463 protein-coding genes, 2 tRNA genes, 11 pseudogenes, 4 riboswitches and 16 other annotated features are annotated in these 454,489 nt (G+C 36.5%); of the genes and pseudogenes, 363 read left to right on the top strand and 113 right to left on the bottom strand.

All coding sequences use genetic code 11. The features are described from left to right. Positions 1-74 precede the first annotated feature (74 nt). The 8 genes from ACYFX0_RS11780 to ACYFX0_RS11745 all read left to right on the top strand — a co-directional run bounded on the left by ACYFX0_RS11780 (position 75) and on the right by ACYFX0_RS11745 (position 10,339). A protein-coding gene (locus tag ACYFX0_RS11780) for an IS3-like element ISBt2 family transposase (RefSeq protein ID WP_097826534.1) occupies positions 75-1,231 on the top strand; the annotation gives its coding sequence in 2 pieces (ribosomal slippage) (positions 75-327 and positions 327-1,231; 1,158 coding nt in all). Between the two features lie 194 nt (positions 1,232-1,425). Then, the gene (locus ACYFX0_RS11775; protein WP_460270544.1) at positions 1,426-2,679 is read left to right on the top strand and encodes an ATP-binding protein; all 1,254 of its coding nucleotides are present in this window, start codon (positions 1,426-1,428) and stop codon (positions 2,677-2,679) included. Continuing rightward, a complete protein-coding gene (locus tag ACYFX0_RS11770) occupies positions 2,676-3,896 on the top strand; it encodes an ATP-binding protein (RefSeq protein ID WP_460270542.1) in 1,221 nt (406 codons plus the stop codon). Before ACYFX0_RS11775 ends, ACYFX0_RS11770 begins: the two co-directional genes overlap by 4 nt. A gap of 266 nt (positions 3,897-4,162) precedes the next feature. After that, positions 4,163-4,251: riboswitch (cyclic di-GMP riboswitch) on the top strand. Positions 4,252-4,319: 68 nt separating this feature from the next. Then, positions 4,320-4,408: riboswitch (cyclic di-GMP riboswitch) on the top strand. A 67-nt stretch (positions 4,409-4,475) separates the two neighbouring features. Next, positions 4,476-4,564: riboswitch (cyclic di-GMP riboswitch) on the top strand. Positions 4,565-4,716: 152 nt separating this feature from the next. Continuing rightward, positions 4,717-7,299 (top strand): WxL domain-containing protein, encoded by a 2,583-nt coding sequence (locus ACYFX0_RS11765; protein ID WP_460270540.1) that lies wholly within the window; start codon positions 4,717-4,719, stop codon positions 7,297-7,299. A gap of 39 nt (positions 7,300-7,338) precedes the next feature. After that, on the top strand, positions 7,339-7,656 hold the full coding sequence (locus ACYFX0_RS11760; protein ID WP_460270538.1) for a cell wall anchor protein: 318 nt from the start codon (positions 7,339-7,341) through the stop codon (positions 7,654-7,656). A gap of 36 nt (positions 7,657-7,692) precedes the next feature. Further along, the gene (locus ACYFX0_RS11755) at positions 7,693-8,421 is read left to right on the top strand and encodes a WxL domain-containing protein (RefSeq protein ID WP_460270536.1); all 729 of its coding nucleotides are present in this window, start codon (positions 7,693-7,695) and stop codon (positions 8,419-8,421) included. Positions 8,422-8,487: 66 nt separating this feature from the next. Further along, positions 8,488-9,213, top strand: a complete 726-nt coding sequence (locus tag ACYFX0_RS11750; RefSeq protein ID WP_000761506.1) for a WxL domain-containing protein — start codon at positions 8,488-8,490, stop codon at positions 9,211-9,213. Positions 9,214-9,322: 109 nt separating this feature from the next. Further along, the gene (locus tag ACYFX0_RS11745; protein ID WP_000239426.1) at positions 9,323-10,339 is read left to right on the top strand and encodes a DUF916 and DUF3324 domain-containing protein; all 1,017 of its coding nucleotides are present in this window, start codon (positions 9,323-9,325) and stop codon (positions 10,337-10,339) included. Positions 10,340-10,721: 382 nt separating this feature from the next. Here the strand turns inward: ACYFX0_RS11745 and ACYFX0_RS11740 are convergent. After that, positions 10,722-11,641 (bottom strand): annotated as a pseudogene (locus ACYFX0_RS11740) (Nif3-like dinuclear metal center hexameric protein). A gap of 32 nt (positions 11,642-11,673) precedes the next feature. Then, positions 11,674-11,850, bottom strand: a complete 177-nt coding sequence (locus ACYFX0_RS11735) for a hypothetical protein (RefSeq protein ID WP_086398482.1) — start codon at positions 11,848-11,850, stop codon at positions 11,674-11,676. 165 nt (positions 11,851-12,015) lie between these two features. Here ACYFX0_RS11735 and ACYFX0_RS11730 point away from each other — a divergent pair, with 165 nt between their 5' ends. Both ACYFX0_RS11730 and ACYFX0_RS11725 read left to right on the top strand, forming a co-directional pair. Beyond that, complete coding sequence (locus tag ACYFX0_RS11730; RefSeq protein WP_460270534.1) at positions 12,016-12,339, top strand: iron-sulfur cluster biosynthesis family protein; 324 nt, start codon at positions 12,016-12,018, stop codon at positions 12,337-12,339. A 208-nt stretch (positions 12,340-12,547) separates the two neighbouring features. After that, positions 12,548-13,453, top strand: a complete 906-nt coding sequence (locus ACYFX0_RS11725) for a DMT family transporter (RefSeq protein ID WP_016077180.1) — start codon at positions 12,548-12,550, stop codon at positions 13,451-13,453. A gap of 28 nt (positions 13,454-13,481) precedes the next feature. On the opposite strand, the gene ACYFX0_RS11720 is transcribed toward ACYFX0_RS11725, so the two are convergent. After that, positions 13,482-13,703 carry a hypothetical protein gene (locus ACYFX0_RS11720; protein WP_000639042.1) on the bottom strand — a complete coding sequence of 74 codons (222 nt, stop codon included), beginning with the start codon at positions 13,701-13,703 and terminating at the stop codon, positions 13,482-13,484. A 278-nt stretch (positions 13,704-13,981) separates the two neighbouring features. Here ACYFX0_RS11720 and ACYFX0_RS11715 point away from each other — a divergent pair, with 278 nt between their 5' ends. After that, positions 13,982-14,365, top strand: a complete 384-nt coding sequence (locus tag ACYFX0_RS11715; RefSeq protein ID WP_000624926.1) for an ATP synthase subunit I — start codon at positions 13,982-13,984, stop codon at positions 14,363-14,365. A 281-nt stretch (positions 14,366-14,646) separates the two neighbouring features. Here ACYFX0_RS11715 and ACYFX0_RS11710 read toward each other — a convergent pair whose 3' ends face one another. Together ACYFX0_RS11710 and pckA are read right to left on the bottom strand one after the other, a co-directional pair. Further along, positions 14,647-14,844: a hypothetical protein gene (locus ACYFX0_RS11710; protein WP_000788101.1), complete on the bottom strand. Its 198-nt coding sequence runs from the start codon at positions 14,842-14,844 to the stop codon at positions 14,647-14,649. Between the two features lie 289 nt (positions 14,845-15,133). Continuing rightward, positions 15,134-16,720 (bottom strand): phosphoenolpyruvate carboxykinase (ATP), encoded by a 1,587-nt coding sequence (gene pckA, locus ACYFX0_RS11705; protein ID WP_000108813.1) that lies wholly within the window; start codon positions 16,718-16,720, stop codon positions 15,134-15,136. 228 nt (positions 16,721-16,948) lie between these two features. Beyond that, a riboswitch (SAM riboswitch) is annotated at positions 16,949-17,070 on the top strand. 169 nt (positions 17,071-17,239) lie between these two features. On the opposite strand from pckA, the gene metK reads away from it, so the two are divergent. Further along, entirely contained in the window at positions 17,240-18,439 is a 1,200-nt protein-coding gene (gene metK / locus ACYFX0_RS11700) for a methionine adenosyltransferase (protein ID WP_000163117.1), read from the top strand. Between the two features lie 41 nt (positions 18,440-18,480). On the opposite strand, the gene ACYFX0_RS11695 is transcribed toward metK, so the two are convergent. Both ACYFX0_RS11695 and ACYFX0_RS11690 read right to left on the bottom strand, forming a co-directional pair. Then, on the bottom strand, positions 18,481-18,660 hold the full coding sequence (locus ACYFX0_RS11695; RefSeq protein ID WP_000486788.1) for a hypothetical protein: 180 nt from the start codon (positions 18,658-18,660) through the stop codon (positions 18,481-18,483). Positions 18,661-18,666: 6 nt separating this feature from the next. Beyond that, positions 18,667-18,846, bottom strand: coding sequence for a hypothetical protein (locus tag ACYFX0_RS11690; RefSeq protein WP_000424807.1), 180 nt, complete (start codon positions 18,844-18,846; stop codon positions 18,667-18,669). 236 nt (positions 18,847-19,082) lie between these two features. Here ACYFX0_RS11690 and ACYFX0_RS11685 point away from each other — a divergent pair, with 236 nt between their 5' ends. After that, positions 19,083-19,592 (top strand): MogA/MoaB family molybdenum cofactor biosynthesis protein, encoded by a 510-nt coding sequence (locus tag ACYFX0_RS11685; RefSeq protein WP_000117130.1) that lies wholly within the window; start codon positions 19,083-19,085, stop codon positions 19,590-19,592. Continuing rightward, the gene (locus tag ACYFX0_RS11680) at positions 19,589-20,191 is read left to right on the top strand and encodes a molybdenum cofactor guanylyltransferase (protein WP_000092360.1); all 603 of its coding nucleotides are present in this window, start codon (positions 19,589-19,591) and stop codon (positions 20,189-20,191) included. The genes ACYFX0_RS11685 and ACYFX0_RS11680 overlap by 4 nt, the downstream gene beginning before the upstream one ends. A gap of 278 nt (positions 20,192-20,469) precedes the next feature. On the opposite strand, the gene ACYFX0_RS11675 is transcribed toward ACYFX0_RS11680, so the two are convergent. The 3 genes from ACYFX0_RS11675 to ACYFX0_RS11665 all read right to left on the bottom strand — a co-directional run bounded on the left by ACYFX0_RS11675 (position 20,470) and on the right by ACYFX0_RS11665 (position 22,814). Continuing rightward, positions 20,470-21,612 carry a glycosyltransferase family 4 protein gene (locus ACYFX0_RS11675; protein ID WP_001261652.1) on the bottom strand — a complete coding sequence of 381 codons (1,143 nt, stop codon included), beginning with the start codon at positions 21,610-21,612 and terminating at the stop codon, positions 20,470-20,472. A 12-nt stretch (positions 21,613-21,624) separates the two neighbouring features. Next, positions 21,625-22,158, bottom strand: a complete 534-nt coding sequence (locus ACYFX0_RS11670) for a phosphatase PAP2 family protein (RefSeq protein WP_460270530.1) — start codon at positions 22,156-22,158, stop codon at positions 21,625-21,627. Between the two features lie 143 nt (positions 22,159-22,301). After that, on the bottom strand, positions 22,302-22,814 hold the full coding sequence (locus ACYFX0_RS11665; RefSeq protein ID WP_000640208.1) for a gamma carbonic anhydrase: 513 nt from the start codon (positions 22,812-22,814) through the stop codon (positions 22,302-22,304). Between the two features lie 74 nt (positions 22,815-22,888). Here ACYFX0_RS11665 and ACYFX0_RS11660 point away from each other — a divergent pair, with 74 nt between their 5' ends. Together ACYFX0_RS11660 and ACYFX0_RS11655 are read left to right on the top strand one after the other, a co-directional pair. Beyond that, positions 22,889-23,692, top strand: coding sequence for a lysophospholipase (locus ACYFX0_RS11660; protein ID WP_460270528.1), 804 nt, complete (start codon positions 22,889-22,891; stop codon positions 23,690-23,692). A gap of 40 nt (positions 23,693-23,732) precedes the next feature. Continuing rightward, positions 23,733-24,797: a tetraprenyl-beta-curcumene synthase family protein gene (locus ACYFX0_RS11655; protein ID WP_001102475.1), complete on the top strand. Its 1,065-nt coding sequence runs from the start codon at positions 23,733-23,735 to the stop codon at positions 24,795-24,797. A gap of 37 nt (positions 24,798-24,834) precedes the next feature. Here the strand turns inward: ACYFX0_RS11655 and ACYFX0_RS11650 are convergent, their stop codons facing one another. The 4 genes from ACYFX0_RS11650 to mnmL form a co-directional block, all read right to left on the bottom strand. After that, positions 24,835-26,136: a PepSY-associated TM helix domain-containing protein gene (locus tag ACYFX0_RS11650; RefSeq protein WP_400576765.1), complete on the bottom strand. Its 1,302-nt coding sequence runs from the start codon at positions 26,134-26,136 to the stop codon at positions 24,835-24,837. Positions 26,137-26,255: 119 nt separating this feature from the next. Next, positions 26,256-26,930 carry an aspartate/glutamate racemase family protein gene (locus ACYFX0_RS11645; RefSeq protein ID WP_000579346.1) on the bottom strand — a complete coding sequence of 225 codons (675 nt, stop codon included), beginning with the start codon at positions 26,928-26,930 and terminating at the stop codon, positions 26,256-26,258. A gap of 437 nt (positions 26,931-27,367) precedes the next feature. Next, positions 27,368-27,940 (bottom strand): tRNA 5-(aminomethyl)-2-thiouridylate-methyltransferase MnmM, encoded by a 573-nt coding sequence (gene mnmM / locus ACYFX0_RS11640; RefSeq protein WP_106082532.1) that lies wholly within the window; start codon positions 27,938-27,940, stop codon positions 27,368-27,370. Continuing rightward, entirely contained in the window at positions 27,937-28,896 is a 960-nt protein-coding gene (gene mnmL / locus ACYFX0_RS11635; protein ID WP_000868035.1) for a tRNA modification radical SAM protein MnmL/YtqA, read from the bottom strand. Before mnmL ends, mnmM begins: the two co-directional genes overlap by 4 nt. Before the next feature lie 111 nt (positions 28,897-29,007). Here mnmL and ACYFX0_RS11630 point away from each other — a divergent pair, with 111 nt between their 5' ends. The 11 genes from ACYFX0_RS11630 to ACYFX0_RS11580 all read left to right on the top strand — a co-directional run bounded on the left by ACYFX0_RS11630 (position 29,008) and on the right by ACYFX0_RS11580 (position 41,505). Then, on the top strand, positions 29,008-29,271 hold the full coding sequence (locus ACYFX0_RS11630) for a YtzC family protein (protein ID WP_000840869.1): 264 nt from the start codon (positions 29,008-29,010) through the stop codon (positions 29,269-29,271). 15 nt (positions 29,272-29,286) lie between these two features. Next, positions 29,287-29,436 (top strand): hypothetical protein, encoded by a 150-nt coding sequence (locus ACYFX0_RS11625; RefSeq protein ID WP_001129340.1) that lies wholly within the window; start codon positions 29,287-29,289, stop codon positions 29,434-29,436. Positions 29,437-29,572: 136 nt separating this feature from the next. Next, the gene (locus ACYFX0_RS11620) at positions 29,573-30,595 is read left to right on the top strand and encodes a DUF418 domain-containing protein (protein WP_000527709.1); all 1,023 of its coding nucleotides are present in this window, start codon (positions 29,573-29,575) and stop codon (positions 30,593-30,595) included. Positions 30,596-30,827: 232 nt separating this feature from the next. Next, positions 30,828-31,589 (top strand): ABC transporter ATP-binding protein, encoded by a 762-nt coding sequence (locus ACYFX0_RS11615; protein ID WP_000165835.1) that lies wholly within the window; start codon positions 30,828-30,830, stop codon positions 31,587-31,589. 16 nt (positions 31,590-31,605) lie between these two features. Beyond that, positions 31,606-33,456, top strand: coding sequence for an FtsX-like permease family protein (locus ACYFX0_RS11610; protein WP_000897786.1), 1,851 nt, complete (start codon positions 31,606-31,608; stop codon positions 33,454-33,456). Between the two features lie 348 nt (positions 33,457-33,804). Continuing rightward, a complete protein-coding gene (locus ACYFX0_RS11605; protein ID WP_000454200.1) occupies positions 33,805-34,371 on the top strand; it encodes a tyrosine-type recombinase/integrase in 567 nt (188 codons plus the stop codon). A 34-nt stretch (positions 34,372-34,405) separates the two neighbouring features. After that, positions 34,406-34,903, top strand: a complete 498-nt coding sequence (locus ACYFX0_RS11600; RefSeq protein WP_001026053.1) for a cation:proton antiporter regulatory subunit — start codon at positions 34,406-34,408, stop codon at positions 34,901-34,903. A gap of 3 nt (positions 34,904-34,906) precedes the next feature. Beyond that, complete coding sequence (locus ACYFX0_RS11595; protein ID WP_000380177.1) at positions 34,907-36,130, top strand: cation:proton antiporter; 1,224 nt, start codon at positions 34,907-34,909, stop codon at positions 36,128-36,130. 239 nt (positions 36,131-36,369) lie between these two features. Then, positions 36,370-37,563: an MDR family MFS transporter gene (locus tag ACYFX0_RS11590; protein ID WP_001137549.1), complete on the top strand. Its 1,194-nt coding sequence runs from the start codon at positions 36,370-36,372 to the stop codon at positions 37,561-37,563. 187 nt (positions 37,564-37,750) lie between these two features. Next, positions 37,751-37,970: a binding site (T-box leader), on the top strand. Positions 37,971-38,035: 65 nt separating this feature from the next. Then, positions 38,036-40,444 (top strand): leucine--tRNA ligase, encoded by a 2,409-nt coding sequence (gene leuS / locus ACYFX0_RS11585; RefSeq protein WP_000009441.1) that lies wholly within the window; start codon positions 38,036-38,038, stop codon positions 40,442-40,444. A gap of 203 nt (positions 40,445-40,647) precedes the next feature. Further along, positions 40,648-41,505 carry a hypothetical protein gene (locus ACYFX0_RS11580; protein ID WP_460270520.1) on the top strand — a complete coding sequence of 286 codons (858 nt, stop codon included), beginning with the start codon at positions 40,648-40,650 and terminating at the stop codon, positions 41,503-41,505. 43 nt (positions 41,506-41,548) lie between these two features. On the opposite strand, the gene ACYFX0_RS11575 is transcribed toward ACYFX0_RS11580, so the two are convergent. From ACYFX0_RS11575 to ACYFX0_RS11555, 5 genes are all read right to left on the bottom strand, one after another. Next, positions 41,549-41,971, bottom strand: coding sequence for a pyrophosphohydrolase domain-containing protein (locus ACYFX0_RS11575; protein ID WP_001262632.1), 423 nt, complete (start codon positions 41,969-41,971; stop codon positions 41,549-41,551). A gap of 97 nt (positions 41,972-42,068) precedes the next feature. Next, on the bottom strand, positions 42,069-42,254 hold the full coding sequence (locus ACYFX0_RS11570) for a macro domain-containing protein (RefSeq protein ID WP_000038780.1): 186 nt from the start codon (positions 42,252-42,254) through the stop codon (positions 42,069-42,071). 92 nt (positions 42,255-42,346) lie between these two features. Further along, entirely contained in the window at positions 42,347-43,426 is a 1,080-nt protein-coding gene (locus ACYFX0_RS11565; protein ID WP_000416067.1) for a Ger(x)C family spore germination protein, read from the bottom strand. After that, positions 43,402-44,496 carry a spore germination protein gene (locus ACYFX0_RS11560; protein WP_000049049.1) on the bottom strand — a complete coding sequence of 365 codons (1,095 nt, stop codon included), beginning with the start codon at positions 44,494-44,496 and terminating at the stop codon, positions 43,402-43,404. Before ACYFX0_RS11560 ends, ACYFX0_RS11565 begins: the two co-directional genes overlap by 25 nt. Before the next feature lie 16 nt (positions 44,497-44,512). Further along, a complete protein-coding gene (locus ACYFX0_RS11555) occupies positions 44,513-46,894 on the bottom strand; it encodes a spore germination protein (RefSeq protein ID WP_460270516.1) in 2,382 nt (793 codons plus the stop codon). A gap of 152 nt (positions 46,895-47,046) precedes the next feature. Between ACYFX0_RS11555 and ACYFX0_RS11550 the strand changes: the two genes are divergently transcribed. After that, a complete protein-coding gene (locus ACYFX0_RS11550) occupies positions 47,047-48,171 on the top strand; it encodes a homoserine O-acetyltransferase family protein (protein WP_247727578.1) in 1,125 nt (374 codons plus the stop codon). A gap of 49 nt (positions 48,172-48,220) precedes the next feature. On the opposite strand, the gene ACYFX0_RS11545 is transcribed toward ACYFX0_RS11550, so the two are convergent. Continuing rightward, positions 48,221-48,403, bottom strand: a complete 183-nt coding sequence (locus ACYFX0_RS11545; RefSeq protein WP_000051780.1) for a hypothetical protein — start codon at positions 48,401-48,403, stop codon at positions 48,221-48,223. A gap of 197 nt (positions 48,404-48,600) precedes the next feature. Here ACYFX0_RS11545 and ACYFX0_RS11540 point away from each other — a divergent pair, with 197 nt between their 5' ends. The 6 genes from ACYFX0_RS11540 (at position 48,601) to ACYFX0_RS11515 (ending at position 54,760) form a co-directional block, all read left to right on the top strand. Next, positions 48,601-48,906, top strand: coding sequence for a rhodanese-like domain-containing protein (locus ACYFX0_RS11540; protein ID WP_000141224.1), 306 nt, complete (start codon positions 48,601-48,603; stop codon positions 48,904-48,906). Positions 48,907-48,984: 78 nt separating this feature from the next. Further along, positions 48,985-49,209 carry a spore germination protein gene (locus ACYFX0_RS11535; protein ID WP_000538719.1) on the top strand — a complete coding sequence of 75 codons (225 nt, stop codon included), beginning with the start codon at positions 48,985-48,987 and terminating at the stop codon, positions 49,207-49,209. Between the two features lie 20 nt (positions 49,210-49,229). After that, positions 49,230-49,553, top strand: a complete 324-nt coding sequence (locus ACYFX0_RS11530; protein ID WP_001110864.1) for a hypothetical protein — start codon at positions 49,230-49,232, stop codon at positions 49,551-49,553. A gap of 116 nt (positions 49,554-49,669) precedes the next feature. Next, positions 49,670-52,516 (top strand): BclA-related collagen-like exosporium protein, encoded by a 2,847-nt coding sequence (locus ACYFX0_RS11525; RefSeq protein ID WP_460270513.1) that lies wholly within the window; start codon positions 49,670-49,672, stop codon positions 52,514-52,516. A 200-nt stretch (positions 52,517-52,716) separates the two neighbouring features. Continuing rightward, positions 52,717-53,730 carry a GTP 3',8-cyclase MoaA gene (gene moaA / locus ACYFX0_RS11520; RefSeq protein WP_001157112.1) on the top strand — a complete coding sequence of 338 codons (1,014 nt, stop codon included), beginning with the start codon at positions 52,717-52,719 and terminating at the stop codon, positions 53,728-53,730. Between the two features lie 16 nt (positions 53,731-53,746). Then, on the top strand, positions 53,747-54,760 hold the full coding sequence (locus tag ACYFX0_RS11515; protein ID WP_001158115.1) for a molybdopterin-synthase adenylyltransferase MoeB: 1,014 nt from the start codon (positions 53,747-53,749) through the stop codon (positions 54,758-54,760). Between the two features lie 37 nt (positions 54,761-54,797). On the opposite strand, the gene moaC is transcribed toward ACYFX0_RS11515, so the two are convergent. Further along, entirely contained in the window at positions 54,798-55,283 is a 486-nt protein-coding gene (moaC, locus tag ACYFX0_RS11510) for a cyclic pyranopterin monophosphate synthase MoaC (protein ID WP_000094146.1), read from the bottom strand. 83 nt (positions 55,284-55,366) lie between these two features. Between moaC and ACYFX0_RS11505 the strand changes: the two genes are divergently transcribed. From ACYFX0_RS11505 to ACYFX0_RS11475, 7 genes are all read left to right on the top strand, one after another. Beyond that, positions 55,367-56,656, top strand: coding sequence for a molybdopterin molybdotransferase MoeA (locus ACYFX0_RS11505; RefSeq protein WP_460270510.1), 1,290 nt, complete (start codon positions 55,367-55,369; stop codon positions 56,654-56,656). Then, positions 56,620-57,141, top strand: coding sequence for a molybdopterin-guanine dinucleotide biosynthesis protein B (gene mobB, locus ACYFX0_RS11500; protein ID WP_016077198.1), 522 nt, complete (start codon positions 56,620-56,622; stop codon positions 57,139-57,141). The genes ACYFX0_RS11505 and mobB overlap by 37 nt, the downstream gene beginning before the upstream one ends. Continuing rightward, entirely contained in the window at positions 57,138-57,602 is a 465-nt protein-coding gene (gene moaE, locus ACYFX0_RS11495) for a molybdopterin synthase catalytic subunit MoaE (protein ID WP_000185947.1), read from the top strand. The genes mobB and moaE overlap by 4 nt, the downstream gene beginning before the upstream one ends. Before the next feature lie 2 nt (positions 57,603-57,604). Beyond that, positions 57,605-57,838, top strand: a complete 234-nt coding sequence (gene moaD / locus ACYFX0_RS11490) for a molybdopterin converting factor subunit 1 (protein WP_000621773.1) — start codon at positions 57,605-57,607, stop codon at positions 57,836-57,838. Positions 57,839-57,931: 93 nt separating this feature from the next. Continuing rightward, positions 57,932-58,345 (top strand): DUF3888 domain-containing protein, encoded by a 414-nt coding sequence (locus tag ACYFX0_RS11485; RefSeq protein WP_000717657.1) that lies wholly within the window; start codon positions 57,932-57,934, stop codon positions 58,343-58,345. A gap of 79 nt (positions 58,346-58,424) precedes the next feature. Then, the gene (glcU, locus tag ACYFX0_RS11480) at positions 58,425-59,282 is read left to right on the top strand and encodes a glucose uptake protein GlcU (protein ID WP_000350863.1); all 858 of its coding nucleotides are present in this window, start codon (positions 58,425-58,427) and stop codon (positions 59,280-59,282) included. A 13-nt stretch (positions 59,283-59,295) separates the two neighbouring features. Next, complete coding sequence (locus ACYFX0_RS11475; RefSeq protein ID WP_000286680.1) at positions 59,296-60,081, top strand: glucose 1-dehydrogenase; 786 nt, start codon at positions 59,296-59,298, stop codon at positions 60,079-60,081. Positions 60,082-60,151: 70 nt separating this feature from the next. Here ACYFX0_RS11475 and ACYFX0_RS11470 read toward each other — a convergent pair whose 3' ends face one another. Beyond that, positions 60,152-60,646 carry a CarD family transcriptional regulator gene (locus ACYFX0_RS11470; RefSeq protein WP_000451446.1) on the bottom strand — a complete coding sequence of 165 codons (495 nt, stop codon included), beginning with the start codon at positions 60,644-60,646 and terminating at the stop codon, positions 60,152-60,154. A gap of 254 nt (positions 60,647-60,900) precedes the next feature. Here ACYFX0_RS11470 and ACYFX0_RS11465 point away from each other — a divergent pair, with 254 nt between their 5' ends. Then, positions 60,901-61,137 carry a DUF2553 family protein gene (locus tag ACYFX0_RS11465; RefSeq protein WP_000533804.1) on the top strand — a complete coding sequence of 79 codons (237 nt, stop codon included), beginning with the start codon at positions 60,901-60,903 and terminating at the stop codon, positions 61,135-61,137. A gap of 1 nt (position 61,138) precedes the next feature. Beyond that, complete coding sequence (locus ACYFX0_RS11460) at positions 61,139-61,321, top strand: sporulation protein Cse60 (RefSeq protein ID WP_000621752.1); 183 nt, start codon at positions 61,139-61,141, stop codon at positions 61,319-61,321. A 34-nt stretch (positions 61,322-61,355) separates the two neighbouring features. On the opposite strand, the gene ACYFX0_RS11455 is transcribed toward ACYFX0_RS11460, so the two are convergent. Beyond that, a complete protein-coding gene (locus tag ACYFX0_RS11455; RefSeq protein WP_000498990.1) occupies positions 61,356-61,583 on the bottom strand; it encodes a DUF3973 domain-containing protein in 228 nt (75 codons plus the stop codon). A gap of 421 nt (positions 61,584-62,004) precedes the next feature. Here ACYFX0_RS11455 and ACYFX0_RS11450 point away from each other — a divergent pair, with 421 nt between their 5' ends. Both ACYFX0_RS11450 and ACYFX0_RS11445 read left to right on the top strand, forming a co-directional pair. Further along, positions 62,005-62,436 carry an SRPBCC family protein gene (locus ACYFX0_RS11450; protein ID WP_000437764.1) on the top strand — a complete coding sequence of 144 codons (432 nt, stop codon included), beginning with the start codon at positions 62,005-62,007 and terminating at the stop codon, positions 62,434-62,436. Continuing rightward, positions 62,437-62,760, top strand: a complete 324-nt coding sequence (locus tag ACYFX0_RS11445; RefSeq protein ID WP_000098837.1) for an ArsR/SmtB family transcription factor — start codon at positions 62,437-62,439, stop codon at positions 62,758-62,760. A 38-nt stretch (positions 62,761-62,798) separates the two neighbouring features. Here ACYFX0_RS11445 and ACYFX0_RS11440 read toward each other — a convergent pair whose 3' ends face one another. Then, positions 62,799-64,238 carry an MDR family MFS transporter gene (locus ACYFX0_RS11440; RefSeq protein ID WP_016077202.1) on the bottom strand — a complete coding sequence of 480 codons (1,440 nt, stop codon included), beginning with the start codon at positions 64,236-64,238 and terminating at the stop codon, positions 62,799-62,801. A 223-nt stretch (positions 64,239-64,461) separates the two neighbouring features. After that, complete coding sequence (locus ACYFX0_RS11435) at positions 64,462-65,733, bottom strand: BaiN/RdsA family NAD(P)/FAD-dependent oxidoreductase (RefSeq protein WP_000558871.1); 1,272 nt, start codon at positions 65,731-65,733, stop codon at positions 64,462-64,464. A 293-nt stretch (positions 65,734-66,026) separates the two neighbouring features. Between ACYFX0_RS11435 and ACYFX0_RS11430 the strand changes: the two genes are divergently transcribed. Both ACYFX0_RS11430 and ACYFX0_RS11425 read left to right on the top strand, forming a co-directional pair. Continuing rightward, positions 66,027-67,679 (top strand): putative polysaccharide biosynthesis protein, encoded by a 1,653-nt coding sequence (locus ACYFX0_RS11430; RefSeq protein ID WP_001284026.1) that lies wholly within the window; start codon positions 66,027-66,029, stop codon positions 67,677-67,679. A gap of 41 nt (positions 67,680-67,720) precedes the next feature. Continuing rightward, complete coding sequence (locus tag ACYFX0_RS11425; RefSeq protein ID WP_001234949.1) at positions 67,721-68,449, top strand: pseudouridine synthase; 729 nt, start codon at positions 67,721-67,723, stop codon at positions 68,447-68,449. 79 nt (positions 68,450-68,528) lie between these two features. Here the strand turns inward: ACYFX0_RS11425 and ACYFX0_RS11420 are convergent, their stop codons facing one another. Beyond that, on the bottom strand, positions 68,529-68,750 hold the full coding sequence (locus tag ACYFX0_RS11420; RefSeq protein WP_000805512.1) for a DeoR family transcriptional regulator: 222 nt from the start codon (positions 68,748-68,750) through the stop codon (positions 68,529-68,531). A 357-nt stretch (positions 68,751-69,107) separates the two neighbouring features. Here ACYFX0_RS11420 and pepV point away from each other — a divergent pair, with 357 nt between their 5' ends. From pepV to ACYFX0_RS11400, 4 genes are all read left to right on the top strand, one after another. Next, on the top strand, positions 69,108-70,514 hold the full coding sequence (pepV, locus tag ACYFX0_RS11415; protein WP_001274235.1) for a dipeptidase PepV: 1,407 nt from the start codon (positions 69,108-69,110) through the stop codon (positions 70,512-70,514). A gap of 119 nt (positions 70,515-70,633) precedes the next feature. After that, positions 70,634-71,179 carry an RNA 2',3'-cyclic phosphodiesterase gene (thpR, locus tag ACYFX0_RS11410; RefSeq protein ID WP_000373845.1) on the top strand — a complete coding sequence of 182 codons (546 nt, stop codon included), beginning with the start codon at positions 70,634-70,636 and terminating at the stop codon, positions 71,177-71,179. Positions 71,180-71,390: 211 nt separating this feature from the next. Continuing rightward, a complete protein-coding gene (gene pulA / locus ACYFX0_RS11405) occupies positions 71,391-73,532 on the top strand; it encodes a type I pullulanase (protein WP_460270502.1) in 2,142 nt (713 codons plus the stop codon). Positions 73,533-73,759: 227 nt separating this feature from the next. Then, positions 73,760-74,557 (top strand): phosphotransferase family protein, encoded by a 798-nt coding sequence (locus tag ACYFX0_RS11400; protein ID WP_002081999.1) that lies wholly within the window; start codon positions 73,760-73,762, stop codon positions 74,555-74,557. Positions 74,558-74,560: 3 nt separating this feature from the next. On the opposite strand, the gene ACYFX0_RS11395 is transcribed toward ACYFX0_RS11400, so the two are convergent. Next, positions 74,561-74,839, bottom strand: a complete 279-nt coding sequence (locus ACYFX0_RS11395) for a YtzH-like family protein (protein WP_001122235.1) — start codon at positions 74,837-74,839, stop codon at positions 74,561-74,563. Positions 74,840-75,067: 228 nt separating this feature from the next. Between ACYFX0_RS11395 and trmB the strand changes: the two genes are divergently transcribed. After that, complete coding sequence (trmB, locus tag ACYFX0_RS11390; protein ID WP_001239383.1) at positions 75,068-75,721, top strand: tRNA (guanosine(46)-N7)-methyltransferase TrmB; 654 nt, start codon at positions 75,068-75,070, stop codon at positions 75,719-75,721. 69 nt (positions 75,722-75,790) lie between these two features. Then, complete coding sequence (locus ACYFX0_RS11385; protein ID WP_000436876.1) at positions 75,791-76,645, top strand: YtnP family quorum-quenching lactonase; 855 nt, start codon at positions 75,791-75,793, stop codon at positions 76,643-76,645. A 158-nt stretch (positions 76,646-76,803) separates the two neighbouring features. Here the strand turns inward: ACYFX0_RS11385 and ACYFX0_RS11380 are convergent, their stop codons facing one another. After that, the gene (locus tag ACYFX0_RS11380) at positions 76,804-77,115 is read right to left on the bottom strand and encodes a PepSY domain-containing protein (protein WP_000118541.1); all 312 of its coding nucleotides are present in this window, start codon (positions 77,113-77,115) and stop codon (positions 76,804-76,806) included. Between the two features lie 148 nt (positions 77,116-77,263). Here ACYFX0_RS11380 and ACYFX0_RS11375 point away from each other — a divergent pair, with 148 nt between their 5' ends. From ACYFX0_RS11375 to ACYFX0_RS11300, 16 genes are all read left to right on the top strand, one after another. After that, positions 77,264-78,337 carry a M42 family metallopeptidase gene (locus ACYFX0_RS11375; protein ID WP_001031517.1) on the top strand — a complete coding sequence of 358 codons (1,074 nt, stop codon included), beginning with the start codon at positions 77,264-77,266 and terminating at the stop codon, positions 78,335-78,337. 282 nt (positions 78,338-78,619) lie between these two features. After that, a complete protein-coding gene (locus ACYFX0_RS11370; RefSeq protein WP_000869961.1) occupies positions 78,620-79,129 on the top strand; it encodes a DUF84 family protein in 510 nt (169 codons plus the stop codon). An 82-nt stretch (positions 79,130-79,211) separates the two neighbouring features. Continuing rightward, positions 79,212-79,526, top strand: coding sequence for a thioredoxin family protein (locus tag ACYFX0_RS11365; protein ID WP_000838193.1), 315 nt, complete (start codon positions 79,212-79,214; stop codon positions 79,524-79,526). Positions 79,527-79,604: 78 nt separating this feature from the next. After that, positions 79,605-80,417, top strand: coding sequence for a DUF1444 domain-containing protein (locus ACYFX0_RS11360; RefSeq protein ID WP_000784606.1), 813 nt, complete (start codon positions 79,605-79,607; stop codon positions 80,415-80,417). Further along, the gene (gene ytpR / locus ACYFX0_RS11355) at positions 80,414-81,028 is read left to right on the top strand and encodes a YtpR family tRNA-binding protein (protein ID WP_016077205.1); all 615 of its coding nucleotides are present in this window, start codon (positions 80,414-80,416) and stop codon (positions 81,026-81,028) included. The genes ACYFX0_RS11360 and ytpR overlap by 4 nt, the downstream gene beginning before the upstream one ends. A 229-nt stretch (positions 81,029-81,257) precedes the next feature. Further along, a complete protein-coding gene (locus ACYFX0_RS11350; RefSeq protein WP_000813351.1) occupies positions 81,258-81,602 on the top strand; it encodes a hypothetical protein in 345 nt (114 codons plus the stop codon). Between the two features lie 40 nt (positions 81,603-81,642). After that, positions 81,643-82,596: an N-acetylmuramoyl-L-alanine amidase gene (locus ACYFX0_RS11345; RefSeq protein WP_016077206.1), complete on the top strand. Its 954-nt coding sequence runs from the start codon at positions 81,643-81,645 to the stop codon at positions 82,594-82,596. A gap of 154 nt (positions 82,597-82,750) precedes the next feature. Continuing rightward, positions 82,751-86,626: a DNA translocase FtsK gene (locus tag ACYFX0_RS11340; RefSeq protein WP_460270498.1), complete on the top strand. Its 3,876-nt coding sequence runs from the start codon at positions 82,751-82,753 to the stop codon at positions 86,624-86,626. A gap of 61 nt (positions 86,627-86,687) precedes the next feature. Further along, the gene (locus tag ACYFX0_RS11335) at positions 86,688-87,806 is read left to right on the top strand and encodes a nicotinate phosphoribosyltransferase (RefSeq protein WP_000658372.1); all 1,119 of its coding nucleotides are present in this window, start codon (positions 86,688-86,690) and stop codon (positions 87,804-87,806) included. A gap of 252 nt (positions 87,807-88,058) precedes the next feature. Beyond that, positions 88,059-89,369, top strand: a complete 1,311-nt coding sequence (gene murC, locus ACYFX0_RS11330; protein WP_000219469.1) for a UDP-N-acetylmuramate--L-alanine ligase — start codon at positions 88,059-88,061, stop codon at positions 89,367-89,369. A 171-nt stretch (positions 89,370-89,540) separates the two neighbouring features. Beyond that, positions 89,541-89,954: a MerR family transcriptional regulator gene (locus ACYFX0_RS11325; RefSeq protein ID WP_000276609.1), complete on the top strand. Its 414-nt coding sequence runs from the start codon at positions 89,541-89,543 to the stop codon at positions 89,952-89,954. After that, entirely contained in the window at positions 89,944-90,849 is a 906-nt protein-coding gene (locus ACYFX0_RS11320) for a DMT family transporter (protein ID WP_000792471.1), read from the top strand. Before ACYFX0_RS11325 ends, ACYFX0_RS11320 begins: the two co-directional genes overlap by 11 nt. A gap of 57 nt (positions 90,850-90,906) precedes the next feature. Next, positions 90,907-91,455: a GNAT family N-acetyltransferase gene (locus ACYFX0_RS11315; RefSeq protein ID WP_199670105.1), complete on the top strand. Its 549-nt coding sequence runs from the start codon at positions 90,907-90,909 to the stop codon at positions 91,453-91,455. Next, on the top strand, positions 91,452-91,955 hold the full coding sequence (locus tag ACYFX0_RS11310) for a GNAT family N-acetyltransferase (protein ID WP_001003135.1): 504 nt from the start codon (positions 91,452-91,454) through the stop codon (positions 91,953-91,955). The genes ACYFX0_RS11315 and ACYFX0_RS11310 overlap by 4 nt, the downstream gene beginning before the upstream one ends. 64 nt (positions 91,956-92,019) lie before the next feature. Further along, complete coding sequence (locus ACYFX0_RS11305) at positions 92,020-92,424, top strand: PH domain-containing protein (protein ID WP_460270493.1); 405 nt, start codon at positions 92,020-92,022, stop codon at positions 92,422-92,424. Beyond that, a complete protein-coding gene (locus tag ACYFX0_RS11300; RefSeq protein ID WP_023523191.1) occupies positions 92,421-92,603 on the top strand; it encodes a hypothetical protein in 183 nt (60 codons plus the stop codon). The genes ACYFX0_RS11305 and ACYFX0_RS11300 overlap by 4 nt, the downstream gene beginning before the upstream one ends. Before the next feature lie 47 nt (positions 92,604-92,650). On the opposite strand, the gene ACYFX0_RS11295 is transcribed toward ACYFX0_RS11300, so the two are convergent. Beyond that, positions 92,651-93,766 (bottom strand): aminopeptidase, encoded by a 1,116-nt coding sequence (locus tag ACYFX0_RS11295; RefSeq protein ID WP_000654729.1) that lies wholly within the window; start codon positions 93,764-93,766, stop codon positions 92,651-92,653. A 187-nt stretch (positions 93,767-93,953) separates the two neighbouring features. On the opposite strand from ACYFX0_RS11295, the gene ACYFX0_RS11290 reads away from it, so the two are divergent. From ACYFX0_RS11290 to ccpA, 5 genes and pseudogenes are all read left to right on the top strand, one after another. After that, positions 93,954-94,466 carry a DUF948 domain-containing protein gene (locus ACYFX0_RS11290; RefSeq protein WP_098829561.1) on the top strand — a complete coding sequence of 171 codons (513 nt, stop codon included), beginning with the start codon at positions 93,954-93,956 and terminating at the stop codon, positions 94,464-94,466. After that, positions 94,466-94,792, top strand: a complete 327-nt coding sequence (gene ytxJ / locus ACYFX0_RS11285) for a bacillithiol system redox-active protein YtxJ (protein WP_001057469.1) — start codon at positions 94,466-94,468, stop codon at positions 94,790-94,792. The genes ACYFX0_RS11290 and ytxJ overlap by 1 nt, the downstream gene beginning before the upstream one ends. A 118-nt stretch (positions 94,793-94,910) precedes the next feature. Next, entirely contained in the window at positions 94,911-95,933 is a 1,023-nt protein-coding gene (locus ACYFX0_RS11280; RefSeq protein WP_000738027.1) for a CamS family sex pheromone protein, read from the top strand. Between the two features lie 164 nt (positions 95,934-96,097). Further along, positions 96,098-96,795, top strand: a pseudogene (gene aroA, locus ACYFX0_RS11275) (chorismate mutase). A 482-nt stretch (positions 96,796-97,277) separates the two neighbouring features. Further along, positions 97,278-98,276, top strand: a complete 999-nt coding sequence (gene ccpA, locus ACYFX0_RS11270) for a catabolite control protein A (RefSeq protein WP_001103303.1) — start codon at positions 97,278-97,280, stop codon at positions 98,274-98,276. A 34-nt stretch (positions 98,277-98,310) separates the two neighbouring features. On the opposite strand, the gene ACYFX0_RS11265 is transcribed toward ccpA, so the two are convergent. From ACYFX0_RS11265 to dhp61, 3 genes and pseudogenes are all read right to left on the bottom strand, one after another. Next, positions 98,311-98,673 carry a DUF4288 domain-containing protein gene (locus tag ACYFX0_RS11265; protein WP_003280329.1) on the bottom strand — a complete coding sequence of 121 codons (363 nt, stop codon included), beginning with the start codon at positions 98,671-98,673 and terminating at the stop codon, positions 98,311-98,313. A gap of 1 nt (position 98,674) precedes the next feature. Then, on the bottom strand, positions 98,675-98,911 hold the full coding sequence (locus ACYFX0_RS11260) for a DUF3949 domain-containing protein (RefSeq protein ID WP_000637885.1): 237 nt from the start codon (positions 98,909-98,911) through the stop codon (positions 98,675-98,677). 81 nt (positions 98,912-98,992) lie between these two features. Beyond that, positions 98,993-99,289, bottom strand: a pseudogene (gene dhp61, locus ACYFX0_RS11255) (protein Dhp61). Between the two features lie 149 nt (positions 99,290-99,438). Between dhp61 and ACYFX0_RS11250 the strand changes: the two are divergent. After that, positions 99,439-99,711, top strand: coding sequence for a DUF3917 domain-containing protein (locus ACYFX0_RS11250; protein ID WP_000636586.1), 273 nt, complete (start codon positions 99,439-99,441; stop codon positions 99,709-99,711). A gap of 48 nt (positions 99,712-99,759) precedes the next feature. On the opposite strand, the gene mscL is transcribed toward ACYFX0_RS11250, so the two are convergent. From mscL to ACYFX0_RS11235, 3 genes are all read right to left on the bottom strand, one after another. Then, positions 99,760-100,158 (bottom strand): large conductance mechanosensitive channel protein MscL, encoded by a 399-nt coding sequence (mscL, locus tag ACYFX0_RS11245; protein WP_000267015.1) that lies wholly within the window; start codon positions 100,156-100,158, stop codon positions 99,760-99,762. Positions 100,159-100,286: 128 nt separating this feature from the next. After that, positions 100,287-101,213: a Gfo/Idh/MocA family protein gene (locus ACYFX0_RS11240; protein WP_001039702.1), complete on the bottom strand. Its 927-nt coding sequence runs from the start codon at positions 101,211-101,213 to the stop codon at positions 100,287-100,289. A gap of 79 nt (positions 101,214-101,292) precedes the next feature. After that, complete coding sequence (locus ACYFX0_RS11235) at positions 101,293-101,973, bottom strand: ankyrin repeat domain-containing protein (protein ID WP_000474099.1); 681 nt, start codon at positions 101,971-101,973, stop codon at positions 101,293-101,295. Positions 101,974-102,122: 149 nt separating this feature from the next. Between ACYFX0_RS11235 and ACYFX0_RS11230 the strand changes: the two genes are divergently transcribed. From ACYFX0_RS11230 to ACYFX0_RS11220, 3 genes are all read left to right on the top strand, one after another. Next, positions 102,123-103,577 (top strand): HAMP domain-containing sensor histidine kinase, encoded by a 1,455-nt coding sequence (locus ACYFX0_RS11230; protein WP_460270487.1) that lies wholly within the window; start codon positions 102,123-102,125, stop codon positions 103,575-103,577. 1 nt (position 103,578) lies between these two features. Next, complete coding sequence (locus ACYFX0_RS11225; RefSeq protein WP_003280338.1) at positions 103,579-104,268, top strand: response regulator transcription factor; 690 nt, start codon at positions 103,579-103,581, stop codon at positions 104,266-104,268. 120 nt (positions 104,269-104,388) lie between these two features. Further along, a complete protein-coding gene (locus ACYFX0_RS11220; protein ID WP_000502926.1) occupies positions 104,389-104,676 on the top strand; it encodes a hypothetical protein in 288 nt (95 codons plus the stop codon). Between the two features lie 66 nt (positions 104,677-104,742). Here the strand turns inward: ACYFX0_RS11220 and ACYFX0_RS11215 are convergent, their stop codons facing one another. The 4 genes from ACYFX0_RS11215 to acuA all read right to left on the bottom strand — a co-directional run bounded on the left by ACYFX0_RS11215 (position 104,743) and on the right by acuA (position 108,197). Further along, entirely contained in the window at positions 104,743-105,618 is an 876-nt protein-coding gene (locus ACYFX0_RS11215; protein ID WP_133963689.1) for an alpha/beta fold hydrolase, read from the bottom strand. Positions 105,619-105,739: 121 nt separating this feature from the next. Continuing rightward, positions 105,740-106,906 carry an acetoin utilization protein AcuC gene (gene acuC / locus ACYFX0_RS11210; protein ID WP_017763659.1) on the bottom strand — a complete coding sequence of 389 codons (1,167 nt, stop codon included), beginning with the start codon at positions 106,904-106,906 and terminating at the stop codon, positions 105,740-105,742. Further along, complete coding sequence (locus tag ACYFX0_RS11205) at positions 106,903-107,547, bottom strand: acetoin utilization AcuB family protein (protein ID WP_000634583.1); 645 nt, start codon at positions 107,545-107,547, stop codon at positions 106,903-106,905. The genes acuC and ACYFX0_RS11205 overlap by 4 nt, the downstream gene beginning before the upstream one ends. Positions 107,548-107,564: 17 nt before the next feature. Beyond that, on the bottom strand, positions 107,565-108,197 hold the full coding sequence (gene acuA, locus ACYFX0_RS11200) for an acetoin utilization protein acetyltransferase AcuA (protein ID WP_000581392.1): 633 nt from the start codon (positions 108,195-108,197) through the stop codon (positions 107,565-107,567). A gap of 176 nt (positions 108,198-108,373) precedes the next feature. On the opposite strand from acuA, the gene acsA reads away from it, so the two are divergent. The 8 genes from acsA to ACYFX0_RS11160 all read left to right on the top strand — a co-directional run bounded on the left by acsA (position 108,374) and on the right by ACYFX0_RS11160 (position 114,231). Further along, positions 108,374-110,092 (top strand): acetate--CoA ligase, encoded by a 1,719-nt coding sequence (gene acsA, locus ACYFX0_RS11195; RefSeq protein WP_460270485.1) that lies wholly within the window; start codon positions 108,374-108,376, stop codon positions 110,090-110,092. An 82-nt stretch (positions 110,093-110,174) separates the two neighbouring features. Next, complete coding sequence (locus ACYFX0_RS11190) at positions 110,175-110,735, top strand: maltose acetyltransferase domain-containing protein (protein ID WP_003257681.1); 561 nt, start codon at positions 110,175-110,177, stop codon at positions 110,733-110,735. 66 nt (positions 110,736-110,801) lie between these two features. Continuing rightward, the gene (locus tag ACYFX0_RS11185) at positions 110,802-111,257 is read left to right on the top strand and encodes a hypothetical protein (RefSeq protein WP_000066443.1); all 456 of its coding nucleotides are present in this window, start codon (positions 110,802-110,804) and stop codon (positions 111,255-111,257) included. Beyond that, the gene (locus tag ACYFX0_RS11180; RefSeq protein WP_000057202.1) at positions 111,238-111,783 is read left to right on the top strand and encodes an RNA polymerase sigma factor; all 546 of its coding nucleotides are present in this window, start codon (positions 111,238-111,240) and stop codon (positions 111,781-111,783) included. The genes ACYFX0_RS11185 and ACYFX0_RS11180 overlap by 20 nt, the downstream gene beginning before the upstream one ends. Next, positions 111,764-112,009, top strand: a complete 246-nt coding sequence (locus ACYFX0_RS11175) for a hypothetical protein (protein WP_001293698.1) — start codon at positions 111,764-111,766, stop codon at positions 112,007-112,009. Before ACYFX0_RS11180 ends, ACYFX0_RS11175 begins: the two co-directional genes overlap by 20 nt. 77 nt (positions 112,010-112,086) lie before the next feature. Beyond that, positions 112,087-112,314: a binding site (T-box leader), on the top strand. A gap of 70 nt (positions 112,315-112,384) precedes the next feature. Next, positions 112,385-113,641, top strand: coding sequence for a tyrosine--tRNA ligase (tyrS, locus tag ACYFX0_RS11170; protein WP_063675844.1), 1,257 nt, complete (start codon positions 112,385-112,387; stop codon positions 113,639-113,641). Between the two features lie 128 nt (positions 113,642-113,769). Continuing rightward, positions 113,770-113,898 carry a hypothetical protein gene (locus ACYFX0_RS11165; RefSeq protein WP_000050940.1) on the top strand — a complete coding sequence of 43 codons (129 nt, stop codon included), beginning with the start codon at positions 113,770-113,772 and terminating at the stop codon, positions 113,896-113,898. A 186-nt stretch (positions 113,899-114,084) separates the two neighbouring features. Continuing rightward, a complete protein-coding gene (locus tag ACYFX0_RS11160; RefSeq protein ID WP_017763656.1) occupies positions 114,085-114,231 on the top strand; it encodes a hypothetical protein in 147 nt (48 codons plus the stop codon). 448 nt (positions 114,232-114,679) lie between these two features. Here ACYFX0_RS11160 and ACYFX0_RS11155 read toward each other — a convergent pair whose 3' ends face one another. The 4 genes and pseudogenes from ACYFX0_RS11155 to ACYFX0_RS11140 all read right to left on the bottom strand — a co-directional run bounded on the left by ACYFX0_RS11155 (position 114,680) and on the right by ACYFX0_RS11140 (position 118,254). Next, positions 114,680-115,162 (bottom strand): hypothetical protein, encoded by a 483-nt coding sequence (locus ACYFX0_RS11155; protein WP_017763655.1) that lies wholly within the window; start codon positions 115,160-115,162, stop codon positions 114,680-114,682. 87 nt (positions 115,163-115,249) lie between these two features. Continuing rightward, positions 115,250-115,685, bottom strand: a pseudogene (locus ACYFX0_RS11150) (T7SS effector LXG polymorphic toxin); the annotation flags it as partial. 615 nt (positions 115,686-116,300) lie between these two features. Next, positions 116,301-117,482 (bottom strand): tyrosine-type recombinase/integrase, encoded by a 1,182-nt coding sequence (locus ACYFX0_RS11145; protein WP_460270481.1) that lies wholly within the window; start codon positions 117,480-117,482, stop codon positions 116,301-116,303. A gap of 61 nt (positions 117,483-117,543) precedes the next feature. Further along, the gene (locus ACYFX0_RS11140; RefSeq protein ID WP_322210930.1) at positions 117,544-118,254 is read right to left on the bottom strand and encodes a helix-turn-helix domain-containing protein; all 711 of its coding nucleotides are present in this window, start codon (positions 118,252-118,254) and stop codon (positions 117,544-117,546) included. 151 nt (positions 118,255-118,405) lie between these two features. Here ACYFX0_RS11140 and ACYFX0_RS11135 point away from each other — a divergent pair, with 151 nt between their 5' ends. The 14 genes from ACYFX0_RS11135 to ACYFX0_RS11070 all read left to right on the top strand — a co-directional run bounded on the left by ACYFX0_RS11135 (position 118,406) and on the right by ACYFX0_RS11070 (position 127,143). Beyond that, entirely contained in the window at positions 118,406-118,600 is a 195-nt protein-coding gene (locus tag ACYFX0_RS11135; protein WP_098432482.1) for a helix-turn-helix domain-containing protein, read from the top strand. A gap of 50 nt (positions 118,601-118,650) precedes the next feature. Beyond that, positions 118,651-118,920, top strand: a complete 270-nt coding sequence (locus tag ACYFX0_RS11130) for a hypothetical protein (RefSeq protein ID WP_098432480.1) — start codon at positions 118,651-118,653, stop codon at positions 118,918-118,920. A 157-nt stretch (positions 118,921-119,077) separates the two neighbouring features. Further along, positions 119,078-119,224 carry a hypothetical protein gene (locus ACYFX0_RS11125; protein ID WP_001014689.1) on the top strand — a complete coding sequence of 49 codons (147 nt, stop codon included), beginning with the start codon at positions 119,078-119,080 and terminating at the stop codon, positions 119,222-119,224. 13 nt (positions 119,225-119,237) lie between these two features. Next, on the top strand, positions 119,238-119,630 hold the full coding sequence (locus tag ACYFX0_RS11120; RefSeq protein ID WP_172852604.1) for a hypothetical protein: 393 nt from the start codon (positions 119,238-119,240) through the stop codon (positions 119,628-119,630). 102 nt (positions 119,631-119,732) lie between these two features. Further along, positions 119,733-122,015: a phage/plasmid primase, P4 family gene (locus ACYFX0_RS11115; RefSeq protein WP_460270479.1), complete on the top strand. Its 2,283-nt coding sequence runs from the start codon at positions 119,733-119,735 to the stop codon at positions 122,013-122,015. A 339-nt stretch (positions 122,016-122,354) separates the two neighbouring features. After that, on the top strand, positions 122,355-122,576 hold the full coding sequence (locus ACYFX0_RS11110; protein WP_172852602.1) for a hypothetical protein: 222 nt from the start codon (positions 122,355-122,357) through the stop codon (positions 122,574-122,576). Positions 122,577-122,597: 21 nt separating this feature from the next. Next, positions 122,598-122,978, top strand: a complete 381-nt coding sequence (locus tag ACYFX0_RS11105) for a hypothetical protein (protein WP_460270477.1) — start codon at positions 122,598-122,600, stop codon at positions 122,976-122,978. A 20-nt stretch (positions 122,979-122,998) separates the two neighbouring features. After that, positions 122,999-123,283: a hypothetical protein gene (locus tag ACYFX0_RS11100; protein WP_172852600.1), complete on the top strand. Its 285-nt coding sequence runs from the start codon at positions 122,999-123,001 to the stop codon at positions 123,281-123,283. Positions 123,284-123,637: 354 nt separating this feature from the next. Next, complete coding sequence (locus ACYFX0_RS11095; protein ID WP_000198311.1) at positions 123,638-123,775, top strand: hypothetical protein; 138 nt, start codon at positions 123,638-123,640, stop codon at positions 123,773-123,775. 31 nt (positions 123,776-123,806) lie between these two features. Continuing rightward, the gene (locus ACYFX0_RS11090) at positions 123,807-124,433 is read left to right on the top strand and encodes a hypothetical protein (protein WP_460270474.1); all 627 of its coding nucleotides are present in this window, start codon (positions 123,807-123,809) and stop codon (positions 124,431-124,433) included. A 29-nt stretch (positions 124,434-124,462) separates the two neighbouring features. Further along, positions 124,463-125,065 carry an HK97 family phage prohead protease gene (locus tag ACYFX0_RS11085; RefSeq protein ID WP_460270472.1) on the top strand — a complete coding sequence of 201 codons (603 nt, stop codon included), beginning with the start codon at positions 124,463-124,465 and terminating at the stop codon, positions 125,063-125,065. 289 nt (positions 125,066-125,354) lie between these two features. Beyond that, positions 125,355-126,287 carry a hypothetical protein gene (locus ACYFX0_RS11080; RefSeq protein ID WP_460270470.1) on the top strand — a complete coding sequence of 311 codons (933 nt, stop codon included), beginning with the start codon at positions 125,355-125,357 and terminating at the stop codon, positions 126,285-126,287. A gap of 32 nt (positions 126,288-126,319) precedes the next feature. Further along, positions 126,320-126,694 carry a hypothetical protein gene (locus ACYFX0_RS11075; RefSeq protein ID WP_150159092.1) on the top strand — a complete coding sequence of 125 codons (375 nt, stop codon included), beginning with the start codon at positions 126,320-126,322 and terminating at the stop codon, positions 126,692-126,694. A 95-nt stretch (positions 126,695-126,789) separates the two neighbouring features. Further along, complete coding sequence (locus ACYFX0_RS11070; RefSeq protein WP_223840625.1) at positions 126,790-127,143, top strand: hypothetical protein; 354 nt, start codon at positions 126,790-126,792, stop codon at positions 127,141-127,143. 237 nt (positions 127,144-127,380) lie between these two features. Here the strand turns inward: ACYFX0_RS11070 and ACYFX0_RS11065 are convergent, their stop codons facing one another. After that, complete coding sequence (locus ACYFX0_RS11065; RefSeq protein WP_460270468.1) at positions 127,381-128,397, bottom strand: HIRAN domain-containing protein; 1,017 nt, start codon at positions 128,395-128,397, stop codon at positions 127,381-127,383. A 232-nt stretch (positions 128,398-128,629) separates the two neighbouring features. Beyond that, on the bottom strand, positions 128,630-129,559 hold the full coding sequence (locus tag ACYFX0_RS11060) for a hypothetical protein (protein ID WP_460270467.1): 930 nt from the start codon (positions 129,557-129,559) through the stop codon (positions 128,630-128,632). Between the two features lie 251 nt (positions 129,560-129,810). Here ACYFX0_RS11060 and ACYFX0_RS11055 point away from each other — a divergent pair, with 251 nt between their 5' ends. The 4 genes and pseudogenes from ACYFX0_RS11055 (at position 129,811) to ACYFX0_RS11040 (ending at position 130,678) form a co-directional block, all read left to right on the top strand. Then, positions 129,811-130,056 carry a hypothetical protein gene (locus tag ACYFX0_RS11055; RefSeq protein ID WP_172852593.1) on the top strand — a complete coding sequence of 82 codons (246 nt, stop codon included), beginning with the start codon at positions 129,811-129,813 and terminating at the stop codon, positions 130,054-130,056. Further along, entirely contained in the window at positions 130,053-130,238 is a 186-nt protein-coding gene (locus tag ACYFX0_RS11050; RefSeq protein WP_172852592.1) for a hypothetical protein, read from the top strand. The genes ACYFX0_RS11055 and ACYFX0_RS11050 overlap by 4 nt, the downstream gene beginning before the upstream one ends. Then, positions 130,228-130,416: pseudogene (locus tag ACYFX0_RS11045) on the top strand (hypothetical protein). Before ACYFX0_RS11050 ends, ACYFX0_RS11045 begins: the two are co-directional and overlap by 11 nt. A 1-nt stretch (position 130,417) precedes the next feature. Continuing rightward, entirely contained in the window at positions 130,418-130,678 is a 261-nt protein-coding gene (locus tag ACYFX0_RS11040) for a hypothetical protein (protein WP_042988818.1), read from the top strand. Positions 130,679-130,931: 253 nt separating this feature from the next. Here ACYFX0_RS11040 and rpsD read toward each other — a convergent pair whose 3' ends face one another. Further along, entirely contained in the window at positions 130,932-131,534 is a 603-nt protein-coding gene (gene rpsD / locus ACYFX0_RS11035; protein ID WP_000135320.1) for a 30S ribosomal protein S4, read from the bottom strand. Between the two features lie 398 nt (positions 131,535-131,932). Between rpsD and megL the strand changes: the two genes are divergently transcribed. After that, positions 131,933-133,108 (top strand): methionine gamma-lyase, encoded by a 1,176-nt coding sequence (megL, locus tag ACYFX0_RS11030; protein WP_000726567.1) that lies wholly within the window; start codon positions 131,933-131,935, stop codon positions 133,106-133,108. 62 nt (positions 133,109-133,170) lie between these two features. Here the strand turns inward: megL and ACYFX0_RS11025 are convergent, their stop codons facing one another. After that, positions 133,171-133,650, bottom strand: a complete 480-nt coding sequence (locus ACYFX0_RS11025; protein WP_000494340.1) for a GAF domain-containing protein — start codon at positions 133,648-133,650, stop codon at positions 133,171-133,173. 147 nt (positions 133,651-133,797) lie between these two features. Between ACYFX0_RS11025 and refZ the strand changes: the two genes are divergently transcribed. Beyond that, positions 133,798-134,436, top strand: a complete 639-nt coding sequence (gene refZ, locus ACYFX0_RS11020) for a forespore capture DNA-binding protein RefZ (RefSeq protein ID WP_000814915.1) — start codon at positions 133,798-133,800, stop codon at positions 134,434-134,436. Between the two features lie 11 nt (positions 134,437-134,447). On the opposite strand, the gene ACYFX0_RS11015 is transcribed toward refZ, so the two are convergent. Further along, complete coding sequence (locus tag ACYFX0_RS11015) at positions 134,448-135,392, bottom strand: DMT family transporter (RefSeq protein WP_063675840.1); 945 nt, start codon at positions 135,390-135,392, stop codon at positions 134,448-134,450. Between the two features lie 124 nt (positions 135,393-135,516). Between ACYFX0_RS11015 and ACYFX0_RS11010 the strand changes: the two genes are divergently transcribed. The 8 genes from ACYFX0_RS11010 (at position 135,517) to ACYFX0_RS10975 (ending at position 145,231) form a co-directional block, all read left to right on the top strand. Then, positions 135,517-136,359, top strand: coding sequence for a LysR family transcriptional regulator (locus ACYFX0_RS11010; RefSeq protein WP_017763654.1), 843 nt, complete (start codon positions 135,517-135,519; stop codon positions 136,357-136,359). 207 nt (positions 136,360-136,566) lie between these two features. Then, entirely contained in the window at positions 136,567-138,279 is a 1,713-nt protein-coding gene (gene ezrA, locus ACYFX0_RS11005; RefSeq protein ID WP_000377317.1) for a septation ring formation regulator EzrA, read from the top strand. A 379-nt stretch (positions 138,280-138,658) separates the two neighbouring features. After that, positions 138,659-139,801, top strand: a complete 1,143-nt coding sequence (locus tag ACYFX0_RS11000) for a cysteine desulfurase family protein (RefSeq protein ID WP_000638974.1) — start codon at positions 138,659-138,661, stop codon at positions 139,799-139,801. A 6-nt stretch (positions 139,802-139,807) separates the two neighbouring features. Then, positions 139,808-141,022, top strand: coding sequence for a tRNA uracil 4-sulfurtransferase ThiI (thiI, locus tag ACYFX0_RS10995; RefSeq protein WP_000989272.1), 1,215 nt, complete (start codon positions 139,808-139,810; stop codon positions 141,020-141,022). 80 nt (positions 141,023-141,102) lie between these two features. Beyond that, complete coding sequence (locus ACYFX0_RS10990; RefSeq protein ID WP_000091640.1) at positions 141,103-141,300, top strand: alpha/beta-type small acid-soluble spore protein; 198 nt, start codon at positions 141,103-141,105, stop codon at positions 141,298-141,300. 173 nt (positions 141,301-141,473) lie between these two features. Continuing rightward, on the top strand, positions 141,474-143,060 hold the full coding sequence (mbcS, locus tag ACYFX0_RS10985; RefSeq protein WP_000817728.1) for an acyl-CoA synthetase MbcS: 1,587 nt from the start codon (positions 141,474-141,476) through the stop codon (positions 143,058-143,060). Positions 143,061-143,161: 101 nt separating this feature from the next. After that, complete coding sequence (locus ACYFX0_RS10980) at positions 143,162-143,593, top strand: VOC family protein (RefSeq protein ID WP_000600368.1); 432 nt, start codon at positions 143,162-143,164, stop codon at positions 143,591-143,593. Positions 143,594-143,662: 69 nt separating this feature from the next. Then, positions 143,663-145,231 carry an amidohydrolase gene (locus ACYFX0_RS10975; RefSeq protein WP_001207088.1) on the top strand — a complete coding sequence of 523 codons (1,569 nt, stop codon included), beginning with the start codon at positions 143,663-143,665 and terminating at the stop codon, positions 145,229-145,231. A 117-nt stretch (positions 145,232-145,348) separates the two neighbouring features. On the opposite strand, the gene ACYFX0_RS10970 is transcribed toward ACYFX0_RS10975, so the two are convergent. Beyond that, positions 145,349-146,152, bottom strand: coding sequence for an NAD kinase (locus ACYFX0_RS10970; protein WP_000785183.1), 804 nt, complete (start codon positions 146,150-146,152; stop codon positions 145,349-145,351). A gap of 205 nt (positions 146,153-146,357) precedes the next feature. On the opposite strand from ACYFX0_RS10970, the gene ACYFX0_RS10965 reads away from it, so the two are divergent. The 5 genes from ACYFX0_RS10965 (at position 146,358) to ackA (ending at position 150,670) form a co-directional block, all read left to right on the top strand. Next, entirely contained in the window at positions 146,358-146,996 is a 639-nt protein-coding gene (locus ACYFX0_RS10965; protein ID WP_000620652.1) for a DUF2953 domain-containing protein, read from the top strand. A 12-nt stretch (positions 146,997-147,008) separates the two neighbouring features. Beyond that, positions 147,009-147,404 carry a GerW family sporulation protein gene (gene ytfJ, locus ACYFX0_RS10960; RefSeq protein ID WP_000350007.1) on the top strand — a complete coding sequence of 132 codons (396 nt, stop codon included), beginning with the start codon at positions 147,009-147,011 and terminating at the stop codon, positions 147,402-147,404. Between the two features lie 134 nt (positions 147,405-147,538). Next, positions 147,539-148,039 (top strand): thiol peroxidase, encoded by a 501-nt coding sequence (tpx, locus tag ACYFX0_RS10955; protein ID WP_000024531.1) that lies wholly within the window; start codon positions 147,539-147,541, stop codon positions 148,037-148,039. Between the two features lie 151 nt (positions 148,040-148,190). After that, positions 148,191-149,177 (top strand): class I SAM-dependent methyltransferase, encoded by a 987-nt coding sequence (locus ACYFX0_RS10950; protein WP_000084365.1) that lies wholly within the window; start codon positions 148,191-148,193, stop codon positions 149,175-149,177. 299 nt (positions 149,178-149,476) lie between these two features. After that, positions 149,477-150,670, top strand: coding sequence for an acetate kinase (gene ackA / locus ACYFX0_RS10945; protein ID WP_000034583.1), 1,194 nt, complete (start codon positions 149,477-149,479; stop codon positions 150,668-150,670). A gap of 23 nt (positions 150,671-150,693) precedes the next feature. On the opposite strand, the gene ACYFX0_RS10940 is transcribed toward ackA, so the two are convergent. Then, positions 150,694-151,128, bottom strand: coding sequence for an NUDIX hydrolase (locus tag ACYFX0_RS10940; protein WP_016077219.1), 435 nt, complete (start codon positions 151,126-151,128; stop codon positions 150,694-150,696). A gap of 71 nt (positions 151,129-151,199) precedes the next feature. Next, a pseudogene (locus ACYFX0_RS10935) lies at positions 151,200-151,835 on the bottom strand (DUF1796 family putative cysteine peptidase). Positions 151,836-151,972: 137 nt separating this feature from the next. On the opposite strand from ACYFX0_RS10935, the gene ACYFX0_RS10930 reads away from it, so the two are divergent. After that, positions 151,973-152,806, top strand: a complete 834-nt coding sequence (locus ACYFX0_RS10930; RefSeq protein WP_001256853.1) for an EcsC family protein — start codon at positions 151,973-151,975, stop codon at positions 152,804-152,806. Between the two features lie 31 nt (positions 152,807-152,837). On the opposite strand, the gene ACYFX0_RS10925 is transcribed toward ACYFX0_RS10930, so the two are convergent. Then, positions 152,838-153,500, bottom strand: coding sequence for a YitT family protein (locus tag ACYFX0_RS10925; RefSeq protein WP_016077220.1), 663 nt, complete (start codon positions 153,498-153,500; stop codon positions 152,838-152,840). Positions 153,501-154,354: 854 nt separating this feature from the next. On the opposite strand from ACYFX0_RS10925, the gene ACYFX0_RS10920 reads away from it, so the two are divergent. Continuing rightward, the gene (locus tag ACYFX0_RS10920) at positions 154,355-154,549 is read left to right on the top strand and encodes a hypothetical protein (RefSeq protein WP_000910278.1); all 195 of its coding nucleotides are present in this window, start codon (positions 154,355-154,357) and stop codon (positions 154,547-154,549) included. Positions 154,550-154,577: 28 nt separating this feature from the next. Here the strand turns inward: ACYFX0_RS10920 and ACYFX0_RS10915 are convergent, their stop codons facing one another. Further along, a complete protein-coding gene (locus ACYFX0_RS10915; protein WP_000417222.1) occupies positions 154,578-154,895 on the bottom strand; it encodes a hypothetical protein in 318 nt (105 codons plus the stop codon). Between the two features lie 166 nt (positions 154,896-155,061). Here ACYFX0_RS10915 and ACYFX0_RS10910 point away from each other — a divergent pair, with 166 nt between their 5' ends. Both ACYFX0_RS10910 and argH read left to right on the top strand, forming a co-directional pair. Then, a complete protein-coding gene (locus ACYFX0_RS10910; RefSeq protein ID WP_000412339.1) occupies positions 155,062-156,267 on the top strand; it encodes an argininosuccinate synthase in 1,206 nt (401 codons plus the stop codon). Beyond that, the gene (gene argH, locus ACYFX0_RS10905; protein WP_460270455.1) at positions 156,264-157,652 is read left to right on the top strand and encodes an argininosuccinate lyase; all 1,389 of its coding nucleotides are present in this window, start codon (positions 156,264-156,266) and stop codon (positions 157,650-157,652) included. The genes ACYFX0_RS10910 and argH overlap by 4 nt, the downstream gene beginning before the upstream one ends. A gap of 72 nt (positions 157,653-157,724) precedes the next feature. Here argH and ACYFX0_RS10900 read toward each other — a convergent pair whose 3' ends face one another. Beyond that, positions 157,725-157,904, bottom strand: coding sequence for a hypothetical protein (locus tag ACYFX0_RS10900; protein ID WP_000999985.1), 180 nt, complete (start codon positions 157,902-157,904; stop codon positions 157,725-157,727). A 243-nt stretch (positions 157,905-158,147) separates the two neighbouring features. Here ACYFX0_RS10900 and ACYFX0_RS10895 point away from each other — a divergent pair, with 243 nt between their 5' ends. Beyond that, on the top strand, positions 158,148-158,846 hold the full coding sequence (locus tag ACYFX0_RS10895; protein ID WP_074790337.1) for a hypothetical protein: 699 nt from the start codon (positions 158,148-158,150) through the stop codon (positions 158,844-158,846). A gap of 41 nt (positions 158,847-158,887) precedes the next feature. Here the strand turns inward: ACYFX0_RS10895 and ACYFX0_RS10890 are convergent, their stop codons facing one another. Further along, a complete protein-coding gene (locus ACYFX0_RS10890) occupies positions 158,888-159,346 on the bottom strand; it encodes a universal stress protein (protein ID WP_001066672.1) in 459 nt (152 codons plus the stop codon). A 147-nt stretch (positions 159,347-159,493) separates the two neighbouring features. Between ACYFX0_RS10890 and ACYFX0_RS10885 the strand changes: the two genes are divergently transcribed. The 9 genes and pseudogenes from ACYFX0_RS10885 (at position 159,494) to ACYFX0_RS10845 (ending at position 164,961) form a co-directional block, all read left to right on the top strand. Further along, positions 159,494-160,285, top strand: a complete 792-nt coding sequence (locus tag ACYFX0_RS10885) for an SDR family oxidoreductase (protein ID WP_003280286.1) — start codon at positions 159,494-159,496, stop codon at positions 160,283-160,285. A gap of 214 nt (positions 160,286-160,499) precedes the next feature. Beyond that, positions 160,500-161,633: an alanine dehydrogenase gene (gene ald / locus ACYFX0_RS10880; RefSeq protein WP_001219401.1), complete on the top strand. Its 1,134-nt coding sequence runs from the start codon at positions 160,500-160,502 to the stop codon at positions 161,631-161,633. A 141-nt stretch (positions 161,634-161,774) separates the two neighbouring features. Further along, positions 161,775-162,176 carry a hypothetical protein gene (locus tag ACYFX0_RS10875; protein ID WP_017763649.1) on the top strand — a complete coding sequence of 134 codons (402 nt, stop codon included), beginning with the start codon at positions 161,775-161,777 and terminating at the stop codon, positions 162,174-162,176. 44 nt (positions 162,177-162,220) lie between these two features. Next, positions 162,221-162,553, top strand: a complete 333-nt coding sequence (locus tag ACYFX0_RS10870) for a cupin domain-containing protein (RefSeq protein WP_000450934.1) — start codon at positions 162,221-162,223, stop codon at positions 162,551-162,553. Then, positions 162,550-163,338, top strand: a complete 789-nt coding sequence (locus tag ACYFX0_RS10865; RefSeq protein ID WP_000736717.1) for a GNAT family N-acetyltransferase — start codon at positions 162,550-162,552, stop codon at positions 163,336-163,338. Before ACYFX0_RS10870 ends, ACYFX0_RS10865 begins: the two co-directional genes overlap by 4 nt. A gap of 2 nt (positions 163,339-163,340) precedes the next feature. Then, positions 163,341-163,685 carry a DUF6176 family protein gene (locus ACYFX0_RS10860; protein ID WP_001100204.1) on the top strand — a complete coding sequence of 115 codons (345 nt, stop codon included), beginning with the start codon at positions 163,341-163,343 and terminating at the stop codon, positions 163,683-163,685. 72 nt (positions 163,686-163,757) lie between these two features. Then, positions 163,758-164,213, top strand: a complete 456-nt coding sequence (locus ACYFX0_RS10855; protein ID WP_000703677.1) for a GNAT family N-acetyltransferase — start codon at positions 163,758-163,760, stop codon at positions 164,211-164,213. 337 nt (positions 164,214-164,550) lie between these two features. Beyond that, positions 164,551-164,691: pseudogene (locus tag ACYFX0_RS10850) on the top strand (anti sigma factor C-terminal domain-containing protein); the annotation flags it as partial. Positions 164,692-164,754: 63 nt separating this feature from the next. Next, complete coding sequence (locus ACYFX0_RS10845; RefSeq protein ID WP_001248905.1) at positions 164,755-164,961, top strand: hypothetical protein; 207 nt, start codon at positions 164,755-164,757, stop codon at positions 164,959-164,961. A 13-nt stretch (positions 164,962-164,974) separates the two neighbouring features. On the opposite strand, the gene ACYFX0_RS10840 is transcribed toward ACYFX0_RS10845, so the two are convergent. Continuing rightward, complete coding sequence (locus ACYFX0_RS10840) at positions 164,975-165,802, bottom strand: DUF2785 domain-containing protein (protein ID WP_000941471.1); 828 nt, start codon at positions 165,800-165,802, stop codon at positions 164,975-164,977. Between the two features lie 190 nt (positions 165,803-165,992). Here ACYFX0_RS10840 and ACYFX0_RS10835 point away from each other — a divergent pair, with 190 nt between their 5' ends. Together ACYFX0_RS10835 and ACYFX0_RS10830 are read left to right on the top strand one after the other, a co-directional pair. Further along, positions 165,993-166,367 carry a hypothetical protein gene (locus ACYFX0_RS10835; RefSeq protein ID WP_000816722.1) on the top strand — a complete coding sequence of 125 codons (375 nt, stop codon included), beginning with the start codon at positions 165,993-165,995 and terminating at the stop codon, positions 166,365-166,367. 20 nt (positions 166,368-166,387) lie between these two features. After that, entirely contained in the window at positions 166,388-166,744 is a 357-nt protein-coding gene (locus tag ACYFX0_RS10830) for a DUF3221 domain-containing protein (protein WP_001079383.1), read from the top strand. Positions 166,745-166,774: 30 nt separating this feature from the next. Here ACYFX0_RS10830 and pepQ read toward each other — a convergent pair whose 3' ends face one another. After that, a complete protein-coding gene (pepQ, locus tag ACYFX0_RS10825; RefSeq protein ID WP_000994053.1) occupies positions 166,775-167,872 on the bottom strand; it encodes a Xaa-Pro dipeptidase in 1,098 nt (365 codons plus the stop codon). Between the two features lie 149 nt (positions 167,873-168,021). On the opposite strand from pepQ, the gene ACYFX0_RS10820 reads away from it, so the two are divergent. Then, positions 168,022-168,705, top strand: coding sequence for a metal-dependent hydrolase (locus ACYFX0_RS10820; protein ID WP_000868923.1), 684 nt, complete (start codon positions 168,022-168,024; stop codon positions 168,703-168,705). A 40-nt stretch (positions 168,706-168,745) separates the two neighbouring features. On the opposite strand, the gene ACYFX0_RS10815 is transcribed toward ACYFX0_RS10820, so the two are convergent. Further along, complete coding sequence (locus ACYFX0_RS10815) at positions 168,746-168,907, bottom strand: hypothetical protein (protein WP_000976014.1); 162 nt, start codon at positions 168,905-168,907, stop codon at positions 168,746-168,748. 244 nt (positions 168,908-169,151) lie between these two features. On the opposite strand from ACYFX0_RS10815, the gene ACYFX0_RS10810 reads away from it, so the two are divergent. Then, the gene (locus tag ACYFX0_RS10810; RefSeq protein WP_000201579.1) at positions 169,152-170,465 is read left to right on the top strand and encodes a CBS domain-containing protein; all 1,314 of its coding nucleotides are present in this window, start codon (positions 169,152-169,154) and stop codon (positions 170,463-170,465) included. Between the two features lie 210 nt (positions 170,466-170,675). After that, positions 170,676-170,939, top strand: a complete 264-nt coding sequence (locus tag ACYFX0_RS10805) for a DUF3949 domain-containing protein (RefSeq protein ID WP_000093045.1) — start codon at positions 170,676-170,678, stop codon at positions 170,937-170,939. Positions 170,940-170,947: 8 nt separating this feature from the next. Here the strand turns inward: ACYFX0_RS10805 and ACYFX0_RS10800 are convergent, their stop codons facing one another. After that, complete coding sequence (locus tag ACYFX0_RS10800; RefSeq protein WP_001144782.1) at positions 170,948-171,253, bottom strand: YtpI family protein; 306 nt, start codon at positions 171,251-171,253, stop codon at positions 170,948-170,950. Positions 171,254-171,412: 159 nt separating this feature from the next. Here ACYFX0_RS10800 and ACYFX0_RS10795 point away from each other — a divergent pair, with 159 nt between their 5' ends. Then, a complete protein-coding gene (locus ACYFX0_RS10795; protein ID WP_025989092.1) occupies positions 171,413-172,345 on the top strand; it encodes a DHH family phosphoesterase in 933 nt (310 codons plus the stop codon). Positions 172,346-172,396: 51 nt separating this feature from the next. On the opposite strand, the gene ytrI is transcribed toward ACYFX0_RS10795, so the two are convergent. Then, positions 172,397-172,900, bottom strand: a complete 504-nt coding sequence (ytrI, locus tag ACYFX0_RS10790; RefSeq protein ID WP_001265736.1) for a sporulation membrane protein YtrI — start codon at positions 172,898-172,900, stop codon at positions 172,397-172,399. Continuing rightward, the gene (locus ACYFX0_RS10785; RefSeq protein WP_002005839.1) at positions 172,897-173,310 is read right to left on the bottom strand and encodes a YtrH family sporulation protein; all 414 of its coding nucleotides are present in this window, start codon (positions 173,308-173,310) and stop codon (positions 172,897-172,899) included. Before ACYFX0_RS10785 ends, ytrI begins: the two co-directional genes overlap by 4 nt. A 42-nt stretch (positions 173,311-173,352) precedes the next feature. On the opposite strand from ACYFX0_RS10785, the gene dnaE reads away from it, so the two are divergent. The 8 genes from dnaE (at position 173,353) to ACYFX0_RS10745 (ending at position 184,181) form a co-directional block, all read left to right on the top strand. Beyond that, a complete protein-coding gene (dnaE, locus tag ACYFX0_RS10780) occupies positions 173,353-176,679 on the top strand; it encodes a DNA polymerase III subunit alpha (protein WP_000673721.1) in 3,327 nt (1,108 codons plus the stop codon). A 133-nt stretch (positions 176,680-176,812) separates the two neighbouring features. Beyond that, on the top strand, positions 176,813-178,021 hold the full coding sequence (ystJ, locus tag ACYFX0_RS10775) for an NADP-dependent malic enzyme (RefSeq protein ID WP_161635086.1): 1,209 nt from the start codon (positions 176,813-176,815) through the stop codon (positions 178,019-178,021). A gap of 14 nt (positions 178,022-178,035) precedes the next feature. Beyond that, the gene (locus tag ACYFX0_RS10770; RefSeq protein WP_000204445.1) at positions 178,036-178,680 is read left to right on the top strand and encodes a FadR/GntR family transcriptional regulator; all 645 of its coding nucleotides are present in this window, start codon (positions 178,036-178,038) and stop codon (positions 178,678-178,680) included. Positions 178,681-178,865: 185 nt separating this feature from the next. After that, on the top strand, positions 178,866-179,735 hold the full coding sequence (gene accD / locus ACYFX0_RS10765) for an acetyl-CoA carboxylase, carboxyltransferase subunit beta (RefSeq protein ID WP_000942858.1): 870 nt from the start codon (positions 178,866-178,868) through the stop codon (positions 179,733-179,735). Continuing rightward, the gene (gene accA / locus ACYFX0_RS10760) at positions 179,723-180,697 is read left to right on the top strand and encodes an acetyl-CoA carboxylase carboxyl transferase subunit alpha (RefSeq protein ID WP_000818789.1); all 975 of its coding nucleotides are present in this window, start codon (positions 179,723-179,725) and stop codon (positions 180,695-180,697) included. Before accD ends, accA begins: the two co-directional genes overlap by 13 nt. A 128-nt stretch (positions 180,698-180,825) precedes the next feature. Further along, entirely contained in the window at positions 180,826-181,785 is a 960-nt protein-coding gene (gene pfkA / locus ACYFX0_RS10755) for a 6-phosphofructokinase (RefSeq protein ID WP_000821157.1), read from the top strand. Positions 181,786-181,838: 53 nt separating this feature from the next. After that, the gene (pyk, locus tag ACYFX0_RS10750; protein ID WP_001232667.1) at positions 181,839-183,596 is read left to right on the top strand and encodes a pyruvate kinase; all 1,758 of its coding nucleotides are present in this window, start codon (positions 181,839-181,841) and stop codon (positions 183,594-183,596) included. A gap of 195 nt (positions 183,597-183,791) precedes the next feature. Then, entirely contained in the window at positions 183,792-184,181 is a 390-nt protein-coding gene (locus tag ACYFX0_RS10745) for an FxsA family protein (protein ID WP_000871631.1), read from the top strand. Positions 184,182-184,771: 590 nt separating this feature from the next. Here ACYFX0_RS10745 and ytvI read toward each other — a convergent pair. Then, positions 184,772-185,890 (bottom strand): sporulation integral membrane protein YtvI, encoded by a 1,119-nt coding sequence (gene ytvI / locus ACYFX0_RS10740; RefSeq protein ID WP_001081375.1) that lies wholly within the window; start codon positions 185,888-185,890, stop codon positions 184,772-184,774. 496 nt (positions 185,891-186,386) lie between these two features. On the opposite strand from ytvI, the gene ACYFX0_RS10735 reads away from it, so the two are divergent. The 5 genes from ACYFX0_RS10735 to ACYFX0_RS10715 all read left to right on the top strand — a co-directional run bounded on the left by ACYFX0_RS10735 (position 186,387) and on the right by ACYFX0_RS10715 (position 191,484). After that, entirely contained in the window at positions 186,387-186,848 is a 462-nt protein-coding gene (locus ACYFX0_RS10735; RefSeq protein ID WP_000625507.1) for a DUF441 domain-containing protein, read from the top strand. 387 nt (positions 186,849-187,235) lie between these two features. After that, the gene (citZ, locus tag ACYFX0_RS10730) at positions 187,236-188,384 is read left to right on the top strand and encodes a citrate synthase (RefSeq protein ID WP_000503651.1); all 1,149 of its coding nucleotides are present in this window, start codon (positions 187,236-187,238) and stop codon (positions 188,382-188,384) included. 160 nt (positions 188,385-188,544) lie between these two features. Then, complete coding sequence (icd, locus tag ACYFX0_RS10725) at positions 188,545-189,837, top strand: NADP-dependent isocitrate dehydrogenase (RefSeq protein WP_000206893.1); 1,293 nt, start codon at positions 188,545-188,547, stop codon at positions 189,835-189,837. 19 nt (positions 189,838-189,856) lie between these two features. Then, positions 189,857-190,795 (top strand): malate dehydrogenase, encoded by a 939-nt coding sequence (gene mdh / locus ACYFX0_RS10720; protein WP_000153232.1) that lies wholly within the window; start codon positions 189,857-189,859, stop codon positions 190,793-190,795. A gap of 215 nt (positions 190,796-191,010) precedes the next feature. Beyond that, positions 191,011-191,484 carry a MaoC family dehydratase gene (locus ACYFX0_RS10715; RefSeq protein ID WP_000914181.1) on the top strand — a complete coding sequence of 158 codons (474 nt, stop codon included), beginning with the start codon at positions 191,011-191,013 and terminating at the stop codon, positions 191,482-191,484. A 56-nt stretch (positions 191,485-191,540) separates the two neighbouring features. On the opposite strand, the gene ACYFX0_RS10710 is transcribed toward ACYFX0_RS10715, so the two are convergent. Then, complete coding sequence (locus tag ACYFX0_RS10710) at positions 191,541-191,672, bottom strand: hypothetical protein (RefSeq protein ID WP_001237013.1); 132 nt, start codon at positions 191,670-191,672, stop codon at positions 191,541-191,543. Between the two features lie 90 nt (positions 191,673-191,762). Here ACYFX0_RS10710 and ACYFX0_RS10705 point away from each other — a divergent pair, with 90 nt between their 5' ends. From ACYFX0_RS10705 to dnaI, 12 genes are all read left to right on the top strand, one after another. Next, positions 191,763-191,942 (top strand): hypothetical protein, encoded by a 180-nt coding sequence (locus tag ACYFX0_RS10705; RefSeq protein ID WP_001267360.1) that lies wholly within the window; start codon positions 191,763-191,765, stop codon positions 191,940-191,942. Between the two features lie 328 nt (positions 191,943-192,270). Next, positions 192,271-192,990: a two-component system response regulator PhoP gene (gene phoP, locus ACYFX0_RS10700; RefSeq protein WP_001065220.1), complete on the top strand. Its 720-nt coding sequence runs from the start codon at positions 192,271-192,273 to the stop codon at positions 192,988-192,990. After that, positions 192,983-194,746: a sensory box histidine kinase PhoR gene (phoR, locus tag ACYFX0_RS10695; RefSeq protein WP_001032097.1), complete on the top strand. Its 1,764-nt coding sequence runs from the start codon at positions 192,983-192,985 to the stop codon at positions 194,744-194,746. Before phoP ends, phoR begins: the two co-directional genes overlap by 8 nt. Before the next feature lie 285 nt (positions 194,747-195,031). Further along, entirely contained in the window at positions 195,032-197,665 is a 2,634-nt protein-coding gene (polA, locus tag ACYFX0_RS10690) for a DNA polymerase I (RefSeq protein ID WP_000412808.1), read from the top strand. Positions 197,666-197,677: 12 nt separating this feature from the next. Beyond that, entirely contained in the window at positions 197,678-198,508 is an 831-nt protein-coding gene (gene mutM / locus ACYFX0_RS10685) for a DNA-formamidopyrimidine glycosylase (protein WP_001114475.1), read from the top strand. Positions 198,509-198,580: 72 nt separating this feature from the next. Further along, complete coding sequence (gene ytaF, locus ACYFX0_RS10680; RefSeq protein ID WP_460270441.1) at positions 198,581-199,213, top strand: sporulation membrane protein YtaF; 633 nt, start codon at positions 198,581-198,583, stop codon at positions 199,211-199,213. 51 nt (positions 199,214-199,264) lie between these two features. Then, the gene (coaE, locus tag ACYFX0_RS10675; RefSeq protein WP_000219323.1) at positions 199,265-199,867 is read left to right on the top strand and encodes a dephospho-CoA kinase; all 603 of its coding nucleotides are present in this window, start codon (positions 199,265-199,267) and stop codon (positions 199,865-199,867) included. A 109-nt stretch (positions 199,868-199,976) separates the two neighbouring features. After that, positions 199,977-201,005 carry a glyceraldehyde-3-phosphate dehydrogenase gene (locus ACYFX0_RS10670; RefSeq protein ID WP_106081817.1) on the top strand — a complete coding sequence of 343 codons (1,029 nt, stop codon included), beginning with the start codon at positions 199,977-199,979 and terminating at the stop codon, positions 201,003-201,005. Positions 201,006-201,392: 387 nt separating this feature from the next. Further along, on the top strand, positions 201,393-201,776 hold the full coding sequence (gene speD / locus ACYFX0_RS10665; protein WP_002003660.1) for an adenosylmethionine decarboxylase: 384 nt from the start codon (positions 201,393-201,395) through the stop codon (positions 201,774-201,776). 283 nt (positions 201,777-202,059) lie between these two features. Then, on the top strand, positions 202,060-202,521 hold the full coding sequence (gene nrdR / locus ACYFX0_RS10660) for a transcriptional regulator NrdR (RefSeq protein WP_001203687.1): 462 nt from the start codon (positions 202,060-202,062) through the stop codon (positions 202,519-202,521). A 152-nt stretch (positions 202,522-202,673) separates the two neighbouring features. Continuing rightward, on the top strand, positions 202,674-204,083 hold the full coding sequence (locus tag ACYFX0_RS10655) for a replication initiation and membrane attachment family protein (RefSeq protein ID WP_000415031.1): 1,410 nt from the start codon (positions 202,674-202,676) through the stop codon (positions 204,081-204,083). A gap of 33 nt (positions 204,084-204,116) precedes the next feature. Next, positions 204,117-205,055: a primosomal protein DnaI gene (gene dnaI / locus ACYFX0_RS10650; RefSeq protein WP_000400117.1), complete on the top strand. Its 939-nt coding sequence runs from the start codon at positions 204,117-204,119 to the stop codon at positions 205,053-205,055. A 31-nt stretch (positions 205,056-205,086) separates the two neighbouring features. Here the strand turns inward: dnaI and ACYFX0_RS10645 are convergent, their stop codons facing one another. After that, positions 205,087-205,284 (bottom strand): DUF4177 domain-containing protein, encoded by a 198-nt coding sequence (locus ACYFX0_RS10645; protein ID WP_000464454.1) that lies wholly within the window; start codon positions 205,282-205,284, stop codon positions 205,087-205,089. 235 nt (positions 205,285-205,519) lie between these two features. Between ACYFX0_RS10645 and ytxC the strand changes: the two genes are divergently transcribed. The 7 genes from ytxC to ACYFX0_RS10610 all read left to right on the top strand — a co-directional run bounded on the left by ytxC (position 205,520) and on the right by ACYFX0_RS10610 (position 212,239). After that, a complete protein-coding gene (ytxC, locus tag ACYFX0_RS10640) occupies positions 205,520-206,401 on the top strand; it encodes a putative sporulation protein YtxC (protein ID WP_000569624.1) in 882 nt (293 codons plus the stop codon). 31 nt (positions 206,402-206,432) lie between these two features. After that, positions 206,433-206,661: a binding site (T-box leader), on the top strand. 47 nt (positions 206,662-206,708) lie between these two features. Then, positions 206,709-208,646 (top strand): threonine--tRNA ligase, encoded by a 1,938-nt coding sequence (gene thrS / locus ACYFX0_RS10635; protein ID WP_000786077.1) that lies wholly within the window; start codon positions 206,709-206,711, stop codon positions 208,644-208,646. Positions 208,647-208,856: 210 nt separating this feature from the next. Beyond that, positions 208,857-208,977 (top strand) — a sequence feature (ribosomal protein L20 leader region). A gap of 62 nt (positions 208,978-209,039) precedes the next feature. Then, the gene (gene infC, locus ACYFX0_RS10630; RefSeq protein WP_000973215.1) at positions 209,040-209,543 is read left to right on the top strand and encodes a translation initiation factor IF-3; all 504 of its coding nucleotides are present in this window, start codon (positions 209,040-209,042) and stop codon (positions 209,541-209,543) included. A 21-nt stretch (positions 209,544-209,564) separates the two neighbouring features. Then, complete coding sequence (gene rpmI / locus ACYFX0_RS10625; RefSeq protein ID WP_001125945.1) at positions 209,565-209,765, top strand: 50S ribosomal protein L35; 201 nt, start codon at positions 209,565-209,567, stop codon at positions 209,763-209,765. Between the two features lie 37 nt (positions 209,766-209,802). Further along, a complete protein-coding gene (gene rplT / locus ACYFX0_RS10620) occupies positions 209,803-210,159 on the top strand; it encodes a 50S ribosomal protein L20 (RefSeq protein ID WP_001138362.1) in 357 nt (118 codons plus the stop codon). 432 nt (positions 210,160-210,591) lie between these two features. Beyond that, on the top strand, positions 210,592-211,083 hold the full coding sequence (locus ACYFX0_RS10615) for a dUTP diphosphatase (RefSeq protein ID WP_000365052.1): 492 nt from the start codon (positions 210,592-210,594) through the stop codon (positions 211,081-211,083). Between the two features lie 70 nt (positions 211,084-211,153). Further along, positions 211,154-212,239 (top strand): M42 family metallopeptidase, encoded by a 1,086-nt coding sequence (locus ACYFX0_RS10610; protein WP_000163554.1) that lies wholly within the window; start codon positions 211,154-211,156, stop codon positions 212,237-212,239. Positions 212,240-212,279: 40 nt separating this feature from the next. On the opposite strand, the gene ACYFX0_RS10605 is transcribed toward ACYFX0_RS10610, so the two are convergent. Beyond that, the gene (locus ACYFX0_RS10605) at positions 212,280-212,897 is read right to left on the bottom strand and encodes a TetR/AcrR family transcriptional regulator (RefSeq protein ID WP_000023661.1); all 618 of its coding nucleotides are present in this window, start codon (positions 212,895-212,897) and stop codon (positions 212,280-212,282) included. A gap of 296 nt (positions 212,898-213,193) precedes the next feature. On the opposite strand from ACYFX0_RS10605, the gene ACYFX0_RS10600 reads away from it, so the two are divergent. Together ACYFX0_RS10600 and ACYFX0_RS10595 are read left to right on the top strand one after the other, a co-directional pair. Then, positions 213,194-213,847: an HlyD family secretion protein gene (locus ACYFX0_RS10600; protein WP_001071423.1), complete on the top strand. Its 654-nt coding sequence runs from the start codon at positions 213,194-213,196 to the stop codon at positions 213,845-213,847. Between the two features lie 12 nt (positions 213,848-213,859). Next, positions 213,860-215,659 (top strand): DHA2 family efflux MFS transporter permease subunit, encoded by a 1,800-nt coding sequence (locus tag ACYFX0_RS10595; RefSeq protein WP_000094778.1) that lies wholly within the window; start codon positions 213,860-213,862, stop codon positions 215,657-215,659. A gap of 37 nt (positions 215,660-215,696) precedes the next feature. Here the strand turns inward: ACYFX0_RS10595 and ACYFX0_RS10590 are convergent, their stop codons facing one another. From ACYFX0_RS10590 to sspI, 4 genes are all read right to left on the bottom strand, one after another. Further along, positions 215,697-216,068, bottom strand: coding sequence for a hypothetical protein (locus tag ACYFX0_RS10590; protein WP_016077226.1), 372 nt, complete (start codon positions 216,066-216,068; stop codon positions 215,697-215,699). Between the two features lie 187 nt (positions 216,069-216,255). Further along, the gene (locus tag ACYFX0_RS10585) at positions 216,256-216,972 is read right to left on the bottom strand and encodes a CPBP family intramembrane glutamic endopeptidase (RefSeq protein WP_001190242.1); all 717 of its coding nucleotides are present in this window, start codon (positions 216,970-216,972) and stop codon (positions 216,256-216,258) included. A gap of 139 nt (positions 216,973-217,111) precedes the next feature. Next, positions 217,112-217,669: an HD domain-containing protein gene (locus ACYFX0_RS10580; RefSeq protein ID WP_000554806.1), complete on the bottom strand. Its 558-nt coding sequence runs from the start codon at positions 217,667-217,669 to the stop codon at positions 217,112-217,114. 176 nt (positions 217,670-217,845) lie between these two features. Beyond that, entirely contained in the window at positions 217,846-218,055 is a 210-nt protein-coding gene (gene sspI, locus ACYFX0_RS10575; RefSeq protein WP_000009509.1) for a small acid-soluble spore protein SspI, read from the bottom strand. Positions 218,056-218,137: 82 nt separating this feature from the next. On the opposite strand from sspI, the gene ACYFX0_RS10570 reads away from it, so the two are divergent. The 5 genes from ACYFX0_RS10570 (at position 218,138) to ACYFX0_RS10550 (ending at position 224,807) form a co-directional block, all read left to right on the top strand. Beyond that, on the top strand, positions 218,138-218,935 hold the full coding sequence (locus ACYFX0_RS10570; protein ID WP_003309975.1) for a TrmH family RNA methyltransferase: 798 nt from the start codon (positions 218,138-218,140) through the stop codon (positions 218,933-218,935). A gap of 48 nt (positions 218,936-218,983) precedes the next feature. Beyond that, positions 218,984-219,212: a binding site (T-box leader), on the top strand. A gap of 44 nt (positions 219,213-219,256) precedes the next feature. Then, positions 219,257-220,291, top strand: coding sequence for a phenylalanine--tRNA ligase subunit alpha (gene pheS / locus ACYFX0_RS10565; RefSeq protein ID WP_000388222.1), 1,035 nt, complete (start codon positions 219,257-219,259; stop codon positions 220,289-220,291). 18 nt (positions 220,292-220,309) lie between these two features. After that, positions 220,310-222,730, top strand: a complete 2,421-nt coding sequence (pheT, locus tag ACYFX0_RS10560) for a phenylalanine--tRNA ligase subunit beta (protein WP_016077227.1) — start codon at positions 220,310-220,312, stop codon at positions 222,728-222,730. A 153-nt stretch (positions 222,731-222,883) separates the two neighbouring features. Beyond that, positions 222,884-223,135, top strand: a binding site (T-box leader). 52 nt (positions 223,136-223,187) lie between these two features. After that, complete coding sequence (asnS, locus tag ACYFX0_RS10555; protein ID WP_016077228.1) at positions 223,188-224,579, top strand: asparagine--tRNA ligase; 1,392 nt, start codon at positions 223,188-223,190, stop codon at positions 224,577-224,579. A gap of 93 nt (positions 224,580-224,672) precedes the next feature. Further along, entirely contained in the window at positions 224,673-224,807 is a 135-nt protein-coding gene (locus tag ACYFX0_RS10550) for a YuzL family protein (RefSeq protein WP_000039593.1), read from the top strand. Between the two features lie 40 nt (positions 224,808-224,847). On the opposite strand, the pseudogene ACYFX0_RS10545 reads toward ACYFX0_RS10550, so the two are convergent. Both ACYFX0_RS10545 and rnhC read right to left on the bottom strand, forming a co-directional pair. Continuing rightward, positions 224,848-225,101 (bottom strand): annotated as a pseudogene (locus ACYFX0_RS10545) (hypothetical protein). A gap of 244 nt (positions 225,102-225,345) precedes the next feature. Next, a complete protein-coding gene (gene rnhC / locus ACYFX0_RS10540; RefSeq protein ID WP_460270431.1) occupies positions 225,346-226,281 on the bottom strand; it encodes a ribonuclease HIII in 936 nt (311 codons plus the stop codon). A 124-nt stretch (positions 226,282-226,405) separates the two neighbouring features. Here rnhC and zapA point away from each other — a divergent pair, with 124 nt between their 5' ends. From zapA to srtB, 13 genes are all read left to right on the top strand, one after another. Beyond that, positions 226,406-226,675: a cell division protein ZapA gene (gene zapA / locus ACYFX0_RS10535; RefSeq protein WP_000082701.1), complete on the top strand. Its 270-nt coding sequence runs from the start codon at positions 226,406-226,408 to the stop codon at positions 226,673-226,675. Position 226,676: 1 nt separating this feature from the next. Continuing rightward, the gene (locus ACYFX0_RS10530) at positions 226,677-227,216 is read left to right on the top strand and encodes a CvpA family protein (protein ID WP_000565409.1); all 540 of its coding nucleotides are present in this window, start codon (positions 226,677-226,679) and stop codon (positions 227,214-227,216) included. A gap of 55 nt (positions 227,217-227,271) precedes the next feature. Beyond that, positions 227,272-228,990, top strand: coding sequence for a DNA polymerase/3'-5' exonuclease PolX (polX, locus tag ACYFX0_RS10525; RefSeq protein ID WP_000867523.1), 1,719 nt, complete (start codon positions 227,272-227,274; stop codon positions 228,988-228,990). Between the two features lie 19 nt (positions 228,991-229,009). Continuing rightward, on the top strand, positions 229,010-231,370 hold the full coding sequence (locus tag ACYFX0_RS10520; RefSeq protein WP_000893725.1) for an endonuclease MutS2: 2,361 nt from the start codon (positions 229,010-229,012) through the stop codon (positions 231,368-231,370). Positions 231,371-231,565: 195 nt separating this feature from the next. After that, on the top strand, positions 231,566-232,255 hold the full coding sequence (locus tag ACYFX0_RS10515; RefSeq protein ID WP_000700740.1) for a 23S rRNA pseudouridine(2604) synthase RluF: 690 nt from the start codon (positions 231,566-231,568) through the stop codon (positions 232,253-232,255). A 108-nt stretch (positions 232,256-232,363) separates the two neighbouring features. Beyond that, positions 232,364-232,619 (top strand) — a binding site (T-box leader). Between the two features lie 115 nt (positions 232,620-232,734). Then, positions 232,735-234,060 carry a branched-chain amino acid transport system II carrier protein BrnQ6 gene (gene brnQ6 / locus ACYFX0_RS10510; RefSeq protein WP_106081811.1) on the top strand — a complete coding sequence of 442 codons (1,326 nt, stop codon included), beginning with the start codon at positions 232,735-232,737 and terminating at the stop codon, positions 234,058-234,060. Between the two features lie 489 nt (positions 234,061-234,549). Further along, positions 234,550-235,263 carry a heme uptake protein IsdC gene (isdC, locus tag ACYFX0_RS10505; protein WP_106081810.1) on the top strand — a complete coding sequence of 238 codons (714 nt, stop codon included), beginning with the start codon at positions 234,550-234,552 and terminating at the stop codon, positions 235,261-235,263. A gap of 23 nt (positions 235,264-235,286) precedes the next feature. Next, a complete protein-coding gene (locus ACYFX0_RS10500; protein WP_000476164.1) occupies positions 235,287-235,745 on the top strand; it encodes an NEAT domain-containing protein in 459 nt (152 codons plus the stop codon). 24 nt (positions 235,746-235,769) lie between these two features. Beyond that, positions 235,770-238,646, top strand: a complete 2,877-nt coding sequence (locus ACYFX0_RS10495) for an NEAT domain-containing protein (protein WP_460270426.1) — start codon at positions 235,770-235,772, stop codon at positions 238,644-238,646. Positions 238,647-238,715: 69 nt separating this feature from the next. Beyond that, positions 238,716-239,597 (top strand): heme ABC transporter substrate-binding protein IsdE, encoded by an 882-nt coding sequence (gene isdE, locus ACYFX0_RS10490; RefSeq protein WP_042595929.1) that lies wholly within the window; start codon positions 238,716-238,718, stop codon positions 239,595-239,597. Positions 239,598-239,624: 27 nt separating this feature from the next. Then, positions 239,625-240,608: a FecCD family ABC transporter permease gene (locus ACYFX0_RS10485; protein ID WP_106081808.1), complete on the top strand. Its 984-nt coding sequence runs from the start codon at positions 239,625-239,627 to the stop codon at positions 240,606-240,608. After that, complete coding sequence (locus ACYFX0_RS10480; RefSeq protein WP_000403765.1) at positions 240,598-241,368, top strand: ABC transporter ATP-binding protein; 771 nt, start codon at positions 240,598-240,600, stop codon at positions 241,366-241,368. The genes ACYFX0_RS10485 and ACYFX0_RS10480 overlap by 11 nt, the downstream gene beginning before the upstream one ends. A 32-nt stretch (positions 241,369-241,400) precedes the next feature. After that, positions 241,401-242,165 (top strand): class B sortase, encoded by a 765-nt coding sequence (gene srtB / locus ACYFX0_RS10475; protein ID WP_137073237.1) that lies wholly within the window; start codon positions 241,401-241,403, stop codon positions 242,163-242,165. A gap of 72 nt (positions 242,166-242,237) precedes the next feature. Here the strand turns inward: srtB and isdG are convergent, their stop codons facing one another. Next, the gene (gene isdG / locus ACYFX0_RS10470; RefSeq protein WP_000587818.1) at positions 242,238-242,561 is read right to left on the bottom strand and encodes a heme oxygenase; all 324 of its coding nucleotides are present in this window, start codon (positions 242,559-242,561) and stop codon (positions 242,238-242,240) included. Between the two features lie 294 nt (positions 242,562-242,855). Here isdG and ACYFX0_RS10465 point away from each other — a divergent pair, with 294 nt between their 5' ends. Further along, a complete protein-coding gene (locus ACYFX0_RS10465; protein ID WP_001255945.1) occupies positions 242,856-244,055 on the top strand; it encodes a class I SAM-dependent rRNA methyltransferase in 1,200 nt (399 codons plus the stop codon). 39 nt (positions 244,056-244,094) lie between these two features. On the opposite strand, the gene ACYFX0_RS10460 is transcribed toward ACYFX0_RS10465, so the two are convergent. Beyond that, complete coding sequence (locus tag ACYFX0_RS10460; RefSeq protein ID WP_001014310.1) at positions 244,095-244,289, bottom strand: YwbE family protein; 195 nt, start codon at positions 244,287-244,289, stop codon at positions 244,095-244,097. Beyond that, complete coding sequence (locus ACYFX0_RS10455; RefSeq protein WP_001293576.1) at positions 244,290-244,463, bottom strand: hypothetical protein; 174 nt, start codon at positions 244,461-244,463, stop codon at positions 244,290-244,292. 170 nt (positions 244,464-244,633) lie between these two features. Between ACYFX0_RS10455 and ACYFX0_RS10450 the strand changes: the two genes are divergently transcribed. The 6 genes from ACYFX0_RS10450 (at position 244,634) to ACYFX0_RS10425 (ending at position 249,027) form a co-directional block, all read left to right on the top strand. Next, positions 244,634-245,326: a response regulator transcription factor gene (locus ACYFX0_RS10450; protein WP_000018046.1), complete on the top strand. Its 693-nt coding sequence runs from the start codon at positions 244,634-244,636 to the stop codon at positions 245,324-245,326. Between the two features lies 1 nt (position 245,327). Beyond that, a complete protein-coding gene (locus ACYFX0_RS10445) occupies positions 245,328-246,263 on the top strand; it encodes a HAMP domain-containing histidine kinase (RefSeq protein ID WP_000247674.1) in 936 nt (311 codons plus the stop codon). A 125-nt stretch (positions 246,264-246,388) separates the two neighbouring features. After that, positions 246,389-247,312, top strand: coding sequence for an ABC transporter ATP-binding protein (locus ACYFX0_RS10440; protein ID WP_000221121.1), 924 nt, complete (start codon positions 246,389-246,391; stop codon positions 247,310-247,312). Next, positions 247,305-247,466: a hypothetical protein gene (locus tag ACYFX0_RS10435; protein ID WP_000931814.1), complete on the top strand. Its 162-nt coding sequence runs from the start codon at positions 247,305-247,307 to the stop codon at positions 247,464-247,466. The genes ACYFX0_RS10440 and ACYFX0_RS10435 overlap by 8 nt, the downstream gene beginning before the upstream one ends. A gap of 34 nt (positions 247,467-247,500) precedes the next feature. Further along, entirely contained in the window at positions 247,501-248,205 is a 705-nt protein-coding gene (locus tag ACYFX0_RS10430) for an ABC transporter permease (protein WP_000945208.1), read from the top strand. Between the two features lie 129 nt (positions 248,206-248,334). Beyond that, positions 248,335-249,027, top strand: a complete 693-nt coding sequence (locus tag ACYFX0_RS10425; protein ID WP_000945187.1) for an ABC transporter permease — start codon at positions 248,335-248,337, stop codon at positions 249,025-249,027. Between the two features lie 63 nt (positions 249,028-249,090). Here the strand turns inward: ACYFX0_RS10425 and ACYFX0_RS10420 are convergent, their stop codons facing one another. Continuing rightward, positions 249,091-249,594, bottom strand: coding sequence for a DinB family protein (locus ACYFX0_RS10420; RefSeq protein WP_000284975.1), 504 nt, complete (start codon positions 249,592-249,594; stop codon positions 249,091-249,093). Between the two features lie 153 nt (positions 249,595-249,747). Between ACYFX0_RS10420 and ACYFX0_RS10415 the strand changes: the two genes are divergently transcribed. Beyond that, the gene (locus ACYFX0_RS10415; RefSeq protein ID WP_000825582.1) at positions 249,748-250,647 is read left to right on the top strand and encodes a tetratricopeptide repeat protein; all 900 of its coding nucleotides are present in this window, start codon (positions 249,748-249,750) and stop codon (positions 250,645-250,647) included. 200 nt (positions 250,648-250,847) lie between these two features. Here ACYFX0_RS10415 and fhuB read toward each other — a convergent pair whose 3' ends face one another. Both fhuB and ACYFX0_RS10405 read right to left on the bottom strand, forming a co-directional pair. Beyond that, positions 250,848-252,884 carry a Fe(3+)-hydroxamate ABC transporter permease FhuB gene (fhuB, locus tag ACYFX0_RS10410; RefSeq protein ID WP_106081805.1) on the bottom strand — a complete coding sequence of 679 codons (2,037 nt, stop codon included), beginning with the start codon at positions 252,882-252,884 and terminating at the stop codon, positions 250,848-250,850. Between the two features lie 7 nt (positions 252,885-252,891). Next, on the bottom strand, positions 252,892-253,866 hold the full coding sequence (locus ACYFX0_RS10405) for an ABC transporter substrate-binding protein (RefSeq protein WP_000722824.1): 975 nt from the start codon (positions 253,864-253,866) through the stop codon (positions 252,892-252,894). Positions 253,867-254,317: 451 nt separating this feature from the next. Here ACYFX0_RS10405 and ACYFX0_RS10400 point away from each other — a divergent pair, with 451 nt between their 5' ends. The 8 genes from ACYFX0_RS10400 (at position 254,318) to uvrC (ending at position 263,115) form a co-directional block, all read left to right on the top strand. Then, complete coding sequence (locus ACYFX0_RS10400) at positions 254,318-255,283, top strand: BclA C-terminal domain-containing protein (RefSeq protein ID WP_106081804.1); 966 nt, start codon at positions 254,318-254,320, stop codon at positions 255,281-255,283. A 338-nt stretch (positions 255,284-255,621) separates the two neighbouring features. Further along, positions 255,622-257,307, top strand: a complete 1,686-nt coding sequence (locus tag ACYFX0_RS10395; RefSeq protein WP_000416317.1) for a long-chain-fatty-acid--CoA ligase — start codon at positions 255,622-255,624, stop codon at positions 257,305-257,307. Positions 257,308-257,413: 106 nt separating this feature from the next. Further along, positions 257,414-258,001 carry a TetR/AcrR family transcriptional regulator gene (locus ACYFX0_RS10390; protein WP_000742213.1) on the top strand — a complete coding sequence of 196 codons (588 nt, stop codon included), beginning with the start codon at positions 257,414-257,416 and terminating at the stop codon, positions 257,999-258,001. An 11-nt stretch (positions 258,002-258,012) separates the two neighbouring features. Then, positions 258,013-258,789, top strand: a complete 777-nt coding sequence (locus ACYFX0_RS10385) for an enoyl-CoA hydratase (protein WP_000911292.1) — start codon at positions 258,013-258,015, stop codon at positions 258,787-258,789. 78 nt (positions 258,790-258,867) lie between these two features. Next, the gene (etfB, locus tag ACYFX0_RS10380; protein ID WP_001029028.1) at positions 258,868-259,641 is read left to right on the top strand and encodes an electron transfer flavoprotein subunit beta; all 774 of its coding nucleotides are present in this window, start codon (positions 258,868-258,870) and stop codon (positions 259,639-259,641) included. A gap of 36 nt (positions 259,642-259,677) precedes the next feature. Next, positions 259,678-260,655, top strand: coding sequence for an electron transfer flavoprotein subunit alpha (gene etfA, locus ACYFX0_RS10375; protein ID WP_000101957.1), 978 nt, complete (start codon positions 259,678-259,680; stop codon positions 260,653-260,655). Positions 260,656-260,866: 211 nt separating this feature from the next. Then, a complete protein-coding gene (trxA, locus tag ACYFX0_RS10370) occupies positions 260,867-261,181 on the top strand; it encodes a thioredoxin (protein ID WP_001018943.1) in 315 nt (104 codons plus the stop codon). 149 nt (positions 261,182-261,330) lie between these two features. Beyond that, positions 261,331-263,115: an excinuclease ABC subunit C gene (gene uvrC / locus ACYFX0_RS10365; RefSeq protein WP_000544294.1), complete on the top strand. Its 1,785-nt coding sequence runs from the start codon at positions 261,331-261,333 to the stop codon at positions 263,113-263,115. A 115-nt stretch (positions 263,116-263,230) separates the two neighbouring features. Here the strand turns inward: uvrC and ACYFX0_RS10360 are convergent, their stop codons facing one another. Further along, positions 263,231-263,680: a YslB family protein gene (locus tag ACYFX0_RS10360; RefSeq protein ID WP_000042214.1), complete on the bottom strand. Its 450-nt coding sequence runs from the start codon at positions 263,678-263,680 to the stop codon at positions 263,231-263,233. Between the two features lie 299 nt (positions 263,681-263,979). Here ACYFX0_RS10360 and sdhC point away from each other — a divergent pair, with 299 nt between their 5' ends. From sdhC to ACYFX0_RS10340, 4 genes are all read left to right on the top strand, one after another. Further along, positions 263,980-264,606, top strand: coding sequence for a succinate dehydrogenase cytochrome B558 (gene sdhC, locus ACYFX0_RS10355; protein ID WP_000678354.1), 627 nt, complete (start codon positions 263,980-263,982; stop codon positions 264,604-264,606). A gap of 13 nt (positions 264,607-264,619) precedes the next feature. Further along, positions 264,620-266,413: a succinate dehydrogenase flavoprotein subunit gene (sdhA, locus tag ACYFX0_RS10350; RefSeq protein WP_000676742.1), complete on the top strand. Its 1,794-nt coding sequence runs from the start codon at positions 264,620-264,622 to the stop codon at positions 266,411-266,413. Continuing rightward, a complete protein-coding gene (sdhB, locus tag ACYFX0_RS10345) occupies positions 266,406-267,167 on the top strand; it encodes a succinate dehydrogenase iron-sulfur subunit (protein ID WP_001291827.1) in 762 nt (253 codons plus the stop codon). Before sdhA ends, sdhB begins: the two co-directional genes overlap by 8 nt. 89 nt (positions 267,168-267,256) lie before the next feature. Then, a complete protein-coding gene (locus ACYFX0_RS10340; RefSeq protein WP_000822726.1) occupies positions 267,257-267,703 on the top strand; it encodes an acyl-CoA thioesterase in 447 nt (148 codons plus the stop codon). 36 nt (positions 267,704-267,739) lie between these two features. Here the strand turns inward: ACYFX0_RS10340 and ACYFX0_RS10335 are convergent, their stop codons facing one another. Beyond that, positions 267,740-268,519, bottom strand: coding sequence for a M15 family metallopeptidase (locus ACYFX0_RS10335; protein ID WP_000720194.1), 780 nt, complete (start codon positions 268,517-268,519; stop codon positions 267,740-267,742). 265 nt (positions 268,520-268,784) lie between these two features. Between ACYFX0_RS10335 and motA the strand changes: the two genes are divergently transcribed. Continuing rightward, positions 268,785-269,579: a flagellar motor stator protein MotA gene (motA, locus tag ACYFX0_RS10330; protein WP_000344851.1), complete on the top strand. Its 795-nt coding sequence runs from the start codon at positions 268,785-268,787 to the stop codon at positions 269,577-269,579. Then, a complete protein-coding gene (motB, locus tag ACYFX0_RS10325) occupies positions 269,569-270,357 on the top strand; it encodes a flagellar motor protein MotB (RefSeq protein ID WP_001256733.1) in 789 nt (262 codons plus the stop codon). Before motA ends, motB begins: the two co-directional genes overlap by 11 nt. 24 nt (positions 270,358-270,381) lie before the next feature. On the opposite strand, the gene ACYFX0_RS10320 is transcribed toward motB, so the two are convergent. Then, complete coding sequence (locus ACYFX0_RS10320; RefSeq protein ID WP_000782773.1) at positions 270,382-271,209, bottom strand: 5'-nucleotidase, lipoprotein e(P4) family; 828 nt, start codon at positions 271,207-271,209, stop codon at positions 270,382-270,384. Between the two features lie 343 nt (positions 271,210-271,552). Here ACYFX0_RS10320 and ACYFX0_RS10315 point away from each other — a divergent pair, with 343 nt between their 5' ends. The 3 genes from ACYFX0_RS10315 to ACYFX0_RS10305 all read left to right on the top strand — a co-directional run bounded on the left by ACYFX0_RS10315 (position 271,553) and on the right by ACYFX0_RS10305 (position 274,216). Further along, positions 271,553-272,437 (top strand): ABC transporter ATP-binding protein, encoded by an 885-nt coding sequence (locus tag ACYFX0_RS10315; protein WP_000058118.1) that lies wholly within the window; start codon positions 271,553-271,555, stop codon positions 272,435-272,437. Positions 272,438-272,439: 2 nt separating this feature from the next. Then, on the top strand, positions 272,440-273,666 hold the full coding sequence (locus tag ACYFX0_RS10310) for an ABC transporter permease (RefSeq protein ID WP_001224985.1): 1,227 nt from the start codon (positions 272,440-272,442) through the stop codon (positions 273,664-273,666). Between the two features lie 118 nt (positions 273,667-273,784). Next, positions 273,785-274,216, top strand: a complete 432-nt coding sequence (locus ACYFX0_RS10305; RefSeq protein WP_000512998.1) for an Rrf2 family transcriptional regulator — start codon at positions 273,785-273,787, stop codon at positions 274,214-274,216. Positions 274,217-274,276: 60 nt separating this feature from the next. On the opposite strand, the gene ACYFX0_RS10300 is transcribed toward ACYFX0_RS10305, so the two are convergent. Both ACYFX0_RS10300 and ACYFX0_RS10295 read right to left on the bottom strand, forming a co-directional pair. Further along, positions 274,277-274,942 carry an aquaporin gene (locus ACYFX0_RS10300; RefSeq protein WP_000913211.1) on the bottom strand — a complete coding sequence of 222 codons (666 nt, stop codon included), beginning with the start codon at positions 274,940-274,942 and terminating at the stop codon, positions 274,277-274,279. Positions 274,943-275,085: 143 nt separating this feature from the next. Next, entirely contained in the window at positions 275,086-276,051 is a 966-nt protein-coding gene (locus ACYFX0_RS10295; protein ID WP_098829523.1) for a DMT family transporter, read from the bottom strand. Positions 276,052-276,151: 100 nt separating this feature from the next. On the opposite strand from ACYFX0_RS10295, the gene ACYFX0_RS10290 reads away from it, so the two are divergent. Next, positions 276,152-276,724 (top strand): helix-turn-helix domain-containing protein, encoded by a 573-nt coding sequence (locus ACYFX0_RS10290; protein ID WP_460270410.1) that lies wholly within the window; start codon positions 276,152-276,154, stop codon positions 276,722-276,724. Positions 276,725-276,785: 61 nt separating this feature from the next. Here the strand turns inward: ACYFX0_RS10290 and ACYFX0_RS10285 are convergent, their stop codons facing one another. Then, the gene (locus tag ACYFX0_RS10285) at positions 276,786-276,971 is read right to left on the bottom strand and encodes a PspC domain-containing protein (protein ID WP_000038411.1); all 186 of its coding nucleotides are present in this window, start codon (positions 276,969-276,971) and stop codon (positions 276,786-276,788) included. Positions 276,972-277,154: 183 nt separating this feature from the next. Here ACYFX0_RS10285 and ACYFX0_RS10280 point away from each other — a divergent pair, with 183 nt between their 5' ends. The 5 genes from ACYFX0_RS10280 to ACYFX0_RS10260 all read left to right on the top strand — a co-directional run bounded on the left by ACYFX0_RS10280 (position 277,155) and on the right by ACYFX0_RS10260 (position 281,746). Next, a complete protein-coding gene (locus ACYFX0_RS10280) occupies positions 277,155-278,396 on the top strand; it encodes an amidohydrolase family protein (RefSeq protein WP_000219575.1) in 1,242 nt (413 codons plus the stop codon). A 98-nt stretch (positions 278,397-278,494) separates the two neighbouring features. Then, complete coding sequence (locus ACYFX0_RS10275) at positions 278,495-279,790, top strand: purine/pyrimidine permease (protein WP_086397222.1); 1,296 nt, start codon at positions 278,495-278,497, stop codon at positions 279,788-279,790. Positions 279,791-279,955: 165 nt separating this feature from the next. Continuing rightward, the gene (gene gerE, locus ACYFX0_RS10270) at positions 279,956-280,180 is read left to right on the top strand and encodes a spore germination transcription factor GerE (RefSeq protein WP_000659484.1); all 225 of its coding nucleotides are present in this window, start codon (positions 279,956-279,958) and stop codon (positions 280,178-280,180) included. A gap of 107 nt (positions 280,181-280,287) precedes the next feature. Next, positions 280,288-280,950 carry a type 1 glutamine amidotransferase domain-containing protein gene (locus ACYFX0_RS10265; RefSeq protein WP_098829521.1) on the top strand — a complete coding sequence of 221 codons (663 nt, stop codon included), beginning with the start codon at positions 280,288-280,290 and terminating at the stop codon, positions 280,948-280,950. A gap of 157 nt (positions 280,951-281,107) precedes the next feature. Further along, on the top strand, positions 281,108-281,746 hold the full coding sequence (locus ACYFX0_RS10260; protein ID WP_001233010.1) for a TetR/AcrR family transcriptional regulator: 639 nt from the start codon (positions 281,108-281,110) through the stop codon (positions 281,744-281,746). A 48-nt stretch (positions 281,747-281,794) separates the two neighbouring features. Here ACYFX0_RS10260 and ACYFX0_RS10255 read toward each other — a convergent pair whose 3' ends face one another. Beyond that, entirely contained in the window at positions 281,795-282,478 is a 684-nt protein-coding gene (locus ACYFX0_RS10255; protein ID WP_142398767.1) for a type 1 glutamine amidotransferase domain-containing protein, read from the bottom strand. 513 nt (positions 282,479-282,991) lie between these two features. On the opposite strand from ACYFX0_RS10255, the gene ACYFX0_RS10250 reads away from it, so the two are divergent. The 9 genes from ACYFX0_RS10250 (at position 282,992) to ACYFX0_RS10210 (ending at position 289,635) form a co-directional block, all read left to right on the top strand. Next, the gene (locus ACYFX0_RS10250) at positions 282,992-284,317 is read left to right on the top strand and encodes an MFS transporter (RefSeq protein WP_000513862.1); all 1,326 of its coding nucleotides are present in this window, start codon (positions 282,992-282,994) and stop codon (positions 284,315-284,317) included. Positions 284,318-284,530: 213 nt separating this feature from the next. Beyond that, complete coding sequence (racE, locus tag ACYFX0_RS10245; RefSeq protein ID WP_000774005.1) at positions 284,531-285,340, top strand: glutamate racemase; 810 nt, start codon at positions 284,531-284,533, stop codon at positions 285,338-285,340. Between the two features lie 234 nt (positions 285,341-285,574). Next, the gene (gerM, locus tag ACYFX0_RS10240) at positions 285,575-286,624 is read left to right on the top strand and encodes a spore germination protein GerM (RefSeq protein WP_001126747.1); all 1,050 of its coding nucleotides are present in this window, start codon (positions 285,575-285,577) and stop codon (positions 286,622-286,624) included. Positions 286,625-286,755: 131 nt separating this feature from the next. Further along, positions 286,756-287,493: a ribonuclease PH gene (rph, locus tag ACYFX0_RS10235; RefSeq protein ID WP_001261763.1), complete on the top strand. Its 738-nt coding sequence runs from the start codon at positions 286,756-286,758 to the stop codon at positions 287,491-287,493. A gap of 11 nt (positions 287,494-287,504) precedes the next feature. After that, positions 287,505-288,113 carry an XTP/dITP diphosphatase gene (locus tag ACYFX0_RS10230; RefSeq protein WP_000815946.1) on the top strand — a complete coding sequence of 203 codons (609 nt, stop codon included), beginning with the start codon at positions 287,505-287,507 and terminating at the stop codon, positions 288,111-288,113. Between the two features lie 13 nt (positions 288,114-288,126). Further along, positions 288,127-288,630 carry a metallophosphoesterase gene (locus ACYFX0_RS10225; RefSeq protein WP_000645510.1) on the top strand — a complete coding sequence of 168 codons (504 nt, stop codon included), beginning with the start codon at positions 288,127-288,129 and terminating at the stop codon, positions 288,628-288,630. Between the two features lie 108 nt (positions 288,631-288,738). Beyond that, a tRNA-Gly gene (locus ACYFX0_RS10220) sits at positions 288,739-288,812 on the top strand. Position 288,813: 1 nt separating this feature from the next. Continuing rightward, positions 288,814-288,887 (top strand) — tRNA-Arg (locus ACYFX0_RS10215). A 547-nt stretch (positions 288,888-289,434) separates the two neighbouring features. Next, on the top strand, positions 289,435-289,635 hold the full coding sequence (locus ACYFX0_RS10210; protein ID WP_000124591.1) for a hypothetical protein: 201 nt from the start codon (positions 289,435-289,437) through the stop codon (positions 289,633-289,635). An 89-nt stretch (positions 289,636-289,724) separates the two neighbouring features. On the opposite strand, the gene ACYFX0_RS10205 is transcribed toward ACYFX0_RS10210, so the two are convergent. Further along, positions 289,725-290,339 carry a PH domain-containing protein gene (locus ACYFX0_RS10205; protein ID WP_000475213.1) on the bottom strand — a complete coding sequence of 205 codons (615 nt, stop codon included), beginning with the start codon at positions 290,337-290,339 and terminating at the stop codon, positions 289,725-289,727. A gap of 519 nt (positions 290,340-290,858) precedes the next feature. On the opposite strand from ACYFX0_RS10205, the gene ACYFX0_RS10200 reads away from it, so the two are divergent. The 7 genes from ACYFX0_RS10200 to ysxC all read left to right on the top strand — a co-directional run bounded on the left by ACYFX0_RS10200 (position 290,859) and on the right by ysxC (position 300,297). Further along, positions 290,859-291,107: a hypothetical protein gene (locus ACYFX0_RS10200; RefSeq protein ID WP_001983650.1), complete on the top strand. Its 249-nt coding sequence runs from the start codon at positions 290,859-290,861 to the stop codon at positions 291,105-291,107. A 197-nt stretch (positions 291,108-291,304) separates the two neighbouring features. Next, positions 291,305-292,303 carry a hypothetical protein gene (locus ACYFX0_RS10195; RefSeq protein WP_000358275.1) on the top strand — a complete coding sequence of 333 codons (999 nt, stop codon included), beginning with the start codon at positions 291,305-291,307 and terminating at the stop codon, positions 292,301-292,303. Positions 292,304-292,612: 309 nt separating this feature from the next. Then, on the top strand, positions 292,613-293,890 hold the full coding sequence (gene tig / locus ACYFX0_RS10190; RefSeq protein ID WP_000105215.1) for a trigger factor: 1,278 nt from the start codon (positions 292,613-292,615) through the stop codon (positions 293,888-293,890). Between the two features lie 264 nt (positions 293,891-294,154). Further along, a complete protein-coding gene (gene clpX, locus ACYFX0_RS10185; protein WP_000472289.1) occupies positions 294,155-295,414 on the top strand; it encodes an ATP-dependent protease ATP-binding subunit ClpX in 1,260 nt (419 codons plus the stop codon). A gap of 106 nt (positions 295,415-295,520) precedes the next feature. Further along, positions 295,521-297,191, top strand: a complete 1,671-nt coding sequence (gene lonB / locus ACYFX0_RS10180; RefSeq protein ID WP_000119171.1) for an ATP-dependent protease LonB — start codon at positions 295,521-295,523, stop codon at positions 297,189-297,191. 182 nt (positions 297,192-297,373) lie between these two features. Then, positions 297,374-299,704, top strand: coding sequence for an endopeptidase La (lon, locus tag ACYFX0_RS10175; protein WP_000097281.1), 2,331 nt, complete (start codon positions 297,374-297,376; stop codon positions 299,702-299,704). Further along, positions 299,701-300,297, top strand: a complete 597-nt coding sequence (ysxC, locus tag ACYFX0_RS10170; protein ID WP_460270398.1) for a ribosome biogenesis GTP-binding protein YsxC — start codon at positions 299,701-299,703, stop codon at positions 300,295-300,297. Before lon ends, ysxC begins: the two co-directional genes overlap by 4 nt. 34 nt (positions 300,298-300,331) lie before the next feature. Here the strand turns inward: ysxC and ACYFX0_RS10165 are convergent, their stop codons facing one another. Further along, positions 300,332-300,748 carry an organic hydroperoxide resistance protein gene (locus tag ACYFX0_RS10165; RefSeq protein WP_000359773.1) on the bottom strand — a complete coding sequence of 139 codons (417 nt, stop codon included), beginning with the start codon at positions 300,746-300,748 and terminating at the stop codon, positions 300,332-300,334. 2 nt (positions 300,749-300,750) lie between these two features. Further along, positions 300,751-301,203, bottom strand: a complete 453-nt coding sequence (locus ACYFX0_RS10160; protein ID WP_000133913.1) for a MarR family winged helix-turn-helix transcriptional regulator — start codon at positions 301,201-301,203, stop codon at positions 300,751-300,753. A 416-nt stretch (positions 301,204-301,619) separates the two neighbouring features. Here ACYFX0_RS10160 and hemA point away from each other — a divergent pair, with 416 nt between their 5' ends. The 32 genes from hemA to pheA all read left to right on the top strand — a co-directional run bounded on the left by hemA (position 301,620) and on the right by pheA (position 335,125). Continuing rightward, positions 301,620-302,954 (top strand): glutamyl-tRNA reductase, encoded by a 1,335-nt coding sequence (gene hemA / locus ACYFX0_RS10155; protein ID WP_000547868.1) that lies wholly within the window; start codon positions 301,620-301,622, stop codon positions 302,952-302,954. Between the two features lie 17 nt (positions 302,955-302,971). Then, entirely contained in the window at positions 302,972-303,805 is an 834-nt protein-coding gene (locus ACYFX0_RS10150; protein WP_000009002.1) for a cytochrome c biogenesis protein, read from the top strand. Positions 303,806-303,820: 15 nt separating this feature from the next. Further along, entirely contained in the window at positions 303,821-304,750 is a 930-nt protein-coding gene (hemC, locus tag ACYFX0_RS10145; protein WP_001226403.1) for a hydroxymethylbilane synthase, read from the top strand. A gap of 2 nt (positions 304,751-304,752) precedes the next feature. After that, positions 304,753-305,505, top strand: a complete 753-nt coding sequence (hemD, locus tag ACYFX0_RS10140) for a uroporphyrinogen-III synthase (RefSeq protein ID WP_000992324.1) — start codon at positions 304,753-304,755, stop codon at positions 305,503-305,505. A gap of 20 nt (positions 305,506-305,525) precedes the next feature. Further along, positions 305,526-306,515: a porphobilinogen synthase gene (gene hemB / locus ACYFX0_RS10135; RefSeq protein WP_460270393.1), complete on the top strand. Its 990-nt coding sequence runs from the start codon at positions 305,526-305,528 to the stop codon at positions 306,513-306,515. Continuing rightward, positions 306,515-307,801, top strand: coding sequence for a glutamate-1-semialdehyde 2,1-aminomutase (gene hemL / locus ACYFX0_RS10130; protein WP_460270391.1), 1,287 nt, complete (start codon positions 306,515-306,517; stop codon positions 307,799-307,801). The genes hemB and hemL overlap by 1 nt, the downstream gene beginning before the upstream one ends. Before the next feature lie 110 nt (positions 307,802-307,911). Further along, positions 307,912-308,883, top strand: coding sequence for a stage VI sporulation protein D (gene spoVID, locus ACYFX0_RS10125; protein ID WP_000718528.1), 972 nt, complete (start codon positions 307,912-307,914; stop codon positions 308,881-308,883). Positions 308,884-308,917: 34 nt separating this feature from the next. Next, complete coding sequence (gene ysxE, locus ACYFX0_RS10120) at positions 308,918-309,943, top strand: spore coat protein YsxE (RefSeq protein WP_106081799.1); 1,026 nt, start codon at positions 308,918-308,920, stop codon at positions 309,941-309,943. A gap of 215 nt (positions 309,944-310,158) precedes the next feature. Continuing rightward, positions 310,159-310,390: a binding site (T-box leader), on the top strand. Positions 310,391-310,428: 38 nt separating this feature from the next. Beyond that, positions 310,429-313,074, top strand: a complete 2,646-nt coding sequence (locus ACYFX0_RS10115) for a valine--tRNA ligase (protein WP_106081798.1) — start codon at positions 310,429-310,431, stop codon at positions 313,072-313,074. 93 nt (positions 313,075-313,167) lie between these two features. Next, the gene (locus ACYFX0_RS10110; protein WP_017763622.1) at positions 313,168-314,469 is read left to right on the top strand and encodes a bifunctional folylpolyglutamate synthase/dihydrofolate synthase; all 1,302 of its coding nucleotides are present in this window, start codon (positions 313,168-313,170) and stop codon (positions 314,467-314,469) included. Between the two features lie 164 nt (positions 314,470-314,633). Next, positions 314,634-315,584 carry a hypothetical protein gene (locus ACYFX0_RS10105; protein ID WP_000360993.1) on the top strand — a complete coding sequence of 317 codons (951 nt, stop codon included), beginning with the start codon at positions 314,634-314,636 and terminating at the stop codon, positions 315,582-315,584. 232 nt (positions 315,585-315,816) lie between these two features. Continuing rightward, on the top strand, positions 315,817-316,392 hold the full coding sequence (locus ACYFX0_RS10100) for a Maf family protein (protein ID WP_086397885.1): 576 nt from the start codon (positions 315,817-315,819) through the stop codon (positions 316,390-316,392). Between the two features lie 46 nt (positions 316,393-316,438). Further along, a complete protein-coding gene (gene radC / locus ACYFX0_RS10095; RefSeq protein WP_001013396.1) occupies positions 316,439-317,116 on the top strand; it encodes a RadC family protein in 678 nt (225 codons plus the stop codon). Positions 317,117-317,273: 157 nt separating this feature from the next. Continuing rightward, positions 317,274-318,293: a cell shape-determining protein MreB gene (mreB, locus tag ACYFX0_RS10090; protein ID WP_000466736.1), complete on the top strand. Its 1,020-nt coding sequence runs from the start codon at positions 317,274-317,276 to the stop codon at positions 318,291-318,293. A 41-nt stretch (positions 318,294-318,334) separates the two neighbouring features. After that, a complete protein-coding gene (mreC, locus tag ACYFX0_RS10085; RefSeq protein WP_001135484.1) occupies positions 318,335-319,186 on the top strand; it encodes a rod shape-determining protein MreC in 852 nt (283 codons plus the stop codon). A 14-nt stretch (positions 319,187-319,200) separates the two neighbouring features. Beyond that, positions 319,201-319,746, top strand: a complete 546-nt coding sequence (mreD, locus tag ACYFX0_RS10080; protein ID WP_000975762.1) for a rod shape-determining protein MreD — start codon at positions 319,201-319,203, stop codon at positions 319,744-319,746. A 35-nt stretch (positions 319,747-319,781) separates the two neighbouring features. Next, entirely contained in the window at positions 319,782-320,468 is a 687-nt protein-coding gene (gene minC / locus ACYFX0_RS10075; protein ID WP_000391514.1) for a septum site-determining protein MinC, read from the top strand. Between the two features lie 2 nt (positions 320,469-320,470). Next, the gene (gene minD / locus ACYFX0_RS10070) at positions 320,471-321,268 is read left to right on the top strand and encodes a septum site-determining protein MinD (RefSeq protein WP_000503309.1); all 798 of its coding nucleotides are present in this window, start codon (positions 320,471-320,473) and stop codon (positions 321,266-321,268) included. A gap of 133 nt (positions 321,269-321,401) precedes the next feature. Then, the gene (gene spoIVFA, locus ACYFX0_RS10065; RefSeq protein ID WP_000797477.1) at positions 321,402-322,148 is read left to right on the top strand and encodes a stage IV sporulation protein SpoIVFA; all 747 of its coding nucleotides are present in this window, start codon (positions 321,402-321,404) and stop codon (positions 322,146-322,148) included. Further along, positions 322,141-323,001, top strand: a complete 861-nt coding sequence (spoIVFB, locus tag ACYFX0_RS10060; RefSeq protein WP_000599046.1) for a stage IV sporulation intramembrane metalloprotease SpoIVFB — start codon at positions 322,141-322,143, stop codon at positions 322,999-323,001. The genes spoIVFA and spoIVFB overlap by 8 nt, the downstream gene beginning before the upstream one ends. A gap of 67 nt (positions 323,002-323,068) precedes the next feature. After that, entirely contained in the window at positions 323,069-324,457 is a 1,389-nt protein-coding gene (locus tag ACYFX0_RS10055; protein WP_017763620.1) for an Rne/Rng family ribonuclease, read from the top strand. 77 nt (positions 324,458-324,534) lie between these two features. Beyond that, positions 324,535-324,612: a sequence feature (ribosomal protein L21 leader region), on the top strand. 14 nt (positions 324,613-324,626) lie between these two features. Further along, positions 324,627-324,935: a 50S ribosomal protein L21 gene (gene rplU / locus ACYFX0_RS10050; RefSeq protein WP_000270907.1), complete on the top strand. Its 309-nt coding sequence runs from the start codon at positions 324,627-324,629 to the stop codon at positions 324,933-324,935. An 11-nt stretch (positions 324,936-324,946) separates the two neighbouring features. After that, on the top strand, positions 324,947-325,291 hold the full coding sequence (locus ACYFX0_RS10045) for a ribosomal-processing cysteine protease Prp (protein WP_002082112.1): 345 nt from the start codon (positions 324,947-324,949) through the stop codon (positions 325,289-325,291). 3 nt (positions 325,292-325,294) lie between these two features. Next, a complete protein-coding gene (gene rpmA, locus ACYFX0_RS10040; protein WP_000944957.1) occupies positions 325,295-325,585 on the top strand; it encodes a 50S ribosomal protein L27 in 291 nt (96 codons plus the stop codon). Positions 325,586-325,648: 63 nt separating this feature from the next. Continuing rightward, positions 325,649-326,191, top strand: a complete 543-nt coding sequence (locus tag ACYFX0_RS10035) for a sporulation initiation phosphotransferase B (RefSeq protein ID WP_001003585.1) — start codon at positions 325,649-325,651, stop codon at positions 326,189-326,191. A gap of 4 nt (positions 326,192-326,195) precedes the next feature. Next, positions 326,196-327,482, top strand: coding sequence for a GTPase ObgE (gene obgE, locus ACYFX0_RS10030; protein ID WP_000497121.1), 1,287 nt, complete (start codon positions 326,196-326,198; stop codon positions 327,480-327,482). 188 nt (positions 327,483-327,670) lie between these two features. Then, on the top strand, positions 327,671-328,378 hold the full coding sequence (locus ACYFX0_RS10025; protein ID WP_002082113.1) for a response regulator transcription factor: 708 nt from the start codon (positions 327,671-327,673) through the stop codon (positions 328,376-328,378). Beyond that, the gene (locus ACYFX0_RS10020) at positions 328,368-329,450 is read left to right on the top strand and encodes a HAMP domain-containing histidine kinase (RefSeq protein WP_460270380.1); all 1,083 of its coding nucleotides are present in this window, start codon (positions 328,368-328,370) and stop codon (positions 329,448-329,450) included. Before ACYFX0_RS10025 ends, ACYFX0_RS10020 begins: the two co-directional genes overlap by 11 nt. Positions 329,451-329,543: 93 nt before the next feature. Continuing rightward, entirely contained in the window at positions 329,544-330,320 is a 777-nt protein-coding gene (locus ACYFX0_RS10015; protein WP_000114530.1) for an ABC transporter ATP-binding protein, read from the top strand. Next, on the top strand, positions 330,295-332,217 hold the full coding sequence (locus tag ACYFX0_RS10010; protein WP_086397886.1) for an ABC transporter permease: 1,923 nt from the start codon (positions 330,295-330,297) through the stop codon (positions 332,215-332,217). Before ACYFX0_RS10015 ends, ACYFX0_RS10010 begins: the two co-directional genes overlap by 26 nt. A gap of 49 nt (positions 332,218-332,266) precedes the next feature. Next, positions 332,267-334,177, top strand: a complete 1,911-nt coding sequence (locus ACYFX0_RS10005; protein WP_460270377.1) for an ABC transporter permease — start codon at positions 332,267-332,269, stop codon at positions 334,175-334,177. A 96-nt stretch (positions 334,178-334,273) separates the two neighbouring features. Next, positions 334,274-335,125 (top strand): prephenate dehydratase, encoded by an 852-nt coding sequence (gene pheA, locus ACYFX0_RS10000; RefSeq protein ID WP_000621701.1) that lies wholly within the window; start codon positions 334,274-334,276, stop codon positions 335,123-335,125. 177 nt (positions 335,126-335,302) lie between these two features. Here the strand turns inward: pheA and ACYFX0_RS09995 are convergent, their stop codons facing one another. The 4 genes from ACYFX0_RS09995 to ACYFX0_RS09980 form a co-directional block, all read right to left on the bottom strand. Then, the gene (locus tag ACYFX0_RS09995) at positions 335,303-335,773 is read right to left on the bottom strand and encodes a hypothetical protein (protein ID WP_000796367.1); all 471 of its coding nucleotides are present in this window, start codon (positions 335,771-335,773) and stop codon (positions 335,303-335,305) included. A 192-nt stretch (positions 335,774-335,965) separates the two neighbouring features. Continuing rightward, positions 335,966-336,613 (bottom strand): MOSC domain-containing protein, encoded by a 648-nt coding sequence (locus ACYFX0_RS09990; RefSeq protein ID WP_000511662.1) that lies wholly within the window; start codon positions 336,611-336,613, stop codon positions 335,966-335,968. A gap of 79 nt (positions 336,614-336,692) precedes the next feature. Continuing rightward, complete coding sequence (locus tag ACYFX0_RS09985) at positions 336,693-337,235, bottom strand: transcription repressor NadR (RefSeq protein ID WP_000812273.1); 543 nt, start codon at positions 337,233-337,235, stop codon at positions 336,693-336,695. Beyond that, entirely contained in the window at positions 337,235-338,377 is a 1,143-nt protein-coding gene (locus ACYFX0_RS09980; protein ID WP_000973781.1) for an IscS subfamily cysteine desulfurase, read from the bottom strand. Before ACYFX0_RS09980 ends, ACYFX0_RS09985 begins: the two co-directional genes overlap by 1 nt. A 152-nt stretch (positions 338,378-338,529) precedes the next feature. Here ACYFX0_RS09980 and nadB point away from each other — a divergent pair, with 152 nt between their 5' ends. From nadB to ACYFX0_RS09955, 5 genes and pseudogenes are all read left to right on the top strand, one after another. After that, on the top strand, positions 338,530-340,059 hold the full coding sequence (nadB, locus tag ACYFX0_RS09975) for an L-aspartate oxidase (protein WP_001138541.1): 1,530 nt from the start codon (positions 338,530-338,532) through the stop codon (positions 340,057-340,059). A 19-nt stretch (positions 340,060-340,078) separates the two neighbouring features. Beyond that, positions 340,079-340,912, top strand: coding sequence for a carboxylating nicotinate-nucleotide diphosphorylase (nadC, locus tag ACYFX0_RS09970; RefSeq protein WP_001092241.1), 834 nt, complete (start codon positions 340,079-340,081; stop codon positions 340,910-340,912). A 30-nt stretch (positions 340,913-340,942) separates the two neighbouring features. Beyond that, on the top strand, positions 340,943-342,049 hold the full coding sequence (gene nadA, locus ACYFX0_RS09965; RefSeq protein WP_098437089.1) for a quinolinate synthase NadA: 1,107 nt from the start codon (positions 340,943-340,945) through the stop codon (positions 342,047-342,049). 226 nt (positions 342,050-342,275) lie between these two features. Beyond that, a pseudogene (safA, locus tag ACYFX0_RS09960) lies at positions 342,276-342,432 on the top strand (SafA/ExsA family spore coat assembly protein); the annotation flags it as partial. A 1,953-nt stretch (positions 342,433-344,385) separates the two neighbouring features. Further along, positions 344,386-345,033, top strand: coding sequence for a YhcN/YlaJ family sporulation lipoprotein (locus tag ACYFX0_RS09955; protein WP_001093530.1), 648 nt, complete (start codon positions 344,386-344,388; stop codon positions 345,031-345,033). 33 nt (positions 345,034-345,066) lie between these two features. On the opposite strand, the gene ACYFX0_RS09950 is transcribed toward ACYFX0_RS09955, so the two are convergent. Continuing rightward, complete coding sequence (locus tag ACYFX0_RS09950; protein ID WP_000874882.1) at positions 345,067-345,447, bottom strand: hypothetical protein; 381 nt, start codon at positions 345,445-345,447, stop codon at positions 345,067-345,069. A gap of 481 nt (positions 345,448-345,928) precedes the next feature. On the opposite strand from ACYFX0_RS09950, the gene ACYFX0_RS09945 reads away from it, so the two are divergent. Then, complete coding sequence (locus tag ACYFX0_RS09945) at positions 345,929-346,459, top strand: BofC C-terminal domain-containing protein (protein ID WP_000871202.1); 531 nt, start codon at positions 345,929-345,931, stop codon at positions 346,457-346,459. A gap of 11 nt (positions 346,460-346,470) precedes the next feature. Here the strand turns inward: ACYFX0_RS09945 and ACYFX0_RS09940 are convergent, their stop codons facing one another. After that, on the bottom strand, positions 346,471-347,415 hold the full coding sequence (locus ACYFX0_RS09940; RefSeq protein ID WP_460270371.1) for an iron-hydroxamate ABC transporter substrate-binding protein: 945 nt from the start codon (positions 347,413-347,415) through the stop codon (positions 346,471-346,473). A gap of 188 nt (positions 347,416-347,603) precedes the next feature. Here ACYFX0_RS09940 and ruvA point away from each other — a divergent pair, with 188 nt between their 5' ends. The 6 genes from ruvA to yajC are packed head-to-tail and all read left to right on the top strand — an operon-like array spanning position 347,604 to position 351,937. After that, complete coding sequence (gene ruvA / locus ACYFX0_RS09935) at positions 347,604-348,221, top strand: Holliday junction DNA helicase RuvA (RefSeq protein ID WP_000464511.1); 618 nt, start codon at positions 347,604-347,606, stop codon at positions 348,219-348,221. A gap of 5 nt (positions 348,222-348,226) precedes the next feature. Continuing rightward, positions 348,227-349,228 (top strand): Holliday junction branch migration DNA helicase RuvB, encoded by a 1,002-nt coding sequence (gene ruvB / locus ACYFX0_RS09930; protein ID WP_000344464.1) that lies wholly within the window; start codon positions 348,227-348,229, stop codon positions 349,226-349,228. Further along, positions 349,225-349,425 carry a DUF2905 domain-containing protein gene (locus ACYFX0_RS09925; protein ID WP_000138162.1) on the top strand — a complete coding sequence of 67 codons (201 nt, stop codon included), beginning with the start codon at positions 349,225-349,227 and terminating at the stop codon, positions 349,423-349,425. The genes ruvB and ACYFX0_RS09925 overlap by 4 nt, the downstream gene beginning before the upstream one ends. A 19-nt stretch (positions 349,426-349,444) precedes the next feature. Then, positions 349,445-350,497 carry a tRNA preQ1(34) S-adenosylmethionine ribosyltransferase-isomerase QueA gene (gene queA / locus ACYFX0_RS09920; protein WP_000354016.1) on the top strand — a complete coding sequence of 351 codons (1,053 nt, stop codon included), beginning with the start codon at positions 349,445-349,447 and terminating at the stop codon, positions 350,495-350,497. Between the two features lie 12 nt (positions 350,498-350,509). After that, positions 350,510-351,649, top strand: coding sequence for a tRNA guanosine(34) transglycosylase Tgt (tgt, locus tag ACYFX0_RS09915; RefSeq protein WP_000125365.1), 1,140 nt, complete (start codon positions 350,510-350,512; stop codon positions 351,647-351,649). A 27-nt stretch (positions 351,650-351,676) separates the two neighbouring features. Then, complete coding sequence (yajC, locus tag ACYFX0_RS09910; protein ID WP_000991113.1) at positions 351,677-351,937, top strand: preprotein translocase subunit YajC; 261 nt, start codon at positions 351,677-351,679, stop codon at positions 351,935-351,937. Positions 351,938-351,973: 36 nt separating this feature from the next. Here yajC and ACYFX0_RS09905 read toward each other — a convergent pair whose 3' ends face one another. Next, positions 351,974-352,357: a TIGR04086 family membrane protein gene (locus tag ACYFX0_RS09905; protein WP_000349145.1), complete on the bottom strand. Its 384-nt coding sequence runs from the start codon at positions 352,355-352,357 to the stop codon at positions 351,974-351,976. A 103-nt stretch (positions 352,358-352,460) separates the two neighbouring features. On the opposite strand from ACYFX0_RS09905, the pseudogene ACYFX0_RS09900 reads away from it, so the two are divergent. After that, a pseudogene (locus tag ACYFX0_RS09900) lies at positions 352,461-353,108 on the top strand (DUF421 domain-containing protein). A gap of 80 nt (positions 353,109-353,188) precedes the next feature. Here ACYFX0_RS09900 and spoVB read toward each other — a convergent pair. Further along, a complete protein-coding gene (gene spoVB, locus ACYFX0_RS09895) occupies positions 353,189-354,748 on the bottom strand; it encodes a stage V sporulation protein B (protein WP_000198293.1) in 1,560 nt (519 codons plus the stop codon). 185 nt (positions 354,749-354,933) lie between these two features. Between spoVB and ACYFX0_RS09890 the strand changes: the two genes are divergently transcribed. The 12 genes from ACYFX0_RS09890 to ACYFX0_RS09835 all read left to right on the top strand — a co-directional run bounded on the left by ACYFX0_RS09890 (position 354,934) and on the right by ACYFX0_RS09835 (position 370,049). Further along, positions 354,934-355,218 carry a post-transcriptional regulator gene (locus tag ACYFX0_RS09890; RefSeq protein ID WP_000884549.1) on the top strand — a complete coding sequence of 95 codons (285 nt, stop codon included), beginning with the start codon at positions 354,934-354,936 and terminating at the stop codon, positions 355,216-355,218. 269 nt (positions 355,219-355,487) lie between these two features. Next, entirely contained in the window at positions 355,488-357,752 is a 2,265-nt protein-coding gene (secDF, locus tag ACYFX0_RS09885) for a protein translocase subunit SecDF (RefSeq protein ID WP_106082517.1), read from the top strand. Between the two features lie 156 nt (positions 357,753-357,908). Then, positions 357,909-358,802 carry a cation diffusion facilitator family transporter gene (locus ACYFX0_RS09880; RefSeq protein WP_106082516.1) on the top strand — a complete coding sequence of 298 codons (894 nt, stop codon included), beginning with the start codon at positions 357,909-357,911 and terminating at the stop codon, positions 358,800-358,802. A gap of 101 nt (positions 358,803-358,903) precedes the next feature. After that, complete coding sequence (gene recJ, locus ACYFX0_RS09875) at positions 358,904-361,243, top strand: single-stranded-DNA-specific exonuclease RecJ (protein WP_106082515.1); 2,340 nt, start codon at positions 358,904-358,906, stop codon at positions 361,241-361,243. Positions 361,244-361,290: 47 nt separating this feature from the next. After that, entirely contained in the window at positions 361,291-361,803 is a 513-nt protein-coding gene (locus tag ACYFX0_RS09870; protein WP_000346217.1) for an adenine phosphoribosyltransferase, read from the top strand. A 210-nt stretch (positions 361,804-362,013) separates the two neighbouring features. Next, positions 362,014-364,197, top strand: coding sequence for a GTP diphosphokinase (relA, locus tag ACYFX0_RS09865; protein WP_106082514.1), 2,184 nt, complete (start codon positions 362,014-362,016; stop codon positions 364,195-364,197). Positions 364,198-364,213: 16 nt separating this feature from the next. Beyond that, positions 364,214-364,654 carry a D-tyrosyl-tRNA(Tyr) deacylase gene (locus ACYFX0_RS09860; protein WP_001266969.1) on the top strand — a complete coding sequence of 147 codons (441 nt, stop codon included), beginning with the start codon at positions 364,214-364,216 and terminating at the stop codon, positions 364,652-364,654. 115 nt (positions 364,655-364,769) lie between these two features. Beyond that, entirely contained in the window at positions 364,770-365,102 is a 333-nt protein-coding gene (locus tag ACYFX0_RS09855) for a YrdB family protein (protein WP_000938751.1), read from the top strand. Positions 365,103-365,184: 82 nt separating this feature from the next. Next, the gene (locus ACYFX0_RS09850; RefSeq protein WP_001242605.1) at positions 365,185-365,361 is read left to right on the top strand and encodes a hypothetical protein; all 177 of its coding nucleotides are present in this window, start codon (positions 365,185-365,187) and stop codon (positions 365,359-365,361) included. A 54-nt stretch (positions 365,362-365,415) separates the two neighbouring features. Beyond that, positions 365,416-365,646, top strand: a binding site (T-box leader). 69 nt (positions 365,647-365,715) lie between these two features. Further along, positions 365,716-366,987, top strand: a complete 1,272-nt coding sequence (hisS, locus tag ACYFX0_RS09845) for a histidine--tRNA ligase (protein ID WP_000027086.1) — start codon at positions 365,716-365,718, stop codon at positions 366,985-366,987. A gap of 12 nt (positions 366,988-366,999) precedes the next feature. Then, positions 367,000-368,775, top strand: a complete 1,776-nt coding sequence (aspS, locus tag ACYFX0_RS09840) for an aspartate--tRNA ligase (protein ID WP_000840901.1) — start codon at positions 367,000-367,002, stop codon at positions 368,773-368,775. 506 nt (positions 368,776-369,281) lie between these two features. Then, a complete protein-coding gene (locus ACYFX0_RS09835; RefSeq protein ID WP_460270362.1) occupies positions 369,282-370,049 on the top strand; it encodes a tRNA threonylcarbamoyladenosine dehydratase in 768 nt (255 codons plus the stop codon). A gap of 373 nt (positions 370,050-370,422) precedes the next feature. On the opposite strand, the gene ACYFX0_RS09830 is transcribed toward ACYFX0_RS09835, so the two are convergent. Together ACYFX0_RS09830 and ACYFX0_RS09825 are read right to left on the bottom strand one after the other, a co-directional pair. After that, positions 370,423-371,064: an RsfA family transcriptional regulator gene (locus ACYFX0_RS09830; RefSeq protein ID WP_000857697.1), complete on the bottom strand. Its 642-nt coding sequence runs from the start codon at positions 371,062-371,064 to the stop codon at positions 370,423-370,425. A gap of 37 nt (positions 371,065-371,101) precedes the next feature. Next, positions 371,102-372,388, bottom strand: a complete 1,287-nt coding sequence (locus ACYFX0_RS09825; RefSeq protein WP_106082511.1) for a replication-associated recombination protein A — start codon at positions 372,386-372,388, stop codon at positions 371,102-371,104. Positions 372,389-372,681: 293 nt separating this feature from the next. Here ACYFX0_RS09825 and cymR point away from each other — a divergent pair, with 293 nt between their 5' ends. The 7 genes from cymR (at position 372,682) to ACYFX0_RS09790 (ending at position 379,075) form a co-directional block, all read left to right on the top strand. After that, positions 372,682-373,098 (top strand): cysteine metabolism transcriptional regulator CymR, encoded by a 417-nt coding sequence (cymR, locus tag ACYFX0_RS09820; RefSeq protein WP_000704116.1) that lies wholly within the window; start codon positions 372,682-372,684, stop codon positions 373,096-373,098. Positions 373,099-373,133: 35 nt separating this feature from the next. Next, positions 373,134-374,279: a cysteine desulfurase family protein gene (locus ACYFX0_RS09815; protein ID WP_000439891.1), complete on the top strand. Its 1,146-nt coding sequence runs from the start codon at positions 373,134-373,136 to the stop codon at positions 374,277-374,279. A 16-nt stretch (positions 374,280-374,295) separates the two neighbouring features. Then, positions 374,296-375,411 (top strand): tRNA 2-thiouridine(34) synthase MnmA, encoded by a 1,116-nt coding sequence (mnmA, locus tag ACYFX0_RS09810; protein ID WP_106082510.1) that lies wholly within the window; start codon positions 374,296-374,298, stop codon positions 375,409-375,411. Between the two features lie 109 nt (positions 375,412-375,520). Beyond that, positions 375,521-376,180 (top strand): tetratricopeptide repeat protein, encoded by a 660-nt coding sequence (locus ACYFX0_RS09805; RefSeq protein WP_460270359.1) that lies wholly within the window; start codon positions 375,521-375,523, stop codon positions 376,178-376,180. A gap of 95 nt (positions 376,181-376,275) precedes the next feature. Next, positions 376,276-378,612, top strand: coding sequence for an SF1B family DNA helicase RecD2 (recD2, locus tag ACYFX0_RS09800; RefSeq protein WP_000528079.1), 2,337 nt, complete (start codon positions 376,276-376,278; stop codon positions 378,610-378,612). A 127-nt stretch (positions 378,613-378,739) separates the two neighbouring features. Next, the gene (locus ACYFX0_RS09795) at positions 378,740-378,928 is read left to right on the top strand and encodes a hypothetical protein (RefSeq protein WP_000469281.1); all 189 of its coding nucleotides are present in this window, start codon (positions 378,740-378,742) and stop codon (positions 378,926-378,928) included. An 18-nt stretch (positions 378,929-378,946) separates the two neighbouring features. Further along, a complete protein-coding gene (locus ACYFX0_RS09790) occupies positions 378,947-379,075 on the top strand; it encodes a YrzQ family protein (RefSeq protein WP_001053553.1) in 129 nt (42 codons plus the stop codon). Positions 379,076-379,121: 46 nt separating this feature from the next. Here ACYFX0_RS09790 and ACYFX0_RS09785 read toward each other — a convergent pair whose 3' ends face one another. Then, entirely contained in the window at positions 379,122-379,334 is a 213-nt protein-coding gene (locus ACYFX0_RS09785) for a hypothetical protein (RefSeq protein ID WP_000242539.1), read from the bottom strand. 176 nt (positions 379,335-379,510) lie between these two features. Here ACYFX0_RS09785 and ACYFX0_RS09780 point away from each other — a divergent pair, with 176 nt between their 5' ends. Next, positions 379,511-380,578 (top strand): AI-2E family transporter, encoded by a 1,068-nt coding sequence (locus ACYFX0_RS09780; protein ID WP_000793127.1) that lies wholly within the window; start codon positions 379,511-379,513, stop codon positions 380,576-380,578. Between the two features lie 44 nt (positions 380,579-380,622). On the opposite strand, the gene ACYFX0_RS09775 is transcribed toward ACYFX0_RS09780, so the two are convergent. After that, positions 380,623-380,967 (bottom strand): PH domain-containing protein, encoded by a 345-nt coding sequence (locus ACYFX0_RS09775; protein ID WP_106082509.1) that lies wholly within the window; start codon positions 380,965-380,967, stop codon positions 380,623-380,625. A gap of 241 nt (positions 380,968-381,208) precedes the next feature. Next, positions 381,209-381,428, top strand: a binding site (T-box leader). Positions 381,429-381,468: 40 nt separating this feature from the next. Here ACYFX0_RS09775 and alaS (ACYFX0_RS09770) point away from each other — a divergent pair. The 13 genes from alaS (ACYFX0_RS09770) to ACYFX0_RS09710 all read left to right on the top strand — a co-directional run bounded on the left by alaS (ACYFX0_RS09770) (position 381,469) and on the right by ACYFX0_RS09710 (position 394,408). Then, the gene (gene alaS / locus ACYFX0_RS09770; RefSeq protein ID WP_106082508.1) at positions 381,469-384,111 is read left to right on the top strand and encodes an alanine--tRNA ligase; all 2,643 of its coding nucleotides are present in this window, start codon (positions 381,469-381,471) and stop codon (positions 384,109-384,111) included. A gap of 76 nt (positions 384,112-384,187) precedes the next feature. Continuing rightward, positions 384,188-384,454, top strand: coding sequence for an IreB family regulatory phosphoprotein (locus tag ACYFX0_RS09765; RefSeq protein ID WP_000348591.1), 267 nt, complete (start codon positions 384,188-384,190; stop codon positions 384,452-384,454). A 3-nt stretch (positions 384,455-384,457) separates the two neighbouring features. Continuing rightward, the gene (ruvX, locus tag ACYFX0_RS09760) at positions 384,458-384,871 is read left to right on the top strand and encodes a Holliday junction resolvase RuvX (protein WP_001221202.1); all 414 of its coding nucleotides are present in this window, start codon (positions 384,458-384,460) and stop codon (positions 384,869-384,871) included. 12 nt (positions 384,872-384,883) lie between these two features. Then, on the top strand, positions 384,884-385,162 hold the full coding sequence (locus tag ACYFX0_RS09755) for a DUF1292 domain-containing protein (protein ID WP_000392246.1): 279 nt from the start codon (positions 384,884-384,886) through the stop codon (positions 385,160-385,162). A 224-nt stretch (positions 385,163-385,386) separates the two neighbouring features. Beyond that, positions 385,387-386,457 carry an endolytic transglycosylase MltG gene (gene mltG / locus ACYFX0_RS09750; protein WP_000572141.1) on the top strand — a complete coding sequence of 357 codons (1,071 nt, stop codon included), beginning with the start codon at positions 385,387-385,389 and terminating at the stop codon, positions 386,455-386,457. A 203-nt stretch (positions 386,458-386,660) separates the two neighbouring features. Then, positions 386,661-387,302: an O-methyltransferase gene (locus tag ACYFX0_RS09745; RefSeq protein WP_000389103.1), complete on the top strand. Its 642-nt coding sequence runs from the start codon at positions 386,661-386,663 to the stop codon at positions 387,300-387,302. A 7-nt stretch (positions 387,303-387,309) separates the two neighbouring features. Continuing rightward, positions 387,310-388,239 carry a peptidase U32 family protein gene (locus ACYFX0_RS09740; protein WP_000742793.1) on the top strand — a complete coding sequence of 310 codons (930 nt, stop codon included), beginning with the start codon at positions 387,310-387,312 and terminating at the stop codon, positions 388,237-388,239. Positions 388,240-388,257: 18 nt separating this feature from the next. After that, positions 388,258-389,538, top strand: coding sequence for a peptidase U32 family protein (locus tag ACYFX0_RS09735; RefSeq protein WP_000217970.1), 1,281 nt, complete (start codon positions 388,258-388,260; stop codon positions 389,536-389,538). Positions 389,539-389,555: 17 nt separating this feature from the next. Beyond that, positions 389,556-390,194, top strand: coding sequence for a uridine kinase (gene udk, locus ACYFX0_RS09730; protein WP_000537080.1), 639 nt, complete (start codon positions 389,556-389,558; stop codon positions 390,192-390,194). Positions 390,195-390,472: 278 nt separating this feature from the next. After that, positions 390,473-390,949: a transcription elongation factor GreA gene (gene greA / locus ACYFX0_RS09725; protein WP_014894880.1), complete on the top strand. Its 477-nt coding sequence runs from the start codon at positions 390,473-390,475 to the stop codon at positions 390,947-390,949. A 156-nt stretch (positions 390,950-391,105) separates the two neighbouring features. Then, on the top strand, positions 391,106-391,786 hold the full coding sequence (locus ACYFX0_RS09720) for a hypothetical protein (protein WP_000680878.1): 681 nt from the start codon (positions 391,106-391,108) through the stop codon (positions 391,784-391,786). 88 nt (positions 391,787-391,874) lie between these two features. Further along, positions 391,875-393,629 carry a peptidoglycan D,D-transpeptidase FtsI family protein gene (locus ACYFX0_RS09715; protein WP_106082507.1) on the top strand — a complete coding sequence of 585 codons (1,755 nt, stop codon included), beginning with the start codon at positions 391,875-391,877 and terminating at the stop codon, positions 393,627-393,629. 116 nt (positions 393,630-393,745) lie between these two features. Beyond that, positions 393,746-394,408, top strand: coding sequence for a YrrS family protein (locus ACYFX0_RS09710; RefSeq protein ID WP_000897094.1), 663 nt, complete (start codon positions 393,746-393,748; stop codon positions 394,406-394,408). A 35-nt stretch (positions 394,409-394,443) separates the two neighbouring features. On the opposite strand, the gene ACYFX0_RS09705 is transcribed toward ACYFX0_RS09710, so the two are convergent. Next, positions 394,444-394,659 carry a YrzA family protein gene (locus tag ACYFX0_RS09705; protein ID WP_000010984.1) on the bottom strand — a complete coding sequence of 72 codons (216 nt, stop codon included), beginning with the start codon at positions 394,657-394,659 and terminating at the stop codon, positions 394,444-394,446. 136 nt (positions 394,660-394,795) lie between these two features. On the opposite strand from ACYFX0_RS09705, the gene ACYFX0_RS09700 reads away from it, so the two are divergent. From ACYFX0_RS09700 to ACYFX0_RS09640, 13 genes are all read left to right on the top strand, one after another. Continuing rightward, a complete protein-coding gene (locus ACYFX0_RS09700; RefSeq protein WP_000536323.1) occupies positions 394,796-395,434 on the top strand; it encodes a class I SAM-dependent DNA methyltransferase in 639 nt (212 codons plus the stop codon). Positions 395,435-395,448: 14 nt separating this feature from the next. Continuing rightward, positions 395,449-396,144: a 5'-methylthioadenosine/S-adenosylhomocysteine nucleosidase gene (gene mtnN / locus ACYFX0_RS09695; protein WP_001217027.1), complete on the top strand. Its 696-nt coding sequence runs from the start codon at positions 395,449-395,451 to the stop codon at positions 396,142-396,144. A gap of 82 nt (positions 396,145-396,226) precedes the next feature. Next, positions 396,227-397,150 (top strand): O-acetylserine dependent cystathionine beta-synthase, encoded by a 924-nt coding sequence (locus tag ACYFX0_RS09690; protein ID WP_106082506.1) that lies wholly within the window; start codon positions 396,227-396,229, stop codon positions 397,148-397,150. A 3-nt stretch (positions 397,151-397,153) separates the two neighbouring features. Next, positions 397,154-398,287 (top strand): bifunctional cystathionine gamma-lyase/homocysteine desulfhydrase, encoded by a 1,134-nt coding sequence (locus tag ACYFX0_RS09685; RefSeq protein WP_088230644.1) that lies wholly within the window; start codon positions 397,154-397,156, stop codon positions 398,285-398,287. Between the two features lie 260 nt (positions 398,288-398,547). Then, entirely contained in the window at positions 398,548-401,151 is a 2,604-nt protein-coding gene (adhE, locus tag ACYFX0_RS09680; RefSeq protein ID WP_460270349.1) for a bifunctional acetaldehyde-CoA/alcohol dehydrogenase, read from the top strand. Between the two features lie 126 nt (positions 401,152-401,277). Then, positions 401,278-401,505, top strand: a complete 228-nt coding sequence (locus ACYFX0_RS09675; RefSeq protein WP_000661454.1) for a YrhC family protein — start codon at positions 401,278-401,280, stop codon at positions 401,503-401,505. Between the two features lie 157 nt (positions 401,506-401,662). Then, positions 401,663-402,610, top strand: a complete 948-nt coding sequence (locus ACYFX0_RS09670) for an ABC transporter substrate-binding protein (protein WP_106082504.1) — start codon at positions 401,663-401,665, stop codon at positions 402,608-402,610. A 5-nt stretch (positions 402,611-402,615) separates the two neighbouring features. After that, positions 402,616-403,644, top strand: coding sequence for a FecCD family ABC transporter permease (locus ACYFX0_RS09665; protein WP_002082127.1), 1,029 nt, complete (start codon positions 402,616-402,618; stop codon positions 403,642-403,644). After that, entirely contained in the window at positions 403,631-404,449 is an 819-nt protein-coding gene (locus ACYFX0_RS09660) for an ABC transporter ATP-binding protein (RefSeq protein WP_000626531.1), read from the top strand. Before ACYFX0_RS09665 ends, ACYFX0_RS09660 begins: the two co-directional genes overlap by 14 nt. Further along, positions 404,416-404,811, top strand: coding sequence for an ankyrin repeat domain-containing protein (locus ACYFX0_RS09655; protein ID WP_001192766.1), 396 nt, complete (start codon positions 404,416-404,418; stop codon positions 404,809-404,811). Before ACYFX0_RS09660 ends, ACYFX0_RS09655 begins: the two co-directional genes overlap by 34 nt. Before the next feature lie 402 nt (positions 404,812-405,213). Beyond that, positions 405,214-405,777: a GNAT family N-acetyltransferase gene (locus ACYFX0_RS09650; RefSeq protein WP_003263049.1), complete on the top strand. Its 564-nt coding sequence runs from the start codon at positions 405,214-405,216 to the stop codon at positions 405,775-405,777. 68 nt (positions 405,778-405,845) lie between these two features. Further along, entirely contained in the window at positions 405,846-406,304 is a 459-nt protein-coding gene (locus ACYFX0_RS09645; RefSeq protein ID WP_000276126.1) for a GNAT family N-acetyltransferase, read from the top strand. A 121-nt stretch (positions 406,305-406,425) separates the two neighbouring features. Further along, complete coding sequence (locus tag ACYFX0_RS09640; RefSeq protein ID WP_000111564.1) at positions 406,426-406,803, top strand: hotdog family protein; 378 nt, start codon at positions 406,426-406,428, stop codon at positions 406,801-406,803. A 37-nt stretch (positions 406,804-406,840) separates the two neighbouring features. Here the strand turns inward: ACYFX0_RS09640 and ACYFX0_RS09635 are convergent, their stop codons facing one another. Continuing rightward, positions 406,841-407,386 carry a helix-turn-helix domain-containing protein gene (locus ACYFX0_RS09635; RefSeq protein ID WP_001020693.1) on the bottom strand — a complete coding sequence of 182 codons (546 nt, stop codon included), beginning with the start codon at positions 407,384-407,386 and terminating at the stop codon, positions 406,841-406,843. A 156-nt stretch (positions 407,387-407,542) separates the two neighbouring features. Here ACYFX0_RS09635 and ACYFX0_RS09630 point away from each other — a divergent pair, with 156 nt between their 5' ends. Together ACYFX0_RS09630 and ACYFX0_RS09625 are read left to right on the top strand one after the other, a co-directional pair. Further along, the gene (locus ACYFX0_RS09630; RefSeq protein WP_001071553.1) at positions 407,543-407,947 is read left to right on the top strand and encodes a DoxX family protein; all 405 of its coding nucleotides are present in this window, start codon (positions 407,543-407,545) and stop codon (positions 407,945-407,947) included. Positions 407,948-407,968: 21 nt separating this feature from the next. Next, entirely contained in the window at positions 407,969-408,826 is an 858-nt protein-coding gene (locus ACYFX0_RS09625) for a VOC family protein (protein ID WP_106082503.1), read from the top strand. A gap of 15 nt (positions 408,827-408,841) precedes the next feature. Here the strand turns inward: ACYFX0_RS09625 and ACYFX0_RS09620 are convergent, their stop codons facing one another. From ACYFX0_RS09620 to ACYFX0_RS09610, 3 genes are all read right to left on the bottom strand, one after another. Continuing rightward, on the bottom strand, positions 408,842-409,156 hold the full coding sequence (locus ACYFX0_RS09620; RefSeq protein WP_000979537.1) for a 4a-hydroxytetrahydrobiopterin dehydratase: 315 nt from the start codon (positions 409,154-409,156) through the stop codon (positions 408,842-408,844). Beyond that, on the bottom strand, positions 409,137-410,891 hold the full coding sequence (locus ACYFX0_RS09615) for an aromatic amino acid hydroxylase (protein WP_000163195.1): 1,755 nt from the start codon (positions 410,889-410,891) through the stop codon (positions 409,137-409,139). Before ACYFX0_RS09615 ends, ACYFX0_RS09620 begins: the two co-directional genes overlap by 20 nt. Positions 410,892-411,054: 163 nt before the next feature. Then, positions 411,055-411,282 (bottom strand) — a binding site (T-box leader). A 50-nt stretch (positions 411,283-411,332) separates the two neighbouring features. Next, positions 411,333-411,561: a binding site (T-box leader), on the bottom strand. Positions 411,562-411,762: 201 nt separating this feature from the next. Then, on the bottom strand, positions 411,763-414,516 hold the full coding sequence (locus ACYFX0_RS09610; protein WP_106082502.1) for a S8 family peptidase: 2,754 nt from the start codon (positions 414,514-414,516) through the stop codon (positions 411,763-411,765). Positions 414,517-414,743: 227 nt separating this feature from the next. Between ACYFX0_RS09610 and ACYFX0_RS09605 the strand changes: the two genes are divergently transcribed. After that, entirely contained in the window at positions 414,744-415,976 is a 1,233-nt protein-coding gene (locus ACYFX0_RS09605) for a TolB family protein (RefSeq protein ID WP_000826290.1), read from the top strand. A 61-nt stretch (positions 415,977-416,037) separates the two neighbouring features. On the opposite strand, the pseudogene ACYFX0_RS09600 reads toward ACYFX0_RS09605, so the two are convergent. Beyond that, positions 416,038-416,127: pseudogene (locus ACYFX0_RS09600) on the bottom strand (IS3 family transposase); the annotation flags it as partial. A 40-nt stretch (positions 416,128-416,167) separates the two neighbouring features. On the opposite strand from ACYFX0_RS09600, the gene ACYFX0_RS09595 reads away from it, so the two are divergent. Continuing rightward, positions 416,168-416,296 carry a YrzQ family protein gene (locus ACYFX0_RS09595; protein WP_001053553.1) on the top strand — a complete coding sequence of 43 codons (129 nt, stop codon included), beginning with the start codon at positions 416,168-416,170 and terminating at the stop codon, positions 416,294-416,296. Between the two features lie 46 nt (positions 416,297-416,342). Here the strand turns inward: ACYFX0_RS09595 and ACYFX0_RS09590 are convergent, their stop codons facing one another. Beyond that, positions 416,343-416,555: a hypothetical protein gene (locus ACYFX0_RS09590; protein ID WP_000242539.1), complete on the bottom strand. Its 213-nt coding sequence runs from the start codon at positions 416,553-416,555 to the stop codon at positions 416,343-416,345. 176 nt (positions 416,556-416,731) lie between these two features. Between ACYFX0_RS09590 and ACYFX0_RS09585 the strand changes: the two genes are divergently transcribed. Beyond that, a complete protein-coding gene (locus ACYFX0_RS09585) occupies positions 416,732-417,799 on the top strand; it encodes an AI-2E family transporter (protein WP_000793127.1) in 1,068 nt (355 codons plus the stop codon). 44 nt (positions 417,800-417,843) lie between these two features. On the opposite strand, the gene ACYFX0_RS09580 is transcribed toward ACYFX0_RS09585, so the two are convergent. Next, positions 417,844-418,188 carry a PH domain-containing protein gene (locus ACYFX0_RS09580; RefSeq protein WP_106082509.1) on the bottom strand — a complete coding sequence of 115 codons (345 nt, stop codon included), beginning with the start codon at positions 418,186-418,188 and terminating at the stop codon, positions 417,844-417,846. A gap of 241 nt (positions 418,189-418,429) precedes the next feature. Continuing rightward, positions 418,430-418,649 (top strand) — a binding site (T-box leader). Positions 418,650-418,689: 40 nt separating this feature from the next. Here ACYFX0_RS09580 and alaS (ACYFX0_RS09575) point away from each other — a divergent pair. The 13 genes from alaS (ACYFX0_RS09575) to ACYFX0_RS09515 all read left to right on the top strand — a co-directional run bounded on the left by alaS (ACYFX0_RS09575) (position 418,690) and on the right by ACYFX0_RS09515 (position 431,629). Further along, complete coding sequence (gene alaS / locus ACYFX0_RS09575) at positions 418,690-421,332, top strand: alanine--tRNA ligase (RefSeq protein ID WP_106082508.1); 2,643 nt, start codon at positions 418,690-418,692, stop codon at positions 421,330-421,332. A gap of 76 nt (positions 421,333-421,408) precedes the next feature. Beyond that, positions 421,409-421,675, top strand: a complete 267-nt coding sequence (locus ACYFX0_RS09570; protein ID WP_000348591.1) for an IreB family regulatory phosphoprotein — start codon at positions 421,409-421,411, stop codon at positions 421,673-421,675. A 3-nt stretch (positions 421,676-421,678) separates the two neighbouring features. After that, positions 421,679-422,092, top strand: a complete 414-nt coding sequence (gene ruvX / locus ACYFX0_RS09565; protein ID WP_001221202.1) for a Holliday junction resolvase RuvX — start codon at positions 421,679-421,681, stop codon at positions 422,090-422,092. 12 nt (positions 422,093-422,104) lie between these two features. After that, on the top strand, positions 422,105-422,383 hold the full coding sequence (locus ACYFX0_RS09560) for a DUF1292 domain-containing protein (RefSeq protein ID WP_000392246.1): 279 nt from the start codon (positions 422,105-422,107) through the stop codon (positions 422,381-422,383). 224 nt (positions 422,384-422,607) lie between these two features. After that, entirely contained in the window at positions 422,608-423,678 is a 1,071-nt protein-coding gene (gene mltG / locus ACYFX0_RS09555) for an endolytic transglycosylase MltG (RefSeq protein ID WP_000572141.1), read from the top strand. Between the two features lie 203 nt (positions 423,679-423,881). Next, the gene (locus tag ACYFX0_RS09550) at positions 423,882-424,523 is read left to right on the top strand and encodes an O-methyltransferase (protein WP_000389103.1); all 642 of its coding nucleotides are present in this window, start codon (positions 423,882-423,884) and stop codon (positions 424,521-424,523) included. 7 nt (positions 424,524-424,530) lie between these two features. Continuing rightward, the gene (locus ACYFX0_RS09545) at positions 424,531-425,460 is read left to right on the top strand and encodes a peptidase U32 family protein (protein WP_000742793.1); all 930 of its coding nucleotides are present in this window, start codon (positions 424,531-424,533) and stop codon (positions 425,458-425,460) included. Positions 425,461-425,478: 18 nt separating this feature from the next. Next, positions 425,479-426,759 (top strand): peptidase U32 family protein, encoded by a 1,281-nt coding sequence (locus ACYFX0_RS09540; RefSeq protein WP_000217970.1) that lies wholly within the window; start codon positions 425,479-425,481, stop codon positions 426,757-426,759. A 17-nt stretch (positions 426,760-426,776) separates the two neighbouring features. Beyond that, positions 426,777-427,415, top strand: a complete 639-nt coding sequence (gene udk / locus ACYFX0_RS09535; RefSeq protein WP_000537080.1) for a uridine kinase — start codon at positions 426,777-426,779, stop codon at positions 427,413-427,415. 278 nt (positions 427,416-427,693) lie between these two features. Further along, positions 427,694-428,170 carry a transcription elongation factor GreA gene (greA, locus tag ACYFX0_RS09530; protein WP_014894880.1) on the top strand — a complete coding sequence of 159 codons (477 nt, stop codon included), beginning with the start codon at positions 427,694-427,696 and terminating at the stop codon, positions 428,168-428,170. Positions 428,171-428,326: 156 nt separating this feature from the next. Beyond that, a complete protein-coding gene (locus tag ACYFX0_RS09525) occupies positions 428,327-429,007 on the top strand; it encodes a hypothetical protein (RefSeq protein WP_000680878.1) in 681 nt (226 codons plus the stop codon). Between the two features lie 88 nt (positions 429,008-429,095). After that, a complete protein-coding gene (locus ACYFX0_RS09520; protein ID WP_106082507.1) occupies positions 429,096-430,850 on the top strand; it encodes a peptidoglycan D,D-transpeptidase FtsI family protein in 1,755 nt (584 codons plus the stop codon). A gap of 116 nt (positions 430,851-430,966) precedes the next feature. Next, positions 430,967-431,629, top strand: a complete 663-nt coding sequence (locus ACYFX0_RS09515; RefSeq protein ID WP_000897094.1) for a YrrS family protein — start codon at positions 430,967-430,969, stop codon at positions 431,627-431,629. A gap of 35 nt (positions 431,630-431,664) precedes the next feature. Here the strand turns inward: ACYFX0_RS09515 and ACYFX0_RS09510 are convergent, their stop codons facing one another. Then, on the bottom strand, positions 431,665-431,880 hold the full coding sequence (locus ACYFX0_RS09510; RefSeq protein WP_000010984.1) for a YrzA family protein: 216 nt from the start codon (positions 431,878-431,880) through the stop codon (positions 431,665-431,667). Between the two features lie 136 nt (positions 431,881-432,016). On the opposite strand from ACYFX0_RS09510, the gene ACYFX0_RS09505 reads away from it, so the two are divergent. From ACYFX0_RS09505 to ACYFX0_RS09445, 13 genes are all read left to right on the top strand, one after another. After that, on the top strand, positions 432,017-432,655 hold the full coding sequence (locus tag ACYFX0_RS09505) for a class I SAM-dependent DNA methyltransferase (protein WP_000536323.1): 639 nt from the start codon (positions 432,017-432,019) through the stop codon (positions 432,653-432,655). 14 nt (positions 432,656-432,669) lie between these two features. After that, complete coding sequence (gene mtnN, locus ACYFX0_RS09500) at positions 432,670-433,365, top strand: 5'-methylthioadenosine/S-adenosylhomocysteine nucleosidase (protein WP_001217027.1); 696 nt, start codon at positions 432,670-432,672, stop codon at positions 433,363-433,365. An 82-nt stretch (positions 433,366-433,447) separates the two neighbouring features. After that, entirely contained in the window at positions 433,448-434,371 is a 924-nt protein-coding gene (locus ACYFX0_RS09495) for an O-acetylserine dependent cystathionine beta-synthase (RefSeq protein WP_106082506.1), read from the top strand. Positions 434,372-434,374: 3 nt separating this feature from the next. Continuing rightward, complete coding sequence (locus ACYFX0_RS09490) at positions 434,375-435,508, top strand: bifunctional cystathionine gamma-lyase/homocysteine desulfhydrase (protein WP_088230644.1); 1,134 nt, start codon at positions 434,375-434,377, stop codon at positions 435,506-435,508. Positions 435,509-435,768: 260 nt separating this feature from the next. Beyond that, positions 435,769-438,372 carry a bifunctional acetaldehyde-CoA/alcohol dehydrogenase gene (gene adhE, locus ACYFX0_RS09485; protein WP_460270349.1) on the top strand — a complete coding sequence of 868 codons (2,604 nt, stop codon included), beginning with the start codon at positions 435,769-435,771 and terminating at the stop codon, positions 438,370-438,372. A 126-nt stretch (positions 438,373-438,498) separates the two neighbouring features. After that, positions 438,499-438,726: a YrhC family protein gene (locus ACYFX0_RS09480; RefSeq protein WP_000661454.1), complete on the top strand. Its 228-nt coding sequence runs from the start codon at positions 438,499-438,501 to the stop codon at positions 438,724-438,726. A gap of 157 nt (positions 438,727-438,883) precedes the next feature. Next, positions 438,884-439,831: an ABC transporter substrate-binding protein gene (locus tag ACYFX0_RS09475; RefSeq protein ID WP_106082504.1), complete on the top strand. Its 948-nt coding sequence runs from the start codon at positions 438,884-438,886 to the stop codon at positions 439,829-439,831. Between the two features lie 5 nt (positions 439,832-439,836). Beyond that, on the top strand, positions 439,837-440,865 hold the full coding sequence (locus ACYFX0_RS09470) for a FecCD family ABC transporter permease (RefSeq protein ID WP_002082127.1): 1,029 nt from the start codon (positions 439,837-439,839) through the stop codon (positions 440,863-440,865). Then, complete coding sequence (locus ACYFX0_RS09465; RefSeq protein WP_000626531.1) at positions 440,852-441,670, top strand: ABC transporter ATP-binding protein; 819 nt, start codon at positions 440,852-440,854, stop codon at positions 441,668-441,670. The genes ACYFX0_RS09470 and ACYFX0_RS09465 overlap by 14 nt, the downstream gene beginning before the upstream one ends. Beyond that, positions 441,637-442,032, top strand: a complete 396-nt coding sequence (locus ACYFX0_RS09460; protein WP_001192766.1) for an ankyrin repeat domain-containing protein — start codon at positions 441,637-441,639, stop codon at positions 442,030-442,032. Before ACYFX0_RS09465 ends, ACYFX0_RS09460 begins: the two co-directional genes overlap by 34 nt. 402 nt (positions 442,033-442,434) lie before the next feature. Continuing rightward, positions 442,435-442,998, top strand: a complete 564-nt coding sequence (locus ACYFX0_RS09455) for a GNAT family N-acetyltransferase (protein WP_003263049.1) — start codon at positions 442,435-442,437, stop codon at positions 442,996-442,998. 68 nt (positions 442,999-443,066) lie between these two features. Further along, on the top strand, positions 443,067-443,525 hold the full coding sequence (locus ACYFX0_RS09450; RefSeq protein WP_000276126.1) for a GNAT family N-acetyltransferase: 459 nt from the start codon (positions 443,067-443,069) through the stop codon (positions 443,523-443,525). A gap of 121 nt (positions 443,526-443,646) precedes the next feature. Then, positions 443,647-444,024 carry a hotdog family protein gene (locus tag ACYFX0_RS09445; protein WP_000111564.1) on the top strand — a complete coding sequence of 126 codons (378 nt, stop codon included), beginning with the start codon at positions 443,647-443,649 and terminating at the stop codon, positions 444,022-444,024. A gap of 37 nt (positions 444,025-444,061) precedes the next feature. Here the strand turns inward: ACYFX0_RS09445 and ACYFX0_RS09440 are convergent, their stop codons facing one another. Then, positions 444,062-444,607: a helix-turn-helix domain-containing protein gene (locus ACYFX0_RS09440; RefSeq protein WP_001020693.1), complete on the bottom strand. Its 546-nt coding sequence runs from the start codon at positions 444,605-444,607 to the stop codon at positions 444,062-444,064. 156 nt (positions 444,608-444,763) lie between these two features. On the opposite strand from ACYFX0_RS09440, the gene ACYFX0_RS09435 reads away from it, so the two are divergent. Further along, entirely contained in the window at positions 444,764-445,168 is a 405-nt protein-coding gene (locus tag ACYFX0_RS09435; RefSeq protein ID WP_001071553.1) for a DoxX family protein, read from the top strand. Positions 445,169-445,189: 21 nt separating this feature from the next. Next, positions 445,190-446,047: a VOC family protein gene (locus ACYFX0_RS09430; protein ID WP_106082503.1), complete on the top strand. Its 858-nt coding sequence runs from the start codon at positions 445,190-445,192 to the stop codon at positions 446,045-446,047. Between the two features lie 15 nt (positions 446,048-446,062). Here the strand turns inward: ACYFX0_RS09430 and ACYFX0_RS09425 are convergent, their stop codons facing one another. The 3 genes from ACYFX0_RS09425 to ACYFX0_RS09415 all read right to left on the bottom strand — a co-directional run bounded on the left by ACYFX0_RS09425 (position 446,063) and on the right by ACYFX0_RS09415 (position 451,737). Then, entirely contained in the window at positions 446,063-446,377 is a 315-nt protein-coding gene (locus ACYFX0_RS09425) for a 4a-hydroxytetrahydrobiopterin dehydratase (protein ID WP_000979537.1), read from the bottom strand. Continuing rightward, complete coding sequence (locus ACYFX0_RS09420; RefSeq protein WP_000163195.1) at positions 446,358-448,112, bottom strand: aromatic amino acid hydroxylase; 1,755 nt, start codon at positions 448,110-448,112, stop codon at positions 446,358-446,360. Before ACYFX0_RS09420 ends, ACYFX0_RS09425 begins: the two co-directional genes overlap by 20 nt. Positions 448,113-448,275: 163 nt before the next feature. Next, positions 448,276-448,503: a binding site (T-box leader), on the bottom strand. A gap of 50 nt (positions 448,504-448,553) precedes the next feature. After that, positions 448,554-448,782: a binding site (T-box leader), on the bottom strand. Positions 448,783-448,983: 201 nt separating this feature from the next. Further along, complete coding sequence (locus ACYFX0_RS09415) at positions 448,984-451,737, bottom strand: S8 family peptidase (RefSeq protein WP_106082502.1); 2,754 nt, start codon at positions 451,735-451,737, stop codon at positions 448,984-448,986. A 227-nt stretch (positions 451,738-451,964) separates the two neighbouring features. Between ACYFX0_RS09415 and ACYFX0_RS09410 the strand changes: the two genes are divergently transcribed. Continuing rightward, a complete protein-coding gene (locus ACYFX0_RS09410; RefSeq protein WP_000826290.1) occupies positions 451,965-453,197 on the top strand; it encodes a TolB family protein in 1,233 nt (410 codons plus the stop codon). A gap of 61 nt (positions 453,198-453,258) precedes the next feature. Here the strand turns inward: ACYFX0_RS09410 and ACYFX0_RS09405 are convergent. Next, positions 453,259-454,415, bottom strand: a protein-coding gene (locus ACYFX0_RS09405; RefSeq protein ID WP_097826534.1) for an IS3-like element ISBt2 family transposase whose coding sequence is annotated in 2 segments (ribosomal slippage) — positions 453,259-454,163 and positions 454,163-454,415 — 1,158 coding nt in all. Because the reading frame shifts where the segments join, the coding sequence is not laid out codon by codon here. Between the last annotated feature and the right edge of the window lie 74 nt (positions 454,416-454,489).

Here is a 454,489-nt window from a genome sequence, read left to right as displayed (position 1 = left end):
AATAGTGGTACATGAAAAAAACACCTCCTGAATTCGCATACTAAGTATGCAAATTCATTGGAGGTGTTTTTCGTTTGAAGACAAGAGTTCATTACCCAGAAGAAGTAAAGTGGAAAGTGATTGAAATGAAAAAGGATGGATATTCCAATTGGACAATTATGGAGAAGCTTGGAATTAAAAATGTTTCCCAAATTAAGACGTGGATGAAGTGGTATCGTACCGATCAAACGTACCGTTTTCAACAACCTGTAGGAAAACAATATTCTTATGGAAAAGGACCAAAAGAGCTCAGTGAATTAGAACAGCTACGTTTAGAAAATAAACATCTAAAAACAAAATTACTTGTATGGGGAAAGTATCTGGAAATCGAAAGGGGCTGAAACCAGAAACTGTAGTTACTTTATGGAGAAATGTACAAACAAAAATAACGGTAAAAGACTTGTGTAACGTATTAGAATTACCCCGTTCTACATTTTATCGTTGGTTACAACGAACGGAAGATCTGAAAGATGATATAGAAGAAAAAGTAAAGGACGTCTGTCTTAGGCATAAATTCCGGTATGGATATCGAAGAGTGACCGCTACTCTTCGAAAAATGGGACTGTGTGTCAATCATAAAAAAGTATTACGAATCATGAGACAAAATCATATTCTTTCAAAAGTGCGTCGAAAGAAAAAGAAATATATCAATGGTGCGGAACCAATGGTAGCCCCTCATCGATTGGAGCGCCAATTCGATGCATCCAAACCAAATGAAAAGTGGTTTACGGATGTGACGTATCTCTTATTTGGAGAGCGTACCTTGTATTTATCAACGATCATGGATGCCTTTAATCGTGAAATTATTAGTTGTGTCATCAGCGAATCACAAACACTGACATTAGCGATGAAAACATTGAAACAAGCAATGAGAGGGCGAAAAGTAAAAGATGTCCTTCTTCACTCGGATCAAGGAAGTATTTATACAGCAAAAGAATTTCAAGCGTATGCCAAAGAAAACGGCATGATCACCAGCATGTCCCGGAGAGGAAATTGCCATGATAATGCCGTCATGGAAAGCTTCTTTGGTCATTTAAAAAGTGAAGCTTTCTATTCACAAAAGATAACAAAAGTATCCAACACAACTGTGCGAAAGATTGTGCTAGAATACATTCATTACTACAATTGTGTGCGAATTCAAGAAAAATTAAACCACCTATCCCCTAAAGAATTTAGGGAACAAGTGGTTTAGGTGTTTTGATTGGTGTCCCGTTTTCGGGGTTCACTTCATTATTGTTTATGGTTTTTATGCTTGTATATAGCATGAAGATGTTGCATCGTTGGGATGATTTTCCTCAAATGTGCGATTTATCTTTGTTTGTCTATGAAAATCATTTATTATAATAAATGGTATTCTTTGAGATGTTATTTTGAAGGGGTGTTGAAGTGAAAGAAAGTTTTCTATCATATAAAGAAGAAGAAAGGAATGCAAAAATCCTTTTATGGGTGTTATATGTTATTGTTATTGTATATCAAATTTTCTATGCAATTGTATTAGACAATAAATCAATAATGGATAAGGGATACAACATAGTATGGCAAGTTATTTGCGGAGCAGCAATACTGTGCATGAATATATATTTAATGAAAAAAGAGAAGGCAAACCTTGTTAAATATGCATGGATATTTGCATACATAGGGATAGAAATCGCTAATATATTTTCGTATATTTTTTATAATAAGGCGGCGTTTGATGCGACAAATATAATAGAAATTATTCTCATTTTCTTTGTACCCATATTTTTAAATAAAAAATTTTATGTAATCTTACTTTCTTCTATTGTAGGAAAATATTTAATTTATTTATTTGTATTAGAGGAAATAAAAGCATTTATGTTCCTTATTATGTGTACACTTATGTTAATAGCTGCATATATCATTTTAAACCGATTTTTACAATATCTTTCAGCTGTAAAGGAAAGTATTGCGATTGCTAGTGAATCACAAAAATTAGCAGTAATCGGAAAAATGGCAGCGACGGTTGGACATGAAATTAAAAATCCACTCGCTTCATTAAAAGGATTTACGCAATTACAAAGAGAGAAGCATGAAGAGGATCCTGTTTATAAACGTATGATCTTTGAAATAGAAAATATGAATAATATGATAAGTGAGTTGATGGAAGTTGCTACATGCAAGCCTTCTATTTATAAGAAACATGATCTAGGTAAAATTGTATTACAAGCAACAACAACTCTTCGCGAAAAAATGAATGAATTAAATGTGCAGCTTATTTCTAATGTGGGAGAACAAACAATAGAAGTTGAATGTGATGAACGAAGAATAAGAGGAGTCTTTCTATATACGATAAAAAATGCTTTAGAAGCAATGGAGCAAGGTGGCATATTACATTTACGGTTAGAAAATAAAGGGAAAGAGTATGTGATGATCAGCTTAATTGATAATGGTCATGGTATTAAGCAAGAAAACTTAGCCCGTGTTACAGAGGCCTTTTATACAACGAAACAAGATAAAATTGGTCTGGGTCTTACAGTAGCGAATCGAATTGTCGCCGAGCACCTTGGTGAGTTACATATTTCAAGTGAAAGAAATACTGGAACGAGAATAGACATTATTCTGCCAAGGAAGTGTGGAAATACTGAAATTCAAGTGGAAGAAAAGCTAGGAGTTACCATATGAATAAAGGCTATATATTTAAAAATGAAGAAATAAAGGCGTTGAAAGTATTTTTAAGTTTATTTTTTATTATATTTTTTGTGTATGATCTTGCCTATGAATTTATCGTACCTTTAATCGCGGGAGAGCAAGAAGGCGTAGGAAAGTTTGAAGATGGTTTAGGTTTATGGCTTTACTTTTTGATGGTAGTATTGTTTTGCATTGGAATATACTTTATGAAATGGAAGAATGTTTTTGCGGTAAAGTATATTATTCTAATTGGCTATAATGTATTAGATTGTATCCACAACATTATGATTTATTATGGTAGCGATGCGGAATTTGACGGTGGAAATATAGTAGAAGTATTTTTTATTTTGTTTGCACCAATCTTTGTGAATAAAAGATATTTCTGGTTAGTTCCAGCGATACTTGTCGGGAAGTACGCTTTTACAGGAATCATTATTCAATCTTCTCTCGTTTTAATCCCAATGGCATTATATAGTGTATTTACTATTATATGTTGGATTATATTTTTGAGGGTTCAGTCTTACGTTCGTACGCTTGAGATGATGGACAAAGAAATAAAACAAACAGAAAAACTAGCAGCTGTTGGAAAGATGGCAACGGTTATTGGTTATAAGATTAGAAGACCTTTAGCAAACTTAAAAAAACTTGTGAATAAACAAGCAGACAAGCATCCAGAGGATAAAATTTATAGTGATATTATGAAACAAGAAGTAGATCGGATTCATATAATTGCTACAGAACTTAGTGGATTTGAGAAATCTAAATCACTAGAATCAGAAACTCATAACATACAAGAAATTATCTCTTATGTTATTCGAGTTATGGAAAAGCCTGCTTTAAAACAAGGAGTCCACATACAAGGTATTTACAGTAAAGACTTACCATCAATTACATGTGATGAAAAACGATTAAAACAGGTCTTTTTTAATTTAATTAAAAATGCAATTGAAGCAATGTCAGTTGGCGGAACAATTACGATTAAAGTTACTGTAAAAGAAGGAATCATCGTTCAAGTGAAAGATGAGGGATGCGGCATTCCGAAAGATAAAATTCCAAAGTTAAACGAAGCCTTTTATACAACGAAAGAAACAGGAACTGGTCTAGGTTTAGTAGTTACAGAAAAAATTATTAAAGATCACAACGGTAAAATGAGTTTTGAAAGTGAAGTTGGGGCTGGAACGACGGTTGAGGTTATGTTACCACTGCATTAACTACAAAAAACATCACTTATTTGGAAGTGATGTTTTTTTATTTTATCCCGCTATTTGCCGGGCAGCCCGATTGGTGAGGGCTGATTAAAGTTTCACTTTATCTATAAAGAATGTATGATGTGTTTTTAATATCAAAATGTTTTTTGAAAGTTTTCATTATGGATTTTCCGGGGGGAATTTAGACTATAAAAATTAATTATTTTTTTCTAAAAAAACTATTTTCTTTTTTGGGTTTTAATGGTATATTCAAAACACGATAAATAAATTCCTATATTTGGCACACTATTCGAAAGGATAGGTCGCAAAGCTAAGAGTCTAAAGTAATGAAAATTACTATGATAGTCTGGTTGCAGTTTGGATTTTCACACATAGTTGTATGTATGAAAATCGAAGAGGCAACTGGACTTTTTGTTTTCTCAAAAAAAAATAAATGGGCACACTGTTCGAAAGAATAGGTCGCAAAGCTAAGAGTCTAAGGTAATAAAAATTACTATGATAGTCTGGTTGCAGTTTGGATTTTCACACATAGTTGTGTGTATGAAAATCGAAGAGGCAACTGGACTTTTTGTTGTCTCAAAAAAAATAAATAGGCACACTGTTCGAAAGGATAGGTCGCAAAGCTAAGAGTCTAAGGTAATGAAAATTACTATGATAGTCTGGTTGCAGTTTGGATTTTCACACATGTTGTGATATATGAAAATCGAAAAGGCAACCAGGCTTTTTATTTTTTCAGAATACACATTATGATTGTAAATTTAGTCGATTAATACATTTAATGTTCAGAATATTCGGTACATAAAAAGCGAGGGAGGGAAGTATATTGCAAAATCAAATAGGGAAATTTGGGCGTATACTTCTCGCTGGAGGAATATTATTTACACAAGTTGGTGTGCTAGACTACTCTGCAACGAAAGTTTATGCGGTTACAAATGACGAGCAAGGACGTTTAATCGTTCATATGGATAAACAAGAAATAAAAGTTGATGAAAATGTAGTATTAAAGATTACAAATACAAATAAACAAGATGCTAATATCGAGCTGAAATTATCTAATGAACAGCTCTTTAATGAAGAAGAAACGAAAAAAATGAATGAAAATAATAAAGCGATTCAAAACATTTCAGTAACAGAAGATCACATTGTAAAAATTGAAAAGAATGAACAAAGTAATTCTATCGGTGACGTATATGTAGTCATTCAAATGAAAAAAGCTGGAGAGTACAAATTTGAACCGATAGTGAAGTTTGAAGGGAATGAAAAGAAAATTGAATCTCCTTCTCTACATGTTGTAGAGAAAAAAGAGGCTTTAAATGTAGCTATTTCTGATGAAAATCCAAAGGCTTCAGAGGAAGTTGTGAAAAAAAAAAATGAAAAAGTAAAAGTATCGGAAGAAAATAAAAAACAAGAAATAAATCCTACTAATGCTGAAGTTCCAAAAGAAACGAAGACTTTAGAGAAAGAAAAGGTTAATGAAGAACTCGTATCAAAGGAAAATGAATTAAAAGAGAGCAATAAGGTAAACGAAAATAATCAGGAATTACCTGCTATTCAAGCTGAGAAGGTATTAAAGAGCCAATCTCTACTAGCTGCTAGTCCTGTTACAAGTATTCTTAGATATCCAAATGTAAAGGTAATAAATAATAGAACAGGTGAAGGGCCTTCTATCCCGGGTAAATATGCTTTTAGATTTGTTTGGAGCCCACAAGTAACATATGAGGTAAAGGGTAGTAGCAATGACAGAACTGGTCAAAGTCAATATACATTTAGAAATTCAAATAGAGAACAGTACGTATTAGTAAAAAAAGCTGGTGAATATCAAGGGAAATGGATTGATGTCCGTATTAATATTCACTCTATGACAGCTTCATCTGTAGATGTTAAAACACCAATAACTAAAGGTGATGCAAAAAACTTTTTACAATTATATGGGAACGGAAGGTCAGGCCAAACTTATAATGCTTCCTTTGAATTTTATGAACACGGAACAAGTAAAAAAGTACCATTAACGGCAATGTGGAATTTCAAAAGGATAAATAGTTATAAAAATGTAACGTTACGTAATGATGGTAGTCATTTAACGAATTTATACGTGTATGATACGAGTTCAATTAGGTATCAAGACAAAGGGAATAATAAAATAGAGTTTTCTGGAACAGCAGGCCCAGTAGCTACTCCAGAAGCAGATATGACAATTACATTTGATAATTTAACAGAATTACCGCTAGAAGTTAGATTAAATGCTTCAGGTGTTAATGTATCATACGACCAATTAGCGATTGCACAAATTGAAATTCCAGCTCCAAGTGTAATAGGAGATATCGTGGAAGATAATTCCCGTCAACTTTCTTATAAGGTATATCAAAATATGCCTGCTCAATCGAAAGATATTCACTATGCGAAATCTTTTGTATTAGAAAGTGAAGTGAATAAGGATTTTACTGTGAATGATGTTTCCATTCAAGATGTGGAAAGTGGAGATGATGTAAGTAGCTTCTTTGATATTAGCAGGAAAAACAATAAGGTCACTGCGGTTGCGAAAGCAAATGCGCTAAAAACAGAAGAATTCAACGGGAAAATTTACGAGATGACAATTACAGGTTCTCCTGTAAAAGGTGCTGATGTAATGAAATATTATAAAGATGGTTATCTTGAAATACCGGTGTCAGCTAAAAACTATTTAGATGACGATAAGAATGGGCAAGATAGTAATCGAGATGGAATCGCAAAAATAAGGTATAAAGGTATTCCGACTGGGAAACCAGTCCCACAAAAAGTAGTGCAAGGAACAGATTTAACAAAAATGGATATTTCTAAATTTGTGACAGATTTATCTGTAGATACGAATTTGGATGTAGATAAACCAATATCAGTAATGAAGTTAATCAATATTCCGGATACAAAAACAATAGGGAATCATACTGTAACGGTTGTAATTGAAACGAAGCAAGGTGTACAAGCGGAGATTCAAGTACCGGTTACTGTCGTTGATGGGACTTTAAAGTTAGTAGACGTACCAAAAGAAATTACCTTTGGAGATGTAACAATTCCATCGAAAACAACGACATACACACCGAAGGCGATTTCAAATTCTTTAAAGGTAACCGATAATCGTGTTAAAAAGCAAAAATGGAGTGTATATGTAAAGGAAATTACACCATTAACTTCAGCGCAAAATGACACATTGACGGGAGCATTGATTTACAAACGAAATGGAAAGGATACACCTTTAAGTAATTCTAGTATAGAAGCATTCTCGTATACTTCTAAAAACGACGAGGAGGTTTCATTAAATTGGAAGGAAAACGAGGGAATTCATTTACAAGTAAAACCAGGGCCGAATGTCAAAGCAAATACAAAATATGCTGGACAGCTAGAATGGACATTAACCGATGCTCCTCTCTAAAAATATATGAAATATATAAATTTTAGAAAGGAGAGAGTAATGAAAAAAATAGTTGGTATTATCGTTTCCACAGTTATATGTGTGCCGTTTCTTATGGCAAATGTAGTAACGGCTACAAGTACGAATTCAAAAGCGGGTATTACATTTTCGAATAGCTATACACCAAATACATCAACTGATCCGACAAAGATAAATACAAAAAAAGAGACAGTTGATAAAAATAAAAATGGAGATAAATATTTACCGAAAACAGGAGGCCAGACACGGGACTTCAAACAATATATAGGATTGTTTTCGATTGTTTTATCTCTATATGTATTCAAAAGAATTAGGGGAAAGAAAGTGTATTCAAAATAAAAAATAGATGAAAACAGAGAAAAGGGGAAGGTACATATGAAACTAGCAAAATTAGCATTAATCGGTGCAGTATCATTAACATCAGTTACAGCAGTAGGAACTTCAGCATTTGCGGAAGAGAAAGCAAATATGAAATCAAAAACCGATGTAACGTTTATTGAAGATACAAGCACAACAGATCCAAACAATCCAGAAAATCCAAATGAAAAAGTTACACCAGAGAACCCTGGTGACCATGAAATAGGAACAAAAGGTCCATTAAGTATTAACTACGTTTCTAACTTACACTTCGGCGAGCAAGTTATCTCTGGTAATGATCAAACGTACTTTGCAAAATTGGATAAAGTGAAACAAGGGAGCAAAACAGTTGAAGTACCTAACTTCGTATCTGTAACAGATAACCGTGGTACAAATGCAGGATGGAAATTGAAAGTAAAGCAAAATGCACAATTTAAAAGTGGTAATAGTGAGTTAACAAATGCAGCTTTAAGCTTAAGTAACCCAGCTGTAAATTCTGTAACTGATGCACAATATGCACCTACAACATTTAAAAATAAAGTAACGCTAGCTCCAGGTGGAGATGCGGTGGAAATTACTACTGCCGCAAAGAATAAAGGTATGGGTGATTGGACGACTGCATTTGGTAAAGGAACAGAACAAGGTAAACAGAGTGTGAGCTTATTCGTACCAGGTACGACGGCGAAAGAAAAAGGTGCGAAATATTCAGCTGAGTTAACTTGGACTTTAGAAGATACACCAAACTAAGCTTATACAAGATTGAAAATTAAGAATGACTGAATTTTAAAAAAGATTATAAAGGGGTATAAAACTATGAAACTAGCAAAAATAGCATTAATTGGAGCGGTAACATTATCATCAGTATCAGTAGGGACGTCTGCATTTGCAGCTGAGAAAGATGGCGGGAAATTAGACTCAAAAGCATTCATTAAATTCGAGAAAAATACAGATAAAATTGATGTTGTTAATCCAGAGAATCCAGATGAAACTGTAGATCCAGTTGATCCAGATAAAAAAGGTACAGATGGTCCACTAAGTATTGATTATGTATCTAACTTCAACTTTAAAACACAAAAAGCATCAGGGAATAACGAAATCTACTTTGCAGAATTAGATAAAGTAAAGAAAAAAGTAGACGGTTCTGTAATTGACGTGCCGAACTACGTTCAAGTAACAGATAATCGTGGTACAAATGCTGGATGGCATTTAACAGTAAAACAAAATGGTCAATTCAAAACTGCAGATGATAAAGCGTTGGATGGTGCGGCATTAACATTAAAAAATTCAGCTTTGAAATCAAATGCAGGTAGCGACGCACCAACAGCAGAACAATCTATCACATTAAATCCAAGTGGTGCAGCATCTGATTTAATCGATGCAAAAGAAAACCAAGGTATGGGTACATGGGTAAATACGTTCGGTAAAGATGCAACAGAAGCGAAACAAAGCGTAGAGTTATCTGTACCAGGTAAAACGAAAAAAGAACAAACACAATACACAACTTCACTAACTTGGGAACTAACAGACGCTCCTATGTAAGTAAGAGGAATTTTAAGATAAAAGAGGAAAATGAGAAGAGATAAGGGAATGGCTTTAACCTTATCTCTTTCTTGTCTATAAAATGGATATGAAGGGGACTACATAAGAGATGGTAAAAAAACTATTTACTAGCTTACTATTAATTACATTCTTCATGGTAAACGCTTTTTCAGTATATGCGGCTGAAATGAAATTCGCTGTGACAGCAGTTATACCAGAAAATCAAATTGATAAAAATCAAACGTATTTTGATTTGAAAATGCAACCTGGACAAAAGCAAACAATTCAAGTCCAAATGAAAAATGATACGAATAAAGAAGTTGTGGTAGAATCGTTTGCTAATACAGCAATTACGAATAGCAATGGTATTACAGATTATAGTACAGTAGAACCAAAAACGGATTCTACTTTGAAATATCCGTTTTCTAAAATTGCTAAAATGCCAAAAGAAACGAAAGTCCCAGCTAACAGCATAGTGACAGTTGATATAAACTTGGAAATGCCAAGTGAGTCGTTTGATGGTGTTATTTTAGGTGGTTTATACTTTAAAGAAAAAGAAGATGAGAATGCAAAGAAAAAAGATGAAGGTGTGCAAATTGAAAATAAATATGCATACGCAATTGGCGTTGTTTTAAAAGAGACGGATGCTGAAGTAAAACCAGACATGAAATTAAACGAAGTAAAGCCAACACAAATTAACGGGCGTAACGTTGTTACTGCAAATTTACAAAACGTAAAGCCAGCAATGTTAAAAAATTTAAGTGTTGATGCAAAGGTATATAAAGAAAAAGGTACAGACGTTTTATTTGAAGCGAAAAAAGAAAATTTAAGAATGGCGCCAAACTCAAACTTTGATTACGCTATTAGCTGGGAAAACAAAGCGTTTGATCCAGGAATGTACCGAGTAGAAGTGAAAGCCACTGATGGCGATCAAAAGTGGGAATGGACGAAGAAATTTACAATTGAAGGAAAGACAGCCGATAAGTTAAATGATACAGCGGTAGAAGCGAAAAAAGACTACACGCTATATTACATTATCGGCGGAGTACTACTGGTAATTATATTATTAGTTCTTGTGTTCTTCTTAGGTAGACGTTCTAAAAAAGAGGACGATAACGAAAAATAATATATTGATAGTGTAAAAAGAAAATAATGGATGTTTTACTATGAAAAATATATAATGGCTTTGTCTGTTATTTGTTGTAGTTCATTTATATTTCTATTTGTTGACCCGAATCTCGGGTCTTTTTTTATGGAATGAATTGCTATATGTTAGTAATTAGAAAAATAGAATATACAGCACTTGCAGCATGAATATAAAGAGGGGTTGTATACTCTCTCAAAAATAGGTTTCCAGCTGTAATACTGTTAGCACCAGTAAATTCGGTGCTAACAGTAGGTTCGTTTTCTGGCACAACGAAAGCATTTACGTTGGTATATGTACTTTCTCATTTATCTATTTTTCTGTGGTCAATTGTATTGTGTATATAAATTTAAAAATGATAGCGTTAGAGCCACCATTTCTCCTGCGGAAGCAAAATAACATCCACATCAAAATTCTCTTTAAACCAATCATACATCAATGTCTCTTTCACTAAATATTCAGAGGCAGAGTGTGACACCCCAATTAGAGACATATTTGTTTCTTTTACATAATCCATAATGAGCGAGTATTTATGTCGCCCGTAATCATTGTCGATATGGCAATGGATTTCTCCTGTAATATATGCTTCGGCACCTTTTTTTCTGCTTCCTTCATTAAAGATACAACATCGCCACATCCAGCGATAATTGCGATTTTTTTGATGGAATCATGTCGTTTACCTTCGAAGTCTGTGTAAGGGATCTGGAAGAGTTGTTTTAGATATTTTTGGAGTGCTTCTGTTGATGTTTCATCTATTTCACAAATAAGGCCAACTGGTTCTTGTTCTGGACCTCCATATGCAAAGTCGTCCACTACAGTAGCGTTTAATGCTTTTGCAATTGAAATACTCGTTCCATGCGTTTGATGAAAATCCATTGGTACGTGACATGTATATATAGAAAGTTGTTTTTCTTTTATTCCTTGCAAATATTTTTCAGGAATTGGTATGAAACCGCGGCCTGATCTTCCAATTGGATCACCGCACTCCATTACAAGGGGATGGTGCATAAAGAGTAAATCACCGGGTGTGGATTGTGAAATGAATGTTTCAAGAACGTCATCTGTAGGGAATACAGCTAAAAATACTTTGTTTACATTTTCAGATCCGTGCATCATAAGGCCGTTAAATAAATCTACAAAATTTGCTTCGAAAAATTGTTGCCAAGGAAATTTGATAGGATCATATACGGCTGGGATAAATCGACTAAAGGCACTATCTTTTCCGTATTTTTCAATTTGAAATAAGTGATCGAGTGATTGCTCTATTTTTTTTAAGGCTGGCATGTTTAATAATCCTCCTTAAGATGATTCTTGCTTTATGAGTTGTTTGTATTCTTCGTAGCGAAATAAGAAGCGGATAGGAAACAAATAAAGCCTAGAATCCAGCCGATAGAAGGAGAATAGGGAAGTACATGCTGTAATAGCATTCCGCTAGAAATGAAGAAACTACCAAATAGACTTAATAAAATAGGATATCGTTGTAGTTTGAACACGGATAGCAAACCTCCTTTCTCCTGCATGAACTACTCATAAAAGCTCGATTGCTGAAACTTTATCACATACATTGTATATTAGTCTTAATTTTCTGTATATAAATTTTAAGAAAAATGGTGATACAATATATGAATGATAAGAGAAGAGAGGATGAAGATTAACATATGTACGTTACTGTAACAGAAGCAGCATATAAAAAGATTATGGATACGATTCCAAGTGAAGCGAAATATATAAAGTTATTTTACGATAATGAGGGTTGCGGTTGTGTCATGAGCGGAATCATCGATTTAGTAGCTATAGCAGAGAAAGATGAGCGCGATGTGGATATTGAATCAAGCACAATGAATTTTATCGCTGATCGTACAAAGCTTGTATTTATGGACGATAAGTTAACGGTTGATTGGCATGAAGGTGGAGGAACTTTTCAGTTGAAGAGCCCAAGCCAGTTTTATAATCCAAATATGAAATTACACGTTCGAGTATAGTAAAGGAAAGGTGATTCCAAAATGTATTTTGGAATCACCTTTTTTTATTTTATAAGTCGATATATTTGGGAAGTCGCCGATATAAATGGAGTTGCGCCAATATAATTTCATTTACCAAAACGTTTCATATAATAAAAAGTTTTTTCACATAATGAAATGTACACATGATTTAATTTTCTGTATAATTTTCTTTGCGGAGGGGATACGCATGAGAAGATGGGGAATTGAGTTATTAATTTTAAGTGTTGTTATTATTTGGGGGATTAACTATACAATTGCGAAGTATGGACTTTTAGAATTTACAACAATTGAGTTTACCGCACTTCGTATGATGGCGGCGGCACCGCTCCTGTTACTTCTTACTTTTTTTATTGAAAAGTCGGTTTATATGGAGCGAAAGGATATACCTAGATTAATCATCGTTAGCGTTGTAGGTATTGTACTGTATCAAACGTTATTTATGGAAACTGTCAAATATACATCCGCTACAAATGCCTCTTTACTCATTTCTATTTCACCTATTTTTACAACTGTATTTGCGATTTTTCTGAAACAAGAAAAGTTTTCTTCTCGAAAGCTCATAGGTTCTATCATTGCCTTTAGTGGTGCAGCATTAGTTTTAGTAGCAGGACATTCACTTGCTAGTTCTTTTTATGGCAATGGAATTGGACTTATTACATCAATATGCTGGGGGCTTTATCCTGTTTTAGCAGGACCATTAATTAAAAAATATTCAGCACTACGTGTTACCGCATGGTCAGCCTTAGTTGGCGCGATTCCGCTTTTATTGTTAAGTGGACCATATGTATTTATAATGCCATTTCACATTACACACGGAATGACACTATTCGCCTTACTATATTCCATTTTCTTTGTAACAGTATTCGGCTTAGTCATGTGGTATGTTGGTGTTCAAAAAATTGGGGCGTCACATACGATGGTATATATGTATATAACGCCGCTTGTAGCTGTTTTATTTGCAGCTGTCTGGGCAAATGAATATGTATCGTTTCAACAAATCATCGGTGGAATTATTATTTTTTTCGGTCTATGGTTTGTGAAATCAGAGAAAGTAAAAGTTCATTCTACTGCGGGGGAACCTATATCAAAATAGGAAAACAGATCACCTATGATCTGCTTTCCTATTTTTTTATTTTTGGTAAGAAGATGAGAAATAAGATAGCAGTAATAAGTGGAATTAAGTTTAAAAATGGAATACGGAAGAGTGTAATAAGAATAATACCTGGAAGAAGAACACCGAGGACAGCGTAAAAAATGCTATGATTTTTCGTGTACCAATACAATGAAAGTCCGATAAGTGCAGGGATAATGAGGTGAATGAGAGCCATTAAAAAATAAATCATTAGACGCCCCCTTTATTTGTGTATTTATTATATCATATCCGTATGTTCATAGATTGATATCATTTTTTTCATAAATGGACGAAAAAGTTTGAAAAACCGTCACAAAATATGAGAATATGATGTTCGAAATCTTGTATAATATTATTTCCTAAAAACATTTAAACAACATAAACATACGGTTTATGTTGTTTTTAATTTGAGTGAAATGGATGTAAGGAATATGAATTTGAAAGAAATTTTTTGTTGAATAGATAAGAACGAATGAAGAGAGGTACAGCATGATTAGTATGTCACTAAGATCATTTAAAATCCAATCGTATTATATACTAGGTATTTTGTTACTAGGTTGGATGTTAACACCGTTTTCAGCACACTTTTTAGGCGCTGGAATTGGGCTTATTGTAAGTATGTATTGCGTTTGGCTTTTAGGGAGAAGAATTGAGAAGCTTGGAGATAGTATTGTAAAGAAGACGAAAGCACCGACACTCGGTATGTTTAACCGTTTTGCAGCTGCCATTTTGGGTGCTATTATTATGTACGAAATTGAGCACCACATGGTTATGTGGGCATTTGCAGTAGGGATTATGGGTGGTTATTTCTTAATCGTTGTGAATTTAGGATACTATAGCATGAAAGATGAGAAAGAATTAACGAAGAGCTAAAAAAGATAAAAAGATAAAAAGATAAAAAGATAAAAAACCTCTTTTGGATGGAATAGAGGATCCAGCGAGGGATAGAAGCGGTCAGAGCCTCTTTTAGCCTCATGCGATGTGAAACCAGAGAGATGTAATGAGTAGGGATATAATTTATATGTTCGAAACCGTGATTTGTCCCTGTGGAAATAGGTTTACTCTGGGATAAGTGATTCAGTGATGGATAGTACAACAGGAAGCGAAACTTTGCCTGAAATGCAGGTTTCTGCTTCTAATAAGTTAACATGAAATCACGTATTAGTAGGACTTTTATGTTCTTTAAAAAATTTGGATATAATACAACAAATTATTCCGATAATTAGAATAATATATTTTATCGTTTCACTTGTATGCTCAAATAAATTAACGTTAAGCATTACAAGTCCCCAAAAAATTTGGATCGCTCCGTAAATGAATAAAATTTTTCCTGCACGAGAAAAATTTTTCATAGGCTTCACCCTTTCCTGTATATGTAAATTGTATCATAAAAAACTAAAAATGAATGATTATAAAATGAATTTTCTGTAATTTATCGAACTAAGTCACAGATGAAGAGATTAACGTTTCACTTTATATAAGATATAAAAAGAAGCTTACGTAAAAACATAAGCTTCTTTTTTATGTAAGTGTGTGTAACCGTTAAGCCGCATTGGGTTTTGTCGGTGAGTACGCGAAACTTTACGGTTACACGACACTTATTCATATGAGTAAAGGGTTATTCCAACAGAAAGTGTTAATTTAAGCGATTGGGCCGCCTAAGTTAATAATATCTTCAGAAACGCTTTCGAACTTTTTGAAGTTCTCTTTGAATTCATTTGCAAGCTCGATTGCTTTTGCTTTGTAAGCAGCTTTATCAGCCCAAGTTTGTTCAGGCATTAACACTTCGTCAGGTACACCTGGTACGTGAAGTGGAACTTCAAGACCGAAGATGTCATGTTTAGCTGTTTCAGTTTTTGCAAGTTCACCGCTTAATGCTGCTTGAATCATTGCACGAGTATAACCTAAGTTCATACGTTTACCAACGCCGTATTCGCCGCCAGTCCAGCCAGTGTTTACTAGGAATACTTTCGCATCGTGTTTCTCGATTTTTTCACCAAGCATTTCAGCGTAGCGAGATGCATCAAGTGGTAAGAATGGTGAACCGAAGCAAGTTGAGAATGTAGCTTGCGGAGATGTAACACCGCGCTCTGTTCCTGCTAGTTTACTAGTGTAACCACTTAAGAAATGATACATAGCTTGCTCTTTTGATAACTTACTGATTGGAGGCAATACGCCAGATGCATCAGCAGTTAAGAAAATAATAGTATTTGGGTGTCCAGCAACACTTGGCAGTACGATATTGTCGATCGCATGCATAGGGTATGCAGCACGAGTATTTTCTGTTAAAGTAGTATCGTTGTAGTCTGCGATACGCGTTTGGTTATTAATGATAACGTTTTCTAAAACAGATCCGAATTTGATTGCATCGAAAATTTGTGGTTCTTTCTCGTGAGAAAGGTTTACACATTTTGCATAGCAACCGCCTTCAATATTGAATACACCGTTATCAGACCAACCGTGCTCATCATCACCGATTAATTTACGGTTTGGATCAGCAGATAAGGTTGTTTTACCTGTTCCAGATAAACCGAAGAATAGTGCTACGTCACCTTCTTCACCTACGTTTGCAGAGCAATGCATAGAAAGAATATCTTGTTCAGGTAGTAAGAAGTTCATAATAGAGAAGATTGATTTTTTCATTTCTCCAGCGTATTCTGTACCACCAATTAGTACAATACGTTTTTCGAATGAAACCATAATGAATGCTTCAGAGTTTGTACCGTCAACAGCTGGATCAGCTTTGAAATTCGGTGCAGAAACAATTGTGAACCCTGACTCATGAGTTGTTAATTCTTCTTCAGTTGGACGAATGAATAATTGATGTACAAATAAATTGTGCCATGCATATTCATTAATAACTTGAATTGGTAGGCGGTAATTGCGGTCAGCGCCTGCAAATCCTTTGAAGACGAATAACTCTTCTTTTTCTTTTAAGTATTCTAAAACTTTAGTATATAATTTATTAAAATGTTCTTCAGAAATCGGTTGGTTCACAGCTCCCCAAGCAATTTTGTCAGCAACCGATGCTTCTTTCACAATAAATTTATCTTTAGGAGAACGTCCTGTATATTTTCCTGTTGAAGCAGAAACGGCACCAGTAGAAGTTAATTTCCCTTCATTTCGCATTAATACTTTTTCCACTAATTGCGGAACACTTAGTTGAATCTGTGCATTGCTTCCGTTCAATAATTCGTGTAAACCAATTTGGACATTCACAGTACTCATATTTATATACCATCCTTTTCATTTAATGAAATATTTCTCGTAATCCCCAACAATAGTATAACACAATTATATAAATAATGTATACTATTTATTTCTTTTTGTTTGTGTGAATGTATTATTTCCCTATTAATATTTCATTTTAGGCGTATTGAGAAAAACTTTCAGGAAAATGTGAATATTAATTGACAAATGAATATCATTTCTTTAGTATAGGTTGGGACGGATACTCTCTTATCCCGAGCTGGCGGAGGGACAGGCCCGATGAAGCCCAGCAACCTCACTTGTATTGATAAATGCAGGTGAATAGGTGCTAAAACCTGTGCGAGGCTACAGGTCTCGAACGATAAGAGCGAAGGGCAAAAAGCAGTATGCAAGTAGCAAATTAAACCTTTCCTCTATGTAAAGTAGGAAAGGTTTTTCTGTATGCTTGTGTGGGAGAATAAATGTATGTCGCAGTTTGTGGCAAATTAAGGATGAGTTCCGTACAATATATACAATTACTGTAGGGAGGTTTACCACATGACAAAAAAACGTCATCTGTTCACATCTGAGTCTGTAACTGAAGGACATCCAGATAAAATTTGTGACCAAATTTCTGATTCAATTTTAGATGCGATCTTATCAAAAGACGCAAATGCACGTGTAGCTTGTGAAACAACTGTAACAACTGGTTTAGTATTGGTAGCGGGGGAAATTACGACTTCTACTTACGTAGATATTCCGAAAATCGTTCGTGAAACAATTCAAGGCATTGGTTACACACGCGCAAAATACGGATTCGATGCAGAAACTTGTGCTGTTTTAACATCTATCGATGAGCAGTCTGCTGACATCGCTATGGGTGTTGACCAAGCGCTAGAAGCACGCGAAGGTCAAATGACTGACGCTGAGATTGAGGCAATTGGTGCAGGAGACCAAGGTTTAATGTTTGGTTTTGCATGTAATGAAACACAAGAATTAATGCCACTTCCAATCTCGCTTGCTCACAAATTAGCTCGCCGTTTAACTGAAGTACGTAAAGATGATACATTGTCATACTTACGTCCAGATGGAAAAACGCAAGTTACAGTTGAGTATGATGAAAATGGTAAACCAGTACGTGTTGATACTATCGTAATTTCTACACAACATCACCCAGATGTTACATGGGAAGAAATCGATCGCGACTTAAAAGAGCACGTAATTAAAGCTGTAGTACCAGCAGAATTAATGGATGGAGAAACGAAATTCTTCATTAATCCAACTGGCCGCTTCGTAATTGGTGGACCACAAGGTGATGCTGGTTTAACAGGACGTAAAATCATCGTTGATACTTACGGTGGATATGCTCGCCATGGCGGCGGTGCATTCTCTGGTAAAGATGCAACAAAAGTTGACCGTTCAGCAGCATATGCAGCTCGTTATGTTGCGAAAAACATCGTAGCAGCTGGTCTTGCTGACAAAGCAGAAGTACAACTTGCATACGCAATCGGTGTAGCACAACCAGTATCAATTTCAGTTGATACATTCGGCACAGGTAAAGTATCTGAAGACGTACTAGTAGAACTAGTTCGTAACAACTTCGATCTTCGCCCAGCTGGTATTATTAAAATGCTAGACTTACGTCGCCCAATTTACAAACAAACAGCAGCTTACGGCCACTTCGGACGTACTGATGTAGATCTTTCATGGGAACGTACAGACAAAGCTGCAGCTTTAAAAGAGCAAGCTGGTCTATAATATATGAAAAAAAGCTTTGCGCGGTGAGCGCAAAGCTTTTTTTATTTCGTTTTACTTACAATTTGAATACATGAACTACAATATACTTCTCCATCTAGCTCAATATACTTTTTCATATTAGTCATGCCACTTGCTGGAAATGGCATATGAATCCAAGCCTTTTCATACGTTTGTATTTCCTTTTTATATGATTTACAAAGGGTGGGTTTCTTCTGGAACATATGTAATCAACCGTTCATTTGACGTGCTTTACCTGCGCAAAAGGCACTGCTTAGTAAAAATAGTGTCGCGAATATAATGCTTACTAATGTAGCGTATGGAATTGCGCCTTTTAAGGAAAAGCCGACAGTGATTGAAGCGACGAATAAGAGGATGAATGTTGTTGTTAATTTTTTATAAAGTTCCATACTATGTAGACCTCCAATTTATTTTTTAGTACAAGTTTTAAAATTGAATTCTATTATGTAGAAAATATAAAGAGTAACTAAAGATGTGTAGTCTAGGAGTATAAGAAAGTGCACTTTCCTTTTTGTGGATTAGTATACTTATATTGTATCATGGCGCATGATTGGCTTCATACATAATTGTGTAAAGATATGTATGATAAAATGAAGAAAAGTCTTTAAGAAAGGAAAGATAAAAAATGAGTGTAACTGAACATAAAAAACAAGCTCCAAAAGAAGTGCGTTGCAAGATTGTTACGATTTCCGATACACGTACGGAAGAAACGGATAAGAGCGGACAACTATTACATGAATTGTTAAAAGAAGCGGGCCATACAGTAACCTCTTATGAAATTGTAAAAGATGATAAAGAAAGTATTCAGCAAGCAGTGTTAGCTGGTTATCATAAGGAAGATGTAGATGTTGTATTAACAAATGGCGGTACTGGTATTACGAAGCGTGATGTAACAATTGAAGCAGTGTCAGCTCTATTAGATAAAGAGATTGTCGGGTTTGGTGAGTTGTTCCGCATGATTAGTTATTTAGAAGATATCGGAAGCAGCGCAATGTTAAGTAGAGCGATTGGGGGTACAATTGGGCGCAAAGTAGTTTTCTCGATGCCAGGATCGAGCGGGGCGGTTCGCCTTGCGATGAATAAATTAATTTTACCGGAATTAGGCCATATTACATTTGAGCTACATCGCCAATGAGTAGGTGGGCTGGAATTGTATTAGCGGGCGGTATGTCGAGTAGATTTGGTGAGCCGAAAGCGTTAGCGAGCTGGCAAGGTAGTACTTTTATTGAGCATATTTTGAAAGAGATGACAAGTGCGCTCCAAGAAGTTGTAGTCATTAGTCATTCTGATATAAAAGAGCGAGTAGAGCAATTCGTACAAGTTCCTGTTATAGAAGATATCCCGCACTATAAAGGGAATGGACCGCTGGCCGGTATTGTATCAGGAATGGAATACATAGAAGCAGATTGGTATGCTATTATGCCTTGCGATGCGCCAAATGTTTCGCATGAATGGTTTACCATTTTACTGGAGCAAACGAGCAATGAATATGATGCAGTTGTACCTATTATTAATGGAAGAAAACAGCCGCTACTTGCAGCGTATCATAACCGCGTGAAAGAAAAGATTTATGCTTTACTTCAGGAAGAGAAAAGAAGTATGGGGCAGCTTTTATCACAATGTAATGTGAAGTATGTTGCTGGAGAAGATGTACAAGCGAATACAGATTGGTTTATAAATGTAAATACAAAAGAAGAATATGTGCAGGCTCAAAAAGACCTTTCAAATGAATGAAAGGTTTTTTGATATACAGAATTGGGGAACAATTGCTGTATAAAGGTATGTGAGTAAGTTGATTTTAAGGGGAATTCTTAAAATCATTATACAGCAAAAACACTGTATAACCATATATTAATTTTTATGGGTTTTTATTACAAGTCTGTTTAGTTATGTTTATTTTTGCTATAATGAATATGGAAATAAATGATATTTCACCTTATGTATCATTCATTCAACTAAAATTTACAAGTGTGTAATAAACTCCCTTCGTTTTTTGAAGGGAGTTTTTCTGTTCAAGCAAGTAACTCTGATGCGGTATGCTGAAGGACTTCTTCATACTGGTTAAGTAAGCCGCGAAAGATCTCATCCCAGCTTTTTGATTTTGCAAAAGATGAAGCTGCTATTCCCATCTGCTCAAGTTTTTCTTCATTTTGCAATAAAGAATAAATGGATGATAGAAATGCATCCTCATTTTTAGGGGGACAAAGAATTCCCGTTTTTCCATCTGTAATAATATTTTTAACCCCGCCACTATTTGCACCAATGACAGGTGTGCCACATGCGAGTGATTCAAGTACGACATTTCCGAATGTTTCAGTAGCTGATGGAAATACCATTATGTTAGAACAAGCATATGCTTCAGCTAAATCTGCACTTTGTAAATAGCCAGTAAAAGTGACATTTGTTTGTGGAACAGCTTCACGCAAATTTGTTGCTAGAGGTCCGTCTCCTGCGATGAGCCAATGAATGTCGTTTCGAGTATGCGATGTTTTAACGATAAGGTTTTGCAACGTATCAATATCTTTTTCAGGAGCAATTCGTCCTACATAGGAAAGAACGTACTTCGCTGTAATATTATATTTTTTTCGGAATAGGTCTGTATTGTAAGCTGGATGAAAGAGTGTGCAATCTACACCACGTCCCCAAATGGAGAGGGCCTGAAAGCCTTTATTTTTTAATTGATGTAATGTTTCAGAGGAGGGAACAAAATTTTTTTGCATATGACTATGAAACCATTTTAAATAGTTCCAAAGCATATTGGAGAGAAATTCAATTTTGTAATAGCGTAAATACGCATCGAAATCAGTATGATAAGAACCGACAACTGGGATGTTTAACTTTTTGGCGTAATACAGTCCACAAAGTCCCATGTTGAAAGGTGTGGCAATGTGAATAATGTCAGGTTTAAAGGAATGAAGTTCCCGTTTAATACGCGGAGTAGGAAAAGAAAAGCGACATTCTGGATATAATATTGTTAACGGGATACTTCTCATCTTGTTCACATTAGCTACGAAATTATCTTCAGCTGTATGCTGAGGGGCGAAAACAGAATAGGCGATCTGTTCTTTCTGAAAGTAACTTGTTAATCGTTCTAACGTTTTCGCAACCCCGTTAACTTGTGGCGTAAAAGTATCGGTAAAAATGGCGACTCTCATCATATCACTCCTTTATGTGAAAAGTGGGATGAATTGATAAAAAGAGATGATGCCAGAGCAAGTGCCAAGGCACATGCCGACGAACACATCTGACGGATAGTGAAGTCCTAAATAAATACGTGAAATACCGACGCATAATGCTAACGGTAATAGGAAAGCAAGTAAGCTTGGATTATAGCAAATAAATGGAATGAAGACAGAGAAAACGGCTGTTGTATGACCAGACGGGAAAGAGTGGTCTTTTAATGGATGGACTGGATATTTCGCATCCTGAATTGTTAAATAAGGACGTTTTCGTGGATGCCACCTTTTTAATATTTGTACAGGAATATGGCTAATTGCTAAAGAAATAGCAGTAGCGATTGCTGCTTGGTGTAAAGTCCCTTTTGCAAAAATTAAAAAGAAAAGTGTAAGTGCAATGGAGAAAGTAGCACCACCGATATGGGTAATATTGCTGAAAAAGATGTTTAATGTTTTTTGATCAAAGTAGCGATTAATTCCTTTAAAAATGTAACATTCTATTTTATATAATCCACTGACCTTCATGAAAATTCTCCTCCCTCGTTTACATATATATGGAGATATTAGCTTTTATTTTAATAAGATTTTGTTGAGGGAGTAATAATGTTTTGTAAAGAAAAAGTTAGATTTTATATAAAAAAAGCTGCCAATCTTATGGCAGCGGAAATTTACTTCTGTAATGATTTATAATATTGACCTTTTTCAACGTATTGCGTACGAATACGCTCCATATCTTTACGGTCTTCTTCTGTTAATTCACGAATGACTTTCGCGGGACGACCGAAAGCTAACGTGTTTGGTGGAATTTTCTTTCCTTGTGAAACGAGGCTTCCGGCACCGATAAAAGCTCCTTCGCCAATTTCAGCACCATCTAATATAATGGATCCCATTCCAATTAAAGCATCCTTTTTAATATGACAGCTATGTAAAATAACTTGATGCCCAACTGTAACATCATCTTCTAAAATAAGAGGATACTGAGGGCTTTGGTGGAGTGTACATTGGTCTTGTACATTTACTCGGTCTCCAATGATTGTTGGTGACACATCACCACGGATGACTGTATTAAACCAAATACTTGATTCCTCGCCAACGGAAACGTCGCCTGTAATCGTAACATAGTCAGCGATAAAAGCACTACTCGCAATTTTCGGATTTTTTTCTTTGTAAGGATATATCATGTAAAGTCTTCCTTTCCTAGAGACTAGTTTTAGTGTATCAAATTATGAGAAAGAGTGAAATGGAGGAGGTCCGTATGTGGAATTATGAAGCAGAGGAAGCAAAAGCTGTCATTGTTATCGTGCACGGCGCAATGGAATATCACGGACGTTACGAAGCCGTTGCGGAAATGTGGAATCACATCGGCTACCACGTCGTGATGGGGGACCTTCCGTCACATGGAACGACTTCAAGAAATAGAGGACATATTGATTCATTTGATGAATACATAGAGGAAGTTAAATTATGGGTGAAAGAAGCAAGAAAGTATAGGTTACCTATTTTTCTATTCGGTCATAGTATGGGTGGTCTTATCGTCATTCGTATGATGCAAGAAACGAAGAGAGAAGATGTAGATGGTATTATTTTGAGTTCGCCTTGTTTAGGGGTAGTGACTGGACCCTCTGCTCCGCTTCAATTTGCTGCAAAAATATTAAATGTTGTGGCTCCAAAATTGCAATTTGCAACGAATCTTACGGTGGAAATGTCAACAAGGAATCATGAAGTGAGAGATGCAATGGAGAATGATTCATTGTTCTTGCGCAAAGTATCAGTACGTTGGTATAGTGAATTGATTAAGTCTATCGAAATTGCTCATAAAAAAATAGACGATTTTCCAGACGTTCCGCTCTTGCTAATACAAGCATGTGAGGATAAACTTGTAGATAAAACACGTGTCCGCATGTGGTTTGATAATGTTAAAATAGGTGATAAGGCATATAAAGAATGGCCGAATTGTTATCACGAGTTATTAAATGAGTATGAGCGTGATGAAATTTTGAATTATATTCAGTCATTTACTGAAATACATGTCAATAATATAGTAAAAACAAACAAATAAATCATTATTTGTACATTTAATAGAGGAGATGAAGGAAGAAGTGAACGTACCGAGTAATCCCATAACGCTCATGGCGAAAGTATACCGTGATGTGTTTCCGGTTGTACACCATGAGCTAGCGATGTGGAAAGAGCGTGCCTACCATATTCCGAATGATGAGCTTCATAGTCAGGCAATCGCAAGTATTGAGCATAAAACGTTTCATTGTGAGGGTGGTGGCATTTTATCGCTGCTAGCAAATGAACACCGAGAGGAATGTATTCGTTTTATCGTAGCGTATCAAACAATCAGTGACTATTTAGATAATTTATGTGATCGCAGTACATCACTTGATCCGAATGATTTTGCCGCGCTACATGAATCAATGTTAATGGCACTATCACCTGAAGTGGAAGGTGGCGGTAATTATTATCGTTACCGTGATGATCAAGATGATGGTGGTTATTTAGATGAACTTGTTGAAACGTGCCAAGATGTTTTAAAGAAAACGAAGCACTATGACAAAATCGCTCCTGTTCTCCATGAACTTGCTTGTTATTATTGTGATTTACAAATTCATAAACACGTGAAGTTAGAAGAGAGAGAACCGCGCCTGAAAACATGGTTTGAAGCACATAAAGAAAACTTACCTGAGATGAGCTGGTTTGAATTTTCAGCATGTGCCGGTTCTACGCTTGGAATTTTCTGCCTTGTAGCATATGCATTTCATGATGAATTACATGATGAAGATATTGCGAAAATTAGACAAGGATACTTTCCTTACGTACAAGGACTTCATATCTTACTTGATTATTTCATCGATCAAGAAGAAGACCGCATAGGCGGAGATTTGAATTTCTGTAGTTATTATGAAAACGAGCAAGCTATATTAGATCGTATGAAACACTTTGTAGAAGAAGCAGAGAAGAGCATTGGTGATTTGCCTCATGCGAAGTTTCATCGTCTTATAAGCCGAGGATTACTTGGTATTTATTTATCAGATCAAAAAGTATCAGCACAAAAGAATATGCACAAAATGGCACGGCGCATTGTAAAGTACGGAGGCCTCACTTCAAGATTCTTCTATTGGAACGGGAAGATGTACCGAAAGAAAATGGCGCAGTGATGAAGAAAACCACTCATGTAGAGTGGTTTTCTTTTTATTATGATCGTATTTTTGAAAATACATATATGAGAAGTTCAATCGCAAAAATAACTAAAACAGATAGTCCGAATAAAGGCATGAAAGCGCCTAATATAACCATCACGATAAAGAAAACGAGTACGCTTTTCTTATCTCTTTGCTTTGGAGGTGCTGCTAATTTTCCTTTTGGCTTTCTTGCTAACCACATTTTTACTCCGTAATAAATAAGAAGTAATAGAGATAATGTCGTTAGTAAGCATAATATTTTATTTGGCCATCCGAATAAATGTCCTTCGTGAAGTGGGATACCGTAAGTGAACCATTGTGCAAGTAATCCATAATCACGATAGTCCGTTTTTGAAATGAGTTCCCCGCTATATTGATCAAAGTAAGCTGTTATCTCTTCATTTGGTGCAACATGCATCCCTGTAATACCAGAACCGCTCGATTTCGAAACAGTGAATACACCTTTCGGATCAGCTGGTAGTGAAATAACATATGGCTTCTTTATTTCAATTCCTTTTTGTAATTCATCGACAGAAATTGCTTTCGGTTCATTTGAATTCGATTCAGGAGGAGCTTCTTTTCTTGTTGCCCACGGCAATTCTTTTACCTTTGATTCAGGCGGTGCCATGTACAATTTTGGATATCCGAGTGATTCATTAGAAGATGCAATTTTATAAATTTGGTTCCCCATAAATCCTGACCATGGCAATCCAGATGCGATTAGCAGAAAGAGAGGAATTGTAAATATAATACCGATAATAGAATGACGTCTTTTTGCCTTTTCTCGCTTATTGGATGATGGTGTGTTTTTGAATTGGCGTATACTCATGTACAATCCGGTTACAATTAAAAAGATTGTCCAGCATGCCGCAAGTTCTACAGTATAGTTGACGACAGTGCCACCAACTAAAAGAGAACTATGTAATTCCCGCATGATATTGGCAAACGTTTCACTTGCGTTTTGATCCTCAACAATTTGATTATTACTATCTAAATACACATATTTTTGTTGCCCAGTATACTCATTTGCAATCGTAAGTCTCGTATTATAATCCCCATTAAACTCACTAATTTTCGCCACGCTATAATGTGGATATTTTTTCTCTGTTAAGGAAATAGAATCAGCCATCGAAATAGATTCTGTTTGAGCGCTCTTTCCAAAATATAAATCTTTATAGATGAAATCTTCAACTTCCTCCCGAAATAAATACCCAATTCCGCTCAGTGACAAAGTAATAAGAAGCGGCGTAATAAAAAGTCCAGCATAAAAATGCCAACGCCAAAAAATGTAATGAAGCGAACGATTTACTTTCATACTTTCAGTTCCCCTAACCTTCCCTATATGAATAACTACTTATTTAATATAGCGAGATTAAGTGTGATTACTTTGAAAGAATTGTGAAGAAAGTTAAAAGTTTTTAGGGGTTTCAACGTTTATAAATGTTTCTTCTTATTTGATAAATACATTTCAACAACAGCATCAGCAAGACATTGAGAGGAATCAACAAAATCCTCACTAGCCACTACATTCAAATCAGTGCATGCGATAATTGCAGTATCTATTTCATCTCTCAGTTGTAAAACGAGCGTATTCCACAATTCGCGAGCTTCTTCAATCTCTCCAGATTTAATGCAAGTAATAATTTGATTAATGCTTTCCTGCCATTTTTCATGATGAATGTATTCTATATTACGCTTTGCAATCCCATCTTGGTAAATCCTAGCTTGAACAGTTGCTTCTGTTGCGAGAAGAGCGACTCTTTTTGTATTTTCAGGAATTGCTTGTAACGTTTCATCGACTATATTTAAAATCGGGATAGAAAGCGAACGCTGTAATTCTTCAAAATAAAGATGCGCCGTATTACACGGCATGGCAATAAAGCTTACGCCAGTACTTTCAAGTTTTTGTGCTCCGTCAATAATCGCTTTTTTCATCGCTCCGTGATCAATAGGGCGATCCATGTAAAACGGTGTTGGACACGAGTAGATCATCATATGAGGAAAGTCCATATCATGCTTTGCTCCGTATATTGTTTGGCACCTTGCTACAACTGTATCGACGAATGGTCCAGTTGATTTTGGACCCATTCCTGCTAGTATTCCGATCATTGGTTTGTCTCCTTTAAGATTGTATATATCCATTATATAGGAGGATAACAAAAAAACGTGCAGTGAATGCACGTCTTTTTTTGTTATGTTTTGTCGAACAATCGATATATCCGAGAAATCGTTGATATATTGTAAGTTATGATAGATATATCGAAAAAATCGTTGATATATCCCGAGTTACGATAGATATAATTGAAAAATCGTTGATATATCCCGAGTTACGATAGATATAATTGAAAAATCGTTGATATATCCCGAGTTACGATAGATATAATTGAAAAATCGTTGATATATTCCCCCGCATTAACGGGCAGTAAAACTCCCACCTTAAAATTCGCCTGGAGCAAAGAGGTTAGGTGGGAGATAAACTGCCCATAAATGCCCGATTGGTTCAACTAATAATCAGTGGGGATGCCCCCACTGATTAAAGTTTCACTTTATCGCTTTTCAATCGCCACAATAAATGGCGGTTTATTTTGCTGGTTAATGAAGCCATATCGTAGTACGTGAGCTTGTTTTTGGTCTAGTTTTTCAGCAAATGTAAGTACAGCGTCGCGTTCTACTTGTCCTTCTGGATGTCCGTGGTAAATGACAAGAACGATGATACCTTCAGGTGCCATTACTTCTAATAGTTGTTCGATCGCTGAGATTGTTGAGTTCGGTTTTGTAACGATATGCTTGTCTCCGCCTGGAAGGTAACCTAAGTTGAAAATTGCGCCTGTTACTTTTCCTTTTGCATCTTCTGGTAATACGGATAGAAGAGTATCGTGACTATCGTGAACTAAAACAGTACGTTCAAAAAGTTCTTTTTCTTTTAGATGAGTTGTTGAGCTTTCGATTGCCTCTTTTTGAATATCAAATCCAAATACTTTTCCGCTATCTCCAACGATTTCAGCTAGGAAGCAAGTGTCATGGCCGTTTCCTAAAGTTGCATCTACAGCGTAATCGCCTTCTTTTACTGCCGTTTGCAGAAGCGAGCGAGCAAACGGTAATACACGTTCTAATTTCATTTTTGTTTCTCCTCATTTGCATATTTTCCTTGCCAGCTTCCGCGGCGTACAAATTCTGCATCGATGGAATTTAATACTTCCCATTTATTTAAGCTCCACATTGGGCCAATCATTAAATCAGGCGGACCGTCACCTGTGATGCGGTGCACAATTACGTCTTCTGGAATCATTTCAAGTTGGTCAACAACGAGACTTACGTAATCTTCAAGAGAAAGGAACTCGAGTTGTCCTTTTTCATATTGCTTCACCATTGGCGTTCCTTTTAATAAGTGAAGTAAATGAATTTTAATTCCTTGTACGTCAAGCTTTGCTACTTCACGAGCTGTTTCCATCATCATGTCGTAATCTTCAAGTGGAAGACCATTAATAATATGAGAGCAAACTCTAATGCCATGCTTACGTAATTTATTTACACCTTCCACGTAAGATGGGTAATCATGAGCGCGATTAATAAGGTTTGCAGTTCGTTCGTGAACAGTTTGTAAACCGAGTTCAACCCAAAGGTATGTGCGTTTATTTAAGTCCGCTAAATATTCAACGACATCGTCTGGTAAGCAATCTGGACGAGTCGCGATAGAAAGACCGACAACGTCTTTTTCTGCTAGAAGCGGTTCGAATTTTTCTTTTAAAACTTCAAGTGGTGCATGTGTATTTGTGTACGCTTGGAAATAAGCGATACATTTTCCGTCTTTCCACTTTGAGCGCATTTTTTCTTTCATTTCATGATATTGCGTTATAACATCATCGCGGCGATCACCAGCGAAGTCACCAGATCCGGCAGCACTGCAAAATGTACAACCGCCGTAAGCAACTGTACCGTCCCGGTTCGGGCAATCGAAGCCAGCATCTAATGAAACTTTAAAGATTTTTTCACCAAATTCATTTCGTAAATGGTAATTCCATGTATGATAACGTTTATTGTCGTTTGTATATGGAAAAGGGTTTTGAACCTTCATTACTTTCCCTCCTAAGCCGAGTCAAAATGAAACAAAATCCATTATAACATACTCATAAGGTAGAGATGGAAGGGACACACTAAAGGGGAATTGAAGCAAGGAGGGACAATTATGGCAGAGCGTCAATCACTTGAATCGTATATTACACAAGCGGAACAAGCGGTGGAATATGCGAAAGAACAATTAGACCAAGGTATGAGACAAGAGCATTACAATACGATGGAGTATTCGGATGCGCAGTTACAATTAGAACAAGCATATAACGATTTACAAACGATGCAACAACATGCGAATGATGAGCAACGTGAGCAGTTAAATAGAGCACGTATGGCAATTCGCCAATTGCAACATCAAATGATTATTACACCGCACTAATAAGGAGTGAATGTAATGGCGAAACGTTCAGATCAAAATAATCCAGAGCAAAAAACGCAAAATGGACATAACGCTGAATTTTCGAATGAGCTTGATCCGATTGTTCAAGTAAAACAGCGTAATAGTAAAAAAGGACAACCGCAAAAATCGAAACAATCAGAGTAAACCAGGTCGAAATATGACCTGGTTTTATTTTGTTATATGACAATAATGTAAGATTACTGTAAGGTTTGTCGATAGTTGTGAGCAACTTTCTCCAGTAGAGTAAGGAAGGATTAAATTTTATACAAGGAGTTGCTTTATGGGGAACAATATTACAAACAAGCGAATTGATGAGTTAGATTACATTCGTGGCTTTGCACTACTAGGGATTATTTTAGTAAATATTCTCGCACTACTTAACATTAAAATTCCAGATCCTAATACAGTGGATGCTAGCTATCAAAGATTTTTATATTTATTTGTAGAAGGTCGTTTCTTCTCAATCTTCTCATTCTTATTTGGAGTGGGATTCTATATCTTTATTTCAAGAGCGATTGCGAAAGGGAAAAATGGCTATGTTTTATTTTTACGTCGCTTAGTAGCATTATTTATTTTTGGTTTAATTCATCACATGTTTCAGCCTGGAGAAGCATTAGCGTTATACGCAATTTGCGGGTTAATCGTTTTACCGTTTTATAAAGCGAAAAAAGAAGTGAACTTAGTACTAGGAATTATTTTGACAATTGCCTTCAGTGTAATGGGAGTTAAAGAGTTATTACCACTTGGCTTAATTTTATTAGGGCTTGCTGCAGGACAATATCGTGTATTTGAAAATCTCACGCAAAATATAAAGAAAGTCGCTATTTTTACAGGTGTTATGTTTGTTTTAAGTGTCGTAGCTGTATGGTATCAATACGGGCACGTTCCTGCTGAACCATTTATAAATATGATACTTGAGAATGAGGATGGAACAATGAATGCTGCAGGCCAATTTTTAAAAATTGGTGTTACAGTAGGACCTATTATTTCAGCTTTCTATGTTGGAGCTTTAATTTTATTACTTCAATTAAAACCGGTTCAAACATTGTTAGCACCACTGAAATATTATGGACGAATGGCTTTAACAAATTATATTGGACAAACTGCAATGATTTTAATTGCGGGCAGTGTATTTAACTTTGCAGAAAACTTAACGTACATGCAGACGTTATATGTGTGTATTGCAATTTATGCAATTCAAATTGTGTTTAGCGTAATTTGGATGAAGGTCTTTAAAATGGGTCCACTAGAATGGATTTGGCGAGTTGTTACTTACTGGACGGTAACACCTTTAAAGAAATAAAGAGAGAAGTGGGTTGTTCCTTTTGTGGAACAGCCCATTTTTATTGTCATCTTTTTCGGTAAGTCGATATTACTTGTCGAATCGCTAATAAAATTTTCATTTATCAACGAACCTTACACACTCATCTTTTTTATATTACAAAAGTGTAAGGTAAATGTAATGTTAACAAATAGCAGTTCACTTCCAAAAAGCGCAAAATAGGTAATGGAAAAACAAGCGTAGGAGGATATATATGACGAAACCAGTTGTAGACGTGAAAAACGTCCAAAAAGTGTACGGTAAAAAAGGTGAGAACCAATCACATGCGTTAAAAGGTGTTTCATTCTCAATTCAAGAGGGTGAGTTTGTTGGAATTATGGGGCCATCTGGTTCTGGTAAAACGACATTGTTAAATGTAATTTCAACGCTTGATAAAGCAACGGGTGGCGTTGTTGAAATTGCGGGTACGGACATTACGAAAATGAAGCAAGGTGAACTTTCTGATTTTCGTTCACAAAAGTTAGGATTCATTTTTCAAGACTTCAACTTATTAGAGAACTTATCTATTTATGAAAACATCGCACTTCCATTATCTCTTCAAGGTGTCGCGTCACGTAATATTGGACCGAAAGTAGAAAAAGTAGCGGATATGTTAGGGATTACAGAAATACTTCAAAAGTATCCATCTGAAGTATCTGGTGGACAGAAACAACGTTCAGCAGCAGCACGTGCGTTAGTGCATGAACCTGCAATTATTTTAGGGGACGAGCCAACAGGAGCGCTTGATTCTAAAAATGCAACGAGTTTACTTGATGCGATGACAAACTTAAATAAAGATCAAGGCGTATCTATTATGATGGTTACACATGATCCGTATAGTGCAAGTTACTGTCAGCGTATTTTATTCATTCAAGATGGTGAGCTATATAAAGAAATTCACCGCGACGGTACACGTGAAGAGTTTTATAAAGAAATTTTAGATGTGCTTGCGGACTTAGGTACACAAAAAGCGTAAGAAAGGAGGTTCCAGTATGTTATTTAAACTTTCCATGTCGGGGCTGAAAAGTAAGCTGAAAGATTATATCGTCTTACTTGTTGGTCTTGTCATGTCGATTTCAATTTTTTACATGTTCCAAACGTTAGCGCTGAATAAAGCGTTTATCGAATCTAACTCAGTTATCCAATCAATTGGATTCGTATTCCAAGCAGGTTCATTTTTACTAGCTATTATAACGTTCTTCTATATTTTATATGCGAACTCTTTCTTATTATCTCTTCGTCAAAAAGAGTTCGGTATGTATATGATGCTAGGAGCAAAAAAGCATAAAGTTACATTACTTATGTTTATTGAAACGATCGTATTAGGCGCTGCGTCTCTTGCCATTGGTATTACAGTTGGTGTAGGACTTGCAGAGGGTATCGGACAATTATTAATGAAACAATTAGAATTTGCTGGTGAAGGCTATAAAGCATTTTACCTGCCATCTATGACTGTTACTTGCATCTTCTTCTTTGCGCTATTTGTATTATCAGCAATTATGAACAGTATTAAATTATCACGTATTTCTGTACTGCAACTTGTACATGCAGATGCACAAACAGAACGTGTTGTGGTAAAAGGAAAAATGACAGGTTTAGTTGCATTCCTAGCGGTTATTTTATTAGGTATTGGTTATGCAGCTATGATTAATATGGAAACATTAAGAGAAATGGGAATCCTTATTGCATTAGTTACAACAACAGCAGGTACTTATATGCTATTTGGATCACTCCTTCCAGTTATTATTAAAAAGTTAAAGAGTAATAAAAAGCGTAGTGAAAAAGGACTTAATGCTTTTACATTTGCACAATTAAATTTCCGTATTAATAGCTTAACAAAGGTACTTGCAACAGTAGCGATGTTAGTTGCTCTTGGAGCTGGTGCAATTTCAGGTGGTATGGCATTTAAAAATAACGTTATAAAAACGGTTGATGGATTTGAAATTTATGATTCAATTGTTCATAATCCTACAGCTGAAGAGAAGAAAATTTTAGATGGTATATCATTTAAAAATAAAGCTGAGTACCGTTATAAAGTAGACGACAAATATATTTATTATGTAAAAGAAGATTTAGAGAAACATAAGCCATTTATTCGAGATGGTGTAGGTAAAGAAAGTTTCGGTAAATATAAAGAAGTTTCAGGAGAAGCTCCAGTAGGTACAGTAGCAGGAGTGAGGTCAGAACAAGATAAAAATGAAAAAACAATGCCTGAAGAATGGGATGAGGCATTTAGAACAATCCAACCATATTATATATACCAAGATCGTGCCATTAAAGTTGTAGATCAAAAAATGTACGATACTGTAAATGGTAAAGAAGGAATCGTATTTACTGGAAAAACAGACGATTTCGTAGCATACACAAAAGAATGGAAAAAAATTGACGAGTTGCAGCTAGCTAAATATAAAAATGTAAAAGCTGAGCAAATGAGTAGTAAATATCAAGTGTATGACATGTTCTACGGTGTTGCGAGCGGAACAGTGTTTATGGGCTTCTTCCTTGGAATTGCTTTCTTAGCAATGATGGCAAGCTGTCTTATGTTCAAAATTCTTTCTGGTGCATCAAAAGATATTACGCGTTATCAAATGCTTCGTAAAATCGGTGTACGCCGTGAATTATTAACGAAATCAATTTATAAAGAGTTATTCTTAGTATTCTTATTCCCAGCAATTGTGGGTATCGCTCACGTATTAGTTGGTATGAATATTTTCGGATTTATTTTAGTCGATCCGTACTTCCGTATTTGGATACCAATCGTAATTTTCGTAGTTATTTACACGATTTATTACCTTATTACAGTTCAATTGTATAAAGGAATTGTTCTTCCGAAAGAAGATTAATAAAAAACCGAGCGAAATTGCTCGGTTTTTATTATTTTCAGAAAAAATACTTTAATGTTACTGAAATGTATAATATAATGTAAATAAGTAACGTAATATAAAAGTAGAAGCAGCTGGATAAGGAAAGGAGGAATCCAATCTATAGAAAGAAGCTGAACTTTTATCCCCTATTTCTTTTCTAACCACAACGTATTTGTACAATCGTAAATTTCCAAATTGAAAATTGCTTGGATCACAAAAGTATATTGTGAAAATAATGGATAATACATGGAAATCTCATAGCATGATAAGGTAAAATGGACAACATGATGAGAAAATTACCGTTCATAAGATGAGGAGAATACATGTATGGAAGTTGTAGAGGCATTAAAAGATATAAGCCAAATTGAGGCTATGAAAAAATATTTAAAAGAGCACTCCCAGCGAGACTATCTTTTATTTGTTATTGGAATTAACACAGGATTAAAAATTACAGAACTACTTGGCATGAAATTTGAAGATGTATTAAATGAAGACGGGACTGTTAAAGAGTTTTATTCTCTTCCTGTGAAAGATGAAAAATTTAAACAAGATATTTATTTAAATACAAAAGTAAAAGAAGCGCTTTTAGATTACGTACAATCTATTGGCGTTAAAAGAGAAAATTACGTATTTCAATCTAATAAAACGCCAAATTCAATTACGCGCCAACAAGCGTATCGTGTAATTCATAATGCTGCAGAAGCAGTTGGAGTTGTTGGTAAGATCGGAACGAATTCAATGCGAAAAACGTTTGGATTTCATGCGTACAAAAGAGGGATAGCGATTGCGCTATTGCAAAAACATTTTCATCACGCGACTCCATCAGAGACGCTAAAGTATTTAGGTATCTCAAAGGATGAGACCTTTAAAACGGAGATTGATGTCGATTTATAAAAGCCGTAACTAAAAAAATTAGGAGGCGGAAAATATGAATATTAGAGAGAGTGAACTGCCAGGTATTGGATGTAAGTTTGAAGTGATTACAAAAGGTAATGAAAAGATGGTTATCGTTATTCATGATGATGGCCGAAGAGAAATGTACCATTTTGATGCTGATCATGAGGAGAGTATTTCAAGCGTCTCTCTTCGTGATTCTGAAGCGAGACAAATTGCAGCTATATTGGGCGGAATGGTGTATAGGCCACAAGCTTTAGATACGATTGAAATGGCCTTTGAAGGATTATCAATTGAGTGGTTTAAGGTGGAAAATAATGCACCAGTCGTACAAAAAACAATTGGTAGTTTACATGTCCGAAACACATATAATGTAACGATTATTGCCATTTTGAAAAAGAATATGAAGAAGTTCTTTAATCCAGGCCCAGATTCTATCATTGAAGCTGGCGATATGCTTGTATTATCAGGTGAAAGACATGAAGTAAAAAGAATTATTAATGAGTTGCTTTCAGTAGGAGGGGATTCATAATCGATGGATACTTTAATCTTTGAAGTTGGGACTGCGTTAGTATTAGTCGCTTTTGCAGCTATTCTCGCTGCAAAGTTAAAGTTCTCGATTATTCCGTTTCTCATTATACTCGGTATGCTAGTGGGGCCTCATGCCCCAGATTTAGGGCTTATCGATTTAAGATTTATTGAAAGCGGAGAAGTTATTTCCTTCCTTGGCCGTGTTGGCGTTATATTCCTCTTATTCTATTTAGGCTTAGAATTCTCAATTAAAAAATTAATTAAATCAGGAAAATCAATTGCTTTTGGGGGAACTGTTCATATATCGCTTAATTTTATATTAGGTTTACTTTACGGATATATAATGGGTTTCCCCTTATTAGAAACATTAATTATTGCTGGGATCATAACAATTTCATCGAGTGCAATTGTTGCGAAAGTAATTGTTGATTTAAGAAGATCTGGTAATAAAGAGACGGAACTAATTTTAGGAATCATTATGTTTGACGATATCTTTTTAGCGGTATATTTATCAGTCGTTTCAGGATTAGTACTCGGAGGGGCAACGTCATTTGTAGGTGCTCTCACATCCATTTTAATCGCAGTAGGGTATATGTTACTATTCTTTGTAGTTGCTAGAAAAGCTACAAGGTTTTTAAATAAAATGTTAGATATTTCGTCCAATGAAATTTTTATTATTGTAATATTCGCTATTTTGTTCTTCGTAGCAGGATTTTCAGAAACGATTCATGTTGCAGAGGCGATTGGAGCATTATTACTAGGACTCGTCTTTTCAGAAACGGAGCATAGTGATCGAATTGAACAGCTCGTTGTTCCGTTTCGTGATTTCTTTGGAGCTATATTCTTTTTCAGCTTCGGTTTAAGTATAGATCCATTTTCACTTGGAGGAGCAGTGTGGTTGGCATTAGGAGCAGTTTTTATTACTCTTATCGGTAATTTTACCGCTGGAATGGTTGCGGGGCGTAAAGCGGGATTATCGCATAAGGCTTCTACGAATATTGGTTTAACACTTGTATCACGCGGAGAGTTTTCCATTATCGTCGCGAATATTGGAATTGCGGGCGGCTTAATGGCAACGATTAAACCATTCTCAGCCCTGTATGTTTTAATATTGGCATCGTTAGGACCTTTGTTAACGAAAGAATCTGGGAGAATATATTCCGTATTAGATAAAATATTTAAATGGAGCGCTAAAGAACGTGCGAAGCGAGAAAAAGAAGTTGGATAATATAAATAAGGGGAGACTGTATGAAGTTCATACAGTCTCCCCTTATTTATATATTGTTACTGATGTCATTTTTGTCGGTAAGTCGATATATTTTCAAACAGGGGTCAGTATAATTTCATTTACCGATGAACCATTATCTGAATTTCATCAACTATTAATCAGTTGCCTTCCTATTTAAAAACGACTACAATTTTACTGTTATATATATGAACGAAAAAAATAGAATAGGAGGGGAAACTATGCCAAGGAAAGTATGGCTATTAGTAGCTGGGATGATTATTAATGTCACGGGTGCTTCTTTTTTATGGCCTTTTAATACAATTTATTTGCATGATCACCTAGGAAAATCTTTATCTGTGGCCGGAATGGTATTAATGATCAACTCGCTTACTGGTGTAATTGGAAACTTGCTCGGCGGTGTTTTATTTGATAAATGGGGCGGTTATAAATCAACTTTAGTAGGAATTGTTATTACACTTGTATCAATTTTAGGTCTTGTGTTCTTCCACGGTTGGCCGTTATATGTTGTGTGGCTAGCGTTAATCGGCTTCGGTTCTGGAATGGTCTTCCCATCGATGTATGCGATGGTTGGTACGGTTTGGCCAGAGGGCGGAAGACGGGCATTTAATGCGATGTACGTTGGACAAAATGTTGGTATTGCGATTGGAACAGCGTGTGGTGGATTAGTTGCATCATATCGTTTTGATTATATTTTCTTAGCGAATTTTATTTTATATTTTGTTTTCTTCTTAATTGCTTTTATTGGATTCCGTGGTATGGAAGACAAGAAAGAGCCAGGAGTGCAAAAGGAAATCGAAACGAAAAAAGGTTGGTCACTTACACCTGGATTTAAAGCACTTCTGATCGTGTGTGTAGCATATGCTTTATGCTGGGTTACATACGTACAGTGGCAAGGAGCGATTGCAACACATATGCAAGAATTGAATATTAGCCTTCGTCATTATAGTTTATTATGGACGATAAATGGAGCTATGATTGTTTGTGCGCAGCCACTTGTTAGTATGCTAATTCGCTGGATGAAGCGTTCTTTAAAACAGCAAATTATGATTGGAATCTTCATTTTTGCGGCGTCATTCATTGTGTTAAGTCAAGCGCAGCAATTTACGATGTTCCTCGTTGCGATGGTAACATTAACAATCGGTGAATTATTTGTGTGGCCAGCAGTTCCGACGATTGCAAATATACTTGCACCAAAAGATAAACTAGGTTTTTATCAAGGTGTTGTAAATAGCGCGGCGACTGTAGGGAAAATGTTCGGGCCGGTCGTTGGTGGAGCGATTGTTGATTTATACAATATGGAAGTATTGTTTATAGCAATCATGGTAATGCTTGTAGTAGCGCTTATAGCAACGAGCATGTATGATAAACGAGTAAAAGTAGAAGAAACAGTTGAAGAAAAAATTGCAGTTTAGTTTGACGGAACATGTAACATGTTTTAGAATATATTTAAATAAAACAACCTTTAGAACAAGGGAGATAGCTCGGCTGTCTTAAGACGAATTCGTTAGTTATTAAAAGTAACGATTAACCGAGAAGCCCCGCTTTAAGTAAGCTTTTTAGAGATACTAAGTGGAGGGTAGTTCACATTAACTCATATGTGTAATAACAGTGAGAAGGAGTAGTAGTAATAGAAGCTGGTTTAGAGAGTTGACGGTCGGTGCAAGTCAATCCACGTTTCGTTATGAACTCGCCTTTGAGTTGCAGTTGTGAAACTAATAGTAGCAATTGCCGTTAATCCACGTTACGGATCTAAGCGAATGTATATTTTTACATTAATTTAGGGTGGTACCGCGGGAATCTATAACCTCTCGTCCCTTTCTAGGGATGAGAGGTTTTTTGTATTTTGGGCGGTGAAAATAAATAGAATTTCAAGGAGGGTATCTCATGAGCTTTAATCATCAAGATATTGAGAAGAAGTGGCAAGGGTACTGGGAAGAGAATAAAACATTCCGTACGCCAGATGAGACAGAAAAACCAAAATTTTATGCACTAGATATGTTCCCATATCCATCAGGTGCAGGCCTACACGTAGGACATCCAGAAGGTTATACAGCGACAGATATTTTATCTCGTATGAAGCGTATGCAAGGGTATAACGTTCTTCATCCAATGGGATGGGATGCATTTGGTCTTCCAGCAGAGCAATATGCACTTGATACTGGAAATAGCCCAGCTGAATTTACAGAGCATAATATTAATACGTTCCGTAACCAAATTAAATCACTAGGTTTCTCTTATGATTGGGACCGTGAAGTAAATACAACAGATCCAAACTACTATAAGTGGACACAATGGATCTTCTTAAAACTATTTGAAAAAGGCTTAGCTTACGTTGATGAAGTACCTGTAAACTGGTGTCCAGCACTTGGTACAGTACTTGCAAATGAAGAAATCATTGACGGTAAGAGTGAGCGTGGTGGACATCCAGTTGAGCGTCGTCCGATGAGACAGTGGATGTTAAAAATTACAGCTTACGGAGATCGTCTATTAGAAGATCTAGATGAGCTTGATTGGCCAGAAAGCTTAAAAGATATGCAACGTAACTGGATCGGTCGTTCTGAAGGTGCAGAAGTACACTTCAATATCGATGGTACAGACGAGAAGTTCACAGTATTCACAACGCGCCCTGATACACTATTTGGTGCAACATACTGTGTACTAGCTCCGGAACATGCACTTGTTGCAGAAATTACAACAGCAGAACAAAAAGAAGCGGTAGAAGCTTACATTAACGCTGTAAAAATGAAGAGTGACCTAGAGCGTACAGAACTTGCGAAAGAGAAAACTGGTGTATTCACTGGTGCTTACGCAGTTAACCCAGTAAACGGTGAGAAATTACCAATCTGGATTGCTGACTATGTTCTTGCAACTTACGGAACAGGTGCCGTAATGGCAGTTCCAGCTCATGATGAGCGTGACTATGAATTCGCATCAGTATTCAATCTTCCGATGAAGGAAGTTGTAAAAGGCGGAGATATTACGAAAGAAGTGTACACAGGTGATGGTGCACACGTAAACTCAGCATTCCTTGATGGATTAAATAAAGAAGAAGCAATCGCAAAAATGATTGAATGGCTTGAAGTAACGAGCGCAGGAAATCAAAAAGTAACGTACCGTCTGCGTGACTGGTTATTCAGCCGTCAACGTTACTGGGGTGAGCCAATTCCGGTAATTCACTGGGAAGATGGGACAATGACAGCTGTGAAGGAAGAAGAATTACCATTAGTTCTTCCGAAAACAGAAAACATCCGTCCTTCAGGTACAGGTGAATCACCACTTGCTAACATTGACGAGTGGGTAAATGTTGTTGATCCTGAGACTGGTAAAAAAGGTCGTCGTGAAACAAATACAATGCCACAATGGGCTGGTAGCTGCTGGTATTACCTACGTTACATCGATCCAAACAATAGCGAAGCACTTGTAGATCCTGAAAAAGTAAAACAATGGCTTCCAGTTGATATTTATATCGGCGGAGCAGAGCATGCTGTACTTCACCTACTATATGCTCGTTTCTGGCATAAAGTATTATACGATATCGGTGTAGTTCCAACGAAAGAGCCGTTCCAACAATTATTCAACCAAGGTATGATTTTAGGTGAAAACAACGAGAAAATGAGTAAATCAAAAGGTAACGTTGTAAACCCTGATGATATCGTAGCAAGCCACGGTGCAGATACACTTCGTCTATACGAAATGTTCATGGGACCATTAGATGCTTCAATCGCTTGGTCTGAAAATGGTCTTGACGGAGCTCGTCGTTTCCTAGACCGCGTATGGCGTCTATTCGTTCAAGATAACGGTGAATTAAGTGAGAAAATTACTGACGCACCAAATAAAGAGCTTGAAAAAGCTTACCACCAAACAGTGAAGAAAGTAACAGAAGACTATGCAGAGCTTCGCTTCAACACAGCGATTTCTCAAATGATGGTATTCATCAATGATGCATACAAAGCTGAAACACTTCCGAAAGAATATGTAGAAGGTTTCGTAAAAATGATCGCACCAGTTGCACCTCACATCGGGGAAGAGCTATGGAGCAAACTTGGATATAATGAAACAATCACATATGCAAGCTGGCCAATATTTGATGAGTCTAAACTTGTAGAAGATGAAGTTGAAATCGTTGTTCAAGTTATGGGTAAAGTTCGCGCAAAACTAACAATGAGTAAAGACGCATCAAAAGAAGAAATGGAACAACTTGCACTTGAAGCAATTCAAGACCAAATTGAAGGGAAAACAGTTCGTAAAGTAATTGTTGTTCCTGGAAAACTTGTTAACGTTGTTGCAAACTAATTCATTCTAAATAAAAGCTCAGAGCATTTATGCTCTGAGCTTTTTTGTGTAGAAAATAATCTCTGGATCACTTTAGTCTAAGTTTTCAATTATTCCACTACGTATAAATAAAAGAGCGGAATTCCCATACAGACAAACACCTATTTTTCTATAGGAAATATGATAAAAAAGGTAGGCTAAATTGAGTAGAAGAGGTGAAAGGAATGAAAGGGATGGACAATAATGCACCACATGGCTTCTTCGGAGGTGAATCGGATAGTTATGAACAAATGATGTTAATGGGAGGGGCTGGCCAACAAGGATACGGTGGAATTCCGAGCTGGATGGGTGGAGCAGCAGGAGGGTTCCAAACATCGGTAGCTGGCATGCAAACTGGAATGCCTACAGTAACAGGAGGATTTCCGACATCAGTAGCTGGCGTACAGACAGGATTTCCAGTAGGAGCACCAACTACATTTCCTTCTTTCGTTGGAGGAGTGCAGACAGGATTCCCGGTACCGGGAGTGGGTGTTGTAGCTGGAGGAATAGGTGGGTATCCGCAAGTTGTTCACGGTCATCATGGACATCACCATCATCAAGGCCAACATGGTCATCATGGACACCATCATCACCAAGGTCACCACGGTCATCATGGACATCATCATCACCAAGGTCACCACGGTCATCATGGACATCATCATCACCAAGGTCACCACGGTCATCATGGACACCATCATGACCAAGGTCACCACGGTCATCAACAACAAGTACATCACCAAGGTCACCACCACATTCATCCGCAAGCTGTTCTTTATCAAACTCACCAAGGCCATCAAGGTCACCACGGTCACCAAGGTCACCAAGGTCACCAAGGTCACCACGATCAACACGGTCAACACGGTCATCAAGGCCAACATGGTCAACAGCACCAACAGCACCAACAGCACCAACAATACCAACAATATCAACAGCAACAATCTTCTCCTTGGGCAGGTGGAATTGGAGCAGGAGCAGCAGGGGCAGCGGCAGGAGCAGCTAGCATTAGTGGAGCAGCAGGACACGCGGGACACGTGGGTCATTAATGAATTGCAGAAAAAAGACATAATAAAAAACTGCTAGGAAATCCTAGCAGTTTTTTTCAGCTTCTTTGCGCTGACGTTCGATTTCAGCACGAAGTTGTGGTTCTGGTGCTTGCCAGCCTTCTGGTTTTAGAATTTTGCCATCGCCTTCACGGAATCGGGGTTTTCCATCAGGGAATAGTTTTGCCATGTTTGCGTTATTTACAATTTCAAATCCTTTATCAGGACGTACGCCCATTTCGGCAAACGTTCCGAATGCAAAGTAAATAAGGTCAATCAGTGCATCGTATTGATCTTCAACAGTCGTTGCTTCTAGAAATTCTTCTAGCTCTTCTTGCATAAAACTTGCACGAATTTTTGCACGCTCTTCTGTTAGTTTTGTTGGAGTATTTTTCACAGGATGTCCGAACTCTTCATGCATTTTTGCAACAAGTTCGAATCCTTTATCTAAACCTTTTTCGTTTGCCATGTTGTTTCATCCTTTCTCGTTTTCTGCCGAATTTCATTGTAACATAAGGTGATTATGAAATGAAAAGAACATCTTATCGAAATAAGATGTTCGCTTGTTATTCTTCTTTTTTTATTAAAAGGGATAAAATAAGATCGATGCCAAAAATACCGACGAGTAACATTGGTATAACGACAAGTAAATAACGTGTGAAGGAAACATTTTTTAAGTATGTATGAGCAAATAAAAAGACGCCGAGAAATAAAATACCATTTAAAATAGGCTTTACTAATTTTTTAGACATAAGCTCCCCCATAAATATCTTCTCTCTCTATTTGATAATAAAAAACTCCTCTCTCCGTTGTATCATGCTGGAGAGAGGAGTTCAATCATTTCTCATTCAATGACACCAGAATTTGTAATATTTACGGTGTATTTTATATGAACCGGAACATCTTTATACATTTGTCTCCATTCTTCTAATTTGAATGGGCGATAATGTTGTCTATATTTTGCTCCTAGTGCAAGAGGATCAACATTTAGAGATTTAAACTGTTTAATTAGTTTTGTAGCTTTTGCATCTAATTGTTTTTCGATTGATTTGGCTATTTTTGTTGTATTTTTTTTGTTTTCTAAATTAAATTTTCTAGAAAGCTCCTGAATACGAGCATCCATCTTAACGTGAATATAGAAAGAAGGTTTCCCATCTTTTATGTTTACTTCGTAGGTAGGAACGGAACGAATGTTATTAATCATTGCATAGCCAGGATTTGTTTTAAATTCATGTGAGTCCAAGCGGTGCTTTTCTAGCAGTCCTTTGAAAACAAACATATCGTGATACTTAATTGTTCCGACCAACTTATCCTTTTTCAAAAGACCAATACCAGTAATTTTTATTTTATCTCCATGTTTTTTTAGGATAGGCATATAAGAATCTTGTCCTTCACGGTAGTACCTGAAGGCACCTAAATATAAATTGTCAGTTGGCAATGGCCCAGTGTCCATATTATGTTCTAACATTTTTTTTATATAAATCGCAACATTGTAAGAGGTACTATATTTTCCTTTAAATAGTTCAGTACCACTGCCTTCTAATAGTCCAACATACAGTGAGTTACCAATATTCACATCACGAATTAATGTGTCAAAGGAAGTTGATAATCCTTTTTTAGCAATCTTTGTTGTGAATAAGGCAACACGCATTTGCCCGCTTGCGAACGGTTGCGAAGATTCCAAAGATGTATCTGCCTTTACTTGTTTTACTGCGTTTCCTGTTCCTTCATAAACTTGAACTTTATTTCCCTTTTTTTGTATGGGACAAACAAATGTAACTTTTACTTTATTATCTTTTGCTGTATCGAAGGCAGCTCCTTGAATGAGCTGAACATCATCAATAATATTTTTTTGTAAACAACCAGTTAGACTGAAGACACTGATGCAAATAAGAAGTATTAATTTTCTTTTGGTTTTTTCCATTTTTTTTTCACCCACACAATAATAAATAGAATTGGGATGTATACATATATAAGCCAAAAACTAACTTTAGATGTATTGCTAATAAAATCATTAATATCATGCCTATTTGTTAAAAGTTGTGAAACAACTAAGGTGATAAGCATAAATGCAATTAAAATACCTCGTTGTTTTACACGAAAGATTTCATGTGTTCCTCGAGTAGCGGCCCATAAAGGTAGAATAAAGCTTGTAATAATAACGAGAGCATAACCGGAAATAGCAATATACTCAAGTCGCTCGATAAAAGGAAGCTTAATAACTTGTGTCATGGACAGTTGAGACCAAATTGTTTTGAGTAGTTGTTTTTCGCTAAAGAATGTAAAAGCGAGAATGGTACTAAATAAATATAAGAAGTTAGAGAATAATGCACCATATTGTGCAAATTTATGGGATTTTTCTGGTTCTTTAACAAACGGATAAACCATAAGGAAAATTTCAAATCCTGTCATACTATAAATGGATAGTTGAGCTGCTTTCAAAATATCTGTAAAAGAATGTGAAAACATTGGAAGTAAATTATCCCAATGTGAGAATTTCAAAATGAAAAGACTTAGAAAAAGATAACCTAATGTTCCACCAACGGAAATAACACAAATTCCTGTAATGACGCGGAATCCTGATGAAATAATGTAATAACTTATTAAACATAAAAAGAAAGTGAGCATCCAGGTGGATGCGCTAGGAAACATCCACACTTGAATAATTTCGACATAGGTTCGAACGACAGAAATACTTACAATAAAAAAATAAGCCATAAAGATGAGACTAATACCATTTCCAATCCATTTTCCAAAAATCTGTTTGTGTAAATCAATTAAGTTTCCTTCTGTATTTTTTAATGAATAATACATCATCCAGATGAGAATATGAATGATAATTCCTGTGAGGAGAACTCCTATCCAGCCGTCGTATCCGGCGGCTTTTGCTATAATTCGAGCGAAGCCGAGAACGCCAGCTCCAAATTGTGCACCGTGAATTAAGAAGAAAACAAAGATAGGAGATATTTGATATTTTTCTTGAACTTTACTCATCAATGCACCTCATTTCTTAATCATCAAAGTCCGATCTATGTTTTGTTGAAATCCCTTTTGCTGATTTTTTTACATGTTGTGGTCTTGCTTGTACATCTCTTGTATCAATCATTGTTAAAGGAAAACGAATCCAAGAGTCCTTAACGGATTGTTGTCTTGTCGGATAAAACAAAGCGTACGGCTTACGTAAGGAAGTAAGCCTGAATAGATGAGTAAATAAGAAGATAAATCCAAGAGAAATCCCGAACAATCCGCCTATTTCTGCAAACATAAGAAAAGGAAAGCGTAGTAATCGAACAGCGTTACCCATTTTATAAATAGGTGTAATAAAAGAAGCGAGTGCTGATAGTGCAACGATAATTAATAAAATGTTACTCGTTAACCCAGCTTGTACAGATGCTTGCCCGATTACGATACCGCCCACAATACCGAGTGTTTGCCCCACTTTCATCGGTAACCTTGCGCCGGCTTCTCTTAATAAATCAATAACTAATTCCAAAAACAGTGCTTCAATTAAAGGTGGGAATGGAACTTGCGCTCGAGATAAAATCAATGTTTCCAGCAAATCGCTTGGAATTAGTTCATAATGATAATTTAAAACGGCAACATATAATGGAGCTGCACAAATCGAGAAAAGGACAGCGATAAGTCGTAAAACTCTTGAAAATGTTGCATATAGCCAAGAGACATTATAATCTTCTGGTGAAATAAAGAAATCGAAATATGATACGGGCGTTAATAGAACATTTGGTGAACCATCAACAAAAATTGCAATTTTCCCATCAATTAGTGCTTTTGTAACTCTATCAGTGCGCTCTGTATTGATATAGAGAGGAAAAATCGATTTTTCACCCATTAATTCTTGTAAATAAGCACTATCATTAATTTGATCATATTCAAGAGCGCGTAATGACTCTTCTAGAAAATCTACATTATCTTTTTCAGCGAGGTTGTCTAAATACATCATGACAACTTTTGTTTTGGAAAACTCGCCGATAATCATTTCTTTTGTTTGTAAATCTAAAACAGGAAGACGTTTTCGAACTAAATTAATGTTTGTATCAATATCCTCTACAAAACCTTCTTGCGGACCAATAACAGTTGATTCGTTTAAAGGAGGGGTTGGTGCACGATAATTATCAATTGCAATGTTTGCAAGCATACACTTTTGATCTTGCTGATTCAATTGAATAATCGCATGCCCCTTTAAAACCATATCCTCAATTTTTTGTAAATCGTTCGTAATTGTAATGCCGCTCATCGGAATATGTTCTTTTAGTTGTTCTAGAGAAGCACAGGGTTTCTCTAAAAGAGTGGGCATTAAATATTTCTGTAATTTCTCTCCATCAAGTGAAGGGCGATAGTAAGAAATCCAATAAGGCATCGTTTCATCGTCAGATGTATGGTAATTAATAAAATCACTAGACTTTTTAAGTTTCTCTATTAAATCTTGTAGAGAATGAATACGGTCTTTTTCTGGTTTGGTAAAGTCATAAATACTATTACCTCCAGAGCTTTGTTGCTTACTTTGAGAAGAATCATCTTGTTTAGAGCTTTGTTGTTTATTCTGAGAAGAATCATTTTGTTTAGAGCTTTGTTGCTTACTTTGAGAAGAATCATCTTGTTTAGAGCTTTGTTGTTTATTCTGAGAAGAATCATTTTGTTTAGAGCTTTGTTGCTTACTTTGAGAAGAATCATCTTGTTTAGAGCTTTGTTGTTTATTCTGAGAAGAATCATTTTGTTTAGAGCTTTGTTGCTTACTTTGAGAAGAATCATCTTGTTTAGAGCTTTGTTGTTTATTCTGAGAAGAATCATTTTGTTTAGAGCTTTGTTGCTTACTTTGAGAAGAATCATCTTGCTTAGAGTTTTGCTGTTTATCTTGAGAAGAATCATCTTGCTTAGAGTTTAGTTGTTTCTCCTGAGAAGAGTCATCTTGCTTAGAGTTTTGCTGTTTCTCTTGAGAAGAGTCATCTTGCTTAGAGTTTAGTTGTTTCTCCTGAGAAGAGTCATCTTGCTTAGAGTTTTGCTGTTTCTCTTGAGAAGAATCATCTTGCTTAGAGTTTTGCTGTTTTTCTTGAGAAGAGTCATCTTGCTTAGAGTTTTGCTGTTTCTCTTGAGAAGAATCATCTTGCTTAGAGTTTTGCTGTTTTTCTTGAGAAGAGTCATCTTGCTTAGAGTTTTGCTGTTTCTCTTGAGAAGAGTCATCTTGCTTAGAGTTTTGTTGTTTTTCTTGAGAAGCATCATCTTGCTCGTTATTTTTACCTTTAGTATGTTTCATACTTCTAGTCTGTTCTTTGTTATCGTCATCTGGATTGTTAGACTGCTGCTCCCAGTTATCGGCTTCTTTTGCCTCTGTTGTATTTGATTTTTTTTTCTTACGAAACCAATTCCAAATCATATGTATGCCCTCTTTAATTGTGTAATATAGTGCTATTTTGTGGCTAATTTTGTATATTATTCATTTATTTATGAAAAGAAGGAGGAGATTGGTTTACATAGAAAAAAACCTTTAGTAAGCAGTTCATACTATAACGGGGAGAGGGAGAGTCTGTGCAAATTGTAAAAAAGGAGAAGTTTGTTTTAAAAGAATTTACGTTTGAAAATGGTAGGGAAATTCCTGTTCAAATGGGGTACGAGACATATGGTACGTTAAATAGAGAAAGGTCAAATGCAATTTTGATTTGTCATTACTTTAGTGCAACAAGTCACGCAGCGGGGAAATATACAGTGCATGATGAGGAGCCTGGTTGGTGGGATGGGCTCATTGGACCTGGAAAAGCAATTGATACAAATAAGTATTTTGTTATATGTACAGACAATCTTTGTAATGTGCAGGTGAAGAATCCATATGTGATTACAACGGGACCGAAATCAATTAATACAGAAACTGGAGAAGAATATGCAATGGATTTTCCGGTTTTTACATTTCTTGATGTAGCTCGTATGCAATATGAGTTAATAAAAGATATAGGAATCTCCAGATTACACGCTGTAATGGGACCTTCAGCAGGAGGAATGATTGCGCAGCAATGGGCTATTCACTATCCTCATATGGTAGAGCGGATGATTGGTGTTATTACGAATCCACAAAATCCAATTATCACCTCAGTAAATGTAGCGCAAAATGCGATTGAAGCAATTCAACTAGATCCAAGTTGGAAAGATGGAAAATATGGAGAAGAGCAGCCGATAAAGGGGCTTTATTTAGCAAATAGAATGATGTTTATGAACGCGTTTGATGAGCATTTTTATGAAATGACATTTCCTCGTAATAGTATAGATATAGAACCTTATGAAAAGTTTTCTACATTAACATCATTTGAAAAAGAGATAAATAAAGCGACATATAGAAGTATAGAGTTAGTAGATGCAAATTCATGGATGTATACTGCGAAGGCGGTTTTATTGCATGATATTGCACATGGGTTTTCTTCACTAGAAGAATCTCTTTCTAACATAGAAGCGAATGTACTTATGATTCCGTGCAAACAAGATTTGCTTCAGCCGCCACGTTATAATTATAAAATGGTAGACATTTTGCAAAAACAAGGAAAATATGCGGAAGTGTATGAGATAGAAAGTATAAATGGGCATATGGCAGGAGCATTTGATATTCATTTATTTGAAAAGAAAGTTTATGAATTTTTAAATCGGAAAGTATCTAGTTTTGTGTAGGAAATAAATTATGTGAAAAAGGTGCAATATGTGTAGTAGGCACCTTTTTTTACATGATTTGTAGACGGAATATATATGTAGCGATTGCTATGCCGAAGAACGCTATACTAAGTAATAGAAATAAGAATGACATTTCTTGGGGAGATTTTATCTTTTTATTATTTTGCATACTAAGTGCAATAATTGCAGCGATTAAGAACACAATGCCCATAATGAAAAGAAAAAGCGACATTTTAATCGACTCCTTTCATAAAACAAGTATATTGAGGATACAATGTGCTAGTTATGTTTGTAAAGAATAAGTTTTGCGAGAAAATTGAGAAATAGCTTTTCGATTCTTTGCGTTCTTTCTTTTGCATGCTAAAATTGGTAGAGAATGTTTGTGGAAAAGAAACTAAAGGTTTTATTGTATATAAGGAGGAACTACATATGACAGAAGTTAAAACAATTACTACAGAAGAGGTACAAGTGCGTTTAGAAAATGGAGAAACGTTATTTCTAGTAGACGTAAGAGAAGATGAAGAAGTAGCGGCAGGAAAGATTCCAGAAGCTGTACATATTAAAATGGGCGATATCCCACATAAAGTAGACTTCTTTAATAAAGAGAATGAATATATCTTTATTTGTCGTTCAGGAATGCGCAGTGAAAATGTATGTCATTATTTAAATGAGCAAGGATTTAAAACAGTGAACATGGTTGGCGGTATGCTTCAATATGAAGGTGAAACGAAATAGTTAATAGTTAAAAACTTGAAACGAGTCTGTTTCAAGTTTTTTTCTTTTGCATACAGTATAAAAAAGGAGGAGGGGTAAATGGGGGTTAATTTGCGTAAAGTAAAAATTATTAATAATACAGGAGCTGTTAATGTTGGTGACTGTTATGATATCTCGCCTTTAGCTGTGGCGAAAGTATATGCAGGAGCTGGAGGATCGAGTGCGGCTATTTTTTTAAATGGAAAAAGACAGCCAGAAGCGGTGATTAGAACATCGGTATTTCTTCCGCCTTTGGCAACGAGTACACGTACGTTAGGTTCATAAAGGAAAGGTAGAGTGTAATTATGCCTGCGCATATAAAAGAGTTTGTTATTGTTAATAATACTGGGAATATATTTACAGGTGATAATTTGAGTGATACTTCATTTACTGCTACGAAATCGTATAGTGGTTCAATGGGGTGTACTTGGATTGATGTTGTTACAGTAATAGGGACAGAAACGAAGCTTTGTTTACAGCCGGGAGATTCGGTGACGACGACATATACAAGGGGCACCCCTGCTGGTACTGTAACAGGAACAAATATGGGGCAAAGTGTAAATACATCGGGTATAGCGCAAGCTGTCCCTAATACAGATAATATGGATTCAATTGCAGGACTCCCTTAAGGAATTAAGGGAGTTTTATTTATTTGAAATAAAAATAGTCTTGGAGATTATTTTTGTAAATAGATTAAGAAGAGGTTTATTTATTATGAAAAAGACGGTTTGTAGGTGGTGAAAGTGTGAAGAATCGTGATAATAAAGGGAAACAACAATCTAATTTTAGAATTCCACCAGAACTTATTGGTCCTACTTTTCCTCCTGTTCCAACTGGATTTACGGGTATAGGGATTACTGGTCCAACAGGTCCACAAGGTTCGACTGGACCGCAAGGACCGAGAGGATTTCAAGGTCCAATGGGAGAGATGGGTCCGACTGGACCTCAAGGTGTGCAAGGGATTCAAGGTCCAGTTGGACCAATAGGTGCAACTGGACCAGAAGGGCAGCAGGGAGCACAAGGATTGAGAGGACCACAAGGAGAAACTGGAGCGACAGGACCTCAAGGTGTGCAAGGGTTACAAGGTCCGATTGGTCCAACGGGAGCGACTGGGGCACAAGGTATACAAGGGGTACAGGGATTGCAAGGGCCAATTGGAGCGACAGGACCTGAGGGACCTCAAGGAATTCAAGGCGTCCAAGGGTTACCGGGTGCAACTGGTCCACAAGGAATACAAGGAGCACAAGGAACACAAGGACCGAGTGGAAATACAGGTGCAACCGGAGCAACGGGTCAGGGGCTAACAGGTCCGACTGGAATAACAGGCCCAACTGGGATAACTGGACCATCTGGAGGACCTCCTGGCCCGACGGGGCCAACTGGTGCGACAGGTCCGGGTGGCGGACTGAGTGGGAGTACAGGTGCGACTGGAGCAACGGGGGATACTGGGGCTACAGGAAGTACAGGTGTAACAGGAGAAACGGGAACTACAGGTCCGACTGGAAGTACGGGAGCACAGGGCTTGCAAGGAATACAAGGTATTCAAGGGCCAATTGGCCCAACAGGTCCAGAAGGACCGCAGGGGATTCAAGGTATTCCTGGTCCGACAGGAATAACTGGTGAACAAGGAATCCAAGGGGTTCAGGGGATTCAAGGAGTAACAGGAGCAACAGGAGATCAAGGTCCACAAGGTATACAGGGGACTATAGGACCTCAAGGAGCGACAGGGGCAACAGGAGATCAAGGTCCACAAGGTATTCAAGGAGTACCAGGTCCATCAGGAGCAACAGGACCACAAGGTGTTCAAGGGATACAAGGTCCGATGGGTGATATAGGACCAACAGGTCCAGAAGGCCCAGAGGGACTTCAGGGCCCGCAAGGAATCCAAGGAGTACCAGGGCCAGCTGGAGCAACGGGTCCGGAGGGGCCGCAAGGGATACAAGGCATTCAAGGACCGGTAGGCGCAACAGGTCCAGAAGGTCCACAAGGAATACAGGGAATCCAAGGAGTGCAAGGGATAACGGGAGCAACAGGAGTACAAGGAGCAACTGGAATTCAAGGGATACAAGGGGAAATAGGAGCAACAGGTCCAGAGGGTCCCCAAGGAGTGCAAGGTGCTCAAGGGGCGATTGGTCCAACCGGTCCAATGGGGCCACAAGGAGTTCAAGGAATACAAGGCATTCAAGGAGCAACGGGAGCCCAAGGAGTGCAAGGTCCACAAGGAATTCAAGGAATACAAGGTCCTACGGGGGCCACAGGAGATACGGGAGCAACAGGGGCGACAGGGGAAGGAACTACAGGCCCAACTGGAATAACGGGAGCAACAGGGGTAACGGGACCTTCTGGAGGACCAGCAGGACCGTCCGGCCCAACAGGGCCATCAGGTCCGACGGGAGTAACTGGTCCATCGGGTGGACCACCTGGCCCGACAGGAGCAACTGGTGCGACAGGAGTAACAGGGGATACTGGTGCGACAGGCTCAACTGGAGTGACAGGAGCGACAGGAGAAACGGGAGCAACCGGAGTGACAGGGTTACAAGGTCCTCAAGGAATACAAGGTGTACAAGGAGATATTGGTCCAACTGGTCCGCAAGGGATACAAGGTCCGCAAGGGATACAAGGAGTAACTGGGGCGACAGGAGATCAAGGACCACAGGGAATCCAAGGCCCGCAAGGAATCCAAGGTCCAACCGGTCCCCAAGGAATTCAAGGGGAACAAGGCCCTCAAGGGATTCAAGGAGCAACCGGAGCCACGGGAGCACAAGGCCCACAGGGGATTCAAGGAATTCAAGGGATCCAAGGTCCGACCGGTCCTCAAGGCCCAACAGGAATACAAGGGGTACAAGGAGAGATAGGTCCAACCGGTCCACAAGGTGTGCAAGGATTGCAAGGTCCCCAAGGTCCTACAGGGGACACAGGGGCAACGGGAGCACAAGGTCCCCAAGGAGTTCAAGGGATACAAGGCCCAACGGGAGCTACAGGAGCAACAGGAGCGACAGGTCTACAAGGAATTCAAGGCCCGCAAGGAATCCAAGGCCCAACAGGGGCTACTGGAGCAACAGGTTCCCAAGGACCAACTGGAAATACAGGTCCAACAGGTTCACAAGGAATCCAAGGTCCAACTGGTCCAACCGGAGCTGGAGCAACCGGAGCAACAGGAGCGACCGGGGCGACTGGAGTCAGTACAACTGCAACATATGCATTTGCGAATAATACATCAGGAAGTATTATTTCTGTTTTGTTAGGTGGCACGAATATTCCGTTACCAAACAATCAAAATATTGGACCAGGAATAACCGTTAGTGGTGGAAATACTGTATTTACAGTTGCGAATGCAGGAAACTATTATATAGCCTATACAATTAATTTAACGGCAGGATTACTTGTAAGTTCCCGTATAACTGTAAATGGCAGTCCGCTTGCGGGAACGATAAACTCTCCGGCAGTGGCTGCAGGTTCATTTAGTGCAACAATAATCGCTAACTTGCCTGCTGGAGCTGCAGTTAGTTTACAATTATTTGGAGTAATTGCGTTGGCTACATTATCTACGGCAACGCCAGGGGCTACTCTAACGATTATTAGATTAAGTTAATAAGCAGAAAACCTTGAAACTTTTATGTTTCAAGGTTTTTTTATCCCTGTATCTGGAAGTAAACCTCGTTAACCAGGGGGAGTGGATACCCTCTAATTATTTAAAGTTTCACTTTATTCACTTGGGCAAAAACATCGCAGTCCGAAAATATATTATAATAGAATGAAAAGAAAGAAATTTGGCAGAAAGGGAGGGTGGCGATGCAGGAGATGGTTAAAGATTTTTTTGGACGCCCACTTCAAGATTTACGTATATCTGTCATTGATCGTTGCAATTTTAGATGTACATATTGTATGCCGGCGGAAATATTTGGGCCAGATTATGCTTTTTTGAAAGATGAGTTTTTACTAACTTTTGATGAAATTGAGCGTTTGGCAAAATTATTTGTTAACATCGGTGTACGAAAAATTAGAATTACTGGCGGTGAGCCACTGCTTCGTAAAGATTTAACAAAACTGATTGCACGTCTCGTGAAAATTGATGGGCTAATAGATATAGGGTTAACGACAAATGCTATTCATTTAACGAAACAAGCGAAGGCATTAAAAGAAGCTGGATTACATAGAGTGAATGTTAGTTTAGATGCGATAGATGACGACATATTTAGGAATATTAATGGTCGAAATATTAATACGAAACCGGTGATTAAGGGAATTATAGCAGCTAAAGAGGCGGGGCTGGAAGTAAAGGTAAATATGGTTGTGAAAAAAGGGATGAACGATCATCAAGTACTTCCGATGGCTGCGTATTTTAAAGAGCAAGGAATCACGCTTAGGTTTATTGAGTTTATGGATGTTGGTAGTACAAATGGGTGGAATTTTGATCAAGTGGTTACAAAACGAGAATTGATTGAGATGATTCATAAGGTGTATCCGCTTGAGCCAGCTGAAGTCCATTACTTTGGTGAAGTTGCGAAGCGATATCGGTACGTTGGAACAAATGTTGAAGTTGGTTTTATTACATCTGTTTCTGAGTCATTTTGTGCCTCTTGTACGAGGGCAAGAATTTCGGCAGATGGAAAGTTTTATACGTGCTTATTTGCGACAGAGGGTTTGAATGTAAGAGAACTTCTTAGAGGAAATCTTTCGGATGAGGAGTTATTAAGTGTTATACAAGATGTATGGATGAATAGAAAAGATAGGTATTCGGATGAACGGACAGAAGAAAGTGCAAAAAATCGTCCGAAAATCGAAATGTCTTATATAGGAGGATAAGAAAGGGGGCTATCGCATGCAGGAGCGATATTCAAGACAAATATTATTTTCTGGTGTTAGAGAAGAAGGACAGAGAAAAATAAGAGAGAAGCATGTGCTTATTATTGGTGCTGGTGCTCTCGGTGCGGCAAATGCAGAAGCGATTGTTAGAGCAGGTGTTGGAAAAGTAACGATTGCTGATCGTGATTATGTAGAATGGAGTAATTTACAAAGACAACAACTATATACGGAAGAAGATGCAAAGCAGTATAAACCGAAGGCGATAGCGGCTGCAGAACATTTACAAGCGATTAATTCTGAGGTGGAAATAAATCCAGTTGTGACGGATGTAACGGTGCAAGAAATGGAAGAGCTAGTGCGTGATGTAGATTTAATATTAGATGCGACAGATAATTTTGAAACGCGTCTTCTTATTAATGATATTTCACAAAAGTATAATATTCCGTGGATATATGGTGGGTGTGTCGGAAGTTACGGAGTAACGTATACAATTTTACCAGGGAAAACACCGTGTTTTCGCTGTTTAATGGAGCATCCGGCGAGCGGAGCAACATGTGACACAGCTGGTATTATACAACCGGCAGTACAATTAGTAGTTGCGCATCAAATTACGGAAGCGCTGAAAATATTAGTAGAAGACTTTGGGGCGCTTCGTGAAACGATGTTATCATTTGATCTTTGGAATAATCAACAGATGGCATTTAAAGTGAATAGGCAGAAAAAAGATACTTGTTTATCTTGCGGAAGGTTACGTACATATCCGAGTTTAACATTTGAAGCACAAACAAAAACAGAAGTGTTATGTGGGCGAAATACAGTACAAATTCGTCCGGGTGTGCGGAAGAATTTTAATTTAGAAGAAATTAAAAAGCGCTTACAAAGAAGTGTAGAGATAAAGGCGACACCTTATCTATTATCATTTCCGGTAGAAGAATATCGTTTTGTTTTATTTACAGATGGCAGGGCGTTCATTCATGGGACGAATGATATGAATGTAGCGAAAAGTTTATATGCAAGATATATAGGTTGAACCTAAAGGAAATCCTTTAGGTTCAACGGAGAGAGGATTATGAATTTCTCGTATAATCTCCACTTTTTCCACCTGTTTTTTCAAGTAAGTATGTTTCGCCGATAATCATACCTTTATCGACAGCTTTACACATATCATACACAGTAAGAGCGGTAGCGGAAGCAGCTGTTAAAGCTTCCATTTCAACACCGGTGCTACCTTCTGTTTTAACTTTTACTTCAATGAGTAAACGATATTGTTCTTCTGATTGTTTCCAATCAAAAGAAACGTCAACACCTTTTAATAATAAAGGATGGCACATTGGGATAATATCAGAAGTTCGTTTCGCAGCCATAATGCCTGCGATTTGCGCAACTGCTAATACGTCACCTTTCCCAATTTCATTGTGAGAGATTTTATCGTAAATTTCTTTCGTAACGACAATGCTAGAGCACGCAATTGCTGTTCGAACGGTTGCTTTTTTGTCGCTTATATCAACCATTTTTGCGCGTCCTTGGTCATTAAAATGTGTAAATGAAGACATGGAATTCCTCCTTGAAGTAATTTCTATTGAATACATAAAGTTTAATCGAGATAAAAAAAATTGCAAATATGAGGTGAGAAACGATGGTAGAAAAACGAATTTCAATTCAAGTTGCTGAAGCAGTAGAACGGGTAATGAAATATGCGAAGCATGGTGAAGTAGAAGAAATTTCTATTACGGAAAGTTACGGGAGAATTCTCGGGGAAGATGTTGTCTCAGATCATGACGTTCCTCATTTTGATCGTTCCCCTTACGACGGTTTCGCCATTCAAGCAGAAGATACGAAAGGAGCAACCCAAGAGAATCCAGTTGAATTTGAAGTAATAGGAGAGATCGGGGCGGGTTCTGTTTTTTTAGAAGAAGTAGGAGCTTTTGAAGCGATTCGAATTATGACAGGAGCAGCTATTCCAGAAGATTGCAATGCAGTTGTAATGCTAGAGCTGACAGAAGGATTTGAGAAGAACGGAAAAACATATATGAAGTTAAAACGCCCTTTTAATAACGGTGACAATGTGTCGTTTAAAGGAGAAGATATAAAACAAAATCAAGTTCTCGTTAAGAAAGGTGTGGCAATTAATCCAGGAGTTGCGGCCTTACTAGCAACGTTTGGATATAGCACTGTGAAAGTTATAAAACAGCCTGTTGTCGGTATTGTAACGACAGGGAGTGAATTATTAGAAGTACATGAGCCGTTAGAACCGGGGAAAATTAGAAATAGTAACTCGTATATGATCGCAGCTCAAATTATGAAAGCTGGCGGGAAAGTTCGTTATTATGGTCAACTCGCGGATGAGTTAGATGCATGTTTTACAGCTATTCAATTAGCGATGGATGAGGTCGACATTTTAATTACAACCGGCGGTGTATCGGTAGGAGATTATGACTACTTACCAGCTATTTATGAAAGGTTACAGGCGAATGTACTCTTTAATAAAATAGCCATGAGACCTGGAAGTGTAACGACAGTAGCTGAATTTGATGGGAAGTTACTTTTCGGTTTATCAGGAAATCCGTCTGCTTGTTATGTAGGCTTTGAATTATTTGTGCAACCAATTATAAAAACGTATTTGTATGCGAAGGAACCTCACGTATATAGAGCGGATGCTATTTTACAAAAAGATTTTCCAAAGCCAAATCCATTTACTCGTTTCGTAAGAGCAAACGTAACGATTGTGGACGGGGCGTTACAAGCGATGCCGGTCGGTTTAGATAAATCGAGTGCAGTATCTTCACTTGCAGATGCGAATGCTTTTATTGTGTTACCTGGAGGAACGAGAGGATTTGAGACCGGGATGAAAGTATCTGTATTATTGTTAGAGCACTCTGAGGGATGTGATTGGCCATGGGCAAAGCCACTTCAATCTTACAAATAGTAGGATATCAAAATAGCGGAAAAACAACGCTTGTGGAGAAAATAGTGCATGCATTAGCTGAACGGAAAATGAAGGTTGCTACCATTAAACATCACGGGCACGGAGGTTTTCCAGAAGTAGCGCAAAAAGATAGCGAAAGACACCGTAAAGCTGGTGCTGTCGTAAGTAGTGTAGAAGGTGCTGGATTGCTTTCACTTTCTTCACTAAGAAAGAAATGGTCCTTGCAAGAAATTATTCGCTTATATGAGTTTTTTGAAGTGGATACAATTTTAATAGAGGGCTATAAAAAAGAGAACTACCCGAAAGTAGTGTTACTTCGTTCTGCGGAAGACGTTGAGCTTTTACATAAAGTGGAAAATATAGTAGCGATTATTACGTGGTATGATGCCCCGGCAAATATACGAGAAGAATATAAAGTATTTCATATAACAGAAGAAGAGTTGTACATAGACTGGTTTTTACAAACGGTTAGGAGTGCGAAATGACAAATACATATTATGAAGTAATTAATACAGAAATCTCGATTGAAGAGGTAACGAAGAAAGTGATTCGACGTGAATGCGGTGCTGTTACAACATTTATTGGAACCGTTAGAGAGTTTACGAAAGGGCGTCGTACATTATACTTAGAGTATGTTGCTTATAAGACGATGGCAGAAAAGATGCTAGAGAAAATTGGCCTGGAAGTGAAAGAGAAATGGCCGGATACATATGTTGCGATTACACATCGCATCGGTACGTTGCAAATTTCTGATATAGCGGTTGTTGTTGCTGTTTCAACACCACACCGTAAAGCGGCTTATGAAGCGAACGAATATATTATGGAACGCATAAAACAAATTGTTCCGATTTGGAAAAAGGAGTTTTGGGAAGATGGTGACTCATGGATTGGTGATCAATTAGAAAAAACACCATATCCGGCGGGAGAGCCTGGGAAGGAGCTATAAGTATGATTCGAGTATTGTTATTTGCGCACTTGCAAGAAGAAGCAGGGACAAGTGAATTACAAATAGAGAAAGAAAATATTACGGTTGCAGAGTTAAAAGATGTTGTTGCGAAAGAATATAATGTACCAGTTTCAGAGCCAATTATGGTTGCGATTAATGAAGAATACGCAAATGAAGATGACAGGGTCCAATCTGGTGATGTTGTTGCACTAATTCCACCAGTGAGTGGTGGTTAATATTGGATTCATTAAAACGACTTTCCTAAGTAGGGGAAGTCGTTTTTTTATGGCGTTTTTGAGAACACTAACTTATAGGATAAGGAGGACGTTATGAAAAAAATATGTGTAATTATTACAGTGATATGTTCTATCTTTTTCTCTTCTCCAAGTGATTCTTTCGCGAAAGAATCAAGGGAACAGCTTTTAGAGAGTGCTTTATTGAATAGGTACTATTCGGTTATTAGACAAGTGACAAAAGATCAATATGAATGTGATTCAGTTATAAATATAAAGCGTCTCGGCAGGAAAGATGAATTTGTTCCTAGATTTGAAGTGACGCTACAATTTCTTACTTTTCAAGGGGCGCATAATCCCCCAAATGACAAAGTTACACTTACTTTGGAGGATTATTTAGATCATATAAAGGTAAAAAATGTGGAGCGAGAAAAGAATGTTTCTAATGATGTTGTAGAAAAGATTTGTGCTCGCAAAAAAGAAAAAATGAAAGCTCATTCTAATGATTGAGAGTGGTAACTTATTCCGCTATTTTGCGGGATGATTAAAGTTTCAATTTATGACATTTTACAGAGAAAGGTAATGGGCGATGGATATATTTTTAGCAATTTTACCAGCTATATTTTGGGGAAGTATTGTGCTATTTAATGTAAAACTGGGCGGGGGACCGTATAGTCAAACGCTCGGAACAACGTTTGGAGCACTTATTTTCTCAATTGTTGTTTATATTTTTATGAAGCCAGTATTAACACCTACCGTTATTGGAGTTGGAGTTGTTTCAGGTTTATTTTGGGCGCTTGGTCAGGCGAATCAATTAAAAAGTATTGATTTAATGGGTGTTTCGAGGACGATGCCAATTTCAACAGGACTTCAATTAGTTGCGACGACTTTATTTGGCGTTATCGTATTTCATGAATGGTCCACGACAATATCGGTCGTCCTTGGGATTTTAGCGCTCGTTTGTATTATTATCGGTGTTATTTTAACATCGCTTCAAAGTGAAGAAGAAAAAAATGCAGAGCAAGCAGCAAACTTTAAAAGAGGTATCGTAATTTTATTAATTTCAACAGTCGGTTATTTAGTTTACGTAGTAGTGATTAGACTATTTAACGTAGATGGTTGGTCAGCTTTGTTGCCACAAGCAGTTGGTATGGTGTTAGGTGGGATTTTGCTTACCTTTAAACATCAGCCATTTAATAAATATGCAATCCGAAATATTATTCCAGGATTAATTTGGGCAGCTGGAAATATGTTTTTATTCATTTCGCAGCCGCGTGTTGGAGTCGCAACAAGTTTCTCGCTATCGCAAATGGGAATTATTATTTCCACGCTTGGTGGGATTCTTATATTAGGTGAAAAGAAAACGAAACGCCAATTAACGGGTATCGTTGTCGGTATCGTTTTTATTATTGCAGCCGGAATTATGTTAGGTATAGCCAAAAGTTAAAGGAGGTATAGAAATGTATAGTGATTTAGCAGGGAAAGTTGTCGTTATTACAGGATCAGCAACTGGTCTCGGAAGAGCGATGGGAGTGAGGTTTGCTAAGGAAAAAGCGAAAGTGGTTATTAATTATCGCTCACGAGAATCAGAAGCAAATGGTGTGTTAGAAGAAATTAAAAAGGTAGGCGGCGAAGCGATTGCTGTAAAAGGTGATGTAACGGTCGAATCAGATGTTGTGAATCTCATTCAATCTGCTGTGAAAGAGTTTGGTACGCTTGACGTTATGATTAATAATGCAGGGATAGAAAACGCGGTACCGTCGCATGAAATGCCGCTTGAAGATTGGAATAGGGTAATTAATACAAATTTAACAGGTGCTTTTTTAGGAAGTCGTGAAGCGATTAAATATTTTGTAGAACATGATATTAAAGGGTCTGTCATTAATATGTCTAGTGTTCATGAGAAAATTCCGTGGCCACTATTTGTGCACTATGCAGCAAGTAAGGGTGGTATTAAACTGATGACAGAAACGTTAGCGCTAGAATATGCGTCAAAAGGTATTCGAGTAAATAATATTGGGCCAGGTGCAATTAATACGCCGATAAATGCAGAAAAATTTGCTGATCCAAAGCAGCGTGCTGACGTAGAAAGTATGATACCGATGGGCTATATTGGAAAACCTGAAGAAATTGCAGCAGTAGCAACTTGGCTTGCTTCTTCAGAGGCGAGTTATGTAACGGGAATTACGCTATTTGCAGATGGTGGAATGACGTTATATCCATCGTTTCAAGCTGGGCGTGGGTAATATGAAAAGGACAAAGAGTTTTATCTCTTTGTCCTTTTTACAAAAAAAATAGCGTTCAGCTATTTTAAATTTAATGATTAATTGTATCTTGAAGAAATTCTGTTGCTTGATGTTCAGTAACATTTTGTACGAGCGCGACTTCGCTAATCATCATTTTTCGGGCATTATCTAGCATTTGTTTTTCGCTCGCATTTAATGTTCTCTCTTTATTACGGCGAAGTAAATCCCGAACCACTTCTGCGCTATCTTGTAAATTGCCATTTTTCATTTTTTCCATATTCATTGTATATCTTTGTTTCCATGAGAGTGATGGGTCTGACTCCCCGTTTTGAAATTCAAGAAGTATATCATCTAACGTACCTCGATCAACGATATAACGAATACCTGATTTTTTTAATTGTTCCATCGGAAGCATTACTTGCATATCTTTACTAATGATGCGTATCACACAATATTGACGTGAAGTACCTAATATTTCTTTCTCTTCAATTGCTTCGATAATTCCTGCACCGTGCATTGGATAAACGATTTTATCACCAATTTGAAACAAATCATCCACCTCCATATGTGGTAACCACTTTTAATGATAGCATACGTATGTAAAAATGTCAAATTTTATATAATAACATAATATTTATATTCGAGTCAATAAGGTAAAGTGCTTTTTTTATGTTTTTTTGGGGATTTTATTTATAGTGATTTTTTTAGAAAAATAGTACAGGTGAAGAAAGAAGGCATATCCACTTATTTTTAAGCATAAAATGTAAAAGCGCTAATACAATATACCTAAATCCGTTCTTTGCAAAGGAGGGAGAGAAGGTGGGGCGCACAATAAAAATTGATATTACAAATAAAGTTGTAGCTAAATTTAGACCAAATTATTTGGAATTATATACGAGTAAATTTATGATAGGTAAGTTTTATGTCTATACTGAAGATAAAAAATATGTGTTAGAAGACGGATATATATATGAGAATGGAAAGTTTTATCGCATCATAGATACGCACCGTGGCAATAATCAAGCGGCGGAGGGCTGCGATCTAGGATGGTGTTAACATGATTCGTGTGAAAGTGTTTGATGAAAGTCACGAAAAAGACTTAGAAGACGCTGTGAATGTTTTTTTGAAAAAGATTGATGATAGCAACTTTGTAGATATTAAGTACCAAGTTGGTGTTTCCATTAACGACGATGAAAACCAAATTTATTGTTTTTCAGCAATGATCGTTTATAAAACATAAAAAAGAGCTGGATGAGCCAGCTCTTTTTTATGTTTTATGTTGGGACAACATGTGTCGGTAATACGTTCATAATAGATTGGGTTGTGCCTGATTTCTTTGTCGTTAAAAGAGGCTCACCTGTTTCGTGATTTTGGGCATCTTTACACATACCAAGGTGATAACGATCACCTAAAAATGGATCAATATAAAAACCGTTTTTGAATACTTTATCATTCGGATGTTTTTCATGATGAATATCAGAGCAGTTAATGCAATAGAACATAGCGTTCAACCCCTTTTTATTTTGTTTGAAAAAAGTGAGTCGGTAGTCATTTCGCTCCTAAGGAAATGTTGAGGAGAAGAGAAATAACTACCTACTCAAATGGTGGGCATATTCCTTCTGATTTGTCATATCTCGCGTATTGTCCCTGAGGGAAGGAGGAGAGACGAAGTACGCATGATATAAGTAAGGCACTTCTTTCAATATGAATGATGGAGTTTCATGTTGAGAGAAGTTTTTATTTTGTATTGCCTTTGTGAGTATATTATGAGGAAATGCTAAGAGGGTGTTTGTCCTGTTGAAAAAATGTTGAGAATTTCTCAACAGTAAAAGAATTAGCGTTGACATGAAACCAAAAGGTGTTATATCATCAAAGCATAACCAAAAGGTGTTATGTTATAACGCGGAGTAAAGGAGAATGAAAATGGAACAACAAAATACATTAAATGATATTAAACAAACAATCGTTTTTAACGCGTCTATTCAAAAGGTATGGAGTGTAGTATCAACTGCAGAAGGGATTGCGTCATGGTTTATGCCAAATGATTTTGTATTAGAGGTAGGACATGAATTTCATGTGCAATCACCATTTGGGCCATCACCATGTAAAGTGTTAGAAATTGATGAGCCAAACCATTTATCTTTCTCATGGGATACAGATGGCTGGATTGTTTCATTTAATTTGAAAGACTTAGGAGATAACAAAACAGAATTTACGTTAATTCACGGCGGCTGGAAACATCCTGATGAAATTCTTCCGAAAGCAAATGCGAAGAGCTCTATTATTCGCGATAGAATGAGCGGTGGTTGGGTAGCGATTGTAAATGAAAAACTGAAAAAGGTTGTCGAAGGCTAAGTGTCCTCGTCAGCAGCGAAATATGATGTATTTCAAGCAATTGCTGATCCAACCCGCCGAGAAGTAATACGGTTATTAAGTGACAAAGAGTTACCGATTTCCAAAATAACGGATCATTTCCCGATGAGTCGTACTGCGGTTGTAAAGCACCTTCATATTCTTTCGGAAGCGAATTTAGTAAGTGGAAGAAAAAGCGGAAGAGAGAAGATATATCGTTTGCATCCAGAACCATTAGAAGAATTACAACAGTGGCTCTCGTATTATGAGCGTTTTTGGGATAATAAATTATCCATGCTGAAACATATTGTGGAGAATGAAGAGTAGATGTTATGTAAAAAGGATGACCAAAATGGTCATCCTTTTTATTGTTGCTCACTTGTTTGTGTAGCTGGCTTTAATAAAATCCAAGCGATAATTAATGTACATATTGCTAATACGAAAGTGCTCATATAAATGACGTGTACGCTTGATGCTAATGCGGATTGTGATTCGGTTACTACGTTTGCTGTAGTACCGCCATGTCCACCAGATACAAGATCAAGATTTTTAATACCACGTGCGTGAATCATCGTATTGAAGATTGTACCGAATATTGCAGCACCTAACGTTTGACTAAATGTATTAATAAATGTGTTTAAACCAACAGCTGTTCCGCGTGTATGAGCTGGGACTGCTGCTTGAATTGTTACCATGTAAATTGGTGTCACAAGCCCCATTCCTAAGCCGAATAATCCAACTGCTACATAAATAAGGAACGATGGTGAATTGGTTGATAGTGTAAATAATAAGAACGTAGCGACTGATAAAATGCTAGCCCCAAGTAAAATGATTTGTTTCGTTTTTAATTTGCCTACTAAGTTACCAGAGAAAATAGCGCCAAATGTCCACATAACAGGGATTGGCATTAAAATAAGTCCAGCTTCTGTAGCGTTTTTTCCTAATACACCTTGGCTCCAGATTGGTAGGTACATTGTAATACTAATAATCATTGCGCCAGCAATAAGAGTTAATATATTTATCGTAGATAATGTACGGTTAGAGAAAAGTGTTAAAGGAATTAATGGTTCCGGAGATTTTTTCTCGATGAACAAGAAAATAATGAATGAAATAGCGGCAAAGATTAATAGGCCGATAATTGTCATGTCTCCCCAGTTTTGCTTACTGCTACCTGTTAATAATGCATATAGTAGAGCGATTGTACTTAATGAAAAAACTGTTGCACCAAGATAATCGATATGGTGTTTAGCGGGCTTAATAGATTCTTTGTAGTAAATTGCAATCATTAAGCAAGCGATAATTCCAAATGGAACGTTTAAGAAGAAAATATAGCGCCAAGAAAGGGAATCAACTAAAAATCCACCTACTAACGGTCCGATAACACCGGATACACCCCAAACGGCACTCATCCAACCTTGTGCTTTCGCGCGGTCTTTCGCTTCGCTATATAAGTCTCCAATTATCGTCATTGTGATTGGCATAACAGCACCAGCACCGATACCTTGAAGAGCGCGGAAGAAAATTAATTGTTCCATCGATGTAACGACTCCGCAAAGTGCAGAACCGACTAAAAAGATTGTAGCTCCGATCATTAAAACTTTTTTACGGCCGAATAAATCAGCGAGCTTTCCGTATATTGGAGTCGAAACAGCTGTTGCAAGCATATAAATTGCATATACCCAACTAACAAGTTCGACGCCTGACAAATCACTCGTTATACGAGGGATTGCTGTACTAACAATCGTTCCTTCTACCGCAGAAAGAAACGTCATTAACATTAAAGACATCATGACTTTTTTTCTCATTTGTTTTCCCCTTACCCTTTTTTAAATATTCAACAATATAAAATATAAAGGTACTAAGGTATATAAAGCAACAAAAAAGCAATGGAAAGTTACATGGAGCAGATGTTTGTCGCTTCTTGTCGGTAAGTCGATATATTTGAGAAATCGCCGATATAAGTTGTAGAATCGCCGATAATGATTTCATGGCAATATTAAAAAAGAAACAGGAATCCCTGTTTCTTTTTTAATATTGCATTTTCGCGTTTTCTCCAGCTGTCGTTCCAGCAATTCTACCAGTAACGAGGGCTGATGTAATGTTATAACCACCAGTATAACCGTGGATATCAAGAACTTCTCCGCAGAAATATAAGCCGTTCGTGAATTTAGAAGACATTTCTTTCGGATTAATTTCTTTCACGGATACACCTCCGCCAGTAACGAATGCTTTTTCAATTGACTGCGTACCATTTACATTCACAGTAAACTCTTTAAAGTCTTTCACAAGTGCACGAATCTTTTCGTGAGAAACTTGTCCAGCTTGTTCACTACCGTCAATTTCATTTTTTTCTAATAAGAATAGGAAGTAACGTTCAGGGACATAACCTTTTAAAACGTTTTTAATTCCTTTTTTCGGATCTTCTTTCATTTGTTTCAGCATGCGCTGAAATAGTTGCTCACTATTTTCCTCTGGCAATGCATCAATACTCATTTGTATTGTGTTCGTTTTAAACTTTTTCAGTGCTTTCACGACGAATTGACTACAGCGAAGAGCAGCAGGACCAGATAGGCCGAAATGAGTGAAGAGCATGTCCATTTTGTGAGAAATGATAGCTTTTCCTTTCGGGTTTAATACGCTTAAGTTTATATCACGTAAAGCAAGACCTTGTAATGAGCGATCACGTATAAACGGCTCGTTTGACAGGATAGGTACTTCTGTTGGGAATAATTCTGTAATTGTATGACCTGCTTTTTCAGCCCAAGCGTATCCGTCTCCAGTGGAACCAGTTTGAGGAACGGATTTTCCGCCAACAGCGATAACGACATGATTTGTTTCTAACACTTCGCCTGTTTGCAGTACAACTGCCTTCGTTTGACCATTTTCATATTCAATCGTTTCAACAGGTGTATTTGTACGGATTTTTACACCTAAGTCTTTTAATCGTGTTAAAAGTGCATCTACAACAGATTGCGCTTTGTTTGACACGGGGAACATGCGACCGTGGTCTTCTTCTTTCAATTTAACACCAAGATTTTCGAAGAATGTAATAATATCTTCATTATTAAAAAGAGAAAAAGCGCTGTATAAGAAGCGACCGTTTCCTGGTATATGTTTAACAATTTCATCAAGTGGTAGACGGTTCGTTACGTTACAGCGTCCGCCACCAGAAATCGCAAGTTTACGCCCAAGTTTATTTCCTTTATCAAGAAGCAAGACATTTGCGCCTTCTTCTGCAGCACCAATTGCAGCCATTAGCCCAGAAGGACCGCCGCCGATGACAATAACATCATAATGCATAATATATCGACCTCATTTTCTACATTTCCTGCCTAAAAGAATAGCATGTTTTCCGTTAAAAGAAAAATAGAGTGAAGTACTGCTTAATGAGAGAATTGTGGTACAATACAAAAGTTAGAGTTCAGCACTATCCTGCTATTTGTAGGTGATAAGACTAAAACCTCAAGATTTAGGAGAAGTAAATAGGGAGTCTGTTAGCCTGTAAATGCTCGAATGGTTCAACTAATAATCAGTGGAGAAGAACACCCCACTGATTAAAGTTTCATTTTATGTAGATGTAGGAGGATTTTTGTATGTCCGATTCGAAATTTCTGCGCGGAACGCTTATTGTTACGCTAGGGACATTTTTAGTAAAGTTCTTAGGCATGATTTACGTCTTCCCGTTTCATGCATTAGTAGGTACAGAAGGCGGAACGCTCTATACATATGGATACATTCCATATACGATCTTTTTAAGTATCGCAACGGCAGGTGTGCCGCTTGCTGTTTCAAAATTTGTTTCCAAATATAATGCGCTTGGCGATTATAAAACGAGCCGGAGAATGTTCCGCTCGGGAATGGTTATGATGATAGTAACAGGAGTTCTTTCGTTCCTAGTACTGTACATGACGGCACCGTTGTTTGCAGAAGCGATGCTTGGTAAACAAAGTATACACAATAATGTAGGAGAAGTTACGACGATCATTCGTCTTGTAAGTTTCGCACTTATTGTTGTACCAGCAGCGAGTTTAATTCGTGGTTATTTCCAAGGTCACCAGTCTATGGGACCAACTACCGTTTCACAAATTATTGAACAAATTATTCGTATCGTCTTTTTATTAGCAGGTAGTTTTATCGTTATTAAAGTACTTGGCGGTACAGTTGCAACAGCAGTTGGAGTAGCGACATTTGCTGCGTTCGTTTCAGCGGTTGGAGCACTCGGTGTGTTAATTTGGTACTGGTTAAAACGTAAAAAATATTTGGATCAATATTTAATTGAACAAACTGTACCAGAATCAACAGTAAGTACTGTTCAATTGTTTAAAGAGTTATTCGCATATGCGATTCCTTACGTTGTAATTGGGTTAACAATTCCTTTATATCAACAAATTGATACATTGACATTTAACTCAATTATGCAGGCGATTGGTCAAGGTGATATCGCAGAGCGAGCGCTGGGTATTTTCACAATGTGGACGCATAAGTTAATTATGATTCCTGTATCACTTGCAACAGCGTTTAGTTTAACGCTTGTACCAGCAATTACAAAATCATTTACTGAAAAACAATACCGCTATTTGAAATTACAAATTACACAAACATTCCAGGCAAATATGTTTTTAACATTGCCAGCAGTTATCGGTATTTCAACACTTGCATATCCAATTTACACTGCTTTCTATGACTCAGATCCATTAGGTGGACAAGTATTAATGTGGTATGCACCAGTTGCATTGTTATTTGCTTTATTTACAGTAACAGCGGCAATTCTTCAAGGGATTAATCAGCAAAAGCATGCAATTGTCGCGCTTATTATGGGTGTTATTTTGAAATTTGTATGTAACGTAATCTTTATTCGTTATTTCGGTACAGTAGGAGCAATTCTAGCGACCGCAGTTGGTTTCTTAGCTTCTGTTTGGTATACAAATCGACAAATTAAAAAATACGCACACTATTCATTCGGTGTTGTATATAAAAGAACATTCCAAATTGCAGTACTGACACTTATAATGGTCGTTGCTGTAAAACTATCACAATGGCTTCTATCCTTCATGATTTCGCCTGATGGCCGTATTGGTGCTCTTATAACAGTTGCGATTTGTGCAGGTATTGGTGGTCTTGTTTACGGATTGTTAGCAATTCGCACAGGAGTACTTGAAAGAGTATTTGGCGGAGAAGCATTAGATAAAATTCAACGTAAACTTGGTAGTAGATTTAAAATAAAGTTGAAATCAAGAGGGGCGTAATTACGTCCCCTTTTCTATGATAAATAAAGAAGGTGAAAAGCGTGAGATTAGATAAATTATTAGCGAATATGGGATATGGAAGTAGAAAAGAAGTAAAGAAATTATTGAAAGATGGCGTTGTGAAAATTGATGGAACGCCAGTAAAAGATGCGAAAGTTCATGTAAATGTAGAAGAGCAAGAAGTTATGATTCACGGTGAAGTTGTGGAATACAAAGAGTTTGTTTACTTAATGATGCATAAACCACAAGGTGTTATTTCAGCGACGGAAGATGATAATCATGAAACAGTAATAGATTTATTAGAATTAGAAGATGCAATCTTTGATCCGTTCCCAGTTGGACGACTTGATATCGATACGGAAGGTTTCTTATTGATAACAAATGATGGGAAGTTATCACATCAATTATTATCCCCGAAAAAGCATGTGCCGAAAAAATATTATGCACACGTTGCAGGAGTAGTAACAGAAGAGGATGTAAAAGAGTTTGCTAAAGGTGTTATCTTAGACGATGGCTATGAAACAAAACCAGGTACGCTTACAATATTGAAAAGCGATGATATTTCCGAAATTGAGCTTGTGATTACAGAAGGGAAATTCCATCAAGTGAAGCGTATGTTTGAAGCGGTAGGGAAAAAAGTAGTCTACCTAAAGAGAACGGAGATGGGTCCGTTAGTATTAGATGAAGAACTAGAACTTGGACAATACCGAGAGCTAACAGATGAAGAAGTAGAAATGTTAAAAACATATCAAGTAGATACTGAAAAGTAGTACCTTTATAGGCGCAGAAAAGACCCCTTTCTAATAGTTAGAAAGGGGTATGTATTTATTTACATACAATTATTTTTTGTTATGAGGTCATTCTCACTTTCTTTCCTGTTGTTGTCCACTTACCGCGGCAAGGGCTATACACGAGTTCATTAAACTGCAACACATTTAGATCACGTTGTATCGTTCGCGGTGTGATCCCGAACTCATCTACAAGGTCTTTCGTCGTTACCGTTCCGTTTTCATTGATGTACATATAAATTGATTTAATGCGTGTTAGCATACGAGTAGTTGTAGGTTTCAAGAGAAAACCACTCCTCTACTAGTTTTTTTGACCCCATTCAGGAAAGAAGGTCGTTACTACCATTGTACTCTACATGATAAAATTCATGCTTTAATCTACTTAAATTTTACAAAAGTTTAACAAAAATTCATATAGAAAAATATTGGTAGTTGACATTGTATATATGGTCAGTCAACTAACACATAAAATTCTACGTAAAACGCCAAATTCCTGCAAATTTTTTTGAAAAAATAAAAGAAAAACTAATAAGAAATGTCTGAAATATTACAATTGTTCGGTATTTAGTTTTCGTGTATGGCATAAGGGATTTCGGTTTGCTATGATGAAAGAGATAATATAGTGAAGGATGGATGCGTGATGTCAGCGATTAATTGGACAGAAGAAGTTGCAAAACGAAAAGATGATTTAATTCGTGATACACAACAATTTTTACAAATTAAAAGTGTATGGGAAGAAGAATCGGCGAAAGAGGGCGCACCATTCGGTGAAGGGGTAGAAAAAGCGCTATCTTTCATGTTACATAAAGGAGAAGCTGAAGGTTTTGCTTCTAAAAATTTAGAAGGATATGCAGGTCATCTTGAAATGGGACAAGGAGAAGAATTAGTAGGTATTCTTTGTCACGTTGATGTTGTACCAGAAGGAGATGGCTGGACGACTCCCGCATATAGTGCGGATATTCGCGATGGAAAGATTTTTGCACGTGGTGCAATTGACGATAAAGGCCCAACGATGGCAGCATATTATGCGATGAAAATTGTGAAAGAATTAGGCTTACCTCTTTCAAAACGTGTTCGTATGATTATAGGAACAGATGAAGAAAGCAATTGGAAATGTGTAGATCACTACTTTAAAAACGAAGAAATGCCAACAATCGGTTTTGCACCAGATGCAGATTTTCCAATTATTAATGCAGAAAAAGGAATTTCTGATATACAAGTTGTGCAAAATGGTAGTGAAGAGAAAAAAGGTACATATGAACTTGTTTCATTTGATTCAGGGCGACGTTTAAATATGGTTCCTGATTTTGCAGAAGCGGTTATTACAGGAGAAGATGTAAATGCACTTACAGTAGCATATGAAGAGTATTTACAAACTGCTAAAAAAATAGGGGAATCGACTATAGAAGGTAATACAGTGACGTTGCAAATAAAAGGAATTTCAGCGCACGGATCTACTCCTGAAAAAGGAGAAAATGCAGGTTTATTATTAGCAAACTTCTTAACTACAGTTTCACTTGATGGAAAAGCAACTGCATTTGCGACATTTGCAACAGAAACATTTACTGGTGATATTTTGGGTGAAAAAGCTACTATTGCTTATAAAGATGAAATTAGCGGTCCGTTAACAGTGAATGTTGGTCGCCTTTCTTATACGAAAGAAAACGGTGGTAACTTAGGGCTAAACGTACGTTACCCAGTTACAACTAACTTTGAAGAAACAATTGCGAAGTTGAAAGAGTATGTTGGTACGCATGGATTTGAAGTAGCTGACTATTCTAATTCACGCCCGCATCACGTTGATAAAGACCACGTATTAATTCGTACGTTACAACGTGTATATGAAGAACAAACAGGTGAAAAAGCAGAACTATTAGCAATTGGCGGAGGTACTTATGCTCGTTCATTAAAAGCTGGTGTGGCATTTGGACCGCTATTCCCTGGAAAGGAAGAACTTGCGCATCAAAAAGATGAGTACATTGAAATTGAAGACTTATTAAAAGCAACAGCAATTTATGCGCAAGCAATTCATGAATTAGCGAAGTAAAGTGAAACTTTAATCGCCGATATATGAATAATGACCGCTCTCTACTTTAGAGGGCGGCTTCTTTTTAATTGAATGAGATAAGAAAGAAAAGCAACAATAGAAAGAAGGAGACGGTGTACATGGATAGGCATTATTTTGTCGCAATTACGTTACCAAATCATATAAAAGAAGTGCTGTCTAACTATAAAGAGGATACGAATGAGAAATTACCATTTCGCTCGTGGGTACATAAGGAAGATTATCATATTACCCTTTCCTTTTTAGGAGGTGCGACAGAAGAACAGTTAAAAGGGATAAAGAATGGATTACAAACACTTATAAAAACAAAAGAACTATCGTTCACGTTACAAGGTTTTTCAACGTTTGGTAGGGAAGATCAGCCCCGTATTCTTTGGGCGAAGGTAAGTGAGAATCATGATTTGTTTCAGTTACAAAAGCAAGTACATGCCATTTGTGAAGAAAATGGTTTTTCTCTAGAAACACGCCCGTATCATCCACATATTACTGTTGCTCGTAAATGGATAGGAGAAGAAAAGTTTCATTTAGAAAGTATAAAAGAAGTGCCTGAAATATCATTTCAAGCAGATACAATTACTTTATACGAATCCCACGTGAAAGAAACCCCGAAGTATAAATCGATTGCTGAAATAAAATTACAAAAATAGAATGTTGAAAACGTTTTTTATGCAGGTGAATATACTATAGAGAAGAATGGAGTTACTGTATAGAGTCTTGTTGATAAGAAAAGTCTTATCATTTGCAGCTCATTTTATCTCGCCTGATTGGTGAAGGCTAATAATAAGTGAGGATGGAAAAATTTTCTCGCTCATTAAAGTTTCACTTTATTTTAACTTTGAGAATGATGGTGATTTTTTTATGTTGAAAGTAAAACGTCCATTTGATGCCTATTTAGATGAAATGAATAAAATTACAATTTTGCTCCCACATGCGTATGGAACAAGTCGGACATTTCGTTTGCAAGAAGGAAGTAATGTGAAAGATTTACCGATTGCTCATACTATTGCACTTCCAGATGCAACGAAGTATGAGTGCTTTATAGAAGAGCCGCTAGATGTGGGGAAGTATTATACAGTACGAGATGAACGGAATGAAGAAACGGATTTACAAATAGGTGCTGTTATTCGAACAACAATTTTCGATGAAAAGTATTATTACGAAGGTACAGATTTAGGTGCTGTGTATCAAAAAGAAGAAACGACATTTAAAGTATGGGCTCCAACCGCAAGGCTTGCGAAAGTAAGAATTTATAAGAGTGATAAAGAATATACCGATCATGAAATGTACAGAGAAGAAAACGGAGTTTGGATTCAAACATTACAAGGGGATTTAGACGGAGCATGCTATACATTTCTTGTTTGTATTAATTTAATATGGAACGAAGCTGTGGATCCTTATGCAAAGTCGGTGACGGTAAACGGCAAACACGGTGTTGTTATCGATTTAGAAAAAACGAGTGTAACAAGACGAGAGGGATTACCACCATTACAATCAATGACAGATGCCATATTGTATGAACTGCATATTCGTGATGCGACTATACATCAAAATAGTGGAGTGAGTCAAAAGGGAACATATAAAGGATTGATGGAAGAGGGAACAACGGGACGGAACGGGACGTTAACAGGGTTGTCTCATATAAAAGATTTAGGTGTTACACATGTTGAACTATTACCTTTATATTGTTTCGGTGGTGTAGATGAGGCGAATCCTTCGTCCGCCTATAATTGGGGGTATAATCCATTATATTACAATGCACCTACAGGATTTTATGCTACAAATCCCTCTGATCCGTATAACAGGATAGTTGAGTGCAAACAACTAATTGAAACATTTCATGAACAAGGTATTAGGGTGATCATAGATGTTGTATATAATCATGTTTATGAAAGAGAGCTATCATCATTTGAAAAGCTTGTTCCAGGCTATTATTTTCGTCATGGTGAAGATGGTATGCCTTCTAATGGGACGGGAGTCGGAAATGATATAGCGTCTGAACGGAAAATGATGAGGAAATTCATTGTAGAGTCTATTTTATATTGGCTTACTGAATACAATGTCGATGGATTCCGATTCGACTTAATGGGAATTTTAGATGTTGATACAATGAATGTGATAGAAAAAGAAGTACGAAACATAAAACGAGATGCTTTATTATTAGGAGAAGGATGGGATTTACAAACACCACTTCCTGCCAAAGAAAAAGCAACGTTAAATAATGCGAAGAACATGCCGCATATTGCGCAGTTTAATGATCAATTTCGTGATGGGATAAAAGGGAGTACATTTCATATAAACAAGCGTGGTTTTGCATTTGGTGGGTCTGTAGACTGTAATCATTTGCAGTATATTGCAGCAGGAAGTCTTTTAAGTATGAAAGAAACAGGGCTGTTTCTAGAGCCGGCGCAAAGCATTAATTATGTAGAATGTCATGATAATATGACGATGTGGGATAAACTAGTGCGCAGTAATGAAGAATCAGAAGCGATTTTGAAAAAACATCACCTGCTAGCGAGCGCAATGGTTATTCTTTCACAAGGCATTCCTTTCTTACATGCAGGACAAGAGTTTTATCGTACGAAGAAAGGAAATGAAAATAGTTATAATGCAAATGATGAGATCAATCAATTAGATTGGGATCAAAAAGAGAAAGAGATAGAGACTGTTAACTATATAAAAGGTTTAATTGCGATTCGTAAAGAGCATGGGGCATTCCGATTACAAAACGCAGACCTTATAAAAAAACATATGACTTTTTTACAAACATCTACAGAAGTACTTGTATACCACCTGCAAAATGTAAAATCGTTTGGACTGTGGAAAGAGATTGTCGTTTTATTTAATAGCGGTTTAGAAGCTAAAACGGTGCAACTTCCGAAAGAAGAAACGTGGCATGTGTTAGTAAACGAAAACGAAGCGAAAATAGATCCAATTTCTTCATTTAGAGGAAAGGAACTTAGGCTCGCTCCAATTAGCACGTATATATTGACGATAATGTGACAAATCGCTACTTGACGATGAGAATGTAATAAATGTAGAATTGACAAAGGTGACGATTTTGATAAGTTGTCATTCTATGACAGGTTTTGTAAAATAAAATAGAGGATTTTTGGCCTAGGCTAATTTTTCTTTTCATTTACAGTAAAATATATGAATCCACAACATGTGTAGAAATGTTGCGGTTTTTCTTTTCATAACTATAAAAGATAAGGATTTGTTAACGGGTAATGAATATGGAATGGTTGGAACAATTATTAGGAAAAGAGTGGAGTCTTGTACCGGCTGGTGGAGTAACGGGCGATGCATATATTGCGCAAAACGGACAACAGAAGTTATTTTTAAAGCGGAATACATCGCCCTTTTTAGCGGTATTGTCAGCAGAAGGAATTGTTCCAAAATTACTTTGGACAAGAAGGGTAACGAATGGTGATGTAATTTCTGCTCAAAAATGGCTTCCGGGACAGAAGCTAGAGCCAGAGGATATGAAACTAGAACGTGTTGCGAAACTTTTGAAGAAAATACACTCCTCTAAAGCGCTTGTACAGATGATTCAAAGACTTGGGAAGCAGCCGCTTCACGCACAAGAGTTATTACAACAACTGCAACTCGTTTTAAGAGGAGATATAAGGGATGATGAAACAATTCAGCAAGGCCTTCAATATTTAATGGGTTCATTAAAAGCTATTGAATACAATGAATTTGTTGTATGCCATTGTGATGTAAACCATAACAATTGGATATTGTCGGATGAAGATGAGTTGTTTTTAATTGATTGGGATGGAGCTGTAATTGCTGACCCGGCTCTAGACCTTGGTATGTTATTATATTGGTACATTCCGCGCCAGGAGTGGAGTGAGTGGCTCGGTTTTTATGATATTGAAATGGATGAATCGCTGCTTAGGCGTATGAGATGGTATGTGATAGCACAAACGATTTTGTCTATTCAATGGCATACAACAAAAAAACAGCAAGCAGAAGCTGAATATTGGCATCAATATTTACAGCAACTACTTGCTTCAGAATAATACTTAAGAAAAATTGTCCATTCCAGCAATCCACTGAGTAAGTTGTTCTTGATTATTGGAAATATGGTTGTCCAAATTAGAGGAAGATTTACCCGATTGACTATAAGAATATACATCGTTTAGCATTGTTTTAGCGTCACTACTTATATTATCGTTTGCGAGTAACGATTGAATGAGGCGCTCTAATTGCTCGCATTCTGAAACTGTCCCGCAGCAATCACTTTGGTGGTTGACTAAAATATCTTTCAGCACTTCTAATTGATGTTGTTGATTAATTGGCATGAACGGATCATCCTTTCGATTGTTTTTCTCTTCAAATGTAAGAGAAAAAGCTGTTTCGTCATGGAATGTTTAATGCTGTATGTAGTTTTTATCAAAATGGTACATCTTATACTTGAAAGAAACGGACCGAGTGCTCGTACGTACTTGGTTTTTTGTTTGGTAGATTGATTAAAAAAGAAAGAAGGAATTATTCCTTTAAAATAGTTTTGTAAAGAGAGGGAGACATCTATGCGTTTAAGACATAAACCATATGCAATGGATCGAATTAACGAGTATTCACATATCGTAATCGGAAACCCAGAGGAGCGCGCTGGTAACTGGAAAGAAGTATTTGGAAATGAACAACCAATTCATATTGAAGTAGGTACAGGTCGTGGCCGCTTTATGTATGATATGGCAAAAGCAAATCCACATATTAATTATATTGGAATTGAAAAATTCACAAGTGTTGTTGTAGATGCACTTGATAAATTAATTGAAGAAGAAGTGCCGAACTTAAAGTTAATTAATAAAGATGCTGAAGATTTAACAGTTTTCTTTGCAAAAGGTGAGATTGATCGCGTTTATTTAAACTTCTCAGATCCATGGCCAAAGAAGCGTCATACGAAGCGTCGTTTAACGTATAAAACGTTTTTACGTAATTATGAAGAAGTGTTAGTAGAAGGCGGAGAAATTCATTTTAAAACAGATAACCAAGGTTTATTTGAATATTCTCTTATGAGTATGGCTGAGTATGGTATGTTACTAACGTACTTAAGCTTAGATCTTCATAACAGCGACTTTGAAGGTAACATCATGACTGAATACGAAGAGAAATTCTCTAGTAAGGGTCATCGTATTTACCGAGTTGAAGCAAAATATCGTACAGAGCCTATGCAGTAATGCATAGGTTTTTTTATGCCTAAAATAATCAGAATTTTATGTTAAGATTAATTAAAAGGGGGATGTGTAATGGAACAGTTACAAATTGGAGATATAAAAGTAACGTGGTTAAAAGGCGGGAATACACATTTAGATGGAGGGGCAATGTTTGGTGTTGTGCCGAAAGTACTTTGGTCACGTAAATATACACATAATGACACAAATCATATTTACTTACGAACAGATCCGTTACTATTACAAACGAAAGATGGAAATATGCTCATTGATTCAGGAATAGGAAACGGTAAGTTGAATGAGAAGATGAAACGAAATCAAGGTGTAACAGAAGAATCATCGGTTTATGAATCGTTAGAAAAACAGGGATTAAAGCCTGAAGATATTCAATATGTTTTAATGACACACCTTCATTTTGATCATGCATCTGGTCTAACAAAATGGGAAGATGATCACCTTGTACCGGCATTTCCAAATGCGAAAGTTTACGTAAGTGAAACAGAGTGGAATGAAATGAGGAATCCAAACATTAGATCACGTAATACATATTGGAAGGAAAATTGGGAGCCAATTGTAGATCAAGTTGTTACGTTCCAGCAAGAAATAGAAATTACAGATGAAATCAAGATGACGCATACCGGTGGTCATAGCGATGGACATGCAGTTATCGCTTTGGAGAGTCAAGGAGAAACGATGCTACATTTAGCAGACCTATTGCCGACACACGCGCATCAAAATGTATTATGGGTAATGGCATACGATGATTATCCGATGACTTCGATTGAAAATAAGCAAAAGTGGATGAAGTATGGTGCTGAAAAAGAGGCGTGGTTTACGTTTTATCATGACGCATATTATCGTGCTGTGAAGTGGAATGAGGAAGGACATATTGTAGAAAAAATAGAACGGAAAACGAGTATAGAAGCTTAAAAAGAGGAGATTGTTCCATCATATTTGTTGGAGCAGCTTCTTTTTTATTATCGGATTTTGTCGGTAAGTCGATATATTCGGAAAATCGCTGATATAATTTTAATCAATACCCACAATTTCAAAAAAATAAGAGGTTCACCTAATGGGAACCCTCCTTTTTATGCTGCTATAACTTCTAAAACAGTACCTGTTTTAGCATCAACTAAAAATTCAAATCGTTCTTGTATATCATCTAACATTGTTGTAAGACCGCCGCGATAAACTTCATATGCGACATCATATTTTTCAAATGTCTCTGGAACCATATGTACCCAAGAGCCAGTAATTTCACCTTTATGACTTAATGCTTGTTTCACCATTTTCAATGCTTTTTCTGAAGAAATATGGGATTGTTCTTGTACTTTGTTTGCAACGAGATAACCAGCTGCGAACCCAACGCCAAGACCTGCTACTAAACCTTTCCAACTCATATATTCACCTCAATTCTATAAAATAAAAATAGTGTACCAATAATAATTATAAAGCAAATACAGTTAAAAAAGAAGAAACTAGAAACATTTCGAAAATTTCGTTACAATAAAAGAGGTATTCTACTAAGGTTTGAAAGAAGGGGACTTCGTGAATAAAGAGACATTACAATTATTTCGTACGTTAACAGAATTACAGGGTGCATCAGGTTTTGAACATGATGTACGCCGTTTTATGAAACAAGAATTAAGCAAATATGCGGATGAAATTGTACAAGACGGTTTAGGTAGCGTATTTGGTCTGAAAAAAGGGGACGAAACTGGCCCGCGTGTTCTTGTAGCAGGTCATATGGATGAAGTAGGTTTCATGGTTACGCAAATTACGAAAAACGGAATGCTTCGTTTTCAAACGTTAGGCGGCTGGTGGAGCCAAGTTTTATTAGCACAGCGTGTACAAGTTATGACGAAGAATGGTCCTGTTATTGGGGTTGTTGGTTCTATTCCTCCTCATTTATTAAGTGACGCGCAACGTGCAAAACCGATGGATATAAAAAATATGTTAATTGATATAGGTGCAGATAGTTATGAAGATGCGATTGAAATTGGTGTAAAACCAGGACAACAAATCGTGCCGATTTGCCCATTCACACCGATGGCAAATGAGAAGAAAATTATGGCGAAAGCTTGGGACAATCGTTACGGATGTGGTCTTGCAATCGAATTGTTAAAAGAATTAAAAGATGAAACATTACCAAATACATTATATTCTGGTGCTACTGTACAAGAAGAAGTAGGCCTTCGCGGAGCGCAAACCGCTGCAAATATGATTCAACCAGACATTTTCTATGCGCTTGATGCAAGTCCAGCAAACGATGCATCTGGTGACAAAACGCAGTTCGGTCAATTAGGAAAAGGTGCCCTTCTTCGTATTTACGATCGCACGATGGTAACACATAGAGGAATGCGCGAATTCATTTTAGATACAGCAGAAACAAACAACATTCCGTACCAATACTTTATTTCACAAGGTGGTACAGATGCGGGCCGTGTACATACAAGTAACTCTGGTATCCCATCAGCAGTAATTGGTGTTTGTGCACGCTACATTCATACACATGCTTCAATTTTACATGTTGATGATTATGCAGCGGCGAAAGAATTAATTACGAAGCTTGTAAGAACAACAGATAAAACGACGTTAGAGACAATTAAGAATAACGCGTAGAGAAGAAGGGCGAAAAACCCTTCTTTTTTTAGGTTGAATAGATGACCCAGCGATGATTGGGAGCGGTCAGTGCTTAATTGGTGTTCGAATGATGTATGAAGACTCCAAGTAGGAAGTGAGAGGAAGGCTGTTTTTGTTTTCGAAGACGGTAATGTTGCTAGAAAAACCCTTCTTTTTTAGGCTGAATAGATGACTTGGTGATATGTGGTAGTGGTTGATACTTAATTCGTATCTGATGCGGATATTAGAATAGAATGATGAATTTTTTTAGAGGTGAACGAAATGAAAGTAGTAGTTGGATCGAAGAATAAAACGAAAGTTGGTGCTGTGGAGAAGGTTTGGAAAAATGCTGAAATTACCTCTCTTTCTGTTCCTTCAGGAGTAGCAAACCAGCCGTTTTCAGATGAAGAGACGATGCAAGGAGCGATTAATAGAGCGAAGCGAGCGCTAGAGGAAGGAGAAGCTCCAATTGGTATTGGGCTAGAAGGTGGTGTGATGAAAACGGAGCACGGTTTATTTATGTGTAACTGGGGCGCGCTAGCAACAAGTGATGGGAAAGTATTCGTGGCTGGAGGAGCGCGTATTACGTTACCAGACGATTTTTTAGCACCTCTTGAAGATGGCAAGGAGTTAAGTGAAGTGATGGAAGAGTTTGTACATAGAAAAGATATTCGTAGTCACGAAGGAGCGATTGGTATTTTTACAGATGATTATGTCGACCGCACGGAATTATTTGTACACGTTGTTAAGTTACTTGTTGGGCAATATAAGTATGACAAAAAGCAAGCATAAACCTTGCACCATGCGCGATGTATGGTAGTATAAAAGAAAGATTATAACATGAAAAATGCACTCGTTAGAGGAGGAAATATAGATGAAGTCATTAGAAAGCATGGAGCAATTCCAACAATTAAAAAATGAAGAGAATGTAGTCTTTATGTTCTCAGCAGAATGGTGCCCAGACTGCCGTTTTGTAGACCCATTTATGCCAGAAGTAGAAGAGAAATATAGTGATTTCTCATTTTACTATGTAGATCGTGATGAGTTTATTGATCTATGTGTAAAATTAGACGTATTTGGCATTCCGAGCTTTGTAGCGTACAATAAAGGTGAAGAAACTGGTCGCTATGTAAACAAAGATCGTAAAACACAAGAACAAATCGAAGAGTTCATTGAAGGTTTAAAATAAGGCAATTTGCCAATTGAATTGTAAAACAACCTCTACCTTCGCGGGGGAGGTTATTTTTTTGGAAGGGAGGAAAAAGAGATGAAGATGACAAGTAAAAAGATGAAAGACGAGTTAATGAAGAAATTATCTCGTCCAGAGTGGGACTTTCAGTATGATAGCGAGAAAGAGGTTCTACGTATAGAACAGAAAGACTCGAAAAAAGGTATTAACGTATCACTTCCAGGAGTTGTAGCAAAATGGGAAGTGAACAAAGAAAAGGCAATTGAAGAAGTTGCTTATTACGTACAAGAAGCGCTAATTGCGATGCATAAAGAAGAAAATAGCGGAGCAAAAATTTTACCTGTTATTCGTTCTACTTCTTTCCCGAAACAAGCAGAAGAAGGAAATCCGTTTATTATGACGGATCATACGGCGGAAACACGTATTTACTATGCGTTAGATTCGAATAAAACGTATCGACTAATTGATGAACGTCTGTTACAAAAATTAGAACTTACAGAACAGCAAGTGCGTGAAATGGCATTATTCAACGCACGCTCATTAGGTTATGAATTTAAACAAGACACAGTAGCGGGTAATACATTCTACTTTTTAAACACAAATGATGGGTATGACGCGACTCGTATTTTAAACGAATCGTTACTACAATCGATGCGTGAAAAGATTTCTGGTGACATGGTTGTTGCTGTTCCTCACCAAGATGTATTAATTATTGCTGATATCGTCAACGAAATCGGTTATGATATTATTGCACAAATGACAATGAAATTTTTTGCCGAGGGGCATGTTCCGATTACATCACTTTCATTCGTATATGAAGATGGAGAATTTGAACCAATCTTTATTTTAGCGAAAAATCGGAAGAAGACAGATGGAAAAGAGAAAGGATGAACGAAGTGAACGTTTTTTACAACCTTGAAGGAATTGGTGACACTTTAATTGTTGCCTTACAAGATATTACTTTAGAGAACCGTACTTTTGATCGCAAAGGAGATGTTGCACGCGTATACGATCGTGAAAGCAATATAACAGCAGGATTCAACATCTTTAATGCATCTTCTTACTTAGAAGTAAAAGAAACAGGAAACCTTACATTAACGAAAGAGCTTGTAGAGAAAATCAACGAAGTTTTAGCGAAGAATGGCTTTGAAGAAACAGTAGAAGCAGATCTTTCTCCGAAATTTGTTGTAGGCTATGTAGCTGAAAAAGAGAAACATCCAAATGCTGATAAGCTAAACATCTGTAAAGTAGAAATCGGTACAGAAACATTACAAATCGTATGTGGTGCACCAAACGTTGATGCAGGACAAAAAGTTGTCGTTGCGAAAATCGGCGCTGTAATGCCAAGCGGTATGTTAATTAAACCGGCTGAACTTCGCGGTGTTCCTTCTTCTGGAATGATCTGCTCTGCACGTGAATTAGAGCTTCCAGACGCTCCACAAGAAAAAGGTATTCTTGTATTAGAAGATAGCTTTGAAGTTGGACAAGAGTTTAAATTTTAATTGATATAAGAAAAGAGAGGTTGTCCTTTTGGACAGCCTCTCTTTTCTTTTTGTCATTCTTTGTCGGTAAGTCGAAATTTCTTGTTGAATCGTTGATATATTGAGAGTTGTGATAGATATACTCAAAAAATCGTAAATATGATAAGAATGTCACCTTTTTTCTTAAAATCTATATTGTATTTTATAAACAAACTAGTTAAAATTTAGAAAAATAGAAGGGGATAGACGTATGAAACAACAACCAAAAATCGCAGAACTTCTAAAACGAATTGAAACTTCAAAACAGCAAGATGTTGAGCTAGGTACTTATGAAATATATGTGTTTAGTGAAAGTGAATTAGAAAAAGGACAAATCGGTTACCGATATGATAAACATAAAAATTCATTAATAAGTGAAGAAAACGGAAAGTGGCAAGAAGGATGGATTGCAATTGGATATGAAACGGATATGGGTGATCCAGTTTTCGTAAATATAGATGATAACGCTTATCCGGTTTATACTGCAGAGCGTGGTACAGAAACGTGGCATCCTGTTTATATTGGAAATATGGATGAGATTATAGGGCAATTATAAGAAAAACTTTGAATCCGGTGCAAAGTGATGGGAGAGAAGTATGAAGTATATAAAAATAATGAGCATGATTGCATTCATTGGAATATATATGGCTGGTTGTTCACAAGAGCAGCCGAAAAAAGAAACTACATCTTCTATACAAGAGAAAAGAAAAGATACCAAAGAAGACGCACCGGTAGAAAAGCAGCAAGAACAAGAAAAGAACGAAGAATCGCAAGCAATTAAAACGAATGAGCAAGTGGAGCATAAGCAGGAGGAAATGCCGACTGAAGAAAAGATAGAGGAAACTACACCGGTGCTGCCAACTGAGCAACCAGTGCAAAATAATGAACAAAAAGTAGAGAGTAATGAAAAACAAGAGAAGTTTCTCGTCGTTATTGATCCAGGGCATCAACAAAAAGCGAATTTAAATTTAGAGCCGATTGGGCCAGGGGCAACAACACAAAAATATAAAGTCACAGATGGTACAACTGGTGTTGTGACGAAAAAAAGAGAGGCCGTACTTGTATTAGAAATGGCTTTCGTATTAAAAGAAAAGTTAGAAGCGAAGGGAATGCAAGTATTAATGACGAGAACGTCACAAGACGTTGATATAAGTAATAAAGAACGGGCGACATTCGCAAACAATCATAAGGCAAATTTATTTTTACGTCTTCATGCAGATGGTTCTGAAAATCCAAACCAAAGTGGATTTGCTGTATTGACGCCAGCAGAAGACAGTCCGCATACGAAAGAGATTTATGCGGAAAGCCTTCAAATCTCTCAAATGATTGTAAATAAAATGAGGGAGAACCAGCAAGTGAAAGTAAATGGAATTAAATTCAGGGATGATCTTTCTGGATTTAATTGGTCCAAAGTACCTGGTGTACTATTAGAACTTGGGTTTATGTCAAATCTTGAAGAAGATAAAAAATTATCTGACCCGCAGTATGTAAATTCTTTATTGCAAAGTGTAACGGATAGTATAGATGCATATTGGAAGCGTAAAGCTTAAGCGCAGTCTTACATGAAAGGCTGCGTTTTTCCATATGAAACACTTGTAAATTAGAATATTGTGGATAAATATGACATGCTTAATTTTACCTGCACTTTTTGCCGAATGCTGATACAATAAAGGATGTTACTATTTAGTAGAAAGAGTGGTAAGCATGTTAGATTGGATGAAAAAGTTGTTTAACAAAGAGGAAGAACAAACAGCGTTGAATAAAGAAGTACAAAAGCAAATTGAAAGTCAGCCGAAAATTCCTCGTGTAAACCACTACACTGAAGCAAGAGAAGCACAAATGGCAAGTAGGAATGCAGGTAAATGCCGTTTTCCTTTAGTACCGGATAATGGGTTCGATGAAGAGGATGAAAGAGAAGTAGATCACTTCGAAGAACAACCTGTTCAAGGAGTAACATATGAAGAACCGACTGCTCAAAGAGGAATACAGGTGGAAAGAAGCAGACGACCGTATGTGGAAAAGGTAGTTTCTACATATGAAGAACCGGAAGTACAATATGAACCGGTGCGAGAGGCTGTCGTTAAAAAGGCATCTGCACCTTCGCAAGAGAGTAACCGTAGACCATTTCGTCCAACAGAAATGATTTCGCCAATTTATGGATATAATCGTCCTTCAGTAGAGAAAAAGGTTGAAAAGCAGGAGGAAGTAAAAGAAAGAGAAGATCTTGAAATATCTGTAGAGGGCAAAGCAGTTGTTGATGCATGGTTAGAGAAAAAAGGATATACATTATCAGATTTCTCAGAAGGGCAAGCAACGTCTTCTTCGCCTAGTCATGAATCGGTTGGTCAACAGGATAAAAAGCAAGAAAAATCAGTTGTTGATCAATGGCTAGAGAAAAACGGTTATGAAATCGAACGCCAAGAGCCTTTAGTAGAAGAAAAAGAAGTGATTCAAGGAATGAGTACACCGCAGGAAGTTTCAGGGGATGAATTACTTCATAAAACAGTAGCTGAGCAGATGGAAAGTGCTAAGCTAGAAAAAGATGTAGTGGTGTTAAACGAAAACAATCTACAAGAAGAATTAGTGGCTTCTAAAGTAGAGCACGAGGATACAATATTATCAGAAGAAATTAAACGTAATACAGAAATAAAACAACCTACTATTGAAGTGGAAAAGCAAGCTCCAGAAGAATCAGTGATTGTCAAAGCAGAAGAAAAACTTGCAGAAACAATCATTGTGGAAATACCAGAAGAGCCAGAAGAAGTGGAAGTAATTACAGAAACAGAAGAGCCAGAAGAAGTGGAAGTAATTACAGAAACAGAAGAGCCAGAAGAAGTGGAAGTAATTACAGAAACAGAAGAGCCAGAAGAAGTGGAAGTAATTACAGAAACAGAAGAGCTAGAAGAAGTAGAAGTAATTACAGAAACAGAAGAGCTAGAAGAAGTAGAAGTGATTGCAGAAGCAGAAGAGTCAGAAGAAGTAGAAGTAATCGCAGAAGCAGAAGAAGTAGAAGTAATCGCAGAAGCAGAAGAGTCAGAAGAAGTGGAAGTAATTACAGAAACAGAAGAGCCAGAAGAAGTGGAAGTAATTGCAGAAGCGGAAGAGTCAGAAGAAGTAGAAGTAATTGCGGAAACAGAAGAGCTAGAAGAAGTGGAAGTAATTGCAGAAACAGAAGAGCCAGAAGAAGTGGAAGTAATTGCGGAAACAGAAGAGCTAGAAGAAGTAGAAGTAATTGCAGAAACAGAAGCACAAGAAGAAGTGGAAGTAATTGCAGAAACAGAAGAGCCAGAAGAAGTGGAAGTAATTGCAGAAACAGAAGAGCCAGAAGAAGTGGAAGTAATTGCGGAAACGGAAGAGTCAGAAGAAGTAGAAGTGATTGCAGAAATAAAAGCGCCTGTAGTAGAGACATTTGTAGCACTTGAGGAAATTCAGCAAGAAGATGAAGCGATTGAACAAAAGAGTGAATTCATACATGTAGCTGAGGCTGATGAACAGACAAAGAACGACGTTCAAAGCTTTGCGAATGTTTTACTTGCAGAAACAGAAGAAAATAAACGAGTTGTAGAAGAAGCGCCAGTCGCAGAAGAACAACGAGTTGTAGAAGAAGCGCCGGTCGCAGAAGAACAACCAGTTGTAAAAAAAGAAGAACCAGAACGTGAGAAAAAGCGTCATGTACCATTTAATGTTGTTATGTTGAAACAAGATAGAACACGATTAATGGAAAGACATGCAGCTAGGGCAAATGCAATGCAGCATTCTGTTAATGTACGAGTAGAGAATAGACCAGTGCAACAAGTAGTAGCAGAACCACAAGTGGAAGAACAACCAATGCAGCAGGTGGTAGCAGAACCACAAGTGGAAGAACAACCAATGCAGCAGGTGGTAGTAGAATCACAAGTGGAAGAACAACCAATGCAGCAGGTGGTAGTAGAATCACAAGTAGAAGAGCAATCAGTGCAGCAAGTAGTAGCAGAGCCACAAATGGAAGAATGCCCAGTGCAGCAAGTAGTAGCAGAGCCACAAGTGGAAGAACGTCCAGTGCAGCAAGTAGTGGAAGAGCAAGTACAAAAGCCAATTTCAAGTACGGAAGTACAAGAGAAAGCATATGTTGTAAATCAAAGAGAGAACGATATGCGAAATGTATTGCACACACCACCGACATACACTGTTCCGCCATTAGCGCTGTTGTCGATTCCGCAGCAATCAGCGCTAGATAATACAGAATGGTTAGATGAGCAAAAAGAATTATTAGATACAACGTTTAATAATTTTCATGTTGGAGCACATGTTATTAATGTATCGCAAGGGCCAGCAGTAACTCGTTTTGAAGTGCAACCAGACCCAGGCGTGAAAGTAAATAAAATTACCAATTTAAGTGATGATATTAAGTTAAGTTTAGCTGCGAAAGATATTCGTATTGAAGCGCCGATTCCAGGGAAGAGTGCGATTGGAATTGAGGTTCCAAATAAAGAAAGTAAGCCAGTATTTCTTCGTGAAATTTTAAGAAGTCCTGTATTCACAAAGAGTGAATCACCGCTTACTGTTGCGCTTGGACTTGATATTTCAGGTGATCCAATTGTAACAGATATTCGAAAAATGCCGCACGGACTTATTGCGGGTGCAACGGGTTCAGGTAAAAGTGTGTGTATTAACGCGATTTTAACGAGTATTTTATATAAAGCGAAACCGCATGAAGTGAAGTTAATGTTAATTGATCCGAAGATGGTTGAGCTTGCACCATACAATTCTGTTCCACATCTTGTAGCACCTGTTATTACGGATGTAAAAGCAGCGACAGCGGCTTTAAAGTGGGCAGTCGAAGAGATGGAACGCCGTTATGAATTGTTTGCGCACGCTGGTGCTCGTGATTTAACTCGTTACAATACGATTGTAAGTGAGCGAGAAATTCCAGGAGAAACATTACCTTATATCGTTATTGTCATTGACGAGTTAGCCGACTTAATGATGGTAGCACCTGGTGATGTTGAGGAAGCGATTTGTCGTATTGCGCAAAAAGCACGTGCTTGTGGTATTCATTTATTAGTAGCGACGCAGCGTCCATCTGTAGATGTTATTACAGGTTTAATTAAGTCAAACATTCCAACGCGTATTGCGTTTACTGTATCATCTCAAGTTGATTCGCGTACGATTATTGATATTGGAGGCGCGGAGAAATTACTTGGCCGTGGTGATATGTTATTTTTAGGGAACGGTACATCTAAGCCAGTTCGTGTACAAGGTGTATATGTATCGGATGATGAGATTGAAAAGACAGTTGATCATGTGAGAAAGCAAATGAAGCCGAATTACTTATTTAAGCAAGAGGATTTATTAGCGAAAACAGAACAGGCTGAGTCGGAAGACGAATTGTTCTTTGAAGCATGTCAATTTGTTGTAGAACAAGGGGGAGCGTCCACATCTTCTGTACAGCGAAAATTCCGCATCGGTTATAATCGCGCGGCACGTCTCATTGAGGAGATGCAATCGCAAGGAATTATTTCTGAAGCAAGAGGGACGAAGCCAAGAGATGTCCTTATTTCTGAGGATGAATTCGCTGCTATGCAGGAAACGAATGTATAGTCCACGGTTTTGCTGTATACTAATAGAAAATGTTGGATAGTAAAGTAGGGAGTAAAGCGACATGAAAGAAATTGAATTAAAATTAAAAGGTGAAATAAATCGACTAACAAATAAAACATTTAAATTTGACGAACGAGTTGGAGAAGGTTGGTTCTCCGCCGTTTACTTTTTAAAAACTAGAGAAATTATTGAAGAATTTCGCCCGAAAAGTGTTGTAACGATGCAATTTTTCCAAAAAGAAAATGCAGTTCTTTGCGGAACAGATGAAGTAATTGCATTGCTACAAACATTCGCTAAAAATCCTGAGGAACTTGAAATTAACTCTTTAAAAGATGGCGATAAAATTAGTCCATTTGAAACAGTGTTAACAATTCATGGTCCTTATGAGAATTTCGGATTTTTAGAAGGTGTTATTGATGGGATTTTAGCTCGTCGTACATCGGTTGCAACAAACGTATATAATGTTGTCCAAGCTGCGCGTAGTGTAGATAAAGAAAAACCAGTTATTTTCATGGGAGATCGTGACGATCATTATACACAACAAGCTGGTGACGGTTATGCAGCATACATCGGAGGTATGAGCGCACAAGCGACGCATGCAATGAATGAATGGTGGGGCAGAAGTGGTATGGGAACAATGCCTCACGCATTAATTCAAATGTTTAATGGTGATGTTGTAGAAGCGGCAAAAGCATATCATAAGAAATTTCCAGAAGATGAATTAGTTGTACTAATTGATTACAATAATGATGTTATTACAGATGCACTTCGTGTAGCGCGTGAATTTGGATCAACATTAAAAGGTGTGCGTGTAGATACGTCTCGCACAATGATTGATCAATACTTTATTCGCCACCCAGAAGTACTTGGAACATTTGATCCACGTGGTGTAAATCCATCTCTTGTATTTGCACTTCGCAAGGCGCTTGATGAAGAAGGATTCCAGCATGTAGACATCGTTGTAACTGGTGGATTTGATGAAAAGCGTATTCGTGAATTTGAAGCTCAAAAGGTACCTGTTGACATATATGGGGTAGGGAGTAGCTTGTTAAAAATGAATATTGGCTTTACTGGTGATAATGTAGAATTAAATGGGAAACCAGAAGCAAAAGCTGGTCGTAAATATCGTCCAAACCCACGTTTAGAGCGTGTTCAATTAGAAAAAAGAGAAGATATGTAAAAGAGAGAAAAACTGATAGGTGATTGACCCTATCAGTTTTTCTGTTATCATAGTATAGCGGCTTCTTTTTTGCTATAATGGACTTGTTATGGACATATAAAGAAGTACGTACGAGTTTATCCTGATAAGTGAAGGGAAAGAATAACCTCACTACATCAAAAATGTATGATGATTACCAAAATAAGAAAAGATTCATATACTGTCTTATAGATAGGCCGTTGTATTAGTTCGAAATGTTGGAGGTTCTTTAAGATGACAGTTTACCATTTTGTAGGAATTAAAGGAACAGGAATGAGTTCATTAGCGCAAATTCTTCATGATATGAAGCATACTGTTCAAGGGTCTGATTATGAAAAGCGTTTCTTTACACAAACAGCGTTAGAAAAGCGTAGTATCTCGATCCTTCCTTTTGATAAGAATAATGTAGAAGAAGGACAAGTGATTATTGCAGGAAATGCATTTCCTGATACGCATGAAGAAATCGTAGCAGCAAAAGAATTAAACATCCCAGTACATCGTTACCATCACTTCTTAGGTGACCTTATGAGCCAATACACAAGTGTTGCTGTAACTGGTGCACACGGAAAGACATCAACAACAGGTTTGTTAGCCCATGTAATGCAAGGTGCACATCCTACATCTTACCTTATTGGAGATGGAACAGGGCATGGGGTAGAAAATAGTAAGTATTTTGTATTTGAAGCTTGTGAGTATCGTCGTCATTTCTTGTCTTACAATCCAGACTATGCAATTATGACGAATATTGATTTTGATCATCCAGATTATTTTGCAGACATCAATGATGTATTCAGTGCATTCCAAGAGATGGCATTGCAAGTGAAAAAAGGCATTATTGCATGTGGAGATGATGAAGAACTTCAAAAAATTCAAGCGAAAGTACCTGTTATTTTCTATGGATTTGGAGAAGATAATGATTTCCAAGCACGTAACATCCAAAAGAGAACAGATGGCACGATATTCGATGTATTCGTTCGTAATACGTACTATGACACGTTCAAAATTACAGGATACGGCAATCACAGCGTATTAAATGCGTTAGCAGTAATCGCACTTTGCCATTATGAAAACGTTGATGTAGAAGCAGTAAAACATCAATTAACAACTTTTGAAGGCGTAAAACGTCGCTTTAATGAAAAGCCGATGGGAGAGCAAGTTATTATCGATGACTACGCACACCATCCGACAGAAATTAATGCAACGATTGAAGCAGCTCGTCAAAAACATCCAGAGCGTGAAGTTGTCGCTGTATTCCAGCCGCATACATTCTCACGTACAGAAAAGTTCTTAGATGAGTTCGCTGAAAGCTTAAGCAAAGCTGATCAAGTATACTTATGTGATATTTTCGGATCAGCACGCGAAAACAAAGGTGAATTAACAATTGAAGATCTGCAAAAGCGTATTGATGGTGCAGAACTAATTACAGATACAACAACGGATGTATTAAAGAAACATAAAAACGGCGTTCTAATTTTCATGGGCGCAGGTGACATCCAAAAATTCGAAGCAGCTTACGTAAAAGAAGTTCAAGTTGCAGAGAAATAATAGAAAAGACGCATAGCTGTGGCTGTGCGTCTTTTTTTGTTGTGTTCAACTTTTATCCCGCATTAACGTGCAATAAGACCCCCACTGATTAAAGTTTCACTTTATTTATGTATTGACCTAGAGCTAACTCTAGGTTGTAAGATGAAAATGTAAAAACAAGGGGGAGAGAACATGTATAAAATCGGCGAAGTAGCAGAATTAACAGGGATGAGCATTCACACTTTGCGCTACTATGAGAAATTAGGTTTATTACCACCACCAACGCGAAATAGCGGTATTCGTCAATATACAGAAGGCGATGTACGTTTATTAAAATTTTTATATTCATTAAAACAAACTGGGATGTCATTAGAAGAGATGGCTGAGTTTGCAAGTGATGGGTGCATTATAGAGGAAATTAGGCAGAAGAAAGAGGAAGTACCAGCGAAAGTAAAAAAGAGAATTTCCATTTTAACAACTCACTTGGAGCGATTAAAAGAACAGCAGGAACAATTGCAAAAAGTTGTTCAGCTAACGGAGGAGAAGTTAGAAATTTATTACGGTTTTCTAGAAGAAAAAGACTTGGAGGCCGGCAATGAAAAATAAAGTATATACGCAGTTATTAGGTTTTGCGATATTTACTGGTGGGACATTTAATGCTTCGAAATATGCGGTGCAGTATTTCGAAGCAATTCATATAGCAGCATGGCGTTTTGGGATTGCTGCATTTGTGATGTTATGTTTGTTAAAAATACGAAAAGATTTTGATTTGGAAGTATGGATGCAGAATAGGACCTATTATCTTTTGCTAGGTATTGTTGGTGTATTCGGCTTTAACTTCTTTTTCTTTTTAGGAATGAAATATACAGAAGCTGTTAATGGTGCACTTATTATGGCGACAAATCCTCTCGTTACGACGCTGTTAGCAAGTGTCATTTTACGAGAGAAAATTGTGAAGCGCCAAGCAATTGGAATGTTACTTGCACTAATTGGCGTTGTTTTTGTACTTACACAAGGTTCGTTTACAATACTACAACATTTATCATTTTCAAAAGGGGATTTTTATATTTTATTAGGGAATATTTGCTGGGCGTTATACGGCGTGCTAGGCAGAAGGTTTATTAAAACTGGTAATCCAATACAAACGACGACATATACGATGACTATTGGTGCACTTGCCTTTATTATCATATCTTCTACACAAAAAAGTATAGTACCAGTTTTAGAAATTCCTTGGTTGGCATGGGGAGCGATTCTCTTTATGGCAATTGGAATGAGTGTGCTTGGTTACTTATGGTGGAATAATGGAATTGCTCAAATTGGGGCAGCAAGGACATCTTTATTTTTTAATCTAGTGCCTGTTGTTACAATACTTATTTCTTTTATTGAAGGAGTCAATATAACATCTGCACAATCTGTAGGAATGATATTAGTTATTACGGGAATATTGTATTCTTCTGGTTTTATACAAAGAAAATCAAAAGAAAGTGTTAATATTTAACTTTTTACATCTAAAAATGTTAGAATAATAAGAAAAATAAAAAGGGGACTAAAAAACATGTTCACACTCCGAGTAGATGACGAAATCGAACTACAATTACTAGAAAAACATCATAAAGAAGAATTATATCAATTAATAGACCAAAACCGTAATCATTTACGAAAATGGCTTCCTTGGGTAGATGGGACAAAATCTGCTGATGCTTATGATGAGATTTTTCCGATGTGGTTAAAGAAATTTGCAGAGGGAGACGGTTTTGAAAGTGGTATACGTTACAAAGGAAAGCTCGTTGGGATGGTAGGTATTCATCCAGTGAGCTGGGGGAAGAGAGCGGCGAGTCTTGGGTATTACCTTGCAGAAGATGCTGGAGGAAAAGGCGTTATGACACGTAGCGTAAAGGCTGTGCTTCACTATGCATTTGAGAATTTAAAATTAAATAAAATGGAAATTAGATGCGGTGTTGAAAATGTGAAAAGCCGCGCTATTCCAGAGCGTTTAGGGTTTAAATTAGATGGTATTTTAAGAGATGAAGAATGGTTATATGATCATTTTCATGATATCTCTGTATATAGTTTATTAGCTTCAGAATGGAAAGATATTCGATGAACGAGAAGATTCGTATTATTCCGTATGAAAGTGCGTTTCAAGAGGAAGTAGTAGATCTTATCGTTCATATTCAGCAAAAAGAGTATAATGTTCCCATTACGAAAGAAGAGCAACCTGATTTACTTGAAATAGAAACATTCTATCAAAAGGATCACGGAAACTTTTGGGTAGCACTTTATGATGGGAAAGTAGTTGGAACAGTAGCTTTATTAGATATTGAGAATCATCAAGTAGCGCTAAGAAAAATGTTCGTACAAAAAGAGTTTCGTGGAAAAGAATGTGGCGCGTCATATATGTTGCTTCAAACAGCAATTTCATGGGCTGAGGATAAAAAGTTGAAAGATATTTATTTAGGAACAACAGTAAAATTTTTAGCGGCACATCGCTTTTATGAAAAGAATGGTTTTCAAAGTGTGAGTATAGATGAGTTGCCGAAAAACTTTCCAGTGTTACAGGTAGATAAGAAATTTTATAGGTACATTGTGAAAAAGGTCATCTAGAAATGGCCTTTTTCTATGAACCAAAATGGAAATAGTGGTATAATTTGGATTAGGGGGTGTAGGTATGAACTTTCCAATTCAAAGAAGTAAGTCAGTAGTCATTTTCGTTTGTCTTACGTTAGCTTTTATGTGTATATATCCAATTGTCATGCTTTTCACTAATAAAGCGCATTGGATGTCAGCGTTGATTGGGATGGGTTTATGCTTCATTGTAAATGTACCACTCGTTTGGGAAGTATTTATTAAAAAACATAAAGTAGAAAATGGCGTATTAAAGTACGGTATTCTAAATGATGATGTTGTATTAAAAGATATAAGAGTTGTTCGTCAAGTTGGAAAGTATCTTGAAATTACGACGAATGCATATAAAGTACATATGGTTGCGATACCGCAAGATATGAATGAATTTTTGGCGCTTATCGAGAAAGAAAATCCACATGTGAAAATAGAAATGGTAGGTAAGAAATGAAATATGTAAAACCTTTGTTTTGTTTGGAAATTTTGCTTGTGTTTGCTATCTGCACTAGAGTATATATGAAATGGGATCTGCCCTTATATGAACCAATATTAATAGGTACTATCGCAGTGGCGCTTTTATATTATTTTCATTTTCAGCAAACAAAAAGTAAGAACAGTAGATCAATATAGGGTGAGGATAATAAAAAACGCTCGGATATAATTCCGAGCGTTTTTTATTATTTTAAGTTCTCTGGGTTTAAAGCTTCTAATTCAGGTACAACGAAGCGTCCGTCTTTACGGATTAGTACGTCGTCGAAGTAAATTTCACCGCCGCCGTATTCAGGGCGTTGGATGCATACTAAATCCCAGTGGATGTTTGAGTTGTTACCATTCCATGCATCGTCGTAAGCTTGTCCAGGAGTGAAGTGGAAGCTGCCATCGATTTTTTCATCGAATAGGATGTCTCCCATTGGATGTAAGATGTATGGGTTTACGCCGATTGCGAATTCACCAACGTAGCGTGCGCCTTCGTCTGTATCGAAGATTTTATTAATGCGTTCTGAATCGTTTGCAGTTGCTTCAACGATTTGGCCGTTCTCGAACTTAAGTTGTACATTTTCAAATGTATAACCGTTGTAAGGAGATGGTGTGTTGTAAGAAACTGTACCGTTAACAGAGTCACGAACTGGTGCAGAGTATACTTCACCATCTGGAATGTTTAAATGACCTGAGCATTTAATTGCTGGAATGTCTTTAATAGAGAATGTTAAGTCAGTTCCAGGACCAGTTAAACGAACTTTATCTGTTTTATTCATTAATGTAACAAGGCTATCCATCGCCTTATCCATTTTACCGTAGTCTAAGTTACATACTTCAAAGTAGAAGTCTTCGAAAGCTTCTGTACTCATTTTAGCAAGCTGTGCCATAGAAGCATTTGGGTAGCGAAGAACAACCCAGCGTGTTTTTGGAACGCGAATGTCTCTATGAACTTTTTTGCCAACTGTTTGGCCATGAACTTTCATACGCTCACTTGGAACGTCAGCTTGTTCATTAATATTATCGCCAGAGCGAAGACCGATATAAGCGTCCATGTCTTTCATTACGCTTGCTTCATATGCAGCGATTTGTTCGAAATGTTCTTCAGTAGCACCCATTAATAAAGAGCGATCTACTTGATGATCTTTTAAAGAGACGAATGGGAAACCACCAGCTGCATATGCTTCTTTTACAAGTGCAGTTACAAGTTCTTTTTGTAAGCCAAAGTTTTCAATTAATACTTTTTCACCTTTTTGTAAGCGGATAGAGTAGTTAATTAAATTGTATGCTAACTTTTCAATACGTGGATCTTTCATATGTAAAGCCTCCCTACTAATTATGTATCCTCTCCTATTGTAACCTACTTAGTGGAATTTGTTGAATGATTTATGTTACAGTTAACGAATAAGTATGAAAATTCTAATGATGAGATAGGGATTAGAATGAAACGGAAAATGATTGTATAATAGAGGAAAGTATGAAAAAGATAAAGGAAGTGATGAAATGCAAGTTCTTTTATATGTAAGTGCGGCTATTATCGCGGTTGCTTTCGCAGTATTAGTAGTGTATATATGCAGAACGTTGTTATCGGTTCAGAAGACGTTAGAAAACGTTGCAAGCACTTTAGAAGGTTTAGAAAAACAAATGCAAGGAATTAGCGTAGAGACAGAGCAATTATTACATAAAACGAATGCGTTAGCTGATGATATTCAACAGAAGTCACAGTCATTAAATAAAGTGGTAGCGGGTGTAGATGGGATTGGAACGACAATCCAATCTTTAAATACGAAGCTTCGTAATGTATCAGACTCTGTAACGGACGAAATTGAAAATAACGCTGATAAAGTAGCGCAAGTTGTACAGTGGAGCAGTGCGGCGATTGAAGTATACAATCATTACCGTGCGTCGAGACAAGAGAAGAAGGTTGAAAAAGAAGAGCGTAAATTAGAAAGAATTGAGAAAAACGCTGAAAAGAAAGAGAAGCGCTCTAGATTTCGTATGAGAGGTGAATCGTGATGAATATGACAAAGCTTGAAACAATTGAAGAGCTTGAAGTCTTAGTAGAAAAGAATGAGCCGTATGTTCTTTTTAAACATAGTACGACATGCCCGATTAGTCACGGTGCATACACAGAATTTCAAGCGTATTGCAGTGAAGAAAGAGAAGTGCCAGCGTATTACTTATACGTACAAGATGCGAGAGATGTGTCAAATCGTGTTGCAGAACAATACAGTATTAGACATGAATCACCGCAAGTGTTATACATAAAAGATGGGATGGTAGTATGGAATACATCTCATTGGAATATTAAAAAAGATGCTTTAGAAGAGAATATAAAGTAAAAAGAAGCAAGCTAAAGGTGCTTGCTTCTTTTTTTTTGTTTTTGTTGAAATATATTTAGTGGTACACTATTAATAGTTCAAACTAAATAACTAGATTGTTGAAAGTAGGTTTTAAGTAATGAAGAAAATGGCATTATCCTTCGCAGTCGTAAGTTTATTACTGGGAGCTTGTAGTAACAATAGTAATACGATTAGTAAGAAGGATGAAGTTATACAAAAAGATACAAAAGAAAAAAGTATGATTCCGAGAACTGCTGTTTCTAAAGATTATTATAGAACTGTTATTCCTTTAAAAGAACAAAAGGTTATTAATACAGCTAATATAAAAACAAATTCTAAATTAGATTTAGCAGAGTATGAAAATGGTTTAATAAATATTGCAACGCAGCAATTTGATACAGAGAGTCACGTACTGCAATTAAATCAGTATATTCCAGAGAAACTAGTTGATGAACTAGTTGCGAAAGTAGAAGCGCCAGTTTTGACGAATATTATAGAACAAGACTATTTCGGAAAACAGAATTCAAATGAATTAAGTTTATCTGGTGTTATGATTGGCTTAGCTATGTCTTCAAGTGTATCGAATGAAGAAGCTATGTCTAAAGGGTCTGAAGTTGCTAAACAACTTATTGAAGCTATTAACAAAAATGATAAATATAACAAATCTCCAATTACGTTTGCTATCTTTAAGCAAGAAAGTACAAGTTCTTTAAAAAATGGTACGTATATTGCTAGTGCTACTGTTCAAAAGAATGATATGAACCTTGGAAATTGGAGTACAATTGATGAAAAGTCGTATTCATATCCTTCTGATGAATTTACACAAGCACATGGAGAAGATAATACAAAAATAAATAACTTTGCTAAGGAAATAAAAGGTTTTTCTAATGGAGATTTTATTCCAGTCAATGCAAAAGTTTCTTATAAGAAAGATCAAATGGATACATTAAATATGAATATTGTTATTAAATATAACGGTAAAACAGAATTAATGGCTCTTACCCAATTGGCTGCTCAAGGTATGTTAGACAAATTGCCTAAAGATGCGAAAGTACAATTACAGATCAAGTCCGAGAGTAAAATTGAGGCCGTTATTATAAAAGAGAAAAACAGTGATAAACCGTTTGTTTCCTTCTTGTAAAAAAGACAGTATGTAAACTGTCTTTTTTTATTTTAAATGAAAATATAAAAGGTTTTTTAATGGTAATTCATTGCTGTATATCGTGTGACAATCGTATATGTATCAACTATAATAAGTTATCTTAAAAAAGTAATATATAGGGATTTGAAAGAGATGGCTTTCTTATGGCATCACAACAATTAGGTCGTTTACGTTCTGAAATTGATCAACTTAATTTACAAATATTAGAGTTACTAAACGAAAGAGGTCGTCTCGTACAAGAAGTTGGTAATTTAAAAGAAGTATAAGGTGTGAAACGTTTTGATCCTGTACGTGAAAGAAATATGCTGGATTTAATTGCAGAGAATAATAATGGTCCATTTGAAACTTCGACTTTATAACATATTTTCAAACAAATTTTTCAATTTGGTTTAAAGTTACAAGAAGAGGATCATCGTAAAGCACTACTTGTTTCTTGTAAGAAAAAAACAGAAGATACGATTGTTGAAATTAATGGTGAAAAAATTGGTAACGGAAATTAGCATTTTATTATGGGACCGTGTGCAGTGGAAAGTTATGAACAAGTACGTCAAGTTGCTGAAGCAATGAAAGAGCAACGCGTAATACGCTTGATATTTCCGCTGTACCGATTTTAAAGAAAGAGACACATTTACCTGTCGTTTTTGATGTAACGCATTCTACAGAGAGACGTGACCTTCTCTTACTAACTGCAAAAGCAGCGATGGCAATTGGTGCAAACGCAATTATGGCTGAAGTACATCCAAATCCAGCTGTAGCTTTATCAGATGCGGCGCAGCAAATGAATATCCCGCAGTTCAATGATTTTATGAATGAATTAAAATCATTTGGAAGTAAATTATAAAAACTTTTAATGAGCTGTTCCAAAAAGGCATTTTGGGACAGCTGTATAGCGACTGTCATTGTCGATTTTTGTTGGGAAGTTGGTATATTAAAAAAATCGCTGATATAATTAGAGTTGTGGTCGATATATTTGGGAAATCGCCGATATATTTCGAGTTACGGTTCATATATTCGAAAAATCGCCGATATAAATTTCATTTACTATCGTACTGCTTAAAATAAGATTTCTACTTAGGAAATATCTATTTTTTTACAAAAAATGCCCTTTTTTCATAAAAAATACGAAAATACGAGAAAAGAAGCGAATTTTTTCGAAACTTTTGCGGGAAAATATTGTATGAGCCTGCGTTTATATCGTATCATTAGTAAAAGGAAGAACTCGGGACGATTGGTGGCATCTGCAAATAGAGTTGATGTCTTTTTTTCATTCAAGTAACCGATACATAAAAATAGATAACAAAAATAGAAGGAGTGTGCGATGAGATGAACGTAACAATCTATGATGTAGCGCGCGAAGCGAACGTTTCAATGGCTACCGTATCACGCGTTGTGAACGGTAACCCAAATGTAAAGCCTACAACAAGAAAGAAAGTATTAGAAGCAATTGATCGTTTAGGATACCGTCCAAATGCGGTAGCACGTGGACTAGCAAGTAAGAAGACAACTACGGTAGGTGTTATTATTCCTGATATCTCAAATACGTTTTATGCAGAACTTGCACGTGGAATTGAAGATATCGCAACAATGTACAAATATAACATCATTTTAAGTAACTCTGATCAAAACAAAGAGAAAGAGTTCCATCTATTAAATACGATGCTTGGAAAACAAGTGGACGGAATTGTTTTCATGGGTGAAGATATTACAGACATTCACATTGAAGAATTTAAAAAATCTCCAGTACCAATTGTATTAGCAGCGTCATTTGATGAGCAAAATGAAACGCCATCAGTAAATATTGATTATACACAAGCAGCTTACGATGCAATGAAGCACTTTATCGAGCAAGGACATAAGCGTATCGGTTTCGTCTCTGGTCCATTCATTGATAAAGCGGGAAGCGCGAAGAAGTTACAAGGTTATAAAAAAGCTTTAGAAGAAGAAGGTATTTCATATGATGAAAATCTTGTAATCGATGGAGATTACACATATGACTCAGGTATCGAAGCATTCGAAAAGCTTTGGAGCAATGATGAAAAGCCAACAGCAATCTTCGTGTCTTCTGATGAAATGGCACTAGGTGTAATCCATGCAGCACAAGATGCTGGATTAAACGTACCAACTGACGTAGAAGTACTTGGTTTCGATAATACACGCCTTGCATTAATGGTTCGTCCGCAGCTTTCAACAGTTGTACAACCGATGTATGATATCGGTGCAGTAGCAATGCGTCTATTAACAAAGTATATGAACAAAGAAAAAGTGGAAGATCACACTGTTATCTTACCTCACCGTATCCAATTTAGAGATTCAACGAAATAAGTATAAAAAAGCTCACAGCGATTGCTGTGAGCTTTTATTCATATTCAGGATAATATTTTTCAATTACTGTATCTACAGTTTCATTTTTCTTAACGTGTAAAAATTTTGCGTACAATTCTTTTCCAGTTTCAAATGGCGTATCGTCTAATTCAAATACATGTAACACTTTTCGGAACGTCCATGTGATTTGCTCATCATACATATTATCGTATGTGTGCTCCGATTGTATAGCTATCTTTTCACCTAGTTCATGAGCTTCTTCTAAACTGTTTGCTTTAACAAGAATAATACTTTCTTCAAAAAGTGTATCGTGATTCTCTTCATAATGCTCATCCATTTTCATAGGATGAGGCTCACCAGAAGGAACAGACTCAAACAATAATTTTACAGCGTACATATTATGCTGCATGTTTCACCTTATAAATAATACTTGCGACAAGCGAAGCAGGTATTGTAAATACGTTACTTTGATAATGGTAATGCACTTGGGATTCTTCATAAGACATGTTGTCATATAGTTCGTTTTGTGAGACACTCATTTTTTTCTGTTTTTCTTTGAGTATTTTAATGTAGTTGTACTGTATTGGGACGAGAATGATGAAATAAGCTAATACGATTAGTGAAATCCAAATCATTATGAACACTCCCTTACAAAGAATATTTGTATATGGTAATTATATCAATTTATATGAGGGGTATCCATATTTTTCTAGTGGTCAATTTCTTTTCCAAAATGCAAAAAGTTCTTCAGCGCTTCGTAAATTATGTTCAAGGCATGTTTGTGCAGTGCGTTTAAAATTTTTTATTAAATGCTCTAGCCTAGAAGAATCATAGTGCTTTGCTTTTCCATCTACAATCGTTTTATCTTTTTTTTAAGTTAAGTGATATTTTTAGCAAAGTTACATTTGTTTCTATTTGTACAACTTCCATGTAAAAAAAATTTTGTCTAAGTCGATTGTAATATAATCAAATCGCTCTACTTGTTTAAAATATCCTACAATATCATCTTCCAATTGAAATCCTCCCTAGTATATAGCTTACCTGGAAGAGTTCTCTATAGATTGTATGATTCCTTGTTATATGTCACATAAGTGTAAAAATAACTATTATAGGGCAATGTCATGTATAATAGAAAGAAAAGGCTTGTGAGGGGGGAAAAGAGATGATCGTTCTTTGGATAATTACGCTTTGTATGACTGCTATTTTTGCATATATGACGTTAAAACAAAATGGTTTAAAGCGATTTGTTCCAGGAAGTATTCTTGCAGGAATTGCCCTTATCACGTATGTAATTTCTATTTTTATTGAAAGTGTATCAGTAGATATGAGCAAAAGTTTAATGTTTATTGGTATTACACTATTTGCAGGTAGCATTATGGTACTTATGGTTGCTGGTATTATTTTATTTATTCATATGAATTCGGAAACGTTATAGCATATAGAAAAGGCATGTCCCGAGGGACATGCCTTTTTATCCGTTCAATTATGCTCTATCTTTAGAAGAATTTTGTTGTTTTAATAAGTCGCGAATTTCGCCAAGAAGAACTTCTTCTTTTGTTGGTTCTGGAATTTCTTCCTCTTTTTCGTCTTCTTTTTTAGATGTTAGTTTGTTGAAAACTTTAATAAACATAAAGATAGAAGCTGCGATAATTAAGAAATCAAAAATTGTTTGGATGAAGTTACCATACATAACAGCTGATTTACCGTATCCAAAGTGCAAATCTGTAAAGTTAACGCCACCTAATACCATACCAAGTAATGGTGTAATAATGTCTTTTACTAAAGAACTAACGATTTTACCGAATGCAGCACCGATTACAACCCCGACAGCTAAATCAACGACATTCCCTTTGAAAGCGAACTTTTTAAACTCGTTCCACATGTGTCAATCCCATCCTTTCCACGATTCATTATGAAATTTATAATTCCTATCAACATATTTTATAGAAATTTACGAGAGAAATAAAGGGGAAATGGGAATGAAAGTAAATTCTGAAAAATGTATCCGTTTTAATTTTTGTTTACATCATCTAGTAAAGATTGTAGCATTTGCTGCGTTTTTAATCCTTCTAATCCATCTACAACAGGCTTTGTATCTCCGTGTACACATTCAATAAAATGATGAACAGCATCTTCAAAACCACGTTGTTTTAACGTCGTATCCCATGATGGAGAACCGCTTTGTGAAACTGAGTTTTCCTGTTCAATTTCAAATGTATTCATATTTTTTACGCGAATGATTTTCCCTGGCGTTACAAGTTCAATTTGTTCTAAATTTGTACCGGCATGGCGATGCATTGCAGTAGAAAGTAACAGTCCACTTGGAGTTGTATATGTATGATGTCCGTAAAGAAGTTCATTCTTTTCATTGATTTGCATCATATTGTGAACGACGTTAAGGTCATCATTAGCGAACCAGCGAGCAGTATCTACAATGTGTAAATAATCATCTAACATAGTGAAGTCGTACGTATATGGCCCGACTTTATTTGTGCGATGCTTTTCAATTCGAATCCATGAAATATCATGAGCCTGTTCTTTGGCAGCAACATACATAGGAACGAATCTGCGATTAAATCCGACCATTAACTTTCGGTTATACTTCTCGCTCAACTCGACTAGTTGCTCAGCTTGTTCCACAGTAGCTGCTAACGGCTTATCAACATAAACGTCGATTCCTTTTTTCAAAAGCTCAGAAACGATTTCATAATGCGATGCAGTTGAACTATGAACGAAGATTGCATCACATTCCGAAGCTAACGTTTCAATAGAATGAAAGTCTTGAATTCGGTATTGCTGGCAAACTTGTTTTCTTTTCTCTGCGTTAGGTGTAAACGCCCCGACAAAGTTCCAATCTGTTTCTTTTGTAAGTGTTGGAAGATAGGCCTTTTGCGCAATGCTACCAAGTCCAATCATCCCAATTTTAGGTTTATTCATATGTATTCCCACCCTATTAATATTGATGTAACGGCTTAAATGTAGCATAGGATGGGGGAGGAAGGCAAAGATAAGCTTTTTACTTATTTCCTTCTAACAAAATTTTCTCTATCTCTGCAAAATTATGAGCGCGAGCATGCTCTAACGGGGTAACACCATCATTATCTGGAATATTTACATCTGCACCGTGCTCAATAAGAAGGCGAATGACTTGTTGCTGTGTTTCGTTTCCGTTACTTAGTACGATAGCTTCCATTAAAGCTGTCCATCCTAGGTTATTTACATGATTTACATCAATATTTGTTCGAGTGAGGAGTTCTTTTATAACGTCAATATAGCCATGTTCTGAGGCTGGGATAAGAGCTGTTCCGCCGTAACGATTTGTAATCGTAGGATCTGCACCAGCATTAATTGTTAGCTTTAAAATGTCTAAGTAACCTTCCGCACCGGCGTATAGAAAGGGATTGTTTTTCATGTCATCTTGGATATTTACGTCAGCACCAGCTTCGATAAGTGCTTTTGCGGTTTTTACATCATTTTTGTATGTAGCAATCATAAGAGGGGTACGTCCTTGATTATCCGTCGCATTTATATTTGCACCTTGTTTTAGTAAAGATATAACAGTATTCGTTTCATTTTTTTCAGTAGCTGCTAGTAGTGCAGTCTCCATGTTTGTCATCTCCTTTTTGACTTCTTGTTCTTGCGAGCATCCTTGTAAAAAAATTACGCAACATATTATACTGAATGTTTTTTTGAACATGGAATTTCAACCTCCTAATTTCAACTGTAAAATAGGAACATTAAATTTTTATAAACTGACGCTAAAATTACTATAAAATCGCTTGAGTATTTGAACATATATTTTTATGCTTATGAATATGAAGGATGGGTAAAGTGAGGATGTAACATATGTCTATTAAAACAAGGTTTTTATTTTCTTATATTGCTGTAATTCTCGTTTCTATTACGCTCATATTAGTCGCGGGATTTTTAATTGTTTTTTCAATAACAGGTGATTTGGAAGCAGTGAAAAATTTCTATAAAAGTTCTTACATTCAAAAGCCGCTTACACCAGAAGAAGAAAATGCCTATCTTGAATTAAAATTAGCGGCAAAGCAACATCAATCTCAATTATTAGATAAATCGTTCGTTTCATCAATTGAAAAAGAAGGTATGAAAATAATTGTAAGAAAGGGAGAAAACATTTCTTATGCTAATAAGGGATTTGAAAGTTCGACTTTAACAGAAGCCCTTCCGAAATTTGAAGCGGCAAATATTAATAGTCGTGGTACAACGGAACTAGGCGAGACATTTTATCGATATGTAAAGTTTGATTTTTATTTTCCAGAGAAAGAAGAAGGGAGTATATTTGTACTAAAAAAGCAAAGTTCATTTGTAGATCTTACACAAAAATTATTTCCAATCTTATTCGTATCGCTTTTACTATTAGCCATTTTACTCATTGGTTTATTAAGTTATCTTGTTTCAAGAAGTGTAATAAAACCAATTTTTGTATTGAAAGGTGCAACGGAGAAAATTAAAGAAGGAAATTTAGATTTTCAAATGCCAGTTACATCGCACGATGAAATAGGTCAATTAAATCAAGGATTTGAGGAAATGAGGAAGAAGTTAAAGGAATCGATTGAAGTACAAACGCAGTATGAAGAAAATCGAAAAGAACTTATTTCAAACATATCGCATGATTTAAAAACACCGATTACATCTATTATCGGATATGTAGAAGGAATAAAGGACGGGGTAGCAAATACGCCAGAAAAAATGGATAAGTATTTAACGACAATTCATACGAAGGCAAAACATATGGACACACTCATTGATGAACTCTTTTTGTTTTCGAAGCTCGATTTAAATCGAGTTCCATTCCAATTTGAGACAGTTGAATTAAATACGTTTATGCAAGAATTAATAGAAGAGATGCAGATGGATTTAAGTGAAGAAGGTATAGAAATTAACTTACAATTACATTCATCGCCATTATATGTAACGGCTGATTGCGAAAAGATAAATAGAGTTATATCAAATTTAATTCATAATAGTGTGAAGTACATGGATAAAGAAGAGAAGAAAATTACCGTAACAGTATCGAGTGATAACAATAAAGTTATTGTGAAGGTGATAGACAATGGATCAGGTATAGAATCTGATACGCTACCGTATATCTTTGAACGTTTTTATCGTGCAGAACAATCGCGAAATTCTAGCACAGGTGGAAGTGGACTTGGTTTAGCAATAGCGAAGCAAATTGTTGAAGAACATGGCGGGGAAATTTGGGCGGAAAGCGAGCTTGGTAAAGGCACAAGCATTTTCTTCTCATTGGAAAAAGTAGAGGAATGTGGTGAGTAAATTGAAAAGAATTTTACTAATAGAAGATGAAGTAAGTATTGCAGAATTACAGCGAGATTATTTAGAAATTAATGATTTCCAAGTTGATGTAGAGCATTCAGGAGAAACAGGTTTACAAATAGCCCTGCAAGAAGACTATGATTTAATTATTTTAGATATTATGCTTCCGAAAATGAACGGATTCGAAATTTGTAAACAAATACGTGCTGTAAAAGATATTCCGATTCTACTTGTTTCAGCAAAAAAAGAAGATATAGATAAAATTCGCGGGCTCGGATTAGGAGCGGATGATTATATAACGAAACCGTTTAGCCCAAGCGAATTAGTCGCAAGAGTAAAAGCGCATATTGCTCGTTATGAAAGATTATCAGGAAATGTAAGTAAGCAACGTGATACGCTATACATTCACGGAATTTCTATCGATCAACGAGCGAGGAAAGTTTTTATAAACAATGAAGAAGTGGCATTTACAACGAAGGAATTTGATTTATTAACATTCTTTGTCACACATCCAAACCAAGTATTAAATAAAGAACAGTTATTTGAACGCATTTGGGGATTAGATTCCGCTGGTGATTTAGCCACTGTTGTCGTCCACATTAGAAAGCTACGTGAAAAAATTGAAAGAGATCCTGCCCACCCGCAATATATTGAAACAGTATGGGGAGCTGGTTATCGTTTTAATGTGTAGGGAACCTGTCAAAGTTTTGGCAGGTTTTTTTGTATGTGATCAAAAGGGGATAATAGGTAATTTATGTTAAAATATAAAGAGAGATAAAACATAGGAGAGTGTGAGAGGGCGTGCTACATTTTGGGGGATACATTAAAAGATAATAAATCAAACAAGGTTTTAAAGATTGGAACTAATATTGTACTTATCTTATTAATTATTGGTGCAATACAAATGTTTTATGATGAAGATTCTACGAATGATCATTTGGGTTGGTTATTTATGATGGTCTTTTTTGCAATTAAAATAATTTCTAGTTTTATGATAAGTTTAAAAGAAGGAGATAAAAAGTCAGTATTTATTGATTTAGGTTTAATAATTTTTTCTGTTCTTCTTTTGGTTGTTACTAGTGTGAAATATTTCTTTTGAAAAACCTCATAGTCTTATAGAGGCTGTGAGGTTTTTGTTGGAAAATTAACTTGCGACCTTAATATGCTATTTTAGAGTTCCTTGTTGCAATGATTTATAAAATATTTGAGTAGTAGAAGTAAACTGAGCAGCTTCTTCTAAAAAAGGATAATGGTTGCTCTCCTCAAATGTCACAAAAGTAGAATCGCATATACCCTCATGTATCTCGATGGAATATTGAATAGGACACTGCACATCGTGTCTTCCACACATAATTAGTGTTTTTGTTTTTATAGAAGGTAAATACTCCCTTAAATCAAATGAAGGATATTCATTGGCGAAAGCATTCATCCGGCTAACGGACATTGTTTTTTTGATTGGTTTACAAAAATAAGAGTTGTAGTTTTCTGGTTTATACAATGATAATTTTGTTCTCTTAGTAGATAGTTCTTTCCGTTCTTCACTTGTAAGGTGAGGGCTTTTTAAGTTTTCGATGAGCTCTTGCATATAATGAAACTGTGAATGTTCTGGATGATAAATACAAAATGGTGTTTCGGTATAGTTACTTGCTGCAGCGCCTGCTACGACTAATGATTGTAAGGAATTTGGATATGTAATCGCATATAAAAGTCCAAGCATACCACCTGTTGAATGACCAGTGAAATGCCATGTTGGGAGTTGTAAAGCTTCCCGTATTGCTTCTAAATCGTGAACCGTTTCAATCATACTTAATTCGTTTTCTGACTGGGTGGTTACAGAGCTACCAGCATCTCGTAAATTAATGAGAAATACACGATGCGTAGCAGTGAAAACATCTGCAAAGTAATCACCAGTTTCATTAAATTGTGAATAGTGATGTGTAATACAAAGCGGTTCGCCATTTCCTTTTGTAAAGAGTTCAAATGTGCCGCGTTTTGTGGGGATCATTTGTTGTGTCCACATAATATCACGTCCTTTTTTCATAAAAGTTGGACCGGTTAATTATTAAATAAAATATATCGGCGCAACTCGAAACATATCGACTTACCGACAGTAGTCGACAATAAATAAAAGGAGGCTATTCAAAAACGAGCCTCCTTTTCGTTTAGTACAAAGATTTTGTCATATTATTCCGAATGATTTCAAGGGATTTCGCTACAGTTAATGCATTCTTTTCTTCAATTTCTGGTTTACGGGGGATAGGTTTATACATGTTGTCTGGATCTTCCCATGTGAGGGGAAGTTCTGTTTCGGCTTGTCCTTTCCAAGCGTCAATCCATTCTGGAGGGAGATAACCCGAGATGTTTTGGATGTTGTTCATTTCGAGCCAAATAAGTGCCCAAGCTCTTGGTACGACGCGCCAATGGTCATAGCCACCGCCGCCGACAGCGATCCAGCGACCGTCGCAATATTCATTAGCAATTTCACGAGCGAGCTTCGGTATTTCGCGGTAAATATTCATGGTTGCACAAAGGTGTGTAAGTGGGTCGTAGTAATGTGCGTCGGCACCATTTTGCGTTAAAATAATATCCGGTTTAAAGTACGCTGCAACTTCTTTTACAACTGTTCGATATGATTTTAGAAAGGATTCATCTTCTGTAAAAGCATCCAGTGGAACGTTAAAAGAATAACTATAACCATTACCTTGTCCACGTTCGTTTACAGCGCCAGTTCCAGGGAATAAATAGCGACCAGTTTCATGTAATGAAATGGTGCATACGTTAGAATCATCATAAAACGACCACTGCACGCCATCACCGTGATGAGCGTCTGTATCAATATATAAGACGCGTAAACCGTATTTCTTCTGAATATACTTCATTGCGATGGAGCTATCGTTATAAATACAAAAACCAGATGCCTTGCCACGGAAGCCGTGATGTAAGCCTCCACCTAAGTTAAGTGCGTGTTTTACTTTTCCGGAAAGAACAGCATCGACAGCTGTTAACGTACCGCCAACGAGCAATGCGCTTGCTTCGTGCATATTTGGGAACATCGGTGTATCTTCTGTTCCTAGTCCATATGTCATCGCAATTGATTTTTCTAACTTTCCTTCTCCAGCACGTTTTACCGCATTTATGTACTCCTCTGTATGAACGTAGGCAATCTCTTCATCTGTAGCCATCCGTGGTGAGATGATTTGAGAGGGAGAGATGAAACCACCCTTTTGTAATAAATCATACGTAAGTGTGACGCGCAGTTGGTTAAAAGGATGATCAGGGCTAAATGAATAGCCCCGAAAGTCATCCGAATAAATAAACGCGCTACTCATGCTTGCATCCCCATGATGTTCGGCCATAATACGCGATAGCCTTCTGCTTCAAGTGCATCAATCACTTTTAGAGGATTCATCGTTTGAATGCGGAAAACAAGTACTTTATCATTCTCATCTTTTGCTGGGTAGACGAGAACGCTCACGATATTTATTTGTAAATCACTAAAAATAGCAACGACTTTTCCAAGAATACCAGGTTCATTTTTTACTTGAATTTCAATTTGTGAACTCGGTTGATGTGCTCCTGTTAATTTTACTAACGTGTGCAGTACTGTAGATTCTGAGATTATTCCAACTAACTTCCCAGCTTTTGTAACAGGAAGACAGCCAATTTTATTTTCAAAAAATAAAGTAGCAATTTCCTCAACGAAATCGAGAGGGTGGCAAGTCATTACAGGATGTTTCATAATAAGTTCAAGCGGTTGCTGTAGCATATCGAGTGAAACTTGTTCATCTAGAATAGACGGACTTGCATCTCTTACATCCCGATCAGAAATAATGCCTACGACGTGATTATTTTGATCGACAATTGGAATGTGCCGAATTCCTTTCGTGCGAATCGTTCGGATTGCTGTTTCGATTGTATCGTTTGGATGTAGTGTAACTACATTTTGATTCATAATTTCTTCTACAATCATTCCAGTTGCCCCCTTTATTAATACATAAAACGATTGTGAAAACGTAGACGATCAAAAGCTTGAATAGAATCCGTATCAACGCGTTTACCGATGCGGACCATTAAACAGTTGGCGGGATGTGAACAAATTTCAGGATCGTCTGTAGCCATCCATTGTAACCCGCCGGCATTCATCATCTTTTCCATTACTTTTCGGTATTCCCAAACATTTAATCCTGTTTGTTTCAAATCCCAGTGCCAATAATATTCAGTCGTCAATATAATGTAATCTTCCATATAATCGTCCATCATAGAAACCTCTAGTAAGTTCTTTCCGACAGAACTCCCGCGGAAGGCTGGAACTACTTCAATTGCCCCAAGCTCAATTAAGTTTTCTATTTTTCCTTCTGACCATCGTTCAAGTGGATCAGGATATAAATATGTAACATATCCAACAATCATCTGGTCATGTCTAGCAATAATGAGTCGAGCTTCTGGTAATTTAGAAATTTCGACAATTGCTTTATATTGCTGTTCAGCAGGACGAAATGCAACTAAATCTGGATGAAATTCATACATTTCAAGATTATGTGTAGAGACAGGACCTTCAATAATTAAAGTGCCTTTCGCTGTTTTTAAGTTTCTAGCATTGTATATTTTTTTATGAATCAATGTATTGCTCACCACCTTGAGGGTTTGTGAATCTATTAATATCGTACTTTATAATATATGCGATGTGAATCGAATTTTGTCATTAAAAATTTGTCTAAAAACCAACAAATATACTGAAAATTTTAAATAATATCATTATAATAGATAATAGAATACATAGGAGGGGGATGTAAAGTATGAAAGTAGAAACGCTTCCTGTCATTAAAGGAGAAAATAATTTGCCGAATTATGATGAGGCATACGCGAATTTTAACTGGGAAGAGGTTAATAAAAACTTTACTTGGAATGAAACAGGCCGAGTAAATATGGCGTATGAGGCAATTGATAAGCATGCGAAATCCGATCGAAAGAATAAAGTAGCTCTTTATTATCAAGATGGATCGCGAAAAGAGAAATATACATTTAAGGAAATGAAGGATTTTTCTAATAAAGCAGGAAATGTCCTGAAAAATTATGGCGATGTAGAAAAAGGCGATCGCGTTTTTATTTTTATGCCACGTTCTCCAGAATTATATTTCGCACTTTTAGGTGCAGTGAAATTAGGAGCAATTGTTGGACCGTTATTTGAAGCATTTATGGAAGGTGCGGTTCGCGATCGTTTAGAAGATAGTGAAGCGAAGGTGTTAATTACAACGCCTGAGTTATTAGAGCGTGTACCATTAAATGATTTACCTGCTTTAAAAACAGTTTTTCTTGTTGGAGATAATGTAGAAGAAGGCGGTAAAACGGTAGCGTTCAATCCTTTATTTGAACAAGCTTCAAAAGAATTACATATTGAATGGTTAGGCCGTGAAGATGGTTTAATTCTTCACTATACGTCTGGTTCTACTGGTAAGCCAAAAGGTGTGCTTCATGCGCAAAATGCAATGGTCCAGCACTATCAAACGGCGAAATGGGTATTAGATTTAAAAGAAGACGATGTATATTGGTGCACAGCTGATCCAGGCTGGGTAACGGGAACTGCTTACGGTATTTTCGCACCGTGGTTAGTTGGAGCGTCAAATGTTATTTTAGGTGGGCGATTTAGTCCGGAAGCTTGGTATGAAGCACTGCAAGATTACGGTGTAACAGTTTGGTATAGTGCACCGACAGCGTTCCGTATGTTAATGGGAGCTGGACAAGACGCAATTAAAAAATATGACTTATCACAAGTTCGCCACGTATTAAGCGTTGGTGAGCCGTTAAATCCAGAAGTAATTCGCTGGGGTATGAATGCATTTGGACTTCGTATTCATGATACGTGGTGGATGACAGAAACAGGTGGACAAGTTATTTGTAACTACCCTTGTATGGAAATCCGTCCAGGTTCAATGGGTAAACCCATTCCAGGTGTAAAAGTAGCGATTGTTGATAATGAAGGAAATGAAGTTCCTCCATACACAATGGGTAACTTAGCAATTGCGAAAGGTTGGCCATCTATGATGCGTGCAATCTGGAATAACCAGCAAAAGTATGAATCTTATTTCATGCCGGGAGATTGGTACGTATCAGGTGACTCTGCCTATATGGATGAAGATGGATACTTCTGGTTCCAAGGACGTATTGACGATGTAATTATGACGTCAGGTGAGCGCGTTGGTCCGTTTGAAGTAGAAAGTAAATTAATCGAGCATGCTGCTGTTGCAGAAGCAGGTGTAATTGGTATTCCTGATCCAGTGCGTGGCGAAATTATTAAAGCATTTATCGCACTTCGAGCAGGATACGAACCATCTGATGAATTAAAAGAAGAAATTCGTCAATTTGTAAAGAAAGGCCTAGCAGCTCATGCAGCGCCACGACAAATTGAATTTAGAGATAAATTACCGAAAACGAGAAGTGGTAAAATTATGCGCCGCGTATTAAAAGCGTGGGAGCTGAATTTACCAACAGGTGACTTATCAACGATGGAAGATTAAGAGAGGAAGGTCTGAACGAAAAAATGTTCAGGCCTTTTTTTATGTTATTATTAACTTATATATATAAGTTGACGGGGGTAGTATGATGAAAACAGAAAAAGAAAAGATGATACTAGGAGAAATGTATATACCGGCTGATCCAGTTTTAGTACAAGAAAGAGAGCAAGCACGTATATTAACGAGAAAATTAAATGATACGCCAGAAGAGCAATTGAAAGAGCGTAGCGAAATCATAAAAGAATTATTCGGAACGACAGGAGATAATATTCATCTTGAATCTTCTTTTAGATGTGATTACGGCTATAACATTCATGTCGGTGAAAATTTTTACGCGAACTTTGACTGCACGATTTTAGACGTATGCCCGGTAACAATCGGAGTGAACTGTATGTTAGCTCCAGGTGTTCACATTTATACAGCAACGCACCCGCTTGATCCGGTAGAGCGTATAAGCGGATCAGAATACGGAAAACCAGTTACAATTGGCGATAACGTATGGATTGGCGGAAGAGCAATTATTAATCCAGGTGTAACAATTGGAGACAATGCGGTGATCGCATCTGGTGCTGTCGTAACGAAAGATGTGCCTAATAATGTAGTAGTTGGCGGGAATCCTGCAAAGATTATAAAAAAACTAAAATAATATTTGAACGAAGTGCCTTCCTCGTCTGTATACATTTATGAAAGAATAGATGAGGGAGGCTTTTATATGTCTAATAAATTACTTCTTACTTTTGCTTTAATTGGGATTATAGTTGTATTTTCTTGTGGTCTTTTCTTACCGATACCAATTGGATATAGAGTATCAATGCTTACAGCTGGAGTTATAATGGGTGTTATGTTTTCAATCATTATTCCATTTGATAGAAAACATATAGTACGAAAAAAAGGGAATAAAATCGATTTTACAAAAACAAAAGTTTATTTTCGCTGGAATGTATTTGATACGATTTCTGTTTGTCTGGCATTGTATGCATGCATATGTGTGCAAGCGTTAAATACTTTAGTTGCAATGGGATTTACGATTCAAAACCCATATGTGCAATTTTTTACAAATCAATCACAATTGTGGATTTTTATTGCGATTGCATATTTAATTTCCCGTATTTCATTAACGTTAAAAGGAATAAAGGAGATCAAAAATCATGGCGCAGATTGGGATTGAGGAGGAGCTCATGCTTGCGTATCAAAGTGGAGATAAACAAGCGGGAGAAAGACTATATGTTTTAATCAAACCAGCGCTATACACATTTTTATATCGATTTAACCGAGATGAACAATTAAGTATCGATCTTGTGCAAGATACGTTTTTGACGCTAGAGCGTAAGAAACATATGTATGAACTTGAAAAAGGTAAAATAAAAACGTATTTATTTCAAATTGGTTATCGTCTTATGATTAATAAGTTAAATAGGAGAAAAAAGTGGCGTACGCTTTTGCCATTTTTAGTGCCGATTCCGGAAAAAGAATTTTCTCACGAAGATCGGCTTACAGTAAGAGAAGCAATTTTGAAAGTTCCAGAAGAGCAAAGAGCGGTCCTAATCCTTTCTTATTATCATGACATGCAGCAAAAAGAAATTGCAGAGATATTAAACATTCCGATTGGAACAGTGAAATCGAGACTCTATAACGGGATAAAGAAATTGAAACAATTGCTGGAGGTGGATGAAATTGAGCGAAAATCTCTTTAAAAGTGAATATAAATTAAAGCAACATTTAGATAGTGATCATGTAGAAATACCAGACTTTCCAAAAACGGTAAGTCAATTCGATCGATTAATCGGGTTTCTTGGTTCTCCAGCGAAAGATCCTGTGGAGGCGACCATTGGGAATGATTTATCGGTTGTGTTTCATGTATCGTTATTAGTTGGGGTTCCAATTCTTTCTCTTATTACGATACTCTTTATGGCGTTGTAAAGGATTGGCAAGGAGGGAAACCTGACCTCTATTTGACACGCCTATATAAATGATGGTATAAAGAAAAGTATATGAATAATTGAGCGTGGAAAGGGAGAAGTAGTGATCATTTCCCTGTTTTAGAGAGCTGATGGCCGGTGAAAATCAGCACATAGATGATCGCGAATTACGCCCCTAGAGCATCTTTTTTCGATTGAATTGTATTCAAAAGGGAAAAGACGGTGCTAAGCCGTTATGTAAATAAGGTGGTAGGCTTTTTTGCCTGCAACTAGGGTGGTAACGCGATAATCAAAATCGTCCCTTATTTGAAGGGGCGATTTTTTTATGTTTTCAACCTTCACGCCAGTAATGAACTTAAAGGAGAGTATGTAGGATATGGGTATTTTACAAGATCTTGAATTTCGCGGTCTAATTAATCAGCAAACAGATGCTGAGGGCCTTGAGCAATTATTAGAAAAAGAAAGCGTTAAATTATACTGTGGTTTCGACCCGACAGCGGATAGTTTACATATTGGTCATATGTTACCAGTATTAATGTTACGTCGTTTCCAATTAGCTGGCCACCAACCAATCGCACTTGTTGGCGGTGGTACTGGTATGATCGGTGACCCGAGTGGTAAAAAAGCAGAACGTACATTAAATACGAAAGATACAGTTGCTTACTACACAGAAAGCATTAAAAACCAACTTTCAAACTTCTTAGAGTTTGAAAACGTGGACAACCCAGCAACGATGGCTAACAACTATGACTGGCTTGGTAGCTTAGATGTAATTTCATTCTTACGCGATATCGGTAAAAACTTCGGTTTAAACTATATGTTAGCAAAAGATACAGTAGCATCTCGTTTAGAAACTGGTATTTCATTCACTGAGTTCAGTTACATGATTTTACAATCATACGACTTCTTAAACTTATACCAACACCATAATTGCCGTCTGCAAATCGGTGGTAGTGACCAATGGGGTAACATTACAGCTGGTCTTGAATTAATTCGTAAATCAGAGGAAGATGCGAAAGCATTCGGTTTAACAATTCCACTTGTTACAAAATCTGACGGTACGAAGTTTGGTAAAACAGAAGGCGGCGCAATTTGGTTAGACCCAGAGAAAACAACTCCTTACGAGTTCTACCAATTCTGGATTAACACAGATGACCGCGACGTTGTTAAATACTTAAAATACTTCACATTCTTATCTCATGAAGAAATTCTTGAGCTTGAAAAGCAAGTAGCTGAAGCACCAGAAAAACGTGCAGCACAAAAAGCATTAGGTTCTGAAATGACAAAACTTGTTCACGGCGAAGAAGCATTAGAGCAAGCGATTAAAATTTCAGCTGCACTATTCAGCGGTTCTGTAGCAGAACTAACTGCAAGCGAAATTGAACAAGGATTCAAAGACGTACCATCTGTAGAACGTACTGCAGAAGATACAGTATTAATCGACTTACTTGTAGAAAGCAAAATCTCTCCATCAAAACGTCAAGCACGTGAAGATGTAACGAACGGCGCAATCTACGTAAACGGTGAGCGTACACAAGCGTTAGACTACGTTGTAACAGAAAACGACCGCATCGAAGGTAAATTTACAATCATTCGCCGCGGTAAAAAGAAATATTTCTTAATTCGTTACTAATAAATAAAAAGCTTTGGGGAAATTCCTCAAAGCTTTTTTTGTTTTAATCTCCTTTTCGAGTTCATACGGAAATCACATGTAAGCGGTATGATAAACGTATAACAATTAGAAAGGAGTGGTAAAACGAAATGTCACTAGAAGCGTTGATTATTTTTTCTTTGCTAAACGCGGGTCAACTTGCAGAGAATTCGAAGGTTGATATACATAAAGAGCAGAAAGATGCTTATGTATATGTTCAAAAAGAGGAAAATAAATAACTTTAATATATATAAATAAAAGCTACTCGAAGTAACTGTTTTGGTGTCTTCGGTAGCTTTTTTGTATGCATAGGATTCAAATTTAGTAAGTGAGCTATTTAATAGAGGGTTTGTAGAAGAAAAAAATATAATTAATGTGAACTGATAAATTGATAAAAATAAATCGTTATAAACAGGAGGATTTGTATGGAACATAGTGAGGCATCTCAAAGATTGTTACTTTCAGATTGCATGGATTCTATAATTACTATCCAAAAGTTAGGGATAGATGAACAGTTTACCCCGATAGGTTATGATAATCTATTTAGTCATAAAACAAGTAGTGACTCCTAAAGGGAACGTTTAGATAATTTAGTGTATAAAATCAAAGAAAGGTTTATCATGATATTAATATTTTCCTTTATTAAAAACAGCCGTTTCAAGTATTGACTTGAGAAGGCTGTTTTTTTGATTTAATCTTTTAAGTCCCCCTGTCAAAAAATAAAATTTGTCCTCTGGGGAGGATAGGTAGCGTAGGGGCACATCAATAGTTGCACTATTTTTAAAAAAATGAAAGGGTGGTGAAATGTCTACGAAACTCTATAAGTATTACATAATAAAAGCCACAACTCATGAAAAGACCTTCTAATATATTGTTAGTTTATTTGATTAATATTCTTTGTCCACTTTTCGTAACTCTGACTGTGTAAGTCCATATGTCTATGTTGTACAACCTGCTAACAACATAACAGGAATAGCTAAGGCTAATAGTTTACGTTTCATTGACATATACCCCTTTGTGTTATTTCTTTTTACTTAGTTCTTTTGTTGCTTTGTCTACTAACTCAGAAGCTTCGTCTAAATCCTGTTTAGCGAATTCAATTGTATCTTTATCATCCTTTTCTAAACCTGCCTGTATGTTTTCTACCCCTGATTTCGAGAATAACATTGCTTTACTTATGTTTATCGGTGCTTTATTGTCTTCAGCTAACTTATAATCTAATTTATCAATCTTATCAATTAATTCGAAATAAGGTTTCGATAACTCTTTTAACTTTTCAGCCTTCTTCTTATTAGATTTTCTGCTATCTATAAGGTCTTTTATTTCTTCCGTTTGTTCAGTGTAATCTTTAAGTAAGTATGTTGCATTCTTACTATAGTCTTCTTTCTTGTTTTCTTTAACAGAAGCTTCCATTACTTCGTCTTTCTTTTTATCGTTTGACTCACAACCTACCCCTGTTATTAACAACATTGGAATCGCTAAAGTTAATAGTTTACGTTTCATTTTTTCATACCCCTTTAGTATTTATTATTCTGCTTCACTTACACTTTGTATTTCCGCAAGACCTTGTGCGATACTCGCAGCTAGTTAAAGTGCTGTACTATAGTTATCACTAGATGTTTGATTAAATTCATATAGGTGTTCTAACTTTTCTTTCAGTTTTACCTCTCATGACTGCAAAAAGATTTGCCATAGCGTCCAGACCTGAGATTGGCATAGCTTGATCGATTGTTTCCGTACTTGCTATCATTCGATCGATTTCTCGAATTTGTTCTAATATCTCCTGTTCGATAACATCTGTAGAAGCTACCTGTGATTGAAAGCCTCTTGGAAAAGCATCATTTTGAAGGATTAATTCTTCGCATAAGTAAATGCTTCTTTGTGCTAACGGACGAAAGGTTTGTAAGAAATATGCTTTTGCACCGCTATATGTTTGTCCTTGTAGAACAGTATCCAATGCAAAAGCGTCAATAGAATGAATAATTTGTTCCATACCTTGAATAGTAGCGATACATAAAGAGTTCATACTTTCTGTTTAAGCTTGTACTTCACCGAGATGCATATTTAAAGACACGAACTTTCCCTCCCCTTACAAGAAAATAATACCAATTTAAGGGAGGGGTTGTAAACGGAATACTCTAATGATTTAACGATTAAAGAGGTACTCGTTTATTAAGTTTTTTAATCTCATTCGGATGCTCGAGTGATGAAGAGGTTTTTAAGGTTGAATGTAAATAGAAAAGGGAAGATATAGATTATGTGCAAATAAATACGTTGTAAAAATAATGTTAACAAAAGGAGAGTACAGCAAAGAAAAATGAGTTATGGGATAGAATGTAGTGTTTTTAAGTGTTAGAAGAAGGGAGAGGTTTTTATTAATGTGGATAAAAAACGAATGAAATTCTAGAGAGAGGGTTAAGTTTTATTAACTATAGACTTGCAGTTCTTTTTTATTTTGTTACATTGGTCTGTTTCTATACATATAATCGGGTTATATTCAATAAAAAAAGCCCAGGCCCCTTGATAAACAAGGTTCCTAAGGCTTTTAATACTACTCTTTTCAGAGTACCGAGATTAACGAGAGTAGAACTCGATAGTATTATAAAGTCTTATTATATCAGTGTTTGAAGCGTATTTAGTATTAACTGGCCCCAAATTTGGCCCCACTTTCTGCTAAACTTTGGCTAAATAACTCTACTGACATGGACTCCATTTCCTTCAATACATGGCCATAAATTTCATAAATCATTTGTGGAGTATTCCCTAAACGTTCGGCAATTACTTTCACATTTAAACCCTGATTTAGTAGTATGGTACAGTGTGTATGACGTAATCCATGTATCGTAATTGAAGGAAGGTTTGTCTTATTTAATACCCTTCTGAATGCATAAAGAACACTGCTATCTGTTATAGGTTTCCCAGTTTGATATGATGTAAATACAAACGATTCATCTTGTAGCTTGTATCCAAAAGATAGCATTATTTCCATACACCATTTACGATATGTTTTTAGTTGGTTGATAAGTACATCATCTATTAGAATTGTTCGATAGCTATTTTTTGTCTTGGGTGATCGAATCCCCTTATTATCTCTGGTACGTTCAATAGTAATTGTTTTATTGTCAAAATCGATATTTTTCCATTGTAAACCACAGGCTTCCCCTCTACGAATTCCTGTGAATGCAACATTTAATAAAAATGTGTAATTTGTGATGTTTTCTTCACGTTTAGCTACTTTTAAAAATTCAACTAATTGTTCGGGGGTAAAGTAATTAGTGTTTTCTTCTTTAACAGTTTCTTGGCTTGAAAGTTTAATTTTTGTGAAACGATTACGAGATAATATTTCATCTTCTACAGCTGCGTTAATAGCAATCTTAAATAGAGTATGAAATAAATGAACTGTACTTGGCTTGTACTTCTTTTCAAGTACATTCAAAAATACCCTCTTATATGTGGTTCTATCTAATGTTTGCAACTTGTAATGGCCAAGTAATGGTTTCATTTGTAAACGAATAGCCATTTCACGTTGAGCCCGAGATGTTGGTTTCCAACTATTTTTATGAGTGTTATACCAAGTATCCAACCACTCTCCAATGGTCATTTGATCGTGTTCTACTTGTTTAGCTTCACCACGTATTGTTGCAACTTTTACCTCTAAAAGGGATTTGAGGGCTTCTTTTTCTGATTTAAATCCCCTTTTCTTTTTCTCTTTCCTTTTACCTGTACTGTCGTAATACTTGTGACGGTACATCCACACTTTTTCATTACTTGCATTGAAATAATAGTATATTTCCGGATCTTTTGCTGATTTATGCAATTTCATTATTACCATTCCTTTCATTGCTTTGGCTGGCGTATGCATAGGAATAGGTAAGTGTTAAATGTTAATCTTCTTTTGAACGTTTGGACCATTCTTTCTTGGCAAAGTCCCAAGCTTTCGTAAAGTCGTCATATTCTTTCTCGATTTTTTCATCTGAAGGATAGGTTACTTCTAGTTTTTCAAATAATGCTCCTAATACCCTTGTAGCTAGTTCCCTGTGTTCTTTAGTCAATGATTTACCGTTAAAGTAAACATTTCCTTGTTCTAGAAAATCTTTTATATCTGGATATTCACGTCTACGGTATTCTTCCACAAGATAAGATTTATTTTGTCCTTCAATATATGCTTCTTCTTCTTCAGGTGTCATGTAATAAAAAAGTGCTTCCGTTTCATTTAAATTGAATCTCAGTTCTGCTATGCGTCTTTCTATGAGGGTTTTCCTCATATTTAAATTCTTTTTTTCTTCTTCAGAATTACATTCTTCCAGTCTTTTTTCAATTGTATTCAATTCGTTAATATTCATTAGATAAGATGCTTCTTCATCTTTTATCTGTTCTTTGTTTATATACCCTGCTTTTATCATTAACTCGGTGTATCCGACATTTAATACTTTAGATAATTCAGCTATTGTTTTTGCGTTAGGAGTATTTGTACCAAGCTCCCACATTCTTATTGTACTTTCAGCTTTGCCGAGTTTTTCAGCAAGTTGTTTTTGCGTAAATTTATTGCTTTTACGTAACTCTTTTATTTTTTCTCCGAGTGTAGATGTTTTCATTTTTTTCACCTCTCATATAATGCATATCCTTATTAAAGCATCCTATAAGGTGATTAGCAAGGAAAAAACAGCATAATAAATGCTTGACAGCATTTTTTGTGCTGTGGTAAATTATAAGCATATTAAATGCGGAAAGGTGGTGCGAGTGAAAATGACTGTACGACTTAAAGTATTTAGAAAAGAAATTAAGCTAACTCAGCGGCAAATGGCTAATTCTATAGGTGTATCGTTGTCAATGTATGAGAAAGTTGAGCGTGAAAGCATCAAGGCATCGAGGAATTTTATAGATGCTTTAAAGTACAAATATCCTCACATTGATATCAATTATATTTTTTTTGATGTTTAACAGCATTTTGGATGCTGTTTTTTCGGAAGATTGAAGGAGGGGGATAAATAGTGATTCCTGCAAACGTACAAGTGAATATTGATGAAAAAGCCATCAAGGAGTACATACAGCAGCAGATAGATCAGCAGATTCACGAAACATTGTTAATGGTTGATATTGAAAAATTAGTAACCATTACATCAATGAGTAAAAGATTTCTAGAAGATGAGATTTTGTCAGACCCTCGTATGAGATTAATAGAGAGACGTCGTAATAGAAAACGTTGGTGGTTCTATAAGCAGGCTCTTGAAGTAATAACAGAGATTGTTAACTCTTGGTAGATGATAACGCTTTGGCTGGCGTATGCATAGGAAAACCAAATGTATTATACCTTTGTTGGTCAGATGGTCTATTGCGGACCGAAAATAAATGCAATGTTGGGACTTATAGCTAATACAGGGGTAGCAACCTTAATTGAAAAGGGTGAGGTGAAAATACATGAACGGAGTATTGTCCGCAACGAGGATGATGAAAGGACATGAAATTGTAAAACGATGTGCTGTAGCAAGAAAAAATCCTGAGATTTTAGAAGCTATGGAGTTTGAAGCTAAGAAAAGATTATACGAAATTAACAATAGTAAATAAGGAGAGAAGAAACATGGATCAGTTAGTAGCAGTTAATGAACAACCCAATTTAGCAGGTTTAACACAAAGAAAGAATTCATTGGATTTCAAAGAGGCTTCTTATGAAAAAAGTAATTTAAGAGAAATTGTGTATGAGTTAGATGAAGAAATAGGTTCAATTGGTGCTAAAGTTTCTACTTTAGAAGATGTGGAAACCCTTTTAGGAAGATTAATGGAAGATATAGATAGAGCTGTGCATAAAGGGGAGGAGATTTATTACTTTAAAGAGTTTCATAGAAAACTTAGGGTGTATTGGAAATTAATTAATTATACAACGAGTGGATTAAATAAAGATTTCGAAAAAGCAGAAGAACTGAAAGAAGAGTTATTCAATAAGGTTGTGAAGAATTGTGAAAAAGGGCAATAAAAAAGATATACGAATTAGCGGTTCGTATATCTTCAAGAACAATTACTTTTCTACTTATATTTTAACATCAAGTTTCTGGAAGAGCAATAGGAGGTGAAAACTATGCTCGATAACTTTAATAATATACCGACAGAATTAAAAAATTGTCCACAATGGGTACTTTGGCGCAAAGAGAAACGAAATGGTAAACCGACAAAGGTTCCCTACCAAGTAAACAGCAAAATGGCACAGGCGAATAATCGTAACACTTGGTCAAGTTTTGAAATAGTCTTAGAAAAGTATAAACAAGGTGGATATGACGGAATAGGCTTTGTTTTTAGTAAACAAGATGATTACGTGGGAATTGATTTGGATAAATGCTGCGTAGACGGGGATTTATCTGAATTAGCCCAAGAAATTATGAACATTGTTCCAAGTTACACTGAATATTCTCCCAGTGGTAAAGGGATACACATCATAGCCAAAGGGAAAATTCCATTAAGAGGTCCTGGGACAGGCAAAAAAGTTCCTTCTATTGGTCTTGAGGTATATAGACATACACGGTACTTCACATTTACGGGAGACAGTATAAATAATCATCCTGTGGAAGAATCAACTGAAAACTTAAAAGTTCTTTTTCAAAAATATATAGAGAAAAAGGAAGTACCTGCAGCACCAAAAACACCTTATGTTTCAAGGAAAAGTAATATAAGTATTCTATCTGATGCAGAACTATGGGAGCGAATGTTTGACAGTAAAAGCGGTGCAGCCATTAAAGATTTATTCCAAGGCATTTTGATAAATGGTGACCATTCTTCAACGGATATGGCTTTATGTAATCATCTAGCATTTTGGACGGATAAAGATGCTTCAAAGATGGATTCCATGTTTAGAGAATCGGCTTTAATTCGTGATAAATGGGATAAACCACATTCAAGTGATGGCCGTACATATGGGGAAATGACAATTGAAAAAGCAATTGAATCTACCCACAGTTCTGTTTCGGATTATAACCGTAGTTCTGATTACAACCGAAAAAATGATGTTCATTATTTGGTAAATGAACAAGTTGAAACAAATGGTATAAAAAAAGGCTCATGGTGGAGCGAAAATAACGGAAGGACTAGTTTTTTGCATCATATCATGGTCGAGTACATTTTACAGGAAAATAAAATTGTACGTTTTCCAAATGAAGATGGTGATATCTATGTTTACAACAAAGCTACTGGAATATATGAACTTGATAAAACGTGTAGGAAGTTACGTTCACTCGTTCGTGATGCAGAGATATTAAAAAGAAATCAAGTGCGTGAAGTACAAGAATACATTATGGATATGTCACCAGTAGTAAATGAGGAATCCAAGAATTATATAGCAGTAGAAAATGGTTTATTGCATCTTGATAGTATGCAATTTAAAGAGTTTACACCAAATGTATTCGTAACCAAAAAGATACCAACGAAATATAATTCAAAGGCTTTTGATTCATTTGTTGAAAAAACGCTGATGAAAGTATCTGATGGACATCTACCTACTATCAAAAACATTCATGAAATGTTTGGAGCAGTTTTGTATCCAACCTTGTTGGTTCCGAAAATGTTTTATTTATATGGACGTAGTGCCCATAATGGGAAATCCACCGTTTTATATATGATACAGAAGACGTTCAATTCTGGGGATAATATATCAGCGATAAGTCCGCAGAAATTAGCGGAAAACGCTTTTGCAGGTAGTAGTATTTATGGGAAATTGGCAAATATCGTAGACGATCAACCCGATGAGGTAATACGTGATAGTGGAACATTAAAGACTATTATTACAGGTGGGTATGTCGACATTGAATTCAAGGGAAAGAGCAGTCAAACAGTACAAATGAACACGGTATGTATTACAGCCAGTAATCACTACCCTAATTTTAGAGAACACGGAAATCAGATTAATAAGCGACTACATATTTTACCCTTTGATCATAATTTTATGAACGACCCAGACCGTATATCCGAAATGGAAAGTATGAAACAACTTGAAACAGTAAGTGCAAAGGAATACGTCTTGAAATTGGCTGTAGATGCAATAAAGGACATGAAGAAACGCACGGCCGATATCCTAACGTACAACGAGAAGGCGGAGGAAGCGAAACAGAACTTTATGGAGTACAATGATCCACTTGCCGACTTCTTTTTTGAATATGATAAGCGATTTTTTGAAGAAGTTAGAGGGACGGATGCTTTAAAGGCATATGACGAGTGGTGCAAAGATAACCATGTTCAGCATCCGTTAGGGCAAAAACAATTCAAAGATTCAGTATGTACTAAGTATGAAATGGAATGGAAAGATAAGATGACAAAAATTAATGGTTCATGGAAAACGGTTAAAGGGTTTAAGTCAAAACCAGCAATAAAATAGCAATAAGCATAAACCTTAGAGTTGCAAGGCTTTAGAGTGCTTGTATTGCGGAGTAAGCAATACATCGGCAATAAGTGCGAGACTTAGAGCCGTAAGGGGTTATGGTGTTCGTATTGCTAGTTTTTATTAATAAGTTATTAAAAATGTATTTATGCTTATAACAAATATACGTATTAATTATTTGTGAGGTAAATGCACGAATGAGATATGGGAGCCAGCAATAAGCAATAAAATATGTACAAGCCTTAGAGTGAAAAGGAATTCGACTTATTGCTGGCTTGTTGCTTTGTCGCCGAAAAAGTAGCAATAAATCAATTTTTATAAAAGGGATGTGTAGAAATGACAACTAAAAAAGCTCCAATCGTATTAGCGATTGAACGTGATGAAAAAGGTAATCTTAGTACATGGTGTCAATACTGTAGAAAGTTTCACCATCACGGAATAGGTGAAGGACACAGAGATGCACATTGTATAGAGGAAGACAGTCCTTATACTCGTACAGGCTATGTTCTAAAGAAGATGAAGCTGGGTGGTAAAGAGATTACTAGAAAAGAGAATTGAATCTAAGTAGGTGATATGTAATTGAATTGGTTGAAAGACTATCAGAAATTAGAACAAGACATTGCTTATTTGGAATGCAACTTAGATAAAACAAAGGCTGAATTAAAACGCTGGATCAGTGGCGACTTACAGAATGTTCGTCTAACTGCTGAGTCAGATGGCGCAAAAGTAGAAGTACATATTGAAGCAATTGAGTATGAACTGGCTCATAAGCTGAATGATATGTACAAACTGAAAAAGTTAGTGAGTGCATTCAAAGGATTAGAAAATAGAATACTTAAGCTGAAATATATTGATGGTATGACGTTAGAACGGGTAGCAGAGGAGTTAAATTATAGTACAGGCTATATTAACAAGAAACATGCTGAGATTATGAGGGAAATCAAGTTTGTGGGAGATTAAAGATAGGAGGATAGAGAACTGTGGAAGATATTGAGCAAAATGTAAGCATAGATCTATTTGGACATGTAAAAAGCATTCGATTTAAAGATAGTAAGTTGATTTTATTCTCATTTATTGATGATATACGTGGAGAATTGCTTTGTGCAGCTTATAAGGATGAAAGTATCCTTTATTACTATATTGAAAGAGATAAAAGATACCATTTACAGGTGAATTTAAAGGGATTTATGAAAGAAGCTGAAAATGGTGAAACGTACCTAAACAATGGTTTATACGTCAAAAAAGTTTATGTTGAAAAAGAGTGAATCTATAACCCCCCTATCAAAAATAAAAGACAAGCATGCTTTGGGAGATAGGGCAGAGGGAGGCAAGTGTGCACCTCGGAAAGATTTTTAAAAAATAAAAGGGGGTGTTTTACTACAAAAAGAGCTAGAAACATAGATATATCAAGGGTTTTGAGCTTGTCACACTATGTGTCACACCTGTTAGAATACAACAAATGTGACAAATGAAAAATCCCTATAAATCCAATCATATCAAGGGTTGGAGGCCTGTTGTACTTCGTTTGTTGTACTACAAACATTATTGAAAAAAGTGGGGATGTTATACCTTTATTTTGTCGATAATTGTCGAATTTAGCTTGAAGGGAGGTGTGGAAAATGACTAGACAATATGAGACCGCATCTATGGCTCACAGGGAACTTAGGGCTAAATTTGAAATGAGCAAGGAAGAAGAATTAAGAATGAGTATTTTAAAACAGATAAAAGATACTTTGAAAAAAATAAATAAAATGTAATGAAACTATAAAAATAAAAGGAGATATAACAATGAACTATGAAGAAATGATGAAAAAGGCAAATTTATACCATGAAATGTTGGAGGTATTAGCTAGACCGTCACAATTAATTACGGAGAGTCAGAACAAGATTAATGTCTTAAAGAAAGAAATTGAAGAGCTTGAATCAGATGATAAACAGCAAGTGTTAAGCAAGTTGAATCCTAAGAAATTCTTCTTCAAAAAACAAGAATCAGTTGATGTTGAAGAACTCATTTTGAAAAAGGAGATTGAAATACGTAAAGAAGAAAAAATAATTGAGAAATTACAAGATACAAAATTAACGGAAATTGTAGATCTTGATGGAGTTGTGGATGAATCGCAAAAGATTGTGGATAAAAAGTATAAGATGTTGGAAGAGTTGGCATCCAAAATATTAAAGGTTAGAGATGAATATCATAATTTAGTAGATAACTACGAAAAAGAATATGGTGAATATAAAAACTTTGGTGAGACCATTCGTTCCAAAGTTAATTCGGTTAAGAAAGTTGATTATGTTCCTCAACATAGAGGAGATAATGGTTACATGTGGCAAGGGAAACAATTGGAAATCCAAACGATTAATCATGAAATTATTGATGGACATAGACAACGCGCTATGAGTAGAGCAACGTATTAATAATTTGTATGGTATCGGATGTGATATAAATGGAAATACGTTGTTCGGCTGGAGAACTTAAATTAACGAAACGTAGTGAGAGCAAAGAAAAGATAGTCAGTGGTTACGCAGTTAAATGGGACAAATGGTCTATTAAGATATACTCAGATAGAAAGCAATTTTATGAGCGAGTGAGAAAAGGAGCTTTTCAAGAGTCATTGCAAGAAAAAGACCAATTTGCATTATTTAATCACAATAAAAAGGATTTTTTAGGAAAAGTTCAAGATGGTAGTTTAACTTTGGAAGAGGATAGCGTGGGCTTAAGTTTCAAGTTAATACTACCCGATAATGATCTAGGACAAAAAGTATACGAGGAAGTAACTAGCGGTAAGTTATCACAAGTTTCTTTTACCTTTGTAGATGAAAATTCAACTTGGGAAACCAAATACGAAGAAGAGTATAGGACTATTTTAAAGGCCCGTTTAAGTGAGATTAGTCCAGTCTATAACCCGGCATATCCAGATACTACTGTTGTGGAAGGTGATAAAAGACAACATTTGTTGATGAAAGAGCAAATTGATTATACTTTATTTGAGCTTGAAAGGAGAGAATTAATCCGAAAGATTAACGGTGCTTTAAAGATGGGAAGTTAATCTATTCAGAGGTAGAACCAACTGTATATAGTTTGGAGGTTGAATAATTAAGTAAAATAAAAAAGCAATTTGTCGTATAGAATCGGCATGTTGCTTTTTTGTGTGCAGTTTACTGTCAACTTGTGTAGAAATTATCTTGAAATTCTTGTAAAATAAAAAAAGACAAGAGGTATAGGACAACCTACATGCCTTACAATGATATGCACATTTAATATACTAGAATTAGAGAAAAAAGTCTAGTAATTAAAGAATAGGAATTAGGTTGCCTCTACTAAAAGGAGGGTACTATGTGAATCGTTTACAATTTAAGAATGTGGTTGCGAAAGATCGTTTAATACATCATGTTGATGCATTTGGCATACAATGTAATCAACGTAGTATGGATGATATGTACGAAAAATTATCAGAGGCAAATTCACCTTTGGTAAAAGCGATTTATAAGGAATATGAATTTGCTGGGAAAACATCTCTTAATATCTTTGAAATTTTAGATTTTCCGAGCAATTTAAATAGTAAAAAGGCCTTTTTAAGCCACGTGAAAAAGAAATTGGGGATTAACACCAATATATTAAATGTGCATTTGAAGCCAACGATTACGGAGTATCCTAAGGTTAATTATATTGAAGAATTTGAAAGTGGATATCGTATACAGTGGGTGTCAGGTGTATATAAGGAGTCTACAAACGGTTATGGAATCATTAATCGATTAGATACTAAATATATTACCACAATTGTTCGTTTAGGAAGCCCTGCCTTTATTGAGATTAGGGCAGGATATACCCTTGCTCGTTCATACTTAAAAATGTTTAAAAGCTTTTTGTCAGAAACTGAGTTGCCGATTGAATTTCAAGATATCCCTTTAACTAAGGTGACTGAGGTGGAAGCAACATTAATTGCCGAGAAGTTAAAAGCTGGTTTACTAGAAGGTGAACATTTAGGGAGTAATGGAATTGGAAGATATGCTGTTTCAGCAGATCGCGATACCAGTGATTTACGAAAGTTGCCAGAATATCAATCAAATTTTGTAGGAAAACAATACTTAGCGCAAACTTTGAATGTTCCGTATAGTGATGAGGAATCTGGATATGTTACTAGTATTAAATTTAAAATCAATATGAATGGTGGCTTTGAATTTAAGACTAAAGTAAATGAAAAGATTATAAGAAGGATATTTGATGTCTTTGCAGAAGTAAGGTATAAAAAAATGGCAAGTGGAGAATAACATAGTTATTTTAATGGAAAGGTGGAGAGATGATGAGAGTTGATACTTATGCAGTAGATAAAGTACTGGAAAACCTTGCTGTAAGGGAAGAAAAGCGCTTTAATGCTTATCAAATTGCTCGCCTTTCCAAGCAAGAAGATGTAGAACAAGTTAATGATTATTTGTTATATAAAGCACAAGGACCATATGCTATATTGAGTGCAAAAATCGAAACTTTATGTCCTGAAAACCATCCAGATGCACAATTTGAATTTGGGGAGTCTTTACCAGATTATGAAATAGAGTGTTATGTTTGTGGAGAGGAATATATTCCTGATATTAATTTTTCTCATTTGGTATTTTATTTTACTAAGGACTATTTAGAAAATGTAAAAAAAAAAAGTCTGTTGACGATGGTAGCAATTTAGCGACTGATCAAATCCCGGAGATGAATCAACTTATGTGGATTCCGGATTTAATAAAATCAGGGAAATTTATTATTATTAATAATGGGGGAATAGATATGAGTAAAAATGATTTTAGTGGTTGGGATGTAGATGCTAAAAATAGTCCTTTCGCAGTAGGTCCAAAAGCAAAAGTTAAGGCTGATTATAAAATTCTTGAGCAAAATACTAATGTGTCAGAAGAATTATTGAAACTTCTAGAAGTTTCAGAGTTGGATGCACAGCAAAAACAAGAGATGAAAGAAATTATTGAAGTCGCTGCAGAAGAAGTAGGGAATGATAAGCCGAAAAAGCCAATTGTTAGGGGATTGCTTAATAGTGCAACAGCTATTATGGACACGGTGGCGAAATCTCCACAATTAATTACGGCGTTTGAGAAATGGTCTACTTATATTGGTGGATTTTTAGGATAAAGTAAAAAGTATCTCATAGGAGATGCTTTTTTATTTTTGAAGTTTAATGATTGGAAATTATAAGCCCCCCGGTCAAAAATAAAATTTGTCCTCTGGGGAGGATAGGTAGCGTAGGGGGAATCTCTATTGTTAGACAACATTTTTTAAAAAATAAAGGGGGGTGTGAAATGTCTACGAAAATCTATAAATTATTACATAATAAAAGCCACAACTCATAAGAGTGTGACTTAAATGTTTTTATTCAGCTTCGAAGCGTAAAGTGATTAAAACTCCTAGTGTGAGTTCAGTAATTATAACTACGTCTTTGTCTTTTTCATCATCATAATCGACTGATTTTGTTTTTCCGCCTACAAAATTAGCTGAAATACTTGTTATTGATTCTGAGTCTAGTAATTTACCAATCTCAACATTTTGCTTCTTAGGTACATGGCCTATGTGAAATTCTTTATTGTCTAAATTAACAATTACCTTAATAGCATTTTTATCGAATTCGTTATCAGGATCTTTTACAAATGAGATATAATCACCAAATTCAACATCTTCAAATTCAGATGCTTCTACCCACATTTCTAGTAATTCTTTATTAGTATATCCACCGTATGATTCAATATTATATTCTTTGGCAATTGCACGCGCAATTCGTTTTAGAAGTGACTGTATATCTTTACCTTTGTCATTATCAAAAGTAACCCCTGCGACATTAAAAGTAAGGGAGTTACTGGTATCTAATTCAATTGGTAAAGGGGCTGGATTTGGTTCCGATTCTTGTTCTAAAGTCTGTTGTTCGGGTATGATTTCTTCAGTTTCTGTTCTAGACTCTTCCACATATGTATTTATTACTTCCACCACTTCTTCCTTGATATTTTCTACTTTAGATTCATGATGAGTGTGGATGTTCGTGTTAATATGGTCTATTTCGACTGTATTAGTTTCTAAATCGGATATTCTTCTGATTTCTTTTTCCTTTGCTTTAAAATCCTTTTTATAGTGCTTAAAATCCTGTTTATCAACTCTAAATTTCTCGCCAGTAGCTACATTCTTGACTACGTATGTTTTAACTATGTATGAATAATAGATAATAAATAAAATATAAGATATCACAAGAGTTGGGATAGCCAAGATAATTGATGTAATAAACAATATAAAATCTAAGGGAGTAGGTATTCGTTTTAAGATTATTCTCTTTCCGGCAGCAGTTTCAGATTGCTGTAACTGTTGTATACTTTGTATCGATGCAATTGAATCATAACTCATAAAAAAACCTCCTTAAAATGATACCTAAATCATACCAATTTTATGCAACAACTGTAAATATTACGTTCTGAGGAATTGTTTAAAGGCATTAATCTACCTCAAAGCAAACTTATCTAAATTCAAAAAAGCTTACTGATTATGTGATTCAGTAAGCTTTTTATTGGTCAGAGCAACTGGAGAATAGAGTGCTTAAATGTTCATTAACCTACATGCTGGCTGATTTTTAATTTTATCAAAGTTCTTCATCTTCTTTAAATATAACTAACTGATTTGTATGATATAATGACGCGCGAATGTTGAAATATTTGTTTATAACTTTTCCGTTGTCTTTCTGTTCACCCTCACTCGCTGTACATAATGCGCATACAACGATATGTTGACCATTTTCAAAAGTTTCAGAAGGTATATCATTTTGACTAATCAAGATAGAAGCTGCAGGAATTTGTTCTATGTTTTTATCTTTTTTACCGAAACGCAGATTTACAGCGTAACGATCTCCTTGCTTAAAGGGGATAACTTTGTTTACTATCCCTTCGATACAAATAGGGTGTTTTTTGAATTCGGGAGATTTTAAATAGTTATAAGCATCTAGATATTTTTCTTGATTATAATAAAAATTTGGCCATTTAATTTTTTTTCCGTACATTTGAATTTCTATAGCTGATTCTAATTCATTTGAATCGTCATCTTCTACGGCTTTGCGCAGCTCAAGAATCTTTTGCATTGTTGCTAAATAGGAACTTAGTTTCCCTTTAGAAACATAGTTTTTATTTTTGGGGGGATTCGTATTTCCGCTCTTATTTGTGGAAGTGGTACTTTGTTTCCCTAAATCTTTCAGTGGTTCATGAATCATAGTTAATCTAAAGGTAAATTTATTTTTTTTAACACTTTCTAAAATGTTATCATCAGATTTTTTTGCTAGTACTGTAACTTGCCCTACTGTATTATATTTGCACCATTCTTCATGATTTACACCAGGTTTTCTCGTGAAGTGGGTAGGAATCCATGCTTCAGCTCTAAAATGCCCATTTTTATGAGATACATCTTTTCTACATTTGTGGCATTCTAATCCTTCTTTTAATTGTGGATGTTCTTCTACATATTTAGCTGTTACATCTTGGTTTTTCATTTTTGAGTAAGCTGTTTTCATTTTTACCGCCATTTTTTCTCCTCCTACCAAATAAAATATATTTATATAGGATATTTTACCATTATTAACATTTAGGGTGGATAAGTTTGGAAATTTATATTTTACATGGAAGAATGAAAAGTAATTAATATTTGAAGATAATTTATTAAGAAGTGTACGTAGAATTTACTTAGCGATGAGTAGGTTCTTTTTTATTTAATGTCAAAAGGTATTAATGTAAATTAAAACGAACTTATTCATATTCCAACTGAAAGGGTGATTAAATGATAATTCGAGAGGGTATTGAAGTCACTAAAATAACCTTAGATGGCTATGAATTACCGATTCCAGAAGGGTATTCTGAGTTTCTACTTCGTGCTGGATATTGGAGGTACGGTGAAAAAGTAGAAAGAATAAATCGTGAGGAAATCCTAGCGGATTATGACAGAAAAGTTGTTCTGGAAGATGGTAAGTTGTGTACGATACTCACTTACAAAGGGAATAAAAAGAAAAGAGGTGAAAAATCATGAATGAAAGAGAGGATCTTAAGGAACGTAAAGAACGGACAATATTAGATAATCCACCTAGTGAGGAAACAGCATTAAAAATGGCTGAATTTTTTATGAGAACATCGGTTCCGCGTATATTAGCGGCTCGTAAACCTGAACAAGAAAAAATAAACAAGGAAGAGGATAAAGAGTATGGAAAATGAGAAAGAACAAATTATTCGTGATGAATATGGGTATGTGGTGAAAGTAGCCCTTACAAAAGAATAGTGGAAGAAATTTTTAACACCGTTAATACCAGCTGCAAGAGAATTAATTATAAAAAGAAAACGTGAGCAAAGAAAGAAGTTAAATGAATTGAAAAGTATGAAAGAAGGTGAATAACATTCTTGATATTAAAATAGATGAGCAAAAGATTGAAGAACTTTTCTTAGAAGAGTTACGAAAACGATTAGATAATATTGAACAGAGAAAAACGTTTTGGGATATGAAAGAATTGTGTAGACAAACAAGTATGAGTGGAAGCTCCATTAGAGAATATTTCTTTTATGACGAACGTTTTCCAAAATTTAAGATAGGTGGAAAGTGGTATTTTCCAGCATTAGAAGCAGAAAAGTTTCTTCTTATGTGGATAAAAGAACAGTGAATGTTAAGAGGAAAAGGGCTAATAATCATCAACTACAAATAAGATAAATTTACTGTAGATTTTTTATTATTTTGTTTACACTTACCCATTTCTATACACACGCCAGCCTTTTTATTGTGGCCCCAAATTGGCCCCAATTACATTCTTTTTTATACCTTATCTTGCATTATTAAATAAAATAAAAAAAGCCCAGAAACCTTGATTTAACAAGATTTCTAAGACTTTTAATACGACTCTTTGCAGAGTACCGAGATTAACGAGAGTAGAACTCTACGATTAATGCTTCGTTGATTTCAGCTGGTAACTCAGCACGCTCAGCGTGACGAGTGTAAGTAGCTTCTAATTTGTCAGCATCGAAAGTTAAGTATTCTGGTACGAAGTTGTTAACTTCGATCGCTTCTTTAACAACAACAAGGCTGTTAGATTTTTCGCGAACGCTGATAGTTTGGTTAGGTTTTACACGGTAAGATGGGATATCTACGCGAGCGCCATCAACCATGATGTGACCGTGGTTTACTAATTGGCGAGCTGCACGACGAGTGCGAGCTAAGCCCATACGGTAAACTAAGTTGTCAAGACGAGCTTCAAGAAGGATCATGAAGTTTTCGCCGTGCTTACCAGGCATTTTACCTGCTTGGTCAAATGTGCGACGGAATTGACGCTCAGTCATGCCGTACATGTGACGAAGTTTTTGTTTCTCTTGTAATTGTAAACCGTATTCTGAAAGTTTCTTACGTTGGTTAGGACCGTGAGGACCTGGTGCGTAAGGGCGTTTTTCTAATTCTTTTCCTGTGCCGCTTAGAGAGATTCCAAGACGACGAGACAGTTTCCAAGCTGGACCTGTATAACGAGCCATAGTTGACTCCTCCTTTAAAAATGTTTTTATTTACGTAAAATAAAAACAGACGTAATCGATATTTACGGGCATTTTGTTTTCATGTACCTTCGCTCCAGCAGCAGGGAGTTACGAGATACACCTCCGTAGAGGAACAAAATACAAACGATAAACTCACATTACAAGGCTGCCTTTTTATTTTACACAAACGCTATTATATCTTTTACCCAGAGTTTCGTCAAGCGAGTACGTTTTTGTTTTATGCATATAAATTTTGGAAATTAATATAAGAAGGAATTTAAAACAATATAAAAGAAGAGATAGAAACACAAATAAAACGCTTACATAAAATGTAGTAAAAACGTTCATCAGTTTTTATTGGTGAATATGCGGGATAAAAACATAAAGGGGATGTTTTTATGAAAAAGAAGCATATGGAGACAGCGTTAATTCATCACGGTTATACACCTGAGGAACATAAAGGAAGTTTAACACCACCTTTATTTCAAACTTCTACATTTACATTTGAGACTGCGCAGCAAGGAGAGGCGAGTTTTGCGGGAGTGGATCCATCTTATATTTACTCACGGCTTGGAAATCCAACTGTGAAATTATTTGAAGAACGTATGGCGGTGTTAGAAGGAGGAGAAGAGGCACTTGCCTTCGGATCTGGTATGGCAGCTATTTCAGCAACTTTAATTGGTTTTTTAAAGGCTGGAGATCATATTATTTGTTCAAACGGATTATATGGGTGTACGTACGGTTTTTTAGAAGTGTTAGAAGAAAAATTTATGATTACGCATTCGTTTTGTGACATGGAGACAGAGGCTAATATTGAAAATAAAATTCGTTCGAATACAAAGCTTATTTTCGTTGAAACACCGATTAATCCAACAATGAAATTAATCGATTTAAAACAAGTGATTCAGGTTGCGAAGCAAAATGGCTTACTTGTCATTGTTGATAATACGTTTTGTTCGCCTTATTTACAAAGACCGCTTGAGCTTGGCTGTGACGCTGTTGTGCATAGTGCGACAAAATATATTGGTGGCCATGGTGACGTTGTAGCGGGTGTAACGATTTGTAAAACGAAAGCGTTAGCTGAAAAGATTCGCCCGATGCGAAAAGATATCGGCGGTATTATGGCGCCGTTTGATGCGTGGTTATTATTACGCGGGTTAAAGACGTTAGCAGTAAGAATGGATCGTCATTGTGATAATGCAGAAAAAATTGTATCGTTCTTAAGAAAACATGATGTGGTAGAAGATGTTTGGTATCCAGAAGGGGAGTTAGCATCTCGTCAAATGAAACGCGGGGGCGGTGTTATTTCTTTTTCAGTAAAAGGCGGAAAAGAAGAGACGCAAGCGTTTATTAATGATCTTCACTTTATTACAATTGCGGTAAGTTTAGGCGATACAGAAACATTAATTCAGCATCCAGCAACGATGACGCACGCTGCGATTCCGGCTGAACTAAGAAAAGAAATGGGCATTTTCGATAATTTAATACGCTTATCGGTCGGTTTAGAATCGTGGGAGGATATCGTTTCTGATTTAGAGCAGGCATTAAAGAAAATATCTACTGTTAATCAATAAAAAAAGAGTGAGCTATCGGTTTTGTACAGGACGTACTAAGTCGATAACTCGCTCTTTTCTTTTTACATATGTTTTAGGAGTGTCTCCACAAACTTTTCTAAATAGCGCTGATCTACTTCATCAAAACGATTTTTTTCAGGACTATCAATGTCAAGTACACCAATGACAGCTCCTTCTTTCACAATCGGTACAACGATTTCCGAATTAGAAGCACTATCGCAAGCGATGTGACCTGGGAATTGGTGAACGTCCGCTACAAGCTGAGTTGTTTTCGTTTCAGCTGCTACGCCGCAAACGCCTCGTCCAAATGGAATGCGTACGCAAGCAGGCATTCCTTGGAACGGTCCAAGGACAAGCTGATTTCCTTCTGTTACATAAAAGCCAACCCAATTAACGCGATCTAAAAATTGGTTTAATAATGCGGACGCATTTGATAAGTTTGCGACTACGTTTGATTCGCCAGTTAATAACGCATCCAGTTGTTTAATTACTGTCTCATATTGCTGCACGCGAGATCCTGCATAACTTTCTTTAGTAAACATGGAAACAGCTCCTTTTTTATCGAGATGTGTAAAATATTAGCAAAATACGATGTATTTCACATGACTTTGTCGATAGAAAATTAAAGGAATTTGTCTTAAAAGTCAAGAAATTTAAACTATAGCTGTTCATTGAGAGGAAGTGAGCGCATGAAGCAGACGAAACAAAAAGTAATTGATGCGGCAATATCGTTGTTTAATACGAAAGGTTATGATGGAACGTCGGTGCGAGACATTGCAAAGCGAGCGGATGTGAATGTAGCGAATATTTCATATTATTTTGCTGGGAAGCAAGGTTTATTAGAACAGCTTATTACTGATTTTTTAGAAGGGTATATTCATGTGATTGAAATTTCGTTTGAACAGAGAGAGTATTTGTCGACTAAAGATGTGATGGTGCAAATGGTGCGTGGGATGTTACGATATCAATTTGAAAATAGAGAACTAACACGTTTCTTCTACCGAGAGCTTTCGCTTGATACGACATTAATTCGTGAAGTGATGACCGTTTATTTTTCTAAAGAAAGATATTATATAGAGCAAATTATTAGGCAAGGACAAATAAAACAAGAATTTCAGAAAGTATCATTTACAATGTTTATGACGCAATTAAAAGGCATGATAAATATGCCGTTTTTATATCCACAATATATATCAGAAGTACTGCATTCTTTCCCGTCTGAGACATTTTTCATAGAAATGTACACGAAAGAGATTGAGCAATGGATGGAACAAGCATTATGTAAAGCGAATATGTACCATGAATGGCCAAGAGCTGTTCATATGTGAAGAATCCCCACCTAACGAACTGAGGTGGGGAGTTTTATGTTTATTTTTCTTTGCCATAAATTGTTACATAATAGCGCGATAATTGTTAACGTTGCTCCAGCGATTTCAATTTTATCGACTGTATAACCTCGAAAGATAGAACCGATCAGTGCAAGAATAGGAACTAAATTCATAAATAATATGCCGTTAATAGATGAAATATAGCGATTTCCCATATTCCAGCAAAATACAGCGATAACTCCTGCGATAATCGACATATAAAAGAGCTCAAAACGAACGCTCACAACTTTACGCAGTGACGGCATAGTAACTATATTTGTGTACGTTAAGAAAGTAACAATAACGATGAGTGAAATGGAGCCAAATAAACAAGTTAATGTCGTGTACCTAAGTGGTGAACAGGATTGAAAACGAGCACCTCCGTTTGTATAAATGACCCAGCAAGTAACGCCGCATAGCATTAATATGTTTGTCGATAAGTGGCTTGCAGCTCCAAATAATAAGTGAATATTTCCTTTTGAAATGACAAGCATAACACCAAGTAATGCAACGAACATACAAAGAAATGTGTAGTTTTGTGGGCGACGATTTTTCGTTACCCATTGCAGTGATAAGGCGATCAGTGGCATAAGAGACTGAATCATAGCTGCATGAATTGCTCCGGAAGGTCCAGCAAGTTGTTGTCCGTAGAAAACGAGAAAACCATATCCTGCGAAACCGACTGTCCCGTAAAAGAACAGAGAAAGTGTTCTTTTTTCTAAGCGGAGTGAAGTCTTCCCTTCAGTAATTAATAGCAAAATAAGAAAAATAATAGCTGCTGATCCATAGCGAATCGTTGTGAAGAAGAACGGATCGATAAATTGCAGAGCATTTGCCATTACAGGAAACATAAATCCCCAGGCAGTGACGGCGAGTAAGCATAGAAAGGATCCGAGTAGCATTTGTTTTTTGTTCAAGAGTATCTTTCCCCTTTGCATTTCGTTATAGTAAGTTGATGAAATAAGTATAAAGAGTAATTGTTTATAGGAGGAAATATCGATTTCTTATAACGGTTATAACTTTTTGTTAGAGGTGTGTACGATGGATTTGGAGGCAGTACGATCGTTTATCGAAGTGAAGCATACGCGAAGTTTATCAAAGGCAAGTAAAATTTTACATATATCTCAACCAGCGCTTAGTAAGCAAATTCAAAAGTTAGAAGCGGATTTAGAGGTTACTTTACTTAAGCGTTCTGCGCAAGGAGTGGAGTTAACGGAGGCAGGAGAGTTATTTATAAAAAGAATGCTACCGATTTTGGAACAAATAAATGAAGTGAAAACAGAAATGAGGGGGTATCAAGAGAACCGAAAGTTTTCAATTGGTATACTACCGAGTTTAGCAGAGCATTACATATTAGAATGTAAAGATGTATTAGGTGATGAGTTCGAAGTAGAGTGGCAAATTGGACATACGGAAGTATTAAGAGATTTATTTAAAGCGCGGGAGATTGACGCGATGTTCATCGATTCCGTAGTAGAAGGTGCTACGTATATAAAAGAAGTGCAACAAGAGAAAATTGTTTGTGCCGTTTCAAATAATCATACGTATAAAGAGAAGAAAGCCATTCAAATAGAAGAGCTGCAAAATGAAAAATTAATTGTATATCCAGAAATATGCGATGTAAGGAAAATGATTATGAACATGTTTCATGAGATAGGTGTAAAGCCAACTATAGCTGTGGAAACATCTTACGCACAACCGATGCTTACAATGGTAAAAGCCGGACTTGGTATCACGTTACTTCCAGAAAGGGCAGTAGAGCAGTCTGTAAGGCAGGGAAATGTACATGTAATTTCTGTTGAACCACCACTCATGCGGAAAATTTATTTCGTATCTCATACGAAAGATTGTTTGTTATTACAATCATTTGAGGATAGGTATTGAGGTAGGCGGAATATTGAGAAAGATTACAATCGCATTGAAAGAAACATGAAATTTTAAAAAAAACTAGGTCAAAAACAAGCCATTACATGGTATGATTAGTACATTGTTAGTTGTTAAATATAGGGGAATTCCCTTTTTATACATAATGCCTTCCATTTCATAAACGGAACGGACAAAAAAAGAGATATAACTAGGAGGCTTTTTTGCATGGATTCTATCCTGACGATCGTTATCATTGTAGTAAGCTCTATTCTAGTGCTGCTCATGATAGAGCTTGTGATAAGAAATCGTTCATATAAAGATATTGAAGCACTGGAGCAGTGGAAACAAGAGATAAAAGATAAACCTGTGGCAGATGAACTAAAACGGGTAAAAGATTTAAACATGACGGGTCAAACAGAAGAACTGTTTGGTAAATGGCGTGAAGAATGGGATGAAATTGTATCAACAACCCTTCCGAAAGCGGACAAAGATTTAGCGCAAGCGCGAAAATTCGCCTCGCAATTCTCCTTCCGAAAAGCAAAGCATGCGATGAACGAATCCATAAGTGGTTTAGATGACGCTGATAATCGTATTACAGGTGTTTTAAATGAATTACAGCAATTGTTAGAAAGCCATGAGAAAAATAGCTCGGAAATTGAAGGATTACGTGATACATATCGTAGTATGAAAAAGAGTGTTCTTGCTCATAGACATATGTATGGAGCAGCAGAGCAGAAAATCGAAGAGATGCTAGACGCTGAATCTAATAAATTTAAAAGCTTTGAAGAAGCAACAGATAATGGTGACTACTTAAAAGCGAGAGAAATTGTTATTAGTTTAGAAGAAGGTTTAGCAAGTTTAGAAATCATTATTCACCAAATTCCAGATTTATTAGTAGAATGTCAAGCGACGCTACCAGTTCAACTGGAAGATTTATTACAGGGTCATAATGATATGGTAAGACAAGGTTATGTATTAGAGTATTTGGAAATCCCTAAAGAAGTTCGTGATATGACGACACAACTAAACACATGTTTAATGGATATACAGGAGCTTCATATAACAGAAGCGGCTGAAAAAGTGGAAGACTTAAAAACTCGTTTAGATGGTTTCTATGATCAACTTGAGCAAGAGGTGCATGCGAGACATTATGTGGAGCAAAAAACACTTTCTGTTTATGAAGACTTAGAAGAAATACGTATCGAAACGATTGAAACGAAAACAGAAACACAACTTGTGAAACAAAGCTATCAATTGCAAGATAAGGATATTGAATCTCAAAAAGTAATTGAAAAGCAAATGCACATTTTAACGAAACGTTTTGAAATGCTACAATTACGCGTTGCTGAACAAGATATTGCCTTCTCTATTATTCGTGAGGAACTAGAAGAGGTTTATGAGCAATGTGAAACGTTAAAAGTACTTCATGCAGAATATAAAGAGATGCTGCAAACGATGCGTAAAGAAGAATTTGAAGCGCGTGAGAAGTTACAAGAAATGCGAAATACTATTTTCGAAACGAAACGCTTTATGCAAAAGTCGAATTTGCCAGGTCTTCCAGAGAGTATTATGGAAGATTTAAAAAGAGGGCAAATGGCAATGCAAGCTGTATATGAACAATTAGAAGTGAAGCCGTTAAATATGAACGCTGTAAATAGCAGTTTAGAAGAAGCATACACAACTGTGAACGGTGTAGCTGAAATGACAGAAGAGTTAATTGGACAAGCGTATTTAGTTGAAAAATTAATTCAATACGGTAACCGTTACCGCAGTCATGATGAAAGCCTTGCAGAAAGCTTAAATTATGCGGAGAAATTATTCCGTGAATATCAATACGATGCAGCTTTAGAACAAGCAGCTTCTGTACTAGAGCAACTTGAACCTGGTGTTGTTCAAAAAATAGCTGAATATGTAGACAATGAACAAACCCTTTCATAAAAGGGTTTGTTTTTTTGTGTAATTTTGCAGACGATGTTGCTATAATGAATAGCGGAATACAGTAAGGTTATTCGTTTCAAAATAAAGTGAAACTGTAATCAGTGGGGGGATTCATCCTCCACTGATTACTAGTTGAACCAATCGGGCATTTACGGGCAGTTGATCTCCTACCTAACTTCTTTGCTCTAGTTGAACTTTGAGGTGAGAGTCTTACTGCCCGTTAATGCGGGGTAAAGTGAAACTGTAATCAGTGGGGGTATCTCACTAATTATTATTATTCACTAATCGGGATAAAACGGAACCTTTGCGTAGTCTTAGCGTAATGACACGTATTTATGATATGATTATATGATGTGATAGCGCTGAAAGGGGAAGAACGATGATCTATTTTGATAATAGTGCTACGACGAAGCCATATCCAGAAGCTCTTCAATCGTACGTGACGGTTGCTGGGAAATATTTTGGTAATCCTTCTTCTATTCATTCGCTTGGAGGAGAGGCAGAGCGTCTATTAACACAATCAAGAACGATTGCAGCGCAGCTTCTTCACGTTAAACCTTCTGAAATTATTTTCACATCAGGTGGAACGGAAGGGAACAACCTTGCGATTAAAGGGATAGCGATGAGGAATCGTTCGCGCGGCAAACATATCATTACAACAAATATTGAACACGCGTCTGTGTTTGAGGCATATAAGCAATTAGAAGAACTCGGATTTGATGTAACATATTTACCGGTTAACGAGCATGGTGTTGTATCGGTAGAGGATGTAAAACGAGCACTTCGTGAAGATACGATTCTTGTATCAATTATTCATGTGAACAACGAAACTGGAGCAATTCAGCCCGTTGCTGAAATTGGAACGTTATTATCGAATCATCCGAAAATAAGATTCCATGTAGATCATGTACAAGGGATAGGAAAAGTACCGCTTGATTTATATGCTTCTCATATTGATCTTTGCTCAATATCTGGACATAAATTCCACAGTGTAAAAGGAACGGGTCTTCTTTATATACGTGATGGCGTAAGATTAGATCCGATTTTATCAGGTGGTCAACAAGAGCTTAAGTATCGCTCTGGTACAGAGAATTTACCTGGCATTGTAGCGATGGTGAAAGCACTTCGCATGACAATGGAACAAGTGAAAGAAAAGGTAGCTCATTTGCAAGGTTTACAAGCGGAGCTTGTCAGCTTCTTTAAAGAGATGGAAGATGTGACGATTAATACATCGCTTGCATATGCAGCACCGCACATTTTAAATGTATCATTTGTTGGTTTAAAACCAGAAGTAGTCGTTCATGCTTTAGAAGAACACGGTGTATATGTGTCAACGAAATCAGCTTGTTCTTCAAAAGCAAATGAAGTAAGCAGAGTGTTAGTGTCGATGGGAGTGCCGCATGCAGCAGCTGCAAGCGCTATTCGTATTAGTTTGGCACCAGATAACACGATGGAAGAAGTAAAACAATTTGAAGGTATTGTAAAAGAGACAATGCCAAAATTATATGAAGTGATGAGGTAAAGAAATATGATGACATATGAATATATTTTAGTGCGTTACGGAGAAATGACGACAAAAGGTAAGAACCGTTCTAAATTTGTAAGCACATTAAAAGATAACGTGAAGTTCAAACTGAAAAAGTTCCCAAACATTAAAATTGATGCAACGCATGACCGTATGTACATCCAGTTAAACGGTGAAGATCATGAGGCAATCTCTGAAAGGTTGAAAGACGTATTTGGTATTCATAAGTTTAACTTAGCGATGAAAGTACCATCAGAATTAGAAGACATTAAAAAAGGTGCATTAGCAGCTTTCTTACAAGTAAAAGATGATGTGAAAACATTTAAAATTACAGTGCATCGTTCTGATAAGCGCTTCCCAATGAAGACGATGGAGTTACTTCCAGAAATCGGTGGGCACATTTTAGAAAATACAGAGGATATAACAGTAGATGTTCATAATCCAGATGTGAATGTACGTATAGAAATTCGCAGTGGTTATAGTTATATTATGTGTGGTGAGCACATGGGAGCTGGCGGTTTACCAGTTGGCGTTGGTGGAAAAGTAATGGTACTTCTTTCTGGTGGTATTGATAGCCCGGTAGCAGCGTACTTAACGATGAAACGCGGCGTATCTGTGGAAGCAGTTCACTTCCATAGCCCACCTTTCACAAGTGAGCGTGCAAAACAAAAAGTAATCGATTTAGCACAAGGGTTAACGAAATACTGTAAACGTGTAACGCTGCACCTTGTTCCGTTTACAGAAGTGCAAAAAACGATTAATAAAGAAATCCCATCTAGCTATTCAATGACGGTTATGCGCCGTATGATGATGCGTATTACAGAGCAGATTGCTGAGGAGCGTAACGCACTTGCAATTACGACTGGTGAAAGTCTTGGACAAGTAGCAAGCCAAACATTAGATAGCATGCATACGATTAACGAAGTAACAAACTACCCAGTTATTCGTCCGCTTATTACGATGGATAAATTAGAAATTATTAAAATTGCTGAAGAAATCGGCACGTATGATATTTCAATTCGTCCATACGAAGATTGCTGTACAGTATTCACACCAGCTAGCCCGGCGACGAAGCCGAAGCGTGAAAAAGCAAATCGATTTGAAGCGAAATACGATTTCACACCGTTAATCGAAGAAGCTGTAGCGAACAAAGAAACAATGGTATTACAAACGGTTGAAGTAGTGGCGGAAGAAGAAAAATTTGAAGAACTTTTCTAAAACCATAAATTACCATATCTAAAACGTGTATGAAGTCATGTTGTTTATCACACTCTATACTCACAAGGAGGTGATACAACATGTCACGTAGCACAAATAAATTAGCGGTTCCTGGTGCTGAATCAGCATTAGACCAAATGAAATACGAAATCGCTCAAGAGTTTGGTGTTCAACTTGGAGCTGATGCAACAGCTCGCGCTAACGGTTCTGTTGGTGGTGAAATCACTAAACGTCTAGTTTCACTAGCTGAGCAACAATTAGGCGGTTACCAAAAATAATCCCATATGATGGCTTAGAAAGAGCGGGTTCTCTCGCTCTTTCTTTTTGTTGTTCATATTAGTATAAATTCATTTCGACAAAAGCATAAAAAAATTGTCAAAAGAAGAGGGTTCAAAATTTACTGAAAATTCTTTATTATATAAGGGAGGCATAAAGAAAAAGGAGGATGTTTATGAAGAGAGAGGAATTGTTGGCACCACCATCTTATAATTTAGTTTCAGAAATAGAGAAATATACAGACGATAAAGAGAAGCTTGCTTTAATTTGGCAAGATGATAAAGGGAATAGACGAGAAGTTACATATTTTGAATTAATGCAAGGTGCAAATAAAATTGGAAACGCTTTTATAAAAAGTGGCTTACAAAAAGGGGACAAGCTCCTTATTATGATGCCGCGTTTAATTGAAGCGTACATGACGTATATCGCTGCGATTAAAGCAGGATTTGTCGTAATTCCAAGTTCGGAAATGTTGCGTAAAAAAGATATCGAATATCGAATTGGACATGGCGAAGTAAAAGCGATAGTAAGCTATGAGCCGTACATTGGACAGTTTGATGATATAGAAGCAATGGAATCTCTTCAAAAATTCGTCCTGAGCGAGCAGTCAGTAGACGGATGGATCAATTTAAAAACAGCATTAGAAACAGAAAGTGACATGTTAGAAATGGCGAAAACAGATAAAGAAGATATGGTCTTTTTATCTTACACGTCAGGGACGACAGGAAACCCGAAAGGTGTCGTTCATACTCACGCGTGGGCATACGCTCATTTACGTACAAGCGCCCCGAATTGGCTCGGAATTGAAGAGAATGATGTTGTATGGGCAACGGCTAGTCCAGGGTGGCAAAAGTGGATTTGGAGCCCGTTTTTAGCAACTCTCGGTTCAGGGGCAACAGGATTTGTGTACAACGGCAAGTTTGAACCGAAAACGTATTTAAATTTATTAGACGATAATAAGGTGAATGTGCTTTGTTGTACACCGACTGAGTATAGATTAATGGCAAAGGTAGAAGATTTAAGCCAGTACAATTTAGAGGCGTTACATAGCGCTGTATCCGCAGGTGAGCCGTTAAATAGAGAAGTTATTGGAACGTTCCAAAAGCACTTTGATATTACAGTAAGAGACGGCTATGGGCAAACGGAAAATACACTACTTGTTGGTGTAATGAAAGGGATGGATATTAGACCAGGATCAATGGGGAAACCAACGCCAGGTAACCACGTCGATATCGTAAATGAGGAAGGTATTCCAGTTAAAGTAGGCGAAGTTGGTGATATTGCAGTTCACATTGAAACGCCGGCACTCTTTAAACAATATTATAAAGACGATGAGCGTACAGCGATGCAATTCCGCGGTGATTATTATATTACAGGTGATAAAGCGAAGAAAGATGAAGATGGCTACTTCTGGTTTGAAGGGCGTGGTGATGATATCATTATTAGCTCTGGTTATACAATCGGGCCGTTTGAAGTAGAGGATGCGCTTGTAAAACATCCTTACGTAAGAGAATGTGCGGTTGTCGCAAGTCCTGATGAAATTCGCGGAAGTGTCGTGAAGGCATTTATCGTATTAAGAGAGAATATAGAAAAGAACGAAGAAACATTAATTCCAACACTCCAACAACACGTCAAAGAACTCACTGCACCATATAAATACCCTCGCAAAATTGAATTTGTAGATGAACTACCAAAAACGATTTCTGGAAAAATTCGCCGTATTGAACTTAGAAAACAAGAGATGGAGATTCCGTCAAAATAATTTTGAAAACAGTGAAGTAAATAGTTGAATGAAATGCAAAACAATGATAATATAAAAACGAACACAAGTTCGATTTTATAAACTTAAAAAGAGGTGTCCGTATGATTTTAGGTATTAATCCGTACTTAGTTTTAGATGGTAGTGGGCAAGAAGCTGTACAGTTTTATAAAGAGGTTTTAGATGCAAAAGTAGAAGTCATGCAAACTTTTGGTGACATGCCTGAAAATCCAGAATACCCGATTCCAGCTGAAGCGAAAGAGCGCGTTTTACACGCTACTTTAAAAGTTGGTAATACGGATCTTATGATTTCTGATACATTCCCAGGTCAAGGGCATGCAATCGGATCTCAAGTAACAATCGCAATTCAAATTAGTAATGCAGAAAAAGCAAAAGAAGTATTCGATAAGTTACAAGAAGGTGGAGAGGTTATCATGCCACTTCAAGAAACATTCTGGAGCCCAGCATACGGACAAGTAAAAGATAAATTTAATATTGAATGGCAAGTTACAACGTCTACTACTGAACAAAAGTAATTTTTAGAAAAGCACCATGTTTTGAAATGGTGCTTTTTTTTATACAATAAAATAAAGGAGATGGGATATATGAGAGAAATTTGGTATGGCGGCACCATTTACACAATGCGAGAAAAGAATGAAAAAGTAGAAGCTATTTATGTTGAAAATGGCATAATCGTTGATGCTGGGAGTAAGGAAGAATTAGAAAGTAGATATTCAAACGTTAAGTTGCAGGACCTAAAAGGAAAAACAATGATTCCGGGTCTCGTTGATAGCCATATGCATCTTATTGGGCATGGGGAGAGATTACTCCGTCTAGATTTATCAAATTGTACATCTTATGGTGAAGTGCTTACTCTTGTTCAGAAGCGAGTGGAAGAAGCACCAAAGGGATCTTGGGTTATTGGAGAAGGGTGGAATGAAAATAACTTTACAGATACGAAAGATGTTCATGCGCGTGATTTAGATGAAATTTCGAAAGAACATCCCATTTTATTAAAGCGAGTTTGTCGTCACGTTACATGGGTGAATTCATACATATTGCAAGAAGCGAACATAACAGAAGCGACGCAAAATCCAAAAGGCGGGAAAATTGGCAGGGATTCATCAAATAAGTTAACAGGACTTTTATATGAACAAGGGCAAGAATTAATTAAACACGTTCAGCCAGAAATTGATGAAGCTTATTTACAAAGAGCTCTGCAAACAGCGATTAAAGATTGTTGGCAATATGGACTTGTTGGCGGGCATACGGAAGATTTAAATTACTATGGTGGCTTTAGAAAAACGCATAATGCGTTTTCTCACGTTATAAAAGAAATGCCATTTAAAGCACATTTGCTCGTTCATCATGAAGTAGCACAAGAACGAAAAGAATATGAAAATGAACATTATATTGAATTTGGGGCAATGAAAATTTTTTCTGACGGTTCTTTTGGCGGAAGAACAGCATTATTAAGTGAACCGTATGAAGATGCGAAGGAAACGAATGGGGTTGCAATTTTCTCACGTGAAGAACTTGCAGAATTAGTGAAGAAAGCACGAGACTTACATATGCCAGTTGCGATTCATACTATCGGTGACTTATCGCTTGAATATGTCATTAATGCACTCGAATTATATCCACCAGCAAAAGGGTTACGTGACCGTATTATTCATTGTCAGCTTGCTCGTGAAGAGTTGATTGAAAGAATGAAAAACTTGTCGGCTATTATCGATATACAGCCGGTCTTTCTTTCCTCAGATTTCCCGTCAGTCATTGAAAAACTAGGCGAGCGTCGTCTTCGTTATGCATACGCTTGGAAGACGTTACTGGAAGCAGGATTACGCTGCAACGGTGGGTCTGACGCACCAATTGAACAAGTGAATCCATTTTTAGGCATATATAGCGCTGTTACACGTAGAAGTTTTATTGACGATGTATGCTATATGCCTGAGGAAAGATTAACGGTATATGAGGCTGTTTCTCTATTTACAACAGGAAGTGCCTATGCAATCGGAAAAGAAGCGAAGCGAGGGCAAATTATAAAAGGATATGAAGCAGACTTTACGATATTAGACCGTAATATTTTTGAAATTGAGGCAGAAGAAATGAAAGAAGTACAAGCAGAAATGACCGTAATAGATGGCCAAGTTGTCTATAGAAAAGGTATGTAAAAATATATGAGCGATTATTGAAATATATCGACTTACCGACAAAAATAGCAACTAATAGTTAGAGAAATAAACAACCGCAGAATTATGGAATTCCATAATTCTGCGGTTATTTTAATTCTATAAAAACGTTCTTTGTACTTTTTCCCAGAAAGAGTTGTTTTTTAATTTAACTGTTTTAATTTGTTTATCGCTTAAGCGTACAACAGCTTTTTCCACTTGTTTAATGCTAAGCGCTTCGTTATCCATGCCGATAACAGGATAATCGTTACCGTCTGGTCTTAGTTTTAAAGTTAATGTACGTTCGTGATTTAAAATGAACGGTGAACCGAGCGTACGGTAAGTGTTGTTGTTTAAAGATGCTAGTTCGCTTACTTGGAAACATGGAATAAGTGGGTCAACAACTGCACCATGCAATGATTTATTGTAAGCTGTACTTCCTGTTGGGGTAGAAACTACTAAACCGTCCCCTCTAAATGTTTCGAAGTATAAATCATCAACGTGAACATCTACAACGAATGTTTTAATAATGCTAGAACGTAATGAGAACTCATTTAAACAATAGAAAGATGTACCATGATCTACATCTACCTGAATTGTTGGATATTTGCGCACTTCAATTTCATTTTTTGTAATTTCTTGAAGGGCTGTATCAATGTGATCAATGTGAAAATCGCAGTAGAACGAAGTTTCATCTTTCGTAGAAATCCCTGCGTATAAGCAATCTTCTCTAAAACCAGTTTTACGAACGGCTTGTAAGAAGGTTGCATCATCTCCAACACTGACGATAGCGTTTGCATTTTTTGGATGATCTAATATGGTAAATCCATTCTCTTCTAAAATACGATAGATTGGTTTCATTTTTTCAACGAGCGTTGCTTTGTCATCACCATAAAAGAAAAATAAATTGCGACGATCTGCCATTATGTATCCCTCCACTGCAGTTAAATTTTCTGTTTTTCGTGCTGCATATCATTAGAGTCCGTTCCCTGATGATATGTTCAAATAATATATTTCGATATAAATTGTCAAAATACCTTTTTATTTTTAGAAAAATTTTTATATTCAATCTTATAAAACTCTGTTTAACGATGAATAAACTTGTCGATAATGGGTATGGAGTGAAAGGATGATACGTATGAAGTGGCTCGTAATTGGAATAATAATTCTTCTCCTTTTTATTTTGCTTATACTATTGTCGAAAATATCGCTTAAGGTGACATTTTTATATTCAGAAATGGAAAAGCAATGTTTATTTCAAGTGAAAATATGGATGATTCGATATACATTTGATGTGTTGGAAAGAATTGAAAAACAGCAGAAAAAGACAGGACAGAAAATCGAAAAAGCTGAAGAGGACGGCGGACTAGATAATAAAATTATGGCGCAACTTGACAGTATTGGGGAACTGATAAAAAGGCTTCAAAAAGTTCATACTATCGTTAAAGATTTTCTCAAACGAGTGAAAATCAATGGTTGGAAATGGCATACGCAAATTGGAGCAGGCGACGCAGCTAGTACTGGAATTGTCACTGGATATGCATGGGGGACAAAAGGTATGGCTGCTGGAGTTGTCGGACAATATATGCATATTGTCGATGTACCAGAATTTGAAATTACTCCTGTTTTTCAAGGGAAGGGATTTGCATCAAGATGCGAGTTAACAGCATCTTTTCGTATATTCCGCACTATAAAAACAGCGATGAAATTGCTCATATTTATGAGGCAGCAAAAATCTGGTATGACAGAAAAATCTGTTCAAGCATAGGGGGGATATAGAATGGACCATCCAATTCAAGGTTTAATGACAACAGCAATGCAGCATTTAAAACAAATGACTGATGTAAATACAATTGTTGGTGACCCAATTAAAGCGGCAGATGGAAGTGTAATTCTTACTGTTTCGAAAGTAAGTTTCGGATTTGCTGCTGGTGGAAGTGAATTTGGTAGAGTAGAACATTCAGGCCGTCATCCATTTGGCGGGGGAAGTGGTGGAGGAGTTTCTATTAATCCTGTTGCCTTTCTTGTTATAAACGGAGATGGTGTGAAAGTATTGCACTTAGATAAACAAACACACGTCATCGATAAAATAATTGAATTAGCGCCACAAGCTGTTGATAAAGTGAAAGAAATGATGGATAAACGAAAAGAAGATGATCCTGAATTTCAAATTTAACGAATAAAGAAGCTAATCAATAGGTTAGCTTCTTTTATTTTTTTGTAAATAAAGCGATTTTATTTGCATTATCGATAGGGACAAACTATCATTTACATTGTACATATTTTGTTTAAATAAGGGAGGATTTTCAAGTGGCAAACGTAACTTTTAAAGGTAATCCAATGACTTTAGTTGGAACAGAAGTTAAAGTTGGCGATCAAGCGCCAAACTTCCAAGTATTAGCAAACGACTTATCTCCAGTAAGTTTAGAAACATACAAAGGCGAAGTAAAATTAATTAGTGTTGTACCTTCAATCGACACAGGTGTGTGTGATGCACAAACACGTCGTTTTAACCAAGATGCAGCAGGTATTGAAAACGCGAGAGTATTAACAATTAGCGCTGATTTACCATTCGCTCAAAAACGCTGGTGTGCAGCAAACGGTTTAGAAAATGTTGTAACACTTTCTGACCACCGTGACCTTTCATTCGGTGAAGCTTACGGCTTAGTAATGAAAGAACTCCGTTTACTTGCTCGTGCAGTATTCGTAGTAGATAGCAATGACAAAGTAGTTTACGTAGAATACGTAGGCGAAGGTACAAGCCATCCAAACTATGAAGCAGCATTAGAAGCAGCTAAATCTGCAAAGTAATGTGAAGGAAATGACCTCTTATAAAGAGGTCGTTTTTTCTCATATATAACTTGAGAGGGAGCTCTTTACAGGAGGTCGCTTTTTCTTTTTGGAAAAAATCACTTTGTGGTATGATATAAGTTATGTGTAAAAGAGAGAAGGAGGAATGTACGTGAGTCAGACAGTGGAAACATTATTTTCTATTTTTGATTCTTCTGCGGTAGTTTTACGTAAAGAATTAGATGTGACATATTTAGAGGCGCTTGTAGAAACAGGTGATAACTTGTTTGAGGGAGCGATTTTACAAGAGGAATTATCCGAATCGGCAATTGAAAGGCTGAATCGTGAATATAGTACGTTTAATGAAGAAACATATAAAGGTGAAGAAATTCGTAAAGCATTTCAGTTAGCCATCTTAAAAGGAATGAAAGAAGGCGTACAAGCGAATCATGAAATGACGCCTGATGCAGTTGGGATGTTCATGAGTTACTTATTCCATAAATTTATGCAAGGTCAAAACGAAATTACAGTTTTAGATCCTGCAATTGGAACAGGAAATTTAATGACTACAGTGTTTAATAGCGCCAAAGAAGGACTAACAATGAGTGGATTTGGTGTGGAAGTGGATGAAGTGCTAATTAAACTTGCTTTAGTAAATGCAAATTTACAGAAGCATGCAATCGAATTCTTCCATCAAGATGGACTAGCACCACTTTATATCGATCCAGTTGATGCAGTCGTTTCAGACTTACCGATTGGTTACTATCCAAACGAAATCGGTGCCAGTGAATATAAATTAAAAGCAGATGAAGGAATGTCGTATGCTCATCACTTATTTATTGAACAAAGTGTGAAACATACGAAAGAGGGCGGGTACTTATTCTTCTTAGTACCAAACTTCATTTTTGAAAGTGACCAGGCACCAAAATTACATGCATTTATTAAAGAAACATGCTTTATTCAAGGGTTATTACAGCTACCTGTTTCCATGTTTAAAAACGAGAAAAATGCAAAAAGTATATTTGTTCTCCAAAAGAAAGGCTCTAATGTAACAATGCCAAAACAGGCGTTATTAGTGGAGTTGCCTAAATTCTCTAACATGAAGGCGATGGAGAACATTATGGATCAATTAAATACTTGGTTTGCAACACATAAATAAAGCTGGGTATATGTAACAGAGTTAGTGATTCATGTAGTACAGTTTTATATAATATGTCATATTTTTAAATATATACTAGATTTAACTGAATTTTTTTGAAATCTGTAATATATATTTTTTCTTGGTGTTACAATTTTTTCACTTGAAATATATGTCGGACGATGTTTAAATTAAAATCGTGAGTATAAAATTTGCTAATGATGAAACGTTTTCATATTTAGTAAATTTGATTAGATAAAATCGAGCGGTTTGTGGAAACATCCACACAACTACCAAGAGAAAAAGGGGCGAAAGACTAGATGTCAAAAATCATCGCGATTAACGCAGGAAGCTCTTCCTTAAAATTCCAATTATTTGAAATGCCAAGTGAAACAGTATTAACAAAAGGTTTAGTAGAACGTATCGGTTTAGAAGATAGTATCTTCACTATTACTGTAGATGGCGAAAAACAAAAAGAAATTACAAACATCCCAGATCACGCAGTAGCAGTTAATATGCTTCTTAAAAAATTAACTGAAAACGGAATCGTTAAATCTCTAGATGAGATTGGCGGTATCGGTCACCGTGTTGTTCACGGCGGCGAAAAATTTGCTGACTCTGTTTTAATTACTGATGAAGTATTAGCTGATATCGAAGAATTAAGCGATTTAGCACCACTTCATAACCCAGCAAACGTTGTTGGTATTAAAGCATTCCGAGAAGTATTACCAAACGTACCAGCAGTAGCAGTATTCGATACAGCATTCCACCAAACAATGCCGGAATCTGCATTCCTATACAGCTTACCATATGAGTACTATGAAAAATTCGGCATCCGTAAATACGGTTTCCACGGAACTTCTCATAAATATGTAACTGAGCGTGCGGCTGAATTATTAGGTCGTCCAATTGAAAGCTTAAGCTTACTTTCTTGTCACTTAGGTAACGGTGCAAGTATCGCAGCAGTAGAAGGCGGTAAATCTATCGATACTTCTATGGGCTTCACTCCACTTGCTGGTGTAACAATGGGTACACGTTCTGGTAACCTTGACCCTGCGTTAATTCCATACATCATGGAAAAAACAGGCCAAACAGTAGAAGAAGTAGTTAACGTATTAAACAAGAAGAGTGGTATGTTAGGTCTTACTGGTTACTCTAGTGACCTACGTGACATCATTGCGAAAGAAGAAGAAGGCGACCACCGTGCGAAAGTAGCACTTGATGTATTCGTAAGCCGTATCCACAAATACATCGGTTCTTACACAGCTCGTATGAAAGGTGTAGACGCAATCATCTTTACAGCTGGTGTAGGTGAAAACAGTGCGATTATTCGTGAGCGCGTATTAGAAGGCCTTGAGTACATGGGCGTATACTTCGATGTAAAACGTAATAACGTATTCGGTGAAGAAGCATTCATCAGCTTCCCACACTCTCCAGTAAAAATTATCGTAATTCCAACTGACGAAGAAGTTATGATTGCTCGTGACGTACTACGTCTTGGAGATATTGGTTAATATATAAAAAGAAAGACGAGATCCTATAGGATTTCGTCTTTTTTCTTTTGGATGTATTTTAAAATTCCATCCGGATATAATACTTTTTCTTTCTGAATGAATGCCTTAATAGGAATCCATTTCGCATACGTTACTGCTTGCTCATCTTGTATATTTAATATTTCCATTTCATATAGTGAGGTGTCTAATAAACGCAAAGAATATAGTTGAATGATTTCATGACCAATGCCCCCATCTAGATGAAAGACATTTTCTAAGCAACCTAAATAATTGGTGATTTCTATCTCCGTATGAAGCTCTTCTTTAAACTCCCGAATAACAGTATGTGCTGATTTTTCACCAAGTTCAATGGAACCGCCAAGAGGACGATAATATGTTTCGCCTTCTGTATAATATTCTTGTACGAGAAGGCGATCTTGATGTACAGCAAGACCGAAAGCTTTTGCACGTGGATACATAATAGAATCACTCCTTATTTGTTTTGTATAAGGAAGATTATAATGTATGGTGTGATAAAAGTATTCTGTATTTAAGTGTGCGGTCTAACTGTAATTCCATCAAATAAGTCTTTCCAAAATGCTTCATTGTATTGGTATACATCCATAATCGGGCATTTCATAACGCAAGTATGTTGTAATCCCCAATCTTCTTGAGTGATAGTTGGTATATCGGCAGGAATTAGTAACAGGACAGAGAATGTATGTGTAATTATTTGAGATGAAATTTGTTCTAGGGAACATGCTTCTTCGTATGTTCCTCCAGTTCGAATAAATAATATGGATTCTGCCGTTTCAATTGTAGTTAGAAAACGATTAGTTCGATGTTCGTAGTTTAACTTAATTTCTGTATAAGAAGGCCAAGTAGTTGGTGTGTTTACATCTGTTTTAAAGTCATGACAGGAGTCAATTTCATAAAGGTTGTCCCTTCATCTTAATTTTGCATCATCATCCCAAAATGAGATGAAGGATAAATTTTCTTAATTTAAAAAGCGGTCAAATCGATTTTGGAATAATAAATTTACTTTCGCTAATGAAGGACTTAGCATAAAATCAATAACACCAAAAAATGGTGATAATTCTAATTGATATAATGCCCAAGTAGGCCAGCAGTTTTTTCCTAAGCTGAATTCTGCGTTATAATTTTGTTTTAGATTGGATAGATTCATGTGAAGCATCTCATCCTTTTTGCTATTATTTTATGTCGCTTATAAAGGGTATGTGAAAAGAGATATACAAGCATATTTGTAAAGAATAAGCAGAAATATGTTACAATAGAAAAAAATCGAACGAGGTGGTTGTTACGATGCGATCGAAGCGAGAACAAGCCATTTTAGACAATATAAAAGAATGGGAAGCGCAATTAGTTGAGCAAGAAGCGACCGATTTTCAAAAAGTGTTTGATAAATGGTTACATACTACAGTTGCGAAATTACCTGAGAAAAAGCGAAAAGAATTCTTCACGAAAGCAGATGGATGGCTCTTTCATTTGCATGCATTTATTCAAAGTTCACAAGCACAGTTAGATGCACGTAATCGGATTTTAGGAACATCAAGATTATTTGATGAATCGATTGAACAGCTTGAAGATTTGAAAGCATTATCTATTGATCAATTAACATACATAGCAGAGCAGCAAACAGCACGTCATCGTCTATATTCATTTGTACAAGGCGGGGCAACAGGTGCTGGAGGTTTATTATTATTAACGGCGGATTTTCCGGTTATGATCGCGTTAAATGTGAAGGCAGTCCAACTTATTGCCACATCATTTGGACATGATGTGAACAAGCCGTATGAAATGATGCTTGCGTTAAAGGTGTTTCATGCGTCATTACTACCAGGAAGACTTCAGCAATACGCATGGTACAATTTATTGCAAGAGCTGGAACAAGAAGATTCGTTCTTCTACGAAGGAGACGAAGCAGTGTTGCAAACAGCTTCTACTGAGGTTGTGTTAAAACAAATTTTGAAGACATTTTCGATTTATGCTCTTCGTCGTAAATTATTCCAAGGTATACCGGTAATTGGAATGGCAATTGGATCTACAGTGAATTATCGTTTAACAAGAAACGTTACTGAATTTGCAAATAGATTTTATCAAGTGCGCCATATAGTGGAGAAAGAAAAAAGAGCATAAAAAAAGCGAGAGGCCGAAGCCTTTCGCTTTTTTAATTTGTTGCATGTTTTTTGGACATTGGAACAGATACTGGCTGCTTTTCTGCTGTTTTTTCTGTTTTTGGATAATAAATTAAATCCAATGTTTTTGCCTGTACGGCAATCGAAAGAATAGTAAAAGCAATTTCTGTCCAACTTAAATAATATAATGAAAGCGCAAGAACAATCGCGTCAAAGACGAAGAAAATTTGCCCAATTGTAAAACGAGTTCGTTTACTTAATACAATTGTTAAAATATCGTCTCCACCGGTTGCACCGCCAAATCGCAATATAAAACCGAGTCCAATACCAGCTAACGCACCGCCAACTATTGCAGCTATAAATAAATTATTTGATAAATCTACCGTAAATGGAGAATAATTTTCCATTAAGGAATAAAATAATCCGAATGAAATAGAACCTAAGAATGAATAGCCAACCATTTTTCTACCCAAAAATGAAGCACACAGTAAAATAATTGGGATATCCATTAATACAGTTGAAATAGATGGTGAAATATCATAAAAGTTTTGAATGAATAGTGCAATTCCGACAAAGCCACCTTCTGTTAAGTGGTTTTGGAAGTGAATGTGATATAGCGCTGCTGCTAAAATAAATGAACCGATTAAAACCATAAAAATTTCTTTAATAATTTGCCGACTTTGGATGTTCCTCATCGTTATTCCTTCTTTCCGTAGTTAGTAGTCCTTTTTGTGTTGTAAACTAACTACGAGCTCACATGTAGCTTTCAGTTAGTTTACGAAAAAACTAACTACGCTATATGTCGCTGAAGAAATAACGAATAATCCTCTCGTCCATCAATTCTCCCTACCTTCGTTTTAGTTTAAGTCTTAAAACGACTAAACAAAACGTGGAGTAGGATTCGTCATTTAGCAATCCTGCTCTTCTTTGTTTTGTTTAGTTAGTAACAATTAAGTCCTAAACAAAACGCTATGTGTAAGAAGAGTCTTTTTTTTGCCAAATTATCCTTCGGGCAATCATAATTTCCCCACTCTCGTATTTTTTTCGCTAGACTAAAGTATCTGAGCTGAAAAATACGCTACGTGTATGATTCGTCAATACGATGCCACATGCTCCTTCGAGCGATCATGATATCAAAATCCCTTCCTTCAAGATTTATACTATTATATCATACTTTTAAAAAATGTATGCGGATGGAAACCGACAATAAACGGAGGGAATCTACAAAAAATGTTATGTTTAAATATTTTTGTAGCAAAGCCTAAGTTATTTCAGAGGATTGGACAGTTTGTAACGGTTTGTCCAATAAGTAAGAAAAAAAGGGTTTTATTCCGTTGTGTTCTTTTCATCACTTTTATCTTTAAAAAATGCATCCCAACTAATTACACTTAAAAAAGTTAAAGCGATAATAACGAAAGCACGCATAAGCTTTAGACCTCCTTTTGTACATAGTATATGAATCATTCGATTCGAAATGTGTCATTTTTTTACAACTCTTAACTATTATGAGAGTATATTAATATAGATAGATGAAGGGGAGAGTGAAGATATGCTAAAAGACATGTTCAAAAGAAAAGAATTAATATGCGTTTCATGTCAGAAAAAAATTCAATATGAAGAAGAACTTGTTGCTTTTGTAAAGTTGCCGAAAGAAAGAAGTATATTAGTTGGTCCATTTGATGTGTGTTTGGCGAAAACAGCACAAGAGATATATTGTAAATCATGTTACGACAAAAAAGCATGACCCAAAGTAATTGAGGGGCATGCTTTTTTCATTGGTGTGCTTTCCCCTCAGATACATTTTGAGTGAGTCGATACCAAAGCCAAAGGTCATTAATGATGGAAGCAAGATCGGCAATTTCTGAATTTAGTTTACAAGAAACTTCGAAGTCTTCTTCGTTATTTAAATGATGTTGTTTTGTATTAATATAGTGCTCAAGTTCTTTTATACGATCAGGAATTTTCCCGCGAATTTGTTCCCATTTTAGTAAAATAGCATGCTGCATTTTTTCGGGGATATCTTCCCAATCTTCTTGTAAATGCGGAATTTCAATTCCTAGATGATTATCGTATAAGAAATACTTTTCCATAAGTTCACCCCCGTTTTCCTGCTTATATTGTACAGAAAAACAGAAAGAAGTTCGACGAAATTGTTTGAAAAAATTTGAAAATGACTCTTGATACATTTTGTAAAAGGTGTTAAAGTTTGAATTATTATAAAAGAAAATGAATATTTATTCTTTAGGGGGATGCAAAATGGAGAAGAAAAAAGTTGTATTAGCATATTCCGGAGGTCTTGATACTTCCGTTGCAATTAAATGGTTACAAGAGAAGAATTATGATGTTATCGCACTTTGTTTAGATTTAGGGGAAGGAAAAGACTTAGGGTTTGTGAAAGAAAAGGCACTTTCAGTTGGTGCAATTAAATCATATATGGTGGATGTCCAAGAAGAATTTGCGAATGAATATGCATTGATGGCGATGCAAGCACACACATTATACGAAGGGAAATACCCTCTTGTCTCTGCATTATCTCGTCCGCTTATTGCGAAGAAATTAGTAGAAATCGCAGAACAAGAAGGTGCAACTGCAGTTGCACATGGATGTACAGGAAAGGGAAATGACCAAGTTCGTTTTGAAGTTTCTATCCAAGCATTAAATCCTTACTTAGAAGTGATTGCGCCTGTACGTGAATGGAAGTGGTCACGTGAAGAAGAAATTGCATATGCAAAAGAAAACGATGTACCAATTCCGATTCATTTAGATAGCCCGTTTTCAATCGATCAAAACTTATGGGGACGCAGCAACGAATGTGGAATTTTAGAAGATCCATGGGCAGCACCACCAGAAGAGGCATATGAGATGACATTAGCATTAGAAGATACACCGAATAAACCAGAGTTTGTAGAAATCGGATTTGAAGCAGGTGTACCGACGACTTTGAATGGTACTGCATATTCACTTGCAGAATTAATTAAAACGTTAAATGCACTTGCTGGAAAACATGGCGTTGGACGTATCGATCACGTAGAAAATCGTCTTGTCGGTATTAAATCTCGTGAAGTATACGAATGCCCAGCAGCAATGACGTTAATCACTGCACATAAAGAGTTGGAAGATTTAACACACGTAAAAGAAGTAGCACATTTTAAACCAGTGATTGAACAGAAAATAACAGAACTTATTTATAACGGTTTATGGTTCTCTCCTTTAAAACAAGCGCTTCATGCATTTTTACAAGAAACGCAAAAGAATGTAACAGGTACAGTGCGTGTAAAATTATTTAAAGGTCATGCGATTGTAGAAGGACGTAAATCTGAATACTCTTTATACGATGAAAAATTAGCAACATATACTGCTCAAGATGAATTTAATCATGATGCAGCAGTTGGATTTATTTCATTATTTGGTTTACCGACGAAAGTATACAGCCAAGTGAATCAAAAGAAGGTGGAAGCGTGAGCAAACTTTGGGGCGGACGTTTTACGGAAGAAGCGGAAGCGTGGGTTGAAGAGTTTGGAGCATCCATCTCCTTCGATCAACAATTAGTAAATCAAGATATAAAGGGAAGTATTGCACACGTAACGATGCTAGCAAAGCAAGGCATCGTTACGAAAGAAGAAGCCGAGAAAATCGAGGTAGGTCTTCAATATTTATTAGAAGAAGCGAAGCAAAATAAATTGCATTTTTCGGTCGAAGCGGAAGATATTCATTTAAACATTGAAAAAATGTTAATTGAACAAATCGGTGAAGTAGGAGGGAAACTTCATACAGGACGAAGCCGTAATGATCAAGTAGCGACTGATATGCATTTATATTTGAAAGAAAAAGTAGAACATATTATAAAAGCTACAAAACAATTGCAAACTGTTCTTGTTCATCAAGCAGAAAATAATATTGAAACCATTATGCCTGGTTATACGCATTTGCAGCGTGCGCAGCCAATTTCATTTGCTCATCATATTCTCGCTTACTTTTGGATGTTAGAGCGTGATGTGAATCGTTATGAAGATTCATTAAAGCGCATTAACATTTCACCATTAGGAGCAGGAGCATTAGCTGGGACAACATTCCCGATTGACCGAGAATATAGTGCGGAGCTTCTTGGATTTAATGGAATCTATGAAAATAGTTTAGATGCAGTAAGCGATCGTGATTTCATACTGGAGTTCCTAAGTAACTCATCTATGCTCATGTTGCACTTATCACGCTTTTGCGAAGAACTTATTTTATGGAGTAGCCAAGAGTTTCAATTTATTGAAATGAGCGATCAATACGCAACGGGAAGCAGCATTATGCCACAAAAGAAAAATCCGGATATGGCGGAATTAATTCGTGGTAAAACAGGCAGAGTGTACGGTAATTTATTTAGTTTACTTACAGTCATGAAAGGATTACCGCTCGCTTACAATAAAGACTTACAAGAAGATAAAGAAGGAATGTTTGATACAGTAAAAACAGTAGAAGGATGCCTTCATATTATGGCAGGCATGCTAGAAACGATGACTGTCAACAAAGAAAAGATGGGGCAAGCTGTAACGCAAGATTTCTCAAACGCAACAGAAATTGCCGACTATTTAGCAAGTAAAGGACTACCATTCCGTCAAGCTCATGAAATTGTCGGGAAGCTAGTGCTACACTGCACACAAAAAGGAATTTACTTAGTAGATGTACCACTTGCAACATATAAAGAAATGAGCTCATTATTTGAAGAAGATTTGTATGAAGTTCTTTCACCATATGCAGCTGTAAAGCGTCGTAACAGTGCTGGCGGGACAGGGTTTGAGCAAATTGAAAAAGCTTTGGAGAAGGCGAAAGGATTAGTTGGAGAGTTTGTTGGAAGTTGATTTATAGGGCAGAAGGTACGCGAATCTTAGTAGAGAGAAGCGTACCTTTTTTGTGATTTTTATAACTTAAAGTTAATCATACTTATGTCGATCTTCCGTAATTCGAATATACTCAATATCCATCAAATCTCTAAGTAATGCACCATTACTTAGTTCCACACCATGTTTTTCTTTAAAATGTGTACGGAGTGTATCTAACATTTCGAGCTCTTTCCCGTTCACATCTAAAATAATACGTTCAGAATCATTCATATAGCATCCTCCTTTTTTAACATATATATTTTGTCCGTCTATTTCTAAAAAATGTATGTTAACCTAAAGTTAGGAAATAAGAAAGGAATGGAAAATGAGACGTATTTATCCCGCATTAACGGGCAGTAAGACCCCCACCTCAAAATTTAGCGAGAGCAAAGAAGTTAGGTGGGGATCAACTGCCCGTAAAAGCCCGATTGGTTCAACTAATAATCAGTGGGGGATGAACAAAACCCCCCACTGATTAAAGTTTCACTTTATTTTATAGGGCTAATTTTGTACACGCTAATTGTATTGTATGTTGCATTCCCAAACGTATTTTCATTTGGAAATGTAGAAACAGTACATGTTGCGATATTTATTTTTTCTCTATTTCTAGTAGATTGCTGTATTTCAATATGGCTTTCGAAAAGAAAACATGTACAAGATAAAAAAGAAATGGAACGGAAAAAGAGAAAACGTTCATTTTGGATGATGACGTACTGTTTGTCTTTAGTGCTTACTGCTGCTTTTTTTAGTGAGCATATTCCATTAGAAAGATTAAATATTGGATTTGGAGCGTTCGTATTCGCATACTATTTTTTTATGCACTTTCTTCCTTATATGAAAGAAAAGCGAGGAGAAGAGGAAAATCCGCTTGTAGAAGAAGCGAAAGAACAAGAGCATAAGAGAATAGAAGGGGATATAAAGAAACTTGGAGAACAAAAATGGTATTTAAAATCAAAAATCATATATGTTCTTTGTTTCATTACGCCGCCAATTGGCTATTTGTCCGTCTTCTTACTTCGTAAAAAAATGACAGAAGATGCAAAGCAAGCATACTTAACGGTTGCGACGATTATGATGGCATTATGGTCTTTGAAGTTTCTTCCTCCCTATGTATTAGCAATTACTGTTGTTATTGTGGCTTGTCTTGTATTTATAGTGAAATATGTGAAATGAAAAACACCAAGCCCATGTGGACTTGGTGTTTTATCTATAAATTAAAGATCACCTTGCTCCTCATCACCACGAACAACAAGGACATCGCATTTCGCATAGCGAATAATATGTTCAGAGACGCTACCGATTAGGAAGCGTTCAACAGCATTTAAACCAGTCGCACCACACATAATTAAATCTACTTTATGGTTTGGAGCGATTTCTTTTGAAATTTTAGATTTAGGGTTACCAAATTCTAATACAGTTTCAATTTTTTCAAGACCAGCTTCAAGCGCAGTTTTTTTGTAGTCTTCTAATAAGTCTTCTGCAAATAGATTTGCACGTTCAGCAATTGCACGGCTATAAGCCTCTACTGCTGAGTACGCTTTTACATCAACGATATGAGCGATTGTTAATGTTGCATTGTTGCGCTTTGCGACTTGAATTGCTTTTTTAAAGGCTTTTTCTGCTTCTTTAGAACCATCCACCGCGATTAAAATATTTGTATATGTATTATTCATAGTAAATTCCTCCCAATCTGTTTTATAACTGTTTACAACTTAATTATAAAACAAATTTTGGTAACGTGCTTGCCAGAAACGTTACAGAATTTTGAAAACTCTGTTTCAATTCATTTTAGTTGTAATTGGAGCGAGAACTTGTTACATATGAAGTATAGCAATTTAAAAGGAGGCATGTTTGTGAGACACGCGCTCATTACAGCCGGTACGAAAGGTTTAGGAAAGCAAGTAACAGAAAAGTTATTGGCTAAAGGATATTCAGTAACAGTAACGTATCATAGCGATATCACGGCTATGGAAAAGTTGAAAGAAACATATAAAAATATGGAAGAGCGTCTACAATTCGTGCAAGCGGATGTCACGAAAAAGGAAGATTTACATAAAATAGTAGAAGAAGCGATAAGCCGTTTTGGCAAAATTGATTTCTTAATTAATAATGCTGGTCCATATGTATTTGAACGAAAAAAGTTAGTTGATTATGAAGAAGATGAATGGAATGAAATGATTCAGGGAAATTTAACAGCGGTATTTCATTTATTAAAACTTGTCGTTCCGGTCATGAGAAAACAGAGCTTTGGCCGTATTATTAATTACGGATTTCAAGGGGCGGATAGTGCACCGGGATGGATTTATCGTTCAGCTTTTGCAGCGGCCAAAGTAGGACTTGTTTCATTAACGAAAACAGTTGCTTATGAAGAAGCGGAGTATGGTATTACTGCGAACATGGTATGTCCTGGTGATATTATTGGCGATATGAAAGAGGCAACTATTCAAGAAGCACGTCAGCTAAAAGAGCATAACACACCGATTGGTAGATCTGGAACAGGTGAAGATATTGCAAGAACCATTTCGTTTTTATGTGAGGACGATTCCGATATGATTACCGGTACAATTATTGAAGTGACTGGTGCAGTGGATGTTATTCATAGACATCGATAGAATAAAATAAGATGAAGTTTCAAATAATTGGACAGTTTATCCATTGTGCTGAGAGGTGCGGATAATACTGTCTTTTAATATAAAATTAAATCTATCGGAAAACTTGTATTATTTTTTTGTCAAATATTGAGATATTATGTTAAAATATAAGAGCGTAGAAAGCGCTTTAAAAAATGATTCAGGGGTCATTTCATAACTCAAGGGGGAACTAATCATGCGTATCGGTATTCCAACAGAAATTAAAAACAATGAAAACCGTGTGGCAATGACGCCAGCGGGAGCAGTACATTTAGTACAAAATGGTCATGAAGTTTTTGTTCAAAAAGGAGCAGGTTTAGGATCTGGTTTTACGGATGAAGAATACGTACAAGCTGGTGCGAAACTTGTAGAAACTGCTGAAGAAGCATGGAATCAAGATATGGTTATGAAGGTAAAAGAGCCAGTAGCAAGTGAATACGGCTATTTCCGTGAAGGTTTAATTTTATTCACATACTTACACTTAGCTCCAGAACCAGAATTAACGAAAGCATTAATCGATAACAAAGTTGCATCAATTGCATACGAAACAGTACAATTAGACAATCGTTCTTTACCATTACTTGCACCTATGAGTGAAGTAGCTGGTCGTATGTCTGCACAAATCGGTGCACAATTCCTTGAGAAAAACAAAGGCGGTAAAGGTATTTTACTTGCAGGCGTTCCAGGGGTAAAACGCGGCAAAGTAACAATCATCGGCGGTGGTCAAGCTGGTACAAATGCAGCTAAGATTGCAGTAGGTTTAGGTGCAGATGTAACAATCATTGACTTAAGTGCAGAACGTCTTCGTCAATTAGATGATATTTTCGGTAACCAAGTAAAAACATTAATGTCTAATCCATACAACATTGCAGAAGCTGTTAAAGAATCTGACCTTGTTATTGGAGCAGTATTAATTCCAGGTGCAAAAGCGCCAAAACTTGTAACTGAAGAAATGATTCAATCAATGGAACCAGGTTCTGTCGTTGTAGATATTGCGATTGACCAAGGTGGTATTTTCGAAACAACTGATCGTATTACAACTCATGACAACCCAACTTACGAAAAACATGGCGTTGTTCATTATGCAGTTGCTAATATGCCAGGTGCGGTTCCACGTACGTCAACTCTTGCATTAACAAACGTAACAGTACCATATGCAGTACAAATTGCTAACAAAGGCTATAAAGATGCTTGCCTAGGCAACTCTGCATTATTAAAAGGTATTAACACATTAGATGGATATGTAACATTCGAAGCAGTTGCAGAAGCTCACGGCTTACAATACGCTGATGCGAAAGAGTTACTTGAAAAAGCTCCTGCTTTATCATAATAGAAATACATTTGAGACCTTCCTTTTCATAAGGAGGGTCTTTTTTATATGGGGAAATAACATGTGAATAATTGTTATTTATTGGTGTAAATCGATTTTTATTATGATAATTTAGAATTATATAATAAAAGAGGGGATTCAATGGGGAGTAAAAAAAGGAAGCAAAAGCAAGCTAAAAGACAAAAGTACATAAAGAAAAAACAGGAACAGAACATACCTTTTTCACAAAAAGTAGTCATTATGATAGAAAAAACATTCCGGTATATTTGTATGGCTCTGTATGTAATTTTGTGTATGTATTCATTTGGAGTGTTTTACAGTTTTGGGATAACTCCCAATATTATTGAGAGCATTCTAGAATTTATACTTGTTGTAATAGAATTAGCCTTATTCGTTATACTCTTTGCTACAGTATGGCCTAGTCATGAAAGTAAAAAAGATAGAAAAAGAAGCAAAAAATCTTCATACGCTTCAAGCTCATCAAGTGGATTCGGTCACTACAGTAGCAGTGATTGTAGTAGCTCAAGTGATGGTGGAGATTAAGTTAATTTTTCAGAAGAACGACTAACGAAAGGATGGGATGAAATATGGAAACTGTGAACTTAATAGAATTAACAAAAGACATTCAAGATCAACATAAAAACTTCGTCGTTTCAAATATAAACAGTCATTGTTTACGAATCGCTGTATTTACTGGTGAATATGATTGGCACTATCATTCTAATTCGGATGAATTATTTATTGTGCTAGAGGGAGAATTACTTATTGATTTTGAAGATGGAGAAACAGCGGTTTTAAAGCCAAATAATTCTATTTTAATTCCAGCATGTACGATTCATAGAACAAGAGCATTAAAGAGAACGGTAAATCTTTGTTTTGAACATATAGAGGCTGATACGATTAAAGTGGAGCAATTATGAAAAAATTATCTGTAGCCGATTATAGAAAAGTTCTTCCGGTTTTAGAAGGTAATACAAGAACGACGACGTTTGCTTATGCGGTATGTGATCAAATGATAGATGGTGAGGTTTTTATAAACGGGCAATTAACAGCAGGATTAATTATTACAGCTAATGGTATCTATTATTTATTTGGTGATACGGATGATCAAAATTATAACGAAGAGTTATTTTCATATTTAAAAACGGCTATTGAAAAAACAGAGAAGAGATTTACACTGTTCACTTCGAGTGAAGAGTGGGAAATGATGATAGAAGAGCGTTTTAGTAATGTACTTCGGAACATCCCGCGAATGAAATTTCAAAGCGTAACCTTTGAAGAGAGTCAACGAGATTTTAACAAAAATACATATGAAGTGAAGCGTATTGATAGAAGAGATATAGAGCGCAGCAGTGAATTTAAAGAGGAGTACTACAAAGAGTATTGGGGATCAAAAGAAACGTTTTTGAACAGTGGTTTTGGATTTTGTATAGAACAAGATGGGATAATTGTAGCTGAATGTGTCTCAATATTTAACGGGAATGGTTTTGCTGAAATAGATATTGCAACACATGAAGCGCATCAAGGGAAAGGATTAGCTCAAGCTGTTGCGACAAGGTTCATTGAACATTGCATGCAAAATGACATTATACCGAGCTGGGATTGTTATGTAGACAATATTCCTTCGCGAAAATTAGCTAGTAAATTAAGTTTTTATCATCCAATAGAATATAGTTTGTTTGTACGTAAGAAAACGGGGGAATAAAAATGAATGTAGAATTAACAAGATTTAAAGTTAAGCCTGGTAAGAGTCATCGAGTAGATGAATGGATGCAGCTTCTTAATGACAATTTGAAAGAAGTGCTTTTGACATTAAACGACGAAAAAATGTACGTTGAGACAATTTTCCGGGAAATAAGAGATGGAGAAGAGTACTTATATTGGTATTCTGTGCAAGGAGAAGGTGGTATTTTTGTCGAAAATTCGCATCATGAAATTGATAAAAAGCACTTAGCATTTTGGTATGAATGTATCGATGAAGAAGCACCGTCTATTGATATGAAAACAGAAGTTGTTATGATTCAAGATGTTGTGAAGGAAGCGATGAAATAATAGATTGTTATTTTATAACCGTAAAATGATCTTCTTTTTTGTTGGAATATATATTATTGGAGATGCTGTAGGATGAAAATTAGTAATAAATATATCACTCTCGGTGAAATAGAAATAATAAGAGAACCTTTAAATAAATTACATGAATATCATAATAATAAATCAAAACATTTTTCTGGTGATTATCCAAGAATGACATTTGAGGAACGTATTGAAAATTATAAACAGAATTCAAATTACGGAGAATATAGAATTGAATTATTAGTTGAGGCGGAAACAGATGATATATTAGGGTTTTGTATAGCGTATAGTAAAAGTGTAAGCGGAAAGATTGAAGTTTTATTCGTTGATGAAAAATACCGAAGAAACGGATTTGGCTTAAAATTAATGAATAGTGCAGTGGAATGGTTTAAAGCGAAGAAGATAGATGAAATTGAATTAACAGTAGTGTATGGAAATGAAGCTGTATCGTTTTATGAAAAGTTGGAGTTCTATCCTCGTTCAATTATTATGGCAACTAAGTCATAACGATAGTATGGGGAGAGAGGAGTGGGAGTTTTTGCTTCAAAAAAATGATTCATATTTTACTAAAATATATGTGAAAAGCGCATCAAAATGGATGTGCTTTTTATTATGAAAAAATTTATAAAAGCTGCATTTGAATATCTTTAAGTGAAAATAAAGAGGGATATCGAGAATATTTTAGGATAAACTATAAAGTGAAACTTTAATCAGTGGAGTGGTTCATCCCCCACTGATTATCAGCCCTCACCAATCGGGCTTTTACGGGCAGTCCGCCCCCCACCTAATTTCTTTGCTTCCGCTGAATTTTGATGTGAGGTCTTACTGCCCGTTAATGCGGGATAAAGAAATAAAAAACACCAAACCAAAAGACTTACCAATATACGGTATAGTCGTAACAGGAAAAACAGAGGATTTACAAAGTTTACAAGGGTCACCGTATATTAAGGCTGCTGTAAGAGGTGTAACAGTTGAGAAATATTGATTACAAGTAATTAATGTGAATAATCAGAAAATTTATGTTATAATATGGGAAAAGGAGGTTTATATGAGGCAAATACATGGAGCAATTTATATTTACATAACAATGTTTTTCGTGGCGATATCCTATGGATTGGGGCACGTGTATTCGCATCCTATACTAACTTTTTTAAGTGGAGCATGTATGGCGTTTGCGCTTCTTGTCCACCTTTTCTCAGTTTGGATCGTGAAATTTCAATTAAATATTAGTGAAATAGAAGAAGGCACTTTTTGAGTGGCCTTCTTTTTTAATAATATTTTGGAAGCTCTTGTAGCAATTTTTCAATTTCGTATTCAGTTTCTTTACATATAGACATTGTACGTAATCTGAAAAATAAGCTACGTAAGAAAGATTTTGTATTTCCATATAGAAACTCGTACGATTCAATAGGTAGTACTTGTTTTTGGACCGGTAATTGAGCTGCTAAGTCACGAAGGGCTAATATGAGTATTTCTTCTTTTAGGTCATTTTGCAGCATTGCGACAATCGGATAAACGAGACGCTCGTCTTCTTCATATTTGTAGTAGATAGAATGGACAAAAACTTTGTTTAACAAAGTTTTTAATATCTCTTCGTAATGTAAAGTTTCTAGTTTAGGATTATGAACAAGCGCCTCAAATGTATCGGAAGCATGAGCGATACTATGTGCCCAGCCGTGGTCTGGAACATATCCGCGGAAATCATGTTCATTGTTCATATATAGAATTAATTGATCTTTTACATTTGAAATATCAGTTTGTGATAAGAAATTATGATTTGTATCTGCATCTATAATGAGCGCAATTAATAAGGTGGTAAATGCGCGAGTAAATACAGCATCTTCGTCATCTGAATGAATTTTATACAATAAATATTTTTCACCGATGCTTTCTAATAATAGTTTCTGTAATTGTGTGTGTGAAAGGTAGTCCTTCTTGATGAGATGATAAAAAGTAGAGTAGATGAGTTTGTCCCTTAAATAGCTATCAGTATCGCCAATATGTTCAAGCATATTAGAACTTAAAGAATCAATGTTAAGTGTGTTATCCAGTATGTAATTATTATTACGAATTTCTTCTAATTGTTGTTGTAACATATAAACCCTCCTATTTTAGAAAATTCTGTATTTAAATAGTATAATAAAAGGAAGGAATAGGCAATGAAGTGAAACTTTAATCAGTGGGGGATTCCCCACCTAACTTCTTTGCTTTCACCGAATTTTGATGTGGGGATCTTACTGTCCGTTAATACGGGATAAATAAGTGTTTTTGAATGGAGGGGGCATTATGAAGAGAGCATTATTCTTTTTCATTAGTATTTTCTTTTTAGGGAGTTGTTCGATTTGGTATGTTACTTTTTCTAGCGAGGGCAAAAGTTGGACGGGACAATATAAGGGCCATATTAAGGACGACAGTGAAGATGGAGTGTTTACGTTTCAGTACAAAGGCGGAGATGGGAATACAGAATTTAAAAATTTAGAGATTGCTATTAATGGAGCCTTTAGCACAATGACACAAACGTCAGAAAATCATAAAGGAGCAAAGATTGAAATGAAATCATCTTGTGTAAGTTGTGCGCCTTTATCTAAAGATGAACCGATAGAGGTTTTGATTAAATGGGATGATAAGTATGAGGAGAAGATGGTGTTAAATTTGAAATAGCCTAGAGTAAGGAGTTAAAAATGAATAGGCATATGAAAAAATTAATGTTTATAAGTGTATTTCTAATCATATTATCAGCTTGCACTACAAAACAAGTAGAGGTAAAAAAAGTACCTAAAGAAGGGTATATCATATTAAGAAATGACACGGTGTTTTTTGCCGATGATAAAACGTTTGAAACAAAAGTAGAGTTGCAACATTATATAGAACAACAAATGAATAAAGAGCATCCATCACATATAGTCTTGAGCTTTAAGGACAAAGACGCATATAAACAGTTAAAAACAGGGGATAAAATAAAAGTATGGTTTTCTCAAATACTTGAAAGTTATCCAGCAAAAATGATTGTAGAGAAATTTGAAATAGTAGAGAAATAGAAAAAGGCAGCAACCAAGCTGCCTTTTTTGTTATTTTACAAATTGTAATTCTTTCGGGAACTTCGTTAAAATTTCTGATCCGTCTTTTGTGATGTAAATATCATCTTCAATACGAACGCCACCTACGTTTGGTACGTAAATACCTGGCTCGATTGTGAAGACCATACCTTCTTTTAATGGAGACTCGTTGCCAGCTTTTACATCTGGATATTCGTGTACGCTAATTCCAAGTCCGTGACCAAGGCGGTGCGGGAAGAAGTCACCGTAACCTGCATCTGCGATAACAGAACGAGCAGCGTTGTCGATTGCGCCAAGTGTAACACCTGGTTTACATGCTTCAACTGCTTGTAGTTGTCCAGCAAGTACAGTGTTGTAAATGCGAGTTTGTTCTTCAGAAATCTCGCCGAATGCTACTGTACGTGTAATATCAGAGCAATAACCTTCAATGATTACACCTAAATCAAATAGTACGAAATCACCGCGCTTCATTTTGTTTGCACCAGGAATACCGTGTGGAAGAGCAGAGTTTGCACCCGCTAATACCATCGTATCAAATGACATTTTATGTATGCCTTTTGTTTTTAATTCGTGTTCAATAATTGCTAATACTTCTAGCTCGCTACGGTTTTCTTTAATTGCATTTACACCAACTTCAACAGCGTAGTCCGCCATTTTAGCTGCTTCGCGTAAAATAGAAAGTTCTTTTTCATCTTTAATTAAACGAAGTTCGCGAACTTTTTCCTCAGCTGATTTGAAAGCTGCATTTGGGAATAATTTCGTTAATTCTTCGTAGCGCTCTACGTTTAAATGTTCTTTTTCAATTGCAACTGCATTTGCATTGATGCCGCGGTCTTTAATTGCTTTTGCAATCATATCCCATGGTCTGTCAGTATCAGTAAATCCGATAATTTCATGTGCCCAGCCAGCGTTACGTGCTTGACCTTCTTCCATTTTAGGACAAATTAAAATAGGTTCTTTTTCTTGGAATACAAACATACCAAGTAATCTTTCATGCGGTTCACAGTAGAAGTTCGTCATGTAGAAGACGTTCGGTGTAGAAGTTAAGAACGCAGCTTCTACGTTTTTTTCTTTTAGCCATTGCATTAAATTTTCTAATCTAGCATTCATCGATTGGCACCCCCGAGATATTTAATTACAAATATAACTTTAACTCGGAAGAAAGCGTTATGACAAGTAAATAGATGTTAGAAAAGACAGGGAATAGAGAAATCATGTAGAATAAAAAGTGAGAATGTGAATAGGGGAGGAATGTAATAATGAAAGTATCTTATCATGGACATTCAGTTGTGAAAATTGAGGCGAATGGAAAAGTTATTTTAATTGACCCGTTTTTAACAGGTAATCCGAAAACAGATTTAAAAGCTGAAGATGTAAAAGTGGATGCAATCCTTTTATCGCATGGACACGGTGATCATGTTGGAGATACAGTAGAACTTGCGAAGAAAAATAATGCAGTTGTTGTAGCGCCATTTGAACTAGCAACATTTTTAAGTTGGCAAGGTGTAAATACACATCCGATGCATATTGGTGGTTCACATGAATTTGACTTTGGAAAAGTGAAGTTTACACAAGCATTCCACGGCTCTAGTTATATTGATGAAGCAAATAAGACGATTACATATACAGGTATGCCAGCAGGTATTTTATTTACAGCAGAAGAGAAAACAGTGTACCACGCAGGAGATACTGCACTATTCTCTGATATGAAGTTAATTGGGGAATTAAATAAAGTTGATCTAGCATTTTTACCAATTGGTGATAATTTCACAATGGGACCAGAAGATGCTGTACTAGCGGCAAAATGGATTAATTCGAAAACTGTTGTACCGATGCATTACAATACGTTCCCAGTTATTGAACAAGATCCATATCAATTTGTAGAAAAGCTACAAAATTGTACAGGGAAAGTATTAGAAGCTGGAGAAAGTATTACACTATAGAAAAGAAACCCTTCATTTGAAAAGAAAAGTGAAGGGTTTTTTACGTGTGTAGGACAGCTTTTAATGCTTGTATTTGTTTTGGTGATTCTTTTCTTTTTGTACGTGGTTGTTCAGGTGTTTCATTCAATTCCATTGCAACTTTTTTCCCATCTACGAAAGCTAAAAATATAGCACCTACAACCTCTAAAAATTTTTTCATCATGTGTACGCTCCTTTGTTTTATTTCTTGTCTTCATTGTATAGGGAATCAAGTGGGCGAACTATCGAATGAGATGACAATAGCATTACATTGTTGTAATAGAATGACTGGTGGAATGTAAGGGTCATTTTGTTATAAAAAAAATAGTACAGGTATGCAAAGAGAGAGTGTAACAGTTTTGAAAATATAGTATACTGAAAGTACAACACATGAAGAATTTAGGGAAAAGAAAGTATGGTGAAACCATTTGGCTACCAAGCATAACCAAATTTTAGAACATATTAATAGCCTGCCAGTAGGCCATAAAATTTCTGTAAGACAAATTGCGAAAGATTTGAGTGTAAGTGAAGGGACAGCTTACCGTGCAATTAAAGATGCAGAAAATAAAGGATATGTTAGTACAATTGAACGTGTCGGAACAATTCGAATTGAACAAAAGAAGAAAGAAAATATCGAAAAACTGACATATGCAGAAGTCGTTAACATTGTCGACGGTCAAGTACTTGGAGGCAGAGAAGGACTACATAAAACATTAAATAAATTTGTAATCGGAGCTATGAAATTAGAAGCGATGATGCGCTATACAGAAGCTGGGAATTTACTCATTATTGGTAACCGTACGAATGCACATCAATTAGCGCTAGAAACTGGAGCCGCTGTATTAATTACGGGTGGATTTGATACGGAAGATCATGTGAAGAAATTAGCAGACGAATTAAAGCTGCCGATTATTTCAAGTAGCTACGATACATTTACGGTCGCAACGTTAATTAACCGTGCAATTTATGATCAACTGATTAAGAAAGAAATTGTACTTGTTGAGGATATTTTAACACCAATTGAAGAAACGTTATATTTAAAGCCACATGATACAGTACAGCAATGGCATGCATATAACGAAGAGACAATGCACGGAAGATATCCAATTGTCGATGAAAATAAAAAAGTGCTAGGAATCGTAACTTCAAAAGACATGATCGGTGTAGCGAAAGAAACACCAATTGATAAAGTAATGACAAAACACCCAATTACAGTGAATGGTAAAATGTCTGTCGCAGCTGCGGCACGTATGATGGTGTGGGAAGGAATTGAATTACTTCCTGTCGTTGAGGAAGGAAATAAACTGCAAGGTATCATTAGCCGTCAAGATGTACTTCAGGCACTGCAAATGATTCAACGTCAGCCACAAGTTGGAGAAACAATTGATGATATCGTAACGAATCAATTTATGACGCCAAAAGAAGCGAAAAATGAGCATCTATATCAATTTTCGGTGACGCCGCAAATGACGAATTCAATCGGAACGTTATCGTACGGTGTATTTGCAACAATTGTGACAGAAGCGACAAATCGCGTCATTCGTGCGCAAAAGAAAAGCGATTTAATTGTTGAAAACTTAACAATTTATTTCGTGAAGCCGGTTCAAATTGATAATGTTGTATCCGTTCATCCGAAAGTATTAGAAATCGGGCGTAAATTTGGTAAGGTCGATGTAGAGGTGCATCATGAAGGTAATGTCGTTGGAAAAGCATTACTTATGGTTCAGTTAATTGATAAATAAAAAGATGGAACAAATCGTTTTGATTTGTTCCATTTTTTTTTGTTGTTTTAAATTTGAAAGGCATGATTTTAGATGAGAGTTTTAGTGAAATATGTATGGGATGGAGTGGAAAAGTAACACGACAAAAGACAGAATAGTAATTTAATTTTGGTGTATATTGTGTTATGATTATATTGTAAGAAAATGGATTTCTGGAAGGTGGTATACATTATGTCGTCAGCCGTACTCTTTTTTGGTAGTATCGCACTATTTTACTTTCTTGTAATGATACCGATCCAATATTTATATTTACAAGGTTTACATGAAAAAAAGGAAAAGACAGGATTATCTCAGCGAGAGCTATATGAAAAAATGTCTTTTGGAGAAGAACAATTACATTTTCACGTACAAGGTAACCCATTTAATATACCATCTGCGTTTGTTGCATATATGATTTTGAAAGTTAAGGGTCGTAAAAAAGCATCACAATATTGATGCTTTTTTTATGTTGCTTCATAGACTTCGGCTTCTTTAACTGCTAATGGTAAGAAGTGTTTGTATTGGCGAAACCCATTAAATACACTTGCACTACCAAATAGAACGAATAAAATACCAACGATAATACGAGCGGTTGAAAGTTCTAAAAAGAATTGGTTTACCCCGAAAAATAAAACGAATGAACCGAGTGCCATTGCGGATTTTCCTGAGAGCCAACCTTTTTCCATTGGGCGGTTTGTACGAAAGTATTTTGTTTTGTAAAAGAGGTACAACATAAATGAGACGATAATACAGAAGACTAATACTGGCATAATGAACACTCCCATCGCTTTGTGAAAAATAATAGAAAAGAAAAAGAAATATCTAAACTTTCTAACTTCTATTATAAAGCAATTGTTCGCATGTATGAAATACTTTCCGTTATAATGGAGGATAAAGTGAAGAAGTTGATTAAAAAGGAGATTATACATATGCATGAGCAAATTTTAGGAGCAATTAAAGAGTTTGATACAATTATTATTCATCGCCACGTGCGTCCGGACCCAGATGCATTAGGTTCACAGGGTGGCCTTGGTACAATTCTACAAGGATCGTTTCCAGAGAAAAATATTTATACGGTTGGGTACAATGAACCGTCGTTAGCGTACTTAAGAGTAATGGATGATATTGAAGATAGTGTATACGAAAATGCGCTTGTTATCGTTTGTGATACTGCGAATCAAGAACGTGTTGATGATCAACGCTATACAAAAGGGAAAATGTTAATTAAAATTGATCATCATCCAAATGAAGATCCATATGGAGATATTACGTGGGTAGATACGGCAGCGAGTTCTACAAGTGAAATGATTTATGAGTTTTACACGTATGGAAAAGATAAAGGATTAAAAATAACAAAAGAAGCAGCTCGCCTTATTTTAGCTGGAATTGTTGGGGACACAGGTCGTTTCTTATTCCCGAATACAACAGCAAAAACACTTCGTTACGTAAGTGAGCTTGTTGATATGGGTGTGAAATTCACAGATTTATACAATGAAATGTATAAGACAAAAGAAAAAATTGCTCGTTTAAACGGTTATATTTTACAAAACTTTACGATGGTAGAAGAAGGAGCAGCTTACATTAAATTAACGAAAGAAGTATTAGAAGAGTTTGATGTACTTTCTTCTGAAGCATCTGGTGTTGTTGGAGCACTTGGCAATATTGATGGATTAAAGGCGTGGGTTCTATTTTTAGAGGAAGACGACGTAATTCGTGTTCGTCTTCGTTCAAAAGGACCAGTTATAAACAAATTAGCAATGCAATATAACGGTGGAGGACACCCGATGGCTTCTGGTGCGAAGGCATCTTCTTGGGAAGAAGCGGATCGTCTTTTTGCTGATTTACGTGAGATTTGTAAATAAGAGATTATATGTTAGAACGAAAAGAAGGAGCGGCGCTAAAGCCCTCCTTCTTTATTTTTCTTTCTCTATAGTAATGCTAATTTCAAGCACTGTATCAAAAGATATTGTATCGACTTTAAAACGGTATAGCCGATCGTAATGTTTGTACGTCTTGTTTTCGATTACCTTTTTGAGTAGGTCTTTATTTTTTGCGATACTTTGAATGTTTTTCGTTAAAAGATGCTGGAGATCATTATGGATAGATGTAGTCATATTTTCGAGTGTAAGATTGTCTAAATCGTATTTTTCTCGATTGATAAGTTTTATTTTAATCTCTTGAATGGTTAAGAGCCGTTTATTTTCAGTGTTCAATTTTTCTTGATCTTCGAGAAGGACGTGGAGTTTTGCTTCTTGTTTTTCTATAATTTCTCTTTGTTCTGCTATTTTACTAGCTTGTTCTTCTTGAAAAACACCGTATATGTACAAAAAAATAAACCAGCTCAACACGCCTCCAACAGCAGCACCAGCTAATACTAAGTACCATCTTTTTGCTGTATTGGCACTTGGTACTCTCATACATGTTCCTGCGTTAGCCATTTAATAATAATGAGACCTGTTTGCATACCACCAGTTGCGAAAAAAATAAGGAGAATTTGTTTTACGATATCTTTCATATCTCCGCCAAAGAAACTTCTTTCAAAGCTATAAAAGGTATCGAATGTTCCGCCGATTGCTGCAACGAGTGCCCAAATTCTTAAATTTTGGGCGAATTGATTAATGTAAGTTAGAGCTGGTTTTCCGATAAGAAACGCACCAAATCCACCAATTAATGAACCGCCAAGTATAACCCCAAAGGCAATAAAATAACTAATAATAAGCAGAGAGAAAAAAGTATGTTCTCTTACATCCATCGTCATTCCCCTTTCTTCTTCATATATATGGACAAAGTATAAGAAGTATGTTTTGATTTCCGCTTTCCTCATCACCTATAATAAAAGTAGTCAAATAGGTAAAGAGAGGGTACAACAGTGAAGTTTGTGCATTTACAATGTCAAACCGTTTTTAGTTTATTAAAAAGTGCTTGTAAAATTGATGAGCTTGTAGTCAGGGCGAAAGAACTTGGTTTCTCATCGCTGGCTATTACGGATGAAAATGTTATGTATGGCGTTATTCCGTTTTATAAAGCATGTAAGAAACATGGTATACAGCCTGTTATTGGATTAACCGCTTCTATTTTTAGTGAAGAAGAAGAAAGGTCTTATCCGCTTGTATTACTTGCTGAGAATGAAATAGGCTACCAAAATTTATTAAAGATTTCTAGCAGTATTATGACAAAGTCCAAAGAAGGTATTCCTAAGAAGTGGCTTGCGCATTATGCGAAAGGATTAATTGCTATTTCACCAGGTAAAGATGGCGAAATTGAGCAATTATTACTAGAAGACAATGAGAGTCAGGCTGAAGAAGTAGCTCGAACATATCAAAATATGTTCGGCCATTTTTATATGAGTTTGCAGCATCATGCAATTCAAGATGAGTTGCTTTTACAAGAGAAGCTACCTGAATTTATTAGTAGGGTTAATATTCCAGTCGTTGCAACAAACGATGTGCGTTATATCAATCAAAGTGACGCACTTGTTCACGAATGTTTACTATCTGTTGAAAGTGGAACGAAAATGACTGATCCAGATAGGCCGAGGCTGAAAACAGATCAATATTATTTAAAATCATCGGATGAAATGGAAGCACTATTTTCCCATGCGCCGGAAGCAATCCAAAATACAATAAAAATTGCAGAGCGTTGCCAAGTAGAAATACCGTTCCATGTAAATCAACTTCCGAAGTTTCCTGTTCCGTCTAACGAAACGAGTGATATATACTTGCGTCGTGTTTGTGAAGAAGGTTTGCGGAAACGATATGGTGCGCCGAAAGAAGTGCATATAAAGCGTTTGGATCATGAATTAAATGTTATTTCTCGTATGGGATTTAGTGATTATTTCCTCATCGTATGGGATTTTATGAAGTATGCACATGAAAATCATATTTTAACAGGACCAGGTCGTGGATCGGCAGCTGGTTCACTCGTCTCATACGTATTAGAAATTACAGATATTGATCCGATTGAATACAATCTATTATTTGAAAGGTTTTTAAATCCTGAACGTGTGACGCTTCCAGATATTGATATTGATTTTCCAGACGTAAGACGTGATGAGATGATTCGCTATGTGAAAGATAAATACGGTCAGCTTCGTGTTGCGCAAATTGTAACGTTTGGTACGCTTGCAGCAAAAGCAGCAATTAGAGACATTGCCCGCGTAATGGGGCTTCCGCCACGAGATATTGATATATTTTCAAAACTTATCCCATCAAAGCTCGGTATAACGTTAAAAGATGCATATGAAGAATCACAATCACTTCGTGAGTTTATACAAGGGAATCTTCTGCATGAGCGTGTGTTTGAAATCGCAAAACGTGTAGAAGGTTTACCACGTCATACGTCTATTCATGCGGCTGGCGTTATTATGAGTCAAGAACCGTTAACAGGCAGTGTAGCAATTCAAGAAGGACATAACGATGTTTATGTTACGCAATATCCAGCTGATGCGCTAGAAGAACTTGGGTTGCTTAAGATGGACTTTTTAGGGTTACGTAATTTAACGTTACTTGAAAATATTATAAAATTTATCGCGAACAAAACAGGGAAAGAAATCGATATAAGAAACTTACCTCTTCAAGATGAAAAGACGTTCCAATTATTAGGGAGAGGGGATACAACAGGTGTATTCCAGCTTGAGTCAGGTGGTATGCGAAATGTACTTCGCGGGTTAAAACCGAATGAGTTTGAAGATATCGTAGCTGTTAACTCGTTATACAGACCGGGGCCGATGGAACAGATACCGACCTTTATTGAATCGAAACATGGAAAAAGAAAAATTGAATATTTACATCCGGATTTAAAGCCAATTTTAGAAAGAACATACGGCGTCATTGTATACCAAGAACAAATTATGCAAATTGCATCGAAGTTAGCAGGGTTTTCGCTCGGAGAAGCAGATTTACTGCGCCGTGCAGTGAGTAAAAAAAATCGTGATATTTTAGATCAGGAACGTAAGCATTTTGTCCAAGGGTGTTTGCAAAATGGTTATGATGAGACGTCTGCTGAGAAAATTTATGATTTAATTGTAAGATTTGCGAATTACGGTTTTAACCGAAGTCACGCTGTAGCTTACAGTATGATCGGATATCAGCTTGCCTATTTGAAAGCGAACTATACGCTGGAATTTATGACGGCATTATTATCAAGCGCAATTGGAAATGAAGATAAAATTGTACAGTATATACGAGAAACGAAGCGGAAAGGCTTTCACGTTTTGCCGCCGTCTCTTCAGAGAAGTGGTTACAACTTCCAAATAGAAGGGAATGCGATACGTTACAGTTTACTTTCGATCCGAAATATTGGAATGGCTACAGTGACGGCATTATTAGAAGAACGAAAGAAAAAAATGTTCGAAGATTTGTTTGAATTTTGTCTCCGTATGCCGTCAAAGTTTGTGACGGAGCGCAATTTAGAAGCTTTCGTCTGGTCCGGATGTTTTGATGATTTTGGTGTTTCGAGAACGAATTTATGGAAAAGTATTAAAGGGGCATTAGAGTACGCGAATCTCGCACGTGATTTAGGAGATGCTGTTCCAAAATCAAAATACGTACAAGGAGAAGAGCTATCTTTTATTGAACAACTAAATAAAGAGAAGGAAGCACTTGGCTTTTATTTATCAAGTTATCCGACAGCGCAGTATGTAAAGTTAGCAAAAGAATTAGAAATTCCATCTCTCGCTCAGGCGATGCGACACAAGAAAAAAGTACAAAGAGCTATTGTGTATATAACAAGTGTGAGAGTGATTCGTACGAAAAAGTTTCAAAAGATGGCATTTATTACATTCTGTGATCAAAATGATGAAATGGAAGCAGTCCTCTTCCCGGAAACGTATATACATTTCTCGGACAAGTTACAAGAAGGAGCAATTGTTTTAGTTGACGGTACGATTGAGCTAAGAAATCATAAGCTGCAATGGATTGTAAATGGTCTATATCCGCTAGAGGAAATGGATGTTTATGAAGAAAAGAAAGACGCATCTGTTTACGTGAAATTGCCGTCTCAGTATGAGAAAAAGCTTTTAAATCAGGTTACGAAAATATTGTTCGACTATTCAGGTTTTGCGAAAGTACTAATTTATTATGAAAAGGAACATAAAATGGTACAATTATCTCGGAGTTTATCGATTCATCCAAGTGAAGAATGTTTAGGAGCACTTCGTGAAATTGTCGGGGAAGAAAATGTAGTTGTGAAAATATAATGGACAATTTCCCTACACTTCGATTATTATAGTAGTAGTGTTCGTGGTCAGACCACTTGGAGAAATTGATATCAGCAAGAATAATTTGAGGAGAGTGGATAGTTTGTCAACACTTCGTGAAGAAGCACTTCACATGCATAAAGTGCATCAAGGAAAATTAGAAACTGTATCAAAAGTAAAAGTAGAAAATGCAAAAGATTTAAGTCTTGCATATTCTCCAGGGGTTGCAGAACCTTGTAAAGAAATTTATGACGATAAAAGTAAGGTATATGAATATACGATGAAGGGAAATATGGTAGCAGTTGTGACAGACGGAACAGCTGTACTTGGTCTTGGTAACATTGGACCTGAAGCATCTCTTCCAGTAATGGAAGGTAAAGCTGTATTATTCAAGAGCTTTGCTGGTGTAGATGCATTCCCGATTGCCTTAAATACAAACGATGTAGATAAAATTGTTGAAACTGTAAAATTAATGGAGCCAACTTTTGGCGGCGTTAACTTAGAAGATATCGCAGCACCAAACTGCTTCATTATTGAAGAGCGTTTGAAAAAAGAAACAAATATTCCTATCTTCCATGATGATCAACACGGAACAGCTATCGTAACAGTAGCAGGTCTTGTAAATGCACTGAAATTAGTTGGAAAGAAAATGTCTGACATTAAAGTTGTCGCAAATGGCGCAGGTGCAGCAGGTATTGCAATTATTAAACTTTTATATCGCTATGGTGTACGCGACATTATTATGTGTGACCGTAAAGGGGCAATCTATGATGGTCGTCCTACAGGTATGAATCCGGTGAAGGATGAAGTTGCAAAATATACAAATAAGAATCGTATAGAAGGTTCTTTAGCTGATGTTGTACATGGTGCGGACGTATTCATTGGTGTATCTGCAGAAGGTGCATTAACAGAAGAGATGGTTCGTACAATGAATGACGATGCGATTATTTTTGCAATGGCGAATCCGGTTCCAGAAATTATGCCAGAATTGGCAAAAGCAGCGGGCGCAGCTGTTGTTGGAACAGGTCGTTCTGACTTCCCGAACCAAGTAAATAATGTACTGGCGTTCCCTGGTATTTTCCGCGGTGCACTTGACGTACATGCGACACAAATTAACGAAGAAATGAAGATGGCAGCTGTACAGGCTATTGCTGAGCTTGTAGCAGAAGATGAGTTGAATGCAGACTATATCATTCCGGCACCATTTGACGCGCGTGTAGCGCCTCAAGTAGCGGCTTACGTTGCAAAAGCAGCAATGGAGACAGGAGTAGCTCGCCGTCAAGTAGATCCAAATGAGATCGCTGAAAAAACAAAACAATTAGCGCTGATTGGTAAAGAATAAGCGAGGAATTTCCATTGACATCATCAAATACAAAAGTATATCTCGAAATTGTAAAAAAAATCCGTTCCATTATGGAAGAGGATGGATTGGTAGCGGGGGATCGTTTGCCGTCTGAGCGTGAGTTAAGTTCACGCTTAAACGTAGGACGTTCCTCTGTAAGAGAAGCATTGCGTGCTTTAGAACTGGTAGGATTGATTGAAACGAGACGTGGTGAAGGGACATTTATTCGAAACTTTTATGATAACGGCCTTGTACAATTAATTGCTCCGTTCTTACTGCAAGATGAGAAAACAATTCGTGATTTATTACAAACGAAACGATTGCTTGAGAAAGATATGATTCGAATTGTATGTAATTTACCGAAAGAAACGTTTTCTAAAGTACTAAGTAGATTACACCAAGTACTTGAAGGAAATGAAAACTCAATCCCAACGCTTCATCAAACGTTCTTTAAAACACTTATTGAACAAGTCGATAATTATTTACTATATCGCATTTGGATGATCGTAAATGATTACGTAGCAACTCTTTCTTGTAAAGTTTCAAGAGATTCTATCGATATGTATAGAAAGCTTTATGCTACTTTGGAAGAAAAACAAGAAAATGATGCACTAAAAATTTACGATGAATTAGTAGAGAATATACAGTTTCACTCGTAATGTATAAAATTTGTCGAAATGACCATGACACGTTATGACAAACATTCTACCGCTTAGCGGTTAAAGTTAAACGTAAAGAGTGAGGTTATTAGACAGATTGAGAAGATAAGGCTAACATCAAACTTTGGTGTTAGCCCCATTTTCTTCTTACGCTAACCTTAGCTCTCAACGAAGGGGGTCAAATTGTGCTAAGAGATTTATTCGTGAAAAAGAAAAAGTACGCTGCAATACCTTCAGAACAAGTACGAAAAGATGTACCAGATGGCGTTATGACAAAATGTCCGGAATGTAAAAAAATCATGTATACGAAAGAACTTCTAAAAAATTTAAAAGTATGTGTGAATTGTGGATATCATCATCCTATGAATGCATGGGAACGTCTTGATAGTATATTGGACGAAGGGTCATTCCGTGAGTATGACAAAGAAATGGTTTCATTAAATCCACTCGAGTTTCCAGGTTATGAAGAGAAACTAGAGAGCGATCGTAAGAAGACTGAATTAAACGAAGCGGTTGTAACTGGTGAAGGAACAATTGATGACATGCTTGTTGTTGTTGCAGTAATGGATTCTCGTTTTCGAATGGGGAGCATGGGCTCTGTGGTAGGAGAAAAAATCGCCCGTGCGGTTGAAAAGGCGTACGACTTACAAGTTCCATTTATTATCTTTACTGCTTCGGGTGGTGCCCGTATGCAAGAAGGGATATTAAGTTTAATGCAAATGGCAAAAACAAGCGTAGCTTTGAAAAAGCATAGTAATGCAGGAGGATTATTTATTTCTGTTATGACTCACCCAACGACGGGCGGGGTTTCAGCGAGTTTCGCTTCACTTGGTGATTATAATCTTGCAGAACCAGGTGCACTTATCGGATTTGCTGGTAGACGTGTAATTGAACAAACGGTGCGTGAGAAACTACCGGAAGATTTCCAAACGGCAGAATTCTTACTAGATCATGGTCAATTAGATGCGGTGGTGCATCGTGATGATATGAGAGAATCGCTTCGCAAGATTTTAGAAGTTCATCAAGGAGGGGGAATGGCTGTATGGCAGAGCTAGAATTTGAAAAACCAGTTGTTGAGTTAAGAAATAAGATTCGTGAACTGAAAGACTATACGAAAAACAGCCAGATGGACTTCAGTGAGGAGATTCGTATTTTGGAAGACAAGCTAGAAAATTTAGAGGAAGATATATACGGTAATCTGAAAGTATGGGACCGTGTTCAAATTGCTCGTCATGCAGAACGACCGACAACGCTCGATTATATTGAGCACTTATTTACTGATTTTTTCGAATGTCATGGAGATCGTCTATTTGGCGATGATGCAGCGATTGTCGGCGGCATTGCGAAATATAAAGGGATGCCTGTAACTGTAATTGGGCATCAGCGCGGAAAAGATACGAAAGAAAATATTCGCCGTAACTTTGGAATGCCTCATCCAGAAGGATATCGAAAAGCATTACGCTTAATGAAGCAGGCGGAAAAGTTCAATCGTCCTATTATTTGTTTCATTGATACGAAAGGGGCTTATCCTGGTAAAGCTGCTGAAGAACGTGGTCAAAGTGAAGCTATCGCCCGCAATTTATTTGAAATGGCAGGTTTAACTGTACCTGTTATTTGTATCGTTATCGGTGAAGGTGGTAGTGGCGGTGCGCTAGGCCTTGGAGTGGGAGATTACATTCATATGCTAGAAAATTCCACTTATTCTGTTATTACACCAGAGGGTGCAGCGGCAATTCTTTGGAAAGATGCAGGAAAAGCAAAGGAAGCTGCAGAGGCAATGAAAATTACAGCAGCAGATTTGAAAGAATTAGGTGTAATTGATGAAATTATTCCAGAGGCAAAAGGTGGAGCTCACCGTAATCTTTCGAAACAGTCAGAAAATATAGATTTAATGATTAGAAAAACTTTTGAACAATTAAACGGAATTTCGAAAGATGAATTAATCGAAAAACGTTATGAAAAATATATGAAAATTGGGCAAGTTTCGTTTTCAAACGCTTCCATTGGGATAAAATAAGAAAAGCGTGCGTTCCTCTTCGCGAATGCACGTTTTTATTATGAAAAGACACATCTTCTCCATTGTGTTTTTATATTTTTTCGTGTTATTTTATTATAAGGCAAATAATCTTTATGAGGTGAGTACAAATGAAACGTATTGGTGTATTAACAAGTGGTGGAGATTCACCTGGTATGAATGCTGCCATTCGTGCAGTTGTTCGTAAAGCGATTTTCCATGATATTGAAGTATATGGTATTTACCATGGATACGCTGGATTAATTTCTGGTCACATTGAAAAATTAGAACTTGGTTCTGTTGGCGATATTATCCACCGCGGTGGTACGAAATTATATACAGCAAGATGTCCTGAGTTTAAAGACCCAGAAGTACGACTAAAAGGTATCGAGCAATTAAAGAAACATGGTATCGAAGGACTTGTTGTTATTGGTGGAGATGGTTCTTACCAAGGCGCTAAAAAATTAACTGAACAAGGATTCCCGTGTGTTGGTGTACCAGGTACAATCGACAATGATATCCCTGGAACAGACTTCACAATTGGTTTCGATACAGCTTTAAACACTGTTATTGATGCAATTGATAAAATCCGTGACACAGCTACATCTCATGAACGTACATATGTTATCGAAGTAATGGGACGTCACGCTGGTGATATCGCATTATGGGCTGGTTTAGCTGATGGTGCAGAAACAATCTTAATTCCAGAAGAAGAGTATGACATGGATGATGTTATCGCTCGTCTGAAGCGTGGTAGTGAACGTGGTAAAAAACACAGTATTATCGTTGTAGCTGAAGGTGTTGGAAGTGCAATTGACATCGGTAAGCACATTGAAGAAGCAACAAACTTTGATACTCGTGTAACTGTATTAGGTCACGTACAACGTGGTGGATCACCAAGTGCACAAGACCGTGTATTAGCAAGTCGTCTTGGCGCAAGAGCAGTTGAATTATTAATTGCTGGTAAAGGTGGACGTTGTGTAGGTATTCAAGATAACAAACTTGTTGATCATGATATTATCGAAGCGTTAGCTCAAAAGCATACAATCGATAAAGATATGTATCAATTATCTAAAGAATTATCCATCTAATTGACGTAATGTCAGATATTTGGGAACGGTTTCATAATTTTCGGAGGTGCAATATGCGTAAAACTAAAATTGTATGTACTATAGGTCCTGCTAGTGAAAGTATTGAAAAATTAGAGCAATTAATCGAAGCAGGTATGAACGTTGCTCGTTTAAACTTCTCTCATGGTAGCCATGAAGAGCACGGAGCTCGTATTAAAAACATTCGTGAAGCTTCAAAGAAAACTGGTAAAACAGTTGGTATCTTACTTGATACAAAAGGTCCAGAAATCCGTACTCACGACTTCGTAGACGGACAAGCTGAGCTTGTAACAGGTGCAGAAGTAGTTCTTTCTACTGAGCAAGTATTAGGTACTGCAGAGAAGTTCTCTGTATCTTATGCTGGTCTTTATGACGATGTAGACCCAGGTTCTCGCATTCTAATCGATGACGGTCTTATCGAACTAGAAGTAATCGAAAAAGCTGATGGAAACATCCGTACAAAAGTTCTTAACAGCGGAACTGTAAAAAATAAAAAAGGTGTTAACGTACCAAACGTAAGCATTAAGCTTCCTGGTATCACTGAAAAAGACGTAAAAGATATCATCTTCGGTATCGAGCAAAAAGTTGATTTCATCGCAGCTTCATTCGTACGTAAAGCGTCTGACGTATTAGAAATCCGTGAATTATTAGAAGAGCATGGTGCTCAATACATCCAAATCGTACCGAAAATCGAAAACCAAGAAGGTATCGACAACATCGATTCAATCTTAGAAGTTTCTGACGGTTTAATGGTAGCTCGTGGTGATATGGGTGTAGAAATTCCACCAGAAGAAGTACCATTAGTACAAAAACGTCTAATCAAAAAATGTAACGTGTTAGGTAAACCAGTTATTACTGCGACACAAATGTTAGACTCTATGCAACGTAACCCACGTCCAACTCGTGCGGAAGCAAGTGACGTAGCTAACGCAATCTTCGATGGTACAGATGCAATCATGCTTTCAGGTGAAACAGCTGCTGGTCAATATCCGGTAGAAGCAGTAACAATGATGGCTAACATTGCAGTACGTGTTGAAAAATCATTACAATACGAAGATATGTTCAAAAAACGTATTAAAGAGTTCACTCCAACAATTACAGATGCAATTAGCCAATCTGTTGCGCATACAGCACTTGCTCTTGATGTAGCTGCAATCGTAGCTCCAACAGAAAGTGGACATACTGCGAAAATGATCTCTAAATACCGTCCAAAATCTCCAATTGTAGCTGTAACATCTGACGAGCAAGTAGGACGTCGTCTTGCGCTTGTTTGGGGTGTACAAGCGTTTATGGCTGAGAAGCGCGCAGCTTCAACTGACGAAATGTTAGATACAGCAATTCAAACAGGTATGGATGCAGGTCTAATCGGACTTGGAGATACTGTAGTAATTACTGCTGGTGTTCCAGTTGCTGAAACTGGAACAACAAACTTAATGAAAATCCACGTTGTTGGTGAAGAAGTTGCTAAAGGACAAGGAATCGGTCGTAAAGCTGCAAAAGGTAAAGTAGTTGTAGCAAAAACAGCTGCTGAAGCTGTAGCGAACGTAAACGAAGGTGATATCCTTGTTACAACAAGTACTGATAAAGATATGATTCCTGCAATCGAAAAAGCTGCTGCTTTAGTTGTAGAAGAAGGTGGCTTAACAAGCCATGCGGCTGTTGTAGGCGTATCAATCGGTATTCCTGTTATCGTTGGTGTAAACGGCGTAACAGCAACTTTAAAAAATGGCCAAGAAGTAACAGTTGATGCAGCACGCGGAATTGTTTATAATGGACATGCGGAAGTGCTATAAGTAATACGGAGAGAAGGATCGGAGTCCTTCTCTTTTTTTTTACACAAAACGAGATAGAATTAGTTTAAAGTGCCTAGAATTGCTTTTAAAAGCGGTTTGTTATGAGTTTTAGTATGAAAGGGTATCTATATTTCGTATGATGTATATAGGCGTTGTGAGGGTGTTAAAAGTGAGTTGTGAGAGGGGTGTAGAACTATGAAGTGGTTACTATTCTTGTTTATTTTAATACCGGCGATTGAGATTACGGTCTTAATTGGATCAAGTCATGTAATAGGTTTATGGTCTACGTTCGCTATGATTGTATTTACAGGTGTTGTAGGTGTGTATTTGGCGAAAAGACAAGGATTTAAAGTACTTGGAGAGATTCAATCTAAGTTGAATAGAGGGGAAATGCCAGGTGAGGCAGTACTAGATGGTATTTTTGTATTTGTAGGAGGTATTCTCTTGGTGCTTCCTGGGTATGTGACAGATGTGCTAGGGTTTATCTGCGTGATCCCTATTACGAGAGCTTTATTGAAGCCGCTTGTTATGAAGTGGATGGAATGGAAATTTAGAAAGAACTCTACTATTATCATTCAGAAGTAGCACTTAGATTATAACGATCTAAGTGCTATTTTTTTGTCTTGTAAGAGGAGAGGGGGTTTCTGATTGAGGCTTCGCTTTACTGCGCTATTTGTGGGGGATTTCTATCTCAAAGTTGGGTTGCTCGTAAGTGTCTGATGTGGGGGCGAATGATGAGTGGGGATGAACAAAACGTCCGCTTATTATATTTGCTATATAATTTTCGTTTGAACTCTTGTTGTGCTTCGATTAAACGTGTAATTTTTAAATGCTATTAATTTGGATGAATAAGATGGAGAGAAATGCAGCTAAATTAAAGTTTTGCTTTCATATAAAAGGTGGGGATTGTTAGTTGAAGCCTTATTCTATGTGGTTTTGTATATTTATTCATTTACATAAAAAGTAATAAATGTAAGTAATAAATATATATAAAATAGAATAAAAATGTATTTTTGATTAGAAAATGTGTTTTTTATGCAAAAAAACAAGAGGATTATCCTTTTTCTGGGTAATGCTCTTGTTACATGTGAGTAGTGTGAAAAAATAAGTGAAAGGAATAATCAGTGGGAAATTCCCACTGATTACAGCTTGTTTTTTATATGAATTAGAAACTTTTATTTTGAAGGTGAACCTTTAATATATTTCCACAAGTCATGGAAGACATTAGCTTTGTGTAATGTATTAAGTAGTACTAAGGTGACTGGACCGATGATTAATCCTAAAAAGCCAAAAAGCTTAAAGCCGACAAATAGAGCGACGAGTGTTGCTAATGGATCGAGACCGATGTTAGATGAAAGTACTTTCGGTTCCATAATTTGTCTTTGGACAATCACGACGATGTATAAAATGAGAAGACCAATGGCGAATGCGGTATCGCCAGTGAAAAATACGTATATAACCCATGGAACGAAGACTGCGCCTGTTCCTAAATATGGTAGTAAATCTACAACTCCTGTAATAATCGCAATAGTAATGGCGTATGGTACGCGTAATATTAAAAGTCCGATCAGTACAATGACGGTTGTCATAGATACGAGTGTAAGTTGTGCTTTCACAAAACCAAATAAAGCTTTTTTTAAGTCGACAAAAATAGTTTTTCCGTAGCCATGTACACGATTTGGTAGTAATTTTCTTGTTTTTTGAGCAAGACGGTGCCAATCGTAACTAATGAAGAAAGTGGCTAATAAAATGAATACAAGGACAGTTAACGTTGTTGGCAGTGCACTAATGAAATTTGTTAATCCGCTTATAATGGCGGTTAAAAGTTCTTTCATTTGTGTTGTTGCTTCTGTTCCTAAGTTTTGAATGTTTTGTGTAATTGTATAGCGCTGTGGTTCTCCAAGATGATTAAATTTAGAGATTAAATCATCGTAGAGAGGCATAATATGATTAAGTGCAAATTGCTGAGCGAATGTAACGATATCCGGAAACTTTACTGTAACAAGTTGGAGTAAGTATGTTGTGGCAGATATTGCTTCAGTCACAAGATATGTAACAAGTCCAACGATAGCTCCAAATACGAGAATTAAGCTAACGAGTACTGCTAGTGCGCGAGGAAATTGTAGTTTTTGATTAAGGAAATTGACGACAGGATTAATCAAATAAGCAAATGCAAAAGCGATAATAAAAGGATAGATAAGCCCTGACATGTATAGTAATACATAGAACCCAGCTATCGTTGCTACAATGACAAATATGAGTCGCAATATCATATATAGTAAGTTTCGGTTCAAAGATGTATACCTCCCATTCCGATTTGGATTATCCTAATTCGTTCAACTTATAACTAGCGTGCTCTGCTGATTAAAGTCTTACTTTAGCGGCAGTAAATCTCCCGCCAAAGCCCAATTGATGACGGCCAATAATCAGTGGAAGATGCCCAACTGATTAAAGTGTTACTTTATGTTATAGTGGAATGATGGATTTAGCCTGCTTTTTTCGGTATATGAATGGCTGTGAAAGCCTATTCGTGATGCTACTACTATATGGTAAAAACTTCATTTTCTCTTCTTTTTATTTTACCTGTTTCTTATTAGAAAAGAAAGAAGAGACGACTGTTTTCAAAAATGTATACATGCTTAAATTTTTTGGTGAAAGTCTCTTTTTAGAATGTATAAAAAATTGAAGGTGTTATCGATAAATAGGCATCTGTATAGCATGTATAACGATAGGTTTAAAGGTATTTTTGTTTGGAAATGAGTTCATTATTTTCAGAAAGGAAGTGTAAACATGATTAGTCAGTCAACGTTATTTTTATTCATACTACTTATTATAGGACTTATTGCTAAAAACCAATCGCTTACTGTAGCTATTGGGGTGTTATTTCTATTAAAATTTACGTTTTTAGGAGATAAGGTCTTTCCTTATTTACAAACGAAAGGAATTAACCTAGGTGTAACGGTCATTACAATAGCGGTGCTAGTACCGATTGCGACGGGGGAAATAGGTTTTAAACAACTTGGAGAAGCGGCGAAATCGTATTATGCGTGGATTGCTTTAGCTTCAGGTGTAGCAGTCGCTTTGTTAGCGAAAGGCGGCGTGCAATTGTTGACAACGGATCCTCATATTACAACTGCGCTTGTTTTTGGGACAATTATAGCGGTTGCGTTATTTAATGGGGTTGCTGTTGGTCCGTTAATTGGGGCTGGAATTGCCTATGCGGTTATGAGTATTATACAAATGTTTAAATAAGGAATTTTATAGTAATATAAAATTTTTGAATTCTTTCTGTTCACAAAAGTCAGATAATTGTTTATAATAGGATTAGAAACTTTGAAAAGTTACATAACAGCAGAGACTTTACACCAGATAAAATAAAAACAACATAAAACAATTTTATAATGATATTGTTTTATGTTGTTTTTATCATAAAACTCTTCGGAATGTATTTTCCTCACTAACTTGTTGTTTTGAGCGTGAGGATTCGGGGAGACATTCACGCTCATGCTTTCCATGTAAACCATGGACAATAAGAGGGGAACATCGCAACAAATTTGCATGATCGTGCATTTTGCTTGCCTAAAGAGTGAACGGGCGTTCATAATTCATAAGGGGAGCAAATAGATATAAGGAGCAAGGTTGGGAGAATTTTCAGGAAAAGGAGAGAATGTCATGACTGTTATTCGAGGTTTAGAAGGGGTAGTAGCAACAACATCATCTGTGAGCTCTATTATTGATGATACATTAACTTATGTTGGGTATAATATTGATGATTTAGCTGAGAATGCTACGTTTGAAGAAGTAGTGTACTTATTATGGCACCGCAAGCTTCCTAATGAAAAAGAACTAGCGGAATTTAATGAAATTGTATCTGAATACTATAAAGTTCCAGGTGAGATTTTAACATATTTGAAACAAGTAGATTTAAAAATTGCACATCCGATGTCTGTTTTACGAACTGCAATTTCCATGCTATCATTATACGATGAGAGCGCTGAAATTATGGATGAAAAGTCTAATTATTTGAAAGCGGTTAAATTACAGGCTCAAGTGGGAACTTTAGTTGCTGCTTACGCGAGAATCCGTAAAGGTTTAGATATTGTTGAGCCAAGAAAGGATTTATCATTAGCTGCAAACTTCTTGTACATGTTAAATGATCGCGAGCCAAATGAAGTTGAAATTGAAGCTTTTGATAAGGCGCTTGTACTTCATGCAGATCATGAGTTAAACGCTTCTACATTTACTGCACGTGTTTGCGTAGCTACACTTTCAGATGTATATTCTGGTATTACAGCAGCAATTGGTGCATTAAAAGGTCCTCTTCACGGTGGGGCAAATGAAAATGTAATGAAGATGTTAACTGAAATTGGCGAAGAAGAAAATGTAGAATCATATATTCATAATGCTCTTCAAAATAAAGTGAAAATCATGGGCTTTGGCCACCGTGTGTATGAGCAGGGTGATCCACGTGCAAAACACTTACGTGAAATGTCTAAGAGATTATGCGTGCTTTTAGGAGAAGACAAATGGTATAATATGTCTATCAAAATTGAAGACATTGTAACAAAAGAAAAAGGTCTTCCACCAAATGTTGATTTCTATTCAGCTTCTGTATACCATTGTTTAGGAATTGACCATGACTTATTTACACCTATTTTTGCAATTAGCCGTATGTCAGGCTGGTTAGCTCATATTCTAGAACAATATGAAAATAACCGTTTAATCCGTCCACGTGCTGATTATAATGGACCAACGCATCAAGTGTATGTTCCAATCGCACAAAGATAAGCAAAAAACACTATTTTGATAGTGAAAATACGCTTTCAAAAGTCTGATTTTTTCGGAAAGATGTAATGATTAGAATATTTTAATTTGACTAACGGTTTGAACTGAGGGGTTATTCCCTCAGTTTCATACATATGAAATTTCAAACATGGGGGTTATCACATTGACGACAGGTGAAAAAATTACTGTAACTAATGGTGTTATGAATGTACCAAACAATCCGATTATTCCATTTATTGAAGGAGATGGAATTGGTCCTGATATTTGGGCAGCTGCATCTCGCGTAATAGAAGCAGCAGTTGAAAAAGCTTATGATGGTGAGAAGAAAATCGTTTGGAAAGAAGTGCTTGCAGGGGAAAAAGCATTCAACCAAACAGGCGAGTGGTTACCAGAAGAGACTTTAAATTTAATCCGCGAATATTTAATCGCAATTAAAGGTCCACTTACAACTCCAGTTGGCGGTGGTATTCGTTCTCTAAACGTAGCACTTCGTCAAGAATTAGATCTATATGTATGTCTACGTCCAGTTCGTTATTTTGAAGGTGTTCCTTCACCTGTAAAACGTCCGGAAGATACTGATATGGTTATTTTCCGTGAAAATACAGAAGACATTTATGCTGGAATTGAATATGCACAAGGATCTCCAGAAGCAGAAAAAGTTCTTGCTTTCTTAAAAGAAGCAATGGGTGTTAATAAAATCCGCTTCCCAGAAACATCTGGTATTGGTATTAAACCAATCTCAGAAGAAGGGACAAAGCGTCTTGTTCGTGCTGCAATTCAATATGCAATTAACGAAAAACGCTCTTCTGTTACATTAGTTCATAAAGGAAACATTATGAAATTTACAGAAGGTGCTTTCAAAAACTGGGGTTACGAAGTAGCGGAACAAGAATTCGGCGACAAAGTATTTACTTGGGCTGAATATGATCGCATTGTTGAAAAAGATGGTAAAGATGCAGCGAATAAAGCGATGGCAGACGCTGAAGTGGCTGGAAAAATCATCGTAAAAGATTCTATTGCAGACATCTTCTTACAACAAATTTTAACTCGTCCACGTGAGTTCGATGTTGTTGCAACAATGAACTTAAATGGTGACTATATCTCTGATGCACTTGCTGCACAAGTAGGTGGAATTGGTATTGCACCTGGTGCAAACATTAACTATGTGACTGGACATGCTATCTTTGAAGCTACACATGGTACAGCTCCAAAATATGCAGGTTTAGATAAAGTAAACCCATCTTCAGTTCTTCTTTCAGGTGTATTATTATTAGAACACTTAGGATGGAACGAAGCTGCGAAATTAGTAACAGATTCAGTTGAGAAAACAATTGCATCAAAAGTAGTAACATATGACTTCGCTCGCCTAATGGAAGGCGCAACAGAAGTGAAATGTTCTGAGTTTGCTAATGAGCTTATTAAAAACATGGATGTAGCGATAATCAAAAACGCATAATTAAAGCGGGGGGTAAATTATGACAATCAAACGCAAGAAGGTTTCAGTCATCGGTGCAGGATTTACAGGAGCAACAACGGCATTCTTATTAGCACAAAAAGAACTTGCAGATGTTGTATTAGTGGACATTCCACAACTGGAAAATCCAACAAAAGGGAAAGCGTTAGATATGTTAGAAGCGAGCCCAGTACAAGGTTTTGATGCTAACATTATTGGAACATCTGATTACGCAGATACTGCTGATTCTGACGTTGTCGTTATTACAGCAGGTATTGCACGTAAGCCTGGTATGAGCCGTGATGACTTAGTAGCAACGAACTCTAAAATTATGAAAAGTATTACGCGCGACATTGCAAAACATTCACCAAATGCAATTATTGTTGTGTTAACAAATCCAGTTGATGCAATGACATATTCTGTATTTAAAGAAGCAGGATTCCCGAAAGAGCGTGTAATCGGCCAATCGGGCGTATTAGATACAGCTCGTTTCCGTACATTCATCGCACAAGAATTAAATCTTTCTGTAAAAGACATTACAGGATTTGTTCTTGGTGGACATGGTGACGACATGGTACCTCTTGTGCGTTATTCTTATGCAGGCGGTATTCCGTTAGAAACGTTAATTCCGAAAGAGCGTTTAGAAGCAATCGTAGAACGTACACGTAAAGGTGGCGGTGAGATTGTAGGCTTATTAGGAAACGGTAGTGCATATTACGCACCAGCAGCTTCTTTAGTTGAAATGACAGAAGCAATCTTAAAAGATCAACGCCGTGTATTACCAGCTATTGCGTACCTTGAAGGTGAGTATGGTTATAGTGATCTTTACTTAGGGGTACCAGTAATTCTAGGTGGTAACGGAATTGAAAAAATTATTGAATTAGAACTTCTTGCAGATGAAAAAGAAGCGTTAGATCGCTCTGTAGAATCTGTACGTAACGTAATGAAAGTTCTTGTTTAATAATTGAATAGTAGTGAAAAAGATTCGGGATTCCGAATCTTTTTCTACTATTTACCGAATTGTTTTTTTGAAATAATATGAAAACGCTATCATTTGTAATATCCTATAATGAAACTGTAGATTTATACTATACATTGCCCTCATCATAGTAAATTTCGGATAAGGTATCGCTTTTAGTAGGATAATAAGGTGAAAAAATCGGAGGGGGTTGTAACATGTTAAAGAAAAAAGTTCAAATTGGTCGTAAAATGGATGAAATTACAGTAGGAGAGAAATTATCTATCACTGAAAAAATTGAGGATAAAGATTTGTTATTGTACTTAGGGTTAACGAATGATGCCAATCCATTATATATTCAGCATGATTACGCATCCCAAACTCCGTATGAAAAGCCGATTGTACCAAGCATTATGCTAACGGGAATGATTACAACGGCAGTTACGAAATATTTACCGGGTCCAGGAAGTCATATTACTAGGAAGGACCTTACGTTCGTGAAGCATGTTCACCATTATGAAACGTTACAAATCCACTTTGAAGTTGTGGCTGTTTCTGAGGAGGAACATACAATTGATATGCTTGTATCTGCTCATGATGAAAAAGGAGAAACTGTTGTAAAGGGTTCATTAACAGTAACGCCACCTTATAAATCTGTTTCCATTATGGAAAAAGCATTAGATAATTTTTAAAAGATGAAAATATGAATAGCGCTAGCATACCTTGAATAAGGATGCTAGCGCTATTTTTAGTTGAAGAATCCTTCTTTGAACCCTTCAGCAAATTCTGAGCAACCCGTTTTAATCGTATCCCAGCTCGGAGCGTTGAAAGTAAGGATACATGTGACTGCTAAAGATAGAATGGGTAGTATTAGTCGCATAATAGACCTCCTGATTGTGTTAATTTATATATTAAGATTAACGATATAACTATCGGTAATTGAAGTCAATGAAAGGAGTGATTCTTTTAGGTGAGGTGGAAAAAAGAAGAAGTTATCTTTGAAACGATACGAGAAGCTGAAGTGTGGGCCGATTCGATCGCGAATGAAATGTACGGGAGATTATTTGATGGATATGAAACGCTAGATTATAAAATAGCGTATGCTCTTTCGTTTTTCCTAGCACAAAATCAAGATTTTATCCCGCATTAACGGGCAGTAAGATCCCACCTCAAAATTCAGCGAAAGCAAAGAAGTTAGGTCGGGAATCAACTGCCCGTAAAAGCCCCACTGATTAAAGTTTCACTTTATAGTTCATACGGAAGTGAGCTTTAAAGAAGAGAGAGCAATCTATAAAGTTTGGCAAAATCCTGTGTAGTTGCAGGTGAAGCGTAATTACGTCTACTTTCTCAATTCTACACAAACGATCTCCATGAATAGACAATTATATTGAGAGGGACCTTGTTTTCTAGTATGATGAGAATAACGGGGGAAATACTAGGATGAAGAAGGTTTCAAGTCTATAACTTGGAGGAAAAGAATGAACAATCGTATTTTAGTAGTTGATGATGAGGAATTTATCTTAACTTTAATTGAATTTAATTTACAACAAGCTGGGTTTGAAGTTATAACAGCGATGGATGGAGAAATGGCGCTTCAAAAAGCGACAACAGAACGCCCAGATTTAATTATATTAGATTTAATGCTTCCGAAAATGGATGGTATGGAAGTGTGTAAAGAATTACGATTGCAGCGCGTTATGACGCCGATTTTAATGTTAACGGCAAAAGATGATGAGTTTGATAAGGTGCTAGGTCTTGAACTTGGGGCAGATGATTATATGACGAAGCCATTTAGTCCAAGAGAAGTTGTTGCTCGTGTGAAGGCAATTTTGCGCCGCACGAAATTACAACAAGAAGAACAAGTTGCAGAAGCGCCAGATGAAGATAGCATTACAATTGCAGAACTTAAAATTTTACCGGAGTTTTATGAGGCTTATTTCCAAGGAAGAAAGCTTGAATTAACACCAAAAGAATTTGAACTACTTGTGTATCTCGCGAAAAATAAAAGTCGCGTGTTGACGCGTGATCAATTATTAAGTGCTGTATGGAATTACGATTTTGCTGGTGATACACGAATTGTTGATGTTCATATTAGCCATTTGCGCGATAAAATTGAACAAAATACGAAAAAACCGACGTACATTAAAACGATACGTGGTTTAGGATATAAATTAGAGGAGCCAAAAGGGAATGAATAAATTTCGTTCCAGGCTTCTTTTTACATTTGTTTCTCTTATTGTATTTATTTTAGTTGGACTAGGCTTATTGCTAGAAACTGTGTTTGAAAACTACTATATAGATCATGCTAAAGAGAGAATGGTAAAAGAGACGGAGTATGTTGCGGCGTTAGCAGAAGAGCAAGGTTTTGATAAGGTCCTAAAAAATCCATACGTATTTGAAAAGTTAGAAGAAAAAATACCAGCTTCTATCGTATTTGTGAATGAAAAAAAGAAAGTTCAATATAGAAAAGGACAAGAATTGGCATTTAGTCCAGAGACGATTCAAGAACTTTCTTCGGAAGTGGCAAAACAACGAAGTAAAGTGATTACGAAAGAGACAGATCGAAAGAATCAATTTTATCATACGGTGTTCGTTCAAGATGTAGAAGGAAAACAAGGATACATTTTGGTGAAAAGTACAATCGATCCTTTAAGAGACGTACATCAAAAAACGTGGGGATTATTAATTATCGGATTTGTCATTGCTTGTCTCGTAGTTGTATTTTTAGGTATGAAAATTACAGGGCAATATATTAGGCCGATTGAATCAGTTACGAAAGTTGCAATTGAATTGGCGAAGGGTAATTATAAAGCACGTGCATACGAAAGTCATTCGGACGAAACAGGAATGCTGAGTAAAGCAATTAATATTTTAGCTCGTAACTTACAAGAGATGACACTGGAACAAGAAATGCAGCAAGATCGTCTGCATACGTTAATTGAAAATATGGGAAGCGGAATGATTTTAATTGATAGCCGCGGATATATAAACCTTGTAAACCGCTCTTATAAGGAAACTTTTCACGTAACAGATGAAGAATATTTAGATCGCTTATATTATGAATCGTTTCATCATACAGAAATTATTGAGCTTGTAGAAGAAATCTTTATGACAGAAGTGAAAGTGCGTAAACAAATGTTATTGCCACTTGGAATTGAGCGGAAGCACTTTGAAGTATATGGAGCACCGATTATCGGGACAAACCATGAATGGAAAGGGATTGTTCTCGTATTCCATGACATAACAGAGTTAAAGAAATTAGAACAAATGAGAAAAGACTTTTTAGCGAATGTTTCTCATGAATTAAAGACACCGATTACTTCTATTAAAGGTTTTTCAGAAACACTCTTAGACGGAGCGATGGATAATAAAAAATTCTGCGAACATTTCTTGCACATTATTTTAAAAGAAAGTGAGCGCATGCAAGGGTTAATTGAAGATTTATTAGATTTGTCGAAGATCGAACAACAAGGATTTAAATTAAATATGGGAACCGTTGATATGAAGGGGCTGCTTGAAGATATTCATATGGTGCTTGATAATAAAGCAGGAGAAAAAGAAATCTCTTTACAAGTGAATGTATTAAAACGTGCCTCTGTTATTGGAGATCCAAGTCGTCTGAAACAAATCTTTATTAATTTAATTAATAACGCGATCGTATATACACCGGCTGGAGGCGTTGTTTCAGTAGAGTTAGCGGAAGATAAATATAATGCTTATATAAAAGTATCGGATACTGGAATTGGTATTAGTAAAGAGGAAATTCCGCGTATTTTTGAACGCTTTTACCGAGTGGATAAAGCGAGAAGTAGAAATACTGGTGGTACAGGCCTTGGATTATCAATTGTAAAGCATTTAGTAGAGGCGCATCAAGGTACGATTACAGTAGATAGTGAAGTTGGAGAAGGGACAACGTTTACAGTTGTTTTACCGAAATCAGCAACTGAAAAATAGGATGAAGGATGTTTACAATATATTAACAATGTCTTAATTAAATATTAATAAAGCTCTGTTAATATAATACATGAAAACCCCTTCATCCAAGGAGTAATTTTGGACGAGAATAGTTAAACTGTTCTCGTCACTTCCCTTTATGCCAATATAAGTCTGTTTTATATATGAAAGAAAAGAACCGTTATTTTTCTTCTCTCTATTAGTCATGTTAATATAGAGAGAGGAAAGGAACGGTTTTTTTCTGTGAAAAAAATCATTTCAAATTTGCATGGGGAGGTTTCTGATTTGGAAAAAAAGGTCGTATTAGTAGATGGTAATAATATCGCGTATCGTGCTTTCTTTGCACTACCGCTTTTAAATAACGACAAAGGTATACATACGAACGCAATTTACGGTTTTACAATGATGTTAATGAGAATATTAGAGGAAGAAAAACCGACGCATATGTTAGTAGCATTTGATGCGGGTAAAACGACATTCCGTCATAAAACATATAGTGAGTATAAAGGCGGACGTCAAAAGACCCCACCTGAATTATCAGAACAATTCCCGTTTATTCGTGAGATGCTTGATGCATTCAACGTACCGCGTTATGAATTGGAAAATTATGAAGCGGATGATATTATGGGAACGCTAGCAAAAGAAGCAAGCGAACAAGGAGCAAGTGTAAAAGTTATTTCAGGAGATAAAGATTTACTTCAACTTGTTTCTGATAACACGCTTGTATGTATTCCGCGAAAAGGGATTACGGAAGTAGATGAATATACGAAAGAAGCTTTATTTGAGAAATATAGCTTATCACCAAAGCAAATTATCGATATGAAAGGTTTAATGGGAGACCAATCAGATAATATTCCGGGTGTACCAGGAGTTGGTGAAAAAACTGCGATTAAATTGTTAACACAGTTTGGAACGGTTGAAGAAGTGTATGACAATCTAGATCAAGTAAGCGGGAAGAAATTAAAAGAAAAACTGGAAGCAAATAAAGACCAAGCTCTTATGAGTAAAGATCTTGCAACTATCATTACAGATGCGCCGATTACAGTGCATGTGGATGATATGGAATATAAAGGATATGAAGCAAGTGATGTCGTTCCAATGTTCGAGAGTTTAGGATTTACATCTCTTTTAAATAAATTAGGTGTTACGCCAGAAGAAACGGCTCCAGCTGAATTAGATGATATTACATTTGATATTGTGGAAGAAGTTACCGAAGAAATGCTTCAGCAAGATAGTGCGCTTATTGTTGAAGTACAAGAAGATAACTATCATAAAGCAGATATTCAAGGTTTTGGTATTCAAAATGAAAATGGTTGCTACTTTATTCAAAAGGACATTGCTCTTAAGTCAGATGCATTTAAAGACTGGCTTGCAGATGGAGAGATGAGAAAGCATACATTTGATGCGAAGCGTGCAATCGTTGCACTGAAATGGAACGGTATAGATATACAAGGGGTTGACTTTGATCTATTAATCGCTGCTTATTTACTTGATCCGGCTGATACAGATAAAGATTTCCGTACTGTAGCGAAAATGAAAGAAACGCATGCTGTGAAATCTGACGAAGAAGTTTATGGAAAAGGCGCGAAGCGTGCTGTTCCAGAGTTAAAAGTAGTAGCGGAGCATGTAGCTCGTAAAGTGCATGTATTATATGATGTAAAGCAAACATTCGTTGAAGAGTTAGAGAAGAATGAGCAATATGAACTGTTTACAGAGTTAGAATTACCACTTGCGCGTGTATTAGCTGATATGGAAGTAAAAGGTGTAAAAGTTGATACAGAGCGTCTTCGTAATATGGGAGAAGAACTTGCAGGCAGATTAAAGGAAATGGAACAGGAAATTTATAAGCTTGCGGGAACAGAATTTAATATTAATTCACCGAAGCAGCTTGGTGTTATTCTGTTTGAGAATTTAAACTTACCGGTTATTAAAAAGACGAAAACAGGTTATTCTACGTCAGCTGATGTACTAGATAAGCTTATGGATCACCATGAAATTATTCCAAACATTTTACATTATCGTCAATTAGGGAAACTAAATTCAACTTACATTGAAGGTTTACTGAAAGTTGTACATGAAGATTCATCTAAAATTCATACTCGTTTTAATCAAGTGTTAACACAAACAGGTCGATTAAGTTCGACGGATCCGAACTTGCAAAATATCCCGATTCGATTAGAAGAAGGAAGAAAGATTCGTCAGGCATTTGTTCCATCAGAAGAAGGTTGGATTATGTATGCGGCTGATTATTCACAAATCGAGCTGCGTGTATTAGCTCATATTGCAAATGATAAAGGGCTAGTTGAAGCATTCCAACATGACATGGATATTCATACGAAAACAGCTATGGATGTATTTGGCGTTGAAAAAGATGAAGTAACTTCAAATATGAGACGACAAGCGAAAGCTGTTAACTTCGGAATTGTGTATGGTATTAGTGATTATGGTCTTTCGCAAAACTTAGGGATTACAAGAAAAGCAGCAGCGGAATTTATTGAAAAGTATTTAGAAAGTTTCCCTGGTGTACAAGAATACATGGAGGACATCGTAAAAGATGCGAAACAAAAAGGATATGTGGCCACATTATTAAATCGTCGCCGTTATATTCCAGAAATTACGAGTCGTAATTTCAATTTACGTAGCTTTGCTGAGCGTACAGCGATGAATACACCAATTCAAGGTACTGCAGCAGATATTATTAAAAAAGCGATGATTATTATGGCAGATCGTTTAGAAGAAGAAGGCTTACAAGCGCGTCTTCTTCTACAAGTACACGATGAATTAATATTTGAAGCACCAAAAGAAGAAATTGAAAAATTAGAGCAGCTTGTACCTGAAGTAATGGAGCATGCAATTGAACTCGCAGTTCCGCTGAAAGTTGATTATTCTTACGGTCCAACTTGGTACGACGCAAAATAAGGAAGTGATGAAATGCCTGAATTACCAGAGGTTGAAAACGTCAGACGGACACTTGAAAATCTTGTAACAGGAAAAACGATTGAAGATGTTATTGTTACTTATCCAAAAATAGTGAAACGACCGGATGATGCAGAAATCTTTAAAGAAATGCTAAAAGGCGAGAAGATTGAAAATATAAAGCGAAGAGGAAAGTTTTTGCTTCTATATGTAACAAATTATGTTATTGTTTCACATTTGCGTATGGAAGGTAAGTTTTTACTACATCAAGAGGATGAGCCGATTGATAAACATACGCACGTCCGTTTCTTATTTACAGATGGAACTGAATTACATTATAAAGATGTGAGAAAGTTTGGTACGATGCATCTCTTTAAGAAAGGTGAAGAGATGAATCAAATGCCTCTTGCTGACTTAGGTCCGGAGCCGTTTGATGCTGAATTGACACCGCAGTATTTACAAGAAAGATTGCAAAAGACAAATCGTAAAATAAAAGTTGTGCTATTGGACCAGCGTCTTTTAGTAGGGCTTGGAAATATATATGTTGATGAAGTTTTATTCCGTTCTCAAATTCATCCGGAACGGGAAGCTTCTTCTTTAACAGTAGAAGAAATTGAGCGGATTTATGAGGCTACCGTTACAACGTTAGGTGAAGCGGTAAAACGTGGCGGAAGTACAATTCGGACGTATATCAACTCACAAGGGCAAATTGGTTCATTCCAAGAACTCCTAAATGTATATGGAAAAAAAGGAGAGCCGTGTGTAACTTGTGGTACGATATTAGAAAAAACAGTAGTTGGCGGGCGAGGAACGCATTACTGCCCAATTTGTCAGCCTAGAATATAGAAAAGAGATAACATCGGATAGGCATTTGTCATATACATACAGCAGAGCTATGTATAAGGGAGGAGCTTACCGATGTACCTTTATTTATCTCTTATTTTATTAGCTTTTACATTAAGCTTAGATAGCTGTAGTGTAGGGCTAACATATGGGTTAAGAAGCGTAAGAATTCCACTAAAATCAATTATAATTATCGGAATCTGTTCAGCGGCTGTTATGCTTGTTTCAATGGGAATTGGACATATGATCGCGAAAATATTTTCACCTGTTATCGCAACGCGTATCGGTGGGCTTGTTCTTATTGGAATAGGGATTTGGGTGTTATATCAATTTTTTCGAAGTGAGAAAAAAGAAGAACTGAAGCAAGAGGAGAAGGTCTGGAAATTAGAGATTGCCTCGCTAGGGCTAGTAATTCAAATTTTACGGAAACCGACTGTAGCAGATTTTGATAAATCAGGCACCATTTCTGCAGGAGAAGCATTACTTCTTGGTATCGCTCTTTCTGTAGATTCATTTGGTGCCGGAATTGGTGCATCTTTATTAGGGTATGCACCCGCTATGATGGCGATATTAGTTGCAGTTATGAGTTCTTTGTTTTTGTTTATTGGAATGAAACTTGGGACGGTTTTATCGAATATGAAGTGGTTACAAAAATTTACATTCCTGCCTGGAGTATTACTCATTATTATTGGAATTTGGAAAATGTAAGTATGGGCGTGGAACATTAGTTTCGCGCCTTTTATTATGAGGAGGATTATGATGACAGTAGTAATTGGATTAACAGGAGGCATTGCAAGTGGAAAAAGTACAGTGTCTCAAATGTTTCGTGAATTGAGCATACCAGTTATTGATGCAGATATTATTGCGCGAGAAGTTGTAGAGCGAGGAAAACCAGCATATAACAAAATAGTAGAAGTATTTGGAACGGAAGTGTTGCAAAAAGACGGAGAACTGGATCGGCCGAAATTAGGGAGTGTCGTTTTCTATAATGAAGAAAAACGATTGCAGTTAAACAAAATTGTTCATCCTGCAGTACGTGAGGAAATGAATAGACAAAAGGAAATGTACATAAAAGAAAGTATGCAAGCGATTGTGTTAGATATCCCTCTTTTATTTGAAAGTAAATTAACAAGTCTCGTTGACCGTGTTTTAGTTGTAGCAGTTACTCCTGATACACAATTAGAACGTTTGATGAAACGAAATGGTTTTTCCGAAGAAGAAGCAACGGCGCGTATTCAATCTCAAATGCCGTTAGCGGAAAAAGTGAAAAATGCAGATGAAGTGATAAATAATGATGGCACAATTATGGGAACGAAAACACAATTGCAGGTGATTTTAAAGAAATGGAACATTATTGACTAAAAAATTGTGAAATTAATGAAAATGCTTAGTGACATATCTCCTTTTTGTGTTATACTATTATTGGAATTGGAGATAAATAGTATAACGCATTCAAGGGGGATAACATATTATGACTCGTGTGGCAATTAATGGATTTGGACGTATTGGGAGAATGGTATTTCGTCAAGCAATAAAAGAAAGCGCATTCGAAATTCTAGCAATCAATGCAAGCTATCCATCTGAAACGTTAGCACACTTAATTAAATATGATACAGTTCATGGTAAGTTTGACGGAACAGTAGAAGCATTTGAAGATCACTTATTAGTTGATGGAAAAATGATTCGCCTTTTAAACAACCGCGATCCAAAGGAATTGCCTTGGACAGATTTAGGTGTTGAAGTTGTAATTGAAGCAACTGGTAAATTTAATTCAAAAGAAAAAGCAATTCTTCACGTTGAAGCTGGAGCGAAAAAGGTTATTTTAACAGCGCCTGGTAAAAATGAAGATGTAACAATTGTAGTTGGTGTGAATGAAGACCAATTAGATATTACAAAACATACTGTTATTTCAAATGCATCTTGTACAACAAACTGTTTAGCGCCTGTTGTAAAGGTGTTAGATGAGCAGTTCGGAATTGAAAACGGTTTAATGACGACTGTTCACGCTTATACAAATGACCAAAAAAATATTGATAACCCACATAAAGATTTAAGAAGAGCGCGTGCTTGCGGACAATCAATCATTCCGACAACGACAGGTGCCGCGAAAGCGCTAGCAAAAGTTCTTCCGCACTTGAACGGAAAACTTCATGGTATGGCACTTCGTGTACCAACGCCAAACGTGTCTCTTGTTGACTTAGTAGTAGACGTAAAACGTGATGTGACAGTTGAAGCTATTAATGAAGCTTTCAAAACGGTTGCAAACGGTGCGTTAAAAGGTATTGTAGAATTCAGCGAAGAGCCTTTAGTATCTATCGACTTTAATACAAATACACACTCAGCTATCATTGATGGTTTATCTACAATGGTAATGGGTGATCGTAAAGTGAAAGTACTTGCTTGGTATGATAACGAGTGGGGCTACTCTCGTCGTGTTGTAGATCTTGTAACGTTAGTTGTTGAAGAGTTAGCGAAACAAGAAAATGTGCAACACATTTAAGTGAATAAGGGGGAGGGCAAGGCAATATTTGCCCTCTTTTTTTATTTTTTTCTGAAAAGGAAAAAAATTATATGAGTATATTTTAAATAGTGGACATACCACGAAACGTTGTGATTACTGCATTTGTGAATCGTTTATTTTTTTTAGGGAAAAGTAAAGAGGAAAATATGACAGAAAATCGAAAAAACTGTTGTTGCAAAATGAAAATAAACAAAGTATACTAACACTCGTAAACTTAAGAGCTGAGGTACGTAGTCACTACTTAAAGGGTTAGGACCTCTCTGGACTAACTTTCCCCCGTGGTAGTGGAGCAAGCCAAATTGCAAATTAGTTTTCAATTCGAACAGTTAGAATAAATTTACAAGGGGGAACTGTAGAATGGATACTATGGATACGATGGGTCGTCACGTGATCGCTGAACTTTGGGATTGCGATTTCGACAAGCTTAATGACATGCCGTATATTGAACAATTATTTGTGGATGCAGCACTAAGAGCTGGTGCTGAAGTGCGTGAGGTTGCTTTCCATAAATTTGCACCACAAGGTGTAAGTGGAGTAGTAATTATCTCGGAATCACATTTAACAATTCATAGCTTTCCGGAGCACGGTTACGCGAGTATTGATGTTTATACTTGTGGGGATCGTATTGATCCAAATGTTGCTGCAGAATATATTGCAGAAGGTTTAAACGCGAAAACGCGTGAGAGCATCGAGCTTCCTCGAGGCACTGGTAGCTTCGAAATTAAGCAGAGAGAAACAAAAGCTCTTTAAAAAAGAACATAATTGATTTAAAATGTAAAGAGGTGTATAATGCACCTCTTTTTTAGTTTATAAAAAAGAGGTAATATAACGTACTGGTTAGTTGAATAAATTGTACTCTTGCAAATGAGGTAGTGCCCTATATACCATCTTATTTTTAAGGATGAGATGATAAAGTGATGCGCTGAAACTTAAAGTGGTAAGAGAGTTAGAATGAGTTATATAATATTGTATATATATTTTAGGTGAAGTGAGTAGAGAAAAATAAAGAGTATAGTGTAAAGGAGTGAATGAATTGCGTTGTCCATCCTGTTCTCATAATGGTACAAGAGTGTTAGATTCGCGTCCGGTAGACGAGGGGCGCTCTATTCGAAGAAGGAGAGAGTGTGAAAGTTGCTTAAGTCGCTTTACGACCTTTGAAAGGGTAGAAGAGTCACCTCTTATCGTTGTAAAAAAAGAAGGCACACGAGAAGAGTTTAATAAAGAAAAGATTTTACGTGGTTTAATTAAAGCGTGTGAAAAAAGACCAGTATCTTTAAGACAATTAGAAGAAGTAACACAAAGCGTGGAACGTGAACTGCGTAATTTAGGTATATCAGAAGTGAAAAGTGATATGATTGGTGAAATTGTTATGGAAGAACTTCGCGATATTGATGATGTTGCTTACGTACGCTTTGCTTCTGTATATCGTCAATTTAAAGATTTAAATGTATTTATTGAAGAATTAAAAGATATACTGCAAAAAGAAAGAGAGTAGAAGTTGTATTTTATTCTCTTTACATACCGTAAGTAATAGGATAAGAGAGCTAGAAGCGTAAGCTAATAGCTCTTTTTCACTAAGAATTTATATAATGAAGGTAGAACGAATGAAGTAGAGGATAGATTGGATGAGAGAAAGGAAAAGCAATAATGGAAAAACAGTCATGGATGGAGCTATTGCCGATTGATCGTTATAAAGTAAGTGCGAAAGGGCTACTGCATAATTACGACCGAAAAGTATTAACGATGTTGTATCAGCCGTTAATAGGTAGTAGAGCTTTTAGCTTATACATGACACTATGGGGGGAGCTAGAGCAAGATCGTGTATTTGGAAAAGAGAATACACATCATTCCCTTATGGTGACTATGCAAATGCAACTTCCTGAAATATATGAGGAACGAGTAAAGTTAGAGGCAATTGGGCTTTTGAAGGTATATATTAAGAAAGAAAAAGATATTCGAATGTTCATATATGAGTTGCAACCACCTTTATCTCCAAAGCAGTTTTTTGATGATATTGTTTTAAGTATCTTTTTATACAATCGATTGAGTCGGACAAAATATAATCAAGTAAAGCAATATTTCTTAGAAGAAGAATTTGATTTTGCTTCTTATGAAAATGTTACGCGCTCTTTCAATGATGTGTTTGGTTCGTTTAATCCAGGACAGCTTGAGCATGCGCAAGAAGACCTTCGTATCCCAAAAACGACAACTATGCCAAGTAACGAGAAGGGAGACGCTCCGAAAGTTTGGAATGATTTCTTTGATTTCTCTTTATTTGTAGATGGATTGTCCGCTCTTGTTCCTAAAAAGTCGATTACAGATCAAGTAAGAGACTGCGTTATAACACTTGCTTACGTGTATGGTGTAGATGTGTTATCGATGCAAAATATCGTTCTTGGTGCGGTGACAGAGATGCAAACAATTGATATGGAAAGGCTTAGAAAAGGAGCTCGCGATTGGTATCAATTTGAAAATGGTCAAGCATTACCGGTATTAAGTGAAAGAGTACAGCCTCATGCTGCACGTACGATGAAAGAGAAAGAGCCTTCATCGCAAGAGGAGATGCTAATAAAGCAGCTAGAGGAAATCTCGCCAAAACAATTATTGAAAGAGATTTCTGGTGGTGCAGAGGCAACGAAAGCGGACTTGCAAATCGTTGAAGATGTCATGATTAATCAAAAATTGACACCAGGAGTTGTGAATGTACTTATTTATTACGTTATGCTACGCTCAGATATGAAACTTGCGAAAACGTATGTCGAGAAGATTGCTGGGCATTGGGCACGTAAAAAGGTTGGTACAGTAGCGGACGCGATGGAGTTAGCGAAAGAAGAGAACCGTCAATATCAAGAGTGGGCTGAGACGAAGAAAAAAGGCCGTACGGCGAAGAAAACGGTACGGAAAGAAATGGTACCAGATTGGCTTAAGGAAGAAGAGCCGAAGGAACAAGAGAAAGAAACGGCGAAGAAAGATGTAAGTGTAGAAAAAGATGCAAGTACGTTAGAAGATGAACGAAAACGATTAGAAGAAGTGTTAAAAAAATATAAGCGTGATTAATAGAAGAGAATGAACGCTCTTTGAGGTGAGAAAATGGAGCATATTCAAAATTCATTTGCAAAATTAATGGGAAATGAAAAATTTAAAAATAGATATGAAGTATTAAAGGCAGAAGTAATGGCGCATCCGCGTGTGAAAGAATTTATAGACGAACATAAAGGTGAAGTAACGACTTCTATGATTGAGCGCAGTCTTGTGAAGCTATATGAATATATTGGACAAAGTGTAGGTTGCGTGGATTGTCCGGATTTAGGTTCATGTAAAAATATGCTGCAAGGGTACGAGCCAAAGCTTGTTATTCAAGGGAAAATGATTGATATTCAATATGATCGCTGCGTTAGAAAAGTAGCACATGACGAGAGAAAGAAATATGAAAAACTCGTTCAAAGTGTATATATGCCAACGGATATTTTACAGGCAACTATGGAAAACTTAGACCCTTCTGATTTAAATGCACGTATCGATGCAATTGGTGCAGCGAATGAATTTTTAAGTACATATGAACCAGGTAAAAAAGCACAAGGTTTATATTTGTACGGTAAATTTGGTGTAGGAAAAACGTACCTTTTAGGAGCAATTGCGAACGAGCTTGCTCGAAAGAAAATAAGTTCGATGCTCGTATACTTCCCAGAATTTTTACGTGAAATCAAAAGTTCGATTCAAGATAATTCGATTGGTGAAAAGATTGATGCGGTTAAACGCGTACAAGTTTTAATGTTAGATGATATCGGGGCAGAAGCAATGTCAAGCTTTGTGCGTGACGATGTGCTTGGTGCAATCTTGCAATTCCGTATGTTAGAAAACTTACCGACGTTCTTTACGTCTAATTTTGATTTTAAACAACTGGAACACCATTTAACGTATACACAGCGTGGTGAGGCTGAAGAAATGAAGGCAGCACGTATTATGGAACGAATTAAATATTTAGCGAAACCAATTCCGATTGGTGGGAAAAATCGTCGTCATAAGTAAAAGAGCAAGCTGAGAAGCTTGCTCTTTTGTATTATAGTGATATTTTCTTTTCAAATATGAGGTCGAAATATTCAGGTTGTCCAGAACTGCCAATCGTAGGGGCGACAATCTGTACGAACCTCCAGTCATCTCTAGCATGTTCTTGAATAATTTCTTGGTAGTCTTCAGCTAGTTTTGAGCGAGTGAGCCCCCAATGGAATTCGACTTTTACGAATTTATATTCGAACATTCGGATACCCCCTTTTAGTGATAAATAAAGTATACAATAAAAAATTCATAGTAGCTTGTATCATTTTTTTCTCCCTCCCTTAATATATATAAAATTAGCAAGCCAGATTGAGTGGATTTTCTAACGATAGGAAATGTAATTCTACTAAGAGTGAACTTCACGCGGAAAGGACTCTTATAGGATTTGTAACGTATAGATACAGTCCTTTAGAGCAGGGATAAAAGGGGGGACAAAAGTGATTGAAATTTGCTTCGAAGAAAAAAATGATGCTATGCACGTATATAGACAATTGCTGAAAAGAGCGGAAGTGTTATATAAGGAAACGAGTGTGTATTTACAGGAGCAAAAAGTGGTGATTCACATACCAGTACATGAATCGAATTATATTGAAAAGATCTTATTGCCAGTAATGGTGTATTTCATTGTGAATGTGAAACAAAATGAGTGGATTTATACGATCTTAAAAGAAAAGTTTTTTTATGAAGAACAAGAAGAGTGTCATCAAATATTGCACATGGCACATGAGATTTTAAAGGGAAGAAGAAAAGGTGTAGCTCAGGATTTAACTCGTAACGCATTTGAGTCATATATTAAGTCTTCTTTAAATAATTGGCTTTGTGATCCGCTCTCATTCTCGTTTTCATCATATATCCGTTTTCGTCTTCGTACATATAGGGAAATGGTGGCTAAACTTGCGGAAGTGGCAATTGATGAGTATAAGATGGAGCAAGAATACCAAATGTTCATTGAAACGCTTCGGCAACAAGTGAGTAGCCGTAAATCACGCTTGTCCTGTGTGCATCTTATTTTTGATGAAAGCTTTATCTTTTATGATGATAAAGGTAGACGTTTAAAACAGGAGAAGTTGGTCCAATATATAGATGAAGAATTATTAAAGCAAAATGATGTATATATTGATACAAAAGTAATTGCGCCGCTTCTTTCTATTTCGCCAAAAAAGATTTATTTATATACGAAGGAACAAGACCATAATATGATTATTACTTTGCGAAATGTGTTTCAAGAACGGGTCCAATTACATGGATTACATGATTTTGAGCGCAATGTGAAAAATTTAAAAAATAAAGGTAACGCCCTTGATTTTCTAAGTTTTTGAGCATATAATTACCTACATAAATGAAATATATCGAAATGTCATGATGAGGACATGAGTAGTTTTCTACGATTTTCAGAGAGGGAAGCCTTAGGGTGTGAGCTTCCTAGTACGGGATTATTACTTACCACCTCTAAACTTTAGCAGTGAACGATTCTTTTAGTAATTGCTAACGGACAACACCGTTATGTTGAACTTGAGCAATTAACGATCATGTTAATTGGAACAAGGGTGGAACCACGAATTCAACACTCGTCCCTTTTTATGGGATGAGTGTTTTTTATTTTGAGAAAAAGAGGAGTGACCAGTGATGGCAGATGTAGTTAAAATTACTTTCCCTGATGGAGCTGTGAAGGAGTTTCCAAAAGGCGTAACAACTGAAGAAATCGCAGCTTCTATTAGCCCAGGCTTAAAGAAAAAAGCTGTAGCTGGAAAATTAAACGATGAGATGATCGATCTTGTTACACCAATCGAAGAAGATGGTGCAGTTTCTATTATTACATTAGATTCTGAAGATGGCTTATATATTTTACGCCATTCAACAGCCCACCTTTTAGCACAAGCGTTAAAACGTTTATATAAAGATGTTAAGCTTGAGCTTGGCATTGGCCCAGTAATTGAAAATGGCTTCTATTACGATATCGATATGGAAGAAGCAATTACAGTTGAAGACTTCAAGAAAATCGAAAAAGAAATGCAAAAAATCGTGAACGAGAACTTAGAAATCGTTCGTCATGAAGTACCACGTGCAGAAGCACTTCGTCGCTTTGAAGAAATTGGCGATGAGTTAAAATTAGATTTAATTAACGACCTTCCAGAAGATGCAGTTATTTCAATCTATGAGCAAGGTGAATTCTTCGACCTTTGCCGTGGTGTTCACCTTCCATCTACAGGGAAAATTAAAGTGTTTAAATTATTAAGCGTTGCAGGTGCTTACTGGCGCGGCGATAGCAATAATAAAATGTTACAACGTATTTACGGTACTGCATTCGTTAAGAAAGCAGAACTAGATGAGCACTTACGTATGCTTGAAGAAGCGAAAGAGCGCGATCACCGTAAATTAGGTAAAGAATTAAAACTATTTACTAATAGCCAAAAAGTAGGACAAGGTTTACCACTTTGGTTACCAAAAGGTGCAACAATTCGTCGTATTATCGAGCGTTACATCGTTGATAAAGAAGCAAGCTTAGGTTATGATCACGTATACACTCCAGTATTAGGAAGCAGAGAGTTATATGAAACTTCTGGTCACTGGAACCACTACCGTGATGGCATGTTCCCATCAATGGAAATGGATAATGAAGAATTAGTTCTTCGTCCAATGAACTGTCCTCACCATATGATGGTTTATAAAAATGATATTCACAGCTACCGTGAATTACCAATCCGTATTGCGGAACTTGGAACAATGCATCGTTATGAAATGTCAGGTGCGTTATCTGGATTACAACGTGTACGCGGAATGACTTTAAACGATGCGCACATTTTCGTTCGTCCAGATCAAATTAAAGAAGAGTTAAAACGTGTTGTAAACTTAACTCTAGAAGTGTACAAAGATTTCGGTTTAGAGAACTACTCATTCCGTCTATCTTATCGCGACCCAGCAGATACTAAAAAGTATTATGCGGATGATGAGATGTGGGAAAAAGCACAAGGTATGTTAAAAGAAGCTATGGATGAAATGGGTCTTGATTACTATGAAGCTGAAGGTGAAGCGGCATTCTACGGTCCAAAACTGGATGTTCAAGTTCGTACTGCTCTTGGAAAAGACGAAACACTTTCAACTGTACAATTAGACTTCTTACTTCCAGAACGCTTTGAATTAACTTATGTTGGTGAAGACGGTAAGCAACATCGTCCAGTTGTAATTCACCGTGGTGTTGTATCAACTATGGAACGCTTCGTAGCCTTCTTAATTGAAGAATACAAAGGTGCATTCCCAACTTGGTTAGCTCCAGTTCAAGTACAAGTAATTCCAGTTTCTCCGCAAGTACATTTAGACTATGCGAAGAAAGTACAAGACGAATTGCGTCGTGCTGGTATCCGTGTTGAATTAGACACTCGTGAAGAGAAGATTGGTTACAAAATCCGTGAAGCACAAATGCAAAAAATTCCGTACATGCTTGTAGTAGGTGACAATGAAGTAACTGAAAACGGCGTAAACGTACGTAAATATGGTGAACAAAAATCAGAAACAATCGCATTAGATGCTTTTGTTGACATGATTAAAGTAGAAGGAAAACGATAAGAAAAAGCCGCGGTATACCGCGGCTTTTTTATGTAATATACTTGAGGGGAATTAGAAAAAATACCCATGTAACACTTATCGTAAAAAAGTATTGCAAGTATGTTAGTTGTTTGTTACAATATTTCTTGTTGTTAGTAAAACACATCGCGTCTTCTTGACAGACGTCATGTCCTATGATAAACTCATCAAGGATAATAGAATATTGTTTTGTGGAACAAGTAGAAGCACCCGCTTCTCACCTGATGGACGCATTCGCAGTTAGCAGGTAAATGTATTTCTTACTTAAGATTTTACAAGTGTGGGTGTCGTATGCCCGCACTTTTTTTGTCGGGTTCTATGACTACAAAATATGTTCTGAGAAAACCTTGGAGGTGGCTTACTATTAGCAAGGATATGATGATTAACGAGCAAATTCGTGCACGTGAAGTACGTTTAGTTGGCGCAAATGGCGATCAACTTGGAATCAAGTCTCGTAATGACGCTTTAGACTTAGCTGCAAATCTTAATCTTGATTTAGTATTAGTTGCTCCAAATGCGAAACCGCCAGTATGCCGCATTATGGACTACGGTAAATTCCGCTTTGAGCAACAGAAGAAAGAAAAAGAGCAGCGCAAAAATCAAAAAGTAATTAGCATGAAAGAAGTTCGTTTAAGTCCAACAATTGATGAACACGACTTTAACACAAAACTTCGTAATGCTATCAAGTTTTTAGAGAAAGGCGACAAGGTTAAAGCGTCAATTCGCTTTAAAGGACGTGCCATTACTCATAAAGAAATCGGTCAACGTGTTTTAGATCGCTTCTCAGAAGCTTGTGCTGAAGTTAGTACAGTTGAATCTAAGCCTAAAATGGAAGGACGCAGTATGTTCTTAGTTTTAGCACCGAAAAACGATAAGTAATAGATAGAGGAGGAAATACCTATGCCTAAACAAAAAACTCATCGCGGCGCTGCAAAGCGTTTCAAAAAGACTGGATCAGGTAAACTGAAACGTTCTCACGCTTACACAAGCCATTTATTCGCTAACAAATCTACAAAAGCTAAACGTAAACTACGTAAAGCTGGTGTAGTAAGCGCTGGTGACTTCAAACGCATTCGTCAAATGCTTGACAACTTAAAATAAGTTCGGCTGATATATAGAACAATTAGGAGGTAATATTATGCCAAGAGTAAAAGGTGGTACAGTTACTCGTCAACGTCGTAAAAAAGTTATAAAATTAGCAAAAGGTTACTACGGTTCAAAAAATACATTATTCAAGGTTGCTAACCAACAGGTTATGAAATCTCTAATGTATGCATTCCGTGACCGCCGTCAAAAGAAACGTGACTTCCGTAAATTATGGATTACACGTATCAACGCAGCAGCTCGTATGAATGGTCTTTCTTACAGCCGCTTAATGCACGGTCTTAAAAATGCTGGCATCGAAGTTAACCGCAAGATGCTTGCTGACTTAGCTGTTCATGACGAAAAAGCTTTCGCTGAATTAGCAACAGTTGCAAAAAACAACATTAACTAATTAATTAGTTGAAACCTTAGAAGAATTTTCTTCTAAGGTTTTTTGTTTGTATTCAGAGAGAAGTTTGAAGTTCTAAAGATTAACGGATGTGCTATTATCGATATGACAAAATTAATATAAAAACTATAGCGGTATAGAAGAATATATATGTGAAGTCAGGAGAATCCTCCTGGCTTTTTTTAATTCTGCTCTTTTGGAAAGAAGAGTATCTTTCCTAGCCGAAACGACACTGCTATAATGGAAAGATGATATGGAACTTTCATCAGATGAACAATTTAAGAGCGATGACTGAAACGTATTTGTAAATTAAGGACAAGCTATTTTATAAAGAGGTAGATAGCTGACTTATTCATAAGAACTGAAACATAATAATGAACTTTGAGATGAAACAACATTGTTGCGTAAAATGCGATGTTGGAGGAGGACAATAGAATGGACTTACTACAACTATTTAAATTACAAAAAGAATTAGATGACCGTATTGCAAAAGAACATGACTTACAACCGAAAAAATTGTTAAAAGAAAAAATGTTAGCTCTTCTTGTAGAAATTGGAGAACTTGCAAATGAAACACGTTGTTTTAAATATTGGAGCAACAAACCAGCTTCGGAACGTGGAGTAATATTAGAAGAATACGTAGATGGTTTGCATTTTATTTTATCAATCGGAATTGATTTAGGGATTGATAAAAACTTCCTATTCTATAAATGTGCACAAACGAATAAAACACAAGTGGAAATTTTCTTAGACACATACGCGAAAGTAATTCGTTTTACAGATCAACCATCTATTACAAACTATATTGAATTATTTACGAGCTATCTTCGACTTGGACAAGCACTTGAATTTGAGCAAGAAGAGATTGAAAAAGCGTATTTAGATAAAAATGAAGTAAATCATCAGCGTCAAACACAAGGATACTAATTTAATTTTTGAATATTTCAATTTAATTATTGTATAATGAATTGACTGAAGAAAAAGGAGGGTGTTGGCAATGACAAAATTAGACGCGACATTGACAATGCTAAAAGAATTAACAGATGCACGTGGTATTGCCGGTAACGAGCGTGAACCACGCGAAGTAATGAAGAAATATATCGAGCCATTTGCAGACGAGCTTTCTACTGATAATTTAGGAAGTTTAGTTGCGAAAAAAGTAGGGGAAGAAAACGGCCCGAAAATTATGGTTGCAGGTCATTTAGATGAAGTTGGCTTTATGATTACGCAAATTGATGACAAAGGTTTCCTACGCTTCCAAACGGTGGGTGGCTGGTGGTCACAAGTTATGCTTGCACAGCGCGTGACGATTGTAACGCGTAAAGGAGATGTAACAGGTGTAATTGGTTCAAAACCACCGCACATCTTACCTCCAGAAGCACGTAAAAAGCCAGTTGAAATTAAAGACATGTTCATCGATATCGGTGCTTCTAGCCAAGAAGAAGCAATGGAGTGGGGCGTACGACCAGGAGATCAAGTTGTACCTTACTTTGAATTCCAAGTGATGAAGAATGAAAAAATGTTACTTGCAAAAGCATGGGATAACCGAATCGGTTGTGCGATTGCAATTGATGTATTAAAACAATTAAAAGATGAAAAGCATCCAAACGTTGTATACGGCGTTGGAACTGTACAAGAAGAAGTTGGTCTTCGTGGTGCAAAAACATCTGCGAATTATATTAAACCAGATATCGCGTTCGCAGTAGATGTTGGTATCGCTGGAGATACACCGGGTGTAACGTCAAAAGAAGCGCAAAGTAAAATGGGCGATGGACCACAAATCATTTTGTATGATGCTTCTGTTATTGGACATACAGGTTTACGTGATTTCGTAGTTGATGTTGCTGACGAATTACAAATCCCATACCAATATGATTCAGTAGCGGGCGGGGGAACTGATGCGGGTGCGATTCATATTGCTGTAAACGGTATTCCTTCTATGGCAATTACAATTGCAACGCGCTATATTCATTCTCATGCAGCAATGTTACACCGTGATGATTATGAAAATGCAGTAAAGTTAATTGTAGAAGTTATTAAACGTCTTGATAAGGATGCTGTACATAACATTACATTTAATTAATAGAAAAAGCGAAGGAGATTTTCCTTCGCTTTTTTATGTTTTAAAAAGGTCGTTCTAATCCTGCTGCAGTATGAGCGCCTAAAATAATTAAACGAGTTAATTGCATCGCCATAAAATGCGGGGTATATATCATTCCTCTTTTTAACCATGACATAATCATTCCGATGTGAGCCCCTGTCACATAACTAATCAAAATATCACGAGGAACCATAAGATCTTCGTCATCTGGTTGTGAAATAGACAAGCTTAATGTTAAATGCACTTGTATCGTTTTCATCATTTTATAAGAGTAGTTTCCGGCAGCTTTATCCCCAAGCATAACGTTATAAAAGTTTACATTTTCTGCGATATGTTCGAATAAAGCCAAAAATGTAGGATGAGGTGAATCGAATGTAAGTTGAAAATCTTCTTTATTTCTATTTTTCGGTTTAATTACTTCTGCTAGCTTCTCTAACATTTCTTCAATACTTTTGTCTAATAGGTCATATTTATCATGGTAATGGCTATAAAATGTAGCGCGATTTACAGGAGCACGTTCTGCGATATGTTGCACAGTTACATTTTCAAAGCCTTTTTCGCCTACTAAAGCGACAAAAGCATCCTGAATGAGTTGTCTCGTTCGCTTTACACGTGGATCATTTGTATTTTTAATAGACATTTTACTTCTCCTCGTTTAATTTTCTATACTTAAACAACATATTGGTATTATATTGTTGTTTAAGCAACATTTCATACGTAAATTGTCGGTTGTAGATTCAAAATAATTATTTATAATTATAAACGATAGTCCTTCAGAAATCAGCACCGCTCGCAGGTAGATAAGTTTCGATTTACGCTGCAGATGGTGTGATTTTTTCGTTAAAAGGTTAATATAATTAACAATTAAACAATCTAAACAATAAGGACATAAATAGTTTAGAAAAAAATTATATGCGATATAAGGAGAGGAATGCAATGAATCAGTTTCGAAGAATGGTAATTATCAACATTATCACATTAATTGTACTAGTTGGCGGCGGTATTGTCGGTTATTACTATTACAACCAAACGGAAAATTACTTAAAAACAGACAATGCAAAGATCGATGGAAAGGTAATTCCGGTTGCTTCACCAGTAGCAGGGAAACTAACTGACTGGAAAGCTGAAGTTGGAAAAAATTACAATGAGAACGATAAATTAGGAGCTGTTACTGTAGCAGCAGCTAATGGAGAACAAACAGTAGATGTAACAATTCCACAAAATGCAACGGTTGTACAATCAAACGCAACAACAAATGCTTTCGTTGGAGCAGGTAGCCCGATTGCTTACGCATTTGATATGAACAATTTATGGGTAACAGCAAACATTGAAGAAACAGATGTTGATGATGTTCAGAAAGGTCAAGACGTAGACGTGTATGTAGATGCATACCCAGATACAACGTTAACTGGGAAAGTAGAACAAGTTGGTTTAACAACAGCAAATACATTCTCGATGTTACCATCAAGTAATTCAACAGCGAACTATACGAAAGTAACACAAGTAGTGCCAGTTAAAATTTCATTAGATCATAGCAAATCAGTAAATATTGTTCCTGGAATGAATGTGTCAGTTCGTATTCATAAGTAAGGGGGAGATGAGATGTCCTCAATTGCAATTGTAGGATATGCACTATTTTGTATAATCGTCTTCTTCCTTGTAAATCGTCTTTTACGAAAGAAAAAAACGAACGTGGGAGAAGAACAAGTCCCAGCCGTAAGTAAAATAGAAGTAAGTAAGCTAGAAGCAGTAGAGAAAGAAAGTGAACAAAAGCAAGAAGCCGAAATTTCTAATGTAGTTGAATTAGAAACAGGCAAGCAAGAAGAAGTAAAACAAGAAAAAGAAATGCCGAAAAAACAAACGTCTATGCCTATAGAGGATGTAAATGTAAAAGCAGTTGTAACAGTATTAATTCTCGGCATGTTCGTTTCTATTTTGAACCAAACAATCATTAACGTTGCATTGCCTCCGTTAATGAATGAATTTAACGTATCAACTTCAACGGCGCAATGGTTAATTACAGGGTTTATGCTTGTAAATGGTATTTTAGTGCCGATTAGTGCCTTTTTAGTTTCACGATTTACGTATCGTAAATTATTTGTAGCGGCAATGTTATTCTTCACAGTAGGATCTATCATTTGCGCTACTTCAGGAAACTTTACAATGATGATGACAGGCCGCGTAATTCAAGCAGTTGGTGCGGGTATTTTAATGCCGGTTGGTATGAATATCTTTATGACATTGTTCCCGCCTCATAAGCGCGGAGCGGCGATGGGATTACTAGGTGTTGCAATGATTTTAGCACCAGCTATCGGACCAACTGTAACAGGTTGGGTGATTGAAAACTATAGCTGGAACTTAATGTTCTATGCGATGTTTATTATCGGTTTAATTATTACGTTCCTATCTTTAAAATTCTTTACACTAGCTCAGCCAGTGTCTAAAACGAAATTAGATATATTCGGTGTTGTTAGTTCAAGTATTGGACTAGGAAGCTTATTGTACGGATTTAGTGAAGCTGGAAATAATAGTTGGACTAGTGCAGAAGTCATTATTTCACTTGTTATCGGTGTAATTGGTTTAGCGTTATTTATTTGGAGAGAGTTAACAACGGACAATAAAATGCTTGATTTACAAGTATTTAAATATCCAGTATTTACTTTTACTTTAGTAATTAACGCAATCGTTACGATGGCATTATTCGGGGGTATGTTATTGCTTCCAGTATATCTGCAAAACATTCGTGGCTTTACGCCAATTGAATCTGGTTTACTACTTCTTCCAGGATCATTAATTATGGGGATCATGGGACCAGTAGCGGGTAAATTATTCGATAAATATGGCATTCGTCCATTAGCGATAATTGGATTGGCAATTACGACGTATGCGACATATGAATTTACAAAATTATCGATGGATACACCGTATAGCGTTATTATGACGGATTATATTATACGTTCAATTGGTATGTCATTCATTATGATGCCAATTATGACAGCTGGTATGAACGCACTGCCGATGAAATTAATTTCTCACGGTACAGCAACGCAAAATACGTCAAGACAAGTAGCTGGTTCAATCGGAACAGCGATTTTAATCACACTTATGACGCAACAAACAACTGCTCACGTAGCAGATTACGGCAACATGTTAACAACATCAAACCCAATTTTAGTTGATAAAGTACACGGTATGGGGCAAAGTTTAGCAGCGATTGCCGGATCAGCTCAAGCAGGAGATGCGATGAGCACACAACTATTATATGGACAAATTTCAAAGCTATCTGCAATTAACGGTATTAACGATGCCTTCTTAATTGCAACGATACTAGCAGGTATTGCTTGGGTGTTATCGTTCTTCTTACAATCAGGCAATAAACCAAATAGAAAAGCAGGGAATTAAATTTCCTGCTTTTTTGTTTTCTTATAAAAAGATGCAATTAGATATAGAATGAATCACCTGCAGACATGAGTTCCCAGAAAATAACTCCTAATAGTCCCGCAATAAAAATAATGAATCCCATGTTGCGTATACTTTTAATTTTCATTTGTAATCCTCTTACCCCTGCTAATAATCCAGTTAAAGAAAACAATATCCAGTATAAAGTAGTTGAAATAGGGAGGATTGTCTCGCTATTCACCTCCATGCTCCAAAAAACAAAAGGTAGCGTTACAAAGGAAAAGCTAAGTACCCCCATTAAACCAACAAATAATTTCCGATGTTTAATACTAGTAATAATTAAAAAAATACCACCGAAAAATCCGCATAAGACAAGAAGTGGCATATAAACAATCCAAAGGAAGCTAAACATATATAATCTCCTTTTATGTAATGAGTTATATTTTACTACATCAGGTTCATTTTGGATATTATTAATAAATATGTATAAATTGATAGAAATGGGTAGTAATGATACGGATTATCAAAAAGTGCTAATTGAAGAAGAGTTTGAAGTTGTGATAAAAGAGTAAAAAGAGGTATCGTGATGATACCTCTTTTTAACTGAAGAATGCCAACGTATTATTTATAATATGAAATAACATAGCTGGAAGAATGGATTTTGTTTTCTTACATAAAATAGCCATTAATAATCCCATGAAGAAAGTAATTACCATTACTCCAAGTGAGTATGTATGAGCGATACCAAAGAAGAAACTTGTTAAGACTGCTGCAATCCAAAATGGAAAGCGCTCAGAGAAGAAATGAAGTATAAAACCACGGAAAATAAGTTCTTCAAAAATTGGTGTGAGTATTGCAAATCCGAGAAGTAATAGTATTTGATATTGCTTAAAAACGTCTAAGTTTAGTGCGGAAGATTGTTGCTTTGTTGCGTCTTGGAACACATAATTTAATAAGAAGTAGTTGATTATGATGTTTATAGCGAAGAAAAGAAGTAAATATACGTATGTGCGCCATTCTTTCAGTGCTTTAAAGTTAAAAGAGTTCAGTAATAATCTTTTCGCAGGTTTGAATTTAAAAATAAAGAATAACAACATGGCTAGTTGTAACCCTATACTTGCGGTGTTTGCAATAGATTCATACAGGGCAATTTGCTTTTTATTTGTAAGACTAGCCGTATAAATTGTTAAGGGCATTATTGCTAGGAACAAGGTAATGAGTCCAGTTCCGAAAAAAGCGAATAAAACGGAGCTAATAAATTGTCCCCATGACATAGAGTGTTTCTGTTCATCAGAAAGTTGTGTAGCGGATTGCATCTGTGAAATCACCTCTTTATATTTGTATATTAAATTATAGATTAATTTGTTTCTGAATGTAACATTTAAATATTACATACAAAGGTGTATTTTTCGTAAAATAATAAAAGAGGTATCACCCTGTAGTGATGCCTCTTTCTCATTGATAACTATGTTTTGCCTTGTTATTCAATTTTGCTTGCTCTATTTGCAATTCACGCTCTACCAATCGATCTAATTGCTGAATAGCTTTAAGTGCTTTTTCATAAGAAATCGTTCTATAATGATGAGCTCCGCCTGGTTCTTCATCTGCTTCGTCTGCCCATTTAATAATGCTTTGAAGAGATGTTCTTTCAATTTCTTGTTCCACTAAGAAAGAATCTGTATGCAGAAGAATCGCGATAGAAATTTCTTTTGCTAGTTTTGGATGTTCTCCCAATCTAATAAGCAATTTATGTGCTCTTTCTGCACCTTTAATTGCATGGATATCATTCTTTTTATATAAGTCATAGTCCCATTCGCCGCCTGTGTACCACGTATGATGTCCGATATCATGAAGGAAACCGGCTTTTGTCGCAGCATCGACTGAGGCGTGGTGCTTTTTAGCTAAGTGAAACGCATGGTAAGCGACAGCGATCGCGTGGACCATTCCGGAACGGTTTACGTATTTTTGTGTAATGTGATGTTTAAAAACTTGTTCAAGCGTAATACGGTGCATAAAACATTCACTCCTTTTATCTAATGATGTATACGAAGAAAAATCGATCGGTTTAAATGTATTTTGAACATTGTACTCCATCATAGTTCGTTAGTAAAGTAGAAATGTTTAGGAGAAGAAAAATTTTTTTCGTAAAAAAATCACCTTAGCTTATGCGAAGGTGATTTTCAAATTGCTTATTTTTTTAATCCTTGCTCTAGTGTTTCTAACATTTCGTGCTTTTCATTTTCATCAGCGTTTTTCCAAATGACTTCAAATAAGACGCCAAGACCTGGAAGCATTTTTTCTTCACCGCTTTGAATTGCATCGACAATTGTTTCTTGTAATTGATCTTGTGAATTACCAGATACATTCGCTAATACGGCACCGCGTAAATTAAAACTCATTGTTTTCACCTCTTCTTCAGAATTGAAACTGACGTTAGTTTTTGTTCTTTTTTATGTAAATATGTATGAAAAATAGGCTATAATGATAAGACAAGAAGAGAGGGAACTACATATTATGAAAAACATTGATTCAGTACAAAATCCGCGTGTAAAGCAGTGGAAAAAGCTGCAAACGAAAAAAGAACGCGATAAAAAAGGTTTATTTTTTGTAGAAGGATTCCACTTAGTCGAAGAAGCTTTGAAGGCAGGAATTGTAACAGAACTTATCGTTTCAGATCAGACAGACCTTCCGAAAGATTGGACAGTTAATGATGTAGAAATGTATATCGTGCCTGAGGCTATTGTAAAAATACTTCGTGAAACAGAAACGACGCAAGGTGTATTTGCTGTTTGTGAGAAGCATGAGAAAGAAGTAGCTCTTACTGATGGGAAATTCCTTTTATTGGATGGACTGCAAGACCCAGGTAATTTAGGAACAATTATTCGTACAGCTGATGCAGCTGGTATTCACGCCGTTGTGCTTGGAGAAGGTTGTGTTGATGTTTACAATAGTAAAGTACTCCGCTCTACACAAGGTTCTATTTTCCGCTTGCCAATTGTAAAAGGGAACTTAGAAGAATGGGTAGACAAGTTAAAAGAAAATAACGTTCCTGTATATGGAACAGCTCTTGAAAATGGAGTTCCGTATGGTGAGGTAACTCCGGCCGGAAGTTTTGCATTAATTGTTGGAAATGAAGGAAATGGCGTACGCCAAGAAATTCTTACAAAAACGGATCAAAACTTGTATATTCCGATTTACGGCGGGGCAGAATCATTAAATGTTGCGGTTGCAGCAGGGATTTTAACGTATTATTTACAAAGCCCAGTTGCGAACAAATAAAAAACTTCTTATAATAAGTTGAAGTACATTATATTAAAAGTTAAATAACGAAAAACGTTGATAGAGAAGAGTAGCTTACAAAATCGCCATATAGGGAGAGAGTGCCGTAGACTGAAAGCATTCTTATGGTAGACGGAAGTGAATTCACCTCTGGAGTTGACGCCAGGACCATGTATATGTAAAGGCGTTCCGGTCAGAATTGATCGTTATAACTAATGAGTGGGCAGACTTGTTCTGTCAATTTAGGGTGGTACCGCGAATTTACCTCGTCCCTTTTTGGGAGCGAGGTTTTTTTATTTTTAAAATTAGGAGGGTTCCAAAATGGAAGCACGTTTAAAAGAGCTAAAGCAAAAAGCGTTAGAGCTTATTGAAGAAGCGAAAGAGCTAAAGGGCTTAAACGACGTACGCGTAGCGTATTTAGGAAAAAAAGGTCCAATTACAGAAGTATTACGCGGCATGGGAAAATTATCAGCAGAAGAGCGTCCACGTATGGGAGCATTAGTGAATGAAGTACGTGAAGCGATTCAAACGCGTCTAGAAGACAAAATTAGCAACTTAGAAAAAGCAGTAATTGAAGCGAAATTAGCTACGGAAACAATTGATGTTACATTACCAGGTCGTCCTGTTGAAACAGGTTGTCACCATCCGTTAACAGCTGTTGTTGAACAAATTGAAGATGTATTCATCGGTATGGGTTATGAAGTAGCTGAAGGAACAGAAGTAGAAAAAGACTACTACAACTTCGAAGCACTAAACTTACCGAAAGATCACCCAGCACGTGACATGCAAGATACATTCTACATTACAGAAGAAACGTTACTACGTACACATACATCTTCTGTGCAAGCACGTACGATGGAAAATAATAAAGAAAAAGGCCCAATCAAAATTATTTGTCCTGGTAAAGTGTATCGCCGCGATGATGATGATGCGACGCATTCACATCAGTTCATGCAAATTGAAGGCCTTGTAATTGATAAAAACATTCGTATGAGTGACTTAAAAGGTACACTGCAAGTATTCGTGAAAAAGATGTTCGGTGAAGATCGTGAAATCCGTCTTCGTCCAAGTTTCTTCCCATTCACAGAGCCATCTGTAGAGATGGATATTTCTTGTATGATGTGTCATGGCAAAGGTTGCGGCACTTGTAAAGGAACTGGCTGGATTGAAATTCTAGGCGCAGGTATGGTTCACCCGAACGTACTTGAAATGGCTGGTTATGATTCAAAAGAATATCAAGGTTTCGCATTCGGTATGGGCGCAGAGCGTATCGCAATGTTGAAATACGGCGTAGATGACATTCGTCATTTCTATACAAATGATGTACGTTTCTTACAACAATTCAAACGAGCGTAAGGGAAGGAGAGGATAAATATGTTCGTATCATATCGTTGGTTACAAGAGTATGTAGATATTAAAGATGTAACAGCACAAGAACTAGCAGACAAAATCACGAAAAGTGGTATTGAAGTAGAAGGTGTTGAAGTATTAAATAAAGGTGTAAAAGGTGTTGTAGTTGGTCACGTATTAGAATGTGAAAAACACCCTGAAGCTGATAAATTAAGCAAATGCTTAATCGATATCGGTGAAGAAGAGCCAGTTCAAATTATTTGTGGAGCTGCTAACATTGCAAAAGGTTTAAAAGTACCAGTTGCAAAAGTTGGTGCTGTGCTTCCTGGTAACTTCAAAATTAAAAAAGCAAAACTACGTGGTGAAGCTTCTCACGGTATGGTTTGTGCTCTTCAAGAGCTTGGCATTGATGGAAAGTTAGTTTCAAAAGAATATGCAGATGGTATCTTCATCTTCCCAAGTGACGCTGAAGTTGGTGCAGATGCACTTGAAATTTTAAACTTACACGATGAAGTACTTGAGCTTGGTTTAACACCAAACCGTGCAGATTGCTTAAATATGTTAGGTGTTGCATATGAAGTGGCTGCTATTTACGGCCGAGAAGTAAAACTTCCAGCTATCGAATTACAAGAAACAGCAGAAAAAACTTCTGATTATATTTCTGTAAATGTAGAAGCGAAAGAAGAAAACCCATTATACATTGCAAAAATGGTTAAAAACGTAAAGATTGGTCCATCACCAATGTGGATGCAAACTCGTCTTATGGCAGCTGGCATTCGTCCAATTAGCAACGTAGTTGATATTACAAACTACATTTTAATGGAATACGGTCAACCGTTACATGCATTCGATTACGATAAATTAGGTTCAAAAGAAATCGTTGTTCGTCTTGCAAAAGAAGGCGAAAAAATTGAAACGTTAGATGATCAAGAGCGTACATTACAAAATCACCACCTTGTAATTACAAACGGAACAAAAGCTTTAGCTGTTGCTGGTGTAATGGGCGGAGCGGATTCTGAAGTTACAAATGAGACAGTAAACGTTCTAATTGAGTCTGCATACTTTGCAGGTCAAACAGTGCGTCGTACATCAAAAGACTTAGGTCTTCGTAGTGAATCAAGTGCACGTTTCGAAAAAGGCATCGACCCAACACGTACATTTGAAGCAATTCAACACGCAGCTGCTTTAATGGCGAAATATGCTGGCGGTGAAGCACTTGAAGGTGTAGTAGAAGCTGATAACTTACAAGTACAAGAGCGTACAGTATCTGTTACTGCTGAAAAAGTAAACCGTGTATTAGGTACAAATATTTCTGCGAGTGAAATGGGTACAATGTTCGCGAACTTGAAATTTCCATTCACAGAAGTAGAAGGAACATTCCATGTAAATGTACCAGCACGTCGTCCTGATATTACAATTTCAGAAGACTTAGTAGAAGAAGTGGGCCGTCTATACGGTTATGACCACATTCCAGTTACATTACCTTCTGGAACGATGACTCGTGGTAAATTAACATCAGCACAAACGAAACGTCGTAAAGTACGTCGCTTCTTAGAGGGTGCTGGTTTATATGAAGCAATCACGTATTCATTAACGAGCGCTGACAAAGCGAAACAATACATGATTGAGCCAAACGAAAAGGCACCTGTAAACCTTGCACTTCCAATGAGTGAAGAGCGTAGCCAACTTCGTTTAAGCTTAGTGCCACAATTGCTAGAAGCAGTTTCATACAATGTTGCTCGTAAAAACGACAGCGTTGCTTTATACGAAGTAGGTTCTATCTTCTTACCAACAGAAGCAGGAGAACTTCCGAAAGAAGAACAACACCTTGCAGGTGTTATGACAGGTCTTGCTCTTCACCATGCATGGCAAGGTGAGAAGAAAGTAGTAGACTTCTTCGTTGTGAAAGGTGTACTAGAAGGACTATTCGACGTACTTGGCGTTTCAAACCAAATCACATATGCACCAGCGAAACGTGAAGGTATGCACCCAGGTCGTACAGCTGACATCGTATTAGATGGCGAAGTAATTGGTTTCATCGGTCAATTGCACCCAGAAGCAGAAAAACAATTAGATGTGAAAAATACATTCGTATTTGAACTATCTCTTGTAAAAATATTCGGTGCAGACGCTGAAGAAACTTACTACTCAGCAATTCCGCGTTTCCCATCTATGACACGTGACATGGCTGTTGTAGTAACAAAAGAAACAAAAGCTGGTGAAATGAAGCAAGTCATTGCTGAAGCTGGCGGAGAACTTTTGAAAGACGTAACACTATTCGACTTATACGAAGGTGAAAAAATGGAAGAAGGCAAGAAATCACTTGCATTCTCTATGACTTACTTCGATGCAGAACGTACGTTAACAGATGAAGAAGTAACAGAAGCGCATAACCGTGTATTAACAACGGTAGAAGAGAAATTTGGTGCGGAGTTACGTAAGTAATTAGAAAATTGCCGGATTCATTCCGGCAATTTTTTTATTGCACAATCGTCGACAGATGTCGGTAAGTCGATATATTACAAAAATCGCTTATATATTTTATGGCATCTTGCATCTTTCTCTCGAATGTAGTACATTAATTTTAGTTTAACAAAATGAAAGACGATGATAAGGAAAAGTAGTATATACTATAATCCAAAGCGAGTCAGGGGCGGTGAGAGCCTGATGAGGCGGTATATGTGAAGAACACCTTGGAGTTGCTAACCGAAATTGAATCTTGTATTCAAGAGTAGACTTAGACGGGAAGCCGGCCTGTTACAAACCGGGAAGTATGTATTACATACGAGTTAAAGTTGGTCTTTATGACAAATTGGGTGGTACCGCGAAGTTTAACCTTTCGTCCCTTTATGGATGAAAGGTTTTTTTGTATTTAAATATATCAGCAAAGGAGAATTTCACTATGGAAAACACATTAGTAAAAAGTCTGTATAGAGATACAGAAAAGTATGCAGGTCAAACAGTACAAGTATCAGGGTGGATTCGTAATTTACGTGATTCAAAAGCATTTGGTTTCATCGAATTAAACGACGGTAGCTTTTTCAAAAGCGTTCAAATCGTTTTCGATACAGAATTAGAGAACTTTAAAGAAATTGCAAAGCTTCCACTTAGCTCTTCAGTGAAAGTAGAAGGTAAAGTAATTGCAACGCCTGGAGCGAAGCAACCATTTGAAATTAAAGCAGAAAAAATTGATATCGAGGGCTTATCAGATTCTGATTACCCACTTCAAAAGAAGCGTCATACGTTTGAATACTTACGTACAATCGCTCACTTACGTCCAAGAACAAATGCATTCTCTGCAACGTTCCGCGTACGTTCTATCGCAGCATTTGCGATTCACCAGTTCTTCCAAGAGCGTGGATTCGTACATGTTCACACACCAATCATCACTGGTAGTGATACAGAAGGTGCTGGCGAAATGTTCCGCGTAACAACACAAGATTTAAACAACGTACCAAAAGGTGAAGCCGGACAAGTTGATGAGTCAAAAGACTTCTTCGGTAAAGAAACAAACTTAACAGTAAGTGGACAGCTGAACGCTGAAGCGTATGCATTAGCATTCCGTGATGTATATACATTCGGACCTACATTCCGTGCAGAAAACTCAAACACAACTCGCCACGCTGCTGAGTTCTGGATGGTTGAGCCTGAGATTGCATTCGCTGAGTTAGGCGATGTAATGGATCTTACAGAAGATATGCTGAAATATGCAATGAAATATGTATTAGAGCATGCACCAGAAGAAATGGACTTCTTCAACAGCTTCGTTGATAAAACAGTTCTAGAGCGTATGAACAACGTGATTAACTCTGACTTCGGTCGCATCACATATACAGAAGCAATTAAAGTACTTCAAGAATCAGGTGCTGACTTCAAGTACCCAGTAGAATGGGGTATTGACTTACAAACAGAGCATGAAAGATACTTATCAGAAGAAATCTTCAAACGCCCTGTATTCGTAACTGACTACCCGAAAGACATTAAAGCGTTCTACATGCGTATGAATGAAGATGGAAAAACAGTAGCTGCTACTGACCTTCTAGTTCCTGGCATCGGCGAATTAATCGGCGGAAGTCAACGTGAAGAAAGAATGGACGTTTTAGTAGACAGAATTAAAGAATTAGGTATGAACGAAGAGGACTACTGGTGGTACTTAGAACTTAGAAAATACGGCGGTACAAAACACGCTGGATTCGGTCTAGGTTTCGAGCGCTTCCTAATGTACATCACTGGTATGGCTAACATCCGTGACGTAATTCCATTCCCAAGAACTCCAGGTTCTTCTGAGTTCTAAAATATGAAAAAAGCGAGAGGATTTCCTCTCGCTTTTTTGTTTGCATAGTTTATGACCCCGTAGCAAAAAGTAACGCGAAGGGGTGAGTATAAAATGAGTAAAAAAGTGAAAAAAGATCATTCAAGATCGAGCCTAGGTTCTCCGGAAGTAGAAGGACAAGGAACGACGACACATGAAACAGGTTCTCATAAGGTATCTTCATCTAATAAGAAGCAGAAACAAAGCTAACATAAAAAAGGAGAGTCTTAGGGGCTCTCCTTTTTATGTATTACATCTTGTTATCGTTAATCTCTTTTGTAATTTGATCTATGTCTTTGTCTAATCGATCTAAATAGAAAAACCATAGTAAACTCATGAACACGTGATAGATGGCCATAACGCTAAGGGGCTATCAGATATGTTTTCGAATGTGGATTTAGTAGTGAAGAAAGTGCCCCAAACAGTAGAAATAATGAAGTAAGAAAGTGGACCTACGAGATGTACGAAAACATATAATAACTTTTTCACTTTTACAGCGTTTATATAAATTCCCTCCTTTAAATTATTGAATGCAGGCTTTTCACTTAGTATCTGAATGTTTTCTCTAATTTTGAACTGTCTTTCGTGTGGATCGCCTAGTAAAATATTTAGAATCATTTGTAGAAGTAGAAATGGGAACCCTCTCTTATGTTGGGATAATCTGTATATAATAATTGTAACAAAGATGTAAGGATAGTAGTAGGTGAAACAAAAAACAGGAGTTTGTAGGCTCCTGTTTTTGTCGATACTATTTTAATAAGCGAAACGCCTTCTCCGTATTAGCGAAATGCAGTTTCACAAACTCGGGTAATCGTTCTTTACCAAGCTTTTGAATTAATTTAGCTGCAGCAATATCAACTTGTTTACCAGCACCTTTTGGAAGTGGCATACCAGCTTTTTTGCTTAGTTCGTCAAACTGTTTTACGAATGAGTAGCGAGCTAAAATAGAAGCAGCGGCTACTGCTAAATGGACGCTTTCACCTTTCGTCGCGAAATAAACATTTTCACGCTGTACCTGTTTTTGTTTTGCTAAATATTTATAGTATGTATCAGGTTGTGTGAATTGATCGATTAAGACGCCTTCAGGTTTTGTAGGTGCCATTTTACCTAATAAGTTTGTAATAGCTTTATTATGTAGCAAGGCTTTTAGCTTACCTTGGTTGTTTCCTTTATCAAATAGCTCGTTATATTTTTCATTATGAAGGACAAGAGAGCTGTAAGGAACAACATGTAGAAGTTGTTTCGCAATGGCAGTAATTTGATCGTCATTTAAGTTTTTAGAGTCTTTTACACCAAGTTCTTTTAGTAGTGGAATTTGCTTTGCATCTACATATACAGCAACGACTGTCATCGGTCCAAAGAAATCTCCCGTACCAACTTCATCAGACCCTACAATAGACATTGTACTGATGGAAGCAGGCGGTGCATAACGATGTGAATCGACAGTTTTTTTTACAGCTGTTTTGGTTGTTTGAGAGACAGTTTGCCAACGAGAAGCTTCTGCTTCAGCGCGGCCTCCTTGGAACATTACTTTTCCAGATTTATACGCTGTAATCGTGCAAGATGGTACCTTTGCCATGAAGATCCCGCCTTGCGGAGTTTTCGGGCTAAGCGAATGTTTATATTGTTGTTTCATGTCTTCAATTACTGTAGAATTTGTTTGAATTACGATAGAATTTGACATAATGGTCGCCCCTTTTTTTATATTGTTATTTTTATCATATCGGATTGTTCTTTCTGTTTCCATATTATGAAGGTTCATGGTATGATAAACTTTAGGATTCTGTACGTGATTGGAGGCCGGTGAGTTGTCACAACAAAAGGGAAAGAAAAGTCGAATTAATGTAGAAATCTATGGTCAACAATATTCAGTTGTTGGCGATGAAAGTACAAGTCATATCCGCATGGTAGCAGCGATTGTGGATGATAAAATGCGCGAACTCAATGCCAAGAATCCTTCGCTTGACACGAGTAGACTAGCGGTATTGACGGCGGTAAACGTCATACACGATTACATAAAATTAAAAGAAGAACATGAGAAATTGAAAGAAAGTATGACAAAAAAAGGAATGGAATAACATGATTGATATTATTATCATTTTACTGCTTGTTATGGGATTTTTCCTCGGCTTACGCAGAGGGTTTATTCTGCAACTTGTAAAGTTAACAAGCTTTATTATCGCATACCTTGTTGCATACTGGTACTGTAAAGATTTAGCGCCAGCACTTGCGAAATTTATTCCGTATCCATTTGATAAAAACGTATCTGTTCCAGAATGGATTGATGCAAATAATATTGAGACAGTATTTTATCAAGCGCTTGCGTTTATCATATTGTTTATTATCACTAAAATTGCACTTTCATTACTTGGTAATTTGTTAAATATGTTTGCAGAAATACCGGTTTTAAAGCAAGTAAATGCGTTTGCGGGGGCAATCCTCGGATTTTTAGAAGTATATATTATTTTGTTTGTCTTAATTATCATTGGAAACATACTTCCGATTGAACAAGTACAAACACCATTACAAAAATCATCAATTAGCAAAATAATTGTAGACGATACACCGATTCTATCTGAAAAGGTGAAGGAACTATGGCAGACAGGTAGCAGAGTATAACTTCTCTTTTTTCGGAAAGAGAAGTTTTTTTCTATGAAAGAAAGGCGGGGCAATGATGAAAGTAAATAAAAAACAAGTTATCAAATTATTAGAGACAATCGGGCTTTTTATGGAACTAAAGGGTGCGAATCCATTTAAAATATCTGCATTTCGTAAAGCGGCAGCAGCATTAGAAAGTGACGATCGTAGTCTTTCTGAAATTGAAGATTTCACAAAGATTCCAGGCATCGGAAAAGGAACAGCAGCCGTTATTCAAGAATATATAGAATCGGGAACATCTGAAGTATTACAAGAACTTGAGAAAGAAGTACCAAGTAGCTTATTGCCGTTATTAAAACTACCAGGTCTTGGTGGTAAGAAGGTAGCTAAGTTATATAAAGAACTTGGTGTTGTTGATATGGAATCGCTAAAAGCTGTTTGTGAGGAAAATAAAGTACAGGCTTTAGCAGGTTTCGGTAAGAAGACAGAAGAGAAAATATTAGAAGCAATCGATCAAGTAGGCTCTCGTCCAGAGCGTTTACCAATTGCGATGGTATTGCCTATTGCCGGGGAAATAGAGGAGAAATTGTCGAATATTGCTGAAGTAATTCGTTTCTCTCGCGCTGGTAGCTTACGCCGCGCGAGAGAAACAGTGAAAGATTTAGATTTTATCATTGCAACGACAGAACCAGCAGCGGTACGTGAGCATTTACTACAATTCGATAATATGATTGAAGTAATCGCAAGTGGAGATACAAAAGTTTCTGTCCGTCTTCAATATGAATATGATATTTCAATTGATTTTCGTTTAGTAAAACCAGAAGAGTTTATTACAACTCTTCACCATTTCACAGGATCAAAAGACCATAACGTAAAAATGCGTCAAATCGCAAAAGATAAAGGCGAGAAAATTAGTGAGTACGGTGTAGAAAACTTGGAAACAGGTGAAGTGAAAACATTTGAGAATGAAGAAGACTTCTTCGCTCATTTCGGTCTGCCATTTATTCCGCCAGAAGTGCGTGAAGATGGAAAAGAAATTGAATTAATTAAAGAGTATCCGAACTTAATTCAGTTTTCCGATATACAAGGTGATTTACATATGCATACAACTTGGAGTGACGGTGCTTTTTCTATTGAAGAAATGGTACAAGCGTGCCGTGCTCGTGGATATAAGTTTATGGCGATTACTGATCACTCGCAATATTTGAAAGTAGCGAATGGTTTAACGAAAGAGCGTCTTCGTGAGCAAGCGAAAGAAATTGAACGTATGAATGAAAAGTATCCAGACATTACAATTTTACGCGGAATTGAAATGGACATTTTACCAGATGCCTCGCTTGATTTTGATGATGAAGTATTAGAAGAATTAGACTATGTCATTGGAGCGATCCACTCTAGCTTCTCACAAGACCGTGAAACGATTATGAAACGTCTGCGTACTGCACTTGAGAATAAACATGTCACAATGATTGCTCATCCGACAGGACGTCTTCTCGGGCGCCGTGAGGGTTATGATGTAGATACAGATTTATTAATTGAACTCGCAAAAGAGACAAATACAGTTTTAGAATTAAATGCGAATCCGAACCGTCTAGATTTAAGCGCGAAATTATTAAAACAAGCACAAGATGCTGGTGTAAAAGTAGCGATTAATACGGATGCTCATACACTTGAAATGTTAGAAGATATGGAAACAGGTGTAGCTGCAGCACGTAAAGGTTGGATTCAAAAAGATAACGTGATTAACACGTGGGATATTGAACGTTTATTAGACTATATTAAACGTAATAAGTAACACAAGGGGGACCTGCAACATGTTAGAAAGAACGTTGCGTGTATTAGAATACAATAAAGTAAAAGAACAATTACTTGAACATACAGCCTCTTCACTTGGCCGTGATAAAGTGAAGCATTTAGTGCCGAGCACTGATTTTGAAGAAATTGTAGAAATGCAAGATACAACGGATGAAGCAGCGAAAGTCATTCGTTTAAAAGGTAGTGCACCATTAGGTGGCATTACGGATATTCGTTCAAATGTGAAGCGTGCAAAGATTGGAAGCATGTTAAGCCCGAATGAACTACTTGATATTGCGAATACGATGTATGGTAGTCGCAATATGAAACGTTTCATTGAAGATATGGTTGATAATGGTGTCGAGCTTCCGATTTTAGAAACTCATGTCGCTCAAATTGTATCTTTATATGATTTAGAAAAGAAAATTACAAATTGCATCGGTGATGGCGGTGAAGTAGTCGATAGCGCGAGTGATAAACTGCGTGGTATTCGTACTCAAATTCGTACTGCGGAAAGTCGTATTCGTGAAAAGTTAGAAAATATGACGCGTTCTTCAAACGCGCAAAAGATGCTGTCTGACTCGATTGTAACGATTCGTAACGAACGTTACGTAATCCCAGTAAAACAAGAATACCGCGGCGTATATGGTGGTATTGTTCACGATCAATCTGCTTCTGGACAAACGTTATTTATTGAACCGCAAGTCATTGTAGAATTAAATAATGCACTACAAGAAGCACGAGTGAAAGAAAAACAAGAAATTGAACGTATATTATTAATGTTAACAGAAGAAGTGGCAGTAGAAGCCGATATCGTTTTATCAAACGTAGAAGTAGTTGCAAATCTTGATTTCATCTTTGCGAAAGCTTTTTATGCGAAGCGAATTAAAGCAACGAAACCAATCGTAAATAACGAGCGTTATATGGATTTAAGACAAGCTCGTCATCCGCTAATCGATCCAGAAATTATTGTGCCAAATAACATTATGCTAGGTAAAGATTTCACGACAATTGTTATTACAGGACCGAATACAGGTGGTAAAACAGTTACGCTGAAAACAGTTGGTATTTGTGTATTAATGGCGCAATCTGGTCTTCACATTCCAGTAATGGATGAGTCAGAGATTTGTGTATTTAAAAACATCTTTGCTGATATTGGTGATGAGCAGTCGATTGAACAAAGCTTAAGTACGTTCTCCTCACATATGGTGAACATTGTAGATATTTTAGAAAAAGCTGATTTTGAAAGCTTAGTTTTATTTGATGAATTAGGTGCTGGAACAGACCCGCAAGAAGGTGCTGCACTAGCAATTTCGATTTTAGATGAAGTATGTAACCGCGGTGCTCGTGTTGTTGCTACGACGCATTACCCAGAATTAAAAGCATACGGATACAACCGTGAGCAAGTTATTAATGCGAGTGTTGAGTTTGATGTAAATACATTAAGTCCAACTTATAAATTATTAATCGGTGTACCAGGTCGCAGTAACGCCTTTGAAATTTCAAAGCGCCTTGGATTATCTGATCGCGTTATTGATCAAGCACGTAACCACATTAGTACAGATACAAATAAAATTGAAAATATGATTGCGAAGTTAGAAGAAAGCCAGAAGAACGCAGAGCGTGACTGGAACGAAGCAGAGGCACTTCGCAAACAATCTGAGAAACTTCATCGTGAGTTGCAACGTCAAATTATTGAGTTTAACGATGAGCGTGATGAAAAACTATTAAAAGCGCAAAAAGAAGGGGAAGAAAAAGTCGAAGCTGCGAAGAAAGAAGCAGAAGGTATTATTCAAGAACTTCGTCAATTGCGTAAAGCACAGCTTGTAAATGTGAAAGATCATGAGCTTATTGAAGCGAAGAGCCGTCTAGAAGGAACAGCGCCAGAGCTTGTGAAGAAACAAAAAGTAAACGTGAAAAATACTGCGCCGAAGCAACAGTTACGTGCAGGCGATGAAGTAAAAGTATTAACGTTCGGTCAAAAAGGTCAATTACTTGAAAAGGTAAGTGATACAGAGTGGAGCGTACAAATCGGTATTCTGAAGATGAAAGTAAAAGAATCTAACATGGAATACATTAACACACCGAAGCAAACAGAGAAAAAAGCAGTCGCAAGTGTGAAGGGTAGAGATTACCACGTTTCATTGGAACTTGATCTTCGCGGTGAACGTTATGAAGATGCAATGATGCGCGTTGAAAAATATTTAGACGATGCCCAGCTTGCAAGTTATCCTCGTGTATCAATCATTCACGGTAAAGGAACAGGAGCGCTTCGCCAAGGTGTACAAGATTACTTGAAGAAGCACCGCGGCGTGAAGAATTACCGTTACGGTGACATGGGCGAGGGAGGCCTAGGCGTAACAGTTGTCGAATTAAAATAGCAAACAACGAAACAAAGGGGAAACCATTATATGTTTATGGACAAACTTGCAAAAGTATTGTTAGCTTGTTGTGGAATATTTTTGGTGATTGGGGTTATTTATTTAGTTGTTTTTGCGAATTGAAAAAGCGTCAATCGTGGCATAATGATATTGCCATAGATTGACGCTTTTAATATATGTGAAAAGGAATAAAACATGAAAATCAACCAATACATAAGCGAAGCAAAATCCTGCTCAAGACGTGAAACAGATCGCCTCATTAAAGCTGGACGCGTGGCTATTAACGGCGAAATATGTACGCACGGTGCACTCGTGAGCGATGGTGATGTAGTAACGATTGATGGGCAGGTTATTGCAAAAGAAGAGAAAGAGAAGGTGTATATAGCCTTTCATAAGCCGGTCGGAATTACTTGTACAGCAGCCGATCATATTGAAGATAATATTATTGATTATATCAATTATCCAGAGCGAATCTTTCCAGTTGGGCGATTAGATAAAGCATCAGAAGGACTTATCTTATTAACGAATGACGGTACGATTGCGAATCAAATTTTACATGGTGATCATGAGCACGAGAAAGAATATGTTGTCACAGTCGATAAACCTTTTACGGACTGGTTTATTAATGAGATGTCCAGCGGTGTAAAGATTAAAGATGGTATGACGAAGCCGTGTAAAGTGACGAGAGTCGATCAATCAACATTTCGTATCATTTTAACGCAAGGGATGAACAGGCAAATTCGTAGAATGAGCCGTGCTTTCGGGTTTACTGTAATAAAGCTAAAGCGAGTACGCATTATGAATATAGAGCTAAATGAGCTTGAAGTAGGAAAGTGGAGGAGCGTTACATCGGAGGAATTAGACATTCTAATAGATCAGTTATAGGGAGGAAAAGTTTTCTCCCAATATTTTTTTGTCAGAAAAAATAAAACTATTGATTTTTTAAAAAATAGCCCATATAATAAAAAACAACAAGTTTCGACAAGATATTTTATAAAAGTAATGATGAGGACATGAGTTGTATTTTACGATTCTCAGAGAGGGGAGCCTTAGGCTGTGAGCTTCCTAATACGAAAAGACAAGCTTACCACCTCTAAACTTCAAGAGTGAACTGCATGCATGATGCATTGTAATTCTTGGCGGATAAAACCGTTATCAATTTACACGAGCTATAAAATGAGCTTATTTCGTTATAAATTCATTTTATTAGAATAAGGGTGGAACCACGATTTCAACACTCGTCCCTTTGTTAGGGACGGGTGTTTTTTGCGTTCTTTTACGGGGAAGTGTGCTTGAAAGAGGATATGTGACGGATTCTTTTTCAGAATATTTTGTCAATTAATTATTTTAGGGGGTTAGTAGAAATGAAATCATCTTTAAAGTTTTCAGAGATGTTTGCAATAAGTTTAATGTTATTTGCACTGTTTTTTGGTGCAGGTAATATGATTTTTCCACCAGCGTTAGGGCAAGGTGCTGGAACGGACGTATGGATCGCGCTGTTTGGTTTTATTGTAACAGGCGTTGGACTACCTTTATTAGGCGTAATTGTTATAGCTTTAAAGGGAGATATTAATGAGCTAGCAGGACGTGTACATCCTATATTCGCACTTGTTTTTATCACTGCCATTTATTTATGTTTAGGCGTATTCGTAAGTGTGCCGCGTACAGGAACAGTAGCTTATGAGATGAGTGTTGCACCGTTTTTACCAAGTGAGATAGCAGGTCAGTCATATCCACTTGTTATCTTTACACTTATTTTCTTTGCAGTAACTTTCTATTTAGCTTTAAATCCTTCGAAATTAGTGGAGCGTATTGGTAAAGTGCTAACTCCAATATTATTAGCTGTTATTGCAATTATCGTAGGTAAAGCACTTATTACACCAATTGGAGAATTTGGTGCACCGACAGAAGTGTATAGTGCTCCTCTCTTCAAAGGATTTATTGATGGATATTTAACTTTAGATGGACTTGCAGCACTTGTATTCGGAAATGTTGTAATTCATGCGTTAAAAGAAAAAGGCATTACAAATAAAAATAGTATTGCAAAAGTAACAATCTTTGCAGGATTTATTGCAGCGCTTGGTCTACTACTTGTGTATTTAGCGCTTGCTTATCTTGGAGCTTCTAGTGTGTCACTTGGAATGGGCGCAAACGGAGGAATTATTTTAACAAATGTGGTGAATCATTTATTTGGCAGTTACGGAACTTTATTACTAGGGATCGCAATTACAGCAGCGTGTTTAACAACTTCTGTAGGTATTGTTGCAGCTTGTGGTGATTACTTCTCTTCCTTATTACCAAAGCTTTCTTATCAAAAAGTCGTTTTCATTTTCTGTGTATTAGCATTTATGGTAGCAAATCTTGGGTTAACTCAGTTAAATGCATTAGCATTACCAATCTTAATCGCTATTTATCCAATTGGAATCGTACTTATCGTATTATCACTTGTTGAAAACTACGTTCGTCTTCCATTAGCGATGTATGTGGGGGGGATTGTAGGAGCATTTGCAATCAGTTTCTTTGATGGATTACACAATGCAAACCTTCAAATTGCAGCGCTAGCACCTATTTTAGATAAGATTCCATTATATAGTGTAGGAATTGGTTGGTTAGTTCCAGGCATAATCGGTATAGGATTTGGTTATATAGTTTCTAAGTTTCAAAAGCAGGAAATTGCTGTAGAAAAATAGAGAAAAGAGGCTTTCTATAATAGAAAGTCTCTTTTTTTGTAGAAAAAGCCATATATAGAGAAATTCAGATATTAAAAATTTTATACGTAATATAGTTGACAAAAAATTTATGAGTAGGCTAAGATTGACTTAGTTGTGGAAATATTGGAAGGGAAGTGAGGGATAAGGGGTTTCTATAACTATAGTGTTGTTATGGGAAGAGGTGAAAGAAGAGGCGAAGAGATAGTTTATTTTTTTTGATTTATATTGAGAATGATAATCAATAAAAAAGTTTTATAATTTTTTCTCAGTTTCTATGCCTTTGTATAAGGAATAGGGTGAGATATTATTTTTAATATTCAATGAGAATGATAATCAATAATACTTATGTTACATAAAAGAATGCTAATTAAATAATAGGTAAAAGAGATTATTTTTTTCTTATAAATTGAGAATAATTATCATTTTCAAAAAGTGAAATGAAAGATAACCAAGGAGGAAACAAGAAAAATGAAAAAGGTTTCTGTATTACCCGCTTTTATTATAACGTTCGTATGTATGCTAGCTTTTCTTGTAATGCCATACGGAAATGCTTCAGCAAAACTAGCTGATGGTACTTACGATATTAATTACGTAATTCAAAAAGCGGAAAATGATTCAGCTTCAATGGCAAATGACTATTTTGAAAAGCCAGCAAAATTAGTAGTGAAAAACGGTGAGATGAGAGTACAAGTTCCGATGAATCATAGTGCTTGGATTACAGAATTTAAAGCACCAGAGAACGGGGATTTTGTTGATGCGAAAGTTGTTAGTAAAGATGAATCGGCAGATAAAAGAACAGTAGAGTTTAAAGTAGATGATTTATCCAAACCGGCAGCTGTAAAAATTCATGTTGTTGTACCAAATGCAAACTATGACCACCACTACACAATTCGTTTTGCTTTTGATGCAAATGTAAAAGCTGTAGGTGGCGATAACGACATAGCTGCTACTACAAAAAATAATGATCAAGCGAAAACAGATACACAAGTAAAAGAAGAGAAAACAAAAGTAGAGAGTAAGGAAACAGCTAAAGAAGTGAACAAAGAAACAAAAAATGAAAATGGAAAAGCTGAAAAAACAGATAATCCAAAAACAGGCGATGAAGCACGTATTGGATTGTTTGCAGCGTTAATTCTTATTTCAGGTGCTTTCTTAATTCGTAAAGTGAAGTTGAGTAAATAAATCTTTTGAAGGGTGATGAATATATGTTTAAACAATTTAAAATGATTATTGCCGTATTTGCTGTTTTATTTACGTTTATCGCAACACTAGGTTTACAAGATGCAAAGGCTGCTACAAAACTAGCTGATGGAAAATATAATATTGCTTTTACTGTATGGAAAGGCGATAAAGATGAATCGTCTAGAATGAATAGTTATTTTGAAAGCCCAGCAACATTAACAGTTAAAAATGGAAAACAATATGTTTCATTTAAAGTGAAAGATAGTGCTTCTATTAAAAGTTTCCAAGTAGAAAAAGATGGTCAATTTGTAGAAACAACCGTGTTAAGTGAAAACAAAAAAGATAATACTAGAGTTGTAGAATTTGAAGTTGCTGACTTGTCAAAAAAACTAAATGGCAAGGTGAAAATTAATATTCCAATTATTAATTATAATGCTTCGTATGATATTCGCTTTGTATTTGATGGGAATAGTATTAAATAATTTTCAAAAGGGAGAGTCGTTCCATTGAACAGGTATACAAAAATTATTGTTGCTATGTTTTTAATGATATTTACATTCGTATCAACATTACAACCACTTGCAGTTCAAGCAGCTACCAAGTTGGCTGACGGTGAATATTCAATTGGCTTCAAAGTTTTAAAAGATACATCAGATGAAGAATCAATGATGAATCAATATTCAGTAAGCCCGGGAACTTTAAAAGTGAAGGATGGGAAAAAGAAAGTATCCTTTACATTAACAAATAGTTCATGGATTACGAAGTTTGAAACAGAAAAAGCAGGTAAGCTAGTTGCGACAAATGTAATTAGTGAAGATAAAGAAAAAGATACAAGAGTAGTAGAATTTGATGTAGAAGATGTAGAGAAGGTATTAAATGCAAAAGTAAAAGTAGATATTGATTTTTTAAATTATCATCATGAGTACGACGTTCGTATTGCATTTGATCAAAATAGCATTACACCAATTCATGTAGAAAAACCAAATGAAAAAGAGGACCCAGCTAATAAGCCAGATCCAAATGAAACTACCGATCCAGGTCAGAAGCCCGACCAAAAGCCTGACCCAGATCAACAACCAAATTCTAACACAATTACAGATGGTGCGTACAGCATTCCATTTAAAGTATTAAAAGATCAAACAGATGAAGAATCTAAGATGAATACTTACATGGTAAATCCAGGAGTATTAAAAGTAGAAAACGGTAAGAAAAAAGCAATTGTAACACTAAAAAGCAGCTCATTAATTAAAAATTTCCAAACGGAAAAAGATGGCGCATTTGTTGATGCAAAAGTAGTGAGTGAGGATAAGGAAAAAGATACAAGAGTAGTAGAGTTTGAAGTAAACGATTTATCTAAAAAACTAAATACAAAAGTATTTATCGAAATGGCATCAAGAAATTATAAGCAAACGCATGATGTACAACTTTTATTTGAACAAGATAAACTTGAACAAATTAAAAATGAAGAGAAACAACCAGAAGTAGAAAAACCAGAAGTAGAAAAACCAGAAGTAGAAAAACCAGAAGTAGAAAAACCAGAAGTAGAAAAACCAGAAGTAGAAAAACCGGAAGCAGAAAAACCAGATGAAAATAAAAAACCAGATGCTGAAACAATTAAAGATGGTGAATACAGCATCAATTTTAAAGCGTTAAAAGATCAAACAGACGAAATTTCAATGATGAACACATATACAAAAAGTCCAGGTGTGCTAAAAGTAAAAGATGGTAAGAAGTATGTATCATTTACGTTAACGAACAGTTCTTGGATTACAAAATTTGAATTTGAGAAAAATGGTTCGTTTGTTGATGCAAATGTAATAAGTGAAGATAAAAAAGCTGATACACGCGTAGTGGAAGTAGAAGTGCCAGATTTATCGAAAAAGTTAAATGCAAAAGTAAAAGTAGATATCGATTCAATGAATTATCACCATTTTTACGATATTCAATTTGCATTTGATAAAGGTAGCATTAAGCCGTTAGATAACCAAGGTGGAAACGACAATCAAGGCGGAAACGACAATCAAGGCGGAAATAACAACCAAGGCGGAAACAACAACCAAGGTGGAAATAACAATCAAGGCGGAAACAACAACCAAGGTGGAAACGACAATCAAGGCGGAAATAACAACCAAGGTGGAAATAACAACCAAGGCGGAAATAACAACCAAGGTGGAAACGACAATCAAGGTGGAAACAATAACCAAGATAATAACACAACAATTGATCCAAAAGCTCTTAAAGATGGTGAATACAGCATTGGCTTTAAAGTGTTAAAAGATCAAACAGATGAAATCTCAATGATGAACACATACACAAAAAGCCCAGGTGTATTAAAAGTAAAAGATGGTAAGAAATACGTATCGTTTACATTAACAAATAGTACATGGATTACGAAATTTGAATTTGAGAAGAATGGTTCTTTCGTTAATGCAAAAGTGTTAAGTGAAAATAAAGAACAAAATACAAGAGTAGTAGAAGTAGAAGTAAACGATTTGTCTAAAAAATTAAATGCAAAAGTAAAAGTAGATATTGATTCAATGAATTATCACCATTTCTACGATGTTCAATTTGTATTTGATCAAGACAGTATTAAAGCTTTAGGGAACCAAGGTGGAAACGACAACCAAGGCGGAAACGACAACCAAGGCGGAAACGACAACCAAGGCGGAAACGACAACCAAGGCGGAAACGACAACCAAGGCGGAAACGACAACCAAGGTGGAAATAATAACCCGAGAGTAATAGTTGATCCGAAAAATTTAGTAGATGGCCAATATGATATTACATTTAAAGTATTAAAAGATAAAACAGATGAAATTTCAAAGATGCATGACTATGTTGTAAATCCAGCGAAATTAATCGTAAAAGATGGTAAAAAATACATTGAGATGAAGCTGAAAAATAGTGCGTGGATTACGAAATTCCAAACGGAAAACAAGGAACTATTCGCTGATGCGAAAGTAGTAAGCGAAGATAAAAATGCAAATACGCGAGTAGTACAGTTTGAAGTAGAAGATCTATTTAAAAAATTAAACGCAAAAGTAAAGGTAGACATCGATGAGATGAACTATCATCATTTCTACGATGTACAAATTCAATTTGATACAAATAATATCGGCGCGTTAGGAACTATTAAAGAGGAACCGAAGAATGAACCGGAAAATCCAGTGACTACACCGAAAGTAGATAATGTAAAAACAGTAGGTACTCCTGATTTTAACCGAAATGCAGATGGTCAGAAGAAAAAAGAAGATACAAAAAATGATTCAAAAAAAGAGAAAAACTCAAAAACTGCAGATACAGCACAACTTGGTTTATATATGGTGTTACTGCTAGGTTCACTTGCTTTACTAGTTCGTAAATATAGAGCAGGTAGATTGTAATTTTTGGAGTCTTGATGCATGTTCGCGTGCATCAAGACTTGTTTCATATTGTATGGAAGGGAGTGGTGATTGAGAGTGAAGAAAATCGTAAGTGTACTAATGGCTATCATTTTGTTAATGAGTATAGCCGGGTGCTCGTCACCAAAAAAAGAAACAGCAAAGCAGGTAAAGAGTGAGAGTAAAGAGCGCGTTGTTGCAACAACAGTGGCTGTTACTGAAATTATGGATGCGTTAGAAGTAGATTTAGTCGGTGTTCCAACAAGTTCTAAAACTTTACCGAAGCGATATAAAGGTTTACCTGAAGTTGGGAATCCAATGAGTCCAGATATGGAAAAGGTAAAGTCATTAAAGCCTTCAGAAGTGTTATCTGTGACAACACTTGAATACGAATTAAAGCCAGTTTTTGATGGTGTGGGTATGAAAGCAAACTTTTTAGATTTAACGAGTTTAAAAAATATGCAAAGTTCTATTAGCGATTTAGGTAAGAAATATGGACGTGAAAAACAGGCTGAAGCAGTAGTAACTAAGTTAGATAAAAAGGTTGCTAGCATTCAAAAGGAAGTAAAAGGAAAGAAAGAACCGACAGTGCTTATTTTATTAGGTGTGCCGGGAAGTTATTTAGTAGCAACAGAGTATTCTTATATTGGAGATTTAGTAAAACAATTAGGTGGTAAAAATATTGTGCAAGGTGAACAAGTAGAATATTTAGCTTCTAATACAGAGTATTTAAAGAAAGCTGATCCAGATATTATTTTACGAGCAGCTCATGGTATGCCTGATGAGGTTGTAAAAATGTTTGATAAAGAATTTAAAACAAATGATATTTGGAAACACTTTGCTGCGGTTAAAAATAACCGTGTTTATGATTTAGAAGAGCGTTTATTTGGAACGACAGGCAATTTAGCAGCAATTGAAGCTTTAGATGAATTGAAAAAAATGATGTATCCGTGATGCATTTTAATATAAAGGAAGAGTAGAATGAATAAAAAAACTTGGAGTTTCCTCATTGTTACTGCATTGCTCATTGTTATGACATCATTGTCAGCGATGAAAGGGAGTTTAGAAGTAGGTATTGTTGAACTTGTACAAGGGATATTTATAGGTGGAAATGAAGATGTTGAAGTCATTAAAGATTTACGTTTCCCTCGTATTATTATTGCGCTGTTCACTGGAGCGGCTCTTGCTGTTTCAGGGGTGCTTTTTCAAGCTGTTATGAAGAATCCACTCGCTGATGCTGGGGTAATCGGTATATCTTCAGGAGCAAGTTTTATGACACTCGTTATTATTACTTTGTTCCCGCAATTCTTTTTCTGGACCCCCGTATTCGCCTTTTTAGGTGGTGCGCTTGCGTGTTATCTCGTTTATTCGTTTTCATGGAAGTCAGGGTTAAGCCCACTTCGCATTATTTTAATTGGTATTGCCATTAATGCGATGTTTACTGGATTAAATGAATCATTCGTTACGATTTGTGGGTATTTTATTAAAAGTATTAAGCAAACGACGACTTCTAACATAACAATGAAGACGTGGGGCGATGTAGAAATAATGGTGACTTATGGAACGATTGGTCTTATTCTTGCTCTGTTCGTAGGAGCTTGGTGTAACTTATTATCGCTACAAGATAAGACTGCGAAAAACTTAGGCTTGCACGTGACGAGAGTTCGTCTTATTATTTCTGCCATTGCAGTACTCTTAGCGGCAGTATCAACAGCGATTGCAGGTGTTATTGCTTTTGTAGGATTGCTAGTTCCGCATATTTCAAGACAATTGGTCGGTTCAGACCATAAAGTATTAATTCCATTTTCTGCTCTTGCAGGGGCGTTATTAATTTTGACGGCGGATACGATTGGAAGGTTAATTGTGCCACCTAATGAAATTCCAGCAGCAACAATTATGGCGGTTATTGGTGGTCCATTCTTAATATTCTTGCTTAGAAAGAGTGATAAAGTTGATGGAAATTAAAAATGTAACCTTTTCATATGATAACGTAACAAATCGTTTAAAGTCTGTTAGTAGTGAAATAGAAATTGGGAAAATTACAACAATCATTGGCCCGAATGGATGCGGGAAATCAACATTACTTAGTGTCATGTCTAGAAATCACGTTCCTAGCAGTGGAGAAGTAATACTTGATGGGAAAGCGATTAGTGAATATAAACCGAAAGAGTTTGCTAGAAAGCTAGCAGTTGTCCACCAACAAAATGAGGCTCCAGCAGATATTACAGTGGAAAAGCTAATAAGCTTTGGGCGTATGCCATATAAAAATATTTTCTCTCCGCAAACAGATGAAGATAGAGAAGCGATAGAGCGTGCACTAGTATGTACGAATTTACAAAGTAAGCGTGATAAGCCAATCTATGCTTTATCCGGTGGAGAGAGGCAGCGAGTTTGGATCGCAATGACATTAGCTCAAAATACACCAATGCTTTTCTTAGATGAACCGACAACCTATTTAGATATTTACTATCAGCTAGAAATATTAGAATTAGTGAAAGAGTTAAATGAAGTGTATGGATTAACGATTGTAATGGTATTACATGATATTAATCAAGCCATTCGTTATAGCGACCATATTATCGTTATGAAAGATGGAGAGATCATTACGAAAGGTAATCCTAATGATGTAATAACAGAAGAGATGGTTAAAGCAATATATGGTGTAGATGTCATTGTAAAACAGGATGAAGATACTGGATTGTATATGGTACCTATGGGAATCTAAAGGCTGAGTATAATCCGTTTTGAGGTGATAATTTGAATAGCAAGAACGGACGGAAAAAGAATTCTTTTTTTCAACGCATACTTACAATTGTGTTTTTAGGAATCTTTTTCTATTCAATGTATGAGTTGGGTGGGATTTTCATGGATTATTATGAAAATCGTAAAGTAATGGCTGAGGCACAACATATTTATAAAAGAAGTCCAATGGAAGAAAAATCGGAAGACGGAGAGGTACGTAAACAGTTTCAGGATCTCCAGAAAATTAATCCAGAGATAGTCGGATGGATTACGATGGATGATACACAAATTAATTATCCAATCGTTCAAGCAAAAGATAATGATTACTATTTATTTCGTAATTATAAAGGTGAAGATATGAGAGCGGGAAGCATTTTTATGGACCATCGTAATGATGTGAAATCTCAAAATCGAAATACGATTTTATATGGCCATCGTATGAAAGACGGTTCTATGTTTGGTAGTTTAAAAAAAATGTTGGATGAAGACTTTTTCATGTCCCATCGTAAATTATATTACGATACATTATTTGAAGGATACGACGTTGAAGTTTTTTCAGTATATACGACAACAACGGACTTTTATTACATTGAAACGGATTTTGAAAATGATGCAGTATATACATCGTTCTTAAAGGAAGTTCAAGAAAAATCACTGTACAAAACGGATACGGAATTGACGGCTAATGATGAAATCGTAACACTTTCTACTTGTGACTATGCGCTTGATCCAGAGGCTGGAAGGCTAGTTATACACGCAAAGTTAGTAAAAAGAAATTAAAGAAAAAAGTATAGAATATGAGAAGTGATAGATAACGCTTCTCATATTCTATACTTTAAAAAAGAACTGTTTTTACTGTGCTGCAGCCATTGGCATACGTACAACTTTTACATCATAGTAAGCAATTTTATTATCAAGAATATATTCTGGCATTCCACCTTGATGTGAGTGAGCATCTTTAAATGCGGCGCTCTTTGTCCAACCTTGGAAATCTTCTTTTGCATTCCATCGAGTGCTAATTGTTACCTCATCATAATCAACTGTATTTTGCGTTAAAAGAACTTCTAGACCTAAAAAGCCTGGCATCGTTTCAACTTTACCTACTTTATTAAAACGCTCAATTAATTTATGTCCATTTCCCTTTGTAATTTTAGCTGTATTTGTAACAATAATCATGTTTATTCCTCCTATAAATGTAGCTATATTTTCAAGAACTCATATACATTAAATGATAATGAAAATCATTATCATTGTCAATGGTAAATGTGAAATATATAATTTTTTTCTATTATTTTGGACAGTGAGATTTCCATTTCAAAACGTAGTAAATATGTGGCGGTTAAGTGCGAGAATGAGCGAGTTGTACTAGCAAAGCAATAATATGGTATAGTGAAACGAGGCTGTTTTTTCAGGCTCGTTTTTTAAATGCTTCCTATAGAGAAAGCATGCAAATGGAAAGGAAGTTATTATATGCGATCAGAAGTAACTATAAAAATAAAACCGAAATTTATAAAAGAAATTAAAAGTGGATATCCACTTATTTTAAAAGATGCAATTCAAAATTTAAACGATGTTCGTGAAGAAGGGACAATCATCAAAGTAGTAGATGAGAAGAACAACTTTGTCGGAAAAGGTTATTATGGAAAACAAAATAAAGGATACGGCTGGATTTTAACGAGAAAAGAGAGTGAACAAATTAATCAATCTTTCTTTGAAAGTAAAATCAAATCTGCCTTACATAAACGAAAACAATTTTATAAATCAAGTGATACGACAGCATTCCGCGCCCTAAACGGTGAAGGTGATGGTCTTGGCGGACTAATTATCGATTATTATGACGGCTACTACGTAGTAAGTTGGTATAGTGAAGGGATTTATACTTTCAGAGATGAGATTATAGCAGCTCTGCAAAAAGTAGCAAACTTTAAAGGTATTTATGAGAAGAAGCGTTTTGATACGAAAGGGAAATATATTGAGGGTGATGATTTCGTAGCAGGAGAGCGCGGTGAGTTCCCGCTTATCGTAAAAGAGAACGGTGTGAACTTCGCTGTTTATTTAAATGACGGGGCAATGGTTGGTGTATTTTTAGATCAACGTAACGTTCGAAAACAAATTCGTGATAAATATGCAAAGGGAAGAACAGTGTTAAATATGTTCTCTTATACAGGTGCTTTCTCTGTATTTGCAGCGCTTGGCGGAGCGAGTAAAACGACGAGTGTTGACCTTGCAAATCGTAGTTTAAGTAAAACGATTGAGCAGTTTAGTGTCAATGAAGTTGATTATGAAGCACAAGATATTATTGTAGAAGATGTATTTCTTTACTTCAAATATGCAGCTAAGAAAAAGATGAAATTTGATATGGTCGTACTTGATCCTCCAAGCTTCGCCCGATCAAAAAAATATACATTTAGTGCAGCAAAAGATTATAAAAATTTATTGAAAGAAACAATTGCTATTACAGAAAATAACGGTATTATCGTTGCTTCTACAAATTGTAGTGCATTCGATATGAAAAAGTTTAAAGGCTTTATCGATACAGCCTTTAAAGAAATGAATGGCAAATATAAAATATTAGAAGAACATTCTTTACCAGAAGATTTCCGTACCATTGATCAATTTAAAGAAGGAGACTATTTAAAAGTAGTTTTCATCGAGAAAATTAAAGGTTAATAAAGAAAAAGGAGCTCGAGTTTACTTGAGCTCCTTTTCTTATTGAACGATATTTTGTACTCTACCGACTTGCCCGTCCTGCAATCGCACTTTAATGCCATGTGGATGGGAAGGGGAGTTTGTTAAAATATCTTTTACAATGCCACGTGTTAATTTGCCTGTTCGTTGATCTTGTTTTAATACAATATCAACTTCAAGACCGGGTGCGATATTAGAACGTTTTTGTCCGTTCATTTACACACCTGTACGTCTACGTTGGTTGTTTGTCTTCTTTGTTTGTTGGTTTTGTAATTTTTTCGTTTCTTGGTTTTGATTTTTTGCATTTTGACCATTTCCATTTCCTTGCTTTTTCTTAGCAAGTTGTTCACGCATTAAATCAGCTAAGCTTACTTTTTTGTTTTCTGACATGATAAGTCTCCTTTATATAAAGTTAATTATGAACAATCGTAGTGAATTTCATCATATCATTGTTAAGGAAGGAAGGGAAGTTGGTTTGAAAATTCATATAACTGTTTCCAGCATTCATTCGTTGCGATACAATTGATATGTTAATGTTTGTAAAAAAAGGGGATAGACATATGTCACATCATATTTTATTAGTTGAAGATGATATTTCAATTCAAGAGATGGTGGAAAAATATTTATTAAAGGAAGGCTTTCAAGTTACGATGGCGTCTGACGGGGAAGCAGGGGTGCAAACCTTTTTTAAATCATCTTTTGATTTAGTGATCCTTGATATAATGATGCCGAAGTTAGACGGATTAGAGGTTGTACGTATTATTCGTGAAAAAAGTGCTGTTCCGATTTTAATGATGTCGGCAAAAGATACAGATGTTGATAAAGCTGTTGGCTTAGGACTTGGAGCAGATGATTACATTTGTAAGCCATTTTCTATGATTGAATTGGCTGCACGTGTAAAAGCAGGGATTCGGCGGTCTACGAAATACTCGGCTACAGAAACAACAGAAAAGATGATTCAGATTGGCGATTTAACAATCGATCCAATTAATTTTACTGTAGAAAAAAACGGGAACCCTCTCAAGCTCACTTTAAAAGAATTTGAGATTTTAAAACTGTTCGTAAAAAATCAAAATCGTGTATTTACAAAAGCGCAAATATATACGTTAGTTTGGAATGAAGAGTATTACGGTGATGATAACGTTATTAATGTTCATATGAGAAGATTGCGTGAGAAAATTGAAAGTGATCCATCTAATCCAGAATATATTAAAACGTTATGGGGCATCGGCTATAAGTTGGAAGTGATGTAATATGGTCAATTTGTTAATAGGTATTATTTTTATATTGTTATGTGTCATTTATATGCAATATAAAATGAGAAAAAATAGTAGTAAAAATTTACGATACACATATGAAAAGTTAGAAAGTATTGTAAATGACAAAACAGGCGAGACGTTACTCGTTATGACAGATGATCTAGAATTGCAAAAATTATTAGTGGCAATTAATCAATTATTAGATGCAAAACAGAAAACGAATGCAGATCATGCCAAAGTAGAAATTTCGATGAGAAAAATGCTTTCAAATATTTCGCATGACTTGAAAACACCACTAACAGTTATTCTTGGATATACAGAAATGTTAAATAAGGATAAAACGATAAGTGAAGAAGAACAACAAATATTACTTGAAAAAGTGCATACGAAAACATTAGAAGTGATGGAGCTAATTCATAAGTTTTTTGATTTGGCAAAATTAGAATCTGGTGACAAAGCAATTGAAATGACAAAAGTAAATATGAATGAAGTTTGCCGCGAGAAGATTTTATCTTTTTATGATTTAGTGACGACGAAAGGTTTTCAGGTTCATATTGATATACCAGAAAGAAATATATACGCACTTGGAAATGTAGAAGTATTAGGCAGAGTATTGAATAATTTAATATCAAATGCAATTACATATGGAGATGATGGAAAGACACTCGGTATGACTTTAAGAGATGATGAAACGAGTGTGTATATAGACGTATGGGATAAAGGAAAAGGAATTGATGAATCTCATATTGATAAAGTGTTTGAGCGAATGTACACACTTGAAGATTCAAGAAATAGATCGTACCAAGGAAGCGGTCTAGGATTAACGATTACGAAACGGCTTGTGGAAGCGATGGACGGAGAAATACATCTTTCTAGTAAGCCCTATGAAAAAACAATTTTTACAGTTGTATTAAAAAAGATGCTGTTTTAGCTTGTAGAGAAGTAAATTCTACAAGCTTTTTTTCAGCGTAAGGAATTTGTAAGGAACGGGTAAGAAAAAAGAGATTTCTGTTGTCTATTATAGAAATATAGAGTATTGCGAAAGGGGAAAGTAACATGACATATATAGTAAAAACAAACCAGTTAACGAAAGTGTTTAAAGGGAAAGAAGTTATTTCCGGTGTTAACATGCATGTGAAAAAAGGAGAAATTTATGGTTTTTTAGGACCAAACGGTGCTGGTAAAACAACGATTATGAAAATGATTACAAATTTAATAAAACCGACGAGTGGTGATATAGAAATTTTCGGTGAGAAATTAACAGATACATCGTATGAAGTATTAAAAAGAATGGGGACAATTATTGAATACCCAATCTTTTATGATAAATTAACGGCGAAAGAAAACTTAGACCTGCATTGTGAATATATGGGCTACTACGATAAAAATGCAATTGACCATGCTTTACATTTAGTGAAACTACAAGGGGTAGATAATAAAAAAGTAAAAGATTTTTCATTAGGAATGAAACAACGACTCGGTATTGCAAGGGCAATCGTGACAAAGCCAGAATTGCTCATTTTAGATGAACCAATTAACGGTTTAGATCCAATTGGCATTAAAGAGTTACGAGACTTATTTAAAATGCTCTGCAAAGAATACGGTATTACATTATTAGTTTCTAGTCATATTTTAGGTGAGATGGAATTAATGGCCGATACAATTGGTGTGATTCAAAATGGAAAACTAATAAAAGAAGTTTCAATGAAGAGTATTAACGGAAAGCAAACAGAGTACATTGAAATCACTGTTCCTGATGTGAAACGTGCAGCTTATATTTTAGAAGATAAACTTGGTATAAAAAACTACAAAATAATGAGTGGAACCATGATTCGTGTGTATGATACGTCAGTGTCTCAGCAGGCCATTTCAAAAGCACTTATTATGAACGATGTGGAAATTGAAAGTATTAATAAGAAACATAGTTCCTTAGAAGAATATTTCTTAAATGTAATGGATGGAGAAGGTATTCATGCTTAATGGACTGTGGCTGAACCTGGTAAGTGGATTTATCGTAATGCTAATAAGTGGAATTTTATATTATAGAAAACCAGAGCGGAAATGGTTGTTAATTCTACTAGTGATAGGAATGTTAAGCTTCGTTACTGCTGGAATTAGAATGTTAGCAGCATAAAGACAGTTATATAAAGAATGGAGGAGTGGTTTGTATGCTTAGATTAATGAAGCTCGAATGGAAGAAACATAAATTATCTAGTTACTTTAAAGGGGTAGCAATTTGTATTATAGCAATTTTCGCTGCAGTAAGCCTTATGGCGTTGGGAATTAAAGCCGAGGGAGACGTGCTCTTCTTTGACTTCACGCAACAAATGGTTTTAATAAACACTTTTATTAGGATAACATTCATTATTTTTAGTTCGGTCATTTTATCACGGTTAGTAATAGACGAGTATAAGAACAAAACAATGCAACTATCGTTTATGTACCCGCTGCAAAGGAAAATGCTAATGAGGGCGAAATTAACAATTGTTTTTTGTTTTTGTTTTGTGAGCACGATTATCGCTACTTTCATTATTAGTTTGCTCGTTTATTTTGTGAGTCCAATGATGGGACTGATTGAAACACCTGCTACGATAGGCGAAATAATAGCTATCGTTCCAGCTACTATTATAAGTGCATTTATGATATCTGGTATAAGTTTAATTCCTTTATTTTTTGGAATGAGAAAGAAATCGACACCTACAACGATTACTTCCGCAGTAATAATTGGTATGCTGATTAGTGGTAACGTTGGGGCTGGAAACGGTCAAGTAAGTATGTTTGATTTTATAGCTATCCCAATTGTGCTCTGTTTATTAGGGATTTTCATTAGTTATCTATCTTATCGTAAAATCGACAAGGTTGATGTGGCATGAAGTAAGCTTAAAACAACAACGAACTGGGGTATGAATGGTGAAAAAGATAATAGTAATTGCAATTTTACTTATTACAATTGCTAGTGTGGTTTTGGGGGTTAAGGTGTTTCAGGGGAAAGGAGGACTATCATGTTACGTCTTATGAAGCTAGAATTGAAAAAGTTTAAGCTTGGCTGGTACGTAAAAGGGGCAGTTATTGCAAATATTACTATACTGGCATTAATGATCTTTACGAGCATCGTTGCTCAAGTAGAAGGTGATCCGGAAATAAGAGATCCGCAGATGATGTTGTTAACGGCTAGTACATTAGTAAGAGCAACATTTATTGTTTTTGGTAGTGTGTTAATCGCAAGGTTAATAATTGGTGAATATAAAAATAAAACAATAATACTTATGTTTTCTTATCCTATTAATCGGAGAAAAATGATGATTAGTAAGTTGGTCATTACAGCGACATTAACATTTATAACAGTTATTGTATCTAACATTTTAATAGTAGGAGTTTTCTTTGGGATAGATAGCTATTTTTCAATTCTTCCTAATCCATTTACAGTAGATCAATTAGTGCAAGAAGGAATAAATCTTGTTCCTTTAGCCATTGCAACTGCGGGAATAAGTTTAATCCCGCTATATTTCGGAATGCGTAAACGTTCAGTGCCAACTACAATTGTTTCATCTATTATTGTTGTGTCAATCGCAATTAATAACCAGCCAATATTTCCGATAGCGACTTTTCTACCTCTTCAATTCACATTTGCAGCGATCGGTATGGTGATTGCTTATTTTGGGATTAAAAATATTGAGAGTGAAGATGCATTATAAAGTTTCACATGAAACAAGTTACAGAAAAAGACAAGATATGTAAACATCTTGTCTTTTTTGTCGTTACATTTTAGGAGCTTCCATTCCAGCCGCAGCCCATTCTTCTTTTGCGGGACCATATACGCCAGGAACTGTTAAGCCGGCTTGTCGCATTAAAACCGTCATTTGCCCGCGGTGGTGATTTTGATGATTAATGAGTGTCATTAAAAATATAGAATTCGGCATAGGGCGACCAAAGAAGTCATTAATAGTAGCTAAGTCTTTATCAGTCCATTTACTTTGAAGTGTTTCAACAAAAGCCGCGTTTACTTTACGGTATTCATCTGCAATTGTTTTTGCAGAAGTTGGAACAGGATAATCTTTCGTTTCTCCTTCAAACTTTAGCCCTGTGCCAGATAGTATCACAGGAATTGCCGTCACGATATGCCAAGCAACTCTTCCTAAAGTCCAATGTTCAGGTGCAATTTCCTGTGATAAAGATGCATCGGTTAATGAATCAAGCATTTTCTGAGTAGACTCTGCTTCGTATGTCCATGATTGTAAAAAGCCTTCAATTGTTTGGTACATTATTGTTATCCCCCTCTACTTATGTTCATAGATTAAGTTCGAGAAGAAATGACAAGTTCCCTTTATGTTTTAATGATGGTATTTAAAATTTTATATATAAATTTTATGATACTATTGAGTGTATATAGAATTATATTAATTTAGGGAGATATTATGAAAAGATTGATTTTAGGAATCATAATTTTATTTTTAATGGTAGGATGTAGCAATGAAACCTATAAAAAAGCAATGGATCAAGGGAAATTGGCGTTAGCGAGTAAAGAATATGACACGGCAGTAGCATCATTTGAGCTAGCATTAGAAGAGAAAAAGGATGATAAAGAAGCAAAGGTATTAAAAGACCAAACTACTAAGATGATAAGTTCGATAAAAGAGAAATCGAGTGGAAATATAGAACAAGCAATAGGTTTGTTTCAAGAAGTAGAAAAGATGAAAGATGGTTCCGCAATCCTTCAAAGTCAAGCGAAAGAACAAAAAGATTCGCTCATAGAGCATAAAGAGTTAAAAGGTCAATATATAGGTCAATTGGAAAAGGCAGAGAAGTTAAAGAGTGATAAAAAGTATGAAGAGGCTAAAGGGATAGTAAATAAAATTGTTAACGATACTGGCCAAAATCAACAATTTATTTCGGAAAATCAACGGGCCGAAGAGCTGAATAAGCAAATCGATGGCTTACTAACTCAACAAGCAGAAGTTAAGAAAAAAGAGGAAGAGTTAAAAAATGAAAAGAAAAAAGAGGCTGATATTGGAAAGTTAAAGGGGTCTTGGATGTCATCAGAAAGTACAGACAGGCCAGTTGGGTTGGAAATAGAATCTATTAATAGTGAGAAAACAGGCGGAGAATTTATGGAACATAATATTTTTGGGAAAGGGACTACTATAGGAGACTTTCGAATATTAAGTGTGGACCAAGGGATTATTTCTGTAGAGCTTGTATTTTTAGTGGGGGAAATAAAGCATAAGGCTGATTTGAAAATTGAGGAGAACACATTAACTGTACATCATGAGTTTATGGGGAGTACTAAATCTGTGAAATTAGTGAGATCAGAGTAATTTATCCGGCTATTCGTCGGACAGTAAAACTTCCACCTCAAGATTCGGCTGGAGCAAAGAAGTTAGGTGGGAGATCCACTGCTCATAAAAGTCCGATTGGTGTGGGCTAATAATCAGCGGGGATGAAGAAACCCCCCACTAATTAAAGTTTCACTTTATTTAGTATATAAAAAGGAGGCTTCTAAAACGAAGCCTCCTTTTTAATTAACCTTCTTCCCACTCTTCCTCATCAACCATAAGAAATAAGGTGCTCCAAGTACAGCAACGACAAGTCCAGAAGGAATTTCTTTCGGATATGCAATTGTTCGTCCGAGTAAATCAGCAATGGAAAGAAGGATTGCTCCAAATAGTGCGGAGCAAACGAATAATCTTTGATGATTCATACCAACGACGATTCGTGCTAAGTGTGGCGCAACAAGACCTAGAAAGGCAATTGTACCGACAGCTGCGATATTTACAGATGCAAGTAGTGTTGCTAACACAATGAGGGCAAGGCGCGTTTTATTTACTGGTTGCCCGAGTCCCGTTGCTAAATCGTCTCCAAGTACGAGAACATCAAGTTGTTTTATTAAGAAAAAGATAATGAATACAAGAATTAGCGATGGATATAGAATGATATTTTCTAAGTGATTCCATCCTCTTGCATACGTGCTACCTGATAGCCATGTTAAAGCAGCAGCAACGTTCAAATTTGCTCTAACGATAAAGATTTGAATAATCGCTGAACCGAGAGCTGAAATACCAATTCCTATTAAAGCAAGGGCTGTTGGGCTAAATCCTGATTTCCATGAGAAGAAGAGAACAATTCCAACTGCAAGTAGTCCGCCGATAAATGCACCAATTGGTAGGAAGAAACCAGGAAGTGCGGGAAAGACATACATAATAGTTAAAGCACCAACACCAGCTCCCGATGAAATACCAATAATAGAAGGATCGGCGAGTGGGTTTCGTAATATACCTTGGAAAACAAGCCCACTTATTGCAAGGCATGCGCCAGCAATAGCAGCAATGAGCATTCTTGGTAAACGAAGGTTCATCATCATATTTTTATCAAATTGTGTTAATTGTCCTGATATAACATTTGTAATACTTTCGATATAAGCGTTACTACCGATTGTAACACCAAGAGTAATTGTCACAATGCAAAGTGTGATAGAGATAATGATTACCTTTTTATAAGAGTAATAGTGAGAACTAGCTCCAGCTGCATTCGCTCCGTTATCATTCATATATTGTTTCGATTTCATCATTCGATAGACTAAGTAAATAAGCCAAGGTGATCCAATCATTGCCGTGACTGCTCCGACAGGAAGTTCAGCCCCAGTTGGATCTATTAGTCTACCAACGACATCAGCTCCAAGTAATAGTACAGCTCCCCATAAGAAAGAAGAGAGAAGGAGAGTAAAGTGTTGACGGTAGCCAATAAGACGCATTAAATGTGGTGCAACTAAGCCAACAAATCCAATTGGTCCAACAACAGTTACAATTACTGCTGTTAAAAAGATCGCAGCAATGAAGGCGATAAGACGTGTTACTGCTGTTTTTTCACCAAGAGAAACAGCGACATCATCACCAAGTAAGAGAATGTTGAGTTTACGAGACATAAATAGTAAAACTAGGAAAGAAATAATGATAAATGGAAAAGCAAATTGAACGCCATCCCAGTTATTTTGAATAAGAGATCCAGCTCCCCATAAAAATAAACCAGCTGTTTCATTTTCATAGAAAAGCTGCATCGTTCCGGTAAAGGCAGAAAGCATTAATGTAACGACCATACCAGCTAGTGCCATTCTAAGTGGGGTTCCCTTTTTTCCACCAGAAATACGGTATACAAATAAAGCGGTCATAGCACCGCCGATAAATGTGAAAAGAAGTGAATTAATTTGCAGACCTTTTGGTAAAAAAATTGTAGCCGCTACTAGAAAGAAATATGCGCCAGAGTGAATACCCATTGTACTGGATTCAGCAAGTGGATTTTTCGTTAATGTTTGTAAAATGACCCCAGATGCAGCAAGAGCACCTCCAGCTAAAATGGCAATTACGGCCCTAGGTAATCGAAGCATAATTAAAGTTTGATGCTCTAGTGATTGGTTCGGTGAGATAAGAGCATCAATAATCATACTATAGGAAATGTTTGCTTGACCTTGTCCGATATGAATAAAGAAAAGGAGGAGCAAGAGAGCTGCTCCTCCTCCGAATACAAGACTTGCTCGAAGTGTATGTTGTAGGCTATTCATTGTGTAATCACTTCTTCGCTGTCATTACATCTGCTACTTGTGTTGCTAAAGATGTTGCAGACTCAGGACCACCGAAAATCCAAGTGTCGCCTTTTAATTTATACATTTTGTTTTCTTTTTTGAACTTTAATTCTTCCCAAGCAGGGTTGCCTTTTAGTTGAGTGTCAAAAATGTTATCTTCATCCGCTACAATGTAAATGAAGTTTGAATCTTGTACACTTTGTAATGATTCTACAGTTGTTTGTTTGAAACCATCTGGCTCAGATTTTCCTGCTTCAAAAGTATTTGTTAAACCTAATTTTTTTGTAACTTGTAAAGCTAAAGAATTGTCAGTTAAGATACGGAATGTTGGTACGTTTTTAGCAGTAAATGCTTGTGCCATTGCGATGTTTTTATCTTTTAAGTCTGCTTTCTCAATTTTTGCTTTTGCATCAGCGAAGGCTTTATCCATATCAGCTAATACTTTTTTACCTTCTTCTTCTTTTCCAACTGCTTTTGCAATTTGTTTAAATGTTTCTGTCATTTCAGCAAAGTGATCGTTATTGCTTGTTGATGGATCAAACATAACTGTTGGTGCAATTTGCTCTAATTCATTTTTAATTGCTTTACTACGGAATGAAGCTGTGATAATTAAATCCGGTTTTAAACGGCTAATTTCTTCTAAGTTTGGTTGTTGACGTGTCCCTACATCTACAACATCTTTACTTGGTTTTGTTTTTGTATTTACCCATTTATTATAATTCTTAATGTCTGCCATCCCTACTGGCTGAACACCAAGTGCTAATAAGTCTTCTGAATATACCCACTCAAGTACAACTACTTTTTTCGCTGGTTTATCTAACTTTGTTTCCCCTTCAGCGTGTTTAATTGTTATAGCTTGATTTTTATTGTCCGCTTTTGTTTCCTTTTTCTCCTCTTTTTGCTGTCCGCATCCAACAGCGAATAGAAGAACTACTATGAAAATACTGAGAATTTTCTTCATCTTCTGCCCCCAAATTAAGTGTTTTTTGTAACTAGCACCATAAGTGAAAATGGTTATCAATTACAACACCCAAATCATACTATGAGGATAATTTAAGTGTCAATATTTTTTTAAAATTTTGAATAAAAATAACAAGTTATACGGATTTTTATATATTATAGTTGCTATTTATGAAGAATCAGCCTCTTTACTAAAAAGATTGGCGAATGTGGAAAGTTTAAATGGGAACTTGTCTGTGTACGAAAGCGTAATGTGTATGGTTAATAATCTGTGGAGATGGGGCGAAAGTACAAGCAAAAGGAGAGTGAATCGCATGTAATAATTACTAGAATGTATGGAGGAAATCTGTGTTTTATCCCCCACTAGGCTAAGTATTTCTTTGTTATTTAGATAGGTGTTTTTTGATTCGGTGATTGCGCTAAAAAGATCGAATGTAAAGGAAGTGATCAACATGTCTTCATGGATCAATAACATAAATGGATATTGTGGGTGTAATAATCAAAATGGTGTACATGTTGATTCATGCTGTTTTAGTTGCGATGGGACAGTTCCTAAGGTTGGTCCAACCGGTCCGACGGGAGCGACAGGAATAACAGGAGCAACAGGCTCAACGGGAGCGACAGGAGTAACAGGCGACACAGGGGCAACGGGAGCGACAGGAATAACAGGAGCAACAGGCCCAACGGGAGTGACAGGAGTAACAGGAGCGACGGGAGTAACAGGCGATACAGGTCCAACGGGAGCGACAGGAATAACAGGGGCAACGGGAGCGACAGGAATAACAGGAGCAACAGGCCCAACGGGAGTGACAGGAATAACAGGGGCAACGGGTCCAACAGGAGCAACAGGTGGCACAGGCCCAACGGGGGCGACAGGAGTAACAGGCGATACAGGGGCAACGGGAGCGACAGGGATAACAGGAGCAACAGGCCCAACGGGAGCGACGGGAGTAACAGGCGATACAGGGGCAACGGGAGCGACAGGCCCAACAGGAGCAACAGGCACAAGTATAACGGCAACATACGCATTTGCAAATAATACGTCGGGAACAGCAATATCGGTACTACTAGGTGGAACAAATGTCCCGCTTCCAAACAATCAGAATATCGGTCCAGGTATTACAGTGTCTGGGGGGAACACAGTATTTACGGTTGCAAATGCAGGGAACTATTATATTTCATATACAATTAATATAACCGCTTCATTATTAGTTAGTTCACGAATTACAATTAATGGGGCACCGCTTGCTGGGACTATTAATTCTCCTGCATTAGCAACGACATCATTTAGTGCGACAATTATTACGACCCTTGCGGCGGGGAGTGCAATTAGTTTGCAATTATTTGGTTTGTTAGCTGTTGCGACATTATCAACAACTACCCCAGGAGCGGTATTAACGATTATAAGATTAAGTTAATGACAAACTCTCTTACTCTTTTAAGATTAGGAGAGTTTCTACATATAATAAGAAGTTAATGAAGTAAAGCATAGTTATAAAAAAGTCAGAATATTATGATTGTAACGCTATGGTGACTATAATATAATGAAAATAACCATCATGAATGAACATTCATTTATCCCGCATTAACGGGCAGTAAGATCCCGCCTCAAAATTCAGCGAAAGTAAAGAAGTTAGCTGGGTGATTAACTGCCCGTAAAATCCCGATTGGTGTGGGCTAATAATCAGTGGGGCTGAAAAATCCCCACTGATTAAAGTTTCACTTTATTTTTTATGTATTTGAAGGGGGAATGAAGGTGGAAAAAACATGGTTGAAAAGTTATCCAGAGGAAATTCCTAGTACGATTTCTTATGATATTCAGCCACTTCATGGATATGTAGAACAGATGGCTTCTCGCTACCCAGAAAAGAAAGCGCTTCACTTTTTAGGGAAGGATATTACGTTTTCGGACTTCCATGATAAGGTGAAGAGGTTTGCAAATTATCTTCAAAAGCTCGGTGTGGAAAAGGGTGATCGAGTTGCTATTATGTTGCCGAATTGTCCGCAAGCTGTAATTGGTTATTACGGTACATTACTTGCGGGAGGTATCGTAGTACAAACCAATCCACTGTATACAGAAAGGGAATTAGAATATCAGCTTCATGACTCGGGAGCAAAAGTAATTCTTTGTCTCGATTTAGTGTTTCCAAGAGTAACGAATGTTCAATCTGCTACAAAAATTGAGCATATTATCGTAACTCGTATTGCAGACTTTTTACCATTCCCTAAAAATCTATTGTATCCATTTGTGCAGAAAAAACAGTCGAATTTAGTTGTGAAAGTATCAGAGAGTGAAACGATTCATCTTTGGAATTCAGTAGAAAAAGAAGTGAATACGAATGTTGAGGTGCCTTGTGATCCTGAAAATGATCTAGCTCTTTTACAGTACACAGGAGGAACAACCGGATTTCCAAAAGGAGTTATGTTAACGCATAAAAACCTCGTTTCTAACACTTTGATGGGAGTGCATTGGTTATATAATTGTAACGAAGGTGAAGAAGTCGTCCTTGGGGTTCTTCCATTTTTCCATGTTTATGGTATGACAGCTGTTATGAATTTAAGTATTATGCAAGGATACAAAATGGTCCTTATTCCAAAGTTTGATATGAAAATGGTTTTTGAAGCGATTAAGAAGCATAAAGTGACATTGTTTCCAGGGGCTCCAACTATTTATATCGCTCTTTTAAATAGCCCGCTTTTAAAAGAATACGATATTTCTTCTATTCGTGCTTGTATTAGTGGATCAGCACCACTGCCAGTAGAAGTACAGGAAAAGTTCGAAAAAGTTACAGGTGGTAAACTAGTAGAGGGATATGGTTTAACAGAATCATCTCCGGTTACACATAGTAATTTTTTATGGGAAAAGCGAGTGCCGGGTAGCATTGGAGTTCCGTGGCCAGATACAGAGGCAATCATTATGTCACTTGAAACTGGTGAGGCATTACCACCAGGAGAAATAGGGGAAATTGTAGTGAAAGGTCCTCAAATTATGAAAGGATACTGGAATAAGCCAGAGGAAACAGCGGCTGTATTGCAAGATGGCTGGCTCCATACAGGTGACGTTGGATACATGGATGAAGATGGATTCTTCTATGTAAAAGATCGCAAGAAAGATATGATTGTCGCGAGTGGATTTAATGTGTATCCTCGTGAAGTTGAAGAAGTATTATATGAGCATGAAAAAGTGCAAGAAGTAGTGACAATTGGAGTTCCAGATCCGTACAGAGGAGAGACAGTTAAAGCATTTGTTGTGTTAAAAGAAGGTACGGAGTGCTCTGAGGAAGAATTAAATCAGTTTGCACGTAAATATTTAGCGGCTTATAAAGTGCCGAAAGTATATGAGTTTAGAGATGAATTGCCGAAAACGACAGTAGGGAAAATTTTACGCCGTGTTTTAATGGATGAAGAGAAGAGAAAGAATGAGGATGAGCAAACGGGCTAAGGCCCTTTCTTTTTGAAAAAATAGGATTGACACTTTTCTAAATAGTCAGTATTATAAGAATATGAATGACTATTCATTCAGTCATCTTCTTGAAGGGGACAGTAAAGTGAAGAAAAATAGACCGAAATACAATCAAATTATTGATGCGGCAGTCATTGTGATTGCGGAGAATGGGTACCACCAAGCGCAAGTTTCTAAAATCGCAAAGCAAGCTGGGGTAGCTGATGGCACGATTTATTTATATTTTAAAAATAAAGAAGATATATTAATATCCTTATTCCAAGAGAAGATGGGAGATTTTGTCGAAACAATTCGTCAAAAAACAGCAGGAATTGAAAGCGCTGTATCGAAGTTATTCATGTTGGTAGAAACGCACTTCTTGCTGTTGTCACAAAATGATCCCCTTGCTATCGTTACGCAATTAGAGCTCAGGCAGTCCAATCAAGACTTGCGCCTTAAAATAAATGAAGTATTAAAAGGCTACTTACAAGTTATGGATGAGATTTTAGAGACTGGTATAAAACAAGGTGAATTTCAAGCAGATTTAAATGTTCGCGTGGCAAGACAAATGATCTTTGGAACAGTAGATGAAGTTGTGACCAATTGGGTAATGAGCGATCATAAGTATGATCTGGTCGCACTTTCAAAAACGGTACATGGGCTACTCATTGCAGCTTGTGGTTATCGTCAATAATGGGAGGGATCATGTTGAAATTCCTATCTGTAAGAGTTGAAGATCATATCGCGGTGGCGACGTTAAATCATGCACCAGCAAATGCGATGTCTTCACAAGTTATGCATGACGTTACTGAATTAATTGATCAAGTGGAAAAGGATGATAACATTCGTGTTGTTGTTATTCACGGTGAAGGACGTTTCTTCTCAGCAGGAGCAGATATTAAAGAATTTACATCTGTTACTGAAGCGAAGCAAGCAACAGAATTAGCACAGCTTGGACAAGTTACGTTTGAGCGTGTTGAAAAATGTTCAAAACCAGTTATTGCGGCAATTCATGGAGCGGCACTGGGCGGCGGCCTTGAGTTTGCTATGTCTTGCCACATGCGCTTTGCAACTGAAAGTGCAAAACTTGGTTTACCTGAATTAACACTTGGATTAATTCCTGGCTTTGCAGGTACACAGCGCTTACCACGTTATGTTGGGAAAGCAAAAGCTTGTGAAATGATGTTAACAAGTACACCAATTACTGGTGCAGAAGCATTGAAATGGGGACTTGTTAACGGATTGTTCTCTGAAGAATCACTTTTAGATGATACGCTTAAAGTCGCAAAACAAATTGCTGGAAAAAGTCCAGCAACAACTCGTGCTGTACTAGAGTTATTGCAAACGACCAAATCGTCTCATTACTATGAAGGTGTACAACGTGAATCACAAATTTTTGGTGAAGTATTTACGAGTGAAGATGGAAGAGAAGGTGTAGCTGCATTTTTAGAAAAGCGTAAACCTTCATTTAGTGGCAGGTAGTTCAATTATTTTTTTAATATAAATTAACAGAAAATTAAAATTGATAGAATCTTTCTGAAAAACAAGGGGGTAAATGGAATGAACATCTACGTACTCATGAAACGAACATTTGATACAGAAGAAAAAATCGTAATTAAAAACGGTGCAATTTACGATGGCGAAGCGGAATTCATCATCAACCCTTACGATGAATATGCAATTGAAGAAGCAATTCAAGTAAGAGACGCACAAGGTGGAGAAGTTACAGTTGTAACAGTCGGTGGCGAAGATAGTGAGAAAGAACTTCGTACTGCATTAGCGATGGGCTGTGATAAAGCGGTATTAATTAATATTGAAGATGATGTAGAAAATGGTGACCAGTTCACGACAGCAAAAGTGCTTGCTGAATATTTAAAAGATAAAGATGCAGATCTAATTTTAGGTGGAAACGTTGCAATTGATGGTGCATCTGGACAAGTAGGTCCACGCGTAGCTGAAGCGTTAAATATTCCGTATGTAACGACAATTACAAAACTTGAAATTGACGGTACAAATGTGAAGATTGAGCGTGATGTTGAAGGTGATACAGAAGTGATTGCAACTTCATTACCAGTGTTAGTAACAGCACAGCAAGGTTTAAATGAACCTCGTTATCCATCGCTTCCAGGTATTATGAAAGCGAAGAAAAAGCCACTAGAAGAATTAGAATTAGATGATTTAGATTTAGAAGAAGATGATGTGGAAGCAAAGACAAAAACAATTGAAATCTATTTGCCTCCTAAGAAAGATGCAGGAAAAGTGTTACAAGGCGAGCTGCAAGATCAAGTAAAAGAACTTGTATCGTTGCTCCATACAGAAGCGAAAGTAATCTAATAAAATACGAAATTATATATGCAGGAGGGAAAATCTATGGCTCGTAAAGTATTAGTAATGGGTGAAGTTCGTGATGGATCGCTACGTAACGTTTCGTTTGAAGCGGTAGCAGCAGCAAAAACAATTGCAGAAGGTGGTGAAGTAGTAGGTCTTCTAGTTGGAGACAGCGTTGCCTCTTTTGCAAATGAATTGATTCATTACGGTGCAGATCGCGTTGTGACAGTTGAAAATGATAAATTAAAATCATATACATCTGATGGTTATGCACAAGCGTTTTTAGCTGTACATGCTGAAGAAAATCCAGAAGGTATTGTCTTTGGACATACAGCACTTGGTAAAGATTTATCACCAAAATTAGCAGCGAAGCTTGAAGCTGGTTTAGTTTCTGACGTAACTGCTTTAGAGGTTGAAGGTGGAAATGTTATCTTCACTCGTCCGATTTACTCTGGTAAAGCATTCGAGAAGAAGATTGTAACAGACGGCATCTTATTTGCGACAGTGCGTCCAAATAACATTGCAACTCTGGAAAAAGATGAGTCTCGCAGCGGTGACGTATCTTCTATTACAGTTGATGTGAAAGATTTACGTACAATCATTCAGGATGTTGTCCGTAAAACAGCAGAAGGTGTTGATCTTTCTGAAGCGAAAGTTATTATCGCTGGCGGACGCGGTGTGAAGAGTGAAGAAGGATTTAAACCATTAAAAGAGTTAGCTGACGTACTAGGCGGCGCTGTTGGGGCATCTCGTGGTGCTTGTGACGCTGAATACTGTGAGTACTCATTACAAATTGGTCAAACTGGTAAAGTTGTTACGCCAGACTTATACATTGCATGTGGTATTTCTGGTGCGATTCAGCATTTAGCAGGTATGTCTAACTCAAAAATAATCGTTGCGATTAATAAAGATCCAGAAGCAAGTATCTTCAAAGTAGCTGACTACGGTATTGTCGGTGACTTGTTCGAAGTTGTACCTCTTTTAACAGAAGAGTTTAAAAAGTTAAAAGTACATTCATGATTTAAGTACCCTTGAGTTCCAAGTGAAGTACCCCTATATATAGAAAAAGGTGAGAGATCCCCTGTCTCTCATCTTTTTAGTATTTAATCCGTATTTTTATATAGTATAAAGGAACATTTTTTTGTTACAATACATAACGATACATATTATTCGCCACGTATATAAGTTAATGATATACTCTTGGTAGAATATACTTGAAGGAGGAAATAAAATGGCAATTGTAAACGCAAATGACCAAAGCTTCGCAGCTGAAACTAGCGAAGGTGTTGTATTATTAGATTTCTGGGCACCTTGGTGTGGACCTTGTAAAATGATCGCTCCTGTATTAGAGGAAATCGATGCAGAATTAGGCGAAAAAGTAAAAGTAGTAAAAGTAGATGTTGATGAAAACCAAGAAACTGCTCGTCAATTCGAAGTAATGAGTATTCCAGCTCTTTTCGTATTAAAAGACGGTAAAGTAGTTGATCAAGCGTTAGGTTACAAACCGAAAGAAGCGTTAGTAGAATTAGTTTCTAAACACTTCTAAAATAAAAAAAGCTACCAAATGGTAGCTTTTTTTATTTTCTTTTTTAGATCCTTTCCGTTACAATAAAGGAACGTATGTTGGGTGTTTTGGCATAGTATGTTTTCAAGTGAAAATAAAAATGCTAAGCATGTAGAAATGGAGGGAGACGAGTGCACGAACATTTGAAAGAAAAGTTGGCTATTTTACCAGATCAACCTGGTTGTTATTTAATGAAAGATAAGCAAGGAACGGTTATATATGTCGGAAAGGCAAAAGTGCTTAAAAATCGTGTGCGCTCGTACTTTACTGGTTCACATGATGGGAAAACACTGCGGCTTGTAGGAGAAATTGTTGATTTTGAATATATTGTAACCTCTTCGAATTTAGAAGCACTTATTTTAGAGTTAAATCTAATTAAAAAATATGATCCGAAATATAATATTCAATTAAAAGATGATAAAACATATCCTTTTATTAAAATTACAGCGGAGAAACAACCGCGCTTACTCATTACTCGAAATGTAAAAAAGGATAAAGGAAAGTATTTTGGTCCTTATCCAAATGCACAATCTGCTCATGAAACGAAAAAACTGCTAGATCGTATGTATCCACTTCGGAAATGCACGAATATGCCAGATAAAGTTTGTTTGTATTATCATATGGGTCAATGTCTAGCGCCTTGTGTGAAAGAAGTGACGGAAGAACAAAATAAAGAAATTGTAGATGAAATTATTAAGTTTTTAAATGGTGGGCATAAAGAAGTTCGTTCAGAATTAGAAATAAAAATGTATGAGGCCTCAGAGAAACTAGAGTTTGAACGTGCAAAAGAGTTGCGTGATCAAATTGCTCATATTGATGCGATTATGGAAAAACAAAAGATGATTATGAGTGACTTAGTGGATCGCGATGTGTTTGGATATGCAGTGGATAAAGGATGGATGTGTGTTCAAGTTTTCTTCGTTCGAAAAGGCAAGCTAATTGAACGTGATGTTTCTATGTTTCCGATTTACGATGAACCAGAAGAGGGCTTTTTAACGTTTATCGGCCAATTTTATGAAAACAGTAGTCATTTTAAGCCGAAGGAAATTGTCGTTCCAGGAAGTATAGACTCGGAATTAGTAGAGCGCTTTTTAGAAGTGGAAGCGACACAGCCGAAACGTGGTAAGAAAAAAGACCTTGTAGAATTAGCAAATAAAAACGCAAAAATTGCTCTTGAAGAGAAGTTTTACTTAATCGAACGTGATGAAGAACGAACGATTAAAGCGGTAGATCATTTAGGGAAGCAGCTTGGAATTGAAACACCGTATCGTATTGAAGCGTTTGATAACTCAAATATTCAAGGAACAAATCCCGTTTCTGCAATGATTGCTTTTATCGATGGGAAACCAGCGAAGAAAGAATATAGGAAATATAAAATTAAAACGGTTCAAGGGCCAGATGATTATGAGTCTATGAGGGAAGTTGTGAGACGCCGTTATACAAGGGCGCTTAAAGAAAATTTACCTTTACCGGATTTGATTATTATTGATGGCGGAAAAGGCCACTTGGCGGCTGCAAGTGATATTTTAGAGAATGAGCTCGGATTATATATTCCGATGGCAGGTCTTGTAAAAGATGACAAACATAAAACCTCCCATTTAATTATTGGAGATCCCCCGGAACCTGTGGTGCTTGAGAGAAATAGCCAAGAATTTTATTTATTGCAGCGTATTCAAGACGAGGTGCATCGATTTGCGATTACATTCCATCGTCAATTACACGGGAAATCTGTCATTCAATCAGCATTGGATGACATTCCAGGAATCGGTGATAAACGGAAAAAGGTATTGTTAAAACATTTTGGTTCATTAAAGAAGATGAAAGAAGCTTCTGTAGCAGAATTTGTCGAAGCAGGTATGCCAAAAAATGTTGCAGAGACGATTTATACGTATTTAACAGATAAGAAGACGTTGTAGTTTACAATGTCTTCTATTTTTTGTTATAATTTCTGAAGATTTAAAATAAATTGACGTGAATGAAAATACAAAAAAGTCAACTAAACTGATATGTCTAGTTGACTGTAGGTAATGCTTACACTTCAATGAGATCTTTTATATCCCATTTCACAAGAAATGTAATAGAGTCAGAACGTTTTTTCTTTTCTTCATATGACTCTGCAACGACGTTCCGTTGCTTTTGAATTTGTTCAGCGATGAATCCAGCTTCTAGTTGATAAGAAGAATGCCTTTTTTGTTTTTGACGTTCTGCAATGAGTGTGCCTTTAAGTTGGAACTGCATTTCACGACGCTTATGTTCAATAATGCTTAAAGTGCCCCAGCCAGCCTTTTCAAAGAACTGAATGACTTCTTCAATTGTTTCTAGCGGATATTTTCTTGCAAGGTTTCTACCAGACCAGTATAAAATACCATCTAAATCGTTGCCGATTAAATCAGGTAGTAATTCTTCACGTAGCAATTCATAAGCGAAGGCGTTCAATGAAACATCTTCTAAAGATGTTATATCGATTGTATTTTTACTCACAATATTCCCCTCTTTCTATAGGGATTATTATATAACATTTTTCATTTATAAAAACAGATTTTTCTTTAGGGAAATCTCAATATCTGAGAAGAAAAAAAGAATTGGCAAATTATATGCAAATTATGTATACGTTTTCTTGACGCTTCGACAAAAATAGGGGTAAAATGAACTTGTTATCAAATTATGCTGAAATATTTCGAATAATTTTTTCAGTTTTTCTTATGCCAATAGTGAAAAAACATTATTGTTATAAATTAATCTGAAAACAGCAGTCAAACATTCAAGGGGGTAATGGGGACATGAAAGGCCGCGAGTATACGTTTCGTAAGTGGCACTCATTAATGGGGGTCATCCCGGTTGGTGTCTTTTTGACGCAACATCTAATTGTAAACAACTTTGCAACAAGAGGAGCAGAGGCTTTTAACAAAGCTGCAGGCTTTATGGAGCTCCTTCCATTCCGGTATGCGCTAGAAATTTTCATCATCTTTTTACCGATACTGTACCATGCTATATATGGCTTATATATTGCATTTACAGCTAAGAACAATGCGGTTTCTTACGGTTATTTCCGTAACTGGATGTTCGTCTTCCAAAGAATTTCAGGTATCGTTACGCTGATTTTCATTTCTTGGCACGTCTGGGAAACTCGTATTCAAGCAATGTTAGGTAAAGAGGTAAACTATGATATGATGGCAGATATTTTAAACAATCCAGCTATGTTTGCATTCTACTTAGTTGGTGTTGTTTCAACAATTTTCCACTTTGCAAATGGACTATGGACATTCTGCATCAGCTGGGGAATTACAGTATCTCCACGTTCACAAAGAATCTCTACTTATGTAACATTAGCTATTTTCTTAGGTCTATCTTATGTAGGTGTGAGTGCATTATTAGCGTTCATCGATCCACAGCTAGCAAATCAGTAAGGAGTGGGAGAGCATGAAAGGGAAACTTATAGTAGTCGGCGGTGGCTTGGCTGGCTTAATGGCAACGATTAAAGCGGCAGAAGCAGGAGTGAATGTTGAACTGTTTTCTTTAGTACCAGTAAAACGTTCACATTCTGTATGTGCTCAGGGCGGAATTAACGGTGCCGTAAATACGAAAGGTGAAGGGGATTCTCCATGGATCCACTTTGACGATACAATCTATGGTGGGGACTTCTTAGCGAACCAACCACCAGTTAAAGCAATGTGTGAAGCAGCACCTGGTATCATTCATTTAATGGACCGTATGGGTGTTATGTTCAACCGTACGGAAGAAGGACTTCTTGATTTCCGTCGATTTGGTGGAACACAACATCACCGTACAGCATTCGCTGGTGCAACAACTGGACAGCAATTACTTTACGCATTAGATGAGCAAGTACGTCGTCATGAAGTAGCAGGACTTGTAACGAAATATGAAGGTTGGGATTTCTTACGAGCTGTTGTTGATGATGAAGGTGTGTGCCGAGGAATCGTTGCACAAGACTTACAAACTATGGAGATTAAAAGTTTCGGAGCTGATGCCGTGATTATGGCAACAGGGGGCCCTGGTATCATTTTCGGAAAATCAACAAACTCCATTATTAATACAGGTACAGCAGCGTCTGCTGTATATCAGCAAGGCGCATATTATGCAAATGGTGAGTTCATTCAAATTCACCCAACGGCAATTCCAGGAGACGATAAATTACGTCTTATGAGTGAATCTGCACGTGGTGAAGGTGGACGTGTTTGGACATATAAAGATGGTAAGCCATGGTACTTCTTAGAAGAAAAATATCCGGCTTACGGAAACCTTGTACCTCGTGATATCGCAACGCGTGAAATCTTTGATGTTTGCGTAGAGCAAAAACTAGGTATTAACGGTGAAAACATGGTGTACTTAGATCTTTCTCATAAAGATCCGAAAGAACTAGATATTAAACTTGGTGGAATCATTGAAATCTATGAGAAATTTACAGGTGATGATCCTCGTAAACTACCAATGAAAATCTTCCCAGCTGTTCACTATTCAATGGGCGGACTATGGGTTGACTATAAGCAAATGACGAGTATTCCAGGTTTATTTGCAGCAGGTGAGTGTGATTATTCTATGCACGGTGGTAACCGCCTTGGTGCAAACTCACTATTATCAGCAATTTATGGTGGTATGGTAGCAGGACCAAACGCAATTGAATATATGAAAGGTCTTTCTAAATCATCAGATGCTGTTTCGTCTACTGTATATGAGCAAAATGAATTAATCGAAACAGAGAAATTTAACAATATTTTAACGATGGATGGTAATGAAAATGCATATGTTCTTCATAAAGAGCTTGGAGAATGGATGACAGATAACGTTACAGTAGTTCGTGAAAATAAAAAGTTATTAGAAACAGATGCGAAAATTGAAGAGTTAATGGCTCGTTACAAACGTATTAACATTAACGATACAGCGAGATGGAGTAACCAAGGTGCTTCATTTACACGTCAACTTGCAAATATGTTTGAGTTAGCACGTGTTATTACAATTGGCGCATATAACCGTAATGAGAGCCGCGGGGCGCATTACAAACCTGAATTCCCAAATCGTGATGATGCAAACTTCTTAAAAACTACGATGGCAAAATTTGAAGGAGAAGGAAATGCACCAGCATTCCATTACGAAGACGTTGATGTTTCATTAATTAAACCACGTAAACGTGATTATTCTTCAAAACATGATGTAGCTGCTAAGGGTGAAGAGAAGGGGGATAAACAACATGTCTGAGAAAACAATCCGCCTCATCATTACGAGACAAGATGGACCAGATGCACAAGCGTTTGACCAAGAGTTTGAAATTCCATATCGTCCGAATATGAATATTATTTCGGCGCTTATGGAAATTCGTCGTAATCCTGTTGATTCAAAAGGGAATCAAACAACTCCGATTGCATGGGATATGAACTGCTTAGAGGAAGTATGCGGAGCATGTTCAATGGTTATTAACGGAAAGCCACGTCAATCATGTACGGCTCTTATTGATCAATTAGAACAGCCAATTCGCTTAAAGCCGATGAAGACATTCCCAGTTGTACGTGATTTACAAGTTGACCGCAGTCGCATGTTTAATGCTCTAAAACGCGTTAAAGCTTGGATTCCAATTGATGGTACGTATGACCTAGGTCCAGGACCAAGAATGCCTGAGAAAAAGCGTCAATGGGCTTATGAGCTTTCAAAATGTATGACATGTGGTGTTTGCTTAGAATCATGTCCAAACGTAAACAGTAAGTCTGACTTTATTGGACCAGCGCCGTTATCACAAGCTCGCTTATTCAACTCACATCCAACGGGTGAAATGCATAAAGCAGATCGCTTACGTGCAATTATGGGAGATGGAGGACTAGCGAACTGTGGTAACTCTCAAAACTGTGTGCAATCATGTCCGAAGGGTATTCCTTTAACAACTTCAATTGCGGCATTAAACCGTGATACAACAATTCAATCGTTCAAAGATTTCTTTGGTAGCGATAATAACTATTAATAAATATTGCCTCTTCATCTTGAAGGGGCAATATTTATAACTGTATTTTTCAGTTTATTCTGTTTTTTTGAGAGGAAGAGGAGATAACGTTGAAGAGAATTTCTTATATTGAAGACTTCGAGAAATGGGAAAGTGGTTTTTTATTTTACAATCCTGTAAAGGTTCGTTTTGGTGAAGTAGATATGTTTGGACATGTAAATAATGTCGTTGCTTTTACTTATTTTGAAGAAGCTCGTATCGCGTTGTTTAAAGAACTTGGATTTATGCAAGAGTGGACACATACATCATCAGACACGATGATCGTTGTTGCGGATTTACAATGTAATTTTATTAAGCAAATATATTATGATGAACAGTTGAAGGTGTATGTAAAGGCAGGATCGGTTGGGAATTCTTCTTTGGATTTACATTATATGGTGAAGAATGCAGAAGGAGAGGTTTGTTTAGTAGGTCGTGGAATGATGGTTCAAGCGTCGAAAAAAACAGGAAGAGGCGAACCGTGGCCTGAAGAATGGAAGAAGAAATTACTACAATGATAGAGTGAAAGAAAAATAAGAGAGCAATTTGCTCTCTTATTTTTTGTCTTCCATTGCTTCTTCTAATGTTAAGTGATGTTTATATAGGTATGTAGCGTATGGATTACCAACGTAGCGTAAGTGCCATGGTTCATATGCATATTCTGTTGTATCTGTTTTATCTTCTAAGTAACGAATGACAAAGCCGAATTTATGAGCGTGTTCCGCGACCCAGTTTCCTTCTGCTGTCTCTCCGAAGATAGGCTCTAATTGAAATTTAGCTGTTTTTGAACTAATATCCATTGCTAAACCCGTTTGGTGTTCACTTGTACCAGGAATTGCGCTTACTGAATTAGCTTCAGCTTTTCCTTGACGTCTAACGTATGTATCATGCAACGATTTTTGACGTTTGTATGAACGATAACCAGATACAGCTGTAAGATCAATCCCTTCTTTTTTTGCAGCTTTGAACATGTTTTCAAGTGCTTCTGCAGCATCTTTGCGTAGTAGCGTTTTTTCTTTATCTTTTGGACTAGTGAATGGTACGTTTGGTCTTGTTAAGTCTTCAGGAGTGTATCCATCTGGTAGTTTTCGATGTTTATTAATTAAGACAAGATTAGATTTTGGATTTGTTACAACTGAAAAGTCATTGTCTATTTTCTTTGCATTATGATCAGCTTTTGGAAAAGCAGGAATCTCTTCTTTTGGGTGGTTATTATGTTTTTGACTTTCGACAGCTTTCGCTTCATTATGTAGTGGTGATTTAGAACCAAAGTAAGCGAAAGATGTGATACCGATTACAATAGTAGTGGCAGAAATAATTATTATCTTTTTCATAATGCCTTGTAATCACAGTCCCTTCTTAATAAAATATGTATCTTTTTTTATTATAAGTCTAGTTTGTTGGAAAAGAAATATAAGAGTCATAACGTAATAGAAATGCAAAGAAAATGTCAGAAAATGTGTGAATTTGTAGTATTTTTTTATATAATTCATTTCTTATCTTTCATGAATTGCATTTTTTATGTAATATATATACATAAGAAGATGTAGCGATTATCGAGAATAAAGAACTTCTTGTATAGACTAGGAGTGAATGGGAATGGATTTTGCAACAATTATTGGACTTATTTTAGGATTTTTAGCAGTGGTAGTAGGGATGGTCGTCAAGGGCGCTGACGTAACAGCCTTATTAAATCCTGCCGCAGCATTAATTATTTTTATCGGTACATTTGCTGCAGTATGTATTGCATTTCCGATGAATCAACTAAAAAGGGTTCCAAAACTATTTAAAGTTCTTTTTGGTTCAAATAAAAAGGATTTAAGTTATGAACAGTTGCTAGAATTATTTGTTCATTGGACATCTGAAAGTAGAAAATACGGTATTTTGTCTTTAGAGCAACAATTAGACAAAATTCAAGATGAATTTCTTTTGCGCGGTATGAAATTTGTGATTGATGGCGTATCCGCAGAAGATTTAGAGCAAATTTTGGAATCTGAATTAGAGGCAATTGAAGAAAGACATGCAAAGGGAGCTGCTATTTTTTCACAAGCTGGTACGTATGCACCGACATTAGGAGTTTTAGGTGCTGTTATCGGTCTTGTAGCTGCGCTTGGTAACTTAACTGATATTGAAAAGTTAGGTCATGCTATTTCGGGTGCATTTATTGCAACGATTTTTGGTATTTTTTCAGGGTATGTATTATGGCATCCATTTGCAAATAAGTTAAAGCAAAAATCTTCAGCTGAAATTGAGAAAAAACGTTTAATCATTGATTGTTTATTAATGTTACAAGAAGGTACATATCCGTTTATTATGAAGAACCGCATTTTAGGTGCACTTTCTGCAACTGAGCGTAAAAAGCTAGAAAAAGGAGCAGAAAAAAATGCGGAGTAAGAAAAATAGAAGAGGCAAAAAGAAAAAACATGATGAGCATATCGATGAAACGTGGTTAATCCCATATTCTGATATGTTAACGTTGTTATTTGCATTGTTTATCGTTTTATTCGCAATGAGTAGTATAGATGCTGCGAAGTTTAAACAGATGGCAGTTGCTTTTCGAAGTGAATTAGCCGGGGGAACAGGTAACAAAGAATTTTTAAGTGATCAAAAGCCAAATGATGAAAAAGAATTATCGGCAAGTAGCCTTGAGGCAGAACAAGCAAAAAAACAAGAAGAAGCTAGAGCTAAAGAAAAAAAAGAGATGGATGAATTGAAAGCATTACAAAAAAAGATTGATCAATATATTAATGAAAAACAATTATCCTCTTCTTTTCAAACTAAATTAACTGAAAAGGGATTAATGGTGACAATATTAGAAAATATACTGTTTGATTCGGGGAAAGCAGATGTGAAATTAGAATCTTTAGGGATTGCAAAAGAAATGTCTAGCTTACTTGTTTCAGCGTCACCTCGTGAAATTACAGTATCCGGTCATACGGATAATGTCCCTATTGCCAATGCACAGTTTGCGTCGAATTGGGAATTAAGTACGCAGCGGGCAGTTAATTTTATGCAAGTATTACTGCAAAATAAAGAATTACAACCAGAAAAATTTAGTGCGATTGGTTACGGAGAATACCGTTCGATTGCTCCAAACGATACACAAGAAGGAAAGGCAAAGAATAGACGTGTGGAAGTATTTATCTTGCCTTTAACAGAGAAAGCAAAATAAAGAGGATGGCGAATGCCATCCTCTTTATTTTACTTCAAATGATTTTAAGTTGTCGCGACGGATTTTATCTTTTTCTGCATCTGATTTTTTGAAATCATAATCATATAAAGCGCCTTCCCAATCGCCATACATTGGATTCGGGAAAATAATGAATTTCTCACCAAATTGTACTTTTGAATCTTCTACTGTTTGGTTACGATCTTTTACAGATTTTCCATCAAAACCTGTGAAATCAGATAAGTTATCACCGAAGAATAAGACAATATCATGAGTTTGAGAAACGAGTTCACGGCGTTTTTCTTTTCCTTTTTCTTTCGGATCTTGTAGTAATATATGTTCTTTCGTTGCTTGAGGAGCACCTACACGCTCAAGATTTTTAATTGTTGCATCTAGTTGGTTCGTTTTACGATTTGAGATATAGTAAATATCTACACCTTTAGACTCTGTATATTTTAAGAAATCAATTGCGCCTGGAAGGGCTTCAGCCTCAGCTTTGTTAATCCAATCATCCCATTTGTAAGGATAACCTTTGCCTGTTTTTACGCTCATTGCTTGATGAGGACTGTTATCTAAAACAGTTTCGTCTAAATCAAGTACGATAGCAGGTTTTTTCTCTGTCCCTTTTGCAAGAACTGCATCAAGTTTTAATTGACCAATGTTGTACCCTTGGTAGTAAAGTGCTTTCGTTTCACCGGCTGTTTGATACCATAAATCAGCCATTAATTGTTGTTCTGTTAATTTTACTTTCTCTTCTTTCGCCACTGTTTTCTCTGGTGTTCCTGAACATGCTACAAGTGATGTAGATAGAACCGCTACAGATAATAAAGTGGTAATGCCCCTCTTCATCTTCATATGTATCCTCCTTGATGTTAGAAAATCATTTTATATTATATATTAAAATATAATATTTTTATATGAACATTTGCATATTGTCTTTTATATATATAGTAGTATGTCCTATATTAGAAAGATGAGCAAAATAATAACAGTTGTTTTGACAAGTTTAATTGTCGAAATGACAATTATAATTGACAAAGAGCGCTTTATTATTTACAATTTTAACTAAATAGAACAAATGATGGATTAATGACGGTGTTTACATATAAGAGGATGAAGTGTAGCGCTATATTTTGTCTTGAATAAACATAGTCTTTGAAAGAGAGTACGAATGATACTAAAGGGGAGGCTTTAAACTTTGAGTTTACAAATTCAAAACTTAACGAAACAATTTGGGGAATCAAAAGCTGTTAACGGTTTACAAATTTCGTTACCAAAAGGTGAAGTACTAGGGTTACTTGGACGAAATGGTGCAGGGAAAACAACAACAATCAAAATGCTTCTCGGATTATTAACGCCTAATGAAGGTTCGATTACGTGGGATGGAAAAGCATTTGGGAATAGTGGCGTAACAATTGGGTATTTACCAGAAGAAAGAGGTTTATATACAAAAAGTAGAGTAATAGACCAGCTGCGATATTTTGGTAGATTAGAAGGGATGTCGAAGAAAGAAGTAGATCACGCTATTGATCACTGGTTAGAGCGTTTAGCGATACCAGAATATAAATTTAAAACGGCTGGAGAGCTTTCAAAAGGGAATCAGCAAAAAATCCAATTAATTGCTGCTCTTCTTCATAATCCGGAACTTCTCATTTTAGATGAACCATTCAGTGGCCTTGATCCAGTTAATGCCGGGATGTTAGCTAGTATTATTGAAGAACAAGTACAGAGCGGAAAGACGATTATTTTATCAAGTCATCGTATGGAACAAGTAGAGGCTTTTTGCCAACATGTATGTATTTTGAAAAAAGGTGAAGCAGTCGTAAAAGGACAGCTAAGTGATATTAAGAAAGAATACGGTTTCCGTAATTTAACGATTGAAGATACAGTAGAGAATGAAAAGGGATTAGAAGCTATACATGTATCGTATGAAAAACAACAAGGCCTTCTTTATGTGAAAGTACAAGGCGATGCGGAAGCTCTCGAGATTTTGCAACAGTTGCAAGAGCAAGGTGTTAGCTTACGACAATTTAAAATGTTAGAGCCGACGTTAAACGAAATCTTTGTAGAGAGGGCGAAATAACGATGCGTAAATTTTCTCACGTATTTTCATTTTATTTTAGGGAAGCGTTTTTATCTAAAAAATCATTAATTACGAGTGCGATTTTATTTTTAGTTGTGTTTGGGATTTTTGCATTTAATCATTTTACTTCAGGCGATGATAAAAATAAGGATAAAGATAAAATTGCAGTTGTAGTAGAGAGTTCCACATATAAAGTACAAAAAGATGAGCTAAATAAGCTATTGCCATCAGCAAAAATAACACTGGGTTCAAAGGATGATTTTGATAAACTGCATAAGCAAGTAGAAGATGGCGATTTAGATGGTCTATTCCATGTGACGGAAAAGGGTGGGGCTCCATCGATTACATATATGTATAATGGATTTCCAAGCCAAGCAACTTCCGCAATTATGGCGGGATATTTAAAGCAACAATATACGATGGTGACGATTGCAAAAAATAATGTTTCACCAGAAATTGCACAGCAATTACAAACAGAAATTCAAGTAAAGCAAGAAGCGATAAAAGATCGTACATCTTCTTTCGGAATTGCCTATTTCTTTACATTTGCTTTATATATGTTTATTGTAGCGTTCGGAAATACAATCGCAATGAATATTGCATCTGAAAAGGCGTCACGTGTAATGGAAGTAATGCTTCCGAAAGTGAAGCCTCTTACAATGATGTATGCGAAAATTTTAGCGGTTGTTTCAACGGCGTTATTGCAACTTGTCATATTGGCGTGTGGTTATCTTATTCCATATTTGTTGGGTTGGGTTGATTTAGAAAGTGCCTCACTATTTGGTATTCCAATTGACTTTACGAAATTAGATGCAAAGGTTATCAGCATGTTTCTTGTTTATTTCATTACGGGATATTTACTATATGCGATGATGTATGCTGCTGCTGGAGCTGTCGTGTCTAAGACGGAGGATTTACAAGCTGTATCTTTCCCGGTAATGATTTTAATTATGGCTGCATTCTTCATTAGTATTAAATCATTAAGTGATCCGAATAGTACTATCGTTGTTGTAAGTTCTTACGTTCCATTTTTTACACCGATGGTTACCTTCTCACGTATTGTAGCTGGTGAAGCAGGTATGCTAGAAATTACGATAACATTAGCGGTCTTATTGGCGACAATTGCGGTATTAAATGCTGTTACAAGCCGCATTTACGTAAACGGCGTAATGAATTACTCAGATAAAGTTAAATTTAAAGATTTAGCGAAATTTATAAAGCGTCAATAATGAGAGAAAAGCATGATTTCCTATTGAAATCATGCTTTTTCTTTATGTATAAATTAAAAATAGTATATAATAATAAGAGTTGTCTTTTAATAGAATGAATAAAAAGGAGGGTGTGCAGATGGGGATTAGTAGTCGTTTTACAGTAGGTGTTCATATGCTGACATTACTTGCGATAGATCGAAACTCTCGCTGTACCTCTGAATGGATTGCCGGTAGTGTGAATACAAATCCAGTTGTGATTCGTCGCATTACAGGAATGTTGAAGAGAGCAGGACTTGTTGATGTACAAGCTGGTAAAGGTGGTACGACACTTGCTCGAGATTTAGAAGAAATTACATTACTTGATGTATATAAAGCAGTGGAAGTTGTAGAAGAAGGACAGCTATTTTCCTTCCATGAAAATCCCAACATTGAATGTCCAGTAGGAGCTAATATTCAATCAGTATTAGAAATTATTTTAATGCAAGCGCAAGAAGCGATGGAAAACGTACTTGCAAATGTAACGGTAGATCAATTAGTTACAAATTTAAAGTCTAAAATGAAAGAATAAAAAAGCGAGCTTCCTCATAATGAGGGCTCGCCTTTTTTTTATTCAGAAATATTGAAAATTCTATTTTTCAGTATTTAAAATGAATTTACCTACGATAGCTGCGAAGATACCACCAAGAATTGGTGCTACGATGAATACCCATAGTTGAGAAAGTGCTTCTCCACCAACAAATAAAGCTGGTGCGATACTACGAGCTGGGTTAACAGATGTTCCAGTTAACGGAATTCCTAATAAGTGAATTAAAACTAATGTGAAACCAATTACTAGTCCCGCTAAAGAAGAACTGCCTTTTTTACCTGTTACAGCGACGATAACTAAAATGAATACGAAAGTTAAAATGAACTCAACTAAAAATGCTCCAGATAAACCAAGAGTTCCGAAACCATTTTGTCCTAAATTATCTAAAGGTGTTTTAGCAGATTTTAAAATTGTTACTAACGTTGCAGTTCCTAATAAACCACCTAAAATTTGAGCTAATACATAATAACAAAGTTCCATAGCGTTCATTCGTTTGTTGATGAACATAGCTATTGATACTGCTGGGTTAATGTGACATCCAGAAATTGTTCCGATGCTATATGCCATAGCTACAATAGATAGACCGAAAGCCATAGCGATTCCTAATGTTCCAATTCCTTCAATTCCGCCGCCAGTGACAGCTACTCCAGTTCCGAATAATACAAGTACAAATGTACCAATAAATTCAGCGATTGCTTTTTTTAACATAATTTACCTCCTATTAATGCGCATGAAACGTATTATAACATAAGTTTTAGTATAAACAGCCAATGAAGTACTATTCTGATAAGGCGAAATAGGGGGACAATAAAAAAGGGTATGGTTCATCTCTATAGAACCATACCCTTTTTTTATGCTGATTTTTTCTGTTTAACGACTGGAACAGAACGGTTTAAAATACTATTTGCAACCATTCCTAACATAATAATAATCATTCCAATGAGGGAAAGTCCTCCAGGGAATGGACCATTTAAGAAAATGATTTCGCCAAGCACGGTAAATACCATCGTTCCAGCTTGTGTTGCTTCAACTGCCCCGAGTAAGGCGAGGTTATCTTTTGCTAAGTCAGTAGCAAAGAAAAATGTCATCGTTGCAATAACGCCGGAACATAATGCTAATAAAAGCCCTTGAAGCATTTGGCTGGATGTTGGAATGCCAGTAGTAGAAAATCCATATACACCAAGCAAAATTGTTATAGGAAGACTTCCAATAGCCATTCCTAATACACGTTGGAACGTATCAAGGCGTCCGCCAACAAGTTCCATCATTTTTCGGTTACCGAACGGATATAAGAAAGCGGCTAATACGACAGGTAAAAAACCTGAAATGAACTGAGTCATTGTAATATGGCCTGCTGCAGTTGCTTGCATACAAATTACACCAAGTAAAATAAATAATGCAACATATAAGCTACGAAGTGGAATTTTTCCACGTACAAGTTTCGTACCTGATTTTGTTTCTATTTTCACGAAAAATAGTGGTGATAGTAGTAAACCAGCTAAAATCGTAACTTGCCAAGTTCCAGCAACGAGCCAAGCTGGAGAAAAGACAGCTGCGAAACTTAATAAAGAATAAAAACCAATACCTGCAACGGAACCCCATCCGATCCATGCTAATGGATGTTTTTTTAATTCTTCCCATAATCCCCTAAAGTTTTTGCGAAATAAAACGATAAGGAATAAAATAGGAAGAGCAAATAAAAAACGGAAGGAAGCTGTCCAAGCCCAGCTCGTTCCAGATACATTCATTGCTCTATTAATAATAAAGGTTGCAGAAAAAAAGGCAGATGATAAAAGACCTAATAAAATTGCGCGCATAAAGTATAGCACTCCTTTCGGAAATAAATAATTATGTATAGTATGATATACTTTAATTAAATAAAAGTAAACTATTTTATACTTTAAGGTGGTTTTATATATGAAAGAAAATGAAGATATACAAACGAAAGAAGTCATTCAACAAGTTGGACAGTTATTGAGACAAATTCGAAATGAACAGAAATTAAGTTTAGAAGAATTAGCTCATAAAACAGGAGTAAGTAAATTAACATTAGGAAAAATTGAAAGAGGGGAAACAAATCCGACGCTAGCTGTCATTTGGAAAATAACGAAAGGGTTATCAATTCCTTTATCCAGATTGATGGTTGTTGGAGAACCTGTAGCTGTTGCGCGCTGTGGAGAAGGATTTGCAGTAGATGAAGGACAAGCGTGGCATTTAGAAACGATGTTCCGTTATACGAAAAAAACAGGGATGGAAATGCACCGTGCTTGTTTACGATCAAATAGTATATATGAACCAGAAGCTCATCATGAAGGTGCGATTGAGCTTGTAACGATAATGAAAGGGAAAGTGTCTATTCAAGTGGAGAATGATGTATACGAATTAAATGAGTTTGATTCCATCCAATTTGAAGCGAATAAGAAGCATGTTTATAAAAATGAAGAAGAAGAAGTGGCGGTATTACATTTAACGATGAAATATTCTTCATGAAAAAATCACCTATAGAATTCTATAGGTGATTTGCTCTTCTTAAGTATATGAAATGATACCATTAGTACGAACGTGGCATAAGTAATAAACAAATGAAATAAACTAAAAATCCTGTCCCAAAACATAAAACAGCAATAACCCAAATGATACGAATAAGAGTAGAGCTAATATCAAAATATTCTCCTAAACCACCACATATACCAAATAGCATTTTATCAGTTTCGGATTTACATAACTTTTTTGACATATTCCAATCAACTCCTTTTTATATCAAACTGCATACTTTTATTCTATATGGAAATTTATGAGAAGACTATGGGGTTGTATTACATTTTTTTTTGAGAGACGATCATATTAATTGTCTTAATTTTCAGTGGATATTAAACTTGTAGTTATGAGGTGATTTTTAATAAAGGGTGGGGAAATAGGGATGACAGTATATTGGTTGACTAATGTAATGCTTGAATCAAGGTATACATATGAAGAAGAGAGAATTTCGCGAACAGAAACAGAATTATGTAGTTTACTCATTGAAGATGGACGAATTAAAAAAATTATAGAAGGGGTTGTTCAAGAAGAAGATATAGTAATGCTTGATGCTAAGCACTTATTGATGTTGCCAGCTTTCGAAGAGATGCACATTCACATTGATAAAACATATTATAGTGGCCCCTGGAAAGCTTGTAAGCCAGCAGAAAGTATTTTTACACGTTTTAATGAAGAAGAAAAAATTTTACTAAAGCAATTAGCAACTGCTCAAGATAGAGCGGAAAATATGCTAGAGTTACTACTGCGAAATGGTGCAACGAATATTAGAACGCATTGTAATGTTGATCCGATTATTGGACTTGGTAATTTGGAGGCGACGTTAGCGGCATTAGAAACATATAAAAATCGAGTGTCTAGTAGAATTGTTGCGTTTCCGCAACATGGATTATTGCGCAGTAATTCTGTGCAACTCGTGAAAGATGCGATGCGTATGGGTGCTCATCTAGTCGGAGGAGTAGATCCAGCTACAGTGGATAATGATATTGAAAAATCATTACATACAATTATGGATATCGCAGTAGAATTTAATGCGGATGTTGATATTCATTTACACGATGAGAATAATCTTGGAACGTTTACGATGAAGAGATTGGCAAGTTTAACAGAAGAAGCAGGGTGGCGAGGGCGTGTAACAATTAGTCATGCACTTGGACTTGGTGGTGTTACTGATAAAGAGGCTGAAGAAGTGGCAGAAAGACTCGCAGCTGTAAATATTGATATTACTTCAACAGTACCAATTGGTAAACAAGTAATTCCAATTCCGTTATTAGATAAAAAAGGTGTTAAAGTTTCATTAGGAAATGATAGCATTACAGATCATTGGTCACCGTTTGGAACAGGTGATATGCTTCAAAAGGCAAATCGATTAGCAGAGCGTTTTGGATGGAGTGACGAAAGGTCTTTAGGAAAAGCAATTCGCTTTATTACGGGAGGAAAAGAAACGTTAAATAATGAAGGGAAGCGGGTATGGCCGAATGTAGGGGATGAAGCGAGCTTTGTTTTGACAAATGCGACATGCACTGCTGAAGCGGTAGCACGCCAAACAGAAAAAAGTTTAGTTGTGTATAAAGGAAATATTGTTGTTGGAAGCTTAAATGAGCTGGAATTAAATAATCTTGTGTAGAAGAATCGTTTAAATACCTTGGGGAGGGTTCTAATTGTGAATATAGAACTCTTCTTTTTTATTCTTACAATATATTTTTTATAGGAAAGCTAGAAGGGATGGACATTTTGGACAATCAACATAACCAAAATCATATTATGGGAACTTTGCAATGGTTTATATTTCTATTAGCAAATTCAATCGCACTACCAATTGTCGTTGGTGGATTATTTCATCTTACGACGGAAGAAATATTTTATTTAATGCAGCGTACGTTTTTTGTAGTTGGTATATCTTCTTTCTTACAAGGATGGATTGGGCATAGACTTCCAATTGCGGATGGACCAGCTGGATCTTGGGTTGGTGTATTTACAGTACTTGCTTATGCAACTGCCGGACAAGATCAATTGCATAGTACACTGCAAATTTTAGAGTTAGGAATGATAATCTCCGGTGTTATTTTAATAGGATTAGGAGTAACTGGTTTTATAGGACGTATTTTATTTTTATTTACGCCAGTTGTGACAGGGACGTTTTTACTTTTATTATGTTTACAATTAAGTGGTGTATTTTTAAAAGGAATGCTAGGAATTACAGCTACTATTTCTCAAATCGATGGATTTACAGCGATAATTGCGTTTAGTATATTTTTGTTCGTTATTATACTGTCTAATTTTGGAAGAGGTTTTATCAAAAGTTATGCAGTTTTAATAGGATTAATTAGCGGGTGGATTATTTTTCTCATTGCAGGAAAAGTGACGGTTCCATCTCAAGTAACTCATTTTGTACAACTTCCACAAATGTTTGCTTGGGGACTTCCAAAATGGAATACTGGTATGGCAGTATCCAGTTTCGTTATGGTATGTATTTTAGTTTCAAATACAGTGGCAGCTATTATAGCGATTAATCAAGCTACCATTCATAAAGCAACTATTGAACAAAAACAGTTGAAGGATGGTACGTGGGTTGGAGGGATTTCGCATATCATTTCCTCCGTATTTTCAACTGTAGGTATCGTTCCGTTACCAGCAACGGCAGGATTTATACGCTTAACAAAACAAAAATATATACGATCGTTCTTAATGGCATGTGCGTTACTAGTCGTAATGTCTCTTTTTCCAAGTATTATTCGTTACTTAGCATCTTTACCATCGGCTGTCGCATCGGCTGTTTTAATGGCTTCGTTCGTACAATTAATTGGAATTGGATTTAATAATATAAAACAAGTGCCGATGAGTGAAAGGAATGTAACGATTTTAGGAGTGGCAGTATTATTTGGAAGTGGCGTTATGTTTTTACCGTCTGGAGCACTCCAATCCTTGCCGTCTGTTATGCAATATATATTCGGTAATGGTTTATTTGTAGGTACGGTTGTAAGTATATTGCTAGAACAAATATGGCGCGTTGGAAAGTAAGTGGATAAAAAGAGTGTACGCAATGTATAAAAGTCTAAAATAACATGGGAAATAAAGCCCATTTTTATTCACCACCTGCACATTTCGTTCATACAATATCTTGACTAAATAAACACCCAACTTACACATACACAGCTCTGGCTTAAGCAAGGAGGGTTATACCAGTTGAAGGAAAAAGCGTATCAATCTAAACCTTTACTCACAAAGAGAGAAAGAGAAGTATTTGAATTACTGGTTCAAGATAAAACAACGAAGGAAATTGCAGGTGAACTTTTTATAAGTGAAAAGACAGTTCGTAACCACATCTCAAACGCAATGCAAAAGCTAGGGGTTAAAGGACGTTCACAAGCAGTTGTTGAGCTTCTTCGTATGGGAGAGCTCGAACTATAAGAAAGCAGCCGACTTTTATATAAAGAGTCGGCTATTTTTCTGTTTGTTTCACTTGCTATATGAATGATAAGAAGATTACATACATAAATAGGTAATAAGGAGGGGATATGTTGAAAAGGATACTGTTAGTTTCAACAAGTGCTCATGATATGAATGGACACCCGACTGGTTTGTGGCTTGAAGAGCTTGCAGCTCCTTATCATTTATTTAAAAAGGCTAAGTTTGATGTTGATATTGTGTCGATAAAAGGCGGAAGAGTACCTATAGATAGAGTGTCTATTCCGAATGGTATACCTCGCGAATTCAAGCACGTTGCGTCTTTATTGCAAAATACGAGACCGATTTCAAAGGTTCATTTTTCGGACTATGATGCGGTTTTATTTGGTGGTGGGCACGGGGCGATTGTAGATTTTCCAGGTAATCCATATGTAGCAAATTTGATTGAGAATATGTATAACAATAACCGGATTGTAGCGGCTGTTTGTCACGGAGTAAGCTCCTTAGTCGGTGTGAAAAATAAGGATGGCTCGTTTTTTGTTGCCGGTAAGCGTATAACGGGTTATACAAACGATGAAGAAAAAGCTGTACATTTAGAAAAGCGCGTTCCGTTTTTATTAGAAAGTAAGTTGAAAGAAGAAGGAGCTTTGTTTTATATAGCCCCCAATTTTACGTCACATGTGGTAGTAGATGGACATTTAATTACAGGACAAAACCCGCAGTCTAGTGTGGAAATGGGTAAGGCTATAAAAAGGGCTGTAAATAAATTATAGAAAAGGTGCTCGCTACTCATAAAGGTAGCGGGCATTTTTTCTATAGTGTAAATGAACCCTTAAACTAAAAAGATGTATTGAGTATAGTGACTTCATTTATAATTAATTGTGAATTTGCTATACTATTTTGTATGGACAAAAGGGGAGGCTCTTTTAAATGAGAAAAGTCGCATGTGCAAATACTTATATTAATAAAATCAAGCCCGTTATTAGAAAGGCGAGTTTTAGCCAATTGAAAATAGATGAAATTGCGAAATATATGGATATTAGTAAAGCTACTTTATATAAACGTTTTTCTTCGAAAGATGAAATTATTGAGGCGGTAGTAGAGGATTTCATGAACTATCTACTCGAAGGTGATGCGGATAATCAAGATGAAAGTATGTCATTTACAGAACGGTTCCAAAAGACATTTATCCATTCTTTAAAATGTGTGACATATATTTCGGATGTTTTTTTGCAAGATTTGAAAGAAGCATATCCGCATTTGTCGGATCAATTAGTCGCTGCACAACAAAATCGTAATCATAATTTGCAAATGTTTTTTGAAGCGGGTATGGAACAAGGCTACTTTAATAAGATGAACGCACAATTATTTATGGTGCAAGATGATGTGATGTTAAGACGTATTATAGATCATTCTTTTTGTATTCAGTACGATATTACGTTAAAGAAAGCGATACTTGATTTTTATCAATTGAAGAAGTATCAACTTTTTAAACCAGAGTATATAGATGCAATTGATGATTCGGAAATTGAAAAAGAAGTTATTGCTATTTTGCAAATGATTTCGTAAAAAAGCAGATCTCCCTTAATAGAGGGAAATCTGCTTTTTTAGTACATATTATTTTTGTAACTGTTTTAATACTAATTCGGCTACTGGACCACCTGAAGCTGGGTTTTGACCAGTGATAACACGATTATCTTCTAAAGCATAAGCTTCCCACGGTTGCGCGGCTTTTTCGTAAAGTCCTCCATTTTTAATGAGTTCATCTTCTGTTAAAAATGGAACGAATTGATCTAATTCAGCTAATTTTTCTTCTTCATTTGAAAAGCCTGTTACCTTCTTACCACTAATTAAACGATCCCCATTACTTAATGTAATATGAAATAAACCAGCAGCTCCATGACAAACGGAAGAAACAATTCCGCCGTTTTCATAAATGTTGCGGCAAATATTTTGAAGTTGTTTATTTTCTGGGAAGTCCCAAATACCCCCGTGACCACCTGCGTAATAAATAACAGCGTAGTCTTCTGGATTCACTTCACTCGGTTTCATTGTAGAACCGAGGCGATTCATAAACTCTTTCTTTTGATACCATTCCCAATCGACGCTCTCCGCCATTGCTAAACTATGTGGATCAATTGGTGTATAACCGCCTTGTGGGCTGACATAATCGACTTCGTAACCCGCTTCTTCTACTTTTTTTACGAAATGTACAGCTTCACCAAGCCAAAGTCCGGTAGCCCTATTTAAATTTGGATATTTTTCTACACTTGTTAATACAACTAAAATTTTTTTCTTCATCATAATCCTCCTATAATGTCTCTTCTATATAAAAGTTCTGTATTCGTTTCGTCTTATTAAGTTAAAAAATGCAAATTTGAATAATCATGCCAGTCCTTCTCATATCGGGTTCGAAATTAGTGTATAATAAATTTTGAACAAAGTAAACTAAAAAGGCTAAATTAGTTTAGTTTGTATATTTTTCGTTGACAAACTGTAATGCTGAAACTATGATAGTTCCATGAATATCGAACAACATTCTTGTTTCGTGTCGAATTCAATTTACCCCGCTATTTTCCGGGCAGTAAGACCCCCACCTCAAAATTCAGCGGAAGCAAAGAAGTTAGGTGGGGGATCAACTGCCCGTAAAAGTCCGATTGATGAGGGCTGGTTAAAGTTTCACTTTATCGCGCGATAAGGTAGTACCTTTTATACATTTAATGAAGTTGTTTAGTGGTGATACAACATTTAAATAACTTCATTTTTCATCTATAGTTTGACAATTTTAAAATTGCAATCAGGAGAGTGTTACACATGGGGAAAGATATAAGTAACCATTCGAAATGGTTTGTTTTTACATTATGTTTTATTGTTTTGTTAGGACCGATGAACGCTGTGTTATTTAATGTAGCGCTAGAGGATATTGCCAATGATTTATCAATTAGTCAATCGAAAGTAAGTTGGGTTGTAGTGGGGTATTCTTTAGTTGTTGGTATTGGTTCGATGATATATGGAAAACTGGCTGATCGTTACAGTGTAAAAAGGCTATTAATTATTTCTATTATCATATTTGTAGCTGGTTCTATTGTTGGGTTTGTGAATCAATCTTATGAGATTATCATTTTCGCAAGGTTAGTGCAGGCGAGCGGGGGAGCAGCGTTTATTGCGCTCAGTATGATTGCGGTGGCAAAATTAGTTGCTCCAGCTAAAAAACCGGGTGCGTTAGCAATGATTAGTTCTTCTATTGCATTAGCGGTTGGTATTGGACCTTTAGTTGGTGGGGCAATTACAAATACGTTAGGGTGGCCGTATTTATTTTTATTTATGGTTATTTCAATGATTGGTATTTTCTTGCTCGTAAAATTTATGCCAGAAGAGGCGCAACATACCGATGAAGTGTTTCGCTTTGATTTCATTGGAGCAGTTTTATTATTTGTATTGATTACGACCATTTTATTAGGAGTGAATATTAATAGTTGGCTTTTTGTGTTATCTGTTGCTTTCCTATTTTTATTCAGGGCTCATATGAAGAGAACAGAGTCGCCGTTTATTGATATTGAGTTGTTTACAAATAAACCATTACTTCGTTTAATAGCGGTCGGATTTATCATTAATGTGGCGTTATGTGCTAGTTTATTATTATTACCATTACTGTTAGGAAGAGGACACGGATTGTCTCCATTCGTTATTGGAATTGTATTGTTTGTTGCATCTCTCTTTGGTATTGTATCTAGTGTTATTACCGGAAAGATTATTCCTTCGTTTGGGAATGTGAGGATGATGTATGTAGCGTCTGTAGTTATGATCATGGGCTTTTTAATTTTAGGGATTATTCCGAATGGGAACTTACTCTTTATTTTATTTGCGGTTATTTTAACATTTATGAGTTATTCGGCAATTCAAGTATCATTAAACACATTTATACCCAAAACATTAAATCCAGCTAAAGTTGGAGTTGGTCTTGGTTTATATAATTTAATTAACTTTTTCGGTATGGCATTTGGACCAGCTGTAGCGAGCAAAATTATGGAATCTACAAATAGTTATCGATTGAATTTTATTTTGCTCGTCATTTTAATTTCTGCTCATTTCTTCTTATTAATGGGAATGTCTTCTTTTCAAAAAAAGATGGAGCAATGAGTATGCACCTTATATAGAAGAAACCGACTTTCTTATAGAAGGTCGGTTATTTTTCTGTCTTGCAAATTACGAAAAAAAGGAGCAAAATAAAAAAGGTCCTAGTCTATACATGGGTAAATGAAAATTTTCATACAGAAGCATTTGAAGTGAGCGAACTTAAAGTGTGTAAAATATAATGATAAACATAAAAGATGATGAATGAGAAAACGGGTGATGAAGTTGAATAGAGCAATCGGTGTTATCGATTCAGGAGTTGGCGGTTTAACAGTAGCGAAGGAATTAATTCGTCAGTTGCCGAAAGAGCGTATCATATATTTAGGAGATACAGCACGTTGTCCTTATGGTCCACGTTCTCGAGAAGAAGTGCGTCAATTTACGTGGGAAATGACGGAGCATTTACTAGATTTAAATATTAAAATGTTAGTTATTGCGTGTAATACAGCAACTGCAGTTGTATTAGAAGAGATGCAAAAACAATTACCAATTCCAGTAGTAGGAGTTATTCACCCAGGATCACGTACAGCTTTAAAAGTGACAAACACGTATCATGTTGGGATTATTGGAACGATTGGAACCGTGAAAAGTGGTGCATACGAAGAGGCGTTAAAGTCTATTAATAACCGTGTTATGGTAGAAAGTTTAGCTTGTCCACCTTTCGTTGAACTTGTAGAGAGTGGGAATTTCGAAAGTGAAATGGCGTACGAAGTTGTAAGAGAAACGCTGCAACCACTGAAAAGTACCGATATTGATACCCTTATATTAGGGTGTACACATTATCCGATTTTAGGACCTGTTATTAAAAAAGTAATGGGAGATAAAGTACAACTAATTAGTTCTGGTGATGAAACAGCACGTGAAGTAAGTACAATCTTATATCATAGTAAAATGTTGAATGAAGGAGAAGAACAAAGTGATCATCTCTTCTTAACAACAGGAAAAATAGGCTTGTTTAAAGAAATTGCATCAAAATGGTTCGGTCAACCGATTGAAAATGTGAAGCATATTCATTTAGAAAAAGAATAATAGTAGAATTCATATAAGTAAGCTCCTGAGAAATCAGGAGTTTTTGTTTATCCCGCTATTTTCCGGGCAGTAAGACCCCCACCTCAAAATTCAGCGGAAGAAAAGAAGTTATGTGGGGGATGAACAAAACTCCCACTGATTAAAGTTTCACTATATAAGAGGCACAGCTTGTTCTAAAATGTGAAACGGCTCGTATACATAATAGTACAAACTTAGATTTTAGGGGGGAATGGCATGCCTAAATCCACTTTTAAATGGGTTGTTGGTGCTACTGTGAGCGCTGTTTTACTAACAGGGTGTGGCTTTATAAATCAGGAGAAAGCAACTGAACAAATTGATCCGCCAAAACAAGTTACGTATACAGAGGGTGGGAAGAAAGAAGTAGCTAAAAAAGATAAGCAAGGGCAAATGGTAAATAGAGAACTATACCTTGTTGATAAAAATGGTTATGTTGTACCACAAACATTAGCTATACCTACTCCGAAAGCAAATGAGACTGTGAAGCAAACGTTAGAATACCTTGTGAAAGATGGACCAGTAACGAATTTATTACCGAATGGGTTTCGTGCAGTCATTCCGGCGAATACAACGATGACCTTAGATTTGAAAAAGGACGGGACGGCAGTTATTGATTTCTCTAAAGAAATGAAAAACTATGCGAAAGAAGAAGAGCGGCAAATCGTTGAATCTATAGCGTGGACGTTGACGCAATTTACAGAGATAAAACAAGTGCAGTTCCAAATAAATGGTGAGAAATTGGCAAAGATGCCTGTTGGTGGTACACCGCTTGGTGAAGGAGTGAGTCGTGCAAATGGTATTAACTTCGATGATGAACAAGTAGCAGATGTAACAAATACAAAACCAGTCACACTGTATTTTATGGCGCAAAATAATAATAAACAGCAATATTACGTACCAGTAACGCGCCGCGTTGCTGAAGGAAAAGAAAATGATTATGCAGCAATTATAGATGAGCTTGTAAAAGGTCCGATTCATCAATCGCTCCTGAATGATTTTAATCCAGGCGTTAAGCTTATTACGAATCCGAAATTACAAGACGGAAATCTTACATTAAACTTTAATGAAAATATATTTGTAAACCCAGATAAAAATATGATTTCAAATTACGTATTGAAGTCGTTAGTTTTATCTTTAACAGAAAAGAAAGGTGTGAAAAATGTTTCTATTGAAGTGAATGGAAAAGCGAATCTTATAGATGAAAAGGGCGGAAAGTTAATAAAACCTGTAGATCGTCCAGAAAACGTGAATACAGGTAGTTTTTAATCTTGAATAATTTGATATACTTAAGTAAGAAAGGAGAATTGCTTTTTGGGTTCTCCTTCTTTTATTGTATACATATCATACATTTAAAATTGGCTATACTAACGAGTAGTAATTAAGAGGAGGTTATTTTTATGCGAGTAGATGGTAGAGAGAAAACAGAATTACGCCATATACATATTCATACGAATTATTTAAAACATCCAGAGGGATCTGTATTAATTGAAGTTGGGGATACAAAGGTGATTTGCTCAGCGACAATTGAAGAGCGTGTACCACCGTTTATGCGTGGAGAAGGAAAGGGCTGGGTAACAGCTGAATACGCGATGATTCCGCGTGCAACAGAACAACGTACAATTAGAGAGTCAAGCAAAGGGAAAGTAACAGGACGTACAATGGAAATTCAGCGTCTAATTGGACGAGCATTACGTGCGGTAGTTGATTTAGAAGCGCTTGGCGAGAGAACAGTTTGGATTGACTGTGATGTTATCCAAGCAGATGGTGGAACGAGAACAGCGTCTATTACAGGTGCATATGTAGCGATGGTACTAGCTTTTGAGAAGTTATTACAAGCAGAAAAAGTATCTAAAATTCCAGTAAAAGATTATTTAGCAGCAACGTCAGTAGGGATTGTTGAAGAGCAAGGTGTTGTTTTAGATTTAAACTATGCAGAAGATTCTAAAGCAGACGTTGATATGAACGTGATTATGACTGGAAAAGGCCAATTTGTTGAAGTGCAAGGAACTGGAGAAGAAGCGACGTTTAGTAGAGCGCAGTTAAATGAACTACTTGATGCTGCGGAAAAAGGCATTTTCCAACTGATTGATATGCAAAAAGAAGCTTTAGGCGACATCGTATCTCATATAGAGTAGAGGTGGAAAGTATGAAACAAGTTGTTGTAGCGACAAAAAATATGGGTAAAGTACGTGAGTTTGCTGAGTTATTTGAGCGATTTGATTTAGAAGTAAAATCATTACACGATTTTCCTCATATTGAAGAAGTTGAAGAAACAGGTGAAACATTTGAAGAAAATGCGATCTTAAAAGCGGATAGTTTGAGTAGACAGCTGAATTCAATCGTAATTGCGGATGATTCGGGTCTTATTGTAGATGCTTTAAACGGAAAACCAGGAGTGTATTCAGCGCGTTTTGCTGGTGAACCGAAAAATGATCAAGCAAATATCGATAAAGTGTTACAAGAATTAAATGGCATTGACTTTGAAAAGCGTAAAGCACGTTTCTATTGTGCATTAGCAGTTGCTTTCCCTGAAGGTGATAAAAAGCCTGTCATTGTAAATGGGACATGTGAAGGATTTATTTTAGAACAACGCCGCGGGGAAAATGGTTTTGGATACGATCCGATCTTTTATGTGGAAGAATACAAAAAAGCAATGGCGGAATTAAGTTCAGATGAGAAAAATGCTATTAGCCACCGTGGTCGTGCTCTTCGTAAGTTAGAAGAAAAAATCCCGGAATGGTTTTTAGGAGAATAAGGGAGAGAGTATGATGAAAGCTTTAATCGTAAGCGATAGTCATAGCTCTGTGAAGGAATTACAGCAGTTGAAAGAGAAATATGAAGGGAAAGTAGATATCATGATTCATTGCGGTGATTCAGAGCTAACGCCTGCTCATGAAGAAATGCAAGGTTTCCGTGTTGTAAAAGGAAACTGTGATTATGCTAACTTTCAAGATGAAATTGTAACTGATGTAAATGGAATTCGCTTCTTAGTTGTGCATGGACATCGCCATAATGTGAAAATGACATTACAAACGCTAGCGTACCATGCGGAAGAAGTAGGAGCGCAAGTTGCATGCTTCGGACATTCTCACGTATTAGGTGCGGAATTAATCGACGGCGTTTTATTTATTAATCCAGGCAGTATTTTATTACCACGTCAGCGTGTAGAAAAGACATTTGCTGTATTAGAAATGGATGAAAATCAAATGGAAGTTCGTTTTGAAACATTAGACGGACAACTAGTTGAACAAGCAGTTTTTAAAAGAGGATAATAAAATTTATCCTCTTTTAAAAAAGGTGTTGACTTTATGTATGGTTATACATATAATAAATATTGTCGATAGGGCAACGGCGCTAACGAAGAAAAGAAAATAACATATGCGGGTGTAGTTTAGTGGTAAAACAAGAGCCTTCCAAGCTCTGGTCGAGAGTTCGATTCTCTTCACCCGCTCCATGTCCCAGTAGCTCAGCCGGATAGAGCATACGCCTTCTAAGCGTACGGTCGGGAGTTCGAATCTCTCCTGGGACGCTAACAAAAACCTTGTTATCTTTTGATAACAAGGTTTTTTGTTTGTCTAAAAATTGATGTTTGGGTTATAAGTGTAGTTCATTCTTAATATCTGCGACCTTTCCTTCGATATTAAGCAGTTGCATATGTACTTCTTTTTCTTAAATAAAAAGAGCGCCGTTTATCCCGCTATTTGCCGGGCAGTAAGACCCCCACCTCAAAATTCAGCGGAAGCAAAGAAGTTAGGTGGGGTCGGGCTGTCCGTAAAAGTCCGATTGGTGAGGGTTGATTAAAGTTACACTTTATGCGCCCTGTTCCTCATATTTAATTTAAAGAATCAATAGGCTTATGGTAGAACTCAAATCCATATCCAGATTCTCCTAATTGTTCACTTGCAATGTTATAAAAGTTTTTACCATTCTAGTGTGATTGAGTAGCCGTTATCGGAACTTATCCCTGATAGTGTGTTACAATTAATAGAAGCGGAAAACGAGAATCTCCAATTGACTGGACGTGTGATTAGTTGGACAGTTTAAGAAGGTTGTATAAAAAGGGAGATGGCGCAAAGATGGCGAGAACAAAAGAGAATGATTTAACGGAGAAATTGGCAGAAGGTCAACGGAAATATGGTGACGGCAACTTTACAGTACAGAACATCGGTGATGAAACTAACCCGAATTGGACTGTCGTAAAAAATGTGAGGAAGGGATCGGCAGGCATTCGCGAAGGAGAAGATATATTAAGACTGCGATCAAAATATATAAAATAGTACGGAATGGGCGGAGCGGGAGTTCGAATCTCTCCTGGGACGCTAAAAAAACCTTGTTATCTTTTGATAACAAGGTTTTTTGTTTTAAATTAGTTATTAATAAACTTCTCAAATACAAAACCATAATCTTTCACATTGTATTGTTTCTTCGTATCAACAAGCCAGTTAAAGGCAATCTCGTTCATCTCTTTAAATTGCTCTGCTAAGTTTACTTGTGCGTTTGAAATACGGCTGAAAGCATTAGATGCCATATCTAAACTTTTATGTGCATATTGTAATGTAATGTCGTTGTCGTATGAAATTTCTTCAATTTTAAGTAAAGCCTTATATAAATCTTTTAATTCTTCAATATGTTTTTTATGAACATCAATTGAGTAATGCTCATCTCCCATTTGAAACTTAATTTCTATATCTAAATCAATCGTTCCTGCAGTTTCAAGTGCTACGTTTTTAATTTGATATTTACTATAGCTATAGCGGCGCAGTGTGCGTTTTTTACTTGTTGCGCTTGTACCATCTAGGTGGAGTAATCCTTTGTTTGTGAAGCAATATTCATCTGATTTGGATTTAATTAGAAAATAAATTTTCTCTCCATCTTCGTGCATCACGTAATCATCAGCATCAACTTTATCGTAATCTTTCGGTGTAATGACAGAACCTACATCGCTTAACCCTAAAACATCAGCAGCTACTTTTTTGAACATATATAATCCCCCTTGTAAATTAAATTCTTAATTGTACAAAAATATATTAACATGATTTTCATTTTTTGTTTTCTTGTAATACGAAAATATCTGAAGGTAAGTTAAGAAAAGTAACGCATAATTATTTTGATCCTAAATTATTTAGTAAATCTATTAGTCTAAGAGTCGATTCGCCGAAAAGTAACCAAGAGAAAAAAGCTAATTTTGCAAGTGATTATAGAGAAATTTCGTGAAAGCACCTCAAGCGATATGAGGTGTTTTTCAATCCCTTTTTGAAATCTTACAATTCTGTAAGGTAACTGTAAGGTAGTTCGATGGTAAGAAATTGCTAATCTTTTATAATGAAGATAACAACGATAAAACGAGGAGGAAGAAATGATGAAAGGGTTAGTTGTAACGGGCTTAACGGTTGCTTTTGGATTTGTAGCGTATGAGAAATTAACGTATGTAGTCGATGTTGTGAAACATTTGATTGCTTAGAGAAAACAGCTATGAGAGGGAAAGGGAATGAGTGAATGAATGGAATGGTTATTTGGAATTATAGGTACTTGTAGTGTAGTGTTATTGTTCTTTGTCCCAAGTGGTATACTTAGTTCGACAACAAGTTTGTTCTTCTTAAGTTTGTTTGCTTGTACGATGCTTATTATTATGTTTTTAATGAAGCGAAGTAAACCAATCTTCTATTTTAGCATGATTGTTATGGCAATTATTGTTCTCCAAATTATTACCCTTGTAATATACCCCACAATTATAAAAGCTTTCCATTAATGATGAATCCTCTGCGCTTGTTGCTGGGGATTTTTATTTGTACAATTTTAATTTTTAGTAGAGATTTACTCGTATCGGAATATAAAAATTAAATATTTTTATATTTCAAACAAATGATTTAGGGATGTTGTGTTCTCATTACGCATTTGATATATTTACTTTGAGCATAATTAAAATCAAGAAAAAGAGGCGGACGTATGGATAAAAAAGAAAATACGGTCGTATTGTTTCCACAACTATCAGAGCGCTATATTGATGAAGGTTTTTTAGCGCTGAAAGAGCGGAAATTCGAAGATGCATTGCGTTGCTTTGAAATATTACGTCAGTATAATGCGGAAACGGAACAAACGGAATTAGCTTCAGTTATTTGTTTACTCGAATTAAAACGTATGGAAGAAGCGAAAGATAAATGTGAACAGTTGCTTAAAACAGGAGTTGTCTTATTTGGTGATATTCTTGAAACGTACGTAACAATTTTAGTTCAAACAAATGATTATGAAGGTGTTATTGAAACTGTTGAAAAGGTTTTACAAACGAAAGATATAATGCCTGATCAAAAGGAAAAATTAGCGCAGCTTGCTTTATTTGCAGAAGGTATGCTAAATGAGGGAGACGCATCGCTAGTGGATTCAAACTTTGAATTGGATGAGTTTACTAATGAAATTTTTGGAGAAAACTTTGGACAGAAGCTAAGAGCGATTCAGCGACTTTCGTTAAAAGATTTAGATCTTGCATTACCTGTTTTAAAGAAATTTTTAATAGACGAAGAGCAGCACCCCTATTTGAAAACTTCTATTTTGTATAAAATGATAGAAAGTCAGGTAGAAGAAGAAATAGAGGTAGAAAAGTTTGGAAATACGATTAAGGTGATTCCAGCATTTACAGGTCATAATGAGGAGCAATCCAATAACATTATACATAAATTATCAAGCCGATTAGAGCAAAATTATCCCGATATATTTGAAGCGATGGTTACATATTGGAAAGAGTTGCAAATTAGCGTTTTCCCATTCGCTCTATTAATGGATAAAGAAGAGATTTGGTCAGCTGTTTTAGAGAGAATTGGAAGAAAGCGTTTCGGATTGGCTATTGATGAAGAAGAGCTTATGGCAGCATATAATATCGAATTGGAAGAGTTTCATATTGCCTATCAATGGTTATTACGTGTTGAAAGAGAAGGATATTTGCCCGTATAATTATGAAAAAGAATCGTTCAGTTCTTGAAACGAGCATATTCTATGTTATAATGTAAGGGTTGCAAAAGGCAGAAATCTGCCTGTTTGTAAGAGAAGAGAAGTGCAATTCTCTTACTTAATATGTTTCATATTATTCTCGAACAAAATATACCGTAGTTGTCTTCTGGGCAATTAGTAGATTGGAACATTATATCTGAAAGCTTTTGCTAGAGGGTTATTTGTGTATTTGTTATTTCAAAAAAGAGATAATGAAGATTTTAATCTATAGAGGTATGTGCATACATTATTATAGTTGGAGGGAAAGAATAAATGTCTACAAAATGGGAAAAATTAGAAGGTAACGTTGGCGTTTTAACAATCGAAGTTGATGCTAAAGAAGTAAACAACTCTATCGACGCTGCGTTCAAAAAAGTAGTAAAAACAATTAACGTACCAGGTTTCCGTAAAGGAAAAATGCCTCGTCCATTATTCGAACAACGCTTTGGTATTGAATCTTTATACCAAGATGCTTTAGATATCATTTTACCAAAAGCATACGGTGAAGCGATTGAAGAAGCTGGTATCTTCCCAGTTGATCATCCTGAAATCGACATCGAGAAGTTCGAAAAAAATGCTAACCTTATCTTCACTGCAAAAGTTACAGTGAAACCTGAAGTTAAATTAGGTGAGTACAAAGGTTTAGCAGTAGAAAAAGTTGAAACAACTGTAACTGACGAAGATGTAGAGAACGAATTAAAATCTTTACAAGAGCGTCAAGCTGAACTAGTTGTTAAAGAAGAAGGAACTGTTGAAAACGGTGATACAGCTGTAATCGACTTCGAAGGTTTCGTTGATGGCGAAGCATTTGAAGGCGGAAAAGGCGAAAACTACTCTCTAGCAATCGGTTCTGGTACATTCATCCCAGGTTTCGAAGAGCAAGTAATCGGTCTTAAATCTGGTGAGTCTAAAGACGTTGAAGTATCATTCCCAGAAGAGTACCATGCTGCTGAATTAGCTGGCAAACCAGCAACATTCAAAGTAACAATTCACGAAATCAAAACAAAAGAACTTCCTGAGTTAAACGACGAGTTCGCTAAAGAAGCAGACGAAGCGGTTGCAACTCTTGATGAATTAAAAGCAAAACTTCGCACAAACTTAGAAGAAGGCAAAAAGCACGAAGCTGAGCACAAAGTACGTGACGAAGTAGTAGAATTAGCTGCTGCTAACGCTGAAATCGAAATTCCAGAAGCTATGATCAACACTGAGTTAGATCGTATGGTTCGTGAATTCGAGCAACGTTTAAGCCAACAAGGTATGAACCTTGAGCTTTACTACCAATTCACAGGTACTGACGCTGACAAATTAAAAGAGCAAATGAAAGAAGATGCACAAAAACGTGTAAGAATCAATCTTGTTCTTGAAGCTATCATTGAAGCTGAAAACATCGAAGTTACTGAAGAAGAAGTAACTGCAGAAGTTGAAAAAATGGCTGAAATGTACGGTATGCCAGTAGACGCTATCAAGCAAGCTCTTGGAAGTGTAGACGCTTTAGCTGAAGATCTTAAAGTGCGTAAAGCTGTAGACTTCTTAGTAGAAAACGCTGCATAATAAAATAACAAGGCACGATTTTAATCGTGCCTTGTTTTATAAATATAGAAATATATTTATAAAACTTTTCGATGGAGAAGGAAATGTTCCTTTACAAGTCGAATATACATATTTCAAAAGTTTTAAAATTTTTTTATTTGTACATAACTAGTCATATTATTTGTATTTCTCGCCACGTAGTGACATAATATGTATTTACATACGATACATTTATCGTGTACATACGAAGGCAAGAGGTTAGCACTTTGTAAGGGGTGTGAAAATATGTTTAAATTTAATGATGAAAAAGGGCAATTAAAATGTTCTTTCTGTGGTAAAACACAAACGCAAGTTCGAAAGTTAGTGGCAGGTCCAGGTGTTTACATTTGTGACGAGTGTATCGAACTTTGTACTGAAATTGTACAAGAGGAGCTTGCGAAGGACGAAGAAGTAGAATTCAAAGATGTACCGAAACCGGTAGAAATTCGTGAAATCTTAGATGAGTATGTCATCGGGCAAGATAGCGCGAAAAAAGCACTAGCGGTAGCGGTATATAATCATTACAAACGCATTAATTCTAACAGCAAAATTGATGATGTAGAATTAGCGAAGAGTAATATCGCACTTATCGGGCCAACAGGTAGTGGTAAAACATTACTGGCACAAACGTTAGCGCGTATTTTAAATGTTCCATTTGCAATCGCGGACGCAACATCTTTAACAGAAGCTGGATATGTTGGGGAAGATGTAGAAAATATCTTACTAAAATTAATTCAAGCAGCTGATTATGATGTAGAGAAAGCGGAAAAAGGAATCATTTATATTGATGAGATTGATAAAGTGGCACGTAAGTCCGAAAATCCATCAATTACACGTGATGTATCTGGTGAAGGTGTGCAGCAGGCACTTCTGAAAATTTTAGAAGGTACTGTAGCAAGCGTTCCACCTCAAGGTGGTCGTAAGCATCCGCACCAAGAGTTCATTCAAATTGATACAACGAACATCTTATTCATTTGTGGTGGAGCGTTTGATGGCATTGAGCCGATTATTAAACGTCGCCTTGGTGAGAAAGTAATTGGATTTGGTTCTGAGAAGAAAAATGCTGATGTAAATGAGAAGCATGTTTTATCTCACGTATTACCAGAGGATCTTTTAAGATTTGGTTTAATTCCAGAGTTTATCGGTCGTCTTCCAGTTATTGCGAACCTAGAGCCACTTGATGAAGATGCTCTTGTTGATATTTTAACGAAACCGAAAAATGCACTTGTTAAGCAATTCCAAAAACTATTGGAGCTTGACGATGTTGAGTTAGAGTTTGAAGAAGGTGCACTAATCGAAATTGCGAAAAAAGCAATTGAACGTAAAACGGGTGCTCGTGGACTTCGTTCTATTATTGAAGGCTTAATGCTTGATGTAATGTTCGAACTTCCATCTCGTAAAGATATCGAGAAGTGTATTCTTACAAAAGAAACAGTAGCTGATAATGAACCGCCAAAATTGGTGTTACAAGACGGTACTGTACTTGATACAAAAACATCTGCATAATGCGAAAGGGAAACAGCAATTTTTATAATTGCTGTTTTTCTTTATGTTTAGCTACGTTCCTCCGCGGAAATACTAAGAGATAAAATATTGCGGGAGGAAATAAATAATGAGCTGGACAAATATATTTTTAGTTGTTCAACTTGTTTTTGGTGTAATTGTCGGATTATATTTCTGGCATTTACTTCGAAATCAACGAACACAAAAAGTTTCAATTGATCGAGAATCGAAAAAAGAATTAGAACAGCTTCGTAAAATGCGTGAGATTTCTTTAACAGAGCCGCTAGCAGAAAAGGTGCGTCCTACAACCTTTTTAGATATTGTAGGGCAAGAGGACGGGATTAAGTCGTTAAAAGCGGCTCTTTGTGGTCCGAATCCGCAACATGTAATCATATATGGCCCGCCAGGTGTTGGGAAAACAGCGGCAGCACGTCTTGTATTAGAAGAAGCGAAACGAAATCCTAAATCTCCATTTCGTACGAATGCAACATTTATTGAACTTGATGCGACGACAGCTCGGTTTGATGAACGTGGTATCGCAGACCCTTTAATTGGTTCGGTGCATGATCCGATTTATCAAGGTGCTGGGGCGATGGGACAAGCAGGTATTCCGCAACCGAAAAAAGGTGCTGTAACAGATGCGCATGGTGGTATTTTGTTTATTGATGAGATTGGCGAACTCCATCCGATTCAAATGAACAAAATGTTAAAGGTGTTAGAAGATCGAAAAGTATTTTTAGAAAGTGCGTACTATAGTGAAGAAAATACGATGATCCCAACATATATACATGATATTTTCCAAAAAGGCTTACCGGCAGATTTTCGCTTAGTTGGAGCAACGACACGTTCGCCAGAGGAAATTCCTCCTGCTATTCGGTCACGTTGCTTAGAAGTATTTTTCCGTGAATTAGATACGGAAGAAATTCAAAAAGTAGCGAAAAATGCCGCGGAAAAAGTAGAAATGCAAATAGGCGAAAATGGTATTGAAATGATTGGGATGTATGCAAGAAATGGACGAGAAGCGATTAATCTCGTGCAAATCTCTGCTGGTATGGCGATAAATGAAGAACGTTCTTTCATTAAAGATGAAGATATAGAGTGGGTTGTTCACTCAAGTCAGCTTACACCGAAATACGAAAAGCACATTTATCCGATTCCAAGGATTGGTCTTGTAAATGGTCTTGCTGTATACGGACCAAATACAGGTGCGTTATTAGAAATTGAAGTAACAGCAATTCCGGCGAAAGATAAAGGGTCGGTAAATGTTACCGGAATTGTAGAAGAAGAAAGTATTGGTAGTCAAACGAAATCGATTCGCCGTAAAAGTATGGCAAAAGGCTCTGTTGATAATGTATTAACAGTACTTCGTTCTTTAGATGTGTTGCCAGAAGGATACGATATACATATTAATTTTCCAGGTGGTATCCCAATTGATGGACCTTCTGCAGGAATCGCTATGGCAACAGGTGTATATTCTGCGGTGCATCGCACATATGTAAATAATGAAGTAGCGATGACAGGTGAAATAAGTATACACGGAGAAGTAAAGCCTATTGGTGGCGTGTACGCAAAAATAAAAGCTGCGAAAAAAGCGGGAGCTAAGAAAGTCATTATTCCTGCTGAAAATATGCAACCATTTTTGTATACTATAAAGGGAATCGAAATTATTCCTGTCCGTAAGTTAAAAGAAGTATTTGAGTTAACATTTATGCAAGAAAATGCGCATAGAGAGCTAGATGTACATACTAACGTAGACGAAACAGATGCACAATCTATGTAAAAATAAACAATAATAAAATTTGCCAGACTTCGTTTAAGTTTGTATGCTTAATCGGAGTCTTTTTTCTTTTCGTGAGGTAGAAAAATAAGCTATTTATAATTGCGAGGAATCTCAGCAATTGCATCTAGGTGTATTGTAATATAAAATAGTTGAACAGGAGTTTAATTTATTATGGAGGTGCTATGTCTAGTATGAATACGAACGAAAGAATCGTGCCCCTCCTACCATTAAGAGGCGTTCTCGTATATCCAACGATGGTTTTGCATCTTGATGTAGGACGTGATAAATCGATACAAGCACTAGAGCAGGCGGCAATGGATGAAAATATCATCTTTTTAGCAATGCAAAAAGAAATGAATATCGATGATCCGAAAGAAGATGACATATACAGTGTAGGTACAGTGGCGAAAGTCAAGCAAATGTTAAAATTGCCGAACGGTACGCTTCGTGTCCTTGTGGAAGGTTTACATAGAGCAGAAGTAATAGAGTTTATCGAAGAAGAAAATATAGTACAAGTGTCTATTAAAACGGTAACTGAAGAAGTAGAAGATGATTTAGAAGAGAAAGCTCTTATGCGTACGTTACTGGAGCATTTCGAACAATATATTAAAGTTTCGAAAAAAGTTTCAAATGAAACATTTGCAACGGTAGCTGATGTAGAAGAACCAGGGAGATTAGCTGATCTAATTGCTTCTCACTTGCCGATTAAAACGAAGCAGAAACAAGAGATTCTAGAGATTGTATCTGTAAAAGAACGATTACATACACTTATTTCAATTATTCAAGATGAACAAGAGTTACTTAGCCTAGAAAAGAAGATTGGGCAAAAAGTGAAACGTTCAATGGAGCGCACGCAAAAAGAATATTTCTTACGTGAGCAAATGAAGGCGATTCAAACTGAACTTGGCGACAAAGAAGGTAAGGGCGGAGAAGTAGAAGAACTTCGTGAAAAAATTGAACAGTCAGGAATGCCTGAAGAAACAATGAAGGCTGCGCTGAAAGAATTAGATCGTTATGAAAAGTTACCAGCAAGTTCTGCGGAGAGTGGTGTTATTCGCAATTATATTGATTGGTTATTAGCGCTTCCGTGGACAGAGGCAACAGAAGATATAATTGATCTTGCTCATTCAGAAGAGATTTTAAATAACGATCATTACGGTCTTGAAAAAGTGAAAGAGCGTGTACTTGAATATTTAGCTGTACAGAAGTTAACGAATTCATTAAAAGGACCTATCCTTTGTTTAGTAGGCCCTCCTGGGGTCGGCAAAACTTCGTTAGCGCGTTCAATTGCAACATCATTGAATCGTAAATTTGTCCGTGCATCTCTTGGTGGTGTGCGTGATGAATCTGAAATTCGTGGTCACCGCCGTACATATGTTGGAGCAATGCCAGGACGCATTATTCAAGGTATGAAAAAGGCGAAAACAGTTAATCCAGTCTTCTTATTAGATGAGATTGATAAAATGTCTAACGATTTCCGTGGAGATCCATCAGCGGCATTACTTGAAGTATTAGATCCAGAACAAAACCATAACTTCAGTGATCATTACATTGAAGAACCATATGATCTATCGAAAGTTATGTTTGTAGCAACCGCTAATACACTTTCAAGTATTCCAGGTCCATTACTTGACCGTATGGAAATCATTTCGATTGCTGGCTATACAGAACTTGAAAAAGTACACATTGCTCGTGAGCATTTATTGCCGAAACAATTAAAAGAGCATGGCTTACGAAAAGGTAATTTACAAGTGCGTGATGAGGCGCTTCTTGAAATTATTCGTTATTATACACGTGAGGCTGGTGTTCGTACGCTAGAACGCCAAATTGCAAAAGTTTGCCGTAAAGTAGCGAAAATTATCGTTACAGCAGAACGTAAACGTATCGTTGTGACAGAGAAAAAGATTGTTGATTTACTTGGTAAACACATATTCCGTTATGGGCAAGCTGAAAAAACAGACCAAGTTGGTATGGCAACAGGTCTAGCTTACACAGCAGCAGGCGGCGATACACTTGCAATTGAAGTTTCTGTAGCGCCAGGAAAAGGGAAACTAATTTTAACGGGGAAACTTGGGGATGTTATGAAAGAATCAGCACAAGCTGCGTTTAGTTATATACGCTCTCGTGCAGAAGAGCTTCAGATTGACCCGAATTTCCATGAGAAAAATGATATTCATATTCATGTTCCAGAAGGAGCAGTTCCAAAAGATGGACCGTCAGCAGGTATTACGATGGCAACGGCACTTATTTCTGCACTAACAGGTATTCCTGTAAGTAAAGAAGTAGGTATGACAGGTGAAATTACACTTCGTGGTCGTGTATTACCAATTGGTGGCTTAAAAGAAAAAACATTAAGTGCTCACCGCGCAGGCTTAACAAAAATTATTTTGCCAGCAGAAAACGAGAAAGATTTAGATGATATTCCAGAGAGCGTAAAAGAAAACCTTACGTTTGTGCTTGCATCTCATTTAGATGAAGTATTGGAGCACGCATTAGTAGGAGTGAAACAATGAAAGTAACAAAAGCAGATATTGTAATTAGTGCTGTTAAACCAGAACAATATCCAGACAGTGATTTACCAGAAATTGCATTAGCAGGTCGTTCAAATGTCGGGAAGTCTTCCTTTATTAATAAAATTTTAAATCGTAAAAAGTTAGTGCGTATTTCTTCTAAACCAGGAAAAACGCAAACACTGAACTTTTTCTTAATCAATGAGATGATGCATTTTGTTGATGTTCCAGGTTATGGATATGCGAAAGTGTCTAAATTGGAGCGCGCGGCATGGGGGAAAATGATTGAAACGTACTTTACAACGCGTAAGCAATTAGACGCAGCTGTATTAGTAGTTGATTTACGTCACCAACCAACAAGTGATGACGTGATGATGTATGATTTCTTAAAGCATTATGAAATCCCAACAATTATTATTGCGACGAAAGCCGATAAAATCCCGAAAGGGAAATGGCAAAAGCATTTAAAAGTTGTAAAAGAAACGCTTGCTGTTGAAATTGGCGATGAAATCGTTCTATTCTCTTCTGAAACAGGACTTGGAAAAGAAGAAGCGTGGAAGGCAATTCATAAAATGACAAAAACAAAAAACGCGTGACGAATGTCGCGCGTTTTTTTCTTTATATAAGCTGTTAACGTACGTTTAATGTAACTTCAATATTACCTCGTGTTGCTTTAGAGTAAGGACATACACCGTGAGCCGCTTCTACAAGTTCTTTTGCTTCGCTATGTGAAACGCCAGCGACATGTACATCAAGCACGGCAGATAGGCCAAAACCACCATCTGTATCTTTTCCGATAGAAACGTGAGCGGTTACTTCTGTACTTTCTACTTTCATACGTTTTGTACGAATGACAAGTTGTAATGCACTATCAAAACAAGCTGCATAACCAGCTGCAAATAGTTGTTCTGGATTTGTTGCTTCTCCGCCTGCACCACCTAGTGCTTTCGGCATTTTTACATCAAGATTTAATATGCCATCATCTGAAACTACTTTCCCATTTCTTCCACCTGTTGCTGTTACTGAAGCAGTATATAATTTATCCATATTTATTCCCCTTTTCCATCATTAATTGTTTTCATTGTTTCAATTAGTTTATTTAGCTCAATTAATAAAGAGCGATATTCTTGCTCTGTAATTCCTAAATTTGTAGCCATCGTTGTCGGTAATGAACAAGCCTTTTCCTTTAAATCTTTGCCTTGTTCTGTTAATTCAATACAAACTTTTCGCTCGTCTTCTTTGGAACGAACACGTTTTACAAGTTTTAATGATTCCATTCGTTTTAACATAGGTGTTAACGTACCGGAATCTAAAAATAGACGTTCTCCAATTTCTTTTACTGTTAGTCCATCTTGCTCCCATAGTACGAGTAAAGTAATGTACTGGGGATACGTAATACCCATCTCTTCTAAATAAGGTCGATAAAAACGAGTAACCTCTCTAGAACAGGCATAAATAGAAAAACAAAGTTGGTTATCTAGATGCAAAGAGTCCTCTGTCATACATAACTCCCTTCTAATTAAGTTGTGCACAATTTAATTTTGTAAAATCAATATAACGAAAAAGAAATAAAATGTCAAATACATTGTATTGAGAAAGTGTTTGCTACATTTTGGAACAATCATACATATTTTCCTTCATGATGAAAGAAGATAGGAAAGATGATGTTATAATTTATATGGAATAGTTTCCATCACTTGATTATGAGGACTTTTTTTGGTAACGTACAAATAGAGTTATTAATTTATAATCATTATAAAGTAGAAGATTTTTTTATTAGTTTACTGAATCTCCTTTATTACATACGGAGAATAATTAAAAAATAATCGGTTGTTCACACGATTGTCAGATTCATAAGAGGAAAGTTGTATTATGATAGTAGATAAAGTGATAAAACGGGTGAAGGGGGACATGCTGCGTGCATATTCTTGTTGTTAGTGTAAATTATCGAACAGCCCCTGTAGAATTTCGTGAGAAACTCACATTTCAGGCAGCAGAGCTAGAGCGAGCGATGACTACATTACAAAATCAAAAGAGCGTGTTAGAGAATGTCATTGTATCAACTTGTAATCGCACTGAGATTTATGCTGTTGTCGATCAATTACACACGGGACGGTATTATATTAAGAAGTTTTTAGCTGATTGGTTTCAGCTTGAAATAGAAGAAGTCGCGCCATATTTAACTATTTTTGAACAAGATGGTGCAATAGATCATTTATTCCGCGTAACGTGCGGTTTAGATTCGATGGTAGTCGGAGAAACGCAGATTTTAGGTCAAATAAAAGATAGCTTTTTAGAAGCGCAACAAGTTAAAGCAACAGGCACAATTTTTAATGAATTGTTTAAGCAAGTCATTACATTAGCAAAACGTGCCCACTCAGAAACAACAATCGGGGAAAGTGCAATGTCTGTTAGTTATGCTGCTGTTGAGCTTGGAAAGAAAATATTTGGCGAGTTAACAGATTGTCATGTGCTTATTCTTGGTGCTGGTAAAATGGGCGAACTTGCACTGCAAAACTTATATGGAAGTGGTGCTCGTAAAGTAACAGTTATGAATAGGACACTTTCGAAAGCAGAAGTAATGGCTGAGAAATATATGGGACATGCAAAATCGTTAAGCGAATTGCAATGTGCATTATTAGAAGCAGATATTTTAATTAGTTCAACTGGTGCATCTGAGTATGTCATTACGAAAGAGATGATGACAAAGGTGGAGAAAATGCGCTCTGGTCGCCCTTTATTTATGGTTGATATTGCAGTACCACGTGATATTGATCCAGCGATTGATGAGTTAGAAGGTTCTTTTTTATATGACATTGATGATCTGCAAGGAGTAGTGGAAGCAAATCGTGCTGAGCGTTTGAAAGAAGCGGAGAAAATTCAATTTATGATTGAAGAGGAAATTGTTCTATTTAAAACGTGGTTAAGTACACTTGGTGTTGTTCCATTAATATCAGCTCTTCGTGATAAGGCACTTGCAATCCAAAGTGAAACGATGGTAAGCCTAGAGCGAAAAATACCAAACCTTAGTGATCGTGAGAAAAAAGTCATTAGTAAGCATACGAAAAGTATTATTAATCAATTATTAAAAGACCCAATTTTAGTAGCGAAAGAAATAGCTGCTGAAGAGGGAGCGAGCGAAAAATTAGCGTTATTTGCGAAGATTTTCGATTTAGAAACGGAAGAAGTAGAGAGTCGTGCGGAAGAAGTAGAACATAAAAGAGTGTGGACACCATCCGTTCCATCTTTATAATTTGGAAGGATGATCGGATGAGTTTTTTAAATAACAGTATTATTTATCATATTGCAATTATTTTATATGCTTGTAGCATTAGTTTATATTTTATAGATTATTTCCAAAGTAACCGAAAGGCGAACCGATTTGCTTTTTGGTTACTTTCGATTGTATGGGTATTGCAGTCTATTTTTATGTTGCTTAGGGCGACAGATTCAGAAACGAACCCCATTTTAACTTTATTATCAGGGATTTATTTTTATGTTTGGTTATTGATTACGATGTCGTTAGTCATAAATCGATTTATGCGCGTTGACTTTTTAGTCTTCTTTACAAATGTTGTTGCATTTGGCGTAAGCGCTTTTTCTATTTTTACACCGCTCGGAAAGATGTCGCCAGTACTTGCAGAGCAATTAGTTTCAGAACTTGTATACGTGCATGTTGGAATGGCGATTATTTCTTATGCAACGTTTACGGTATCATTTATTTTTTCTATTATGTATTTACTGCAATATCGCCTATTAAAAAAGAAAAAGTGGAATGCGAGATTAAGAAGGTTAGGGAATTTACCGAAGCTTGAATCTACGTCTTACGGATTAAATTTATTTTCTGTTCCATTTTTCTTACTAGCAATTTTATTAGGATGTATATGGGGATATACAAAATTAGATAATTTTCATTGGTATGATACGAAAGTAATTGGTTCGTTTGTCGTTCTATTTGTATACTGTGCGGGCTTGTATTTAAGAGCGGCAGATGTATTGCAAGGGAAGAAAATTGTACTGTGGAATGTAGGGGCCTTTCTCGTAATGCTAGTTAACATTTTTTTATTAAGTAGTTTATCTAATTTCCACTTTTGGTATTTATAATGAGGAGAGAGAATTATGCGCAAAATTATTGTAGGGTCACGAAAGAGTAAGCTAGCATTAACACAAACAAACTGGTTTATTGATCAGTTAAAAGCACTTGGTTTACCATATGAATTTGAAGTGAAAGAAATTGTCACCAAAGGTGATGTGATTTTAGATGTTACTCTTTCAAAAGTAGGCGGAAAAGGTTTGTTCGTTAAAGAAATTGAGCATGCGTTACTTACGAAAGAAATCGATATGGCTGTACATAGTATGAAAGATATGCCAGCCGTACTTCCAGAAGGGTTAATGATTGGCTGTACACCAAAGCGTGTTGACCCTCGTGATGCTTTTATCTCAAAAAATGGAGCATCGTTTAAAGAGTTAGCGGAAGGTGCTATTTTAGGTACGAGTAGTTTAAGACGTAGTGCACAGCTACTCGCTGCGAGACCAGATTTACAAGTGAAGTGGATTCGCGGAAATATCGATACACGTTTACGTAAATTAAAAGAAGAGGATTACGATGCGATTATTTTAGCGACAGCTGGATTACAAAGAATGGGCTGGGATGATGAAGTTATTACAGAACATTTAGATGAAACGTTATGTGTACCTGCTGTAGGACAAGGTGCATTAGCGATTGAATGTCGTGAGGATGATAAGGATTTATTGCAGTTGTTAGCGCATATGAATGATGCGATAACAGAAAGAACAGTGGCAGCGGAGCGAGTATTTCTTCATAAACTTGAAGGTGGATGTCAAGTTCCAATCGCTGGATATGCAACCCTTAAAGAAAACGATACAATCGAATTAACAGCTCTTGTTGGCTCTATGGATGGCTCTGTTTTATTAAAAGAGACAGTAGTAGGTACTAATCCTGAGGAAGTAGGATTAGAAGCCGCGGGCCGTTTAATTAAACAAGGCGCCAAAGAACTCATTCTTGCTGCAAATAAGGAGCAACAATAAATATGAACGCTCTCGCTGGAAAAACGGTATTGATTACACGTGCCCAGCATCAAGCGAAACAAATGAGTGTAGCAGTGAAAGAAAAGAGCGGAATTCCATTGGAAATTCCGCTTTTGCATATGGAAGGTATGTCTCATAGGCAAATTCAACATATTGAAGGGCAGCTACATTCGTATGACTGGGTTATTTTTACGAGCAGAAATGGTGTAGCTTTTTTTCTAGATAGTTTGAACAAGAAACTACCGCTAACCATTAAAATCGCTGCGGTAGGTGTGAAAACAAAATTAGAGTTAGAAAAAAGGGGCTATCAAGTTCATTTTGTTCCAACTTCATTTGTTGCAGAAGCATTTGCAGAAGAGTTTCTAAAAGAATTAAGTGGAAACGAACGTATTTTATTTCCGAAAGGGAATATAGCAAGAGAGGTAATTCCGGTTGCACTTCGGGAAATTGGTGTTTCTCTAGATGAGCTAATCGTATACGGTACGAAAGTGAATATAGAAAAAAAGCAAGAGCTTATAGCGGCATTGAAGTTAGGGAAAGTAGACATTATTACATTTACGAGCCCTTCAACTGTTACTAGTTTTGTTCGTTTACTTGAGGGTGCAAACTGGAGAGAATGGACAAAAAAATGTACAATTGCTTGTATAGGACCTATTACGGAAAAAGAGGCAAGTCGTTATTTTCCGTCTGTTATTGTGCCGAAAGAGTACACTGTAGAGGCATTACTACAATGTGTTTGTGAATCTATAAAATGAAAGAATGGGGATAGAAATCTATGAACTCTTTACAATTTAATCGTCATCGTCGTTTAAGACAAAGCGGTAGTATGCGTGCACTTGTGCGTGAAACGTTTTTACATACGGAAGATTTTATTTACCCTATTTTTGTATTAGAAGGTGAAAATGTTCGTAATGAAGTTCCTTCTATGCCAGGCGTATATCAAATGTCTTTAGATTTATTGCAAGCTGAAATGCAAGAAGTTGTTGATTTAGGTATTCGTTCTGTTATTGTATTTGGTTTACCTGCTGAAAAAGATGAAGTTGGATCATCAGCATATTGTGATCATGGAATTGTACAACGTGCTATTCAACAAATTAAAGGCGATTTCCCTGAGCTAGTAGTAGTTGCAGATACATGTTTATGTCAATTTACAAGTCATGGTCATTGCGGTGTAATTGAAGATGGTATTATTTTAAATGACGAGTCTCTTGCAGTTCTTGCGAAAACAGCTGTAAGTCAAGCGAAGGCAGGAGCGGACATTATTGCGCCATCAAACATGATGGACGGCTTCGTAACAGCAATTCGCCATGCATTAGATGAAAATGGTTTTGGACACGTGCTAGTTATGTCGTACGCTGTGAAATATTCATCAGCGTTTTATGGGCCATTCCGTGATGCTGCGCACGGTGCGCCGCAATTTGGTGACCGTAAAACATATCAAATGGACCCAGCGAACCGTATGGAAGCATTCCGTGAAGCAGAATCAGATGTAATGGAAGGGGCTGATTTCTTAATTGTAAAGCCAGCTCTTTCTTACTTAGATATCATTCGTGATGTGAAAAATAACTTTAATTTACCAATCGTTGCTTACAACGTAAGTGGTGAATATTCAATGATTAAAGCGGCAGCGCAAAATGGTTGGATTAATGAAAAAGAAGTTGTGCTTGAAAAATTAATTAGCATGAAACGTGCAGGAGCAGACTTAATTATTACGTATCATGCGAAAGATGCAGCAAAATGGTTGCAAGAAGGAGGCGTTAAATAATGAAAAAGTTTGATAAGTCAATTGCAGCGTTTGAAAAGGCGCAAGATTTAATGCCTGGTGGCGTAAATAGCCCAGTTCGTGCCTTTAAGTCTGTTGGGATGAATCCGTTGTTTATGGAGCGTGGTAAAGGCTCTAAAGTATATGATATTGATGGAAATGAATACATCGACTACGTATTATCATGGGGGCCTTTAATTCATGGGCATGCAAATGATCGTGTTGTTGAAGCGTTAAAATCTGTTGCTGAAAGAGGTACAAGCTTCGGTGCACCGACAGAAATCGAAAATAAATTAGCGAAACTTGTTATTGAGCGTGTACCATCGATTGAAATTGTCCGCATGGTTAACTCTGGAACAGAAGCGACAATGAGTGCACTACGTTTAGCTCGTGGTTATACAGGCCGTAATAAAATCTTGAAATTCATCGGTTGTTACCACGGTCATGGTGATTCGTTATTAATTAAAGCTGGTTCTGGTGTGGCGACTCTAGGTTTACCAGATAGCCCTGGCGTACCAGAAGGTGTAGCGAAAAATACGATTACAGTAGCTTATAATGATTTAGAAAGTGTGAAATACGCTTTTGAACAATTCGGTGATGATATTGCTTGTGTAATTGTAGAACCAGTGGCAGGGAATATGGGTGTTGTTCCTCCGCAACCAGGATTTTTAGAGGGACTTCGTGAAGTAACAGAACAAAACGGTGCACTGCTTATTTTTGATGAAGTAATGACAGGATTCCGTGTTGCTTATAACTGTGGACAAGGTTACTACGGTGTAACACCTGATTTAACTTGTTTAGGTAAAGTAATCGGTGGTGGCTTACCAGTAGGAGCATACGGTGGTAAAGCAGAAATTATGCGCCAAATTGCGCCAAGCGGACCGATTTATCAAGCTGGTACTTTATCAGGTAACCCACTTGCAATGGCAGCAGGTTATGAAACGTTAGTACAGTTAACGCCAGAATCGTATGTAGAATTTGAGCGTAAAGCTGAAATGTTAGAAGCTGGATTACGTAAAGCAGCTGAAAAACATGGCATTCCACATCATATTAATCGTGCAGGTTCTATGATTGGTATTTTCTTTACAGATGAGCCCGTTATTAATTACGATGCAGCAAAATCTTCAAACTTAGAGTTCTTTGCGGCTTACTATCGTGAAATGGTAGAACAAGGTGTATTCTTGCCACCATCTCAATTCGAAGGTTTATTCTTATCGACAGCACATAGTGACGCAGATATTGAGGCGACAATTGCAGCGGCTGAAATTGCAATGTCAAAATTAAAATAATGTATTAGAGAAAAATCGCTCTCCATAAGGGGAGCGATTTTTTTTATTCATAAAGTAAGCTTTCCCTACATAAATCTGTAATGACATATAGTTTGGGAGGGGGAAAAGAAGTGGCTGCAGATCATTCGTTACGATTTTCATTAAAAGAATCTGTTTGGTTCCAAAAGGGACAGGAAGTCGATGAACTTTTGTCAATTTCGTTAGATCCAGACGTTGAGATAGAAGAGCTTGATCATGAAGTAATCGTGAGAGGGCAATTAGATTTAACGGGAGAGTATGTTGCAAGGCAAGATGATTCGGCGTATTCACTAAGAGAACTATCGCCAGCAAAGTCAATTGATTATGTAGAAACAAGGGAAGATGGGGTTAATGAACTTGTTCATTCCTTTCCGCTTGAAATATCAATTCCGAGAAATCGCGTGAAAGTAATTGAAGAACTATATGTATCAATTGAGGAATTTGATTATGAATTAAAGGAAAATGGTTGCTTACAATTATTAGCGGATATATCTATTACTGGTTTATGTGATGAAGAGAGAAGCGAGGATGAAGAAGAAACGGTGTATGCTGATTTAGAAGAAGATTCAGCGCAAGAGGATGAGAATAGACCGGCGCCCCATGTAGAAGAACCAACATACAAGGAATCAGATGAGTGGGAAGATTACGCATTTGAACCGTTCCAATTAGAGGAAAGAAAAGAGCAGGAATTAGAAGAAGAGAAAATAGAAGAACATGAATTTGTGGAACGTGAAGAGGAGCAAGAAACAACGCCGCAATTTGAATTGTTCGGACGAAAAGATTTCAAGAAAGAAAAAGCGAAAAAGCAGGAAGAACAAGAAGAAGAGTACTCACAGCGAGATGAAAATGCGCTTTATTTAACAAAACTATTTACGAAAGAACCGGAAGAGGAATTTACAAAGTTAAGAATGTATTTCGTACAAGAAGGGGATACAATTGAATCTATTGCAGACCGTTATGAAACATCGGTACAAAATTTGTACCGTGTCAATCAAACAGAAGATATATTTTTAAATACGGGGCAAATTATTTATATTCCCGTTTCAAGAGTAAAGGCGAAATAAAGAAGTTATGTTTTGAATAGAAAGGGTTATTCGTATGGATATTGAATTGCGAAATCACTATGAACCTATCGTGAGGCAATATAGATTGGATACGCAGCATATGGAAGAGCACGGAAATGTAATGAAAATTTATACGAATCAAGGTCCATATGCACTTAAGAAAATAGAAGGCAGAAAGTTAGAGCGGAATAACTTTCTGCATCATATTCAATATTTGAAGGAGAAAGGTTTTTCAAATTATGTACCTATATACCATGCGACGGATGGAAATTATATTTTAAGTGACGGGACGTATAATTATTATTTAATGCCTTGGTTAGAACGTGCAGAAGGAAATGGTGAGGACAATGATCAATACCATAAAATGTTTCAGACACTCGGAACGTTGCATCAAAAAACTGTGAAGGAAGAAACGTATACGGAAGAAGATTTAGAAAAACATTATACAACTATATCCAATCGCTGGGAAAATGATGGTGAGATGTTAGAAGAGTTTCTCGTAGAATCTGAATCAAAATGGTATATGTCCCCGCTTGAATTGCAATATTGTACGTACTATCATCATGTAATGAGAGCGCGTGAATTTGCAACGAAGCAATTAAATGAGTGGAACGATGCGATGAAAGAAAAAGATAAAACGCGTATTACTTTTGTACATGGTAACGTGTCACTTAATCATTTTTTATTTGACTATGAGCGGAATGGCTATTTTATTAGTTTGGAAAAATCGAAGTTTGCAACGCCTGTGCAAGATATAGTAGGTTTTTATTCACGGTCTTTAAACACATATCCGATCGCAAGAAGTGATCGGTTTGAATGGTTTCAAATGTATCAAAAAAATTTTCCGTTTACGAAAGAAGAGCAACTTCTCATGTTTGCTTATATGACGTACCCATCACAATTTATTCGACAAATCGGTTCGTATAGAAAAAGAAAAGATAATCGCAACGAGGAAAATGAATTGCTGGAAGTAAAGAGTTTGCAACAATCGCATTGGCTCGTTAACAATATAGAATATTTCCTATCACAATTACAAGCTGCCCAGCAAGGGAACGGGTAAAGTAAAACTTTAATCAGCGGGTGGCTCCAACCTAACTTCTTTGCTTCAGCTGAATTTTGAGGTGGGGTCTTATTGCCCGCAAATAGCGAGATAAAGAAGATAAGTAGAGAATGCTACTTATCTTTTTTGTGCGCCTGAAAATTCATAGACTTAAATTTATCTTGACGAATAAGGTTTCGTTTTTTACACTATTGTATATAATAATTAACAATCATATAAATGCCTTGAAGGGGAAGAGTATAACAAGAAACGTCTTCAGAGAGGAGAATCATTAGCTGGGAGATTCTCTAGATAGTTATGTTAGAAGGTAGCCCTGGAGCATCTTTTCTGAACGGAATAGTTCTCATTAGGAAAAGACGGATTTGTCCGTTATCAAATTAAGAGTATAAGCAAATTATGAATTTGTTTGTAAATAAAGGTGGTACCGCGATGTCCCTCGTCCTTTTTTGGATGAGGGACATTTTTTATTTTAAGGAGGGAAAATAATGTCAAACACGGAAAAGAATTTACCAACTAAATATGATCATATGTCCGTTGAAGAAGGCCTTTATCAGTGGTGGCTAGAAGGCAAATATTTTGAAGCAACAGGAGACGAGAAGAAACAACCTTATACAATTGTAATTCCACCTCCGAACGTAACTGGTAAGTTACACTTAGGTCATGCTTGGGATACAACTCTTCAAGATATTTTAACTCGTACGAAGCGTATGCAAGGATATGATGTATTATGGCTTCCAGGAATGGACCATGCTGGTATTGCAACACAAGCGAAAGTAGAAGGAAAACTTCGTGAAGAAGGTATTTCACGTTACGATCTTGGCCGTGAGAAATTCCTTCAAAAAGCTTGGGAATGGAAAGAAGAATACGCTTCTCACATTCGTCAACAATGGGGGAAAGTTGGTTTAGGACTAGACTATTCTCGCGAACGTTTCACATTAGACGAAGGTTTATCTGATGCGGTTAATAAAGTATTCGTTCAATTATACGAAAAAGGCTTAATTTACCGTGGTGAATATATTATCAACTGGGATCCAGCAACACGCACAGCTCTTTCTGATATTGAAGTAATTCATAAAGAAGTTCAAGGTGCATTCTACCATATGAACTATCCGTTAACAGACGGTTCAGGTCACATTCGTCTTGCTACAACTCGTCCAGAAACGATGCTTGGTGATACAGCAGTAGCAGTTCATCCAGAAGACGATCGTTACAAACATTTAATCGGAAAAACAGTTACACTTCCAATTGTAGGCCGTGAGATTCCGATTATTGCTGATGAGTACGTAGAAAAAGACTTCGGAACAGGTGTTGTAAAAATTACACCAGCTCATGACCCGAATGATTTTGAAGTAGGTAACCGTCATGACTTACCACGCATCTTAGTAATGAATGAAGATGGATCGATGAACGAAAAAGCTGGTAAGTATAACGGTATGGATCGTTTCGAATGCCGTAAAGCATTAGTGAAAGACTTACAAGAGGCTGGCGTATTAGTAGAAATCGAGCCTCATATGCATTCAGTAGGTCATAGTGAGCGTAGCGGTGCAGTAGTTGAGCCTTACTTATCAACACAATGGTTCGTAAAAATGGCTCCACTTGCAGAAAAAGCAGTAGCACTTCAACAAAAAGAAGAAGAAAAAGTAACGTTCGTACCAGAGCGTTTTGAAAACACATACTTACGCTGGATGGAAAACATTCATGACTGGTGTATTTCTCGTCAATTATGGTGGGGACACCGTATTCCAGCTTGGTATCATAAAGAAACTGGTGAGGTATACGTAGGTACAGAAGCACCAGCAGATATTGAAAACTGGAATCAAGATAATGACGTACTGGATACATGGTTCAGTTCAGCGCTATGGCCGTTCTCAACACTTGGTTGGCCGGATGAAGATTCAGCAGACTTTAAGCGCTACTATTCAACAGATGCATTAGTAACTGGTTATGACATCATCTTCTTCTGGGTATCTCGTATGATTTTCCAAGGTTTAGAGTTTACAGGCGAGCGTCCATTTAAAGATGTATTAATTCACGGTTTAGTTCGTGATGAGCAAGGTCGTAAGATGAGTAAATCTCTTGGTAACGGTATTGACCCAATGGATGTTATCGAGAAGTACGGTGCAGATGCAATGCGCTATTTCTTATCAACAGGAAGTGCACCAGGTCAAGATTTACGCTTCAGCATGGAGAAAGTAGAATCTACTTGGAACTTCATTAATAAAATTTGGAATGCATCACGCTTCGTATTAATGAACATGGATGATATGAAGTATGAAGAAATCGATTTAACTGGTGAAAAATCAGTTGCAGATAAGTGGATCTTAACTCGCTTAAACGAAACAATCGAAAGTGTAACACGTAACATGGATAAATATGAGTTCGGTGAAGCTGGACGTTCATTATACAACTTCATTTGGGACGATTTCTGTGACTGGTACATTGAAATGGCGAAGCTTCCACTATACGGTGAAGATGAAGCAGCTAAGAAAACAACTCGTTCTATTTTAGCTTACGTATTAGACCAAACAATGCGTCTATTACATCCATTCATGCCATTCGTAACAGAAAAAATTTGGAAACATTTACCACATGAAGGCGAATCTATTACAGTAGCTGCGTGGCCAACAGTTCGCGAGGATTTACAAGATACGGAAGCTGCGGCAGAAATGCACCTTCTAGTTGATATCATTCGCTCTGTTCGTAACATCCGTGCAGAAGTAAATACGCCAATGAGCAAAAAAGTTCAAATGCAAATTAAAGCAAAAGATGAGGCTGTACTTGCTCAACTTACGAAAAACAGCTCTTACATTGAGCGTTTCTGTAATCCAAGCGAATTAACAATTCAAACGGATTTACAAGCGCCAGAAAAAGCAATGACTGCAATCGTATCAGGTGCAGAGTTATTCTTACCATTAGCTGATCTTATCAATCTTGATGAAGAGAGAGCTCGTCTTGAGAAAGAACTTGAGAAGTTCGATAAAGAAGTAGAACGTGTACAGAAGAAACTTTCTAACCAAGGTTTCGTAGCGAAAGCTCCTGCGGCAGTTATTGAAGGAGAGCGTGCGAAAGAGCAAGATTACCTAGAAAAACGCGAAGCAGTTCGTCAACGTCTAGTAGATCTTGAAAAGTAAAAATGTTTTTAGAGACTCACTATATTGGTGAGTCTCTTTTCTTTGCGTATAATAGAACTATGAAAGTTGTCTTTTGAAAGGGGAAAAGCATACGTGATACATACATACGAAGAAGCGATAGGGTGGATTCATAGCCGATTGAAATTTGGAATTAAGCCAGGATTAGAAAGAATGAGATGGATGCTAGAAGAACTCGGAAATCCAGAGCGTCATATAAAATGTGTTCATCTTGCTGGTACAAATGGAAAAGGTTCAACGTTAACATATATGCGCTACATGTTAGAAGGCGCGAAATATAAGGTAGGAACGTTCACCTCTCCTTATATCGAAACATTTAATGAACGCATTAGTGTGAATGGGACACCAATTGCAGATGAAGAGATTACTGAACTTGTAAAGATGGTAAAACAAGTCGTGGAAAAACTAGATGAGACGGATTTAGGGGAAGCGACGGAGTTTGAAATTATTACTGTTATGGCAATTTGTTATTTCGGTAAAGTCAATTTCTGTGATGTTGTTTTATTTGAAACAGGGCTTGGTGGACGTTTTGATTCTACTAATGTTATACACCCTGTTCTCACGATTATTACGAATATCGGTCACGATCATATGCATATTTTAGGGAATACACTAGGAGAAATTGCATATGAAAAGGCGGGGATTATTAAATCTGGTGTGCCGGTAATTACTGGTGTGCAGGACGAAGAAGCTTTGGAAGTCATTCAAAATGTTGCAAAGGAAAACCATGCAAACCTATACGAACTTGACAAGCATTTTACAGCGTTACATAAGCAGTCTAAAGAAGATGGGGAACAGTTTGATTTTACTTGTCCTTTTGCCGCATTTGAAGATTTGCAAATCTCAATGAAAGGCATTCATCAAGTAGGAAATGCAGCGCTAGCACTTATGGCAGTCATGTATGTAAAAACATATCTATCATTTTTAATTGAGGAAGAGGAAATAAGAACGGGATTACGGGAAGCGTATTGGATTGGGCGCTTTGAAAAGCTGCAAAGTAACCCGGATATTATTATAGATGGTGCCCATAATCCAGAAGGTATTGAAAGCCTTGTGAAAACAGTAGAAGCGCATTACAAAGATAAAAATGTAATAGTTTTATTTACTGCCCTTGGTGATAAACAATTGCATAACATGGTAGGCCAATTAGAAACCATTGCAGATGAAATTATTTTTACAACATTCGCCTTTGATCGTGCTATCTCTGCTGATAAACTTGCATCATATTCACAAAAAGAATCAAAATTAGTTTTTGAAAATTGGAAAGAGGCAATTGATACAAAAGTTGAAATGATAGGAGAAAATGATGTTTTCATCATAACAGGTTCTCTTTATTTCATTTCTGAAGTTCGAAAATATATTCGCGAGAAAAACTAGATAGTCTTTGCTATCTAGTTTTTTGTTCTACAAATGAAGTCAAAAGCATACATATAAGATAAATATATAGGGTTATTTGGCGAATTTCTCTGACAAATATCTCGTTTTTTTGTGAAAGGAATATGATATGATGCGGACAACGATAAGAGGTGAGGTGTGAGTGTATGGACAAGCAATCACGAACGATCTCAGTGAAAGTGAATGGAACAGAAGCGAAGTATGAGGAAAAGAAGAAAGATGAATTTGAATGGATGGTAGTAGAAGGTGAACGACCGAGAAATGTTGTTCCGTTTCAAAAAGCGAAATCGATGTCTGTGGAAAAATACCGAAAGAAGTGGAGTAATACATTAATTGCAATCGTTGCAACCGCAATTATTATCGGTACGGCGTTTGGAATGGGGATGCTTCATTTACTCACCGGACAAGGAACGACAGGAGGAAGTGAAGTAACAGCTTCCAAGCCGACTGGGAATGGAGAATCAAAGGTGGGTGGAACGGCAGGACAAACATCAGAACCAAAAGAAGAAAAACAAAAAGCACAGGCAGGAGCGTCATTGGATCCGATGAAATTATTTTTTGTTCAAGGGGGGCTTTATTCTTCTGAAGAAAAGGGACGAGCAGCTCTTGAAGAATGGAAAGGCAATGGGGGCATTGGAGCTTTGAGACCGAGCGGGGATAAGTATGCAATAGTTGTTGGTATTGCTAGCGATGAACAGGCTATAAATCAATTAATGACTCAGTATAAAAATGATGGTGTCTCCGTTTTAAAAAAGAACTGGGATATAACAGATAAAGCGTTGCTGAAAGATGATAAAGAAGTAGGAACATTTTTAACAAAAGTGCAGCCATTATACACTCATTTAGCAAAATATGCTTCTAGTGTACAAGTTGGTGGAAAAAGCAGCGCAAAAGATATAGAAGCGATTGAAAAAGAATGGAAAGCGATTGAAAAAGAGGGGAAAAGTATGAAGCAAGAAGAAGCAAAGAAACTGTATATGTATACGTCGGTAGCTGTACAAACAGTAAAAGATGGGAAAATGGATAAGGAATCTTTGGTGAAATTAAATCAAGTTATTATTGATGGCCTACTTTCGTATGAAAAAATTGTTTCGTAGAAAGTGAAATGATAGGATAATAAAATGAGTAAGAAAGAAGTACATGTACTTCTTTCTTTTCTTTTGAATTTAGAGCAAAGTGCTTTCTCTATGAAAGGAATATAATCGTATGCAATAAAGAATTGTTATTTTAGTTAGAGAAATTAATATTTCTTTCATTTGTGGACAAACTATTCCTTTGATACGATTGATATAAATTGTTCTGCTTCATGTGAGAAAGGAAGGAGAAAATATGAAAAAAATAATTTTAGCTTCAGGATCACCTCGGAGGAAGGAATTGCTTGAGTTAGCTAGCATACCATTTGAAATCGTTGTAAGTGAAGTAGAGGAAACAATTGGTGCATATTCATCGCCTTCTGATATTGTAATGTCGCTTGCCTTGCAAAAAGCATCAGCGGTGGCAGAAAATAATAGTGATCACATTGTGTTAGGTGCAGATACAATTGTTACATATGAGTCGCGTATTCTTGGTAAGCCTTCTAATGAGGATCAGGCGAAAGAGATGTTACAATTACTATCAGGGAAAACACATGAAGTGTATACAGGTGTTGCGATTATATCAAAAGAAAAAACGGTTACTTTTTATGAGCGTACAGAAGTTACGTTTTGGGAGCTAACAGAAGAGGAAATTGATACATACGTCACGTCGAAAGAACCTCTTGATAAAGCCGGTAGTTATGGGATTCAAGGTAAAGGATCTATTTTCGTTCAAAATATTCAAGGGGACTACTATAGTGTAGTTGGCTTACCAATTGCACGTCTCGTTAGGGAATTAAAACAATTTGATATTGATGTAACCCATGCGTAAAATTGCATGGGGTTTTCTTTGAGAGAACAAATAAAGGAGTGGAGAGATGAACGGTATTCGTGATGTTGTAAGAGAAGAACAGCCACGGGAGCGTTTATTGTTAGAAGGTGCCGGAAGTTTATCAAATCGAGAGCTTCTCGCAGTATTACTCAGAACAGGTTCTAAAGAAGAAACAGTGTTAAAGTTATCAGATAAAATTTTACACCAATTTGATGGCTTACGTATGTTGAAAGATGCAACATTAGAAGAGCTAATTAGTATACATGGTATTGGGATTTCAAAGGCATCGCAACTTATGGCAGCCTTTGAACTAGGCAGAAGAATGGTGCGTTTAGAATATCAAAATAGATATAGTATTCGAAGTCCAGAAGATTGTGCGAAATACATGATGGAAGAAATGCGTTTTTTACAACAAGAGCATTTTGTTTGTTTATATTTAAATACAAAAAATCAAGTTCTACATAGGCAAACGATTTTTATTGGAAGTTTAAACACGTCAATTGTACACCCCAGGGAAGTTTTTAAAGAAGCCTTCCGTCGTGCAGCAGCCTCTATTATATGTCTTCATAACCATCCCTCAGGAGATCCCACGCCGAGCCGTGAAGATATTGAAGTAACAAAACGTTTAGTAGAATGCGGCCAGATTATCGGAATTGAAGTGCTAGATCATATTATAATAGGTGACCATAAATTCGTGAGTTTAAAGGAAAAAGGTCATATTTAAGACTATGCTTTTTACTTATTTTGTTTTATAATGTGATTTATGAGTTTTTTGTAGAAATTTATCTACAAAAAGGATAAAGATATAAAAAACGTACTGTTTTTATAATATAAAGTAAGAAAAAATGAGTCCGTGAAAACAAGAAAGGAAGATAAATAATATGTTTGGATTTGGTGGATTTACTCGCGATCTTGGAATAGACTTAGGAACTGCGAACACGCTTGTATATGTAAAAGGAAAAGGTGTAGTTTTACGTGAACCTTCAGTAGTTGCGTTACAAACTGATACGAAACAAATCGTTGCTGTAGGTAGCGACGCAAAACAAATGATTGGTCGTACACCAGGGAACGTTGTGGCACTTCGCCCGATGAAAGACGGTGTAATTGCTGATTATGAAACAACTGCAACAATGATGAAATATTACATTCAACAAGCTCAAAAATCAAACGGTTTCTTCTCACGTAAGCCGTATGTAATGGTATGTGTACCATCTGGTATTACAGCTGTAGAAAGACGTGCAGTAATCGATGCGACTCGTCAAGCGGGTGCTCGTGATGCTTATCCTATCGAAGAGCCATTTGCAGCAGCAATTGGTGCAAACTTACCTGTTTGGGAACCAACTGGTAGTATGGTAGTTGATATCGGTGGTGGTACAACAGAAGTTGCAATTATTTCTTTAGGAGGTATTGTAACAAGTCAGTCAGTTCGTGTTGCTGGTGATGATATGGACGATTCAATCATTCAGTACATTAAGAAAAGCTATAACTTAATGATCGGTGAAAGAACAGCTGAAGCATTAAAATTAGAAATCGGTTCTGCAGGCGAGCCAGAAGGTATCGAGCCTATGGAAATTCGCGGTCGTGATTTAGTAAGTGGTTTACCAAAAACAGTACTAATTCAGCCAGAAGAAATTGCAGATGCATTAAAAGATACAGTAGATGCGATTGTAGAATCAGTTAAAAATACACTAGAAAAAACTCCACCTGAATTAGCAGCTGATATTATGGACCGCGGTATTGTATTAACAGGTGGCGGGGCATTACTACGTAATTTAGATAAAGTAATTAGTGAAGAAACAAAAATGCCAGTTCTTGTTGCAGAAGACCCATTAGATTGCGTAGCAATTGGAACAGGTAAAGCATTAGACAATATCGATCTTTTCAAAACTGCTGCTCGATAATATTGCAAAATAAAAATCAGTGAAATTAAGAGGGTGTGAACGTGCCACAGTTTTTCTTAAACAAAAGATTAATTGTTTTGTTAGTTAGTATTATTCTTCTCGTGGCATTGATTGGAATCTCATTGAAAGAACGGAACAGTTTAACATGGCCAGAGCAGTTTGTTAAAGACACTGTCGGTGTTGTAGAACGTGTATTCCAAAAGCCAGCGAAATACGTAGCTGGATTCTTCGAAAATGTAGAGGATGTAAAGCGCACGTATGAAGAGAATAAAGAATTAAAAGCAAAATTAGATAATTATGCAGGTCTATCAGGGAAAGTAAAACAATTAGAAGATGATAACAAGAAGTTACAAGAGTTAACTGGAAAAAAGGAGTTGCTGAGCGATTATACTGAGATTCCAGCTACTGTTGTTTCTCGTAGTTCAGATAAATGGTACGATTTAATTGGAATTGATAAAGGGGCACAGCAAGGAATTAAAAAAGATATGGCTGTTATGACTTCACAAGGTTTAGTTGGACGTGTGAAAAGTGTATCTCAGTTTACATCATCAGTAGAGTTATTAAGCTCTATGAGCCGAACAAATCGTGTATCTGCTATTGTACAAGGGCAAGAAAATATCTTTGGTTTAATTGAAGGTTACGACAAAGAAAAACACTTACTTCTTTTCACAAAGATTGGTTCTGATGCAAAAGTAGAAAAAGATCAAATGGTTGTAACATCTGGACTAGGTGATATTTTCCCGAAAGGTCTTGTAATTGGGAAAATCGTTGATGTACAACCAGATGCATACGGCTTAACAAAAACAGCTTATGTAAAACCTGCCGCTGATTTAAATGACGTAGAGCATATTATGGTTGCTAAACGTAAAAAGCCTTCAGCGCCATTAGAATAGGAGGGAGAGAAGAGATGATGAAGATTTTAAAAAGAGCAGCTCTTCCTCTTTTGCTCCTTTTTGTGTTTCTATTTGAAAATATGTTTGCTACCATTGTTCCAACAAATGTGTTTTGGAAAGAGAGTATAGCAGCACCGCATTTCTTTATAATCGTCTTATGTTTTATTACAGTGTATTATAGTCCGGTCCAAGGGATTTATTACGGACTATTATTTGGTTTCTTATTTGATACCGTATACACAGAACTTGTCGGTATATATATTTTTGCTTATCCGATTTTAGCTTATTTAGTTTATAGTGTGATGAAAGTACTGCAATTGAATTTATTTATTGTTGTTTCCATCATATTAGCTAGCGTTGTAGCACTAGAGTATTATGTGTATGGATTTTTAACTTTGTTGGGACGTACTCATATGCCAGCGTATGTCTTTTTCACAGATCGTCTCCTTGCTACTTTATTGTTAAATGCTATTTTCTTGTTGATAGTTTGTTTCCCACTGAGACGATATATATTGCGTCTTTCAAAAGCGATGGAAGAAAAAGAAAAAAGGATTTTCTAATTTTATGTCGAATTGAATCGGTGGGGTGAACTTTAGTGGAAGAAAAAAAGCAACAAAATGTAACGATAAAAGGGACAAAAGATGGGATAACGCTTCATTTAGATGATTGTTGTTCATTCTCTGAATTGTTGATAGAATTAGACGAAAAACTTTCTACACATTACTACGATGGTGATGGACGCTCTTTAATTGAAGTGCATGTGAAAGTAGGAAATCGTTATTTAACAGAAGTCCAACAAGAAGAGATTCGTACGTTAATTCGTAATAAAAAGAATCTTGTTGTGGATTCAATTAAAAGTGATGTTATCACTAAAGCAGAAGCAATAGCTTGGAAAGAAGAAACAGAAATTGTCCCTATTTCCAAAATTGTTCGCTCTGGACAAGTTTTACATGTAAAAGGAAATTTGTTGTTAATTGGAGATGTTAATCCAGGCGGAACGGTTATCGCTGGGGGGAATATTTTTGTTGTAGGATCATTAAGAGGAATTGCACATGCTGGGTATTATGGGGATTCGGATGCTGTAATCGCTGCATCTGTTATGAACCCGATGCAACTTCGAATTAGTGATGTGGCAATGCGGGCTCCGGAAGAGAAAGAAGACGGAGCGGAGGCGGCAGAATGTGCGTATATTAATGAGAACAATCACATTGTTGTCGATCGCCTGCAACTTCTCACTCATCTTAGACCTAATTTAACAAAGTTAGAAAGGGGAATTGTATAGCTGTGGGAGAGGCAATAGTAATTACATCTGGAAAAGGCGGAGTAGGTAAAACTACAACGTCTGCGAACATTGGTACGGCCCTAGCGTTATCTGGAAAGAAAGTGTGCTTAATTGACACAGATATCGGTCTTCGAAATTTAGACGTAGTAATGGGGCTGGAAAATCGTATTGTATTTGATCTTGTTGATGTCGTTGAAGGGCGTTGCCGTTTACCTCAGGCTCTTATTAAAGATAAACGTTTTGATGATCTTTATTTATTACCTGCAGCACAAACGAGTGATAAATCAGCGGTAACACCTGAACAAATGGATGAATTAATACAAGTATTACGTCAAGATTATGATTACATATTAATTGATTGTCCTGCGGGGATTGAGCAGGGATTTAAAAATGCGGTAGCTGGTGCGGATAAAGCAATCGTTGTTACGACGCCAGAAGTATCCTCAATGCGCGATGCGGATCGTATTATTGGGCTTTTAGAAAAAGAGGATATTGAACCACCAAAACTTGTTATTAACCGTGTACGTAGTCATATGCTTCATGAACAGGATATGTTAGATGTTGATGAAATTGTACGTACATTGTCAATCGAGCTTCTTGGTGTTGTCGAAGATGACGATGAAGTTATTCGAGCTACAAATACAGGTGAACCTGTGGCGTTGCAACCAAGCGGAAAAGCAGCGTTGGCTTATCGTAATATCGCAAGACGCTTGTTGGGTGAGAATGTACCATTACAAGCATTTGAACAAGAAAAGGTATCGGTATTTGCAAAGGTAAAAAACTTCTTTGGAATCCGTTAAAAGCACTTCGCACATATGCGAAGTGTTTTCTTTTTTCTTCACACGAATATCTTTCTTTCTTAGCTCATACACATGTACAAACTGTATACAACTGTTTCTATTGAAATTAGCTTACGGAAAGAAAGGAGACAGTATGAAGAATAGACGCGTAGAAGAAATTAAAAAGCGGATTGCGAAAAGGAAGGCCGAGCAAGAAAGGATGGAGGAAGAGCAGTATTTTACCGGAGGGAATTTTGGTAGCGAAACAGTATTTATTGAAGAAGGAGAAAAGGAAATTCACCCTTTATTTCGAAAGGAAGTCTTTTTCTTCAAAGTTTTATTATCAGCAATATTAGTTCTTTCGGTTGCTATTTTATATAAGAATGCCCCGTCTTCGTTCGATGGTGCTAAAGCTGTTACAGAAAAAGTGATGAAAGAGGAATTTCAGTTTGCTACTGTAGCGAAATGGTATGAAAAGCAATTTGGAAAACCGCTTGTATTTTATTCACCGAATGAGAAAAAAGAAGGAAGTATTCAGCAAAAAAATTATGCAATTCCTGCTTCTGGAAAAGTAATGCAAGGGTTTCAAAAAAATGGCCAAGGTGTATTTGTCCAAACAGCTACAAATGCAACAGTTGAGTCAGTGAATGAAGGATTAGTTGTTTTTGCGGGTAAGAAAGAGGAACTTGGAAATACAGTTCAAATTCAACATGCAGATGGTACGGAGTCATGGTATGCAAACTTAAACGATATGTCAGTGAAATTATATGATTACGTTTCAAAGAAACAAAAAATTGGAACGGTGAGTAATGATACAAATGATAAAAATGGAAAGTTTTATTTCGCGATAAAAAAGAATGAAAAATTTATTGATCCGATCCAGGTGATATCATTTGATTAAATATAGGGACGTTTTAACGAAAATTTCCGTGCATCCATTATTTTGGGTTATCATTGTCATTGGTATTTTTACTGCACGTTTTAAAGAATTAATACTGTTATTTTGTATTGTTCTTATTCATGAACTTGGGCATGCTCTTGCAGCAGCGCACTATAATTGGCGTATAAAAAAAATTCAGCTTTTGCCGTTTGGTGGCGTGGCTGAGCTTGAGGAACATGGTAATAAGTCGTTGAAAGAGGAACTTGTTGTCGTAATTGCAGGACCGATTCAACATGTTTGGATGATGCTAGTAGGTTATATATTATTTGAAGCCGGTTGGCTGAACGCGGATTTATATTATTTCTTTATGTGGAATAATATAATTATTTTAGCGTTTAATTTACTCCCTATTTGGCCGTTAGATGGCGGGAAAGTATTGTTTAATATACTATCATATCGTTTTCCTTATTTACAAGCACATGAAAAGATGATGAAATTGTCATGTGTTTTTTTTGGTGTAATATTAGGATGGCAGTTACTCTGGAATAGCAATAATATTATGATGTGGGTACTACTCATGTTTTTGGCAGTGTCGTTATATCAAGAGTGGAAACAAAGACGGTATGCCTTTATGCGTTTTTTATTAGAACGTTATTATGGGAACAAAAGAGGAATTGAAAAGATTGCACCTATTGAAGTGCAATCAGAAGATCATTTATATAAGATATTCACAAAATTTCGTAGAGGATATAAGCACTCTATTATCGTCCATGGAAAATATAAAGAACATTACACATTAGATGAAAATGAACTGCTCTATGCATATTTTACTGAAAAACGAACAACTTCATCAGTTGAAGAATTAATCGGTTAGTGTTGACGATAGCACTAACCTTTTATTATTGTAAAAGCAAAGAAGATTATAAAGTGAGGAAATAATTTTGAAAACGTTATATGTGAATTACGCTGGATCGGAAAAGCGCGTTGCAATTGAAGAGAAGAAAAAAATTGTTGAGTTTTTATGGAAACGTAATGAAGAGCAAGAGATTGTTGGGCATATTTATGCCGGACGTATCGTAAGAACAATCGCTGGAATGAACGCAGCATTTGTAAACATCGGTTTAGAAAAACATGCGTACCTTTCATACGATGATGTACCATCTTGTTATCGTATACATGAAGGGCAAGCGATTCTCGTACAAGTTGTGAAAGAGGCAATTGATACGAAAGGGCCTAAATTGACAGCGAATATAGAATTTACCGGGAAATATGTCGTTTATATGCCGTTTGATGAGATGCGCGCTGTTTCTCGGAAAATAAAAAATAATAAAAAAAGACAACAGTTACTCCAAATTGAGGTAGAAGGAACAGGGGGTTACATTTTCCGCTCTGCTTCTGAAAAAGGAGCGATTGAAGAAATACAAGCTGAAATGCAAATGTTACAGCAGTTATATGAAGAGCTAAAAAGAAAAGAGGGCCAAGGAAAGGCGCCGTTATTACTTCATCGACCGGCCACCTTTTTAGATCGTGTATTCCAAGAGAATCCGATTGAAACAATTGAAAAAGTAGTTGTAGATACAAGAAGTATAGTAAAAGAATTAGAGGAAAAGATTGGAAAAGAAAAAGTATCTTTTTATAATGAAAAATCTTCAATGTTTAACCATTTTGGAATAGAGCGTGAAATCGAGAAAGCACTTCAAAAAATTGTATGGCTCCCGAATGGTGCTTATTTAATTGTGGAACAAATGGAGACGATGACTGTAATTGATGTGAATACGGGCAAGTTTACTGGAAAACAGAATTTACAAGATACAGTCCTTCGTACAAATGAAGTGGCAGCTGAAGAGATTGCACGTCAATTAAGACTGCGTGATATCGGTGGTATGATATTAATTGATTTTATTAATATGAAAAGAAGAGAAGATAAAGAAATGGTAAGAGAATGTCTCATGGCTGCTATGCAAAATGATCGCACATATACAAGAGTGCTTGGGTTTACAGAGTTAGGGATTTTAGAGATGACACGTAAACGTAAGAAACATTCTTTACGCGACGTATTACTAGAAGAATGTGTACCGTGCAAAGCGACGGGGTATGTGATGTCATATGAGACAATTGCGTATGAGTTAGAGAGAGAGCTAATTACATATGGCAATATAGAGGATGAGGCAGTATTAATCGCTGCACCTAAAGACTTGCAAAAACAATTTTTGCAAAAAGAATTACAAAAAAATATTCCATTTGAAATTTATTTCAAAGATGATATGATCGAAAAGTATGCAATTGTCCGTTTTGGAAGTAAAACAGAAATTGTAGAGCGGAAAAAATAGTTAGCAGAACATTTATTGACAACCGTCTATGATTCATGATAACATCTTTATGTTATAGTTTATAGCACCTAAACGGCTATATGCTACAACCGCACAAGACAGGTTCCCTAAAGGCATATATGTCTACCTCGTTTTTGGCGAGTCTTAGTAATTAAGAGGAGGTGCAAGTATGTACGCAATTATCGAAACAGGTGGAAAACAAATTAAAGTTGAAGCTGGTCAAGCAATCTACATTGAAAAATTAGATGTTGAAGCTGGTGAAACTGTTACTTTTGACAAAGTTCTTTTCGTTGGTGGCGAAAACGTTAAAGTTGGTAGCCCAGTTGTAGAAGGTGCAACAGTTACTGCGAAAGTTGAAAAACAAGGTCGCGCTAAGAAAATTATCGTTTTCAAATACAAAGCGAAAAAGAACAATCGTAAGAAACAAGGTCATCGTCAACCTTACACTAAGCTAGTTGTTGAAGCTATCAACGCTTAATCCAGGTTAACATGATTAAAATTACGATAAGTCGCACGAAATTAGGAAGTATCCAATCATTTAAAATGACTGGACATGCCGATTATGCGCCACATGGACAAGACCTTGTCTGTGCTGGAACTACAGCGGTTGTGTTTGGTTCTATAAATGCAGTGGAAGAACTTTGTAATGTGCAGGCAACTATTGAACTCGGAAGTGATGGTGGATTCTTAACGTATGAATTGCCTAATGATTTAGACGTTCATACAGTAGAAAAAGCACAGATACTTTTGGAAGGATTGGTTGTTTCGCTTAAGACGATCGAACTTGATTACGGAAAGTATATCCGTTTAATAGAAAAAGTGCAGGAGGTGTAACGTATGTTAAGATTAGATCTTCAGTTTTTCGCATCTAAGAAAGGTGTAGGTAGTACAAAGAACGGTCGTGACTCTCAGTCAAAACGTCTTGGTGCTAAACGCGCAGATGGTCAAACGGTTTCAGGTGGTTCAATTCTTTACCGTCAACGCGGTACAAAAATTTATCCAGGTGTTAACGTTGGTCGTGGTGGCGATGACACTTTATACGCGAAAGTTGACGGCGTAGTACGCTTTGAGCGTCTTGGCCGTGACCGCAAACAAGTGAGCGTATATCCTGTTGCTCAAGAAGCATAAGAACTCACGGAAAACTCTAACCTGAGTGCAGGTTAGAGTTTTTCTATATTAAGGGGTATCTAAATGAATGAAAAATGGACAATTATAGATGCATTGCGCCATTCAAGACATGATTGGCTCAATCGTATGCAGATGGTGAAAGGAAACCTTTCCCTTGGAAAAGTGGAAGAAATTCATAGTCTCATCGATCGTTTTGTCCAAGAAGCGAGACAAGAATCCAATCTGATGGGGCTATCAATGCCTTTATTTTCAGAGTGGATTTTAACATATAATTGGAAACAGCAGCCGTGCTTATTGGAGTACGAAGTATTAGGGAAATTACATAACTTATCTCACTTAGATGAGACTGTATGTACATGGACGAATCAATTTTTCTCGATGCTTCAGCATAGTTTAGACGTATATGTTGAAAATTATGTTTGTATCACAATTGAATGTGACGCGGATAATGCTCGTTTCTTTTTTGATTTTCGTGGTAAGCTAACGAGTGTAGAAGAACTACAGAATTGGCTTGCGACCCAAAACAATAAATGGTATTCCATTTCTTATACAGTGCGAGACGAAGAAGTCTCAGTTATATTACAACCAATTGAAAAAGTGTGGTGAAATAATGTTTGTAGATCAGGTCAAGATATATGTAAAAGGCGGCGACGGTGGTAACGGTATGGTTGCGTATCGTCGTGAGAAGTATGTTCCTAAAGGTGGCCCAGCAGGTGGCGACGGCGGTAAAGGTGCAGATGTTGTTTTCGTAGTTGAGGAAGGCTTACGTACATTAATGGACTTCCGCTACCAACGTCATTTCAAAGCTGATCGCGGTCAGCACGGAATGAGTAAAGGTCAGCACGGACGTAAATCTGAAGATTTAATCGTAAAGGTTCCACCAGGAACAATAGTAAAAGATGAAAAAACTGGTCAAATTCTTGCCGATTTAGTAACGCATGAACAAACTGCTGTAATCGCAAGAGGTGGCCGTGGTGGCCGTGGTAACTCACGTTTCGCAACAGCTACGAACCCAGCACCAGAAATCGCTGAGAACGGAGAACCAGGTCAAGAACGTGATGTCATTCTAGAACTTAAAGTACTAGCAGATGTTGGACTTGTTGGATTCCCAAGTGTAGGTAAATCTACATTATTATCTGTTGTATCATCAGCACGTCCGAAAATTGCAGAGTATCACTTTACAACAATCGTTCCGAATCTTGGTGTTGTTGAAACTGGTGATAACCGCAGCTTCGTGATGGCTGACCTTCCTGGACTAATTGAAGGCGCACATGCTGGCGTTGGACTTGGACACCAATTCTTACGTCATATCGAGCGTACACGTGTAATTGTACATGTTATTGATATGTCTGGTTTAGAAGGCCGTGAGCCATATGAAGATTATGTTACAATTAATAATGAATTAAAAGAATACAATATGCGTTTAACAGAGCGTCCGCAAGTTGTTGTAGCAAACAAAATGGATATGCCAGATGCAGAAGAGAACTTACAAGCATTTAAAGAGAAAGTGGGAGACGAAGTAAAAATCTTCCCAATTTCAGCTGTAACGAAACAAGGTGTTCGTGATTTACTATTTGAAGTAGCGAACTTATTAGAAACAACACCAGAATTCCCAATGTATGATGTTGTCGAAGAGTCTGAAGCAAGTGTAATGTATAAATTTGATGCTGAAAGTCTTAAATTTGAAATTACACGTGAAAGTGACGGCACATTTGTTATTTCTGGTTACGATATCGAGAAGACATTCAAAATGACAGACTTCTCACGTGATGAATCTATACGTCGTTTCGCTCGCCAAATGCGCGGAATGGGTATTGATGAAGCGCTTCGTGCACGTGGTGCAAAAGACGGAGATATTGTAAAAATTCTTGAATATGAATTTGAATTTATCGATTAAGACTGCCGAAATATGGCAGTCTTTTTTTTATCCCACTATTTGCCCGTAGAACCTCCACTGATTAAAGTATCACTTTATATTGCAATAGTTAGATTATTATAGGGAAAAATCCCCACTAATTAAATTTTCAATTTATAATGGAAAAAGGAGTAAATGTAGAAGAATTCTTTTATGGGGAGAAAAAGAACATGTATAAAATATTAATTGTAGAAGATGATGAGAAAATTGCGGGAATATTAGAGGAGCATTTAGAAAGGTATGGCTATCAATCATTTAGAGCAAGTGATTTACGTCATATAAAAGATGAGTTTGTAAAAATAAATCCTCATCTTGTGTTACTTGATATTAACTTACCGTACTTTGACGGTTTTTATTGGTGTCGTCAAATTCGTACTGTATCGAATGCGCCGATTATTTTTGTTTCTGCAAGAACAGGGGAAATGGATCAAGTGATGGCGATTGAAAATGGCGGCGATGATTATATTACGAAGCCATTCCATTTAGATATCGTAATGGCAAAGGTGAAGAGTGCGCTTCGCCGTGGCTATGGAGAGTATGCCTCTGCTGCTGAAAGTGATTGTTTAGGTGTAAATGGACTGTTGTTATTCCCATCCCAGCATATCGTTGAGTGGCAGGGACAACAAACTGAACTGACAAAAAATGAGTTTTACTTATTAGAGTGTTTAATGAAACAGGTGAATCAATATGTAACGCGTGAAGAACTGTTAGAAGCTCTATGGGATGAAGTAGCATTTGTGGATGATAATACATTAACCGTAAATGTAAAACGTGTAAGGAAGAAACTAGAAGAGCTAGGCATTAAAAATGCAATTGTAACGAAACGTGGATATGGTTATGCGCTTCTTACGGAGTGGGGCGAAGGGCATGAAGGTTAAAAATTACCTCGTGGATCGCTTTCCTTTAATTCTTTCTTATATTGTTAGCCTTTGTTTATTTGGGCTCGTTTTGCAGTTGCAAAGTCTTTTAGAAAAGAAATCCATTGATTGGAGTACGTGGTTATATGGACTTTTATTAGGAACAGTTGTGTTTACTGTATACCTCATTTACGATTATCGAAAACGGAGTGTGTTTTTAAAGAGGATCGAAAAGTACGTTACTGGCGGAAATACATTACATGACTCTTTACTTATTGATGAATCTTATACATCAGAGCAAGAAATGGTCGTTGAATCTTTTACGTTATTAAGACAGCAATATATGAATGAAATTCATAAACAGCATGCGAAAGAGCAACAGCAAATGATATTTATGAACCAATGGATTCACCAAATGAAAACACCAGTATCTGTTATTGAATTATTGTTGCAGAAGTTTGGCAAAGAGCATCGTGAGGCAAGAGTAACAGTTGAAAGTATCCGTGAAGAAAATAACCGTATACTAAATGGGTTAGATTTAGCGTTACATATGGCAAGACTAGAGCAGTTTGCGAAAGATTATAAGGTAGAAGTAGTAAATGTTATAGATATCGTGCGAGGTATTATTAATGAAAACCGAAAATCCTTCATTCAATCGTCTGTATTCCCGAAAGTGATGTTTGAAGAAGATACTTGTATGGTTGCATCTGATAGAAAATGGCTGAGCATTGCTATAGGTCAAATTGTTGTAAACGCAATCAAGTATACCAAAATTTCAGCGGTAGAGAAAAAAGAAATTCAATTTCAAATTGAAGAGAAAAATCAAAAGGTGTTATTACATATTAATGACAATGGAATTGGTATTCCAGAGCAAGACGTAAAGCGCATATTTGACCCATTCTTTACGGGAATAAATGGACGTAAAACGAGAGAAGCGACTGGGATGGGCTTATATATTACGAAGGAAATTTGCGATAATTTACATCATGGAATGTATGTTCAATCGGCTGAAGGAGAAGGGACAACATTCACGTTCCAATTTGCAAAAGATGAAGAATATCATACATTGATGAGAAAAATGACAAAACTGTAAGATAACAAAACGTTTTGTAAGGGAAATCACTCGTTTCTTTTTCTTATTTTTCTTATAGTAAATGTAAGAAGAAAACACATAGGGGGATTAGAAATGAGTGTTCTTGAAGTAAAAGGATTAACGAAGGTGTACCAATCAAAAGGTTCAGTAGCGACGACTGCTTTAAACGATATAAATTTTAAAATAGAAGAAGGCGAATTTGTAGGGATTATGGGTCCTTCAGGAAGCGGGAAAACGACGCTTTTAAATTTATTAGCAACAATTGATAAGCAAACTTCAGGTCATGTACTTGTAAATGGTGAAGAAATTAATCAAATGCGTGCTGCCAAATTAGCGGAGTTTCGCCGTACACATTTAGGATTCATCTTCCAAGATTTTAACTTACTTGATACGTTATCCATTAAAGAAAACATCATTTTACCACTTGTAATGGCGAAGAAATCTGTAAATGAAATCGATGCGAAAGTACTGGAAATTGCGAAGTTTTTAAACATCGAAGAAATTTTAAATAAAAAAGTATACGAAGTATCAGGCGGACAACAGCAACGTGCAGCAGCTGCGAGAGCGATTATTCATGAGCCTACGTTAATTTTAGCAGATGAGCCGACTGGAAACTTAGATTCGAAGTCAGCAAAATCATTAATGAGCGCGTTGCAAGACTTACATGAACAAAAGAAAGTGACAATTGCAATGGTAACGCATGATCCAGTAGCAGCGAGTTATTGCGAACGTATTCTATTCATTCGCGACGGAGAAATTTTCTCAGAAATACATAAAGGAAGAACGAAACAAGCCTTTTTCCAAGAAATTCTGGACGTACTTGCGATGCTAGGAGGAGAATATCATGAACTTTCGCCAGCTCGCGCTTAATAACGTAAAAGGGAATTGGCGTAACTATAAAGCGTTTCTTATAAGTAGTTGTTTATCGATTGTCGTATTTTTCATGTATGCTTCTTTTATTTATCATCCAGATGTCGTAAGCGGTAATATTAGTATGAGAAAGATGATTACAAAAGGATTAGAATCGATGAATTATATTGTGGTCATCTTCTCGGCACTCTTTATTTTATATGCAAATTCAACGTTTTTACGAGCAAGAAAAAAAGAGTTTGGTCTACTAACATTAATAGGCGGAACGAAATCGCAGCTCGGCCGAATGATTATATTAGAACAACTGATGTTAGGTGGTATTGCAATTGTAGTTGGTATTGGGGTTGGAATGCTTTGTTCAAAATTATTTTTCCAAGCGTTAAGCGTATTATTGAAAATAGATAAGACACTTCCACTCGTTTGGAATAGTAAAGCAGTTCTTATTACAGCTGGTGTATACTTTATTCTATTTTTAATCCTATCATTATTTAGTGTTTGGACAGTAGGACGCTTGCAAATTATTGATTTATTAAAAGAAGCAAGAAAACAAAAAGTAGAGCCGTTTGCATTTACATGGTTAAGTGTAGTTGGTATAGGATGTATTATTGCTGCATATGTACTTAGCTTCCAAGTAACGTTTCTGAATTTCATCATCCTCTTTTTACCGGTGGTAGGACTGACAATTGGCGGAACGTATTTACTATTTACACAAGGTAGTACAGTTGTATTAAAAGCATTACAAAAAAGAAAGCAATCTTTCTATACGTATCCAAATATGTTTGTTCTTAGCAACCTTATTTATAAAATGAAAGATAATGCTCGTTTTTTATTTGTAATTTCTATTATTACGGCGATTGTATCCTCGGCAGTTGGCACGCTTTACGTATATTTTGAAAATTTGAGTGCGAAAACTGTAGAACTTACACCACATGCTATCTCATATGAGGAAAAGGGGTTAAATACATATAGCCTTATTAATGAAGAAAAGGTACAGGAGCTTGTGAAGAGACACGGGTTTGAAGATGCGCGAAAAGTAACATACATAAAACTACCAGCAACACAGAAAATAACGTTGTTTAATAGTGAACATGAAGTACCGATGACGATTATTTCAGAAAAAGAATATAATGCGGAAGTGCGTAAACAAAAGAGAGAGCAACCTTCAGAAATTCATAATGCAATGGGTAGTGCAACGATGGTTATGGTTGATATGTCAAATGAACTGATGAAGATAGATCGTACGAAACCGTATGAATTTACAATTAACGGACAAAAGCAGTCTGTTCAATTAAATGCCCCAACGCAGTATTCTGTTTTTAATGATAGTGAATATCTCGTTGTAAATGATCAAGATTTTGAGAAATATGCAAAACTCGTACCAGATGAAGAAAAGACGAAATATTACGGTTATTATATTGAGGATTGGAAAAGTACAGAAGATCTTGTATTAGATTTGAAAAATGAAATTGCACCAGAAAAGCAAGGAGAATTGAGAAATTCAGTGTTTGCGTATAAGGATATAAGAGAAGGTGGAGCAATTACAATGTTCATCGGTTTCTTCGTAGCAGTACTGTTCTTCTTCTTCGCTTGTAGTATGACATACTTTAAATGGTTTAACGATAAAGAACAAGATCGTATTCAATTTAAATCGTTAAAGAGAATCGGTATGACAGATAAAGAAATTCGCAAAATTGCGATTCGACAAATGGGAGTTATCTTCTTTATCCCAATTTTAATCGGTTCCATTCATAGTGGAGTTGCTCTTCATACGTTAGGGAAAATGCTTTATATTGATTTGTGGAAATCAGGTGCGCTTGTAATTGGAGCATACATTTTAGCTTCTGCCATTTACTTTATGATCGCGCAAAGAGGATATTTAAAACACGTAAAAAGCTAGGGGAATCTCTAGCTTTTTGCCTATGTAGTAAGTTACAGGAGGACGATAGATGAACATTCGGCAACTAGCGCTGCAAAATATAAAAGGAAATTGGCGTAATTATAAAGTGTTTTTCTTAAGTAGTTGTTTTGCAATATTTGCTTCTTACGCATATATGTCTGTCATTGTGCATCCATATATGCAAGAGACGATGTGGTATCAAAACGTACGCTGGGGACTTATCATATGTAATGTTATAATCATTTCTTTTTTCGTCATATTTATTTTGTACTCTACTTCTATTTTCATAGAAGCACGTAAGAAAGAATTAGGGTTATATATGTTAATGGGAGCAACGAAGTCTAACGTAATAGGAGTGATTATGACCGAGCAAATTTTAATCGGGGTCTTCGCGAATATTTTCGGTATTGGGCTTGGTATGATATTTTTAAAACTCTTTTTTATGGTATTTAGTATGTTACTGGGGCTTCCGAAAGAACTACCTGTTATATTTGACGTAAGGGCGATTGGTGTAACATTTATTACATATATAGTCGTTTTTATTCTATTATCTTTTATAAGTGCTTTACGTATATGGAATATAAAAATCATTCGGTTATTGAAAGAATTTCGAACAGATAAAAAAGAGAAGAAAACATCAAAGTGGCTCTGTTTATTCGGTTTTGCTTGTTTAGTGGGCGGGTATGCGTTGGCGCTACAAGTGACGATGGCTACGATAGCGATATACTTTTTCCCTGTGTCTATACTTGTCTTTTTTGGAATGTACTTTTCTTTCGCGCATGGTGCTACCCAAGTGTTAGAAATGATAAAGCGAAATAAAAAGATTATGTATACATATCCGTATTTATTTATAGTGAATCAATTGTCACATCGAATGAAGGAAAATGGTCGCTTTTTCTTTCTGATGTCTATGGCAACGACGTTTGTAGTTACAGCAACAGGTACGGTGTTCTTATATTTTTCTAGCATGCAAGATATGTGGCGAACTGGAGGGATACACTCGTTTTCGTACATAGAAAAAGGTATTTCTACTCATGAAGTCTTTGAAGAAGGTGCGGTTGAAAAATTACTGCATCAATATGAGTATGATGATTTTCAATATATGAGTTTTATTGGAGTGTATGCATCCTTTCAGTCTAATAAGGGAGAAACAACAATAGCGCCGCTTATAAAAGAAAGTGAATATAACCAAGAAGCGAGGAAACAAAAACAGAAAACGTATCGTCCTAAAAAAGGTACAGTGACACTCGTTTATTATAATAAATACAATAATTCGAATGTATATAATCAAAAAGAGATTCAATTGCAAGTAATGAATCAACCATATCAATTCGTATTTAACGGTCAGAAAGAAGGTGTTCAATTTAACCATCATCCCTCGTACATTAATGGTCTGTTCTTCGTTATGAATGATGAAGATTTTGACAGTATAGCAAATCAGGTTCCTGATTCTGAAAAAATGATATATAGAGGCTACACATTACCAAATATCGAAAAGACGAAGAAATTAAATGAAGATTTACGGAAACATATGAAACAAGATAATAATGCATTTCGAAGCAATATGGAGTTATATGTAAATATGAAAGAAGGCGGCGATATTACTCTATTTGTAGGCTCATTTATTAGTATATTATTTTTTCTTACTTCATGTAGTATCGTGTATTTTAAATGGTTCCATAATATTGCATCGGACCGAAAGCAGTATGGTGCACTCTCTAAACTTGGAATGACGAAGGAAGAAGTATGGAAAATTTCTCGTTGGCAATTATGTATGCTATTTTTTGCGCCAATTATAGTAGGGAGTATGCATAGTGCAGTTGCGTTATATACGTTTCATAATACGCTTTTTATGGATGGATCATTAAGAAAAGTAGGTTTGTTCATTCTGTTTTATATCGCAGCATGTATCATTTATTTCTTCTTCGCTCAAAGAGAATATAAGAAACATTTAGACTAGCGAAAGCTAGTCTTTTTTTAATATTCGAAATTTGCATAGAAGAATATAAAAAAGTATGGTATAACAGTAAGAAAACGAAAAAGAGGGGAAAAGACGATGATTCGAGTAGGATATTTAGGACCAGAAGCAACATTTACAAATATGGCGGTGAGTCGTTTTTTTCCGGAAGCAGAGCATGTACCGTATCGAACGATTCCAGATTGTATAGATGCAGCTGCAAATGAAAATGTAGACTTCGCAGTTGTACCGTTAGAAAATGCAATAGAAGGTTCAGTGAATATAACGGTTGATTACCTTGTACATGAGCAGCCGCTTTCCATTGTAGGAGAAATTACAGTACCAATTCAGCAGCATTTACTTGTACATCCGCAGTATGCAGAAGTGTGGGATGAAGTATATGCGGTGCATTCTCATCCGCATGCCATTGCACAGTGCCATAAATTTTTAAATGAAGAATTAAAAGGAGTAACTGTTCGAGATATGACATCCACAAGTGCCGCTGCGCAATATGTGAAAGAACATCCTGAAGAGAAAATTGCCGCTATTGCAAATGAAGCAGCTGCAGAAAAATATGGATTAACAATTGTGAGGCGTAGCATTCATACGCATAAAAATAATCACACACGTTTCCTAGTACTCCATAAGAAAAAGAAAGCAGTACTCCCGAATAACGGAGAGAACCGCGGAGAGAAAACGACGCTTATGATAACGTTACCTGCAGATTATGCAGGTGCCCTATATCAAGTGTTATCAGCTTTCGCATGGAGAAAATTAAACTTATCAAAAATCGAATCGCGTCCGATGAAAACAGGTCTTGGAAATTACTTTTTCTTAATCGATGTCGATAAAGCGTATGATGACGTATTATTGCCAGGCGTAACGATGGAACTTGAAGCACTCGGTTTTTCTGTTACTGTGCTGGGGAGTTATTCTTCTTATTGGTTGTAAAGGGAGCTGTTGTTAAACTTGTTTGAAATGAAAAGTTGTTTATCGGTTTGAGGCAGAGTAAGCTATCGATTCTATTGGAGTAAGTGATGTAATTAAGCTAGCAAAATAAAGAAGCCGTCCTAAAAGATATTTTAGGACGGCTTTCTGTTAGGAATAGGTCACTCTTTTGTCGTGTTTTTAGTACGCATCATTACAACTATTATAATAATAGGATTCATCATTGTTCGAATTACTGCAGCAAATACAATTCGTTTGTTGTATTAATAGATTAAGTGTAGATGGAGCTACAGTATCTGAGAAAGTAATACTCAAAACATCTTCTACTAAAAATGTTTTAATATCTCCTGGTGTTAAGGTAAATGTAAGTGGAGAGCGATGGTTTAATCTTGCAATTGTTAATCTAATCGTTGTTGCAAATGCAGGACTGAAACTAAATTTAATAAGTGTCTTATTATGATTTTTAGTGAAGTTTTCAAATACAGTTCGAGGAATTCCAGTTGTTATATCAAGATCTTGAGGGGTATCTTCCGTACCGAAAATAGTATAGTTCTGTATAAAACAGTTAGTTGAATCTGAATTTGAAGAATTACATGGATGATCATTTTTCTTATAATATTTTTTTCCATTTTTTAAGAAGTAATCTGCCATAACTAATCACTCCCTTCATATATAAGGGTTAAAGGTTGTCCATATATAATATGAAATATATTTTTATATGTTTGGACGTGAAGGAAGAGAAAATAAAAATACCCCCATTAGATAAACAGATTTTTATTTTTTATCTGTCTACCTAATGGGGAGCATATCAGAACTCAATACTGTTTTACCTGGTGGGATTCTTTATTTTAACTTCACAAGACGCTCTTCTAACTGACCACGCCAAATATCAGCTAGTTCTGGAACAGCAAGAATTTTTTCTATGCCATCTTTATCTTTTCTATTATGAAAATAGATTTCGTTAGAGAACAACACAGAAATATTGCTCGGTTGACGTTCTAGTAATGTAATTTTAGAATCTTTACGTACAGTACCTTCTTGAAGAACACGGCATAGGTAGCCAGTAAATCCAGTTGCTACAATGCGCGGCAAAATGCCAGGAATACCGAGGCGTTTTGAAATAGTGCTACAAGGTACTCTTGCTTGTGTCACTTGAATGATTGCTTCACCTAGTTGATATGTATCTCCGATGCAAACATCACGCTCTAACATATTTGTTACGGTAATGTTTTCGCCAAATGTGGAAGCTGGAAGCGTAGTTTGAAATTCCTCTTCCCATAGTGCGTAATGCTCGTGTGGGTATACACAAACAGCTCGATCAGGACCGCCATGATGTTTTAAATCTGCTACGTCATCGCCGAGGAATCCATCTTTTGAGAGGAAAGCTTCTTCTGTAAGTTCCTTACATATACCAGTAATCATTTCTTTATCTTCGCTATATTTCATTTGTTTCGGTTTGCCAATGCTAAAGTGAACGAGTTTAATTCCCATAAGTGATCTCCTTTACGATTGATTACAATATTATAGCATTAAAAAAGCACAGAGAATTATAAAAACTCTGTGCTTTACATTAATAAACGAGAAATCCTGCTTTATCCAGTGCCTTGCAAGCAGCATCTAACTTTTCTTTAGAATCGGCCTCAATTGTATGTAAGTGAATACCATCTGTTAGTTGCGAAAGGTAAGAAGCATTTGTGTTTTCTATTTTTTGTAAATATTGTTCTACATCAAAGCGATTACTTACCATAATAGATGCTGTTAAATCGCCGTATACAGGATGCTCAACTTTTACGTCTTTAATCGTAACACCGTGATCAACAAGCATTGTAAGTTCTTGACGTACTTCTGCTGGTTTGTGCTGGCATACGATTACGCGTTCAAAAGCTTGTTGTTTCTCTTGTGGCTTTAAATATAAATAGCCTTGAGCAGTCGCAATAATTGGTTCGTTTCGTGCTTTAAGTAAGGAAATATCTTGCACGATAACTTGCCTACTTACGTTTGTCTTCTTCGATAGTTCATTTCCAGATAACGGCTCATTTGCAGCGAGAAGCCACTGGAGGATAAGCTGTCGTCTTTCTTCACCTAAAATCTTTTTTTGTTCATTTTGTTTCATTATGATTTAACACCTCTATAAAATTGATTTCCAATTGTGTGTAGTGCATGAATAGTAGTATCAATTTGATCTTTCGTTGTTTGTTGTCCGAAAGAGAAGCGGACATATTGTTTGGCCTCTTCATACGTTTTTCCAATTGCAAGCATGGTTTTCGAAGGTTCTTGTTTACCGACTTGGCAAGCACTTCCGGTGGAAATGGCAATACCATGACGATTACATTCTAGCATAGTATATTGACCTTCTATTCCTTTTATTGTAACCCCAACAATATGTGGTAAACAAGAAGTAGAATGACCTTCTACTTCAATTTCTAGCGGAAGTGTTTGTATTTGCTCTAAAAAGTAGGATCGTAACTCTTTAAAACGTAAACTTTCTTCCCATTGAGTTTTTAATATATTTTCAGCAGCTGTTAAAAAAGATGCGATGCCGGGAACGTTAACTGTACCTGGGCGAAATCCTTTTTCGTGAGAAGTTCCTGGAAATACTTGTTCCCAGCGAGATTGCGGATTTATGTAGCAAGCGCCGACACCTTTTGGTCCGTATATTTTATGTGCTGAAACAGAAAGACTATCAATCCCCATCTCAAAAACATGGATAGGCAGTTTACCAAACGTTTGCACACAATCCGTATGAAATAAAACATTATATTTTTTCAAAATTGCCCCGATTTCTGTAATGTTTTGAACGGTTCCGATTTCAGAGTTTCCATGCTGTATACTTGCTAGCACAGTATCTTCTGTAATAGATGCCTCTAAATCTACTAAACAAATGAGTCCGCTTTTATCAACAGGAATTTCAGTGATCGTATAGCCTTTTGATTTTAGAGATTGAAAATAACTTCGAATGGATGCATGTTCCATAGGTGTCGTAATAATATGCTTCTTATTTCGGGCATTTAGAAGTGATTGGATCGCAAGATAGTTTGATTCTGAGCCACCGCTTGTGAAGAATACTCCTTGTTCTTTTCCACCAATCATTTCCGCGAATGTTTTTCGGCAAACTTGTAATAAAGAAGAAGCCGTTCCTCCAATGTCATGTAAACTTTGTTCATTTCCGAAGTATTGAGAAGCTGCTTTCATATATGTTTGTAACGCTTCCTCGCTCATAGGTGTAGTAGCTGCATAGTCAAGATATATCATCATGTAAGTTCCTCTCTCTAGTAAGAGTTACATTTCTTTTACTTTTTAAATGGTAGTGAAAATAAGAATTATAAAAAAACTCTTGTCATTATTTTAAAACTATGTAAATATAGGTGTCAAGACAGTTGAAAAGTGTAAAGTAGGAGGCAACAATTATGCCAAGTGCAGATGTCTTAATTATTGGAAGTGGCGTTGCGGCACTTCGTGTTGCAAAAGAGATTTGTCACGAAAAGAATGTGATTATTATCACAAAGGAGACGAAACGTAATAATAATACACATTTAGCTCAAGGTGGAATTGCCGCAGCGGTAGCTACATATGACAATCCTAATGATCATTTTGAAGATACGTTAGTAGCAGGGTGTCATTATAATAATGAAGAAGTGGTCCGTTATTTAGTTGAGGAAGGGCCGAAAGAAATTAATAACCTTATTGAAAGAGGAATGAAATTTGATGGAGATGAAACAGGTCCTCATCTTGGAAAAGAAGGAGCGCATCGAAAACGTCGTATTTTACATGCAGGTGGCGATGCAACAGGAAAGAATTTATTAGAGCATCTTATTCAAGAAGTAGCTCCATACGTTACGGTAGTGGAACAGGAAATGGTGCTCGATTTTATTATAGAAAAAGATAAATGTGTTGGGGCTTTAACTCGTAACAATAAAGGAGAACTGAAACGTTACAATGCAGATTATACGGTGTTAGCTTCAGGCGGTATTGGCGGTTTATACGCCTTTACTTCTAATGATGAGACAATTACAGGCGATGGACTTGCAATGGTGTACCGTGCAGGCGGAGAGCTTGTAGATTTAGAGTTTATACAATTTCATCCGACGATGTTATACGCGGGTGGGCGTTGTTCCGGCCTCGTGTCTGAAGCTGTTCGCGGAGAAGGAGCTGTTCTTATAAATGGAAAAGGGCAGCGTTTTATGATGGATATACATTCCGAACAGGATCTAGCGCCTCGTGATGTAGTCGCAAGGGCTATTCATGAACAGCTACTTGCGGGTGAAAAAGTGTACTTAAACATCGAAATGATTCAAAACTTTGAACAACGCTTTCCGACCGTGTCATCGATATGTAAAACAAATGGAGTCGATATAAATAAAAAACTTATTCCAGTCGTGCCCGGTACTCATTTTCACATGGGCGGCGTGAAAACGAACTGTGATGGAGAGACGTCTATTCCGAACCTATACGCAGTCGGTGAAGTAGCTTGTAATGGGGTTCATGGTGCAAATAGATTAGCGAGTAATTCATTATTAGAAGGTCTTGTGTTTGGAAAAAGAATCGGACGACACATTTTATCTAGAGAGACAAAAGAAAAGGTGAGCATGCTAGCCGAAAAGGAAGCGAAGTTTATCGTTCTGAATCATTTACCGACGAAAGAAGAAATACAAAAATGCATGATGAAATATGTTGGGATTGTGCGAACAGAGCAAAGTTTATCTTATGCGAAGAGATGGCTTAGTAAGTACGGTGTTCGAAATATGATATTACAACATGATGTTCTTACGAATGAAGAGATAACACTTATTAATATGTTAACGGTTTGTGAGCTTATAGTTGTGTCAGCTCTGCAAAGAGAAGAAAGTATTGGTGGGCATTACCGGAGTGATTATCCAGATAGAAATGTAGGAAAGAAAGAGATTGTTCGAGTAAAGAGAAAACTACAACTTGTGTGATGAGGGGAAGAGGGGCTTTATGAACACGATAAAAGTGAAAGAAGCATTAAATCGATTTTTTTTAGAAGATATAGGAGAAAGAGATGTAACATCTCAGCTTATTTTTCCAGATAACTTGCTTTCAAAAGGAACGTTTCTTTCGAAGGATACAGGGGTCTTTGCAGGACGTTTAGTAATTGAATCGGGATTTAAATTAATTGATGAGAGAATTGAAGTAGAGCTTCATAAAAAAGATGGGGATCTTGTAGAAAAAGGCGAAATCATTGCAACTGTGCAAGGTCCAATTGCATCGTTATTAACAGCAGAGCGCGTTATATTAAATGTTATCCAGCGTATGAGCGGAATAGCGACGATGACGCGTAAAGCGGTTCTTGCTTTAGATAGCAGCCATACACGTATTTGTGATACGCGAAAAACAATGCCGGGGCTACGTATGTTTGATAAGTATGCAGTCGTGTGCGGAGGAGGATTTAATCACCGTTTCGGTTTATATGATGGTGTCATGATCAAAGACAATCATATTGCCTTTGCGGGTTCTATTACGAAAGCTGTTACATCGCTGAAAGAAAAATTAGGACATATGGTGAAAGTAGAAGTGGAAACAGAAACGGAGGAGCAAGTGAGAGAGGCTGTAGCGGCTGGTGCGGATATTATTATGTTTGATAACCGTACGCCAGATGAGATTAGAGAGTTTTCAAAGATTGTACCAAGTGCCATCGTTACGGAAGCATCAGGAGGCATTACAATTGAAGATTTATCGAAATACGGAAAAACAGGGGTAGATTATATTTCACTTGGAGCGTTAACACATTCAGTGAAAGCACTTGATATTAGTTTCAATATTGAAGGGTAAGGAAAGTCGCTTAGAGGGGGAGAAAGGAATATGAGTATTTTAGAAAAAGTGCAACCAATTGAAACGATGTTACCGGAGCGTTATCACAAGATGTCAAAAGAAGATATGGAAAAGCGTGTTCATGAAATTAAAGAAAAAATGGGGAAAATGTTATTCATTCCAGGACATCATTACCAAAAAAATGAAGTGGTACAATTTTCAGATGCAGCAGGGGATTCACTTCAGCTTGCGCAAGTTGCAGCGAGCAATAAAGACGCAAAGTATATTGTGTTTTGCGGGGTGCACTTTATGGCGGAAACAGCAGATATGTTAACGACAGATGATCAAATCGTTATTTTGCCAGATATGCGTGCAGGATGTTCGATGGCAGATATGGCAGATATTGAACAAACAGAAAGAGCGTGGAAAGAGCTCACGAAATTATTTGGAGATACGATGATTCCGTTAACGTATGTGAACTCTACAGCTGCAATTAAAGCGTTTTGTGGTCGTAACGGAGGAGCAACAGTAACTTCTTCTAATGCAAAGCAAATGGTATCTTGGGCGTTTACTCAAAAAGAACGTCTCGTCTTTTTACCGGATCAACATTTAGGAAGAAATACAGCGTACGACTTAGGTATCCCGTTAGATAAAATGGCAGTATGGGATCCGCATACTGATTCTTTAGAGTACGATGGAGATATAGAAGAAATTCAAGTGATTTTATGGAAAGGTCATTGTTCAGTTCATCAAAACTTTACAGTGAAAAACATAGAGAATGTACGAAAAAATCATCCGGATATGAATATTATTGTACATCCAGAATGTTGCTATGAAGTTGTAGCTGCTTCAGATTATGCAGGGTCAACGAAATATATTATTGATATGATTGAATCAGCGCCATCTGGTAGCAAATGGGCGATTGGTACAGAAATGAATTTAGTGAACCGAATTATTCAGCAACATCCAGATAAAGAAATTGTTTCACTTAATCCATTTATGTGTCCATGTTTAACGATGAACCGAATTGATCTGCCTCACTTATTATGGGCACTTGAAACGATAGAAAGAGGAGAAGAAATTAACGTTATTAGTGTAGATAAACAAGTAACCGCAGAAGCGGTTCTTGCATTAAATCGTATGTTAGAGCGTGTGTAAAGCAACGGTATTCCCGTTGCTTTTTTTCATGCACATAATCATAACGAGAACGAAATGGGCATACATTGTTGTGAAGAAATCATTGCGATTTTTTTATGCTTATTCCACTTCAAATGATATTGAAAATCGAAGAAGTGATGAAAGTGAAAAGAAGTTAACGTTATTTAGAAAGAGTTACTTCATGAGATTTGTTACTTATAGATAAGTTATACAGGAGGGGGAAAATTTGAAAATTCATATCGTGCAAAAAGGGGATACCCTTTGGAAAATTGCGAAAAAGTACGGAGTGGATTTTGATACGCTGAAACAAACAAATACACAACTTAGTAATCCTGATCTAATCATGCCAGGTATGAAAATTAAAGTGCCATCAAAGAGTGTTCATATGAAACAACAGGCTGGAGCAGGCTCAGCGCCTCCAAAGCAATACGTAAAAGAAGTGCAGCAAAAAGAATTTGCAGCAACACCAACTCCGCTTGGAATAGAAGATGAAGAAGAAGTTACGTATCAATCAGCACCAATTACACAGCAGCCAGCTATGCAACAAACACAAAAAGAAGTGCAAGTAAAACCGCAGAAGGAGATGCAAGTAAAGCCGCAAAAAGAAGTACAGGTGAAACCACAGAAGGAGATGCAGGTAAAGCCGCAAAAAGAGGTGCAAAAAGAACAGCCAATTCAAAAAGAAAAACCAGTTGAAAAACCGTCTGTTATTCAAAAACCACCTGTGATAGAAAAACAAAAACCGGCGGAAAAAGAAAACACGAAGTTTTCGGTAAATGTATTACCGCAGCCGCCACAACCACCAATAAAACCAAAAAAAGAATATAAAATTTCAGATGTAATAAAAAAAGGAAGCGAGTTAATTGCTCCTCAAATTAGTAAAATGAAACCTAAAAATATCATTTCTCCGCAAACGAAAAAAAACAATATAGTATCGCCGCAAGTGAAGAAGGAGAATGTAGGGAATATACTATCGCCGCAAGTGAAGAAGGAGAATGTAGGGAATATAATATCACCGCAAGTGAAGAAAGAAAATGTAGGGAATATAGTGTCACCGCAAGTGAAAAAAGAAAATGTAGGGAATATAGTGTCACCACAAGTGAAGAAAGAGAATGTAGGGAATATAATATCGCCGCAAGTGAAGAAAGAGAATGTAGGGAATATAGTGTCACCACAAGTGAAGAAAGAAAACGTAGGGAATATAGTATCACCAAATGTATCGAAAGAAAATGTAGTTATTCCACAAGTCATACCGCCAAATATTCAAATGCCAAATATAATGCCAATTATGGATAACAACCAACCACCAAATATGATGCCAATTATGGATAACAACCAACCACCGAATATGATGCCAATTATGGATAACAACCAACCACCGAATATGATGCCAATTATGGATAACAATCAAATGCCGAATATGATGCCAATTATGGATAATAATCAAATGCCGAATATGATGCCAATTATGGATAATAATCAAATGCCGAATATGATGCCAATTATGGATAATAATCAAATGCCGAATATAATGCCAATTATGGATAACAACCAACCCCCGAATATGATGCCAATTATGGATAACAACCAACCACCGAATATGATGCCAATTATGGATAATAATCAAATGCCGAATATGATGCCGATCATGGATAACAATCAAATGCCGAATATGATGCCAATCATGGATAACAATCAAATGCCGAATATGATGCCAATCATGGATAACAATCAAATGCCGAATATGATGCCAATCATGGATAACAATCAACCACCGGATATGATGCCATATCAAATGCCGTATCAACAGCCTATGATGCCGCCGAATCCATATTATCAACAACCAAATCCATATCAAATGCCATATCAGCAAGGAGCGCCGTTTGGACCGCAATATACGTCTATGCCAAACACGAATATGATGCCAATGGATAATAATATGCCGCCGCTTGTGCAGGGTGAGGAAGATTGTGGATGCGGAGGAGAAAGTAGACTATATAGTCCACAACCAGGCGGTCCGCAATATGCGAATCCTTTATATTATCAACCAACTCAATCTGCATATGCACCACAGCCAGGAACGATGTATTATCAACCAGATCCACCAAATGTATTTGGAGAGCCCATTTCAGAAGAAGAGGACGAAGAAGAAGTTTAAAAAGGCGGGAGTATTCCCGCCTTTTTTGCATGCGTGTTAATTAAGGAAATGAAGGGTTTTTATGAAGTGCTAGAAAATTCCCAGTGAAATATTAACAGTGTAAAAACCCTCTCTGTTACTCATCATAAGAGGGAGCTTTTCAGAAGAGAAGCTCATTCTAACAGAGGGGGTTTTTGTATTGAATACGAAAGTAAAAGTGATTGCTGCTTCTTTGTTAGTTACCAGTGCATTAGCTGCATGTGGTACACCAAAAGATAACAATGCAATGGATGGACGTAACTACAATTACGAGCGTACATCTTATAATGATACACACCAGTATCGTGATAATGTAACGCGTAATGATCGCTATACAGATTATGTAACATATAGAAATGGTCGTAACGATACAGGATATAACAATTATTACCGAGATGTAAATTACAACGGTCAAATTGCTAATCCACATCCAACACGTAATATTACAATGAACAATTCATACATTAACAATGATGGTAAAACAGCAGAAAAAATTACAAATCGTGTGAAACGTATGAATAACGTGGACCGTGTGTCTACAGTTGTATATGGAAACGATGTGGCGATTGCGGTAAAACCGCGTAATACAGTGACAAATGAAACGGCGATGGCGAACGAAATTCGTCAAGCTGTTGTAAATGAAGTTGGAAACAGAAATGTCTATGTTTCTGTAAGAAATGATATGTTTACTCGTGTCGATGCAATGAGCACACGCCTACGTAACGGTACAGTTACAAACGATTTTAATCGTGATATAGGAAATATGTTCCGAGACATTCGTTACGGTTTAACTGGTACTATGCGATAGCAAAACAAAAGAGGAAGGGATAGCCCTTCCTCTTCATTCATCGTTGTCTTGTAAACGACGTTTTTTAATAAAATAACTAACGGAGTAAGAAACTAAAAAGCATATGAGGAAAACACTACCTGTTAGAATAGCTTCAAATAGAGGTCTTTCAGGAATGAAAATGAGATAAATAATAGTAATAATAATTCCAATAAGAAGAGAGCGTAAAACAAGCTTGTAATAAGGGGTTAATTTTATTTCCTTTTCGCCTTCTTCTACATCGATTGAAACACTTAACTGTAAATAAGCAAGTAAAATACTCGTAAGCATAAATAATAGCCATAATGGAGATTTCGTAATTTGATCAATTCCTTCAGTGAATCCGATATAGCCTAAAATCCCAACTACCCCAATGTATTGAAAAAGAAAGGCCATACGTATGTTTTTTAACGTTTGAAGAATGAGACGTTCATCCTTTATTTTTTCACAATATTCATCCCCTACTTATTATGATTTCGCTTTTATATCTATTGTAATATATATTAAAATTATCAATTTATAATTTACATAAAATAATTTGGATGAAAGAGGAAATAAGATATTTTTATAAACATGTTGCACTTATACTTTATTAATGTTATATTAACAAAGCGATGAGCTAATTTACGTAAGACGAGAGATATGCTTAAGTGCTAAACACGCGAATGTGGTCGCCTGGTCTCTCGCCGTAAACGCATCAAGACGCCTGCTTTGCAGGCGTCTTTCATTTTATATAAAAGTAAATGATACATGCAGATGAGGTAAATGCCTATCTGCATTTTTTATTTTTTCGAAAGAAATGTAATATGGATAAAACCCCCATTTCCGGAAAAACTACTAATGAAAGTTTGATTTTGCCTAGAAGAGGTGAACGGAAATGAAATGGATACTGATTGCGGTGCAAGCTTTCGTTATGATGTTTTGTTTCGTTTATGAAACGAATGTGAAGGCGGAAGGGCCAGTACCAGAAGTAACGAAAAAAGAACCCGAAGTTACAATTTTATTAGAGCGTATGTATGTTGATGGAGAAGTAAGTGAGGAAATACTTACAGAAAAAGTGGTGGATTTAGAAAAGTTTTTACAGCAGTATAAAGAATGGCAGCTCGTTGATCGTGATGATGTACAAATTGTATTGCAAAAGAAAGTTGATGATATTTCTCCGTTATTGAAAACGAGCGGTTATTTTGGCGTGTCAGAGGAAGGGATATTACAAATTTTCAAAGGTGTACCGAAAAGTGATAATGCGATTCACTCCTTCTTCCAAATTGATATGAAAAAGCTTGAGAGTTATGAGCGTGCGAAATTGAAGCGTGGTATTCGGATTAAATCAAAAGAAGGTTTTGTGAGAACGATTGAAAAAATGAAGCAATACGCAGTGCAAAATAAGAAAAAAAGCAGCTCATGGTGAGCTGCTTTTTTTTACTTATTCTTAGCTAAAATTTCTTTTGCGATTTCATCGATTAGCATATCTTTTCCGATTGGATTGAATGCTTTCGTATTGAAGATTTCGTTTGATACTTCATATACATGATTGTTTTTCACAGCTTTATTGTCTTTCCAAACGGCACTGTTTTTGTAGTCTTCGTAAACTTTATCAGATTCGCCGCCAAAGTTTACAATAAACATTTGATCAGGTTGGAATGCAACAAGACCTTCTAGCGATACTTGCGCCATTGTTTGTTTTAAATCTGTACCTTTTGTTGCTGGAAGTTTTAAGTCATTAAAGATGACGTCACCGTATCCGAAGCTGCCGTATACGCGGAAGTTTTGTGGTGTAACTGCAACGAACATAAAGTTCTCATCTTTTGTTTTCTCTTTAATTTTTTTAGATAAAGAGTCTGCTTTCTTATCGTAGTCTGCAATCCATTTGTCTGCTTTCTTCTCTTCGCCAAATAGCTTACCTACTTCTTTAAATTTACCACGCCAGTCTTCTAAGTTTGTTTCTAGAACAACTGTAGGTGCAACCTTTTCTAGTTGATCATAAATTTTTAATTGACGGTTGTTTAAAATAATTAAGTCTGGTTTTAAAGCAGTAACAGCTTCTAAATCAACTTTAGGTGCCCAGTACCAACCTACTGCTTTTACTCCATCTAACTTATCTGTTAAGTGATTTTGGATTTTATCTTTATATGTATTTGCTGTACCAACAGGTTTGTGTCCAAGAAGTAATAGTTCTTCTGTTGATCCAGATAAGTCAACAATTCTCTTTGGATTTACTGGAATTGTTGCTTCACCTTTAGCATGTTTTACAACTTTTGTTTTCGGTTGTTCTTTTGCTTTCGATTCTTCTTTTTGAGAAGAGCAGCCAACGATAGAAAGAACAACAAGCATAATAGTAAATAAAATAAATAGCTTACGTTTCATCCTGATGTAACCCCTTTAATTAGTATTGATAATCATTATCGACCTCTGTATATTAAGGTGCTTTAACCTTTCTGTCAATGGAAAATAACAGAAGTTTCAAGTGGAGAACATTTGTTGGGGCAGTCTCGCTTTTCTATCATTAAATATGTTAAAATGGAATACATGATTTAAGAGGGAGAGATCGTATTTTGTTTGAATATGTTACAGGTTACGTGGAGTATGTAGGGCCGGAATATGTCGTAATTGATCATAATGGAATTGGTTATCAAATTTTCACACCGAATCCGTATGTATTTCAAAGAAGTAAGCAAGAAATCCGTGTCTATACATATCATTATGTGAGAGAAGATATTATGGCACTTTACGGGTTTAAAACACGTGAAGAGCGTTTATTATTTACAAAGTTGTTAGGCGTGTCTGGCATTGGGCCAAAAGGCGCTCTTGCAATTTTAGCTTCTGGTCAAACAGGACAGGTCGTTCAAGCGATTGAGCATGAAGATGAGAAGTTTTTAGTGAAATTCCCAGGCGTCGGAAAGAAAACAGCACGCCAAATGATTTTAGATTTAAAAGGAAAACTAGCAGATGTCGTACCAGATGCATTTGTTGATTTATTCTCAGACACAGAACGTTTTGATGAGAAGAAAGGTTCATCAGCTGAGCTTGATGAGGCACTGGAAGCTCTGCGCGCACTTGGATACGCAGAACGCGAAGTTTCTCGCGTTGTACCAGAGTTATTAAAAGAATCATTAACGACGGATCAGTATATTAAAAAGGCACTTAGTCTTTTACTAAATGGTAAGAGGTGAGTATAATGGACGAACGTCTCCTTTCAGGGGAATCTGCATATGAAGATTCGGATTTAGAATATTCATTACGGCCACAGACGCTCCGTCAGTATATTGGCCAAGATAAAGCGAAACATAATTTAGAAGTATTTATTGAAGCGGCGAAAATGCGTGAAGAAACGTTAGATCATGTGCTTTTATATGGACCACCAGGTCTTGGTAAAACGACGCTTGCGAATATTATTGCTAATGAAATGGGCGTTAATGTTAGAACAACTTCAGGTCCGGCAATTGAAAGACCAGGAGATTTAGCTGCTGTATTAACAGCGCTTCAGCCAGGAGATGTATTATTTATTGATGAAATTCATCGTTTGCATAGATCAATTGAAGAAGTATTGTATCCTGCAATGGAAGACTTTTGCCTTGATATCGTAATTGGAAAAGGGCCTTCAGCACGTTCTGTACGCCTAGATTTACCGCCATTTACATTAGTTGGAGCAACGACACGCGCCGGAGCATTATCAGCGCCGCTTCGTGACCGATTCGGTGTACTTTCAAGGTTAGAGTATTACACAGTAGATCAGCTTTCTGCGATTGTTGAACGTACAGCAGAAGTATTCGAAGTTGAAATTGATTCGTTAGCTGCACTAGAAATTGCAAGGCGTGCTCGTGGTACACCTCGTATTGCAAATCGTCTTTTAAGACGTGTACGTGATTTCGCGCAAGTTCGTGGTAACGGAACGGTTACGATGGAAATTACACAAATGGCATTAGAGCTACTGCAAGTAGATAAATTAGGTTTAGATCATATTGATCATAAATTACTGCTTGGTATTATTGAGAAATTCCGTGGTGGTCCAGTTGGATTAGAAACGGTTTCAGCAACAATTGGAGAAGAATCTCATACGATTGAAGATGTGTATGAGCCGTATTTATTACAAATTGGCTTTTTACAACGAACGCCAAGGGGCCGAATTGTAACGCCGCTTGCGTATGAACATTTCGGAATGGAGATACCAAAAGTATGACGGAGATGCCAAAGCTGCTTATTACAGCGGGGATCTTACTCATTGTTGTTGGATTAGCTTGGAAGTTCATTGGAAGGCTTCCAGGCGATATTTTTGTTAAAAAAGGAAACGTTACCTTTTATTTTCCTATCATTACATGTATTGTGTTAAGTATTGTATTATCTTTTATTATGTATATAATAAATCGATTCAAATAAGAAATAGGTGGATATAGCTATGGATATAAATCTGTTTGATTTTCATTTACCAGAAGAACTTATTGCACAAGTCCCGTTAGAAGATCGTGAAACATCAAGATTAATGGTGTTAGACCGTGAAACAGGTGATATTGAGCATAAACATTTTACGGACATTCTCTCCTACTTACATGAGGGGGATTGTTTAGTTTTAAATGAAACGAAAGTTATGCCTGCTCGTTTGCATGGTGTGAAAGAAGATACAGGCGCACACATTGAAGTACTTCTTTTAAAACAAGAAGAGGGCGATAAGTGGGAAACGCTTGTAAAGCCAGCGAAACGTGTAAAAGAAGGAACTGTTATCTCTTTTGGCGAAGGAAAATTAAAAGCAACTTGCACAGGAACTGCAGATCAAGGTGGACGTCAGCTTGAATTTTCATATGACGGCATCTTCTATGAAATTTTAGATGAACTTGGGGAAATGCCACTTCCTCCATATATTAAAGAGACGCTAGAAGATCGCGATCGCTATCAAACAGTATATGCGAAAGAAATTGGTTCAGCAGCAGCGCCGACTGCGGGACTTCACTTTACAGAAGAGTTACTTGAGAAGTTAAAGCAAAAAGGCGTTCAGTTAGCATTCATTACACTTCACGTAGGACTTGGAACATTTAGACCAGTTTCTGCAGATACGATTGAAGAACACCATATGCACGCAGAATATTACCATATGTCTGAAGAGACAGCGGCATTATTAAATCGTGTAAAAGAGAATGGTGGACGTATTATTACTGTAGGTACGACATCAACTCGTACGTTAGAAACAATTGCAACAGATCATAACGGTAAGCTTTGCGCCGCTTCTGGATGGACAGATATTTTCATGTATCCGGGATATGAATTTAAAGCAATTGATGGTTTAATTACAAACTTCCACTTGCCGAAATCAACATTAATCATGCTTGTAAGTGCATTTGCAAATAGAGATAATGTACTTCATGCTTACAATGAAGCAGTAAAAGAAAAATATCGTTTCTTTAGCTTCGGTGATGCAATGTTCGTTGCATCTCACGCTAAAATGAGAAACAAATAAAAGGAGTAAGTTATGACAGCAATTCGTTATGAATTTATTAAGACATGTAAACAAACGGGTGCCCGTTTAGGTCGTGTGCATACACCGCACGGTTCATTTGATACACCAACATTTATGCCAGTTGGTACACTTGCGACAGTTAAGACAATGTCACCAGAAGAATTAAAAGCAATGGATTCTGGCATTATTTTAAGTAATACGTATCATTTATGGCTACGTCCAGGTCATGAAATTATTCGTGAAGCAGGCGGCTTGCATAAATTTATGAACTGGGATCGTGCAATCTTAACAGACTCTGGTGGTTTCCAAGTATTCAGTTTAAGTGACTTCCGTCGTATTGAAGAGGAAGGCGTTCACTTCCGTAACCACTTAAATGGAGATAAATTATTCTTATCACCAGAAAAAGCGATGGAAATTCAAAATGCATTAGGTTCAGATATTATGATGGCATTTGATGAGTGTCCACCATTCCCAGCTACTTTTGAATATATGAAGAAGTCTGTAGAACGTACAAGCCGTTGGGCAGAACGTTGCTTAAAAGCGCATGAACGTCCACAAGATCAAGGTTTATTCGGTATTGTACAGGGCGGGGAGTACGAAGAGCTTCGTCGTCAAAGTGCAAAAGACCTTGTTTCAATGGACTTCCCTGGTTACGCTGTAGGTGGTTTATCTGTAGGTGAGCCGAAAGATATTATGAACCGTGTACTTGAGTTTACAACACCACTTCTTCCAGATAATAAGCCACGTTACTTAATGGGAGTAGGTTCTCCTGACTCATTAATCGATGGTGCAATTCGTGGTATTGATATGTTTGACTGCGTACTTCCAACTCGTATCGCTCGAAATGGTACATGTATGACAAGTGAAGGTCGTCTAGTTGTAAAAAATGCGAAATTTGCAAGAGACTTCGGTCCGCTTGATCCAAATTGTGATTGCTATACATGTAAAAATTACTCTCGTGCGTACATTCGTCACTTAATGAAATGTGATGAAACGTTCGGAATTCGTTTAACGTCTTATCACAACCTTCATTTTCTGTTAAACTTAATGGAGCAGGTGAGACAAGCTATTCGTGAAGACCGTCTTGGCGATTTCCGCGAAGAATTCTTTGAACAGTATGGCTTTAATAAACCGAATGCTAAAAACTTCTAATACATAATTTAAAAGGAGGAACAAAAGATGAATGCAGGTATGATGAATATCGTTATGATTGTTGCGATGTTTGCGATTTTCTATTTCTTATTAATTCGCCCGCAACAAAAGCGTCAAAAAGCAGTTGCTCAAATGCAAAACGAATTAGCAAAAGGTGATGCTATCATAACAATTGGTGGCTTACACGGTACAATCGAATCAGTAGATGACACGAAAATTGTTATTAAATCTGGTGGTTCACACTTAACTTTCGATCGCAATGCGATTCGTGAAGTTGTGAAAAACTAATGTGGAAGGCCCTGCATGAAATGTGCAGGGCCTTTTTTAGTTACTTTGCTTTGACATATTTACACCGAAAATACCACCGAGTGTACTCGCCCCCATTAATGCTAATTGATAAAGTAATTGTGAGTTCGATAAAGTTTGAGAAAAGCCTAAATAGTTAACTAGAAAAACGAGTATAGTGAACGTGAGACCTGTTGTGAGACCTACTAGCCACCCTTTCCCCTGTGCTTTGTTGCCAGCAATAAAACCAGACATAAGCATAGATAAAAGAGCGAGTATAAAAATAGTAACGGCTAATGTCCCTTCGTTTATATTCGTAAACTTTAATAAAAGAGCCATAATCATGCTAGTAAGAGATGCGAGAATTAATAGTGTAGTAATACCGAATCCGATTGCAGTGGATAATTTTTTCGTTCCATCCATTTATACATTCCCCCTTTTTAATACAAGCATATTTTCCTTTTGTCTAAGTTAGACTAGTTTCTTTTTTATAGGGGAGTCTATACGTAAAAAAGGAGATGTAGAAATGGAATGGATATCAATAATTGGACGGACAATGCTTTTGTATACCATCATCTTAATTATTTTTCGTCTTATGGGTAAACGTGAGATAGGAGAGCTAAGTGTATTAGATTTAGTCGTATTTATTATGCTTGGAGAAATGGCTGTAGTAGCAATTGAAAATACCGATAAATCACTTTGGCATCAATTAATTCCGATGACTTTTCTTATGTGCATCCAAATTATTTTGTCAGTCATTTCCCTAAAGTATCAACGCTTTCGGCATTTAATAGAAGGTGAGCCGGCTATTCTTGTAAACGCGGGGAAGATTGATGAAAAGAAGATGAGAAAGCAACGTTATAATATAGATGATTTAATGATGCAATTAAGGGAGCAAGGAGTTGGAGATATTCGGGATGTAGAATATGCTATTTTGGAACCGTCTGGGAAGTTATCTGTCTTTCAAAAATAAAAAAATAAACAGGATGTATTGCAGTTTACTCTTCCTCTTATTATTGATGGAGAAATTCAATCTAGTCATTTACAAATGATTGAACATACAGATGAATGGCTTATTGAGAAATTAAAAAACTTAGGTTATAACGATGTGACACAAATTTTATACTGTAGTTTTCAAAACGGAAAATTTTTTGTTGATGTAAAAGAAAATTAGAGATTTATTCTTTGAAAGAGTAAGAATGATTAGTTTAACTAATAATCAGTGGAGATTACCCCACTGATTAAAGTTTCAACTTATTTCAAAAATGAAAGTTTACGAATGATAGGGAGACGACTTAACTCTTCTTTTCGAATGAGTTTGAAGGTGAAGAGAAGTACGATATAAACAATTGTTGTTAAAGTGATTTCCCATAATGTTTGTATGCCGAGGGAATGAGAGAAAATAATATATTTATGAATATAAAAACCGAAGGCGCCTGCGATACCGATGGCAAGTCCGCCGAAAATATAGTCTTTTGCGTAAATGGTAAATGTAATCTTTTTTAAAACAGTAGCGTAGTGAAGAAATGTTACTGTTACAATATTTGCAGCGATAGCGAGAGCAACTCCCATCATTTGAAATTCTGGCCTTGAGGCTAGTACAAAAATAACAATTAATTTCACGGTGGCGCCAATAAATGTATTCATCATTGCAGCTCTTGCTAAGTTTAAAGCTTGCAAAACAGAGGTCAGTGGACTTTGGAAATAATGAAATAAAAAGCAAGGTGCAAGAAGTTGAATGAATGCTGTTGCGCTGTCTGATCCGTACATAAGAGTTAAAACAGGAGAAGCGAATACATATAATATAACGACAGACCATCCCCCGGTAATTAATGAAATTCGAAGTGCTTGTTGTAAGCGGTGCTCCACTAATTTATGTTGTCTTTTTGCCATCGCTTCACTAATAGAAGGGACGAGCGCTGTAGAAAGAGCGTATGTAATAAAGGCGGGTAGTGATAGGAGCGGGAATGCATAACCGTTTAACATGCCGTATTGCTGGGTTGCAACAGAAGCAGCGACACCAGCGATTGCTAAGCTTTGCATAACGACAATAGGTTCAAAAAAATATGAAACGGAGCCGATTAAACGACTTCCTGTAGTGGGAAGAGCTATATCCATAAGGGAATAAAATGTTCCTTTGCTCTCCTTTACAGTAGTGAAAAATCCAGAGCGTATTGATAAATGTTTTTCGCGCTGAAATAACGTGAGTAAAAATAATAAGGATGCAACTTCACCGAGAACAGCTGATAACATAGCACCGGCTGCAGCATATTCTACGCCGTAAGGTAAAAATAATTGAATGCATATAGCGATAATGGTAATGCGGACAACTTGTTCTAGAACTTGTGCATAAGCGCTAGGTTTCATATTTTGTTTCCCTTGAAAGTAACCGCGCAAAACAGAAGAAATGGCAATAACAGGAACGACGGGCAAAATGGCTATTAATGGATAGTACGTTCTTTCGTCGGTTAATAATGTTTTTGCTAAAATAGGTGTGAGGAACATAATTCCGATTGTTAATATGATACTAATAACGGATGTAACAGCTAGTGATACAGTTAATATTTTTTTAACTCTTTGTTTATCGTTCACAGCTTCCGCTTCTGCTACAAATTTTGCGATTGCGACAGGAAGACCGATTTGTGTTAATGTAATTGCTAAAATGAATGTAGGAACGGCCATCATATAAAGACCAACGCCTTCTTCACCTAAAATACGTGCCATTACTATACGATTGATGAAACCGAGTATTTTTGTAATAAATCCGGCTATCATTAAAATAAATGCGCCTTTTAAAAAGCTTTGTCTCGTCATGTTCTTCTCCTACCTTCTCAAAATCAATGGAATGATTTACAATAATTTATATGCACGTACGAGACAAGAATGACAAGCATTTAAGAGAGTGAACTATGATAGCGCTCTTGAAAGTAGTTATTGCTGTCCATTAGAGCGGGATTAAAGCGACTTTTTCGTGCTGAAATAAGAAGGAGATGTTATAGATGTTAGATAAAGAGGCTTTGGTAGAATCATACCGCGGACAGTTACAAGTCGTTTTAGAAAGTAAAGTAGAAGAGTTTCACATGTTCGGTTACGACCGAGTGACAGATGATGATATTTGGAAGTTTCTCAAAGTGAAAAAGTGGAAAAAGATAGACAGTGATGTTAGATTATATGAATTGGTAAATGATGTATTAAGAGTAAGTGCTAATGAGTATATGACATATTTAACTGTTGAAGCGTACCAAGCGCCACTTTGGTCATTTGATGAGTACGAAAATAAATAACCGACTGCAATTGGTTTGTTCTTCCTTTTGCAGTATAATGATATGTATTGATAAAGAGGAAATAATTATGTCTAAGATTATATATAAAGGAGGTAGTGAAGAGGAAAATAAATGATGAAAGTCTAGGTAGTGTAAAAGCTTACCTATACAGCTAGTGATGAACTAGCAAAAATTATAGAAAGGAAGTCTACTAACTAGGCGTATGCACACGTATAAAAGTGAATCGTAAGAGATTTATTTAAAGTGTTAGTAGCAGAAAGAGGGTACATATGGCAAAGCGTGGTACGAGAATTGCCGCCTTTTTCCTCATCGTCTTATTAATCGGTGGAGTAATTGGTGCGGCGGGAAAAGACATAGCAAAAGGAATTAGTCTAGGACTAGACCTTCGCGGTGGTTTTGAAATTCTGTATGAAGTAAAACCAGCCAAAAAAGGTGATAAAATCGATCGAGACGTACTTGTAAGTACAGTAGGTGCTCTTGAAAATCGTGTCAATGTTCTCGGTGTAAGTGAGCCGAACATTCAAATCGAAGGGCAAGATCGAATTCGTGTACAGCTTGCTGGTGTACAAGATCAGCAAAAAGCACGTGAAATGTTATCAACACAAGCGAAATTAACATTCCGTGATGTGGATGATAACCTTCTTATGGATGGAACGGATTTAAAAGGCGGCGGAGCGAAGCAAACATTTGATGAGCAAGGCCGTGCGAGCGTAGGTCTTACACTAAAAAGCGCTGAAAAATTCCGTGAAGTAACTGAAAAAATTTCTAAAATGCCACCACCAACGAATTTAATGGTGATTTGGCTGGACTTTGAAGAAGGAAAAGATTCATATAAAGCAGAATCTGCAAAACCGAATCCGAAGTTCTTATCAGCGGCAACAGTAAGCCAAGTATTTAACCAAGCTGAGGTATCTATTGTAGGTGGAAACTTCACAGTTGAAAGTGCGAAACAACTTTCATCTTTATTAAATGCAGGTGCACTTCCTGTTGATTTGAAAGAAATGTATTCAACATCTGTTGGAGCGAAATTTGGTCAACAAGCGTTAGAGCAAACGATTTTCGCTAGTGCGATTGGTATCGCTCTTATTTTCTTATTTATGCTTGTATTCTACCGTTTACCAGGACTTGTAGCGGTTATTATGTTAGGTCTATACATTTTCGTTACATTACTTGTCTTTAACTGGATGCATGCAGTTCTTACGTTGCCAGGTATTGCGGCGTTAGTGCTCGGGGTAGGTATCGCAGTTGATGCGAATATTATTACGTACGAGAGATTGAAAGAAGAGCTGAAAATTGGTAAGTCCATGATGTCGGCATTTCGTGCTGGTAACCATCGTTCATTAGCAACAATTCTAGATGCAAACGTTACGACTCTTGCAGCAGCTGGTGTGTTATTCGTTTATGGTAATAGCTCTGTAAAAGGATTCGCAACAAGTTTAATCGTAAGTATTTTAGTTGGTTTTATTACGAACGTATTCGGTACTCGTTTCTTACTAGGTTTACTTGTAAAGAGCCGTTACTTTGATAAAAAACCAGGATATTTTGGTGTGAAACAAAAGGATATTATTCCATTAACAAAAGGTGTAGTACATCCGCCAACGAGATTTGATCGTATTAACTTTGTAAATATCGGTCATAAATTCCTTATCTTCTCGATTGTAGTTGTGATTGCGGGTGCAATTATCTTACCAATTTTCAAATTGAATCTTGGTATTGACTTTGCAAGTGGTACACGTATTGACTTGCAATCAAAACAAGCCGTTACGGTGTCTGATGTTCATAAAGATTTTAAAGAATTGAACATTGATGTGAAGGAAGAAAATATTGTACCGACTGGAGATGACAATAAAGGTTTCGCAGTTCGTACATTAGGTGTTTTATCAAAAGATGAAATTGCGAAAACAAAAACATTCTTCCACGATAAATATGGTACAGATCCAAACATAAGTACAGTTTCACCGACAATCGGGAAAGAAATTGCACGAAATGCATTTATCGCTGTACTGATTGCTTCTGCAGTTATCATTTTATACGTAAGTATTCGATTCCGATTTACGTATGCGTTATCTGCAGTGCTTGCGTTACTACATGACGCATTCGTTATGGTTGTTATGTTTAGTATTTTCCAATTGGAGGTAGACTTAACGTTTATCGCTGCAGTACTAACAATCATCGGTTATTCTATTAATGACTCGATTGTTACATTTGATAGAAACCGTGAATTATACAAACAGAAAAAACGAGTTCGCGATATAAAAGACTTAGAAGAAATCGTAAATGCAAGTATTCGCCAAACGCTTGGTCGTTCGATTAACACAGTATTAACAGTGTTATTCCCAGTAATTGCACTGCTTATCTTCGGTAGTGAGTCATTACGTAACTTCTCGTTTGCGTTACTTGTTGGATTAATTGTAGGTACGTACTCTTCTGTTTTCGTTGCTTCTCAAATTTGGTTAATGCTTGAAAACCGTCGTTTGAAAAGAGGTAAAAACAAGAAGAAGGTTGAGAAAGTAGAATCTGAACCGCAAGTATAGAAAAGATGATGTCTCTTTATGAGGCATCTCTTTTTTCGTTTGTGGATACAATAAGATAGCAACTTTTTAACGGGAATAATATGGAAGAAAGTGGTGGTTTTATCGCTGTTTTTGTTAAAATAAAATGATAGGTTAAGAAAAGAAGGGATTTTAATTATGGAAAAAGATGAACGTTTTAAACAGGCCGAGTTTGGTGCTATTGTCGGGATCGTTGGTAATATTATATTAGCAATTGTAAAGGCGGTAATTGGTTATATTGGGAACAGTAAAGCACTGTTAGCAGATGCGGTGCATTCTGCATCAGATGTAATTGGTTCGCTAGCAGTACTTTTTGGATTGCGAGCGGCAAAGCAGCCACCTGATGAAGATCATCCGTATGGTCATGGTAAAGCGGAATCGATTTCAGCGATTATTGTTGCGGTATTATTATTTATTGTGGGACTCGAGATAGCGATTTCGTCTATAAAAGCTTTTTCGCAGGAACTAGAACCACCGAAAGGAATTACGATTTTTGCTGTTGTTCTTTCGATTATCGTGAAAGAAGGAATGTTCCAATATAAATTCCGATTAGGGAAGAGGGTAAATAGTGATGCAATTATTGCAAATGCATATGAGCACCGTTCGGATGTATTTTCTTCAATTGCAGCTTTAATCGGTATTTGTGCAGCTATAATCGGTGGTAAGCTTGGTATAGACTGGCTTGTATACGCTGATCCGATTGCAGGATTAGCTGTTTCACTTCTTGTTGTAAAAATGGCATGGAGCATTGGAGCGGAAGCAATTCATGCAACGCTTGACCATGTTCTTCATGAGGAGGATGTTATTCCGCTTAGAGAAGCAGTTCTTCAAGTAGATGGTGTGAAAAAAATTGGTTCTTTATATGCACGGGAGCATGGTCATTATGTTATTGTCGATATTAAAGTGTCTGTAGATCCATACATTACTGTAGAAGAAGGACACCGCATTGGAAAACATGTGAAACAAATACTTATGAAACAAGAGAATGTACAAAATGTATTCGTACATATAAATCCGTATTCTCCAAATTAAACATCATTAACATTTTTGTATATAGATATTGCATCGTAGTTTGCATTATATTGTCACCCCTTAATCTGTCTTGTATAATAAACAGGTTAAGGGGTGATTTCGTGTTACAACCGAAGACGCGTTGGAAAGAAAAAGAATATAATGACGAGCGAGTGAGTGAATTAGCAAGTAAATTACAGTTATCGCCACTTGTCGTTTCATTATTCCTCGGTAGAGGACTAGATACAGAAGATAAGATTTTAGATTTTTTAAATACAGAAAATCAAGAATTTCATGATCCATTTTTATTAGAAGGAATGGATAGAACGGTAGAACGTGTAAATAAGGCGATTCAAAATGGAGAGCAAATATTAATATTTGGTGATTACGATGCGGACGGAGTAAGTAGTACGACGGTTTTATATCTTGCTCTTCAAGAATTAGGTGCAGAAGTAGAATTTTACATTCCAAATCGTTTTACAGAAGGGTATGGACCGAACGAAGAAGCGTTTCGTTGGGCGCATAGCGCAGGGTTCTCACTGATTATTACTGTTGACACTGGCATCGCAGCAGTAAATGAAGCGAATGTAGCAAAGGAGCTTGGAATAGATCTAATTATTACAGATCACCATGAGCCACCGCCAGAATTGCCAGAAGCACTTGCGATTATACATCCGAAATTAGATGGCGGTGTATATCCGTTTCACTATTTAGCTGGTGTAGGTGTTGCGTTTAAAGTTGCGCATGCACTATTAGGCCGTGTACCAGAACATTTATTAGAGATTGCAGTAATCGGTACAGTAGCCGATTTAGTATCACTTCATGGTGAAAATAGGTTGCTAGTGAAACGCGGTTTAAAACATATGCGTATGACGAAAAATATCGGACTAAAGGCGCTATTTAAAGTTGCTAACGTTTCGCAAAGTGAAATTACAGAAGAGAGTATTGGCTTCTCACTCGCACCGCGTATTAATGCGGTCGGACGTTTAGAAGATGCAGCGCCGGCTGTACACCTTTTATTATCAGATGATCCAGAGGAAGCGAAAGAGTTGGCCGAAGAAATTGATGAGCTGAACAAACTGCGAAAAGATATTGTAAAGCAAATTACAGAAGAGGCTATCGCTGAAGTTGAAAATAACTTCCCACCAGAAGAAAACAAAGTATTAGTACTTGCAAAAGAAGGCTGGAACCCAGGGGTAATTGGAATTGTTGCTTCTAAATTAGTTGAACGTTTTTATCGTCCGACGATTGTATTAAGCATTGATCCTATTAAAGAAACAGCAAAAGGCTCAGCGCGTAGTATTGCAGGATTTGATTTGTTTGCAAACTTATCAGATTGTAGAGAGTTATTGCCACACTTCGGAGGGCATCCGATGGCAGCGGGAATGACGCTACATATGAATGATGTAGATGAATTACGTCGCCGCTTAAATGAACAAGCAGATGCAATTTTAACAGAAGAAGATTTTATTCCAATTACAGCAGTTGATGTTTTTTGCAAAGTAGAGGATGTAACGCTAGCGGCAATTGAAGATATGCAAAAACTAGCACCGTTTGGTATTGGAAATCCGAAACCACGTATTGCAGTGAAAGATGCAGAGTTAGAAAGTATTCGCGCAATCGGATCAGATGGCTCTCATTTAAAAATGGCTCTTCGTGATGGACAAGCAACACTGGATACAATTGGATTCGGTTTCGGTGCATATGCGAAAGAAATCTCTCCAGTTGCAAAGGTATCTGTAATAGGGGAAGCATCCATCAATGAATGGAATAATTTTAAGAAGCCACAACTAATGGTACAAGATATTGCTGTAGAGGCGTGGCAATTATTTGATTGGCGTAGTATGCGTAATGCAGAAGCAAATTTAGCAGAACTTCCGAAAGAAAAAATAACAATGGTGTATTTTTCTGAAGAGGTATTGAATAAATTTTCTTTAGAGGACTATAAAGAAAAGCTTATGCATGCGTCAGAAGTAACGCATTTAGATGATCAATACATCGTGTTACTCGATTTGCCAAAAGGAACAGATGAATTACGTGAGTTATTTAAAGTAGGATTCCCAGCGCGAATTTATACGCTGTTTTATCAAGAGAATAACCATTTATTTAGTACAGTTCCTACGAGAGAACATTTTAAATGGTACTATTCTTTCTTAAACCAAAAAACACCATTTTCTTTAAGACAATATGGAGAACAACTATGTCGTCATAAAGGTTGGTCAAAAGATACAGTAAATTTCATGACACAGGTGTTTTTTGAGTTAGAATTTGTTACAATAAAAGATGGCGTCATTTTTATGGCAGACAAAAAACAAAAGCGTGATTTAATTGAATCGAACACATATCGTGAGAAAATGAACCACTTACAATTAGAAAAAGAATTGGTTTATAGCACATATCAGCAACTATATACATGGTTTGAAACGATTCGTAATCATAAAGAAGTAGAACAGTTAGGGTAAAGGATTTGTATTTACAAACCTTTTAGATCTGAGGAGGATTCAGAAATATGGATTTCAAGCAACATATCGCAATTGTACCGGATTATCCGAAAGAAGGTATTGTGTTCAAAGACATTACACCTTTAATGAATGACGGTAAAGCATACAAAGCAGCAACAGATGCAATCGTTGAGTACGCAAAAGAAAGAGATATCGATGTTGTAGTAGGACCAGAAGCTCGTGGTTTCATTATCGGTTGCCCAGTTTCTTATGCGTTAGAAGTAGGATTTGCACCAGTTCGTAAATTAGGGAAATTACCACGTGAAGTAATTACAGTTGACTACGGTAAAGAATATGGAACGGATGTTTTAACAATCCATAAAGATGCAATTAAGCCAGGTCAACGCGTATTAATTACAGATGATCTATTAGCTACAGGTGGAACAATCGAAGCGACAATTAAGTTAGTTGAAGAGCTAGGCGGAGTTGTAGCAGGAATTGCATTCTTAGTAGAGCTTACTTACTTAGATGGTCGTAAAATGTTAGATGGTTACGATGTATTAGTATTAGAAAAATACTAATCACTATATAGGTAAAACTACGGTGATAAAAAGTACCCGTGAATCTCTTGGAGAGGAGCGGGTACTTTTGTATAATTGAACAAAAAATCATGGTGAAATGTCAGTAAAATCTTTTCCTTTTCACAATTCACAATCATTGGGTTATAATGATAGAATATAATTTATTCTATTAAATAAAGATAAAGTCAATTTTCAATAAAAGGTGATTCGATGGCAAATGAGCAGGTACTAACAGCTGAACAGGTACTCGAGAAAGCAAGTCAATATTTAGCGGATGAAGATATTGAGCTAGTGGCACGTGCCTATGAATATGCACGTGATGCGCATAGCGAACAATATAGAAAATCGGGTGAACCGTATATTATTCATCCGATTCAAGTTGCAGGTATTTTAGTTGATTTACACATGGATCCAGCTACGGTATCAGCAGGTTTCTTACATGATGTAGTGGAAGATACAGAGATTACGTTAGAAGATATTGAACGGGAATTTAACAAAGAAATTGCTATGCTTGTTGATGGTGTTACAAAGCTTGGGAAAATCAAATATAAATCTCACGAACAACAACAAGCAGAAAACCATCGCAAAATGTTTATTGCAATGGCTCAAGATATTAGAGTTATTTTAATTAAACTAGCTGATCGTCTTCATAACATGCGTACATTGAAACATTTGCCTCAAGAGAAGCAGCGTCGCATAGCGAATGAAACGTTAGAAATCTTTGCACCTTTAGCACATAGACTCGGAATTAGTACTATTAAATGGGAGCTAGAGGATACGTCACTTCGCTATTTAAATCCACAGCAATATTATCGTATTGTAAATTTAATGAAGCGTAAACGTGCAGAACGTGAAGAATATTTAGACGAAGTAATGACTGGTATTCGTGAGAAATTAAAAGAAGTTGCAATTCAACCTGAGATTTCTGGAAGACCGAAACATATTTACAGTATTTATCGTAAAATGGCACTGCAAAATAAGCAGTTCAATGAAATTTACGATTTATTAGCTGTACGTGTTGTTGTAAATAGTATTAAAGATTGTTATGCGGTGCTTGGAATTATTCATACGTGCTGGAAGCCGATGCCAGGTCGTTTTAAAGATTATATTGCAATGCCAAAAGCAAATCTATATCAATCTCTTCATACGACCGTAATTGGACCGAAAGGTGACCCACTTGAAGTGCAAATTCGTACGAAAGAAATGCACGAAATTGCAGAATTCGGGATTGCGGCACACTGGGCGTATAAAGAAGGAAAAACAGCAGAAACAACAGGTACATTAGAGAAGAAACTCACATGGTTCCGTCAAATATTAGAATGGCAAAATGAAACTTCTAATGCAGAAGAATTTATGGAGTCATTAAAAATTGATTTATTCTCTGACATGGTATTCGTCTTTACACCGAAAGGCGATGTAATGGAATTACCACTTGGATCGGTTCCGATTGATTTCGCGTATCGTGTCCATTCGGAAATTGGGAATAAAACAATTGGTGCAAAAGTAAACGGTAAAATGGTGACGCTGGATTATAAATTAAAAACAGGCGACATCATTGAAATTTTAACGTCGAAACATTCCTATGGCCCAAGTCAAGATTGGGTAAAACTTGCTCAAACATCTCATGCAAAAAATAAAATTCGTCAATTCTTTAAGAAACAACGTAGAGACGAAAATATTGAAAAAGGCCGTGAACTTGTTGAAAAGGAAGTACGTGGTCTAGAGTATGAGATGAAAGAAGTATTAGCGCCTGATAACTTAAAACGCGTCGCTGAGAAATTTAACTTTGCAAATGAAGAAGATATGTTTGCAGCAGTTGGATATAGCGGAATTACAGCTTCGCAAATTGTTACGCGACTAACGGACAAGTTCCGCAAACAACGCGAAGAAGAAGAGATTGTTGAAGTTAAAGAAGTTCGTAAACCGATGAAAATTCGAAAATGGGATTCTGGTGTAAAAGTAAGCGGTGCTGATAATTTATTAATCCGTTTATCGAAATGCTGTAACCCAGTTCCGGGCGATGATATCGTTGGATATATTACAAAAGGCCGAGGCGTATCGATTCACCGCCGTGATTGTGTAAATGTTCATACAGAAGAAGCTGTAGAAAGATTATTAGAAGTAGAGTGGGAAGGTAGCCCTGAAAAAGAAATTGAGTATAACGTTGATATTGAAATTTCAGGTTACGATCGCCGTGGTTTATTAAATGAAGTACTGCAAGCTGTTACAGAGACGAAAACGTACATTTCAGCTGTTTCTGGTAGAAGTGACCGTAATAAGATGGCGACAATTAATATGTCAATCTCAATTCGTAACTTACAACATTTGAAAAAAGTAGTAGAACGCATTAAACGTGTTCCGGAAATTTATGCAGTACGACGCATGATGCATTAATAGGGAGTGTAGAAAGATGAGAGTTGTTTTACAACGATCAAAGAAAGCGTCTGTCACGGTAGACGGTGAGATCGTAGGACAAATTCCGTTCGGTTTAACATTACTAGTTGGCATTACGCACGAAGATACAGAAAAAGATGCAACTTACATTGCGGAAAAAATTTCAAACTTACGTATTTTTGAAGATGAGAGCGGAAAGATGAATCATTCTGTACTTGATGTAGAAGGACAAGTTCTATCTATTTCGCAATTCACATTATACGGAGATTGTCGCAAGGGGAGACGTCCAAACTTTATGGATGCTGCGAAACCTGACTATGCAGAGCGTTTATACGATTTCTTTAATGAAGAAGTTCGCAAACAAGGATTGCATGTAGAAACAGGGAAATTCGGAGCAATGATGGACGTTTCTTTAATCAATGATGGTCCGGTGACCTTAATTGTAGAAAGTAAATAGTGTTGATAAAAAAGAGAGGGTTATATAATCCTCTCTTTTTTATACATTGTTGTATGTTTTGTTCATTTATCATACGATTAATTTGAAGGGGAATAAAAGGAAAAGAAGGTGTAGTATGCTTCAAGAATTTAATATAGCTTTACGTTTTATGCTAGAGTTATGTATTCTTGGGATTGTTGGATACTGGGGGTTTCGAGTAGGAACAACAACAGCTATAAAAATTACACTTGCTATTATTATTCCGATTGTTGTTACTGCCATTTGGGGGTTATTTGGAGCTCCACATGCAGAATGGGAAGTAAAAGGTATATTACATGTATTATTAGAAATTATCGTATTTGGAGTAGGTGTTGCAGCATTATATCATTTGAAGCATCATATGCTAGCAAGTGGACTGGCTATTGTTATTGTTATAAATCGAATACTAATGTTTATTTGGAATCAATAGCAGTTTCGGTTATGTATAACTCTCTCATCAATATGGAACAATAAAAAGTAAAACATCCATATTGAATGTGAGGGATATACGTATGCGCATGAATGAAAAAGGGCATTCTGTTACAAATGGTGCAAATCAACTATTTAACGTGAATTTTCATGATTTTATTTCAAAAGAGCAAAACAATACTTCAATGGAGCTTGCTTCCGAGTTTGGGATTTCTCTTCAAGATGTAAAGCGTCTAAAGAAGCAGATTGAACGTTCTTAGAGCACTTGACAATCCTACTTAACAAACGTATAGTAATTTTATATTTACATATGAATATAACCGTTGATAGAGAAGAGTAAATGAGACACACATGGAAAGAGAAGGAATGTCTTAGGCTGAAAACATTTCTGCATGATGACTGATTGAATGACACTCTAGAGGTTTCAACTTGAACGGCATATATGCTTAGTAGGGATGAACGCATATTTAAGCGTTATTAAAAAAGTGGAAGCATACGTGCTTCAATTAGGGTGGCACCACGGGTATAATACTCTCGTCCCTACTGTTTAAACAGTAGAGGCGGGAGTTTTTTTATTTTTATTAAGATTAAAACAATTTGAGGAGGAACTGAATATGTCTATTCAAATCCCACGCGGAACGCAAGATATTCTTCCAGGCACTGTTGAGTTATGGCAGTATATCGAAGGGCAAGCACGCGAAATTTGCCGTCGTTACAATTATAAAGAAATTCGTACACCAATTTTTGAGCACACGGAGCTATTTTTACGTGGTGTTGGTGATACGACAGATATCGTACAAAAAGAAATGTACTCATTCCAAGATCGTGGAGAGCGCAGCTTAACATTACGTCCAGAAGGTACTGCACCTGTTGTACGTTCTTACGTTGAAAATAAAATGTTTGGTGATGCAACACAACCAACGAAATTATACTATATCGGTCAAATGTTCCGTTATGAAAGACCACAAGCAGGTCGCTATCGTCAATTCGTACAATTCGGTATCGAAGCAATCGGCAGTAATGATCCTGCAATTGATGCAGAAGTAATTGCACTTGCTGTTGAATTTTACCGCGGCATGGGCTTAAAAAATATTAAAGTTGTATTAAACAGTTTAGGCGATGCAGCGAGCCGTCAAGCACACCGTGATGCATTAATCGCACACTTTGAGCCACGTATCGGCGAATTCTGCTCTGACTGTCAATCTCGCTTAGAAAAGAACCCACTTCGAATTTTAGACTGTAAGAAAGACCGTAACCATGAATTAATGGGAACAGCACCATCTATTACAGAATACTTAAACGAAGATTCAGCAGTATACTACGACAAAGTTCAAGAACTATTAACGATGATGGATGTTCCATTTGAAAAAGATCCGAACTTAGTACGTGGTTTAGACTACTATCAACACACTGTTTTTGAAATTATGAGTGAGGCAGAAGGTTTCGGTGCGATCACTACATTAAGCGGTGGTGGCCGTTATAACGGACTTGTACAAGAAATCGGTGGACCAGAAATGCCAGGTATCGGTTTTGCAATGAGTATTGAACGTTTAATTATGGCGCTAAAAGCTGAAAATATTGAATTACCACTTGAACATAGCATTGATTGTTACGTTGTAGCGCTCGGTGAAAAAGCGAAAGACCATGCTGCAAAAGTTGCGTTCAATCTTCGTAAAGCTGGATTGTCAGTTGAAAAAGATTATTTAGATCGCAAAATGAAAGCACAATTTAAATCAGCAGATCGTCTAAAGGCGAAATTTGTAGCTGTATTAGGAGAAGATGAGCTGGATAAAGGTATCATTAACTTAAAAGATATGGCAACAGGTGAACAAGAAGAAGTAGCGTTAGATGTATTTGCTTCATACGTAGCAGAGAAATTAATATAGGGGGAACTTACAGTGGCTGAAAGAACACATGCATGTGGAAAAGTAACAGTAGAAGCTGTTGGACAAACAGTTCAATTAAAAGGTTGGGTACAAAAACGCCGTGACTTAGGTGGATTAATCTTTATCGATTTACGTGACCGCACAGGTATCGTACAAGTTGTATTTAACCCAGAAACATCAAAAGAAGCGTTAGAAGTAGCAGAAACAATTCGTAGTGAATACGTATTACACGTAGAAGGTACAGTTGTTGAACGTGGTGAAGGCGCAATTAATGACAATATGGCAACTGGTCGTATTGAAGTACAAGCAACAAAAGTAAATGTACTAAATGCAGCGAAAACAACGCCAATTATCATTGCTGATGATACAGATGCATCAGAAGATGTGCGTTTAAAATATCGTTATTTAGACTTACGTCGTCCTGTAATGTTCAACACATTCAAAATGCGTCACGACGTAACAAAAACAATTCGTAATTTCTTAGATACAGAAGAGTTTTTAGAAGTCGAAACACCAATTTTAACGAAAAGCACGCCAGAAGGAGCTCGTGACTATTTAGTACCAAGTCGTGTACATGATGGTGAATTCTATGCATTACCACAGTCACCACAGTTATTTAAACAGCTTCTTATGGTCGGCGGATTTGAGCGTTACTATCAAGTAGCACGTTGTTTCCGTGACGAAGATTTACGTGCGGATCGTCAACCAGAATTCACGCAAATCGATATCGAAGCTTCATTCTTAACACAAGATGAAATTTTAGATATGATGGAGCGTATGATGACGAAAGTTATGAAGGATGCAAAAGGTGTAGAAGTTAGTGCACCATTCCCTCGTATGAAATATGCTGATGCAATGGCTCGCTACGGTTCTGATAAGCCAGATACACGCTTTGAAATGGAACTAACAGACTTATCTGAGTTTGCAGCAGGTTGTGGATTTAAAGTGTTTACAAGTGCTGTAGAAAGCGGCGGACAAGTAAAAGCAATTAATGCAAAAGGTGCTGCAAGTAAATACTCTCGTAAAGACATCGATGCATTAACTGAATTTGTGAAAGTATACGGTGCAAAAGGTCTAGCTTGGCTTAAAGTTGAAGAAGACGGCCTAAAAGGACCGATTGCGAAATTCTTCGGTGAAGAAGATGCAAACGTGTTAATGACTACATTAGAAGCTACTGCTGGCGACTTATTACTATTTGTAGCAGATAAGAAGAGCGTTGTTGCAGATAGCTTAGGCGCACTTCGTTTACGTCTAGGTAAAGAGCTTGAGTTAATTGACGAAAGTAAATTTAACTTCCTATGGGTAACTGATTGGCCACTTCTTGAGTACGATGAAGATGCAGATCGTTACTTCGCAGCTCACCACCCATTCACAATGCCATTCCGTGAAGATGTTGAGCTACTAGAAACAGCACCAGAAAAAGCACGTGCACAAGCATATGACCTTGTATTAAACGGTTATGAGCTTGGTGGCGGATCACTTCGTATTTACGAGCGTGACGTACAAGAAAAAATGTTCAAAGCACTTGGATTCTCACAAGAAGAAGCGCAAGAGCAATTCGGATTCTTATTAGAAGCATTCGAATACGGTACACCACCACACGGCGGAATCGCATTAGGTTTAGACCGTCTTGTTATGTTACTTGCAGGCCGTACGAACCTTCGTGATACAATTGCATTCCCGAAAACAGCAAGCGCAAGCTGCTTATTAACAGAAGCTCCAAGCCCAGTTGCAGAAGCGCAGCTTGAAGAGTTAAACTTAAAATTAAGCTTAAAAGAAGAGAAGTAAGAATAGGGTCTAGATGGTTATACTAATACCATCTAGACTTTTTTTGGAAGGAAGTTTAAAAATTCCGGTTCAGATAACTGTCGCATCTCATCGTTACGTATGCTAGTCCGGTGCTCGAGTAGTAACTCTACACTACGCTCCTCCTATCATACGTGCCTCGATCTGCTCGGTTCTCTGAATCCTCCTTTTTAAAGGTGTATTGGAAGGAAGTTTAAAAATTCCGGTTCAGATAACTGTCGCATCTCATCGTTACGTATGCTAGTCCGGTGCTCGAGTAGTATTTCTACACTGCGCTCCTCCTGGCTTCAGCGCCTGGATCTGCTCGTCCCTCTGAATCCTCCTTTTTAAACATGTATTGAAAGGGAAGTTTAAAAAGTCCGGTGTACACTATGTTTTCATTTTCGAAATATGTATTTTTAGGAATTCTATAACTTTTTCTATACAAATAGTCGGAAAAACGCTAGAATACATGGTAGACCATTTTTGTAATAGGAGTGTAGAGCTGAATGTTACATCAATTTTCACGTAATGAATTAGCCTTCGGTAAAGAAGGACTTGAAATATTAAAAAATAGTACAGTCGGTATTTTAGGAATTGGTGGCGTAGGGTCATTTTCGGCAGAAGCGTTAGCACGTTCTGGCGTAGGACGTCTCGTATTAGTTGATAAAGACGTTGTAGATATTACAAACGTAAACCGTCAAATTCATGCTTTAGTATCTACTGTAGGACGTTCAAAAGTAGAATTAATGAAAGAGCGTATTACAGACATTAATCCGGAATGTGAAGTAATTGGACTAGAAATGTTTTATACAGATGAAACATATGAAGAGTTCTTTAAATACGGTTTAGATTTCGTAGTGGATGCATCTGATACAATTACGTTCAAAATCCATTTAATTAAACAATGTTTACGTCGTAAAATTAAAATTATCTCATGTATGGGTGCAGCAAATAAAATGGACCCAACTCGTTTCCGTATTGCGGATATCTCTAAAACACATACAGATCCAATTGCGAAAGTAATTCGTACGAAGCTTCGTAAAGAGGGTATTAAAAAAGGTGTAAAAGTTGTCTTCTCTGACGAGAATCCAATCGTAATTCGTGAAGAAGTACGTAAAGAGATCGTACCAGACGAAAATGCAAAAATTCGTAAAGCGAAATTACCACCTTCATCAAATGCATTCGTACCATCTGTGGCAGGCTTAATTATGGCAAGTCACGTTGTACGTGAACGTATTAAAAACGTAGAAGTGAAACGTGTGGGGCAAGAATAAAGTGAAAGCATATATCCATTTTGGATATATGCTTTTTTATATGTATTAAAGAAATAAAGATATTTGCATTACTACTAGTTCAAATGTGAGCAAGGCTAGTAAGTAATGATTATATTTACCCAATCTATTTTGGGCGTTTCTTTGTATGACAGGGAGGAATGTTATTGTCAATCTTTGTCGTTAAATCGATATCCTTTGTCGAATCGTTGATATATTGCAAGTTGTGATAGATATATTTGAAAAATCGTTGATATATTGCAAGTTGTGATAGATATATTCGAAAAATCGTTGATATAATTTCAATTGCCGATATATATGGTTCACCGAAAACAAACAAGGATGTCACTTTTTTAACTAAGTGACATCCTTGTTTTTAATTCTCTGCAGAATAAATAATATCTAAATTCCCGTTTTGATCGGTTTTGAAAATCGGGGCAATTTGATCTTCTTGCTCTTCGACTGAAACAAGTTTTCGAGCACGATCCATAATTCTAACAAGCATCGCGTAATCTTCTTCGATTGCTTGTTGTTTTTTTGTGAGTACCGCTAATTTTGCTTCAAGTTCATTATTCGTTTTTTGTAGGGAAGTGAGCTGATTTTGTAATACATCATTTTCAGTTTGCAACTTTGCGATTGAAGGGTTATTATGTTCCATGTTTTGCAAAAATGAGATGACATTTTGCATTGTAAGTTCCTGTTTACTTGGCGTAATATCTTCTGAAAACTCAGCATCGATTACGAGTTGTTTCGTTTTCGTGAACTGATCTTTTTCTATTTTAGCTTCAGAACGTTTTAATTCTTTACGTTGTTTTTTTGCAATCTGCACTGCATCTTCGTAATTCGCTCGTACTTCAGCATTCCATCTAAAGCCACAAGCTGCTGAAGTGCGGTTCAACGCATCGCCGACTTCATCAAATGCTTTTATTTGTGTACTTCCGCTGCGAATATGTCGTAAAACAGTTTCTGCTAAAAGGAGATCATCTTCTTTTGTCCATGCATCTTGACGTGTTTTCATAAGCGAAGCCTCCATAATGGTGACGTTTTCGTTTATGTTACCCTTTATTTTTCGTTTTATTCGAAGTTTGTAATCTTTCATAAACAGTAGAAAGTGCTTGCTCAAATTTCCCTGTCGTTTTCGGTTTATAATATTGCTTGTTTTTTATTTTATCAGGTAAGTATTGTTGCCTTACCCAGCCGTTTGGATGGTCGTGTGGATATAAATATCCAATGCCTCTTCCAAGTGATTCTGCGCCTTTGTAATGACTATCTTTTAAATGGCTTGGAATATCACCTGTTTGATCGTTACGTAAATCATGTAGTGCTGCATCGAGTGCTTTATAAGCTGAATTTGATTTTGGTGATAAGCATAGCTCGATAACGGCATTTGCAAGTGGGATGCGTGCTTCTGGGAATCCGACTCGTTCAGCTGATTCAATTGCAGCTAGTGTACGCGGTCCAGCTTGTGGGCTAGCAAGTCCAATATCTTCATAAGCCATAATAAGAAGGCGTCTGCCAATACTTTGTAAATCACCTGCTTCAATAAGGCGTGCTAAATAATGGAGCGCTGCATTTACATCACTTCCGCGCACTGATTTTTGAAATGCTGATAATACGTCATAATGAGCATCGCCGCCTTTGTCGTGAACGAAGCTCTTCTTTTGTAAGCATTCTTCTGCAATATCGAGTGTGATTTCAGCCGCTTGATCGTCTGTAGTAAAGCTGGATAATACAGCAAGCTCAAGTGCGTTATAAGCGGAACGCATATCACCACCAGAGGCGTTTGCAAAGTGATGTAGTGCTTCATCTGTTATCGTTACAGCATATTCTCCAAGGCCTTTTTCTTTATCTTCTAAAGCTCTTTTTAACCCAATTAAAATATCATCTTCTGTTAGTGCGTGTAATTCGAAAATTTGACATCTGCTTCGAATAGCGGAGTTTATTGCATGGAATGGATTACTTGTCGTTGCACCAATTAAAGTAAGAAGTCCGCTTTCTAAATGAGGTAATAGAAAGTCTTGCTTTGCTTTATCTAGACGGTGAACTTCATCTAAAATTAAAACGAGGTGTCGATGCATCTTCGCTTCTTGTACGACAACTTCCATATCTTTTTTATTGTGAGTAACAGCGTTTAATAGACGAAACGGGGTACCGGTACTTCCTGCAATTGCACTGGCAATGGATGTTTTTCCTGTACCTGGAGGACCGTATAAAATCATAGATTGAAAATGATTTGCTTGGACCATTCGCCATAAAATCTTTCCTTCACCAACTAAATGCTGTTGCCCAATAATTTCTTGAATATTTGTAGGGCGCATTCGATGTGCGAGTGGTTGTTTCATTTAGACCGTCTCCCTTAACATATAATCTCGTTCTATCGTATCATTTTTTTCTATGGAATTTGAAATAGTATGCTGTTTTATGGGAAAAATGAAGATGAATATTTTCATTTTTCTTTCAATTGTAATAATTCCCGAGTTTTTCAATGTGATTTTATGTTATCATTTTGATACACAAGTTGAAATTTCTTATAATACTATATTATGCTATAATTTCATAGGATTTTAAATTGTGTTCTTTTTATAAATAAGATATAACCAATAGAAGTGAAAATTTGAAAAGAGGTGCAAAATAGATGAAGATTTCAACAAAGGGCCGCTATGGCTTAACAATTATGATCGATCTTGCAAAAAAGTTTGGTGAAGGTCCGATTTCATTAAAATCAATTGCGCAGGCGCATGACTTATCGGAGCATTACTTAGAGCAATTAATTTCACCACTTCGTAACGCTCGTCTTGTGAAGAGTACGCGAGGTGCATATGGCGGATATGTATTATCTGATCAACCAGCTAACATTACAGCTGGGGATGTGATCCGTGTATTAGAGGGACCGATTAGTGTTGTAGAAATGATAGAAGAAGAAGAGCCAGCACAGCGCCAGTTATGGATGCGTGTTCGTGATGCGGTGCAAGAAGTGTTAGATAGTACAACGTTAGAAGATTTAGTACGTTATGAGGAAGAAAATCACGGGGGCTATATGTTTTACATTTAATTCCTTGTGAAACGATTTGGAAAGAAGGAGATTTAATGGAACGCATTTACTTAGATCATGCTGCGACATCTCCGACTCACCCAGAAGTGGTCGAAAAGATGATTCCATATATGACAGAAATATTCGGGAACCCGTCTAGTATTCACTTTTATGGACGTCAAACTCGTCACACAGTAGATGAGGCGAGACGAGTGTGTGCACGCAGTATTCATGCGAATCCGAATGAAATTATATTTACGAGCGGTGGTACAGAAGCTGATAATTTAGCGCTTATAGGTGTAGCACGTGCGAACCGTCATAAAGGTAATCACATTATAACGACGCAAATTGAACATCATGCGATTTTGCATACGTGCGAATTGTTAGAGCGTGAAGGGTTTGAAGTGACATATTTACCTGTCGATGAAACAGGGCGCATTCAAGTTTCTGACATACAAAAGGCATTAACCGAAGAGACGATTCTTGTATCTGTTATGTTTGGGAATAATGAAGTAGGGACAATGCAACCAATTGTAGAAATAGGAAAGCTACTAAAGGAGCATCAAGCTTATTTCCATACAGATGCGGTACAAGCTTATGGTTTGGTAGAAATTGATGTGAAAGAGTTTGGTATTGATTTATTATCCATTTCAGCCCATAAAATTAACGGACCAAAAGGTGTAGGGTTCTTATACGCTGGTGCAAATGTGAAATTTGAGCCGTTATTAATAGGCGGAGAGCAAGAAAGAAAACGCCGTGCTGGTACGGAAAATGTGCCTAGTATTGCTGGGCTTCAGCATGCAATTCTTATTGCTGAAAAAACTCGTGAGCAAAAAAATGCCCAATATGAAGAGTTTAAAGATATAATGGTATCTGTCTTCAAAAATGAAGGCATTACTTTCGAGGTAAACGGAAACTTAGAACATCGCTTACCGCATGTGCTTAATGTAAGTTTTACAGGAATGAACATTGAACCGTTTCTTGTGAACTTAGACCTAGCTGGCATTGCAGTATCAAGTGGTTCTGCTTGTACAGCTGGTTCGATTGATCCATCACATGTATTAGTAGCGATGTTTGGAAAAGACTCCGATCAAATACGTTCATCCGTACGCTTTAGTTTTGGACTTGGAAATACGAAAGAGCAAATTGAAAAAGCGGCGTACGAAACAGTGAAAATCGTGAAGCGATTAACACAAAATTAGCATGGGAGGTGACATGATGAACAAACTACCTCACGAAACACGCGTTGTCATCGGAATGTCCGGTGGCGTCGATTCATCTGTAGCAGCACTTTTATTAAAAGAGCAAGGTTATGATGTAATCGGAATTTTTATGAAAAACTGGGATGATACAGATGAGAATGGTGTCTGCACAGCAACTGAAGATTACAATGATGTAATTGAAGTGTGTAACCAAATCGGTATTCCGTATTATGCAGTAAACTTTGAAAAACAATACTGGGATAAAGTATTTACGTACTTCTTAGATGAGTACCGAGCTGGTCGTACACCAAATCCAGATGTAATGTGTAATAAAGAAATTAAATTTAAAGCATTTTTAGAGCATGCAATTGCGCTTGGTGCTGATTATGTAGCAACAGGCCATTATGCACGCGTTGCTTATATGGACGGCGAATATAAAATGCTTCGCGGCGTTGATGACAATAAAGATCAAACATACTTCTTAAATCAATTAAGCCAAGAGCAATTATCAAAAACAATGTTCCCGTTAGGTGAATTAAAGAAACCGCAAATTCGTGAAATGGCGAAAGAAGCTGGCTTAGCGACAGCGGCGAAAAAAGATAGTACAGGTATTTGCTTCATTGGTGAGCGTAACTTTAAAGATTTTTTAAGTAACTACTTACCAGCGCAACCAGGTGTAATGCAAACATTATCTGGTGAAGTGAAAGGAAAGCATGACGGTTTAATGTACTATACAATTGGACAACGTCATGGACTTGGAATTGGTGGTAACGGTGATCCGTGGTTTGCTGTTGGGAAAAACTTGAAAGAAAACATTTTATATGTTGATCAAGGATTCCATAACGAACTTCTATATGGTGATGAAGTTATTGCTACGAATGTAGGATGGGTAAGTAACAAAGTAAAAGAAACAGAATTTAAGTGCACGGCGAAATTCCGTTATCGTCAAGAAGACAATAAAGTAACGGTTCAAATCGTTGATGAAAATACAGTTCGTATTCTTTGTGATGAGTCAATTCGTGCAATTACACCAGGACAAGCAGTTGTGTTCTATGATGGAGATGAGTGCTTAGGCGGTGCTACAATTGATGAAGTATACCGTAGTGGTAAGAAATTGGATTATTTAGGATAAATGAGAAGCCTCTGCCGATTAGCGGTTAGAGGTTTCTTTTACATAAAGCGAATTTTCGTTCGCTTGGAAAATACATTCTTTGTTATAATTTGTTGTAGAGGTGAAGGACATGTCAAACAAACTTGAAACAGGTATTCAATATATGCAAGAAGGAAATTGGGAAGAAGCAGCTAAAAATTTTACAGAAGCAATCGAAGAAAATCCGAAAGATGCGCTTGGATACATTAATTTTGCCAATTTATTAGACGTATTAGGTGATAGCGAACGAGCGATTTTATTTTATAAACGTGCACTAGAGTTAGATGATAAATCTGCAGCTGCCTATTATGGTTTAGGAAATGTATATTATGGCCAAGAGCAATTTACTGAGGCGAAAGCTGTATTTGAACAAGCAATGCAAGCTGGATTACAATCAGCTGATGTAACATTTATGTTAGGTATCACACATGTACAGCTTGGAAATGATCGTCTTGCACTACCATTCTTACAAAGAGCAACAGAATTAGATGAAAACGATGTGGAAGCTGTATTCCAGTACGGACTTTGCTTCGCTCGACTAGAACACATTCAAGAGGCGAAACCTTATTTTGAAAAGGTATTAGAAATGGATGAAGAGCATGCAGATGCGTATTACAATTTAGGTGTTGCGTACGTATTTGAGGAAAATAATGAGAAGGCTCTCGCTTTATTTAAGAAAGCAACTGAAATTCAGCCAGATCACTTTTTAGCGGGTAATGGCGTTCGTTTATTAGAGCAAGAAGCTGAATAAGATAAAAATATAGTTTAATGGGTAGTTATCCCTCATCTAAAGAGGTGGGGGATGTACTGCTCATTAAAGTGAAAATATCGGAAAGGAGAGGAAAGATGGGAAATCAACATGCAATGGATTTGTTTGAGGAAGAGAAAAAGTTTATAAAAGCGCAAGTTCTTCATACCATTTTCCACAACGAAGAAAACCTCTATTCCGTTGTCAGTATGAAAGTCATTGAAACGAATGAAACATATGACGAAAAGAAAGTAATGATAAACGGTCATTTTCCCCGCATGCATGAAGATGAAGTGTTTACATTGACAGGTCACTTTAAGGACCATCCAAAGTATGGAAAACAATATATGGTTGAAACATTTAAAAAAGAATTGCCGCAAACAAAAGCAGGTATGGTGCAATATTTAGCGAGTGATTTATTTAAAGGGATAGGAAAGCGTACAGCGGAAAAAATTGTGGATCATCTCGGGGAACATGCTATTTCTAAAATTATGGATGACCCTGAGGCGTTAAATGGTGTTGTTAACAAACAAAAGGCTCAGGAAATATATGAGACAATTGTTGAACATCAAGGATTAGAGAAAGTAATGAGCTTTTTAAATGGTTACGGTTTTGGAACGAAACTTTCTATTAAGATTTACCAGCAATATAAAGAGATGACATTAGAAGTGATTCGTAATAATCCGTATCAACTTATTGAAGAAGTGGACGGGATTGGTTTTGGACGAGCGGATGATATAGGGCGTGCGTTAGGAATATCGGGTAATCACGACGACCGTGTACGAGCGGGATGTTTTTACACATTAGAGAATGTCTCATTGCAACTTGGTCACGTTTATATGAGGAAAGATCAACTTGTAAGAGAAACGATGTCACTTTTAAACAATCAAGAAGGAAGAGTGACTGAGGAAGATATTATAGGTTGTATTGAAACGATGCAAAGTGAAGGGAAAGTCATCATAGAAGAAGAACGAGTGTATTTAGCAACTTTATTCTACTCTGAAAAAGGTGTTGTAAAGTCTATTCGTCGATTGATGAATCAAGAGGAAACACCTTCATTTCCTGAAGCAGAAGTGTTAAAAACATTAGGTGAAATTGAAGAACAGTTAAACGTGCAGTATGCACCGTTTCAGCAAGAAGCGATTCAAACGGCACTTCATAAGCCAATGATGTTATTAACAGGTGGACCAGGAACGGGGAAAACAACTGTTATTAAAGGGATTGTTGAAATGTATGCGTCACTTCACGGATTATCGTTAAATCCGAATGAATACAGTGATGATAATCCATTTCCAATACTATTAACAGCTCCAACAGGAAGAGCAGCGAAGCGGATGAGTGAATCGACAGGACTTCCAGCTTGCACAATTCACCGTTTGCTTGGCTGGACGCCAGAAGGATCTTTCCAGCGTAATGAAACGGATCCTGTCCAAGGTAAGCTCCTTATTATTGATGAATTTTCAATGGTTGATATTTGGCTTGCGAATCAGCTATTTAAGTCGCTACCGACGAACATTCAAGTTATCGTTGTAGGTGATGAAGATCAGTTGCCATCTGTAGGACCTGGACAAGTATTAAAAGATTTATTAAATGCAGGCGCAGTTCCGACAGTGAAGCTTACTGAAATTTATCGTCAAGCAGAAGGCTCATCTGTTATTCAACTTGCCCATGCAATCAAAGACGGCACGCTCCCGCCAGATTTAGCACAAAATAAAAAAGATCGTTCATTTATCAGCTGTACAGGGGCTCAAATTGTTGAGGTTGTGAAAAAAGTTTGCGAAAATGCTAAAACAAAAGGATTTAGTGCAAGGGATGTCCAAGTATTAGCGCCGATGTACCGCGGGCCTGCTGGTATTAATGTATTAAACGAAGCATTGCAACAAGTATTTAATCCGAAGAGGGAAAAGAGTAAAGAAATTGCTTACGGTGATGTTGTATACCGAAGAGGCGATAAAGTACTGCAACTCGTTAATCAGCCAGAGAGCCAGGTGTTTAATGGTGATATTGGAGAAATTGTTTCGGTGTTTTATGCGAAAGAAAACGTTGAGCAACAAGATATGATTATCGTTTCATTTGATGGAATTGAGGTAACGTATACAAAGCCCGATTTAAATCAAATTACGCATGCATATTGTTGTTCCATTCATAAATCACAAGGTAGTGAATTTCCGATTGTTATTATGCCGATCGTGAAAAGTTACAACCGTATGTTACGTCGTAATTTAATTTACACGGGCATTACAAGAAGTAAGAAGTTCCTTATTATTTGCGGGGAGGAAGCAGCTTTCAAATCTGGTGTAAATCGCCTTGATGATGCAATGCGTCAAACAACTTTGGCTAGTCGCTTGCAGGAATCACAAGGAGAAGTACAGATGGTCACAGTTAATGGCGAAGAAATGGACGTGGAAAACATTTCACCGTATGATTTCATGTAACAAGGTGAAATTATATAGTGAAACTTTCAAACGCATAGCGTTGAAAGGCTCCAGCGATGTATAAACGAATGCAATTTGGACATAATGGCGAATAGAATCTGGGAGTCTGTAAGGAGATGAAAGCCATATGTTCATTTGTCCAAATTGCAAAGGGAAAGACATTGGAAAAATAGGTGTCAACCAATTTTATTGCTGGAATTGTTATATCGAATTATCGGTTTCAAAGGGGAAAATCCATACGCATCAAGTTGAGGAAGATGGTTCATTAAGCTCTCTTGATGATTTATTTGATGAGAATGAAAGAACGATCGGATAACGAAAAGGGGGATTTACTTTGAATCTACGCAATTCATTAATTGCATTAGGTGTTGGAGCTGCAGCATATCAATATGCTCGTAAGCAAGATGTATTTTCAAAACGCAATATGAAAAAAGCACGTAAGATGATTAAGTCTTACTTATAATCATTTCGATAAAGTGAAAAACTCCCTTATTGACGAGGGAGTTTTTTTATGCGCTCATATGCAAATAAAAAAGTCCGATTTCTGAGAAAAGATAAGATAGACCGTAGCAGCCAACGCCGAGTATTCCATACTGCCATAATTGCTTCGCTTTTTCTTTACGTGAGGAACGAATAAAGAACCCCTTCCAAATACCAAACCCGATACAAATCCATTCAAGAATCATAAAAAGTGCTGATAATCCAAGCATAAACAAAACCATAATTAGCCCTCCTGATTATATTAATTCATGCTGTATTCTCAGGGGTGGTTGTCCTTGTTATGTTATTTATATGTACGTCTTTAAAAAACAGTATGGTCCGTATGAAAAGATTTTAAAAGTTTCGCACATAACCTACCCCATTTATTTTCAAAATAAAGGTGGAGGAGGTTTTTCATGTGAAGAATCTTAAAATCATTTGGATATATCGTTTAGGATTATTATTACTTGTTTTTCTTTGTTTGCTCGTCTTTTTAAAAATTAAGCCACTATGGGCACCGATTATTTTTGTATTTAAAGTAGCAATCACGCCATTTCTTATCGCTTGTTTTATTGCGTATTTATTGCACCCTTTAATTGAAAAAATCCATAAGGAAGGGATGCCCCGTACACTTGCCATTTTGCTTATTTATATCCTTTTCTTTGGCGGAATTGGTTATGGGATTTATAAAGGAACGCCAGTCGTTATTAAACAGTTACAAGAGATTAATGAACAATTTCCGCAGTTTACAAAGATGTACGATTCGTGGATGGATGGCGTTACAGAACAAACAGCGAATTTCCCTTCGTTCATTCATGAAAAGGTGAAACAACTTTTTGTGGGTGTGGAAACGAAGATTCAAGCGCTTTTAAATAAAGTGATGAGTACAGCTCGTGGTGTACTCGATTCATTGCTCATTATTTTCTTAATACCGTTCATTGTATTTTACATATTAAAAGATTATGGTGAGTTTTATCATATCTTTTGGAAACTAGTCCCAAGTAAATGGCGAGGTACGGGGCAAATGCTTGCGAAAGAAATTGATAAGTCACTTGGAAGTTATATTCGAGGACAGTTATTTGTTTGTTTGGTATTAGGGGGAGTATCAGCTCTTTCTTTTTGGTTTATCGGTATGAAATATCCATTATTGCTTGGTATTATTATTGGGGTAACGGATATAATCCCGTACTTCGGCCCTATTTTAGGAGCGATCCCGACGTTAATGATTGCAGCAACAGTATCAACGAGCTTACTTATTAAGGCGGGGATTACGATTGCTATTTTGCAATTTGTGGAAAGTAACATTTTATCGCCTTACATTGTTGGTAAGTCACTTCGTATGCATCCCGTTATTATTATGCTTGCATTACTAGTTGGAGGGGAAGTAGCTGGTATTGTAGGGTTACTAATATCGGTTCCCATCTTAGCAGTTATTCGCACCGTCATTGTTCATGTGAAGCCTCTCTTGAAAAAAGAAGATGTGTAAGTATAGAAGCCCTCTATGTAAGAAATAGAGGGCTAATCGTATATTTATTTAGAAATCTGCTCGTGTATCTTTTGAACGAGGGAGCTCACATCATTTGTTTGAATATGTTTTATTTTTTTCCATTCGTTATCATACATAAATACAATTTGATTGTTGAAAAGACGCTTTTGTTCTTTTAGATTAGAAATTTTTGCGAAAGAGTACTCTTCAAATATTGGATTGTTACTTACATCTGGTCCATAAAAGAATAGCCTTTTGTTCGTTAAAATCAATAGGCCTAGTCTCGCGAAGGAACGATAAATAAATATGTCTAATGAACATGCTGCGTAAAGTAATATTGTTTCGTTAGTCGCTAATATGTTTTTAGCTTTGCTAAGTAAGGTTGTCATTGTGATCGCTCCTTTATTTTATTAACAATAATTTAATTATAGCAAAAAAGGTAATATTTATAATTTTTTATAAATTATTCTTGTAAGGAGATTCCGATTTGTTAATAAACGCATAATATATGAAAAGGCTGTTAAGAATGAATAGTAGAATACCTATGATAAATAAGCAATTAATACAATATAAATGATTATCTACATTGACAAACTTAAGAGAATTCTATTATATTTAGTCATATAATACATTAAATCAATGACGGAACAAGTACGTTACAGTCCATTTATAGAGAGAAGCTTCCATATGGCTGAAAGAAGCTTTAAATGAAGGGTAACAGAAAGCTAATCCTGAGAGCAGCTAATCACTGCCGTCTTGCCACGTTACGGCACCATGAGGTGATGAATTGATTGTTATTGTAATCAATTCATAATTAGGGTGGTATCGCGAGTTAACTCTCGTCCCTTTTATAGGGACGGGAGTTTTTTATATTTAAGGAGGAAAATACAATGAAACAACTAACAGGCGCACAAATTCGTCAAATGTTTTTAGACTTTTTCCAAGAAAAAGGACATGCAGTAGAACCTAGTGCATCACTAGTTCCACATGAAGATCCATCTCTTCTATGGATTAATAGTGGTGTAGCTACATTAAAAAAATATTTTGATGGACGTGTAATCCCACAAAATCCACGTATTACAAATGCTCAAAAATCAATTCGTACAAACGATATTGAAAACGTAGGGAAAACAGCTCGTCACCATACATTCTTTGAAATGTTAGGAAACTTCTCAATCGGTGATTACTTCAAAGAAGAAGCAATTACATGGGCTTGGGAATTCTTAACGAGCGACAAATGGATCGGATTCGATAAAGAATTACTATCAGTTACAATCCATCCAGAAGATGAAGAAGCATTCACAATTTGGAATGAAAAAATGGGCGTTCCAAAAGAGCGTATTATCCGCTTAGAAGAAAACTTCTGGGATATTGGTGAAGGACCAAGTGGACCGAATACAGAGATTTTCTATGACCGCGGGGAAGCTTACGGTAATGACTTTAGTGACCCAGAATTATATCCAGGCGGAGAAAACGAGCGTTACTTAGAAGTATGGAACCTTGTATTCTCTCAATTTAACCATAATCCAGACGGTTCATATACACCACTTCCTAAGAAAAACATTGATACAGGGATGGGTCTAGAACGTATGACATCTATCGTTCAAGATGTGCCTACAAACTTTGATACAGACCTATTCATGCCGATGATTGGTGCAACAGAATCAATTTCTGGTGAGAAATATCGTAATGGCGATTTAGAAAAAGATATGGCATTCAAAGTAATTGCTGACCATATCCGTACAGTAACATTCGCTGTTGGTGACGGTGCTCTTCCATCTAACGAAGGTCGTGGTTATGTATTACGTCGCTTATTACGCCGCGCTGTTCGTTATTCGAAGAAATTAAACATTAACCGTCCATTCATGTTTGAATTGGTACCGGTTGTTGGAGAAGTAATGAAAGACTTCTATCCAGAAGTACTTGAAAAGAAAGATTTCATTGCGAAAGTTGTGAAAAATGAAGAAGAGCGTTTCCATGAAACACTTCATGATGGTGAAGCAATTTTAGCTGAAGTTATTGCAAAAGCAAAAGAAGAAAAAACAACTGTTATTTCTGGAGTAGATGCGTTCCGTCTATATGACACATACGGTTTCCCAATCGAATTAACAGAAGAATATGCAGAAGAAGCTGGTATGACAGTTGACCAAGAAGGCTTCGAAAATGAAATGGAAAAACAACGTGAGCGTGCACGTGCTGCTCGTCAAGACGTTGACTCAATGCAAGTTCAAGGCGGTGTACTTGGAGAAGTTAAAGTAGCGAGTGAGTTCGTTGGTTACGGTACAGTTGCAACGGAAAGTAACGTTGTTGCACTTGTGAAAAACGGTGAGTACACAGATAGCTTACAAGCAGGGGAAGAAGGACAGTTAATTCTTGACGTAACACCATTCTACGCTGAGAGCGGTGGACAAATTGCTGACCGTGGTTACCTTCTTGCTGACGGCGTGAAAGTTCTTGTAAAAGACGTACAAAAAGCACCAAATGGTCAAAACTTACACAAAATAGCTGTGGAAGAAGGCACGTTAACGAAAGATGCAGCTGTGAAAGCTGTTATCGATACGAAAAACCGTAGTAGCGTTGTGAAAAATCATACAGCAACTCACTTACTACACCAAGCATTAAAAGACGTACTTGGAACGCATGTTAATCAAGCAGGTTCTCTTGTAACTTCTGAACGTCTACGCTTTGACTTCTCTCACTTCGGTCAAGTGCAAGCTGACGAATTAGAAAAAATTGAGCGTATGGTAAACGAGAAAATTTGGGAAAGTATTAACGTTGAGATTTCTCAAAAATCAATCGGAGAAGCAAAAGAAATGGGCGCAATGGCATTATTCGGTGAAAAATACGGAGATGTTGTACGCGTTGTACAAGTTGGCGATTACAGCTTAGAGCTTTGCGGTGGTTGTCACGTTGATAATACAGCTTCTATCGGTATTTTCAAAATCGTTGCTGAGTCTGGTATCGGTGCAGGAACTCGTCGTATTGAGGCGGTAACTGGTAAGTCTGCATACGAATTAATGAACGATCAAGTAGGTTTATTAAAAGAAGCAGCAGGAAAAATGAAAACAAATCCGAAAGATATTTTAACAAGAGTTGATGGTCTATTTGCTGAAGTGAAACAACTTCAAAAAGAAAACGAATCTCTTGCTGCGAAATTAAGCAATATTGAAGCTGGAAACTTAACTGATTCTGTAATGACAGTTGATGGTGTGAATGTATTAGCAGCGAAAGTAAATGTTGCAGATATGAACAACTTACGTACGATGATGGATGATCTAAAAAATAAATTAGAGTCAGCAGTTGTTGTATTAGCGTCTGTTAATGACGATAAAGTAAACATCCTAGCAGGTGTAACGAAAGACTTAATTAGCCAAGGTTACCATGCTGGTAAACTTGTGAAAGAAGTAGCTTCTCGTTGCGGCGGTGGCGGTGGTGGCCGTCCTGATATGGCACAAGCAGGTGGTAAAAACCCAGCTCAAGTCGAAGAAGCTTTAGCATTTGTACAAGAGTACGTTAAATCTGTTTCAAAATAAAGAGATAGTAGTGTACAATGGTAGGGAGAGGAGAAGTTCTTCTCCCTATACTTACTATATAAGTGAGGTGCTTGAAATGGACGGTTTTGATAAAACAATGAAGTTTAGCATTCAAGATGAAAAACAGAGTGTCCATGTAAATGATGTACTTTTAACTGTGTATGATGCACTTCAAGAAAAAGGCTATAATCCGATTAACCAAATCGTCGGTTATTTATTAAGTGGAGACCCAGCATACATACCTCGCCATAAAGATGCACGAAGCATCGTTCGTAAGCTTGAACGTGATGAGATCATTGAAGAGCTTGTGAAGTCTTACTTGAAACATCATCGTGAGGAGTAGTTTATGCGGATATTAGGTTTAGATGTAGGTACAAAAACAGTCGGAGTTGCAATGAGCGACGAAATGGGCTGGACAGCACAAGGATTAGAAACAATTAAGATTAACGAAGAACGAGGTCACTTTGGTTTTGATCGTATTTCTGAGTTAGTAAAGCAGTACAATGTGGACAAAATAGTAGTAGGTTTACCTAAAAATATGAATGGTACAATTGGCCCACGTGGTGAAGCGTGCCAACAATTTGCAGAAAACCTACGAGAGCTGTTACAATTAGACGTTGTAATGTGGGACGAGCGTTTGTCGACGATGGCAGCGGAACGTCTACTCATTTCAGCGGATGTAAGCCGTAAGAAGCGAAAACAAGTAATCGATAAGATGGCTGCAGTCGTAATCTTACAAGGATTTTTAGATAGTAAATAAGAGGTGACCAAAATGGAAGAAAATCAAATTACAATTGTAGACGAAAAAGGTAACGAACATTTATGTGAAATTATTTTCACTTTTGATGCTGAAAAATTTGGTAAAAAATCATACGTAGTCTTCTCTCCAATCGGTGAAGTAGACGAAGATGGAGACCAAATTTATGATGCAATGGCTTATGAGCAAAATGAAGAAGAGGGCGGAAGTTTACTTCCAATCGAATCTGAAGAAGAGTGGGAAATGGTACAAGAAATGTTCAACACTCTTGCTGATGAGCAAGAAGCTGAATAATAAGTACTGAAAAGATGGACGACATACAGTCCATCTTTTTTTTGTATTTATATGTAAAATGAAAGATTTTTTGTCGAAACTGTGTAATCCTTTGTAGTATAATGAGACGGATTGTAGAAAAATAAAATGGATACTAAAAAAGATAGGCGAATTTGTTGTGGCTTTCCATCATGCTGTATAGAAACATATACATATGGTCTACAATTGAATAAGGAGGAAGAGTTTTGATAGAGAATCAAGTGAAAAAGAAGCGTAGACGCATCTTTTTATTTTCGATTATTGCACTGCTTTTAGTTTGTGGTTCAGTCTATGCGTATATTTCATCCGCATTAGGACCAGTTGATAGCGGGAATAAAAAAGAGATTGAAGTAGAAATTCCGAAAGGATCATCTACAAGTAAAATTGGAGAAATTTTAGAAGAAAAAGGCGCTGTGAAAAACGGTACAGTTTTTAGTTTTTATACAAAGGCTAAATCGAAAAGTTTACAAGCAGGTACATATTTATTAAATCCTTCGATGAATGCTAAAGATGTTATCGAACAAATGTCATCTGGCAACGTGCATCGTCCAGCTCTTTATAAAGTGACGATCAAAGAAGGAGCTCAAGTAACTGAAATTGCAGAAACGATTGCGGCAGAACTAAAGTGGAATAAAGATGATGTTACGCGTCAATTAAACGATAAAGCATTTATTCAAAAAATGCAGCAAAAGTATCCGAAGTTATTAACGGATAAAATCTTTGATAGTAATATTAAATACCCATTAGAAGGTTATTTATATCCTGCGACGTATTCATTTTATAAGAAAGATACGACGTTAGAAGAAATCGTAATTCCGATGCTTGAGAAAACAAATGCAATCATTGTTCAAAATGAGGCAAAAATGAAAGCAAAGAACTGGGATGTTCATCAGCTTTTAACATTATCTTCACTTATTGAAGAAGAGGCAACTGGTTTTACAGATCGTCAAAAGATCTCTAGTGTCTTTTATAATCGTTTAGAGAAAGGTATGCCGCTTCAAACGGATCCAACGGTATTATATGCACTTGGAAAGCATAAACAACGTGTATTATACGAAGATTTAAAGGTCAACTCACCGTACAATACGTATGTTGTAAAAGGATTGCCGGTAGGGCCGATCGCAAACTCTGGTAAACATTCAGTGGAAGCTGCGTTAGAACCTGCGCAAACAGATTATTATTATTTCTTAGCTGCACCAAGTGGTGAAGTGTACTATGCGAAAACATTAGAAGAGCATAATGCATTAAAGCAAAAATACATTACGAAAAAACAGTGAAATGGGGAGGGATAGCGAAAAAAGTCGCACATCCCTCTTTTTTGTGGTAAAATATATCGGGTTAAAAACTGGCAGAAGAATCGTTTTTAATATCAAAACGGGACGTACAAGCTAAGGGTAAAACTGGCTTGTATTTTTATTGCATTCTATGTGGGAAAAGACGTCATAGAGGCACTTCTCCATGTAAATAAGGAGGACCATTTATGGAGGATGCAGTTAACGAGTACCTATTATCATTTATTGATCCGAAAGATAAATTAATTCTTGAAATGGAAGAATATGCAACAGAAAATCATGTGCCGATTATGGATCGACTTGGAATGGAATTTATGCTGCAATTTTTACGTTTAATTGGACCGAAAAGCATTTTAGAACTTGGAACAGCAATCGGTTATTCTAGTATTCGTATGATGCAAGCTATTTCAAATTCACGTATTGTGACAGTTGAGCGCAATCGTGAGCGATATGAAAAAGCACTTGAATATATAGAACGTTCCCCAGTAACAGATCGTATTTCAGTTATTTACGGTGATGCGTTAGAGACAGGTGAACAAGTAAAAGAACACGGGACATTTGACGTTATTTTTATTGATGCAGCAAAAGGACAGTATCGTCGCTTTTTTGACTTATATGAACCGTTATTAAATCCTGGTGGCGTAATTATTTCAGATAATGTTATGTACCATGGTCTTGTAACGACAAAAGAGAAAATTGAAAACAGACGTACACGTGGTTTAATCCGTCGTATTAAGACGTACAATGAGTGGCTTATGAACCATGAAGGATACGATACAACGATTTTCCCAATTGGTGATGGAGTAGCTGTTAGTAAAAAGAGAGGGTGACCAAGGTATGAAGAAACCTGAATTGTTAGTAACGCCAAGAGCGGTGGCGGATATCGAACTTCTTGCGAAAGCAGGAGCAGATGCGGTAATGATCGGTGAGCAAAAGTTTGGTTTACGTTTAGCAGGGGAGTTTTCACGTGAAGATGTAAAACAAACTGTGAAGATTGCACATGAAAATGGTGTGAAAGTATACGTAGCCATGAACGCTATGTTCCACAACGATAAAGTAGAAGAATTAACAGATTACGTTTCATTTTTAAATGAAGTAAATGTAGATGCAATTGTTTTCGGAGATCCAGCAGTATTAATGGCTGTTCGCGAAGTAGCGCCAAATATGCAGTTGCACTGGAATACAGAAACGACAGCAACAAACTGGTTCACTTGTAATTACTGGGGACAAAGAGGAGCGAAGCGCGCTGTATTAGCTCGTGAGCTGAGCTTAGATGAAATTGTTGATTTAAAAGAAAATGCTGAAGTGGAACTAGAAGTACAAATTCACGGTATGACTTGTATGTTCCAATCGAAGCGTTCATTAGTAGGAAATTACTTTGAGTATCAAGGACGTAATCTTGACATTGAAAAGAAAAAATATGAAGAGAATATGTTCTTATATGACCCAGAGCGTAACAATAAATATCCAATTTATGAAGATGAAAATGGTACTCATATTATGAGTCCGAACGATATTTGTTTCATCGATGAATTAGAGGAACTAATCGAAGCTGAAGTTGACAGCTTAAAAATCGATGGTGTACTAAAAAGCTCTGAATACATTATTGAAGTAACGAAGAAATATCGTCAAGCGATTGATTTATGTGTGGAAGATCGTGATGCATATTATGACGTGAAAGATGCTCTATATAAAGAAATAGAAGAAATGCAACCAGTAAATCGTCCGTTAGACACAGGATTCTTCTTTAAAGAAACGGTTTACTAAACGAGGAGGGTGTAGGAAATGACTGTACAAGAAATTTCACGAGTGATCGATGGCAAACGTGTTATTGTGAAGAAACCTGAACTGTTAATCCCTGCGGGTAACTTAGAAAAATTAAAAGTAGCTATCCATTACGGGGCAGATGCTGTATATTTAGGTGGACAAGAATTTGGTCTTCGTTCGAATGCAGGTAATTTTACGCTAGAAGAAATGGCAGAAGGCGTTGAGTTTGCAAAGAAGTATGGAGCAAAAATATACGTAACAACAAATATCTTTGCACATAATGAAAATATGGACGGGCTAGAGGAATATTTAAAAGGGATTGAAAAAGCTGGCGTAACGGGGATTATCGTTGCTGATCCGCTTATCATTGAGACTTGTAAACGTGTAGCGCCTTCTGTTGAGGTGCATTTAAGCACACAGCAATCACTATCCAACTGGAAAGCAGCACAGTATTGGAAAGAAGAGGGTTTACATCGTCTTGTATTAGCTCGTGAAGCAAGCTATGAAGAAATGAAAGAAATTAAAGAAAAAGTGGATATTGAAATTGAAGCATTCGTCCATGGTGCAATGTGTATCGCATATTCAGGAAGATGTACATTAAGTAACCATATGACAGCGCGTGACTCTAATCGTGGCGGTTGTTGCCAATCTTGCCGCTGGGATTATGATTTAGTTCAAACAGTATCACAACATAAAGATGCAAAAGAGCTTCCTCTATTCCAAGAAGAAGATGCTCACTTTGCGATGAGTCCAAAAGATCTAAATTTAATTTTATCAATTCCGAAAATGATTGAAATTGGAATCGATAGCTTAAAGGTAGAAGGACGTATGAAATCAATCCATTACGTAGCGACTGTAGCAACTGTATATCGTAAAGTAATTGATGCTTATTGTGCGGATCCAGATAACTTTGAGTTTAAACAAGAATGGTTAGATGAGCTTGATAAATGTGCAAATCGTGATACAGCTCCTGCATTCTTTGAAGGGGTTCCAGGACATCAAGAGCAAATGTTTGGAAATCATAGTAAGAAAACAACGTATGATTTTGCTGGTTTAGTGTTAGATTATAATGAAGAAACGGGCATCGTAACGATTGAGCAACGTAATCATTTCAAACCAGGACATGAAGTGGAGTTCTTTGGACCAGAAATAGAAAACTTTACGCAAACGGTGGAGAAAATTTGGGATGAGGATGGAAACGAATTAGATGCAGCGAGACATCCGTTGCAAATCGTGAAATTCAAAGTGGATCAACGAGTGTATGTGAATAATATGATGCGCAAAAGCATACTTCAATAAGAAAGAGTGATAGTCGAATGGGGACGAATAAGCCTGTTGTAATTGGAATTGCTGGTGGTTCGGGATCAGGTAAAACGAGTGTAACGAAAGCGATTTTTGACCATTTTAAAGGTCATTCTATTTTAATCTTAGAGCAAGATTATTATTACAAAGATCAAAGCCATTTACCAATGGAAGAGCGTTTAAAAACAAATTATGATCATCCGCTTGCGTTTGATAATGATCTGTTAATTGAACATTTGCAGCAGTTGCTTGCATATGAGCAAATTGATAAGCCTGTATATGACTATACATTGCATACACGTTCAGAAGAAATTATTCCAGTTGAGCCGAAAGATGTAATTATTTTAGAAGGAATTCTTATTTTAGAAGACCCACGTCTTTGCGAGTTAATGGACATTAAATTATTCGTTGATACGGATGCTGACCTTCGTATTCTGCGCCGCATGCAGCGTGATATTAAAGAGCGCGGTCGTACGATGGATTCAGTTATTGATCAGTACGTAACTGTTGTACGTCCAATGCACAATCAATTTATTGAGCCTTCTAAGAAATTTGCGGATATTATTATCCCTGAAGGTGGACAAAACCATGTTGCAATTGATATTATGGTGACAAAAATTGCAACAATTCTTGAACAAAAAGTAAATTTGTAATAGCATAGTAAAAGATATACGGTAGGAAGGGATTTTTTCCCTTCCCATCGAATACAATGAAACATGCAACCTCATCTATATATAGGTGAGGGCATATTTATATCAACTTTCCATACATATCTTCTTTATATAAAGAAGAATTGGAAATACGGGGTTGTATGTGACAACTCCGCTAGTGCAAGGGTACTAGAAACCTCCGCTAACAATGGAAGCGGAGGAGTTTTCATATGGAACTCCTCTTTTTTTCGGGGGATTGGTATATAAAAGGAGTGGAAAATATGTCAACAGAAAAAACATACCCTATGACGCAAGAGGGTAAGCAAAAACTAGAGAACGAACTTGAGCAATTAAAAACAGTAAGACGTAAAGAAGTAGTAGAACGTATTAAAATCGCACGTAGCTTCGGGGACCTTTCTGAGAACTCTGAGTACGATGCAGCAAAAGATGAGCAAGCGTTCGTAGAAGGACGTATTACACAATTAGAAAATATGATTCGTAACGCAGTTATCATTAAAGATAATGGCGAAGTATCTACTGTTGTTACATTAGGTAAAACAGTAACATTTAAAGAATTACCAAACGGAGATGAAGAAGCGTACACAATCGTAGGTAGCGCGGAAGCTGACCCATTTGAAGGAAGAATTTCTAACGATTCTCCAATCGCAAAAAGCTTATTAGGTAAGCAAATTGGTGAGAAAGTAACAATCCAAACACCAGGCGGAGAAATGCAAGTAGAGATTGTCTCTGTAAAATAAAAAAAAGATTCTCCTATCGGGAGAATCTTTTTTTTTGTAGAATGAAAAAAATTGTGTAAACCTTAGAGTAATTCGACAAAAAATGTCAAAAAAACACTTTAAGCTTTGATATCATAATTGGAGAATATAGGTTTTAAAAGGGAAAAGGGGCTAATTATGAAACATAAAATCTTTACAGGATTGGTGTGTAGTATATCCATATTAGGACTTGCTGCATGTGGAACGAATGAAGAAACTACATCATCAAAGGGAGAAAAAGTAAAGCAAGAAGAAAAAAAGGATATTAAAGCAACTGAGAGTTCAAAAGCCTTAGAAAATCCACAAGATAAAAAGGAATTTAATGATTTTGATGTAGCGTATCAATTAGCTATTGTCATGAAAATATTTCAAGATGTAACGATTAAGTATGATTACGCAATTGGAAATCCAGATTATTTATTGCGAGATTCGATGGATCAAAAAACAATAGATGATATGAAGAATATGTTACAAGAACAGGCGAAGAATAATGATAAAATTTTAAAAGATGAAGTGAATCAAGCGTATACATATTTAAAACAATCGAAAGTAAGTAATAAAGATGATATTCAAAAAATAATAGATGCACAAAATAATTATTTACATATTGTAGATAAGATGATTACTTGTATTGATTCTGTAACAGTTGAGAATGCAAAAGAAAAAAGAAATGAAATGGATAATCTTAGTAAGGATTATTTAAAAATAGCGGCTAATGTAACAACCACTGTAATTGAAGTTGCTAAAAACACTGGAGTGAATGAAACTGAATTTAGATCGCTTCTTATGAAATTTTTAGAGAAGCCAAAGAAACAATAATAACCTTATATAATATCTGTTTTTGTTTTGGGGATTGTATAAATAAAATAGTACCTCGTCTAAACTATAATAGACGAGGTGTTTTTTTATGAAAATAAAACGGAGAATTACAATTGTTTTAATTTGTTTTATGGGCATTATGTTTTTATTGCTTTGTCGTTTAATTCAAATCCAAATTATAGATACAGAATCATTTACTAATCGCAAAATAAATTTAATTGAAAAAAGTGTTACGCAACGTACGCAATCCATTGCAGTAGACGATGGACGTGGGCAGTTTATAGATCGTAATGGTAAAGAAATAGGGGAGGAAAAGTATCCTGTTTTAATTGTTTTTCCATTTTTACAAATAAAAAATGACATGTTAGAGAAAATCGCGCATATCATTGGTGTGTCGAGACAAGAGATCAGAAGACAAATGAAAAATAAAAAAAATGCATTTATACTGCAAGGGGAAACTGCTCCATTTCGAGTGACACGAGAGCAGATGGAGAAGGTGAATCAATTACATGTATTAGGTATTGTAGCAGCTGAAGTGCGATTAAAACAAACTGGGGAGATAAATCATTTAATTGGTGATGTAGGGGAGAACGAAAGAGAATTTCAAAAGCGATATGGAGAAGTGAAAAAAATTTCAAAACAAACGCCGATAGGTATTTCAGGATTACAGCAATCATTTGATGAATTTTTATTGACTGATGGAGAGGCAAAAGTATTGTATCAAGTAGATCGGCAAGGAGAACCAATTTTCGGAAAGCAAGCGAAATATACTTCACCAGGAAATCCATTTTACCCAGTTAGGATTCAAACTACTTTACATAAAGGGTTGCAGCAAAAAGCAGAAGAAGTGATTGAAGCAAATGAAATAAAGAGGGGGGGATTAGTATTACTTGATGTAAAGACAAATGAAATATTAGCGATGGTCAGTAAGCCGTCTTTACAAGTAAGAGATAAGAATTTATATAAGACTACACTTGAAAATCAAATGTTAACGCCGCATTTTCCAGGCTCTGTTTTTAAAACAGTAGTTGCAGCTGCAGTCATTGATCAAAAAGTAAATTTGTTTAATCGGACATTTAATTGTAATAAAGATTTATATGGTGAAAACGACCCACAAGTTATGATGGGTACACTTAACTTCAAAGAGAGCTTTGCTAGGAGCTGTAACAGGACATTTTCCGAGTTAGGTAACGAGCTATTACAAAAGGATAGGACGGTGCTAGAAACATACGTAGCAGCTTTAGGAGCAAATGAAAAGGTCGGATGGAAAGGTTCTGTATTTCATACACCTCATTTCGAGCAAATGCCAGAAGAAAAAGGCTCTACTATTTGGGGGAATGAAGAAAACAAAAATAGTAAAAAAGCGGTAGAGCAAACAGCGATTGGACAGAAAGATGTACGTATATCACCTCTAGCAATTGCTAATATGATGGCGACGATTGCGAGGAATGGAAAAAAGATGGAAGTGAAAGCTGTTGAAAAAATAGTATATAAAAATGGAGCGGATTTTTTTACATTTGAGAACCATACGTTACATGGAAAACAGCTTTCGTATGAAACAGTGAAAACATTACAAGAGTTATTAAGAGGCGTTGTAACAAGGGAGAAAGGAACAGGAACGGCATTCCGCTCGTTGCCGCTCAGTGTCGCTGGAAAATCCGGGACAGCGCAAACAGGGAAAGGGACGAGGGTGAATCGCTGGTTTGCAGGTTATTTTCCGTATGAGAATCCAAGATATGCTTTAGTTGTTGTTGATCTAGAGACTGATAACAAAGTGAATAAAGTCACACCTATTTTTAAAGATATGGTAGGAGCAATCTATCAATTGGAGAATGAAAAGTAATCTTGCAATTTATAGTGAATTGTTTTCATTTCATGAAAATATCATTGTAAATGTTCAACCTTTCTAGATTTAATGTTACAATAGCAATTAGGAAAAACTGCATGGAGGTTTGGAGAATGGCAGGAGGATCAAGATTCCAACAGAAACAACAAAAACGTCGTCAAAACGGTGTTTTAAATATTGCAATCGCTATTGTATTACTATTAGTAGCTATTGTAGCATATCAATTGTTCGTTCCTAGTACGAAAGAGCAAGCATCTTCTACTGATAAGAAAGTCTCTCAACAAACAACAAAGAATGAGAAAGCTGGAAAATCAGAAGATAAAGAATCTGCTAAGAAAAAAGAAAAAGAAAAAGAGCAAGCAGAAGCTAAGCAAAAAGCTGAAGAAGAGAAGTTAAAGGCTGAGGAAGAAAAGAAAAAAGCTGAAGAAGAAGCGAAAGCTAACGAGAAAGTATCAGCTGAAAAAACTGTATCCAAGGCAAAAGAGGCTTATACAAAACCTTCTTGGAAAGCTGTAGGAACAGAACAAGGTTCATCACCAGCGATGACGTTTAAACAGGGGTCATCAGATTGGAATGAGATGCAAAGTGCAATTGCTGCAGGTATTGAAGTACCGAAGGAGCAATTAGTATTCCATTTTGTTGGAAGAGACAAAACTGGAAAGAGTAAAGCTTATGGTGACGTTCAAGATAAGCAAAGTGGAAAAAGATATTACGTAAATATTGATTGGGTAGATAATGAGGGCTGGAAACCAGTACTTGTTCAAACTCTAAACTAAAAAAGAGAAGCTCCTTAGGAGCTTCTCTTTTTTAGTTAACGCAATTTCTTTAATTTAAAATGAACAACCGCGCTATAATACGGTCTTTTGCTTTCAGGATCCATAACCATTTGATGTGAGATGTGATGAACTTCAAGCATAAGTGCTTTATTATTATCGATTTGTTCACTAATTTTTCGTTCTAAAGAAGCTAAGTCTCCCGCTTCAAAAAATTCTACTTTATCTTCTAACATTTCAAAGGTAAATGACATGAAGACGGCCCCTCTCCTATGTAATCAACTATAGTGTAACAAAGAAAAGAAGGAAATACCATGTACATTTCAATTGACATTTTTAGAAAGAGGGAATATCATACTGATAAAACCGATAAGAAAAAGGGGAATTTTTATGGGCACAGAATTTAATGGTTTATTTGATGAGTGGGCTCATACGTACGACTCATTCGTACAAGGCGAAGATATACAATACAAAGAAGTTTTCGCCCATTATGAGGATATTCTAGAGGATGTAGTTAACAAGTCATTTGGTAATGTATTAGAATTTGGTGTCGGTACAGGTAATTTAACAAATAAATTATTACTTGCTGGCCGCACAGTTTACGGTATAGAACCGTCGCGTGAAATGCGTATGATTGCAAAAGAGAAATTGCCAAAAGAATTTTCGATTACAGAAGGTGATTTTCTTTCGTTTGAAGTCCCAAATTCAATTGATACCATTGTAAGCACCTATGCATTTCATCATTTAACAGATGATGAAAAAAATGTAGCGGTTGCGAAGTATAGTCAATTGCTAAACAAAGGTGGTAAAATAGTGTTTGCTGATACGATATTTGCAGATCAAGATGCATATGATAAAACTGTTGAAACAGCAAAACAAAGAGGTTTTCACCAGTTAGCAAACGATTTGCAAACGGAATACTATACACGTATTCCAGTTATGCAGACTATTTTTGAAAACAATGGCTTCCATGTAACGTTTACGAGATTAAATCATTTCGTTTGGGTAATGGAGGCAACTAAGCAATAGAAAGAGGGATTAGATTGAGAATTGCTGTAATTGGAGCAATGGAAGAAGAAGTACGTATTTTACGTGACAAATTAGAACAAGCAGAGACAGAAACGGTTGCAGGTTGTGAATTTACGAAAGGACTATTAGCAGGACATGAAGTAATCTTGTTAAAGTCTGGTATTGGTAAAGTAAACGCAGCGATGTCAACGACAATTTTATTAGAAAAATATAAGCCTGAAAAAGTAATTAATACTGGTTCAGCTGGTGGATTCCATCATTCTCTAAACGTTGGTGATGTAGTTATTTCCACTGAAGTTCGTCACCATGACGTAGATGTAACAGCATTTAACTATGAATATGGTCAAGTACCAGGAATGCCGCCTGGATTTAAAGCTGATGAGGCGTTAGTTGCATTAGCTGAGAAATGTATGCAAACTGAAGAAAATATTCAAGTTGTAAAAGGTATGATTGCAACAGGCGATTCATTTATGAGTGATCCGAACCGCGTTGCAGCCATCCGTGATAAATTTGAAAATCTTTATGCGGTAGAAATGGAAGCAGCAGCTGTTGCACAAGTATGCCACCAATATGAAGTTCCGTTTGTTATCATTCGCGCACTTTCTGATATTGCTGGTAAAGAATCCAATGTTTCATTTGATCAGTTTTTAGATCAAGCAGCTCTTCATTCTACAAACTTTATCGTAAAAGTGTTAGAAGAGTTAAAGTAATGTAACAAAAAGGCAACTGTCTCATATAAAGAAAATACATACAGTTGCCTTTTCTTTATTGGCAAACAAGGGGGAGAACACGATGAATGTATATCGTGGAGTTCATGAGTTAATTGGTCATACACCAATTGTAGAAATTACTCGTTTTTCACTTCCGAAAGGGGTCCGCTTATTTGCAAAGCTTGAATTTTATAACCCAGGCGGAAGCGTTAAGGATCGTTTAGGAAGAGAATTAATTGAAGATGCGCTAGAAAAAGGGCTTGTTACCCAGGGTGGAACAATTATTGAACCGACTGCTGGGAATACTGGTATTGGACTGGCACTTGCAGCATTAGAACATGATTTACGTGTTATTGTTTGTGTACCAGAGAAATTTAGTATTGAAAAACAAGAATTAATGAAAGCACTAGGTGCAACGGTCGTGCATACACCGACTGAGCAAGGAATGACCGGTGCAATTGCAAAATCAAAAGAATTAGTAAATGAAATACCGAATTCATACTCTCCAAGTCAATTTGCAAATGAGGCAAATCCTCGTGCATATTTTAAAACATTAGGTCCTGAACTGTGGGACGCATTGAATGGAGAGATTAACATATTTGTTGCTGGAGCAGGAACTGGCGGTACGTTTATGGGGACTGCATCTTATTTGAAGGAAAAAAATATAGATATTAAAACAGTTATCGTAGAGCCAGAAGGATCTATTTTAAATGGTGGTAAGGCTGGTTCACATGAGACAGAAGGAATTGGACTTGAATTTATCCCGCCATTTTTGAAGACATCTTATTTTGATGAAATTCATACGATTTCTGATCGAAATGCATTTTTACGAGTGAAAGAATTAGCGCAAAAAGAAGGACTTCTCGTTGGAAGCTCTTCAGGAGCAGCATTTCATGCGAGCTTACTTGAGGCAGAGAAGGCAGCGCCAGGTACAAATATTGTAACCATTTTTCCTGATAGCAGTGAGCGCTATTTAAGTAAAGACATATACAAAGGATGGGAATAAAAAATGAGAGCAAAGACAAAGTTAATTCATGGTATTCGCATAGGAGAACCTTCAACTGGATCTGTAAACGTACCGATCTATCAAACAAGTACGTACAAACAAGAAGCAGTTGGTAAGCATCAAGGATATGAATATTCACGTACAGGTAACCCAACACGTGCAGCTTTAGAAGAAATGATTGCCGTATTAGAAAACGGTCATGCTGGATTTGCATTCGGTTCTGGAATGGCTGCTATTACAGCAACAATTATGTTGTTCTCAAAAGGTGACCACGTTATTTTAACAGATGATGTTTATGGCGGAACGTACCGTGTTATTACGAAAGTATTAAACCGCTTCGGTATTGAGCATACATTTGTAGATACAACAAACTTAGAGGAAGTTGTAGAAGCGATTCGTCCAAATACGAAAGCAATTTATGTGGAAACACCAACGAACCCACTACTAAAAATTACTGATATTAAGAAAATATCTACTCTTGCTAAAGAGAATGATTTATTAACAATTATTGATAACACATTCATGACGCCGTATTGGCAGTCGCCAATTTCTTTAGGAGCAGACATTGTACTTCATAGTGCAACGAAATATTTAGGAGGTCATAGTGACGTAGTTGCAGGTCTAGTAGTTGTAAATAGCCCACAACTAGCAGAAGACCTTCACTTTGTACAAAACTCAACAGGAGGTATTCTTGGACCACAAGATAGCTTCTTACTACTTCGCGGTTTAAAAACATTAGGAATTCGTATGGAAGAACATGAAACGAATTCACGCGCTATTGCTGAATTTTTAAATAATCATCCAAAAGTAAATAAAGTATATTACCCAGGTCTTGAATCACATCAAAACCACGAATTAGCAACAGAACAAGCAAATGGATTTGGTGCTATTATCTCGTTTGATGTAGATAGTGAGGAAACATTAAATAAAGTACTTGAGAAACTGCAATACTTTACACTTGCTGAAAGCCTAGGAGCAGTAGAAAGTTTAATTTCTATCCCATCTCAAATGACACATGCATCAATCCCAGCAGATCGCCGTAAAGAATTAGGAATTACAGATACATTAATTCGTATTTCTGTCGGTATTGAAGATGGTGAAGATTTAATTGAAGATTTAGCACAAGCGCTAGCATAATAAAAATGCACTGCTAATGTGGAGCAGTGCATTTTTATTATGTTAATTTGTGAAATGTTTCACAAATTAGACATACACAAATGAAATGAATTCATGTATATTGAATTCATGAAATGTTATTCATAAATAAACTTGTGAAATACTTCACAAACAGTGGGATTCATGTAGGACGGTAACTCTATTTTTTTTCGCTAATCGGGACTTATTATGACCTATAGGGACTTATAAAGACCGTGATAACAGAATAGGAGGAAATTTACATGGTAGTCAAAGAGAAAGTTGTAAATGAAATGCAAGAGGTAAAAGAGATGATTGATACGTTAGTAAATAACGGTCAACAAGCTTTACAAGCATTAGAAAGTTTTACACAAGAGCAGATTGACAACATTGTTCATGAAATGGCATTAGCAGGTGTTGATCAACATATGCCACTTGCAAAATTGGCTGTTGAAGAAACAGGCCGTGGTGTCTATGAAGACAAATGCATTAAAAATATTTTTGCCACTGAATATATTTGGCATAGTATAAAGCAAGATAAAACGGTAGGAATTATTCACGAAGATCCTCATGAAGAAATAATAGAAATTGCAGAACCTGTCGGTGTAGTAGCTGGGGTAACACCAGTAACGAATCCAACGTCGACAACAATGTTTAAAGCGTTGATTGCGATAAAAACGAGAAATCCAATTATTTTCGCATTTCATCCTTCTGCACAAAATTGTTCGGTGGCAGCAGCGAAAACCGTATATGATGCAGCAATGAAAGCTGGTGCACCAAAACATTGTATTCAATGGATTGAAAGACCGTCTGTCGAAGCGACGAAACAATTAATGAACCATGAGGGTGTGGCACTCGTTCTAGCAACTGGAGGCGCTGGTATGGTGAAATCAGCTTACTCTACTGGAAAACCAGCGCTAGGTGTAGGTCCTGGTAATGTACCGTGTTATATAGAAAAATCAGCACATGTAAAACGAGCTGTTAATGATTTAATTTTATCGAAAACATTTGATAACGGTATGATTTGTGCATCGGAACAAGCAATCATTGTCGATAAAGAAATCTATGATGATGTTAAAACAGAAATGATCGAAAACAATTGTTACTTTGTAACAGAAGAAGAAAGAAAAAAATTAGAAAAGCTCGTTATAAATGAAAATACATGTGCAGTAAATAGTGATATTGTAGGAAAATCAGCACAGTATATTGCCGAATTAGTTGGGATTACTGTTCCTGAACATACAAAAATGCTTGTAGCTGAAATTCAAGGTATCGGAGCAGCATACCCGTTATCTCGTGAGAAACTGAGCCCAGTATTAGCCTGTGTGAAGGCGAATTCATTAGAAAAAGGATTTACATATTGCGAAGAAATGTTGAACCTCGGTGGTTTAGGACATTCAGCAGTTATTCATTCTACAAATAAAGAAGTGCATAAGCAATTTGGATTACGTATGAAAGCTTGCCGTCTCATTGTAAATGCACCTTCATCACAAGGTGGAATAGGGGATATATATAACGGATTTATTCCGTCACTTACACTTGGTTGTGGTTCATACGGAAAGAATTCAGTTTCCAAAAATGTAACGGCGACTCATTTATTAAATATAAAAAGGCTGGCAAATAGAAAAAAGAATATGCAGTGGTTCAAATTGCCACCAAAAATTTATTTTGAAAAACATGCTACAGCGTATTTAGCAAATATGCCTAACATTTCACGTGCATTTATTGTAACGGATCCTGGAATGGTTGAACATGGCTATGTGGATACAGTCACGCACTATTTAAACAAGCATGCAAATGATGTGAAAATTGAAGTTTTCTTTGAGGTCGAACCAGATCCATCAGATGAAACTGTCTTTAAAGGTGCGGAAATGATGAGAAGCTTTAAGCCAGATGTAATTATCGCACTTGGTGGTGGTTCAGCTATGGATGCAGCAAAAGGAATGTGGTTATTCTATGAGCATCCAGAAACGACATTCTATGGCATTAAACAGAAGTTTTTAGATATAAGAAAACGTACATGTAAATATCCGGAATTAGGAAATAAGGCGCAGTTTGTTGCGATTCCAACAACATCAGGAACAGGATCAGAAGTGACACCATTTGCGGTTATTACAGATAAGAAAAATAATATAAAGTATCCGCTCGCAGATTATGAATTAACACCAGATGTAGCAATTGTTGATCCGCAATTTGTAATGACAGTACCACCACATGTAACAGCAGATACTGGTATGGATGTTTTAACACATGCAATTGAGGCGTATGTGTCTGTTATGGCAAATGACTATACAGATGGATTAGCATTAAAAGCTATTGATCTCGTATTCAAATATTTACCGAGAGCATATAAAGATGGAAATGATGAAGAAGCACGGGAAAAAATGCATAACGCTTCTGCAATTGCAGGGATGGCATTTGCAAATGCTTTTCTAGGTATTAATCACAGCTTAGCACATAAAATTGGTCCAGAATTCCATATTCCGCACGGACGTGCAAATGCAATTCTTATGCCGCATGTAGTCCGCTATAATGCTATTAAGCCAAGAAAACACGCATTGTTCCCAAAATATGAGCACTTTGTAGCAGATGAACGCTATGCACATATTGCGAGAATGCTCGGGCTTCCAGCAAGCTCAGTAGCAGAAGGTGTGGAATCACTCGTCAAAGCAATTATTGAGCTTGGAAAAAGCTTAAATATTAATATGAGTATTGCAGGACAAGGGGTAGATAAAGAGCAATTTGAAGAGGTTGTTGGAGTATTAGCAGAAAGAGCTTTTGAAGATCAATGTACAACTGCTAATCCAAAGTTACCGCTTATTTCAGAGCTGAAAGAAATTTATATGGAAGCATATAAAGGTGAATAATGATTAAAAAAGAGCCGCAGTAAAGCGGCTCTTTTTTTGTTGGAAAACATCTCCCAGAATGGCTGTATTTACTGGTCTTTCAGTTTCATAGAATATGATAAAGTGAAATGGAGGAGTGAGAATATAATGAAAGAATTACAAGGGAAAATAGAAGATTATACTAGGTTCGGACAAATTCTTCTCGCTGTAAGTACATTGTTAATGGTTGGCTTGTTGATTCCGGATGGAGCAAAAGAGACAATCCAATTTTTTGTTATGATGGGGAGTATCGTTATATTTTTAAGTTTATCGTTCTTTTTCTTTCAGCGTGTGAAAGTGATGCGTGACCAGTTAGAGGAAAATGAATGTGAATAATATTGTTAACTAGAACGCGGCGAAAAGAAAGAATCTTTTTGTCGCGCTTTTTGTTTTTTGTAGAAAAATGTATGCGTTTCATGTTGACAATGATAATCCTTATCAATTAAAGTAGAATAGTAGTTAATGATTATCATTATCAATTAGAGGTGAAGGAATGAAAAAATCTATTACGCTATTTACAGCGATTTTATCTATTTTTTTCTTGTTAATAGGTTGCAGTGCCAAAGGGGACGAAAAAGCGTCTGCAACCAAAACAGAAAAAGGAAAAGAAAAAATCGAAATTACCGACCTGTCAGGGAGAAAGGTAACATTCGATAAAGTACCAGAAAGTTTTGCAACATTAAGTATGGGGGACATGGATATTATTCATGCTTTAGGTGGAAAAGTAGTAGGTCGTCCGGATACGAAATTAACTCTTCCAGAGGAGTTAAAGAAGGCAAAAGTAATCGGGAATGCACATCAACCGAATTTTGAGCAAATTGCTAGTTTAAAGCCCGATGTACTTGTTGCTAACAATGGATTCCAAAAGAACGTGCCAACGGTTGAAGGACAAGGAACGAAAGTAATCATTTCTTCTGCGAATTCTGTACAAGATATTCAAAAGAATATTGAATTATATGGAACGGCAATGAAGAAAGAAGATAAAGCAAAAGAACTTAATCAAAAAATCAATAATCAAATGAAGAAATATGAGAAAAAGAGCGATGTGAAAGCATTGCTAGTGTATGGCGCACCAGGTACTTATTTAGCGGCATTACCAACATCTTTATCAGGTGATATTTTAGAAAAAACAGGCGGAAAAAATATTGCTTCTGATTTTCCAGAAATGAAAGAATATCCGCAATATGCACAGCTAAGTGTAGAACGTATTATTGAGGCGAATCCAGATGTGATTTATTTAATTACACACGGAGATCCAACAAGTGTGAAAAAAGCATTCGAAGGCGAAATGATGAAAAATGAAGCGTGGAAAAATTTAGATGCAGTAAAACAAAACCGCGTAGTTATTTTGCCACCTGATTTATTTGGATCTAATCCTGGGACAAAAGTTACAGAAGCAATGGACTTTATGTATAAAAGTATACAAAATGTAAGGAAATGATACGTATGGAAAGTAGTGAAGTAGTAAGAGAAAAGGAACATCCTTTTGCGAAAAAAAGATGGATAATAGCAGTTACTTTAGTTGTATTAACAATCCTAGGCCTCTTTTACGGTCTTTTCGCAGGAAGTTTATCCTTTTCTGTACGAGACATTCTAACAGGTATACAAGATGAGGGTTCGACAGTACATCGAATTGTATGGGATCTTCGCATACCGAGAGTGCTCGTTGGGTTTATAGTAGGAACATGTTTAGCTGCATCTGGTACACTGCTGCAAGGGGTTATGAGAAACCCTCTTGCAGATCCTGGTATTATCGGAGTTTCATCTGGGGCAGGCCTTGTAGCAATTGTCATCATGATTTTATTCCCACAGCATCTAGCTTTTTTACCACTAGGGGCGTTTTTAGGAGCTTTCATAACAGCGATGGTTATTTATGCTTTATCATGGCAAAAAGGGGCACCACCTTCAAGAATCGTCTTAGTAGGGGTGTCGATCAATGCATTAATTGGTGCAGCAACGTCAGCATTAATGTTATTACATAGTGACAAAGTACAATCCGTGTTACCGTGGCTAGCGGGTGGTATTGGTGGTGTAAGTTGGGCACATTTAAACATGATTATTTATTATGCAATATTCGCCATTATATTAGCTTTCTTTGGCATTAAGCATATTCGAGTGTTAATGCTTGGAGATGAAATGGCAAAGTTATTAGGACATAACGTGGAAAAAAGTCGGTTTTATTTAATCGTAGTAAGTACATTATTAGCTGGAATTGCAGTAAGTGTATCTGGTCTTATTGGATTTGTCGGTCTTGTCGTACCACATATGCTACGTTTATTAGTTGGAAATGATTATAGATATTTGCTACCTTTATCATGCCTTGGCGGCGGTGTATTACTTGTTTTTGCGGATGCAATAGCTCGAAGTTGGTTCGATCCAATCGAATTGCCTGTTGGTATTTTACTGTCCTTCTTAGGTGGTCCGTTCTTCTTATATTTAATTCATAGAGGAGGAAAACAACGTGATTTCCGTTAACAAAGTGTTTTATGCACACTCTGAAAGATTTCAAATGCAAAATATGAATGTACATATTAAGGCTGGAGAAATCGTTAGTTTAATTGGTCCGAATGGATCGGGAAAATCTACTTTGCTTCGTTTAATAGCAAGGCTACTGAAACAAAGCGAAGGGGACATCATTTTAGATGGGAAAAACATTCATATGATGAAGAGTGCTGATGTAGCGAAGCAATTAGCAATGTTACCACAAATGCATGATCATCAATTAGATTTAACAGTGAAAGAACTAATTGAGTTCGGAAGAGGTCCACATAAATCATGGAGTAGCCGCTTAAATAAAGAAGATGAAGAAATTGTTGATTGGGCATTGTCTGTTACAAATCTTGAAGGGTATGAATATCGTCTTTTACATTCTTTATCAGGAGGGGAACGGCAACGTGCTTGGATTGCCATGACGCTAGCGCAACGTACAAATGTCTTATTATTGGATGAACCAACAACCTTTTTAGATATCGTTCACCAGTTGGAAGTAATGGAACTTGTGAAACGATTAAATGAGGAGTATGGAATGACAATTATAATGGTTTTACATGACATTAACCAAGCTGCTCAATATAGCGATCGTTTACTGGTATTAAAGCGAGGAAAGATTCAGTATGATGGTATACCAGAAGAAGTGCTATGCCATGAAATGTTTCAACATGTATTTGGCATAGATGTAGATATCTTTCAAGGAAGTGACAAGCCGTTTTTTACACCGAAACGAATTTCTAAAAGGGGAGAAGAGCGATGCAAACAGAAGAGCGTATTACCACTGAATTAGTAAGAGAATTTGTTATGGCAGCTCACGGGGATTTAGAGAAAGTACAAGAGCTATTGGTTGAATCGCCAAGCTTACTTCACGCCTCTTATAATTGGGGTGGATCAGATTGGGAAAGTGCGTTAGGGGCATCGGCACATGTAGGTCGTAAAGATATTGCTCTTTATTTACTAGAAAAGGGTGCTCGGATGGATATTTTTGCAGCAGCTATGCTTGGTGAATTAGAAGTTGTACAAGCTATTTTAGTAGCTCAACCAGAAGCATTGCGTGCATCTGGTCCTCATGGTATTTCTCTTCTTCAGCATGCACGAATGGGTGGAGAGAAATCTAAGCGTGTATATGATTATTTAGCAATACTATCTTAATGAACGAAGGAAGTTCTTATGTGCGGTAAACTTTTCACTTGAAACAATTGGAAAGTTTACCGCCCGTTAGAACGGGATAAGTATCTAGTATATTTGAAAATCCTACACCCCCTCAACTGTAGTTTTCTTAATACTAGTTATGATATGGATGCAGTAGACGAAATTTGTCTACTGCTTTTTTTAGTCGTTAAGAATGAATATTCTGTATTTTATTGTGGGTTCATTTATCCCGCTATTTGCGGGCAGTAAGTCTCCCGCCTCAAAATTCAGCTAGAGCAAAGAAGTTAGATGGGAGATCCACTGCCCGTAAACGCTCGATTGGTGAGGGCTGATAATCAGTGGGGGTGAACAAAATTCCCCACTGATTAAAGTTTCACTTTATAATTAATAGTAACATTTCGTATGCATACAAAACATGATCGTGAAATTAAGAATAAATTAGTGGAAAGGAGTGCAGGCATGTTTCATACAGATCGTTTACAAATTCGCAAATATACAATGGATGATTTACAGTTCTATGCTTCACTATGGGGGAACGAGAAGGTAATGCGCTATATTGGAAATGGGACGTTAAAAACATATATACAGTGTAAAAAAAGTTTGGAGGAGTGGGTCATTCCTAGCTATAAAAACGGTCTCGGTTTATTTGTATTGATTGAAAAGGAAACGGGAACAAGAATTGGTCATGCAGGGCTGGTAAAGCAGCAGATTGATGGAAAAGAGGAAATTGAAATTGGTTATTGGTTACTTCCTCAGTATTGGGGAAAAGGGTATGCAAAAGAAGCGGCGGCAGCATTTCGAGACTACGGTTTCCAAGCATTACGAATGAATAAATTAATTTCTCTCATTAACCCGAATCATCCCGCCTCAATATTTGTTGCTAGAAAGACAGGGCTCAGCTATGAGAAAACAACTTTATTTCATGGGATGGATGTTCTTGTTTATTCCATTAAACGTGTTGGATGAAAAATTACTTTTTTAAAGGTAAATTGCATTTTTTGAAGAATGGTATATGAAAATAAAGGGGGGATTACATGTACATTTATCATAATGGACTTATTATTCGTGAGGGAACGAGTAGCGTACCAGCATATGCAATTAAAGCATTGTTTGAAGATGCCGGTTGGAGTAATGATAATATCCCTTCTTGGCAAATTGAAAAATTTACGATAGCATTTGAAAATTCAACATGGGCTTTCACAATTTGGGATGAAGAAGAGATGATTGCGATGGTTAGGGTCATTTCGGATGGAATTATGATCGCGAATATAGTAAATTTAGTTGTGAAGTGTGAATATAGAGGGAAGGGATTAGGTAAGAAGCTTGTAGCTCTTTGTTTGCAAAAACTTCCCCACGGTGATTGGTTTGCGCATACATCTGCGAACAATTTTGATTTTTATAGAAGTTGTGGATTTGAAGTTAGAGAGCTATCGAGAAATGGAACATGTGCGTACTATGGATATCAAGTCGCGAAAAGAGATGGTCACCGATAAATGAACGGAAAGTAAAAAAGTATAGCGAGGTAATTTTGAGACTTTTGATAATAGAGAATGGATTGAGGCTCGTTTTATGATAAAATAAAAGAAAATTCTGTTTATTATTAGGGGGATAAAAATGAGTGTAAAAGCTGGGGATGTATTTAAATATGAAAGAAGATTTACTGAGGAAGAAGTTTTTGAATTTGCAAATATTACCGGTGATAAAGGTAGACACCATGTGGAATACGATGAAAACGGAAGATTAATGGTTCATGGTTTATTGACTGCTAGCATTGGGACGAAAGTGGGAGAAGAGTTACATTACATAGCAAGAGAATTAGTAAGTGAGTTTATTAGACCAGTTTTCACAGGAGATACGATCACTTGTGAACTAACTTTAACAAATGTTGAGCAAATGGAAGGCTATAAAAAAGTTTCAATCGAGTCAGTTTATCGCAATCAGCATGAAAAGACGGTACTAGTTGGGACAAGTTATGGAATTATAAGGGGATAAAAAAAGAAGCCTGTTAATCAGGCTTCTTTTTTATTATTTAGTAAACACGTTTTCGATTTTCCGCATAACTAGAGATAAGTAATAATGCAGTTTCTTCTCCTATATTACGAACAATATGAGGAACGCATGCATTCCATGAGAAAGAATCACCTTCTTCTACAATTGCAATATCTTCACCGTGCTGAACTTCTAATTTCCCACGTAATACAAGGTGACATTCTTCCCCTTCATGGGCATTTGGTGAGTTTTCTTTCGGGAACCCAGTAGGGATTTCTACTAGAGATAGGCGAAGCCCCCCTTGCTCCGCAACATGTTCAATTCTTTGCTCATCTTTGCCGTATACACTGTATTTCCGTTCTTCTTTTTTGACAATTTTTAAGCGATCTTTTTGTTCTAATAATAAATAGGGAAGGGGAACGTTTAAAAAATTGGAGATCGTTTCTAAAGTTGAGATAGATGGTGATGTCTTATTATTTTCAACCTGACTCATAAAGCCTTTAGAAAGACCTGTTCCCTCGCAAATTTGTGCAATTGTTATGCCTCTACGTTGACGAATTTCACGTATTGCAGAACCAATATTCATAAAATCAAGCTCCTTTTTGTAAACAACTATTTGTATCATAGCAAAAAAAATATATTTTTTCCCAGTGAAAATGAATTGACGAATAAAAAAAATTAGTGTATGTTTTGTAATGTAAATAAAAGTTTTGTATAAGAAAACTATAAAGGAGAGAATGAAATGAATCAACATATTGGTAACTTAATTATTCGTATCGTGTTAGGGGTAACATTCTTCATGCACGGTTTAACAAAATTCCAATCAGGAATTGACAATATTGCAGGATGGTTTACAAGTATTGGTTTACCAGGAGGACTTGCATACGGTGTAGCAACGTTTGAATTAGTTGGAGGTCTATTATTAATTCTAGGTTTAGGTGTAAGATATATTGGATTATTATTTGCACTTGTTATGGTTGGAGCAATCGTAAAAGTGAAATGGTCAGCTGGTTTATTGGGAGATGGAAAAAATCCTGGTTTCGAATTAGAACTTGCATTATTAGCAATGGGTGCATACTTATTTGTTGCAAAAGCTGATGGTTTTGTAGATAATTTCTTAAAAGAAAAAATGTCAAAAAAGAACTAATTTAAATGGGGGGCTAACAAGATGAGTTTTCAACTTCATCCCGATACAACACTTGATGTTGTTCATTTATACGTATCTAATGTAAAGAAATCACTAGAGTTTTATACGGAAGTACTAAGTATGAAGGTGCTAAGAGAAGAAGAAGCAGTCGTTACATTTGGGAATGAAAATGATGAACCACTTCTTATCATTGAAGAAAAGAAAGAAGCTTTTCCGAAGCAAAGAGGAAGAACAGGGTTATATCATTACGCAATTTTATTACCAAGTAGACAGGATTTAGCGAATGTTCTTCGTCATCTTGTAGAGATGGTATATCCACTACATGGCGGAGCCGATCATTACTTTAGTGAAGCTCTTTATTTAGCTGATCCAGATGGAAACGGGATTGAAATTTATCATGATCGACAAAAAGAAGTTTGGCGTGATGAAAATGGAGAACTCCCATTTGTTAGTAACCCGTTAGCTGGTGAAGAATTATTACAGCAAGGAAGTACATGGAATGGCTTTCCAGCTGGTACTGTGATGGGGCATATTCATTTTCATGTAGCTGATTTAGAGGAAGCGAAACGTTTCTATGTTGATGGTCTTGGTTTTGAAGTAACGATTCCAGCTCGTAATGGAGCATTGTTCGTATCTGCAGGTGGTTATCATCATCATATCGGTTTAAATACATGGCAAGGTGAAGGGGTACCACCGCAAATGCCAGGTTCTGTTGGTTTGAAATATTTCACAGTTGTACTAGCGAATGAAAAACAAAAAGAGCAAGTATGTGAAAGCTTAAAAAATATTGGCAAGATTGCTACGTACAAAGATGGAATATTACAAGCCCAGGATCCATTTGGACATTGTATTCATTTCAAAATAAAAGGAGAAGCCTAAAAAGGCTTCTCTTTTTTATTTTCTTATAATTGCTTTTTCGTTTTGTAAAAATAGTTCATCAAATTGTTTTGCAAGCTCAAAATCTAGTTTCGTTAAACCTTTTGCATTCCAAGATGACAAAGTAATAATAACTGCTTTATACTGGATAAGGATAAATGGATGGTGATTATGTTCTTCTGATAGTTTGGCGGCTTCAGAGACAAATTCGACTCCTTTTAAGTAGTCGGAAAACATATATTTTCGTTCAATCCATTTCTCATCTTTTACCATCCATTTATCTACCTTCAATAATTCTTCGTGAACTTCTTCTTCAGTTAATCTTAGCATCATTTTTCACATCCTTTACTGGAAGTAAAGCAAGACCATTGTTAATAAGGCGTGTTACAGCTTCATCAGTTGTGAAAGTAGAAAGTTGTTGTAGTAATGTTGCCGATGCTTCATGCCCTTTGTTATGCTCTAAAAGTAACTCTAATATTTCAAGGCGCAGCAACCATTCTTTCGCATAAAATTTATTTAATACTTCTTGAATTGCTACTAATTGATCGATATGCGCGTTGTGTAAAATCCCCTCACTTCGAATATCTCGCACTGTTTGATACATACGTTCAAGTTCATTCAGTACAAGTGGAGCAGGAAGTCCTTGAACTTCTTCATCCATTGGGAAAAATGCTGCGGCATCTGCGGCACCTGGGAATACTGAAGTGATTTGTGAGCCAACAGCCATATCAAATGCGCCCCATGAAGCATCAAATAAAACGCGGGCGTTATAAGTAACTGTGCAATCGATAAAGGAAATAAGAGCAATTTTCTTATCGTTTTTCACAATATCTGTTACTGTTCCTTTTACATGAATACCACTTGCGAAAGTAAACTCAGCGATAGTTCCAATTGTAATTCCTAATGATTGTAGTTGTTCGTCTGTACAATTTTCTAATGCAATATTTTCAGTGAGTAATCCAATCGGTGTTCCAAATCCGTCACTGTGTACAGAAGTAGAATGATTCGCTAACTGTTTATTATGAAGCGCTAATGCCGTTGGCGAATTTGTTCGCATGTAAATTAATTCACCTGCATCGTTTTCAATTGTCTCGCTAAATGTACCTGTAATTTGTAATCCACTATTTAGCTCAGCTGTTGCATAGTTCTCAGAGCGAATTGCTTTTTCTAAACCTTCTTTTCCACCTGTTTTAAAGGCCATTGTTTTAGAAAATGTTTCAAGCGCATCTGTTAATTCTTCAAAGGATTCACAAACAAATAGTTGTGGTTGCATTTTTGTTACGTCATAAGTTGTCCCTGTACATGCTTCAATAGAAAATGGAACCTTTTCTACAGCGTCTGTTAAGCAATGTTTGCTTTCGCCAACAGAAGAAAGGAGACCAGCACCATATATCTTTGGATCATCTATATTTCCGATCAATCCATATTCTACTGTCCACCAGAAAAGACGTGAAATTTGTTCAGCTTCCGATAAACCAGAAACTAAGTTTTGTTTTTCAATTACAGCATTTTCAGCAGCCTTAACTTCATCAGGAGTAGAAGTAGGGCTTTCTTTTACTATCGTTAATGTACGAACAGCTTCAAATGCATCATGTTCTTCTTTTGTAGAGAAAGCTTTTGCACCAATTTGCCCAAAACGTTTCACATATTTTGCATATGTAGGATCAAGTAAAATCGGTGCGTGTCCTGCGGCTTCGTGTACGATATCTGGAGCTGGTGTGTACTCGATATTTTCTACTTTCCGGATATCTGTTGCAATCGGTAGTAATCCGTGTCCTTGAAAATCGAAGAATGCTACGCCAGGAATAAGTCCGTCAATTGTTACAGCGCCCCAGCCGCTTGGTGCCAAACACTCATTCATTTCTTCTACTTTTGGAATTGCATCTATATTAATACCAGATGATTGTAGTCCGTTCACATAGGCTGGATGAGCAACGTCTTTTAAGAAGCTATGATTTTGTCTCATAATATAACGCCACACAGCGTGATTCACCGGTGTGTATTGATCATAATGTTGTGTGGATACAAATGGTTTTAAATGCGATGGAATTTCTGTTTTCTTTGTCATTTAGACATCCTCCTTTTTTTCAATAAAATTGAATATCGATTTCGAATAGCTTGTATCACCCCCTTTCATTATTTGTAAGCGCTTATAAAATTTTATCATAAGATTCGGAATTATTTAACATATGTTTCTGTGATAAATAGAAAAAGCCCCTATCGGAAAATCCGATAGGGGCGAAAGAATCGCGGTACCACCCTATTTGTAAGTGAAAATATACTTACATCTCAATTAATGATAACGGAAAAATTCCGTCTTTTCCTTCATGCATAAAAGCACTACGAAAAAGAAGCTCCAGAATTGTAATTCATACTTATATATGTGCTAATTTCCACCGACCATTAGCTCTCTGTAACAGGGATATAAGGTACTACTGCGATTCTTTCAACGCGTATATATGAAATTGTGTAAGAGGATGGATGCAAAAAAGTCCCTATCGGAAAATCCGATAGGGACGATAAAAATCGCGGTACCACCCTATTTGTAAACAACTAATTGTTTACCACTCACTTTACGATAACGGAAAGATCCGTCTTTCTCTTCATGCATAAAAAGCATTACGGGAAAGAAGCTCCAGAATTGTAATTCACGCTTGTATATGTACTGATTCGCACCAACCATCAGTTCTCTGGGACAGTGATATAAGTCGCTACTAGCATTCCTTCAAAGCCGATATATAATTCGTTCAACTAAACTATGTTTTGTATTATAAAACTATATTAAAAAAATTGTCAACAAAAATTTTTTATCCCGTGTTAATGAGCAGTAAAATTCCTACCTCAAAATTCGGTGGGAGAATAATTGCCCGTAACCCCCGATTGGTGAAGGCTAATAATCAGTGGGGATGAACAAAATCTCTACTGATTAAGGCTTCACTTTATTTCACTTCTAAATTAACAGTTAAATTAGAGGTATTGCCAGCTGCATCAGTTGCTACAATGTGAATAGTATTTTTTCCTTCGTGTAATTGAGTGCGATCGAAATAAATGTCATAGCTTTTCTCCCAAGGGTTCAGGAATGCCTGTTCCCATACACCATTTCCGTTAATTTCATATTGCATTCTCACTGGAATACCAGGTGCTATCCAACCAGATTCTGACATCCAATCTAGTAGAATATCATCAACTTTTCCTCTAATTACGAGATTTTCTTGGTCAACTTCGTGTGTTAACTTAGGTGCAGTTCGATCAAGAAATACAGCAGCTGTTTGTTTTGTTTCTCCGCCAGAATTAGAAGCAACTGCTTCGATTTGATATAGCCCGTCAGCTAAAGGAGTGCCATCTGCTTTTGTACCATTCCATTTGAAAGGTTTGTATCCAGGAGTTGCATTTTTAGCTTGATGGATAATCCCTTGATACGTTACACGTTCTTTCGTAACTAAATTTGCATGTAATGTTACATCATCCACAGGGGCAACTAAATAGTAGTTGATGAGATTATCATCTAGTACGTGGTCGCCATTTGGGCTAAAAGTAGAATTAATAATTTCAAGTCCATCGATACGTTTATAATCTTTAGGATCGATACTAAATGTGAATGGAATTCGAATTTCTTCTTTTGCCCCTTGTTCTTTTACATATACATTTCCAGTATACACACCTTGTGGTAGTGAGCTATCTACCGTGATAGTAAATGGTTTTTCGGTACTACTATTCGGTTGTATGCTAATCGATGAAGGGACAGAAGTTTTTACTTTTGTTTTTGTGTTTGCATCTAATAATTCCACCCGAGTTGAAAAACTTTTCTTTTTACTAGAAAGGTTTTGTAATGTAACATTTTGTGTTAGTTTTACTTTTCCGCTATTGGGCTTAATAAGACCAAAGCTGACATTGTTAGGTTTTACTAATATATTTGTTTGAGCTGCTTTCGGAATGTTAATTAAACCAGATCCTTGTGCCATAACAGGGTATGTATTTTCATTGACATCATGTAATGTTTTTGCATTGTTAGCAAGTGCCGCTTTCAATTGTTCTGTCGTCCAATCAGGATGCATTTGACGCAAGAGGGCAACCGCTCCAGCTACTTGCGGAGCAGCCATACTTGTTCCGTTATGCGATTCATATCCGCCTCGCGGTACTGTACTAGTAATTTGTACTCCAGGTGCAACAACATCAGGCTTTATTAGCCAACTTCCTTGTGATGGTCCTCTTGAACTAAAGTTACCGATAAGTTCTGTGTGCTTTGGTTGTCCAATTTTTATATTTTTCTTTCGTTTTGTAATTAAAGTTTTTAATTCTTCCCCATTTGTATTTGATAATTGCATTACTGGGACAGCTAGATGTTCACGTGAAAAATATTCCGGCATCATATTAATTTCTTTTTCGCTAGAGATTAATAACACACCAAGTGCACCAGCTTGCTTCGCTTGTTCTGCTTTTACTAATGTACTAGAAGTACCTTGTAAAATAAGTGCGAATTTCCCTTTCACATCTTGTTTTGCATAATCACTTGGATTGCCATAACCAACATATACAAGAGGAGAATCATTTCCTATTGGAAAATCGGATTTTGATAATGGTAACCCTTGATATGTTTTGCTGGAACCAGTTACTTGGAATGTTGGAAACGGGATAGAAACCGTAGATGCTCCAACAGAAATGACACTACTTGCGTTACCGGGAGCATCAACAGACCAAGGTTTTGGTCCGTCATTTCCATTTGAAACGACAGCAGTAACACCAAGTTTCGCTGCTCGTTCTAACGTTAATGTTACAGGCTGATCAGGTACATTTAAATCCTGCCCAAGGGAGAGGTTTAACACATCCGCACCATCTTGAATTGCTCGCTCAATTCCTTGGATAATATCATCTGTTGTACCAGTTCCACCGTCATTCATTACACGATAGGCTAGAATAGAAGCGTTTGGAGCAACGCCTTTAATTTTTCCATTACCTGCAATAATTCCAGCTACATGAGTACCATGTACGTTACCATCCATTGGATCGTTATCTTCATCAACCGTGTCATATCCACCGATATAATTTGCCTTTAAGTCAGGGTGTGTATAGTCTACGCCAGAATCGATAATGGCTACTTTCATGCCTTTTCCATCAAGCGGTTTGCCAGATGGATCTTTTAAATTCCACGCTTCAGGTGCACCAATTGTCAGTCCACCGGTATTTGGTGCTTCTTCGTTAGTAGCACTTTTTGATGTTTCATGCAATTTATATGTTAAGTTCGGATAGACTGCTTTTACTTCAGGTAAAGAGGCAAGAGAGGTAATTTGATCTCCAGGAACTGAAATAGAGAATCCAGAAAATAACGTATTATACACTTCTTTAATTTTTGCACCAGGTGCTTTTTCTTTTATTTTCTTAGTCGTATCTTCTTGTGCTTTTTTTAGCTCAGCATGATAAGACTGCGCATTACTATTTTGTAAATCTGGAGCATGCTGAATATTAGTTTGAGCAGCGAGAGGTGCATGTTGTAATTCTACAATTACTGATATTTCTTTTGTTGTTTTCGTTTCAACATTTTGAGCGATTTTATGTTCTCCCCACTGTTCAATCGTTGTTTTTAATTGTGGACTAAATTGCTTCTCCTTTTGTAGTGATTCAGCATGAGCGCTTAAAGCTCCAAAACTAGAAAAGACAAGCGCCATGCTTAATAGTGTAGATGTAGTTTTTTTCATTGATACTCCCCCTAATAAAAGTGCTAATATTCAGAAATAAAATCTTACATTTAATTTGGAAATTATAAATATAAATGTTGGCTAAACTATACTTTCGACATAATTCATACCAATCCTCTATGGATTGAAAATTTCTTGGGAAATTTTTTCTGATTATGTCGAATCGATATTTTTCACATATTGTAGGGAGAAAGTGAGGAATGCTATGAGGGAAATGGAGTGATGGTATGAAAAGGCTAATGGTAAGTGGTAGTGTAGTGTTGTTTATGTTTTTATGTTCTATCACTATTACTAGTGCAGAAAATAATAGTGTGAAAGTTGCTTTTATTCGTCATCATAACCTTTGGATTAAAGTTGATGGGAAAGAAATACAGATTACAAAAGGAGAGTACATAACAGGGCCGAAGTGGTCATATGACGGGGAGTGGCTAGCATATGTAAAAGGGAAGAAACAAAGTATTCTTGAGTTATATCGGTTGAAAGATGGAAAAAAAGTTACGCCGTTTCACTCAGAAGCATCGAATTATCAATGGTCACCAACAGAAAATATAATTGCATTTATATTTACAGGTACATTAAATACATTTGATGTAGAAAAAAAGAATGCAGATTTTGAAAATGTATCGGCTGGTGTAGGGGATTATGCATGGTACCCCGATGGAAAGAACTTTCTTGTATCCTCTGAAGCGAACTTACTTCCAACAGGATGGACAGGGGCTCAGCTATATGAAGTGCAAAAAGATGCACATATGAATCCTCACAAAATGAAGCATTTGTATGCATTGCCAAATGAACATGATGATTTCCTAGCGCTAGTAGCAAGTGGCTTTAAGTGGTCACCAGATCAAAAGTGGATTTCATTTTTAGCAGTACCGACAGCTTCATGGTCAGCTGATAGTAATACGCTTTGCTTAGTTCGTGCAGATGGAAGTCGGTTTGAAAAAGTAGATCAAATGTTATTAAACGAACAATGGTTTCAATGGGCACCATCAAAAAATATATTAGCTTATATTGAAGGGAGCGGAAGAGTTACATTAGAAAATAAACATTTAAAAGTAAAGGAATTGCCAGCACTTCAGCAGAACATATTTACGCCGAAAGGATATGTTGATTGGGATTTTGTATGGAAGAACGATAGAGTAATTATCGTTTCACGAGCAAAAGAGGCAGGAATAGAAACTCCACCAGAAAAAAGGCCACTACCATCTTTATATGAGGTCGATAGTACAAGTAATGCACAGCATCAAATCACAAAGAAAACGAACAAGCAAGGGGATTACCACCCGATCTTCATGAAGAAGAGTAATCAATTAATTTGGATACGTTCAGACCGTAAGAAAGCGGATGTATGGCTTGCTCATAAAGATGGGAAACAGGAAAAGAAGTGGATTGAAAATATAGATGTACCAGCGTGGTATTATGAGAAATGGAATTGGGGAAATGTTATCTCGGTGAAATAACAATAAAAAAACTGCCTAAAAAATGAAGTGAACCCCGAAAACGGGACACCAATCAAAACACCTAAACCACTTGTTCCCTAAATTCTTTAGGGGATAGGTGGTTTAATTTTTCTTGAATTCGCACACAATTGTAGTAATGAATGTATTCTAAGAATGAAAGAACGATCGGATAACGAAAAGGGGGATTTACTTTGAATCTACGCAATTCATTAATTGCATTAGGTGTTGGAGCTGCAGCATATCAATATGCTCGTAAGCAAGATGTATTTTCAAAACGCAATATGAAAAAAGCACGTAAGATGATTAAGTCTTACTTATAATCATTTCGATAAAGTGAAAAACTCCCTTATTGACGAGGGAGTTTTTTTATGCGCTCATATGCAAATAAAAAAGTCCGATTTCTGAGAAAAGATAAGATAGACCGTAGCAGCCAACGCCGAGTATTCCATACTGCCATAATTGCTTCGCTTTTTCTTTACGTGAGGAACGAATAAAGAACCCCTTCCAAATACCAAACCCGATACAAATCCATTCAAGAATCATAAAAAGTGCTGATAATCCAAGCATAAACAAAACCATAATTAGCCCTCCTGATTATATTAATTCATGCTGTATTCTCAGGGGTGGTTGTCCTTGTTATGTTATTTATATGTACGTCTTTAAAAAACAGTATGGTCCGTATGAAAAGATTTTAAAAGTTTCGCACATAACCTACCCCATTTATTTTCAAAATAAAGGTGGAGGAGGTTTTTCATGTGAAGAATCTTAAAATCATTTGGATATATCGTTTAGGATTATTATTACTTGTTTTTCTTTGTTTGCTCGTCTTTTTAAAAATTAAGCCACTATGGGCACCGATTATTTTTGTATTTAAAGTAGCAATCACGCCATTTCTTATCGCTTGTTTTATTGCGTATTTATTGCACCCTTTAATTGAAAAAATCCATAAGGAAGGGATGCCCCGTACACTTGCCATTTTGCTTATTTATATCCTTTTCTTTGGCGGAATTGGTTATGGGATTTATAAAGGAACGCCAGTCGTTATTAAACAGTTACAAGAGATTAATGAACAATTTCCGCAGTTTACAAAGATGTACGATTCGTGGATGGATGGCGTTACAGAACAAACAGCGAATTTCCCTTCGTTCATTCATGAAAAGGTGAAACAACTTTTTGTGGGTGTGGAAACGAAGATTCAAGCGCTTTTAAATAAAGTGATGAGTACAGCTCGTGGTGTACTCGATTCATTGCTCATTATTTTCTTAATACCGTTCATTGTATTTTACATATTAAAAGATTATGGTGAGTTTTATCATATCTTTTGGAAACTAGTCCCAAGTAAATGGCGAGGTACGGGGCAAATGCTTGCGAAAGAAATTGATAAGTCACTTGGAAGTTATATTCGAGGACAGTTATTTGTTTGTTTGGTATTAGGGGGAGTATCAGCTCTTTCTTTTTGGTTTATCGGTATGAAATATCCATTATTGCTTGGTATTATTATTGGGGTAACGGATATAATCCCGTACTTCGGCCCTATTTTAGGAGCGATCCCGACGTTAATGATTGCAGCAACAGTATCAACGAGCTTACTTATTAAGGCGGGGATTACGATTGCTATTTTGCAATTTGTGGAAAGTAACATTTTATCGCCTTACATTGTTGGTAAGTCACTTCGTATGCATCCCGTTATTATTATGCTTGCATTACTAGTTGGAGGGGAAGTAGCTGGTATTGTAGGGTTACTAATATCGGTTCCCATCTTAGCAGTTATTCGCACCGTCATTGTTCATGTGAAGCCTCTCTTGAAAAAAGAAGATGTGTAAGTATAGAAGCCCTCTATGTAAGAAATAGAGGGCTAATCGTATATTTATTTAGAAATCTGCTCGTGTATCTTTTGAACGAGGGAGCTCACATCATTTGTTTGAATATGTTTTATTTTTTTCCATTCGTTATCATACATAAATACAATTTGATTGTTGAAAAGACGCTTTTGTTCTTTTAGATTAGAAATTTTTGCGAAAGAGTACTCTTCAAATATTGGATTGTTACTTACATCTGGTCCATAAAAGAATAGCCTTTTGTTCGTTAAAATCAATAGGCCTAGTCTCGCGAAGGAACGATAAATAAATATGTCTAATGAACATGCTGCGTAAAGTAATATTGTTTCGTTAGTCGCTAATATGTTTTTAGCTTTGCTAAGTAAGGTTGTCATTGTGATCGCTCCTTTATTTTATTAACAATAATTTAATTATAGCAAAAAAGGTAATATTTATAATTTTTTATAAATTATTCTTGTAAGGAGATTCCGATTTGTTAATAAACGCATAATATATGAAAAGGCTGTTAAGAATGAATAGTAGAATACCTATGATAAATAAGCAATTAATACAATATAAATGATTATCTACATTGACAAACTTAAGAGAATTCTATTATATTTAGTCATATAATACATTAAATCAATGACGGAACAAGTACGTTACAGTCCATTTATAGAGAGAAGCTTCCATATGGCTGAAAGAAGCTTTAAATGAAGGGTAACAGAAAGCTAATCCTGAGAGCAGCTAATCACTGCCGTCTTGCCACGTTACGGCACCATGAGGTGATGAATTGATTGTTATTGTAATCAATTCATAATTAGGGTGGTATCGCGAGTTAACTCTCGTCCCTTTTATAGGGACGGGAGTTTTTTATATTTAAGGAGGAAAATACAATGAAACAACTAACAGGCGCACAAATTCGTCAAATGTTTTTAGACTTTTTCCAAGAAAAAGGACATGCAGTAGAACCTAGTGCATCACTAGTTCCACATGAAGATCCATCTCTTCTATGGATTAATAGTGGTGTAGCTACATTAAAAAAATATTTTGATGGACGTGTAATCCCACAAAATCCACGTATTACAAATGCTCAAAAATCAATTCGTACAAACGATATTGAAAACGTAGGGAAAACAGCTCGTCACCATACATTCTTTGAAATGTTAGGAAACTTCTCAATCGGTGATTACTTCAAAGAAGAAGCAATTACATGGGCTTGGGAATTCTTAACGAGCGACAAATGGATCGGATTCGATAAAGAATTACTATCAGTTACAATCCATCCAGAAGATGAAGAAGCATTCACAATTTGGAATGAAAAAATGGGCGTTCCAAAAGAGCGTATTATCCGCTTAGAAGAAAACTTCTGGGATATTGGTGAAGGACCAAGTGGACCGAATACAGAGATTTTCTATGACCGCGGGGAAGCTTACGGTAATGACTTTAGTGACCCAGAATTATATCCAGGCGGAGAAAACGAGCGTTACTTAGAAGTATGGAACCTTGTATTCTCTCAATTTAACCATAATCCAGACGGTTCATATACACCACTTCCTAAGAAAAACATTGATACAGGGATGGGTCTAGAACGTATGACATCTATCGTTCAAGATGTGCCTACAAACTTTGATACAGACCTATTCATGCCGATGATTGGTGCAACAGAATCAATTTCTGGTGAGAAATATCGTAATGGCGATTTAGAAAAAGATATGGCATTCAAAGTAATTGCTGACCATATCCGTACAGTAACATTCGCTGTTGGTGACGGTGCTCTTCCATCTAACGAAGGTCGTGGTTATGTATTACGTCGCTTATTACGCCGCGCTGTTCGTTATTCGAAGAAATTAAACATTAACCGTCCATTCATGTTTGAATTGGTACCGGTTGTTGGAGAAGTAATGAAAGACTTCTATCCAGAAGTACTTGAAAAGAAAGATTTCATTGCGAAAGTTGTGAAAAATGAAGAAGAGCGTTTCCATGAAACACTTCATGATGGTGAAGCAATTTTAGCTGAAGTTATTGCAAAAGCAAAAGAAGAAAAAACAACTGTTATTTCTGGAGTAGATGCGTTCCGTCTATATGACACATACGGTTTCCCAATCGAATTAACAGAAGAATATGCAGAAGAAGCTGGTATGACAGTTGACCAAGAAGGCTTCGAAAATGAAATGGAAAAACAACGTGAGCGTGCACGTGCTGCTCGTCAAGACGTTGACTCAATGCAAGTTCAAGGCGGTGTACTTGGAGAAGTTAAAGTAGCGAGTGAGTTCGTTGGTTACGGTACAGTTGCAACGGAAAGTAACGTTGTTGCACTTGTGAAAAACGGTGAGTACACAGATAGCTTACAAGCAGGGGAAGAAGGACAGTTAATTCTTGACGTAACACCATTCTACGCTGAGAGCGGTGGACAAATTGCTGACCGTGGTTACCTTCTTGCTGACGGCGTGAAAGTTCTTGTAAAAGACGTACAAAAAGCACCAAATGGTCAAAACTTACACAAAATAGCTGTGGAAGAAGGCACGTTAACGAAAGATGCAGCTGTGAAAGCTGTTATCGATACGAAAAACCGTAGTAGCGTTGTGAAAAATCATACAGCAACTCACTTACTACACCAAGCATTAAAAGACGTACTTGGAACGCATGTTAATCAAGCAGGTTCTCTTGTAACTTCTGAACGTCTACGCTTTGACTTCTCTCACTTCGGTCAAGTGCAAGCTGACGAATTAGAAAAAATTGAGCGTATGGTAAACGAGAAAATTTGGGAAAGTATTAACGTTGAGATTTCTCAAAAATCAATCGGAGAAGCAAAAGAAATGGGCGCAATGGCATTATTCGGTGAAAAATACGGAGATGTTGTACGCGTTGTACAAGTTGGCGATTACAGCTTAGAGCTTTGCGGTGGTTGTCACGTTGATAATACAGCTTCTATCGGTATTTTCAAAATCGTTGCTGAGTCTGGTATCGGTGCAGGAACTCGTCGTATTGAGGCGGTAACTGGTAAGTCTGCATACGAATTAATGAACGATCAAGTAGGTTTATTAAAAGAAGCAGCAGGAAAAATGAAAACAAATCCGAAAGATATTTTAACAAGAGTTGATGGTCTATTTGCTGAAGTGAAACAACTTCAAAAAGAAAACGAATCTCTTGCTGCGAAATTAAGCAATATTGAAGCTGGAAACTTAACTGATTCTGTAATGACAGTTGATGGTGTGAATGTATTAGCAGCGAAAGTAAATGTTGCAGATATGAACAACTTACGTACGATGATGGATGATCTAAAAAATAAATTAGAGTCAGCAGTTGTTGTATTAGCGTCTGTTAATGACGATAAAGTAAACATCCTAGCAGGTGTAACGAAAGACTTAATTAGCCAAGGTTACCATGCTGGTAAACTTGTGAAAGAAGTAGCTTCTCGTTGCGGCGGTGGCGGTGGTGGCCGTCCTGATATGGCACAAGCAGGTGGTAAAAACCCAGCTCAAGTCGAAGAAGCTTTAGCATTTGTACAAGAGTACGTTAAATCTGTTTCAAAATAAAGAGATAGTAGTGTACAATGGTAGGGAGAGGAGAAGTTCTTCTCCCTATACTTACTATATAAGTGAGGTGCTTGAAATGGACGGTTTTGATAAAACAATGAAGTTTAGCATTCAAGATGAAAAACAGAGTGTCCATGTAAATGATGTACTTTTAACTGTGTATGATGCACTTCAAGAAAAAGGCTATAATCCGATTAACCAAATCGTCGGTTATTTATTAAGTGGAGACCCAGCATACATACCTCGCCATAAAGATGCACGAAGCATCGTTCGTAAGCTTGAACGTGATGAGATCATTGAAGAGCTTGTGAAGTCTTACTTGAAACATCATCGTGAGGAGTAGTTTATGCGGATATTAGGTTTAGATGTAGGTACAAAAACAGTCGGAGTTGCAATGAGCGACGAAATGGGCTGGACAGCACAAGGATTAGAAACAATTAAGATTAACGAAGAACGAGGTCACTTTGGTTTTGATCGTATTTCTGAGTTAGTAAAGCAGTACAATGTGGACAAAATAGTAGTAGGTTTACCTAAAAATATGAATGGTACAATTGGCCCACGTGGTGAAGCGTGCCAACAATTTGCAGAAAACCTACGAGAGCTGTTACAATTAGACGTTGTAATGTGGGACGAGCGTTTGTCGACGATGGCAGCGGAACGTCTACTCATTTCAGCGGATGTAAGCCGTAAGAAGCGAAAACAAGTAATCGATAAGATGGCTGCAGTCGTAATCTTACAAGGATTTTTAGATAGTAAATAAGAGGTGACCAAAATGGAAGAAAATCAAATTACAATTGTAGACGAAAAAGGTAACGAACATTTATGTGAAATTATTTTCACTTTTGATGCTGAAAAATTTGGTAAAAAATCATACGTAGTCTTCTCTCCAATCGGTGAAGTAGACGAAGATGGAGACCAAATTTATGATGCAATGGCTTATGAGCAAAATGAAGAAGAGGGCGGAAGTTTACTTCCAATCGAATCTGAAGAAGAGTGGGAAATGGTACAAGAAATGTTCAACACTCTTGCTGATGAGCAAGAAGCTGAATAATAAGTACTGAAAAGATGGACGACATACAGTCCATCTTTTTTTTGTATTTATATGTAAAATGAAAGATTTTTTGTCGAAACTGTGTAATCCTTTGTAGTATAATGAGACGGATTGTAGAAAAATAAAATGGATACTAAAAAAGATAGGCGAATTTGTTGTGGCTTTCCATCATGCTGTATAGAAACATATACATATGGTCTACAATTGAATAAGGAGGAAGAGTTTTGATAGAGAATCAAGTGAAAAAGAAGCGTAGACGCATCTTTTTATTTTCGATTATTGCACTGCTTTTAGTTTGTGGTTCAGTCTATGCGTATATTTCATCCGCATTAGGACCAGTTGATAGCGGGAATAAAAAAGAGATTGAAGTAGAAATTCCGAAAGGATCATCTACAAGTAAAATTGGAGAAATTTTAGAAGAAAAAGGCGCTGTGAAAAACGGTACAGTTTTTAGTTTTTATACAAAGGCTAAATCGAAAAGTTTACAAGCAGGTACATATTTATTAAATCCTTCGATGAATGCTAAAGATGTTATCGAACAAATGTCATCTGGCAACGTGCATCGTCCAGCTCTTTATAAAGTGACGATCAAAGAAGGAGCTCAAGTAACTGAAATTGCAGAAACGATTGCGGCAGAACTAAAGTGGAATAAAGATGATGTTACGCGTCAATTAAACGATAAAGCATTTATTCAAAAAATGCAGCAAAAGTATCCGAAGTTATTAACGGATAAAATCTTTGATAGTAATATTAAATACCCATTAGAAGGTTATTTATATCCTGCGACGTATTCATTTTATAAGAAAGATACGACGTTAGAAGAAATCGTAATTCCGATGCTTGAGAAAACAAATGCAATCATTGTTCAAAATGAGGCAAAAATGAAAGCAAAGAACTGGGATGTTCATCAGCTTTTAACATTATCTTCACTTATTGAAGAAGAGGCAACTGGTTTTACAGATCGTCAAAAGATCTCTAGTGTCTTTTATAATCGTTTAGAGAAAGGTATGCCGCTTCAAACGGATCCAACGGTATTATATGCACTTGGAAAGCATAAACAACGTGTATTATACGAAGATTTAAAGGTCAACTCACCGTACAATACGTATGTTGTAAAAGGATTGCCGGTAGGGCCGATCGCAAACTCTGGTAAACATTCAGTGGAAGCTGCGTTAGAACCTGCGCAAACAGATTATTATTATTTCTTAGCTGCACCAAGTGGTGAAGTGTACTATGCGAAAACATTAGAAGAGCATAATGCATTAAAGCAAAAATACATTACGAAAAAACAGTGAAATGGGGAGGGATAGCGAAAAAAGTCGCACATCCCTCTTTTTTGTGGTAAAATATATCGGGTTAAAAACTGGCAGAAGAATCGTTTTTAATATCAAAACGGGACGTACAAGCTAAGGGTAAAACTGGCTTGTATTTTTATTGCATTCTATGTGGGAAAAGACGTCATAGAGGCACTTCTCCATGTAAATAAGGAGGACCATTTATGGAGGATGCAGTTAACGAGTACCTATTATCATTTATTGATCCGAAAGATAAATTAATTCTTGAAATGGAAGAATATGCAACAGAAAATCATGTGCCGATTATGGATCGACTTGGAATGGAATTTATGCTGCAATTTTTACGTTTAATTGGACCGAAAAGCATTTTAGAACTTGGAACAGCAATCGGTTATTCTAGTATTCGTATGATGCAAGCTATTTCAAATTCACGTATTGTGACAGTTGAGCGCAATCGTGAGCGATATGAAAAAGCACTTGAATATATAGAACGTTCCCCAGTAACAGATCGTATTTCAGTTATTTACGGTGATGCGTTAGAGACAGGTGAACAAGTAAAAGAACACGGGACATTTGACGTTATTTTTATTGATGCAGCAAAAGGACAGTATCGTCGCTTTTTTGACTTATATGAACCGTTATTAAATCCTGGTGGCGTAATTATTTCAGATAATGTTATGTACCATGGTCTTGTAACGACAAAAGAGAAAATTGAAAACAGACGTACACGTGGTTTAATCCGTCGTATTAAGACGTACAATGAGTGGCTTATGAACCATGAAGGATACGATACAACGATTTTCCCAATTGGTGATGGAGTAGCTGTTAGTAAAAAGAGAGGGTGACCAAGGTATGAAGAAACCTGAATTGTTAGTAACGCCAAGAGCGGTGGCGGATATCGAACTTCTTGCGAAAGCAGGAGCAGATGCGGTAATGATCGGTGAGCAAAAGTTTGGTTTACGTTTAGCAGGGGAGTTTTCACGTGAAGATGTAAAACAAACTGTGAAGATTGCACATGAAAATGGTGTGAAAGTATACGTAGCCATGAACGCTATGTTCCACAACGATAAAGTAGAAGAATTAACAGATTACGTTTCATTTTTAAATGAAGTAAATGTAGATGCAATTGTTTTCGGAGATCCAGCAGTATTAATGGCTGTTCGCGAAGTAGCGCCAAATATGCAGTTGCACTGGAATACAGAAACGACAGCAACAAACTGGTTCACTTGTAATTACTGGGGACAAAGAGGAGCGAAGCGCGCTGTATTAGCTCGTGAGCTGAGCTTAGATGAAATTGTTGATTTAAAAGAAAATGCTGAAGTGGAACTAGAAGTACAAATTCACGGTATGACTTGTATGTTCCAATCGAAGCGTTCATTAGTAGGAAATTACTTTGAGTATCAAGGACGTAATCTTGACATTGAAAAGAAAAAATATGAAGAGAATATGTTCTTATATGACCCAGAGCGTAACAATAAATATCCAATTTATGAAGATGAAAATGGTACTCATATTATGAGTCCGAACGATATTTGTTTCATCGATGAATTAGAGGAACTAATCGAAGCTGAAGTTGACAGCTTAAAAATCGATGGTGTACTAAAAAGCTCTGAATACATTATTGAAGTAACGAAGAAATATCGTCAAGCGATTGATTTATGTGTGGAAGATCGTGATGCATATTATGACGTGAAAGATGCTCTATATAAAGAAATAGAAGAAATGCAACCAGTAAATCGTCCGTTAGACACAGGATTCTTCTTTAAAGAAACGGTTTACTAAACGAGGAGGGTGTAGGAAATGACTGTACAAGAAATTTCACGAGTGATCGATGGCAAACGTGTTATTGTGAAGAAACCTGAACTGTTAATCCCTGCGGGTAACTTAGAAAAATTAAAAGTAGCTATCCATTACGGGGCAGATGCTGTATATTTAGGTGGACAAGAATTTGGTCTTCGTTCGAATGCAGGTAATTTTACGCTAGAAGAAATGGCAGAAGGCGTTGAGTTTGCAAAGAAGTATGGAGCAAAAATATACGTAACAACAAATATCTTTGCACATAATGAAAATATGGACGGGCTAGAGGAATATTTAAAAGGGATTGAAAAAGCTGGCGTAACGGGGATTATCGTTGCTGATCCGCTTATCATTGAGACTTGTAAACGTGTAGCGCCTTCTGTTGAGGTGCATTTAAGCACACAGCAATCACTATCCAACTGGAAAGCAGCACAGTATTGGAAAGAAGAGGGTTTACATCGTCTTGTATTAGCTCGTGAAGCAAGCTATGAAGAAATGAAAGAAATTAAAGAAAAAGTGGATATTGAAATTGAAGCATTCGTCCATGGTGCAATGTGTATCGCATATTCAGGAAGATGTACATTAAGTAACCATATGACAGCGCGTGACTCTAATCGTGGCGGTTGTTGCCAATCTTGCCGCTGGGATTATGATTTAGTTCAAACAGTATCACAACATAAAGATGCAAAAGAGCTTCCTCTATTCCAAGAAGAAGATGCTCACTTTGCGATGAGTCCAAAAGATCTAAATTTAATTTTATCAATTCCGAAAATGATTGAAATTGGAATCGATAGCTTAAAGGTAGAAGGACGTATGAAATCAATCCATTACGTAGCGACTGTAGCAACTGTATATCGTAAAGTAATTGATGCTTATTGTGCGGATCCAGATAACTTTGAGTTTAAACAAGAATGGTTAGATGAGCTTGATAAATGTGCAAATCGTGATACAGCTCCTGCATTCTTTGAAGGGGTTCCAGGACATCAAGAGCAAATGTTTGGAAATCATAGTAAGAAAACAACGTATGATTTTGCTGGTTTAGTGTTAGATTATAATGAAGAAACGGGCATCGTAACGATTGAGCAACGTAATCATTTCAAACCAGGACATGAAGTGGAGTTCTTTGGACCAGAAATAGAAAACTTTACGCAAACGGTGGAGAAAATTTGGGATGAGGATGGAAACGAATTAGATGCAGCGAGACATCCGTTGCAAATCGTGAAATTCAAAGTGGATCAACGAGTGTATGTGAATAATATGATGCGCAAAAGCATACTTCAATAAGAAAGAGTGATAGTCGAATGGGGACGAATAAGCCTGTTGTAATTGGAATTGCTGGTGGTTCGGGATCAGGTAAAACGAGTGTAACGAAAGCGATTTTTGACCATTTTAAAGGTCATTCTATTTTAATCTTAGAGCAAGATTATTATTACAAAGATCAAAGCCATTTACCAATGGAAGAGCGTTTAAAAACAAATTATGATCATCCGCTTGCGTTTGATAATGATCTGTTAATTGAACATTTGCAGCAGTTGCTTGCATATGAGCAAATTGATAAGCCTGTATATGACTATACATTGCATACACGTTCAGAAGAAATTATTCCAGTTGAGCCGAAAGATGTAATTATTTTAGAAGGAATTCTTATTTTAGAAGACCCACGTCTTTGCGAGTTAATGGACATTAAATTATTCGTTGATACGGATGCTGACCTTCGTATTCTGCGCCGCATGCAGCGTGATATTAAAGAGCGCGGTCGTACGATGGATTCAGTTATTGATCAGTACGTAACTGTTGTACGTCCAATGCACAATCAATTTATTGAGCCTTCTAAGAAATTTGCGGATATTATTATCCCTGAAGGTGGACAAAACCATGTTGCAATTGATATTATGGTGACAAAAATTGCAACAATTCTTGAACAAAAAGTAAATTTGTAATAGCATAGTAAAAGATATACGGTAGGAAGGGATTTTTTCCCTTCCCATCGAATACAATGAAACATGCAACCTCATCTATATATAGGTGAGGGCATATTTATATCAACTTTCCATACATATCTTCTTTATATAAAGAAGAATTGGAAATACGGGGTTGTATGTGACAACTCCGCTAGTGCAAGGGTACTAGAAACCTCCGCTAACAATGGAAGCGGAGGAGTTTTCATATGGAACTCCTCTTTTTTTCGGGGGATTGGTATATAAAAGGAGTGGAAAATATGTCAACAGAAAAAACATACCCTATGACGCAAGAGGGTAAGCAAAAACTAGAGAACGAACTTGAGCAATTAAAAACAGTAAGACGTAAAGAAGTAGTAGAACGTATTAAAATCGCACGTAGCTTCGGGGACCTTTCTGAGAACTCTGAGTACGATGCAGCAAAAGATGAGCAAGCGTTCGTAGAAGGACGTATTACACAATTAGAAAATATGATTCGTAACGCAGTTATCATTAAAGATAATGGCGAAGTATCTACTGTTGTTACATTAGGTAAAACAGTAACATTTAAAGAATTACCAAACGGAGATGAAGAAGCGTACACAATCGTAGGTAGCGCGGAAGCTGACCCATTTGAAGGAAGAATTTCTAACGATTCTCCAATCGCAAAAAGCTTATTAGGTAAGCAAATTGGTGAGAAAGTAACAATCCAAACACCAGGCGGAGAAATGCAAGTAGAGATTGTCTCTGTAAAATAAAAAAAAGATTCTCCTATCGGGAGAATCTTTTTTTTTGTAGAATGAAAAAAATTGTGTAAACCTTAGAGTAATTCGACAAAAAATGTCAAAAAAACACTTTAAGCTTTGATATCATAATTGGAGAATATAGGTTTTAAAAGGGAAAAGGGGCTAATTATGAAACATAAAATCTTTACAGGATTGGTGTGTAGTATATCCATATTAGGACTTGCTGCATGTGGAACGAATGAAGAAACTACATCATCAAAGGGAGAAAAAGTAAAGCAAGAAGAAAAAAAGGATATTAAAGCAACTGAGAGTTCAAAAGCCTTAGAAAATCCACAAGATAAAAAGGAATTTAATGATTTTGATGTAGCGTATCAATTAGCTATTGTCATGAAAATATTTCAAGATGTAACGATTAAGTATGATTACGCAATTGGAAATCCAGATTATTTATTGCGAGATTCGATGGATCAAAAAACAATAGATGATATGAAGAATATGTTACAAGAACAGGCGAAGAATAATGATAAAATTTTAAAAGATGAAGTGAATCAAGCGTATACATATTTAAAACAATCGAAAGTAAGTAATAAAGATGATATTCAAAAAATAATAGATGCACAAAATAATTATTTACATATTGTAGATAAGATGATTACTTGTATTGATTCTGTAACAGTTGAGAATGCAAAAGAAAAAAGAAATGAAATGGATAATCTTAGTAAGGATTATTTAAAAATAGCGGCTAATGTAACAACCACTGTAATTGAAGTTGCTAAAAACACTGGAGTGAATGAAACTGAATTTAGATCGCTTCTTATGAAATTTTTAGAGAAGCCAAAGAAACAATAATAACCTTATATAATATCTGTTTTTGTTTTGGGGATTGTATAAATAAAATAGTACCTCGTCTAAACTATAATAGACGAGGTGTTTTTTTATGAAAATAAAACGGAGAATTACAATTGTTTTAATTTGTTTTATGGGCATTATGTTTTTATTGCTTTGTCGTTTAATTCAAATCCAAATTATAGATACAGAATCATTTACTAATCGCAAAATAAATTTAATTGAAAAAAGTGTTACGCAACGTACGCAATCCATTGCAGTAGACGATGGACGTGGGCAGTTTATAGATCGTAATGGTAAAGAAATAGGGGAGGAAAAGTATCCTGTTTTAATTGTTTTTCCATTTTTACAAATAAAAAATGACATGTTAGAGAAAATCGCGCATATCATTGGTGTGTCGAGACAAGAGATCAGAAGACAAATGAAAAATAAAAAAAATGCATTTATACTGCAAGGGGAAACTGCTCCATTTCGAGTGACACGAGAGCAGATGGAGAAGGTGAATCAATTACATGTATTAGGTATTGTAGCAGCTGAAGTGCGATTAAAACAAACTGGGGAGATAAATCATTTAATTGGTGATGTAGGGGAGAACGAAAGAGAATTTCAAAAGCGATATGGAGAAGTGAAAAAAATTTCAAAACAAACGCCGATAGGTATTTCAGGATTACAGCAATCATTTGATGAATTTTTATTGACTGATGGAGAGGCAAAAGTATTGTATCAAGTAGATCGGCAAGGAGAACCAATTTTCGGAAAGCAAGCGAAATATACTTCACCAGGAAATCCATTTTACCCAGTTAGGATTCAAACTACTTTACATAAAGGGTTGCAGCAAAAAGCAGAAGAAGTGATTGAAGCAAATGAAATAAAGAGGGGGGGATTAGTATTACTTGATGTAAAGACAAATGAAATATTAGCGATGGTCAGTAAGCCGTCTTTACAAGTAAGAGATAAGAATTTATATAAGACTACACTTGAAAATCAAATGTTAACGCCGCATTTTCCAGGCTCTGTTTTTAAAACAGTAGTTGCAGCTGCAGTCATTGATCAAAAAGTAAATTTGTTTAATCGGACATTTAATTGTAATAAAGATTTATATGGTGAAAACGACCCACAAGTTATGATGGGTACACTTAACTTCAAAGAGAGCTTTGCTAGGAGCTGTAACAGGACATTTTCCGAGTTAGGTAACGAGCTATTACAAAAGGATAGGACGGTGCTAGAAACATACGTAGCAGCTTTAGGAGCAAATGAAAAGGTCGGATGGAAAGGTTCTGTATTTCATACACCTCATTTCGAGCAAATGCCAGAAGAAAAAGGCTCTACTATTTGGGGGAATGAAGAAAACAAAAATAGTAAAAAAGCGGTAGAGCAAACAGCGATTGGACAGAAAGATGTACGTATATCACCTCTAGCAATTGCTAATATGATGGCGACGATTGCGAGGAATGGAAAAAAGATGGAAGTGAAAGCTGTTGAAAAAATAGTATATAAAAATGGAGCGGATTTTTTTACATTTGAGAACCATACGTTACATGGAAAACAGCTTTCGTATGAAACAGTGAAAACATTACAAGAGTTATTAAGAGGCGTTGTAACAAGGGAGAAAGGAACAGGAACGGCATTCCGCTCGTTGCCGCTCAGTGTCGCTGGAAAATCCGGGACAGCGCAAACAGGGAAAGGGACGAGGGTGAATCGCTGGTTTGCAGGTTATTTTCCGTATGAGAATCCAAGATATGCTTTAGTTGTTGTTGATCTAGAGACTGATAACAAAGTGAATAAAGTCACACCTATTTTTAAAGATATGGTAGGAGCAATCTATCAATTGGAGAATGAAAAGTAATCTTGCAATTTATAGTGAATTGTTTTCATTTCATGAAAATATCATTGTAAATGTTCAACCTTTCTAGATTTAATGTTACAATAGCAATTAGGAAAAACTGCATGGAGGTTTGGAGAATGGCAGGAGGATCAAGATTCCAACAGAAACAACAAAAACGTCGTCAAAACGGTGTTTTAAATATTGCAATCGCTATTGTATTACTATTAGTAGCTATTGTAGCATATCAATTGTTCGTTCCTAGTACGAAAGAGCAAGCATCTTCTACTGATAAGAAAGTCTCTCAACAAACAACAAAGAATGAGAAAGCTGGAAAATCAGAAGATAAAGAATCTGCTAAGAAAAAAGAAAAAGAAAAAGAGCAAGCAGAAGCTAAGCAAAAAGCTGAAGAAGAGAAGTTAAAGGCTGAGGAAGAAAAGAAAAAAGCTGAAGAAGAAGCGAAAGCTAACGAGAAAGTATCAGCTGAAAAAACTGTATCCAAGGCAAAAGAGGCTTATACAAAACCTTCTTGGAAAGCTGTAGGAACAGAACAAGGTTCATCACCAGCGATGACGTTTAAACAGGGGTCATCAGATTGGAATGAGATGCAAAGTGCAATTGCTGCAGGTATTGAAGTACCGAAGGAGCAATTAGTATTCCATTTTGTTGGAAGAGACAAAACTGGAAAGAGTAAAGCTTATGGTGACGTTCAAGATAAGCAAAGTGGAAAAAGATATTACGTAAATATTGATTGGGTAGATAATGAGGGCTGGAAACCAGTACTTGTTCAAACTCTAAACTAAAAAAGAGAAGCTCCTTAGGAGCTTCTCTTTTTTAGTTAACGCAATTTCTTTAATTTAAAATGAACAACCGCGCTATAATACGGTCTTTTGCTTTCAGGATCCATAACCATTTGATGTGAGATGTGATGAACTTCAAGCATAAGTGCTTTATTATTATCGATTTGTTCACTAATTTTTCGTTCTAAAGAAGCTAAGTCTCCCGCTTCAAAAAATTCTACTTTATCTTCTAACATTTCAAAGGTAAATGACATGAAGACGGCCCCTCTCCTATGTAATCAACTATAGTGTAACAAAGAAAAGAAGGAAATACCATGTACATTTCAATTGACATTTTTAGAAAGAGGGAATATCATACTGATAAAACCGATAAGAAAAAGGGGAATTTTTATGGGCACAGAATTTAATGGTTTATTTGATGAGTGGGCTCATACGTACGACTCATTCGTACAAGGCGAAGATATACAATACAAAGAAGTTTTCGCCCATTATGAGGATATTCTAGAGGATGTAGTTAACAAGTCATTTGGTAATGTATTAGAATTTGGTGTCGGTACAGGTAATTTAACAAATAAATTATTACTTGCTGGCCGCACAGTTTACGGTATAGAACCGTCGCGTGAAATGCGTATGATTGCAAAAGAGAAATTGCCAAAAGAATTTTCGATTACAGAAGGTGATTTTCTTTCGTTTGAAGTCCCAAATTCAATTGATACCATTGTAAGCACCTATGCATTTCATCATTTAACAGATGATGAAAAAAATGTAGCGGTTGCGAAGTATAGTCAATTGCTAAACAAAGGTGGTAAAATAGTGTTTGCTGATACGATATTTGCAGATCAAGATGCATATGATAAAACTGTTGAAACAGCAAAACAAAGAGGTTTTCACCAGTTAGCAAACGATTTGCAAACGGAATACTATACACGTATTCCAGTTATGCAGACTATTTTTGAAAACAATGGCTTCCATGTAACGTTTACGAGATTAAATCATTTCGTTTGGGTAATGGAGGCAACTAAGCAATAGAAAGAGGGATTAGATTGAGAATTGCTGTAATTGGAGCAATGGAAGAAGAAGTACGTATTTTACGTGACAAATTAGAACAAGCAGAGACAGAAACGGTTGCAGGTTGTGAATTTACGAAAGGACTATTAGCAGGACATGAAGTAATCTTGTTAAAGTCTGGTATTGGTAAAGTAAACGCAGCGATGTCAACGACAATTTTATTAGAAAAATATAAGCCTGAAAAAGTAATTAATACTGGTTCAGCTGGTGGATTCCATCATTCTCTAAACGTTGGTGATGTAGTTATTTCCACTGAAGTTCGTCACCATGACGTAGATGTAACAGCATTTAACTATGAATATGGTCAAGTACCAGGAATGCCGCCTGGATTTAAAGCTGATGAGGCGTTAGTTGCATTAGCTGAGAAATGTATGCAAACTGAAGAAAATATTCAAGTTGTAAAAGGTATGATTGCAACAGGCGATTCATTTATGAGTGATCCGAACCGCGTTGCAGCCATCCGTGATAAATTTGAAAATCTTTATGCGGTAGAAATGGAAGCAGCAGCTGTTGCACAAGTATGCCACCAATATGAAGTTCCGTTTGTTATCATTCGCGCACTTTCTGATATTGCTGGTAAAGAATCCAATGTTTCATTTGATCAGTTTTTAGATCAAGCAGCTCTTCATTCTACAAACTTTATCGTAAAAGTGTTAGAAGAGTTAAAGTAATGTAACAAAAAGGCAACTGTCTCATATAAAGAAAATACATACAGTTGCCTTTTCTTTATTGGCAAACAAGGGGGAGAACACGATGAATGTATATCGTGGAGTTCATGAGTTAATTGGTCATACACCAATTGTAGAAATTACTCGTTTTTCACTTCCGAAAGGGGTCCGCTTATTTGCAAAGCTTGAATTTTATAACCCAGGCGGAAGCGTTAAGGATCGTTTAGGAAGAGAATTAATTGAAGATGCGCTAGAAAAAGGGCTTGTTACCCAGGGTGGAACAATTATTGAACCGACTGCTGGGAATACTGGTATTGGACTGGCACTTGCAGCATTAGAACATGATTTACGTGTTATTGTTTGTGTACCAGAGAAATTTAGTATTGAAAAACAAGAATTAATGAAAGCACTAGGTGCAACGGTCGTGCATACACCGACTGAGCAAGGAATGACCGGTGCAATTGCAAAATCAAAAGAATTAGTAAATGAAATACCGAATTCATACTCTCCAAGTCAATTTGCAAATGAGGCAAATCCTCGTGCATATTTTAAAACATTAGGTCCTGAACTGTGGGACGCATTGAATGGAGAGATTAACATATTTGTTGCTGGAGCAGGAACTGGCGGTACGTTTATGGGGACTGCATCTTATTTGAAGGAAAAAAATATAGATATTAAAACAGTTATCGTAGAGCCAGAAGGATCTATTTTAAATGGTGGTAAGGCTGGTTCACATGAGACAGAAGGAATTGGACTTGAATTTATCCCGCCATTTTTGAAGACATCTTATTTTGATGAAATTCATACGATTTCTGATCGAAATGCATTTTTACGAGTGAAAGAATTAGCGCAAAAAGAAGGACTTCTCGTTGGAAGCTCTTCAGGAGCAGCATTTCATGCGAGCTTACTTGAGGCAGAGAAGGCAGCGCCAGGTACAAATATTGTAACCATTTTTCCTGATAGCAGTGAGCGCTATTTAAGTAAAGACATATACAAAGGATGGGAATAAAAAATGAGAGCAAAGACAAAGTTAATTCATGGTATTCGCATAGGAGAACCTTCAACTGGATCTGTAAACGTACCGATCTATCAAACAAGTACGTACAAACAAGAAGCAGTTGGTAAGCATCAAGGATATGAATATTCACGTACAGGTAACCCAACACGTGCAGCTTTAGAAGAAATGATTGCCGTATTAGAAAACGGTCATGCTGGATTTGCATTCGGTTCTGGAATGGCTGCTATTACAGCAACAATTATGTTGTTCTCAAAAGGTGACCACGTTATTTTAACAGATGATGTTTATGGCGGAACGTACCGTGTTATTACGAAAGTATTAAACCGCTTCGGTATTGAGCATACATTTGTAGATACAACAAACTTAGAGGAAGTTGTAGAAGCGATTCGTCCAAATACGAAAGCAATTTATGTGGAAACACCAACGAACCCACTACTAAAAATTACTGATATTAAGAAAATATCTACTCTTGCTAAAGAGAATGATTTATTAACAATTATTGATAACACATTCATGACGCCGTATTGGCAGTCGCCAATTTCTTTAGGAGCAGACATTGTACTTCATAGTGCAACGAAATATTTAGGAGGTCATAGTGACGTAGTTGCAGGTCTAGTAGTTGTAAATAGCCCACAACTAGCAGAAGACCTTCACTTTGTACAAAACTCAACAGGAGGTATTCTTGGACCACAAGATAGCTTCTTACTACTTCGCGGTTTAAAAACATTAGGAATTCGTATGGAAGAACATGAAACGAATTCACGCGCTATTGCTGAATTTTTAAATAATCATCCAAAAGTAAATAAAGTATATTACCCAGGTCTTGAATCACATCAAAACCACGAATTAGCAACAGAACAAGCAAATGGATTTGGTGCTATTATCTCGTTTGATGTAGATAGTGAGGAAACATTAAATAAAGTACTTGAGAAACTGCAATACTTTACACTTGCTGAAAGCCTAGGAGCAGTAGAAAGTTTAATTTCTATCCCATCTCAAATGACACATGCATCAATCCCAGCAGATCGCCGTAAAGAATTAGGAATTACAGATACATTAATTCGTATTTCTGTCGGTATTGAAGATGGTGAAGATTTAATTGAAGATTTAGCACAAGCGCTAGCATAATAAAAATGCACTGCTAATGTGGAGCAGTGCATTTTTATTATGTTAATTTGTGAAATGTTTCACAAATTAGACATACACAAATGAAATGAATTCATGTATATTGAATTCATGAAATGTTATTCATAAATAAACTTGTGAAATACTTCACAAACAGTGGGATTCATGTAGGACGGTAACTCTATTTTTTTTCGCTAATCGGGACTTATTATGACCTATAGGGACTTATAAAGACCGTGATAACAGAATAGGAGGAAATTTACATGGTAGTCAAAGAGAAAGTTGTAAATGAAATGCAAGAGGTAAAAGAGATGATTGATACGTTAGTAAATAACGGTCAACAAGCTTTACAAGCATTAGAAAGTTTTACACAAGAGCAGATTGACAACATTGTTCATGAAATGGCATTAGCAGGTGTTGATCAACATATGCCACTTGCAAAATTGGCTGTTGAAGAAACAGGCCGTGGTGTCTATGAAGACAAATGCATTAAAAATATTTTTGCCACTGAATATATTTGGCATAGTATAAAGCAAGATAAAACGGTAGGAATTATTCACGAAGATCCTCATGAAGAAATAATAGAAATTGCAGAACCTGTCGGTGTAGTAGCTGGGGTAACACCAGTAACGAATCCAACGTCGACAACAATGTTTAAAGCGTTGATTGCGATAAAAACGAGAAATCCAATTATTTTCGCATTTCATCCTTCTGCACAAAATTGTTCGGTGGCAGCAGCGAAAACCGTATATGATGCAGCAATGAAAGCTGGTGCACCAAAACATTGTATTCAATGGATTGAAAGACCGTCTGTCGAAGCGACGAAACAATTAATGAACCATGAGGGTGTGGCACTCGTTCTAGCAACTGGAGGCGCTGGTATGGTGAAATCAGCTTACTCTACTGGAAAACCAGCGCTAGGTGTAGGTCCTGGTAATGTACCGTGTTATATAGAAAAATCAGCACATGTAAAACGAGCTGTTAATGATTTAATTTTATCGAAAACATTTGATAACGGTATGATTTGTGCATCGGAACAAGCAATCATTGTCGATAAAGAAATCTATGATGATGTTAAAACAGAAATGATCGAAAACAATTGTTACTTTGTAACAGAAGAAGAAAGAAAAAAATTAGAAAAGCTCGTTATAAATGAAAATACATGTGCAGTAAATAGTGATATTGTAGGAAAATCAGCACAGTATATTGCCGAATTAGTTGGGATTACTGTTCCTGAACATACAAAAATGCTTGTAGCTGAAATTCAAGGTATCGGAGCAGCATACCCGTTATCTCGTGAGAAACTGAGCCCAGTATTAGCCTGTGTGAAGGCGAATTCATTAGAAAAAGGATTTACATATTGCGAAGAAATGTTGAACCTCGGTGGTTTAGGACATTCAGCAGTTATTCATTCTACAAATAAAGAAGTGCATAAGCAATTTGGATTACGTATGAAAGCTTGCCGTCTCATTGTAAATGCACCTTCATCACAAGGTGGAATAGGGGATATATATAACGGATTTATTCCGTCACTTACACTTGGTTGTGGTTCATACGGAAAGAATTCAGTTTCCAAAAATGTAACGGCGACTCATTTATTAAATATAAAAAGGCTGGCAAATAGAAAAAAGAATATGCAGTGGTTCAAATTGCCACCAAAAATTTATTTTGAAAAACATGCTACAGCGTATTTAGCAAATATGCCTAACATTTCACGTGCATTTATTGTAACGGATCCTGGAATGGTTGAACATGGCTATGTGGATACAGTCACGCACTATTTAAACAAGCATGCAAATGATGTGAAAATTGAAGTTTTCTTTGAGGTCGAACCAGATCCATCAGATGAAACTGTCTTTAAAGGTGCGGAAATGATGAGAAGCTTTAAGCCAGATGTAATTATCGCACTTGGTGGTGGTTCAGCTATGGATGCAGCAAAAGGAATGTGGTTATTCTATGAGCATCCAGAAACGACATTCTATGGCATTAAACAGAAGTTTTTAGATATAAGAAAACGTACATGTAAATATCCGGAATTAGGAAATAAGGCGCAGTTTGTTGCGATTCCAACAACATCAGGAACAGGATCAGAAGTGACACCATTTGCGGTTATTACAGATAAGAAAAATAATATAAAGTATCCGCTCGCAGATTATGAATTAACACCAGATGTAGCAATTGTTGATCCGCAATTTGTAATGACAGTACCACCACATGTAACAGCAGATACTGGTATGGATGTTTTAACACATGCAATTGAGGCGTATGTGTCTGTTATGGCAAATGACTATACAGATGGATTAGCATTAAAAGCTATTGATCTCGTATTCAAATATTTACCGAGAGCATATAAAGATGGAAATGATGAAGAAGCACGGGAAAAAATGCATAACGCTTCTGCAATTGCAGGGATGGCATTTGCAAATGCTTTTCTAGGTATTAATCACAGCTTAGCACATAAAATTGGTCCAGAATTCCATATTCCGCACGGACGTGCAAATGCAATTCTTATGCCGCATGTAGTCCGCTATAATGCTATTAAGCCAAGAAAACACGCATTGTTCCCAAAATATGAGCACTTTGTAGCAGATGAACGCTATGCACATATTGCGAGAATGCTCGGGCTTCCAGCAAGCTCAGTAGCAGAAGGTGTGGAATCACTCGTCAAAGCAATTATTGAGCTTGGAAAAAGCTTAAATATTAATATGAGTATTGCAGGACAAGGGGTAGATAAAGAGCAATTTGAAGAGGTTGTTGGAGTATTAGCAGAAAGAGCTTTTGAAGATCAATGTACAACTGCTAATCCAAAGTTACCGCTTATTTCAGAGCTGAAAGAAATTTATATGGAAGCATATAAAGGTGAATAATGATTAAAAAAGAGCCGCAGTAAAGCGGCTCTTTTTTTGTTGGAAAACATCTCCCAGAATGGCTGTATTTACTGGTCTTTCAGTTTCATAGAATATGATAAAGTGAAATGGAGGAGTGAGAATATAATGAAAGAATTACAAGGGAAAATAGAAGATTATACTAGGTTCGGACAAATTCTTCTCGCTGTAAGTACATTGTTAATGGTTGGCTTGTTGATTCCGGATGGAGCAAAAGAGACAATCCAATTTTTTGTTATGATGGGGAGTATCGTTATATTTTTAAGTTTATCGTTCTTTTTCTTTCAGCGTGTGAAAGTGATGCGTGACCAGTTAGAGGAAAATGAATGTGAATAATATTGTTAACTAGAACGCGGCGAAAAGAAAGAATCTTTTTGTCGCGCTTTTTGTTTTTTGTAGAAAAATGTATGCGTTTCATGTTGACAATGATAATCCTTATCAATTAAAGTAGAATAGTAGTTAATGATTATCATTATCAATTAGAGGTGAAGGAATGAAAAAATCTATTACGCTATTTACAGCGATTTTATCTATTTTTTTCTTGTTAATAGGTTGCAGTGCCAAAGGGGACGAAAAAGCGTCTGCAACCAAAACAGAAAAAGGAAAAGAAAAAATCGAAATTACCGACCTGTCAGGGAGAAAGGTAACATTCGATAAAGTACCAGAAAGTTTTGCAACATTAAGTATGGGGGACATGGATATTATTCATGCTTTAGGTGGAAAAGTAGTAGGTCGTCCGGATACGAAATTAACTCTTCCAGAGGAGTTAAAGAAGGCAAAAGTAATCGGGAATGCACATCAACCGAATTTTGAGCAAATTGCTAGTTTAAAGCCCGATGTACTTGTTGCTAACAATGGATTCCAAAAGAACGTGCCAACGGTTGAAGGACAAGGAACGAAAGTAATCATTTCTTCTGCGAATTCTGTACAAGATATTCAAAAGAATATTGAATTATATGGAACGGCAATGAAGAAAGAAGATAAAGCAAAAGAACTTAATCAAAAAATCAATAATCAAATGAAGAAATATGAGAAAAAGAGCGATGTGAAAGCATTGCTAGTGTATGGCGCACCAGGTACTTATTTAGCGGCATTACCAACATCTTTATCAGGTGATATTTTAGAAAAAACAGGCGGAAAAAATATTGCTTCTGATTTTCCAGAAATGAAAGAATATCCGCAATATGCACAGCTAAGTGTAGAACGTATTATTGAGGCGAATCCAGATGTGATTTATTTAATTACACACGGAGATCCAACAAGTGTGAAAAAAGCATTCGAAGGCGAAATGATGAAAAATGAAGCGTGGAAAAATTTAGATGCAGTAAAACAAAACCGCGTAGTTATTTTGCCACCTGATTTATTTGGATCTAATCCTGGGACAAAAGTTACAGAAGCAATGGACTTTATGTATAAAAGTATACAAAATGTAAGGAAATGATACGTATGGAAAGTAGTGAAGTAGTAAGAGAAAAGGAACATCCTTTTGCGAAAAAAAGATGGATAATAGCAGTTACTTTAGTTGTATTAACAATCCTAGGCCTCTTTTACGGTCTTTTCGCAGGAAGTTTATCCTTTTCTGTACGAGACATTCTAACAGGTATACAAGATGAGGGTTCGACAGTACATCGAATTGTATGGGATCTTCGCATACCGAGAGTGCTCGTTGGGTTTATAGTAGGAACATGTTTAGCTGCATCTGGTACACTGCTGCAAGGGGTTATGAGAAACCCTCTTGCAGATCCTGGTATTATCGGAGTTTCATCTGGGGCAGGCCTTGTAGCAATTGTCATCATGATTTTATTCCCACAGCATCTAGCTTTTTTACCACTAGGGGCGTTTTTAGGAGCTTTCATAACAGCGATGGTTATTTATGCTTTATCATGGCAAAAAGGGGCACCACCTTCAAGAATCGTCTTAGTAGGGGTGTCGATCAATGCATTAATTGGTGCAGCAACGTCAGCATTAATGTTATTACATAGTGACAAAGTACAATCCGTGTTACCGTGGCTAGCGGGTGGTATTGGTGGTGTAAGTTGGGCACATTTAAACATGATTATTTATTATGCAATATTCGCCATTATATTAGCTTTCTTTGGCATTAAGCATATTCGAGTGTTAATGCTTGGAGATGAAATGGCAAAGTTATTAGGACATAACGTGGAAAAAAGTCGGTTTTATTTAATCGTAGTAAGTACATTATTAGCTGGAATTGCAGTAAGTGTATCTGGTCTTATTGGATTTGTCGGTCTTGTCGTACCACATATGCTACGTTTATTAGTTGGAAATGATTATAGATATTTGCTACCTTTATCATGCCTTGGCGGCGGTGTATTACTTGTTTTTGCGGATGCAATAGCTCGAAGTTGGTTCGATCCAATCGAATTGCCTGTTGGTATTTTACTGTCCTTCTTAGGTGGTCCGTTCTTCTTATATTTAATTCATAGAGGAGGAAAACAACGTGATTTCCGTTAACAAAGTGTTTTATGCACACTCTGAAAGATTTCAAATGCAAAATATGAATGTACATATTAAGGCTGGAGAAATCGTTAGTTTAATTGGTCCGAATGGATCGGGAAAATCTACTTTGCTTCGTTTAATAGCAAGGCTACTGAAACAAAGCGAAGGGGACATCATTTTAGATGGGAAAAACATTCATATGATGAAGAGTGCTGATGTAGCGAAGCAATTAGCAATGTTACCACAAATGCATGATCATCAATTAGATTTAACAGTGAAAGAACTAATTGAGTTCGGAAGAGGTCCACATAAATCATGGAGTAGCCGCTTAAATAAAGAAGATGAAGAAATTGTTGATTGGGCATTGTCTGTTACAAATCTTGAAGGGTATGAATATCGTCTTTTACATTCTTTATCAGGAGGGGAACGGCAACGTGCTTGGATTGCCATGACGCTAGCGCAACGTACAAATGTCTTATTATTGGATGAACCAACAACCTTTTTAGATATCGTTCACCAGTTGGAAGTAATGGAACTTGTGAAACGATTAAATGAGGAGTATGGAATGACAATTATAATGGTTTTACATGACATTAACCAAGCTGCTCAATATAGCGATCGTTTACTGGTATTAAAGCGAGGAAAGATTCAGTATGATGGTATACCAGAAGAAGTGCTATGCCATGAAATGTTTCAACATGTATTTGGCATAGATGTAGATATCTTTCAAGGAAGTGACAAGCCGTTTTTTACACCGAAACGAATTTCTAAAAGGGGAGAAGAGCGATGCAAACAGAAGAGCGTATTACCACTGAATTAGTAAGAGAATTTGTTATGGCAGCTCACGGGGATTTAGAGAAAGTACAAGAGCTATTGGTTGAATCGCCAAGCTTACTTCACGCCTCTTATAATTGGGGTGGATCAGATTGGGAAAGTGCGTTAGGGGCATCGGCACATGTAGGTCGTAAAGATATTGCTCTTTATTTACTAGAAAAGGGTGCTCGGATGGATATTTTTGCAGCAGCTATGCTTGGTGAATTAGAAGTTGTACAAGCTATTTTAGTAGCTCAACCAGAAGCATTGCGTGCATCTGGTCCTCATGGTATTTCTCTTCTTCAGCATGCACGAATGGGTGGAGAGAAATCTAAGCGTGTATATGATTATTTAGCAATACTATCTTAATGAACGAAGGAAGTTCTTATGTGCGGTAAACTTTTCACTTGAAACAATTGGAAAGTTTACCGCCCGTTAGAACGGGATAAGTATCTAGTATATTTGAAAATCCTACACCCCCTCAACTGTAGTTTTCTTAATACTAGTTATGATATGGATGCAGTAGACGAAATTTGTCTACTGCTTTTTTTAGTCGTTAAGAATGAATATTCTGTATTTTATTGTGGGTTCATTTATCCCGCTATTTGCGGGCAGTAAGTCTCCCGCCTCAAAATTCAGCTAGAGCAAAGAAGTTAGATGGGAGATCCACTGCCCGTAAACGCTCGATTGGTGAGGGCTGATAATCAGTGGGGGTGAACAAAATTCCCCACTGATTAAAGTTTCACTTTATAATTAATAGTAACATTTCGTATGCATACAAAACATGATCGTGAAATTAAGAATAAATTAGTGGAAAGGAGTGCAGGCATGTTTCATACAGATCGTTTACAAATTCGCAAATATACAATGGATGATTTACAGTTCTATGCTTCACTATGGGGGAACGAGAAGGTAATGCGCTATATTGGAAATGGGACGTTAAAAACATATATACAGTGTAAAAAAAGTTTGGAGGAGTGGGTCATTCCTAGCTATAAAAACGGTCTCGGTTTATTTGTATTGATTGAAAAGGAAACGGGAACAAGAATTGGTCATGCAGGGCTGGTAAAGCAGCAGATTGATGGAAAAGAGGAAATTGAAATTGGTTATTGGTTACTTCCTCAGTATTGGGGAAAAGGGTATGCAAAAGAAGCGGCGGCAGCATTTCGAGACTACGGTTTCCAAGCATTACGAATGAATAAATTAATTTCTCTCATTAACCCGAATCATCCCGCCTCAATATTTGTTGCTAGAAAGACAGGGCTCAGCTATGAGAAAACAACTTTATTTCATGGGATGGATGTTCTTGTTTATTCCATTAAACGTGTTGGATGAAAAATTACTTTTTTAAAGGTAAATTGCATTTTTTGAAGAATGGTATATGAAAATAAAGGGGGGATTACATGTACATTTATCATAATGGACTTATTATTCGTGAGGGAACGAGTAGCGTACCAGCATATGCAATTAAAGCATTGTTTGAAGATGCCGGTTGGAGTAATGATAATATCCCTTCTTGGCAAATTGAAAAATTTACGATAGCATTTGAAAATTCAACATGGGCTTTCACAATTTGGGATGAAGAAGAGATGATTGCGATGGTTAGGGTCATTTCGGATGGAATTATGATCGCGAATATAGTAAATTTAGTTGTGAAGTGTGAATATAGAGGGAAGGGATTAGGTAAGAAGCTTGTAGCTCTTTGTTTGCAAAAACTTCCCCACGGTGATTGGTTTGCGCATACATCTGCGAACAATTTTGATTTTTATAGAAGTTGTGGATTTGAAGTTAGAGAGCTATCGAGAAATGGAACATGTGCGTACTATGGATATCAAGTCGCGAAAAGAGATGGTCACCGATAAATGAACGGAAAGTAAAAAAGTATAGCGAGGTAATTTTGAGACTTTTGATAATAGAGAATGGATTGAGGCTCGTTTTATGATAAAATAAAAGAAAATTCTGTTTATTATTAGGGGGATAAAAATGAGTGTAAAAGCTGGGGATGTATTTAAATATGAAAGAAGATTTACTGAGGAAGAAGTTTTTGAATTTGCAAATATTACCGGTGATAAAGGTAGACACCATGTGGAATACGATGAAAACGGAAGATTAATGGTTCATGGTTTATTGACTGCTAGCATTGGGACGAAAGTGGGAGAAGAGTTACATTACATAGCAAGAGAATTAGTAAGTGAGTTTATTAGACCAGTTTTCACAGGAGATACGATCACTTGTGAACTAACTTTAACAAATGTTGAGCAAATGGAAGGCTATAAAAAAGTTTCAATCGAGTCAGTTTATCGCAATCAGCATGAAAAGACGGTACTAGTTGGGACAAGTTATGGAATTATAAGGGGATAAAAAAAGAAGCCTGTTAATCAGGCTTCTTTTTTATTATTTAGTAAACACGTTTTCGATTTTCCGCATAACTAGAGATAAGTAATAATGCAGTTTCTTCTCCTATATTACGAACAATATGAGGAACGCATGCATTCCATGAGAAAGAATCACCTTCTTCTACAATTGCAATATCTTCACCGTGCTGAACTTCTAATTTCCCACGTAATACAAGGTGACATTCTTCCCCTTCATGGGCATTTGGTGAGTTTTCTTTCGGGAACCCAGTAGGGATTTCTACTAGAGATAGGCGAAGCCCCCCTTGCTCCGCAACATGTTCAATTCTTTGCTCATCTTTGCCGTATACACTGTATTTCCGTTCTTCTTTTTTGACAATTTTTAAGCGATCTTTTTGTTCTAATAATAAATAGGGAAGGGGAACGTTTAAAAAATTGGAGATCGTTTCTAAAGTTGAGATAGATGGTGATGTCTTATTATTTTCAACCTGACTCATAAAGCCTTTAGAAAGACCTGTTCCCTCGCAAATTTGTGCAATTGTTATGCCTCTACGTTGACGAATTTCACGTATTGCAGAACCAATATTCATAAAATCAAGCTCCTTTTTGTAAACAACTATTTGTATCATAGCAAAAAAAATATATTTTTTCCCAGTGAAAATGAATTGACGAATAAAAAAAATTAGTGTATGTTTTGTAATGTAAATAAAAGTTTTGTATAAGAAAACTATAAAGGAGAGAATGAAATGAATCAACATATTGGTAACTTAATTATTCGTATCGTGTTAGGGGTAACATTCTTCATGCACGGTTTAACAAAATTCCAATCAGGAATTGACAATATTGCAGGATGGTTTACAAGTATTGGTTTACCAGGAGGACTTGCATACGGTGTAGCAACGTTTGAATTAGTTGGAGGTCTATTATTAATTCTAGGTTTAGGTGTAAGATATATTGGATTATTATTTGCACTTGTTATGGTTGGAGCAATCGTAAAAGTGAAATGGTCAGCTGGTTTATTGGGAGATGGAAAAAATCCTGGTTTCGAATTAGAACTTGCATTATTAGCAATGGGTGCATACTTATTTGTTGCAAAAGCTGATGGTTTTGTAGATAATTTCTTAAAAGAAAAAATGTCAAAAAAGAACTAATTTAAATGGGGGGCTAACAAGATGAGTTTTCAACTTCATCCCGATACAACACTTGATGTTGTTCATTTATACGTATCTAATGTAAAGAAATCACTAGAGTTTTATACGGAAGTACTAAGTATGAAGGTGCTAAGAGAAGAAGAAGCAGTCGTTACATTTGGGAATGAAAATGATGAACCACTTCTTATCATTGAAGAAAAGAAAGAAGCTTTTCCGAAGCAAAGAGGAAGAACAGGGTTATATCATTACGCAATTTTATTACCAAGTAGACAGGATTTAGCGAATGTTCTTCGTCATCTTGTAGAGATGGTATATCCACTACATGGCGGAGCCGATCATTACTTTAGTGAAGCTCTTTATTTAGCTGATCCAGATGGAAACGGGATTGAAATTTATCATGATCGACAAAAAGAAGTTTGGCGTGATGAAAATGGAGAACTCCCATTTGTTAGTAACCCGTTAGCTGGTGAAGAATTATTACAGCAAGGAAGTACATGGAATGGCTTTCCAGCTGGTACTGTGATGGGGCATATTCATTTTCATGTAGCTGATTTAGAGGAAGCGAAACGTTTCTATGTTGATGGTCTTGGTTTTGAAGTAACGATTCCAGCTCGTAATGGAGCATTGTTCGTATCTGCAGGTGGTTATCATCATCATATCGGTTTAAATACATGGCAAGGTGAAGGGGTACCACCGCAAATGCCAGGTTCTGTTGGTTTGAAATATTTCACAGTTGTACTAGCGAATGAAAAACAAAAAGAGCAAGTATGTGAAAGCTTAAAAAATATTGGCAAGATTGCTACGTACAAAGATGGAATATTACAAGCCCAGGATCCATTTGGACATTGTATTCATTTCAAAATAAAAGGAGAAGCCTAAAAAGGCTTCTCTTTTTTATTTTCTTATAATTGCTTTTTCGTTTTGTAAAAATAGTTCATCAAATTGTTTTGCAAGCTCAAAATCTAGTTTCGTTAAACCTTTTGCATTCCAAGATGACAAAGTAATAATAACTGCTTTATACTGGATAAGGATAAATGGATGGTGATTATGTTCTTCTGATAGTTTGGCGGCTTCAGAGACAAATTCGACTCCTTTTAAGTAGTCGGAAAACATATATTTTCGTTCAATCCATTTCTCATCTTTTACCATCCATTTATCTACCTTCAATAATTCTTCGTGAACTTCTTCTTCAGTTAATCTTAGCATCATTTTTCACATCCTTTACTGGAAGTAAAGCAAGACCATTGTTAATAAGGCGTGTTACAGCTTCATCAGTTGTGAAAGTAGAAAGTTGTTGTAGTAATGTTGCCGATGCTTCATGCCCTTTGTTATGCTCTAAAAGTAACTCTAATATTTCAAGGCGCAGCAACCATTCTTTCGCATAAAATTTATTTAATACTTCTTGAATTGCTACTAATTGATCGATATGCGCGTTGTGTAAAATCCCCTCACTTCGAATATCTCGCACTGTTTGATACATACGTTCAAGTTCATTCAGTACAAGTGGAGCAGGAAGTCCTTGAACTTCTTCATCCATTGGGAAAAATGCTGCGGCATCTGCGGCACCTGGGAATACTGAAGTGATTTGTGAGCCAACAGCCATATCAAATGCGCCCCATGAAGCATCAAATAAAACGCGGGCGTTATAAGTAACTGTGCAATCGATAAAGGAAATAAGAGCAATTTTCTTATCGTTTTTCACAATATCTGTTACTGTTCCTTTTACATGAATACCACTTGCGAAAGTAAACTCAGCGATAGTTCCAATTGTAATTCCTAATGATTGTAGTTGTTCGTCTGTACAATTTTCTAATGCAATATTTTCAGTGAGTAATCCAATCGGTGTTCCAAATCCGTCACTGTGTACAGAAGTAGAATGATTCGCTAACTGTTTATTATGAAGCGCTAATGCCGTTGGCGAATTTGTTCGCATGTAAATTAATTCACCTGCATCGTTTTCAATTGTCTCGCTAAATGTACCTGTAATTTGTAATCCACTATTTAGCTCAGCTGTTGCATAGTTCTCAGAGCGAATTGCTTTTTCTAAACCTTCTTTTCCACCTGTTTTAAAGGCCATTGTTTTAGAAAATGTTTCAAGCGCATCTGTTAATTCTTCAAAGGATTCACAAACAAATAGTTGTGGTTGCATTTTTGTTACGTCATAAGTTGTCCCTGTACATGCTTCAATAGAAAATGGAACCTTTTCTACAGCGTCTGTTAAGCAATGTTTGCTTTCGCCAACAGAAGAAAGGAGACCAGCACCATATATCTTTGGATCATCTATATTTCCGATCAATCCATATTCTACTGTCCACCAGAAAAGACGTGAAATTTGTTCAGCTTCCGATAAACCAGAAACTAAGTTTTGTTTTTCAATTACAGCATTTTCAGCAGCCTTAACTTCATCAGGAGTAGAAGTAGGGCTTTCTTTTACTATCGTTAATGTACGAACAGCTTCAAATGCATCATGTTCTTCTTTTGTAGAGAAAGCTTTTGCACCAATTTGCCCAAAACGTTTCACATATTTTGCATATGTAGGATCAAGTAAAATCGGTGCGTGTCCTGCGGCTTCGTGTACGATATCTGGAGCTGGTGTGTACTCGATATTTTCTACTTTCCGGATATCTGTTGCAATCGGTAGTAATCCGTGTCCTTGAAAATCGAAGAATGCTACGCCAGGAATAAGTCCGTCAATTGTTACAGCGCCCCAGCCGCTTGGTGCCAAACACTCATTCATTTCTTCTACTTTTGGAATTGCATCTATATTAATACCAGATGATTGTAGTCCGTTCACATAGGCTGGATGAGCAACGTCTTTTAAGAAGCTATGATTTTGTCTCATAATATAACGCCACACAGCGTGATTCACCGGTGTGTATTGATCATAATGTTGTGTGGATACAAATGGTTTTAAATGCGATGGAATTTCTGTTTTCTTTGTCATTTAGACATCCTCCTTTTTTTCAATAAAATTGAATATCGATTTCGAATAGCTTGTATCACCCCCTTTCATTATTTGTAAGCGCTTATAAAATTTTATCATAAGATTCGGAATTATTTAACATATGTTTCTGTGATAAATAGAAAAAGCCCCTATCGGAAAATCCGATAGGGGCGAAAGAATCGCGGTACCACCCTATTTGTAAGTGAAAATATACTTACATCTCAATTAATGATAACGGAAAAATTCCGTCTTTTCCTTCATGCATAAAAGCACTACGAAAAAGAAGCTCCAGAATTGTAATTCATACTTATATATGTGCTAATTTCCACCGACCATTAGCTCTCTGTAACAGGGATATAAGGTACTACTGCGATTCTTTCAACGCGTATATATGAAATTGTGTAAGAGGATGGATGCAAAAAAGTCCCTATCGGAAAATCCGATAGGGACGATAAAAATCGCGGTACCACCCTATTTGTAAACAACTAATTGTTTACCACTCACTTTACGATAACGGAAAGATCCGTCTTTCTCTTCATGCATAAAAAGCATTACGGGAAAGAAGCTCCAGAATTGTAATTCACGCTTGTATATGTACTGATTCGCACCAACCATCAGTTCTCTGGGACAGTGATATAAGTCGCTACTAGCATTCCTTCAAAGCCGATATATAATTCGTTCAACTAAACTATGTTTTGTATTATAAAACTATATTAAAAAAATTGTCAACAAAAATTTTTTATCCCGTGTTAATGAGCAGTAAAATTCCTACCTCAAAATTCGGTGGGAGAATAATTGCCCGTAACCCCCGATTGGTGAAGGCTAATAATCAGTGGGGATGAACAAAATCTCTACTGATTAAGGCTTCACTTTATTTCACTTCTAAATTAACAGTTAAATTAGAGGTATTGCCAGCTGCATCAGTTGCTACAATGTGAATAGTATTTTTTCCTTCGTGTAATTGAGTGCGATCGAAATAAATGTCATAGCTTTTCTCCCAAGGGTTCAGGAATGCCTGTTCCCATACACCATTTCCGTTAATTTCATATTGCATTCTCACTGGAATACCAGGTGCTATCCAACCAGATTCTGACATCCAATCTAGTAGAATATCATCAACTTTTCCTCTAATTACGAGATTTTCTTGGTCAACTTCGTGTGTTAACTTAGGTGCAGTTCGATCAAGAAATACAGCAGCTGTTTGTTTTGTTTCTCCGCCAGAATTAGAAGCAACTGCTTCGATTTGATATAGCCCGTCAGCTAAAGGAGTGCCATCTGCTTTTGTACCATTCCATTTGAAAGGTTTGTATCCAGGAGTTGCATTTTTAGCTTGATGGATAATCCCTTGATACGTTACACGTTCTTTCGTAACTAAATTTGCATGTAATGTTACATCATCCACAGGGGCAACTAAATAGTAGTTGATGAGATTATCATCTAGTACGTGGTCGCCATTTGGGCTAAAAGTAGAATTAATAATTTCAAGTCCATCGATACGTTTATAATCTTTAGGATCGATACTAAATGTGAATGGAATTCGAATTTCTTCTTTTGCCCCTTGTTCTTTTACATATACATTTCCAGTATACACACCTTGTGGTAGTGAGCTATCTACCGTGATAGTAAATGGTTTTTCGGTACTACTATTCGGTTGTATGCTAATCGATGAAGGGACAGAAGTTTTTACTTTTGTTTTTGTGTTTGCATCTAATAATTCCACCCGAGTTGAAAAACTTTTCTTTTTACTAGAAAGGTTTTGTAATGTAACATTTTGTGTTAGTTTTACTTTTCCGCTATTGGGCTTAATAAGACCAAAGCTGACATTGTTAGGTTTTACTAATATATTTGTTTGAGCTGCTTTCGGAATGTTAATTAAACCAGATCCTTGTGCCATAACAGGGTATGTATTTTCATTGACATCATGTAATGTTTTTGCATTGTTAGCAAGTGCCGCTTTCAATTGTTCTGTCGTCCAATCAGGATGCATTTGACGCAAGAGGGCAACCGCTCCAGCTACTTGCGGAGCAGCCATACTTGTTCCGTTATGCGATTCATATCCGCCTCGCGGTACTGTACTAGTAATTTGTACTCCAGGTGCAACAACATCAGGCTTTATTAGCCAACTTCCTTGTGATGGTCCTCTTGAACTAAAGTTACCGATAAGTTCTGTGTGCTTTGGTTGTCCAATTTTTATATTTTTCTTTCGTTTTGTAATTAAAGTTTTTAATTCTTCCCCATTTGTATTTGATAATTGCATTACTGGGACAGCTAGATGTTCACGTGAAAAATATTCCGGCATCATATTAATTTCTTTTTCGCTAGAGATTAATAACACACCAAGTGCACCAGCTTGCTTCGCTTGTTCTGCTTTTACTAATGTACTAGAAGTACCTTGTAAAATAAGTGCGAATTTCCCTTTCACATCTTGTTTTGCATAATCACTTGGATTGCCATAACCAACATATACAAGAGGAGAATCATTTCCTATTGGAAAATCGGATTTTGATAATGGTAACCCTTGATATGTTTTGCTGGAACCAGTTACTTGGAATGTTGGAAACGGGATAGAAACCGTAGATGCTCCAACAGAAATGACACTACTTGCGTTACCGGGAGCATCAACAGACCAAGGTTTTGGTCCGTCATTTCCATTTGAAACGACAGCAGTAACACCAAGTTTCGCTGCTCGTTCTAACGTTAATGTTACAGGCTGATCAGGTACATTTAAATCCTGCCCAAGGGAGAGGTTTAACACATCCGCACCATCTTGAATTGCTCGCTCAATTCCTTGGATAATATCATCTGTTGTACCAGTTCCACCGTCATTCATTACACGATAGGCTAGAATAGAAGCGTTTGGAGCAACGCCTTTAATTTTTCCATTACCTGCAATAATTCCAGCTACATGAGTACCATGTACGTTACCATCCATTGGATCGTTATCTTCATCAACCGTGTCATATCCACCGATATAATTTGCCTTTAAGTCAGGGTGTGTATAGTCTACGCCAGAATCGATAATGGCTACTTTCATGCCTTTTCCATCAAGCGGTTTGCCAGATGGATCTTTTAAATTCCACGCTTCAGGTGCACCAATTGTCAGTCCACCGGTATTTGGTGCTTCTTCGTTAGTAGCACTTTTTGATGTTTCATGCAATTTATATGTTAAGTTCGGATAGACTGCTTTTACTTCAGGTAAAGAGGCAAGAGAGGTAATTTGATCTCCAGGAACTGAAATAGAGAATCCAGAAAATAACGTATTATACACTTCTTTAATTTTTGCACCAGGTGCTTTTTCTTTTATTTTCTTAGTCGTATCTTCTTGTGCTTTTTTTAGCTCAGCATGATAAGACTGCGCATTACTATTTTGTAAATCTGGAGCATGCTGAATATTAGTTTGAGCAGCGAGAGGTGCATGTTGTAATTCTACAATTACTGATATTTCTTTTGTTGTTTTCGTTTCAACATTTTGAGCGATTTTATGTTCTCCCCACTGTTCAATCGTTGTTTTTAATTGTGGACTAAATTGCTTCTCCTTTTGTAGTGATTCAGCATGAGCGCTTAAAGCTCCAAAACTAGAAAAGACAAGCGCCATGCTTAATAGTGTAGATGTAGTTTTTTTCATTGATACTCCCCCTAATAAAAGTGCTAATATTCAGAAATAAAATCTTACATTTAATTTGGAAATTATAAATATAAATGTTGGCTAAACTATACTTTCGACATAATTCATACCAATCCTCTATGGATTGAAAATTTCTTGGGAAATTTTTTCTGATTATGTCGAATCGATATTTTTCACATATTGTAGGGAGAAAGTGAGGAATGCTATGAGGGAAATGGAGTGATGGTATGAAAAGGCTAATGGTAAGTGGTAGTGTAGTGTTGTTTATGTTTTTATGTTCTATCACTATTACTAGTGCAGAAAATAATAGTGTGAAAGTTGCTTTTATTCGTCATCATAACCTTTGGATTAAAGTTGATGGGAAAGAAATACAGATTACAAAAGGAGAGTACATAACAGGGCCGAAGTGGTCATATGACGGGGAGTGGCTAGCATATGTAAAAGGGAAGAAACAAAGTATTCTTGAGTTATATCGGTTGAAAGATGGAAAAAAAGTTACGCCGTTTCACTCAGAAGCATCGAATTATCAATGGTCACCAACAGAAAATATAATTGCATTTATATTTACAGGTACATTAAATACATTTGATGTAGAAAAAAAGAATGCAGATTTTGAAAATGTATCGGCTGGTGTAGGGGATTATGCATGGTACCCCGATGGAAAGAACTTTCTTGTATCCTCTGAAGCGAACTTACTTCCAACAGGATGGACAGGGGCTCAGCTATATGAAGTGCAAAAAGATGCACATATGAATCCTCACAAAATGAAGCATTTGTATGCATTGCCAAATGAACATGATGATTTCCTAGCGCTAGTAGCAAGTGGCTTTAAGTGGTCACCAGATCAAAAGTGGATTTCATTTTTAGCAGTACCGACAGCTTCATGGTCAGCTGATAGTAATACGCTTTGCTTAGTTCGTGCAGATGGAAGTCGGTTTGAAAAAGTAGATCAAATGTTATTAAACGAACAATGGTTTCAATGGGCACCATCAAAAAATATATTAGCTTATATTGAAGGGAGCGGAAGAGTTACATTAGAAAATAAACATTTAAAAGTAAAGGAATTGCCAGCACTTCAGCAGAACATATTTACGCCGAAAGGATATGTTGATTGGGATTTTGTATGGAAGAACGATAGAGTAATTATCGTTTCACGAGCAAAAGAGGCAGGAATAGAAACTCCACCAGAAAAAAGGCCACTACCATCTTTATATGAGGTCGATAGTACAAGTAATGCACAGCATCAAATCACAAAGAAAACGAACAAGCAAGGGGATTACCACCCGATCTTCATGAAGAAGAGTAATCAATTAATTTGGATACGTTCAGACCGTAAGAAAGCGGATGTATGGCTTGCTCATAAAGATGGGAAACAGGAAAAGAAGTGGATTGAAAATATAGATGTACCAGCGTGGTATTATGAGAAATGGAATTGGGGAAATGTTATCTCGGTGAAATAACAATAAAAAAACTGCCTAAAAAATGAAGTGAACCCCGAAAACGGGACACCAATCAAAACACCTAAACCACTTGTTCCCTAAATTCTTTAGGGGATAGGTGGTTTAATTTTTCTTGAATTCGCACACAATTGTAGTAATGAATGTATTCTAGCACAATCTTTCGCACAGTTGTGTTGGATACTTTTGTTATCTTTTGTGAATAGAAAGCTTCACTTTTTAAATGACCAAAGAAGCTTTCCATGACGGCATTATCATGGCAATTTCCTCTCCGGGACATGCTGGTGATCATGCCGTTTTCTTTGGCATACGCTTGAAATTCTTTTGCTGTATAAATACTTCCTTGATCCGAGTGAAGAAGGACATCTTTTACTTTTCGCCCTCTCATTGCTTGTTTCAATGTTTTCATCGCTAATGTCAGTGTTTGTGATTCGCTGATGACACAACTAATAATTTCACGATTAAAGGCATCCATGATCGTTGATAAATACAAGGTACGCTCTCCAAATAAGAGATACGTCACATCCGTAAACCACTTTTCATTTGGTTTGGATGCATCGAATTGGCGCTCCAATCGATGAGGGGCTACCATTGGTTCCGCACCATTGATATATTTCTTTTTCTTTCGACGCACTTTTGAAAGAATATGATTTTGTCTCATGATTCGTAATACTTTTTTATGATTGACACACAGTCCCATTTTTCGAAGAGTAGCGGTCACTCTTCGATATCCATACCGGAATTTATGCCTAAGACAGACGTCCTTTACTTTTTCTTCTATATCATCTTTCAGATCTTCCGTTCGTTGTAACCAACGATAAAATGTAGAACGGGGTAATTCTAATACGTTACACAAGTCTTTTACCGTTATTTTTGTTTGTACATTTCTCCATAAAGTAACTACAGTTTCTGGTTTCAGCCCCTTTCGATTTCCAGATACTTTCCCCATACAAGTAATTTTGTTTTTAGATGTTTATTTTCTAAACGTAGCTGTTCTAATTCACTGAGCTCTTTTGGTCCTTTTCCATAAGAATATTGTTTTCCTACAGGTTGTTGAAAACGGTACGTTTGATCGGTACGATACCACTTCATCCACGTCTTAATTTGGGAAACATTTTTAATTCCAAGCTTCTCCATAATTGTCCAATTGGAATATCCATCCTTTTTCATTTCAATCACTTTCCACTTTACTTCTTCTGGGTAATGAACTCTTGTCTTCAAACGAAAAACACCTCCAATGAATTTGCATACTTAGTATGCGAATTCAGGAGGTGTTTTTTTCATGTACCACTATT

Source organism: Bacillus sp. NEAU-Y102 (assembly GCF_054788175.1).
Note: the sequence above shows the minus strand (reverse complement) of the source record. Positions and strands in the feature narration are given on the sequence as shown.

Coding starts and splice junctions, on each gene's coding strand:
- ACYFX0_RS10205 (WP_000475213.1), bottom strand. CDS start 290,339: ATGTTCAAAAAAGTAGCTGCTGATGTTTTAGGGTTAAGCGATGTAGGT.
- ACYFX0_RS11050 (WP_172852592.1), top strand. CDS start 130,053: ATGAATGAAAGAGAGGATCTTAAGGAACGTAAAGAACGGACAATATTA.
- ACYFX0_RS09755 (WP_000392246.1), top strand. CDS start 384,884: ATGGAAGAAAATCAAATTACAATTGTAGACGAAAAAGGTAACGAACAT.
- phoP (WP_001065220.1), top strand. CDS start 192,271: ATGAACAATCGTATTTTAGTAGTTGATGATGAGGAATTTATCTTAACT.
- ACYFX0_RS11595 (WP_000380177.1), top strand. CDS start 34,907: ATGGATACTTTAATCTTTGAAGTTGGGACTGCGTTAGTATTAGTCGCT.
- ACYFX0_RS09890 (WP_000884549.1), top strand. CDS start 354,934: ATGTTAGATAAAGAGGCTTTGGTAGAATCATACCGCGGACAGTTACAA.
- ACYFX0_RS11440 (WP_016077202.1), bottom strand. CDS start 64,238: ATGAGAAAAAAAGTCATGATGTCTTTAATGTTAATGACGTTTCTTTCT.
- glcU (WP_000350863.1), top strand. CDS start 58,425: ATGGATATATTTTTAGCAATTTTACCAGCTATATTTTGGGGAAGTATT.
- ACYFX0_RS10010 (WP_086397886.1), top strand. CDS start 330,295: ATGAACTTTCGCCAGCTCGCGCTTAATAACGTAAAAGGGAATTGGCGT.
- ACYFX0_RS11450 (WP_000437764.1), top strand. CDS start 62,005: ATGGAACAACAAAATACATTAAATGATATTAAACAAACAATCGTTTTT.
- racE (WP_000774005.1), top strand. CDS start 284,531: ATGAAGTTGAATAGAGCAATCGGTGTTATCGATTCAGGAGTTGGCGGT.
- ACYFX0_RS10020 (WP_460270380.1), top strand. CDS start 328,368: ATGAAGGTTAAAAATTACCTCGTGGATCGCTTTCCTTTAATTCTTTCT.
- ACYFX0_RS11205 (WP_000634583.1), bottom strand. CDS start 107,547: ATGATTGTAGAAGAAATTATGAATCAAAATGTAGTTACACTACATCCA.
- rnhC (WP_460270431.1), bottom strand. CDS start 226,281: ATGTCAAATTCTATCGTAATTCAAACAAATTCTACAGTAATTGAAGAC.
- ACYFX0_RS10600 (WP_001071423.1), top strand. CDS start 213,194: ATGAATCAGTTTCGAAGAATGGTAATTATCAACATTATCACATTAATT.
- fhuB (WP_106081805.1), bottom strand. CDS start 252,884: ATGAATAGCCTACAACATACACTTCGAGCAAGTCTTGTATTCGGAGGA.
- ACYFX0_RS10910 (WP_000412339.1), top strand. CDS start 155,062: ATGGAGAAGAAAAAAGTTGTATTAGCATATTCCGGAGGTCTTGATACT.
- ACYFX0_RS11645 (WP_000579346.1), bottom strand. CDS start 26,930: ATGATCGGAATACTAGCAGGAATGGGTCCAAAATCAACTGGACCATTC.
- ACYFX0_RS10300 (WP_000913211.1), bottom strand. CDS start 274,942: ATGTTAAAAAAAGCAATCGCTGAATTTATTGGTACATTTGTACTTGTA.
- phoR (WP_001032097.1), top strand. CDS start 192,983: ATGAATAAATTTCGTTCCAGGCTTCTTTTTACATTTGTTTCTCTTATT.
- ACYFX0_RS11665 (WP_000640208.1), bottom strand. CDS start 22,814: ATGATATATCCTTACAAAGAAAAAAATCCGAAAATTGCGAGTAGTGCT.
- ACYFX0_RS11715 (WP_000624926.1), top strand. CDS start 13,982: ATGATTAGTATGTCACTAAGATCATTTAAAATCCAATCGTATTATATA.
- mreD (WP_000975762.1), top strand. CDS start 319,201: ATGATGAAGATTTTAAAAAGAGCAGCTCTTCCTCTTTTGCTCCTTTTT.
- ACYFX0_RS09455 (WP_003263049.1), top strand. CDS start 442,435: ATGCATACAAAACATGATCGTGAAATTAAGAATAAATTAGTGGAAAGG.
- ACYFX0_RS11140 (WP_322210930.1), bottom strand. CDS start 118,254: ATGAAAACATCTACACTCGGAGAAAAAATAAAAGAGTTACGTAAAAGC.
- hemB (WP_460270393.1), top strand. CDS start 305,526: ATGAACTCTTTACAATTTAATCGTCATCGTCGTTTAAGACAAAGCGGT.
- ACYFX0_RS11000 (WP_000638974.1), top strand. CDS start 138,659: ATGATCTATTTTGATAATAGTGCTACGACGAAGCCATATCCAGAAGCT.
- ACYFX0_RS09775 (WP_106082509.1), bottom strand. CDS start 380,967: ATGACAACCTTACTTAGCAAAGCTAAAAACATATTAGCGACTAACGAA.
- ACYFX0_RS10035 (WP_001003585.1), top strand. CDS start 325,649: ATGAATGAAAAATGGACAATTATAGATGCATTGCGCCATTCAAGACAT.
- ACYFX0_RS11660 (WP_460270528.1), top strand. CDS start 22,889: ATGTGGAATTATGAAGCAGAGGAAGCAAAAGCTGTCATTGTTATCGTG.
- ACYFX0_RS11135 (WP_098432482.1), top strand. CDS start 118,406: ATGACTGTACGACTTAAAGTATTTAGAAAAGAAATTAAGCTAACTCAG.
- ACYFX0_RS10645 (WP_000464454.1), bottom strand. CDS start 205,284: ATGTTCGAATATAAATTCGTAAAAGTCGAATTCCATTGGGGGCTCACT.
- ACYFX0_RS10795 (WP_025989092.1), top strand. CDS start 171,413: ATGCATGAGCAAATTTTAGGAGCAATTAAAGAGTTTGATACAATTATT.
- ACYFX0_RS10610 (WP_000163554.1), top strand. CDS start 211,154: ATGACAAAATTAGACGCGACATTGACAATGCTAAAAGAATTAACAGAT.
- greA (WP_014894880.1), top strand. CDS start 427,694: ATGTCAACAGAAAAAACATACCCTATGACGCAAGAGGGTAAGCAAAAA.
- ACYFX0_RS10530 (WP_000565409.1), top strand. CDS start 226,677: ATGATTGATATTATTATCATTTTACTGCTTGTTATGGGATTTTTCCTC.
- queA (WP_000354016.1), top strand. CDS start 349,445: ATGGATATAAATCTGTTTGATTTTCATTTACCAGAAGAACTTATTGCA.
- ACYFX0_RS09545 (WP_000742793.1), top strand. CDS start 424,531: ATGAAGAAACCTGAATTGTTAGTAACGCCAAGAGCGGTGGCGGATATC.
- ACYFX0_RS10970 (WP_000785183.1), bottom strand. CDS start 146,152: ATGGCAGATCGTCGCAATTTATTTTTCTTTTATGGTGATGACAAAGCA.
- ACYFX0_RS10295 (WP_098829523.1), bottom strand. CDS start 276,051: ATGCGCGCAATTTTATTAGGTCTTTTATCATCTGCCTTTTTTTCTGCA.
- ACYFX0_RS09460 (WP_001192766.1), top strand. CDS start 441,637: ATGCAAACAGAAGAGCGTATTACCACTGAATTAGTAAGAGAATTTGTT.
- ACYFX0_RS10210 (WP_000124591.1), top strand. CDS start 289,435: ATGGCGAGAACAAAAGAGAATGATTTAACGGAGAAATTGGCAGAAGGT.
- ACYFX0_RS11335 (WP_000658372.1), top strand. CDS start 86,688: ATGAAAGAAATTGAATTAAAATTAAAAGGTGAAATAAATCGACTAACA.
- ACYFX0_RS09805 (WP_460270359.1), top strand. CDS start 375,521: ATGTCAAACAAACTTGAAACAGGTATTCAATATATGCAAGAAGGAAAT.
- refZ (WP_000814915.1), top strand. CDS start 133,798: ATGAAGCAGACGAAACAAAAAGTAATTGATGCGGCAATATCGTTGTTT.
- ACYFX0_RS10465 (WP_001255945.1), top strand. CDS start 242,856: ATGCGATCAGAAGTAACTATAAAAATAAAACCGAAATTTATAAAAGAA.
- ACYFX0_RS11565 (WP_000416067.1), bottom strand. CDS start 43,426: ATGGAAAAAACCAAAAGAAAATTAATACTTCTTATTTGCATCAGTGTC.
- ACYFX0_RS09640 (WP_000111564.1), top strand. CDS start 406,426: ATGAGTGTAAAAGCTGGGGATGTATTTAAATATGAAAGAAGATTTACT.
- ACYFX0_RS09515 (WP_000897094.1), top strand. CDS start 430,967: ATGGCAGGAGGATCAAGATTCCAACAGAAACAACAAAAACGTCGTCAA.
- ACYFX0_RS11625 (WP_001129340.1), top strand. CDS start 29,287: ATGGCGAAACGTTCAGATCAAAATAATCCAGAGCAAAAAACGCAAAAT.
- ACYFX0_RS10275 (WP_086397222.1), top strand. CDS start 278,495: ATGGACATTTTGGACAATCAACATAACCAAAATCATATTATGGGAACT.
- ACYFX0_RS11600 (WP_001026053.1), top strand. CDS start 34,406: ATGAATATTAGAGAGAGTGAACTGCCAGGTATTGGATGTAAGTTTGAA.
- ACYFX0_RS11630 (WP_000840869.1), top strand. CDS start 29,008: ATGGCAGAGCGTCAATCACTTGAATCGTATATTACACAAGCGGAACAA.
- ACYFX0_RS10900 (WP_000999985.1), bottom strand. CDS start 157,904: ATGAATGATTCTGAACGTATTATTTTAGATGTGAACGGGAAAGAGCTC.
- tgt (WP_000125365.1), top strand. CDS start 350,510: ATGACAGCAATTCGTTATGAATTTATTAAGACATGTAAACAAACGGGT.
- ACYFX0_RS11690 (WP_000424807.1), bottom strand. CDS start 18,846: ATGGAACTTTATAAAAAATTAACAACAACATTCATCCTCTTATTCGTC.
- thiI (WP_000989272.1), top strand. CDS start 139,808: ATGATGACATATGAATATATTTTAGTGCGTTACGGAGAAATGACGACA.
- ACYFX0_RS10045 (WP_002082112.1), top strand. CDS start 324,947: ATGATTAAAATTACGATAAGTCGCACGAAATTAGGAAGTATCCAATCA.
- ACYFX0_RS11400 (WP_002081999.1), top strand. CDS start 73,760: ATGAATATGGAATGGTTGGAACAATTATTAGGAAAAGAGTGGAGTCTT.
- ACYFX0_RS10820 (WP_000868923.1), top strand. CDS start 168,022: ATGAAAGTATCTTATCATGGACATTCAGTTGTGAAAATTGAGGCGAAT.
- ACYFX0_RS11710 (WP_000788101.1), bottom strand. CDS start 14,844: ATGAAAAATTTTTCTCGTGCAGGAAAAATTTTATTCATTTACGGAGCG.
- lonB (WP_000119171.1), top strand. CDS start 295,521: ATGAGCTGGACAAATATATTTTTAGTTGTTCAACTTGTTTTTGGTGTA.
- ACYFX0_RS09610 (WP_106082502.1), bottom strand. CDS start 414,516: ATGAAAAAAACTACATCTACACTATTAAGCATGGCGCTTGTCTTTTCT.
- ACYFX0_RS10435 (WP_000931814.1), top strand. CDS start 247,305: ATGCTTAATGGACTGTGGCTGAACCTGGTAAGTGGATTTATCGTAATG.
- ccpA (WP_001103303.1), top strand. CDS start 97,278: ATGAACGTAACAATCTATGATGTAGCGCGCGAAGCGAACGTTTCAATG.
- mscL (WP_000267015.1), bottom strand. CDS start 100,158: ATGTGGAACGAGTTTAAAAAGTTCGCTTTCAAAGGGAATGTCGTTGAT.
- ACYFX0_RS11620 (WP_000527709.1), top strand. CDS start 29,573: ATGGGGAACAATATTACAAACAAGCGAATTGATGAGTTAGATTACATT.
- ACYFX0_RS10400 (WP_106081804.1), top strand. CDS start 254,318: ATGTCTTCATGGATCAATAACATAAATGGATATTGTGGGTGTAATAAT.
- ACYFX0_RS10980 (WP_000600368.1), top strand. CDS start 143,162: ATGATTTTAGGTATTAATCCGTACTTAGTTTTAGATGGTAGTGGGCAA.
- ACYFX0_RS11725 (WP_016077180.1), top strand. CDS start 12,548: ATGAGAAGATGGGGAATTGAGTTATTAATTTTAAGTGTTGTTATTATT.
- ACYFX0_RS11345 (WP_016077206.1), top strand. CDS start 81,643: ATGAAGTATATAAAAATAATGAGCATGATTGCATTCATTGGAATATAT.
- ACYFX0_RS11555 (WP_460270516.1), bottom strand. CDS start 46,894: ATGATTTGGAATTGGTTTCGTAAGAAAAAAAAATCAAATACAACAGAG.
- ACYFX0_RS09630 (WP_001071553.1), top strand. CDS start 407,543: ATGAATCAACATATTGGTAACTTAATTATTCGTATCGTGTTAGGGGTA.
- ACYFX0_RS10580 (WP_000554806.1), bottom strand. CDS start 217,669: ATGCACCGTATTACGCTTGAACAAGTTTTTAAACATCACATTACACAA.
- ACYFX0_RS09700 (WP_000536323.1), top strand. CDS start 394,796: ATGGGCACAGAATTTAATGGTTTATTTGATGAGTGGGCTCATACGTAC.
- ACYFX0_RS09440 (WP_001020693.1), bottom strand. CDS start 444,607: ATGAATATTGGTTCTGCAATACGTGAAATTCGTCAACGTAGAGGCATA.
- ACYFX0_RS09425 (WP_000979537.1), bottom strand. CDS start 446,377: ATGATGCTAAGATTAACTGAAGAAGAAGTTCACGAAGAATTATTGAAG.
- ACYFX0_RS10655 (WP_000415031.1), top strand. CDS start 202,674: ATGGAAAAACAGTCATGGATGGAGCTATTGCCGATTGATCGTTATAAA.
- ACYFX0_RS10585 (WP_001190242.1), bottom strand. CDS start 216,972: ATGCAATCCGCTACACAACTTTCTGATGAACAGAAACACTCTATGTCA.
- udk (WP_000537080.1), top strand. CDS start 426,777: ATGGGGACGAATAAGCCTGTTGTAATTGGAATTGCTGGTGGTTCGGGA.
- rpmA (WP_000944957.1), top strand. CDS start 325,295: ATGTTAAGATTAGATCTTCAGTTTTTCGCATCTAAGAAAGGTGTAGGT.
- ACYFX0_RS11075 (WP_150159092.1), top strand. CDS start 126,320: ATGAGAGTTGATACTTATGCAGTAGATAAAGTACTGGAAAACCTTGCT.
- ACYFX0_RS11695 (WP_000486788.1), bottom strand. CDS start 18,660: ATGTTCCAGAAGAAACCCACCCTTTGTAAATCATATAAAAAGGAAATA.
- ACYFX0_RS09940 (WP_460270371.1), bottom strand. CDS start 347,415: ATGAAACGTAAGCTATTTATTTTATTTACTATTATGCTTGTTGTTCTT.
- ACYFX0_RS10975 (WP_001207088.1), top strand. CDS start 143,663: ATGAGAGAAATTTGGTATGGCGGCACCATTTACACAATGCGAGAAAAG.
- rpmI (WP_001125945.1), top strand. CDS start 209,565: ATGCCTAAACAAAAAACTCATCGCGGCGCTGCAAAGCGTTTCAAAAAG.
- ACYFX0_RS09505 (WP_000536323.1), top strand. CDS start 432,017: ATGGGCACAGAATTTAATGGTTTATTTGATGAGTGGGCTCATACGTAC.
- acsA (WP_460270485.1), top strand. CDS start 108,374: ATGAAAGTAGAAACGCTTCCTGTCATTAAAGGAGAAAATAATTTGCCG.
- ACYFX0_RS09410 (WP_000826290.1), top strand. CDS start 451,965: ATGAAAAGGCTAATGGTAAGTGGTAGTGTAGTGTTGTTTATGTTTTTA.
- ACYFX0_RS11675 (WP_001261652.1), bottom strand. CDS start 21,612: ATGAGAGTCGCCATTTTTACCGATACTTTTACGCCACAAGTTAACGGG.
- ACYFX0_RS10255 (WP_142398767.1), bottom strand. CDS start 282,478: ATGAAGAAAAAAATTTTAGTTGTATTAACAAGTGTAGAAAAATATCCA.
- ACYFX0_RS11460 (WP_000621752.1), top strand. CDS start 61,139: ATGATTCGTGTGAAAGTGTTTGATGAAAGTCACGAAAAAGACTTAGAA.
- udk (WP_000537080.1), top strand. CDS start 389,556: ATGGGGACGAATAAGCCTGTTGTAATTGGAATTGCTGGTGGTTCGGGA.
- hemC (WP_001226403.1), top strand. CDS start 303,821: ATGCGCAAAATTATTGTAGGGTCACGAAAGAGTAAGCTAGCATTAACA.
- ACYFX0_RS09835 (WP_460270362.1), top strand. CDS start 369,282: ATGTTACATCAATTTTCACGTAATGAATTAGCCTTCGGTAAAGAAGGA.
- ruvX (WP_001221202.1), top strand. CDS start 421,679: ATGCGGATATTAGGTTTAGATGTAGGTACAAAAACAGTCGGAGTTGCA.
- ACYFX0_RS09870 (WP_000346217.1), top strand. CDS start 361,291: ATGGATTTCAAGCAACATATCGCAATTGTACCGGATTATCCGAAAGAA.
- lon (WP_000097281.1), top strand. CDS start 297,374: ATGTCTAGTATGAATACGAACGAAAGAATCGTGCCCCTCCTACCATTA.
- ACYFX0_RS11125 (WP_001014689.1), top strand. CDS start 119,078: ATGAACGGAGTATTGTCCGCAACGAGGATGATGAAAGGACATGAAATT.
- ACYFX0_RS11155 (WP_017763655.1), bottom strand. CDS start 115,162: ATGAAACGTAAACTATTAACTTTAGCGATTCCAATGTTGTTAATAACA.
- ACYFX0_RS11230 (WP_460270487.1), top strand. CDS start 102,123: ATGTCTATTAAAACAAGGTTTTTATTTTCTTATATTGCTGTAATTCTC.
- ACYFX0_RS10930 (WP_001256853.1), top strand. CDS start 151,973: ATGCGATCGAAGCGAGAACAAGCCATTTTAGACAATATAAAAGAATGG.
- ACYFX0_RS10005 (WP_460270377.1), top strand. CDS start 332,267: ATGAACATTCGGCAACTAGCGCTGCAAAATATAAAAGGAAATTGGCGT.
- mnmA (WP_106082510.1), top strand. CDS start 374,296: ATGAACAAACTACCTCACGAAACACGCGTTGTCATCGGAATGTCCGGT.
- ACYFX0_RS11720 (WP_000639042.1), bottom strand. CDS start 13,703: ATGATTTATTTTTTAATGGCTCTCATTCACCTCATTATCCCTGCACTT.
- ysxC (WP_460270398.1), top strand. CDS start 299,701: ATGAAAGTAACAAAAGCAGATATTGTAATTAGTGCTGTTAAACCAGAA.
- ACYFX0_RS09735 (WP_000217970.1), top strand. CDS start 388,258: ATGACTGTACAAGAAATTTCACGAGTGATCGATGGCAAACGTGTTATT.
- ACYFX0_RS09720 (WP_000680878.1), top strand. CDS start 391,106: ATGAAACATAAAATCTTTACAGGATTGGTGTGTAGTATATCCATATTA.
- ACYFX0_RS09415 (WP_106082502.1), bottom strand. CDS start 451,737: ATGAAAAAAACTACATCTACACTATTAAGCATGGCGCTTGTCTTTTCT.
- ACYFX0_RS10230 (WP_000815946.1), top strand. CDS start 287,505: ATGAAACAAGTTGTTGTAGCGACAAAAAATATGGGTAAAGTACGTGAG.
- ACYFX0_RS11395 (WP_001122235.1), bottom strand. CDS start 74,839: ATGCCAATTAATCAACAACATCAATTAGAAGTGCTGAAAGATATTTTA.
- ACYFX0_RS10195 (WP_000358275.1), top strand. CDS start 291,305: ATGGATAAAAAAGAAAATACGGTCGTATTGTTTCCACAACTATCAGAG.
- ACYFX0_RS09655 (WP_001192766.1), top strand. CDS start 404,416: ATGCAAACAGAAGAGCGTATTACCACTGAATTAGTAAGAGAATTTGTT.
- mutM (WP_001114475.1), top strand. CDS start 197,678: ATGCCTGAATTACCAGAGGTTGAAAACGTCAGACGGACACTTGAAAAT.
- ACYFX0_RS10455 (WP_001293576.1), bottom strand. CDS start 244,463: ATGTCAGAAAACAAAAAAGTAAGCTTAGCTGATTTAATGCGTGAACAA.
- trmB (WP_001239383.1), top strand. CDS start 75,068: ATGCGTTTAAGACATAAACCATATGCAATGGATCGAATTAACGAGTAT.
- ACYFX0_RS11745 (WP_000239426.1), top strand. CDS start 9,323: ATGGTAAAAAAACTATTTACTAGCTTACTATTAATTACATTCTTCATG.
- ACYFX0_RS10225 (WP_000645510.1), top strand. CDS start 288,127: ATGAAAGCTTTAATCGTAAGCGATAGTCATAGCTCTGTGAAGGAATTA.
- ACYFX0_RS10865 (WP_000736717.1), top strand. CDS start 162,550: ATGAAAAAATTATCTGTAGCCGATTATAGAAAAGTTCTTCCGGTTTTA.
- ACYFX0_RS09860 (WP_001266969.1), top strand. CDS start 364,214: ATGAGAGTTGTTTTACAACGATCAAAGAAAGCGTCTGTCACGGTAGAC.
- ACYFX0_RS10250 (WP_000513862.1), top strand. CDS start 282,992: ATGGGGAAAGATATAAGTAACCATTCGAAATGGTTTGTTTTTACATTA.
- rplU (WP_000270907.1), top strand. CDS start 324,627: ATGTACGCAATTATCGAAACAGGTGGAAAACAAATTAAAGTTGAAGCT.
- isdC (WP_106081810.1), top strand. CDS start 234,550: ATGAAAAAGGTTTCTGTATTACCCGCTTTTATTATAACGTTCGTATGT.
- ACYFX0_RS10445 (WP_000247674.1), top strand. CDS start 245,328: ATGGTCAATTTGTTAATAGGTATTATTTTTATATTGTTATGTGTCATT.
- ACYFX0_RS10385 (WP_000911292.1), top strand. CDS start 258,013: ATGTTGAAATTCCTATCTGTAAGAGTTGAAGATCATATCGCGGTGGCG.
- ACYFX0_RS11340 (WP_460270498.1), top strand. CDS start 82,751: ATGTTAGATTGGATGAAAAAGTTGTTTAACAAAGAGGAAGAACAAACA.
- ACYFX0_RS09480 (WP_000661454.1), top strand. CDS start 438,499: ATGAAAGAATTACAAGGGAAAATAGAAGATTATACTAGGTTCGGACAA.
- moaA (WP_001157112.1), top strand. CDS start 52,717: ATGCAGGAGATGGTTAAAGATTTTTTTGGACGCCCACTTCAAGATTTA.
- sdhC (WP_000678354.1), top strand. CDS start 263,980: ATGAAAGGCCGCGAGTATACGTTTCGTAAGTGGCACTCATTAATGGGG.
- spoIVFA (WP_000797477.1), top strand. CDS start 321,402: ATGAAGAATAGACGCGTAGAAGAAATTAAAAAGCGGATTGCGAAAAGG.
- megL (WP_000726567.1), top strand. CDS start 131,933: ATGAAAAAGAAGCATATGGAGACAGCGTTAATTCATCACGGTTATACA.
- ACYFX0_RS11350 (WP_000813351.1), top strand. CDS start 81,258: ATGAAACAACAACCAAAAATCGCAGAACTTCTAAAACGAATTGAAACT.
- sdhB (WP_001291827.1), top strand. CDS start 266,406: ATGTCTGAGAAAACAATCCGCCTCATCATTACGAGACAAGATGGACCA.
- ACYFX0_RS11650 (WP_400576765.1), bottom strand. CDS start 26,136: ATGAAAGTAAATCGTTCGCTTCATTACATTTTTTGGCGTTGGCATTTT.
- ACYFX0_RS10830 (WP_001079383.1), top strand. CDS start 166,388: ATGAATAGGCATATGAAAAAATTAATGTTTATAAGTGTATTTCTAATC.
- ACYFX0_RS10875 (WP_017763649.1), top strand. CDS start 161,775: ATGGGGAGTAAAAAAAGGAAGCAAAAGCAAGCTAAAAGACAAAAGTAC.
- hisS (WP_000027086.1), top strand. CDS start 365,716: ATGTCTATTCAAATCCCACGCGGAACGCAAGATATTCTTCCAGGCACT.
- ACYFX0_RS10405 (WP_000722824.1), bottom strand. CDS start 253,866: ATGAAGAAAATTCTCAGTATTTTCATAGTAGTTCTTCTATTCGCTGTT.
- ACYFX0_RS10150 (WP_000009002.1), top strand. CDS start 302,972: ATGAGTTTTTTAAATAACAGTATTATTTATCATATTGCAATTATTTTA.
- ACYFX0_RS09470 (WP_002082127.1), top strand. CDS start 439,837: ATGGAAAGTAGTGAAGTAGTAAGAGAAAAGGAACATCCTTTTGCGAAA.
- ACYFX0_RS09570 (WP_000348591.1), top strand. CDS start 421,409: ATGGACGGTTTTGATAAAACAATGAAGTTTAGCATTCAAGATGAAAAA.
- ACYFX0_RS11325 (WP_000276609.1), top strand. CDS start 89,541: ATGTATAAAATCGGCGAAGTAGCAGAATTAACAGGGATGAGCATTCAC.
- clpX (WP_000472289.1), top strand. CDS start 294,155: ATGTTTAAATTTAATGATGAAAAAGGGCAATTAAAATGTTCTTTCTGT.
- ACYFX0_RS10320 (WP_000782773.1), bottom strand. CDS start 271,209: ATGAAGATGAAGAGGGGCATTACCACTTTATTATCTGTAGCGGTTCTA.
- ACYFX0_RS11115 (WP_460270479.1), top strand. CDS start 119,733: ATGCTCGATAACTTTAATAATATACCGACAGAATTAAAAAATTGTCCA.
- ACYFX0_RS11505 (WP_460270510.1), top strand. CDS start 55,367: ATGGTAGAAAAACGAATTTCAATTCAAGTTGCTGAAGCAGTAGAACGG.
- ACYFX0_RS09815 (WP_000439891.1), top strand. CDS start 373,134: ATGGAACGCATTTACTTAGATCATGCTGCGACATCTCCGACTCACCCA.
- ACYFX0_RS10420 (WP_000284975.1), bottom strand. CDS start 249,594: ATGTACCAAACAATTGAAGGCTTTTTACAATCATGGACATACGAAGCA.
- ACYFX0_RS11145 (WP_460270481.1), bottom strand. CDS start 117,482: ATGAAATTGCATAAATCAGCAAAAGATCCGGAAATATACTATTATTTC.
- ACYFX0_RS10335 (WP_000720194.1), bottom strand. CDS start 268,519: ATGAAAAAGATAATAATTATTTCTGCCACTACTATTGTAATCGGTATC.
- ACYFX0_RS11370 (WP_000869961.1), top strand. CDS start 78,620: ATGAAAGTAGTAGTTGGATCGAAGAATAAAACGAAAGTTGGTGCTGTG.
- pheS (WP_000388222.1), top strand. CDS start 219,257: ATGGAAGCACGTTTAAAAGAGCTAAAGCAAAAAGCGTTAGAGCTTATT.
- ACYFX0_RS09435 (WP_001071553.1), top strand. CDS start 444,764: ATGAATCAACATATTGGTAACTTAATTATTCGTATCGTGTTAGGGGTA.
- cymR (WP_000704116.1), top strand. CDS start 372,682: ATGAAGATTTCAACAAAGGGCCGCTATGGCTTAACAATTATGATCGAT.
- ald (WP_001219401.1), top strand. CDS start 160,500: ATGCGTATCGGTATTCCAACAGAAATTAAAAACAATGAAAACCGTGTG.
- ACYFX0_RS11535 (WP_000538719.1), top strand. CDS start 48,985: ATGGGGGTTAATTTGCGTAAAGTAAAAATTATTAATAATACAGGAGCT.
- ytxJ (WP_001057469.1), top strand. CDS start 94,466: ATGAATATGACAAAGCTTGAAACAATTGAAGAGCTTGAAGTCTTAGTA.
- ystJ (WP_161635086.1), top strand. CDS start 176,813: ATGCATAAAGTGCATCAAGGAAAATTAGAAACTGTATCAAAAGTAAAA.
- nadB (WP_001138541.1), top strand. CDS start 338,530: ATGCCAAGTGCAGATGTCTTAATTATTGGAAGTGGCGTTGCGGCACTT.
- ACYFX0_RS11280 (WP_000738027.1), top strand. CDS start 94,911: ATGAAGAAAATGGCATTATCCTTCGCAGTCGTAAGTTTATTACTGGGA.
- asnS (WP_016077228.1), top strand. CDS start 223,188: ATGGAAAACACATTAGTAAAAAGTCTGTATAGAGATACAGAAAAGTAT.
- ACYFX0_RS10265 (WP_098829521.1), top strand. CDS start 280,288: ATGTTGAAAAGGATACTGTTAGTTTCAACAAGTGCTCATGATATGAAT.
- ACYFX0_RS10990 (WP_000091640.1), top strand. CDS start 141,103: ATGTCACGTAGCACAAATAAATTAGCGGTTCCTGGTGCTGAATCAGCA.
- trxA (WP_001018943.1), top strand. CDS start 260,867: ATGGCAATTGTAAACGCAAATGACCAAAGCTTCGCAGCTGAAACTAGC.
- speD (WP_002003660.1), top strand. CDS start 201,393: ATGGATACGATGGGTCGTCACGTGATCGCTGAACTTTGGGATTGCGAT.
- accA (WP_000818789.1), top strand. CDS start 179,723: ATGGCAGAGCTAGAATTTGAAAAACCAGTTGTTGAGTTAAGAAATAAG.
- isdG (WP_000587818.1), bottom strand. CDS start 242,561: ATGATTATTGTTACAAATACAGCTAAAATTACAAAGGGAAATGGACAT.
- ACYFX0_RS11290 (WP_098829561.1), top strand. CDS start 93,954: ATGCAAGTTCTTTTATATGTAAGTGCGGCTATTATCGCGGTTGCTTTC.
- ACYFX0_RS09450 (WP_000276126.1), top strand. CDS start 443,067: ATGTACATTTATCATAATGGACTTATTATTCGTGAGGGAACGAGTAGC.
- ACYFX0_RS10260 (WP_001233010.1), top strand. CDS start 281,108: ATGAGAAAAGTCGCATGTGCAAATACTTATATTAATAAAATCAAGCCC.
- ytfJ (WP_000350007.1), top strand. CDS start 147,009: ATGGACCATCCAATTCAAGGTTTAATGACAACAGCAATGCAGCATTTA.
- ruvX (WP_001221202.1), top strand. CDS start 384,458: ATGCGGATATTAGGTTTAGATGTAGGTACAAAAACAGTCGGAGTTGCA.
- ezrA (WP_000377317.1), top strand. CDS start 136,567: ATGGATTCTATCCTGACGATCGTTATCATTGTAGTAAGCTCTATTCTA.
- ACYFX0_RS11570 (WP_000038780.1), bottom strand. CDS start 42,254: ATGTCTAAAAAATTAGTAAAGCCTATTTTAAATGGTATTTTATTTCTC.
- ACYFX0_RS11455 (WP_000498990.1), bottom strand. CDS start 61,583: ATGTTCTATTGCATTAACTGCTCTGATATTCATCATGAAAAACATCCG.
- alaS (WP_106082508.1), top strand. CDS start 381,469: ATGAAACAACTAACAGGCGCACAAATTCGTCAAATGTTTTTAGACTTT.
- ACYFX0_RS10940 (WP_016077219.1), bottom strand. CDS start 151,128: ATGTATCCACGTGCAAAAGCTTTCGGTCTTGCTGTACATCAAGATCGC.
- ACYFX0_RS10670 (WP_106081817.1), top strand. CDS start 199,977: ATGACTCGTGTGGCAATTAATGGATTTGGACGTATTGGGAGAATGGTA.
- ACYFX0_RS10860 (WP_001100204.1), top strand. CDS start 163,341: ATGAATGTAGAATTAACAAGATTTAAAGTTAAGCCTGGTAAGAGTCAT.
- mnmL (WP_000868035.1), bottom strand. CDS start 28,896: ATGAAGGTTCAAAACCCTTTTCCATATACAAACGACAATAAACGTTAT.
- mnmM (WP_106082532.1), bottom strand. CDS start 27,940: ATGAAATTAGAACGTGTATTACCGTTTGCTCGCTCGCTTCTGCAAACG.
- ACYFX0_RS10845 (WP_001248905.1), top strand. CDS start 164,755: ATGAGGCAAATACATGGAGCAATTTATATTTACATAACAATGTTTTTC.
- sspI (WP_000009509.1), bottom strand. CDS start 218,055: ATGAGTTTTAATTTACGCGGTGCCGTATTAGCGAATGTATCTGGTAAT.
- pulA (WP_460270502.1), top strand. CDS start 71,391: ATGTTGAAAGTAAAACGTCCATTTGATGCCTATTTAGATGAAATGAAT.
- rph (WP_001261763.1), top strand. CDS start 286,756: ATGCGAGTAGATGGTAGAGAGAAAACAGAATTACGCCATATACATATT.
- dnaI (WP_000400117.1), top strand. CDS start 204,117: ATGGAGCATATTCAAAATTCATTTGCAAAATTAATGGGAAATGAAAAA.
- nadA (WP_098437089.1), top strand. CDS start 340,943: ATGAGTATTTTAGAAAAAGTGCAACCAATTGAAACGATGTTACCGGAG.
- ACYFX0_RS09945 (WP_000871202.1), top strand. CDS start 345,929: ATGAAATGGATACTGATTGCGGTGCAAGCTTTCGTTATGATGTTTTGT.
- ACYFX0_RS10815 (WP_000976014.1), bottom strand. CDS start 168,907: ATGATGAAAAAATTTTTAGAGGTTGTAGGTGCTATATTTTTAGCTTTC.
- adhE (WP_460270349.1), top strand. CDS start 435,769: ATGGTAGTCAAAGAGAAAGTTGTAAATGAAATGCAAGAGGTAAAAGAG.
- ACYFX0_RS10515 (WP_000700740.1), top strand. CDS start 231,566: ATGAAAATCAACCAATACATAAGCGAAGCAAAATCCTGCTCAAGACGT.
- ACYFX0_RS09905 (WP_000349145.1), bottom strand. CDS start 352,357: ATGGATGGAACGAAAAAATTATCCACTGCAATCGGATTCGGTATTACT.
- ACYFX0_RS09650 (WP_003263049.1), top strand. CDS start 405,214: ATGCATACAAAACATGATCGTGAAATTAAGAATAAATTAGTGGAAAGG.
- ACYFX0_RS11025 (WP_000494340.1), bottom strand. CDS start 133,650: ATGTTTACTAAAGAAAGTTATGCAGGATCTCGCGTGCAGCAATATGAG.
- ACYFX0_RS09880 (WP_106082516.1), top strand. CDS start 357,909: ATGGAAAAAGATGAACGTTTTAAACAGGCCGAGTTTGGTGCTATTGTC.
- ACYFX0_RS10280 (WP_000219575.1), top strand. CDS start 277,155: ATGACAGTATATTGGTTGACTAATGTAATGCTTGAATCAAGGTATACA.
- sdhA (WP_000676742.1), top strand. CDS start 264,620: ATGAAAGGGAAACTTATAGTAGTCGGCGGTGGCTTGGCTGGCTTAATG.
- ACYFX0_RS11730 (WP_460270534.1), top strand. CDS start 12,016: ATGTACGTTACTGTAACAGAAGCAGCATATAAAAAGATTATGGATACG.
- rpsD (WP_000135320.1), bottom strand. CDS start 131,534: ATGGCTCGTTATACAGGTCCAGCTTGGAAACTGTCTCGTCGTCTTGGA.
- brnQ6 (WP_106081811.1), top strand. CDS start 232,735: ATGAAATCATCTTTAAAGTTTTCAGAGATGTTTGCAATAAGTTTAATG.
- ACYFX0_RS11180 (WP_000057202.1), top strand. CDS start 111,238: ATGGCGCAGATTGGGATTGAGGAGGAGCTCATGCTTGCGTATCAAAGT.
- ACYFX0_RS11435 (WP_000558871.1), bottom strand. CDS start 65,733: ATGCATTATGATGTTATTGTCATCGGCGGCGGTCCTTCTGGGCTAATG.
- ACYFX0_RS11770 (WP_460270542.1), top strand. CDS start 2,676: ATGAATAAAGGCTATATATTTAAAAATGAAGAAATAAAGGCGTTGAAA.
- ACYFX0_RS11430 (WP_001284026.1), top strand. CDS start 66,027: ATGTCCGATTCGAAATTTCTGCGCGGAACGCTTATTGTTACGCTAGGG.
- ACYFX0_RS10425 (WP_000945187.1), top strand. CDS start 248,335: ATGTTACGTCTTATGAAGCTAGAATTGAAAAAGTTTAAGCTTGGCTGG.
- ACYFX0_RS09495 (WP_106082506.1), top strand. CDS start 433,448: ATGAATGTATATCGTGGAGTTCATGAGTTAATTGGTCATACACCAATT.
- ACYFX0_RS11185 (WP_000066443.1), top strand. CDS start 110,802: ATGTCTAATAAATTACTTCTTACTTTTGCTTTAATTGGGATTATAGTT.
- ytpR (WP_016077205.1), top strand. CDS start 80,414: ATGAACGAAGTGAACGTTTTTTACAACCTTGAAGGAATTGGTGACACT.
- ACYFX0_RS09980 (WP_000973781.1), bottom strand. CDS start 338,377: ATGATGATATATCTTGACTATGCAGCTACTACACCTATGAGCGAGGAA.
- ACYFX0_RS10965 (WP_000620652.1), top strand. CDS start 146,358: ATGATACGTATGAAGTGGCTCGTAATTGGAATAATAATTCTTCTCCTT.
- motA (WP_000344851.1), top strand. CDS start 268,785: ATGGATTTTGCAACAATTATTGGACTTATTTTAGGATTTTTAGCAGTG.
- pfkA (WP_000821157.1), top strand. CDS start 180,826: ATGAAACGTATTGGTGTATTAACAAGTGGTGGAGATTCACCTGGTATG.
- ACYFX0_RS09475 (WP_106082504.1), top strand. CDS start 438,884: ATGAAAAAATCTATTACGCTATTTACAGCGATTTTATCTATTTTTTTC.
- ACYFX0_RS11260 (WP_000637885.1), bottom strand. CDS start 98,911: ATGATTTGGATTTCACTAATCGTATTAGCTTATTTCATCATTCTCGTC.
- ACYFX0_RS10715 (WP_000914181.1), top strand. CDS start 191,011: ATGTTAAAGAAAAAAGTTCAAATTGGTCGTAAAATGGATGAAATTACA.
- ACYFX0_RS09540 (WP_000217970.1), top strand. CDS start 425,479: ATGACTGTACAAGAAATTTCACGAGTGATCGATGGCAAACGTGTTATT.
- ACYFX0_RS09745 (WP_000389103.1), top strand. CDS start 386,661: ATGGAGGATGCAGTTAACGAGTACCTATTATCATTTATTGATCCGAAA.
- ACYFX0_RS11165 (WP_000050940.1), top strand. CDS start 113,770: ATGTCACTAGAAGCGTTGATTATTTTTTCTTTGCTAAACGCGGGTCAA.
- coaE (WP_000219323.1), top strand. CDS start 199,265: ATGACAGTAGTAATTGGATTAACAGGAGGCATTGCAAGTGGAAAAAGT.
- ACYFX0_RS10890 (WP_001066672.1), bottom strand. CDS start 159,346: ATGAATAATACATATACAAATATTTTAATCGCGGTGGATGGTTCTAAA.
- ytaF (WP_460270441.1), top strand. CDS start 198,581: ATGTACCTTTATTTATCTCTTATTTTATTAGCTTTTACATTAAGCTTA.
- ACYFX0_RS11580 (WP_460270520.1), top strand. CDS start 40,648: ATGAAAGGGATGGACAATAATGCACCACATGGCTTCTTCGGAGGTGAA.
- ACYFX0_RS09705 (WP_000010984.1), bottom strand. CDS start 394,659: ATGTCATTTACCTTTGAAATGTTAGAAGATAAAGTAGAATTTTTTGAA.
- ACYFX0_RS11680 (WP_000092360.1), top strand. CDS start 19,589: ATGAGTAGGTGGGCTGGAATTGTATTAGCGGGCGGTATGTCGAGTAGA.
- ACYFX0_RS09590 (WP_000242539.1), bottom strand. CDS start 416,555: ATGGTTTTGTTTATGCTTGGATTATCAGCACTTTTTATGATTCTTGAA.
- ACYFX0_RS11305 (WP_460270493.1), top strand. CDS start 92,020: ATGAACTTTCCAATTCAAAGAAGTAAGTCAGTAGTCATTTTCGTTTGT.
- ACYFX0_RS10310 (WP_001224985.1), top strand. CDS start 272,440: ATGCGTAAATTTTCTCACGTATTTTCATTTTATTTTAGGGAAGCGTTT.
- ACYFX0_RS10870 (WP_000450934.1), top strand. CDS start 162,221: ATGGAAACTGTGAACTTAATAGAATTAACAAAAGACATTCAAGATCAA.
- adhE (WP_460270349.1), top strand. CDS start 398,548: ATGGTAGTCAAAGAGAAAGTTGTAAATGAAATGCAAGAGGTAAAAGAG.
- ruvB (WP_000344464.1), top strand. CDS start 348,227: ATGGACGAACGTCTCCTTTCAGGGGAATCTGCATATGAAGATTCGGAT.
- yajC (WP_000991113.1), top strand. CDS start 351,677: ATGAATGCAGGTATGATGAATATCGTTATGATTGTTGCGATGTTTGCG.
- ACYFX0_RS11070 (WP_223840625.1), top strand. CDS start 126,790: ATGAGTAAAAATGATTTTAGTGGTTGGGATGTAGATGCTAAAAATAGT.
- ACYFX0_RS09785 (WP_000242539.1), bottom strand. CDS start 379,334: ATGGTTTTGTTTATGCTTGGATTATCAGCACTTTTTATGATTCTTGAA.
- ACYFX0_RS11250 (WP_000636586.1), top strand. CDS start 99,439: ATGATCGTTCTTTGGATAATTACGCTTTGTATGACTGCTATTTTTGCA.
- ACYFX0_RS10415 (WP_000825582.1), top strand. CDS start 249,748: ATGAAAAGATTGATTTTAGGAATCATAATTTTATTTTTAATGGTAGGA.
- ACYFX0_RS11365 (WP_000838193.1), top strand. CDS start 79,212: ATGAAGTCATTAGAAAGCATGGAGCAATTCCAACAATTAAAAAATGAA.
- ACYFX0_RS09950 (WP_000874882.1), bottom strand. CDS start 345,447: ATGGCCTTTCTTTTTCAATACATTGGGGTAGTTGGGATTTTAGGCTAT.
- pheT (WP_016077227.1), top strand. CDS start 220,310: ATGTTCGTATCATATCGTTGGTTACAAGAGTATGTAGATATTAAAGAT.
- ACYFX0_RS11085 (WP_460270472.1), top strand. CDS start 124,463: ATGGAAATACGTTGTTCGGCTGGAGAACTTAAATTAACGAAACGTAGT.
- ACYFX0_RS11265 (WP_003280329.1), bottom strand. CDS start 98,673: ATGTACGCTGTAAAATTATTGTTTGAGTCTGTTCCTTCTGGTGAGCCT.
- murC (WP_000219469.1), top strand. CDS start 88,059: ATGACAGTTTACCATTTTGTAGGAATTAAAGGAACAGGAATGAGTTCA.
- ACYFX0_RS09605 (WP_000826290.1), top strand. CDS start 414,744: ATGAAAAGGCTAATGGTAAGTGGTAGTGTAGTGTTGTTTATGTTTTTA.
- ACYFX0_RS09635 (WP_001020693.1), bottom strand. CDS start 407,386: ATGAATATTGGTTCTGCAATACGTGAAATTCGTCAACGTAGAGGCATA.
- ACYFX0_RS09525 (WP_000680878.1), top strand. CDS start 428,327: ATGAAACATAAAATCTTTACAGGATTGGTGTGTAGTATATCCATATTA.
- ACYFX0_RS11475 (WP_000286680.1), top strand. CDS start 59,296: ATGTATAGTGATTTAGCAGGGAAAGTTGTCGTTATTACAGGATCAGCA.
- ACYFX0_RS11755 (WP_460270536.1), top strand. CDS start 7,693: ATGAAACTAGCAAAATTAGCATTAATCGGTGCAGTATCATTAACATCA.
- ACYFX0_RS11545 (WP_000051780.1), bottom strand. CDS start 48,403: ATGTCGCTTTTTCTTTTCATTATGGGCATTGTGTTCTTAATCGCTGCA.
- ACYFX0_RS11215 (WP_133963689.1), bottom strand. CDS start 105,618: ATGAAAAAAGGACGTGATATTATGTGGACACAACAAATGATCCCCACA.
- ACYFX0_RS11300 (WP_023523191.1), top strand. CDS start 92,421: ATGAAATATGTAAAACCTTTGTTTTGTTTGGAAATTTTGCTTGTGTTT.
- ACYFX0_RS09625 (WP_106082503.1), top strand. CDS start 407,969: ATGAGTTTTCAACTTCATCCCGATACAACACTTGATGTTGTTCATTTA.
- ACYFX0_RS11295 (WP_000654729.1), bottom strand. CDS start 93,766: ATGAAAGATCCACGTATTGAAAAGTTAGCATACAATTTAATTAACTAC.
- ACYFX0_RS11575 (WP_001262632.1), bottom strand. CDS start 41,971: ATGGCAAACGAAAAAGGTTTAGATAAAGGATTCGAACTTGTTGCAAAA.
- ACYFX0_RS10710 (WP_001237013.1), bottom strand. CDS start 191,672: ATGCGACTAATACTACCCATTCTATCTTTAGCAGTCACATGTATCCTT.
- relA (WP_106082514.1), top strand. CDS start 362,014: ATGGCAAATGAGCAGGTACTAACAGCTGAACAGGTACTCGAGAAAGCA.
- moaD (WP_000621773.1), top strand. CDS start 57,605: ATGATTCGAGTATTGTTATTTGCGCACTTGCAAGAAGAAGCAGGGACA.
- ACYFX0_RS10100 (WP_086397885.1), top strand. CDS start 315,817: ATGAAAAAAATAATTTTAGCTTCAGGATCACCTCGGAGGAAGGAATTG.
- ACYFX0_RS11110 (WP_172852602.1), top strand. CDS start 122,355: ATGACAACTAAAAAAGCTCCAATCGTATTAGCGATTGAACGTGATGAA.
- obgE (WP_000497121.1), top strand. CDS start 326,196: ATGTTTGTAGATCAGGTCAAGATATATGTAAAAGGCGGCGACGGTGGT.
- ACYFX0_RS10430 (WP_000945208.1), top strand. CDS start 247,501: ATGCTTAGATTAATGAAGCTCGAATGGAAGAAACATAAATTATCTAGT.
- etfA (WP_000101957.1), top strand. CDS start 259,678: ATGGCTCGTAAAGTATTAGTAATGGGTGAAGTTCGTGATGGATCGCTA.
- ACYFX0_RS10165 (WP_000359773.1), bottom strand. CDS start 300,748: ATGGATAAATTATATACTGCTTCAGTAACAGCAACAGGTGGAAGAAAT.
- ACYFX0_RS10915 (WP_000417222.1), bottom strand. CDS start 154,895: ATGGAAAAGTATTTCTTATACGATAATCATCTAGGAATTGAAATTCCG.
- ACYFX0_RS11515 (WP_001158115.1), top strand. CDS start 53,747: ATGCAGGAGCGATATTCAAGACAAATATTATTTTCTGGTGTTAGAGAA.
- pepV (WP_001274235.1), top strand. CDS start 69,108: ATGTCAGCGATTAATTGGACAGAAGAAGTTGCAAAACGAAAAGATGAT.
- ACYFX0_RS09550 (WP_000389103.1), top strand. CDS start 423,882: ATGGAGGATGCAGTTAACGAGTACCTATTATCATTTATTGATCCGAAA.
- hemL (WP_460270391.1), top strand. CDS start 306,515: ATGAAAAAGTTTGATAAGTCAATTGCAGCGTTTGAAAAGGCGCAAGAT.
- ACYFX0_RS10605 (WP_000023661.1), bottom strand. CDS start 212,897: ATGTCTATTAAAAATACAAATGATCCACGTGTAAAGCGAACGAGACAA.
- ACYFX0_RS10835 (WP_000816722.1), top strand. CDS start 165,993: ATGAAGAGAGCATTATTCTTTTTCATTAGTATTTTCTTTTTAGGGAGT.
- ACYFX0_RS09995 (WP_000796367.1), bottom strand. CDS start 335,773: ATGGCAGATTACTTCTTAAAAAATGGAAAAAAATATTATAAGAAAAAT.
- ACYFX0_RS10460 (WP_001014310.1), bottom strand. CDS start 244,289: ATGAACGGACAAAAACGTTCTAATATCGCACCCGGTCTTGAAGTTGAT.
- leuS (WP_000009441.1), top strand. CDS start 38,036: ATGAGCTTTAATCATCAAGATATTGAGAAGAAGTGGCAAGGGTACTGG.
- ACYFX0_RS11530 (WP_001110864.1), top strand. CDS start 49,230: ATGCCTGCGCATATAAAAGAGTTTGTTATTGTTAATAATACTGGGAAT.
- ACYFX0_RS10480 (WP_000403765.1), top strand. CDS start 240,598: ATGGAAATTAAAAATGTAACCTTTTCATATGATAACGTAACAAATCGT.
- ACYFX0_RS09665 (WP_002082127.1), top strand. CDS start 402,616: ATGGAAAGTAGTGAAGTAGTAAGAGAAAAGGAACATCCTTTTGCGAAA.
- ackA (WP_000034583.1), top strand. CDS start 149,477: ATGTCAAAAATCATCGCGATTAACGCAGGAAGCTCTTCCTTAAAATTC.
- ACYFX0_RS11055 (WP_172852593.1), top strand. CDS start 129,811: ATGATAATTCGAGAGGGTATTGAAGTCACTAAAATAACCTTAGATGGC.
- ACYFX0_RS09620 (WP_000979537.1), bottom strand. CDS start 409,156: ATGATGCTAAGATTAACTGAAGAAGAAGTTCACGAAGAATTATTGAAG.
- ACYFX0_RS09985 (WP_000812273.1), bottom strand. CDS start 337,235: ATGAAACAAAATGAACAAAAAAAGATTTTAGGTGAAGAAAGACGACAG.
- ACYFX0_RS09510 (WP_000010984.1), bottom strand. CDS start 431,880: ATGTCATTTACCTTTGAAATGTTAGAAGATAAAGTAGAATTTTTTGAA.
- ACYFX0_RS09765 (WP_000348591.1), top strand. CDS start 384,188: ATGGACGGTTTTGATAAAACAATGAAGTTTAGCATTCAAGATGAAAAA.
- ACYFX0_RS11120 (WP_172852604.1), top strand. CDS start 119,238: ATGGATCAGTTAGTAGCAGTTAATGAACAACCCAATTTAGCAGGTTTA.
- polX (WP_000867523.1), top strand. CDS start 227,272: ATGAAAGTAAATAAAAAACAAGTTATCAAATTATTAGAGACAATCGGG.
- pckA (WP_000108813.1), bottom strand. CDS start 16,720: ATGAGTACTGTGAATGTCCAAATTGGTTTACACGAATTATTGAACGGA.
- rplT (WP_001138362.1), top strand. CDS start 209,803: ATGCCAAGAGTAAAAGGTGGTACAGTTACTCGTCAACGTCGTAAAAAA.
- ACYFX0_RS11470 (WP_000451446.1), bottom strand. CDS start 60,646: ATGGAGGTGGATGATTTGTTTCAAATTGGTGATAAAATCGTTTATCCA.
- ACYFX0_RS11315 (WP_199670105.1), top strand. CDS start 90,907: ATGTTCACACTCCGAGTAGATGACGAAATCGAACTACAATTACTAGAA.
- ACYFX0_RS11610 (WP_000897786.1), top strand. CDS start 31,606: ATGTTATTTAAACTTTCCATGTCGGGGCTGAAAAGTAAGCTGAAAGAT.
- pepQ (WP_000994053.1), bottom strand. CDS start 167,872: ATGAATGCTAGATTAGAAAATTTAATGCAATGGCTAAAAGAAAAAAAC.
- ACYFX0_RS10450 (WP_000018046.1), top strand. CDS start 244,634: ATGTCACATCATATTTTATTAGTTGAAGATGATATTTCAATTCAAGAG.
- ACYFX0_RS11010 (WP_017763654.1), top strand. CDS start 135,517: ATGGATTTGGAGGCAGTACGATCGTTTATCGAAGTGAAGCATACGCGA.
- greA (WP_014894880.1), top strand. CDS start 390,473: ATGTCAACAGAAAAAACATACCCTATGACGCAAGAGGGTAAGCAAAAA.
- ACYFX0_RS09795 (WP_000469281.1), top strand. CDS start 378,740: ATGTTCATTTGTCCAAATTGCAAAGGGAAAGACATTGGAAAAATAGGT.
- ACYFX0_RS10115 (WP_106081798.1), top strand. CDS start 310,429: ATGTCAAACACGGAAAAGAATTTACCAACTAAATATGATCATATGTCC.
- ACYFX0_RS09740 (WP_000742793.1), top strand. CDS start 387,310: ATGAAGAAACCTGAATTGTTAGTAACGCCAAGAGCGGTGGCGGATATC.
- ACYFX0_RS10105 (WP_000360993.1), top strand. CDS start 314,634: ATGGACAAGCAATCACGAACGATCTCAGTGAAAGTGAATGGAACAGAA.
- ACYFX0_RS10920 (WP_000910278.1), top strand. CDS start 154,355: ATGCTAAAAGACATGTTCAAAAGAAAAGAATTAATATGCGTTTCATGT.
- ACYFX0_RS09490 (WP_088230644.1), top strand. CDS start 434,375: ATGAGAGCAAAGACAAAGTTAATTCATGGTATTCGCATAGGAGAACCT.
- ACYFX0_RS11670 (WP_460270530.1), bottom strand. CDS start 22,158: ATGAAGGTCAGTGGATTATATAAAATAGAATGTTACATTTTTAAAGGA.
- ACYFX0_RS11540 (WP_000141224.1), top strand. CDS start 48,601: ATGACAGAAGTTAAAACAATTACTACAGAAGAGGTACAAGTGCGTTTA.
- ACYFX0_RS10885 (WP_003280286.1), top strand. CDS start 159,494: ATGAAGTATAGCAATTTAAAAGGAGGCATGTTTGTGAGACACGCGCTC.
- acuC (WP_017763659.1), bottom strand. CDS start 106,906: ATGAGTAGCGCGTTTATTTATTCGGATGACTTTCGGGGCTATTCATTT.
- moaE (WP_000185947.1), top strand. CDS start 57,138: ATGACAAATACATATTATGAAGTAATTAATACAGAAATCTCGATTGAA.
- ACYFX0_RS09990 (WP_000511662.1), bottom strand. CDS start 336,613: ATGGGAATTAAACTCGTTCACTTTAGCATTGGCAAACCGAAACAAATG.
- ACYFX0_RS10440 (WP_000221121.1), top strand. CDS start 246,389: ATGACATATATAGTAAAAACAAACCAGTTAACGAAAGTGTTTAAAGGG.
- moaC (WP_000094146.1), bottom strand. CDS start 55,283: ATGTCTTCATTTACACATTTTAATGACCAAGGACGCGCAAAAATGGTT.
- secDF (WP_106082517.1), top strand. CDS start 355,488: ATGGCAAAGCGTGGTACGAGAATTGCCGCCTTTTTCCTCATCGTCTTA.
- ACYFX0_RS09675 (WP_000661454.1), top strand. CDS start 401,278: ATGAAAGAATTACAAGGGAAAATAGAAGATTATACTAGGTTCGGACAA.
- ACYFX0_RS10500 (WP_000476164.1), top strand. CDS start 235,287: ATGTTTAAACAATTTAAAATGATTATTGCCGTATTTGCTGTTTTATTT.
- ACYFX0_RS10840 (WP_000941471.1), bottom strand. CDS start 165,802: ATGTTACAACAACAATTAGAAGAAATTCGTAATAATAATTACATACTG.
- ACYFX0_RS10745 (WP_000871631.1), top strand. CDS start 183,792: ATGAAGTGGTTACTATTCTTGTTTATTTTAATACCGGCGATTGAGATT.
- ACYFX0_RS09925 (WP_000138162.1), top strand. CDS start 349,225: ATGACGGAGATGCCAAAGCTGCTTATTACAGCGGGGATCTTACTCATT.
- ACYFX0_RS11320 (WP_000792471.1), top strand. CDS start 89,944: ATGAAAAATAAAGTATATACGCAGTTATTAGGTTTTGCGATATTTACT.
- ACYFX0_RS10485 (WP_106081808.1), top strand. CDS start 239,625: ATGAATAAAAAAACTTGGAGTTTCCTCATTGTTACTGCATTGCTCATT.
- ACYFX0_RS11240 (WP_001039702.1), bottom strand. CDS start 101,213: ATGAATAAACCTAAAATTGGGATGATTGGACTTGGTAGCATTGCGCAA.
- ACYFX0_RS10735 (WP_000625507.1), top strand. CDS start 186,387: ATGATTAGTCAGTCAACGTTATTTTTATTCATACTACTTATTATAGGA.
- mbcS (WP_000817728.1), top strand. CDS start 141,474: ATGAAGAGAGAGGAATTGTTGGCACCACCATCTTATAATTTAGTTTCA.
- ACYFX0_RS10800 (WP_001144782.1), bottom strand. CDS start 171,253: ATGCCAGTATTAGTCTTCTGTATTATCGTCTCATTTATGTTGTACCTC.
- ACYFX0_RS10570 (WP_003309975.1), top strand. CDS start 218,138: ATGATAAGACAAGAAGAGAGGGAACTACATATTATGAAAAACATTGAT.
- thpR (WP_000373845.1), top strand. CDS start 70,634: ATGGATAGGCATTATTTTGTCGCAATTACGTTACCAAATCATATAAAA.
- ACYFX0_RS10805 (WP_000093045.1), top strand. CDS start 170,676: ATGTCGTCAGCCGTACTCTTTTTTGGTAGTATCGCACTATTTTACTTT.
- ACYFX0_RS11235 (WP_000474099.1), bottom strand. CDS start 101,973: ATGTTCAAAAAAACATTCAGTATAATATGTTGCGTAATTTTTTTACAA.
- ACYFX0_RS11385 (WP_000436876.1), top strand. CDS start 75,791: ATGGAACAGTTACAAATTGGAGATATAAAAGTAACGTGGTTAAAAGGC.
- ACYFX0_RS09560 (WP_000392246.1), top strand. CDS start 422,105: ATGGAAGAAAATCAAATTACAATTGTAGACGAAAAAGGTAACGAACAT.
- ACYFX0_RS11095 (WP_000198311.1), top strand. CDS start 123,638: ATGACTAGACAATATGAGACCGCATCTATGGCTCACAGGGAACTTAGG.
- ACYFX0_RS09685 (WP_088230644.1), top strand. CDS start 397,154: ATGAGAGCAAAGACAAAGTTAATTCATGGTATTCGCATAGGAGAACCT.
- ACYFX0_RS10595 (WP_000094778.1), top strand. CDS start 213,860: ATGTCCTCAATTGCAATTGTAGGATATGCACTATTTTGTATAATCGTC.
- motB (WP_001256733.1), top strand. CDS start 269,569: ATGCGGAGTAAGAAAAATAGAAGAGGCAAAAAGAAAAAACATGATGAG.
- ACYFX0_RS09690 (WP_106082506.1), top strand. CDS start 396,227: ATGAATGTATATCGTGGAGTTCATGAGTTAATTGGTCATACACCAATT.
- ACYFX0_RS11685 (WP_000117130.1), top strand. CDS start 19,083: ATGAGTGTAACTGAACATAAAAAACAAGCTCCAAAAGAAGTGCGTTGC.
- ACYFX0_RS11310 (WP_001003135.1), top strand. CDS start 91,452: ATGAACGAGAAGATTCGTATTATTCCGTATGAAAGTGCGTTTCAAGAG.
- infC (WP_000973215.1), top strand. CDS start 209,040: ATGATGATTAACGAGCAAATTCGTGCACGTGAAGTACGTTTAGTTGGC.
- hemD (WP_000992324.1), top strand. CDS start 304,753: ATGAACGCTCTCGCTGGAAAAACGGTATTGATTACACGTGCCCAGCAT.
- ACYFX0_RS09855 (WP_000938751.1), top strand. CDS start 364,770: ATGCTTCAAGAATTTAATATAGCTTTACGTTTTATGCTAGAGTTATGT.
- ACYFX0_RS11760 (WP_460270538.1), top strand. CDS start 7,339: ATGAAAAAAATAGTTGGTATTATCGTTTCCACAGTTATATGTGTGCCG.
- spoVB (WP_000198293.1), bottom strand. CDS start 354,748: ATGACGAGACAAAGCTTTTTAAAAGGCGCATTTATTTTAATGATAGCC.
- recD2 (WP_000528079.1), top strand. CDS start 376,276: ATGGGAAATCAACATGCAATGGATTTGTTTGAGGAAGAGAAAAAGTTT.
- ACYFX0_RS10200 (WP_001983650.1), top strand. CDS start 290,859: ATGGAATGGTTATTTGGAATTATAGGTACTTGTAGTGTAGTGTTATTG.
- ACYFX0_RS09830 (WP_000857697.1), bottom strand. CDS start 371,064: ATGAAAACACGTCAAGATGCATGGACAAAAGAAGATGATCTCCTTTTA.
- ACYFX0_RS11485 (WP_000717657.1), top strand. CDS start 57,932: ATGAAAAAAATATGTGTAATTATTACAGTGATATGTTCTATCTTTTTC.
- ACYFX0_RS09520 (WP_106082507.1), top strand. CDS start 429,096: ATGAAAATAAAACGGAGAATTACAATTGTTTTAATTTGTTTTATGGGC.
- ACYFX0_RS10925 (WP_016077220.1), bottom strand. CDS start 153,500: ATGAGGAACATCCAAAGTCGGCAAATTATTAAAGAAATTTTTATGGTT.
- ACYFX0_RS09715 (WP_106082507.1), top strand. CDS start 391,875: ATGAAAATAAAACGGAGAATTACAATTGTTTTAATTTGTTTTATGGGC.
- ACYFX0_RS11750 (WP_000761506.1), top strand. CDS start 8,488: ATGAAACTAGCAAAAATAGCATTAATTGGAGCGGTAACATTATCATCA.
- ACYFX0_RS11560 (WP_000049049.1), bottom strand. CDS start 44,496: ATGAGTAAAGTTCAAGAAAAATATCAAATATCTCCTATCTTTGTTTTC.
- alaS (WP_106082508.1), top strand. CDS start 418,690: ATGAAACAACTAACAGGCGCACAAATTCGTCAAATGTTTTTAGACTTT.
- ACYFX0_RS09445 (WP_000111564.1), top strand. CDS start 443,647: ATGAGTGTAAAAGCTGGGGATGTATTTAAATATGAAAGAAGATTTACT.
- pheA (WP_000621701.1), top strand. CDS start 334,274: ATGATTCGAGTAGGATATTTAGGACCAGAAGCAACATTTACAAATATG.
- ACYFX0_RS11060 (WP_460270467.1), bottom strand. CDS start 129,559: ATGGCGGTAAAAATGAAAACAGCTTACTCAAAAATGAAAAACCAAGAT.
- ACYFX0_RS09430 (WP_106082503.1), top strand. CDS start 445,190: ATGAGTTTTCAACTTCATCCCGATACAACACTTGATGTTGTTCATTTA.
- ACYFX0_RS11090 (WP_460270474.1), top strand. CDS start 123,807: ATGAACTATGAAGAAATGATGAAAAAGGCAAATTTATACCATGAAATG.
- ACYFX0_RS11605 (WP_000454200.1), top strand. CDS start 33,805: ATGGAAGTTGTAGAGGCATTAAAAGATATAAGCCAAATTGAGGCTATG.
- ACYFX0_RS09850 (WP_001242605.1), top strand. CDS start 365,185: ATGCGCATGAATGAAAAAGGGCATTCTGTTACAAATGGTGCAAATCAA.
- etfB (WP_001029028.1), top strand. CDS start 258,868: ATGAACATCTACGTACTCATGAAACGAACATTTGATACAGAAGAAAAA.
- ACYFX0_RS09615 (WP_000163195.1), bottom strand. CDS start 410,891: ATGACAAAGAAAACAGAAATTCCATCGCATTTAAAACCATTTGTATCC.
- mdh (WP_000153232.1), top strand. CDS start 189,857: ATGACAATCAAACGCAAGAAGGTTTCAGTCATCGGTGCAGGATTTACA.
- nadC (WP_001092241.1), top strand. CDS start 340,079: ATGAACACGATAAAAGTGAAAGAAGCATTAAATCGATTTTTTTTAGAA.
- thrS (WP_000786077.1), top strand. CDS start 206,709: ATGGCAGATGTAGTTAAAATTACTTTCCCTGATGGAGCTGTGAAGGAG.
- ytrI (WP_001265736.1), bottom strand. CDS start 172,900: ATGAGAGTACCAAGTGCCAATACAGCAAAAAGATGGTACTTAGTATTA.
- ACYFX0_RS10615 (WP_000365052.1), top strand. CDS start 210,592: ATGGACTTACTACAACTATTTAAATTACAAAAAGAATTAGATGACCGT.
- pyk (WP_001232667.1), top strand. CDS start 181,839: ATGCGTAAAACTAAAATTGTATGTACTATAGGTCCTGCTAGTGAAAGT.
- ACYFX0_RS09670 (WP_106082504.1), top strand. CDS start 401,663: ATGAAAAAATCTATTACGCTATTTACAGCGATTTTATCTATTTTTTTC.
- ACYFX0_RS11360 (WP_000784606.1), top strand. CDS start 79,605: ATGAAGATGACAAGTAAAAAGATGAAAGACGAGTTAATGAAGAAATTA.
- ACYFX0_RS10855 (WP_000703677.1), top strand. CDS start 163,758: ATGAAAATTAGTAATAAATATATCACTCTCGGTGAAATAGAAATAATA.
- ACYFX0_RS10290 (WP_460270410.1), top strand. CDS start 276,152: ATGAAAGAAAATGAAGATATACAAACGAAAGAAGTCATTCAACAAGTT.
- tyrS (WP_063675844.1), top strand. CDS start 112,385: ATGGGTATTTTACAAGATCTTGAATTTCGCGGTCTAATTAATCAGCAA.
- ACYFX0_RS11615 (WP_000165835.1), top strand. CDS start 30,828: ATGACGAAACCAGTTGTAGACGTGAAAAACGTCCAAAAAGTGTACGGT.
- ACYFX0_RS10015 (WP_000114530.1), top strand. CDS start 329,544: ATGAGTGTTCTTGAAGTAAAAGGATTAACGAAGGTGTACCAATCAAAA.
- ACYFX0_RS11160 (WP_017763656.1), top strand. CDS start 114,085: ATGGAACATAGTGAGGCATCTCAAAGATTGTTACTTTCAGATTGCATG.
- metK (WP_000163117.1), top strand. CDS start 17,240: ATGACAAAAAAACGTCATCTGTTCACATCTGAGTCTGTAACTGAAGGA.
- ACYFX0_RS09710 (WP_000897094.1), top strand. CDS start 393,746: ATGGCAGGAGGATCAAGATTCCAACAGAAACAACAAAAACGTCGTCAA.
- ACYFX0_RS11380 (WP_000118541.1), bottom strand. CDS start 77,115: ATGAGTTGGAAAGGTTTAGTAGCAGGTCTTGGCGTTGGGTTCGCAGCT.
- ACYFX0_RS10160 (WP_000133913.1), bottom strand. CDS start 301,203: ATGACAGAGGACTCTTTGCATCTAGATAACCAACTTTGTTTTTCTATT.
- ACYFX0_RS11190 (WP_003257681.1), top strand. CDS start 110,175: ATGATGAAAACAGAAAAAGAAAAGATGATACTAGGAGAAATGTATATA.
- ACYFX0_RS09645 (WP_000276126.1), top strand. CDS start 405,846: ATGTACATTTATCATAATGGACTTATTATTCGTGAGGGAACGAGTAGC.
- radC (WP_001013396.1), top strand. CDS start 316,439: ATGAACGGTATTCGTGATGTTGTAAGAGAAGAACAGCCACGGGAGCGT.
- ACYFX0_RS11590 (WP_001137549.1), top strand. CDS start 36,370: ATGCCAAGGAAAGTATGGCTATTAGTAGCTGGGATGATTATTAATGTC.
- ACYFX0_RS10550 (WP_000039593.1), top strand. CDS start 224,673: ATGAGTAAAAAAGTGAAAAAAGATCATTCAAGATCGAGCCTAGGTTCT.
- ACYFX0_RS10590 (WP_016077226.1), bottom strand. CDS start 216,068: ATGTTTAGCTTCCTTTGGATTGTTTATATGCCACTTCTTGTCTTATGC.
- gerM (WP_001126747.1), top strand. CDS start 285,575: ATGCCTAAATCCACTTTTAAATGGGTTGTTGGTGCTACTGTGAGCGCT.
- ACYFX0_RS11065 (WP_460270468.1), bottom strand. CDS start 128,397: ATGAGTTATGATTCAATTGCATCGATACAAAGTATACAACAGTTACAG.
- ACYFX0_RS09580 (WP_106082509.1), bottom strand. CDS start 418,188: ATGACAACCTTACTTAGCAAAGCTAAAAACATATTAGCGACTAACGAA.
- ACYFX0_RS10520 (WP_000893725.1), top strand. CDS start 229,010: ATGTTAGAAAGAACGTTGCGTGTATTAGAATACAATAAAGTAAAAGAA.
- ACYFX0_RS10305 (WP_000512998.1), top strand. CDS start 273,785: ATGGGGATTAGTAGTCGTTTTACAGTAGGTGTTCATATGCTGACATTA.
- ACYFX0_RS09825 (WP_106082511.1), bottom strand. CDS start 372,388: ATGAAACAACCACTCGCACATCGAATGCGCCCTACAAATATTCAAGAA.
- ACYFX0_RS10025 (WP_002082113.1), top strand. CDS start 327,671: ATGTATAAAATATTAATTGTAGAAGATGATGAGAAAATTGCGGGAATA.
- ACYFX0_RS10285 (WP_000038411.1), bottom strand. CDS start 276,971: ATGTCAAAAAAGTTATGTAAATCCGAAACTGATAAAATGCTATTTGGT.
- mreB (WP_000466736.1), top strand. CDS start 317,274: ATGTTTGGATTTGGTGGATTTACTCGCGATCTTGGAATAGACTTAGGA.
- tig (WP_000105215.1), top strand. CDS start 292,613: ATGTCTACAAAATGGGAAAAATTAGAAGGTAACGTTGGCGTTTTAACA.
- ACYFX0_RS09420 (WP_000163195.1), bottom strand. CDS start 448,112: ATGACAAAGAAAACAGAAATTCCATCGCATTTAAAACCATTTGTATCC.
- ysxE (WP_106081799.1), top strand. CDS start 308,918: ATGGATATTGAATTGCGAAATCACTATGAACCTATCGTGAGGCAATAT.